Source organism: Chromobacterium violaceum ATCC 12472 (genome assembly GCF_000007705.1).
Taxonomy (GTDB): domain Bacteria; phylum Pseudomonadota; class Gammaproteobacteria; order Burkholderiales; family Chromobacteriaceae; genus Chromobacterium; species Chromobacterium violaceum.
In genome coordinates this window covers 224,595-673,701 of the sequence record NC_005085.1, presented here as the reverse complement: position 1 = coordinate 673,701, position 449,107 = coordinate 224,595, and the positions used below count along the sequence as shown (strand labels likewise).

General features: G+C 65.7%; 428 protein-coding genes, 4 tRNA genes, 6 rRNA genes, 2 other RNA genes, 3 pseudogenes and 2 riboswitches (2 of these 445 only partly in view). Of the genes and pseudogenes, 175 read left to right on the top strand and 268 right to left on the bottom strand.

From position 1 onward, the window contains the following. The 3 genes from CV_RS03130 to CV_RS23310 form a co-directional block, all read left to right on the top strand. A protein-coding gene (locus CV_RS03130) for a toprim domain-containing protein (RefSeq protein ID WP_011134196.1) crosses the window boundary here: on the top strand, window positions 1–1,584 show its 3' portion. It extends 1,218 nt beyond the left edge of the window; the window shows 1,584 of its 2,802 coding nt (coding positions 1,219–2,802); the start codon falls outside the window, past its left edge; it ends in the stop codon at window positions 1,582–1,584. Between the two features lie 1,004 nt (window positions 1,585–2,588). Then, complete coding sequence (locus CV_RS22670; protein ID WP_011134194.1) at window positions 2,589–3,833, top strand: ATP-binding protein; 1,245 nt, start codon at window positions 2,589–2,591, stop codon at window positions 3,831–3,833. After that, complete coding sequence (locus CV_RS23310; protein WP_011134193.1) at window positions 3,823–4,419, top strand: hypothetical protein; 597 nt, start codon at window positions 3,823–3,825, stop codon at window positions 4,417–4,419. Before CV_RS22670 ends, CV_RS23310 begins: the two co-directional genes overlap by 11 nt. Before the next feature lie 1,253 nt (window positions 4,420–5,672). On the opposite strand, the gene CV_RS03125 is transcribed toward CV_RS23310, so the two are convergent. Both CV_RS03125 and CV_RS03120 read right to left on the bottom strand, forming a co-directional pair. Beyond that, window positions 5,673–5,858 carry a hypothetical protein gene (locus CV_RS03125; protein ID WP_011134192.1) on the bottom strand — a complete coding sequence of 62 codons (186 nt, stop codon included), beginning with the start codon at window positions 5,856–5,858 and terminating at the stop codon, window positions 5,673–5,675. 1 nt (window position 5,859) lies between these two features. Next, complete coding sequence (locus tag CV_RS03120) at window positions 5,860–6,231, bottom strand: hypothetical protein (protein ID WP_043595378.1); 372 nt, start codon at window positions 6,229–6,231, stop codon at window positions 5,860–5,862. Window positions 6,232–6,374: 143 nt separating this feature from the next. Here CV_RS03120 and CV_RS03115 point away from each other — a divergent pair, with 143 nt between their 5' ends. From CV_RS03115 to CV_RS03080, 8 genes are all read left to right on the top strand, one after another. Continuing rightward, on the top strand, window positions 6,375–6,884 hold the full coding sequence (locus tag CV_RS03115) for a WbuC family cupin fold metalloprotein (protein ID WP_043595376.1): 510 nt from the start codon (window positions 6,375–6,377) through the stop codon (window positions 6,882–6,884). Continuing rightward, complete coding sequence (locus CV_RS03110; RefSeq protein WP_076227668.1) at window positions 6,868–7,620, top strand: PAS domain-containing protein; 753 nt, start codon at window positions 6,868–6,870, stop codon at window positions 7,618–7,620. Before CV_RS03115 ends, CV_RS03110 begins: the two co-directional genes overlap by 17 nt. Before the next feature lie 858 nt (window positions 7,621–8,478). Continuing rightward, entirely contained in the window at window positions 8,479–8,838 is a 360-nt protein-coding gene (locus CV_RS03105; protein ID WP_011134188.1) for an NADH-quinone oxidoreductase subunit A, read from the top strand. A gap of 185 nt (window positions 8,839–9,023) precedes the next feature. Further along, window positions 9,024–9,941 (top strand): bestrophin family protein, encoded by a 918-nt coding sequence (locus CV_RS03100; RefSeq protein ID WP_011134187.1) that lies wholly within the window; start codon window positions 9,024–9,026, stop codon window positions 9,939–9,941. A 67-nt stretch (window positions 9,942–10,008) separates the two neighbouring features. Continuing rightward, on the top strand, window positions 10,009–11,751 hold the full coding sequence (locus CV_RS03095) for an ABC transporter transmembrane domain-containing protein (protein ID WP_011134186.1): 1,743 nt from the start codon (window positions 10,009–10,011) through the stop codon (window positions 11,749–11,751). Continuing rightward, window positions 11,741–13,501 carry an ABC transporter ATP-binding protein gene (locus CV_RS03090; RefSeq protein ID WP_043595372.1) on the top strand — a complete coding sequence of 587 codons (1,761 nt, stop codon included), beginning with the start codon at window positions 11,741–11,743 and terminating at the stop codon, window positions 13,499–13,501. Before CV_RS03095 ends, CV_RS03090 begins: the two co-directional genes overlap by 11 nt. Window positions 13,502–13,640: 139 nt before the next feature. Then, a complete protein-coding gene (locus CV_RS03085) occupies window positions 13,641–14,324 on the top strand; it encodes a hypothetical protein (RefSeq protein ID WP_011134184.1) in 684 nt (227 codons plus the stop codon). Beyond that, window positions 14,324–15,112, top strand: coding sequence for a TatD family hydrolase (locus CV_RS03080; protein ID WP_011134183.1), 789 nt, complete (start codon window positions 14,324–14,326; stop codon window positions 15,110–15,112). Before CV_RS03085 ends, CV_RS03080 begins: the two co-directional genes overlap by 1 nt. 63 nt (window positions 15,113–15,175) lie before the next feature. On the opposite strand, the gene CV_RS03075 is transcribed toward CV_RS03080, so the two are convergent. From CV_RS03075 to CV_RS02960, 24 genes are all read right to left on the bottom strand, one after another. Next, on the bottom strand, window positions 15,176–16,807 hold the full coding sequence (locus CV_RS03075) for a methyl-accepting chemotaxis protein (protein ID WP_011134182.1): 1,632 nt from the start codon (window positions 16,805–16,807) through the stop codon (window positions 15,176–15,178). 198 nt (window positions 16,808–17,005) lie between these two features. Further along, window positions 17,006–17,353, bottom strand: coding sequence for a DUF2069 domain-containing protein (locus tag CV_RS03070; RefSeq protein ID WP_011134181.1), 348 nt, complete (start codon window positions 17,351–17,353; stop codon window positions 17,006–17,008). Beyond that, window positions 17,350–18,093, bottom strand: coding sequence for a twin-arginine translocase subunit TatC (gene tatC, locus CV_RS03065; protein ID WP_011134180.1), 744 nt, complete (start codon window positions 18,091–18,093; stop codon window positions 17,350–17,352). The genes CV_RS03070 and tatC overlap by 4 nt, the downstream gene beginning before the upstream one ends. Continuing rightward, the gene (gene tatB / locus CV_RS03060; RefSeq protein WP_011134179.1) at window positions 18,090–18,614 is read right to left on the bottom strand and encodes a Sec-independent protein translocase protein TatB; all 525 of its coding nucleotides are present in this window, start codon (window positions 18,612–18,614) and stop codon (window positions 18,090–18,092) included. Before tatB ends, tatC begins: the two co-directional genes overlap by 4 nt. Window positions 18,615–18,629: 15 nt before the next feature. Beyond that, a complete protein-coding gene (gene tatA, locus CV_RS03055) occupies window positions 18,630–18,836 on the bottom strand; it encodes a Sec-independent protein translocase subunit TatA (RefSeq protein WP_011134178.1) in 207 nt (68 codons plus the stop codon). A 35-nt stretch (window positions 18,837–18,871) separates the two neighbouring features. Then, window positions 18,872–19,195 (bottom strand): histidine triad nucleotide-binding protein, encoded by a 324-nt coding sequence (locus CV_RS03050; protein ID WP_011134177.1) that lies wholly within the window; start codon window positions 19,193–19,195, stop codon window positions 18,872–18,874. 16 nt (window positions 19,196–19,211) lie between these two features. Further along, entirely contained in the window at window positions 19,212–19,538 is a 327-nt protein-coding gene (locus tag CV_RS03045) for a phosphoribosyl-ATP diphosphatase (protein ID WP_011134176.1), read from the bottom strand. 134 nt (window positions 19,539–19,672) lie between these two features. After that, window positions 19,673–20,077, bottom strand: coding sequence for a phosphoribosyl-AMP cyclohydrolase (gene hisI, locus CV_RS03040; protein WP_043595369.1), 405 nt, complete (start codon window positions 20,075–20,077; stop codon window positions 19,673–19,675). After that, window positions 20,068–20,478 (bottom strand): DUF3617 domain-containing protein, encoded by a 411-nt coding sequence (locus CV_RS03035; protein WP_011134174.1) that lies wholly within the window; start codon window positions 20,476–20,478, stop codon window positions 20,068–20,070. The genes hisI and CV_RS03035 overlap by 10 nt, the downstream gene beginning before the upstream one ends. Beyond that, window positions 20,475–21,239 carry an imidazole glycerol phosphate synthase subunit HisF gene (gene hisF, locus CV_RS03030; RefSeq protein ID WP_011134173.1) on the bottom strand — a complete coding sequence of 255 codons (765 nt, stop codon included), beginning with the start codon at window positions 21,237–21,239 and terminating at the stop codon, window positions 20,475–20,477. Before hisF ends, CV_RS03035 begins: the two co-directional genes overlap by 4 nt. Window positions 21,240–21,311: 72 nt before the next feature. After that, window positions 21,312–22,052 carry a 1-(5-phosphoribosyl)-5-[(5-phosphoribosylamino)methylideneamino]imidazole-4-carboxamide isomerase gene (gene hisA, locus CV_RS03025; protein WP_011134172.1) on the bottom strand — a complete coding sequence of 247 codons (741 nt, stop codon included), beginning with the start codon at window positions 22,050–22,052 and terminating at the stop codon, window positions 21,312–21,314. Window positions 22,053–22,073: 21 nt separating this feature from the next. Next, complete coding sequence (gene hisH / locus CV_RS03020) at window positions 22,074–22,712, bottom strand: imidazole glycerol phosphate synthase subunit HisH (RefSeq protein WP_011134171.1); 639 nt, start codon at window positions 22,710–22,712, stop codon at window positions 22,074–22,076. Window positions 22,713–22,716: 4 nt separating this feature from the next. Next, window positions 22,717–23,133: a VOC family protein gene (locus tag CV_RS03015; protein ID WP_011134170.1), complete on the bottom strand. Its 417-nt coding sequence runs from the start codon at window positions 23,131–23,133 to the stop codon at window positions 22,717–22,719. After that, window positions 23,130–23,723 carry an imidazoleglycerol-phosphate dehydratase HisB gene (hisB, locus tag CV_RS03010; protein ID WP_011134169.1) on the bottom strand — a complete coding sequence of 198 codons (594 nt, stop codon included), beginning with the start codon at window positions 23,721–23,723 and terminating at the stop codon, window positions 23,130–23,132. Before hisB ends, CV_RS03015 begins: the two co-directional genes overlap by 4 nt. A 4-nt stretch (window positions 23,724–23,727) precedes the next feature. After that, the gene (gene hisC / locus CV_RS03005; protein WP_011134168.1) at window positions 23,728–24,798 is read right to left on the bottom strand and encodes a histidinol-phosphate transaminase; all 1,071 of its coding nucleotides are present in this window, start codon (window positions 24,796–24,798) and stop codon (window positions 23,728–23,730) included. Window positions 24,799–24,877: 79 nt separating this feature from the next. Further along, complete coding sequence (locus CV_RS03000; protein ID WP_011134167.1) at window positions 24,878–25,864, bottom strand: ABC transporter substrate-binding protein; 987 nt, start codon at window positions 25,862–25,864, stop codon at window positions 24,878–24,880. Window positions 25,865–25,921: 57 nt separating this feature from the next. Then, window positions 25,922–27,226: a histidinol dehydrogenase gene (gene hisD / locus CV_RS02995; RefSeq protein WP_011134166.1), complete on the bottom strand. Its 1,305-nt coding sequence runs from the start codon at window positions 27,224–27,226 to the stop codon at window positions 25,922–25,924. Between the two features lie 90 nt (window positions 27,227–27,316). Next, window positions 27,317–27,958 (bottom strand): ATP phosphoribosyltransferase, encoded by a 642-nt coding sequence (gene hisG / locus CV_RS02990; protein ID WP_011134165.1) that lies wholly within the window; start codon window positions 27,956–27,958, stop codon window positions 27,317–27,319. Between the two features lie 32 nt (window positions 27,959–27,990). Further along, the gene (locus tag CV_RS02985) at window positions 27,991–28,755 is read right to left on the bottom strand and encodes a flagellar brake protein (RefSeq protein WP_223938100.1); all 765 of its coding nucleotides are present in this window, start codon (window positions 28,753–28,755) and stop codon (window positions 27,991–27,993) included. Between the two features lie 45 nt (window positions 28,756–28,800). Beyond that, window positions 28,801–29,379: an SCO family protein gene (locus tag CV_RS02980; RefSeq protein WP_011134163.1), complete on the bottom strand. Its 579-nt coding sequence runs from the start codon at window positions 29,377–29,379 to the stop codon at window positions 28,801–28,803. After that, window positions 29,379–30,278: a heme o synthase gene (locus CV_RS02975; protein ID WP_011134162.1), complete on the bottom strand. Its 900-nt coding sequence runs from the start codon at window positions 30,276–30,278 to the stop codon at window positions 29,379–29,381. The genes CV_RS02980 and CV_RS02975 overlap by 1 nt, the downstream gene beginning before the upstream one ends. Next, window positions 30,275–31,306 carry a COX15/CtaA family protein gene (locus CV_RS02970; protein ID WP_011134161.1) on the bottom strand — a complete coding sequence of 344 codons (1,032 nt, stop codon included), beginning with the start codon at window positions 31,304–31,306 and terminating at the stop codon, window positions 30,275–30,277. The genes CV_RS02975 and CV_RS02970 overlap by 4 nt, the downstream gene beginning before the upstream one ends. A 47-nt stretch (window positions 31,307–31,353) precedes the next feature. Then, window positions 31,354–31,863 (bottom strand): glyoxalase/bleomycin resistance/dioxygenase family protein, encoded by a 510-nt coding sequence (locus CV_RS02965; RefSeq protein ID WP_011134160.1) that lies wholly within the window; start codon window positions 31,861–31,863, stop codon window positions 31,354–31,356. Beyond that, the gene (locus tag CV_RS02960; RefSeq protein WP_011134159.1) at window positions 31,850–32,569 is read right to left on the bottom strand and encodes an SURF1 family protein; all 720 of its coding nucleotides are present in this window, start codon (window positions 32,567–32,569) and stop codon (window positions 31,850–31,852) included. The genes CV_RS02965 and CV_RS02960 overlap by 14 nt, the downstream gene beginning before the upstream one ends. Between CV_RS02960 and CV_RS02955 the strand changes: the two genes are divergently transcribed. Next, a complete protein-coding gene (locus CV_RS02955; RefSeq protein ID WP_021478398.1) occupies window positions 32,568–32,765 on the top strand; it encodes a DUF2909 family protein in 198 nt (65 codons plus the stop codon). The genes CV_RS02960 and CV_RS02955 overlap by 2 nt on opposite strands. A gap of 6 nt (window positions 32,766–32,771) precedes the next feature. Here CV_RS02955 and CV_RS02950 read toward each other — a convergent pair whose 3' ends face one another. From CV_RS02950 to bioD, 6 genes are all read right to left on the bottom strand, one after another. Then, window positions 32,772–33,629: a cytochrome c oxidase subunit 3 gene (locus tag CV_RS02950; RefSeq protein WP_011134158.1), complete on the bottom strand. Its 858-nt coding sequence runs from the start codon at window positions 33,627–33,629 to the stop codon at window positions 32,772–32,774. Window positions 33,630–33,639: 10 nt separating this feature from the next. Next, complete coding sequence (locus CV_RS22665) at window positions 33,640–33,822, bottom strand: DUF2970 domain-containing protein (protein WP_011134157.1); 183 nt, start codon at window positions 33,820–33,822, stop codon at window positions 33,640–33,642. After that, window positions 33,819–34,361, bottom strand: coding sequence for a cytochrome c oxidase assembly protein (locus tag CV_RS02945; protein ID WP_011134156.1), 543 nt, complete (start codon window positions 34,359–34,361; stop codon window positions 33,819–33,821). Before CV_RS02945 ends, CV_RS22665 begins: the two co-directional genes overlap by 4 nt. A gap of 10 nt (window positions 34,362–34,371) precedes the next feature. Continuing rightward, window positions 34,372–36,009, bottom strand: coding sequence for a cytochrome c oxidase subunit I (ctaD, locus tag CV_RS02940; RefSeq protein ID WP_011134155.1), 1,638 nt, complete (start codon window positions 36,007–36,009; stop codon window positions 34,372–34,374). Between the two features lie 13 nt (window positions 36,010–36,022). Further along, on the bottom strand, window positions 36,023–37,138 hold the full coding sequence (gene coxB / locus CV_RS02935; protein WP_011134154.1) for a cytochrome c oxidase subunit II: 1,116 nt from the start codon (window positions 37,136–37,138) through the stop codon (window positions 36,023–36,025). Window positions 37,139–37,312: 174 nt separating this feature from the next. Further along, window positions 37,313–37,945, bottom strand: a complete 633-nt coding sequence (bioD, locus tag CV_RS02930; RefSeq protein WP_011134153.1) for a dethiobiotin synthase — start codon at window positions 37,943–37,945, stop codon at window positions 37,313–37,315. A gap of 218 nt (window positions 37,946–38,163) precedes the next feature. Here bioD and CV_RS02925 point away from each other — a divergent pair, with 218 nt between their 5' ends. Both CV_RS02925 and CV_RS02920 read left to right on the top strand, forming a co-directional pair. Continuing rightward, window positions 38,164–38,607, top strand: coding sequence for a hypothetical protein (locus CV_RS02925; protein ID WP_011134152.1), 444 nt, complete (start codon window positions 38,164–38,166; stop codon window positions 38,605–38,607). Between the two features lie 147 nt (window positions 38,608–38,754). Continuing rightward, window positions 38,755–39,198, top strand: coding sequence for a hypothetical protein (locus CV_RS02920; RefSeq protein ID WP_011134151.1), 444 nt, complete (start codon window positions 38,755–38,757; stop codon window positions 39,196–39,198). Window positions 39,199–39,446: 248 nt separating this feature from the next. On the opposite strand, the gene CV_RS02915 is transcribed toward CV_RS02920, so the two are convergent. The 3 genes from CV_RS02915 to CV_RS02905 form a co-directional block, all read right to left on the bottom strand. Next, window positions 39,447–41,234, bottom strand: a complete 1,788-nt coding sequence (locus CV_RS02915; protein WP_043595363.1) for a 2-isopropylmalate synthase — start codon at window positions 41,232–41,234, stop codon at window positions 39,447–39,449. 185 nt (window positions 41,235–41,419) lie between these two features. Beyond that, entirely contained in the window at window positions 41,420–42,769 is a 1,350-nt protein-coding gene (locus CV_RS02910; RefSeq protein WP_158303296.1) for a HAMP domain-containing sensor histidine kinase, read from the bottom strand. A gap of 43 nt (window positions 42,770–42,812) precedes the next feature. Further along, window positions 42,813–43,469, bottom strand: a complete 657-nt coding sequence (locus CV_RS02905) for a response regulator (protein ID WP_011134148.1) — start codon at window positions 43,467–43,469, stop codon at window positions 42,813–42,815. Window positions 43,470–43,732: 263 nt separating this feature from the next. Here CV_RS02905 and CV_RS02900 point away from each other — a divergent pair, with 263 nt between their 5' ends. Both CV_RS02900 and asd read left to right on the top strand, forming a co-directional pair. Continuing rightward, window positions 43,733–44,683: a DUF2860 domain-containing protein gene (locus CV_RS02900; RefSeq protein WP_043595361.1), complete on the top strand. Its 951-nt coding sequence runs from the start codon at window positions 43,733–43,735 to the stop codon at window positions 44,681–44,683. A 183-nt stretch (window positions 44,684–44,866) separates the two neighbouring features. Next, window positions 44,867–45,709 carry an archaetidylserine decarboxylase gene (gene asd / locus CV_RS02895; RefSeq protein ID WP_011134146.1) on the top strand — a complete coding sequence of 281 codons (843 nt, stop codon included), beginning with the start codon at window positions 44,867–44,869 and terminating at the stop codon, window positions 45,707–45,709. 123 nt (window positions 45,710–45,832) lie between these two features. Here asd and CV_RS02890 read toward each other — a convergent pair whose 3' ends face one another. From CV_RS02890 to ilvB, 5 genes are all read right to left on the bottom strand, one after another. Beyond that, the gene (locus tag CV_RS02890) at window positions 45,833–46,147 is read right to left on the bottom strand and encodes a hypothetical protein (protein WP_011134145.1); all 315 of its coding nucleotides are present in this window, start codon (window positions 46,145–46,147) and stop codon (window positions 45,833–45,835) included. Between the two features lie 5 nt (window positions 46,148–46,152). After that, window positions 46,153–46,515: a hypothetical protein gene (locus tag CV_RS02885; protein ID WP_011134144.1), complete on the bottom strand. Its 363-nt coding sequence runs from the start codon at window positions 46,513–46,515 to the stop codon at window positions 46,153–46,155. 178 nt (window positions 46,516–46,693) lie between these two features. Next, window positions 46,694–47,710 (bottom strand): ketol-acid reductoisomerase, encoded by a 1,017-nt coding sequence (gene ilvC / locus CV_RS02880; protein ID WP_011134143.1) that lies wholly within the window; start codon window positions 47,708–47,710, stop codon window positions 46,694–46,696. A gap of 47 nt (window positions 47,711–47,757) precedes the next feature. After that, the gene (gene ilvN, locus CV_RS02875; RefSeq protein ID WP_011134142.1) at window positions 47,758–48,249 is read right to left on the bottom strand and encodes an acetolactate synthase small subunit; all 492 of its coding nucleotides are present in this window, start codon (window positions 48,247–48,249) and stop codon (window positions 47,758–47,760) included. A 10-nt stretch (window positions 48,250–48,259) separates the two neighbouring features. Continuing rightward, window positions 48,260–50,026, bottom strand: a complete 1,767-nt coding sequence (gene ilvB, locus CV_RS02870; RefSeq protein WP_011134141.1) for a biosynthetic-type acetolactate synthase large subunit — start codon at window positions 50,024–50,026, stop codon at window positions 48,260–48,262. A 193-nt stretch (window positions 50,027–50,219) separates the two neighbouring features. Between ilvB and CV_RS02865 the strand changes: the two genes are divergently transcribed. Genes CV_RS02865 through CV_RS02850 form a run of 4 tightly spaced genes read left to right on the top strand, consistent with a single transcriptional unit; the run spans window position 50,220 to window position 52,066 of the window. Next, window positions 50,220–50,786 carry an RNA polymerase sigma factor gene (locus CV_RS02865; RefSeq protein WP_011134140.1) on the top strand — a complete coding sequence of 189 codons (567 nt, stop codon included), beginning with the start codon at window positions 50,220–50,222 and terminating at the stop codon, window positions 50,784–50,786. After that, window positions 50,783–51,163 (top strand): DUF3619 family protein, encoded by a 381-nt coding sequence (locus CV_RS02860; protein ID WP_011134139.1) that lies wholly within the window; start codon window positions 50,783–50,785, stop codon window positions 51,161–51,163. Before CV_RS02865 ends, CV_RS02860 begins: the two co-directional genes overlap by 4 nt. Then, on the top strand, window positions 51,156–51,554 hold the full coding sequence (locus tag CV_RS22025) for a DUF3106 domain-containing protein (protein WP_011134138.1): 399 nt from the start codon (window positions 51,156–51,158) through the stop codon (window positions 51,552–51,554). Before CV_RS02860 ends, CV_RS22025 begins: the two co-directional genes overlap by 8 nt. Beyond that, window positions 51,551–52,066, top strand: a complete 516-nt coding sequence (locus CV_RS02850; protein WP_011134137.1) for an RDD family protein — start codon at window positions 51,551–51,553, stop codon at window positions 52,064–52,066. Before CV_RS22025 ends, CV_RS02850 begins: the two co-directional genes overlap by 4 nt. A gap of 18 nt (window positions 52,067–52,084) precedes the next feature. Here CV_RS02850 and CV_RS02845 read toward each other — a convergent pair whose 3' ends face one another. Further along, the gene (locus CV_RS02845) at window positions 52,085–52,978 is read right to left on the bottom strand and encodes a LysR family transcriptional regulator (protein WP_011134136.1); all 894 of its coding nucleotides are present in this window, start codon (window positions 52,976–52,978) and stop codon (window positions 52,085–52,087) included. A 98-nt stretch (window positions 52,979–53,076) separates the two neighbouring features. Between CV_RS02845 and CV_RS02840 the strand changes: the two genes are divergently transcribed. Both CV_RS02840 and CV_RS02835 read left to right on the top strand, forming a co-directional pair. Further along, on the top strand, window positions 53,077–53,346 hold the full coding sequence (locus tag CV_RS02840; protein WP_011134135.1) for a DUF2798 domain-containing protein: 270 nt from the start codon (window positions 53,077–53,079) through the stop codon (window positions 53,344–53,346). A gap of 4 nt (window positions 53,347–53,350) precedes the next feature. Next, window positions 53,351–53,773 (top strand): carboxymuconolactone decarboxylase family protein, encoded by a 423-nt coding sequence (locus CV_RS02835; RefSeq protein WP_011134134.1) that lies wholly within the window; start codon window positions 53,351–53,353, stop codon window positions 53,771–53,773. Between the two features lie 114 nt (window positions 53,774–53,887). On the opposite strand, the gene guaD is transcribed toward CV_RS02835, so the two are convergent. Beyond that, window positions 53,888–55,204 carry a guanine deaminase gene (guaD, locus tag CV_RS02830; RefSeq protein WP_011134133.1) on the bottom strand — a complete coding sequence of 439 codons (1,317 nt, stop codon included), beginning with the start codon at window positions 55,202–55,204 and terminating at the stop codon, window positions 53,888–53,890. A gap of 252 nt (window positions 55,205–55,456) precedes the next feature. On the opposite strand from guaD, the gene CV_RS02825 reads away from it, so the two are divergent. Then, a complete protein-coding gene (locus CV_RS02825; protein WP_011134132.1) occupies window positions 55,457–55,954 on the top strand; it encodes a MarR family winged helix-turn-helix transcriptional regulator in 498 nt (165 codons plus the stop codon). A 177-nt stretch (window positions 55,955–56,131) separates the two neighbouring features. Here CV_RS02825 and CV_RS02820 read toward each other — a convergent pair whose 3' ends face one another. From CV_RS02820 to CV_RS02810, 3 genes are read right to left on the bottom strand one after another with little or no spacing between them, the layout of a single operon-like run. Continuing rightward, on the bottom strand, window positions 56,132–57,436 hold the full coding sequence (locus tag CV_RS02820; protein ID WP_011134131.1) for an Nramp family divalent metal transporter: 1,305 nt from the start codon (window positions 57,434–57,436) through the stop codon (window positions 56,132–56,134). Between the two features lie 41 nt (window positions 57,437–57,477). After that, on the bottom strand, window positions 57,478–58,119 hold the full coding sequence (locus tag CV_RS02815) for a lytic transglycosylase domain-containing protein (RefSeq protein ID WP_011134130.1): 642 nt from the start codon (window positions 58,117–58,119) through the stop codon (window positions 57,478–57,480). Then, a complete protein-coding gene (locus CV_RS02810; RefSeq protein ID WP_011134129.1) occupies window positions 58,119–59,825 on the bottom strand; it encodes a proline--tRNA ligase in 1,707 nt (568 codons plus the stop codon). Before CV_RS02810 ends, CV_RS02815 begins: the two co-directional genes overlap by 1 nt. A 302-nt stretch (window positions 59,826–60,127) precedes the next feature. Here CV_RS02810 and kup point away from each other — a divergent pair, with 302 nt between their 5' ends. Continuing rightward, on the top strand, window positions 60,128–61,993 hold the full coding sequence (gene kup, locus CV_RS02805) for a low affinity potassium transporter Kup (RefSeq protein WP_011134128.1): 1,866 nt from the start codon (window positions 60,128–60,130) through the stop codon (window positions 61,991–61,993). Between the two features lie 66 nt (window positions 61,994–62,059). Here kup and CV_RS02800 read toward each other — a convergent pair whose 3' ends face one another. After that, on the bottom strand, window positions 62,060–62,611 hold the full coding sequence (locus CV_RS02800; protein WP_131825731.1) for a phosphohydrolase: 552 nt from the start codon (window positions 62,609–62,611) through the stop codon (window positions 62,060–62,062). Between the two features lie 450 nt (window positions 62,612–63,061). Between CV_RS02800 and CV_RS02795 the strand changes: the two genes are divergently transcribed. Genes CV_RS02795 through CV_RS02780 form a run of 4 tightly spaced genes read left to right on the top strand, consistent with a single transcriptional unit; the run spans window position 63,062 to window position 66,106 of the window. Continuing rightward, the gene (locus CV_RS02795; protein ID WP_011134125.1) at window positions 63,062–63,589 is read left to right on the top strand and encodes a helix-turn-helix domain-containing protein; all 528 of its coding nucleotides are present in this window, start codon (window positions 63,062–63,064) and stop codon (window positions 63,587–63,589) included. Then, window positions 63,586–64,329, top strand: a complete 744-nt coding sequence (locus CV_RS02790; protein ID WP_011134124.1) for a queuosine precursor transporter — start codon at window positions 63,586–63,588, stop codon at window positions 64,327–64,329. Before CV_RS02795 ends, CV_RS02790 begins: the two co-directional genes overlap by 4 nt. Continuing rightward, window positions 64,326–65,654, top strand: a complete 1,329-nt coding sequence (locus tag CV_RS02785; protein WP_011134123.1) for a chorismate-binding protein — start codon at window positions 64,326–64,328, stop codon at window positions 65,652–65,654. The genes CV_RS02790 and CV_RS02785 overlap by 4 nt, the downstream gene beginning before the upstream one ends. Continuing rightward, the gene (locus tag CV_RS02780) at window positions 65,651–66,106 is read left to right on the top strand and encodes a hypothetical protein (RefSeq protein ID WP_011134122.1); all 456 of its coding nucleotides are present in this window, start codon (window positions 65,651–65,653) and stop codon (window positions 66,104–66,106) included. Before CV_RS02785 ends, CV_RS02780 begins: the two co-directional genes overlap by 4 nt. 4 nt (window positions 66,107–66,110) lie before the next feature. On the opposite strand, the gene ampD is transcribed toward CV_RS02780, so the two are convergent. Together ampD and CV_RS24015 are read right to left on the bottom strand one after the other, a co-directional pair. After that, the gene (gene ampD, locus CV_RS24020; RefSeq protein ID WP_011134121.1) at window positions 66,111–66,656 is read right to left on the bottom strand and encodes a 1,6-anhydro-N-acetylmuramyl-L-alanine amidase AmpD; all 546 of its coding nucleotides are present in this window, start codon (window positions 66,654–66,656) and stop codon (window positions 66,111–66,113) included. Between the two features lie 54 nt (window positions 66,657–66,710). After that, window positions 66,711–67,001: pseudogene (locus CV_RS24015) on the bottom strand (GNAT family N-acetyltransferase); the annotation flags it as partial. A 323-nt stretch (window positions 67,002–67,324) separates the two neighbouring features. Between CV_RS24015 and CV_RS02770 the strand changes: the two are divergent. Then, window positions 67,325–67,855, top strand: coding sequence for a hemerythrin domain-containing protein (locus tag CV_RS02770; protein WP_011134120.1), 531 nt, complete (start codon window positions 67,325–67,327; stop codon window positions 67,853–67,855). A 74-nt stretch (window positions 67,856–67,929) separates the two neighbouring features. Here CV_RS02770 and tal read toward each other — a convergent pair whose 3' ends face one another. The 3 genes from tal to phoB all read right to left on the bottom strand — a co-directional run bounded on the left by tal (window position 67,930) and on the right by phoB (window position 71,082). Further along, entirely contained in the window at window positions 67,930–68,991 is a 1,062-nt protein-coding gene (tal, locus tag CV_RS02765; protein ID WP_011134119.1) for a transaldolase, read from the bottom strand. A gap of 94 nt (window positions 68,992–69,085) precedes the next feature. After that, on the bottom strand, window positions 69,086–70,393 hold the full coding sequence (gene phoR / locus CV_RS02760) for a phosphate regulon sensor histidine kinase PhoR (RefSeq protein WP_011134118.1): 1,308 nt from the start codon (window positions 70,391–70,393) through the stop codon (window positions 69,086–69,088). Beyond that, window positions 70,393–71,082: a phosphate regulon transcriptional regulator PhoB gene (phoB, locus tag CV_RS02755; RefSeq protein WP_011134117.1), complete on the bottom strand. Its 690-nt coding sequence runs from the start codon at window positions 71,080–71,082 to the stop codon at window positions 70,393–70,395. The genes phoR and phoB overlap by 1 nt, the downstream gene beginning before the upstream one ends. Window positions 71,083–71,502: 420 nt before the next feature. Between phoB and CV_RS02750 the strand changes: the two genes are divergently transcribed. Beyond that, window positions 71,503–71,946 (top strand): Lrp/AsnC family transcriptional regulator, encoded by a 444-nt coding sequence (locus CV_RS02750; protein ID WP_011134116.1) that lies wholly within the window; start codon window positions 71,503–71,505, stop codon window positions 71,944–71,946. Between the two features lie 67 nt (window positions 71,947–72,013). Here CV_RS02750 and gap read toward each other — a convergent pair whose 3' ends face one another. From gap to CV_RS02720, 6 genes are all read right to left on the bottom strand, one after another. After that, the gene (gene gap, locus CV_RS02745) at window positions 72,014–73,012 is read right to left on the bottom strand and encodes a type I glyceraldehyde-3-phosphate dehydrogenase (RefSeq protein WP_011134115.1); all 999 of its coding nucleotides are present in this window, start codon (window positions 73,010–73,012) and stop codon (window positions 72,014–72,016) included. A gap of 229 nt (window positions 73,013–73,241) precedes the next feature. Next, the gene (nagE, locus tag CV_RS02740) at window positions 73,242–74,930 is read right to left on the bottom strand and encodes an N-acetylglucosamine-specific PTS transporter subunit IIBC (RefSeq protein WP_011134114.1); all 1,689 of its coding nucleotides are present in this window, start codon (window positions 74,928–74,930) and stop codon (window positions 73,242–73,244) included. A gap of 76 nt (window positions 74,931–75,006) precedes the next feature. Further along, window positions 75,007–77,502: a phosphoenolpyruvate--protein phosphotransferase gene (gene ptsP, locus CV_RS02735; RefSeq protein ID WP_011134113.1), complete on the bottom strand. Its 2,496-nt coding sequence runs from the start codon at window positions 77,500–77,502 to the stop codon at window positions 75,007–75,009. Between the two features lie 88 nt (window positions 77,503–77,590). After that, complete coding sequence (locus CV_RS02730) at window positions 77,591–78,613, bottom strand: SIS domain-containing protein (RefSeq protein WP_223938101.1); 1,023 nt, start codon at window positions 78,611–78,613, stop codon at window positions 77,591–77,593. Further along, the gene (gene nagA, locus CV_RS02725) at window positions 78,594–79,715 is read right to left on the bottom strand and encodes an N-acetylglucosamine-6-phosphate deacetylase (protein WP_011134111.1); all 1,122 of its coding nucleotides are present in this window, start codon (window positions 79,713–79,715) and stop codon (window positions 78,594–78,596) included. Before nagA ends, CV_RS02730 begins: the two co-directional genes overlap by 20 nt. Then, window positions 79,712–80,446 (bottom strand): GntR family transcriptional regulator, encoded by a 735-nt coding sequence (locus CV_RS02720; RefSeq protein ID WP_011134110.1) that lies wholly within the window; start codon window positions 80,444–80,446, stop codon window positions 79,712–79,714. The genes nagA and CV_RS02720 overlap by 4 nt, the downstream gene beginning before the upstream one ends. A gap of 436 nt (window positions 80,447–80,882) precedes the next feature. Between CV_RS02720 and CV_RS02715 the strand changes: the two genes are divergently transcribed. Both CV_RS02715 and CV_RS02710 read left to right on the top strand, forming a co-directional pair. Continuing rightward, on the top strand, window positions 80,883–82,028 hold the full coding sequence (locus CV_RS02715) for a lytic polysaccharide monooxygenase (RefSeq protein WP_011134109.1): 1,146 nt from the start codon (window positions 80,883–80,885) through the stop codon (window positions 82,026–82,028). Window positions 82,029–82,340: 312 nt separating this feature from the next. Beyond that, window positions 82,341–83,312: a lytic polysaccharide monooxygenase gene (locus CV_RS02710; RefSeq protein WP_011134108.1), complete on the top strand. Its 972-nt coding sequence runs from the start codon at window positions 82,341–82,343 to the stop codon at window positions 83,310–83,312. A 78-nt stretch (window positions 83,313–83,390) separates the two neighbouring features. Here the strand turns inward: CV_RS02710 and yedA are convergent, their stop codons facing one another. The 4 genes from yedA to CV_RS23305 all read right to left on the bottom strand — a co-directional run bounded on the left by yedA (window position 83,391) and on the right by CV_RS23305 (window position 85,944). Further along, window positions 83,391–84,254 carry a drug/metabolite exporter YedA gene (gene yedA, locus CV_RS02705; protein ID WP_011134107.1) on the bottom strand — a complete coding sequence of 288 codons (864 nt, stop codon included), beginning with the start codon at window positions 84,252–84,254 and terminating at the stop codon, window positions 83,391–83,393. 61 nt (window positions 84,255–84,315) lie between these two features. After that, complete coding sequence (tolQ, locus tag CV_RS02700; protein ID WP_370448042.1) at window positions 84,316–84,975, bottom strand: protein TolQ; 660 nt, start codon at window positions 84,973–84,975, stop codon at window positions 84,316–84,318. A gap of 35 nt (window positions 84,976–85,010) precedes the next feature. Beyond that, entirely contained in the window at window positions 85,011–85,592 is a 582-nt protein-coding gene (locus CV_RS02695) for an L-threonylcarbamoyladenylate synthase (protein WP_011134105.1), read from the bottom strand. A gap of 133 nt (window positions 85,593–85,725) precedes the next feature. Continuing rightward, window positions 85,726–85,944, bottom strand: coding sequence for a hypothetical protein (locus tag CV_RS23305; RefSeq protein ID WP_011134104.1), 219 nt, complete (start codon window positions 85,942–85,944; stop codon window positions 85,726–85,728). Between the two features lie 228 nt (window positions 85,945–86,172). Between CV_RS23305 and CV_RS02690 the strand changes: the two genes are divergently transcribed. Then, the gene (locus CV_RS02690) at window positions 86,173–86,640 is read left to right on the top strand and encodes a hypothetical protein (RefSeq protein ID WP_011134103.1); all 468 of its coding nucleotides are present in this window, start codon (window positions 86,173–86,175) and stop codon (window positions 86,638–86,640) included. Between the two features lie 63 nt (window positions 86,641–86,703). Here the strand turns inward: CV_RS02690 and purD are convergent, their stop codons facing one another. The 5 genes from purD to rnpB all read right to left on the bottom strand — a co-directional run bounded on the left by purD (window position 86,704) and on the right by rnpB (window position 91,797). After that, complete coding sequence (purD, locus tag CV_RS02685; protein WP_011134102.1) at window positions 86,704–87,981, bottom strand: phosphoribosylamine--glycine ligase; 1,278 nt, start codon at window positions 87,979–87,981, stop codon at window positions 86,704–86,706. A gap of 130 nt (window positions 87,982–88,111) precedes the next feature. Continuing rightward, entirely contained in the window at window positions 88,112–89,689 is a 1,578-nt protein-coding gene (purH, locus tag CV_RS02680; protein WP_011134101.1) for a bifunctional phosphoribosylaminoimidazolecarboxamide formyltransferase/IMP cyclohydrolase, read from the bottom strand. Window positions 89,690–89,866: 177 nt separating this feature from the next. Then, entirely contained in the window at window positions 89,867–90,103 is a 237-nt protein-coding gene (locus CV_RS02675) for a helix-turn-helix domain-containing protein (RefSeq protein WP_011134100.1), read from the bottom strand. A gap of 45 nt (window positions 90,104–90,148) precedes the next feature. Continuing rightward, window positions 90,149–91,207, bottom strand: coding sequence for a tRNA dihydrouridine synthase DusB (dusB, locus tag CV_RS02670; RefSeq protein WP_011134099.1), 1,059 nt, complete (start codon window positions 91,205–91,207; stop codon window positions 90,149–90,151). A gap of 130 nt (window positions 91,208–91,337) precedes the next feature. Beyond that, an RNA gene (rnpB, locus tag CV_RS22465) (RNase P RNA component class A) lies at window positions 91,338–91,797 on the bottom strand. Between the two features lie 106 nt (window positions 91,798–91,903). Between rnpB and CV_RS02665 the strand changes: the two genes are divergently transcribed. After that, on the top strand, window positions 91,904–95,068 hold the full coding sequence (locus CV_RS02665) for a bifunctional diguanylate cyclase/phosphodiesterase (RefSeq protein ID WP_045051821.1): 3,165 nt from the start codon (window positions 91,904–91,906) through the stop codon (window positions 95,066–95,068). Window positions 95,069–95,073: 5 nt separating this feature from the next. On the opposite strand, the gene CV_RS02660 is transcribed toward CV_RS02665, so the two are convergent. From CV_RS02660 to CV_RS02645, 4 genes are all read right to left on the bottom strand, one after another. Next, window positions 95,074–95,994 (bottom strand): FUSC family protein, encoded by a 921-nt coding sequence (locus CV_RS02660; RefSeq protein ID WP_043595350.1) that lies wholly within the window; start codon window positions 95,992–95,994, stop codon window positions 95,074–95,076. Continuing rightward, window positions 95,991–96,563, bottom strand: coding sequence for a cysteine hydrolase family protein (locus CV_RS02655; protein ID WP_011134095.1), 573 nt, complete (start codon window positions 96,561–96,563; stop codon window positions 95,991–95,993). Before CV_RS02655 ends, CV_RS02660 begins: the two co-directional genes overlap by 4 nt. Continuing rightward, complete coding sequence (locus tag CV_RS02650) at window positions 96,560–97,024, bottom strand: MarR family winged helix-turn-helix transcriptional regulator (protein ID WP_011134094.1); 465 nt, start codon at window positions 97,022–97,024, stop codon at window positions 96,560–96,562. Before CV_RS02650 ends, CV_RS02655 begins: the two co-directional genes overlap by 4 nt. 95 nt (window positions 97,025–97,119) lie before the next feature. Further along, window positions 97,120–97,377, bottom strand: a complete 258-nt coding sequence (locus CV_RS02645) for a hypothetical protein (protein ID WP_011134093.1) — start codon at window positions 97,375–97,377, stop codon at window positions 97,120–97,122. 389 nt (window positions 97,378–97,766) lie between these two features. On the opposite strand from CV_RS02645, the gene CV_RS02640 reads away from it, so the two are divergent. After that, a complete protein-coding gene (locus tag CV_RS02640; protein WP_011134092.1) occupies window positions 97,767–98,669 on the top strand; it encodes a helix-turn-helix domain-containing protein in 903 nt (300 codons plus the stop codon). A 9-nt stretch (window positions 98,670–98,678) separates the two neighbouring features. Here CV_RS02640 and CV_RS02635 read toward each other — a convergent pair whose 3' ends face one another. From CV_RS02635 to CV_RS02615, 5 genes are all read right to left on the bottom strand, one after another. Continuing rightward, a complete protein-coding gene (locus CV_RS02635) occupies window positions 98,679–100,055 on the bottom strand; it encodes a sensor histidine kinase (protein ID WP_011134091.1) in 1,377 nt (458 codons plus the stop codon). Beyond that, window positions 100,055–100,546, bottom strand: coding sequence for a hypothetical protein (locus tag CV_RS02630; RefSeq protein ID WP_011134090.1), 492 nt, complete (start codon window positions 100,544–100,546; stop codon window positions 100,055–100,057). The genes CV_RS02635 and CV_RS02630 overlap by 1 nt, the downstream gene beginning before the upstream one ends. A gap of 158 nt (window positions 100,547–100,704) precedes the next feature. Then, window positions 100,705–104,520 (bottom strand): translocation/assembly module TamB domain-containing protein, encoded by a 3,816-nt coding sequence (locus tag CV_RS02625; RefSeq protein ID WP_011134089.1) that lies wholly within the window; start codon window positions 104,518–104,520, stop codon window positions 100,705–100,707. A 4-nt stretch (window positions 104,521–104,524) separates the two neighbouring features. Next, window positions 104,525–106,297, bottom strand: coding sequence for an autotransporter assembly complex protein TamA (locus CV_RS02620; RefSeq protein WP_043595344.1), 1,773 nt, complete (start codon window positions 106,295–106,297; stop codon window positions 104,525–104,527). A gap of 207 nt (window positions 106,298–106,504) precedes the next feature. Further along, window positions 106,505–106,990 (bottom strand): GNAT family N-acetyltransferase, encoded by a 486-nt coding sequence (locus tag CV_RS02615; protein WP_011134087.1) that lies wholly within the window; start codon window positions 106,988–106,990, stop codon window positions 106,505–106,507. A 190-nt stretch (window positions 106,991–107,180) separates the two neighbouring features. Between CV_RS02615 and CV_RS22020 the strand changes: the two genes are divergently transcribed. Next, entirely contained in the window at window positions 107,181–108,383 is a 1,203-nt protein-coding gene (locus CV_RS22020) for a GGDEF domain-containing protein (protein ID WP_011134086.1), read from the top strand. A 105-nt stretch (window positions 108,384–108,488) separates the two neighbouring features. Here the strand turns inward: CV_RS22020 and CV_RS02605 are convergent, their stop codons facing one another. From CV_RS02605 to CV_RS02580, 6 genes are all read right to left on the bottom strand, one after another. Further along, on the bottom strand, window positions 108,489–109,037 hold the full coding sequence (locus CV_RS02605) for an NADPH-dependent FMN reductase (RefSeq protein ID WP_043595342.1): 549 nt from the start codon (window positions 109,035–109,037) through the stop codon (window positions 108,489–108,491). 196 nt (window positions 109,038–109,233) lie between these two features. Next, on the bottom strand, window positions 109,234–109,575 hold the full coding sequence (locus CV_RS02600) for a hypothetical protein (protein ID WP_011134084.1): 342 nt from the start codon (window positions 109,573–109,575) through the stop codon (window positions 109,234–109,236). Window positions 109,576–110,394: 819 nt separating this feature from the next. Then, window positions 110,395–112,194: a dihydrolipoyl dehydrogenase gene (gene lpdA, locus CV_RS02595; RefSeq protein ID WP_011134083.1), complete on the bottom strand. Its 1,800-nt coding sequence runs from the start codon at window positions 112,192–112,194 to the stop codon at window positions 110,395–110,397. A 152-nt stretch (window positions 112,195–112,346) separates the two neighbouring features. Continuing rightward, complete coding sequence (aceF, locus tag CV_RS02590) at window positions 112,347–114,011, bottom strand: dihydrolipoyllysine-residue acetyltransferase (protein ID WP_011134082.1); 1,665 nt, start codon at window positions 114,009–114,011, stop codon at window positions 112,347–112,349. 120 nt (window positions 114,012–114,131) lie between these two features. Then, complete coding sequence (aceE, locus tag CV_RS02585; RefSeq protein WP_011134081.1) at window positions 114,132–116,795, bottom strand: pyruvate dehydrogenase (acetyl-transferring), homodimeric type; 2,664 nt, start codon at window positions 116,793–116,795, stop codon at window positions 114,132–114,134. 300 nt (window positions 116,796–117,095) lie between these two features. After that, a complete protein-coding gene (locus CV_RS02580) occupies window positions 117,096–118,541 on the bottom strand; it encodes a M48 family metalloprotease (protein ID WP_227590068.1) in 1,446 nt (481 codons plus the stop codon). A gap of 106 nt (window positions 118,542–118,647) precedes the next feature. On the opposite strand from CV_RS02580, the gene CV_RS02575 reads away from it, so the two are divergent. Together CV_RS02575 and CV_RS02570 are read left to right on the top strand one after the other, a co-directional pair. Then, window positions 118,648–119,664 carry a DUF2804 domain-containing protein gene (locus CV_RS02575; protein WP_011134078.1) on the top strand — a complete coding sequence of 339 codons (1,017 nt, stop codon included), beginning with the start codon at window positions 118,648–118,650 and terminating at the stop codon, window positions 119,662–119,664. A gap of 9 nt (window positions 119,665–119,673) precedes the next feature. Next, window positions 119,674–120,432, top strand: a complete 759-nt coding sequence (locus CV_RS02570) for a hypothetical protein (protein ID WP_011134077.1) — start codon at window positions 119,674–119,676, stop codon at window positions 120,430–120,432. Between the two features lie 161 nt (window positions 120,433–120,593). On the opposite strand, the gene CV_RS02565 is transcribed toward CV_RS02570, so the two are convergent. Further along, the gene (locus CV_RS02565) at window positions 120,594–121,154 is read right to left on the bottom strand and encodes an acetate uptake transporter (protein ID WP_011134076.1); all 561 of its coding nucleotides are present in this window, start codon (window positions 121,152–121,154) and stop codon (window positions 120,594–120,596) included. 303 nt (window positions 121,155–121,457) lie between these two features. On the opposite strand from CV_RS02565, the gene CV_RS02560 reads away from it, so the two are divergent. The 4 genes from CV_RS02560 (at window position 121,458) to rlmH (ending at window position 123,654) form a co-directional block, all read left to right on the top strand. Further along, window positions 121,458–122,039 carry a beta-class carbonic anhydrase gene (locus tag CV_RS02560; RefSeq protein WP_011134075.1) on the top strand — a complete coding sequence of 194 codons (582 nt, stop codon included), beginning with the start codon at window positions 121,458–121,460 and terminating at the stop codon, window positions 122,037–122,039. Continuing rightward, on the top strand, window positions 122,036–122,674 hold the full coding sequence (nadD, locus tag CV_RS02555) for a nicotinate-nucleotide adenylyltransferase (RefSeq protein ID WP_011134074.1): 639 nt from the start codon (window positions 122,036–122,038) through the stop codon (window positions 122,672–122,674). The genes CV_RS02560 and nadD overlap by 4 nt, the downstream gene beginning before the upstream one ends. Window positions 122,675–122,751: 77 nt before the next feature. Then, the gene (gene rsfS, locus CV_RS02550; RefSeq protein ID WP_011134073.1) at window positions 122,752–123,120 is read left to right on the top strand and encodes a ribosome silencing factor; all 369 of its coding nucleotides are present in this window, start codon (window positions 122,752–122,754) and stop codon (window positions 123,118–123,120) included. A 63-nt stretch (window positions 123,121–123,183) separates the two neighbouring features. Next, a complete protein-coding gene (gene rlmH / locus CV_RS02545) occupies window positions 123,184–123,654 on the top strand; it encodes a 23S rRNA (pseudouridine(1915)-N(3))-methyltransferase RlmH (protein ID WP_011134072.1) in 471 nt (156 codons plus the stop codon). A gap of 108 nt (window positions 123,655–123,762) precedes the next feature. On the opposite strand, the gene CV_RS23300 is transcribed toward rlmH, so the two are convergent. From CV_RS23300 to CV_RS02510, 7 genes are all read right to left on the bottom strand, one after another. Further along, on the bottom strand, window positions 123,763–129,594 hold the full coding sequence (locus tag CV_RS23300) for a calcium-binding protein (RefSeq protein WP_011134071.1): 5,832 nt from the start codon (window positions 129,592–129,594) through the stop codon (window positions 123,763–123,765). A gap of 22 nt (window positions 129,595–129,616) precedes the next feature. Then, window positions 129,617–130,867, bottom strand: coding sequence for a glycosyltransferase family 4 protein (locus CV_RS02535; protein ID WP_011134070.1), 1,251 nt, complete (start codon window positions 130,865–130,867; stop codon window positions 129,617–129,619). Window position 130,868: 1 nt separating this feature from the next. Continuing rightward, a complete protein-coding gene (locus tag CV_RS02530; RefSeq protein WP_011134069.1) occupies window positions 130,869–132,290 on the bottom strand; it encodes an HlyD family type I secretion periplasmic adaptor subunit in 1,422 nt (473 codons plus the stop codon). A 6-nt stretch (window positions 132,291–132,296) separates the two neighbouring features. Next, the gene (locus tag CV_RS02525) at window positions 132,297–134,426 is read right to left on the bottom strand and encodes a type I secretion system permease/ATPase (protein ID WP_011134068.1); all 2,130 of its coding nucleotides are present in this window, start codon (window positions 134,424–134,426) and stop codon (window positions 132,297–132,299) included. Window positions 134,427–135,055: 629 nt separating this feature from the next. Further along, the gene (locus CV_RS02520) at window positions 135,056–136,333 is read right to left on the bottom strand and encodes an MFS transporter (protein ID WP_011134066.1); all 1,278 of its coding nucleotides are present in this window, start codon (window positions 136,331–136,333) and stop codon (window positions 135,056–135,058) included. 266 nt (window positions 136,334–136,599) lie between these two features. Next, window positions 136,600–137,049, bottom strand: coding sequence for a hypothetical protein (locus CV_RS02515; RefSeq protein WP_011134065.1), 450 nt, complete (start codon window positions 137,047–137,049; stop codon window positions 136,600–136,602). After that, window positions 137,046–137,945: a LysR family transcriptional regulator gene (locus tag CV_RS02510; RefSeq protein ID WP_218567043.1), complete on the bottom strand. Its 900-nt coding sequence runs from the start codon at window positions 137,943–137,945 to the stop codon at window positions 137,046–137,048. The genes CV_RS02515 and CV_RS02510 overlap by 4 nt, the downstream gene beginning before the upstream one ends. 133 nt (window positions 137,946–138,078) lie before the next feature. Here CV_RS02510 and CV_RS02505 point away from each other — a divergent pair, with 133 nt between their 5' ends. Beyond that, window positions 138,079–139,254, top strand: a complete 1,176-nt coding sequence (locus tag CV_RS02505) for an MFS transporter (RefSeq protein WP_011134063.1) — start codon at window positions 138,079–138,081, stop codon at window positions 139,252–139,254. A 45-nt stretch (window positions 139,255–139,299) separates the two neighbouring features. Here CV_RS02505 and holA read toward each other — a convergent pair whose 3' ends face one another. The 6 genes from holA to CV_RS02475 all read right to left on the bottom strand — a co-directional run bounded on the left by holA (window position 139,300) and on the right by CV_RS02475 (window position 145,609). Next, on the bottom strand, window positions 139,300–140,304 hold the full coding sequence (gene holA, locus CV_RS02500) for a DNA polymerase III subunit delta (protein ID WP_011134062.1): 1,005 nt from the start codon (window positions 140,302–140,304) through the stop codon (window positions 139,300–139,302). After that, on the bottom strand, window positions 140,285–140,839 hold the full coding sequence (gene lptE / locus CV_RS02495) for an LPS assembly lipoprotein LptE (protein WP_011134061.1): 555 nt from the start codon (window positions 140,837–140,839) through the stop codon (window positions 140,285–140,287). Before lptE ends, holA begins: the two co-directional genes overlap by 20 nt. 81 nt (window positions 140,840–140,920) lie before the next feature. Then, window positions 140,921–143,539: a leucine--tRNA ligase gene (gene leuS / locus CV_RS02490; protein ID WP_011134060.1), complete on the bottom strand. Its 2,619-nt coding sequence runs from the start codon at window positions 143,537–143,539 to the stop codon at window positions 140,921–140,923. A gap of 162 nt (window positions 143,540–143,701) precedes the next feature. Further along, the gene (locus CV_RS02485) at window positions 143,702–144,091 is read right to left on the bottom strand and encodes a hypothetical protein (RefSeq protein ID WP_147296168.1); all 390 of its coding nucleotides are present in this window, start codon (window positions 144,089–144,091) and stop codon (window positions 143,702–143,704) included. Window positions 144,092–144,293: 202 nt separating this feature from the next. Continuing rightward, window positions 144,294–145,103 (bottom strand): sulfite exporter TauE/SafE family protein, encoded by an 810-nt coding sequence (locus tag CV_RS02480; protein WP_011134058.1) that lies wholly within the window; start codon window positions 145,101–145,103, stop codon window positions 144,294–144,296. Window positions 145,104–145,135: 32 nt separating this feature from the next. Then, entirely contained in the window at window positions 145,136–145,609 is a 474-nt protein-coding gene (locus CV_RS02475; protein ID WP_043595337.1) for an EVE domain-containing protein, read from the bottom strand. Window positions 145,610–145,731: 122 nt separating this feature from the next. On the opposite strand from CV_RS02475, the gene CV_RS23905 reads away from it, so the two are divergent. Beyond that, window positions 145,732–145,896 carry a hypothetical protein gene (locus CV_RS23905; RefSeq protein WP_011134056.1) on the top strand — a complete coding sequence of 55 codons (165 nt, stop codon included), beginning with the start codon at window positions 145,732–145,734 and terminating at the stop codon, window positions 145,894–145,896. Here CV_RS23905 and CV_RS02470 read toward each other — a convergent pair. From CV_RS02470 to CV_RS22595, 8 genes are all read right to left on the bottom strand, one after another. Continuing rightward, a complete protein-coding gene (locus tag CV_RS02470) occupies window positions 145,893–146,222 on the bottom strand; it encodes a DUF1294 domain-containing protein (RefSeq protein ID WP_011134055.1) in 330 nt (109 codons plus the stop codon). The genes CV_RS23905 and CV_RS02470 overlap by 4 nt on opposite strands. Then, complete coding sequence (locus CV_RS02465; protein WP_011134054.1) at window positions 146,219–146,830, bottom strand: 5-formyltetrahydrofolate cyclo-ligase; 612 nt, start codon at window positions 146,828–146,830, stop codon at window positions 146,219–146,221. The genes CV_RS02470 and CV_RS02465 overlap by 4 nt, the downstream gene beginning before the upstream one ends. 12 nt (window positions 146,831–146,842) lie before the next feature. Further along, a non-coding RNA gene (gene ssrS, locus CV_RS22600) (6S RNA) lies at window positions 146,843–147,026 on the bottom strand. A gap of 31 nt (window positions 147,027–147,057) precedes the next feature. Next, on the bottom strand, window positions 147,058–147,369 hold the full coding sequence (locus tag CV_RS02460; protein WP_011134053.1) for a cell division protein ZapA: 312 nt from the start codon (window positions 147,367–147,369) through the stop codon (window positions 147,058–147,060). Further along, the gene (locus CV_RS02455) at window positions 147,366–147,575 is read right to left on the bottom strand and encodes a hypothetical protein (protein ID WP_011134052.1); all 210 of its coding nucleotides are present in this window, start codon (window positions 147,573–147,575) and stop codon (window positions 147,366–147,368) included. Before CV_RS02455 ends, CV_RS02460 begins: the two co-directional genes overlap by 4 nt. 21 nt (window positions 147,576–147,596) lie before the next feature. Next, a complete protein-coding gene (locus CV_RS02450) occupies window positions 147,597–148,472 on the bottom strand; it encodes a cobalamin-binding protein (protein WP_011134051.1) in 876 nt (291 codons plus the stop codon). Continuing rightward, window positions 148,469–148,996 carry a bifunctional adenosylcobinamide kinase/adenosylcobinamide-phosphate guanylyltransferase gene (cobU, locus tag CV_RS02445; RefSeq protein WP_011134050.1) on the bottom strand — a complete coding sequence of 176 codons (528 nt, stop codon included), beginning with the start codon at window positions 148,994–148,996 and terminating at the stop codon, window positions 148,469–148,471. The genes CV_RS02450 and cobU overlap by 4 nt, the downstream gene beginning before the upstream one ends. Window positions 148,997–149,006: 10 nt before the next feature. Next, entirely contained in the window at window positions 149,007–150,854 is a 1,848-nt protein-coding gene (locus CV_RS22595) for a TonB-dependent receptor domain-containing protein (protein ID WP_011134049.1), read from the bottom strand. Between the two features lie 124 nt (window positions 150,855–150,978). Beyond that, a riboswitch (cobalamin riboswitch) is annotated at window positions 150,979–151,244 on the bottom strand. A gap of 119 nt (window positions 151,245–151,363) precedes the next feature. Between CV_RS22595 and cobT the strand changes: the two genes are divergently transcribed. From cobT to cobS, 3 genes are read left to right on the top strand one after another with little or no spacing between them, the layout of a single operon-like run. Next, window positions 151,364–152,398, top strand: a complete 1,035-nt coding sequence (gene cobT / locus CV_RS02435; protein WP_011134048.1) for a nicotinate-nucleotide--dimethylbenzimidazole phosphoribosyltransferase — start codon at window positions 151,364–151,366, stop codon at window positions 152,396–152,398. Then, entirely contained in the window at window positions 152,395–152,997 is a 603-nt protein-coding gene (locus tag CV_RS02430) for a histidine phosphatase family protein (protein ID WP_043595334.1), read from the top strand. The genes cobT and CV_RS02430 overlap by 4 nt, the downstream gene beginning before the upstream one ends. Then, a complete protein-coding gene (gene cobS / locus CV_RS02425) occupies window positions 152,985–153,728 on the top strand; it encodes an adenosylcobinamide-GDP ribazoletransferase (protein ID WP_011134046.1) in 744 nt (247 codons plus the stop codon). Before CV_RS02430 ends, cobS begins: the two co-directional genes overlap by 13 nt. Before the next feature lie 428 nt (window positions 153,729–154,156). Here the strand turns inward: cobS and speB are convergent, their stop codons facing one another. The 19 genes from speB to recQ all read right to left on the bottom strand — a co-directional run bounded on the left by speB (window position 154,157) and on the right by recQ (window position 175,052). Next, complete coding sequence (gene speB / locus CV_RS02420) at window positions 154,157–155,125, bottom strand: agmatinase (RefSeq protein WP_011134045.1); 969 nt, start codon at window positions 155,123–155,125, stop codon at window positions 154,157–154,159. A 207-nt stretch (window positions 155,126–155,332) separates the two neighbouring features. After that, window positions 155,333–156,139 (bottom strand): YoaK family protein, encoded by an 807-nt coding sequence (locus CV_RS02415; RefSeq protein ID WP_080508903.1) that lies wholly within the window; start codon window positions 156,137–156,139, stop codon window positions 155,333–155,335. 111 nt (window positions 156,140–156,250) lie between these two features. After that, window positions 156,251–157,069: an SPOR domain-containing protein gene (locus CV_RS02410; protein ID WP_011134043.1), complete on the bottom strand. Its 819-nt coding sequence runs from the start codon at window positions 157,067–157,069 to the stop codon at window positions 156,251–156,253. Continuing rightward, complete coding sequence (locus CV_RS02405; protein ID WP_011134042.1) at window positions 157,069–157,782, bottom strand: type III pantothenate kinase; 714 nt, start codon at window positions 157,780–157,782, stop codon at window positions 157,069–157,071. Before CV_RS02405 ends, CV_RS02410 begins: the two co-directional genes overlap by 1 nt. After that, on the bottom strand, window positions 157,779–158,744 hold the full coding sequence (locus tag CV_RS02400; RefSeq protein WP_043595331.1) for a biotin--[acetyl-CoA-carboxylase] ligase: 966 nt from the start codon (window positions 158,742–158,744) through the stop codon (window positions 157,779–157,781). The genes CV_RS02405 and CV_RS02400 overlap by 4 nt, the downstream gene beginning before the upstream one ends. Next, entirely contained in the window at window positions 158,741–159,241 is a 501-nt protein-coding gene (gene rfaE2 / locus CV_RS02395; protein ID WP_011134040.1) for a D-glycero-beta-D-manno-heptose 1-phosphate adenylyltransferase, read from the bottom strand. The genes CV_RS02400 and rfaE2 overlap by 4 nt, the downstream gene beginning before the upstream one ends. A 121-nt stretch (window positions 159,242–159,362) precedes the next feature. Then, window positions 159,363–159,920, bottom strand: coding sequence for a GspH/FimT family pseudopilin (locus CV_RS02390; protein ID WP_011134039.1), 558 nt, complete (start codon window positions 159,918–159,920; stop codon window positions 159,363–159,365). Window positions 159,921–159,932: 12 nt separating this feature from the next. Further along, a complete protein-coding gene (locus CV_RS02385) occupies window positions 159,933–160,340 on the bottom strand; it encodes a type IV pilin protein (RefSeq protein WP_011134038.1) in 408 nt (135 codons plus the stop codon). 26 nt (window positions 160,341–160,366) lie between these two features. Continuing rightward, on the bottom strand, window positions 160,367–164,023 hold the full coding sequence (locus tag CV_RS02380; protein WP_052278753.1) for a pilus assembly protein: 3,657 nt from the start codon (window positions 164,021–164,023) through the stop codon (window positions 160,367–160,369). A 7-nt stretch (window positions 164,024–164,030) separates the two neighbouring features. Beyond that, window positions 164,031–164,570 carry a pilus assembly PilX family protein gene (locus CV_RS02375; protein ID WP_043595328.1) on the bottom strand — a complete coding sequence of 180 codons (540 nt, stop codon included), beginning with the start codon at window positions 164,568–164,570 and terminating at the stop codon, window positions 164,031–164,033. Continuing rightward, on the bottom strand, window positions 164,567–165,631 hold the full coding sequence (locus CV_RS02370; RefSeq protein ID WP_011134035.1) for a PilW family protein: 1,065 nt from the start codon (window positions 165,629–165,631) through the stop codon (window positions 164,567–164,569). The genes CV_RS02375 and CV_RS02370 overlap by 4 nt, the downstream gene beginning before the upstream one ends. Beyond that, window positions 165,628–166,107, bottom strand: coding sequence for a type IV pilus modification protein PilV (gene pilV, locus CV_RS02365; RefSeq protein ID WP_011134034.1), 480 nt, complete (start codon window positions 166,105–166,107; stop codon window positions 165,628–165,630). Before pilV ends, CV_RS02370 begins: the two co-directional genes overlap by 4 nt. Before the next feature lie 241 nt (window positions 166,108–166,348). Then, a 5S ribosomal RNA gene (gene rrf, locus CV_RS02360) occupies window positions 166,349–166,463 on the bottom strand. A 124-nt stretch (window positions 166,464–166,587) separates the two neighbouring features. Further along, a 23S ribosomal RNA gene (locus CV_RS02355) occupies window positions 166,588–169,476 on the bottom strand. Between the two features lie 254 nt (window positions 169,477–169,730). Next, window positions 169,731–169,806: transfer RNA gene (locus CV_RS02350), tRNA-Ala, on the bottom strand. 12 nt (window positions 169,807–169,818) lie between these two features. Beyond that, a tRNA-Ile gene (locus CV_RS02345) sits at window positions 169,819–169,895 on the bottom strand. Window positions 169,896–169,977: 82 nt separating this feature from the next. Further along, window positions 169,978–171,513 (bottom strand): 16S ribosomal RNA (locus CV_RS02340). The 16S, 23S and 5S rRNA genes sit together here with 2 tRNA genes alongside, the layout of an rRNA operon. 447 nt (window positions 171,514–171,960) lie before the next feature. Further along, the gene (gene argJ, locus CV_RS02335; RefSeq protein WP_011134033.1) at window positions 171,961–173,178 is read right to left on the bottom strand and encodes a bifunctional glutamate N-acetyltransferase/amino-acid acetyltransferase ArgJ; all 1,218 of its coding nucleotides are present in this window, start codon (window positions 173,176–173,178) and stop codon (window positions 171,961–171,963) included. A gap of 77 nt (window positions 173,179–173,255) precedes the next feature. Further along, window positions 173,256–175,052, bottom strand: a complete 1,797-nt coding sequence (gene recQ, locus CV_RS02330; RefSeq protein ID WP_043595326.1) for a DNA helicase RecQ — start codon at window positions 175,050–175,052, stop codon at window positions 173,256–173,258. A 269-nt stretch (window positions 175,053–175,321) separates the two neighbouring features. Here recQ and CV_RS02325 point away from each other — a divergent pair, with 269 nt between their 5' ends. The 5 genes and pseudogenes from CV_RS02325 (at window position 175,322) to CV_RS02310 (ending at window position 180,121) form a co-directional block, all read left to right on the top strand. Continuing rightward, the gene (locus CV_RS02325) at window positions 175,322–175,801 is read left to right on the top strand and encodes a surface-adhesin E family protein (protein WP_099426358.1); all 480 of its coding nucleotides are present in this window, start codon (window positions 175,322–175,324) and stop codon (window positions 175,799–175,801) included. Between the two features lie 78 nt (window positions 175,802–175,879). Continuing rightward, window positions 175,880–176,650: a ParA family protein gene (locus CV_RS02320; protein WP_043597182.1), complete on the top strand. Its 771-nt coding sequence runs from the start codon at window positions 175,880–175,882 to the stop codon at window positions 176,648–176,650. An 11-nt stretch (window positions 176,651–176,661) separates the two neighbouring features. After that, window positions 176,662–178,704: pseudogene (locus CV_RS02315) on the top strand (PAS domain S-box protein); the annotation flags it as partial. A 138-nt stretch (window positions 178,705–178,842) separates the two neighbouring features. Next, window positions 178,843–179,238 (top strand): sensor histidine kinase, encoded by a 396-nt coding sequence (locus CV_RS24360; protein WP_373983661.1) that lies wholly within the window; start codon window positions 178,843–178,845, stop codon window positions 179,236–179,238. After that, window positions 179,228–180,121 (top strand): ATP-binding response regulator, encoded by an 894-nt coding sequence (locus tag CV_RS02310; RefSeq protein WP_011134027.1) that lies wholly within the window; start codon window positions 179,228–179,230, stop codon window positions 180,119–180,121. The genes CV_RS24360 and CV_RS02310 overlap by 11 nt, the downstream gene beginning before the upstream one ends. Here the strand turns inward: CV_RS02310 and CV_RS02305 are convergent. Beyond that, window positions 180,105–182,378 (bottom strand): DNA internalization-related competence protein ComEC/Rec2, encoded by a 2,274-nt coding sequence (locus tag CV_RS02305; RefSeq protein WP_052278751.1) that lies wholly within the window; start codon window positions 182,376–182,378, stop codon window positions 180,105–180,107. The two genes, CV_RS02310 and CV_RS02305, sit on opposite strands and share 17 nt — an antisense overlap. Before the next feature lie 228 nt (window positions 182,379–182,606). Between CV_RS02305 and CV_RS02300 the strand changes: the two genes are divergently transcribed. Both CV_RS02300 and CV_RS02295 read left to right on the top strand, forming a co-directional pair. Beyond that, window positions 182,607–183,194 (top strand): phage tail protein, encoded by a 588-nt coding sequence (locus tag CV_RS02300; protein WP_011134025.1) that lies wholly within the window; start codon window positions 182,607–182,609, stop codon window positions 183,192–183,194. Window positions 183,195–183,254: 60 nt separating this feature from the next. Next, on the top strand, window positions 183,255–183,590 hold the full coding sequence (locus CV_RS02295; protein ID WP_011134024.1) for a hypothetical protein: 336 nt from the start codon (window positions 183,255–183,257) through the stop codon (window positions 183,588–183,590). A gap of 51 nt (window positions 183,591–183,641) precedes the next feature. Here CV_RS02295 and CV_RS02290 read toward each other — a convergent pair whose 3' ends face one another. The 6 genes from CV_RS02290 to CV_RS02265 all read right to left on the bottom strand — a co-directional run bounded on the left by CV_RS02290 (window position 183,642) and on the right by CV_RS02265 (window position 195,554). Further along, window positions 183,642–184,169: a GNAT family N-acetyltransferase gene (locus CV_RS02290; protein ID WP_011134023.1), complete on the bottom strand. Its 528-nt coding sequence runs from the start codon at window positions 184,167–184,169 to the stop codon at window positions 183,642–183,644. 71 nt (window positions 184,170–184,240) lie between these two features. Then, window positions 184,241–186,340, bottom strand: a complete 2,100-nt coding sequence (locus CV_RS02285) for an HlyD family efflux transporter periplasmic adaptor subunit (RefSeq protein ID WP_172539938.1) — start codon at window positions 186,338–186,340, stop codon at window positions 184,241–184,243. 1 nt (window position 186,341) lies between these two features. Next, window positions 186,342–187,667 carry an efflux RND transporter periplasmic adaptor subunit gene (locus CV_RS02280; RefSeq protein ID WP_043595323.1) on the bottom strand — a complete coding sequence of 442 codons (1,326 nt, stop codon included), beginning with the start codon at window positions 187,665–187,667 and terminating at the stop codon, window positions 186,342–186,344. A gap of 7 nt (window positions 187,668–187,674) precedes the next feature. Beyond that, window positions 187,675–188,409: an efflux RND transporter periplasmic adaptor subunit gene (locus CV_RS02275; protein WP_011134021.1), complete on the bottom strand. Its 735-nt coding sequence runs from the start codon at window positions 188,407–188,409 to the stop codon at window positions 187,675–187,677. Next, window positions 188,406–189,926 carry a TolC family protein gene (locus CV_RS02270; protein ID WP_043595321.1) on the bottom strand — a complete coding sequence of 507 codons (1,521 nt, stop codon included), beginning with the start codon at window positions 189,924–189,926 and terminating at the stop codon, window positions 188,406–188,408. Before CV_RS02270 ends, CV_RS02275 begins: the two co-directional genes overlap by 4 nt. A 63-nt stretch (window positions 189,927–189,989) precedes the next feature. Continuing rightward, on the bottom strand, window positions 189,990–195,554 hold the full coding sequence (locus CV_RS02265) for a DUF4347 domain-containing protein (protein WP_011134019.1): 5,565 nt from the start codon (window positions 195,552–195,554) through the stop codon (window positions 189,990–189,992). Between the two features lie 239 nt (window positions 195,555–195,793). On the opposite strand from CV_RS02265, the gene CV_RS02260 reads away from it, so the two are divergent. Continuing rightward, window positions 195,794–196,570 carry a class I SAM-dependent methyltransferase gene (locus CV_RS02260; RefSeq protein ID WP_011134018.1) on the top strand — a complete coding sequence of 259 codons (777 nt, stop codon included), beginning with the start codon at window positions 195,794–195,796 and terminating at the stop codon, window positions 196,568–196,570. On the opposite strand, the gene CV_RS02255 is transcribed toward CV_RS02260, so the two are convergent. The 3 genes from CV_RS02255 to CV_RS22005 are packed head-to-tail and all read right to left on the bottom strand — an operon-like array spanning window position 196,562 to window position 198,626. Continuing rightward, entirely contained in the window at window positions 196,562–196,909 is a 348-nt protein-coding gene (locus CV_RS02255) for an antibiotic biosynthesis monooxygenase family protein (protein WP_011134017.1), read from the bottom strand. The genes CV_RS02260 and CV_RS02255 overlap by 9 nt on opposite strands. After that, window positions 196,906–198,000, bottom strand: coding sequence for a cytochrome P450 (locus CV_RS02250; protein WP_011134016.1), 1,095 nt, complete (start codon window positions 197,998–198,000; stop codon window positions 196,906–196,908). The genes CV_RS02255 and CV_RS02250 overlap by 4 nt, the downstream gene beginning before the upstream one ends. Beyond that, a complete protein-coding gene (locus CV_RS22005) occupies window positions 197,997–198,626 on the bottom strand; it encodes a DUF6058 family natural product biosynthesis protein (RefSeq protein ID WP_011134015.1) in 630 nt (209 codons plus the stop codon). The genes CV_RS02250 and CV_RS22005 overlap by 4 nt, the downstream gene beginning before the upstream one ends. A gap of 80 nt (window positions 198,627–198,706) precedes the next feature. Between CV_RS22005 and CV_RS02240 the strand changes: the two genes are divergently transcribed. Continuing rightward, window positions 198,707–199,417, top strand: a complete 711-nt coding sequence (locus CV_RS02240; protein WP_011134014.1) for an ArsR/SmtB family transcription factor — start codon at window positions 198,707–198,709, stop codon at window positions 199,415–199,417. A gap of 14 nt (window positions 199,418–199,431) precedes the next feature. Here CV_RS02240 and CV_RS02235 read toward each other — a convergent pair whose 3' ends face one another. Both CV_RS02235 and CV_RS02230 read right to left on the bottom strand, forming a co-directional pair. Next, the gene (locus CV_RS02235) at window positions 199,432–199,827 is read right to left on the bottom strand and encodes an acyl-CoA thioesterase (RefSeq protein ID WP_011134013.1); all 396 of its coding nucleotides are present in this window, start codon (window positions 199,825–199,827) and stop codon (window positions 199,432–199,434) included. Between the two features lie 237 nt (window positions 199,828–200,064). Continuing rightward, window positions 200,065–200,361, bottom strand: coding sequence for a DUF2325 domain-containing protein (locus CV_RS02230; RefSeq protein WP_011134012.1), 297 nt, complete (start codon window positions 200,359–200,361; stop codon window positions 200,065–200,067). Between the two features lie 208 nt (window positions 200,362–200,569). Between CV_RS02230 and CV_RS02225 the strand changes: the two genes are divergently transcribed. The 3 genes from CV_RS02225 (at window position 200,570) to CV_RS02215 (ending at window position 202,992) form a co-directional block, all read left to right on the top strand. Next, window positions 200,570–201,883, top strand: a complete 1,314-nt coding sequence (locus CV_RS02225) for a Na+/H+ antiporter family protein (protein WP_011134011.1) — start codon at window positions 200,570–200,572, stop codon at window positions 201,881–201,883. A 10-nt stretch (window positions 201,884–201,893) separates the two neighbouring features. Beyond that, entirely contained in the window at window positions 201,894–202,112 is a 219-nt protein-coding gene (locus CV_RS02220; protein WP_043597165.1) for a SlyX family protein, read from the top strand. 373 nt (window positions 202,113–202,485) lie between these two features. After that, window positions 202,486–202,992 (top strand): hypothetical protein, encoded by a 507-nt coding sequence (locus CV_RS02215; protein ID WP_011134009.1) that lies wholly within the window; start codon window positions 202,486–202,488, stop codon window positions 202,990–202,992. Between the two features lie 50 nt (window positions 202,993–203,042). Here the strand turns inward: CV_RS02215 and CV_RS02210 are convergent, their stop codons facing one another. Beyond that, window positions 203,043–203,618 (bottom strand): GNAT family N-acetyltransferase, encoded by a 576-nt coding sequence (locus CV_RS02210; RefSeq protein ID WP_043595318.1) that lies wholly within the window; start codon window positions 203,616–203,618, stop codon window positions 203,043–203,045. Window positions 203,619–203,640: 22 nt separating this feature from the next. Further along, window positions 203,641–204,546 (bottom strand): DMT family transporter, encoded by a 906-nt coding sequence (locus tag CV_RS02205; RefSeq protein WP_011134007.1) that lies wholly within the window; start codon window positions 204,544–204,546, stop codon window positions 203,641–203,643. A 54-nt stretch (window positions 204,547–204,600) separates the two neighbouring features. On the opposite strand from CV_RS02205, the gene dapC reads away from it, so the two are divergent. The 10 genes from dapC (at window position 204,601) to CV_RS02155 (ending at window position 212,217) form a co-directional block, all read left to right on the top strand. Next, window positions 204,601–205,806 (top strand): succinyldiaminopimelate transaminase, encoded by a 1,206-nt coding sequence (gene dapC / locus CV_RS02200; protein ID WP_011134006.1) that lies wholly within the window; start codon window positions 204,601–204,603, stop codon window positions 205,804–205,806. Between the two features lie 67 nt (window positions 205,807–205,873). Further along, window positions 205,874–206,695, top strand: a complete 822-nt coding sequence (gene dapD / locus CV_RS02195; protein ID WP_011134005.1) for a 2,3,4,5-tetrahydropyridine-2,6-dicarboxylate N-succinyltransferase — start codon at window positions 205,874–205,876, stop codon at window positions 206,693–206,695. A 361-nt stretch (window positions 206,696–207,056) separates the two neighbouring features. Next, the gene (locus CV_RS02190; RefSeq protein WP_011134004.1) at window positions 207,057–207,875 is read left to right on the top strand and encodes an ABC transporter ATP-binding protein; all 819 of its coding nucleotides are present in this window, start codon (window positions 207,057–207,059) and stop codon (window positions 207,873–207,875) included. After that, window positions 207,868–208,653, top strand: a complete 786-nt coding sequence (gene mlaE, locus CV_RS02185; protein WP_043595315.1) for a lipid asymmetry maintenance ABC transporter permease subunit MlaE — start codon at window positions 207,868–207,870, stop codon at window positions 208,651–208,653. Before CV_RS02190 ends, mlaE begins: the two co-directional genes overlap by 8 nt. 11 nt (window positions 208,654–208,664) lie before the next feature. Then, window positions 208,665–209,132 (top strand): outer membrane lipid asymmetry maintenance protein MlaD, encoded by a 468-nt coding sequence (mlaD, locus tag CV_RS02180; RefSeq protein WP_011134002.1) that lies wholly within the window; start codon window positions 208,665–208,667, stop codon window positions 209,130–209,132. Window positions 209,133–209,203: 71 nt separating this feature from the next. After that, on the top strand, window positions 209,204–209,839 hold the full coding sequence (locus CV_RS02175) for an MlaC/ttg2D family ABC transporter substrate-binding protein (RefSeq protein ID WP_011134001.1): 636 nt from the start codon (window positions 209,204–209,206) through the stop codon (window positions 209,837–209,839). Further along, a complete protein-coding gene (locus CV_RS02170) occupies window positions 209,839–210,126 on the top strand; it encodes an STAS domain-containing protein (RefSeq protein WP_011134000.1) in 288 nt (95 codons plus the stop codon). Before CV_RS02175 ends, CV_RS02170 begins: the two co-directional genes overlap by 1 nt. Before the next feature lie 2 nt (window positions 210,127–210,128). Further along, complete coding sequence (locus tag CV_RS02165; RefSeq protein WP_011133999.1) at window positions 210,129–210,947, top strand: MlaA family lipoprotein; 819 nt, start codon at window positions 210,129–210,131, stop codon at window positions 210,945–210,947. A 76-nt stretch (window positions 210,948–211,023) separates the two neighbouring features. Then, complete coding sequence (locus tag CV_RS02160; RefSeq protein ID WP_011133998.1) at window positions 211,024–211,359, top strand: zinc ribbon domain-containing protein YjdM; 336 nt, start codon at window positions 211,024–211,026, stop codon at window positions 211,357–211,359. A 99-nt stretch (window positions 211,360–211,458) separates the two neighbouring features. Then, complete coding sequence (locus tag CV_RS02155; protein WP_011133997.1) at window positions 211,459–212,217, top strand: substrate-binding periplasmic protein; 759 nt, start codon at window positions 211,459–211,461, stop codon at window positions 212,215–212,217. Between the two features lie 7 nt (window positions 212,218–212,224). Here CV_RS02155 and CV_RS02150 read toward each other — a convergent pair whose 3' ends face one another. From CV_RS02150 to CV_RS02125, 6 genes are all read right to left on the bottom strand, one after another. Next, window positions 212,225–213,193 (bottom strand): patatin-like phospholipase family protein, encoded by a 969-nt coding sequence (locus tag CV_RS02150; protein WP_011133996.1) that lies wholly within the window; start codon window positions 213,191–213,193, stop codon window positions 212,225–212,227. Between the two features lie 141 nt (window positions 213,194–213,334). Beyond that, a complete protein-coding gene (gene murA, locus CV_RS02145) occupies window positions 213,335–214,588 on the bottom strand; it encodes a UDP-N-acetylglucosamine 1-carboxyvinyltransferase (RefSeq protein WP_011133995.1) in 1,254 nt (417 codons plus the stop codon). Window positions 214,589–214,598: 10 nt separating this feature from the next. Continuing rightward, window positions 214,599–214,844: a BolA family protein gene (locus CV_RS02140; RefSeq protein WP_011133994.1), complete on the bottom strand. Its 246-nt coding sequence runs from the start codon at window positions 214,842–214,844 to the stop codon at window positions 214,599–214,601. Between the two features lie 32 nt (window positions 214,845–214,876). Next, window positions 214,877–215,632 (bottom strand): ABC transporter permease, encoded by a 756-nt coding sequence (locus tag CV_RS02135; RefSeq protein ID WP_011133993.1) that lies wholly within the window; start codon window positions 215,630–215,632, stop codon window positions 214,877–214,879. Then, the gene (locus CV_RS02130) at window positions 215,629–216,531 is read right to left on the bottom strand and encodes an ABC transporter ATP-binding protein (protein WP_011133992.1); all 903 of its coding nucleotides are present in this window, start codon (window positions 216,529–216,531) and stop codon (window positions 215,629–215,631) included. The genes CV_RS02135 and CV_RS02130 overlap by 4 nt, the downstream gene beginning before the upstream one ends. Window positions 216,532–216,616: 85 nt before the next feature. Continuing rightward, a complete protein-coding gene (locus CV_RS02125) occupies window positions 216,617–217,264 on the bottom strand; it encodes a TetR family transcriptional regulator (protein WP_011133991.1) in 648 nt (215 codons plus the stop codon). Between the two features lie 216 nt (window positions 217,265–217,480). Here CV_RS02125 and CV_RS02120 point away from each other — a divergent pair, with 216 nt between their 5' ends. From CV_RS02120 to CV_RS02110, 3 genes are read left to right on the top strand one after another with little or no spacing between them, the layout of a single operon-like run. Further along, the gene (locus CV_RS02120) at window positions 217,481–218,668 is read left to right on the top strand and encodes an efflux RND transporter periplasmic adaptor subunit (protein WP_011133990.1); all 1,188 of its coding nucleotides are present in this window, start codon (window positions 217,481–217,483) and stop codon (window positions 218,666–218,668) included. Window positions 218,669–218,688: 20 nt separating this feature from the next. After that, window positions 218,689–221,832 carry an efflux RND transporter permease subunit gene (locus CV_RS02115; RefSeq protein WP_011133989.1) on the top strand — a complete coding sequence of 1,048 codons (3,144 nt, stop codon included), beginning with the start codon at window positions 218,689–218,691 and terminating at the stop codon, window positions 221,830–221,832. Then, complete coding sequence (locus tag CV_RS02110; RefSeq protein ID WP_011133988.1) at window positions 221,825–223,225, top strand: efflux transporter outer membrane subunit; 1,401 nt, start codon at window positions 221,825–221,827, stop codon at window positions 223,223–223,225. Before CV_RS02115 ends, CV_RS02110 begins: the two co-directional genes overlap by 8 nt. A gap of 79 nt (window positions 223,226–223,304) precedes the next feature. Here the strand turns inward: CV_RS02110 and CV_RS22000 are convergent, their stop codons facing one another. From CV_RS22000 to CV_RS01990, 25 genes are all read right to left on the bottom strand, one after another. Next, on the bottom strand, window positions 223,305–223,745 hold the full coding sequence (locus CV_RS22000; RefSeq protein ID WP_011133987.1) for a tail fiber assembly protein: 441 nt from the start codon (window positions 223,743–223,745) through the stop codon (window positions 223,305–223,307). Window positions 223,746–223,762: 17 nt separating this feature from the next. After that, window positions 223,763–225,115, bottom strand: coding sequence for a pyocin knob domain-containing protein (locus tag CV_RS24005; RefSeq protein WP_218567044.1), 1,353 nt, complete (start codon window positions 225,113–225,115; stop codon window positions 223,763–223,765). Between the two features lie 324 nt (window positions 225,116–225,439). Continuing rightward, window positions 225,440–225,691: a hypothetical protein gene (locus tag CV_RS23295; RefSeq protein ID WP_011133985.1), complete on the bottom strand. Its 252-nt coding sequence runs from the start codon at window positions 225,689–225,691 to the stop codon at window positions 225,440–225,442. Window positions 225,692–225,705: 14 nt separating this feature from the next. Continuing rightward, window positions 225,706–227,073, bottom strand: a complete 1,368-nt coding sequence (locus tag CV_RS02090) for a hypothetical protein (RefSeq protein WP_011133984.1) — start codon at window positions 227,071–227,073, stop codon at window positions 225,706–225,708. Then, entirely contained in the window at window positions 227,073–227,648 is a 576-nt protein-coding gene (locus CV_RS02085) for a phage tail protein (RefSeq protein ID WP_011133983.1), read from the bottom strand. Before CV_RS02085 ends, CV_RS02090 begins: the two co-directional genes overlap by 1 nt. A 689-nt stretch (window positions 227,649–228,337) precedes the next feature. Then, window positions 228,338–228,640, bottom strand: a complete 303-nt coding sequence (locus tag CV_RS21995) for a tail fiber assembly protein (RefSeq protein ID WP_011133981.1) — start codon at window positions 228,638–228,640, stop codon at window positions 228,338–228,340. Window positions 228,641–228,649: 9 nt separating this feature from the next. Further along, entirely contained in the window at window positions 228,650–229,321 is a 672-nt protein-coding gene (locus tag CV_RS02075) for a hypothetical protein (protein WP_011133980.1), read from the bottom strand. A 10-nt stretch (window positions 229,322–229,331) separates the two neighbouring features. Beyond that, the gene (locus CV_RS02070) at window positions 229,332–230,048 is read right to left on the bottom strand and encodes a phage tail protein (RefSeq protein ID WP_045052314.1); all 717 of its coding nucleotides are present in this window, start codon (window positions 230,046–230,048) and stop codon (window positions 229,332–229,334) included. Beyond that, entirely contained in the window at window positions 230,038–230,748 is a 711-nt protein-coding gene (locus tag CV_RS02065; protein ID WP_011133978.1) for a phage tail protein I, read from the bottom strand. Before CV_RS02065 ends, CV_RS02070 begins: the two co-directional genes overlap by 11 nt. Next, window positions 230,741–231,907: a baseplate assembly protein gene (locus tag CV_RS02060; RefSeq protein WP_011133977.1), complete on the bottom strand. Its 1,167-nt coding sequence runs from the start codon at window positions 231,905–231,907 to the stop codon at window positions 230,741–230,743. The genes CV_RS02065 and CV_RS02060 overlap by 8 nt, the downstream gene beginning before the upstream one ends. Window positions 231,908–231,923: 16 nt before the next feature. Next, a complete protein-coding gene (locus CV_RS02055) occupies window positions 231,924–232,325 on the bottom strand; it encodes a GPW/gp25 family protein (protein WP_227590067.1) in 402 nt (133 codons plus the stop codon). Window positions 232,326–232,362: 37 nt separating this feature from the next. Then, window positions 232,363–233,091 (bottom strand): phage tail protein I, encoded by a 729-nt coding sequence (locus tag CV_RS02050; RefSeq protein ID WP_011133975.1) that lies wholly within the window; start codon window positions 233,089–233,091, stop codon window positions 232,363–232,365. An 88-nt stretch (window positions 233,092–233,179) separates the two neighbouring features. After that, window positions 233,180–233,779, bottom strand: a complete 600-nt coding sequence (locus CV_RS23760; RefSeq protein WP_011133974.1) for a hypothetical protein — start codon at window positions 233,777–233,779, stop codon at window positions 233,180–233,182. Window positions 233,780–233,794: 15 nt separating this feature from the next. Next, window positions 233,795–235,723 carry a phage tail protein gene (locus CV_RS21985; protein ID WP_217870840.1) on the bottom strand — a complete coding sequence of 643 codons (1,929 nt, stop codon included), beginning with the start codon at window positions 235,721–235,723 and terminating at the stop codon, window positions 233,795–233,797. A 38-nt stretch (window positions 235,724–235,761) separates the two neighbouring features. After that, window positions 235,762–236,439, bottom strand: coding sequence for a phage baseplate assembly protein V (locus CV_RS02035; protein WP_043595306.1), 678 nt, complete (start codon window positions 236,437–236,439; stop codon window positions 235,762–235,764). Next, window positions 236,436–237,482 carry a phage late control D family protein gene (locus CV_RS02030; RefSeq protein WP_157760178.1) on the bottom strand — a complete coding sequence of 349 codons (1,047 nt, stop codon included), beginning with the start codon at window positions 237,480–237,482 and terminating at the stop codon, window positions 236,436–236,438. The genes CV_RS02035 and CV_RS02030 overlap by 4 nt, the downstream gene beginning before the upstream one ends. Further along, a complete protein-coding gene (locus CV_RS02025; RefSeq protein WP_011133970.1) occupies window positions 237,479–237,694 on the bottom strand; it encodes a tail protein X in 216 nt (71 codons plus the stop codon). Before CV_RS02025 ends, CV_RS02030 begins: the two co-directional genes overlap by 4 nt. Window positions 237,695–237,697: 3 nt before the next feature. After that, window positions 237,698–238,612, bottom strand: coding sequence for a phage tail protein (locus CV_RS02020; protein ID WP_011133969.1), 915 nt, complete (start codon window positions 238,610–238,612; stop codon window positions 237,698–237,700). A gap of 31 nt (window positions 238,613–238,643) precedes the next feature. Continuing rightward, window positions 238,644–241,823 carry a hypothetical protein gene (locus CV_RS23755; protein ID WP_043595304.1) on the bottom strand — a complete coding sequence of 1,060 codons (3,180 nt, stop codon included), beginning with the start codon at window positions 241,821–241,823 and terminating at the stop codon, window positions 238,644–238,646. A 108-nt stretch (window positions 241,824–241,931) separates the two neighbouring features. Further along, window positions 241,932–242,069, bottom strand: coding sequence for a hypothetical protein (locus CV_RS23750; protein WP_155401917.1), 138 nt, complete (start codon window positions 242,067–242,069; stop codon window positions 241,932–241,934). 16 nt (window positions 242,070–242,085) lie between these two features. Further along, entirely contained in the window at window positions 242,086–242,340 is a 255-nt protein-coding gene (locus CV_RS02010) for a phage tail assembly protein (protein ID WP_011133966.1), read from the bottom strand. Between the two features lie 214 nt (window positions 242,341–242,554). Beyond that, window positions 242,555–243,079 (bottom strand): phage major tail tube protein, encoded by a 525-nt coding sequence (locus CV_RS02005; RefSeq protein WP_011133965.1) that lies wholly within the window; start codon window positions 243,077–243,079, stop codon window positions 242,555–242,557. A gap of 2 nt (window positions 243,080–243,081) precedes the next feature. Next, window positions 243,082–244,512 carry a phage tail sheath subtilisin-like domain-containing protein gene (locus CV_RS02000; RefSeq protein WP_011133964.1) on the bottom strand — a complete coding sequence of 477 codons (1,431 nt, stop codon included), beginning with the start codon at window positions 244,510–244,512 and terminating at the stop codon, window positions 243,082–243,084. 2 nt (window positions 244,513–244,514) lie between these two features. Beyond that, a complete protein-coding gene (locus tag CV_RS01995; protein ID WP_011133963.1) occupies window positions 244,515–244,709 on the bottom strand; it encodes a hypothetical protein in 195 nt (64 codons plus the stop codon). Continuing rightward, entirely contained in the window at window positions 244,706–245,164 is a 459-nt protein-coding gene (locus tag CV_RS01990) for a Gp37 family protein (RefSeq protein ID WP_043595302.1), read from the bottom strand. Before CV_RS01990 ends, CV_RS01995 begins: the two co-directional genes overlap by 4 nt. A gap of 234 nt (window positions 245,165–245,398) precedes the next feature. On the opposite strand from CV_RS01990, the gene CV_RS01985 reads away from it, so the two are divergent. Both CV_RS01985 and CV_RS01980 read left to right on the top strand, forming a co-directional pair. Further along, window positions 245,399–245,719: a Mor transcription activator family protein gene (locus tag CV_RS01985; protein WP_011133961.1), complete on the top strand. Its 321-nt coding sequence runs from the start codon at window positions 245,399–245,401 to the stop codon at window positions 245,717–245,719. Between the two features lie 126 nt (window positions 245,720–245,845). Next, window positions 245,846–247,000 (top strand): branched-chain amino acid ABC transporter substrate-binding protein, encoded by a 1,155-nt coding sequence (locus CV_RS01980; protein WP_011133960.1) that lies wholly within the window; start codon window positions 245,846–245,848, stop codon window positions 246,998–247,000. A gap of 137 nt (window positions 247,001–247,137) precedes the next feature. Here the strand turns inward: CV_RS01980 and rrf (CV_RS01975) are convergent. The 5 genes from rrf (CV_RS01975) to CV_RS01955 form a co-directional block, all read right to left on the bottom strand. Continuing rightward, window positions 247,138–247,252: ribosomal RNA gene (gene rrf, locus CV_RS01975) — 5S ribosomal RNA — on the bottom strand. A gap of 127 nt (window positions 247,253–247,379) precedes the next feature. Next, window positions 247,380–250,268: ribosomal RNA gene (locus CV_RS01970) — 23S ribosomal RNA — on the bottom strand. 253 nt (window positions 250,269–250,521) lie between these two features. Then, a tRNA-Ala gene (locus CV_RS01965) sits at window positions 250,522–250,597 on the bottom strand. Between the two features lie 86 nt (window positions 250,598–250,683). Then, window positions 250,684–250,760: transfer RNA gene (locus tag CV_RS01960), tRNA-Ile, on the bottom strand. 182 nt (window positions 250,761–250,942) lie between these two features. Next, window positions 250,943–252,478, bottom strand: a 16S ribosomal RNA gene (locus CV_RS01955). A gap of 506 nt (window positions 252,479–252,984) precedes the next feature. On the opposite strand from CV_RS01955, the gene CV_RS01950 reads away from it, so the two are divergent. Further along, the gene (locus CV_RS01950) at window positions 252,985–254,301 is read left to right on the top strand and encodes an MFS transporter (protein WP_157760174.1); all 1,317 of its coding nucleotides are present in this window, start codon (window positions 252,985–252,987) and stop codon (window positions 254,299–254,301) included. A 66-nt stretch (window positions 254,302–254,367) separates the two neighbouring features. Here CV_RS01950 and hslU read toward each other — a convergent pair whose 3' ends face one another. Further along, entirely contained in the window at window positions 254,368–255,714 is a 1,347-nt protein-coding gene (hslU, locus tag CV_RS01945; RefSeq protein ID WP_011133957.1) for an ATP-dependent protease ATPase subunit HslU, read from the bottom strand. 44 nt (window positions 255,715–255,758) lie between these two features. Then, complete coding sequence (hslV, locus tag CV_RS01940) at window positions 255,759–256,310, bottom strand: ATP-dependent protease subunit HslV (protein ID WP_011133956.1); 552 nt, start codon at window positions 256,308–256,310, stop codon at window positions 255,759–255,761. Between the two features lie 144 nt (window positions 256,311–256,454). On the opposite strand from hslV, the gene CV_RS01935 reads away from it, so the two are divergent. The 6 genes from CV_RS01935 to CV_RS01910 all read left to right on the top strand — a co-directional run bounded on the left by CV_RS01935 (window position 256,455) and on the right by CV_RS01910 (window position 262,426). After that, entirely contained in the window at window positions 256,455–257,150 is a 696-nt protein-coding gene (locus CV_RS01935) for an energy transducer TonB (protein WP_043595298.1), read from the top strand. Beyond that, a complete protein-coding gene (locus CV_RS01930) occupies window positions 257,147–257,824 on the top strand; it encodes a MotA/TolQ/ExbB proton channel family protein (protein ID WP_011133954.1) in 678 nt (225 codons plus the stop codon). Before CV_RS01935 ends, CV_RS01930 begins: the two co-directional genes overlap by 4 nt. Further along, window positions 257,811–258,221 (top strand): ExbD/TolR family protein, encoded by a 411-nt coding sequence (locus CV_RS01925; protein WP_011133953.1) that lies wholly within the window; start codon window positions 257,811–257,813, stop codon window positions 258,219–258,221. Before CV_RS01930 ends, CV_RS01925 begins: the two co-directional genes overlap by 14 nt. Before the next feature lie 183 nt (window positions 258,222–258,404). After that, entirely contained in the window at window positions 258,405–260,258 is a 1,854-nt protein-coding gene (locus tag CV_RS01920) for a DUF3857 domain-containing transglutaminase family protein (protein WP_011133952.1), read from the top strand. A 192-nt stretch (window positions 260,259–260,450) separates the two neighbouring features. Then, complete coding sequence (locus CV_RS01915; protein WP_011133951.1) at window positions 260,451–261,011, top strand: PAS domain-containing protein; 561 nt, start codon at window positions 260,451–260,453, stop codon at window positions 261,009–261,011. After that, on the top strand, window positions 261,008–262,426 hold the full coding sequence (locus tag CV_RS01910; protein ID WP_011133950.1) for a methyl-accepting chemotaxis protein: 1,419 nt from the start codon (window positions 261,008–261,010) through the stop codon (window positions 262,424–262,426). Before CV_RS01915 ends, CV_RS01910 begins: the two co-directional genes overlap by 4 nt. A gap of 73 nt (window positions 262,427–262,499) precedes the next feature. Here the strand turns inward: CV_RS01910 and CV_RS01905 are convergent, their stop codons facing one another. Both CV_RS01905 and adh read right to left on the bottom strand, forming a co-directional pair. After that, window positions 262,500–263,156, bottom strand: a complete 657-nt coding sequence (locus CV_RS01905) for a class I SAM-dependent methyltransferase (RefSeq protein WP_011133949.1) — start codon at window positions 263,154–263,156, stop codon at window positions 262,500–262,502. 308 nt (window positions 263,157–263,464) lie between these two features. Next, entirely contained in the window at window positions 263,465–264,970 is a 1,506-nt protein-coding gene (gene adh, locus CV_RS01900; RefSeq protein ID WP_011133948.1) for an aldehyde dehydrogenase, read from the bottom strand. Window positions 264,971–265,246: 276 nt separating this feature from the next. On the opposite strand from adh, the gene CV_RS01895 reads away from it, so the two are divergent. After that, window positions 265,247–267,094, top strand: a complete 1,848-nt coding sequence (locus CV_RS01895; protein ID WP_043595294.1) for a sigma-54-dependent Fis family transcriptional regulator — start codon at window positions 265,247–265,249, stop codon at window positions 267,092–267,094. Window positions 267,095–267,131: 37 nt separating this feature from the next. Here the strand turns inward: CV_RS01895 and CV_RS01890 are convergent, their stop codons facing one another. From CV_RS01890 to CV_RS01880, 3 genes are all read right to left on the bottom strand, one after another. Next, entirely contained in the window at window positions 267,132–268,190 is a 1,059-nt protein-coding gene (locus CV_RS01890) for a bifunctional transcriptional activator/DNA repair enzyme AdaA (protein ID WP_011133946.1), read from the bottom strand. After that, entirely contained in the window at window positions 268,177–268,950 is a 774-nt protein-coding gene (locus CV_RS01885; protein ID WP_011133945.1) for an isocitrate lyase/PEP mutase family protein, read from the bottom strand. The genes CV_RS01890 and CV_RS01885 overlap by 14 nt, the downstream gene beginning before the upstream one ends. A 230-nt stretch (window positions 268,951–269,180) precedes the next feature. Next, window positions 269,181–269,885, bottom strand: a complete 705-nt coding sequence (locus CV_RS01880; RefSeq protein ID WP_011133944.1) for a pseudouridine synthase — start codon at window positions 269,883–269,885, stop codon at window positions 269,181–269,183. 98 nt (window positions 269,886–269,983) lie between these two features. On the opposite strand from CV_RS01880, the gene CV_RS01875 reads away from it, so the two are divergent. Then, the gene (locus tag CV_RS01875; RefSeq protein WP_043595291.1) at window positions 269,984–270,967 is read left to right on the top strand and encodes an FUSC family protein; all 984 of its coding nucleotides are present in this window, start codon (window positions 269,984–269,986) and stop codon (window positions 270,965–270,967) included. On the opposite strand, the gene CV_RS01870 is transcribed toward CV_RS01875, so the two are convergent. Continuing rightward, window positions 270,949–272,847, bottom strand: a complete 1,899-nt coding sequence (locus CV_RS01870; RefSeq protein ID WP_158303295.1) for a sensor domain-containing diguanylate cyclase — start codon at window positions 272,845–272,847, stop codon at window positions 270,949–270,951. The two genes, CV_RS01875 and CV_RS01870, sit on opposite strands and share 19 nt — an antisense overlap. 94 nt (window positions 272,848–272,941) lie before the next feature. Beyond that, complete coding sequence (locus CV_RS01865; RefSeq protein ID WP_011133941.1) at window positions 272,942–273,832, bottom strand: PAS domain-containing protein; 891 nt, start codon at window positions 273,830–273,832, stop codon at window positions 272,942–272,944. A 118-nt stretch (window positions 273,833–273,950) separates the two neighbouring features. On the opposite strand from CV_RS01865, the gene CV_RS01860 reads away from it, so the two are divergent. Continuing rightward, the gene (locus CV_RS01860) at window positions 273,951–274,520 is read left to right on the top strand and encodes a TetR/AcrR family transcriptional regulator (RefSeq protein WP_011133940.1); all 570 of its coding nucleotides are present in this window, start codon (window positions 273,951–273,953) and stop codon (window positions 274,518–274,520) included. Here the strand turns inward: CV_RS01860 and CV_RS01855 are convergent. Together CV_RS01855 and CV_RS01850 are read right to left on the bottom strand one after the other, a co-directional pair. Then, window positions 274,508–275,284, bottom strand: coding sequence for a substrate-binding periplasmic protein (locus tag CV_RS01855; protein ID WP_210426044.1), 777 nt, complete (start codon window positions 275,282–275,284; stop codon window positions 274,508–274,510). The two genes, CV_RS01860 and CV_RS01855, sit on opposite strands and share 13 nt — an antisense overlap. A 150-nt stretch (window positions 275,285–275,434) precedes the next feature. Further along, the gene (locus CV_RS01850; protein WP_011133938.1) at window positions 275,435–276,853 is read right to left on the bottom strand and encodes a DEAD/DEAH box helicase; all 1,419 of its coding nucleotides are present in this window, start codon (window positions 276,851–276,853) and stop codon (window positions 275,435–275,437) included. A 230-nt stretch (window positions 276,854–277,083) separates the two neighbouring features. Between CV_RS01850 and CV_RS01845 the strand changes: the two genes are divergently transcribed. Then, window positions 277,084–277,758: an MliC family protein gene (locus CV_RS01845; RefSeq protein ID WP_011133937.1), complete on the top strand. Its 675-nt coding sequence runs from the start codon at window positions 277,084–277,086 to the stop codon at window positions 277,756–277,758. A gap of 75 nt (window positions 277,759–277,833) precedes the next feature. Continuing rightward, window positions 277,834–278,370 (top strand): YaeQ family protein, encoded by a 537-nt coding sequence (locus CV_RS01840; RefSeq protein WP_011133936.1) that lies wholly within the window; start codon window positions 277,834–277,836, stop codon window positions 278,368–278,370. On the opposite strand, the gene CV_RS01835 is transcribed toward CV_RS01840, so the two are convergent. Next, complete coding sequence (locus CV_RS01835; RefSeq protein ID WP_043595286.1) at window positions 278,334–278,570, bottom strand: hypothetical protein; 237 nt, start codon at window positions 278,568–278,570, stop codon at window positions 278,334–278,336. The two genes, CV_RS01840 and CV_RS01835, sit on opposite strands and share 37 nt — an antisense overlap. A gap of 150 nt (window positions 278,571–278,720) precedes the next feature. On the opposite strand from CV_RS01835, the gene CV_RS01830 reads away from it, so the two are divergent. The 5 genes from CV_RS01830 to CV_RS01810 all read left to right on the top strand — a co-directional run bounded on the left by CV_RS01830 (window position 278,721) and on the right by CV_RS01810 (window position 282,092). Beyond that, on the top strand, window positions 278,721–279,251 hold the full coding sequence (locus CV_RS01830; RefSeq protein ID WP_011133935.1) for a GNAT family N-acetyltransferase: 531 nt from the start codon (window positions 278,721–278,723) through the stop codon (window positions 279,249–279,251). A gap of 44 nt (window positions 279,252–279,295) precedes the next feature. Next, window positions 279,296–279,793 carry a YgjP-like metallopeptidase domain-containing protein gene (locus tag CV_RS01825; protein ID WP_011133934.1) on the top strand — a complete coding sequence of 166 codons (498 nt, stop codon included), beginning with the start codon at window positions 279,296–279,298 and terminating at the stop codon, window positions 279,791–279,793. A gap of 107 nt (window positions 279,794–279,900) precedes the next feature. Beyond that, window positions 279,901–280,491, top strand: a complete 591-nt coding sequence (locus CV_RS01820) for an alpha/beta hydrolase (protein ID WP_011133933.1) — start codon at window positions 279,901–279,903, stop codon at window positions 280,489–280,491. Window positions 280,492–280,529: 38 nt separating this feature from the next. After that, window positions 280,530–281,471 carry a substrate-binding domain-containing protein gene (locus CV_RS01815; RefSeq protein ID WP_011133932.1) on the top strand — a complete coding sequence of 314 codons (942 nt, stop codon included), beginning with the start codon at window positions 280,530–280,532 and terminating at the stop codon, window positions 281,469–281,471. A 78-nt stretch (window positions 281,472–281,549) separates the two neighbouring features. Then, window positions 281,550–282,092 (top strand): DUF2059 domain-containing protein, encoded by a 543-nt coding sequence (locus CV_RS01810; protein ID WP_043595284.1) that lies wholly within the window; start codon window positions 281,550–281,552, stop codon window positions 282,090–282,092. Here the strand turns inward: CV_RS01810 and CV_RS01805 are convergent, their stop codons facing one another. Continuing rightward, entirely contained in the window at window positions 282,093–282,311 is a 219-nt protein-coding gene (locus CV_RS01805; RefSeq protein ID WP_011133930.1) for a hypothetical protein, read from the bottom strand. It abuts the gene before it with no gap. Window positions 282,312–282,406: 95 nt separating this feature from the next. On the opposite strand from CV_RS01805, the gene CV_RS01800 reads away from it, so the two are divergent. The 3 genes from CV_RS01800 to CV_RS01790 all read left to right on the top strand — a co-directional run bounded on the left by CV_RS01800 (window position 282,407) and on the right by CV_RS01790 (window position 284,760). Then, the gene (locus CV_RS01800) at window positions 282,407–283,222 is read left to right on the top strand and encodes a substrate-binding periplasmic protein (protein ID WP_011133929.1); all 816 of its coding nucleotides are present in this window, start codon (window positions 282,407–282,409) and stop codon (window positions 283,220–283,222) included. Between the two features lie 53 nt (window positions 283,223–283,275). Then, window positions 283,276–284,169: an NYN domain-containing protein gene (locus CV_RS01795; RefSeq protein WP_011133928.1), complete on the top strand. Its 894-nt coding sequence runs from the start codon at window positions 283,276–283,278 to the stop codon at window positions 284,167–284,169. Between the two features lie 66 nt (window positions 284,170–284,235). Next, on the top strand, window positions 284,236–284,760 hold the full coding sequence (locus CV_RS01790) for a GNAT family N-acetyltransferase (RefSeq protein ID WP_011133927.1): 525 nt from the start codon (window positions 284,236–284,238) through the stop codon (window positions 284,758–284,760). Here CV_RS01790 and CV_RS01785 read toward each other — a convergent pair. The 4 genes from CV_RS01785 to CV_RS01770 all read right to left on the bottom strand — a co-directional run bounded on the left by CV_RS01785 (window position 284,720) and on the right by CV_RS01770 (window position 287,840). After that, window positions 284,720–286,024, bottom strand: coding sequence for a chloride channel protein (locus CV_RS01785; RefSeq protein ID WP_080508898.1), 1,305 nt, complete (start codon window positions 286,022–286,024; stop codon window positions 284,720–284,722). The two genes, CV_RS01790 and CV_RS01785, sit on opposite strands and share 41 nt — an antisense overlap. A 173-nt stretch (window positions 286,025–286,197) precedes the next feature. After that, window positions 286,198–286,656, bottom strand: a complete 459-nt coding sequence (gene pyrI / locus CV_RS01780; protein WP_011133925.1) for an aspartate carbamoyltransferase regulatory subunit — start codon at window positions 286,654–286,656, stop codon at window positions 286,198–286,200. Window positions 286,657–286,680: 24 nt separating this feature from the next. Then, complete coding sequence (pyrB, locus tag CV_RS01775) at window positions 286,681–287,601, bottom strand: aspartate carbamoyltransferase (RefSeq protein ID WP_043595282.1); 921 nt, start codon at window positions 287,599–287,601, stop codon at window positions 286,681–286,683. Between the two features lie 50 nt (window positions 287,602–287,651). Then, window positions 287,652–287,840 (bottom strand): hypothetical protein, encoded by a 189-nt coding sequence (locus tag CV_RS01770; RefSeq protein WP_043595280.1) that lies wholly within the window; start codon window positions 287,838–287,840, stop codon window positions 287,652–287,654. A gap of 197 nt (window positions 287,841–288,037) precedes the next feature. On the opposite strand from CV_RS01770, the gene CV_RS01765 reads away from it, so the two are divergent. Beyond that, on the top strand, window positions 288,038–289,252 hold the full coding sequence (locus CV_RS01765) for an HD-GYP domain-containing protein (RefSeq protein ID WP_011133923.1): 1,215 nt from the start codon (window positions 288,038–288,040) through the stop codon (window positions 289,250–289,252). Window positions 289,253–289,417: 165 nt separating this feature from the next. Here CV_RS01765 and CV_RS01760 read toward each other — a convergent pair whose 3' ends face one another. Beyond that, entirely contained in the window at window positions 289,418–290,143 is a 726-nt protein-coding gene (locus CV_RS01760; protein WP_011133922.1) for a 16S rRNA (uracil(1498)-N(3))-methyltransferase, read from the bottom strand. 94 nt (window positions 290,144–290,237) lie between these two features. Between CV_RS01760 and CV_RS01755 the strand changes: the two genes are divergently transcribed. Together CV_RS01755 and CV_RS01750 are read left to right on the top strand one after the other, a co-directional pair. Continuing rightward, complete coding sequence (locus CV_RS01755) at window positions 290,238–291,029, top strand: inositol monophosphatase family protein (protein WP_043595277.1); 792 nt, start codon at window positions 290,238–290,240, stop codon at window positions 291,027–291,029. A gap of 117 nt (window positions 291,030–291,146) precedes the next feature. After that, window positions 291,147–292,382: an anion transporter gene (locus CV_RS01750; RefSeq protein ID WP_011133920.1), complete on the top strand. Its 1,236-nt coding sequence runs from the start codon at window positions 291,147–291,149 to the stop codon at window positions 292,380–292,382. Between the two features lie 33 nt (window positions 292,383–292,415). Here the strand turns inward: CV_RS01750 and CV_RS01745 are convergent, their stop codons facing one another. The 5 genes from CV_RS01745 to CV_RS01725 form a co-directional block, all read right to left on the bottom strand. Continuing rightward, on the bottom strand, window positions 292,416–292,607 hold the full coding sequence (locus tag CV_RS01745) for a Lar family restriction alleviation protein (protein WP_011133919.1): 192 nt from the start codon (window positions 292,605–292,607) through the stop codon (window positions 292,416–292,418). A 66-nt stretch (window positions 292,608–292,673) separates the two neighbouring features. Further along, entirely contained in the window at window positions 292,674–293,804 is a 1,131-nt protein-coding gene (locus CV_RS01740; RefSeq protein ID WP_011133918.1) for an alpha/beta hydrolase, read from the bottom strand. A 119-nt stretch (window positions 293,805–293,923) separates the two neighbouring features. Further along, on the bottom strand, window positions 293,924–295,258 hold the full coding sequence (locus tag CV_RS01735; RefSeq protein WP_227590066.1) for an SGNH/GDSL hydrolase family protein: 1,335 nt from the start codon (window positions 295,256–295,258) through the stop codon (window positions 293,924–293,926). 230 nt (window positions 295,259–295,488) lie between these two features. Then, window positions 295,489–296,502, bottom strand: a complete 1,014-nt coding sequence (locus CV_RS01730) for a class I SAM-dependent rRNA methyltransferase (protein WP_011133916.1) — start codon at window positions 296,500–296,502, stop codon at window positions 295,489–295,491. 108 nt (window positions 296,503–296,610) lie between these two features. Further along, complete coding sequence (locus CV_RS01725; RefSeq protein WP_080508897.1) at window positions 296,611–297,957, bottom strand: SGNH/GDSL hydrolase family protein; 1,347 nt, start codon at window positions 297,955–297,957, stop codon at window positions 296,611–296,613. 232 nt (window positions 297,958–298,189) lie between these two features. Between CV_RS01725 and CV_RS01720 the strand changes: the two genes are divergently transcribed. Together CV_RS01720 and CV_RS01715 are read left to right on the top strand one after the other, a co-directional pair. Then, entirely contained in the window at window positions 298,190–299,065 is an 876-nt protein-coding gene (locus tag CV_RS01720; RefSeq protein ID WP_011133914.1) for an HD-GYP domain-containing protein, read from the top strand. Between the two features lie 87 nt (window positions 299,066–299,152). Then, a complete protein-coding gene (locus CV_RS01715) occupies window positions 299,153–300,091 on the top strand; it encodes an alpha/beta hydrolase (RefSeq protein WP_043595275.1) in 939 nt (312 codons plus the stop codon). Between the two features lie 70 nt (window positions 300,092–300,161). Here the strand turns inward: CV_RS01715 and CV_RS01710 are convergent, their stop codons facing one another. Further along, entirely contained in the window at window positions 300,162–300,746 is a 585-nt protein-coding gene (locus CV_RS01710; RefSeq protein ID WP_011133912.1) for an SIS domain-containing protein, read from the bottom strand. 129 nt (window positions 300,747–300,875) lie between these two features. Continuing rightward, entirely contained in the window at window positions 300,876–301,622 is a 747-nt protein-coding gene (locus CV_RS01705) for a S24 family peptidase (protein WP_011133911.1), read from the bottom strand. A 337-nt stretch (window positions 301,623–301,959) separates the two neighbouring features. Here CV_RS01705 and CV_RS01700 point away from each other — a divergent pair, with 337 nt between their 5' ends. From CV_RS01700 to CV_RS23995, 21 genes are all read left to right on the top strand, one after another. Further along, window positions 301,960–302,379: a Mor transcription activator family protein gene (locus CV_RS01700; RefSeq protein ID WP_011133910.1), complete on the top strand. Its 420-nt coding sequence runs from the start codon at window positions 301,960–301,962 to the stop codon at window positions 302,377–302,379. 80 nt (window positions 302,380–302,459) lie between these two features. Further along, complete coding sequence (locus CV_RS01695; protein ID WP_011133909.1) at window positions 302,460–302,864, top strand: M15 family metallopeptidase; 405 nt, start codon at window positions 302,460–302,462, stop codon at window positions 302,862–302,864. A gap of 2 nt (window positions 302,865–302,866) precedes the next feature. Then, window positions 302,867–303,088: a hypothetical protein gene (locus CV_RS01690; protein ID WP_011133908.1), complete on the top strand. Its 222-nt coding sequence runs from the start codon at window positions 302,867–302,869 to the stop codon at window positions 303,086–303,088. Beyond that, window positions 303,085–303,648: a hypothetical protein gene (locus CV_RS01685; RefSeq protein ID WP_052278747.1), complete on the top strand. Its 564-nt coding sequence runs from the start codon at window positions 303,085–303,087 to the stop codon at window positions 303,646–303,648. Before CV_RS01690 ends, CV_RS01685 begins: the two co-directional genes overlap by 4 nt. After that, window positions 303,645–303,842: a TraR/DksA family transcriptional regulator gene (locus tag CV_RS01680; RefSeq protein WP_011133907.1), complete on the top strand. Its 198-nt coding sequence runs from the start codon at window positions 303,645–303,647 to the stop codon at window positions 303,840–303,842. Before CV_RS01685 ends, CV_RS01680 begins: the two co-directional genes overlap by 4 nt. Before the next feature lie 9 nt (window positions 303,843–303,851). Beyond that, on the top strand, window positions 303,852–304,067 hold the full coding sequence (locus CV_RS01675) for a hypothetical protein (RefSeq protein WP_021475230.1): 216 nt from the start codon (window positions 303,852–303,854) through the stop codon (window positions 304,065–304,067). Window positions 304,068–304,141: 74 nt separating this feature from the next. Then, window positions 304,142–304,840 carry a DUF1834 family protein gene (locus CV_RS01670; protein ID WP_043595270.1) on the top strand — a complete coding sequence of 233 codons (699 nt, stop codon included), beginning with the start codon at window positions 304,142–304,144 and terminating at the stop codon, window positions 304,838–304,840. Between the two features lie 69 nt (window positions 304,841–304,909). Continuing rightward, window positions 304,910–306,334 carry a phage tail sheath C-terminal domain-containing protein gene (locus CV_RS01665; protein ID WP_011133905.1) on the top strand — a complete coding sequence of 475 codons (1,425 nt, stop codon included), beginning with the start codon at window positions 304,910–304,912 and terminating at the stop codon, window positions 306,332–306,334. Window positions 306,335–306,458: 124 nt separating this feature from the next. Beyond that, a complete protein-coding gene (locus CV_RS01660; protein WP_011133904.1) occupies window positions 306,459–306,833 on the top strand; it encodes a hypothetical protein in 375 nt (124 codons plus the stop codon). Window positions 306,834–307,014: 181 nt separating this feature from the next. After that, entirely contained in the window at window positions 307,015–309,015 is a 2,001-nt protein-coding gene (locus tag CV_RS23285; RefSeq protein ID WP_147296169.1) for a lytic transglycosylase domain-containing protein, read from the top strand. Further along, on the top strand, window positions 309,015–310,319 hold the full coding sequence (locus CV_RS01650; RefSeq protein WP_011133902.1) for a DNA circularization protein: 1,305 nt from the start codon (window positions 309,015–309,017) through the stop codon (window positions 310,317–310,319). The genes CV_RS23285 and CV_RS01650 overlap by 1 nt, the downstream gene beginning before the upstream one ends. Beyond that, on the top strand, window positions 310,303–311,349 hold the full coding sequence (locus CV_RS01645) for a phage baseplate assembly protein (RefSeq protein ID WP_043595267.1): 1,047 nt from the start codon (window positions 310,303–310,305) through the stop codon (window positions 311,347–311,349). Before CV_RS01650 ends, CV_RS01645 begins: the two co-directional genes overlap by 17 nt. Window positions 311,350–311,359: 10 nt before the next feature. Beyond that, the gene (locus CV_RS01640) at window positions 311,360–311,986 is read left to right on the top strand and encodes a phage baseplate assembly protein V (protein ID WP_011133900.1); all 627 of its coding nucleotides are present in this window, start codon (window positions 311,360–311,362) and stop codon (window positions 311,984–311,986) included. A 59-nt stretch (window positions 311,987–312,045) separates the two neighbouring features. Beyond that, window positions 312,046–312,396 carry a phage GP46 family protein gene (locus tag CV_RS01635; protein ID WP_011133899.1) on the top strand — a complete coding sequence of 117 codons (351 nt, stop codon included), beginning with the start codon at window positions 312,046–312,048 and terminating at the stop codon, window positions 312,394–312,396. Further along, entirely contained in the window at window positions 312,396–313,484 is a 1,089-nt protein-coding gene (locus CV_RS01630; protein WP_043595265.1) for a baseplate J/gp47 family protein, read from the top strand. The genes CV_RS01635 and CV_RS01630 overlap by 1 nt, the downstream gene beginning before the upstream one ends. Continuing rightward, a complete protein-coding gene (locus CV_RS01625; protein WP_011133897.1) occupies window positions 313,481–314,059 on the top strand; it encodes a YmfQ family protein in 579 nt (192 codons plus the stop codon). The genes CV_RS01630 and CV_RS01625 overlap by 4 nt, the downstream gene beginning before the upstream one ends. Window positions 314,060–314,166: 107 nt before the next feature. Beyond that, on the top strand, window positions 314,167–315,942 hold the full coding sequence (locus CV_RS24000) for a tail fiber protein (RefSeq protein ID WP_011133896.1): 1,776 nt from the start codon (window positions 314,167–314,169) through the stop codon (window positions 315,940–315,942). A gap of 10 nt (window positions 315,943–315,952) precedes the next feature. Then, on the top strand, window positions 315,953–316,531 hold the full coding sequence (locus CV_RS21970; protein WP_011133895.1) for a tail fiber assembly protein: 579 nt from the start codon (window positions 315,953–315,955) through the stop codon (window positions 316,529–316,531). Between the two features lie 183 nt (window positions 316,532–316,714). Further along, complete coding sequence (locus tag CV_RS21965; protein WP_052278745.1) at window positions 316,715–318,232, top strand: hypothetical protein; 1,518 nt, start codon at window positions 316,715–316,717, stop codon at window positions 318,230–318,232. A gap of 11 nt (window positions 318,233–318,243) precedes the next feature. Then, window positions 318,244–318,810, top strand: coding sequence for a hypothetical protein (locus CV_RS01605; RefSeq protein WP_011133893.1), 567 nt, complete (start codon window positions 318,244–318,246; stop codon window positions 318,808–318,810). Between the two features lie 200 nt (window positions 318,811–319,010). Next, window positions 319,011–320,318 carry a phage tail protein gene (locus CV_RS23995; RefSeq protein WP_011133892.1) on the top strand — a complete coding sequence of 436 codons (1,308 nt, stop codon included), beginning with the start codon at window positions 319,011–319,013 and terminating at the stop codon, window positions 320,316–320,318. A 51-nt stretch (window positions 320,319–320,369) separates the two neighbouring features. On the opposite strand, the gene CV_RS01590 is transcribed toward CV_RS23995, so the two are convergent. From CV_RS01590 to CV_RS01575, 4 genes are read right to left on the bottom strand one after another with little or no spacing between them, the layout of a single operon-like run. Further along, window positions 320,370–321,260 (bottom strand): DMT family transporter, encoded by an 891-nt coding sequence (locus tag CV_RS01590; protein WP_011133891.1) that lies wholly within the window; start codon window positions 321,258–321,260, stop codon window positions 320,370–320,372. After that, complete coding sequence (locus CV_RS01585; protein WP_011133890.1) at window positions 321,257–321,901, bottom strand: alanyl-tRNA editing protein; 645 nt, start codon at window positions 321,899–321,901, stop codon at window positions 321,257–321,259. The genes CV_RS01590 and CV_RS01585 overlap by 4 nt, the downstream gene beginning before the upstream one ends. Further along, window positions 321,898–322,827: a methyltransferase domain-containing protein gene (locus CV_RS01580; RefSeq protein WP_043595263.1), complete on the bottom strand. Its 930-nt coding sequence runs from the start codon at window positions 322,825–322,827 to the stop codon at window positions 321,898–321,900. The genes CV_RS01585 and CV_RS01580 overlap by 4 nt, the downstream gene beginning before the upstream one ends. 51 nt (window positions 322,828–322,878) lie before the next feature. Continuing rightward, window positions 322,879–323,316 carry a GNAT family N-acetyltransferase gene (locus CV_RS01575; protein WP_011133888.1) on the bottom strand — a complete coding sequence of 146 codons (438 nt, stop codon included), beginning with the start codon at window positions 323,314–323,316 and terminating at the stop codon, window positions 322,879–322,881. A 196-nt stretch (window positions 323,317–323,512) separates the two neighbouring features. Here CV_RS01575 and CV_RS01570 point away from each other — a divergent pair, with 196 nt between their 5' ends. Next, complete coding sequence (locus CV_RS01570; RefSeq protein WP_043595260.1) at window positions 323,513–323,800, top strand: superinfection immunity protein; 288 nt, start codon at window positions 323,513–323,515, stop codon at window positions 323,798–323,800. Window positions 323,801–323,858: 58 nt separating this feature from the next. Further along, window positions 323,859–325,052 carry an aromatic amino acid transaminase gene (locus tag CV_RS01565; protein ID WP_011133886.1) on the top strand — a complete coding sequence of 398 codons (1,194 nt, stop codon included), beginning with the start codon at window positions 323,859–323,861 and terminating at the stop codon, window positions 325,050–325,052. Between the two features lie 84 nt (window positions 325,053–325,136). Here CV_RS01565 and CV_RS01560 read toward each other — a convergent pair whose 3' ends face one another. The 3 genes from CV_RS01560 to CV_RS01550 form a co-directional block, all read right to left on the bottom strand. Beyond that, the gene (locus CV_RS01560) at window positions 325,137–326,123 is read right to left on the bottom strand and encodes a questin oxidase family protein (RefSeq protein WP_011133885.1); all 987 of its coding nucleotides are present in this window, start codon (window positions 326,121–326,123) and stop codon (window positions 325,137–325,139) included. A gap of 201 nt (window positions 326,124–326,324) precedes the next feature. Beyond that, window positions 326,325–326,870 (bottom strand): GNAT family N-acetyltransferase, encoded by a 546-nt coding sequence (locus CV_RS01555; RefSeq protein ID WP_011133884.1) that lies wholly within the window; start codon window positions 326,868–326,870, stop codon window positions 326,325–326,327. 75 nt (window positions 326,871–326,945) lie between these two features. Further along, window positions 326,946–327,458, bottom strand: coding sequence for an REP-associated tyrosine transposase (locus CV_RS01550; RefSeq protein WP_011133883.1), 513 nt, complete (start codon window positions 327,456–327,458; stop codon window positions 326,946–326,948). Window positions 327,459–328,251: 793 nt separating this feature from the next. Here CV_RS01550 and CV_RS01545 point away from each other — a divergent pair. Next, complete coding sequence (locus tag CV_RS01545) at window positions 328,252–329,109, top strand: formylglycine-generating enzyme family protein (RefSeq protein WP_080508894.1); 858 nt, start codon at window positions 328,252–328,254, stop codon at window positions 329,107–329,109. A gap of 109 nt (window positions 329,110–329,218) precedes the next feature. On the opposite strand, the gene hutH is transcribed toward CV_RS01545, so the two are convergent. From hutH to hutC, 6 genes are all read right to left on the bottom strand, one after another. Then, window positions 329,219–330,751, bottom strand: a complete 1,533-nt coding sequence (gene hutH / locus CV_RS01540; protein WP_011133880.1) for a histidine ammonia-lyase — start codon at window positions 330,749–330,751, stop codon at window positions 329,219–329,221. Window positions 330,752–330,795: 44 nt separating this feature from the next. Beyond that, complete coding sequence (locus CV_RS01535; RefSeq protein WP_218567046.1) at window positions 330,796–331,182, bottom strand: lipocalin-like domain-containing protein; 387 nt, start codon at window positions 331,180–331,182, stop codon at window positions 330,796–330,798. A 60-nt stretch (window positions 331,183–331,242) separates the two neighbouring features. Beyond that, window positions 331,243–332,913 (bottom strand): urocanate hydratase, encoded by a 1,671-nt coding sequence (gene hutU, locus CV_RS01530; protein ID WP_011133878.1) that lies wholly within the window; start codon window positions 332,911–332,913, stop codon window positions 331,243–331,245. A gap of 38 nt (window positions 332,914–332,951) precedes the next feature. Continuing rightward, window positions 332,952–333,881 (bottom strand): formimidoylglutamase, encoded by a 930-nt coding sequence (gene hutG / locus CV_RS01525; protein WP_011133877.1) that lies wholly within the window; start codon window positions 333,879–333,881, stop codon window positions 332,952–332,954. Between the two features lie 64 nt (window positions 333,882–333,945). Next, window positions 333,946–335,187 (bottom strand): imidazolonepropionase, encoded by a 1,242-nt coding sequence (gene hutI / locus CV_RS01520; protein ID WP_011133876.1) that lies wholly within the window; start codon window positions 335,185–335,187, stop codon window positions 333,946–333,948. Window positions 335,188–335,368: 181 nt separating this feature from the next. Beyond that, on the bottom strand, window positions 335,369–336,085 hold the full coding sequence (gene hutC / locus CV_RS01515) for a histidine utilization repressor (RefSeq protein ID WP_043597085.1): 717 nt from the start codon (window positions 336,083–336,085) through the stop codon (window positions 335,369–335,371). 88 nt (window positions 336,086–336,173) lie between these two features. On the opposite strand from hutC, the gene CV_RS01510 reads away from it, so the two are divergent. The 3 genes from CV_RS01510 to CV_RS01500 all read left to right on the top strand — a co-directional run bounded on the left by CV_RS01510 (window position 336,174) and on the right by CV_RS01500 (window position 338,157). Beyond that, window positions 336,174–336,614: a DUF962 domain-containing protein gene (locus tag CV_RS01510; RefSeq protein WP_011133874.1), complete on the top strand. Its 441-nt coding sequence runs from the start codon at window positions 336,174–336,176 to the stop codon at window positions 336,612–336,614. Between the two features lie 62 nt (window positions 336,615–336,676). Then, window positions 336,677–337,528: a D-hexose-6-phosphate mutarotase gene (locus CV_RS01505; RefSeq protein ID WP_011133873.1), complete on the top strand. Its 852-nt coding sequence runs from the start codon at window positions 336,677–336,679 to the stop codon at window positions 337,526–337,528. Between the two features lie 77 nt (window positions 337,529–337,605). Beyond that, window positions 337,606–338,157, top strand: a complete 552-nt coding sequence (locus tag CV_RS01500) for a hypothetical protein (protein WP_043595253.1) — start codon at window positions 337,606–337,608, stop codon at window positions 338,155–338,157. Window positions 338,158–338,199: 42 nt separating this feature from the next. Here the strand turns inward: CV_RS01500 and CV_RS01495 are convergent, their stop codons facing one another. Continuing rightward, window positions 338,200–338,532 (bottom strand): hypothetical protein, encoded by a 333-nt coding sequence (locus CV_RS01495; protein ID WP_139794202.1) that lies wholly within the window; start codon window positions 338,530–338,532, stop codon window positions 338,200–338,202. 52 nt (window positions 338,533–338,584) lie between these two features. On the opposite strand from CV_RS01495, the gene CV_RS22580 reads away from it, so the two are divergent. Continuing rightward, on the top strand, window positions 338,585–338,917 hold the full coding sequence (locus CV_RS22580) for a glutathione binding-like protein (protein ID WP_080508893.1): 333 nt from the start codon (window positions 338,585–338,587) through the stop codon (window positions 338,915–338,917). A 59-nt stretch (window positions 338,918–338,976) separates the two neighbouring features. On the opposite strand, the gene CV_RS01485 is transcribed toward CV_RS22580, so the two are convergent. From CV_RS01485 to CV_RS01470, 4 genes are all read right to left on the bottom strand, one after another. Then, on the bottom strand, window positions 338,977–340,851 hold the full coding sequence (locus tag CV_RS01485; protein WP_011133870.1) for a M3 family metallopeptidase: 1,875 nt from the start codon (window positions 340,849–340,851) through the stop codon (window positions 338,977–338,979). Between the two features lie 249 nt (window positions 340,852–341,100). Then, on the bottom strand, window positions 341,101–341,598 hold the full coding sequence (locus CV_RS21955) for a GNAT family N-acetyltransferase (RefSeq protein WP_011133869.1): 498 nt from the start codon (window positions 341,596–341,598) through the stop codon (window positions 341,101–341,103). Next, window positions 341,592–341,777 carry a hypothetical protein gene (locus tag CV_RS01475; protein WP_011133868.1) on the bottom strand — a complete coding sequence of 62 codons (186 nt, stop codon included), beginning with the start codon at window positions 341,775–341,777 and terminating at the stop codon, window positions 341,592–341,594. Before CV_RS01475 ends, CV_RS21955 begins: the two co-directional genes overlap by 7 nt. A 177-nt stretch (window positions 341,778–341,954) precedes the next feature. Further along, entirely contained in the window at window positions 341,955–342,257 is a 303-nt protein-coding gene (locus tag CV_RS01470; RefSeq protein WP_011133867.1) for a hypothetical protein, read from the bottom strand. 307 nt (window positions 342,258–342,564) lie between these two features. On the opposite strand from CV_RS01470, the gene CV_RS23280 reads away from it, so the two are divergent. Then, complete coding sequence (locus CV_RS23280; protein WP_011133866.1) at window positions 342,565–354,957, top strand: retention module-containing protein; 12,393 nt, start codon at window positions 342,565–342,567, stop codon at window positions 354,955–354,957. Between the two features lie 194 nt (window positions 354,958–355,151). Here CV_RS23280 and CV_RS01460 read toward each other — a convergent pair whose 3' ends face one another. Next, the gene (locus tag CV_RS01460; protein ID WP_011133865.1) at window positions 355,152–357,053 is read right to left on the bottom strand and encodes a bifunctional diguanylate cyclase/phosphodiesterase; all 1,902 of its coding nucleotides are present in this window, start codon (window positions 357,051–357,053) and stop codon (window positions 355,152–355,154) included. 19 nt (window positions 357,054–357,072) lie between these two features. Further along, the gene (locus CV_RS01455) at window positions 357,073–357,741 is read right to left on the bottom strand and encodes a transglutaminase-like cysteine peptidase (RefSeq protein ID WP_052278744.1); all 669 of its coding nucleotides are present in this window, start codon (window positions 357,739–357,741) and stop codon (window positions 357,073–357,075) included. A gap of 9 nt (window positions 357,742–357,750) precedes the next feature. Between CV_RS01455 and CV_RS23980 the strand changes: the two genes are divergently transcribed. The 5 genes from CV_RS23980 (at window position 357,751) to CV_RS01435 (ending at window position 363,772) form a co-directional block, all read left to right on the top strand. After that, window positions 357,751–358,044 (top strand): hypothetical protein, encoded by a 294-nt coding sequence (locus CV_RS23980; protein ID WP_176217123.1) that lies wholly within the window; start codon window positions 357,751–357,753, stop codon window positions 358,042–358,044. Next, window positions 357,947–359,386, top strand: coding sequence for a TolC family outer membrane protein (locus tag CV_RS01450; RefSeq protein WP_227590065.1), 1,440 nt, complete (start codon window positions 357,947–357,949; stop codon window positions 359,384–359,386). The genes CV_RS23980 and CV_RS01450 overlap by 98 nt, the downstream gene beginning before the upstream one ends. A 205-nt stretch (window positions 359,387–359,591) precedes the next feature. Beyond that, window positions 359,592–361,760: a type I secretion system permease/ATPase gene (locus tag CV_RS01445; protein ID WP_011133862.1), complete on the top strand. Its 2,169-nt coding sequence runs from the start codon at window positions 359,592–359,594 to the stop codon at window positions 361,758–361,760. Between the two features lies 1 nt (window position 361,761). Beyond that, window positions 361,762–363,171 (top strand): HlyD family type I secretion periplasmic adaptor subunit, encoded by a 1,410-nt coding sequence (locus CV_RS01440; protein ID WP_011133861.1) that lies wholly within the window; start codon window positions 361,762–361,764, stop codon window positions 363,169–363,171. 1 nt (window position 363,172) lies between these two features. Continuing rightward, complete coding sequence (locus CV_RS01435) at window positions 363,173–363,772, top strand: helix-turn-helix transcriptional regulator (protein WP_011133860.1); 600 nt, start codon at window positions 363,173–363,175, stop codon at window positions 363,770–363,772. A gap of 69 nt (window positions 363,773–363,841) precedes the next feature. On the opposite strand, the gene rarD is transcribed toward CV_RS01435, so the two are convergent. Further along, on the bottom strand, window positions 363,842–364,753 hold the full coding sequence (gene rarD, locus CV_RS01430) for an EamA family transporter RarD (RefSeq protein WP_011133859.1): 912 nt from the start codon (window positions 364,751–364,753) through the stop codon (window positions 363,842–363,844). 433 nt (window positions 364,754–365,186) lie between these two features. Between rarD and CV_RS01425 the strand changes: the two genes are divergently transcribed. The 3 genes from CV_RS01425 (at window position 365,187) to CV_RS21950 (ending at window position 372,064) form a co-directional block, all read left to right on the top strand. Continuing rightward, on the top strand, window positions 365,187–368,672 hold the full coding sequence (locus tag CV_RS01425) for an indolepyruvate ferredoxin oxidoreductase family protein (protein ID WP_011133858.1): 3,486 nt from the start codon (window positions 365,187–365,189) through the stop codon (window positions 368,670–368,672). Window positions 368,673–368,804: 132 nt separating this feature from the next. After that, window positions 368,805–369,371 carry a hypothetical protein gene (locus CV_RS01420; RefSeq protein ID WP_052278743.1) on the top strand — a complete coding sequence of 189 codons (567 nt, stop codon included), beginning with the start codon at window positions 368,805–368,807 and terminating at the stop codon, window positions 369,369–369,371. Between the two features lie 62 nt (window positions 369,372–369,433). Next, on the top strand, window positions 369,434–372,064 hold the full coding sequence (locus CV_RS21950) for a cytochrome c peroxidase (RefSeq protein ID WP_052278742.1): 2,631 nt from the start codon (window positions 369,434–369,436) through the stop codon (window positions 372,062–372,064). A 24-nt stretch (window positions 372,065–372,088) separates the two neighbouring features. Here the strand turns inward: CV_RS21950 and CV_RS01410 are convergent. Continuing rightward, window positions 372,089–373,007: pseudogene (locus CV_RS01410) on the bottom strand (LysR family transcriptional regulator). 94 nt (window positions 373,008–373,101) lie between these two features. Here CV_RS01410 and CV_RS01405 point away from each other — a divergent pair. Beyond that, entirely contained in the window at window positions 373,102–373,719 is a 618-nt protein-coding gene (locus CV_RS01405; RefSeq protein WP_011133852.1) for a short chain dehydrogenase, read from the top strand. Between the two features lie 4 nt (window positions 373,720–373,723). Here the strand turns inward: CV_RS01405 and CV_RS01400 are convergent, their stop codons facing one another. The 6 genes from CV_RS01400 to CV_RS01375 form a co-directional block, all read right to left on the bottom strand. After that, a complete protein-coding gene (locus CV_RS01400; RefSeq protein WP_011133851.1) occupies window positions 373,724–374,449 on the bottom strand; it encodes a hypothetical protein in 726 nt (241 codons plus the stop codon). Between the two features lie 110 nt (window positions 374,450–374,559). After that, on the bottom strand, window positions 374,560–375,363 hold the full coding sequence (locus tag CV_RS01395; RefSeq protein ID WP_011133850.1) for a mechanosensitive ion channel family protein: 804 nt from the start codon (window positions 375,361–375,363) through the stop codon (window positions 374,560–374,562). Between the two features lie 75 nt (window positions 375,364–375,438). Next, window positions 375,439–376,173 (bottom strand): NAD-dependent protein deacylase, encoded by a 735-nt coding sequence (locus CV_RS01390; RefSeq protein WP_011133849.1) that lies wholly within the window; start codon window positions 376,171–376,173, stop codon window positions 375,439–375,441. A 49-nt stretch (window positions 376,174–376,222) separates the two neighbouring features. Next, entirely contained in the window at window positions 376,223–376,555 is a 333-nt protein-coding gene (locus CV_RS01385; protein WP_011133848.1) for a nucleotide pyrophosphohydrolase, read from the bottom strand. A gap of 79 nt (window positions 376,556–376,634) precedes the next feature. Beyond that, window positions 376,635–378,539 carry a bifunctional 2',3'-cyclic-nucleotide 2'-phosphodiesterase/3'-nucleotidase gene (locus tag CV_RS01380; protein ID WP_011133847.1) on the bottom strand — a complete coding sequence of 635 codons (1,905 nt, stop codon included), beginning with the start codon at window positions 378,537–378,539 and terminating at the stop codon, window positions 376,635–376,637. A gap of 37 nt (window positions 378,540–378,576) precedes the next feature. Further along, window positions 378,577–378,912 (bottom strand): winged helix-turn-helix transcriptional regulator, encoded by a 336-nt coding sequence (locus CV_RS01375; RefSeq protein ID WP_043595248.1) that lies wholly within the window; start codon window positions 378,910–378,912, stop codon window positions 378,577–378,579. Between the two features lie 93 nt (window positions 378,913–379,005). On the opposite strand from CV_RS01375, the gene CV_RS01370 reads away from it, so the two are divergent. Beyond that, window positions 379,006–379,542, top strand: coding sequence for an NAD(P)H-dependent oxidoreductase (locus tag CV_RS01370; RefSeq protein WP_011133845.1), 537 nt, complete (start codon window positions 379,006–379,008; stop codon window positions 379,540–379,542). Between the two features lie 58 nt (window positions 379,543–379,600). Here CV_RS01370 and gstA read toward each other — a convergent pair whose 3' ends face one another. From gstA to CV_RS01350, 4 genes are all read right to left on the bottom strand, one after another. Further along, window positions 379,601–380,212 (bottom strand): glutathione transferase GstA, encoded by a 612-nt coding sequence (gstA, locus tag CV_RS01365; protein WP_011133844.1) that lies wholly within the window; start codon window positions 380,210–380,212, stop codon window positions 379,601–379,603. A 99-nt stretch (window positions 380,213–380,311) separates the two neighbouring features. Beyond that, window positions 380,312–380,881, bottom strand: coding sequence for a DUF4337 domain-containing protein (locus tag CV_RS01360; protein ID WP_011133843.1), 570 nt, complete (start codon window positions 380,879–380,881; stop codon window positions 380,312–380,314). 74 nt (window positions 380,882–380,955) lie between these two features. Continuing rightward, window positions 380,956–381,216 (bottom strand): VF530 family DNA-binding protein, encoded by a 261-nt coding sequence (locus tag CV_RS01355; protein ID WP_011133842.1) that lies wholly within the window; start codon window positions 381,214–381,216, stop codon window positions 380,956–380,958. A 61-nt stretch (window positions 381,217–381,277) separates the two neighbouring features. Then, window positions 381,278–383,521 (bottom strand): DUF3141 domain-containing protein, encoded by a 2,244-nt coding sequence (locus CV_RS01350; protein ID WP_011133841.1) that lies wholly within the window; start codon window positions 383,519–383,521, stop codon window positions 381,278–381,280. A 189-nt stretch (window positions 383,522–383,710) separates the two neighbouring features. On the opposite strand from CV_RS01350, the gene CV_RS21940 reads away from it, so the two are divergent. The 4 genes from CV_RS21940 (at window position 383,711) to CV_RS01330 (ending at window position 385,487) form a co-directional block, all read left to right on the top strand. After that, window positions 383,711–384,169, top strand: a complete 459-nt coding sequence (locus tag CV_RS21940) for a Spy/CpxP family protein refolding chaperone (protein ID WP_052262711.1) — start codon at window positions 383,711–383,713, stop codon at window positions 384,167–384,169. A 50-nt stretch (window positions 384,170–384,219) separates the two neighbouring features. Next, entirely contained in the window at window positions 384,220–384,636 is a 417-nt protein-coding gene (locus CV_RS01340) for a hypothetical protein (RefSeq protein ID WP_011133839.1), read from the top strand. A 16-nt stretch (window positions 384,637–384,652) separates the two neighbouring features. Then, on the top strand, window positions 384,653–385,114 hold the full coding sequence (locus CV_RS01335; RefSeq protein ID WP_011133838.1) for a glycine zipper family protein: 462 nt from the start codon (window positions 384,653–384,655) through the stop codon (window positions 385,112–385,114). A gap of 178 nt (window positions 385,115–385,292) precedes the next feature. Further along, window positions 385,293–385,487, top strand: coding sequence for a hypothetical protein (locus CV_RS01330; protein ID WP_147296170.1), 195 nt, complete (start codon window positions 385,293–385,295; stop codon window positions 385,485–385,487). Window positions 385,488–385,528: 41 nt separating this feature from the next. Here CV_RS01330 and CV_RS01325 read toward each other — a convergent pair whose 3' ends face one another. From CV_RS01325 to CV_RS01295, 7 genes are all read right to left on the bottom strand, one after another. Then, on the bottom strand, window positions 385,529–385,993 hold the full coding sequence (locus tag CV_RS01325; RefSeq protein ID WP_043595244.1) for a DMT family transporter: 465 nt from the start codon (window positions 385,991–385,993) through the stop codon (window positions 385,529–385,531). A gap of 284 nt (window positions 385,994–386,277) precedes the next feature. Continuing rightward, window positions 386,278–386,667: a YkgJ family cysteine cluster protein gene (locus tag CV_RS01320; RefSeq protein ID WP_011133835.1), complete on the bottom strand. Its 390-nt coding sequence runs from the start codon at window positions 386,665–386,667 to the stop codon at window positions 386,278–386,280. Between the two features lie 58 nt (window positions 386,668–386,725). Beyond that, window positions 386,726–387,301, bottom strand: a complete 576-nt coding sequence (locus CV_RS01315; RefSeq protein ID WP_011133834.1) for an AAA family ATPase — start codon at window positions 387,299–387,301, stop codon at window positions 386,726–386,728. Further along, window positions 387,294–387,845, bottom strand: coding sequence for a hypothetical protein (locus tag CV_RS23275; protein ID WP_011133833.1), 552 nt, complete (start codon window positions 387,843–387,845; stop codon window positions 387,294–387,296). The genes CV_RS01315 and CV_RS23275 overlap by 8 nt, the downstream gene beginning before the upstream one ends. Further along, on the bottom strand, window positions 387,842–388,195 hold the full coding sequence (locus CV_RS01305) for a nuclear transport factor 2 family protein (RefSeq protein ID WP_011133832.1): 354 nt from the start codon (window positions 388,193–388,195) through the stop codon (window positions 387,842–387,844). Before CV_RS01305 ends, CV_RS23275 begins: the two co-directional genes overlap by 4 nt. A 24-nt stretch (window positions 388,196–388,219) precedes the next feature. Next, entirely contained in the window at window positions 388,220–388,510 is a 291-nt protein-coding gene (locus CV_RS01300; protein WP_011133831.1) for a putative quinol monooxygenase, read from the bottom strand. 16 nt (window positions 388,511–388,526) lie between these two features. After that, window positions 388,527–389,033: a RidA family protein gene (locus CV_RS01295; protein WP_011133830.1), complete on the bottom strand. Its 507-nt coding sequence runs from the start codon at window positions 389,031–389,033 to the stop codon at window positions 388,527–388,529. 176 nt (window positions 389,034–389,209) lie between these two features. Here CV_RS01295 and CV_RS01290 point away from each other — a divergent pair, with 176 nt between their 5' ends. Further along, a complete protein-coding gene (locus CV_RS01290; RefSeq protein WP_043595242.1) occupies window positions 389,210–389,512 on the top strand; it encodes a DUF6506 family protein in 303 nt (100 codons plus the stop codon). On the opposite strand, the gene CV_RS01285 is transcribed toward CV_RS01290, so the two are convergent. Both CV_RS01285 and CV_RS01280 read right to left on the bottom strand, forming a co-directional pair. Beyond that, entirely contained in the window at window positions 389,470–390,267 is a 798-nt protein-coding gene (locus CV_RS01285) for a helix-turn-helix domain-containing protein (RefSeq protein WP_011133829.1), read from the bottom strand. The two genes, CV_RS01290 and CV_RS01285, sit on opposite strands and share 43 nt — an antisense overlap. A gap of 71 nt (window positions 390,268–390,338) precedes the next feature. Next, window positions 390,339–391,520: an alkaline phosphatase family protein gene (locus tag CV_RS01280; RefSeq protein ID WP_011133828.1), complete on the bottom strand. Its 1,182-nt coding sequence runs from the start codon at window positions 391,518–391,520 to the stop codon at window positions 390,339–390,341. A 180-nt stretch (window positions 391,521–391,700) separates the two neighbouring features. Here CV_RS01280 and CV_RS01275 point away from each other — a divergent pair, with 180 nt between their 5' ends. Beyond that, window positions 391,701–392,021, top strand: a complete 321-nt coding sequence (locus tag CV_RS01275; protein ID WP_011133827.1) for a glycine zipper domain-containing protein — start codon at window positions 391,701–391,703, stop codon at window positions 392,019–392,021. A 69-nt stretch (window positions 392,022–392,090) separates the two neighbouring features. Here the strand turns inward: CV_RS01275 and CV_RS01270 are convergent, their stop codons facing one another. Beyond that, on the bottom strand, window positions 392,091–392,291 hold the full coding sequence (locus CV_RS01270) for a DUF3079 domain-containing protein (protein ID WP_043595237.1): 201 nt from the start codon (window positions 392,289–392,291) through the stop codon (window positions 392,091–392,093). Window positions 392,292–392,341: 50 nt separating this feature from the next. Next, window positions 392,342–393,364 carry an MBL fold metallo-hydrolase gene (locus CV_RS01265; protein ID WP_011133826.1) on the bottom strand — a complete coding sequence of 341 codons (1,023 nt, stop codon included), beginning with the start codon at window positions 393,362–393,364 and terminating at the stop codon, window positions 392,342–392,344. Between the two features lie 83 nt (window positions 393,365–393,447). On the opposite strand from CV_RS01265, the gene CV_RS01260 reads away from it, so the two are divergent. After that, window positions 393,448–394,365 (top strand): LysR family transcriptional regulator, encoded by a 918-nt coding sequence (locus CV_RS01260; protein ID WP_043597055.1) that lies wholly within the window; start codon window positions 393,448–393,450, stop codon window positions 394,363–394,365. Between the two features lie 27 nt (window positions 394,366–394,392). Here the strand turns inward: CV_RS01260 and CV_RS01255 are convergent, their stop codons facing one another. The 4 genes from CV_RS01255 to CV_RS01245 form a co-directional block, all read right to left on the bottom strand. Then, window positions 394,393–394,791, bottom strand: a complete 399-nt coding sequence (locus CV_RS01255; protein WP_011133824.1) for an MAPEG family protein — start codon at window positions 394,789–394,791, stop codon at window positions 394,393–394,395. Between the two features lie 71 nt (window positions 394,792–394,862). Then, window positions 394,863–395,081: a DUF7661 family protein gene (locus CV_RS01250; protein WP_011133823.1), complete on the bottom strand. Its 219-nt coding sequence runs from the start codon at window positions 395,079–395,081 to the stop codon at window positions 394,863–394,865. 265 nt (window positions 395,082–395,346) lie between these two features. Further along, window positions 395,347–396,105 carry a hypothetical protein gene (locus CV_RS23270; protein ID WP_011133822.1) on the bottom strand — a complete coding sequence of 253 codons (759 nt, stop codon included), beginning with the start codon at window positions 396,103–396,105 and terminating at the stop codon, window positions 395,347–395,349. Window positions 396,106–396,202: 97 nt separating this feature from the next. After that, a complete protein-coding gene (locus CV_RS01245; RefSeq protein ID WP_011133821.1) occupies window positions 396,203–398,176 on the bottom strand; it encodes a peptidase U32 family protein in 1,974 nt (657 codons plus the stop codon). Window positions 398,177–398,385: 209 nt separating this feature from the next. On the opposite strand from CV_RS01245, the gene CV_RS01240 reads away from it, so the two are divergent. The 8 genes from CV_RS01240 (at window position 398,386) to CV_RS01205 (ending at window position 409,618) form a co-directional block, all read left to right on the top strand. Beyond that, window positions 398,386–400,083: a methyl-accepting chemotaxis protein gene (locus CV_RS01240; protein ID WP_011133820.1), complete on the top strand. Its 1,698-nt coding sequence runs from the start codon at window positions 398,386–398,388 to the stop codon at window positions 400,081–400,083. A gap of 439 nt (window positions 400,084–400,522) precedes the next feature. Then, window positions 400,523–401,914 carry an OprD family outer membrane porin gene (locus CV_RS01235; RefSeq protein WP_011133818.1) on the top strand — a complete coding sequence of 464 codons (1,392 nt, stop codon included), beginning with the start codon at window positions 400,523–400,525 and terminating at the stop codon, window positions 401,912–401,914. Between the two features lie 87 nt (window positions 401,915–402,001). Next, on the top strand, window positions 402,002–403,249 hold the full coding sequence (locus tag CV_RS01230; protein WP_011133817.1) for an ABC transporter substrate-binding protein: 1,248 nt from the start codon (window positions 402,002–402,004) through the stop codon (window positions 403,247–403,249). A gap of 70 nt (window positions 403,250–403,319) precedes the next feature. Next, window positions 403,320–404,189: a carbohydrate ABC transporter permease gene (locus CV_RS01225; protein ID WP_011133816.1), complete on the top strand. Its 870-nt coding sequence runs from the start codon at window positions 403,320–403,322 to the stop codon at window positions 404,187–404,189. Between the two features lie 9 nt (window positions 404,190–404,198). Continuing rightward, window positions 404,199–405,059: a carbohydrate ABC transporter permease gene (locus CV_RS01220; protein WP_011133815.1), complete on the top strand. Its 861-nt coding sequence runs from the start codon at window positions 404,199–404,201 to the stop codon at window positions 405,057–405,059. Further along, window positions 405,056–406,573, top strand: a complete 1,518-nt coding sequence (nagZ, locus tag CV_RS01215; RefSeq protein ID WP_011133814.1) for a beta-N-acetylhexosaminidase — start codon at window positions 405,056–405,058, stop codon at window positions 406,571–406,573. Before CV_RS01220 ends, nagZ begins: the two co-directional genes overlap by 4 nt. Window position 406,574: 1 nt before the next feature. Next, on the top strand, window positions 406,575–407,693 hold the full coding sequence (locus CV_RS01210; protein ID WP_011133813.1) for an ABC transporter ATP-binding protein: 1,119 nt from the start codon (window positions 406,575–406,577) through the stop codon (window positions 407,691–407,693). A 302-nt stretch (window positions 407,694–407,995) separates the two neighbouring features. Beyond that, entirely contained in the window at window positions 407,996–409,618 is a 1,623-nt protein-coding gene (locus CV_RS01205; protein ID WP_011133812.1) for a methyl-accepting chemotaxis protein, read from the top strand. Window positions 409,619–409,622: 4 nt separating this feature from the next. On the opposite strand, the gene CV_RS21935 is transcribed toward CV_RS01205, so the two are convergent. Further along, window positions 409,623–410,279, bottom strand: a complete 657-nt coding sequence (locus tag CV_RS21935; protein WP_011133811.1) for a B3/B4 domain-containing protein — start codon at window positions 410,277–410,279, stop codon at window positions 409,623–409,625. Between the two features lie 238 nt (window positions 410,280–410,517). Between CV_RS21935 and CV_RS01195 the strand changes: the two genes are divergently transcribed. Continuing rightward, a complete protein-coding gene (locus CV_RS01195; RefSeq protein WP_158303293.1) occupies window positions 410,518–411,465 on the top strand; it encodes a YopT-type cysteine protease domain-containing protein in 948 nt (315 codons plus the stop codon). Between the two features lie 51 nt (window positions 411,466–411,516). Here CV_RS01195 and glpD read toward each other — a convergent pair whose 3' ends face one another. The 4 genes from glpD to glpK form a co-directional block, all read right to left on the bottom strand. After that, window positions 411,517–413,028 (bottom strand): glycerol-3-phosphate dehydrogenase, encoded by a 1,512-nt coding sequence (gene glpD, locus CV_RS01190; protein WP_011133809.1) that lies wholly within the window; start codon window positions 413,026–413,028, stop codon window positions 411,517–411,519. Between the two features lie 171 nt (window positions 413,029–413,199). Then, window positions 413,200–414,543, bottom strand: coding sequence for a glycerol-3-phosphate transporter (gene glpT / locus CV_RS01185; protein ID WP_011133808.1), 1,344 nt, complete (start codon window positions 414,541–414,543; stop codon window positions 413,200–413,202). A gap of 195 nt (window positions 414,544–414,738) precedes the next feature. Then, window positions 414,739–415,446: an MIP/aquaporin family protein gene (locus CV_RS01180; RefSeq protein ID WP_043595233.1), complete on the bottom strand. Its 708-nt coding sequence runs from the start codon at window positions 415,444–415,446 to the stop codon at window positions 414,739–414,741. A 69-nt stretch (window positions 415,447–415,515) separates the two neighbouring features. Further along, window positions 415,516–417,018 (bottom strand): glycerol kinase GlpK, encoded by a 1,503-nt coding sequence (glpK, locus tag CV_RS01175; protein WP_011133806.1) that lies wholly within the window; start codon window positions 417,016–417,018, stop codon window positions 415,516–415,518. Between the two features lie 64 nt (window positions 417,019–417,082). Here glpK and CV_RS23265 point away from each other — a divergent pair, with 64 nt between their 5' ends. The 3 genes from CV_RS23265 (at window position 417,083) to CV_RS21930 (ending at window position 420,047) form a co-directional block, all read left to right on the top strand. Next, window positions 417,083–417,448, top strand: coding sequence for a hypothetical protein (locus CV_RS23265; RefSeq protein WP_147296171.1), 366 nt, complete (start codon window positions 417,083–417,085; stop codon window positions 417,446–417,448). Window positions 417,449–417,760: 312 nt separating this feature from the next. Beyond that, complete coding sequence (gene pyk, locus CV_RS01170) at window positions 417,761–419,167, top strand: pyruvate kinase (protein WP_011133804.1); 1,407 nt, start codon at window positions 417,761–417,763, stop codon at window positions 419,165–419,167. A gap of 115 nt (window positions 419,168–419,282) precedes the next feature. Further along, window positions 419,283–420,047, top strand: coding sequence for a substrate-binding periplasmic protein (locus tag CV_RS21930; protein WP_052262700.1), 765 nt, complete (start codon window positions 419,283–419,285; stop codon window positions 420,045–420,047). Between the two features lie 10 nt (window positions 420,048–420,057). Here CV_RS21930 and CV_RS01160 read toward each other — a convergent pair whose 3' ends face one another. Together CV_RS01160 and CV_RS01155 are read right to left on the bottom strand one after the other, a co-directional pair. After that, window positions 420,058–420,465 carry an ester cyclase gene (locus CV_RS01160; protein WP_043595231.1) on the bottom strand — a complete coding sequence of 136 codons (408 nt, stop codon included), beginning with the start codon at window positions 420,463–420,465 and terminating at the stop codon, window positions 420,058–420,060. A 151-nt stretch (window positions 420,466–420,616) separates the two neighbouring features. After that, on the bottom strand, window positions 420,617–420,988 hold the full coding sequence (locus tag CV_RS01155; protein ID WP_011133801.1) for a VOC family protein: 372 nt from the start codon (window positions 420,986–420,988) through the stop codon (window positions 420,617–420,619). Between the two features lie 132 nt (window positions 420,989–421,120). On the opposite strand from CV_RS01155, the gene CV_RS01150 reads away from it, so the two are divergent. Then, window positions 421,121–422,329, top strand: coding sequence for a winged helix-turn-helix domain-containing protein (locus tag CV_RS01150; protein ID WP_043595228.1), 1,209 nt, complete (start codon window positions 421,121–421,123; stop codon window positions 422,327–422,329). 1 nt (window position 422,330) lies between these two features. Here the strand turns inward: CV_RS01150 and CV_RS01145 are convergent, their stop codons facing one another. Further along, the gene (locus CV_RS01145) at window positions 422,331–422,690 is read right to left on the bottom strand and encodes an EthD family reductase (RefSeq protein WP_011133799.1); all 360 of its coding nucleotides are present in this window, start codon (window positions 422,688–422,690) and stop codon (window positions 422,331–422,333) included. A gap of 95 nt (window positions 422,691–422,785) precedes the next feature. After that, on the bottom strand, window positions 422,786–423,421 hold the full coding sequence (locus CV_RS01140) for a substrate-binding periplasmic protein (RefSeq protein WP_043595226.1): 636 nt from the start codon (window positions 423,419–423,421) through the stop codon (window positions 422,786–422,788). A 202-nt stretch (window positions 423,422–423,623) separates the two neighbouring features. On the opposite strand from CV_RS01140, the gene CV_RS01135 reads away from it, so the two are divergent. The 3 genes from CV_RS01135 to CV_RS21925 all read left to right on the top strand — a co-directional run bounded on the left by CV_RS01135 (window position 423,624) and on the right by CV_RS21925 (window position 425,779). Next, the gene (locus CV_RS01135) at window positions 423,624–423,917 is read left to right on the top strand and encodes a hypothetical protein (RefSeq protein WP_043595224.1); all 294 of its coding nucleotides are present in this window, start codon (window positions 423,624–423,626) and stop codon (window positions 423,915–423,917) included. Between the two features lie 97 nt (window positions 423,918–424,014). Continuing rightward, a complete protein-coding gene (locus CV_RS01130) occupies window positions 424,015–424,584 on the top strand; it encodes a PTS sugar transporter subunit IIA (protein ID WP_011133796.1) in 570 nt (189 codons plus the stop codon). A gap of 67 nt (window positions 424,585–424,651) precedes the next feature. Beyond that, the gene (locus tag CV_RS21925; protein ID WP_011133795.1) at window positions 424,652–425,779 is read left to right on the top strand and encodes a GGDEF domain-containing protein; all 1,128 of its coding nucleotides are present in this window, start codon (window positions 424,652–424,654) and stop codon (window positions 425,777–425,779) included. Here CV_RS21925 and CV_RS01120 read toward each other — a convergent pair. From CV_RS01120 to thiC, 5 genes are all read right to left on the bottom strand, one after another. Next, window positions 425,776–426,903, bottom strand: a complete 1,128-nt coding sequence (locus tag CV_RS01120) for a GGDEF domain-containing protein (RefSeq protein ID WP_011133794.1) — start codon at window positions 426,901–426,903, stop codon at window positions 425,776–425,778. The genes CV_RS21925 and CV_RS01120 overlap by 4 nt on opposite strands. A 32-nt stretch (window positions 426,904–426,935) precedes the next feature. Further along, a complete protein-coding gene (locus CV_RS23745; RefSeq protein WP_011133793.1) occupies window positions 426,936–427,106 on the bottom strand; it encodes a hypothetical protein in 171 nt (56 codons plus the stop codon). A 273-nt stretch (window positions 427,107–427,379) separates the two neighbouring features. Beyond that, a complete protein-coding gene (locus CV_RS01115; RefSeq protein WP_011133792.1) occupies window positions 427,380–427,619 on the bottom strand; it encodes a DUF2789 domain-containing protein in 240 nt (79 codons plus the stop codon). A gap of 101 nt (window positions 427,620–427,720) precedes the next feature. Continuing rightward, on the bottom strand, window positions 427,721–428,428 hold the full coding sequence (locus CV_RS01110) for a sporulation protein (RefSeq protein WP_011133791.1): 708 nt from the start codon (window positions 428,426–428,428) through the stop codon (window positions 427,721–427,723). Between the two features lie 103 nt (window positions 428,429–428,531). Further along, a complete protein-coding gene (gene thiC, locus CV_RS01105; RefSeq protein ID WP_370448044.1) occupies window positions 428,532–430,406 on the bottom strand; it encodes a phosphomethylpyrimidine synthase ThiC in 1,875 nt (624 codons plus the stop codon). A gap of 100 nt (window positions 430,407–430,506) precedes the next feature. After that, window positions 430,507–430,654, bottom strand: a riboswitch (TPP riboswitch). Window positions 430,655–430,770: 116 nt separating this feature from the next. Between thiC and CV_RS01100 the strand changes: the two genes are divergently transcribed. The 5 genes from CV_RS01100 (at window position 430,771) to aac(6') (ending at window position 434,454) form a co-directional block, all read left to right on the top strand. Further along, on the top strand, window positions 430,771–431,430 hold the full coding sequence (locus CV_RS01100; RefSeq protein WP_011133789.1) for a protein-L-isoaspartate O-methyltransferase family protein: 660 nt from the start codon (window positions 430,771–430,773) through the stop codon (window positions 431,428–431,430). 2 nt (window positions 431,431–431,432) lie between these two features. Next, window positions 431,433–431,759, top strand: coding sequence for a rhodanese-like domain-containing protein (locus tag CV_RS01095; protein ID WP_011133788.1), 327 nt, complete (start codon window positions 431,433–431,435; stop codon window positions 431,757–431,759). Between the two features lie 139 nt (window positions 431,760–431,898). Further along, window positions 431,899–432,624: a uracil-DNA glycosylase gene (locus tag CV_RS01090; RefSeq protein ID WP_043595221.1), complete on the top strand. Its 726-nt coding sequence runs from the start codon at window positions 431,899–431,901 to the stop codon at window positions 432,622–432,624. A gap of 82 nt (window positions 432,625–432,706) precedes the next feature. Beyond that, a complete protein-coding gene (locus CV_RS01085; protein WP_011133786.1) occupies window positions 432,707–434,017 on the top strand; it encodes a hemolysin family protein in 1,311 nt (436 codons plus the stop codon). Beyond that, window positions 434,014–434,454, top strand: coding sequence for an aminoglycoside 6'-N-acetyltransferase (gene aac(6'), locus CV_RS01080; RefSeq protein ID WP_011133785.1), 441 nt, complete (start codon window positions 434,014–434,016; stop codon window positions 434,452–434,454). Before CV_RS01085 ends, aac(6') begins: the two co-directional genes overlap by 4 nt. 6 nt (window positions 434,455–434,460) lie before the next feature. Here the strand turns inward: aac(6') and CV_RS01075 are convergent, their stop codons facing one another. The 4 genes from CV_RS01075 to CV_RS23260 form a co-directional block, all read right to left on the bottom strand. Then, a complete protein-coding gene (locus CV_RS01075) occupies window positions 434,461–435,456 on the bottom strand; it encodes a S66 family peptidase (protein ID WP_043595216.1) in 996 nt (331 codons plus the stop codon). Window positions 435,457–435,494: 38 nt separating this feature from the next. Then, on the bottom strand, window positions 435,495–435,941 hold the full coding sequence (locus tag CV_RS01070; RefSeq protein ID WP_158303292.1) for a GNAT family N-acetyltransferase: 447 nt from the start codon (window positions 435,939–435,941) through the stop codon (window positions 435,495–435,497). Between the two features lie 111 nt (window positions 435,942–436,052). Next, on the bottom strand, window positions 436,053–436,790 hold the full coding sequence (locus CV_RS01065; protein WP_265101788.1) for a glycosyltransferase family 2 protein: 738 nt from the start codon (window positions 436,788–436,790) through the stop codon (window positions 436,053–436,055). A 149-nt stretch (window positions 436,791–436,939) separates the two neighbouring features. After that, window positions 436,940–437,242, bottom strand: a complete 303-nt coding sequence (locus CV_RS23260; RefSeq protein WP_011133782.1) for a hypothetical protein — start codon at window positions 437,240–437,242, stop codon at window positions 436,940–436,942. A gap of 77 nt (window positions 437,243–437,319) precedes the next feature. Between CV_RS23260 and waaC the strand changes: the two genes are divergently transcribed. Together waaC and waaA are read left to right on the top strand one after the other, a co-directional pair. After that, window positions 437,320–438,279 (top strand): lipopolysaccharide heptosyltransferase I, encoded by a 960-nt coding sequence (gene waaC / locus CV_RS01060; protein WP_011133781.1) that lies wholly within the window; start codon window positions 437,320–437,322, stop codon window positions 438,277–438,279. Continuing rightward, window positions 438,276–439,550, top strand: a complete 1,275-nt coding sequence (gene waaA / locus CV_RS01055; protein ID WP_011133780.1) for a lipid IV(A) 3-deoxy-D-manno-octulosonic acid transferase — start codon at window positions 438,276–438,278, stop codon at window positions 439,548–439,550. Before waaC ends, waaA begins: the two co-directional genes overlap by 4 nt. A 61-nt stretch (window positions 439,551–439,611) precedes the next feature. Here waaA and CV_RS01050 read toward each other — a convergent pair whose 3' ends face one another. Further along, window positions 439,612–440,382, bottom strand: coding sequence for a transporter substrate-binding domain-containing protein (locus tag CV_RS01050; protein ID WP_011133779.1), 771 nt, complete (start codon window positions 440,380–440,382; stop codon window positions 439,612–439,614). Then, window positions 440,379–441,110 carry a chorismate--pyruvate lyase family protein gene (locus CV_RS01045; RefSeq protein ID WP_217806130.1) on the bottom strand — a complete coding sequence of 244 codons (732 nt, stop codon included), beginning with the start codon at window positions 441,108–441,110 and terminating at the stop codon, window positions 440,379–440,381. The genes CV_RS01050 and CV_RS01045 overlap by 4 nt, the downstream gene beginning before the upstream one ends. 161 nt (window positions 441,111–441,271) lie before the next feature. Here CV_RS01045 and CV_RS01040 point away from each other — a divergent pair, with 161 nt between their 5' ends. From CV_RS01040 to CV_RS01025, 4 genes are all read left to right on the top strand, one after another. After that, window positions 441,272–441,874 (top strand): CBS domain-containing protein, encoded by a 603-nt coding sequence (locus tag CV_RS01040; RefSeq protein WP_011133777.1) that lies wholly within the window; start codon window positions 441,272–441,274, stop codon window positions 441,872–441,874. 88 nt (window positions 441,875–441,962) lie between these two features. Then, window positions 441,963–442,442, top strand: coding sequence for a DUF1203 domain-containing protein (locus CV_RS01035; RefSeq protein ID WP_011133776.1), 480 nt, complete (start codon window positions 441,963–441,965; stop codon window positions 442,440–442,442). Window position 442,443: 1 nt separating this feature from the next. Next, window positions 442,444–443,319: a methylated-DNA--[protein]-cysteine S-methyltransferase gene (locus tag CV_RS01030; RefSeq protein WP_011133775.1), complete on the top strand. Its 876-nt coding sequence runs from the start codon at window positions 442,444–442,446 to the stop codon at window positions 443,317–443,319. Further along, the gene (locus CV_RS01025; RefSeq protein ID WP_043595215.1) at window positions 443,316–444,179 is read left to right on the top strand and encodes a DMT family transporter; all 864 of its coding nucleotides are present in this window, start codon (window positions 443,316–443,318) and stop codon (window positions 444,177–444,179) included. The genes CV_RS01030 and CV_RS01025 overlap by 4 nt, the downstream gene beginning before the upstream one ends. Here CV_RS01025 and CV_RS01020 read toward each other — a convergent pair. Then, window positions 444,176–445,039, bottom strand: coding sequence for a LysR family transcriptional regulator (locus CV_RS01020; protein ID WP_011133773.1), 864 nt, complete (start codon window positions 445,037–445,039; stop codon window positions 444,176–444,178). The two genes, CV_RS01025 and CV_RS01020, sit on opposite strands and share 4 nt — an antisense overlap. Window positions 445,040–445,140: 101 nt before the next feature. Between CV_RS01020 and CV_RS01015 the strand changes: the two genes are divergently transcribed. After that, window positions 445,141–445,557 (top strand): membrane protein, encoded by a 417-nt coding sequence (locus tag CV_RS01015; RefSeq protein WP_043595213.1) that lies wholly within the window; start codon window positions 445,141–445,143, stop codon window positions 445,555–445,557. Here the strand turns inward: CV_RS01015 and CV_RS01010 are convergent. Together CV_RS01010 and ompR are read right to left on the bottom strand one after the other, a co-directional pair. Next, window positions 445,517–446,851: an ATP-binding protein gene (locus tag CV_RS01010; protein ID WP_043595211.1), complete on the bottom strand. Its 1,335-nt coding sequence runs from the start codon at window positions 446,849–446,851 to the stop codon at window positions 445,517–445,519. The genes CV_RS01015 and CV_RS01010 overlap by 41 nt on opposite strands. Before the next feature lie 3 nt (window positions 446,852–446,854). Then, window positions 446,855–447,586, bottom strand: coding sequence for an osmolarity response regulator transcription factor OmpR (gene ompR / locus CV_RS01005; RefSeq protein WP_011133771.1), 732 nt, complete (start codon window positions 447,584–447,586; stop codon window positions 446,855–446,857). A 347-nt stretch (window positions 447,587–447,933) separates the two neighbouring features. Between ompR and CV_RS01000 the strand changes: the two genes are divergently transcribed. Both CV_RS01000 and CV_RS00995 read left to right on the top strand, forming a co-directional pair. Then, window positions 447,934–448,272 (top strand): hypothetical protein, encoded by a 339-nt coding sequence (locus CV_RS01000; RefSeq protein ID WP_011133770.1) that lies wholly within the window; start codon window positions 447,934–447,936, stop codon window positions 448,270–448,272. A 28-nt stretch (window positions 448,273–448,300) separates the two neighbouring features. After that, window positions 448,301–448,753 (top strand): hypothetical protein, encoded by a 453-nt coding sequence (locus CV_RS00995; RefSeq protein ID WP_011133769.1) that lies wholly within the window; start codon window positions 448,301–448,303, stop codon window positions 448,751–448,753. Between the two features lie 8 nt (window positions 448,754–448,761). Here CV_RS00995 and CV_RS00990 read toward each other — a convergent pair whose 3' ends face one another. Then, window positions 448,762–449,107, bottom strand: partial view of a quinone oxidoreductase family protein gene (locus CV_RS00990; RefSeq protein WP_011133768.1) — the 3' portion only. 629 nt of this gene lie beyond the right edge of the window; 346 of the gene's 975 nt are visible here — the last part of the coding sequence; its start codon lies off the right edge, out of view; its stop codon occupies window positions 448,762–448,764.

Genomic DNA, 449,107 nt, shown 5'->3' with positions numbered 1-449,107 from the left:
ACCGACGACGACGGCAAGCGCTCGGAAACCCTGGGCGATCTGTGTTCCTTCCGCGTGGCCAGCCTGTCGCGGCTGCGCATTCAGAGCCACCTGGCCACCATCAGCGGCGCGGCCGACCATCAGCCGGAAACGGTGTTCGGCATCAGCGCCCAGCTGGCGCGCCATGGCACGGTGTTGCATCGCGAGGTGGCCACCGACGACAAGCTGTACAACCTGGAATGGTGGAAGGGGCGATTCGGCGCGATCTGGAAGCCGGCGCAGTTCCAACGGCTGGTCAATCTGATGGAGCGGGCGGCCGACCTGGGCGCGCGCGATGTGGTCAACTTCGTCGGCCTGTCGTGGAAGGCCGGCGCGCTGGCGGCGCAGGAGGGACAAGACTGCTATTTCGTCGAGCCGCAGAAGCAATGCCTGTACTACAACCTGACCTTCCCGCGCGGCACGCAGCAACAGGCGCGGACGGTGATTCAAGCCTATCAGGACACCTTCCGCGACAATGCGGCCGCCATCGTGTTGGTCTGGGGCTTGGGCACCCATCTGAAGAACCTGCTGGGCTTCTATCCGCATTTCCAGATGCAGGCCGAGAAGGGATCGGGCAAGTCCAAGCTGCTGGAGAGCCTGCAAACCACCTTGGCGTTTCAGGTGCTGTCCGGGCAGATGCTGAAAACCGACCACCGCCGCCGCGCGTCGGTCTCCTTCACCTCGCAGCCGGTGGGCTGGGATGAATTCTCCAAGCTGCCGAAGACGGTGCTGTCGGACATCGACGCGCTGCTGCAATCGACCTATCGCTTCGAGTTCACCCGCGTCGGCGCCAGCCTGACGCCCTACCTGATGTGCGCGCCGGTGCTGCTGGCCGGCGAAGAGGTGGACGCGCAGAGCCTGCAATCCAAGCTATGCCGCAGCAGCCTGTCGAAGGAGCGGCAAGGGGTGATCATCCCGCACGATCTGCCGGTGTTTCCGCTGTGGCCGTGGTTGCAGTTCCTCGCCGACATCGAGCCGGCCCGGCTGCGCGATCTGCATCGCCATTACCTGGGCGTGTGCGAGCGGCACAGCCGCGCCCCGGCCGGCGACGCCACCGCGCGGCGGATGATGGAGAACTACGCCGCCCTGCTGTGCAGCTGGGCCTTGCTGTGCGAGTTCGCCGACCTCGACCCGCAGCAAGGCAGCTTCATCGAAGACCTGCTGGCAGAAATGAACAGCCACATCGTGGACACCGACGGCAGCCGCCTGCCCTGGGTCTGGATCATGGAAATCCTGCTGTCCGAGCTGGAGGCCCGACGCTATGACTACCCGCACTGCTGGGACCGGGTGAAGCATCCCGATGGCCACACCGAAATGGCGCTGTTCATCCGGCCGAACCATGTGATGGACCATCTTTCCACCGCGCCGCATCTACGGGCCAAGTTCGACGCGCTGCCGGTGAAGACCGGCCGCATCTTCAAGAATCAGCTGCTGCAAAGCCCGGTGGTGCTGGCCGATGGCGTCGAGAAGACCATCCACGGCCGCCGCCAGGGCCATCTGACCGCCATCAGCCTGGCGCAGCTGGAGAAGCTGGGCTTGTACGCCGCGCCCGACGTCCAGCCCTAAGCCTCAAACCGCCCGCCCCATCCCCTCGACAGCCCGCCTTGCGTGGGCTGTCACGCTTTGCCCCGCTCAAACTGCGAAACAACAAACCCTTCCCTATATGAAATATGACATTGGCAAGCGCAAGCCGGCGAGAACGGCCGGAAATCGCCGCTTTCCGCGCCATTGGGTGTGGGAGGATGCGAAAAAAACCCGTGGATTAGCCCCTACATCACACCTAAGTCATTGATTGTTGAGAACAAGCCATCCACGGTTTGCCCTCAAAAATCCACGGTTTCGCCTCCCACTTCCACGGTTTGCCCCGATTCTTCCACATCGCCGTTTTACGGTTTCGCCCCTCTTCTTCTCTTCTTCTTTTATAAAAAACAAAGAGATAGAGAAGGAAAGCAGTGAAAAAGGAAGACAGGGGCGATCCACGGTTTCGGACAGCTGCTTAAAATTTAATCCACGGGTTTGTCGGCCAGTGTGGTGGAAATGGTGGATTCGCCCTTCCCTTCATGGCATTGATTTTATTGAGTTTTCTGGAACATCCACGGAATCGGGGGGAGAGGTGGTGGACAAGCCGTGGATGAAAAGCCATTGCAGGACAAGGACTTAGAGTCCAATCCACGGTTTCGGATGAATTCTCCTCCCTATAAATACCGTCACAGAGGCATGATCTTCGCAAAATTGTAAAAATCTTGACTGAAACGATGACTCATCGATCGAACTGACCACATTCAACATGGAATTGCGAACAAACGTTCAGTATGATAGACACCAACGTAGTCCCAAGAAGCAAGGACTCCACAAGGAACACGCACTTCCATATAAGTTTTACAAAGATGTGATATATACTCCTTCACGAACACTCGAATTTTAACATGCAATTATGTGGTAGCAATTCATCACTATCGAATATGCAATATTTTAAATAGATACTATCAAACCCAATAAAACAACTAATTTTATTCTGGAACACAACAAGAACTACTTCTATAGAATCAACAAAATTAGGAATTTTAAATATGAAAATCTCAATTGAGAACATTGGGAAGATAAAAAGCACCAGCATATTGCTAGATGGGTTTACGGTTATTGCGGGTGAAAATGACTCGGGAAAGAGCACTGTTGGGAAAATTGTTTATTCAATTATACAGGCCTTTTCAATATACCCACAGTTTAGAAAAGAAAAAATTAGACGTAAAACTTCACATTCTCTTAGATTTTTCATTACAGAGCTCAGAAGAAATTTTGATTTAACAAAGCATGACAGCCTTAGACAAATGATGTCTTTTTCATTCGTTAATCATATCATGGCAGATCCAGATGATGCGCTTTATGAGATAAGGGGCGTATTAGACAAGCTTGAAGAATCATACCCGGAAAAACTGGAAACCCTTATTAAGCTCAAATCGCGGCTATATGGGATTCAAAGAGAAATTGACTCCCTATCAGAGTCGGATGATATTTTTGAATCCATTACAGACCTAATGCAGTCTGAGTTTGGCGGTGAGATAGATAGGAAACAAGACTCTCGCCCACCATCATTTGAAATAAATGATGGCGAAACAACTGTAATTTCGGCAAAATTTAGCGATGGCATCATCACCGATGGCATATATTCAGGAGGTCTAGGGTTAGGGCTAGGTGATGCCACTTACATCGATGGCGCATCAATACTTCAATACGCACATTTAATTAACTTAAACGATTCCGACCCACGTCTTCCATTTCACATCACAGATCTTGCGAGGAAATTAATTAGCCCAACTCTCGTAAGAGGTGGAAGTAGTAACTTGGCTGACATTTACAAAGGACGCTTGGTTTTTGATGAAACGCAAAACAGCTTCTACTTTGACAAAGGAGGCTATAGGGTTTGCCTGAACAATATAGCAAGCGGCATTAAGAATATCGGTGTGCTTGACTTGCTAGTAAAAAAGGGGGTCATTTGCGATGGTTCATTACTAGTCTTGGATGAACCCGAAATTAATCTTCATCCCAAATGGCAAACACAGTTAGCGAAAATAATTTGCGAACTACATCAAGCTGGAGTATACATACTTCTAACTACTCACAGCCCCTATATGATTGAAGCTTTGCATTACTATGCAAATGTGAGCGGTATAAAATCCAACTTTTATTTAGCTTGTAAAAGCATAGCAAATCCTGACGATGTTGATTTTATTGACTTAAGCATGAATGTTGGGGCAATCATTGAGGACTTGGCACAACCACTTTGGGACATCGTGGAAGATAATAATGAGTTCTGATGCAAAAAAATTGTTTGATAAGTTATGCGAGGCATACCCAGATGCCCTGCAAGATATTACCCAATTAAGCAAAAATACCGATGCAAATAGATTTTTTATTGAATGCAGCGAAACTGCTTTTAATTTCGATTTAGTTTACAACATTTCGCCGAGCCATCGCATCGAGAAAAAAGAAAAAACTCCTGATGCTCTATTTGTGAAAGGGGATATCATCTATTTGATAGAATTTAAAGAAGGAAAATTCGACCGTGATGAACTTCGGCAAAAAGTGCATGAAGGGGTAAATACATTATTTCAGTTTTGTAGAAAACATAACCTACTTAGCATTATTGATTTCGTGAACATTGACTTCAGATATGCGGTATTGTATCGAGGCAGAGAAAATCGTCAATTCGCAGAGGCGCTTAATGCCGCAGTTACAATTGCAGACTTGAAAAACATAGAAGGCTTTCTCGTTAAAAATACAGCTGTCAGTTGTACAAAAGAAGGAATCGTAAAAATTCTAAAATCTGCTAGCGATGGCAGGATTTCCCGAATAGGAATGTACTCCAAGGACCAAACAAGTATTGAATATGCATCTTGCTAGGCTAGCCTTATAAAGTATTTTCAGCGAGGTTCAGTGCTATTGTTAAAATTTCTGCATCTAATGCAGAGATTATACTGCATGGTAAATATCTGTCAGATTAGTAGGCAATAATGCAAGTCAACTCGCCGACTAGGCAGGTTAAACAATGAAGATAACCGCCGCTGTCGAAGACCAACAAAAGCAAACCTACCAACATGCCTGACCAGCATAACCAAGCGCTCAATCGAGACTGCCTACCAAAACCTGCCCTTGACACAAGGAAGAAATTAATCGATTTGATTCTACAGCACCTGATGCACTGATTGAGAGACGTGCTTGGACCTGACTTTGATATAATCTATTACCCTATAGTGAAAAGCAAACCTTTCAATCGAACAAGAGTACCTGTTCACTAATAGCACTCAATCTATGGGTAAAATTGGTCTCCGGGGGCATAATCGGGGGCATCTATAAAATCACAAAAAGAATAATTAATAATTATCAATGCCTTACGAATTCAACTCAATCTCTGTCGGGTTCAATGAAATAGCAGATAAAAATTAAAATAAATAATTTCAATACGTTAAACAACCAATGCGATCTCTTCAAAAGCTACCGACCTTCACGCGGCTTGGGCACAACCAGGCTCCGCTTTGACCAAAAGCGCATCAATGTTGGTACATTTGTTGGTATTTAATTTTTAAAATAAAAAATTATTCAACAATTTCAATATATTGAGTTATGTTTTCGAGAGAGACTCTGCACCACAAGACATCATGCAACGCAAAACAACCGCACGGCTCAGCCCTGCGGTTTTTTTGTTTTCGCCTTCTCCCTGCGCCATTCCATCAAAACCGGCTCAAGCCCTGCGAATAGCGCCTCTGCCGACGCCAATGCCAAAAAAGACTCGAGGCAGCGGTCGCCCTGCGAGCCATCGGGCACTTGCCGACGCCACGCATCGCTCCGACAGTCTGACTGCGGCGTCCAAGGACGTATGGATAAAAGGCGCAGCCCGACAGACCCAAAACCCGTCGCCTTGCGCCATCCTCCCAGTTGAAACCGGGATTGCAACGGAATGCCGCCCGTGTCCGCCCATGAATGATCCCTGCCGCGCAAGCGACCCAGGATCCGCATGCCCTGAACCGGCCTTCATCGCCAAGCCACTGGCGAACAACGCGCCATGCCAGGACCATCGGAAAAGAAGGCTATGCAACTGCCGGCGCATGCCCGCAATGCGGGAGCGGGCCGGTTTTCTCGCCTGGCGCCTCTTCTTGTCATCTCTTAAAAGCATCGCGGATCAATGCCATATCCGCATAGCTAATCTTGTAACAATCGACATCTACGCTATCCACGCTTGCCGGCTTGGGTTTCGCGCCACCGGTGAACAGCACAATGGCGTTGGCGCTATCCTCCTCGCTCTCCAGCCTAAGCATCCTAGCTTGCGGAAAATTGATGATCATTTCAATTGATCTCCCAGCCTGGCGGCAGATCCGGATAGCTTATCCAGTAGGACAAACATTCCTTATCGAGCGTGTCGCTCCACTGATAGATGCCGGCGCCGGTGTAATAAAACACGGGCTTGAAATCGATGTAGTCGATGACGGCCGCTCTCGGCTGATAAAAAGGCGATCCGAGCATATCGCTGATCGAAACCTCATCAATGCAAACCATATCGGATATCTTGCCGTATCGTTGCGTACAGCTTTCGAACTGGAATCGCTCCTCCTCGGGCAAGGACAGGACATGCTGCTCGACCACTTCGGCGAACATGTCCTTGAATGACAGCAAGCTCATGCAGGAGGGATTTTTGTATGCATATTCTTCGGGATTCATGGCAATAAATTCCACTGAGCAAGGGTGATGACATCTTATATGGTTTAAAAATTTTCCATGACGCAATAACAACTGTTCCCAACAGCATAAAAGCATGGTATTTTGAAAGTGTTGCCTAAATAGTTCTAGAAAGAACAATTCTAATGCAGCCAATTACATCGAAGCTTATCAGCAATGACCATATCGAGGCGGTAATAAAGGCAAGCAGAGACGCTCCGCGGAAACGCACGCCAATACTCGTGCACAATAGTTACGACGAGATTCCGCAACGTTTCGTGAATTGCATGGCGTCAGACTCGTACATCAGGCCGCACAAGCATGAAAACGACAACCAGTGGGAGCTGGTCACGTGGATTTCAGGCGAGCTGCTTGTCGTCATCTTCGATGACTCGGGGAGGATATTGAGCAAGGTCGAAATGAGCCAGCAGGGCAATCGAGTCTTCGAAATACAAAGAAATCAGTATCATAGCTACATCCCTCTGTCCGACTGCTCATATCTGGAAATCAGAAACTGCAGATTCATTTACGGCCGGCCGGAAGCGGATCGCACCTTCGCCAGCTGGGCGCCCGATGAAGGCGAAAAAGAAGCGGAAGCCTTTGTCGCCTGGCTTAAAGATGCAGACATTGGGAAGCGGTATGAACAAGACCGATGATTATCTTCAAATCATAAACCATAGTCCCATCCCGACTTTCTGGAAAAATTCCGAGCGATACTTCATGGGCTGCAACCAGAAGTTTCTGGACATGGTTGAAGTCGAAGATGTGGGCAGCCTCATTGAGAAACTGGATATCGACCTGCCTTGGGCGCGTAATTGGGAATTGTTCGAAAAAGACGATAGGCAGGTTCTGGAAACCGGTCAGACCGTATCGAGACTGGAGCAGATTCCATCCGGCGAAGGCGGCGTCGTATGGTCTGAAACCATCAAGCACCCCATTATCCGGGATGGCAAGATAGTGGGACTGGTCGGCTTTTGCAAAGACGTGACTATCGAGAGAAGGCTGCAGGAAATAGAGCGGGAAAGAAGCATCGACAAACTGCATTTGAAGCTAGCCGACCTGGTTGACAAGTTCATGAACGAAGCTCAGCACACCAAGCTATCCATTGTCGATCAACGCCTTGGAATCAGTCACAAAGGCAACAAGATAAACAGGCAACAGATCAGTCTGAGCTGTCGGGAACAAGAGATCATATATTATCTTTCCATCTACAAATCGCCCAAAGAAATAGCAAGAATACTATCGATCATCCATGATAAAGACATCTCGGTGCGCGCGGTGCAAACCGCAATCAGCGACAGACTGTATGTGAAGTTCGATGTCAACACGACAAGCCAGTTATTGGAGCGCGCCGCTGCATATGGCCTAATACCGCTCCGCATGCCCAGCTGAAAACTGACAACTTGGCCCTTGTCTTCAACGCAACGCGGTATGCGAACGAAAGGCATTTTCTTGAAAGCCCTGGCGGCCACTGAAACGCCATTTATCTGGCCGCATGGCAAGATGCGCCTGCTGCCGCGCAGCGGTCCATGCCAGCGCTGAAGACATCCGGCGCCGCCCTTCCCGTTGATCACCGAGCTCTCTCACCGCGCCGACCTGGGCAGCCGCGCGGCGTGTCGACGCCGCAGGCATCGCCATGCCGGCCAGACGCTCCTTGCCCGGCGGCTATCGCTGACCCTGGTCTCATGAGCCGGCTGCCCCGGTCGGAGTCTGCCTTCCGCCGGCGGCTGGACCGCGTTGTCGCCGAAGCCTTGCAGTTAGGCGTCCGCTACAAACTGATGCAAAACGTAACCAAAACAGGGATTTAATTTTCCCCGGCCATGCCGATATTAGGTACAGCAGCATCCGATAGTCTCACCATGGAGAACCGTTAGCGGCGAACGCGGACACACTTCCATCTCGTGCATTCCATTCCGCGCCGACGCCCGCCCCTTTCGCAGAACCCACCAGACCGCGCCCTCAGGCCAGGAGCCCTGAACGCCGGCGTCGGTCAAGCTGCGAACGGCGGCGAGCGGCGACGCCCGACTGCCCGCCAGTCCACAAACAGGCCATCCGAAAACGGATGGCCTTCGTTATTCCTCCGCATCGCGCCGCCTTCTCCATCTCGAAAAGCCGCCCGGTTCAGCCCCGCCGCTGCGCCAGGCCGGGCTTTCCGGCCACCCCGTTTACGAAGTTTTACTTTCCCGCAGGCAACTTGCCGGACCGGAACAGTCTCTTTCCCTTTGCCGATAGGACAGGAAACAGACCGACATGCTGGAGAATTACTTCCCCATCCTGCTATTCATCGTGGTGGGACTCTTGGTGGGCGTGCTGCCCATGATGCTGGGCCGATTCCTCGGCCCCAACCGTCCTGACCCGGAAAAGCTGTCGCCGTACGAGTGCGGCTTCGAGGCGTTCGAGGACGCGCGGATGCGCTTCGACGTACGCTACTACCTGGTGGCCATCCTGTTCATCCTGTTCGACCTGGAAGTGGCATTCATGATCCCGTGGGCGGTGACGCTCAGGGACGAGTTGGGCCTGTTCGGCCTGGGGGCGATGGCGGTATTCCTCGGCATCCTCACCATAGGCTTCGTCTATGAGTGGAAAAAGGGCGCGCTGCAGTGGGATTGAGCCACCCTGGGGTTGGCAGGCCGAAACGAAGCCTGAATGCAGGCTTGGCAACACGCACGCTGCAATATCATGACGCGCGCCCTTTTCCATCCAGCCGGCTGCGCCATCGCCGGGAAAGGCTGAATCGGCATGGTGGCCACGCGGATATTTGGTACCATTTGGCATTTATCCGTCCGGTCGCTGCCATGATAGTCCGCAACATCCCGTCCTGGTTCCGCCTGCTGTTCGTCTGGCACGGCTCGGTGCTGCCGCGCATCCTGCCGCGGCTGCTGCTGGTGCTGGCGGTGGCGGTCGCCGCGGCATCCATCCGCCATTGGTGGCTGGCCAGCCTGCGCGAATCGTCGCTGGGCATCCCCACCTTCACGCTGTTGGGGGTATCGCTGGCGATCTTCCTCGGCTTCCGCAACTCGGTCAGCTACGACCGCTTCTGGGAAGCCCGCAAACTGTGGGGTAGCCTGCTGATCGCCAGCCGCTCGCTGGGCCGGCAAATGCTGGCGGCGCTGGGCGACGACGCCGACAGCCGCCGCTTCGTCGACGCCATCTGCGCGTTCGCCTACGCGCTGAAAGCGCAGCTGCGCGGCGACGACGCCGACGCGCATCTGCAGCGGCTGCTGCCGGCGCAAGAACGGGAGCGGATCATGGCCGGCAGCTTCCGACCGGCGCTGATTCTGGCCTGGCTGGGACGCGAGGCGCAGCGGCTGCAGCGCGCGGGCCGGCTGAGCGAGCTGCAATGGCACGCGCTGGACCGCAACCTGAACACGCTGTCGGAAATCCTGGGCGGCTGCGAGCGCATCGCCACCACGCCCATGCCCTTTACCTACCGCGTGCTGCTGAACCGCACGGTCACCATCTATTGCCTGCTGCTGCCGGCCGGGCTGGCCAGCAGCATAGGCTGGCTGACGCCGCCGATCGCGGTATTCATCGCCTATACCTATTTCGCGCTGGAGCAGATCGCCGAGGAGCTGGAAGAGCCGTTCGGCACCGAGGGCAACGACCTGCCGCTGTCCACGCTGTGCCACACCATAGAATCGTCGCTGCGCGAAATGCAGGGCCTGCCGCTGGAAGCGCCGCCGCCGCCCAGGCGCGGCATATACCTGCATTGAGCGCCGGGTGGAAATGACATTGGAGTTTGCATAGAATGGACGGCTCCGAACGATCCCCGGCGTCCCCATGTCCCTGACCCGCCTGCTGTTCAGTTTCGTCTCCCGCCATTGGCGCTCCTACATTCTGGCCGCGCTGATGCTGGCCGCGGTGGCGGTGCTGACCGTCATGATCCCGCGCCAGGTGGGCCACATCGTCGACGCGCTGGCCGCGCGGCGGCTCACGGGCGACGCCTTGCTGCTGGAGCTGGCCCAGTTGCTGGCGATGGGCGTGGCCATCTACGGCCTGCGCGTGGGTTGGCGGCTGCAGCTGTTCACGGCCTCCTACACGCTGGGCGTGGAGCTGCGCGGCCAACTGTACCAGCGCCTCGCCACGCAAGGGCCGGCCTTCTTTCAGCGCCAGCGCACCGGCGATCTGATGGCGCGCGCCACCAACGACATCGACTCGGTCGAGATGGCCGCCGGCGAGGCGGTGCTGGCCGGCTTCGACGGCCTGCTGACCCTGGTGCTGGTGCTGGCGATGATGACGCTGGGCGTGGATTGGCGGCTGGCGCTGGCGGCGCTGCTGCCCTTCCCCTTCATGGCCTGGGCCTTCTCCCGCATCTCCAACCACATCCACCGCGAATGGGGCGAGGCGCTGTCCCGCTTCGGCAAGCTGAACGATCACGTGCAGGAAACCTTGTCCGGCGTGCGCACGCTGCGGGCGCTGGGACTGGAGGCGCGCAACGACGCCGAGCTGTCGCGGCTGGCGGCGGCGGCGTCGGACAGCAGCTTCGAGGCCCAGCGCTGGGAGGCGGCCTTCGAGCCGACGGTGGGCGTCGCCCTGGTCACCTCCACCGCCATCGCGCTGGCGCTGGGCGGCTACCTGGTCTGGCACGGCCAGCTGACCATAGGCGCGTTGACCAGCTTCAGCATGTATCTGGTGCAGCTGATCTGGCCGATGTTCGCCGCCGGCTGGGTGCTGTCGCTGCTGCAGCGCGGCGCCGCCGCCTGGCGCCGGCTGCAGCCGGTGCTGGACGCCGAGCCCGACGTCGCCGACGACGGCCGCAGCACCGAACTCGCGCCGGGCGCGCTGGTTTTCGACAATCTCACCTTTCACTATTCCGACGACGCCGCCGCCGCGCTGCGCCAGGTGTCGGCGCAGCTGCCCCCCGGCCAGACGCTGGGCGTGGTCGGCCCCACCGGCAGCGGCAAGTCCACGCTGCTGAAGCTGCTGATGCGGCAATATCCGCTGCAGCAGGGCGCGATACGCTGGAGCGGCGCCGACGTCGCCGACTACCGTCTGCAAACCCTGCGCGGCGCGATCAGCTGGGTGCCGCAGGAAGCGTTCCTGTTCTCCGCCAGCGTGGCGGAAAACATCGCGCTGGCGCGGCCGGACGCCAGCCAGCAGGACATCGAGCGGGTGGCGCGGCTGGCGGCGGTGCACGACGACATCCTGCGCCTGCCGCAAGGCTACGCGACGCCGGTCGGCGAAAAAGGGGTCGCCCTGTCCGGCGGCCAGCGCCAGCGCCTGGCCATCGCCCGCGCGCTGCTGGCCGACGCCCCGCTGCTGCTGCTGGACGACGCGCTGTCGGCGGTGGACACCGATACCGAAAGCCGCATCCTGGGCCACCTGCGCGAGGCCCGGCGCGGCCGCAGCGTGATCATCGTCAGCCACCGGCTGTCGGCGGTGGCCGACGCCGACCACATCGTGGTGCTCAATCACGGCCGCATCGCCGAACAGGGCAGCCACGACGAACTGCTGCGGCTGGACGGCTGGTATGCCGGCCAATGGCGCTATCAACAACTGGAGGCCAGCCTCGATGAAATCTGACGCCAGCCGTCTGCAAACCCGCGAAGCCGTCGCGCTGCTGGCCGACGCCGCCCGTCCCGACCGCCGCCACCTGTGGCTGGGCGGCTTCTGGCTGCTGATCGCCGCCCTGCTGGAGGCCGGCGCGCCGCTGCTGGGCAAGGTGTTCATCGACAGCTACCTGCTGCCGCACCGGCTGGACTGGAGCGCCATCGCCGGCCTGCTGGCCGGCAGCCTGCTGCTGGGCCTCGCCGCCGCCGCGCTGCGCTACCGGCAGCTGGTGCGCTTGGCCGGCGTGGCGATGCGCGCGGTGCTGCGGCTGCGCGAGCGGGTGTACGGCCACGTGATGCGGCTGCCGATGGCCTTCTTCGACAAGGCCATCACCGGCCAGCTGGTCAGCCGCGTCACCAACGACACCGAGTCCGTCAAGGCGCTGTATGTGCAGGCGCTGTTCGTCATCCTCAACAGCAGCATCGTGGTGCTCGGCGCGCTGGCGGCGATGGCCTGGCTGGACTGGCGGCTGATGCTGGTCACCCTGCTGCTGTTCCCCGCCACCTTCGCCATCGTCTGGCTGTACCAGCGGCTGAGCGCGCCGTCGGTGGCGCGCGCGCGCGCGCTGCGCAGCGACATCAACGCCCAGATGGCGGAATCCATCTCCGGCATCGCCGTGCTGCAGGCCAGCAACGCCGAGGGCCGCTTCATCGCCCGCTTCGACGACACCAACCAGCGCTATTACCAGGCGCGGCTGCGCGAGCTGCGCGCCAACGCCTGGCTGCTGCGCCCGGCGCTGGACCTGCTCAACGTGCTGCTGCTGATCGCCGTGATCCACAGCTACGGCCAGCGGCCGCTGGACGGGCTGGAGATCGGCGTGCTGTACGCCTTCGTCGGCTACATTGGCCGGGTGGTGGAGCCGCTGATCCAGATCACGCTGCAATTCGGCCAGTTGCAGCAGGCGGTGGTGGCCGCCAGCCGCGTCAGCCAGCTGCTGGCCGAGTCGCCCGCGCCGGGCCCGGCGGAAACCGGCCGCGTCTGCGACGGCGCGGTCAGCTTCCGCGGCCTGCGCTTCGGCTACCAGCCCGAGCACCCGGTGCTGCACGATCTGAGCCTGGAGATTCCCGCCGGCGGCTTCGTCGGCATCGTCGGCCATACCGGCAGCGGCAAATCGACGCTGCTGTCGCTGCTGCTGCGCTTCTATCGGCCGCAGCAGGGCGAGATCCTGGTCGACGGCCAGCCGCTGGACGCGATAGGCGACGCCGCCTTTCGCGCCGGCATAGGCCTGGTGCCGCAAGACCCGTTCCTGCTGGCCGCCAGCGCGCGCGAAAACATAGACATGGGCCGCGGCCTGCCGCAAGACGAGATCGAGGAAGCCGCCCGCGCCGCCGGCGTGCACGAACTGATCCTGTCGCTGGAAAACGGCTACGACAGCGATATGGGCGAGAGCGGCGCGCGGCTGTCCAGCGGCCAGAAGCAGCTGATCGCCATCGCCCGCGCGCTGGCGGGCAAGCCGCGCATCCTGCTGCTGGACGAGGCCACCTCGCACATCGACAGCGAAACCGAGCAACTGGTGCAGCAGGCGCTGGCCAAGCTGGCCGGCAAGATCACGCTGATCTCCATCGCCCACCGGCTGTCCACCATCCGCGACGCCGACACCATCGTCGTGCTCAACCACGGCCGCATCGCCGAATCCGGTGACCACGACGCGCTGATGCGCCAGGGCGGCATCTACCACAAGCTCTACTTGCTGCAACAATTGCAACCCGAGGAGGAAGCGTAAGCGGCGGCGGTATGCGGCCGCCATCATTCCGCGGGATGCCGGCCGGCAACGATCCGCATCTCGCGCGCTTCGCCGCCAAGTTGGCTAAGATAAGCGCTTGACCGGGCCGCGCCGCGGCCCTTCCCATACCGGAGTCCCGATGCCACGTCCGCTCATCTTCGCCAGTCTGTGCAGTCTGCTGCTGGCCGCCCCGCTCTGCCGCGCCGACGGCGGCAAAGACCTGGACCTTTCCATCAGCACCGAGCTGATGACGCGGCAGACTTCCTACGGCAACTCCTCGCGGCTGCAACCCAGCGTGGACTTGCAGTACCGCACCCGTTTCGGCGCGCTGTACGTGCAGGACGGCGAAGGCGGCTGGGCGCTGCCGGCGCCGGGCGGATGGGTGTCGCTGGGCGTGGCCAGCGAGCCGGCCTGGAGCCTGGGCGGCGGCGTGTCGCAAAGCCTGTCCATCGCGCGCTACGGTTTCGACCTGCCGCGCGACGGCAGCCTGTCCTTCGGCTACGCCAGCCGCATCGGCGACAGCCATCCCGGCCAGCTGCTGGCGGCCACGCTGGACGCGCCGCTGGGCGAGTGGATGGGCCAGAAGTTCTCGCTGCTGGGCTGGGCCAGCCTGGCCAACCAGAAACGGCGGCTGGGTTTGAATCACCATGACGCCGGATCAGGCTGGCAGCTGGAGCAGAGCAATCTCATGCTGGTGATGTCGTATCCATTATCCCGCCACTGGACGCTGGACCTGGGCGCCGGCAGCCGCTGGGCGGCGGAAAACACCGGCGAGCACACCGCCGGCTGGCAGACGCTGCTGGGCTTCACCTGGAAGCTGTGATGCGCTTCGATCCGCTGCCGGCCGCAGACTGCCTGATAGACAGCCACTGCCATCTGGACGCGCCGGAACTGGCGCCGGACGTTGACGGCGTGGTGGCGCGCGCCCGGGCGGCCGGCGTCGGCCAGCTGCTGGTGCCCGCGGTGACGGCCGGCGCCTTCGCCGACGTGCTGGCGATGCGGGAGCGCTACGGCTGCTGGATCGCCTTCGGCCTGCACCCGATCTACCTGGACCGGCACCTGGACGAGCACCTCGACCTGCTGGACGCGGCGCTGGCCGCGCACGCGCCGGTCGCCGTCGGCGAAATCGGCCTGGATTTCTACCTGCCTGCCCTCGATCCCGCCCGGCAGGAAGCGCTGCTGGTCGAGCAACTGAAGCTGGCGCGCAAGCACGGCCTGCCGGTGGTGCTGCACGTGCGCCGCTCGGTGGACCGGGTGCTGAAATACCTGCGCGAGCAGAGGATCGAATGCGGCATCGCCCACGCCTTCAACGGCAGCGAGCAGCAGGCGCAGGCCTTCATCCGCCAGGGCTTCAAGTTGGGCTTCGGCGGCGCGATGACCTACAGCGGCTCGCGCCGCATCCGCGCGCTGGCGGCGACCCTGCCGCTCTCCAGCCTGGTATTGGAAACCGACGCGCCGGACATCCGGCCGGAATACGCGCAGGACGTGCCCAACGAACCCTTCCAGCTGGCGCGTTTCATCGAGGTATGGGCCGGATTGCGCGGCATGCAGGTGGCGCCGCTGCGGCGCGCGCTGCGCGACAACACCTTGGCGGCGCTGGCCTTGAACTGAGTGTCCGGCCGACAAAAAGCCCCGGACCAGCCGGGGCTTTGTTGTGCGCCAAAATGAGGCCGCTCAGGTGCGGAAACGCTGCAGGCAGGCGTCCAGCTCCTCGGACAGCGAACTGAGCTCGGTGGCCAGCTTGCTGGCCTCGGTGGCCGCCTCGGTGGTCTGGCCGTTCATCTGCGCGATCTGTTCGACGTTGCGCGCCACCGACTGGCTGGCCTGGCTCTGCTCTTTGATCGCGTTGGCGATGTCGGCGATGCGCTGCACCGATTGCGCGGCCAGGTCGCGGATCTGCAGCAACGCGTCGGCGACGCTGGAGGCGCTGACCACGCCGCTCTCGATCCGGCTGTTCGCCTGCTGCATGCTGTGGTAGGCGCGCTGGGTGTCGGCCAGCACCCCGTCGATGTGGCTGGATATCTCGGTGGTGGCCTGGCTGGTGCGTTCGGCCAGCTTGCGCACCTCGTCCGCCACCACCGCGAAGCCGCGGCCCATCTCGCCGGCGCGCGCCGCCTCGATCGCCGCGTTCAGCGCCAACAGATTGGTCTGGTCGGCGATGTCGTGGATCACGCGCACGATGTCGCCGATATCGGCCGAGCGCTGGTTGAGCCCGTCCATCATGGTCGAGGTCTCGGTGATGCTGGTGGCGATCTGGCGGATCTCGCCGGCGGCTTTCTGCGCCAGCTCGCTGCCGGCCGTCGCCTGCTCCATGGTCAGCCGCGCCTGGCGCTCCACATCCTGGGTGCTGTCCGCCACCAGGTTGATGCTGACCGACATCTGCTCGATCGCCGCCGCGCCGCTGGACGCGGCTTCGGACTGGTGGACCGAGGCCGACGACACGTGGTCGCTGACGCCGGACAGCTGGCCGGCCGCCTGCGCCAGGCTGGCGGAGTGCTGCTGCGACTCCACCACCACCGCGCGCACGCTGTCCACCAGCTTGGCCAGCGAGCCGGCGACGCTGCCCAGCTCGTTCCGGCCGAAGTCCGGCAGCTGCAGCCTGAGATTGCGCTGGTCGGCCAGCTCCTGGCTGGCGTCGCGCATCTTCAGCAGCGGCTGGCGGATGGAGGAGATGATGTACCAGGCGAACAGCGCGCCGACCGCCAGCGCGATGATGATCTCGGTCATCAGCTGGGCGCGCACCGCGCTGGCGGTCGCGTCGATCTGGTCATCCAGCAGGCCGACCGCGTCGGCCGCGGCCTTGGCCAGCTCGGCGCTCACGCCCTCCATCTGATGGATGTTCTCCTTGTACTTGTCCAGTTCCTTGTTGGCGTCCGCGGTGGCGGTCAGCTGCCTGGCCTCCACCTGGGCCGACACCTTGCCGAAGCCGTCGGCGTAACCGGAAAGCAGCGCGCCCAGCTTGGCCAGCTTCTGCTTGGCGCCGTCGTCCAGCGGATGGGTATCCGCCTGCTGGATCGCCTTCTGCGCGCCGGCCAGCGCGTCCTTCCACTTGCCCAGGTATTCGGCGCGCTTGGCGTCGCTGGCGATATTGATGAGATAGTCTTTCTCGAAGCGGCGCAGGTTGCCCATGCCCCGCTGCAAGTCGACGATGTCGGTGTAGAACACCAGTTCGTGCGAACTGACTTCCGCCACCCGCGAGGAAATCTTGTTCAGGCCCAGCTGCGTGAGCACGCCGGTGAGCACCAGGGCCGCCAGCAGCAGCCCGAAGCCAAGGGTGATCCTGGCCGCGATGGACAAATTCCGCATTGTTTACTTCCCCACACCCGATGGATAGATAGTGGCCAGGCTGGGCCCGGTCCGTTTTGTGCTGCGATTCTAGATGAGCGCCCCGCCGTCCTGCCAGCGGCGGCATTCTGGACGGTTAAATTCACGCGATATCAGTGGAAAAAAGCTCAAAAAAAAACCGGCATCATGAGATGCCGGTCTTGTCTTTGCTTGCTGGCTTCAGGCCTTGAGCTTCTTGAAGCTTCTGGCGTATCCCAATACACAGATAAAGAATAGTGTACTGATCAGCACTTCACACCATGCCAATCGCTGCGACAGGCCATGGTCGGCCCAGCCGCGCATCACCCCCTCGGTGAAGAAAGCCAGGATGAACATGCTGGACCACTGGTAGGTGTAAAGCCGGCCGGCCAGGACGCCCCGCAGCGGCAGCAACAACAGCAGCGCCTTGAACGCCAGGAAGGAGCCGCCGGGCCGCAATGGCGCCAGCCACAGCTCCCAGGCCAGGGTCAGCGCGATCAGGGCGATCAGGGCGGCGGCCGCGCCGGCGCGGCAGGTTTCGCGGCTCAAGGCGCGGACTCCGCCTGTTCGCGGGCGCGCGCCTTGCGCTCCAGCAGCGCCGCCACCAGCACCCCGGCCTCGAACAGCAGCCACAGCGGCACCGCCAGCAGCGTCTGCGACAGCACGTCGGGCGGCGTGACGATGGCGGCGACAACAAAGGCGCCGACGATCACGTAGGGCCGCGCCTCGCGCAGCTTGGCCACCGTCACCACCCCCATCCTCGTCAGCAGCACCACCAGCACCGGCACCTCGAACGTGGTGCCGAAGGCCAGGAACATGCCCAGGACGAAGGACAGGTATTTGTCGATGTCCGTCATCATGCTGACGCCGGCCGGCGTCACCGCCGACATGAAGTGGAACACCACCGGAAACACCAGGAAATAGGCGAAGGCCATGCCGGTGAGGAACAGCAGCAGGCTGGCCAGCACCAGCGGCAGCACCAGCTTTTTCTCGTGGCTGTACAGGCCGGGAGCGACGAAGGCCCAGATCTGGTACAGCGTGTTGGGCAGCGAGATCAGGAAGGCCACCAGCATGGTCACCTTCATCGGCACGAAGAAGGTGGAGGTCACCTCGGTGGCGATCATGCTGCCGCCCTGCGGCAAAGCGTCCAGCAGCGGCTTGGCCAACAGGTGGTAGATGTCGGACGACCAGTGGAACAGCCCCAGGAAGACCAGGGCGATGCCGAGCAGCGCGCGCACCAGCCGGGTGCGCAGCTCGATCAGGTGCGCGAGCAGCGGTTGTTCGTTCATTCGCGGGCTTGAGATGCGGAGGGTTGGGAAGCGGGCGGACGATGCGGCGGCAGATCGTCGAACAGGTCCAGCTGGTTTTCGTCGCGCGGCGGAACGTCGGCCTGCGCGGCCGGCGCCGGCTCGGCGGGATGCGTCTCGGCCTCCCGCGCCTCGGCTTCGGCATCCGGCGCCAGCCCGCCGTGTATCGTGCGCTCGGCCTCGTGGAACGGCTCGGCCGCCTGCTCGGCCAGCGCGCGCGCGTCGGCGGCGTTCTGGTCTATCGCATCGCGGACCTGCTGCACCTCGGCCTCCAGCTGGCCGCGGAAACTGTGCGCGGCGTCCTGCAGATCCTGGCGCAGGCTGTCCAGCCCCTGCAGGTTGGCCTGCTGCTGCATGTCCGCCTTCACGTTGGCGACGAAGCGCTGGGCGCGCGCCACCAGCGCGCCGACGGTGCGCGCCACCGTGGGCAGCCGCTCCGGGCCCAGCACCACCAGCGCCACCACGCCGATCAGGACGAATTCGCCGAAACTGATGTCAAGCACGCCGCGTCACCGTGTTTATTTCTTGTCGGCTTCGCCGTCTATGATGCGGCCGGCGTCCTTGGCCGGCGGCTGGCCGTCCTTGGCGCCTTCGTTCATGCCTTCCTTGAAGCCCTTGACCGCATTGCCCAGATCTTTGCCGATGCCGGGCAGCTTCTTGGTGCCGAACACCAGAACCACGATCAGCAGCACGATCAGCCAGTGCCAGATGCTCAGAGAACCCATTGTGACTCTTCCTTATGAAAAAACGGTGGCCGCGCTCAGCCCTTGTGGCCGAACACGTGCACGTGCAGGTGGAACACTTCCTGGCCGCCGCCGCGGCCGGTGTTGATGCCGGTCTTGAAGCCGGACGCCAGGCCCTGCTCCTTCGCCAGCCGGGGCGCCAGCGTCAGGATCTTGCCCAGCACCGCCTCGTGCTCGGGGCCGCAGTGGGCCAGCGAGTCGACGTGCCGCTTGGGAATGATCATGAAATGCACCGGCGCGATCGGGCGGATGTCGTGGAAGGCCAGCACGTCGTCGTCTTCGTAAACCTTGTTGGCGGGGATCTGGCCCGCCACGATCTTGCAGAAAAGGCAGTCGCTCATCGTGAGTGTTCCGTAATCAGGCTGTGGGTTTGCGCGAGGCCTTCTCGTCCAGGCCGGAAATGCCCTCGCGGCGGTGCAGTTCCATCACCACGTCTTCCGGGCGCAGGCCATGATATGTCAACAGCACCATGGTGTGGAACCACAAATCGGCCACTTCCCGCACCAGATGCAGCTTGTCCTTGTCCTTGGACGCCATCAGTGTCTCGGCCGCCTCTTCCGCCACCTTCTTCAGGATGGCGTCCTCGCCCTTGTGGAACAGCGAGGCCACGTAAGACGACTGCGGCGCGGCTTCGCGGCGCGCCTCCAGCGTATCGGCTATGTTCTTCAACACATCCGGGGTCATATCGTTATCCTTTCGAGCCCTCTCCAGGCCCTTTTGCCCGCCAGCCTTCCAGTATACGGCGCGGGCATGACATTCTGGCAAAACCGGCCGCCATTGTAACCCGGGCGGCGGCGGCGGCGTTGACCGGCCGCAACTCAAGGATGGTAGATCGCGCGCGGGTCTTTCAGCACCGCGTCCACCGTCGTCCAGCCGCCGTTCTCGAAACGGCGGTAGAAGCAGCTCTCCCGTCCAGTGTGACAGGCGATGCCGCCGATTTGTTCGATCTGCATCACGATCACGTCGCCGTCGCAGTCCAGTCGCAGCTCCCTGACGGTCTGCAGGTGGCCGGACTCCTCGCCCTTTTTCCACAGCTTGCGCCGCGAGCGGCTCCAGTAGTGGGCGATGCCGGTGTCCGCGGTCAGTTGCAGGCTTTCGCGGTTCATCCACGCCACCATCAGCACGCGTCCGCTGGCGGCGTCCTGGGCGATCGCGGTCACCAGTCCCTTGTCGTCCCACTTCACTTCGTCCAGCCAGGACGCGCTCACACTGCTCACTTGCATTCTCCCACGCGGCGCAGCCGCAATTGCAAAACGGCGGCTTCCTGATTGGCCGGCCGCAACTTGACCACGCTGCCGGCGGACCACTCGTCCGCTTGCAGCCGCTGCCAGAAAAATACCGTTTCCATCTCCACGCCGTCTTTCAGCTTGCAGCTGTAGCGGCTGAGGCCCGGCGCCTCCACCGTGCCGGAAATCGCGCATTCCGCGCCGGCGGGCACCCCGATCATCTGGGCCGCCATCTCCAGCGCCGTCATCGGCGCTTTCTCGCACAGCGTCGCGCTGCCGGACTGCATGTCGCCGCTGTTCACATCCATCCGCCAAAGCCCGGCCGCCAGCCTGGGCGCGCCCGCCGCGCCGGCCGTCCCGACCGACAGCGCGAGCAAGGCCGCGGCCAGGCCTTTCACAGCCTGACCTCGATGCCGGCGGCGCGCATCGCTTGCTTGGCCTGATCCACCGTGTATTCGCCGAAATGGAAGATGCTGGCGGCCAGCACCGCGTCGGCGTGGCCCTCCTTCACGCCGTCGACCAGGTGCTGAAGGTTGCCGACGCCGCCGGAGGCGATCACCGGAATGTTCACCGCGTCGGACACCGCGCGGGTCAGCGGCAGGTTGAAGCCTGCCTTGGTGCCGTCGCGGTCCATGCTGGTCAGCAGGATTTCGCCGGCGCCCAGTTGCTGCATCTTGCGCGCCCATTCGACGGCGTCCAGCCCGGTGCGGTTGCGGCCGCCGTGAGTGAAGATCTCCCAGCGGTCGTTCTCGGGCGTCACCGCCTTGGCGTCCAGCGCGACGACGATGCACTGGTTGCCGAAGTGCTCGGACGCCTGTTGGACGAATTCGGGGTGGGTCACCGCGGCGGTGTTGATGCTGACCTTGTCGGCGCCGGCGTTCAGCAGGCGGCGGATGTCGGCGATGCTGCGCACGCCGCCGCCGACCGTCAGCGGGATGAACACCTGGTCGGCCACCGCCTCGATCACGTGCAGGATGATGTCGCGCTGGTCGGAACTGGCGGTGATGTCGAGGAAGGTCAGCTCGTCGGCGCCCTGCTCGTTGTAGCGGCGGGCGATCTCGACCGGATCGCCGGCGTCGCGCAGGCCGAGAAAGTTGACGCCCTTGACCACGCGGCCGGCGGTCACGTCCAGGCAAGGGATGATGCGTTTGGCAAGCATGTGCGTTTCCAGAAAGCTTCAGGCGCGCCGAAGCGGCGGGACTCGCCCGCCGCTTCGGCGCGGTCAGCCGGCTCAGCCGGCCAGTTCGTCCGCCAGCGTCTGCGCGGCGGCGAAATCGATGCTGCCCTCGTAGATCGCGCGGCCGGTGATGGCGCCTTCGATGCCCTCGTCCTCCACCGCGCACAGCGCGCGGATGTCGTCGAGGTTGGTCAGGCCGCCGGAGGCGATCACCGGAATGGTCAGCGCCTGCGCCAGCTTGACGGTGGCCTCGATGTTGACGCCGGTCATCATGCCGTCGCGGCCGATGTCGGTGTAGATCACCGAGTTGACGCCGTAATCCTCGAAGCGCTTGGCCAGATCGATCACGTTATGGTTGGTGATCTTGGCCCAGCCGTCGATCGCCACCATGCCGTCCTTGGCGTCCAGGCCGACGATGACCTGGCCGGGGAAGGCGTCGCAGGCGTCGTGCAGGAAGCCCGGCGTCTTGACCGCGGCGGTGCCGATGATCACGTAGGCCAGGCCCATGTCGAGGTAGGCCTCGATGGTGTCCAGGTCGCGGATGCCGCCGCCCAGCTGCACCGGCATGTCCTCGCCGACTTCGCCGAGGATGTCGCGGATCACCGCCAGGTTCTTGGGCTTGCCGGCGAAGGCGCCGTTCAGGTCCACCAGATGCAGGCGTCGCGCGCCCTGGTCGCGCCAATGGGCGGCAACCTTGACCGGATCGTCGGAGAAGATGGTGGCATCGTCCATCGCGCCCTGTCTCAGGCGCACGCATTGACCGTCTTTCAGGTCTATCGCGGGTATCAGCAGCATGGTGCTAAGTCGAAACGTGAGTTAAACATTGCCGTCCCAGGCCAGGAAGTTCTTCATCATCTGAAGTCCGGCCCGGTGGCTCTTTTCGGTGTGAAACTGCGTGGCGAATATATTGCCACGCCCGACGATACAGGCAAACCGCTGCGGATAATCGCTTTCCGCCAGCGTCAGCGCCGCGTCGGCCGGCGCAAAATGGTAGCTGTGAACGAAATAGAAGCGCTCGCCGTCGGCGATGCCGGCGAACAAGGGGTGGGACCGAGTCTGGTAAACCTGGTTCCAACCCATATGCGGCACTTTCAGACGCTCGCCGCCGGCGACCTGGTCGTCGGCGAAGCGGACCACCTTGCCCGGGAACAGGCCCAGGCCGGCGGTGTCTCCTTCTTCGCTATGTTCGAACAATAGCTGCGCGCCGACGCAGATTCCAAAAAACGGCTTGCTTTGCGTGGTTTCACGGACCGCCTCGGCCAAGCCGTGGCGGTTCAATTCGCGCATGCAGTCGGGCATCGCGCCCTGGCCGGGAAAGACCACCTTGTCGGCCTTCACCACCGCTTCCGGGTCGCGGGTGAGGAAAATATCGGCGCCGTTTTCGTTGACGGCCTGCAGGGACTTCAGCACCGAGTGCAGATTGCCCATGCCGTAGTCGATGACTGCGACTTTCATCTTGCTACAAGCTCATGTTCGGGGTGTGGCAGAACTCCAGCGCGATGCCGCCCGGGTCCTGGAAAAAGACGGCGTAATAGCCGTCGCTGTAATGCGGATACTCGGCCGGCGCGTCGGTGACCCGCGCGCCGATCTCCAGCAGCAGCGCATGCAGCGCGTCCACAGCCTGCCGGCTGGGCGCGTTGAAGGCCAGGTGCTGCAGGCCGACGCCATGGCGGACGAAACCCGCTCCCTCGATCCGGCTCTGCTGCAGGTAGATTTCGTAGTTGCCGGCGACGTAGGCGCGCGAGTCGGCGCTGCTGCGCTCCCGCCAGCCCATGGCCGGCATCAGCCGGTCATAGAAGGCCAGGGCCGCGTCCAGATCGGGCACCGACAGGCACAGGTGGTTGAGGCCGGCGATGCCGGGATCGACCCGGCTCATACGCTCAGCGTGCCCTTGGTGGACGGCGTGATGCCGGCCATGCGCTCATCGTGCTCGCAAGCCATGCGCAGCGCGCGGCCGAAGGCCTTGAAGATGGTTTCCGCCTGATGGTGGCTGTTGTGGCCGCGCAGGTTGTCGATATGCAGCGTGACCATGCTGTGGTTGACGAAACCGTGGAAGAACTCGGAGAACAGGTCCACGTCGAACTGCCCGATGCAGGCGCGGGTATAGTCGACGTTGTAGACTAGGCCCGGGCGGCCGGACAGGTCGATCACCACCCGGCTCAGCGCCTCGTCCAGCGGCACGTAGGCGTGGCCGTAGCGGCGGATGCCCTTCTTGTCGCCGATGGCCTTGGCGAAAGCCTGCCCCAGCGTGATGCCGATGTCCTCCACCGTGTGGTGGGCGTCGATGTGCAGGTCGCCCACCGCCTTGACGTCCAGGTCGATCAAGCCGTGGCGGGCGATCTGGTCCATCATGTGGTCGAGGAAGGGCACGCCGGTTTCAAAGCGGCCGACGCCGGTGCCGTCCAGGTTCAGGCTGACGGTGATCTGGGTTTCCAGCGTGTTGCGGGTGACGGTTGCGGTTCTCATGGCTTCAGACGAAAAAACGTTGGATGGCTGACAGCAGCGCGGCGTTCTCGTCCGGGCTGCCGACGGTCAGGCGCAGGCAGTTTTCCAGCAGCGGGTGGCTGCCGTGCAGCTGCTTGATCAGGATGCCGGACGCTTTCAGATGCTGGAACAAAGCCGGCGCGTCCGGCGCGCGGACGGTGACGAAATTGGCCTCGGACGGAAACGCCGCCAGCTGCGGCAAGGCGGCCAGCGCGGCGGACAGCTTCGCGCGCTCGGCGCGCAGCTCGGCCGCCTGGCGGTTGAACACGTCCAGGTGCTTCAGCGCGAAACGGGCGGCGGCGATGGTCAGCACGTTGACGTTGTACGGCGGCCGCACCTTGTTCAACTCGTTGATCCAGGCCGGACTGGCCGCGGCGTAGCCGAGGCGGATGCCGGCCAGGCCCAGCTTGGACAACGTGCGCATCACCAGCAGGTTGTCCAGCTCGCCGGCCAGGTCCATGAAACTGTCGGAGGCGAAGCTCTGGTAAGCCTCGTCCACCACCACCAGCCCCGGCGCGGCGCGGCAGATGGCCATCACCTCGTCGCGGCCATAGCGCGGACCGGTCGGGTTATTCGGATAGGACACGAACACCACCGCCGGCTGTTCGCGCTCGATGGCGGCCAGCGTGGCCGGCAGGTCCAGCGTGAAATCCGCGCGCAGCGGCACGCCGACATACTGCAGGCCGGAGAACAGCGCGTTCATCTTGTACATCACGAACGACGGCTCCAGCGCCAGCAGTTTGGCGCCGGGACGCGCCAGCGCCTGTGTGACCAGCGTGATCAACTCGTCCGAGCCGTTGCCGAGCACGATGCCGGCCGCCGCGGGAATGGCGAAAGCGGCGCGCAGCGCGGCCTTCAGCCCGCCGCCGTCGGCGTCGGGGTAGCGGTTCAGCGCCACCTGGGCCAATTCCGCGGCCAACTCGTGCTGCAGTTCGATCGGCAGCGGCCACGGGTTCTCCATCGCATCCAGCTTGATGAAGCCATCGGCGGCCGCCACGTGGTAGGCGCCGATGGCGGCGATCTCCGGCCGCACCAGTTGTTGCACTGTCAGTTTCATTTATCTTTCCCGTCCCTTGCCGGCCGCGCGGCGCGCGCCAGGCCGGAACGTCCATCCTACAAGTTTCACTGGTTTTGGGCTACTCGACCCAATGCGCCTTGCGCGCCACCTGCGGCGGCAACGACAGGCCGGAGCGCGCCAGCTCGCTGCGGCTGAACAGGTATTCGCCTTCCGACGGCGTCACCGGGAACAACGAGGACAGGCTGCGGTTCTCGAACAGCATCGCCTGGGCCATCCGCGCGGCCTCCAGTCCCTGCTCGCGCCCGGTCAGCACCCGGCCGCCCATGGCCTTGCCCTTGCCGACCGCGAAATTCCAGAACGCGAACATCGGCAATTTGCTGTTGGCCGCGGTCCAGCGCATCACTTCGTCGCTGGGCACGACCTTGCCGTTGTCGTCGCGCAGCGTGAAATACAGCCCGACCCAGATCGCCTGGTAACGCTGCGGCGCCTGCAGCACCCGCTGCTGCCACTCGGCGAAGGTGTAGGGCAGCGCGATGTCGACGTCTATGCCGCCCAGCCGGATATTGTCCCGCCCGATGAAGACCTCGTCGCGGATGATGCGCGAAGTCAGGTCGCTGTCGAACAGGGCCAGCGCGCGCTTCAAGCCGGGCACCATGCGTCCCAGCTCGAAAATATTGCGCAGGATCAGCGGCCGCTCCAGCACGCCGCTGATATTGCTGGGCGTGGACTGGAAATAATTGCGCGGGTTGTTGTTGATGCCGAGATAGATGACCGGCGCGCCGGCTTCGGCCAGTTTGCTCCCAACCAGTTGTAACGCGGCATCGTCGCCGACGATGACAAGGTCGGGCTGGAAAGCGGCGATGCGCTTGCGCGCCTCGTCAGCCCGGATCAGCACTTGCTCGCGCGGCAGGCGCTTGCTGTCCAGCGTGTACACCGCCAGTTCGCAGCGCCCGGACAGCTTTTCGAACAGCGCCGCGCGGTAGTCGCGGTCCCATTGGTAGTCGCTGTGATAGCTCTCGAGCAGGAATACCTTCTTTTCCGCGCCGAACGCCGCCGCGGCCAGGCACAGCAGCCCCGCCGCCAGCCAGACGCCTATCCTCGCCATCTCCGTCCCCTTTTCCGATGTTCCAGCTTTCAGGGTAGAAGACGGCGCGGAAATGCCCTAGCGCGGCGTCCCGTCCTCCAGCCGCAGCTCGGCGGCGCGGGCGTGGGCGGTCAGGCCCTCGCCGTGCGCCAGCAGGCTGGCGATGCGGCCCAGCTTCTGCGCGCCGGCCTGCGACACCCGGATCAGGCTGCTGCGCTTCTGGAAGTCGTAGACGCCCAGCGGGCTGGCGAAGCGCGCGGTGCGGCTGGTCGGCAGCACGTGGTTGGGGCCGGCGCAGTAGTCGCCCAGGCTTTCCGAGGTGAAGCGGCCCATGAAGATGGCGCCGGCGTGGCGCAGTTGCGGCAGCAGCGCGTCCGGATCGGCCACCGACAACTCCAGGTGCTCCGGCGCGATGTAATTGCTGATCTCGCAAGCTTCCGCCAGATCGCTGACCTGGATCAGCGCGCCGCGGCCCGCCAGGCTGGCTTCGATGATGGCGCGGCGCGGCATGGACGGCAGCAGCTTGGCGATGCTGGCTTCCACCTGCGCGATGTAATCCGCCGACGGGCACAGCAGGATGGCCTGGGCGATCTCGTCGTGTTCGGCCTGGCTGAACAGGTCCATCGCCACCCAGTCCGGATCGGTGGCGCCGTCGCAGATCACCAGGATCTCGGACGGGCCGGCCACCATGTCGATGCCGACCACGCCGAACACGCGGCGCTTGGCGGCGGCGACGTAGGCGTTGCCGGGGCCGGTGATCTTGTCCACCTGCGGCACCGTCTCGGTGCCGTAGGCCAGCGCGGCGACGGCTTGGGCGCCACCGACGGTAAACACCTTGTCGACGCCGGCGATGTAGGCCGCGGCCAGCACCAGGTCGTTGCGCTCGCCGCCCGGCGTCGGCACCACCATGATGATTTCGCCGACGCCTGCCACTTTGGCTGGGAGCGCGTTCATCAGCACCGAGCTCGGATAGGCGGCCTTGCCGCCCGGCACGTAGATGCCGACGCGGTCCAGCGGCGTCACCTGCTGGCCCAGCAAGGTGCCGTCCTCGTCCTCGTAGCTCCAGGAATGCGCCAGCTGCTTCTCGTGGTAGCGGCGCACGCGCTCGGCGGCGGCGGACAGCGCGTCGCGCACGTCGGCCGGCAGACGCAGCCACGCCGCTTCCAGCTGCTCGCGGCTCAGCGTCAGATCGGCCATGCCGGCCGCCTGCATGCGGTCGAAACGGTTGGTGTGCTCCACCAGCGCCGCGTCGCCGCGATGATGGACGTCGGCGCAGATGGACGCCACGGCGGCGTCGACTGCGGGGTCCTGCGCGGTTTCGAAGGCCAGCAGCGCTTTCAGGCGCTCGGCGAAGTCGGGCTGGGAGGAGGACAGTTTCAACATGATGATTCTCTGATGCGTGGAGCCTGAACAGTGGGCAACGCCGGCCGCCGGCAATCGGTTGACCGGCGGCGCGTCATGGGTTGGAAGCGGTCAGGCCGGCACGGCGCCGGCGAAAGCGTCCAGCACCGGCTGGATCGCGTCGTATTTGAGCTTCAGCGCGGCCTGGTTGACCACCAGGCGCGAGCTGATGTCGATGATGTGCTCGACCGCCGCCAGCTTGTTGGCGCGCAGCGTGCCGCCGGTGGAGACCAGGTCGACGATGGCGTCGGCCAGACCGACCAGCGGCGCCAGCTCCATCGAGCCGTACAGCTTGATGATGTCGACGTGCACGCCCTTCTTGGCGAAGTGCTCGCGGGCGATCTGCGGGTATTTGGTGGCGATTTTCAGTCGCGCGCCGCGGCGCACCGCCGCGTCGTAATCGAAGCCTTCCTGCACCGCCACCATCATCTTGCACTTGGCGATGTTCAGGTCCAGCGGCTGGTACAGGCCGGCGCCGCCATGCTCGATCAGCACGTCGCGGCCGGCGATGCCGAGGTCGGCCGCGCCGTATTGCACATAGGTGGGCACGTCGGACGCGCGCACGATCACCAGTTGCACGTCCGGGTGGTTGGTGCCGATGATCAGCTTGCGCGAGGATTCCGGGTTTTCGGCCGGCACGATGCCGGCGGCCGCCAACAGCGGCAGCGTTTCTTCAAAGATGCGGCCCTTGGACAGGGCGATGGTCAGCTTCATGGTTTTCTACTGCGAAAAGAAGGTCGATAAGGTCAGCCTACCATCGCGCGGCGTTCGCGCTCCAGGAAGCCGACGTAACGCTGGATGATGGTTTCCATCGGCGCGGACAGATTGAGATAGGAGCACCCGATCCGCATCGCCTCGTTGCCGTTGCGCATGCGCGCGGTCAAACGGTGGCGCACTTCTATGCCCAGCGCCAGCGTGCCGAACGGCTTCAAGTCGATCGAACACTGCAGATACTGCTGGCCGATGTCGAAACCAGGCGTGTCGATGCCCGGCAGCCACAGGCTCATGCCGCCCAGGCTGATGTCGAACAGCGCCAGGTCTATCGAGCGCTGGTTGAAATCCCCGATGCGGCAAAACACCGGCGAACCCAGCGGCGTCTGGATGCGGAAGAATTCGCGCCGCTGCAGCTTGATCACCTGCTCCGGCAGCCGGCATTGGAACGCGGGCCGGTCATCCACCATCACCTGGCTGATCTGGCCGGCGACGAATTGGGTCTTCACCCCTTCGGGCGAACAAACGAACACATTGCGCTCGCTGTTCAGCACCTGGGTGTTGGTTTCCTCCTCCGCGCCCCAGTCGAAAGTGAACACGCCGGCCTGGTAATCCACCTCCAACAGCCGCGTCAGGATGAAGTTTTTACCCTTGTTGGCAAAAACCGTCACCATGTGGCCATGCTTGGCGATGTTGGACAGATGCTGCGCGATCTCGGTCGGCGAGCTCAGGGTGAACTTGGCCAGATCCAGCGGCTGATGCGAACTTGCCGGCATGGCTGGCGTATTGTCGTTGCTCACGATATTCCGGCCTTCATGTCTGCGGGGTTGAGTGATACGCCAAGTTTAGCGTAGCAACTGCCGGATATCAGATGCAAGGTTGGCCGACGGCGTGCCATAAGCTTCATACACCCGGAGCTTGCCTTCCTTGTCCAGCAGATAGGAGCCGGCGCTGTGATCGACAGTGTAGCCGCCTTCCTCGTTCTTCACCTTCTGCGCGACGACCTTGTACTGCTTCATCACTTTTTCGATGTCGGCGGCGCCGCCGGTCAGGCCGATGAAGCGCTTGTCGAAATGCGGCACATAGCCCGCCAGCACCTGCGGCGTATCGCGCTCGGGATCGACGCTGACGAACAGCACCTGCACCTTGTCGCCGTCGGCGCCCAGCTGTTTCATCACCGACGCGTACTCCAGCATCGTGGTCGGGCAGACGTCGGGGCAGCTGGTATAGCCGAAGAACAGCGCCACCACCTTGCCGCGGAACTCGTCCAGCGCGCGCGGCTGGCCGTGGAAGTCGGTCAGCTTGAAGTTGCCGCCCATCGAGGCGTCCTCGATGGCGGTGCCCTTGAAATCGATTTTTTGCGCGCAGGCGGACAAAACCAGCACGATGAACAAGCCTAGCAGACGCTTCAGGAATCGGGACATCAGTTCAATGGAATCAGGTAGTAATGGTCAAGCAAAAGCGCCGCGAACAGCCAGGTCAGATACCAGATCGACCAGGCGAACAGGCGGCGCGCCAAAGCGTCAGCATACTGGCGATGCAGCCTGACGGCAAGGAACAACAATCTGCCGTCCAGCAGCAGAACCGCGCCCAGATATATCGCTCCGGCCTCGCCCAGCGCCACCGGCAACAGCGTGACCGCCGTCAGCAGGAAACCATACAGCACGATGGACAGCGTGGTGTAGCGCTGGCCATGCGTGACCGGCAGCATCGGCAGGCCGGCGCGGGCGTAATCGTCGCGCCGGTACAGCGCCAGCGCCCAGAAATGCGGCGGCGTCCAGGTATAGATGATCAGGAACAGCGCCAGCGCGAACGCGTCGATCTGGCCGTTCACCGCCGTCCAGCCCAGCACCGGCGGCATCGCGCCGCTGGCGCCGCCGATCACGATGTTCTGCGGCGTGTTCGGCTTGAGCAACAAGGTGTAGACAATGGCGTAGCCGACAAAAGTTCCCAGGGTCAGCCAGGCGGTCAGCGCGTTGCAACAGGCCAGCAACAGCGCCAGCCCCATGCCGCCGACGGCCAACGCCACCAGCAGCGTCTCCCGCGCGCCCACTTCGCCGGTGGCCGTGGCCCGCCACGCGGTGCGGCGCATCCTGACATCAACGCCGCGCTCGACCAGGCAGTTGACCATGGCCGCCGCGCCGGCCACCAAGGCGATGCCCAGCGTGGCCGGCACCACCACCGCGGCATCCGGCACGCCCGGGCTGGCGAGAAACATGCCGATCACCGCGCAGAACACGATCAGCGCCACCACCCGCGGCTTGGACAGCTGCCACAAGGCATGCGCATGTTGCCGCCACAGCGGCAGGCCTACGGCGCTCATCGACCCTCTCCCGGCCCGCTCAGGCGCCCATGCGGGAAGAGAGGCCATCGCGGCCTGAGCGCGCGCCGCCTGGCCGTCTGCTGGGCCTGCAGCCGGGACAGCAACAGCAGCGATGCGCCCAGCAGCAGGGCCGCGCCGGCGTTGTGCGCCACCGCCAGCGGCAACGGCAGCTGCAGCAGCACATTGGCGATGCCCAGGCCCACCTGGATGGCCCACGCCGCGGCCAGGCACAGCAGGTGCCGGCGCAGCGGGCGCTCGCGCCAGCCCAGCCACAGCAGCGACGCCAGCAAGAGCGACACCAGCAGGGCGCCAAGCCGGTGCAGCCAGTGTATGGTCACCAGGCTGGCGAAATCGAGCAAGCTGCCATCGGGCGCCTCGCCCAGCTCGCGCAGCAGGTGGAAAGCGTGGTTGAAGCGCAAGGCCGGCCAGCTTTCACCATTGCACGCGGGGAACCCCTGGCAGGCCAGCGCCGCGTAGTTGCTGGACACCCAGCCGCCCAGCGCCAGCTGCAGCGTCAATGCCAAGGCCAGCAGGCCCGCCAGCCTGACCAGCCGCGCGGGAACGGGGACCGGCTGCAGGCTGGGAGACAGCGCCATCCAGGCCAGGATCTGCAGCACCGCCATGCCGCCCAGCAGATGGGAGGTGACGATGACGGGCTTGAGCAGCAAGGTGACGGTCAGCATGCCCAGCAGGCCCTGCAGGCCCAGCGCGGCCAGCAGCAGGCCGGCAGGCAGGCGCTGGCGCTTTTCCCGCCAGGCGCGCCAGGCGATCAGCGCGATCAGCGCGCCGAGGGTGCCGGCCAGGTAGCGGTGCGACATCTCGCGCCAAGCCTTGCCCGGGCTGACCGGACCGTCCGGCGCCAGAGTCTGGGCCTGGCGGATGTCGTCGGCGGCGTGGGCCGGCGATATCCGGCCGTAGCAGCCTGGCCAGTCCGGGCAGCCCAAGCCGGCGTGGGACAATCTGACATAGGCGCCGAACGGCACCACGATAACGGCCAGCAGCAAGGCCAGCCAAACCAGTTTCCGCATGGCGAGCGCCCCCCAGTGCACAGCGTGTCCGCCGGCCAGCCGCCGGCTCAGCCCAGCCCGTTGTTCACCTTCAACACCTTGGCCACTTCATCGATGATCCGGCGCGGGTCCGCGCCGTCCCGGTAGAACATCACCTGGTTGCCCAACGGGTCAACTAGATAGAAACCCTGATTGCCGGCCGGCAGCGGGCTCTGCGGCGCATGCGGCAGCCGGTGCGGCACCTCCACCCGGGCGGCGGGGTCCGACACCTGCAATGCCACCCGGGTCAGGCGGGAGGCCGCTTCGCCCTGGGCTTTTTCTATCTGGCGCATCGCATGCCAGCGTTGCTGGCAGCGGCTTTGGCATTCCGCCCCCAGCACCGCGGCCAGCACCCATTTGCCGCGCGGCCATGCCTGCTGCGATGCCGCCTCGAACGGATGGGTGGGCAGCAGTTGGCCGTAGCTGCGTCCGCCTTGCGGCGGCAGCAGCCAGTAGGCCAGCCAGGCGGCGATCACGGGCACCAGGCACAGCAGGCCCATCGCCAGCAGCGCCATCCGTCCCCGGTTAATGGATTTCATGTCGTCGCCTCCACATCAGCCAGCTGGCGCCGCTGATGCAAACGCCCAGCAACAGCCATTGCAACGCGTAAGCGTAGTGGCGGTCGGGCATGAACTCCGGCACCACCGGCCAATGGAGCAGCGGCGCCGGCGAGTTCTCCAGCACCACCACGCCCTGGAACCAGTGTCCCGGGTAACGCCGCCGCAACGCCGATTCGTCCACCGCGTCGACGGGGCCTTCCGAGCCCCTGACCGCGCCAGAGAGCACGAAATGATGCGGTGTCGGCATGCGGTAGCCCTGCGCCAGAATCTGCTCCGGGCGGAACGCCGGCAGGCGCGCGCCGTCGACCAGCCACCCCAGGTCCAGCAGCACCAGCGAGCGGTCGTCTCCCTGCCGCCACGGCTGCAGGATGCGTCTGCCGCTCTGGCCGGCCATGAAGCTGTTGCGCAGCTCGATCACCGGCCCCGCCGGCTCGGCCCGGCTCAGCTTGACGCGAGTGAATTCCGGCGGCGGCTCCGCCTCGCGGTAAACCAGGCCGACCGGCGCCACGCTCATCGCGCTGGTCAAGGAGCGCAGCAGCACTTCCTTGTCTTGTCCCCTTTGCCACTGCCATACTGCCAGTACATATGGTAATAAGTTGATTACCAAAAGAAACAGCCATGGCGCTCGTTGCCATTTAGACTTCGGCTTATGTTCCGGATCAGTATGCGTGGAGGATACGGTCATGAAACTCGTCATCCTGTTGTTGCTTGCCTGTATCGTTCTAGCTCTGTTCTGGGGCCTGACCGGCCTGATGAAAGCCGAGCACGGCTCTCAGCGCCTGGTCCGCTCGCTGACCCTGCGGGTCGGACTGTCCATCGGATTGTTCCTGCTGCTGCTGCTGGGCGCCTTGTTCGGCTGGTGGCGCCCGCATCACGTCTGACTCCCCTCACAGCCAGTACACGAAGATAAACAGCAGCAGCCACACCACGTCGACAAAGTGCCAGTACCAGCTGGCCGCTTCGAAAGCGAAGTGATGCCGCGCATCGAAATGCCCGCTCATGCTGCGCAGCCACACCACGAACAGGATGATCGAGCCCAGCAGCACATGCAGGCCGTGGAACCCGGTCAGCATGAAGAAGGTCATGCCGTAGGCTCCTGAAGCCAGCGTCAGGTTCAGCTTGCTGAAGGCGTGGCCGTATTCGTGCATCTGCAGCGCCAGGAAGGTGCAGCCCAGCACCACGGTCAGCAACAGCCCCAATTTGAACTGGTTGCGGTTCTCTTGCAGCAATCCCCAGTGCGCCCAGGTGACGGTGGCGCCGGATGTCAGCAGGATCAGCGTGTTCAATGACGGCAGGCCCCAGGCCTCCATCGCCTGATAGGCCTGCGTGATGCCGGGCCCGGTCGACAGCGGCCAGGACGCCTCGAAATCCGGGTACAGCATCTTGTAGTCCAGCGAGCCCAGCTCCGGCACCGACACCGTCCTCACCCAGAACAGCGCGCCGAAGAAGGCGCCGAAGAACATCACTTCGGAGAAGATGAACCAGCCCATGCCCCAGCGGAAGGACATGTCCTCGCGTCCCAGGTACACGCCCAGCCGGCTTTCCCGGATCACGTCGCCGAACCAGCCCACCAGCATCGCCACCAGGATCAGCATGCCCAGCGCCAGCGACACCTTGCCCAGCAACATGCCGTTGACGGCGAACGCCGCCCCCAGGCCGATGCAGAACAGCGCCAGCGAACCCACCATGGGCCAGCGCGACGGCGACGGCACGAAATAACGGTCCTGCTCTTCTACGCTTGCCATCTCACTCCTCCTAGCGGGTCACCCAGGACACCAGCAGCAACAGGGCCGCGATCAGCCCGGCCGCCAGCGCCAGCGCGGTGACGATCAACTGCCACGGCTTGAGCGCCTGGTCGACCTGTGAGGCCTCTCCCTTGCGCACGCCGATGAAAGCGCCCAGCACCGCCTTGACTCCCTGCCCCCAGCTCATGGTCATCCCTTTCCCTGGCCCGGCACGTCAAACACGGTATAGGCCAGCGTGATGCTGGTGATCGAGGCAGGCAGCTTGCGGTCTATCACGAACACGACCGGAAAGGTGCGGGTCTCGCCCGGCTTGAAACGCTGCTGGGTGAAACAGAAACATTCCAGCTTTTTGACATACTCTCCCGCCTCTGCCGGCAGATAGCGCGGCAGCGCCTGCCCCACCACTTCGCGCGCGCTGGCATTGGTGATCCGGTACTGCACCTGGACGAAAGTGCCAGGCTTGACCTTGAGATGCGTTGTCAGCGGCTGCACCTGCCAGGGTAGACCCGCCTGCACCGTGGAGTCGAAGGTCATCCGCACCTCGCCGTCGCCGGCGGCCAGATCGCCGCGCTCCAGCTCGTCGGCCTTGACGATGTCGTTGAGGCCGGTCTGTTCGCAGACGATCCGGTACAGCGGGATCATCGCCCAGGCGAAAGCGAACATCAGCGCGACGATCAGCACCAGCCTTTTCACCAGCCGTAGATTGCGCTGCCGCATCGCCATCGCGTCCATGCCCGCCTCCTCAGTGAGAATGCCCGGCCCCGCCCTCCTGGCAGGACAGGATCACGCCGTTCTCGCCGGCCTCCACCTTGGGCGCCTGCTCGAAGCTGTGGTAGGGCGCCGGCGTCGGCAGCTCCCACTCCAGCGTGTTGGCGCCTTCCCAGGGCTTGTGCGGCGCTTTCTCGCCGTGGCGCAGCGCATGCAGGATGTTGTACAGGAAGATCAGCTGGCCCAGGCCGAACATGAAGGCGCCGACGCTGGCGATGCGGTTGAAGTCGGTGAATTGCAGCGCGTAGTCGGGGATGCGCCGCGGCATGCCGGCCAGACCCAGGAAGTGCATCGGGAAGAAGGTGACGTTGAACCAGATCATCGACCACCAGAAATGCAGCTTACCCAGTTTCTCGTCGTACATCCGGCCGCTCATCTTGGGGAACCAGTAGTAGATCGCGGAAAACAGGCTGAACAGCGCGCCGGCCACCAGCACGTAATGGAAGTGGGCGACCACGTAGTAGCTGGCGTGCAGCTGGATGTCCACCGCCGCCACGCTGAGCGTGATGCCGGACAGGCCGCCGATGGTGAACAGCAGGATGAAGCCGATAGCGAACAGCATCGGCGTCTCGAAGCTCATCGCCCCCTCCCACATGGTGGCGATCCAGTTGAACACCTTCACGCCGGTAGGCACGGCGATCAGCATCGTCGCGTACATGAAGAACAGCTGCGCGGTGGCCGCCATGCCGGTGACGAACATGTGGTGCGCCCACACCATGAAGGACAGGATGCCGATGGAGCTGGTGGCGTACACCATCGAGGTGTAGCCGAACAGCGGCTTTCGGGAGAAGGTGGGAATCACCTGGCTGACGATGCCGAAGGCCGGCAGCGCCATGATGTAGACCTCGGGATGGCCGAAAAACCAGAACACATGCTGGTAGAGGATGGGGTCGCCGCCGCCGGCCGCGTTGAAGAAGTGAGTGCCGAAGTGGCGGTCGGTCAGCACCATGGTCACCGCGCCGGCCAGCACCGGCATCACGGCGATGATCAGGTAGGCGGTGATCAGCGAAGCCCAGGCGAACATCGGCATCTTCATCAGCGTCATGCCCGGCGCGCGCAGGTTCAGGATGGTGACGATGATGTTGATCGATCCCATGATGGAGCTGATGCCCAGGATGTGGATGGCGAAGATGGTCAGATCCATGCCCATGCCCATCTGCGTGGACAGCGGCGCGTACAGCGTCCAGCCGGCCGCGGCCGCGCCGCCCGGCACCGCGAACGACAGCAGCAGCAACAGCGCCGCCGGCGGCAGCAGCCAGAAGCTCCAGTTGTTCATCCGCGCGAAGGCCATGTCCGGCGCGCCTATCATCAGCGGCAGCATCCAGTTGGCCATGCCGGTGAAGGCCGGCATGATGGCGCCGAACACCATGATCAGGCCGTGCAGCGTGGTGAGCTGATTGAACAGCTCCGGCTCAAAGAAGCGCAGGCCTGGGCTGAACAGCTCGGCGCGTATGCACAGCGCCAGCACGCCGCCGGTGAGGAACATCGTGAACGAAAACCACAGGTACATCGTGCCGATGTCCTTGTGGTTGGTGGCCATCAGCCAGCGGGCGATGCCGTGCGGCTTGCCGTGATGGGCGCCGCCGGCGTGGGTGGTTTCCGCGATTGCCATGAGATCCGACTCCTTATGCCGCCTTGCCGCGCGCAGCCTTCACTTCCTTGGGCTGCACGGCCTGGCCGGTATGGTTGCCCCAGCTGTTGCGCTCGTAGGTGATCACAGCCGCGATGTCGGTATCGGACAATTGCTTGCCCCAGGCCGCCATCGCCGGATTCTTCTTGCCGCCGAACAGCACGATCTCGATGTGGCCGGCCTTGTCGCCGGTGGCGATGGGGGAGCCGTCCAGCGCCGGGAACGTCCCCGGGATCCCTTTGCCGTTGGCCTGGTGACAGGGCACGCAGTTCTGGGCGTACACCTTCTCGCCGCGCGCCTTCAGGTCTTCCAGCTTCCATACCTTGTTGGGATCGTCCGCGGCGGCGGCCATCTGCTTGAGCTTGGCCGCGCGCCATTTCTCATAATCGGCCGGCGCCTTGGCTTCCACCACGATGGGCATGAAGCCGTGGTCCTTGCCGCACAGCTCCGAGCACTGGCCGCGGTAGACCCCGGGCTTTTCGATCAGCATCCAGCTGTCGCGCAGGAAGCCGGGAATGGCGTCCTGCTTGACGCCCAGCTGCGGCACCCACCAGGAGTGGATCACGTCGTTGGCGGTCAACAGCAGGCGGATCTTGCGGTCGGTCGGCACCACCAGCGGCTCGTCGACCTCCAGCAGGTAATTCGCCGGTTTCTGGGCCGTGCCGGCTATCGCCTCGCGCGGCGTGGCGAGATGGCTGACATAGCCGAAATTGTCGTCCAGGTAGTCGTAGCGCCACTTCCACTGGTAGCCGGTGATCTTGATGGTCATGTCCTCGCTGCGCGTGCTCTTCTGCGCCAGCACCGCGCGGGTGGCCGGCACCGCGATGATCACCAGAATCAGCAGCGGCACCACGGTCCAGATGATTTCCACCGTGGTGTTCTCATGGAACTGCTTGGCCTCGTTGCCGGCCGACTTGCGGTGATGGAAGATGGAATACAGCATTACCAGGAACACCACGGCGAAGATCACGCCGGTGACGACCAGCAACATGGTATGCAGGTGATATTCAGTCCGGGCCAGAGGGGTGACCGGCTGCTGCAGATTGAATTCGGCCGCGGCCGCGCTCTGAATGGCCAGCAGCAGGCATAGCGGTATGCGCAAACAAGACATGTTGCCCCCTAGGTCAAAACGACCGACACAATGCACTGCATGCACAAGCACCGGCTTGTCGCCGGCATGCTTTCATCGTAGGAGCAATGTCAAGAAAAACAAGAAGACGTCATGACGCGGCGCAATGCGCGCGGACAAAGGCATGGGCGGCGGGGCCGCCCGCATGGAAAGCGCTTAGTCCGCCGGCCGGTAGGGGATTTCCAGCAGCAGCGGCGCCGGGATGTGCCGCCGCAAGGTGTCCAGGTTTTCCGCGTACGCCGCTTGCGGCGGCTGGACGCAGTTCGCCACCCAGCCGGCCAGCTCCAGCCCGCTGTCCCGCACCGCCCGCGCCGTCAGCAAGGCGTGATTGATGCAGCCCAGCCGCATGCCGACGACCAGGATCACCGGCAAGGCCAGCGCCTGCGCCAGGTCAGCCATGAAGAGGCTGTCGGACAACGGGGCCAGCCAGCCGCCCGCCCCCTCCACCAGCACGATGTCGGCCTGGCCGCTCAAGCGTCGGTAATGATCGGCGATGCGCGGCAGCTCGATTTCCACGCCGGCCTCGCGCGCGGCGATGTGGGGCGATACCGGGGGCAGGAAGCGATAGGGGTTCATCAGCTCCAGGTCGGTCTGCCCGGTGGCGGCGGTCAGCCTCGCCACATCATCGTTCAGCCAGCGGCCATCGGGCAGGACCTCGCAGCCGGACGCCACCGGCTTCATCGCCAGCACGGTCTTGCCCTGGCCCTGATGCAGATGGATCAGCTCGACGGCGGCATGGGTCTTGCCGATCTCGGTGTCGGTGCCGGTGATGAAATAGCCTTGGCTCATGCTTGCTCCCGATATGGTTTGTCCTTGCCGGCGTTTCTCGTGCGCCGGGACCGACGTTCTACACCAACCGCCGCCGATCTTCCAGCCCTCTCTTCCTAGCGGCGCCCGTCGCCGAAGATTCGGCATGCCGTGCCGCTCAAGCATAAAGGTCAGGTGTCCACAAATGGGTAGGCCGTCGCCATGCCAAAATCACTTTCCCCAATTTGCTAGGAACTCCGATGAAAGAGAACGAAGCGTTGGCCGCGCTGGCCGGCATGGGCATCATGGTGCTGGTGGTGGTAGGCGCGCTGGTGCTGGCCGTCAGCATCTTCTATTTCCTGACCCTGCATCAGACGATGAATTCGGTGGACGAAACGCGCCGTCCGCTGGCTGGTGGCTTGATCTGGCTGGCGCTGGCGCCCGGCCTGGGCCTGATCTGGTACATGGTCTACATCCTGCTCCTGTCCAGCGCGCTGAAAAAGGAGCTGGCGCAGCGGCAGCTGCCGGGCAACGGCGCTTTCGGCGTCAGCCTGGCGCTGGTGATCCTGCAGGTGCTGTGCTTCATACCCTACGTCAACCTGCTGGCCGCCATCCCGGCGTTGGTGCTCTGGATCGTCCACTGGGTGAAGATGGCCGGCTACCGCAAGCTGCTGCAGCCCGCCCAGGCGGCGCTGGCGGTATAGCCGCCGGCAAGGCCGGAATGCGCTCCCGTTCCACCCGGCGTCACATGCCGGCCCACTCGCGGCCATGTCAAAAATATTAACAAATCGTGATAATGAAACCATCGTCATGATACGATCGAAAGTTTTCACGACTTTCCGGAGACAAGCATGGCGGATGACGACATCGTCACCTTGATCGCGGGCATGGGCATCATGGCGATGCTGGCGCTCGGCGTTCTGGCGCTGATTGCCCAGGTGTTCTACTTTCTCACACTGCACAAGACCATGGACGCGGTCAGCGAGCAGAACCGGCCGTTCAACGGCGCGCTGATCTGGCTGGCGCTGATCCCCGTGCTGGGCCTGGTCTGGTGGATGGTTTTCGCGCTGCTGCTGTCCACCTCGATCAAGAAGGATCTGTCCGCGCGCCAGGCGGGCGGCGACGGCGGCTTCGGCATCAGTCTGGCCCTGGTGATCCTGCAGGCGCTGTGTTTCATCCCCTATCTCAATCTGCTGGTCTTCATTCCGGCGATCGTGATGTGGGTCATCCACTGGACCAAGATGGCGGCGCTGCGCAAACAGCTGCAGCCGGCGCAATCGTTCCAGTTTTCCTGAGTCGGGGGGATCGCGCCCTCGACGTGCCAACGCCGACCTTGTGGGTCGGCGTCGTGCCGTCGGCCTTGTGGGCGTGGGCGCGATGAGTTCGGCCGGATAGGCCTGCGCAGGATTTCACGCGGGATGGAGTGAAAGCCTTTTGGCTTGGCGGCTCGAGCCGCGGGGCGCAACGACAAGAACGGGATGGAAAACCTTGCCGCCTCCCCTCGGCGGCGAACCGCCGCGCCGGGAAACTTCAGCCAGTCGGCTCAGGCTGCGGCCTGAGCGTTCATCTTTTCCTCTATGGTCAGCTTGTTCAGCGCCGACAGGTAGGCCTTGGCGCTGGCGACGATAATGTCGGTGTCCGCGCCCTGGCCGTTGACGATGCGGCCCTCGCGCGACAACCGCACGGTCACCTCGCCCTGGGACTCGGTGCCCTTGGTGATGGCGTTCACCGAATACAGCTCCAGCTCGGCGCCGCTGCCCACCACCTTCTCGATCGCCTTGAACGCCGCGTCCACCGGGCCTGAGCCGCTGGACTCTCCATGCTGCTCCTGGCCGTGTTCGACGAAGACGATGCTGGCCAGCGGCGGTTCCCCGGTCTCGCTGACCACTTTCAGCGACACCAGCTTGTAATCCTCGCGCTCGATGGTGACCATCTCGTCGGACACCAGCGCGTGCAGGTCTTCGTCGAAGATTTCGCGTTTCTTGTCGGCCAGCTCCTTGAAGCGGGCGAAGGCGGCGTTCAGCGCTTCCTCGCTGTCCAGCACGATGCCGAGTTCGGACAACTTGGTCTTGAACGCGTTGCGGCCGGACAGCTTGCCCAGCGTCAGGCGGTTGGCGCTCCAGCCCACCGACTCGGCCGACATGATCTCGTAGGTTTCGCGGTGCTTGAGCACGCCGTCCTGGTGGATGCCGGACTCGTGGGCGAAGGCGTTGGCGCCGACGATGGCCTTGTTCGGCTGCACCGGGTAGCCGGTGACGGTGGACACCAGCTTGGATGCCGGCACGATCTGGGTGGCGTCGACGCGGCTGTCCACGCCGAACACGTCGCGGCGCGTCTTCACCGCCATCACGACCTCCTCCAGGCTGGCGTTGCCGGCGCGCTCGCCCAGGCCGTTGATGGTGCACTCCACCTGGCGCGCGCCGCCCAGCACCGCGGCCAGGCTGTTTGCCACCGCCATGCCCAGATCGTTGTGGCAGTGGGCGGACCAGACCACCTTGTCGCCGCCCGGCGTGCGGGCGATCAGCTCGCGGAAGAAGGCCTCGGTCAGGCGCGGCACCGCGTAGCCTACGGTATCCGGCACGTTCAGCGTGGTGGCGCCGGCCTTGATCACTTCGCCGAAGATGCGGGCCAGGAAATCGATGTCGGAGCGCAACGCGTCCTCGGCGGAGAATTCGACGTCGTCGGTGTACTCGCGGGCGATCTTCACCGCTTTCACCGCAGCGTCCACCACTTCGTCCGGGCTCATCCTCAGCTTCTTCTCCATATGGATGGGGCTGGTGGCGATGAAGGTGTGGATGCGGCCGCGGGCAGCCGGCTTGATGGCTTCGCCGGCGGCGCGCACGTCGCGTTCGTTGGCGCGCGCCAGGCTACAGACGGTGGAGTCCTTGATCGTTTCGGCGATGGCATGGATGGCGTCGAAATCGCCCGGACTGGCGGCGGCGAAGCCGGCTTCGATGATGTCCACCCCAAGACGCTCCAGCTGGCGCGCGATGCGGATCTTCTCTTCCTTGCTCATCGAGGCGCCGGGCGACTGCTCGCCGTCGCGCAAGGTGGTGTCGAAAATGTAGAGGCGGTCGCCCATGTCGATAGTTCTCCCTGCTGCCTGGTTCGGCTCGCCGACCAGATAGTCGTTGAAATCAAAGCGCCTGCCCTGCCCGGCCGCCAGTTGCGCCAGCCGGCTCAGCTGCGCCAGCGGCAGGCTGCCGCGTTCCCTCCATTTGTATATCGCTGCGCGGCTCACCGGCTCGTCGGGGAACAAACGGTTCAGTTCATCGGCCAGATGGCTCGGTCCGCCGAAGTCCGCGACCAGTCGTTCGATATCCACTTGCATCAATGTGCTCCTGCAGCATGTTTTGAATCAGACTACTCAAACGTGTGACATAAGGTCAAATCAGATAGGAAATCTGTGTGTCAAATTCGTCACAAGACATGTCCAACATTATTTTTTAGACAAATTGTATAATTTTATGCAAAAGAAAAGCGCCTTCTGGCGCTTGGACAAGCTTGAGTCCGCCGCTAAACCGGCCTCGACAAGGGCAAACTGACACAAAAAGCGACGCCTCGCCCCTCCAAGCCCTCTTTCAATTGCACGCGGCCGCCCTGAGCATGCGCGGCTTGCCAGACAATAGCCAGCCCCAAACCTGAACCCGGCGCGGACACTGCCTTGCCGCGATAGAAGCGTTCGAATAAATGCGGCCTGTCCTCAAGCGCGATGCCCGGCCCATCATCCGCCACCTCCAGCTCGACTCGCTCGCCAATAACGGCTAGACGCACGCGAATGCGCCCACCTGCGCGTCCATACGCCACCGCGTTGGACAGCAAATTGTCCAGAATGGAAAGAAAGGAAATCTGGGCCAAGTTAACCGGCAAGCCGTCAGGGGAGTCCAGTTCCAGCTCCATGCCCTTCGCCTCCGCCCGTGGCGACAGACCGATCAAGGCATTGCGCGCCACCTCGACCAGATCCACCATCTGCGGACGCTCGCCCTCACCCCTCTCCAGCGCCGCCAGCCGCAACAGCTGCTGCACCAAATGCGAATGGCGGGCCAAAGCCTGCTCCAAAGCGGCCAGGTTTTGCTGCCTGGCTTCGGCATCCGCCTCGCGGACCAAAGCATGCGCCTGCGTGGAAATCACCGCCAACGGCGTACACATCTCATGCGCGGCATCCTGCACGATGGCGCGTTCGCGGGCGATGCTGTCGCGGCTGCGCCTTAGCAGCTGGTCCAGCGCCTGAACAATCGGCTTCAACTCCCGGTAAGGCAAGCGCATGGACAAAGGAGAAAAATCATCGGAGGCGCGACGGTTCAGATAATCGGCCAAGCGCCTCAGCGGCAGCAAGCCGCGCGAAATGGCGAGCCACAGCGGCAGCAGGACTAAGGAAAAAGAGATAGCCAGGGGCGCGATATATTGCTTCGTGAGAAAAGGCAGCACTTCCTCGTCTGGAATCACCGGCTCGAACACCGTCAAATATCCAGCAGGATAGAGACGCTCCGCCACCCGATACGCTTTTCCTCGCAGCTGCACCACGCCCTTATTCAAATCGCGGGCTGGCAACGCGATGGTTGGGACGCCCGGCGAAGCGTAGATCCGCTCGCCTTGCCGCGTGCGCGCGGAAATCAACAAATCGCCCGGGTAATCGACCTCGACCTTGGAAGCCACATTGATGCGCCGCGATGCGTTGAACAAGCGATCCGCCGTCTCCAAGGCCTGTCGATTGCGCTCCATTCGGCCAGGCGACAGCGCCACGGAAATCAGATCGGCCACTCTCCACAAAACTTGGCGGCGGGATTCCGATGACCTTGACTCCTGGTATTCCCGCCCGACCAGCACCAGCCAGATCAAGGCGAAAGCCAGCAACAACGCCAGCAAGACTCGCCTCGTCAGCGACGGCGCCAAACCGTCCGCCAGCCGCTTAAACCACATATTGATAACCCACGCCGCGCACGGTGCGGATGCGTTCGGCGCCTATCTTGCGCCGCAGATTCGACAGATGCACTTCTATGGTCGCGCCATCCACGACATCGCCCAGCGGCTCCAGGCGCTGGCCCAACAAAGTTTTCGACACGATGCGGCTGGGATCGCGCGCCAGTTCCACTAGCAAGCGGAACTCACGCGGCGACAAGTCCAGCGCCGAACCATCCAGCCAAGCCAGATGCGCGCTGGGTTTGAGGCTGAGCGCGCCCAGACTCCATATTTCGCTAGCCTGCCGCGCGCTGCGGCGGCACACCGCCCGCACCCGCGACACCATTTCCGACACCGCGAATGGCTTGCACAGATAATCATCGGCGCCATCGTCCAGCCCCGCCAATTTGTCGCTCAAATCGGCGCTGGCCGTGATCATGATCACCGGCACGGTGATTTGCCTGGCGCGCCAGGCGCGCAATAATTCCAAGCCGCTGCCGTCTGGCAGGCTCAAATCCAGCAACACGCAATCGAAACGGTCCGGCTCGAACAAGGCATCGGCATCCGCCAGCTTGCGCGCCCACTCGGTCGTCGCCGCCTCAGCCTTCAGCGCGGCCTGCAAGGCCCGACCCAGATCCAAATCATCCTCAATGATCAATAAATGCATATGTCGTTCTCGCCAGTGAAATCTTTGGCTTAGCTAAAGGTTGCCCCCCTCATACTAGGGCCACGCGGACAGGATGGTTGTGTCTTGCCATTTCATTTGCTGGCACAGACAAAAATTACAATGACATTGCAGGGGCAAGCGAGCAATCCAGCCATCTCAAACCAACGAAATGGACACGCTGCCCAACCGCCGCGCCTTTCTGATGACATCAAGAGAATGATTCAATGAAACATTATGCCCTATTAATATTGTTGAGCGCACCCATGCTGGCTGCCGCGGCGGAAAACGAACAAAACGGTTTTTCCGGCCACCTTCAGCTAGGCGTCAGCCACTACCAGCTGGCCAGCAACTTTCTCAAAGCGCCCAATGATGGCCATCCCATCGCCAACAGCCTGACGCAATCGCCCGCATCGCAATCCGGAACCGCGCCTCTTATCGACGGCGAGTTCAGCTATACCCTGGCGAACACAGGCACCCAACTATTCATATCTCCCACGAATACCAGTACTTTCGCCGCCGGCGGCGGCCTGCAACTCGGCGTCCGACAGCAACTGCCGCAAGCCGGCACGTTCGCCGCGGCGCTAACCTATGGCGAAAGCGAAGTCTGGCTTGACCCCTATGCGCTGAATCGCGTCCGCCAAGACGGCAAGCTCAAAAACGTCGGCCTGATGCTGGGCTGGTCCGAGATTCTGGAAACACCGTTCCGCGTCAGCATCAACTACTCTCGCCAAAAGCTGGACAATGAGCAAAGCGGGCAGGCGCAAGGCGCGTCCCTTGCCAATCAAGCCCTGCTCAAACGCAACGGCAACAACTATGGCGCGCAACTGGGCTACGCCTGGAAACTGGATGGAGCAGGCGAGCACACGCTGACGCCCGGTCTGATTTATGCGCGCAGCGATCTGGATGGCAAGGCCATGAGCACTAAGCGTTACGGCATGCAGCTGGCTTACGCCTACAAGGGCGTGGACTGGGAAGGAAACGCTTCCCTCGCAGCCGCCAGCACCCGCTATCAAGCGGGCAACCCGCTGTTCGCCAGCCAGAAGGCGGATAGCCGCGAGGCCTTGCTCAGCCTGGGCCTGACCCGGAAAAACCTGTTCGGCGCCAAGGCTTGGTCCGCCTTTCTCAGCGGCAACTATGGACGCTCAAGTTCCGATCTCGCCTATTTCGACGCGCATGTCCGCGAGATATCCGTGGGCTTGGGCTACCGTTTCTGATCAAGCCGAAACACGCTTCCTTCGCCGCGCCGGCGACCCGTCATTCGACGTGGCGCGGCGGCGGCGGCCCCGCGGCCAGCGCTAGGGGCGCGCAAGGATGGATTGGCCCGCCGCCAGACGGCGGGCCGGTTCCGGCTAGCTGCGATATAATGCGAGGTTCACTACCATTATCAGGAAACGCCCGTGTCCGAGCGCCTGTTCGTGCTGTCTCAACATATCCTGCCCAAACTGGCGCTGACCCGGCTGGCGGGCCGCTTCGCAGACTGGAAGGGCGGCGGCATCACCACGGCCGCCATCCGCCGTTTCATCGCCCGCTACAACGTGGACATGGGCGAAGCCGCCGACAGCGATCCGGCGGCCTACGCCACCTTCAATGATTTCTTCACTCGCGCGCTCAAGCCGGGCGTCCGCCCCGTGGCCGACGCTCGCCTCGTCTGCCCGGTGGACGGCGCGGTCAGCCAGCTCGGCGCCATCGACAGCGGCCGCATCTTCCAAGCCAAGGGCCGCGATTACAGCGCCACCGCGCTATTGGCCGGCGATGCCGATCTCGCCGCCCGCTTCGCCGACGGCCACTTCGCCACCATCTACCTCAGCCCGCGCGACTATCACCGCATCCACATGCCTTGCGCCGGCAGGCTGCTGGAAATGACGTATGTGCCCGGCGACCTGTACTCGGTGAATCCCGCCACCGCACGCGGCGTGGACCGTCTGTTCGCCCGCAACGAGCGGGTGGTATGCGTGTTCGAGGACGAGCAAAGCCAGCCCTTCGTGATGGTGCTGGTCGGCGCCACCATCGTCGGCAGCATGGCCACCGTCTGGCATGGCGTGGTCAATCCGCCGCGCCGGCCGGCGGTGGAAAAATGGGATTACCGCGGCCAGGACATCCGCCTGGCCAAGGGCGAGGAAATGGGCCGCTTCCTGCTCGGCTCCACCGTGGTGCTGCTGTACCCGGCTGGTCCGCTCAAATTCAATCCGCAGTGGCAAGCCGCCAGCCCGGTGCGGATGGGCGAGGCGATGGCGTCCTGAGCCGGACGCGTTTCCCGCTCGGCGCGCAAGCGCTGCCGCTCAAGGATGGACAAAACGGCTGTCGCGGCTCCGGGGCGCTTACCCCAGGCCGGACAGCCGTTCGCCTAAACCGACGCCAGTCTATCAGTCGTACTTGACGCAACGAAAGCGAAGCTGGATCACCGCGCCCGGCTGCGCCTCAGATGCTGACAGCTTGTCCAGCTCTTCCTGGTTCAGATCCGCCACTTTCATGCCCTGGTTCATGCACAGCTTGTGCGTGGCATGGTTCGCCTTCTTGATCGCGATATAGCCGTTCTGCCCCTGAGCGCGCATCTCATATCCGCCATCGGCCTGCTGGCGGGTAGTGATGCCTACCTCGGGGGCCAGCGCGCGCTCCAGGCTGGCGCAGCCCGCCAGCGACAGCAGCAAGACCAGGCCCAGTCCCCGACACAGGCTCATACGGCTTACTCGCATTTGAACAGCAGCGAGACCTTGTAGTCTTCGTCGCTGCTGATGGAAACCATGCCCAGCGTGGAAAGCCTGAGCATCACGTCGGTGGCGGTCTTCGCCACTTTGACCAGCTCCCCATCATCCTGGCCCTTGGACTCTTCCTTGCGGTCGAGGACGACCAGTTTCCTGTCCTGCTTCTTGCAAACTTCGCCGGCCTTGCCGACCGCGTTCTCTATCGCGCCCTTGTAGGTGCCGGAAGCGGCAACAGCCGTGTAGGTCCCCTGCTGCTGCGGCAGGATGGTGGCTTTGAAAGAAGAGCATGCCGACAACGCCGCGACAACACCCACCCACAACGGCAAACAGATTTTGTGCTTCATGAATTTATCTTGGTTTTCAACAGCTTTTCAGCAGTAGATCAATTACTCGGAACCCAAGATCTTAATGAAAATTAACATTTCTTACAAAAATAATTTCTACCCTTATGCCTTTATGTTATTAGCGTGAAAAAGCCGGGCTTGCGCCCGGCTTCGTCATCCACAACAGACTGTTGATCGATCAGTTCTTGGACTGGTCCACCAGCTTGTTCTTGGCGATCCAAGGCATCATCGCGCGCAGCTCGGCGCCGACCTTCTCGATCGGGTGGGCGGCGGTCAGGCGGCGGCGGGCGGTCATGGACGGGTAGTTGGTCTTGCCTTCCAGGATGAACATCTTGGCGTATTCGCCGCTCTGGATGCGGTACAGCGCCTTCTTCATCGCTTCCTTGGTGGCGGCGGTCACCACTTCCGGGCCGGTGACGTACTCGCCGTACTCGGCGTTGTTGGAGATCGAGTAGTTCATGTTGGCGATGCCGCCTTCGTACATCAGGTCGACGATCAGCTTCAGCTCGTGCAGGCACTCGAAGTAGGCCATTTCCGGCGCGTAGCCGGCTTCCACCAGGGTCTCGAAGCCGGCCTTGACCAGTTCGACGGCGCCGCCGCACAGCACGGCCTGCTCGCCGAACAGATCGGTCTCGGTTTCCTCGCGGAAGTTGGTCTCGATCACGCCGCCCTTGGTGCCGCCGTTGGCCGCGGCGTAGGACAGCGCCACGTCGCGCGCCTTGCCGGTCTTGTCCTGGTAGACGGCGATCAGGGTCGGCACGCCGCCGCCCTTCAGGTATTCGGAGCGCACGGTGTGGCCCGGGCCTTTCGGCGCCACCATGATCACGTCGACGTCGGCCGGCGGCACGATCTGGTTGTAGTGGATGTTGAAGCCGTGGGCGAAGGCCAGCGCCGCGCCCTTCTTCAGATTGGGCGCGATGTCCTTGTGGTAGACCTCGGGCTGCGACTCGTCCGGCAGCAGAATCATCACCACGTCGGCCTTTTTCACCGCCTCGGCCACTTCCTTGACCTTGTGGCCGGCCGCCTCGGCCTTCTTCCACGACGCGCCGTCCTTGCGCAGGCCGACGATGACGTCGACGCCCGATTCCTTCAGGTTCTGCGCATGGGCATGGCCTTGCGAGCCGTAGCCGATGATGGCCACTTTCTTGCCCTTGATGATGGAGAGATCGGCGTCCTTGTCGTAATAAACTTTCATTGCTTTATCCTTGGTATTTGTTTGCTAAGGGACTTCTCAAGCCCTGCTCAGATTTTCAGAACCCGCTCGCCTCGACCGATGCCGGATGCGCCGGTACGGACCGTTTCCAGGATCACTGTGCGGTCCACCGCCTCGATAAAGGCGCCGAGCTTGTCGCTCGTACCAGTCAGCTCGATGGTGTAAGTCTTTTCCGTCACGTCGATGATGCGTCCGCGGAAGATGTCGGCCATGCGCTTCATCTCCTCGCGGTCCTTGCCTACGGCGCGGACCTTGATCAGCATCATCTCGCGTTCGATGTGCTCGGATTCGTTGAGGTCTATCACCTTGACCACCTCGATCAGCTTGTTGAGCTGCTTGGTGATCTGCTCGATGACTTCGTCGGAACCGTGGGTGACGATGGTCATCCGCGACAATGTCGGGTCCTCGGTGGTGGACACTGTCAGCGAATCGATGTTGTAGGCGCGGGCCGAAAACAGCCCGACGACGCGCGACAGCGCGCCCGCCTCGTTTTCCAGAAGTATGGATAGGATGTGTCGCATGCCGGCCGCCTTAGCACATGTTGCCGTAGTCACGGTTGTTCTCGAAAGGCACCTGCTGGACGGCGCGCATGTGCGCCGGCAGGTCCATCTGATCCAGGCCCTTGCCGTTCTGGATCATCGGGAACACGTTCTCCGACTGGTCGGTGCGGAAATCCAGGAACACCAGGCGCTCCTTCAGCTTGTCGCTGAACGCCTCGCGCAGCACCGGCTCCACGTCGGCCGGATTCTCCACCTTGAAGCCGATGTGGCCGTAGGCCTCGGCGATCTTGACGAAGTCCGGCAGCGCGTCCATGTAGGACTCGGAGTAGCGGGTGCCGTAGAAGAACTCCTGCCACTGGCGCACCATGCCCAGGTAGCGGTTGTTCAGCGCCACCACCTTTACCGGGGTGTGATACTGCTTGGCGGTGGACAGTTCCTGGATGTTCATCTGGATCGATCCCTCGCCGGTGATGCAGGCCACCTGCGCGTTGGGGTTGGCCAGCTGCGCGCCGATGGCCGCCGGCAGGCCGAAGCCCATGGTGCCGAGGCCGCCGGAATTCAGCCACTGCTTGGGCCGGTCGAACTTGTAGTACTGCGCCGCCCACATCTGGTGCTGGCCGACGTCGGAGGTGACGATGGCCTGGCCGCCGGTGATGTCGTACAGCGTCTCTACCACCATCTGCGGCTTGATCAGCTCGTCCGACGGCGCGTACAGCAGACAGTCGTGGCCGCGCCATTCCTCGATCTGCTTCCACCACTGGTTCAGCGCCGAGCCGTCCGGCTTCTGGCCGGCCTGCTTCAGTTGGTCCAGCATCTCGCGCAGCACCAGCTTGACGTCGCCGACGATGGGGATGTCGGCCTTGACGCGCTTGGAGATCGACGACGGATCCACGTCGATGTGGATGATTTTCTTGGCCTGGCCGAGGAAGTGCGAGGGCACGCTGATCACGCGGTCGTCGAAACGCGCGCCCACCGCCACCAGCACGTCGCAGTACTGCATCGCCATATTGGCTTCGTAGGTGCCGTGCATGCCCAGCATGCCCAGGAACTGCCGGTCCGAACCCGGATAGGCGCCCAGGCCCATCAGGGTGTTGGTACACGGCAGGTTCAAGGACCGCACCAGCTCGGTCACCTCGGCTTCGGCGCGGCCCTGCACGGCGCCGCCGCCGACGTAGATATAAGGACGCTTGGCCTCAAGCAGCAGGTTCACCGCTTTCTTGATCTGTCCGCTGTGCCCGCGGGTGGCCGGCACGTAGGAGCGGATGTGCACGCTGTCCGGATAGCGGAACTCGGCGCGCGCCTGGGTCACGTCCTTGGGGATGTCCACCACCACCGGGCCGGGACGGCCGCTCTTGGCGATGTAGAACGCCTTCTTGATGGTCGCGGCGATCTCGTTCACGTCCTTGACCAGGAAGTTGTGCTTCACGCAGGGACGGGTGATGCCCACCATGTCCACTTCCTGGAACGCGTCCAGGCCGATGGCCGGGGAAGGCACCTGGCCGGAGATCACCACCATCGGGATGGAATCCATGTAGGCGGTGGCGATGCCGGTCACGGCATTGGTCGCGCCGGGACCGGAGGTCACCAGCGCCACGCCCACCTTGTCGCTGGAGCGCGAATAGGCGTCGGCGGCATGGACCGCCGCCTGTTCGTGCCTTACCAGCACGTGTTTGAACTTGTCCTGCCGGAAGATGGCATCGTAGATTTCCAGTACCGCGCCACCCGGATAGCCGAAGACGAATTCGACCCCCTCTTCCTGCAGGCAGCGGACTACAATTTCGGCGCCCGATATCTGCATATCGCCTCTATTTCGTGTTGATTTCATCCCGTTTGCTCAAAGACCTTAGCGTATTGCTCAAAGCATGGTCAAGTGATTTTGTGCAGGTGCAAAATGCCGCTAAGCCACGGTTATTTCAGAAGAAAAACTGCCACTAGCCTAGTGAATCATGCTCTGCTAACATCTTTGGTTGGCATCAACCTGAAATGCACAGATGGCAAGCCGCAAGGAAATGGCCGACTTCCTCGAGTCGGTGGAGAAGCGCGCCTTCAAGCAGGCGCTGTACGCGGTGCGGCAGGAAGACAATGCGCTCGACATCGTGCAAGACTCGATGATGAAGCTGGCCGACCGCTACGCGCACGCGCCCGCGCACGAGCTGCCGCTGATTTTCCAGCGCATCCTGCAAAACACCATCCGCGATCATTATCGCCGCAGCAAGGTGCGCAGCTTCGTCAGCACCCTGCTGTCGTCGCTGATTCCCACCCACGCCGAGGACGACTCCCTCGATCCGCTCGAAACCCTGGACGTCGCAGCCGACGAGGCGCACACCAACCCGGAACAGTGGTACCAGCGCAAGGAAGTGGCGCAGATGATAGACGCGTCGCTGCAGCTCCTGCCCGCCCGTCAACGCGAGGCCTTCCTGCTGCGTTACTGGGAGGGACTGGATGTTGCCGAAACCGCTCTGGTCATGGGTTGCTCCGAGGGCAGCGTGAAGACGCACTGCTCGCGGGCCAACCACACCCTGGCGGCCATTCTTGCGCAGAAGGGAGTATTGCTATGAAACACGCCAACGACGGGCAGGGAGAGCATTTGCCCGTCCACATCGCCCGCATCCTGGACAATCCCCACTCCGACCCGAGCGCCCGCCAGATGGCCCGCCTGAAACAGGCGCGCGCCGCCGCGCTGCGCCGCTTCGAACAACGCGCCGCCGAAGACTGCAGCCTGCAGGAAAAGATCCTGCTCTGGGCGCAACGCCACACCCTGCTGCTGAAGCGCGGCAGCGCCGCGCTGGGCTTCGCCGTGATCACCGGCGCCGGCCTGATGCTGGCGGAGGGCCTGATCGCCGAAACCGACGCCGTGGACGCCTCGGTACTGTCCCAGGACCTACCGCTGGATTCCTTGCTGGAGCCGCATTTCAGCCGGGGGTTGCATGAATAAGGCCGGATGGCTGGCCAGCGCCGCGTGCCTGGCCGGTCTGCTGATACCGAACCTCGCCCACGCCTCCCCCCTGGCCGATCCCCGCTGGGAACAACTCAACAGCGAGCAACAGCAAGTGCTGGCGCCGCTGGCGGCCGACTGGAACCGTTACGCGCCCGACAAGAAGCAGGATCTGCTGACCATCGTCCCCCGCTTCGCCGACCTGACGCCCGGCGAACAGCAGCGGCTGCAGCGGCGGCTCAAGGCCTGGACCGAGCTGAGCGAACAACAGCGCGACGAGATCCGCGCCAACTGGAAAAAACTGCAGCAACTGCCGCCCGGGCAACGCGAACTCGCGTTGCGCCGGTTGCGCTCGCACACCGCCAAACCACCCGCCGCCTCCGCCCCATGACCGAACTCGCCGTCCCCAGTCTCGCCCGCTGCCTCGCCAGCCTGTTCTACGAATCGCTGCTGATCATCGCCATGCTGCTGATCACCAGCGCCGCGATCACTCCGCTGCAGCTGGCGCTGGGCCAAGACGCCTGGCTGCTGCACAGCCTGATCCAGTTGGCCGCCGCCGGCGTGCTGTTCGCCTATTTCGGCTATTGCTGGACCCGCAGCGGCCAGACCGCGGCGATGAAGACCTGGCACATCCGGCTGGTGACCGCCGACGGCCGGCTGCTCAACTGGCAGCAGGCGCTGATGCGCTTCGCCGTCGCGGCGATGCTGTTCGTCGGCTTGCCGGTGATCTCCTATCTGGGATGGCAGCGCAGCTACGGCGACCATCCGGCGGCGAAATGGCTGGCGCTGGTCTGGTGGCTGGTGCCCTTTCTGGCCCGCTACTACGACAAGGACCGCCGCCACCTGCACGACCGCCTGTCCGGCACCCGGCTGGAACTGCTGCCCAAGCCGGTTCGGAAATAAAGCCGGCGACGGCGCGCCTCAAGACCGCAGCAGCGGCTCCTCGGCCGCGAATTCCAGCAAGATGTCCAGCAACGCCCGCACCCGGGCCGGCATCGCCCGGCGCTGCGGCCACACCGCATACACCGGACGCGGCGGAATCCACCAGTCCTGCAATATCCTCTCCAGGCGGCCATCCGCCAGCTCGCGATGGCATTGGCTCAGCGGACACAGCACCACGCCGCAGCCGGCCTCCGCCATTCTCACCCCCAGCAGCATGTCGTTGACCAGCAGCCGCGCGCCGTCCGGCAAACTTCTCTCCTCATCGCCGTCGACGCGATGCAGTTTCCAGTTCTGCAGCGGCGTGGTCAGCAACAGGTCGTGCCCGGCCAACTGCTCGAACGCCTGCGGCCGTCCGCGCGCCTCAAGATACGACGGCGCCGCCGCCAGCACCGCGCTCACCTGGCCCAGCTTGCGCTGATTCAACTGCGAGTCCGGCTGCGGCCCGACCCGTATCGCCAGGTCGCCCCCCATCGCCCACACATCCTCGGTGCCATTGCTCAAGACCAGCTCCAAGCGCACCGCCGGATGGCGCTGCAGCAAGCGCTGCCACACCGGCAGCAGCAGGCTGTTGGCCATGCTCACCGGCGCCATCGCCCGCACCACGCCCTCCACCCGGTTCAGGGTCGCGTCCAGCGAGTCGGCGGCCTGGCGCAACGCCGCCAGCAAGGGTTTGCACTGCTCGTAGTACTGCCAGCCCTCATTGGTCGGCACCAGCCTGCGCGCGCTGCGGTTCAGCAGCTTGCACCCCAGCTCGGCCTCCAGCGCCTGCAGGCGGCGGGTCAGCGTCGCCGCCGGCATCGCCATGCGTTTGGCCGCCGCGCTCAAGCTGCCGGCGTCCACAATCGCGACGAATAAATCCAGATCATCCAGCATGATTGCAAAAATGGAATTTGAAATTTATTTTTTGATTCTATTTTCACAATTCGCTCCTGGCTAGACTCGGCTCATCGTTAACCGAACGGAGCGCCATCATGAGCCTCGCCCTGAGACAACGCCTGCTGTTCTCGCTGCTGATGTCGGCGGCGATGTCTTTCCTGATGACCGCCTGGGTCTGCTGGCTGAACCTGGGCCTGCGTCCGGACTTCATCGGCCGCTGGCTGCACGCCTTCGCCTCCGCCTGGCCCGCCGCCTTCTGCGCGGTGCTGCTGCTGGCGCCGCCCATCCACCGCCTTACACAACGCCTGCTGAGCGGACGCGCACAAGCCGCCGCCGGCCAGCCGGCGCTGAACCAGAAAGGATGAAATCATGAGACTGGACTACACCCAGCTGTCGCCCAAGGCTTATCAGGGATTGCTCGCCTGCAAGAACGCGCTGGCGGAAAGCGGCCTGGGCCTGCCGCTGATCGAACTGGCCTATCTGCGCGTGGCGCAACTGAACGGCTGCGCCTTCTGCCTGAAGCTGCACAGCCAGGCGCTGCGCCGCCGCGGCGAAAGCCAGGAAAAACTGGACCAATTGGCCGGCTGGGACGCGGCGGACGCGCTGAGCCCGCGCGAGGCGGCCGCCATCGCCTGGACCGAAGCGGTGACCCGGATAGGAGAAACCCGCGCGCCGGACAGCCTCTACCAGCCGCTGCGCGAGCACTTCAGCGACGCCGAGATCTCCGACCTGACGCTGGCCGTCGCGCTGATGAACGCCTTTACCCGGGTGGCGGTGGCGATGCGGCAGTAACAGCCGCCGCGCGGAATCGGCAAAGTCCGGGCGGAATCGGGGCCCGGACGACTTATGCACAAGGATGGAAATGCAACGGAGTTATCCACAGCAGGCGAACGCGCCCGCCGGATCTCACCCGGAACGTCCGGGCTTGCGGTACGCGCGCTTGCCCGCCGCGTAGGTGGCCGCCACCGCGCGGTCATCGCCCAGCATCATCTGCACGAATAGCGCTTCGGACAGGTCTCGGACATAACGCATGCGGAAATCCAGCAGCGGCGTCGAACGTAGGTCCAGCACCGCCAGGTCGGCCTCCATGCCGGCCTCGATGCTGCCCACCTTGTCCTCGATGCCCAGCGCCTCCGCTCCGCCTCGGGTGGCCAAGTAGAAGGCCTGGGCGGCGGTCAACGGCCTGCCGTGGGTCTGCGACGCCATATAGGCGGCGTTCATCGTCTGCAGCATCGAGAAGCTGGTGCCGGCGCCCAGGTCGGTGCCCAGGCCCAGCCTCACCGGCTTGCCGCCCTCGACGCAGCGGCGCAGGTCCAGGCTGCCCGAGCCGAGGAAGAAATTGGAGGTCGGGCAGTGCGCCAGCGACGCGCCGCTGTCGTGCAGCATTTCCAGCTCGGCCTCGGATAGATGAATGCCGTGGCCGTAGATCGCGCGCCGCCGCAGCAGGCCGTAGCGCTGATAGACCCCGGCGTAGTCGCGGCAGCCGGGGAACAGCTGCTTGACCCAGGCGATCTCGTCCAGGTTTTCGGAAATGTGCGACTGGATGGCGATGTCCGGAAACTCCGCCGCCAGGGCGCCCAGCATCTCCAGCTGGCCGTGGCTGGATGTCGGCGCGAAGCGCGGCGTGATCACGTACTCGGCGCGCCCCTTGCCGTGCCAGCGTTCGATCAGCGCGCGCGAGGCCTCGTAGGCGGCCAGCGGCGTATCCAGCAAGGCGGCCGGCGCGTTGCGGTCCATGCACACCTTGCCGGCCAGGATGCGCAGATCGCGGGACGCGGCCTCTTCGAACAGCGCATCCACCGACGCGGCATGGACGGTGCCGAACACGCAGCCGGTGGTGACGCCGTTGCGCAGCTGCTCGTCGAGGAATACCTGCGCCACTTCGCGCGCGTGGCCCTCATCGGCGAAGCCCTGCTCAGTGACGAAGGTGTAATGGTTCAGCCAGTCCAGCAACTGCTCGCCGAAGGCGGCCATCATCTCGGTCTGCGGATAATGGACGTGGCAGTCGATGAAGCCCGGCAGGATCAGGTGGTCGGGATAGTGGTCTATCCGGACGTCCGGCCGCAGCGACGGCAACAGCTCGGCCGCCGGGCCCCAGGCCGCGATGCGTCCGTTTTCCATCACCACCAGCGCGTCGCGCTGGTGCACCAGGCAATCCCGCTCGGCCTCCCGGAACGGATTGCCCCGGAAGGTCAGCGCATCGCCGCGTACCGCTGTTTTCACATTCTGCTCCCGCCGCGCTCGGCGGCCTTCGACTCGGATCAGGCAACAATTGGTCCGAATTTATCTTCATATAAAGAATCTTTACATGTAAATATAGCCCCGTTCACACTCGCAAGCAAGCTTGGCCTGGATAAAGGGACAGGAGCTGATATGCGGCAATTGTCTTTAGATGAAGATAGTATATTTTGAAGTCGTGATACTCTTGCGCCCGACCGGATTTGCCGCATTTACCTTTGCCCAGGAACCCGCAGCATGCAGCACGCACCCGACCAAATTGACCGCATCGTCGCCCTTTGGAACGAAGTCCGCCCCGATCTGGACACCTCAGCCACCCAAGTGATCGGCCGCATCGTGCGGATGGAATACTTCATCACACGGCGAGTCCTTCAGGATCTGGCCCGCCACAATCTCAATGTAGGCGAATTCGACGTGCTGGCGGCGCTGCGCCGCGGCGGCGAGCCCTACCAGCTTTCGCCCAACCAGTTGCAGGGCATGGTGCTGATCTCGTCCGGCGCGCTGACCAACCGCATCAACCGGCTGGAGGAAGCCGGCCTGGTCAGCCGCTCTCCGGACCCGGACGACCGCCGCGGCGTGATCGTCACGCTGACGGCCAAGGGCCTGCAGGTGATCGAAGACGCCGCCGGCCACCACCTGGCCGCCGAGGCCGAGCTGATCGAGATGCTGGACGCCGACGAGCGCCAGACGCTGGCCCGCCTGTTGAAGAAGATGCTGCAGGCGCAGGAAGACTGAGCAGGCAAACAGGCCGCCCCCAGGCGGCCTTTGTTTCGCCCGTCGCCCAGCAAGGCCACATCGAGCTTTTCCTCCCCTTGAGCGACGGGGACGCGTCCGAGGCAAGGCGCGCCGACGCAGACCGTGCCCGTCGCACGACAAGGAGGCGCAACGCCGCATCGGGCGCGTCCCAGCCGCTCAGCCCAAAAGCAGCGCGCAGTTGGCGGCCAGTATCAGCCAGAACAATCCCCAGCCGCTGGCAATCGCCCAGCGCGGCGCGGCATCCGCGCCCATCAGCGCCCTGTCCCCCGTCATGCGCAGCAACGGCCACATCGCCAGCGGCAGCTGCAGGCTCAGCGCCACCTGGCTCCACACCAGCAGCGGGCCCACCGCCTGCTCGCCCTGCCATGCGATGCCGGCCCCGGCCGGCAGCAAGGCCAGCGCGCGGGTGATCAGCCGGCGCTGGTAGCAGGGGATGCGTATGCGCAGGAAGCCATCCATGATCACCTGGCCGGCGACGGTGCCGGTCAAGGTGGCGCTCTGCCCGGCCGCCAGCAGCGCGACGCCGAACAGCAGCGCCGCCAGCGAGCCGGCCAGCGGGCGGATCAGCTCATGGGCGTCGGCGATGTCGGCCACCGCGATATGCCCGGCGGCGTGGAAAGCGCTGCCCGCCAGCACCAGGATGGCGCCGTTGACCAGCATCGCCAGCAACAGCGAGCCTATGGTGTCGATCCGGCACAGCAGCAGCGTCTGCCGCAACGCCCCCTCTCCGCCCTCCACCCGCCGCGTCTGCACCACCGACGAATGCAGGTAGAGGTTGTGCGGCATGATGGTGGCGCCGACGATGCCCAGCGCCAGCACGATGGCCTTGTCCATGCCCTGCGCCGGCAAGCTGGGCGCCAGGCCCGCCGCCACCGCCGGCCAATGAGTGTCCAGCAGCGCCAGCTGCGCGAGGAAACACAGGGCGATGGTGGCGATCAGCCCCAGCACGATGGCCTCCAGCTGGCGGAAGCCCCGTCCCTTCAACCCCAGCACGATCAGCGTGTCGAATGCGGTCAGCGCCACGCCCCATGCCAGCGGCACGCCGAACAGCAGCTTGAACGCCAGCGCGCAGCCCAATACTTCGGCGACATCGCAGGCGATGATGGACACCTCGGCGCTCAGCCAGTGGCAAACACGTCCGAAACGGCCGTAGCGCGCGGCGCTGGCCTGCGCCAGATCCATGCCGGTGACCAGTCCCAGCCGGGCCGCCAGCATCTGCAACATCATGGCGGCGATCCCGGACAGCATCACCACCCACAATAGCTGGTAGCCGAAGCGCGAGCCGGCCTCGATGTCGGTCGCCCAGTTGCCCGGATCCATGTAGCCGACCGCGACCAGCAGGCCGGGGCCGGCGAAGCGGCGCAGGCGCTGGCCGAAGGAGGCGCTGGCGTCTATGCGCACGCTGCCGTTGACTTCGGCGGGGCAGAACGGCGCGGTGGCGGTGGTGGGGAGTGAGAACATGGCGGCCGGGAGGAATCAGTCCACCGGCAGCATAACGCGGATCAGCGGGCGCGCGTAAGATTGTCGCCAGCCAGCCGCAGCGACGGCGGCGCGGTCCAGGACCAGTTCCGCTTCCAGGCGCCGACCACCAGGTTCGGGTATTCCGGCTTGCCCAGGCTGCCGTTGTAGCGGCCCAGCGCGCGGTACAGGTCGCCGCGCTCGATGTCGAGATAGTGGCGCAGGATAGTGCAGCCGTAGCGCAGATTGGTGCTGAGGTCGAACAGATTATGCCGCGGCGTGCCGATGTGGCGCGGCCAGAACGGCATCACCTGCATCAGGCCGCGGGCGCCGACGCCGGAGATCGCGTACTTGTTGAAGCCGCTTTCCACCTGGATCAGGCCCAGCACCAGCTGCGGGTCCAGCCCGGCGCGGGTGGACTCGTACTGGATGGCGGTGAGCAGGCGCTCGCGCGTCCAGGCGTCGGGAATCTTCTTTTGCAAGCGCGACGACATCTCCGCCAGCCAGGCCTGGCCCAGCCGCGGATCATCGAACACCAGCCTGGGCGCGTTGACGTCGGAAATCGAACGGCTCATCGCCGTCGCGACATTGGCCGACAGCGCCTCCTCCTTCTGCGCGCCGGCCCATGCCGGCGCATGCGCCAGCGCCAGGCACAACCACAGCGGGAGGAGGAGGCTCGTCTTCATCAGGCCAGCTTGGAGAGGACATGCTCCAGAATAGCATCGGCGGCGACGGCGGTGGCCTCGCTGTCGCGGCGGTGCTGGTACTCGACCTTGCCCTCCTTCAGGCCGCGGTCGCCGATGGTGACGCGATGCGGCGCGCCGATCAGCTCCCAGTCGGCGAACATCGCGCCCGGGCGCTCGCCGCGGTCGTCCAGCATCACGTCCACGCCGCGGGCCTGCAGATCGGCGTACAGCTTGTCGGCGGCTTCCTTCACCGCTTCGGAGCGGTCGTAGCCCACCGGGCACACCACCACCGCGAACGGGGCGATGGAGTCCGGCCAGATCATGCCCTTGTCGTCGTAGTTCTGCTCGATGGCCGCGCCCAGGATGCGGGTGACGCCGATGCCGTAGCAGCCCATCTCGAACGGCTTGGGCTTGCCGTCCTCGTCCAGGAAGGTGGCGTTCATCGCGGCCGAATACTTGGTGCCCAGGTAGAACACGTGGCCGACCTCGATGCCGCGCTGGATCGCCAGCGCGCCCTGGCCGTCAGGCGACGGGTCGCCTTCCACCACGTTGCGGATGTCGAACACCTCCGGCTCGGCGCAGTCGCGGCCGAAATTGGCGCCGGTGTAGTGCTGGTCGTCCTCGTTGGCGCCGATGACGAAATCGGCCATCTTGGCGACGGTGCGGTCGGCGATCACGCGGCCCTTGAAGCCCACCGGGCCCAGCGAGCCGGGGTTGGCGCCGAAGGCGTCGCGGATGGCGGCCGGGCTGGCGAAGGCCAGCGGGTTCTTGATGCCGGCCACTTTCTGCGCCTTCACCTCGTTCAGCTCGTGGTCGCCGCGCACCAGCATCAGCACGGCTTCGTCCTGTTCGCCTTCCACCACCACCGCCTTGACGGTCTGCTTGATGTCTATCTTCAGGAAATCCACCAGTTCGGCGATGGTCTTGACCTTGGGCGTGTGCACCTTGGCCAGCGCGGCGGACGCGGCGGGCCGCTCGCCGGCCGGGGCCACGGCTTCGGCCAGCTCGATGTTGGCCGCGTACTCCGACGTCGGACAGTAGACGATGGCGTCCTCGCCGGTGTCGGCGATCACCTGGAATTCATGCGAGCGATCGCCGCCGATGGCGCCGGTGTCGGCCGCCACCGCGCGGTAGGTCAGGCCCAGGCGGTCGAAGATGCGGCGGTAGGCGGCGTACATATTGTCGTAGCTCTTGCCGGCGTCCTCGGCGCTGCGGTCGAACGAGTACGCGTCCTTCATCGTGAACTCGCGTCCGCGCATCACGCCGAAGCGCGGACGGCGCTCGTCGCGGAACTTGGTCTGGATCTGGTAGAAGTTCTTCGGCAACGCGCGGTAGCTGCGCAGCTCGCGGCGGGCGATGTCGGTGATCACCTCCTCGGCGGTCGGCTGCAGCGCGAAGTCGCGCTCGTGGCGATCCTTGAAGCGCAGCAGCTCGGCGCCCATCGCGTCCCAGCGGCCGGTTTCCTGCCACAACTCGGCCGGCTGCACCACCGGCAGGCTCACCTCGATGCCGCCGGCGCGGTTCATTTCCTCGCGGATGATGGTCTCTACCTTGCGCACCACGCGCAGGCCCATCGGCATCCAGGAATAGATGCCGGCGGCCTGCTTGCGGATGAAGCCGGCGCGGATCATCAGCTTCTGGCTGGTGATGTCGGCGTCGGCGGGGGCTTCCTTCAGCGTGGAAATGAAAAACTGCGATGCGCGCATGATGCGTCCTTGGAAATTCGGCTAAATAGAGACGATTGTAGCGTCGTCCCCGCCCCCCGGCCAAGCGCCGCCCGGCCGCGCGCGCGGTTTTCGCCAGTTGTTGCAGTACAACAATCCTGCGCACAGCCTGCCGCGCTGTACTTGGCGGCCCCCTCGCACTGGAGTAACCTGCGCGCAGCCGAACTTTATGGCTTTTTTATTTTGCCCGCGTCATCGACAATGAGAGGGCATCCAGCCATGAACAATCCGGACCTCCGTCGCTGCGCGTTCCCTGCAGCGATGTCCAACCGTAATGGAAGCTTATGCAGGATCACAACAAAAAGGCGATGGCGGGCCTGACCCTGGCCGCTCTCGGCGTGGTCTACGGCGATATCGGCACCAGCCCGCTGTACACCTTGCGCGAGTGTTTCGTCAGCCAGAACCTCCCCACCACGCCCGACAACATCTTCGGCATTCTGTCGCTGATCTTCTGGTCGCTGATCTTCGTGGTATCGGTGAAGTACGTGGCTTTCGTGCTGCGCGCCGACAACCGCGGCGAAGGCGGCATCATGGCGCTGATGGCGCTGGCACGGCATTACACCACCCACGCGGCGCGCTGGAAGATCGTGCTGCTCGGCCTGTTCGGCGCCGCGCTGTTCTACGGCGACGCCATCATCACCCCGGCGGTGTCGGTGCTGTCCGCCGCCGAAGGCATGGAAGTCGTCTCCTCCGGCATGGAAGCCTACGTGCTGCCGATGGCGGTCGGCGTGCTGGTGGGGCTGTTCCTGCTGCAGCGCCACGGCACCGCCAGGGTCGGCCTGATGTTCGGTCCGGTGATGATGGTCTGGTTCGCCATCCTCGGCATCCTCGGCCTGCACCAGATCATCCAGCAGCCAGCGGTGCTGCAGGCGCTGAATCCCTGGCACGCGGTCACCTTCCTCAGCCAGCACGGTTTCCACGCTTTCCTGACGCTGGGCTCGGTGGTGCTGGCGCTGACCGGCGCCGAGGCGCTGTACGCCGACATGGGCCACTTCGGCAAGACGCCGATCCGCCGCGCCTGGTTCAGCCTGGTGCTGCCGGGCCTGGGGCTGAACTACTTCGGCCAGGGCGCGCTGCTGATGAGCAATCCGGCCGCGATCAAGAACCCCTTCTTCCTGCTGGCCCCGGACTGGGCGCTGCTGCCGATGATCGCGCTGGCGACCCTGGCCACGGTGATCGCGTCGCAGGCGGTGATCTCGGGCGCCTACTCGCTGACCCGCCAGGCCATCCTGCTCGGCTATTGCCCGCGCCTGGAGGTGCACCACACTTCGGACAAGGAAATCGGCCAGATCTACATGCCCTTCATCAACTGGGCGCTGCTGGTCGCCGTGCTGGTGGTGGTGCTCACCTTCAAGAATTCATCCAGCCTGGCCGCGGCCTACGGCATCGCCGTCACCGGCACCATGTTGATCACCACCATGCTGTTCTTCGTGGTGGCCCGGGTCAACTGGCGCTGGCCGCTGCCGCTGGCGCTGGGCATCACCCTGCTGTTCGGCGTGATCGACACCGCCTTCTTCGCCGCCAACGTCCACAAGGTGGCGGATGGCGGCTGGCTGCCGCTGGTGATGGGCATGGCCATCTTCACGTTGATGAGCACCTGGAAACAGGGCCGCGACATCCTGTTCAAGCGCCTGCGCGAACAAGCGCTGCCGCTGGACGATTTCATCCACAACCTCGAAGCCTACCCGCCCGCCCGGGTGGAGGGCACCGCGGTGTTCCTGACCAGCACGCTGCACGGCGTGCCGCACGCGCTGCTGCACAACCTGAAGCACAACAAGGTGCTGCACGAGCGGGTGGTGCTGATGACGGTGCGCACCGAGGACATTCCCTACGTGCCGGAGGACGAGCGGCTGGAGATCGTGCAGATGTCGGCGTCGTTCTGGCGCGTGATGGCGCGCTACGGCTTCAAGGAAGAGCCGAACGTGGTCGAGGTGCTGGACAAGTGCGCGAAGGAAGGCTTCGAAATGGAGCTGATGGACACCTCGTTCTTCCTGTCGCGGGAGACCATCGTCTCCACCGGCCATCCCGGCATGGCGCGCTGGCGCCAGAAGATTTTCCTGTGGATGAGCAAGAACGCGCTGCGCGCGACCGACTTCTTCCAGGTGCCGACCAACCGCGTGGTGGAATTGGGCGCCCAGGTCGAACTGTAAGCGCCGGCTCTGCGGCCAAAAGCAAAAGCGCGCCAAACGGCGCGCTTTTTTTCGCACTCCCCGAACTCAGCGCACCGAAGGCTGCCGCAGCCGTATCTGCGCCGACGATGACCAGGCCCGACATTGCTCGTACACCGCGCAGAAGCTGGCCAGCGCCTGGGCGATGGTCATCGGCCAGATCCGCTCCGCCAGCGGCTGCACGCCGGTCAGGATCGGCCACTCGATATTGTCGGGCGGCATCAGGTCGCGCCGCTCGGTCGCCAATAAGCGGGCGTCGGCCATCGCCAGCTCGGCCCTGTCGTCGCCCGACAGGTGCAGGCCGAAGCGCGCCTCCACCGCCGCCGTCAGCCTGTGTTGCGGCGCGGGACCGGCCTGTCCGCCCGGTCGCACCGCCTCGCCGGCATAGGCCTTGGCCGCGCCGTACAGCAAGCCCGCCAGCTTCAGCCGCGGCGGCAGGATTTCCGCCATTCTGACCGCATGCTCCGCTTCGCTGTAATACTGGCGGCAGGCGCCGCCGAAGCGGCAAAGATGCGCCAGGTGATGGGCGATATCGGCAATGTCGATATCGTCCGGCTGCGGATCTTGCACATCCAGGTAGCGTCCCGATGCCGTTTGCACGAATGCGCTCCTCATCTGCCTTCCCTCCCGCGGGGCCCGACACCGCCGCGCAACCATTCTGCCGTCACTGATTTCATCCCTGTCGCCCCTGCGTGCCGCAATTATTTTGACGCCGTCGTTGATCAAAACAAATTCAAAAGCATAAAATCAAAAAAACCAATCTGGGCAAACGTAAATATCCAGACAATTTTAAATTAGACATTTCACAAAAATAATCATGAGAAACCAATCCGGAAAAACCCTGAAAGCCACCTTCAAGACTATCCGGATTTATTTCTTTCAAAACAACAACTAACCATCCGCATATGACATAGATCATAAGAACTCAAATCTAGCACAGCAGCCTGGCCTTTTTCCAGAAAAAAACATTGAACACTGCCCGACATTCTCTCTTGGATACGCATGTCAAACCGTAAAATATTTAAATAAGAACCAATAAAAGAACCCTAAATGCAGGCAAAGAATCTCCTCAAGCCCCACTCGGTATTGCATGAATTCAAGCTCAACGCGCTGCGCAGGATACGGGACAGGAAACTGTCGATCAGCGAATTGGCCCGCATCACCGGCATCAAGCAGTCCACGCTGCACCGCGGCCTGTTCGAGGACAGGGAGCTGACTTTCAGCAACGCCCACGCGATAGGCCATGCGCTGGGCATCAATCTGGGCGGCGGCGAAACGCCCAGGATGGCGCCGGTGATCACCGGCCTCGACCAGCTGGACGCGCTCAGCGAAGGCCGCCAGCCGGTCTGGGACGAGTTCATCCTGCTGGAGCCGTCGCTGGACGACTCCGCGCTGGCCGTCGACCAGTCGCTGTTCCGCCAGCGCCTGTTCCCGCGCCGCGCGGTGGTGGTGCTGCAAACCGCCCATCCCCGGCGCGGCCGCCTGGTCTACCCCGACCATGGCGCGCTGAGCCTGGAAGACAGCGGCCGCTCCGCCATCGGCGCGGTCGCCGGCATTCTTTTCCGGAAAAACGCATGAAATCATTCAAGAATCTGGCAGGCCGCGCGCTGGCCTTCATCGATCCCATCGTGGTGCTGTCCTTTCTGATCCTGGTCGCGGCGATCGCATCCAACCTGACCTCGTATAAAGTCATTCAGGTGTTCGGCACCGAGGCCAGCCTGGGCACCTTCACCATGCCCATCATCCTGATGCTGCTCAATCCCATCGCCGAGGTATACGGCAAGAAACGCTCCAACCAGATCCTGTTCGCCACCTGCCTGGCCGAGATCCTGTTCGCGGTGTCCTTCACCGCGCTCAGCCAGTCGCAGCGCGACTGCGGCCTGCTGCCCCTGGCCGAACGCGGCCACTGCGAGGCGCTGAACCAGAGCTACGTGCTGATCAGCGAGCACATCGTGCGGGGCTCGATCTCGTTCGCGATCGGTTGCCTGATCGGCAGCCAGCTCAATACCCGCTTCCTGCTGTATCTGAAGAGCCTGTGGTCCAGCCGGCTGTATTTCATCCGCGACATTTTCTCGTCGGTAATCGGCGAAGTGGTCTATACCGCCATCTGCTTCATGATCGCCTTCTACGGCGTGTTTCCCTTCGCCACCATCCTGAAGATCTTCGCCTTCAGCCTGATGTTCAAGTTCTCGTCCACCGTGATCCTGTCCTGGATCTCGCAATACATCGTGCTGCTGCTGTACCGCTACCAGGCCTGGAGCGAGGGCGCGCCCGGCGGCCGCAAGGTCAAATTCTCCTCACGCTATCTGCAAGTATGAATAAGATCCGACTGCACTCCGTCCCCGCGCCGGCCGATGGCCGCCAAACGCCGCTGTTCGCGCTGCGCTGCAATTACGATTACAGCGGCAAGTACGCGCTGCATGAGCGCGCAGTCGAACGCGCCGCGCTCAGCGCGCTGTTCTTCGCCGACCGCATCGCGCTGCTGCCGCGCAGCCGCAACGGCGTCCGCATCGCCGAGACGCTGGCGCCGCTGCTGGGCCTGAGCCCCGACCCCGCCGCGCCCGGCGCGTTCCGGCTCCCGCTGGATCCCGACGCGCCGCTGGCCGAGCGGCTGCAACAGCTGCTGGATTTGCCGGCCCGCTTCGACGCGGACCCGCGCTTCGGCCTGTACGGCTTCTTCTGCTATGAACTGCTCCACGCCAAGCTGGGACTCAACGCCGGCCTGCTGGGCGTATTCCATGTGCCCGAGCGGCTGATCGTCGATGGCGAAGCCGTAGACTGCCTGCTGGACCCGGCCGACGCGGGCGGCGAAAGCTGGCCGCTGGCGCTGGGTCCGATGCTGGGCGCCGACGACTTCGCCGCCGGCCGCGGCCTGCCCTACGAGCGGATGTACGCCATCGCCTCCCGGCGCATCGCGGACGGCGCGCTGCGTTCGGTCAACCCCAGCTTCGCGATCCAACGCCCCTGCGCGCGCGACGCCTACCGGATCCACCAGGATCTGCTGGCGCGCAATCCCGCCCCCTACAACCTGTACTTCGACGGCGGCGACTTCCAGCTGGCCGGCTCCTCGCCGGCGATGTTCCTGCGCCTGCGCGGCGGCCGGCTTGCCACCAGTCCGATCTGCGGCACCATCGCGCGCGGCCGCGGCGAGGCGGAAGACGAAGCGCAGGTGGCAACATTGCTGGCGTCCGACAAGGACAGATTCGAACTGGAGGAATGCGTGCGCGCCGACATGCAGGCCAAGGAGGCCAGCTGCGAGGACATCCGCGTCGACATCGAACGGGAGGTAGAGCGCTTCGCCAACGTGTTCCACACCTCGGCCAGCGTCAGCGCGAGGCTGAAGCCCGGAAAGACCCTGGCCGACGCGATCTGCGACCACTTGTGGCCCGCCACTGTCGTCGGCACGCCCGTCGACGCCGCCGCACGGCTGCTCGCCGAACACGAAAGCCGCCGCTGGTACGCCGGAGCCTTCGGCTACCTGTGCGCCAACGAGGTGGAGCTGGGCACCATGATCCGCACCGCGCTGCTGGCGGACGGCATGGCGACCACCCGGGTGGGCAGCACGCTGAGCGCGCGCTCCAGCCCGCAGTTGGAGCAGAGCGAACTGGAAGCCAAGGCTTCGCTGATCCTGGGTGTATTGTGAGCGCCCTCACCATCGAAGACATCGACGCCGACGCGATCACGATACGGCTGGTCAACACCGCCAAGACTTATCTCGTCCCGCTGGACCGGGTAATCCGCTTGCAATGCCTGCAGGGCCTGCCGCGGGACGAGATCCTGCTGGCCGGGGTGGTGGCCGGCAAGGTGGCGCGCAGGCGCCCCGCCCTGCTGGCGCAGTACGATTTCTCGGATGTCGCCGTCTGCGGCGATTTCCGGCCGCAGCACGTGGTGTTCGACCGCAGCGTCGGTTTCGTCGCCGGCGGCGAAACCCGGGTCGACCTGCCGTTCCGCGAACTGCTGGGCAATCTGGACGCGATCTCGCGGCTCAGCGACGAGGCGGCGTTCTACCTGGGCTTCAGCTACGCGCTGTTCGCGCTGCCGGGCGAAGAACTGTCCTTCGGCGATCATCCCCGCCCCTACCTGAAGCTGAAATAGCCGCTCAGAAGCCCAGGCCGCTGTCGGCCTGGGCGCGCCGCCAGTCGAACCAGGGACCGGGATCGGTCTTGCGCCCCGGCGCGATGTGCTCGTGGCCGGCGATCGCGGACAAGGGCAGCGCGCGGCGCAGTTCGCGCGACAATGCCGCCAGCGTCCGGTACTGCGCCTCGCTAAACGGCTCGAAGTCGCAGCCCTCCATCTCCACGCCGATGGAAAAATCATTGCACTTCTCGCGCCCCCGCCAGTTGGACACCCCGGCGTGCCAGGCGCGTTTGCCCACCGGCACGAACTGCAGCAACTGGCCATCGCGGCGGATGAAGAAGTGCGACGACACCCGCAATTGCTGTATCCCCTTGTAATAGGGGTGCTCATCGGGGTCCAGCTGGTTGGAAAACAGCTGCTCTACGCCCGCGCCGCCGTAACGGTAAGGCGGCAGGCTGATGTTATGGATCACCAGCAGCTCCGGCGCGCAGCCTGGGCTGCGCTCGTCGCAGTTGGGCGACGGCAGCTGCCGCGCGCCCTGCACCCAGCCGTCGGCGCCAAGGGTCAAAGCCGGCGGCGCGGCCGGACGATAAACCAGCCGCCACAAGGCCAGGCCGTCGGTGGTGTTCCAGCGCTGCTCCAGCACGAAGCCGGCCTTGTGGTACAGCGCGATCGCCGCCCGGTTGACCTCGGCGGTGTCCACGCTGACGCTGTCCTCGCCCTGCAGCGCGCGGTTCAGCAAGCGGTAGCCCCAGCCCTGCTGCAGATGCGCCGGATCCACCACCGTGCGTTCGATGTGCATGCCGCCGTCGGAACGGCGGGAGGTCACCAGCAGGCCGCGCAGCTCATCCCTTTCGAAGGCGGCCAGTATCCGGTCCCGACAAGAACGCAACGCCGCAAGATCAGGCCACATCACCGGCAGCTTCGGATAATTCAGCCACTCCACCTCCAGCCGGTGCGCGTCCAGCTGCAGCCGCAGGGCCCGCCGCGTCAGCGCGGCGTCGTCCCGCGCCAGCTCCCTCACTTCAAACGGCACTTCCATTTCATCTCCCCGTCATCTTCCGGTCGGATCATCTCGTACAATTCCGGCTTGTGTTCCATCGCGCAAAGCGGTATCAAGAACTTGCGCCGCGCGTCGCGCAGGCGGAAGCGCCGCTGTCCGCTTGAGGCGCATCATGTCCACGGCCCTGGCATGGCGACACAATCATGCCAGAACCCACGCAGGAGACCATCTTCATGCTCACACTCGACACCCTGGGCAAAGCCGGCGCCGCGCCCAGCTTCGAACAACCGCTGGAAATGCTGCAGGCCTGTCACGACAAGATCCGCCGCTTTTGCGATCAGCTGGACAAGCTGCCCCCCTACATCGAGGAGCACGGCGTCGACGAGGCGGCGCGCAATACCATAGACGACGTAGTGCGCTACTTCGACGTCGCCGGCCCCGCCCATCATACGGATGAGGAAGAGGAACTGTTCCCGCTGATCGATGAACGCGTCCCCACCGCCTCTTCCCGGCTGGAGCAGCTGTCGGCCGAACATGGCTACCTGCACTCCTGCTGGAACGCCATCCGCGACGATCTGGTCGCGCTGCGCGACGGCCGCATCAAGCAGATCAGCCGCAACGAGCTGCAGGAGTTCGCCCGCCAGTACCGCGAGCACGCGGCCGCCGAAGAGGCCTGGCTGTTCCCCACCGCCGCCAGCGCGCTGAGCCCGGAAGAGCTGCGCCAGGCAGGCGCCAACATGGCCCGGCGCCGCCAGGACGCCTGAGCCCCGCCCGGCAAGCAAAACGGGTTGCCCGCTTCCGCCGGCAACCCGTCGCCATGTCCCAGAGCCGGCCGCGCTCAGGCGGTCAGCTTCAACAGCTGGGCGAAAGCGTCTTCGAACAGTTTCAGGCCGTCCTGCTGCAGTTTCTCGCCGGCGGCGGCCAGGTCGATGCCGGTGGCCTCCACTTCGGCCAGCAGCGCCTGGGCCGCGTCCATGTCCACAGGCAGCGTCAGCGCGGCCTCGCCATGATCGCGGAAGGCGGCCATGGTCGCGTCCGGCACGGTGTTGACGGTTTCGTCGCCGATCAGGCTCTCCACGTACAGCACGTCGCGGTAAGCCGGGTTCTTGGTGCCGGTGGACGCCCACAGCAGGAACTGCGGACGGGCGCCGGCGGCGCGCAGCTTGGCGAACGCCTCGCCATGGAAGCGCTCCTGATAGCGCGCGTAAGCGGCTTTGGACAGCGCGATCGCCACCTTGCCCTGGTGCGGCTCGGCCACTTGCGGATCCAGCAGGCTGTCTACTCGCGACAGGAAGAAGCTGGCCACCGCCTTGACGCCGGCCACCGGCTGGCCGTCGGCCAGGCGCGCGGACAGGCCGGCAATGTAGGCATCCCACACCGCCTCCACTTGCGGCAGCGAGAACAGCAGCGTGATGTTGACGTTGACGCCTTCGCGGGTCAGCGCCTGGAAGGCGCGGATGCCTTCGGCGGTGGCGGGGATCTTGATCATCGCGTTGGCGCGGCCGATCTCGGCCCACAGCCGGCGGGCGGCGGCCAGGGTGCCGGCCTCGTCGCGCGACAGTTCCGGCGACACCTCCAGGCTGACGTAGCCGTCGTTGCCCTGGCTGGCTTCGTACTGCGGCAGCAACAGGTCGCAGGCGGCCTGGATGTCCGCCACCACCAGCTTCTCGTAACGCGCCTCGGCGGACAGCGAAGCGTCTTGCTTCAGCACGGCCAATTCGCCCTGGTAGCTGGCGTCGGAGCTGATCGCCTTATAGAAGATGGCCGGATTGGAGGTCACGCCGGCAATGCCGTCGTCGGCCAGCAGGCGGGCCAGCTCGCCGGAGGCGATCAGTTCACGGGACAGGTTGTCCAGCCAGATGCGCTGGCCGAAGGGACGGATGGCTTGCAAACGGTTCATGGTGAGGCGTCCGGATATTGCTTGAAGTAAAGAATCCATCCTACCCCGACGGGGCCGCCGCGCCAAGGGGATAGACGCGGCGCTTTGCGCTGGCTCAGGCGGCCTGGCTGTCGTTGCGGCGCTCGCGCGGGAACACCACGCTGAAGGTGCTGCCCTTGTCCGGCTCGCTCTTGATTTCCAGCCTGGCATGGTGGCGCGCCAGCACGTGCTTGACGATGGCCAGTCCCAGCCCGGTGCCGCCGCTGCCGCGGGAGCGGCCGCGGTCGACGCGGTAGAAGCGTTCGGTCAGCCGAGGAATGTGCTCGCGCGGAATGCCGATGCCGGTGTCGGCGACGGAGAAGCGCAGCTGCTCGCCCTCCTCCTGCCAGGACAGCGTGATGCTGCCGCCCTCCGGCGTATAGCGCACCGCGTTGGACACCAGGTTGCCGAACGCGGAGTGCAGCTCCTGGCCGCTGCCCCACAGCCCGGCGTCGCAGCAGCGCGCCAGCTTGACCTGGTGCCGGCCCTGGGACAGGCCCTCGGCCTCCACCATCAGCGTGTCCAGCATCACCCGCATGTCCACCAACTCGGAATTGACCGCCTTGGGGCTGTTCTCCAGCCGCGACAGCGTCAACAGATCCTCGACCAGGCTCTGCATCCGCCGCGACTGCTCCATCATCATCGGCAGGAACTGGCGCAGCGTGCGCTCGTCCACCTCGGGCATGTCCGACAGCGTCTCCAGAAAGCCGCCGACCACGGTCAGCGGCGTGCGCAATTCGTGCGACACGTTGGCGACGAAGTCGCGGTGCACGGTCTGCACCCGCTCCAGCTGGGTGATGTCGCGGGTCAGCAGCAGCTTGCGCGTGGAGTCGAAGGGCACCAGCTGCAGCGAGATCACCAGTTCGCGCGGCTGGCTGAAGCTCAGCGTCAGCGGCTGGCTGAAGCTGGCGTTCTTCATATAGGTGTGGAAGGCCGGCTGGCGAATCAGGTTGAGGATCTGGTTGCCGACATCGCGCTTGCGGTCCAGGCCCAGATGCTCGACCGCCATCGGGTTCACCCATTCGATGCGGTCATGCTCGTCCAGCACCACCACGCCGTCCGGCATCGCCTCGCCGGCGTTGATGAAGCGCTCTAGCGCGTGGGTCAGCTTCTTCTTGCTCTGGCTCTGGTTGCGCATGGTACGGTACAAGGTCATGAACACCGAGTGCCAGACGCCGAAGCCGTCCGGCACCCGCTCGGGCACCGGATGGCGCAGCCAGCGCAGCATCAGCGCGATGTGGTAGAGGTTGAAGGCCAGCCAGACGCCCAGCGAGATGGTCAGCACCAACAGCGCGTCGGTCGCCGACGACAGCGCCCAGAAGCCGGCGCTGACGATCAGGATGGCCGCCAGCCACAGCGCGGTGCGTTGCAGGAGTTCTCGCATTACTGCTGGACGGAGAAGCGGTAGCCGGTGCCGCGCACGGTCTGGATCAGACCGTCGTGCTGCGTGCCTTCCAGCGCGCTGCGCAGGCGGCGGATATGCACGTCCACGGTGCGCTCCTCGACGAAGACGTGGTCGCCCCACACCTGGTCGAGCAGCTGGGCGCGGGAGTGGACGCGCTCCGGATGGGTCATGAAGAAGTGCAGCAGGCGGAATTCGGTGGGGCCGAGCTCGATCACGCTGCCGTTGCCGGTGACGCGGTGGGTCACCGGGTCCAGCCGCAGGCCCTGCACGTCGACCGCGTCGTCGGTCATCTGCGGCGCGCGGCGGCGCAGCACCGCCTTGATGCGGGCCAGGAGCTCGCGCGGCGAGAACGGCTTGGTGATGTAGTCGTCGGCGCCGGTCTCCAGGCCGGCGACCTTGTCCTGCTCGTCGGAACGGGCAGTCAGCATGATGATGGGGATGTGGCGGGTCCGCTCGTCGGCGCGCAGGCGCTTGGCGACGTCGATGCCGCTGGCGCCGGGGAGCATCCAGTCCAGCAGCACCAGATCGGGCAAGGCGTTCCTCACCAGCGTCAGCGCCGCTTCCGCGGTGCCGGCGCGCAGCACATGGTGGCCGGCCTGGGCCAGGTTGAAGGCGATCAGCTCCTGAATCGCCGGTTCGTCTTCGACAAGCAGAATATTGGCGGCCATGTGGCTATCCTCGGGTTTGATTTTGCGGCAAGCATACAAACGCCAGATGACACTAATATGACATGTCTTGGAAAGTTCCCGCGGCGGGATTTTCCCGCAAAGCGCCCCCGCGCGCCAGACCCCAAAAAAAACGGGCCTGCCGATTGGGCAGACCCGGAATGGTCGTCGTCAAAAACGTTGATCTGACAAGAGACCAGGGACAAAGAGATCACCAGGACAGTCTCAAATGAGGGGGTCGAGCGACTCGCTCATCCGCAACCAATCTTGGAGAGGAGCAAACGGCGGGACGTGCCGCTTGTTCCAGATACGGGCTGCATTCTACGTAGCAATCCCGCTACGCAGGCCACGCAAGAATAGGATTTTCTTCCATTTCACTTTATTATCTATCTTTATTCCGTCATATTTCCTTCGATTCGAAACATGGATAGATTCGACCGCAAAATCCTCGCTGCGCTGCACGAAAATGCCAGAATCAGCTTCGCCGAACTGGCGCGGCGGGTGAACCTGTCGGCGCCGGCGGTGGCCGACCGGGTGGCCAAATTGGAGCAGTCCGGCGTGATCACCGGCTACCACGCCCGCATCGACCCCAACCGCGTCGGCCTGCCGATTTCCTGCCTGATCGAATTGACAGTCAAGCACCTGGAGTACTACGTGGTGATAGACGAGATCCGCAAGACGCCCGAAGTGATAGAGTGCGCGTCCATCACCGGCACCAGCGGCCTGATGATACGGGTGGCGGTGGACACCATGCCGGCGCTGCAGGCGCTGATCGCGCGGCTGATGCAGTTCGGCGACACCAAGACCTCGATCATCATCGACATGCCGGTGCCGCCGCGCATGCCCGCGCTGCAGGAAGACGAATGAAAAAACGGCCGGGGCCCAGAGGGCGCCGGCCGGAACAGAGAACAACTCTCCCTTACAGCGTCGCGGCTCAACCTGCCACGTGCTTGACGAAGCGCAGCATGTTGCAGGTGTAGCCGTACTCGTTGTCGTACCAGGCCACCACCTTGATGAAGGTCTTGTCCAGCGCGATGCCGGCGTCGGCGTCGAAAGTGGACGGCGCGGTGTTGCCGACGAAGTCGGTCGACACCACTTTTTCATCGGTGTAGCCCAGCACGCCCTTCAGTTCGCCTTCGGACGCGGCCTTCATCGCCTTGCAGATGTCGGCGTAGTCGGCTTCCTTCTCCAGCTCCACGGTCAAGTCGACCACGGACACGTCGGAAGTCGGCACGCGGAAGGCCATGCCGGTCAGCTTCTTGTTCAGTTCCGGAATCACCTTGCCCACGGCCTTGGCGGCGCCGGTGGACGAAGGGATGATGTTTTCCAGGATGCCGCGGCCGCCGCGCCAGTCCTTGGAGGACGGGCCGTCCACGGTCTTCTGGGTGGCGGTGGCGGCGTGCACGGTGCTCATCAGGCCGCGCTTGATGCCCCAGTTGTCGTGCAGCACCTTGGCCACCGGGGCCAGACAGTTGGTGGTGCAGGAAGCGGCGGAGACGATGGTTTCGCCGGCGTATTTGTCATGGTTGACGCCATAGACGAACATCGGCGTGTCGTCCTTGGACGGCGCCGACTGCACCACTTTCTTGGCGCCGGCGTCGATGTGCTTCTGGCAGCCTTCCTTGGTCAGGAAGAAGCCGGTGCAGTCGATGACGATCTCGGCGTTCACCTCGTTCCACTTCAGATTGGCCGGGTCTTTCTCCGCGGTCAGGCGGATGGTCTTGCCGTTGACCACCAGGCTGCCGCCCTCGACCTTCACATCGCCCTGGAAGCGGCCGTGCACCGAGTCGTACTTCAGCATGTAGGCCAGGTATTCCGGATCCAGCAGGTCGTTGATGCCGACCACTTCCAGCTCGGGGAAATCCTTGGCGATCGCGCGGAACACCATGCGACCGATACGACCGAAACCGTTGATACCGACTTTGATAGCCATGATGAAGTCTCCTTGTCAGCTTGTGACAGCTCAATGAACGATTCGATGGTCTGGACATCGCCACCGAAAAATGCGAATTCCGCGGACGGAGCCTGCCGCCGCCGGACGCGGATGGAACGCCGCGCCAAACGAAAACAGCGCAGGCCGTATCCCGCCCTGCGCTGTCACTTTCCTCTGATTTGCGCTTGTAATCAACACGCTACATCAAGTGTTTGCTATTTTCCCCGCCTCATCCTTGCAAAACCGCGGCGTACGGCGCGGCGTCGACTTGCAGCACCACGTGCAGCAGGCTGGAGGACACCGCGGTGACGCCGCTGGCGCCCAGCGCCTGCAGCGCGGCCTGGTCGACCAGCGCGGCGTCGGCCACCTCCACCCGCAGCCGGCTGCCGGCCACCGCCTCGATCTTGCGCACATTGCCGGCACCGCCCAGCGCGGCCAGCCAGCGCGCCTTGTCGATGCTGGCGCCACCGGCCGCCGCCGCGGACGCCAGCGTCTCGGCCACAGCCGAAACGGCCGCTTGCGGCTCGGCGGCGGCGTTGCCCAGCGCGCCGCGGATCTCGTCGGCGATCAGGTCCGCCTCCGGTCCCAGCACCACCTGCACGCTGCCGGCGGCCGGCTTGATCAGGCCGCGCGAGCCCAGCGCCTTCAGCGCGGCCTCGTTGACCTTTTCATTGCTGGCCACCTGCAGGCGCAGGCGGGTGGTGCAGGCGTCCACCGACTTCAGGTTGGCGGCGCCGCCCAGCGCATCGATGAAGGCGCGCGCGCGGCTAGTGCCGGCTTTGACCTCGGCGACCGTCACGGCGGCATCCTCGCGGCCCGGCGTCTTCAGATCGAACTTGCGGATGAAGAACACGAACAGCGCATAGTAGACGGCGAAGTAGACCGCGCCCACCGGCAGCAGCAGCAGCGGCTTGGTGGCGATACCATAGTTGATGACATAGTCGAACAGGCCGGCGGAGAAGCCGAAGCCCAGCTTCACGCCCAGCATCTGCATGACGGCCATGGAAACGCCGGTCAGCACCGCGTGGATGCCGTAGAGCACCGGGGCCAGGAACATGAAGGCGAACTCCACCGGCTCGGTGACGCCGGTCAGCATCGCGGTCAGGGCCATGGAGAACAGCAGGCCGCCGACGGCGGCGCGGTTCTCCGGCTTGGCGGTGCGGTACATCGCCAGGCAGGCGGCCGGCAGGCCGAACATCATCACCGGGAACATGCCGGCCATGAACATGCCGGCCGTCTTGTCGCCGGCGAAGAAGCGGGTCAGGTCGCCATGCACCACCTTGCCGGCGGCGTTGGTGAAATCGCCGACCTGGAACCACACGATATTGTTCAGGATATGGTGCAGGCCGGTGACGATCAGGATGCGGTTGAGCACGCCGTAGAAGAACACGCCCACCTCGCCGGTGGCGATCAGCCACTTGCCCACGGCGTCGATGCCATGCTGCACCGGCGGCCAGGCATAGCCGAGGACCGCCCCGAGCACCAGCATGCCGAAGCCGGTGACGATGGGCACGAAGCGCTTGCCGCCGAAGAAGGCCAGGTAGCTGGGCAGCTTGATGTCCTTGTAGCGGTTGTACAGATAGCCCGCGATCAGACCGGACAGGATGCCGGACAGCACGCCCATATTGATCTTGTCGTCGATCACTTTCAGCACCGCGGTCAGCACCAGGTAGCCGATGGCGCCGGCCAGGCCGGAAGTGCCGTTGCCATCCTTGGCGAAGCCGACCGCCACGCCGATGGCGAAGATCAGAGCCAGATTGCCGAAGATGGCGTCGCCCGCCTGCGCCATGAACTTGATGTCCAACAGGTCGGGCTGGCCCAGACGCAGCAACAGGCCGGCCACCGGCAGCACGGCGATCGGCAGCATCAGGGCGCGCCCCAGTTGCTGGATGCCTGCAAACTTGTTAAGAGTACTCACAACATATCTCCCAGGTTAATTCTGGTGCCGTCTTGTCCGATGGCGGCTCCCCAGCACTTCTCACCGACGCCCGCCGTCATACGCCGGGCCACAGTTCCGTCACCCTGCCGCGCACCGCCTGCGGCGATCCCAGCGCCAGCAGCCGCAGCGCCTCTTCCTCGCAATGCCGGCGCGACAGCCCGCGCACCAGGCTCTTCACTTCCGGCACCAGGCGCGGGCTGACCGACAGCTCGGCGACGCCCAGGCCGATCAGCACCGGCACCGCCTGCGGGTCCGACGCCATCGCGCCGCACACGCCCACCCATTTGCCATACTTTTTCGCGCCTTCCACCGTGATGGCGATCAGACGCAGCAGGCCGGGATGCATGGAGTCGATGCGCGCGGCCAGCGTGGCGTTGCAGCGGTCCATCGCCAGCGTGTACTGGGTCAGGTCGTTGCTGCCGATGGACAGGAAATCGGCGTGCTTCGCCAATTGGTCGGCCAGCAGCGCCGCCGACGGCACCTCCACCATCACGCCCAGCTGCGGCCGCTCGGAAAGACTCATTTCGCCGGCCAGCTGCTCGATGCGCTCCCGTAGCCGGATCAGCTCGCCGACGTCGGTGATCATCGGCACCAGGATGCGCAGCCGCGACAGCGGCTTCACCGCCAGCAGCGCGCGCAGCTGGGCATCCAGCATGTCCGGATAGGCGAAGCCGGTGCGGATGCCGCGCAGCCCCAGCGCCGGGTTCGGTTCCAGCGGCAGTTGCAGGTAAGGCACCTCCTTGTCGCCGCCCACGTCCAGCGTGCGGATGATGGCGTGGCGGCCGTCCAACGCGTCCAGCACCGCTTGGTAGGCGGCAGTCTGCTCGGCCTCGGTCGGCGCGTCGCGGCGGTCGATGAACAGGAACTCGGTGCGCAGCAGGCCCACCGCGTCGGCGCCGTGGGCGACGCCCTCGCGCGCGTCGTCGGCGTTGGCGATGTTGACTGCCACCTCGATCGCCACGCCATCCACGGTGATGGCCGGCGCGTTGGCCGACGCCTGCATCGCGCGGCGCCTCGCCGCCAGCTTGTCGATCTCGGCGCGGGCGGCGGCCAGGTCGGACGGGGTGGGCTGGGGATTGGCGAGGCCGGCGCGCGCGTCCAGCACCAGGGTCTGGCCTGGCTGCAGCGCCAGCGCCGACGGGCCGCAGGCCACCAGCGCCGGGATGCCCAGCGCCCGCGCCAGGATGGCGACATGGCCGCTGGCGCCGCCGGCGGCGGTGACGATGCCGGCCACCTTGCCGGGCGGCAGCCGCGTCAGTTCGGACGGCGCCAGGTCCTCGGCCACCAGGATGGAGTCGTCGAACAGCTCCGGTCCCTGCTCCGGCTCGCCGTACAGCGCCACCAGCACCTGGCGCTCGATGTCTTTCAGATCGGCCACCCGCTCGGCCAGCAATGGGTTGCCCAGGCCGGCCAGCACCGCGCACTGGGCGCGCACCGCGCGGCGAAAGCCGAAGCCGGCGCCGCGGCCGGCGGCGATGTCGGCTTCGGCGGCGGACAGCAGCTCGGGGTCGTCCAGCAAGGCCAGGTGGGCGGCGAAGATGTCGCTTTCCGCCGTGGCGCCGCGGCGCAGCGCCGCGTCGATGCCGGACGAAATGGCGTCCCGCACCCGGCGGAGCGCCGCCGCCAGCGCGGCGCGCTCGGCAGCCTCGCCCGCGCCCTGTTCGGGCAGCGGCATCTCGAAAGCGTCCAGCCGCACCGCGCGGCCGATGGCCAGGCCCGGCGCGGCGGCCACGCCGGCGAGATATCCGGCGACCGGTTCGCGGGCCTCAGCCGGCGCCACGGCGGCATGGCCGGCTTCGCTGCGGGTTTGCAACGCCTCGATCACGTCGGCCAGCGCCGCGTCGGCGTCATGGCCGCTGGCGATGACTGCGACGCGGTCGTCCTCCGCCACGCCCAGCCCCATCAGCGCCACCACGCTGCGGGCGTTGGCCCGCTTGCCGGCAAATTCGATGAACACCTCGGCCTCGCGCCGCTTGGCCGCCTGCTGCACCAGCGCCGACGGCCGCGCGTGCAGGCCGCCCTCGTGGCGCACCGTGGCCTCGCCGCGGCGCTCCGGGCCGCCGGCGGACTCGCGAGGGGAGACGGCCTCGCGAGCCGCCAGGGTCAGGAAGTGCGAACGGCCCGCTTCGAGCAGGCCTTCGGCACGGCGGGGAAAACGGAATTGCTCGGAATTGGCGATGACCACCATGGTCTGCAGCGACGGCGCCCGGCGCGCCACCGCGTCCAGGTCCACTTCGATCAGCGGCTGGCCAGCCGTCACCTTGTCGCCGACGGCGACCAGCGGACGGAAGCCGCGGCCCTCCAGCTTGACGGTGTCGATGCCGATGTGGATCAGCACCTCGGCGCCGTTGTCGGCGGCGAGGGTCAGCGCGTGGCCGGTGCGGGCCAGCTGGGCCACCGCGCCGCTACAGGGCGCCAGCAGCGTCGGCGACAAGGGCTCGATGGCCAGGCCATCTCCCATCATCAGGCCGGCGAACACTGGGTCCGGCACGCGGTCGAGAGCGATCGCCGGCCCGGAGAACGGCGCCAGCAGTTCGAGCGTAGTGGTCATCGAACATCCTTATTCTGTCGATTCTGTTATCGGCCGGCCGCGTTTCGCGGCCGCCCCGGCGGTCTGCGCCGCCTGTCTGTTCATCCGGTCAACGGGTGCGGGTCACCTTGGACAGATGGCGCGGCAGGTCCGGATTCAGGCCGCGCGCCTCGGACAGGCGGGCCGCCATCAGATAAAAGCTCTGGATCGCCAGCAGCGGGTCCAGCGCCTCGTCGTCGGCCACCGCCAGCGTCAGGTCGCGGCTGGACACATTGTCCGGCGCGGCCAGCAGCACGCGCGCGCCGCGGCCGCGCATTTCCTCGGCCAGATCGATCAGGCCCTGCTGTTCCGGACCGCGCGGCGCGAACACCAGCAGCGGGTAGCCGTCGTCGATCAGCGCCATCGGCCCGTGCTTGATCTCGGCGCCGGAGAAGGCCTCGGCCTGGATGGCGCAGGTCTCCTTGAATTTCAGCGCCGCCTCCAGCGCCACGGCGAAGCCCAGGCCGCGGCCGACCACCATGATGCGCTCCGCCGGCTTCAGCACGTCGATCGCGGCCGACCAGTCCTGGCCGGCTGCGTCCTGCAGCCGCTGCGGCAGGTTGGCCAGCGCGGCCAGCAGCTTCTCGTCGGCCTGCCAGTGGGCGACCAGGCGCGCGACGGCGGACAGCGCGGTGATGTAGCTCTTGGTGGCGGCGACGCTCTTCTCCTCGCCGGCGCACAGCGGCACCGCCCAGTCGCAGCACTCGGCCAGCGGCGACTGCTGCTTGTTGACCAGCGCCACGGTGTGGGCGCCGGCGGCGGACAAGGCCTTCATGGTGTCCACCAGGTCCGGGCTCTGGCCGGATTGCGACAAGGCGACGGCCAACTGGCCGTCCACCGCCAGCGGCGACTGGTGCAGGGTGACCAGCGACATCGGCAGCGACACCACCGGGATGCCCAGCCGCTGCATCACCAGATAAGCGAAATAGCTGGCGGCGTGGTCGGAGCTGCCGCGGGCGACAGTGAGCGCCAGGCGCGGGCGGATGCGGGCCAGCTCGCGCCCCAGCGCGGCCAGGCCCTCATCGGCGTACATGTGTTGCGCGGCGACCGCTTCGGCGGAATACAGCGCTTCCTCAAGCATCAACGAGGCCAATTTCTTCTCCCTCAACATAGACTTGCTGCAGATTCAGTTCGGCATCCAGCACCGCGATGTCGGCCCAGGCCCCGGCCTCTAGCCGGCCGCGGTCGGCCAGCCCCAGATAATCGGCCGGGTACAGCGACAGGCGGTTGGAGGCGTCGGCCAGCGGCAGGCCGATGGACACCAGGTTGCGCAGCGCCTGATCCATGGTCAGCGTGCTGCCGGCCAGCGTGCCGTCGGCCAGGCGCACCCCGCCCATGCACTTGGTGACCGCGTGCGAACCCAGCTTGTACTGTCCGTCGGGCATGCCGGCGGCGGCGGTGGAGTCGGTGACGCAATAGAGGCGCGGGATCGCGCGCAACGCGGTGCGGATGGCGCCGGGATGGACGTGGAGCAAATCGGGAATCAGCTCGGCGTACTCGGCATGCGCCAGCGCCGCGCCCACCATGCCCGGCTCGCGGTGATGCAGGCCGGTCATGGCGTTGAAGAGATGGGTGAAGCCGGACGCGCCCTGCTCCAGCGCGGCCACCGCCTGCTCGTAGCTGCCGAGGGTGTGGCCCATCTGCATCCTGACGCCCTGGGCGCTCAGCGTGCGGATGATGTCGAGGTGCCCCGGGATTTCCGGCGCCAGCGTGATCAGCGAGATCGGCGCCAGCGCGCGGTAGCCGTCTATCTGCGCCATCGCCGCCTGACAGGCGTCGTCGGGCTGGGCGCCCAGTTTGCCGGGATTGATGTACGGACCTTCCAGGTGCACGCCCAGCACGCGGCTGCCGCCCGGCGCCCGCTCCCGGCTGCAGCGGCCGATGTCGGCCAGCACGCGGGAAATCTCCTCCGGCGGCGCGGTCATCGTGGTGGCCAGCAGGGAGGTGGTGCCGAAGCGGGCGTGCAGCCGGGCCACATGGTTGACGGCGGCGCCGCCCTCCATGATGTCCACGCCGCCGCCGCCGTGCACGTGCAGATCGATGAAGCCGGGCAGGATGTAGCGCTCGGGCTGGCGGCCCGACGCCAGCCGGGCGTCTATCGCGGCGATGCGGCCGTCGGCCGCCAGGCGCACTGCGCCGTCCATCCAGCCGGAAGCGGTCAGGATGCGGCCCTGCAAGGTCTGCGTTTCAGTCATCGTTTCAGTTCTGCTACGAAATCGTAATAATCGTTGCGGCAATAGGTGTCGGTCAGCTCGATCGCCACATTGTCGGCGTTGAAGCCGATGCGGGTGATCAGCAGCATCGCCTCGCCGGGACGGATGCCCGCAAGCTGGGCCACGTCCCCGGAAGCGTTCACCGCCCGGATGTGCTGCAGCGCCCGCACCACCGAATGCCCGGTCGCGTCCAGATGGGCGTACAGCGAAGTGCCCACCGCCTGCGGGTCGGGCAGATACGCGACCGGCATCGTGCTCATTTCTATCGCCATCACCACGCCGTCGGCGAGGCGCTGGCGCTTCAGCCGCGCCACCATCGAGGTCGGCGACAGCCCCAGCTTGATCACTTCCTCATTGCTGGGCGGGAATACCCCGCGCTCCAGCCACACCGACGACGGCACGAAGCCGCGCAGCCTCAGCTGCTCGGTGAAGCCGGTCAACCGCGACAGCGGCTGCTCCAGCCTGGGCGTGATGAAGGTGCCCGATCCCTGGCGCCGGCGGATCATGCCCTGCTCCAGCAACACGTCCATCGCCTTGCGCGCGGTCACCCGCGAGATGCCCAGCTCTTCCGAAAACGTCCGCTCCGACGGCAGCGCCTCGTCCGCCTGCCACCAGCCGGCGTTGATCGCGTCGGCCAGCTTGCGCGACAGCTGCAGATACAGCGGAGTGCTCAGGTTTTCATCCGGTTTCAATGCTTGCCAGCGGTTTTCCATGGTCGTCCGAAAGTGGTCTGAAAACCGCAGTGTAAGCCCAGTCCGCCGACGCCGGTATCCCGCCGCGGGACAGCCTGATCGTAATTGTCCCGCTACAGCCCGAACGGTAATACCACATTAATACCACGTCAATACCAATTATCAGCCCTCCGCCAATTTGCGCATGGCGCATGGCAACAAAGCGACAACCGCGCGGGAAAGCGGTGGCGGAAAGATGCCGGGTATGGCTGGGACCGAATGGCCAGGTCAAGAAATCAACGATTTCTGCAAAAATCGGAATTTTCCGTTTCGAGCAATGATGTAGGCATTAATACCAATTTGAAAACTTGCTTTTAAGCTATTGATCGAATTTTCAATCATTAAGCCATTTAAAGGACAGCATACGTCCTGGCTGATGACCATGCGCTTGCATACCACTACCAAACAAGGAGTCCGCATGAAACTGCATTGGCATCTACCCGCCGCGCTGGCCCTGAGCTGCCTGAGCGCCCCGCTGTGGGCCCACGGCACGATGGAAATTCCGATCAACCGCACCTACAGCTGCTTCCTGGAAGGTCCCGAAGCCCCCAAGACTCCCGCCTGCCAGGCCGCCAAACAGGCGGGCGGCACCCAGGCGATGTACGACTGGAACGGCATCAACCAGAACCCGTCCGGCGACAACCACCAGGCGGTGGTGCCGGACGGCACGCTGTGCGGCGGCGGCAAAGCCGAATTCAAGGGCTTCAACCTGGCTCGCGAGGATTGGCGCACGACCAACATCGTGCCGGACGCCAACGGCAACTACGAATTCATCTACAAGGCCACCGCGCCGCACGCCACCAAGTACTTCAAGTTTTACGTGACCAAAAACGGCTGGAATCCGACGCAAGCGTTGAAATGGTCGGACCTGGAGCTGTTCGGCACCGTCAACGGCAATCCGCAACAAGACGCCGGCAAGCGCTACCACATGACGCTGAAGCTGCCGCAAGGCAAGACTGGAAAGCACATCATCTTCAACGTCTGGAAACGATCGGACAGCGAGGAGGCGTTCTATTCGTGCTCCGACGTCAACTTCGGCGGCGACGCTGCGCCGCCGACGGCCAATCCGTGGAAGGAGATCGGCAGCGTCGCCGCGCGCGAAAACCTGCCGGCGGGCAGCAGCGCCACGCTGCGCGTGTTCGACGGCCAGGGCCGCGACGCCGAAAAACACACGGTGGCGCTGAATGTCTCATCCGGCCAGACCGCCAACTGGCCGTACGAGTTGGCGCAGAAGGTCAACGCCGCTTCGCGGGCCATCCGCATCGGCGTGCTGAAATCGCAGCAACGCGCCGTTTCCATCGTCCCGGTGAAAGACGCCACCGCCAACCGCGTTTACCTGAACGACGGCTACCCGGGCTATGGCTTCGCGATCGACCTGAACAAGGGCGACGGCGGCGTCGCCACGCCGCCCGCGGCCAACAGCTGGAAGGAAGGCGGGAAATACGCGGCCGGCCAGGTGGTCAGCTACCAGGGCCGCTCATACCGCTGCCTGCAGGCCCATACCGCCTGGGCCGGCGCCGGCTGGACGCCGTCTACCCAGTCCACGCTGTGGCAAGCCATCTGATCCGGCCTTTCCGATGAAAAACGCCGCTCTATCGAGCGGCGTTTTTCATTGCGGCTGCCGCGCCGGCCAGATCGCAGCGCGCATGCCCATGGCTCCGTTGCGCGCGCATCGCGCCGCCCCATGCCGACCAGCCCTGAATTCACCATAAAACCGTCAGAAAAATCGCAAAACCGCATGCAAAAACCGGCAAATGGCAAACCAGGCAATTAATGGGAAAAGCGAAGAAAAACGACTTCGCAAGACTGGCGCACCTTCCAACCATCCGGCGGATGCCGATCCGTCCGCATCCCGCCACCAGAAAAGGAGTCCGTCATGAAACCGCAATGGCGTCTTCCCCTAGCGATGACCCTGGGTTGCCTGAGCGCGCCCTCATGGCCCCATGGCAGCATGGAGGTTCCGGTCAGCCGCGCCTACGGCTGCTTTCAGGAAGGCCCGGAAGCGCCCATATCCTCGGCCTGCCGGGAAGCCAAGCGCGTCGGCGGCGCCCAGGCGATGTACGACTGGAACGCGATCAACCAGACTCCCGCCGGCGACAATCACCAGGCCCTGGTGCCGGACGGCGCGCTATGCGGCGGCGGGAAGGCCGAATTCAAGGGCTTCAATCTGGCGCGCAGCGACTGGCGCGCCACCAGCATCGTGCCGGACGCCAAGGGCGATTACGAATTCGTCTTCCAGGCCACGGCGCCGCACGCGACCAAGTACTTCAGGCTCTATGTAACCCGAGACGGCTGGAATCCATCCACGCCGCTGAAATGGTCGGATCTGACGCTGTTCGGCGCCTATAACGGCAATCCGCCGCTGGACGTCGGCAATCGCTACCGCATGACGATGCGGCTGCCCGCCGGCAAGACCGGCCGGCACATCATCTACAGCGTCTGGAAGCGCTCGGACAGCGAGGAAGCGTTCTACGCCTGCTCCGATGTCAGCTTCGGCCATACCACGGCATTGCCGATCGATAATCCGTGGAAGGAAATCGGCAGCGTCATCGCGCACCAAAACCTGCCCGCAGGCAGCAGCGCCACGCTGCGCGTGTTCGACAGCCTGGGCCGCGACGCCGAGACGCACACCGTGGCGCTGAACGCCGCTTCCGCCCAGGCCGCCAACTGGCCTTACGAGCTGGCGCGGAAGGTCAACGCCGCCTCCAAGGCCATCCGCATCGGCGTGATCAGCCAGCAGCGGCGAAACGTCTCCGTCTTTCCGGTACACGACGCCGCCAATCGCGTCTACCTGAACGACGGCTACAGAGGCTACCGCTACCAGATCGACCTGAATGAGCGAAGCTGAACGCAGCGGCGATGCCTGGCGGCAGGCGCGAGTTCTGACGCTCCGGGGCCGCGCCCGGCTTCGCATCCGCCGGCACGGCTAGCGCCGCCAGCTGATCAGCACCACCGCGGTGACGATCACCACCATGGCGAGCATCTCGTGGACGCCGACATGCTCGCTCAGGAACACGGCGCCCAGCAGCACGGCGATCACAGGATTGACATAGGCGTAGCTGGTGGCCGCCGCCGCCGATACCGTCTTCAGCAGGTAAAGATAGGCGCTGTAGGCGATCATCGAGCCGAATACCGTCAGGTACAGCAGCGCCGCCCAGCTCTCGGCGCCAGGCCAGGAGGCGAGGCGCTCGCCGACGGCGAAGCTTGATACGACCAGCGCCAGGCCGCCGAAGATCATGGTCCAGGCGCTGCCCATCGCGCCGGCCGGCTGCGGCAGTTTCTTGCTCCAGGCCGAACCCAGCGCCCAGCCGGCCGAGGCCAGAATCAGCAAGGCCGCGCCGCGCGGGCTGGCGCTGAGGCTGGAGCCCAGGTTGAGCAACACGATGCCGACCACGCCTAAGCCCATGCCCGCCCATTCCAGCGGCCGCGACCTATGGCCGAACAGTCGGGCGAACAGCAGCGTGAACAGCGGCACCGTCGCGATCACCAGCGCGGCGACGCCGGACGAGACTTCCCGCTCGGCCACCGTCACCAGGCCGTTGCCTATCGCCGGCATCAACACGCCCAGCAAGGCCGCGCCGCCCAGTTGGCGCGCATTCGGCCACGGCGTCCTCTTCCAGGCGAGATAGGCCAGTACCAAGCCACCGGCCAGCAGAAAACGGATGCCGGCCATCAGCAATGGCGGCCAGGACTCGACGCCGATGCGGATGACCAGGTAGGTAGAGCCCCAGACTAGGTAGAGGGCAAGGAAGGCGGCCAGCGTCAGCGGCGCGGGGCGTGAAAAAGGCATGGTGCAGTCCGTAAATTCCGAACCGAAACCATGCCGTATGCAAGCCGAAACGGCAAGCGTCTTAACGCGTCGCCAGCCGCTGCAGGATGTTGGAGAACTCTTCCATATAGGTGTCGAAGCGCGTGGCCAGACGATCGACGTCGGTGGCGAAGCGGTTGTACGCCACCACCGCCGGAATCGCGGCGAACAGGCCGATGGCGGTGGCCACCAGCGCTTCGGCGATGCCCGGCGCCACGGTACTCAGCGTCGCCTGGCCGGCGTTCCCCAGGCCGATGAAGGCATGCATGATGCCCCACACGGTGCCGAACAGGCCGATATAGGGGCTGACCGAACCCACGGTCGCCAGGAAGGAGGTGTGGCTGTCCAGCGCATCCAGCTCGCGCTGCGCCGCCGCCCGCATCGCGCGGCGGGAACCGTCCATGATGTCGGACAGCTCGGCGCCGCTGCGGCCGCGCAGTTTCAGAAACTCGGCGAAGCCCGACTGGAAGATGCGCTCCATGCCCACGGTGTCGCTGCGGCGGCACACATCCTCGTACAGGCGGTTCAGGTCGGCGCCGCTCCAGAAATTGCGCTCGAACTCCTCGCTGTGGCGCTTGGCCGAGCGCAGCACCGAAATCTTGTTGAAGATCAGCGCCCACGACAGCAAGGACGTCAGCGCCAGGCCGGCCATCACCAGCTGCACCAGCAGGCTGGCGTTCAGGATCAGGCTGATGAAAGAAATCTGTTGCACGTTTTGTTCCTCAGTTCATACGCGGCCTAGCGCAATACGCGGCCGCTCTCCAGATCGATGATGGTCGATGGCTTGCGCCGCTTGCCGATGCGGCCCGGCAGCGTCAGCACCTTGTCCTTGAAAGCCATTCGACAGGCTCGCGCCGTCTTCAGCGATTGCTGCCCGGCCCGGTTGGCCGAAGTGGACACCAGCGCCGTGCCAAGCCGGCGGCACAAGGCCGCCGCCTCGCCGTGCGCGGTCACCCGCACCGCGATCTTGTGGTGCCGGCCGCGCAGGGCCGGCGGCACCCGCCGCGACGCCGGCAGCAAAAAGGTATATGGACCGGGCCAATAGCGCGCCAGTTCCGCGCGCTGCGCGGCGGAAAGCGGTTTGACCAGGTGGCGGATCTGCTCGAAATCGGCGGCGATGACGATCAGCCCCTTGTGGTTAGGCCGCGCCTTGATCGCCAGCACGCGGCGTATCGCGCGGGCATCGAGCGGACGGCACCCCAGACCGTAACAGGATTCGGTGGAATAGGCGATGACGCCGCCGTCGCGCAGCTGCTTGCGGGCCCGTTGCTGCAGACGGCTGCCAGGCAGGCGCGGCAAGGGACCGGAACCGGACTTCATGATTGATCAAGCTAGATGGAAACAGAAACAGCCATTGTAGCGGCAACGGCGCAAAAACACAGGCTGAAATGCGAGGAAAGGCGGGAGGGATGCCGAAGCGGCGGCGCGGCGCGCTCCGGCATCGGGCGGCGCCTCAGAGCAGCAGGTGCTCGCGGTCTTCGGGTGGATCTTCCGGCGCGGCGCGCCAGGCATAACAGCGCGCGGGCACTCCGGCATCGGTGTTGAACTGCTTCAGCCAGTAGGCCAGACGCCGCCAGCAGCGCTTTTCATGGGTCAGGAAACGCAACAGGCGGTGGCGACTTCCAGGCTCCGGTTCTGCCGGCAGGCCATGTTCGGTAGTCAATGCGGACATGATGGTTCGCTCCAGGTTGAGGTCTTGTTCCTGCTCACAAGCGGACTCTAGCGTCCGGGGTGTCAATTTCGCGCAGAAATGGCTGTCCGCCGCATCAAAATCCCATAAAGCCCCGTCTCATCCCCGGTCGTTTTTCCTAAATAAAACAACAACAATCACAAAAGTTAGATCCTGCATACACTCTTTTTGGTTACAAAAAGCACAGGCATCTGTCATTTGAAAACATAATTGTTCAACATCCTGTCTCTCTCCGCGCTTCCCGCATTGGCCGATGTGTCGCTACTGGTGCCTTTCGCCTCCAAACACTACGGCTGCAATAGCCACAAGCACAACTGCGACTTCGAGCAGTTCAATCCCGGCCTGGGCGCGGAATGGTCGCCCCAGGAATATTCATGTGGCCGCCCCATTGTGCGCGGCGCCGTTTACCGCGACTCTGCCAAAAAAACCGCCTATTACGCCGCAGCCGGGCGGCGCAAGGACTTCAACGTCGCCGGCGATTTCAAAATGGGAGTGGGTATTTACGGCGGTTATCTGAACGGCTCTGACCACAACGGTTTCGCCGCCCTGCCCTTCGTATCGGTAGGCTACAAGAAACTGTCGTTCGAGGTCGGTTACGGCGACTCCAAGCTGGGCCACCACAAGCATAAGGAAAATGTCGACCATGTGCTGACATTCAATGCCCGCTACGATTTCTGAATCTGAACATGCAGCATGAAAAACAGCGCCTTCCGGCGCTGTTTTTCATTCCAGGGAGCAAGCTCAGTGCTTCCGTCCGATCGCCCGCGCGCCGATATCGCGGCGGAACTGCTTGCCGGCGAACTCGATGGCGTCGGCCAACTGGTAGGCCCGGCCCTGCGCCATCTTGACGCTGTCGCCCAGGCCCACCGCGCACAGCACGCGGCCGCCGCTGGCACGCAGCTGATGCTGCTCGTCGAACACGGTGCCGGCGTGGAACACGATGCCGTCCTCGCTCTCGGCGGGAATGCCGTGGATGGCGTCGCCCTTGCGCGGCGCATCCGGGTAGCCGGCGGCGGCCAGCACCACGCCCAGCGCGACGCGGCGGTCCCATTCCGCTTCCACCTTGTCCAGCCTGCCGTTGACGCCGGCTTCCAAGAGCACGGTGAAATCGGTCTTCAAGCGCGCCATGATGGGCTGGGTTTCCGGATCGCCGAAGCGGCAGTTGAACTCGATCACCTTGGGATGGCCGTCGTCGCCTATCATCAGCCCGGCGTACAGGAAGCCGGTGTACGCATGGCCGTCCTTCTTCATGCCCTGCACCACCGGCTGGATGATTTCGCGCATCACGCGATTATGTACTTCCGGCGTCACCACCGGCGCCGGGCTGTAGGCGCCCATGCCGCCGGTGTTCGGACCCTGGTCGTTGTCCAGCAGCCGCTTGTGGTCCTGGCTGGTGGCCATCGGCAGCACATGCTCGCCGTCCACCATCACGATGAAGCTGGCTTCCTCGCCGACGAGGAAATCCTCGATCACCACGCGGCTGCCGGCCTCGCCCATTTTGTTCCCCAGCAGCATGTCGTCGATGGCGGCGTGCGCCTCGTCCAGCGTCATCGCCACCACCACGCCCTTGCCGGCGGCCAGGCCGTCGGCCTTGATCACGATGGGCGCGCCCTTGCCGTCGACGTAGCCATGCGCGGCCGCGGCGTCGGTGAAGGTCTGGTAGCCGGCGGTGGGAATGCCGTGGCGCTGCATGAAGGCCTTGGCGAAATCCTTGGAGCTTTCCAGCTGCGCGCAGAACTGCGTCGGGCCGAACACCTTCAGGCCCTCGTTGCGAAAGGCGTCCACCACACCGGCGGCCAGCGGCGCCTCGGGGCCGACCACAGTCAGGTCTATCTTCTCTTCCTTGGCGAAGGCCAGCCATTCGGCCACGCCATTGGCCGCGATATTGGTCAGGTTCGCATCCTGCGCGGTGCCGGCGTTGCCCGGCGCGACGAATACCTTGGACACGCGCTTGGACTTGCCAATGCGCCAGGCCAGCGCGTGCTCGCGGCCGCCGGAGCCGATCACGAGAACTTTCATCGGATTTCCATTCTATTGTGTGAAGCGGCGGCCAGCGCCGCCGCCTGTTGGCCACTATTTAAATAGCATAGCGCCAAGTCGATTTCATTACCGCCGTTTCCATCGGAACGCGGCGGCTCGCCCGCCGTTCTCAGTGGCGGAAATGGCGCACGCCGGTCAACACCAGCGCGATGCCGTGCTCGTCGGCGGCGGCGAAGACTTCCTCGTCGCGCATCGAGCCGCCCGGCTGGATGATGGCCTTGATGCCCTGCTCGGCGATGACGTCGATGCCGTCGCGGAACGGGAAGAAGGCGTCAGACGCCGCCACCGCGCCGGCCAGGCTGAGCCCGGCGTCCTGCGCCTTGCGGGCGGCGATGCGGGTGGAGTCGACGCGGCTCATCTGGCCGGCGCCGATGCCGGCGGTCTGGCCGTCCTTGCAGAACACGATGGCGTTGGACTTGACGAACTTGGCCACGCGCCAGGCGAACAGCAGGTCCGACATTTCCTGCGGCGTCGGCTGGCGCTTGCTGACCACGCGCAGCTCGTCCAGGCCCACGTTGCGGATGTCAGGCGTCTGCACCAGCACGCCGCCGCCGACGCGCTTCAGCTCGAAGCGGTTGGCGCCGGATTCCAGCGGAATCTCCAGCACGCGCACGTTCTTCTTGGCGGCGATGATGGCCTTGGCTTCCTCGGTGAAGGACGGCGCGATCAGCACTTCCAGGAACTGGCCGGTGACGGCCTCGACCGTGGCCGCGTCCACCGGGCGGTTGAAGGCGATGATGCCGCCGAAGGCGCTGGTGGTGTCGGTGGCGAAGGCCAGCTTGTAGGCGGACAGCGTGTCCGGACCGACCGCCACGCCGCACGGGTTGGCGTGCTTGACGATCACGCAGGCGGTTTGCTCGAAGGTCTTCACCGCCTCCCAGGCCGCGTCGGCGTCGGCGATGTTGTTGTACGACAGCTCCTTGCCCTGCAGCTGCTTGTAGTGGGCGATGCTGCCGGCGGCCGGGTCCAGGTCGCGGTAGAAGGCGGCGGCTTGGTGCGGGTTCTCGCCGTAGCGCATGTCCTGCACCTTGATGAACTGGGCGTTCAGGCGGTTCGGGAAGGCCACGCGCTCCGGCTTGCCCGCCACCACGCCCTCGGCCAGGCTGGTCAGGTAGTTGGAGATGGCGCCGTCGTAGGCGGCGGTGTGGGTAAACGCCTTCTTGGCCAGCTCGAAGCGGGTGGCCTTGGCAAGCCGGCCGCCGTTGGCCTTCAGCTCGCCCACCAGCGCCGGATAGTCGGCGCTGTCGGTGACGATGGCGACGTGCGCCCAGTTCTTGGCGGCGGAGCGCACCATGGTCGGACCGCCGATGTCGATGTTCTCGATCGCGTCCTCCAGCGAACAGTCCGGATTGGCGACGGTGGCCTCGAACGGGTAGAGGTTGACGCAGACCAGGTCGATGTTGCCGATGCCGTGCTCGGCCATGGTGGCCACATGCTCGGGCAGGTCGCGCCGGCCGAGGATGCCGCCGTGCACCTTGGGATGCAGCGTCTTGACGCGGCCGTCCAGCATTTCTGGGAAGCCGGTGTAATCGGACACTTCGGTCACCGGCAGGCCGGCTTCCAGCAGCAGCTTGGCGGTGCCGCCGGTGGACAGGATGTGCACGCCCAGGGCGGACAGCTCCCTGGCGAATTCCAGCACACCGTTCTTGTCGGACACGCTGATCAGCGCTCGTTCGATCTTGGTCATGTTTCTCTACCGCTTTGGCTATGGATGAACACAAAAAAACCGGTCCAGGCCGCCGACGACGCGCATCGGCTCGATTTCAACTCCGGCAGCCTGTCCATCGAATCCCCAGCCCCAAGGCTCGCCGCGCGAGAGGGGCAAAAAAAACCGGCCATCCTGTGCAGGCTTGGCCGGTTATCTTCAAATCAAATCATACGACTTCATCTTCTTGCGGAGCGTGTTGCGGTTCAACCCCAGCAACTCCGCCGCCCGCGTCTGGTTGCCTTGGGTGTGTATCAGCACCACCTCCAGCAGCGGCTTCTCGACACAGGCGAGCACCATGTCGTAGATGGCGGACGGCGCCTCGCCGTCCAGATCGCGAAAGTACTGTTCCATCGCCAGCCTCACCGACTGCGATATGTGATCGTTGTTTTGCATCTTGTTATTAGTGTCCAGAAGTCAGGGTCCCACAAGGCTGCCGCGTCAAGCGCCGCAGGCCTCGCCCTCCGCCACGGCGCCGCCGTCGCGGTCCAACTTGTCCTCATCCTCGACTACATAGCTTAGACGATCGCCGGCGTCGCTCAGTCGGGAGAAATACTCACCCACCGCGCGCCGCTGCTCGTCGGTGCTTTCCAGCTTGTACATCTGTTGGCGGAAGGCGTTGCCGCCCGCCAGCCCCTTGGTGTACCAGGCGATGTGCTTGCGGGCGATGCGGCAGCCCGAATACTCGCCGTAAAAACCGTAAAGCTCGTCCAGATGGCCCAGCATCAGCTCGCGGATCTCGCCCACCATCGGCGGCGGCAATTCGATCCCGGTTTCCAGGTAATGCTGGATCTCGCGGAAGATCCACGGCCGCCCCTGCGCCGCGCGGCCTATCATGATCGCGTCGGCGCCGGTATAGTCGAGCACGTGGCGCGCCTTCTGCGGAGAATCGATGTCGCCGTTCGCCACCACCGGGATGGACACCGCCTGCTTGACCGCGCGTATCGTGTCGTACTCGGCGTCGCCGCGGTACATGTCCTCGCGGGTGCGGCCGTGCAGCGCCAAAGCGGCGATGCCGGCGTCTTCCGCCATCTTCGCCACCGCCAGCGCCGTTTTCACCTCGCGGCTCCAGCCGGTGCGGGTCTTCAGCGTCACCGGCACGTCCACCGCCTTCACCACCGCTTCCAGGATGCGGCCGACGTTGTCCAGGTCGCGCAGCAGCGCCGAACCGGCGGCCACGTTGCACACCTTCTTCGCCGGACAGCCCATATTGATGTCGATGATCTGGGCGCCGTGCTCGACGTTCAGCCTGGCCGCGTCGGCCAGCATCTGCGGCTCGCCGCCGGCGATCTGCACCACGATGGGCTCGACCTCGCCTTCATGATTGGCGCGGCGCAGCGTCTTGGGCGTGGTCCACAGCGCCTTGTTGGCGGTGATCATCTCGGAAACGGCCATCCCCGCCCCCAGCCGTTTGCACAGCATGCGGAAGGGCCTGTCCGTCACCCCGGCCATCGGTGCCACGATCAGCCGGTTTTTCAGTTGGTGCGGTCCTATCTGCATGACGAATAAATTACGGGTAATGGCTGGGAAGGGTCGGTATTGTATAGCGATTTTCGCCGGACGGGAAAAATTTTTGCTTATTTTTTAAGCAGATTCGATAGCCGCGAGTAATCGCGGCCGACAGGAATGGGGTGGGAGTCGGCCGATAAGCCGGGTTCTGTCGTTGGACAATCATTCCTCTAGGCCTGCCGTTGCCGACAGGCTCAAGCAACCTACCCGGGGACAACGCGAGCCACGTTGGCGTCCCCCTATTTGGTCTTGCTCCGGATGGGGTTTAGCCTGCCGTCCGTGTCGCCACGTCCGCGGTGCGCTCTTACCGCGAGCGGGTTGCCCCGCCCGTCCGGGCCGGCTTGCGCCTCCCGGTACACCTTTTCACCCTTGCCTGATCCGCCCTTGCGGGTTTTTCCGGGGCAAGCCCCGGGAAAAGACTTTGTCGACCTCGCGGTCGACAAGTCCGGCCATCGGCGGTTCAGCTCTCTGTTCCACTTTCCGTCGCCTCGCGGCGCCCGGCCGTTAGCCGGCATCCTGCTCTGCGGAGCCCGGACTTTCCTCCCCGTCCTCGCGGACGCGGCGATTGCCTGGCCAACTCCCGGGCGCGATTTTAACGGAATTTGGATAGCGCCGCCCGACAATTTTTCATGACATTCAGGATAATCCCGTATACTGACCATCCCTTTTCGAAGTCCCGAGACCGTGATGGAGTGGAACCCAGCCCGGCTGTCGCGCCTGCAGCTGTTCGGCACCCTGGCCATCGTGTTCGCGCTGGCGCTGACCCTGGCCAGCTACTTCCTGATGATGAGCTGGCACGATTTCCAATCCGGACGGCAGAACATCGAACAGGAGGCGACCGCGCGCGCGCGCGACGGCCTGCAGGCCTACGCCGACCACGCCGCGCTGCTGCTGTCGGCGCTGCGCGAACGCACCAACGACACCATGCGCCACCAGCTGCGCGAGCAGGTGGACCAGGCCTGGAGCCTGGCCGACGCCATCTGGCGCCGCGAGCACGCGCGCCAAAGCCCGCGGCGGGTGCAGCAGCTGATCGTCGAGGCGCTGCGGCCGCTGCGCTACTTCGACGGCCGCGGCTATTTCTTCATCGACACCCTGGACGGCCACTGCGTGCTGCTGCCCACCGCGCCGGAGCGCGAGGGCCGCTCGCTGCTGGACAACCGCGACGACCATGGCCGCTACATCATGCAGGGGCTGCTGGACTCGGTGGACAATTCCGCCGGCCGCGGCTTCTCCGCCTACCGCTGGTACCTGCCCGGCACCGGCCGCATGGACGACAAGATCACCTACGCCCGCCGTTTCCCGCGCTACGGCTGGCTGATCGGCAGCGGCGAATACATCAGCAATGTGGAAGCGGCGCTGCAGCAGCAAGGCCTGGACACCCTGGCGCGGATGCGCGCCGGCCAATCCGGCGGCGAGCTGATGATCGTGGATGGCGGCGGCATCATCCGGCTGTACCCGACCCGGCCGGCGCTGGTCGGCAAACCGTACCGCAAACTGCCGGCCGCCGAGCGCGCCCGCATCGAACAGCTGGTGCAGCTGGGCAAACGCGGCGGTTTCGTCGAGTACAGCCAACAGGACGACGCCGGCCTGGCCGCCGACAGCTATCTCGCCTACGCCAGGCAGCTGCCGGGCTGGGACTGGACGCTGGTCACCAGCGTCAAGGTGCAGACGATACGGGACGACAGCCTGCGCGCCGCGCAACGGCTGAAAAGCCGGCTGGCCGAGCGCATCCTGGCCACGCTGGGCATGACCCTGGTGGCCATGCTGTGCGCCGGCCTGCTGTGCTGGTATTTCGTGCGCTGGGTGGGCGCGCTGGTGCGCCGCTACCAGCAGGACCTGGCGCAGAGCCACCTGTCGCTGAAGGAGCAGGCGCGGGAGTTGAGGCTCAGCCATTTCATGATCGACAACGCCACCGAACTGGTCGCGCTGCGCGACAAGCAAGGCGAAGTGGTGTACCGCAACCAGGCCCTGCTGCAGACGCCGCAGCTGGCGGAGGCGCTGTTCCGCCACCCGGGCGGCGCCTACCCGCTCACCTTCGAGACCCAGGACGGCGAGGGCGAATCCGAGCGCTACCTGGAAGTCACCGTCAACCAGCTCAACTACCAGGGCGACGCCTATCTGTGCGCCACCGCGCGCGACATCAGCGGCCGCCGCCAGACCGAGCGCCAGCTCAGGCTGGCGGCCCAGGTGTTCGAATCCAGCAACGAGGCCATCCTGATCTCCGATCCGGACAACCGCATCCTCACCGTCAACCGCGCCTTCGGCCACATCACCGGCTACGGCGAGGCCGAAGTCCGCGGCAGCAAGGCCTCGATGCTGTTCTCCGACCGCCACGAGCCGGCCTTCTTCCAGCAAATGTGGCAGACGCTGCAGCAGCGCGGCCAGTGGTCGGGCGAGATCTGGAACCGGCGCAAGAGCGGCGAGCACTTCCCCTGCTGGGTCAACATCAGCGTGCTGCAGGACGGCCAGGGCGAGATCAGCCATTTCGTCGCGCTGTTCACCGACATCTCCGAGCGCAAGGAGCAGGAGGCGCGGGTCCAGCACATGGCCGAGTACGACGCGCTGACCGACCTGCCCAACCGCGTGCTGGTCAACGACCGCCTGCACCAGGCGATACGCCAGGCCGAACTGCAGCACAACCAGCTGGCGGTGCTGTTCGTCGACCTCGACCATTTCAAGAACATCAACGACACCCTGGGCCACTGCGCCGGCGACGAGCTGCTGAAGGAAGTGGCGCGGCGGCTGGCCGGCGCGGTGCGCGGCCTAGACACCGTCGGCCGCACCGGCGGCGACGAGTTCGTGCTGATCCTGCCATCGATCAACCAGCCCGGCGAGGCGGCGCAGATCGCCGAGCGCATCCTGCGCACCATCCAGCAGCCGTTCCAGATCGGCGAGCATTCGCTGGTGGTCGGCTGCAGCATAGGCATCAGCCTGATGCCGGACGACGGCAGCGACATCCAGACCCTGCTGATGAACGCCGACCTGGCGATGTACCACGCCAAGGCGCACGGCCGGAACACCTTCCGCTTCTACACCCGCGAGATGAACACCCAGGTGGCCGAGCGGCTGCTGATGGAGAACCGGCTGCGGCGCGCGATGGAGCAGGAGCAGCTCTACCTGGTCTACCAGCCGCAATACGATATGGCCGGCCAGCGGCTGCTGGGCTGCGAGGCGCTGCTGCGCTGGCGCGACCCGGACGAAGGCTTGATCATGCCCGGCCGCTTCATCCCGGTGGCCGAGGACACCGGCCTGATCGTGCCGCTGGGCCGCTGGGTGCTGGACCAGGCCTGCCGCCAGGCCAGCCTGTGGCTGCGCGCCGGACTGGAGCCGATGCGGGTGGCGGTCAATGTGTCCGCCCATCAGCTGATGCGCCACGACTTCATCGACGACGTGCGCGAGGCGCTGCAGCGGCACGCGCTGCCCGGCCACTGCCTGGAGCTGGAGGTGACCGAGAGCACGCTGATGGCCGACGCCGACCTGGCCTCGCGCCAGCTGGCGGTGATCAAGGCGATGGGCGTGCGGCTGGCGATCGACGATTTCGGCACCGGCTACTCCAGCCTCGCCTACCTGAAGCGCTTCGCGCCGGACCTGGTGAAGATAGACCGCTCCTTCATCAGCGACCTGCCCGGCGACGAGGAGAATGCCGCCATCGTCAGCGCCATCGTCCACCTGGCCGGCGCGCTGGGCATGGAAACGCTGGCCGAGGGCGTAGAAAACGAGAACCAGCAGCGCTTCCTGCAGACGCTGGGCTGCGAGGCGATGCAGGGCTACCTGCTGGGCAGCCCGCTGGCCGAGGAAATGATGACGCGGCGGCTGGAGCAGCAACAGCGGCGTCCCATGGCAACGGCCTAGGCCGCTCAGCGCGGCGAAGCCAGCCAGCCGCCGACGGCCAATACCAGCAACACCAGCGCGGCGGCCGCGCCAACATCCAGCAAGCGCGCCAGACCCATTCCGCCGATCAACGTCAGGTGCGCCGACGCCAGCGCACTGCGGACGGCGAAGGCCGGGCGGTAGGCGCGGAACAGCGTCAGGCTCAGCATGCCGGCCGCGGCCATGCCCAAGGCCAGCGGCGCGCTGTCGTTCAACAACAGCCCCAGCCCCACGCCGCAAGGCACGCCCACCAGCGCGGCGCTGACGCGCTGCCAGCTCTTGTCCCGCGCCGCGGACCAGCCGCCGACGCAGACGCTGGCCGCGGACCACACCAGCCATTGCCCGCCAGGCAAACGGTTTGCCGCCGCCCACCAGGCCAGCAGGCCGACGCAGACGAAAGCCAGCCCGAACGCAGGCGCCTCGCCCGGCTTGCGCTCGGCGCCGCCGCGGCGGCCGGCCAGCAGATGCAGCGCCCAGGCGGCCAGCGCGCCGCCCGCGAGCCAGGGCAGTTCCGCCAGCGGGGACGCGCCGCGCTCGGCCATCTCATAAGCCAGGTACAAGGCCGGAATGAAGGTGAAGTTGGCGACCGAGCGCCAGGCGGCGCGATGGCGACCCAGCCGGCATCCCAGCTCGGCGGCCAGGCCGCAGGCCAGCGCGAAGCTGGCGGACCAGCGCCACAGCCAGGCCAGCAGCAAAACCCCGCCCAGCGCCGACCCGGCCTGGACCAGACTGGCGAGCGCACCCAGCCGGCCGCGCTCCATCGCGATCAAACAGCACGCCGCCAGCATGCCGCCGCTCAGCCAGCGCGCGTCGCCGGCCGCCAACGCCATGGCCAGCGCCGGCAACAGCAGGACTGCGGACCGCGAGGCCAGATAACCGTCGCAGTGCCGCGCCAGCGCGGCGGTCACACCGCCTCCAGCTGCTCCTGGGTGACGATGCCGGCGATCGTCGCCAGTTGCCGCATCGACATCTGGTGCTCCTCCTCGCTGGCCGCCGCGCAGGCGGGCTCCAGCACCAGCACGCGGTAGTCGCGGTCGTGCGCGTCGCGCACCGCGGCTTGCACCGCCCAGGTGCTGCTGACGCCGGCCACCACCAGCCGCTCGATGCGCTGCGCGCGCAGCACCGCTTCCAGGCCGGTGGCGTAGAAGGGGCTGACGCGGTGCTTGGCGACCACCGCGTCCTCCGGGCGCACGTCCAGGTCGGGATGGAAGGCGGTGCCCTCGCCCTGCAGGTTCAGCGCCTGCAATTCGGCCGCGCGGCTGAAGATGGCCGAGCCCTGCGGCATTTCGACGTAGGACGGCGAAAAACCCACCTTGACATGGATCACCGGCCAACCGCGCGCGCGCGCCAGCGCGATCGCGCGGTTGGCCTCGGCGATCACGCCGCGCTCGGCGGCGTGGCCGGCGCAACGCGCCACTCGGCCCTGCGGATGCATGATGTCGATGATGTAGTCCAGCGTCAGCAATGCGGTTTTCATGCTTGCTCCTTGATCGGTGTCGGTTCGGACGCGGCCAGCCGCTCCAGCAGTGCGCCGGCCCGCAGCAGGATGTCGCGCTCCTCGGCGCTCAGACCCTGCAGCGCTTGCTGCAGCCAGCCGTCGCGCAGCTGGCGGTTGCGCCGCAGCGCCGCCTCGCCGGCTTCGGACAGCCCGACGCGCACCCGGCGGCCGTCGTCCGGGTCCTGGGTGCGGCGGATCAGTCCCGAAGCGTCCAGTTCGCGCAGCGCGCTGGCCAGGTTGGACGAACGCAAGTTCTCGCGGCGCGCCAGCTCGGTCGGCGTGATGTCGCCGCCGGCGCGGTCGATCGCGCCCAGGATGGTCAGCAGCCCGAAAGGCAGGACATCCATACTGCCCTGGCGGCGCAGCCTGCGCACCATGGACATCAGTTGCCGGCGCAACAGGCTGGCTTCGAGGGTCGGAAGAGAATCGGCTTGGCTCATTTATCTATTTTTACATAGCTATATAAACATAGCAATACGACTGTAATTCTCCTTCTTACAATCTCTATTCTTGGATCGTACTTTCCTGCTTGCCGTCAGCCACACCTCTCCGTGGCATGCTCACTCGCCTTGCGTACCGCCCGTTCCACATCTTGGATATCCAACACCTGATGAACCAAGCCCAACGCCAACAAATCAACCAGATAATCCCGCCCGAAAATGGGCGCACCTTCCCAGTCGGACCCCGTTCCTCCCAACATCACTGGAGCGGTGACGATGACCCGTCGGCCTTGTATCGTATCCACCGCGTAATCGTCGTCTTCAATCTTCCACGCCAACTCGCCTGCGATCATCTGTCCCCCCATTTACGTCAACAGCCGCAGCGCCGGCACGGACGCCAAACACAATGCCAAAGTCCGCGCCAGCCCTTCCGGCTCCAGCCAGATCAAGCTCATATCAGCAATACACCACCGAGAACGGCTCCCCCGCCCTTTCAATCAATATAAACTTCCAATAAAAACAATAAGTTCCGGCCGAATCTCAATCACATGCCAAAATGATACTCATGCTTTTGGCAGCTCCAACATACCATTCATTCATTGTATTTCGCCACAAAATATGCATTTTGCGCAATCAAAAAAAATAATTAGTGCACAAAATGCAATGACATGTAGCTTTCTCTATTTGTCATTCTTGCGGTTTGCTGCTAGCATTTTTTTTTCAGCGAATAGAATCTCCCGTCGTGATTGACGACTTCAAATCTCTTTTCCTAGTCCGGCTCGCTCAATTGCTCGATGCGACAGGCATCGCCGAGCGCGAGCGCACCGCCTGGCTGCGCGATCTGCTTGGGATCGATCTTTCCAGCGCAAACCGCAAGCTGAAAGGTGGAATCGCCTTCAATATCGAGGAATTAGCCAAGGTCGCAAAAACCATCCATTGTTCGGCGGACTATCTGCTCGGCCTGACAGAAAACAGCGGATGCAATCCGCTTCCCGGTCTGACTTTTCAAGGACTCGGCATCCAAACCACGCTGCTCTGCGACCGGTTGCCTGCACAGGAAGCCATGGCTGTCGCAGCCAGGACGCCAGGCGAGGCTGATGGCGGCGAAGCGATGATCGCCTGGATCTCATGTCAAAGCAGTGCGCAATACGCACAACTGGTCGGATGGAAAGATGCTGAACACGGCGGCTGGTGGGTGGGAGGCCGAGACGAGGCGCCGGAACAGGCAGCCTTGCACCGCGTCTATGCGTCGCTGAGGCTAGACGCATCGATCAGTGCTTACAGGGTAGCGGTATTAGATGACCGCGCCGAAGCCGCTGAAGTGATGCAGGGATTTCTAGAACAAGCTGGCTACGAGGCCGATACCTATACCTGCGTCGCCGACCTGAGCCAGTCCTTGAAACGCACTCGCTACGACGCCTTTGTTCTCGACTGGTCGATGGGAAGGGGCGAGACCACTGAGGGATTGATGGAGGAAATCCGCCGACAGCATGCGGGTACACCCATCATGCTGATCACCGGCGAAGCCAGCGAGCTAGAGATCGAACGGGCAATCGACCAGCACGGCGTCCGCTACTTTCAAAAAACCGGGCTATTCAAGCCCATCATCGCTCAATTGAAAAAAGACCTGCGGGAACGGGGCTGAGTGCATCAGTCACGCCTCTTCCACCGGCAGGCGGGCGACAAACACCGAGCCCTTGCCCGCCTCACTGCTGGCCAGGTACGCCTCTCCTCCCATCAGCGCCGCAATTTTCCGGACAATCGCCAATCCCATGCCCGCGCCACCGCGGTTCCTGCCCTTACATTGGCTGAATGCCTCAAACAAGGCGCCGCGCTCATGCTCCGGTATGCCGATTCCGGTATCGCTGACCGCCAGTACCAGACAGGGCTGCGGCGCATCCCGGTCCAATGCCAGCTCCACGCCGATTTCGCCTAGGTCGGTGTAGCGTAACGCATTGGAAATCAGGTTGCCGGCCACCTGCCGGACCCTAGTCGCGTCAGCGCATACTTCCCGGCCCGCCGCCTCCGCCGCCGAAAACGATAGAAGCAAGCCCTTGGCCCGCGCCGCCTGCTGGAACTCCCCGACGACGCCTGCCACCAATTGGCTTGGCGAAAACACCACCGGCCTCAGCGTCATCCGGCCTGCGTCCAGCCTACCCATGTCCAGCAGATCCTGCATCAACTTGGACAGGTAATCCGCAGCGGTTCTGACATTGGCGATGGTCCGTTGCGCCCTGGGATCGGCTATTTGATCGGACAGCAGCTCCACTCCGCCCTGTATCGTGTGTAACGGCGTCAGAATCTCGTGGCTGACCGTGGACAGCATCGTGGAACGCGCCAACGCGGTTTGCACTGCCTCTTCTTTCGCCTGCCGCGCGGCAGCGATGACACCCCGCTGCAATTCAATGATTTCCTGCCGCCGTATCGCCTTCCACAGCTCTCGCGCCAGAAACACCGCCAGCACAGCCCAGGCGATCAGACAACCCAGCGCGAAATTGCGCAGCCGCAGCGTTTGTTCGATCGACGCGTCCCGCAGCCTGACCTCTTCCAGATGCGCCGCCATGACCAGCTCCGCAACCACCGGGGACATTTCGTCCAAGGCGGTTCTCAACGATTTCATCACCGTGGCATCATGTCGCGCCGCAGGAAACAGCATAGCGGCGCGCGCCATGAAGCTGGCGATCCGTTCCAGAAGGGCCGCGTAGCCGGCATTCTTACGCAGTTGCGGTGAAACCGAACGATTCAACACCAGGTATTTAGACTCCAGCACATCGTAGGCGATCTGCAGGTCATCGAACGTCTCAACGCCCAACGCATAGGCATTGGCCTCGCCATACAGACGCTGCACTGCGTAGCGATACTGCGAGGCGGCCCAGTAATATCCTTCACCCGGCCCCGCAGCCTGCTCCAACGCGTCCTTGGAGAACAGCGTGCTCTGCACGTACAAGAAACACAGCATGGGCAACAGGACGACCATGAAGAAAAAGATCAGCCAGGGCCTTCCGCGCTGGGCATTGGCATAGAGCTTCATCAGCGCACCACGATATACCTGACCTGCCAGGCCAGCTTGGCGTCCGACTTCACTTTCTGCAACTCAGAGAAATCGCTGACCGGATACATGACCCACAATGGGCCAAAATCGCGTCGCTCCAACGGCTTGCCGTTGAGGAAGCGGGCCATGATCGGATGGTAGCGAGCCAGGTCGCTGATCGGCAGGGTGACCTTGTAGTCGTCGTAGGTCACAACGTCGATCTGGGCGCCGCGCGCGCCGGCCGTCCGCAGAATATCGTCGATTGCCGGGCCAGAGAATGCGGACTTGGGCGTCCATGTTGTCTTGGTCTGGATAATCCGCTGCGGCAGCTTCAGCAAGTCTTGCTCGCTGAAACGGTATTCGCGCCGCGCGGCGTCATTGAAGACGCCGATATTCCCCTTCACCACCAGAATGGCGTCGGCGGCCTGGACAATGCCGGCCCCCGCCAACCACAACAGCCCGCCCAGCCAGAACCCCATGCCTTTTCGCATTTCTCTCCCCTGCTGCCCCAAAGGCGGCCATCCGCCCGATCGGCAAAGCAGCTAGCCTACCATCATGGGGGACATCGGAAAATGCGCTCAACATTTCAATGAAACGCTGAAAATTACAATAGCAATCCATCCTTGGTGCCGCCCCTCTCCGCCGCGGCTCAATCGAACCGCAGCGTGTAGCGCGATTCCGCCGACATCGCGGTGCCGGCGCGCAGGATCACCGACCAGCCCTTGGACAGCTGGTAGGCCAGCTTCACCGCCTGGTCGGCGCTGCTGATGCCGTACTCGTAGCCCAGGTAGAGCTCGCGCGTCAGCTGGCGGCCCACCGTCACCACCTGCTCGGCCGGGCTGACCGTGCCGTTGGCCAGCGTCTTTTCCTTGCGGCTGGACACGCCCAGGTCGTCGAACAGGCCGATGCGGTCGTTGATCGAGCCGGCCAGCATCATGCCCGCCGACGCCGCCAGATCGTTGTTGTCGCGGTCGCCGCTGGCGGGACGGCCCAGCACCAGCCAGGCCAGCCTGTCCTTCTCCGCCATCGGCTCGTCGCTGATCAGCCTGACCTTGGGCGCGGCCACCGAGCCGCTGACCTCGACGCCCGCTCCCACCGGCGACAGCCGGCGCTTCGCCTGGACGTTGAGCAGCGGATTGTCCAGCGGGCCGTTGAAGGTGATGGCGCCGAAGGTGATGTCCAGATCCTGGCCGTAAGCCTTGTAGCGGCCCTTGACCACCTTGACCTGGCCCTTGGCGGCCGGCGCCTCGCCCGGATTGGCGCTGACATGCACCATGCCGGACAGCTCCACGTCCAGCCCCTGGCCGGTGAAGCGGAAGCGATCTCCCAGATCCAGGTCCAGCGCCACCGTCAGCGGCATGCTGGCGAAGGAGGAGGGCTCCGGCGCGGGACGCCCCACCACCACCACGTCGCCGCCCAGATCGGGCGCGCCCATCTTGGGCAGGCCGATGCGGCCCTGGTCGGCGCGGATGCGGCCGCTCAGCGACAGCTTGCCGCCGACGAAGGCCAGCTCGCTCTGGCCGGACACCACCAGGCGGCGGCCCGGCCGGTCGAACACGCTGAAGCTCTGCAGCGCCACCTTGACCCGCGCGTCGGGCAGATCGTCGCTGAGATCCAGCGTGCCGCTGGCGGTGACGTCGCCCTTGCCGCTGACGAAGCGCAGCTGCTGCAAGGTCAGCTTGCGGCCGTCGATGCGGGCCAGCAGATTGCCGTCGCCCAGCGCGATGCCGGTGCGGCGGTCGGCGAATTTCAGCTGCTCGCCGCGGATCTGGCCCAGCGCCTGCGGCGCCGCCAGCGGACCGCTGAGTTCCAGACTGGCCTGCAGCTGCCCGCCCAGTTCCAGGCCGGGCCCGGACAGCTCGGCCAGCGAAGACAACGCCGGCAGACTGGCGCGCAGGGCGCCGGACAGGGGCGTGCGGCCGTCGATGTGGCCGCCGTTCCACGGCAGGCTGCCCTGACCCTGCGCCTGGGCGAAACGGCTGTCCAGGTTCAGCTTGAACGCCAGCCGGCGGCCGTCCAGATCCAGGTCCACCCGCGCGGTCTTCAGGCCCAGCGGCACCGGACGGCCCTTGCCTTGCGGCAGCTGCACGTCGCCGCCGCTGCGCCACACCGCCAGCTGGCCCTGGCCGGAAGGCGACAAGCCCCAATCGGCGTCGAACTGCAGGTTCTGCTCCAGCGGCAGCTTCAGCAGCGGCCCCAGCTCGGACAGCTTGACGCCGCGCGCGCTGCCGCGGCTGCTGAGCGCGCCGCTCGCCTGCCGGGTGAAGTCCGTCACGTTGAGGCTGCCGCCCAGCAAGGCCAGCCGGGTCGCGCCCAGCTTCACCATCCCGTCGGCGCCGATCTGCAGCGCGGCCGGGGCCAATAGGCTGAGGCCGGGCTTGCCCGTCAAATCCAGTTTCTGCACGCTGCCCTGCCAGCCGCCGCGTTCTGCCAGGCCGCCGCTGGCGGCCAGCTGCAGGGCGTAGTTGAGCTCGTCGACGCGGAAGCGGCCGTCCAGTTGCAGGCTGTGGCGCGCGCGGGTGCCGGACGCGCGGGCATGCAGCTGCTCGGCGCGCACGCCGCCCGCCTGCAGCGCGGCCACATCCAGGCTGAGCTGGAAAGGACTGGCCTGGTCGGCCTTGACGTTGCCGGCGAACTGCAGCGACTGCAGCGCCACACCACCGGGCAGCTTCAGCCGGTCGGCCTGCAGCTTGGCGTTCAACAGCGGCGCCTTGGGCACGCCGGCCAGCTCGCCCTGGCCTTGCACGGTGCCGGCAAAGCCCGGCCCCAGCAGCGACAGATTGGGCGCGTTGATCGCCAGCTTCAGCTTGTCGCCGGCCACGCCGTAGCTGCCATTGGCCTGCAGCCGGTTGTCGGCCAGGCGGATGTCCATCAGCAGCTGCTTGAGCCGGCGCGCATCCAGCAGCACGCTGGCGTTGCCGGACAGCGGCGCGCCGGACAGCTTGCTGGGCGCGAACTGCAGCTTGGCGCCCACCTCCATCGGCTCGGCCAATTGGCCGGCCATCTTCAGCGTGGCGTTCAGGTCGCCCTTGGGCAGGCTGGGCTGCAAGCGGGACGGATCGGCGTGGCTGAGCGCGCCGTTCAGCTCGAACAGCTGCCGTCCGGCCAGGCCCAGCTTGCCGTTGACGCTGACCGCGCCGCCGCCGGTGCCCAGCTCCAGCTTTTTCAGCAGCAGCGCCGGCTGCTTGCCCTCGGTCAGCTCCACCAGCGCGTCGGCGCGCAGCTGGCCGCCTTTCAGCTGGGCGGCGACGCGGGGCGCCGTCGGCGCGCCTTCCACCGTGACGCGTCCGCCTATGGTTTCGTCCGGCGCGGCTTCGTGCAGCTGGCGCAGCGACACCTTGCTCAAGTCGGCGGCCAGTTTGATCGCGCCGGGTTTGAATTCGCCCGACAAGTCCACTCTGCCGCCGGCGGTCTCGGCATGGCTTCCGTACAGCTCCAGCGCCTTCTCGTCGGCGCGGAATTCGCCGACCAGCAGCGACAGCGGCAGCTTGTGCGCCGACAGCGCGCCGGGCTCGGTATTGATCAGGGTCAGGCCGCCCTTGACCCGCTGGCCGGCATCCGGCTCGGCGAACACCGCGAAACTGAGCCGCCCTTGGGGCCAGGCCGGCATCAAGGACTGCGGATTGATGTTGCCGACGCGGGCATCCAGCCGCGCCAGCCGGTTGAAGGGATTGGCGTCGAACGGGCGCAGCGCGCCGGACAGCTCCACGCTGACGCCCTTGCCGTCCATCTGCCCCGAGAAGGCCGGCTTGAGCAGATCGCCGGCCAGCTTCAGCCTGGCCTTCACCGCCACCTGCTCCAGCTCGCCCTGCGCGGCCAGTTGGCCGGACAAGGGGAACGGCGACGCGGCGGCCAGCTCCAGCCCGGCGTTGACGCCGCCCCACGGCGTGTCCAGCCGCTGCAATTTCAGCCGGTGGCGCGCGCCGTCGTAGTCATAGCCCGCTTGCAGCCGGTACAGGCTGACATGGGCCGGCTCCAGCGTCAGGCTGGCCAGCGACAACTCGCCGACGCGGACCTTGAGCGGCAGCGCCAGCGAACGCGGCGCCTCCAGCGGCGCGGGTTTTTCCTCGGGCTTGGGCCGGCTCTGTACGCGCACGTGGCCCAGCGCCAGCCGGTCGATGTCCAGCCTGCCGCGCCACAGCTCAGCGGGATGCCAGTCCAGCTTCAGCGATTCGATGTCGACATCGTCGCCGGCGCTGCGCACGCGGACGTCGCGCAGCGAGAAGCCTTGCCACAGCGCGCCGTCCACCGCGCCGACGCTGAACAGGCCGCCGCTGAGGCGGCTGGCGCCATGCAGCGCCCAGGCAAAGCCGGCCGGACTGGCGCTGATCCAGCCCAGCAGGGCCAGCAGCAGCGCGAAAGCCAGTGCCAGCGCACCGAAGAAGACGCGCCAGCGCCGCGGCCGGCGCGGAGGAGTCGGCGCCTGCTCGGGCGCCTCGGTTTGGGGTGTCTGCTTGTCGCTCATGGAATCAGAAGGCCAGGCCCAGGCTGAGGTTCCAACGGATCTTGCCGTCGCGCTCCGCCTTGGCGATATCGAAGGACAGCGGCGCCACCGGACTCATCCAGCGCACGCCGACGCCGTTGGCGTGCTCGGGCTGGAAGCCTTTCCAGCTGTCGCCGGCGTTGCCGGCGTCGGTAAACAGCGCCAGGTACCAGTCCGGCTTGATCGGGATCTGGTATTCAAGGCTGCCGGTGGCCACCACGCGGCCGCCCAGCACCGAGCCGTTGGGGCCGGGCAAGCCCAGGCTCTGGTAGTCGTAGCCGCGCACGCTGTTGGCGCCGCCGGCGCGGAACAGCAGCGTGGACGGCACCTGGGCGCCGTCGCGCGCCCATACCTGTCCCAGCTCCACCCGGGCGACCAGGGTGCCGTACTTGGGAAACGGCGACCAGTAGCCGACCGCGCGGCCATAGGCGCGCACCAGCGAGGTGGTGGAACCGAACTGGCCCACCGAACCGGACAGCCGGCCGTCCAGCAGGTAGCCGCTGCGCGGCCGCATCAGGTCGTCCACCGCGCGCTGGGTCCAGCCGTACACCAGCTGGGTGACGTGGGTGTCGCTGGTCAGCACGCCGCCGGCCTCGGCGCTTTCCTTCAGGAACTCCACCCCCATCCGCGCCTCGATATTGCCGCGGCTGCGGATGCGCCACACGCCGGCGTCCACCGTGTTGGTCTTCAGGCCCTGCACCGTTTCCGACTTGAACGAGCTGGTGATGGAATGGGAATAGCCGTCGGACTGGCGCGGGAAGCCCAGGCCGAAGCTGACCGCCTGCTGGTCGCGTTTCCAGTCCAGCAGCAGCGAGCCGGTGTAGCCGCGGCGGAAGATGTTGTAGTGGTCGTAGCCGACCCGCACGCCGGGTCCCTCGACCGAATCGTAAGTCAGGCCGAGCTCCACCTTCTGCCTGGGCATCTCCACCACGTCCACCGTCACCGGCACGCGGTTGTCGACGATGTGGTCGAAATCGGCGCTGACGATCACCGATGAGAAATGCGGGTCCTGTTCCAGCGCCGACTGGTAGGCTAGCACCTTGTCCTGGCTGTACGGCGAGCCGGGATTGAAGTCGGCCATGCCCAACGCCACCTTTTCCGGATAGCGTTTGACCCCGTTGACGGTGATCTTGCCGAAACCGATCATCGGCCCGCTGTCCAGCTTCACCTCCAACGTGGCGCGGCGGGTGGCGGGGTCGATCCGCGCCTCGCTGGACACGATGCGCGCCTTGGGAAAGCGGTCGGCCTGCACCTTGCGCAGCACCGCGCGCTTGCCCGCGTCCCAGTCCGCCTGGCGGTAGGGCGCGCCCATCGGCAGCGTCCACGCCTCCAGCACCTGGGCCAGGCGCTGCTGGTAATCGTCCTGCTGGCGGATATCGCCATCCAGCCGGATGGTGACGTCGTCGATCAGCACCGGCTCGCCTGGGCTCACCTTGACCCGCACCCGGTTGCCGCCCTCCAGCGACGCGTCCACCCTGGCGCCGAAATAGCCCTCGGTCTCCAGCAGCTTCTTCGCCTCGTCCGGCGTGCTCTTCACCAGCGCGTCCAACCAGCCCGGGTCCACGTCCGGGTCCTTCTGGCCCTCCACCAGCTCCAGGTTGTCGCGCAGCAATTGCGCCAGATCGGACGGCGCGTCGATATCCACGCTGTACTCGATGCCGGCCTGCGCCTGGGCCGCCGCCAGACAGGCGGCCAACGCCAATAGCCGCCCGGAGCGGCATGCGGAAAAACGCGGCGGCAGAATGGAGAAACGTGGCATGGTTCGGTTCACAGGGGGATGCTGCATGGTAACGGAAGTCGGCCAGGCTGGCGACCGGCAAGCGATTGTCAAACAAGGGTTGTCTGACCATGGCCGGCCTCATCTAGTTCACTTCCTCCCCATCATGGCGAAGGCATGAAAGCTGAAAAAGCGCGCAAGCGCGCTTATTCTCCGCTCGCCCAGGACGCGCATCGCGGCGGCCGGGCCTCAGCCGACAGCCGGCTCCAATTGCAGGCGAAACCGCACCCGGTGCTGGCCCGGCCCGCTGTAGTCGTACACGACGGGAACGCCATCCTCCACCCCGTCGCCAGGCAGCAATTCGAAGCCCATCTGCCGATGGAAGGCGATGGAGCCGGCATTGCCCGGCGAGGTGATCGCCAGCACTTCCGCGCAGCCCCGCTCGCGCGCCGCGTCGAAGAAGCGGCGGTACAAGCCGCGCCCCAGCTCCCGGCCGCGGACCGACGGCGCGACGCCGACGAAGTGGATGTAGGCGGCTTCCGGCCGCGTCTGCGACTGGAAACCCACCAGGAAGCCGACGATCTCCTCGCTGTCCACCGCCGCGAAGCCGGTGCCGGAGAAATGGTCGAAGAACATGCGGTGCAGCAGGTGGCGCACCTGCCGCCCGCCCCACCAATCGTCCATCACTGAGGAAATGAACGCGAAGTCGTCGGATTGAATCTGTCTGATCCGCATGCTGTGAACCTCCTGTCGGCCGCCGCCTGGCCAAAACCGCATTATGCCATTGATATTTCCAGCGAAAACCGACTGTTCCCCGAGGCCGTGCTCGCGACAACTAAGTATTTGTTCGTACAAAAACCATCTATGTTGAAGCACGGCCGCCCGCACACGCCGCGGCCGCTCCCTTTCCCCAGGCGGAGCGACCATGTTCGATAGCAGCGACAAAGGCATCATGCTGAAGGCCATCATGGTCGCCGCGCCCATCCTGCTGTGCATGGGCCTGCTGCCGGTGCTGTCCTTCTACATCGAGAAAATGGAAGAGAACGGCCGCGCCCAGATCGTCGAATACATCGCCATCGCCCAGGCCGCGATGGAAGTGAAATTCGACGCCGCGGACCTGAACGGCTGGCAGACCGGCTACGCCTTCGACATCGTCCGCAACATCGAGGGGGCCAGCCACGACGACGCCATCTCCCGATCGGAATTCCTGCGTTCGGCCGACAACTTCCGCCGCGATATCCAGACCCTGCGCGGAATGGCGCTCAGCGCCGACCAGCGCAGCCAGCTGGACAGCGTGCAGCGGGATTTCAACGCCTTCATGGAGCGGGACCGCGACATCATCGCCATGTACCGCTCCGGCGACGCCGCCCAGCGCGACAAGGCATCCAAGCTGGTGATGGGCGAGGAAATCCAGATCTTCACCCACATCTCGCAGAACACCAACGCGCTGGCGGTGTCCATCACGCTGGACCTGATGAAGAAAGTGGCCCAATCCAATTCCTACGGCATCGTCGCCCGCTGGATCATGCTGGTGATGTGGATCATCGCCAGCGCGATGGCCATCCTGCTGGTGCGGCTGCTGCACAAATGGCTGGGGCAAATGCGCAGCCTGATGCAAAAGCTGGAAGCCCTGGCAGGCACCGACGAGCTGACCCAGCTGCCCAACCGCCGCACCTGGGACATCCAGATAGAAATGATGCTGGCCACCGCGCGCCGCTACCGCCAGCCCATCGCGGTGGCGCTGTTCGATCTGGACCATTTCAAGCAATTCAACGACAGCTACGGCCACCCCGAAGGCGACCGGCTGCTGCGCGAGGTGGCGGTGCTGATCAAGTCGCGGATGCGGCAATCGGACCTGTTCGCCCGCTTCGGCGGCGAGGAGTTCGTGCTGGCGCTGATGGACTGCAATCTGGACCAGGCCGCCGCCCGCATCGAATCGCTGCGCGGCAATCTGCCGGATCAGCAGACCTTTTCCGTCGGCGTCACCGTGTGGCTGGAGGGCGAGCGGATACACAGCACGCTGGCGCGGGCGGACAAGGCGCTGTATCTGGCCAAGAACGGCGGACGGGATAGGGTGGTGAGCGTGGAGCCGCCGGCGCCGGGACGGCGACCAGAGGCGGCGGATTAGCGCCGGCCAACCATTTATTGTGCAGTTTGCTGCGCGATGCTGCATAAAAAACGCCTTGCCGGGGCACCCGCAGCAAGGCGATTTCACCGGGTTCAACCCAGCGCGTCAGACCTTCAGTCGCAACGCCCAAGCGCGCAGCGCTTCCAACTGTTGCGCCACCAAGCCCTGCAGGCGCTCATCGGTCAGATTGCCATCGCCATCAAAACCACCAGCAAAAGCGTTGGCAAAGACTTCCGGCTTGTTCAGCGGAAGCAGGTCGAGAAACACGCAGGTTTGCCGAAGATGGTACTGCGCGCGAGAAGTGCCCATGCCGCCGCCAGCCCCCATGATGGCGACCGGTTTACCGGCCAGCAGCTTGTTCTCCGGCTCGCGTGATGCCCAATCCAGCGCGTTTTTCAGGGCCGGCGCCATGGAATAGTTATATTCCGGACAGGCCAGCAGCAAGGCGTCGGCCTCGCCGATCTGCTCCAGCAGACGCGCAACCGGCGCCGGTTTGCTGGCTAGGTCGGCATTGTAAAACGGCACCTCGGACAAATCGGCAATCTGCAGTTCCATACCAGCCGGAAGGCAGCTGGCTGCATGGCGCAGCAGACCCATATTGGCGGAGGCGCGGCGCAGGCTGCCGCAAATACCCAGTACTTTGATCGTGCTCACGGTGGATCCTTTTGGGATAGAACAACGCCATTGTAGGAGGCATCGGATGCGCTGTCAGGAGAGTCGGCTCTTTGACCGCTTCGGATGGTCGGCAGGCGTGTGACTGGGCTTGACCCAAATCCCCGCCAAGCAAACAGCCGCCACCATTTAAAGCAAAGGCCCGCCAAGCGGGCCGACATTGCCTGTTCCACAGCCATTAGCCGGCTATCCGTCCCATCCGCTCCGCCAGCCGCAAATGGCAGGCCGCGGCCAGTTTGACCAGGTCGGTATTGTTCACCGGCATCCGGCCCGGCTCGGCGATCAACTCCGCCAAACCCTCCAGCGTGGTGACGGAGCTGGTGAGGCCGATCAGCTTGCCGTGCGGCCAGCGCTGCTTGTTGTGGCGTTCGTAATCCAGCGCCACCACCCAGCGCGAATGCTGCCAAGGCCCAGGGCCGCGCAGTACCGCCTCCATCACCGCCCGACTCACCTGCTGCGCCGCCTCGGCGGCAAGCGCCAGCGCCAGATGCAGGCTCTCTGGTGGCCACCCCGCCCTCATGCAGCAAAGCCGGCCGCGTCTCCTCCTGCCACCAGCGCCGCAGCCGTCTTGCGCCGGGCTTCTTCACCCGCCGGACAAGCTCATCGAGTTCGTCTTCGGACAGGCACCGCACCGGCTCGTCCGCCGGGCGGAACCGGCACCAAAATCATCCGTCCGCGAAGCGGACACCAAACCGCACACCGTGCGCGGTAAACGTTGGGCTTCGCTGCGCTCAGCGCCAACCTACACGCCAACGAATCCTAGGCCATCTGAAACATAGAACAGCACCAACTCGCCAACATCCCCCATCAGCGCAAGCCGGCTCCAAAGCCATTCCCAAGGTTTTAAGCCGCCGGTTGTCCGACGCGGGGCGACGTTAGCGCCCCGCTAGTTCCGGCGGCTCCTTGGGAATGGTTTTGGAGCGGGGGTTTCGCCGCGCTGTTGGGGCGGCCTGGGATTGCCAAGGGGCTGGCCGCACAGCCCCTGGCCCGTCCGCCGGGCGGAACCGGCACCAAAATCATCCGTCCGCGAAGCGGACACAAAACCGCAATACCATAATCGGTGCGTCGCCCCTTCCGGGTGACGCACCCTACCCGCACAGCTCCCCAACCAGCCCCACCATCAAAATCCATCGCCCGCGAAGCGGACACAAAACCACAACACCACAACCGGTGCGTCGCCCCTGCGGGGTGACGCACCCTACCTACGGAGGCGGAATACCCGCTTAGCGGACTTCCGCCCTACGCTACCCGCTTATCATGTCATCCGACAAAAACAAAAAGGGCAAGCACCCAGGCTTGCCCTTTCTCCATCTGACGGCGGTCAAACCGCCGATCAAACTTACTTCTTGCGCTGCGGCGGCAAGTCCGTGCAGGTGCCGTGCGCCACTTCCGCCGCCATGCCGATGGACTCGCCCATGGTCGGGTGCGGGTGGATGGTCTTGCCGATGTCGGTCGCGTCGCAACCCATCTCGATGGCCAGGCACACTTCGCCGATCATGTCGCCGGCGTGCGGGCCGACGATGCCGCCGCCGATGATCTGGTGGCTTTCGGCGTCGAAGATCAGCTTGGTGAAGCCTTCGTCGCGGCCGTTGGCGATGGCGCGGCCGGAGGCGGCCCACGGGAACACGCCCTTCTCGATCTTCAGGCCCTGCTTCTTGGCTTCGTCCTCGGTCACGCCCACCCAGGCCACTTCCGGATCGGTGTAGGCCACGCCCGGGATCACGCGGGCGTCGAAGTAGGACTTCATGCCGGCGCAGTTTTCCGCCGCCACGTGGCCTTCATGCACGCCCTTGTGCGCCAGCATAGGCTGGCCGACGATGTCGCCGATGGCGAAGATGTGCGGCACATTGGTGCGCTGCTGCTTGTCCACCTGGATGAAGCCGCGGTCGGTCACCGCGATGCCGGCGTTTTCCGCACCGATCAGCTTGCCGTTCGGCGCGCGGCCGGTGGCGTACAGCACCAGGTCGTATCGTTGCGGTTCCTTCGGAGCCTGCTCGCCCTCGAAGGTCACCCACACGCCGTCTTCCTTCGGCTCCACGGCCACGGTCTTGGTGTTCAGCATGATGTTGTCGAAACGGTGGGCGTTCCACTTCTGCCATACCTTGACCAGGTCGCGGTCGGCGCCCTGCATCAGGCCGTCCAGCATTTCCACCACGTCCAGGCGCGCGCCCAGCGTGGAGTAGACGGTGCCCATTTCCAGGCCGATGATGCCGCCGCCGATGATCAGCATGCGGTCGGCCACGCCCTTCAGCTCCAGCGCGCCGGTGGAGTCCACCACGCGCGGGTCGTTCGGGATGAACGGCAGCTTCACCACGCGGGAGCCGGCGGCGATGATGGCGTTCTTGAACTTGACGATCTTCTTCTCGCCGGACTCTTCGCGGCCCTTGCCGGTGGTCAGCGAGACTTCGATGTGGTGCGGATCGATGAAGTGGCCGTTGCCGCGCACGATCTCCACCTTGCGCGCCTTGGCCATGCCGCCCAGGCCGCCGGTCAGCTTGGCGATGACCTTTTCCTTGTAGCCGCGCAGCATGTCGATATCCACTTCCGGCTTGCCGAACTTGATGCCGTTGGCGGCCAGGTGGCTCACTTCGTCGATCACCGCGGCGTTGTGCAGCAGCGCCTTGGACGGGATGCAGCCCACGTTCAGGCACACGCCGCCCAGGGTGGCGTAGCGCTCGACGATGACGACCTTCAGGCCCAGGTCGGCCGCGCGGAAGGCGGCGGAGTAACCGCCGGGGCCGCCGCCCAGCACCATCACGTCGCACTCGATGTCGGCGCCGCCGCTATGGCTGGCGGCCACCGGAGCGGCCTGCGGCGCGAAGCCGGCCTGGGTGGTGGCGGAGGCGACGCCGGTGGTTTCCACCGGTTTCACTTCCGCCGGAGCCGCGGCGGCTGCGCCGGCGGCTTCCAGGATGACGACCAGATCGCCCTCGGACACCTTGCTGCCCACGGTCACGCGCACTTCCTTGACGGTGCCGGCGGCTTCGGCCGGCACTTCCATGGTGGCCTTGTCGGTTTCCAGCGTGATCAGGCTGGCTTCTTTTTCAATCACGTCGCCCGGTTTGACGAACACTTCGATCACGTCCACGTTGTTGTGGCCGCCGATGTCCGGGACTTTCAATTCGATCAGATTGCTCATGGTTTTCCATCCGCAATATTGGGAGGCCGGCGCGGGGCCGGCCGCCTCGAGTCTGGGCTTGATTCCGTAGGGCGAAAGCCCGCAAAGCGGGCGTTCCGCCTACCTTCTGTACCGCAAAGGCGGAACGCCCCGCAGGGGCTTCCGCCCTACGATCACAGGATCAGACGGCGCACGTCGGACAGCAGCTTGCCCAGGTGCACGGTGAAGCGGGCCGCTGCCGCGCCGTCGATCACGCGGTGATCGAAGGACAGGGAGAGCGGGCACATCAGGCGCGGCGCGAATTCCTTGCCGTTCCACACCGGCTTGATCTGCGACTTGCAGACGCCCAGGATGGCCACTTCCGGCGCGTTCACGATAGGCGTGAAGCTGGTGCCGCCGATGCCGCCCAGGGACGAGATGGTGAAGGTCGCGCCCTGCATGTCGGTCGGCTTCAGCTTGCCTTCGCGGGCCAGCTTGGACAGGTCGGTCAGTTCCTGGGCGATCTGGCGCAGGCCCTTCTTGTCCGCGTCCTTGATCACCGGCACCACCAGGCCGTTAGGCGTGTCGGCGGCGAAGCCGATGTGGTAGTACTGCTTCAGCACCAGGTTGTCGCCGTCCAGCGAGCTGTTGAAGGTCGGGAAGGCCTTCAGCGCCTCGGCGGCGGCCTTGATGATGAAGGCCAGCGGGCTGATCTTCAGGCCGGACTTTTCCCATTCCTTGCCCACGGTCTTGCGGAAGTCTTCCAGCTCGGTGATGTCGCACTCGTCGTTGAACGTGACGTGCGGGATCATCACCCAGTTGCGCGACAGGTTGGCGCCGGAAATCTTCTGAATGCGGGACAGCGGCTTGGTTTCGATCGGGCCGAACTTGGCGAAGTCCACCTTCGGCCACGGCAGCAGGTCCAGACCCGCGCCGGAGCCGGCCGGCGCGGCGGCCGGGGCCAGCGCGGCCGGGTTCTGCATCACGCCCTTGACGAAGGCTTTGACGTCGTCTTCGGTGATGCGGCCCTTGCGGCCGTTGCCCTTCACCTTGCCCAGGTCCACGCCCAGTTCGCGCGCCAGGCGGCGCACGGACGGACCGGCGTGGGCCTTGGAGAAGGCGATTTCGTCGATGGCGGCGGACACGGCGGCGGCGACCGGCGCCACGGCCGGCGCGGCTGCAGGCGCGGCGGCGACCGGGGCCGGAGCGGCCGGGGCTGCGGCCGGAGCCGGCGCAGCGGCTGCCGGGGCGGAGGCGGCTGCGACAGCGCCTTCCACCACGACGATCAGGTCGCCTTCGCTGACCTTGTCGCCCACCTTGATCTTCACTTCCACCACCTTGCCGGCGGCGGTGGCCGGCACTTCCATGGTGGCCTTGTCGGTTTCCAGCGTGATCAGGCTGTCGTCGACGGCGATTTCGTCGCCCACTTTGACGGTCACTTCGATCACGTCGACGCCGTTATGGCCGCCGATGTCCGGCACGCGGATTTCGCTGCGGCCGGATGCCGCCGGAGCGGCAGGCGCGGCGGCCGGGGCTGCTGCCGCCGGAGCCGGGGCAGCGGCCGGAGCGGCTGCGGGCGCCGGCGCGGCTGCCGCCGGGGCCGGAGCGGACGCGGCGGCGCCCACTTCCAGGATGGCGATCACGTCGCCTTCGGAAATCTTGCCGCCCACGACGGCTTTCACTTCCTTGATCACGCCAGCGGCTTCGGCCGGCACTTCCATGGTGGCCTTGTCGGTTTCCAGGGTGATCAGGGAATCGTCCACGGACACGGTCTGGCCCGGGGCGATGAATACTTCGATGATGTCTACGTTGCTGTGGCCGCCGATGTCGGGCACTTTCAGTTCGATCAGATTGCTCATGAGCTTTCCATTCGTAAGGCGGAAGCCCCTGCCGGGGCATTCCGCCGGATATCCGCTACAGATTCGCTTGCCGTGCAAAGATGGAAGGCCCCGGCCTGAGCCGGGGCTTCCATCCTGGAATTACACCTTCCAGCTCGGCAGCTTGTCGGTCTTGATGCCGTACTTGGCGATGGCCTCGGCCACCTTGGCGCCGTCAATCTTGCCGTCGCGGGCCAGGGCGGACAGGGCCGCCAGCGCCACGTGATAGCGATCCACCTCGAAGAAGGAGCGCAGGTTGGCGCGGCTGTCCGAGCGGCCGAAACCGTCGGTGCCCAGCACGACATAGCGGCCCGGCACATAGGCGCGGATCTGGTCGGCGTAGTTGCGGATGTAGTCGGTCGCGGCAATCACCGGGCCGTTGCGGCCGGCCAGCTGCTGCTCGACGTAGGAGGAACGAGCCTCGGCGGTCGGGTTCAGCAGGTTGTGGCGCTCGGCTTCCATGCCGTCGCGGCGCAGCTGGTTGAAGGAGGTCACGCTCCAGATGTCGGCGCCGATGCCGAAGTCAGCCTTCAGCAGGTCGGCCGCGGCCATCACTTCGCGCAGGATGGTGCCCGAGCCCATCAGCTGCACCTTCACCTTGGCGTCGCCGCCGTCCTGCAGCAGGTACATGCCCTTCAGGATGCCCTCTTCCGCGCCTGCCGGCATCGCCGGGTGAACGTAGTTTTCGTTCATCAGGGTCAGGTAGTAGAAGACGTCTTCCTGCTCGGCGTACATGCGGCGCATGCCGTCCTGCACGATCACGGCCAGCTCGTAGGCGAAGGTCGGGTCGTAGCTGATGCAGTTCGGGATCAGGCCGGCCTGGATGTGGCTGTGGCCGTCTTCGTGCTGCAGGCCTTCGCCGTTCAGCGTGGTGCGGCCGGCGGTGCCGCCCAGCAGGAAGCCGCGGGCGCGCATGTCGCCAGCCGCCCAGGCCAGGTCGCCGATGCGCTGGAAGCCGAACATCGAGTAGTAGATGTAGAACGGAATCATCGGCTGGCTGCTGTTGGCGTAGCTGGTCGCCGCGGCGATCCAGTCGGCCATCGCGCCCGGCTCGTTGATGCCTTCCTGCAGGATCTGGCCGTCCTTCGATTCCTTGTAGAACATCAGCTGGTCATGGTCCTGCGGCACGTAGTTCTGACCCTGGGTGGACCAGATGCCGTACTGGCGGAACATGCCTTCCATGCCGAAGGTGCGGGACTCGTCCGGCACGATGGGCACCACGCGCTTGCCGATGTTCTTGTCCTTCATGATGGTGCCCAGCATGCGGACGAAGGCCATCGTGGTGGAGAACTCGCGGTCGCCCGACGATTGCAGCTGCGCATCGAAGGCGGACAGTTCCGGCACCGCCAGCGGGTGGTTGACCGGCTTGCGGGCCGGCAGGTAGCCGCCCAGCGCCGCGCGGCGTTCGCGCATGTACTTCATTTCCGGGCTGTCTTCGGCCGGCAGGTAGTACGGCACCTTCGGCAGGTCCTCGTCGGACACCGGGATGCCGAAGCGGTCGCGGAAGTTGCGCAGGCTGTCCAGGTCCATCTTCTTGGCCTGGTGCGCGATGTTCTTGGCTTCGCCGGACGCGCCCATGCCGTAACCCTTGATGGTCTTGGCCAGGATCACGGTCGGACGGCCGTTGGCGTTGTGGGTGGCCTCGTGATAGGCCGCGTACACCTTGTGCGGATCATGGCCGCCGCGATTGAGATTCCAGATCTCTTCGTCGGACATGTTGGCCACCATTTCGCGCAGCTCCGGATACTTGCCGAAGAAGTGCTCGCGAACATAGCCGCCGTCCTTGGACTTGAAGGTCTGGTAGTCGCCGTCCACGCACTCGTCCATGCGCTTCTTCAGCAGGCCCTTGGTGTCCATGGCCAGCAGCGGATCCCAGCGGGAGCCCCAGATCACTTTCAGCACGTTCCAGCCGGAGCCGCGGAAGTCGCCTTCCAGTTCCTGGATGATCTTGCCGTTGCCGCGCACCGGACCGTCCAGGCGCTGCAGATTGCAGTTGATCACGAACACCAGGTTGTCCAGGCCTTCGCGGGCGGCCATGGCGATCGCGCCCAGCGATTCCGGCTCGTCCATCTCGCCGTCGCCGCAGAAGCACCACACCTTGCGACCCATGGTCTTGGCCAGGCCGCGGCTTTCCAGGTACTTCAGGAAGCGGGCCTGGTAGATGGCCATCAGCGGGCCCAGGCCCATCGATACGGTCGGGAACTGCCAGAAATCCTTCATCAGCCACGGGTGCGGATAGGAGGACAGGCCCTGGCCGTCCACTTCCTGGCGGAAGTTGTCCATCTGCTCGGCGGTCAGGCGGCCTTCCATGAAGGCGCGGGCGTACACGCCCGGGGCGATGTGGCCCTGGAAGTAGATCAGGTCGCCGTCCTGGTTTTCATTCTGGGCGCGCCAGAAATGGTTGAAACCGACGTCGTACAGCGTGGCGGAGGACTGGAAGGACGCGATGTGGCCGCCCAGCTCCAGATCCTTCTTGCCGGCGCGCAGCACCATGGCGGCGGCGTTCCAGCGGTTGATCGAGCGGATGCGGTGCTCCATCTCGTGGTTGCCCGGGGACTTGGCTTCTTTGCCAACCGGGATGGTGTTCTGGTACGCGGTGGTGGCGTCGAACGGCAGGTGGGCGCCGCGGCGGCGGGTGCGTTCGACCATCTTTTCCAGCAGGAAGTGCGCGCGCTCGGCGCCTTCGTTGTCCAGCACCGACTCCAGCGCTTCAGTCCACTCCTGGGTTTCCAACGGATCGATATCGTCAGGGAAAGTTGCAGCCATCTCTGGTCCTCACAGCGGGTGACTTCGGGGACCGAGTCTCGAACTGGCCGGCCCCGCGTTTATGCAATCGGCTCGGAAGCGAGCCAATTATTTGATTTGCGATTATAAACGAACAGATTCGCAAATAAAAATGTTCATTTTCGAATGAGCATCGTGCGACCACGCCAGTGTACGTCCGGATGGATTCGCAAAGGAATAGCCGTCGGCGGCTAAGACAGCTGGAAGTCGCGAAAAAAACGGATGCTGCGCCGCATCATGTTGTTTTTTTGCGATAAACAACGCGCGCCTGAAACAATTGTTTCAATTCCGCGCAGCCTTGCGTTCTTCCTTGGCCAGCTTCTCCACCTCGCGCAGGCGGGCTTCCAGCATGGAGCGGAGGTAGAAGTCGTCGCCCTTGGCCTTGCCGGCCAGTTGGTACTGCTCCAGCGCCGCGCCATAGCGTTGTTCGTAATAGAACGCATTGCCCAGCGCCGCGTGGTAGCGCAGCGGATCCTTGTCGGCGTACAGCTTGGCTTCGCGCCGGTACAGCGCCGGATCGTCGCGCCGGCTGTCCAGCAACTGGCGCAGCTGCGCCTGGGCGGCCTTGCGGTCGCCGCCGTCCAGCGCGACATCCAGCTGGGCCAGCTGCAGCGACACGCTGCGCGGGAAGGCCGACAGGCCGTTCCGGGCCGCGCGGGCGGCGGCGGCCCAGTCGCGCCCGTCGCGGGCGATTTCCACTTCCAGCCCGTACAGCATCGGATTGTCCGGCAGTTTGGCGCGCGCCTTGGCCAAGGCCTCGCTCGCGCCGGCGCGGTCGTGCTGCAGCAGCTTGGCGCGGGCCAGGCCGTACCAGTTGGCGCCCTCGTTCAGATACAGCCCGCGCTGCAGCGCGCTGCTGTAATGGGAAACCGCCTCTTCGGGAGACAGGGTGAGCACACGCAGCTTCTCGCGCACCAGCAGGTAATCGACGCTGTCGGCGCGCATCCGCACCGGATAGTCCAGCGCGCGGTTCTGCGCCTCGCTGATCCGCTCCAGCGTCACCGGGTGGGTGCGCAGGAAGGCGTAGGCGGTGTTGTCGCTGTAGCGGCTGGCCTGTTCCAGCCGCTGGAAGAAGGCGGCCATATTGCGCACGTCGAAGCCGGCCGCGCTCATGTACTGCATGCCGACGCGATCGGCCTCGCGCTCGAAATCGCGCGAAAACGCCAGCTGGCGCGAAATGGACAGGCCCATGCCGGCCGACACCGCGCCCATGGCGCCGTCGCCGCTGCCCGCCTTGGCCGCCAGCGCGGCGGCGACGATGGTGCCCAAGAGCAGCAAGGGGCTGGCGGCGCTGTTGGCCGCCTGCATCCGCGCGATGTGGCGTTGGGCGACGTGGGCGGTTTCGTGGCCGAGCACGGCGGCGAGCTCGCCTTCGCTCTGGGAGGCCAGCATCAGGCCGATATTGATGCCGACGTAGCCGCCGGGCATCGCGAAGGCGTTGATGCCGGCGTCGGCCACGCAGAAATAGGTGAATCGGACGCCGGGCACCGCGGCCGCGGCGGCCAGCCGTCCGCCGACGTCATTCAGGTAGGCGTTGACCTCGGGATCGTCCACCACGTCGCCGGCCTCCCGCATCGCGCGCAGCGCGTCGCGGCCGATGCGGGCCTCGTCGGACAAGGACAGCGAGGCGTCGGAAATCTCGCCCAGGTCGGGCAGATCGGCGCGGACGGTCAGCGGCTGGGCCAGCGTCGAGGCCAGCAGCGCGCACAGCAGGCGGCGTTTCATCATGCGGCCTATGATAGCCGCGTTCGGATCAATGTTGCATGTACGGTATTGTGCGCAATGCTAAACAATTGTGGCGGGCTGCCGGCGCGAACGGATTGGGCTAGACTCGATGGCTGTCGCCACCACCCGTCCTCCCGCCATGCCGACGCTTCCCCCCGCTCCGCCCCGCCTCACCACCCCTGACGGCCAGGCCGCCTTCGGCGTCTATCAGGGCATCGTGCCCGAACTGAGCTGGCGCCCGCTGGCGCTGGCGCCGACACAGCGGCTGACCCGCCGATTGCACCACAAGCGCTGGCAGTACGCGGCGCTGGCCCACGACGACTTCCTGATCGGCGCGGCCGTGGTGGACGTGGGCTGGAACGGCACCGCCTTCGCCTACCTGTTCGACCGCCGCCAGGGCAAGGTCGTGGCCGCGGCCAGCGCCAACGGCCTGCCCGGCATCGGTACCCGCGTGGCCGACCGAGCCTTCGGCGACGCCCGCTTCCGACTCCCCGGCAAGCGCTTCGCCTTCGAGCGCGACGGCGAGACGCTGCGCCTGAGCGTGGCCAGCCGCGAGCTGAGCCTGGAAGCGGAGATCGACCTCTGTGCGATGCCGCCGGTGCTGGCGGTGGTGGCGCCGGCCAATTACCTGGCCCACAGCACGCACAAGAGCGGCGGCCTGCCGGCGCGCGGCGAGGCGCGCTGCGCGGCCGGGCGTTACGACCTGTCCGCCGCCACCGCCTCGCTCGACTACTCCAACGGCCTCTTGGCCCGCGAAACGCGCTGGCGCTGGGCCAGCGCGCACGGCCCCGGCATCGGCTTCAATCTGCAGCAAGGCTATATGGGCAGCGAGGAAAACGCGGTGTGGCTGGACGGCCGCCTGTGGCGCGTAGGCGCGGTCCAGTTCGACTATCGGGCCGAAAACCCGCTGGCCCCGTGGCGCATCCGCAGCGACGACGGTATGGTGGACCTGGTCTTCACGCCGGAGGGCGCGCGGCGCGAGGACAAGAACCTGCTCGTCGCCGCCAGCCGCTACGTGCAGCCGGTGGGGCGTTTCGACGGCGAGCTGATCGACCCCGACAGCGGCGCGCGCCACGCGGTGCGCGCGCTGGCCGGCGTCACCGAGGACCATGTCTCGCGCTGGTAGGACAGACAGATGCTGTTATTGAAGTTGCTGCTGGTGCCGGCGCTGATCTGGCTGATCACCGCCGCCGCCAGGAAATGGGGACCGAGCGTGGCCGGCGCGCTGGCGGGCTTTCCGGTCATCACCGGCTCCATCCTGCTGATCCTGACGCTGGAGCAGGGCCCGGACTTCGCACGCCAGGCGGCGCTGGCCTCGGCGCTGGGCGCCGCCGCCAACGTGGTATTCGGCATCGCCTACAGCTGGGCGGCTTTGCGCTGGCGCTGGCCGCCATGCCTGACGCTGGGGGTGGCCGGCTATGCGCTGGCGGTCGCCGCCAGCCGTCAGGCCGCCGCGATGCCGTGGTTGGCCGCCTGGCTGGCGCTGGCTTTTCTGCCGCTGGCGGGCCGGCTGTTCCCCTCTCCGCCGGCCGTTGCGCCCCAGGGCGCCCCACGCGAAGCCGGCATGGCGCCGCGCATGGCGGCCGGCGCGCTGCTGGTGCTGATCATCACCAGCGTGTCCGACAGGCTGGGGCCGTCGCTCAGCGGCGTGCTGGCGGTGTTCCCGGTGCTGGCCAGCGTGCTGGGCGTCTTCACCCATGCCAGCGCCGGTCCCGCCGCCGCCATCCGCCTGCTGCGCGGCATGGTGCGCGGCTTCTACGCCTTCATCGCCTTCTGCCTGGCGCTGGCCGCCACGCTGGACGCGCTGCGGCCGGCCTCCGCCTTCCTGCTGGCGCTGAGCCTGGCGGTATTGGTGCAGCTGGCGGGGATGTGGCTGGGCCGGCATCGCCACTAAAGAGCGGCTAACGAAATCCCTGATGCCGCGTTGCGCCGAGGCTGGTACTGCCCGCGTCGGCGCGCCTTGCCTCAGATCTAAAACTGAGTGTTGTTAGCCACACTAAGCCGGCAATAAAAACGCCCCGGGCGGGGCGTCGGACTCTGGAGGCGAGATCGCGCTCAGCGCGCGCCCACCGGCCACACGGTGCGGCCATACTGCTCGTTCAGCACGGTGGCCATCGCCAAGTAGATGGCGCTGGCGCCGCAGACGATGCCCTCGAAGCCGGCGATGACGCCGATCAGCTTGCTGCCGGTGAAGTCGCGGGCGGCCAGCAGGAAGAACAGCACGGTCAGCGAGGCGAACACGAACTGCTTGGCGCGCGGGTAGTTGACGGTGCCCGCCAGCATGAACAGCGTGAACACGCCCCACATCAGCAGGTACCAGCCCATGTAACCTTCCGGCGTCGGATCGGCCAGGCCGGTCTTGGGCAGCGCGATCAACAGCACCAGGCTCAGCCAGAACAAGCCATAGGACAGAAAGGCGGTGACGCCGAAGGTGTTGCCGCGGCGGAATTCCATGACGCCGGCGACGATTTGCGCCAGGCCGCCGTAGCACAGGCCCATCGCCAGGATCATCGCGCTGATCGGATAGAAGCCGGCGTTGTGGATATTGAGAAGGATGGTGGTCATGCCAAAACCCATCAGGCCCAGCGGGGCCGGGTTGGCCAGTTTTTCGTTCACGAAGCGCTCCAGAATAAGCAAGCAATGATATTTAAGGAGGCGCGATTCTAGGCAAGCCGGTCCGCTGCGGCAAGGAGATTTGTCAAACTCTGTATAATTAGCACAAGGACCGATTCCGCTTGCAATCCAGCCCCAGCGCCCCCATCTGCACAGACCCGCTCATCGGCGAATTTCTGTTCCGATTTCGCCGACTGGTGGTAGCATGCCGCCCGGACTAGAGCAAAACCTCCAGAGCGCATTCACCTCTGCGCCCGCCGGACGCACAGGTGAATCCGTCCCGACATCCGCACAGGAACCGCACGCATGGACCGACTGAATACCCTGCTCGAACACAACCGCGCCTTCGTGGAAAACCGCGAGTACGAGCAATACAAGACCGACAAGTTTCCCGGCAAGGGCCTGGCCATCCTGGCCTGCATGGACGCTCGTCTGGTGGAGCTGCTGCCCAAGGCGATGGGCTTGAAGAACGGCGACGCCAAGCTGATCAAGAACGCCGGCGCGCTGATCACCCACCCCTGGGGATCGGTGATGCGCAGCCTGATCATGGCCGTATACGAGCTGCGTGCCGATGAGATCTGCGTGGTCGCCCATCGCGACTGCGGCATGCGCGCAGTGGATCCGCAGCGCGTGCTGGAGCACGCGATGGAGCGCGGCGTGTCGGAAGACACCATCGCCACGCTGCGCGCCGCCGGCATCGACCTGGACGGCTGGCTGAAGGGCTTCGACAACGTGTCCGACAGCGTGCGCCACACCGTGCAAACCATCCGCAACCATCCGCTGCTGCCCAAGGACGTCCCGGTGCACGGCATGGTGATCCACCCGTCCACCGGCCGGCTGGAAGTGGTGATCAACGGCTACGGCGACGAGGAAGCGCCGGCCGCATGAACGCCCGCGTCGGCGTGTTCGGCGGCACCTTCGACCCCGTCCACCACGCCCACCTGCGCATGGCGCGCGCCTTCGCCGACGAGCTGGCGCTCGACGAAGTGCGGCTGATTCCCGCCGGCCAGCCCTACCACCGGCTGGAAGGGCCGCACGCCAGCGCGGCCCAGCGCCTGGACATGGTGAAGCTCGCCATCGCCGCCGACGCCAGGCTAGCGGTGGACGAGCGGGAAATCCGCCGCGCCCGGCCGGCTTACACCGTGGACACCCTGCGCGAGCTTCGCGCCGAGCTGGGCGACGCCGCCGAACTGTGGTTCCTGATCGGCGGCGACTCGCTGGCGGCGCTGTCCTCGTGGAAGGACTGGCGCAAACTGTTCCGTCTCGCCAACCTCGCCGTCGCGATGCGGCCCGGCTTCGATCCGGCCGCCCTTCCCCCCGAAGTCTTCCAAGAGTGGCAGGCCCGCCAAGTCTCTGATTTTTCAAATCGAACGGCTTCCGGTACAATCCGCCCCCTGGCCCTGCCGCCGCTCGACCTGTCCGCCACCCGCCTGAGGGCGCGGCTGGCCGCCGACGAGCCGGTGGACGGCCTGATAGACCCCGCCGTGCTGGCCTACATCCGCCGGCAGCGGCTATACCGGTAAGGCACCGCCCTACCCGCTCTTTTGGTACCTCTTGCCGGCGCCTGTGCCTGCTATGTACCGGCACAGGAAAAGGAATCATGGAAATTCAAGAAATCAGCAAACTGGCTATCGAAGCCCTGGAAGACATCAAGGGCAAGGACATCATCGAGCTGGATACCAGCAAGCTCACCTCGCTGTTCCAGCGCATGATCGTCGCCACCGGCGACTCCAACCGCCAGGTGAAGGCGCTGGCCAACAGCGTGCAGGTCAAACTGAAGGAAGCCGGCGTGGACATCGTCGGCAGCGAAGGCCACGAAAGCGGCGAATGGGTGCTGGTGGACGCCGGCGACGTGGTGGTGCACGTGATGCTGCCCGCCGTGCGCGACTACTACGACATCGAGGCGCTGTGGGGCGGCCAGAAGCCCAGCTTCGCCGTCGGCGCGGCCAAACCCTGGTCCGCGGTGTAAGCAGGCCGGAGGGCGGGAGCTTCCCGCCCTTTTGTTTTTCCCCCTCCGCACAAGCCCTTCCCGATGAAAATCACCATACTCGCCGTCGGCACCAAGATGCCGCGCTGGGTCGACGAGGCCTATACCGATTACGCCAAGCGCTTCGGCCGCGACATCACGCTGGAACTGAAAGAGATCAAGCCGGAGAAGCGCGGCGGCGGCGTCACCGCCGAGAAAGGCATCGCCGCCGAGCACGAGCGGCTGATCGCCGCCATCCCGCCGCGCGCGCGGCTGGTGGTGATGGACGAGCGCGGCAAGAACTGGACCTCGGTCAAGCTGGCCGAGGGCCTGAAGGAATGGATGGCCGGCGGCGGCGACGTGGTGTTCGTCATCGGCGGCGCCGACGGCCTGTCTGCGGAGCTGAAACAGCGCGCCGACGTGCTTCTGCAGCTGTCGGCGATGACCTTGCCGCACGGCATGGTGCGGGTGATGCTGGCCGAACAGATCTACCGCGCCTATTCCATCCTCAACAACCACCCCTACCACCGCGAATAGCGCGGCCGCCCGGCGGCGTCCCGCATGAAAACAGCCCCGCGGCCTGAGCCGACGGGGCTGTCGTTTTCGCTGTCTCCGCCGCGCGCAAGGCGCGGCGGGATTACGCGCTTACTTCCAGCTGGACGCCATCACCGGCTGCAAGGCCGCCTGGTAATCGGCCGGCAGCGTCATCTGGCCCGCCGCCGGCGGATTGAACGCCGCCATCGCCGTCACCAGCGCCTGCACCTGCGAAGCCGCCAGCGCCTTGCCGTCGCCGGAGCGGATGGTTTCCAGCTGGTTGGCAGCATTGCCGAACCAGTTGTCCACCACCACCTTGTCGCCGCCGCCAATCACGCTGACTTCCAGACTGTTGTTCTGCTTGCGGAACCACAGCTGGCTGGCGTCGATGCCCTTGTCGAACTCCAGCGCGTCCTGCCCGCCGGAATCCTGCACCAGATCCGCGCCGTCGCCGCGGCCGAAACGGTAGGTATCGTTGCCGTTGCCGCCGTTCAGGGTGTCGTTGCCCAGACCGCCGCGCAGCGTGTCGTTGCCGTCCTCGCCGAACAAGCCGTCGTCGCCCGCGCCGCCTTCCAGCAGATCGTTGCCGTTGCCGCCGTACAGCGAGTCGTTGCCGCCGTTGCCCTGGATCCAGTCGTCAACGTTGCCGCCGCGCAGGGTGTCGCCCAGCTCGGTGCCCACCAGCGGCACGCCCTGCTTCATCAGCTGGTCGGCCGTCCACTTCACGCCGCTGGCGAAGGTGATCTGCTCGATCCAGTACAACCGGTCGGTAAACCAGTCCTTCACCGTCACGCTGTCCTGGCCGTTGACATGGCGGAACACCATGTCGTTGCCGCTGCGCAGCACTTGGATGTCGCTTTCCTTGATGTCGGCGCCAAAGCGGATTTCATCGCGGAAGACGTCCGAGTCAGTCGCTTCCCGCGCCTTGTCGATGATCAGGTCCTGACCGTCGCCCAGGTTGAACAGGTAAACGTCGCGCGCGAAACTGCCGGTCAGCGTGTCGTTGCCGGTGCCGCCTTCGAGCACGTTGTTCCAACCATACCAGGCAGCCGTCAATTGGTCGTTGCCGGCGCCGCCGCGCAGCGTGTCGCGTTCTTCGCGCCAGTCGGTGCCGTCGGTCCGGCCGCCGACGATGACATCGTCGCCGTCGCCGCCTTCCAGCAGGTCCGCGCCGTCGCCGCCATTCAAGACATCGTTGCCGGCTCCGCCGCGCAGCGTGTCGTTGCCGTCCTCGCCGAACAAGCCGTCGTCGCCCGCGCCGCCTTCCAGCAGATCGTTGCCGTTGCCGCCGTACAGCGAGTCGTTGCCGCCGTTGCCCTGGATCCAGTCGTCAACGTTGCCGCCGCGCAGGGTGTCGCCCAGCTCGGTGCCCACCAGCGGCACGCCCTGCTTCATCAGCTGGTCGGCCGTCCACTTCACGCCGCTGGCGAAGGTGATCTGCTCGATCCAGTACAACCGGTCGGTAAACCAGTCCTTCACCGTCACGCTGTCCTGGCCGTTGACATGGCGGAACACCATGTCGTTGCCGCTGCGCAGCACTTGGATGTCGCTTTCCTTGATGTCGGCGCCAAAGCGGATTTCATCGCGGAAGACGTCCGAGTCAGTCGCTTCCCGCGCCTTGTCGATGATCAGGTCCTGACCGTCGCCCAGGTTAAACAGGTAAACGTCGCGCGCGAAACTGCCGGTCAGCGTGTCGTTGCCGGTGCCGCCTTCGAGCACGTTGTTCCAACCATACCAGGCAGCCGTCAATTGGTCGTTGCCGGCGCCGCCGCGCAGCGTGTCGCGTTCTTCGCGCCAGTCGGTGCCGTCGGTCCGGCCGCCGACGATGACATCGTCGCCGTCGCCGCCTTCCAGCAGGTCCGCGCCATCGCCGCCATTCAAGACATCGTTGCCGGCTCCGCCGCGCAGGGTGTCGTTGCCGGCTTCGCCGAACAAGCCGTCGTCGCCCGCGCCGCCTTCCAGCAGATCGTTGCCGTTGCCGCCGTACAGCGAGTCGTTGCCGCCGTTGCCCTGGATCCAGTCGTCAACGTTGCCGCCGCGCAGGGTGTCGCCCAACTCGGTGCCCACCAGCGGCACGCCCTGCTTCATCAGTTGGTCGGCCGTCCACTTCACGCCGCTGGCGAAGGTGATCTGCTCGATCCAGTACAACCGGTCGGTAAACCAGTCCTTCACCGTCACGCTGTCCTGGCCGTTGACATGGCGGAACACCATGTCGTTGCCGCTGCGCAGCACTTGGATGTCGCTTTCCTTGATGTCGGCGCCAAAGCGGATTTCATCGCGGAAGACGTCCGAGTCAGTCGCTTCCCGCGCCTTGTCGATGATCAGGTCCTGACCGTCGCCCAGGTTGAACAGGTAAACGTCGCGCGCGAAACTGCCGGTCAGCGTGTCGTTGCCGGTGCCGCCTTCGAGCACGTTGTTCCAACCATACCAGGCAGCCGTCAATTGGTCGTTGCCGGCGCCGCCGCGCAGCGTGTCGCGTTCTTCGCGCCAGTCGGTGCCGTCGGTCCGGCCGCCGACGATGACATCGTCGCCGTCGCCGCCTTCCAGCAGGTCCGCGCCGTTGCCGCCGTTCAGCGAGTCGTTGCCGGCGCCGCCGAACAGGCTGTCGTTGCCGTCCGCGCCGATCAAGACGTCGTCGCCGCCCAGGCCGAAGATCACGTCATTGCCCTTGCCGCCGGTCAGGGTGTCCTTGCCCTCGGTGCCGGTCAGCGTCGCGCCGGACAGGCTGAGCAGTTCCACCAGGCTCCAGTTGGCGCCGCCGGCGAAGGCGATGCGGCCGCCCCAGTTGGCGTTGACGGTCAGCGCGTTCTGGATGGTGATGCCGTCCTGGCCGTTGCGGTGCTTGAGGATCACGTCCAGGCCGCTGCGCACCACGACGATGTCGCTGACGGCGATGCCGACGCCGAAGCGGATTTCATCGCCGGCGCTCCAGGCCACCGCCGCATTGCTGCCGTCGAAGCGGATCACATCCTGGCCATCGCCCAGATTGAAGATGTAGACGTCGCGTCCAGCGCCGCCGTCCAGCACGTCGTTGCCGGTTCCGCCCTTGAGGGTGTCGTCGCCGCCCAGGCCGATCAGGGTGTCGTTGCCCGCGCCGCCGTCCAGCACATCGTTGCCGGCGCCGCCCTGCAGCAGGTCGTCGCCCGCTCCGCCGGTGAGGACGCCGCTGGCCCACTGCGTGATCTGCGTCGAAGTCCAGCTCGCGCCGTCGGCGAAGATCACGCTGCCCACCTGGGCGGAGACCGCGCCGAACCAGTTCTGGATCAGGATGGAATCGCTGCCGTTGACGTGCTTGAGGATCACGTCGTTGCCGGCGCGCACCACCACGATGTCCGAGACCGAGATGCCGACGCCCAGGCGGATTTCGCTCTGGTGGCCGACGGAGACGTTGACCGAGTTGTTGATGATGACGTCGTTGCCGTCACCCAGGTTGAACACATAGATGTCGCGGCCCGCGCCGCCCTTCAGCGTGTCGTTGCCCGTGCCGCCCTCCAACACGGCGCTGCCGCCGACGCTGATCAGCACATCGTTGCCGGCGCCGCCTTGCAGCGTGTCGCTGGCATTGCCGCCGATCAGGATGTCGTTGCCGTCGCCGCCGACATGCAAGCCGTTCGCCCACTGGCTGATCTGTACCGAAGTCCAGCTGCTGCCATCGGCGAAGATCACGCTACCCACTTGGGCGGAAGCCGCGCTGAACCAGTTCTGGATCAGGATGGAGTCGCTGCCGTTGACGTGCTTGAGGATCACGTCGTTGCCGGCGCGCACCACCACGATGTCCGAAACCGAGATGCCCGCGCCCAGGCGGATTTCGCTCTGGTGGCCGACGGAGACGTTGACCGAGTTGTTGATGATGACGTCGTTGCCGTCGCCCAGGTTGAACACGTAGATGTCGTGCGCGGCGCCGCCTTTCAGCGTGTCGTTGCCCTTGCCGCCTTCCAGCACCACGGTGCCGCCGACGCTGACCAATACATCGTCGCCGGCGCTGCCCTTGACGGTGTCGTTGCCGCCGACCACGATCAGCTTCTGCAGATCGGCCGCGCTCCAGCGTACGCCGTCGGCGAACACCACCTCGCCGGCCCAACCCATTTTGTCCACCGCGCCGTTCTTGATGGTGATGCCGTCCTGGCCGTTGGCCAGCATCAGCACCAGGTCGTTGCCGGACTTCAGCACCCGCACGTCGGCGGCCTTGATGCCGGCCAGGAAGCGGATCTGATCGCCCTTGCTGTACTGCGCCATCTTGGCCGCCGCCACGCCGTAGTTGATCTGGTCGCGGCCGCCGCCCAGGCCGAACTCGAACACGTCGCGGCCCTTGTTGCCCACCAGCACGTCGTTGCCGGCGCCGCCGCGGAAGGTGTCGTCGCCGTTGCCGCCGATCAGCGTGTCATTGCCGGCGCCGCCGTCAAGGATGTCCGCGCCGTCTTCGCCCTGCAGCAGGTCGTCGCCATCGGTGCCGTTCTGCATGCCCACCACGCGCTGGATCAGCTCCGCGCCCAGCCACACGCTGCCGTCGGCGAACACGATCTGGCCCTGCCAGCCATGCTCGACGCTGAAGCCGCCCTGGATGGTGATGGAGTCGCTGCCGTTGACGTGGACCAGCACGATGTCGTCGCCCACTTGCTGCACGCGGATATCGGACACCGAAATGCCGACGCCGAAGCGGATCTCGTCATGCAGCGTCACCGCCACGTCCACATTGTGCGCGGCGATCACGTCGTGGCCGTGGCCGGCCTCGAACACGTAAACGTCGCTGCCGGCGCCGCCCACCAGGGTGTCGTTGCCGATGCCGCCGATCAGGGTGTCCGATCCGCCGTTGCCGATCAGCACGTCGTTGCCCGCGCCGCCGATCAGCACGTCGCTGCCTTCCCAGCCGGTCAGGGTGTCGTCGCCGTCGGAGCCGGTCAGCGTGACGCGCAGATCGGCCTGTGCCCAGACCGTGCCGTCGACAAACACGATGCGCTCGACGCGGCTGCCGGCGGCGGCGAAATAGCCCTCCACCTTCACGCTGTCGCTGCCGTTGGCATGCTTGAGCACCAGGTCCATGCCCACCCGCACCGCGACGATGTCCTTGACCGCGATGCCGGCGCCGAAGCGGATCTCATCCTGCGCCGACACGTCCACGCCGGCGGTTTCGCGGATCACGTCCGCGCCGTCGCCCAGGTTGAAGATATAGATGTCGGCGTCCGCGCCGCCGATCAGCGTATCGTTGCCCTTGCCGCCTTCCAGCACGTTGCGGCCGCTGCCGCCGTCGAGCCAGTCGTCGCCGTCGCCGCCCTGCAGCGTGTCGTCGCCGTCGCCGCCCAGCAAAATATCGTTGCCGCCCAGGCCTATCAGATGATCCTTGCCTATCCAGCCCTTCAATTTGTCCTTGCCTTCGGTGCCGGTCTGCACCAGCACCTGTTGCGCCAAATCGGCTATCGTCCAGTTGGTGCCATCGGCGAAACGGATGTTCTCGATCCAGAATGCCTTGCCTGCGAACCAGTTCTGGATGGTGACGGAATCGTCGCCGTTGCGGTGCTGCAGCACCAGATCATTGCCGATATGCTGCAAAATGATGTCTTGGGGCGCGATGCCGGCGCCGAAGCGCAGCTCGTCGCGATACGCCGGGTCGGTGTCGGCCGCGTCGGCCTTGTTCAGCGCGTTGTCCAGAATCAGATCGCGCCCGTCGCCCAGATTGAACAGGTAGACATCGCCGTCCACCCCGCCTACCAGCGTATCGTCGCCTCGGCCGCCGGCCAACGTGTCATGCCCGTTGCCGCCGGTCAGGCTGTCGTCGCCATCGCCTCCATCCAATAAATTATTGCCGGGACCGCCGTTCAGCGTGTCATCGCCGCCGTAACCATTCAGGGTATCGTCACCATCCCCGGCGCTGATCAGTTCTCCTTTATCGGTACCGTTCCACGTTTTGCCCGTTCCGGCGCCTGCGTTGCCTTGCGAAGTTGCCATTTTTTACCTTTCTGTTATCGGACTACTGCCTAAGCCAGGCATCGCTTTCCTGCGCGGCCACTCCCGCCGCCGCGCCAGAAACATCGATGCCCAGCAAATTCCTGTAAGCGTCCAAGCCCCGCTCGACGCTGTAGCGTTCCGCCGTCCGCCGCGCCCGTTCCCGCATGGCCGGGTCATCCTCCCGCAGCGCCGCCCTCACCTGCCCGATCAAGGCCTCTTGGTCGAAGAAGCCCGTCAGATGTCCGTTCACGCCCTCGCGGATCACCTCGCGCAGCGGCGCGGTGTCCGACGCCACGATGCGGCAGCCGCTGGCCATCGCTTCCAGCAGGCTCCACGACAGCACGAAGGGATAGGTCAGGTAGACGTGGACCGCCGACACCTGCAGCGCCTTGCGGTAGACGTCGTACGGCACCTTGCCGAGGAAGTGCACCCGGTTCGGGTCGACGGGGTTTTCGCGCAGCAGCTTCTCGCGCCAGTTGGCGGCGTCCGCCGGCGCGCTGCCGTAGCTGACGCCGTCGCCGCCGACGATCACCACCTGGCAATCGGGCTCGGCGCGCAGCAGCGCGGGCAGCGCGCGCATGAAAACGTGGAAGCCCCGGTAGGGCTCCAGATTGCGCGCGACGTAGCTGACGACCTTCTGCCCGGCGCGCACGGTTTGGCCGTTGGGCAGCGACAATTCGGCGGCGGCGTCGGGCTTCAACAGCTCGGTGCGGATGCCTTCGTGCGCCACGCTCAGTTTGTGGCGGTAGGCGGCGGGATGCAGGCTGTGCTGCCAGTGGGTGGGGCAGATGCCGGCGTCGGCGTTCTCCACGTTGAGCAGGTGCAGCGCGTTGCGGGCGCGCAGCCGCGCGGCGCCGTCCAGGCTGAGCGGGAATTCCGGATCGAAATCGGCGTCGGCGCCGCGGCCGTGATAGAAGAATTCGCAGTAATGGATCAGCCGCGCGTTCGGAAACAGGTCTTTCAGAAACAGCGTCTCGCCCCAGCCGGGGTGGGCGAGGATCACGTCGGGCCGGTAGCCGCGATTGGCCAAGGGCTGCAGGGTGCGCAGCACCGCCTGGCCGTGCAGCACCGCGTCCTCGTAGCCGTACAGATAGGGGTGGGCCTGGCGGCTGGGCTGGCGGTGCGGCTGGTAGCGCAGCAGCCGCACGCCCTGCAGGCCGGGCGCGGTGTCGCGCCCCACCGCCAGCAGCTCGATGCCGGGCCGGGTTTTCAGATCGTCGGCGATGTGGCGCAGCTGGCCGGGGAAATTCTGGTGGATCAGCAGGATCTTCATCTCAACGCTCCCGCAGCCCTTCGCCGACGTGTTCCCGCAGCGGGCTGAGGAAGTAGTCGATCACCCGGCGCTTGCCGGTCTTGATCTCGGCGCTGACCGCCATGCCGGCGCTCAGCTTGACCCGGGCGCCGTCTATCACCAGATGGTTTTGCTTGAGCCGGATGCGGGCGGGGAACAGCAGGCCGCGCTTCTCGTCCTGCTGCGCGTCGTGGCTGACGGTTTCCACCACGCCGTCCAGATAGCCGTAACGGGTGTAGGGGAAGCTTTCCACTTTCACCGTCACCGCCTGGCCGGGCCGGACAAAGCCGATGTCCTTGTTCTCGATCTGCGCTTCCACTTCCAGCGTCTCGTTGGCGGGAACCACCGCCAGCAAGGGCTGGGCCTCGGTCACCACACCACCGACGGTGTGGATGGCCAGCTGCTGCACGCTGCCGGCCACCGGCGCGGTGAGCTGGGTCAGCGCCTGGCGGCGGCCGGTCTTCTTCACCTCCTCGCCGGACTGCATGGCCTGCTCGCGCGCCTCGCGCAGCTTGTCCAGCGCGTCGCTGCGGAAGTTGGCGGTCAGCGCCTGCAGCTCTTCGCGCTGGCTGGCGATGGCGGCGGCCAGTTCCTGGATGCGGCTCTGCTGGCTGGCCAGGTCGCCCTGCTGCTCGATCCGCGCCTGCTGCTTGTCCAGGTAGGCATGCTTGGAGATGAAGTTCTTGTCCAGCAGCTCCTGGTAGTCATGCTCGCGCGCTTCGGCCAGACGCACCGTGCCTTGCAGCTTGATCACCTGCTGGCGGGTGGTGGACAGCTCGGCCTCGCGCTGGCGCAAGGTCGCCTGCAGCGCGTCGCGCTTGGCCTGGTAGGCGCGCCACTGGCCAATGGCCAGCGTTTCCTCGCTCAGTTGCTTGGCCGGGTCGACGCCGTCCAGCTTCTCCAGTTGCGGCAGCCGGCCGTTGTCCAGCGCCGCCAGCAGCGCCTGGTAGCGGGCGGCGGCCAGCCGCGCGGTTTCCAGCGCGTCGCCGGCCTTGCGGTTGTCGGCGCCGGCGGCGGTGGCGTCCAGTTCGATCAACAGCTGGCTGGCCTTGACCAGTTGGCCGTCGCGCACGTGGATGGCCTTGACCACGCTGGGCTCCAGCGGCTGGATGATCTTGGTGCGGCCGCCGCTGACGGTCTTGCCGCCGGCGACGGCGACGATGTCCAGCTGGCCGATCAGCGCCCACAGCAGCGCGCAGGCGAACAATGCCACGATCACGCGCATGCTCCAGCGCGGCAGGGGCGACACCGGGCTGTCGGTCAGCTCCAGGTGGGCGGGTAGGAAGGCCAGCTCGTCCTCGCTGCGCGGCTTGGGGTCGAGCTGGTGGCGGATGGACCAATGGTCGGCGAAGGCCTGGCGGTAGCGCCGCAGGAAATGCCGCAGCGCCTCGATCTGATGTTTCATCTCGGCTTATCCTTGCTGCAAGCTGTGGAGGTGGGCATAGTAGCCGCCCGGTTTCTGCGCCAGCTCGGCGTGGCTGCCGGCCTCGACGATCACGCCCTTGTCCATGGCGATGATGCGATGGGCGCCGCGCACGGTGGACAGGCGGTGGGCGATGATCAGCACGGTGCGGCCCTGGCAGATGGCGCGCATGTTCTGCATCACCGCGCGCTCGGACTCGTAGTCCAGCGCGCTGGTGGCCTCGTCCAGGATCAGGATGCGCGGGTTGCAGACCAGCGCGCGGGCGATGGCGATGCGCTGGCGCTGGCCGCCGGACAGGCTGGCGCCGTGTTCGCCTACCATGGTGTCGTAGCCCTCGGCCAGCTCCATGATGAAATCGTGGGCGCCGGCCAGCTTGGCGGCGCGGATCACCGCGTCCAGCGACATGCCGGGATCGGACAGCGCGATGTTGTCGCGCACGCTGCGGTTGAACAGCAGGTTCTCCTGCAACACCACGCCGATCTGGCGGCGCAGCCAGGCCGGATCGGCCAGGGCCAGGTCGTTGCCGTCCACCAGCACGCGGCCGGACTCCGGCACGTACAGCCGCTGCACCAGCTTGGTCAGCGTGCTCTTGCCTGAGCCGGAGCGGCCGACGATGCCCACCACCTCGCCGGCGCGGATATCCAGGCTCAGCTTGCGCAGGATCTCCGGGCCGTCCGGGCGGTAGCGGAACACCACCTGGTCGAATTCGATCTTGCCCTGGATGGCCGGCAGCGCCGCGCGGCTGGCCGGCAGCTCGGTGCGGGTGTTGAGAATGTCCCCCAGCCGCTCCACCGAGATGCCCACCTGCTGGAAGTCCTGCCACAGCTGGGCCAGGCGCACCACCGGCGCCGCCACCTGGCCGGCCAGCATATTGAAGGCGATCAGCTGGCCCACCGACAGATCGCCGCCGATCACCAGCTTGGCGCCCAGCCACAAGGTGGCCACCGTCACCAGCTTCTGGATCAGCTGCACGCCGTTCTGGCCGATATTGGCCAGCCGCGTCACGCGGAAGCCGGCGGCCACGTAGGCAGCCAGCTGGTTGTCCCAGCGCCGGGTCATGTGCGGCTCCACCGCCATCGACTTGATGGTGCCGATGCCGCCAACCGACTCCACCAGGAAGGACTGGTTGTCGGCGCCGCGGGCGAATTTCTCATCCAGCCGCCGGCGCAGCACCGGCGTCAGCATGGCCGACCAGGCGGCGTAGCATGGCAAGGAAATCACCACGATCAGCGTCAGCCAGCCGCTGTAATAGAACATCACCGCCAGGAAAACGAAGGAGAACAGCAGGTCCAGCACCGTGGTCAGCGCCTGGCCGGTGAGGAAGTTGCGGATGCTGTCCAGCTCGCGCACCCGCGCCACGGTGTCGCCGACGCGGCGCGCCTCGTAATAGGCCAGCGGCAGCGCCAGCAGGTGGCGGAACAAGCGCGCGCCCAGCTCCACGTCGATGCGGCTGGTGGTGTGGGCGAACACGTGGCCGCGCAAGGCGGACAGGATCACGTTGAACACCGACAGCGCCAACAGCCCGACGGCGATCACGTCCAGTGTGTTGAAGGCGCGGTTGACCAGCACCTTGTCCATCACCACCTGGAAGAACAGCGGCGTCACCAGCGCGAACAGCTGCAGCACGAAGGACACGCCCAGCACCTCCAGCAGCAGCTTGCGGTACTTGACGATGGCCGGCACGAACCAGGTGAAGTCGAACTTGACCAAGGCCCCGGCCGCCGACGCGCGCGAGGCGACCACCAGCAGCCGGCCGTCGTAACGCGCCGCCAGCTCGGCCAGGCTCAGCACCGCGGGACGGCCCTGCTTCAAGTCATGGATCAACACCTTGTCGCCGTCGCAGCGGGCGACGATGAAGTGCTCGCCGTTGGCCGCCAGCGCCAGCGCCGGCAAGGCCATCAGGCCGATGCGGTCCAGCGGCTGCTGGACGATCTTGACTTTCAGCTCCAGATGCTTGGCGGCGAGGAGGAGATCAGTTTCGGAGAAGGGTTCGGCGGCGCGGCCGAACTGGTGGGAGAGCTGCTCGGGGTCGGCGGCGATGCCGTGGAACTGGGCCAACAGCACCAGGCCGAGCAGGCCGTGGTCTGGCACCACGTCACCGCTGAAGTGATCGGACATGTCTTTGCAAGAAAACTGTTCTAATGGATAAAAACTTGCAAAGAAAATACCGATTTTTTATTCAATCCAGAATGTTATTTTTTACCAATTATAAAATTGACATCATTAATTCGCCATTTCCTCTCCTCTTTCAATGCGTATTAGAATTTCGACTCTAGATTGGAGCCAGACTTCATAAGGCATTCTCATGCATCTCAAATCACATTGCCATGGCGATATTTCTTACAATATCAGCGCATTAAAACTCCAAGCATGACAACAAACCAATCTGTCTGGCTCCCACGACATTCAGCAAGCGTCTTATCGCCCGCCACCATTCTGCCGTTTTATACGTATAAATACGTAGATCAGTATTCTACATCCATCAATGTCTCTATTGATTCACTCTACCCAATACCAATAAAAGTCCCGGCCTTGCCAGATCCATACTTTTCCAAACCAGTCGACGTTTCACTGAAACAGTTATAAGAAAATAAAGGCCTCCTCCGCATTTCAGCATTTCCATCGTCAAGCTCGCTTGCAGCAGGGCATGGCTGCCGCTTTTACTCTCGCCTGAAAATCGCTTGCCGCTACCCGCCACGCCTCTCCGTGACGACACCGACAGGCGGCAGAACGCTCTTGCCACCGGCTCAAACCGGTACCGGCCGCTGGCGCTCGATGCGGATGCGCAGCACCAGCGCCGCGGCAACCAGGCACAAGGCGCCGGAAATCATCGTCGCCGCGGTGTAGCTGCCCAGGCTGTTGCGCAGCATGCCGGCGCCCAGCGCGGCAAACGCCGCGCCCAGTTGATGGCCGGCGACGATCCAGCCGAATACCACCGGCGCCTGCTCGCTGCCGAACACGCCGGTGGTCAGCTTCACCGTCGGCGGCACCGTCGCCACCCAGTCCAGACCGTAGAACAGCGTGAACAGCGGCAGGCCGTAGAAGTATTCCAGCCCGAAGGCCTGCGGCAGATACAGCAGCGCCAGGCCGCGCAAGCCGTAATAGACGAACAACAGCGCCTGCGGCGCGAAGCGGTCGGACAGCCAGCCGGACAGCGTGGTGCCCAGCAGGTCGAACATGCCCATCGCCGCCAGCAGGCTGGCACCGCGAACCGGCGTCAGGCCGTAATCGCCGCACATGGCGATGAAGTGAGTGCCGATATAGCCGTTGGTGCTGGCGCCGCAGACGAAGAAGCTGGCGAACAAGAGCCAGAAGTCGCCGGAGCGGCTGGCGGTTTTCAGCGCGCCGAAGGCGATAACGATGGGATTGTGATGCACGGCCGCGGGCGGCGGCGCATTCTCCGGCTCGCCCAGCGGCCGCAAGCCGATGCTGGCCGGCCGCTCCGGCAGCAGCAGCCACGCCAGCGGCAACACGCAGACGATGCAACCGGCGATCAGCCACACCGTGCCGCGCCAGCCGTGCTGCCCGGTCAGCCAAGCCATCAAGGGTAGAAACACCAGCTGGCCGGTGGCGGAACTGGCGGTCAGCAAGCCCATCGCCAGGCCGCGGTGCTGGACGAACCAGCGGTTGACCACCGACGCGCCCAACGTCATCGCCGTGGCGCCGGTGGCGCAGCCGACCATCACGCCCCACAGCAGCTGCAGCTGCCAGTTGCTGCGCATCAGCGTGGACAAGGCCACGCTCGCCCCCAGCAAGGCCAAGGCGCTCAATACGGTGCGCCGCAAGCCGAAACGCAGCATCGCCGCCGCCGCGAACGGGCCCATCAGGCCGAACAATGCCAAATTGATCGACAAGGCCAGAGAAATGGCGGAGCGGCTCCAGCCGAACTCCCGCTCCAGCGGCACCATCATCACGCTGGGCGCGGCGCGGATGGCCGCGGTGGTGAGCATCACCAGAAAGGTGACGGCAACGGCGATCCAGGCGTAGTGGAATCGACCTCCGGTCCAGTCGCGCAAGCCGCTCATGCGACACCTCATCTAGATATGCAACACCTCACAATAGTAGAGCGCGAGACCCAGCCTCCGGCATGATGCGCCGATATTGGCAGCCAGGCATCGTCCCTGGCTTCTTATCCACAGCCTTGTCCAGATCGCCAAGTTATCAACATCCAGCGGCATTCCACCCCGCCGCCACGCGATCCCAACCATCCACGCCACCTAGTGGCAGAGCATTGATTCGCTGGCATGGCGCGTGGCAGCCTCCAAAACGCAGTAATCGACGCCCAGTGGCGCTAGGCGACGCTTTCAATATCAGCGATGGCTCTCAGCCTTTGCACCGTGGATTGCATCACCTCCCGCTCCTGCGCCGTTAGCGGTCTTTCACAATAGACGCGGCTAAGAAATAAAATGGCATCGTTTCCGTCTGGCTCGATTGCATAGCCCGGATCGGCAATGATTTCATCAAGCAGGCTCTGGGTAATGGGCGCGACATGAAAATGACAGTTCAAACCGCTAGTGAAGCCCAGTTTGTAGAAAACCACCTTGTATGGCTCGTAGGCGCGCTGGAGGATGGTTTCGGCTCTTGCGAGCGCGGCGCCCAATTCTTGCAATGCCGCCATGCTCAGCGCGGGCAGATCAGCGGCCTGCTCCTTGGCTGAGAGGATGAGATAACCAGGGAAACGAGCATCGCGCCGATGCGTCGCTTGCCAATGCGCCATTTCAAAAATCAACAATTCACTCATGCCCGCACCTTGAAATTTTCACAGGGCGCGGCACCCGACCGCTCCCGCATAAAGCCAAGAAACGCTTCCATCCGGGCGGACAAGCCTCGCGACGATGGCCACAACAGCCGCAGCACCACCTTCTCGCCGTTTTCGCTGCCTAACAGCGGTCTCAAGCTGCCGTCTTCCAGTTCGCGGCGGATGGAGATGTCCGGCAGACAGGCGATGCCCTGCCCCTGCAAAGCGAAATCCAGCCGCGCATGCACGCTGTTGCACACCAGCGCACGCGGCAATTCCGCATTGACCAAAGGCCATGCCTCCAGCTTGCCGCTATTGGGCGAGCGATAGTGGATCAGTTGATGCTCCGCCAATTGCGCCGCGCTTCGCGGCTGGCCGTGGCGGACCAGATAATCCGGCGCGGCGACGATGAGGCGGCGGAATCCCGGCAGAGCCAGGCTGCGCAGCTTGCCATCGTCGCCCGCCCCGACACGGATGGCCGCGTCGAAACCTTCCTCGATGATGTCCACATTGCGCTCGCTGTAATCCAGCTCCAATGCCACTTCGGGATAACGTTGCCGGAAGGCCGCCAGTTCCGCCATCAGCACGCCGCCGATCGGCGGCAGGCTCAGCCGCAACACGCCGCCAGGCTGGCGGCTTGATCGCTCCAGCACTACGCGCAGCGACTCTGCCTCATCCAACAAGCTCCGTCCCCGGCTCAATACCGTTTCGCCCTCTGCCGTCAGCGCCAATGAACGGGTGTTGCGTTGCAGCAATCGCACGCCCAGATCCACCTCCAGCCGGCTGATGCGCTTGCCCACAGCGGACGCCGACACGCCGAGGACACGCCCCGCGCCGACAAAACTGCCCTGTTCCGCCACGGCGATAAACACCGCCAGTTCGCTCAATGAAGCCAGCACACGTTCTCCTTTGCCAATCGGCAAGTGTACGCCATTCATGCCAAATGGTTCCGCACAGAGTGGAGCGGCGACCGGCTGTTTCCGGCCATTGCCGTCGCTTAGGCTGGCGCTTTGCTTTCACGCTGAGATCGTCATGCCTGCTTCCCGCCTCTTCACTCCAGCGCTGTTGACGCTGGCGGTGGCCGCCTTCGCCATCGGCACCGCAGAATTCATCATCATGGGCTTGCTGCCCCTCATCGCCGCCGATTTGCATGTCGGCCTGCCGCGCGCCGGCTATCTGGTGGCCGGCTACGCGCTGGGCGTGGTGGCCGGCGGCCCGCTGCTGGCGGGCCTGATCGCCCGCCAGGACGAAAAACGCGCGCTGAGCGCGCTGATGGCCATCTTCATCGCCGGCAACCTGGCCTGCTTGCTGGCATCCAGCCTGTGGCCGCTTTTGCTGGCGCGCATATTCACAGCCCTCTGCCACGCCAGCTTCATCGGCGCGGCGGCGGTGATGGCGGCTCGCCTGGCCCCGCCCGGCATGGCCGGCCGGGCGATGGCGCTGATGTTCAGCGGCATGACGCTGGCCAATGTGCTGGGCGTGCCGGCCGGCACGTGGCTCGGGCAAACAGCCGGTTGGCGCGCGACCTTCGCCGCAGTGGCGGCGCTAGGCTTGATCACTCTGTTGCTGATCCGCTGGCTGTTGCCGACGCGCTCCGGCGAGCGCGGCAGCGCCGAAACGCCAGCGCGTTTGCCGGGTCGGGTCTGGCTGGCGCTGCTCGCCAGCGCGCTGGCCGCCGCCAGCATGTTCGCCTTTTTCACCTACCTGGTGCCGACGCTGATCCAGTTCGGCGGCCTGCCTCCTGAGCACTCCAGCGCGGCTCTGTTGTTATGCGGCGCGGGCCTGGTGGCGGGAGGCTGGATAGGCGGAAGGCTGGCGGACGGGAAACTGGTCAGGGCGCTGATCCTGACGCTGGTCTTGCTATGCGGCAACCTGGCCGCTTTCCACCTGCTGGCTGCGCGCCTGCCCATCGCGTTGGCGCTGATGACGCTATGGGGCGGCCAGGCCTTCGCCCTGTGCATGCTGCTGCAAGCACTGGCGATACGGCTGGCGGGAGAGGCCACATCGCGGGCATCCGCTTTCAATGTCGGCGCCTTCAATCTGGGCAATGCGCTGGGCGCTTGGCTGGCGGGTTTGCTACTCGGTCACGGCGGAACCTTGGCGCAAACCAGTCTACTGGCCGCAGGGTTGGCGGCGCTGACTTTACTGCCGGTGCTGTTTGTTTGGCGCAAGAAAGCCGTCGACGCATCCTCGCTTGTCCGCGCATGAAACAACGGACCGCGCGGCGGCGGTCCGTTCAGGCAGGATGAAAAATCAGGCGGCCAGCTGCGTCGCCAGCGCCCGCATCGTCTGCCATGGCTCGCCGGGCTCGACGCCCTTGATCTGGCGGTCGATGCGCGCGCACTCGGACAGCGCGGCCATCAGCTTGCGCGGGCCGATGCGACGCAGCGCCGGCTCGGCCAGTTTCTGCTTCTCGCCCCACAGCCTGAGCTCGCGCGCCATGTCGCGCGGCTGGCGGCCGTCCTTCAGGCCCTGGCGCAGCTTGAGCAGCATGCGCACGTCCTCGGCCAGCGACCACAGCACCAGCACCGGCGCCTCGCCCTCGGCCATCAGGCCGTCCAGCATCCGCGTCAGTCTCGGCGTGTCGCCGGCCAGCCAGGCTTCGGACAGCTGGAACACGTCGAAGCGGGCGACATTGGCCACCGCCGCCTGCAGATCGGCCAGGCTCAACTCGCCCTTGGGATAGAGCAAAGCCAGCTTGTCCACCTCCTGCCGGGCGGCCAGCAGATTGCCCTCCACCCGGTCGACGAAGAACGCCAGCGCGTCGGCGCCAAGCTGCTGGCCCTGGGCCTTCAGCCGGCGGGAGATCCAGCCGGGAAGCTCGGCGCGGCCCACCGGGCGCGCCTCCACCACCTGGGCGATCTTGTCCAGCGCGGTGAACCACTTGCTCTGCTGCTGCGCCTTGTCCAGCTTGGGCAGCGTGATCAGGGTCACCGTGTCCTGCGGCGGATCAGCGGCCAGGCGCTGCAAGGCCTCCACGCCCTCGGTGCCCGGCTTGCCGCCGGGAATGCGGATTTCCAGCAGCTTCAGCGAAGCGAACAGCGATACGCTGGACATCGAGTCGGTCAGTTGCGACCAGTCGAAGCCGCTTTCCACGGTCAACACCTCGCGCTCCAGATAGCCGGCCGCGCGGGCGGCGGCGCGGACGGCATCGGCAGCTTCCAGCGCCAGCAACGCCTCCTCGCCGTGCACCAGGTACAGCGGCGCCAGCCCCTTGGCCAGCGCCGCGTTCAGCGCGTCAGGGCTGAGGGACGGCATCGGGCTTCACGCTCACGGGGCCGGCCAGCGGCGCGGCCGGCACCTTCAGGTAGGCCAGACGGCGGACGATCTGCTCGGCGGCGTCGCGGCGCGCATCGGCCCACAGCAGGTCTTCTTCCTGCTGCTTGCCCAGCACCTGGTTATCCGAGTAGTTCAGGCTGCGGCGCACGGTCACCACCATGTCCGGGTCCACCGGCACGCCGCCGATCACCGTGCGCACGACAACGGTATAAGTCAGCTGGTATTCGTTGATGCGGCCGCCGGTATTGATGGTCAGGATGTCCTTGGACTGGTTCTCGCTGACCACGCTCACCACCGCCTGCGCGCCCTTGGGCTCGGACATCACGCTCAGCTTGGGATCGCGGGCGAATACCGTGCGCAGGTCGGCCTCGATGCTCTTGCCGGTGGCCTCCAGATACATGGTGGAGAACGGCAGCGGTTTCAACGAGCCGCCCAGGCCGCGCAGATGGAAGCCGCAAGCGGTCAGCAGCAAGGCGAAACCGGCGAGCAGCGCGAACTTCAGACAGTGTTTCATTGCATCCTCCATGGCGGACTGCGCCGCCAAGCAAAAGCGGCGCGGGGCCTTCCGGCAGCCCGCGCCGCGCTCCAGGCTGGATTAGACGACGATGTTCACCAGGCGGCCCGGCACCACGATGATCTTCTTGGCCGGCTTGCCTTCCATGAACTTGATCACGTTCTCGTGCGCCAGCGCGGCGGCTTCGATCGCGTCCTTGGCGGCATCGGCGGCCACGGTCACGCTGCCGCGCAGCTTGCCGCACACCTGCACCATCAGCTCGATCTCGCTCTTCACCAGCGCGGCCTCGTCCACCTTGGGCCAGGCTTGCGCCAGCAGCTCGGTGCCCGGCTTCAGCGCGTTCCAGATGCCGTCGCAGACGTGCGGCACGATGGGCGACAGCAGCAGGGTGGCGGCTTCCAGCACTTCCTGCGCCACCGCGCGGCCGATGTCGCCCGAAGTGTCGGCCTTGTCGTAGGCGTTCAAGAGCTCCATCACCGCGGCGATGGCGGTATTGAATTGCTGGCGGCGGCCGTAGTCGTCGGCCACTTTCTGGATGGTGCCGTGCAGCTTGAAGCGCAGCTCCTTCTGGCTGGCGTTCAACTCGCCGGAAGCGTACGGCGCCACCACGCCGGCCTCGACGTGCTCGCGCGCGGTTTTCCACAAACGCTTCAGGAAACGGAACGCGCCTTCCACGCCGGCGTCGGACCATTCCAGGCTCTGCTCCGGCGGCGCGGCGAACATCATGAACAGGCGCGCGGTGTCGGCGCCGTATTTCTCGATGAACTCCTGCGGATCCACGCCGTTGTTCTTGGACTTGGACATCTTCTCGATGCCGCCCACCACCACCGGCTGGCCGTCGACGCGGTGCTTGGCGGCGACGATCTTGCCCTTGGCATCGCGTTCCAGGATGACGTCCTGCGGCGCGATCCAGTCCTTGGTGCCGTTGGGCAGGTCGCGGTAGAAGGTCTCGCACACCACCATGCCCTGGGTCAGCAGGCTCTTGAACGGCTCGTCCGACGACACCAGGCCTTCGTCGCGCATCAGCTTGTGGAAGAAGCGCGCATACAGCAGGTGCAGGATCGCGTGTTCGATGCCGCCCACGTATTGGTCGACCTGCAGCCAGTAATCGGCGGCCTGCTTGTCCACCATCGCGGTGTCGCACTTCGGCGAGGCGTAACGGGCGTAGTACCAGCTGGACTCCACGAAGGTGTCCATGGTGTCGGTTTCGCGCTTGGCCGCGCCGCCGCACTTCGGGCAGCTGGTTTCGTAGAATTCCGGCATCTTGGCCAGCGGCGAGCCGGCGCCGTCCGGAATCACGTTTTCCGGCAGCGTCACCGGCAGGTCTTTTTCCGGCACCGGCACGTCGCCGCAACTCGGGCAATGGATGATGGGGATCGGGCAGCCCCAGTAGCGCTGGCGGGAGATGCCCCAGTCGCGCAGCCGGTACTGGGTCTTTTTCTGGCCCAGGCTCTTGGCCTGCAGGTCGCCGATGATGGCGTCGAAAGCGGCTTGATAGCCCAGGCCGTCGTACTTGCCGGAATTGACCGTCTTCACGGTGTCATCCTTGGCGCCGTACCATTCCTGCCAGTTGGCGGCGTCGTACTCGCCGTCGCCGGACGCCAGCGCGATCACCTGCTTGATCGGCAGCTGGTACTTGTTGGCGAACTCGAAATCGCGCTCGTCGTGCGCCGGCACCGCCATCACCGCGCCTTCGCCGTAGCCCCACAGCACGTAGTTGGCCACCCATACCGGCAAGCGTTCGCCGGTCAGCGGGTGGATCACGGACAGGCCGGTGTCCATGCCCTTCTTTTCCATCTTGGCCACGTCGGCCTCGGCGACGGAGCCGGACTTGCACTCGGCGATGAAGGCCTGCAGCGCGGCATTGCCGGCCGCGGCCTGGGTGGCCAGCGGGTGCTCGGCGGCGACGGCGACGTAGGTGGCGCCCATCAGCGTGTCCGGACGGGTGGTGTAAACCTTCAGTTCGCCGGCGTGGCCGATGCTGGCCTCGTCGTACGGGAACACCACGTCGGAGCCGTAGCTCTTGCCAATCCAGTTGCGCTGCATGGTCTTGACCTGCTCCGGCCAGCCGTCAAGCTTGTCCAGGTCCGCCAGCAGCTGCTCGGCGTAGTCGGTGATGCGGAAGTAGTACATCGGGATTTCGCGCTTTTCCACCAGCGCGCCGGAGCGCCAGCCGCGGCCGTCCACCACCTGCTCGTTGGCCAGCACGGTCTGGTCCACCGGGTCCCAGTTGACCACGCCGTTCTTCTTGTAGATCACGCCCTTCTCGAACAGGCGGGTGAACAGCCACTGCTCCCAGCGGTAGTAGTCCGGCTTGCAGGTGGCCAGCTCGCGCTCCCAGTCCAGGGCGAAGCCCAGGCTGTCCAGCTGGGTTTTCATGTATTCGATGTTGGCGTAGGTCCACGCCGCCGGCGCGCCGCCGTTCTTCATCGCCGCGTTCTCGGCCGGCAGGCCGAAGGCGTCCCAGCCCATCGGCTGCAGCACGTTGAAGCCCTGCAGGCGCTTGAAGCGGGCCAGCACGTCGGTGATGGTGTAGTTGCGCACGTGGCCCATGTGCAGCTTGCCGGACGGGTACGGGAACATCGACAGCGCGTAGTACTTGGGACGCGACGCGTCCTCCACGGCCTTGAAGGCGGCAGTCTTCTGCCATTTCTGTTGGGCGGCGGCTTCCACCGCGCGCGGGCTGTATTGTTCTTGCATGGCGATCTTTGTCTGGACTCTGAAATACAAAAGGCGGGCTGCCCGGAGCGCGATCTGCGCGCATGCATCCGGTCAGCCCGTCCGCAAAATGATTGCCCCATTATAACGGCGTCTTCGCGTCGGCGATAAGACCCAAAAAACAAATGCTTGGCGCGCGCGGCCTCAGGAGCAGGGCTTGAGCCCCCAGCCCTTGCGGCCGCGCCAGCAGGAGAAGTCCTCCTTCACCGCGCGCAGCGTCCAGACGCTGTCCTCGCGGCTGAACTCGAAACGCTGGCGCACGCCTTTGACGCTGTCGTCCATCAGCCCCTCGCGGATCAGCGTGATGCCGGCCCGGTCGAAGGCCTCCGGCTGGCTGGTCTGGACAACCTTCAGCGTGGCGTACTCGAAACGGCCGTCCTCTCCCAGACGGTTCTTGGCGAAGCGCAGCGCCACTTCCAGCGGCAGCTCGCCCGGCTGGCCGGCGAAGGGCAGCCTCGCCTCGTCGCTGTAGGCGAAGGCCGCCGGCGCCGCCGCCAGCAGCCCCGCCACGCACACCATCACGCCTTTCAACACGCGTCGTCCTTTCACTTCGGTCAAACGGGTTCGACCACGGACAAGCGGACAAGGTTGCAGACGGATTCGGAGCCTGTTCAAAGTCTCGCGAGACGAGGCGAAAACAGCTGAGGAAGCGGAGCATGCATACGACGCACGAGCCTGCTGCAGCGGCACTCGCCGCGCGCGCCCTCACAATGCTCTGCAGGGATTGAACAGGCGCTCAGCCGCACAGCAGGCTGTACAGCATTTCGCTGGCCATCGCCGCCATCAGCACCGCGAAAGCCTTTTTCAATTTGGGCACCGGCAGCCTATGCGCGGCCTTGGCGCCGGCCGGAGCCAGCAGCACCGTCATCAGCATCAGCGCCAGCATCGCCGGCAGGTAAACGAAACCGACTGCGCCGGGCGGCAATCCCGGCGCGCCCCAGCCGCTGTACACATAGCCGACCGCGCCGGACACGGCGATCGGCCAGCCCAGCGCGGCGCTGGTGGCGATGGCGGTGTGCACCGGCACATTGCACCAGCTCATGAAGGGCACGCTCATCGATCCGCCGCCGATTCCCACCCAGCTGGAGATCATGCCTATCGCGCCGCCAGCCGCGCCCTGCCCACCCCAACCCGGCATCTCGCGCCCGCCCTTGGGCTGGCGGCCGGCCAGCATCTGCAGCGCCACCGCGTAAGCGTAGACGACGAAGAACCAGCGCAGCGCCAGACCGGAAATCCAGCCGGCGATCAGGCTGCCCAGCAGCGTGCCCGCCACCATCGCCGGCGCCATGCCGCGCACGATGCGCCAGTCCACCGCGCCCTTCTTGTGGTGCGCGCGCACGCTGGACAGGCTGGTGAACACCATCACCGCCAGCGAAGTGCCCACCGCCAGGTGCTGGGCATGCGCGCCGCCCAGATGCGCGGCCGACAGCACCGCCAGCACCACCGGCACGATGATCAGGCCGCCGCCGACGCCCAGCAGGCCGGCCAGAAAACCGGCCACCGCCCCGCAGGCCAGCAGCGCCGCAAGCAATCCATACGACAACATCTACACGCCTCCCTAATGCCCGCGGGCCGCGCTCATCCGGCCCGGCGGATATCCAGCAGGTCCATCAAATACGCCCATTCCTCCGCCGTCACCGGCGTGATCGACAAGCGGTTGCCGCGTTTGAGCACCGTCATTCCTTCCAGCGGCGGATGCCGGCGCAGCTCGGCCGGCGGCAGCAGCCGCGTCTTGCGGACAAAGCGCACGTCCACGCACAGCCAGCGCGGATCGGCGGGGTCGGACTTGGGATCGTGGTAGGGGCTGGCCGGATCGAACTGGCTGGAATCCGCATGCGCGGCGGCCGCCACTTCGGCGATGCCGGCGATGCCCGGCTCCGGGCAGGACGAATGCCAGAACAGCAGCAGATCGCCGGGCTGCATGTCGTCGCGCATGAAATTGCGCGCCTGGTAATTGCGCACGCCGGTCCATTCGAACAGCCGCGCGGGTTCGGCGGCCAGGTGGTCGATCGAGGTTTCGTCGGGTTCCGACTTCATCAGCCAATAGCGCATGGGCAATATCTGTTAATCGCTGAGTGGATGGGGAAAGACTTGCTCAATCTTACTGGAAAGATTGCTTCGTATGCTGGCGGTAACGGGACAGGCATGCTGTCCGTCATCGCAGGAGCGCGAAAATGAAACAATGGATACTGGCCGCCATCGCGGTCGGCAGCCTGGCCGGCTGCGTGGTGGAGCCGCCGCGGGTGGCCGTGGCGCCGGTTATGGTGCGCCCGGCCGTGGTGGTGCCGGTGGCGCCGGCATACTACTACGACTACGGCCCGCGCCGCGGCTGGCGCTAAGCGCGGCTGCGAAGCCATAGCCAACCCAGCGGCAAGGCCAGATTGGCTAGCGCGCTGAGCCAGTACAACGCCTGGAAGGGCTGCTTGCGGGTCTTGTGGCGGAAAGCGCGCTGGGCGAGCCAGGCGGCGGGCCAGCCGCCGGCCAAGTGCAGCCATTGCAGCCTAGCCTCCGGGATGCGCCACTGGCCGCGCAGCGCCGCGCGCTTGTCCAGCCAATAGACCAGCAGCGTGGGCGCGGCCATCACCGCGTAAGGCAGCCACCACCACCAGGCCAGCCGGCCCAGCAGGCAGGCCGCCAGCAAGGGCAGCAACAGCAGCAGGATCATGCGCGCGCGCTCCGCAACGGCAGGCGGCGCAGGCCGGATTCGGTCAACAGCCAGTCCAGCCTCACGTCCCACGCCTCGCGCGGCACCGCGTCCACCAGCTGGCAATCGAAAGCCACGCCCACCAGCAGCGGCTTGCCGCTCAAGGCGTGCCGGCGGCGGAAAGCCAGCGTGCTGTCGTAGAAGCCGCCGCCCTGCCCCATCCGGTAGCCGTCCCTATCCACGCCCAGCAAGGGCACGAACACCACGTCCAGCCGTTCGGCGCGCAGCCTCGCGCCGGCGTACTCCAGGATGCGGTAACGAGGATGCAGATACCAGCGGTCGGCGGCGTCCAGCCGGGTGAACCACAGCCGACGGCCGCGCTTGGGAATTTGCGGCAAATAGACCGCCGCGCCGCGCCACAGCGCCGCATTCATCACTTCGGCCAGGTCCAGTTCGGAACCGGCGGCGAGATAGCCGCCGACGCGCTTGCCGCGCTTCAGCAGACGGGAGGCGTGGCGGGCGATCGCGCGCGCGGCCGCGGCGCGGCAGGCCGGCGGCAGCGCCATGCGGGCGCGGCGAAGCTGGCGTCTGAGCGCCGGCTTGTCGATATCGGGGGAAGTCGAGGTCATCGGTAAGGAGGGGGAACCCCCGCGAGTGCCGTTCGGGCTAAATTCGCTTGTACCCTGTTTCCAGGAGGGGCCGCCTGCCAGACATTTCGGGCGCGTTCACCAGAGAACGCGGCACGCCCATGTCTCACGCTGGCAGCCAAAAGCGAACGCATTGGTACAAAGGAATTGTGTGCCTTCACGAACACCGCAGGGGATAAACTGACCTTTGGTGCGCCGGCGCCGCTTGGTTAGAACAGCGGCTGCTGGCTCTGGCTCAGCGCCTGATCGGCCGCTTCGCCCATGCTGCGTATTTTACGCTGAAACGCCGCCATCTCCAAGCCTTCACCGACTTTTGTCTTCAAGAGGTCGTGCGCGATGTTCAGCGCGGCCATGATGGCGATCTTGTCGGCGTCCATCACCTTGCCGTGCTGCTGGATGGTGGCGATCTTGCCCTCCAGCAGACGCACCGCCTCCAGCAGCGTCTCCTGCTCGCCCTGCGGGGTGCCGATGGTGAAATGCCTGCCCAGCAGCTCGATGTCGACCTGAACCACGTCGCTCATTGCTCGTTCTCCGGCGCGGCGGGCAGGCGCGCCACCAAGGCCGCCACCCGACTGCGGGTTTCGTTGACGCGGAAGTTCAGCTCGGCATTCTCCTTCAGCGCTTCGGACAGCGCCTCGGCGAATCGGCCGTTCTGGACTTCCAGTTCCCGGATGCGGGCGATCAACGCCGCGACGCGGGATTCGAGGTATTCCAGTTCATTGTCCATGGCGGCGAGGATAACGGGCGGCTACTTGGGCGTCAAACCCAGCCGCTGCCGGGCTGTGTCCAGCCGTGCACACAGCTGCTCCGCGCCGTCCACCAGGCGCGGCCCGGGGATGGCGATGGCGTCGCCCGGCAGGGCCAGCAGCGCGCCGCCCGCCACCGCCGGCATGGCCTGCCAGCGCTTCCACATCGCCAGCGTGGCGTCGTCGCCGGCCACGATGGCCTGCGGTTGCGCCGCCACCACGGCGGCGGTCGACACCTGCGGCGCCGGCAAGGGCAGATCGGCGAACACGTTGACGCCGCCGCAGACGCGGATCAAAGCATCGATATAGCTCTTGCCGCTGACGGTGAAGATGGGCGTCCGGCTCAACTGATAGAACACCCGCAGCGGGGTCCGTCCGCTGTAGCGCTGCCGCAGCGCCGCCAGCCGCTGGCGGTAAGCCGCCGCCGCCTGGGCCGCCGCCGCGTCGGTGCCCGCCAACTGGCCCAGCTTGACGATTTCCTGCGCCACGTCGTCCGGCTGCAGCGGATGGCTGATGAACACCGGCACGCCCATGCCGCGCAGCCGCGCCAGCTCGCGCGGCGTGCCGCCGTCCTGCCACGCCACCACCAGGTCGGGCTTCTGCCTCAGCACCGCCTCCAGGCTGAAGCCGGTGAAGCCGCCGACGCGCGGCAGCTTCTTCGCCGCGGCCGGGTGGTCGCTGTAATCGACGGTGGCCACCACCTTGCCGCCGGCGCCGGCGGCGAACAACAGCTCAGTGGCGTGCGGCACCAGGCTGACGATGCGCTGGGCCGGCCTGTCCAAAACCACGGTCTTGCCGGCGCCGTCTGCGGCCTGAACCGATGCTTGAGCATACGCCGCAGCCAGCAGCAGGCCCCATCCCGACCAGGCCGGCCTCATGCCGCCGGCTCCTTCAGGGCTAGCGGCAAGCCGCAAGCCACTAGGGTCACCCGGTCGCAACGGGCCGCCGCCAACTGGTTGAGCCGGCCCAGCTCGTCGACGAAGCGGCGGGTTTCCGCATCGCCGCCCACCACGCCCCAGCCCACTTCGTTGGACACCAGCAAGACCTCGCCCTGGAGCCGTCCCTGCGCGGCCAGCAGCGCGTCGCGCTCCACCGCGTACTCGGACTCGTCGAAGCCCTGCTCGCCGAAGAAACGCATCAACCACATGCCCAGGCAGTCGATCAGCAGCAGCCCGCCCGGCGCGTCATGGGCGGCGATGGCCGCGGCCAGCCCGCGCCCGGCCTCGGCCACGCGCCAGTGCGCCGGCCGCTGCGCGCGGTGGCGCTCCACCCGGCGCGCGAACTCGGGATCGCGCACCTCGGCGGTGGCGAGATAGCACACCGGTCCGCCATGCCGGCGGGCCAGGTCTTCGGCATGGCGGCTCTTGCCGCTGCGGGCGCCGCCGGTGATCAGGTGGGGCATCGACGATTCCTTATTGGCTGTAACGCACGCCGATGAAGGCGCCCAGGCCGCCGGTGTTGTAGCCGTAGGCGGTTTCGTATTCGCGGTCGAACAGATTGTCGACGCGGGCCGTCGCGGTCCAGTTCCTCGCGAAGCGGTAGTTGGCGAAGGCGTTGGTGACGCCGTAGCCGTGCAGCGCTTTGGCCTCGGTGTTCGCCGGATCGTCGTATCTGCGGGAAACGATCTGCTGCTCCGCGCCCAAGGTCCACTTGCCCAGCTCCTTGCTGGCGGTGAAGTTGGCGCTCTGACGCGGGCGGCGCTCCAACCAATGGCCAGTGCCGTCATCGCGGGCGTCCAGCAGCGTAAGATTGGCGCCCAGATCGACTCCCGCCACCACCGTAGCGCCTTCCAGCGTCAAACCACGGATGGTTGCTCGATCTATGTTCTTCGGTACCCAAATCTCACTATCAGGGGCAGCTGGAGCCCAGTTTATCAATTGGTTAATCTTATTTTGGAATATGGTTACACTAAAACTCTGCTGACCTTTTCGATACTGCAGTGACAACTCCGTATTTTTCGAATCTTCCGGCTTCAGACTCGGATTCCCACTATATGGATAGTATAAGTCATTAAATGTTGGTGCCTTATAGGCGGTACCATACCCCACTCTTGCCATCCATCCCTCGGCAAATTTATAGCCATAGTCAAATTTACCAGTGGTTTTCCCGCCAAACTGATCGTCATGATCTCGGCGCAGGCTAGCTTGGAATAAATGCGCACCCTGATCAAACTGATATGTAGCAAATCCCGCATCCTGAGAACGTTTTGTTTCAGAATAGACATCGCTACTCTCGATCTTTTGCGTCCCATGGCTGATACCAAGAATGATATTGCCAACAGTAGTGTTTAGATCATTCTGCCAAAGCCATTCCTCTTGAGTCGTCTGATAGAGGTCGGCCCTAACATCAAAGTTACCATTATAAAAATTTTCTAGCTTATCCTGTGTTTTCGAAAAACGTAGTCTACTTGTCCAGACATCGCTGAACTGATTCTTCGACTCGATGCTCTGTCCCGTTAGGCGGCTCTTTGCTCTATCTTGCCCAGTCCATTTATTGGAACGATCCCAATCATTTATGGCAAAGGTCTGATACAGCCTCAACGTCAAATCATGACCTGGCGCCAATGTCTGATTCACACTAGCAGTGTAACTATCGTTGCCATACCCATCATTATCGGGATTGTAATAGGTCTGATTACGCGGATTCGTTGCCGAAAAACCATCAGACTGGGCATGGGATAACTGCAGGCTGTAAGCAGTGTCGCCAGTTTTCCCATCAATGCCAGCGGTTAGCTTGCCGGTGCCGCGGCTGCCAGCCTCGAAACCGGCATTGAAGCGCGGCGCGCCCTCGCCCTTGCGGGTGAAGATTTGTATCACGCCGCCGATGGCGTCGGCGCCGTACAGGCTGGACGCGGGCCCACGCAGGATTTCGATGCGCTCGATCTGTTCCAGCGGAATGTTCTGGATGGCCGTGGTGCCGGTCGTCGCCGACGAAATGCGCATGCCGTCCACCAACACCACCGTGTGGTTGGAATTGGCGCCGCGCATGAAGATGCTGCTGCTGGTGCCCGGACCGCCATTGGTCGTGATGCTGACCGCGGCCTGGCGCGACAGCACCTGCTGCAGCGTCTGCGCGCCGCTTTCCTCGATTTCGTCGCGGGTGATCACGGTGGCGTCCGCCAGCGTCTTGGACAACGGTTGCGCGATGCGGCTCGCCGTCACGATCACCGGATCGCCGACAAACTGGGGCACGCCATCGGCCAGGGCCAGGCCGGAACAGGCCAGCGCCGTCAGCGCGGCGCAGGTTTGAAGCTTGAACATGAAAACACACTCCACGATATGAAAACGTTGAGTGCGAAGAGGGCAACAGCAGCAAAGGACGGCACGGCAGAACCGGAACGCCTGTCGAATCGCCTCCCCGCGAAACTCCAGTGGTCCACCGGCTTCCGGCCGGGGCGACGCAGGCCGGTCTCCGGGCTGGGCCTTGCCGGCGGCGCGCCTTCCCATTCTGGAAGCCTGCTCTCCGTCTTTTCCGGCAACGCCAGGCGAAAGATCGTGAACACGCGCCCAAAACAGTGGCTCTGCGCCGCCTGGGCGCCTACGCACCAGGCCTTACCGTTGCGGGGGCAGCGCCGGCCTTGCACCGGCTTCCCGTTTCATCCGCCCGCGCGTGGCTGCGCGGCTGCGGACACCTGCGAATCGTCGGATTATAACCCGCCGGACTTTTGGCGGCATCGCCCAAGCAGTAATATGCTTAGAGTCCAACCGACGCCCCGCGCCGGACCCACTCAACCGCCGGACCCCGTCCGCTCCCGCAGCAGGCCCATACCATGAACAGCAGCAAACCCCTGGATCTTTCCGCCCGCAACGCCGCCCGCGCCCGTCAGGCCGTCCTGACCAAGCCGCCCGGCAGCCTGGGCCAGCTGGAGGAACTGGCCTGCCGCTTCGCCGCATGGCAGGGCCGCGCCCAGCCGGAAGACCTGCGGCCGGCGATCACCGTGTTCGCCGCCGATCACGGCGTCACCGTGGAGGGCGTGTCCGCCTTCCCGTCGGCGGTCACCACCGAGATGGTGCGCAATTTCGCCAATGGCGGCGCCGCCATCTGCGTGCTGGCGCGCGCGCTGGACGCCCGCCTGGAGGTGGTGGACGTGGGCGTGGCCGGCGACGTGTCGGCGCTGCCCATCGTCCACGCCAAGGTCCGTCCCGGCAGCCACAACCTGGCCAGGCAGGCGGCGATGAGCGCCGAGGAAACCGAGGCCGCGCTGGAGGCCGGCCGCGCCGCCGCCCGCCGCGCGGTGGAAGCCGGCGCCAACCTGCTGGTCGCCGGCGACATGGGCATCGGCAACACCACCGCGTCGGCGGCGCTGATCTGCCGACTCACCGGCGCGGCGCCGGAACTGGTGGTGGGCCGCGGCACCGGCGTCGATGACGCCGGTCTCGCCAACAAGCGCCGCGCGGTGAAAACCGCGCTGGCCCGCGTGGCCTGGGAAAACCTCAGCGGACTCGACACCCTGTCCGAGCTGGGCGGCCTGGAAATCGCGGCGATCGCCGGCTTTTACCTGGAAGGCGCCCGCCTGGGCGTGCCGTCGCTGGTGGACGGCTTCATCGCCAGCGCCGCCGCGCTGTGCGCCAAGACCATCGATCCCTCGCTGCACGACTGGCTGCTGGCCAGCCACCGCTCGGCGGAGTCCGGCCACGAGCTGGCGCTGACGGCGCTGCAGCTGCATCCGCTGGTCGACCTGGGCATGCGGCTGGGCGAAGGCTCCGGCGCCGCCGTCTGCGTGCCGCTGCTGCAGCTGGCGGTCAAGCTGCACAACGGCATGGCCACCTTCGACGAAGCCGGCGTCAGCGGCAAGTCGGCATGAACCCCTATACCCTCACCCTGCTGCGCCACGGCGACATCGATCACGACGGCCGCCTGATCGGCCTGACCGACCTGCCGCTGACCGAGCTCGGACAGCAGCAGCTGGAACACAGCTGGAAACGCATCAGCAACCTGGCCCCGGTCACCTGCATCGCCACCTCGCCGCTGCAGCGCTGCCGGGAGTTCGCGGTCAAGCAGGCGCTGTCCGGCTCGCTGACGCTGAAGGTGGACCCGCGTTTCGCCGAGATGGACTTCGGCGGCTGGGACGGCCAGCCGGTGGCCGACCTGGAACAGGCCCACCCGGGCTGGGGCGACGCGCTGGCCGACGGCCGGCTCAGCCCCCCCGGCGGCGAAACCTTCGAGCAGTTCCGCACCCGCGCGCTGGCCGGCCTGGCCGACTGGATGACCGAGGCGCGCGGCAGCCACCGGCTGCTGGTGACGCACGGCGGCGTGATCACGGTGCTGATGGCCGAGCTGCTGGGCACCGAGTTCGCGGTGGCCAAGCTGATGACGGTGCAGCGCGGCGGCTTCGTCCAGCTGTCGATGTTGGAGGGCCATCCGGCCTATCTGCTGCGCCTGGAGTCGGCATGCGCGGACTGATACTGGCGGTGCAGTTCCTGACCCGGCTGCCGACGCCGCAGCTGGCCGATTTCAAACCCGAGTGGCTGGCGGCCAGCGCGCGCTGGTTTCCCGCCGTCGGCGTCATCGTCGGCGCGCTGCTGCTGGCGGCGCTGCAGCTGGGCAGCCTGGCCGACCCGTGGCTGGCGGCGCTGCTGGCGCTGCTGGCCTGGGTCATGGTCACCGGCGGCCTGCACCTGGACGGCCTGGCCGATCTGGCCGACGCGCTGGGCGCGGCCCACCGTTCGTGCGAGCGCTTCTTCGAGGTGCTGAAGGATCCGCACCTGGGCAGCTTCGGCGTGCTGTCGCTGCTGCTGGCGGTGATCGCCAAGCTGGTGCTGCTGATGCTGATCGCACGCCAGGCCGGAACGGCCTGGGGCCTGCTGCTGGTCCCGGCCTGGGCGCGCGGCTTCGCCGTGATCTGGTCAGCCACGCTGCCGGCCATCGCGCCCGGCAGCGGCGAGCGCTTCGCCTGGCGCCGCGACTGGGCCGGCATGGGGCTGAACCTGGCCGCGCTGCTGGCGCTGTCCGCCTGGCTGGCCCCGGCGCTGCTGCTGGCCCCGCTGGCCGGCCTGGCCTGGCGGACCTTCCTGCAGCGCCGCCTGGGCGGCATGACCGGCGACTGCCTGGGCGCCGGGGTGGAGCTGTGCGAGATCGCGATGTTGGGATTGTTGCTGTGGCGGGTGCCGGCACCCTTCGGCTGGCTACATTAGCCCCCCGCGAAAACGACGACGGTCCGTTTGCATGGTCACAAAACCGCACCAGGCCTCGATGATTGTGAGGCGCCCGCTTTCCTCTTCTGGCCGCGCCGTCCAGACCGTCAAGGGCAAGGTCTTGAGCTGGCGCGTGTTTGAGGCGCGCGACGTTGGCGCGTGCCAAGTGCGCCAGCGCCTTGCCCTCGGCTTTCTGGGCGGGTGTGCCCGGCCGGCAGGGGCGGCCTGGGGTGGCGAGCGTGCGAATCTTTGGATTCGCTCGGCGCAAGGCTGGTCGCTCAGCCCCTTTGCCTGCTCGGTGGGCAGCCGCGCCATGCCAATCCTCCGTCCGCGCAGCGGCCTCCTTCCCCCTGCTTTTCAAAGTCCAAATAAAAAACGCCGCCCCTTCTTCAACGAGGGAACGGCGTCGCTACCAAAACGCGAACCGCTTACAGCGTGCCCGCCACCTTCTTGTTGCGCATCAGGCACAGCATGTCACAGGCGATGTGGGCGGCGGCGATCGCGGTGATCTCGCTCTGGTCGTAGCTGGGCGCCACTTCCACCACGTCCATGCCGACGATGTTCAGATCGCCCAGGTTGCGGATGATCTTCAGCGCCTGCGCGGTGGTCAGGCCGCCCGGCACCGGGGTGCCGGTGCCCGGCGCCGCGGACGGGTCCAGACAGTCGATGTCGAAGGTCACGTAGACCGGCGCGTCGCCGATGGTCTTCTTGATCTCGGCGATGGTGGCGTCCACGCCGTTATCGTGCACCCAGGGCGCGCCCAGCACGTTCAGGCCCATGAAGTCGTCGTTCCAGGTGCGGATGCCGACCTGCACCGATTTCTTCGGATCGATCAGGCCTTCCTTCACCGCCTTGTAGAACATGGTGCCGTGGTTCAGGCTGTCCGGGCTGTCGTCCGGCCAAGTGTCGCAGTGCGCGTCGAAGTGCAGCAGCGCCAGCGGCTTGCCGTATTTTTCGGCGTGCGCGATCAGGAGCGGGTAGGTGACGTAGTGGTCGCCGCCGAAGGTCAGCATCTTGGCGCCGGAGGCCAGGATAGTGCGGGCGTGCTCGATGATGGACGGCTTGATGGTCAGCGGGTTGTGGGCGTCGAACCAGCAGTCGCCGTAGTCGACCACGGCCAGGTCTTCGAACGGATCGAAGCCCCACGGGTAGGGCTTGAGCTCGGCCAGCTGCACGCTGGCGGCGCGGATGGCCTGCGGACCCATGCGCGCGCCGGAACGGAAGGTGACCGACAGGTCCAGCGGAATGCCAGACACCGCCACGTCCACGCCTTCCAGGTCGCGGCTGTAGTTGCGGCGCATGAAGGACAGCACGCCGGCGTAGGTGTTTTCGATGGAGGAGCCGTACAGGCCCTGACGGCGGATGGCGCCGTCGCCGTAGATCATTTCATCACTCATGCCACTCTCCAGGCGAGAGTACGCCGCAGGCGGTCAAGATATTGATTCCGCATCATTTTGCAGCGATTGCCGTCCATCTTGCACAGCCGACGGCTTGAGGCTGCCGCGCCCCGTGGCGCGGAAAACCCGAAGTGTGCCGCGATGACGCGGCAGGTTCAAGTAAAGACTAAAAGCCGGCGGGGAAAATGCCGCGGACGGCGGTCCGGATCAACCGCTCTGCGCGACGACGCGCGCGCGCCGCGACGACCAGCGGCCGCGCCACCAGCGCCAGCGCAGCTTGACGTCGTACCAGGCGGGCCTGAGGCCCAGCAGGAACAGGAACAGCGCCAAGGGCAGCGTGAAGCCGAAGCCCAGGTGCTTGAAGCCCAGCGCGCCGACCACGCCGCCCAGGAAGAAGGCCAGCAGGATCAGCGCGTAAACGCGGAATTTCTTGCGGTTGGAGCGCACCGCCGCCACCCGCGGATTGGCCTGGCGGTTGTAGTAGCTCATCTTGGCCAGCTCGATGCCGAGGTCGGTGGCGATGCCGGTCATGTGCGTGCTGCGCAACAGCCCGCCGGACAGCTTGGTGACGATGGTGTTGTGCATGCCCATGATGAAGCACAGCAACATCACCGTCGGCGGCGTGAACAGGCCCTTGTGCAACGACAGGCCGGCGCCCAGCAGGCCGAACACCAAGAGCAGCAGCGCCTCCTCCATCATCGACACGCCGTAGCCGCCGCGCAGCCGCTGCCGCCGCGCCCACAGGATCAGCCAGGTGCTGTGCATCGCGCCGCCGACGAAGCAGCACAGCATCACCAGCAGCGACAGCGCCAGGCGGATCTCGCCGGTGGCCCAGGCGTCGGCCATGCCGGACACGATGCCGGACACGTGCGAGGTGTAGCGGTGCACCGCCAGGAAGCCGCCGGCGTTGATCGCGCCAGCGATGAAGGCCATCGCCCAGCCGAGCTGGCGCAATACCCTGTCGTTGAAGCGGCCGCGGTCCAGCAGCCGGGTGATGTGGAAGTGTCTGGCCATGGGGAATCTGACAAACGAAACGGCGGCCTGTTGCCGCCGTTGTCGATATTGCGCCGCGGCATGCGCGCTTGGCAAGCCGCAGGATCAAACTTCTCCCCGATGGGGGTCCGCTCAGCAGCCCTTCAGCGCGATGCCGGGCGTCAGGCGCTTCTGCAGCGCCTTCAGATGCTCGGCCTGCGCCGCGTCCAGGTCCTTGAAAGTCAGCGTGGTCATCTTGGCCGGCTGGTCCTTGGACTTGACCACCGCCTTGTCGTAGCCGGCGGCCTTCAGGCGCGCCACCAGCGTCTTGGCGGCGTCTTCCTTGCCGAACAGGCCCAAAGACAGATTGCCCTTGAACTCGTCGTTGCTGACGATGTAGTTGTCGAAACCCTTGTCCTTCAATTCGGCCGACAGGGTCTTGGTTTCGGACTGGGTGGCCAGCGGCGGATAGTACACCCAGAAACGGCCTGACCCCTTGTTCTCTTCCTTGCTCTCCTCCTGCAGCTGGCCCGACTTCAGCTTCAGCTGCGGCACGCCGCCCTTCACCCGCGACAGCAAGCCGTCGTTGAGGCCGGACCAGCGGTAGCAGGCGAGCGCCTCGGGCTTCTTGTCCTGGGCCGGCTTTTCCTGCGGCTTCGCGGCCGGCTTATCCAGCGCCTTGGCGGCGGGCTTGGACGCCTCCGGCTTGCCCGCCGGTTTGGCCTCGGCCTTGGCCGCGCTGGCGGCAGTCTTGCTCTCGTGCAGCGCCTGGGCGGCCGGCGCCGACGCCGCGGGCGCGCTGGCCTGTTCCTTGGATGCGGAGGCGTCCGGCTTCCAGTTGGCCGGCAGCAGCTTCACCTGCCCGGGACTGACTTCCTGGGCGTGCACGTCCAGCGGCGGCCTCTGCTTCAGAGAACCGTACATCGCCACCACCAGATTCAGCACCACCACCAGCGCCACTAGCCACTTCATCACGTGTTCGCCACCTTGAGTAATCCCATCAGCACCAGATTATCCACGATCTGCATCGGCGCCGCGAGCCAGGGCGCGATGCGGGCGGCGTCGCCTCCGGTGAGAATCACCGTGGCCGGCGCGCGTCCGGTGCGTTCCGCCAGGCGCCGCCGCTGTTCGGCGATGGCCCCGGCCAGCGCCGCTATCGCGCCGCTGGCCAGCGCGTCCTGCGTGCCCTGCGGAAAATCGACGACCTCGCCGGCCGGCCGGTTCAGATTGGCCGTGCCCTGGGCCAGGCTTTGCAGCATCAGCCCATGGCCAGGCAGGATCAGGCCGCCCAGATAATCGCCCTCGGCGGTCAGCGCCTCCACCGTCAAAGCGGTGCCGGCGCAGGCGACGATGACGTCGCCGCGGCACAACTCACGCGCGGCCAGCACCGCCAGCCAGCGGTCCGCGCCCTGCTCGGCCGTGTTGCGGTAATGGTTGCGCACGTCGCCGAATCGGCGCTCGGCGTGCACCCGGTGCAAGGGGCAAGGCACGGCGGCCGCCAGCGCGTCGGCCACTTCGCGGCGCGCCACCGACGACATCCAGGCGCCCGTCAGCGGCAGATCGCGCCAGACCGCGGCCAGGCCGGCCAGCTCGCCATGCTCGGCCGCGCCCTGCCGCACGCAATCCTCGCCCTGGTACAGCGCCCATTTCACCCGGCTGTTGCCGGCGTCTATCAGCAATTTCATTGGCGCTCCCTGAGACTGACCTCGCCGATATGGAAAGACCGCGTCCCCTGCGCCGTTTGCGCCAGCAGCGCGCCGTTTTCGGCCACGCCGCAGGCGACGCCGTCCACCGGCTCGCCATGAGAGAAGCTCAGGCGCACCGGCGCGTCGCGATGCGCGCACAAGCGCCACCACTCGTCGCGCAGCGGCGCGAAGCCGTCCCGGTCGAAATCGGACAGCACCCGCTCCAGCTCATTGAGCATGGCGGACAGCACCCGGTTGCGGTCCGGCGCGACGCCGGCCTGCTCCAGCGCCGCCACCGGCTGGTCCACCGCCCCAGGATCGGCGACGTTCAGGCCGATGCCGACCACCGCGGCCGCCGGTCCCAGCGCGTCGCCGGACACCTCGATCAGGATGCCGGCCAGCTTGCGACCTTCCAGCAACACATCGTTCGGCCACTTGAGCTCGACCGGCGCGCCCAGCGTCCTCAGCGCGCGGCCCAGCGCGACGCCGATGGCCAGCGACAGGCCGGCCAGCTCGGCCAATCCGCGTTCGAAACGCCACAGCAGCGAGAACGTCAGGCCCGAGCCCAGCCGAGCCTGCCAACGCCGCCCCAGGCGGCCGCGGCCCGCGGTCTGCAGCTCGCAGGCCAGCACCAGGCCATGCAGCCCGCCATTGCCGGCGCGCGCCATCAGCTGGCTGTTGGTGGAGTCGGTGCGCTCGGCCACCGCCAGCGTGAAGGCTTCGGCCGCGGCCGGCGACAGGCCGGCGCGGATCGCGGCGACGTCCAGCCAGCCAAAAGGCTGCGCCAGCTTGTAGCCCTGCCCTCGCACGCTGAACACGGTCAGGCCGAGCTCGGACTCTATCGTCCGCACCGCTTGCCACACCAGCGTGCGCGAACAGCCCAGCGCCTGGGCGATGTCCTCGCCGGAATGAAAGCGGCCGTCGGACAAGTGACGCAGCACCGCGAACGCATGCTCGCTCACGCCTTGCCCTCGGCGGCGCGGATCTGGTTCAGCGTCTTGGTGGTGGAGGTGTCGAACAGGAAGGGAATGGAATGCACCTGGCCGCCCCGGGCCAGCGTTTCGCGGCTGCCCACGATCTTGTCCACGGTCCAGTCGCCGCCCTTGACCAGCACGTCGGGCTTGATCTGCTCGATCAGCTCCGCCGGCGTGTCGGCGTCGAACCAGGTGACCAGGCTGACGCTCTCCAGCGCGGCCAGCACCGCGGCGCGGTTCAGCTCGCTGTTGATCGGCCGGTCGTCCCCCTTGCCTTGCCGCTTCACGGAGGCGTCGGTGTTCAGCCCCAGCACCAGGCTGGCGCCCAGCGCGCGCGCCTGGGCGAGATAGGTGACGTGGCCGCGGTGCAGGATGTCGAAGCAGCCGTTGGTGAACACCAGCGGCCGCGGCAAGGCGGCCAGGCGCTCGGCCAGCCGCTCCGGCGGACAGATCTTGTCTTCGAACGACGGCGACGGGTAAATCATGCTTTTCCTTGCGCAGAAGCCGGCGCCGACGGCAAGTCATGCCGAGGCCGCGCGGCGCCATGAATCGGAACGGATCGCGAAGCATACCACCGTCGCCGCCGACTGCCCAACTCCGGCCGCCTCAGGGGCAGGTGAGCGCGGCGCCCGCCAGCGTGACGCCGGCCTTGGCCGGCTGCTGGATATAGCCGGTGGTCTGCAGATTGAACGACAAGGCGTAGCTGGCGCCGCGGCTGTCGCAGAGGCGAAAGTCGCCGGTCTGGCCCACCGCGACATAGGGCGGACGGGGATTGAAGCTGATGCTGGACAGGGATGCCCCGCCGGAGGTGGCCGCGTTGATGGTGGGCGAAGAGCCGAGGGTCAGCGGCTGAGCTTGTACCCGCACCGAACTGGCGCCGCCTTGCGGCAGTTCGAAAATCGCCCAGCCGGCACTCCAGCTGGTGCCGCAACTAGACGCCGAGCCGGCGTTATAAGGACAGATGGTCACCACGTCGTCGTTGCTGATCGACAAGGACCGCGCCTGGTTCATCGCGCTGATCAGCTGGTCGCGCGTGCTGTTCAGCCTTTCATTTTGGACGAACACCTGCCAGGCCGGCATCGCCACGGTCAGCAACAGCACCGCCACCGCGATGGTCACCATCATTTCCACCAGGGTGAAGCCCCCATCCTCGCGCACGCCCATAGCCGGCATCCCTCAGTGCGGCCAGCAGGTGCTGGACGTATCCGCGCCCTGCGCGTTCTGCGCGCTGCGAATGCCCGTGCTGCCGACGCTGAAGCTGCCGCAGCTGGTATCGGCGGCCTGCAAGCCGGAACTGACCGGCGTCGCCGTCAGCGTATAGGCGCTGGCGGTGGTGGACGAGGCGATCTGCACCTGGTAATAGCCGTTGGGCGAGGCCGTAGTCACCGTGCAGGCGGCGTTGTTGTAGGCGAAATACTGCGAATAGCACTGCTCCATCTGCGCCTGCGCGGTGGTCAGCGCCTGCCAGGCATCGCTGCGCCGCGAACGCTGCGCGTAGCCGGTATACATCGGGTAGGCGATGGTGCCCAGGATGGCGACCACCGCCAGGGTGATCATCAACTCGACCAGCGTAACGCCGCGCATGCCTCTCTCCTTCCCGATGGCCCGCTCTACAGGATCTGCCACCATCCGCTCCACGAATAATATTGCTGCGACGGGCTGCTGCTGGTGCAGCTCAGCTTGCCGTTGGCGCAGTTGTTGCGGCTGGAGCTGTTGCCGCCGCCCACCAGGATGCTGGCGGTGTAGCCGCCCTGGTTGGACACCACGAAGGCGGGGGTGGAGGCGAAGAAGCTGCCCAGCTGCACGCCCGACAGCGGCTGCTGATTGTAGACGTCGCTGCTGTTGACGAGGCCGTCGCCATTGGCGTCCAGGAAAGGCTGGGACGGCGGTCCGCCGGTCGCGTAATTGGACGACATCAGGAACGATGAGCCGCCGGCGGTGCAAGGCGTCGCGGACGGCGAGAAAGTCGTATACACCACGTTGCCGGCGAACAACTGGGGATTGGTCAGCATCCGGCTGCCGCTGCCGGCGAAGCTGAGCGTGTAATACCAGCCGTACAGCGTCGGGCAGGTTCTCCCCACCACGCAGTTGAGCGGCGGATTGGGGCTTTGCCAGTTGTACAGCGAGGAGGAGACCGTGGTGCTGGGGAAACCGGACACCGAGGTGGTGATCGCGGTCTCCGTCTGCTGCAACAGGTTGGACGGCGTCAGGCTGGTGATCGTCATATTGTCGTAGATGGCATAAAAGGCCTGGGTATTGGTGTTGGTCAGGTCGGACTGGGCCAGCAGCTGGCCGGTGCCGAAGAACACCATCATGCCTTTCTGCTTGGGGAAGTTGGGGTTCAGCGTCGCCGCCGGCGCGGAGGTGATCGGCTGGTGGTTGCCGCTGCTGTCGGTGGCGGTGAACAGCAACCGCACCGACCAGTTGGCCGGATTGGCGCTGGACACGTTGATCGCCCACAGATTGCCCTGCAGATCGCCGGCATAGACGGTGTCCACCGCCGCGCCGGCATTGCCGCTGCTGTTGACCGCCACCACTTCGGACAAGCCTTGCGGCGCGCTGCTGCTGCAGGCCGCCGGCACCGAGCTGCACAGGTCTATCTTGGCCAGCGTGGCCCCGGTCTGGGGATTCACCGCATAGAAGATGGCGTGGTTGCCGCTGCTGGCGTAGCCGTTGCCGAATAGCACCGCGAAGGCGTTCGAACCGTTCAGGCGGGCGATGGTCGGCCGGCCGAAGGAATAACCCATGCCGCTATCGCTGAACTCCCACAGCGCCGCATTGGCCAGCGCGGTTTCCGACGTCAGGCTGGAGGGCGATGTGACGTCAAGCGCGTAGATGGTCTTGCCGCCGCCGCCCAGCCCGCCCGCCAGCACCGAGTGCCAGGAGCCGTCGGCGAACATCACGTCCCCGGCCTGGGGCGAACCGTCGACGAAATAGATATGGTTGCTGTTGTACGAGGTGCTGGTGAGCTGATACAGGTTGGCGAACACGCCGTTGGGCACGAAGGCGAAAGCCTCGTTGCCTGTGCTGGCGTTGAAGGCGTGCACCATGCCGTCGTTGGCGCCGACGTAAAGCATCGGCGTGCGGTTGGCGTTGTTGCTGATGAAGGTCTGGTAGCTGGAATCGATATAAGGCCCGTCCGGCTTCGCGACATAGACCGGCCCGCTGTCCACGATGTCGCCCAAGAGATGGCTGCGGTTGCGGAAGGCGCCGCCGTTGCGCGCCTCCTGCGAGGCATCGCCGCGCAGGTAGTTGACGCGGAGGCTGCCCTTGGTGTCCGAAGGCTGCAGTTGCGACTGCTGGGTGCTGTTGATGCCGATGACCCCGGTGGCCGGCCAGCGAAATGGCACGCCCTTGTTGTTCACCGCGTCCCAGGTGGCGATCAGGCGGGTATTCTGCCAACCGCTGCCGCTGGCGAAGGCGTCCACCTGGGTTTGCGCGCTCCAGCTGGCCGAGGTGCTGACATTCAGGCCGCCGCTGGTGCCGAGCGCATAGGCGGCCAGATCTCCGGTCCAGTCGCTGTACGGGGTGTCGCTGGGGTTGAAGCTGGCCAGGAAAGCCTGGGTATTGGTGCTGAGCGTGGTGCTGTTCAACGCCACCGAGGCCTGGTCGTAGCTGCCCTTTTGTATCTGCACCAGGATGGAGCCCAGCGCGCTGCTGAATGCCGCCGGACTGACCGCGGGATAATAGGAGCCGGTATTTCCGGCCACCGCCATCGCCGTCAGCGTCTGCGCCGCCGTCGGATTGGTGGCCGGCGCCACGCCCGCGCCCAAGCCGATCACATAGGTCTTGATGCCGGCGCTGGCCAGGGTCTGGATCTGGCTGATGGCGTCCAGCAAAGCCTGATCGTTGGTGCCGGCGATATTCAGCGATCCGTCGGCGTTGAAACTGGCTGTCACGCCGTAGCCGGTGGCCGCGGCGCTGCCCGCCGGCGGCCAGTAATATCCGCTCTTGTCCTGAGTCGGCAGGCCGTCGGTGATCAGCACCACGTATTTCTGCGGTGTGCAGCCGCTGCTGGACGACGTGCTGGTGAACGAGGTCTGCGCGGTTTTCAACAGCGCGTAGATCGGCGATTGTCCCGCCGCCGCCTTGATCTCCGACGTGCTGGTGGAATTGGTTTCCGGCTGCAGAAAGGGCGAGAAGCTGTTGTAGGCGCTGGTGAGCTGGCTGGCCGACGGGCTGCCCAGATTGGTCATCGCCACATTGGTGGCGGCAGCGCTGTACGACTGCGAGCCCCCATAACCCCAGCCGCGCTGCGCGTACAGCACCTGCGGCGTGAAGGGAACGTAGCCGGCATTGGTTGGGGAAGTGCCCCAACCGGAGAAACCGCCGGGCGCCATCAGGCTGTAAGACACGGTTACCGAGCCGGTCTTGTAGCTGTTCAGCGAGTAGTAGCTGTAGGGATTGCTGGGGCTGACCGTGCCATAGGTCATGAACACCGGGTTCAGCCCCGAGCTGTACAGCACATCATTGATGCTGGCGTCGTCGCTGGTGGCCGCCACCGTCATGTACTGGGAACCGTTCACTGTCGTTCCGCTGAGTCCCAGGCTTGAGGCGACCGACGCGCAGTTGCTCTTTACCGTCGACAGCGACGTACCAAGCGACAGGTAGCCATAGCAGGGGTTGAGAACGGTATCGGTGGTGCTGGTGGCGGTCGGCGAGCTGGTGAAGCCGAAACCGCCCGGCGGCGACATGTAGTACACCCAGGTGGTATTCAACGAGGTGCGGCTCATCTGATAGGACAGCAGCGCGAAATCGGTGGTGGCGAGGTAGGTGTTCAGTATCGACAGTATTCCGGCCTTGGCCACGTTGAGCCGCGACGGACTGTTGTCGGCCAGTTGCCCGCCCGACAAGGTCGAGGTGTAGGGCTGCATGCTGCCGGCCGCCCCGCCCGTCACCGGCGGCGTGAAATTGGCCGGCACCGGGTAGTTGACGGGCGAGGCCGATCCGGTCAGCCCGCCGACCGCTCCGGAGCCGGTCAGCAAGGCGCCGCCGCGGCCGGTATAGGTGGAGGAAAAGCCATTGCTGCAGTTGGCGCCGCTATTGCCGGTGCCGTTGCAATAGGTGATGGTGCTGCCGTCCATCGATTCGGAATTGGTCACCGCGATCACCACCTGCGGCCGCGCCGGCGTCGAGATGGTCAGCGGAACCTGGGAGATCGCCAGGGTCGCGGTGGAGGCGCCCCGCACCCACAGCGCCGCCAGCGCCAAGCCTGCCAACAGGATGACGCTGCCGACGATGCGCATCAGGGTGGTCCGGTTCGCCATATCCGCCTCACTGCGTGAAAATCGCCTGCACCACCACGGGACTGGCGCCGCCGCTGGTCGCCACCCGGGCGGTGACCCGGTAATTGTTGCCGCCGGCCTGCTGGCCGTAAATGCCGCGGTTGCCGCAACTGGTGCCGGCTCGGCACGAGGCCGGCATGCTCTCCACCACGTAGCTGCTGACGATGCCGGAAATCGCCGGCGTGCCGGTGTAGCCGGCTATCGTCTTGGTGGCATCGCTCCAGAACGTCGCGCTGTACAGATTCTGCTGCCAAACCGGCGTCGCGCTGGCATTGAACTGGTAATAACCGTTGTTGCCGGCGACGGTGAAATTCTGGCTGGCGAAATTGCCCTGCAGCATTGAAGCGTAGGCCTGCCGCAGCGTGCCCTCCGCCAGCTCCAGATTGTTCTGGTACTGGATATTGTTGCTGGCCATGTGCAACTGGCCCAGCGACTGGCTGCTGCCGGCGAGGCCGAGGATCATGATCACCAGCATGAAGACCAGCGCGACGATCAGCACCACGCCCTTCTGCCTTTGCGGAATCGTCATAGTCCGGCGTTCCTCAAGGAGACGGTCATCGTGTACACATGCCTCAGGCGGGTATCGCACGGCACGACCACCGTGCTGCCCAGCACGCTCCAACTGGTCCGATTGGCACAACCAGTCTTACCTGTCGCCGGCGCGGATCCCAAAGGCCCTTCCAGCAGGGCCGCTATCCGCAAACTGTTGACCTGCGCCCAGTTGCTGACCTGGCTAGCCGGCAAATACTGCGTCGTCACCCCCGGCGAGCCGCCCACGCCATACCACACTTGTAGGGCATCCACTCCCGGCACCACCGGCGTCAGCTGCCAGCTGGACGCGGTGCCGTCATACACCGCCTGGTAAAGCGCGCTTTGCGCGCCGGTCGCCTGGCTGACGAAGTACGCGGTCTGCGACAGCGGCGCCGCCACCGAGCCCACCGGGAAATCGGTATCCAGCGCCTGGCGCAGATTGATCACGCTGCCGCCGCTGGCGCTGCCCACGCTGCTGACCTGCAGGATAGACGCATGACCGCAATTGGATACCGACAGCAGATTGTTTGCCGCCACATTGGACGCGGACAGGGTTTGCAGCGCGGTCGCACCGGCGGAGGCATAGGCATTCACCCAGACCGGCACCGAGCCATTGGTCTGGCCGCTGAAAACCAAGACATCGCTGCCCTTCGCCACCAGCCCCTGCAGGCTGCCGTCCAGGGTCGGCGACCAATCGGTCAGCGTGCTGTCGTTGCTGCCGTTGAGAGCCGTCAGCGTCAGCGTTGACGAGGCCAGCACGGCGTCGTAGCCGACCACTGGCGTATTGAAGTTGCCCAGCAACCCTGTCGCGGCCACCAGCGCATTCGACGTGGTGGCGCCTGAGCAGCCAAAGAACCCCGCCGAACGGGCGGTCTGGGAAATCACGCTGGACAAGGTGGCCCCTGCGTTCTGCAACATGCCCTGACCGGTATTGGTGGAGTAGTCCTTGCGGCCGCCCACCATGATGCCTACCAAGGCGGTCAGCAGCAGCAAGCCGATGGTGATGGCCACCATCAGCTCCACCAGCGAGAAACCGGATTGCGCGCGCCAGGTTTTCACATGATGGTCCTCACCGTCACGGACTGGAGGCTGCCGCCGCTCACCGCGTTGCCATCCGTCCACCATACCTGCACCACGCGCTCGGTGCTGCCGCCATTAGCCGGCTGGTAAACGCTGCCGGTGCCGCTGGGCAGATTATTCTGCAGATCGCTCAGCCATTGGTACTTGTCATAGGTGGCCATCGTCGCCGCGCTGCAAGCCGATGTGGCGCAATCGCTTTGCAGGGTGGAGAGACTGGTTCCGGATGCGACATCGTAGTTGCCGGCGCTCACCTGCGCGGAATTGGCCCGCATTCGGTCGACCATGTCATAGGCGTACTGGTTGGCCATCTGCCGCAGATAAGCTGAGCCGCTGGCCCGTTCCGCATTCAGTATCACGGCGATGGCCGCTAGCACGCCCATCGCCAATACCAGCAACGCGATCAGCACCTCCAGCATGGTGAAACCCGCAGCGCACCGCCCCTGCCCCCTTCGCATCCCAGCCTCCATTGCCCCACTGTCATTTCCAGCATAGCCGCGTGGACATGGCAAATGGCGACGCCTCCGACAAAAGGATGGATGCCGGCGATGGACGGCAGGCCAGCTTGCAAGCCGGAAACAGCAAAGCCCCGCCAGGCAACTGGCGGGGTTTTTCATGGAAACGGGCAGGAAGTCGCGCGATCCGCGCGCACAATGCAAAAACCCCAGCTCGTCTGAGCTGGGGTTCTGCGTATGGGGCGTCTGGCGGTGTCCTACTTTCACATGGCGAATGCCACACTATCATCGGCGCTAAGGCGTTTCACGGTCCTGTTCGGGATGGGAAGGCGTGGGACCACCTCGCTATGGCCACCAGACATAAACTGGTCAAACTCAAGAAGCCTGAACCAGAGATCCTCTCTGATTCTGAATATTCGGTATCTGATCGTGTCGCACACACGCTATCTTCGCGCCTTGGATTCTCCAAGCCACTCAAATGATAGGATCAAGCCTCACGAGCAATTAGTATCGGTTAGCTTCACGCCTCACAGCGCTTCCACACCCGACCTATCAACGTCCTGGTCTCGAACGACTCTTCAGGGAGGTCAAGCCTCCAGGGAAGTCTCATCTTCAGGCAAGTTTCCCGCTTAGATGCTTTCAGCGGTTATCTCTTCCGCACTTAGCTACCCGGCAATGCGACTGGCGTCACAACCGGTACACCAGAGGTGCGTCCACTCCGGTCCTCTCGTACTAGGAGCAGCCCCCGTCAAACTTCCAACGCCCACTGCAGATAGGGACCAAACTGTCTCACGACGTTTTGAACCCAGCTCACGTACCACTTTAAATGGCGAACAGCCATACCCTTGGGACCGGCTACAGCCCCAGGATGTGATGAGCCGACATCGAGGTGCCAAACACCGCCGTCGATGTGAACTCTTGGGCGGTATCAGCCTGTTATCCCCGGAGTACCTTTTATCCGTTGAGCGATGGCCCTTCCATTCAGAACCACCGGATCACTATGTCCTGCTTTCGCACCTGCTCGACTTGTCGGTCTCGCAGTTAAGCTACCTTTTGCCATTGCACTATCAGCACGATTTCCGACCGTACCTAGGTAACCTTCGAACTCCTCCGTTACACTTTGGGAGGAGACCGCCCCAGTCAAACTGCCTACCATGCACTGTCCCCAATCCGGATCACGGACCAAGGTTAGAACCTCAAACACACCAGGGTGGTATTTCAAGGACGGCTCCACCAGAACTAGCGTCCTGGCTTCAAAGCCTCCCACCTATCCTACACAAGTCTGTTCAAAGTCCAATGCAAAGCTACAGTAAAGGTTCACGGGGTCTTTCCGTCTAGCAGCGGGGAGATTGCATCTTCACAAACACTTCAACTTCGCTGAGTCTCAGGAGGAGACAGTGTGGCCATCGTTACGCCATTCGTGCGGGTCGGAACTTACCCGACAAGGAATTTCGCTACCTTAGGACCGTTATAGTTACGGCCGCCGTTTACCGGGGCTTCGATCAAGAGCTTGCACCCCATCACTTAACCTTCCGGCACCGGGCAGGCGTCACACCGTATACGTCCACTTTCGTGTTGGCACAGTGCTGTGTTTTTGTTAAACAGTCGCAGCCACCGATTCTCTGCGACCTCTCAAAGCTTCGAACGCGAAGTCCTACACTCTAAGAGGCATACCTTCTCCCGAAGTTACGGTATCAATTTGCCGAGTTCCTTCTCCTGAGTTCTCTCAAGCGCCTTAGAATTCTCATCCTGCCCACCTGTGTCGGTTTGCGGTACGGTTCTTGTGTAGCTGAAGCTTAGTGGCTTTTCCTGGAAGCGTGGTATCAGTCACTTCAGGTCCGTAGACCCTCGTCATCACGTCTCGGCGTTAAAGAAGGGCGGATTTGCCTACCCCTCACGCCTACCGGCTTAAACAGACTATTCCAACAGTCTGATGACCTAACCTTCTCCGTCCCCACATCGCACTACACAAAAGTACGGGAATTTTAACCCGTTTCCCATCGACTACGCTTTTCAGCCTCGCCTTAGGGGCCGACTCACCCTACGCCGATGAACGTTGCGTAGGAAACCTTGGGCTTTCGGCGAGCGGGCTTTTCACCCGCTTTATCGCTACTCATGTCAGCATTCGCACTTCTGATATCTCCAGCATCCCTTACGAGACACCTTCACAGACCTACAGAACGCTCCCCTACCACGGACACTTACGTGCCCATCCGCAGCTTCGGTTATCAGTTTGAGCCCCGTTACATCTTCCGCGCAGGACGACTCGACCAGTGAGCTATTACGCTTTCTTTAAATGATGGCTGCTTCTAAGCCAACATCCTGGCTGTCTAGGCCTTCCCACTTCGTTTACCACTTAACTGATCATTTGGGACCTTAGCTGGCGGTCTGGGTTGTTTCCCTCTTGACGATGGACGTTAGCACCCACCGTCTGTCTCCCATGCTCGCACTTTCCGGTATTCAGAGTTTGCCATGGTTTGGTAAATCGCAATGACCCCCTAGCCATAACAGTGCTTTACCCCCGGAAGTGATACATGAGGCACTACCTAAATAGTTTTCGGGGAGAACCAGCTATCTCCGAGTTTGTTTAGCCTTTCACCCCTATCCACAGCTCATCCCCTAGTTTTGCAACACTAGTGGGTTCGGACCTCCAGTGCGTGTTACCGCACCTTCATCCTGGCCATGGATAGATCACTCGGTTTCGGGTCTACGCCCAGCAACTAAGACGCCCTATTCGGACTCGGTTTCCCTACGCCTCCCCTATTCGGTTAAGCTTGCTACTGAACGTAAGTCGCTGACCCATTATACAAAAGGTACGCAGTCACGGAACAAGTCCGCTCCCACTGTTTGTATGCATCCGGTTTCAGGTTCTATTTCACTCCCCTCCCGGGGTTCTTTTCGCCTTTCCCTCACGGTACTGGTTCACTATCGGTCGATCACGAGTATTTAGCCTTGGAGGATGGTCCCCCCATCTTCAGACAGGATTTCGCGTGTCCCGCCCTACTTCTCGTACGCCTAGTCCTTGGAATGTGTTTTCGTGTACGGGGCTATCACCCACTATGGCGGTCCTTTCCATAACCTTCCACTAACACAATCCATAACACGTACAGGCTGTTCCGCGTTCGCTCGCCACTACTTACGGAATCTCGGTTGATTTCTGTTCCTCGAGTTACTTAGATGTTTCAGTTCACTCGGTTCGCCTCCACTGACCTATGTATTCAGTCAGGGATCTCCTTGCGGAGGGGTTTCCCCATTCGGACATCGCGGGATCAAAGCTCTATTGCCAGCTCCCCCGCGCTTTTCGCAGGCTTACACGTCCTTCATCGCCTGTGATCGCCAAGGCATCCACCAGATGCACTTAGTCGCTTGACCCTATCATTTCAGTAACCTAAATCACCAAAACGACGGAGCGTGTTTGTGCGACGACTGCACCGCCCCTTTTGATATGGCGACGCAGCCTTAGATACAATCAAATACCCAAGATGACGATTTGTCCGCGTAAAGAGTTAACTCTACGCTTTCATCTCGCCGTCTTATATATTCGGCTTCTTCAGTTTGTTAAAGATCGGGCGTTTCAACAACGCAAACAGAATCAAACTTCTCAATTCGATTTTGTTTGCGGCGTATGGTGGAGGATGACGGGATCGAACCGACGACCCCCTGCTTGCAAAGCAGGTGCTCTCCCAACTGAGCTAATCCCCCAAACAGGTCAAATGGTGGGTCTGGTAGGACTCGAACCTACGACCCCTGCGTTATCAACACAGTGCTCTAACCAGCTGAGCTACAAACCCAGTTGACTGGCAGCTCAGCTGCCATGCCCTTAACGACAAATAACCGATAGGCTGTAAGTACTTGGCAATCGCCAGTCTCTAGAAAGGAGGTGATCCAGCCGCAGGTTCCCCTACGGCTACCTTGTTACGACTTCACCCCAGTCATGAATCCCACCGTGGTAAGCGGCCTCCTTGCGGTTAGCCTACCCACTTCTGGTGAAACTCACTCCCATGGTGTGACGGGCGGTGTGTACAAGACCCGGGAACGTATTCACCGCAGCATGCTGATCTGCGATTACTAGCGATTCCGACTTCACGCACTCGAGTTGCAGAGTGCGATCCGGACTACGATCGGTTTTCTGAGATTAGCTCCACCTCGCGGCTTGGCAACCCTCTGTACCGACCATTGTATGACGTGTGAAGCCCTGCTCATAAGGGCCATGAGGACTTGACGTCATCCCCACCTTCCTCCGGTTTGTCACCGGCAGTCTCATTAGAGTGCCCAACTGAATGATGGCAACTAATGACAAGGGTTGCGCTCGTTGCGGGACTTAACCCAACATCTCACGACACGAGCTGACGACAGCCATGCAGCACCTGTGTTACGGCTCCCTTTCGGGCACCAAGCCATCTCTGGCAAGTTCCGTACATGTCAAGAGCAGGTAAGGTTTTTCGCGTTGCATCGAATTAATCCACATCATCCACCGCTTGTGCGGGTCCCCGTCAATTCCTTTGAGTTTTAACCTTGCGGCCGTACTCCCCAGGCGGTCAACTTCACGCGTTAGCTACGCTACCAAGGATTCAAACCCCCAACAGCTAGTTGACATCGTTTAGGGCGTGGACTACCAGGGTATCTAATCCTGTTTGCTCCCCACGCTTTCGTGCATGAGCGTCAGTGTCATCCCAGGGGGCTGCCTTCGCCATCGGTATTCCTCCACATCTCTACGCATTTCACTGCTACACGTGGAATTCTACCCCCCTCTGACGCACTCTAGCTGTGCAGTCTCCAATGCCGTTCCCAGGTTAAGCCCGGGGCTTTCACATCAGACTTGCACAACCGCCTGCGCACGCTTTACGCCCAGTAATTCCGATTAACGCTCGCACCCTACGTATTACCGCGGCTGCTGGCACGTAGTTAGCCGGTGCTTATTCTTCAGGTACTGTCATCCCCGCCGGGTATTAACCAGCGGGATTTCCTCCCTGACAAAAGTCCTTTACAACCCGAAGGCCTTCTTCAGACACGCGGCATGGCTGGATCAGGGTTGCCCCCATTGTCCAAAATTCCCCACTGCTGCCTCCCGTAGGAGTCTGGGCCGTGTCTCAGTCCCAGTGTGGCGGATCATCCTCTCAGACCCGCTACTGATCGTCGCCTTGGTGAGCTCTTACCTCACCAACTAGCTAATCAGACGTCGGCTGCTCGTATAACGCGAGGTCTTTCGATCCCCCGCTTTCCCCCTCAGGGCGTATGCGGTATTAATCCGGCTTTCGCCGAGCTATCCCCCATTACACGGTACATTCCGACGCATTACTCACCCGTTCGCCACTCGTCAGCGGTGCAAGCACCCTGTTACCGTTCGACTTGCATGTGTAAAGCATGCCGCCAGCGTTCAATCTGAGCCAGGATCAAACTCTTCAGTTCAATCTCTTAGCAATTTCTGGCACGCAAGTTCAAAGAAATAACTGGTATTTCCTATCTCTTGCAGTGCAAGTATTCGGCTTTCGCCAAGCACTTACACCTATCGGTTATTCGTTCTGTTAAAGAGCAGTGCCGGTCGCTGCGTCGTCATCACCGGAACCGTTTCGTTTCCGCTGCTTCGTTCGCTGCGTCAGCTGAGGAGACGAACTATACCTGCGCCCCCGCCCTCGGTCAATAGGTTTTTTGAGAAAATGCGGAGATTTTCACTCATTGCTGCGCAACATGCTGATATGGAAAGAAATATGAAAATGAACTTTTTATTTTCATTTCTCCCGGCGCCGCGCAAAGGCCTTTCCTATCAATGTCCACGCAGATGAAACCATGCGAAAAGCCCCCGGTTTCGGGGGCTTTTCCTGCGATCGCGGATCCGCAGCCTGCCAATATAAGCGATCAGCTGCGGTAGTCCGCGTTGATCCGCACATACTCATAGGAGAAATCGCAGGTCCATACCCGCGCGCTGGCGGAGCCGCGTCCCAGCTCCACCCGCACGGTGATCTCGCTCTGGTTCATCACTGCCTGGCCCTGTGCTTCCTTATAGGCGGGATTGCGGCCGCCCTCGCAAGCGACCAGCACATCATCCAGATACAGGGAGAGCCGGTCGACGTCCAGATCGGCCACGCCGGCGTAGCCGATGGCGGCCAACAGGCGGCCCAGATTCGGATCGGAGGCGAAGAAGGCGGTCTTCACCAGCGGCGAACGGGCGATCGCGTAGGCCACGTCCTTGCATTCGGCCACCGAGCGGCCGCCGTTCACGTCCACGGTGATGAACTTGGTCGCGCCCTCGCCGTCGCGGACGATGGCCTGGGCCAACTCGATCGCCACTTCCAGCAGCGCCTGCTTCAACTGCTGATATGCCGGTTGCTCGGCCGAGTCGATCAATTCGGCGCCGCTCTGTCCGGTGGAGATCAGGATGAAGCTGTCGTTGGTGGAAGTATCGCCATCCACGGTGATGCTGTTGAACGACTGGTCGGCCACTTCGCGCACCAGTTGGTTCAGCATCGGGCGGGTGACGGCCGCGTCGGTGGCGACGAAGCCCAGCATGGTCGCCATATTGGGATGGATCATGCCCGACCCCTTGGCGATGCCGGTGACGGTCACCGCCTTGCCGCCGATGTCCAGCCTGCGGCTGGCCGCCTTGGCCAGGGTGTCGGTGGTCATGATGGCTTCCGCGGCCTCGGCCCAGTCGGCCTGGCGCAAGGCCGGCAGCGCGGCGACGATCTTGTCGGCCGGCAACGGCTCCAGGATCACGCCGGTGGAGAAAGGCAGCACTTGTTCGGTTTGCAGCTGATCCCGCTCGGCCACCGCCCGGCATACGGACAAGGCGCGCGCGCGGCCGTCGAAGCCGGTGCCGGCGTTGGCGTTGCCGGTATTGACCACCAATGCGCGAATCTGCACCCCTGCGGCCAGATGTTCCTGGCAAAGCTGCACCGGCGCCGCGCAAAAACGGTTGCGGGTGAACACGCCGGCGACGGTATTGCCCTTGTCCAGCTTCACCACCAGCACGTCTTTGCGGCCCGGGGTCTTGATGCCGGCTTCGGCCACCAGCAGCTCGACGCCGGCGACCGCCGGCAATTGGCCGGCTTGCGGGGGATTCAGATTCACAGCCATGAAATTCTCCGACATTTACATATATGCGACGGATTGTATAAGAATTTCGCCACCCATGGCTGGGCAAATCGCTTTGCCTATTCCTGCGCCTCGCGCAGGCAATCCAGCAGCGCCTCGCCGTAGCGGGCCAACTTCAGCTCGCCCAAGCCGTAGATGCGCTGCAGGCCGGCCGGGCTGTCCGGCCGCTTTTCCACCAGATCGCGCAGCGTGCGGTCGGAAAACACCGCGTAGGCCGGCACATTGTGCTCGTCGGCCACCTGGCGGCGCCAGCGGCGCAACGCCTGCCACAGCCGCTCCTCGCGCTCGGTGCGCAGCCAGCGGTCGGCGCCGCCGCTGCCGCGCGACTTCTTCTCGTCGGCCAGCGGACGCAGGTAAATGCTCTGCTCGCCCTTCAGCAGCGGCCGGCAGGCGTCGGTCAGCACCAGCGACTGGCCGCGGGCGATGTCCACCTGCACCAACTGGCGCGCCACCAGCTGGCGGACGATGGAGCGCCACCAGCGCTGGTTCATGTCCTTGCCGATGCCGTAGGTGCTGAGCTGGTCGTGGCGGTGGTGGCCGATGCTGGGGCTCTGCCGACCCAGCAGCACGTCGATGACGTGGCCGGTCGGAAAGCGCTGCCCCACTCTGTAGATGCAGGACAACAGCTTGCGCACCGGTTCGGTGGCATCGTAGGTGATGGGCGGATGCAGGCAGTTGTCGCAATGGCCGCATGGCTTGCTCGCCTCGCCGAAGTGCGCCAGGATGTGCTGGCGGCGGCAGCCGGCGGTTTCGCAGAAGGCCAGCATCGCATCCAGCTTGGACAGCTCCACCTGCTTCTGCAGCTCGGCCATCTCGCCGCCTTCTATCATCTGCCGCAGTTGCACCACGTCGTTGAGGCCGTAGCACAGCCAGCTGGCGGACGGCAGGCCGTCGCGGCCGGCGCGGCCGGATTCCTGATAGAAGTTCTCCGGGCTCTTGGGCATGTCGATGTGGGCGACGAAGCGCACATCCGGCTTGTCGATGCCCATGCCGAAGGCGACGGTGGCCACCATCACGATGCCGTCCTCGCGCAGGAACAGCCGCTGATTGGCCTCGCGCTCGGCATGGCTCATGCCGGCATGATAGGCCAGCGCCTCGATGCCGTTCTCCCGCAGCCACTGCGCGGTGTCCTCCACCCGCTTGCGCGACAGGCAATAGACGATGCCGGTGGCGCCCTGGTGCTCCTGGCGGATGAAATCCAGCAGCTGCTTCTTGGCATTGTGCTTCTCCACCACCTGGTAGAACAGATTGGGGCGGTCGAAGCTGGACAGGAACACCCGCGCCTCGGCCAACTTCAGGTAGTGGATGATGTCGAGCCGGGTCTGCTCGTCGGCGGTGGCGGTCAGCGCGATGCGCGGCACCTGCGGGAACTGCTCGGCCAGCAGGCCCAGCTGCTGGTATTCCGGCCGGAAATCATGGCCCCAGTGGCTGACGCAGTGCGCTTCGTCGATGGCGAACAAGGCGATCTTCAGGCTGGCGATGAACTCCTGGAAGCGCGGCGTCAGCAAGCGCTCCGGCGCAACATAAAGCAGGTCCAGCGTGCCGGCGCGCGCCTGGCGGGCGATATCGCGCGCCTCGTCCGGCGAGGTGGCGGAATTGAGGCAGGCCGCCGCGACGCCCAACTCCTGTAAGGTCGCCACCTGGTCCTGCATCAGCGCGATCAGCGGCGACACCACGATGGCGACGCCGTCGCGCAGCAGCGCCGGGATCTGGTAGCACAGGCTTTTGCCGCCGCCGGTGGGCATCAGCACCAGCGCGTGGCCGCCGTGGGCCACCTGCTCGACGATCTCCTGCTGCTGCCCGCGGAATTCCGGGTAGCCGAAAATATGATTGAGGATGGAGACTGCGTCGTGCATGACGGGACGGGGTAGCGCGGAGGAAAGCGCCATTGTACGGCAAGGCGGCTCCCGGGACGAGCCGGGCAAAAAAATGGCCGCCAGATGATGGCGGCCTCAAGTTGGATGGAGACAATGTGAAACGAAGAGGAAAAATGCTCTCGCACTACGGAAGACCGCCGCCGCGGCGATAAAGTTCCGGACTTTTTGCAAAAATCTGCCACGCCGCCGCAAACGGTTTTCCCGCGCTCCCGGCTATGCGACACTGGCGCCATCTTCTGGAGACATTCATGCGTACCCTGCTCACCTCGCTGACCGCCGCGATTCTGCTGGCCGGCTGCGCCGCCGCGCCGCAGCGCACCACACCGACCCAAACCGTCAAACCCTCGGCGCCCGCGCCGGCGCAGGCCAGCGCCGACTGGCAGAACCTGGGCGTTTCGCCCAACGGCAATATGCTGAACGAACTGGACCTGCTGTCGATCAAGCGCCAGGGCGCGGTGGCGACCTTCCGCGACCGCAAAACCATCTTCAACCTGAAGAAGGAAAACTTCCTGACCACACCGCGCCACAAGACCTCGCTCAATACCTGGCAGATTGATTGCGCGCAGCACACCTTCCGCTTGCTGGACATGACCTTGTTCGATGAAAACGGCCGCCAGATCGCCAGCTTCTCCTATAATGACGGTCAGATAAAATCCATGCCGGTGGTGCAGAACTCCGCCAGTTATCAACAGATGCTGCTGGTTTGCAAAGGACAGCCCGGCTTCTAGAACGCGACAACCCGCATCCGGCAGCCCGCCGGGCCCCCCCGTCTGCGGCGCCGCCCAACAACAGGAGTCACCATGACCATCCGACGCGTGGTATTCAATCAGAAAGGCGGGGTGGGCAAGTCCACCATCGCCGTCAACCTGGCGGCGGTGGCGGCCAGCCGCGGCCGGCGCGTGCTGCTGATCGACCTGGACCCGCAGGGCAACGCCAGCCACTACCTGCTGGGCGCCGCCGCCGGCCAAGCCGGCCCCAGCGTGGCGGATCTGTTCCAGCAAATGCTCAATATCTCGCTGTTCGCCAAGGAGCCGCATGAATTCGTCCGCGACCCCGGCATCGCCGGCCTGTCGCTGCTGGCCTCGCACCCCGAGCTGTCCGAGCTGATGGCCAAGCTGGAATCGCGCTACAAGATGTTCAAGCTGAAGGAGGCGCTGGACCAGTTGGCGCCGCTTTACGACGAAATCTGGATAGACACCCCGCCGGCGCTGAATTTCTACACCCGCTCGGCGCTGATCGCCGCCGACCGCTGCCTGATCCCTTTCGATTGCGATGCGTTCTCGCGCCACGCGCTCTATAACCTGAAGGAAAGCGCCGACGAGATTCGAGCCGACCATAATCCCGAACTGTTCATCGAAGGCATCGTGGTGAACCAGTTCCAGCCGCGCGCCAGCCTGCCGGTGCGGCTGGTGGACGAGCTGAAGGCGGAGGGCCTGCCGGTGCTGGCCTCGCCGTTGTCGGCCTCGGTCAAGATCCGCGAATCGCACCAGGCCGCGCGGCCGATGATTTATCTGGACCCGCGCCACAAGCTGTCCCGTGAATTCGAGGCACTGTATCAAGAGTTGAGCGATCGCTGACGAGGGATCCCATGCCGAGGTTGAACCGCCTCACCTCGCTGCTGCTGTGCTGCCTGCTGGGCCTGGGCCTGCTGCTGGGCGAATACTGGCTGCTGCTGGAACACGACAGGGACGAGCGCCAGCAGCAGCTGCAGCATTGGGGCTCGCTGGGCACCGGCATCGTGGTCCTGCAGATACAGAACGCGCTGGAGCATTCCCGCATGCTGGCCCAGCAACTGGCCGGCGCCGATCCCTCGCGCGGCCTGACCGACCTCGCCCGCCGCGTCGTCCGCGACGACAGCGTGTTCGCCGGCATCGGCACCGTGGAGCTGGTGGAGCAAAACCGCCGCGCCGCGTTCGAGAACCGCATCGCCACCGGCATCCGCTTCCTGCAGAGCCAGCACCTGCAGCCCAGCCCCGTCCAGCTGCAGTATTACCCGGTGGCCAGCTACCTGCCCGACGACGCCAACGCGCTGCCCCAGGGCCTGGACCTCAGCCATCGCGGCAACGCCAAATGGGTGCTGGACCTGGCCCGCCGCAGCGACCAGCCCATGCTGCTGTCCGGCCAGCCTCTGGACGCCGGCGCGCCGCGCCTGGATGTCGTCACCCGCCTCGGCAATGACCATACCCTGCTGCTGCTTCACCTGCGGCAGGACAAGCTGATACAGCCGATCAATACCGAACTGATCAGCGGCAATCCTCTACATCACGTCCGCCTGCTGGTCTGGAGCAAGAGCCAGCCGGACACGCCCTTGCTCGACTCGGTGCCGGGCCGTCCGCTGCCGACCGACTCCCCGATTTTCTCGCGCCTCAGCTCGGTGGGCGGCACCGAACTGCAGCTGGGCGCCTACGCGCTGCAACCGGTACGTCCCCAACTGGGGTCCGTCGCCTGGACCATCCTGGCGGCGTCGACCCTGGTGCTGATGCTGTTCCTGCTGCAGCTGCAGCGGCAGTTGCGTTCCAGCCTGAAACAGGAAAAGCTCTCGGCGGATCTCTTCCAGCAGCTGCAGGAGCGCGACCGCACGCTGCGCGAGCAGATCAACGACCGGGAACAGTCCGAGCAGGCGCTGGCGCAGAGCGAGGCCCGCCAGCGCGCGATCCTGCAGGCCAGCTCCGACGCCATCATCCTGATCGACCGCAGCGGCCACATCATCCAGGCCAATCCGGCCGCGGCCAAGCTGGTGGAGCAAAGCGCCCAATCGCTGGAAAACCTTCCCGCGGGCGTGCTGTTTCCGGAGCTTTACAATCCCGAGCCCGACCATCCGTTCGAACAGACCGCCCAACGCCACGAGGGCCGGCCGTTCGAGGCCAGCCTGCTGCGCAGCGACGCCCAGAAGCTGCCGGTGGAGCTGTCCTTGAGCCGGGTGGTGATGCCGGACGACTGGTTCTACGTCACCGTGTGCCGCGACATCTCGCGCCGCAAGGAACAGGAAGAGGCGCTGATCCGCCTCAAGAACAGCCTGGCCGAACAAGTGGAGGTGCAGAGCCGCCAACTGGCGGCCTTGCTGGACGCCAGCCCGCTGGCGATGGCCTACATCGTCGACCGCCATCTGCGCCAGGTGAACCACGCCTTTCTGGAGCTGTTCCAGCAGCAGGGCATGGACGTGATCGGCCAGCCCACCATGCCCTACTTCGAAAACCCCGAGCAGTGGGAGCGCACCGGCAAGGCGCTGTACAGCCTGCTCAACGACGGCAAGGTGGTGCAGACCGAAGTCAAGCTGCGCACCGGCAAGGGGCAGCTGTTCTGGTGCCGGCTGCACGGCCGCGCGGTGAATCCCTCGGTGCCCAAGCTCGGCACCATCTGGGTCTACCAGGACATTTCGGCGCAGCGCGCGGTGGAAGAGACGCTGCGGCATGCCAAGATCCTGGCCGAGGAAACCAGCCGCGCCAAAACCGAGTTCCTGGCCAATATGTCGCACGAGCTGCGCACGCCGCTGCACGCCATCCTGGGCTTCACCGAAATGGGCCAGCTGCGCTCCCAGAGCCTGGATGACGCCAAGCTCGAACAATACTTCGCCCGCATCAACACCAGCGGCAACCGGCTGCTGACGCTGCTCAACGACCTGCTGGACATGGCCAAGATGGAAGTGGGCCGGATGGAGTACGCGATCGGCCGCGGCAACCTGACGCAATGCCTGCGCGAGGCCTGCGACGAGATGACGCCGCTGGCCGCACGCAGCCAGATCCAGCTGAAACTCAACTGCGAACCGGAAATGCTGGCGGCCGATCTGGACCCCTTCCGCATCGGACAGGTGATACGCAACCTGCTGTCCAACGCGATCAAGTTCAGCCCCGCCGGCTCGGAAATCCGGATCCAGGCGCAACAGACCGAGCGGGACGGCGCCGACTGGATCATGGCGAGCGTCGAGGACCGGGGCCCCGGGATTCCGGAAAAAGAGCTGGAAACCATTTTCGACAAATTCATCCAGAGCAGCACCACCAAGACCGGCGCCGGCGGCACCGGCCTGGGCCTGGCCATCAGCCGCGAAATCGTGCATGCCCACCGCGGCTGGATCACCGCCGGCAACCTGCCCGGGGGAGGCGCCATCTTCACTTTCGCGATCCCCTGCCATTTTCAGCTAGAGAAGGAAGACTCCGATGTCTCATAAACTCCTGCTGGTCGACGACGAACCCTTCAACCTGGAATTGATGGCGGAACTACTGCAGGACGCCGGCTATGAAACCCGCCAGGCGGAAAACGGGGAGATCGCCTGGGACATCCTGTCGCAAGAGGGCGAGCAATACTCAACCGTGCTGCTGGACAAGATGATGCCCGGCATGAGCGGCTTCGACGTGCTGAAGAAGATCAAGGCGGAACCCCGGCTGGAGTTCCTGCCCGTGATCATGCAGACGGCGATGGGCGCGGCCGCCAGCGTGCAGGAAGGCCTGGCGGCCGGCGCCTTCTACTACCTGACCAAGCCGTTCTCCCGCGACATGCTGCTGGCCATCGTCGGCGCCGCCGTCGGCCACTGGGACCGCTACGCACGCTTCCGCGAGCTGGCCAACCTGCACGTCGACGCGCTCAAGCACCTGCGCGCCGCCACCTTCCGCTGCCGCAACCACCGCGAGGCGCAAGCGATCACCGCCTTGCTGGCCAAGACCTGCCGGCAGCCGGAGCGCGTGGCCACCGGCCTGTTCGAGCTGCTGGTCAACGCGATCGAACACGGCAACCTGGAGATCAGCTACGAGCAGAAAAGCCAGCTGATCGCCAACGGCCGCTGGGAGCAGGAGCTGGAAAGCCGGCTGCAGGCGCCGGAGTATCTGGACCGCGAAGTCACCGTGGAATTCTCCCACCAGGGCACGCAGCTGCAGTTCGCGATCGAGGACATGGGACCGGGCTTCGACTGGGCGTACTACCAGGATGCGGAGCCGTCTTCGCTGATGAACAGCCACGGCCGCGGCATCCTGATCGCGCGCAAGCTGTCCTTCGACGACCTGCGCTACCAGGGCAAGGGCAACCGCGTGGTCGCGCTGGTCAATCAGGAAGACTGACCGACTCGCCGCAGGGGCCGGCCTCGCGCCAGTAACGCGGCTGCTCGCGCCGCAGGCAGCGCCAGGCCAGCGTCTCTCCCATTTCCAGCGTCAACGCGCCGTCCAGGTCGGTGCGCAGCACGGCGGCGCCCTTCTGCCTCAACCGCTCCAGCACCGACGGATGCGGATGGCGGTAGCGGTTCAGATGCCCGGCGCTGATCACCGCCACGCGGGGCCTCGCCGCCCTCAGCCACACCTCGCTGCTGGCGGTGCGGCTGCCATGGTGGCCGGCGACCAGGACGCTGCTGGCCAGCTTCACCCCCGCTTGCGCGGCCAGCGCCTCCTCCAGCCGCGCCGGCGCGTCGCCGCTCAACAGCAGCGCCTGCCGCGCCGTGGCCACTCGCATCACGCAGCTGCGGGCGTTGTCCTCGTCGGCGACCCAGCCTGGAGGCGGCCCCAGCATGTCGAAACGGACGCCATCCCAGTCCCAGCCCTGTCCCTGCGCGCACACCGTCGCGCCGGACATGGACTGCGGCTGCCCCGCCAGCACCCGCGCCACCGGCAGCGCCGCCCTCACCCCTGCCGCCGCGCCGTCATGGTCGCTATCGTGGTGAGACAGCAGCAAGGCGTCCAGCCGGTCCACGCCCAGCCCCCGCAGCTGCGGCAGCACCACGCGGCCGGCCTCGCCCGCCCCGGTGTCGAACAACAGCGCGTGGCTCTCGGTCTGCACCAGCACCGACAGGCCTTGCCCCACATCCAGCACCGTGGCGCGCGCCGCGCCCCAGCCAGGCCCGGGCGGCCGGTACACCAGCATGGGCAGCAACAGCAGCCCGGCCAGCGTTTTGCCTGGCACGGCGCGCGGCGCGATCAGCCAGACGCTGCCGGCCGCGGCAAGAGCCAGCAGCGGCCACGGCGTTCCCGCCACATGCCAGGCCGGTCCCCTCGCCAGCGCCTCCACCAGCCAGTAGAAGCCCCGCACCAGCCAAGCCGCAAGCTGCAGCCCCCCATCCCACGGCAAAGCCACCGCCAGCAGCGACAAGGGCGTCAGCAGAACGGAGACATAGGGAATCGCCAGCGCGTTGGCCAGCGGCGACAGCAGGGGAAAACCGCCGAACATCGCCGCCAGCGGCGCCAGGCTGGCGATGCCGGCCGCCCACTGTCCCGCGGCGGCGGCCCGCCAGCCGGCGGCAGGCTGACGCCGAGCCAGCGAGCTGAACATCAATGCCGCGACCAGGCCGAAGGACAGCCACAAGCCGGGCGTCAGCGCCGAAAACGGGTCCAGCAGCAACACCGCAGCCAGCGCCAGCCACCAGGCCTGGAACGGCGACAGCTGGCGGCGCCACAGCAAGCAGGCGCCGCCCACCGCCAGCATGAACAGCGTGCGCTGGGTCGGCACCGTGAAGCCGGCCAGCAGCGAATACAGCGCCGCCGCCGCCAGCGCCAGCATCGCCGTCGCCACCCTGGGCGCGCGCAGCCCCGGAATCCGCCTCACCAACCGAGCGCAAACCCAGGCAGCCAGCCCCGCCAGCATCGTGATGTGCAGGCCGGACACGGAAACGATATGAGTCAAGCCCGTGGCGGCGAACAGCTGCCAATCTTCGCGCGCGACGCGCTGCTGCGCGCCGACGGTCAGCGCCGCCACCAAGGCCGATTCGCGCCCGGCGCCCAAGACCCGCTCGATGCGGGCGACTTGGCCGCCCCGCCAGCGGTCCACCCAGGCCATCAGATCGCCGCGGTCCTGCAGACGCTGCCGCGCCTTGCCCGCCGAACCGCCGGCGAGCAGACCTTCCGACCAGAGCCAGCGCTCGGCGTCGAAACCGAAGGCGTTGGCGCTGCCGCGCCGCGGCTTGAAACGCGCGCCCAGCTGCCAGCGGCTGCCGGGCGGCCAGTCGCGCCGCTGGTAATCGTGCAGTTGCACCCGCTCCGGCAGCGCCACGCCCGGCGTCAGCGTCCGCTCCACTTCCAGCACCAGCCGAACGCCGTACTCGCCGGGATCGGGCAGGCCCCTGACCGTGGCGACCATCTCCACCGGCTTCTGCCACCACGCGGGCGGCAACGCCTGCTCCAGCCGCCACTGCGCGCGAAGCGCGGCGTATCCCAACCCCATCAGCAGGCACAAGGCGAGCATGCTGGCATGGCGCGCCCATGGCCGAGAACGAAACCGCAGCGCAGGCGCGGCGGCCAGCCCCGCCGCCGCCGCCAGCCACCGGGGATCAGGCAACGATGGCAGGAAAGCGCAGACGACGATGCCGGCCACCCAGGCCATCCAGCACGACATATTCCCGCTGGCTCGAGCCTCCGGAATCATGGTCGCTTGCGAACTTCCGGTGCGATCCGCCGGCGCTTTCCGCATGCTCGGCTCGCCTCCCCTAAGTAAAACTACCAGGCAAAACAAAGGCCAATGTCGATTGAATTTAAAACCCAATGGGCTAAACCTATGTCAACGACAGGCATTTCTCACCCTGCCGGCACGTTGCCGACGGGATCATCTGACGAAGGAGCGAACGTGGAAGCTTATATCGGCAGCATTATCCCCTTTGCCTTTGACTATCCCCCGGTCGACTGGGCGCAATGCCAGGGCCAAACGCTGCAAGTCAGCCAAAACCAGGCGCTGTTCGCCGTGATCGGCAACCACTACGGCGGCAACGGCAGCACCAACTTTCAATTGCCCAACTTGTGTGGACGGATGCCGATCAGCATCGGCCCGGCTCAACCCACCTACAACCTGCCGTCCTACGCGATCGGCAACTTCGGCGGCCAGCAAACCGTCGCGCTGCTGACCTCCAACATGCCGCTCCATGCCCACGGCACCTCGGCGGTCAACGTCAGCTTCCAGGCCTCCACCGTGGCCAACCCCAATCCGCCCGCCAGCACACCCAGCACCAGCAACCCCTACCTGGGCGCCTCCGGCGGCGGCACCGGCCTCGCCACCATCTGGAGCCAGCAACTGGAAAGCCCGGTCACCGTCAAGGGCCTGGGTCTGAGCGGCAACACCGACGTGGCCGGCGGCACCACCCCGGTCAGCGTGCTCAACCCCTTCCTGGCGCTGAACTTCTGCATCGCGGTCCAAGGCCTGTTCCCGACTCGACAATAAACAGCAACACGCCGGCGGAGCGCATCGGCCCCGCCGGCTTCGCCATACAAGGGGAATATCATGCTGGATACGCTGAGCAGCGAGGATTTCGCGCCTCTGATCGGGCAATGCTGCCGCTTCCATGCGGCGCCGTGGCCGGAAGTGGAGTTGCAGGTGCAGTCGATACGGCAGAAGCCCCTGTCCCAAGTGCCGGGACGGGAAGGCACCGAGCGCACTCCGTTCGTGGTGGAGCTGGTCGCCACCGCGAATACGGAGCTGGTCGACGCCGTCGGCCAGCTGCAACTGCCGGCGGCTGGCGAATCGCCGGCCCGCACGCTGGATGATGTGTGGATCAGCCGCACCGGCGCGATGGGCCGCGACCGGCGGTATTGCTATTTCCAGCTGCCATTCAACTGACGGCGTCCCGGGCGGACGCCGTCCGCCCCCGCGCAACCGGGAACGCCGGCCTCAGCCGGCCCCAACCATCACCCGCGACCCTTGCGGGTGCCACACCAGCTTGTCGGCCATCGCCCCAGCCTCCTCCTGCACGAAACCCAGCGATTGGTAGACGCGGCGCGCCTCGCCGTTGTTGTGCCAGACCACGGCGGCCAGCGGCGCGCCCACCTGCCGCGCCGCCTGCTGCAAGCCCTGCAGCACGGCCTTGCCGTAGCCCTGGCCGCGGGCCTCCGGCAGCATGGCCAGGAAGATGATCCGCACTTCGTTGGGGCCGAAATCGACCATCACTGCGCCGACCGCGCTTCCCGCCTTTTCGACGATGAAGTGCATCGCGTTGGGATAATGGTGCCCCGTCCCCTGCTGCAACACCTGGAGCTGCTGGCGCTGGACCGAGTCTATCAATTCGGCGTCGCCGTCTATCCACTGCAGATCGGGACGCGCGCTGCGGTAAATGCGATCGATGCACGGCGCGTCTGCCTGGCGCGCGGGACGCAGGGACACAGACTGGCACAGCGAGGAAAAATGGAGCTCGGTAGCCAAGTGGGACTCCTTGTCGGGTTATGGAAATCGGACTTCGCGCGCGGCGGGCCGGCCGCGGCCCAAAACGTGGTCTACAGCCCAGCCTCGCGCTCCAACACGGCCGCCAGCCTGCGCCACCCCAGCGACAGCAGACTGTAGCGCTGGCCGCTCAGCCGCGCCCAACCGGGCATTTCCCGCAGCGGCGCCGCTTGCCGGTCGCAGTTCTCCAGACGGACCCGGAAAATCGCGCGCAGCGGCACCAAATCATGCTCGCGCTGCTCTACCGGGATCGGCCCGCCGTACACGGATGCCAGCAAGGGCTGTTCCAGCACGGCCTGGTTGAGGCGGTCTATCGGCCCCAGCCGGCAGGCAATGGCCCAGGTCTCGCCGCTGTCCGGCACGAAACGCGCGGCGTCGCCCCGGCGCAAGCCGGCCAGGCCATCCTCATCGACATAGGCTTCGCCGCGCGCGCCAACGCCGCCCACCACCTGCAGCAGGCGCTCGCCCTGGCTCACCACGGTACCACTCCTCAACGCCTCGCTGACATCGGCCACTCGGCCTGGAAACGGCGCCGTCAGCACAAGCCTGGCCTGCTGGCTCTGCAGGCCCGCCACCTGCTGGCGCGCCGCCTGCCATTGCTGCTGCAAGGCCGTGCCCTTGCTCTGCAAATCGCTGTTGAAAGACTGCTGCGCCACCTGCCAGGCCAGATCCGCTTCGACTACCCTGGCCAGCGCCAGACGCTGGTCCAACTGCGGCGACGCCAGCCTGGCCAGCGCCTGGCCGGCCTTCACCCGCTGCCCCTCGCGCACGCTCACTTCGGACACCACGGCGGCCTCCGGCGCGTACAAGCCCTGCGACTGGGCCGCTCCCATCACCGCGGGGCTGGACAGCTCGCTCTGCCACGGCAGGATCAGGAACAGCAGCGTCAGCCCCAGAAAAGCGGCGCTGCGGCGGGTCTCCATCCGCCAACGCAAATCGGCGCGCCGCCCCCACCACGCGGAGACCTCGCCGACGATGGGCCTGGCGATGAACCAGCCCAGCTCGACGAACAGCAACAGCAGGCCCAGCGCCTTGAAGAACATGTGGTAGACCAGCAGGGCGATCGAGGTGAACAACACCAGGCGATACAGCCAGGTCGCCCAGGCGAACAGGATCAGGCCGCGCTGGCGGGCCGGCGGGAAGCGCTCCGGAACGGGGTCGTCCAGCCCCAGCAGCCAGCGCCGCAGCTGCCAGCGCGCCAGCGCGAAAGCGCGCGCGTGCAGATTGGGCACGCCCAGCCAGTCCGACAGCAGGAAATAGCCGTCGAAACGCATGAAGGGGCTGGAGTTGACGGCCAGCGTGGCCAGCCAGGTGGTGGAAGCCAGCAGGAAAGCCCCGGCGCGCAGCGGCCCTTCCGGCAGCGCGCACCAGGCCAGCGTAGCCCAGGCCGCCAGCGTCAGTTCGGTCAGCATGCCCGCCGCGCCGATCAGCAGCCGCTGGCGGCGGGAAGGCAGCTTCCAGGCGTCGTTGGTGTCGGTGTACAACACCGGCACCATCACCAGGAAGGCCACGCCCATCGCCGGCACCCGGCAACCGAAATGGCGGGCGGTCAACGCATGGCCCAATTCATGCGACATCTTGGCCAGGCTCAGCGACGCCGCGATGCCCAGCGCGGCCGTCCAGCCGCCATAGCCGGAAAACGTGTGGGTAAACTCGTCCCAGCGGCGAGAGACCAGCGCCAGGCCCAGCAGCGCGACGCCGGCCATCGCCCACCAGAATGCGGGCCGGAACAGCCAGCCGCACCAGGGCAGCAGGCGATTGAGCCAGGCCTCCGGCCTGAGCAGGGGAATGCGGAAGAACAGATAGTTCTTCAACAGCCACATCGCATGGCTTGGCCGGCCCGCCTGGCGGACGCGCCACAGCCAGTCGCTGTCCACCGCCTGCAGCAGTTGGTGCAGCGACAGGAAGCGCAGCAGCTCCGCCAGATCGTCCTCGCCCAGATGCAGCGTGGTTTCGGCATTGACCGCCTCCAGCACCGCCGCGCCGCTGCCCAGCGTCCAGCGCGACAGCATCTCGAAGCTCGCCCAGCCCAGCTGGTAATAACGGTTGGCCGCCGGATCATGCAGCATCCAGCTGGGCGATCCATCCGCCAGGTCGGGGCCCGCGTGCAGCGTCAATTCCTGGCGCAGCGGTGGCAGTGCGCGGGAGGCCATGCTACCAGCCCAGCCACTGCCGCGCGGCAGTCAACGGCCGGCGCAACACGTAATACGCCAGCGGAACCCAGTCGCCGTACACCCGCGCGGTGCCCATCTGCCCCAGCAGCGGCAGCCGCTGGCCGCCGACAAAGCGGGCCTGCAGGCGGTACGCCAGCAGATTGCCCTCGCTGGCCTCGGCCTTGTAAGCGATCCGCAGCAGCGTAGCCTCGTACGACTGGAACGGCGAAGCGTTGGGATACAGCGTCACCTTGCCGCCCGGCTGCAGATCGATCGCCTCCGCCGCCGGCAGCCAGGCGGTCAGCTCCACCTTGGCCGGATCGGCCAGCGTCATCACTTTCTCGCCCTGGGCCACCGCCTTGCCTTGCCAGTCATTGCGGTCGGAAAACACCACCACGCCGTCCGCCGGCGCGGTGACATGCAGGCGCTTCAATTCCCGGCCGGCGAAATCGGCGTTGATGCCCTTCTCTTCCAGCCTGGCCTTGTCCTGCGCCAGAGCGAGCTTGCCCTTGTCATCGGTCAATGCCAGCTGGGCGCTGGCGCGGAAGCTTTCCTCCGCCGCGCTGGCCTCCTCCTTCGCCAGAGCAAGCTGGCTGGACAACACCGTGGCGTCAAGGTCGAACAGCCCCGCGCCGCGCTTGACCGGCTGGTTGGGCAAAACCGCCACCTTGTCTATCACGCCGGCCACCGGCGCGCGCAGCAGCACGGGATCGCTGGGCACCACTTCGGCGCGCGCCAGCACGCTCAGGCGCACCGGGAAGCAGACAACGATCAGCGCGGCGATCAGCAGCCGCTTGCGGCGCGGGCCGGCATGCAGCCACGCCTTCGCCAGCGCCGTCCAGTCCCGGCGCGGCGCGTACTGGCGCAAGGCGTGGCCATAGCCATGCGACAACTCCTCGGCCAGATGGACCTCGTATTCGCTCCATGGCAGGTCGCGCGCCAGCAGTAGCGCGCCTTGCTCGCCCAGCCTCAGCCACAGTCCATGCTCAGGCAGCCAATGCGGCCACTCTTCAGCCAGCTGCTCGGGCAGGTCCGATGCGTCGCAACAAGCGCTGATCTGGTCGGCGCGTCCTTTCTCCAAATGGCGGAACACGGCGGACAGCCATTGCAGATAGGGCGCGGTGGGGTCGGGTTCGGCCAGCCCGGACAAGGCCGCGACATGCGCGCGCAGGCCCTCTCGCCAGAACGCAGCCTGGCGATAAGGCAGCAAATGCTGGGTCTCGTTGACCATGACGAAGCCCAGCCGCGCCGCGCCGTCGGCTTCCCGGGCGCGGTGCAGCAGCTGCAGCAGCGTGGCCAGTTCCCGGCTGCGGTCGGCGTGTCCCATGGCCGGCCTACTTGAAGCTGGCCCAGCCGCTCATGCCGGGCAGCAGATTGGCGGCCTTGCCGTCTATCACGCCGATCGCCAGTATGGTCTGGCTGACTGGGTCGATCTGCGCGCCCAACCGCTCGATGCGCGCCGGAAAGCTGGCCCCCAGCTCGTCCACAGCCACCGTGAAACGGCTGCCTGGCTTCAACGTCGCCAGCCATTTGGACGGCACCAGCATGCGCAGCTCCAGCGAGTCGGTGTCGACAATGTCCAGGATGGGATTGCCCGGGTTCACGTACTGGTGCACCGCCGCGCTGCGCTTGGCCACCCGGCCTTCGAACGGCGCGGCGATGCTGCACTTGGACACGAGCGTCTGCGCGTAGCTGGCGTCGGCGGCCGCCTCCTTGGCTTTGCCCTGGGCCTGGGTCAGCTCCAGCGTGCCGACCGAGTTGTACTTGGCCAGCTGGTTGTTCACTTTCAACAGCTGGCTGGCCGCCTCCAGCGAAGCCTGGGCCTTGCGCAGCTGGGCGCGGTAGCTGCTGCAATCGAACTCGACCAAGGCCTGGCCGCGGCGGAAACTGCCGCCCTCCACCACCGGAATCGCGGATATCTTGGCCGGAATCTCGCTGGACAAGGTCACGGCGTGGCGCGACATCAGCTGCACGCGGATGCGGCCGTCGGCGGCGTTCACCGACGATCCCGTCGGCGCCGCCGCAGCCAGCGGCAACCACATGCAGATCACCAGCCAGGCGGCCCTCACGGCTTGCCCCCGGAGACCGTGCCCTGCCACTGGCTCTCCGCGCCCTTCAGCGCCTGGCTCAGCGAGGCCAGATCGTATCCCTTGGTGGTGGCGGGCATCGGATCCAGGCCCAGGCTGGCGCCCATCAGGCCGTAGGCGTTCTGCAGATCGCCGTAGGACTGGTACAGCCGCAGCGACGAAAACACCGCGTTGGCGTCGGCGAGTATGCCCTGCAGCCGCGCCGACGCCCCGCTCTCCACCGCGTTGCGGGTCTGCTGATAGATGGCCTGGTCGACGCCGCTCAGCTCGTGCTCCAACTGGTACTGCCTGGCCTTGCCCTGGAAATCCAGGTAGGCGACATGAACCTGGGTCAGCACCGCCATGTTCAGCGCCAGCCGCTGCGAATCGCTGACCTGTTTCTGGGCGTCCGCGGCGCGGGTGATCGGCCCTGCGCTGAACAGGTTGAGCAGGTTCCAGCTGATGCGCAGCCCGGCGTCGCTCCAAGAATTGTTGACCAGGAATTTGTTGCTGTCGTAATGCTGCCCGACGCTGAATTCCAAGCCCGGCAGCAGCTTGGCGATGGCCTTGCGGGTTTCCAGCGCGCCGATGCGGCTGCTGTACTGCGCCTCGACCACTTCCGGCCGGTTCAGCAAGGCCATCTCTTCCATATGCTCGACGTCCATTCCCAACGTCGGCACCGGCATGCCGGACGGCGTCGCCACCTGAAAATCCTGGCCGGGCGACACGTTCATGATGGCGGCCAGCCGCGGCTTGGCCTGCGACAGCGCGTTGCGCACCGCGGTCATCTGGCGGATCACATCCAGCAGCTGGCGCCGGTAGTTGAGCGCATCCAACGGCGAGCGCAGCTTCTGCTTCTCCACCTGCCGCGCGTCCTCCAGCGCGGACTGGGCGTCTTTCAACAGGGCGTCGACCCGCCCCTGCAACTGCTGGGCGCCGGCGGCCTGCCACCAGGCCTCGCGCACCTGCTGCATCAATTGCTGCGCCACCTTGCGCTTACGCTGCTCCAGGATCAGCACCCGATCAGCCTGCTGCTGCGCGGCGTAATAGCTGACGCCGAAATCCAGCACGTTCCAGCTCAGGTTCAGATCGGCGGTGCGGTCGCGCTTCTCGGTCGAGATCGACGGCACCAGCGATTGCTCGCCGGTGGCGACGTTCTGCGACGACGACGCGTTGTCCTTGCTGCGGGCGGTATAGCCGGCGGCCAGCGCGAGCTTGGGCAGCATGTCCAGGCTGGACAGGTCCAGCTGCCGCTGCGCCATCGCCTCTTCCATCAGTTTCACCCGGTAATCCAGGTTGTACTTCAATGCCCGCGCCATCGCCTCCTGCAGCGTCACCGGCGCCGTCACCGCCTCCTGGCTGCCGAACATGATCTGCCGGTCGGCGGCTAGCTGAGCCTGCCGGTCGGCCAGACTCAGCGGCTGCGGCGCCACCGCGCAGCCTGTCAGCGCCAGCGCCAGCGCCAGCGGAGCCAAACGGAAGCCGCCTGAACGCGGTCTTGTCTGAAAATCGGATTGCATATTGCTCCCCCTTGAGCGTTGTCGGTTTGCCGGGCTTGCCCCGGCGCTGCCTGCAACTGCCAACTATGCCTGCTTGTCTTCTCCCAGAAGCGCGGCCAGCCTTTGCAGGAAGCCGCCTTGGCCGTGATGGTCGAACTGCCGGCTCAGCGCCAGCTTGCCGGCAGCGGGCGGCGTCGCTTTGCGGGCCTGCGTCGTCGTTGCCTGCCGCTTGCCGAAATTGAGCTGGATATGGCTGTTGCCATGGTGGCCGGTCTTGTCCTGCACCCGGATGTCGATCGAAACCGGCTTGTTCCATCCCGCCGGCGCCTGCCCGGTGAAGCGGCCCGTCCCCGGGTCGAACTTCAGCCACGCCGGCAAGGGCTGGCCATTGCTCTGGCGCGCGACAATGCTGAGATTGGCGGAAGACTCGCGGGTGATGATGGTGGCTGGCGGCAAGGCGATGGAGAACGACTGCCCGGACGCCAGCGGACGCACGCCCAGATCCGGATTCACCTGCAGGGCGATGGTCGGATTGATGGCGGTGTTGCTGACGAAGCCCGGCGCGCTGCCGTTGACATTGTCCAGCCCGTTGGCACCCAGCGGGTTTGCATTGGCGCTCGAGCCGGCATGCGTAGCCTCAGCCAGCAGGTTTTGGGCGGCGTTGTCCGCATGCTCGCTGCCGGTGGCAACGGCCGGCGTGCCGCCAACCGCCGCCAGCACGATGTTGGGCGTGATGGGCGGCAACTGGATGACGCTGGCCGTCGTGGTCGGCGCGGCGCTCGCGACCGGAGGCACGACGTTGTTGCTCACCACCGGGGCGCTGACACGATAGGACGGCATCGTGGCCTGGCCGCTCAGCAGGTTGCCGGCCTTGTCGCTGACCATGCTGTTCTTGATCGCCAGCGACAACGAGCCGGCGCCGCCGACGCCCGTCAGTTGAACGACGTAGGTGGTGGCGTTGAGAGCCGTCACGCCGGCAATGGTGCCATGCGCGCTGCCGCTGGTGACCAGGCTCAGGCTGTCCGCGGCGAACCCGGCCACCGGTTTGGTGAACGTCACCTGGTAGGACAGGCTGCTGGCGGTGGTGTCGAGCGGCGCGCCGGCGACGACGCTCTGTACCTGCGGCGCGGCGGTATCGACGGTGATGTTGTATCCGGTCGACTGGCCGCTGATGTTGCCCGCAGCGTCGGTCGCCGTCGCGCGGATGCTGTGGTTGCCTTCGCTCAGGCTGCTGGTCAGATTGTAAGTCCACGCGCCGCTGCCGTCCGCGGTGGCGGTCCCTACCGCCGTGCCGTCGACATACACGGTGACCGTGCTGTTCGCCTCGGCCGTGCCCTGCACCGTAGGCTGGTTATTGCTGGTCTTGCCGTCCGAGCTGCTGCTGCCGGTGTCGGTGGCAGCCGTCAGCGCCAAGCCGTTCGGCGCGGCGGGAGCCGCGGTGTCGATCACCACGCCATACGAGGACGACACGCTGCTGTTGACGCCGCCGCTGCTGGCCATCACCGATATCGCGTGGCTGCCGTCGGCTAGGCTGGAGACGAAGTTATAGCTCCAAGCGCCGCTGCCGTTCGCCGTGGTGGTGTCGACCGCGACGCCGTCGACATAGATGGTCACCGTGCTGCCAGCCACCGCGGTGCCGGTCACCGTCGGCGTGTTGTCGTCGGTGATGCCGTCGGAACTGCTGCTGCCGGTGTCGGTGCCGGCGGTCAGGCCGGCCACCGTCGGCGTCGGCAGCTGGATGGCGATATTGCGGGTGACGGTGGCGCTGTTGACGGTGCCGTCGTTGACGGTGAAGCTGACCGTGCGGGTGGCGGTATTGGGCGAGCCGGCGGTGTCGTTGTAGGTGACGGCCTGCAACGCGGCCTGCCATTGCGCCAGCGTCGCCGTCGCGCCGCTGGAGGTCAGCGTCAGCACCCCGGTGCCGCTGTTGTAGCTGGCGACGATATTGCCGTAAGTGGTGGAATTGGTATTGGTGAAGGCCAGCACATCCTCGCCGCTGTGGAAGTTGCCGGTGATCGAAACCGTCGCGCTCGCCAGCGTGGTGTTGTCGCGGTCGGACACGGTGATGCCGCTGTCCACCGCCACCGGCGTCGGCGTGCCGCTGATGGTGTAGCTGCCGCTGGCGCCGGACACGGTGGCGATCGGCGTCTGGTCGGTGTCGGCCACCGTCACCGTCCGCGTCGCCGCCGCGCTGTTCTTGGTGCCGTCGTTGACCACGAAGCTGACGGTGCGGGTGGCGTTGTTCGGGGTGATCGCCGTGTCGGTGTAGGTGATCGCGCGCAAGGCAGCCTGCCACTGCGCCAGCGTGGCCGTGGCGCCGCTGGACGTCAGCGTCAGCACCCCGGTGCCGCTGTTGTAGCTGGCGCTGATGTTGCCGTAGGTGGTGGCGTTGGTGTTGCTGAACGCCAGCGCGTCCTCGCCGCTGTGGAAGTTGCCGGTGATGGATACCGTCGCCGACGCCAGCGTGGTGTTGTCCAGATCGGACAGGGTGATGCCGCCATCCACCGCCACCGGCGTCGACGCGGTGTTGTTGCCGGCGGTGAAGGCGGCGCTGCCGCCGCTGGCGGTGGCGATCGGCGTCTGGTCGGTGGCGGCCACCGTCACCGTCTTGGTGGTGGCCGCGCTGTTCTTGGTGCCGTCGTTGACCACGAAACTGACGGTGCGGGTGGCGGTATTGGGCGTCACCGCGCTGTCGGTGTACTTGACCGCGCGCAGCGCCGCCTGCCATTGCGCCAGCGTCGCCGTGGCGCCGCTGGAGCTCAGCGACAGCACGCCGGTGCCGCTGTTGTAGCTGGCGACGATGTTGCCGTAGGTGACAGCGCTGGTGTTGGTGAAACTCAGCGAGTCCTCGCCGCTGTGGAAATTGCCGGTGATCGACGCCGTGGCGCTGGCCAGCGTGGTGTTGTCGAGGTCGGACAGGGTGATGCCGCCGTCCACCGCGACCGGCGTCGACGTGGTGTTGTCGCCGGCGGTGAAGGCGGTGCTGCCGCCGCTGGCGGTGGCGATAGGCGTCTGGTCGGTTTGCGTCACCGTCACAGTCCGCGTCAAGGCAGCGCTGGTATTGCTGCTGCCGTCCGCCACCTGGAAGCTGACGGTGCGGGTGGCGCTGTTAGGCGTCACCGCGCTGTCGGTGTAGGTGACCGCGCGCAAGGCGGCCTGCCACTGCGCCAGCGTGGCGGTGCCGCCGCTGGAGGTCAGCGTCAGCACCCCGGTGCCGCTGTTGTAGCTGCCGCTGATGTTGCCCATGGTGCTGCCGTTGTTGGTGAACGCCAGCACGTCCTCGCCGCTGTGGAAGTTGCCGGTGATGGACACGGTGCCGCTGGCCAGCGTCGGGCTGACGTTGTCAGTGACGGTGATGCCGCCATCCACCGCCACCGGCGTGGAGGTGGCATTGTCGCCGGCGGTGAAGGCCGCGCTGCCGCCGCTGGTGGTGGCGAGCACCGGCGCGGCGCTGACCGCCATCGTCACGCTGGCGGCGCTGCTGGTGCCGCCGCGGCCGTCGTTGACCGTCACCTGTATCGTGCGGGTGGAGGTGTTGGGTATGCCCGCGGCGGTGTTGTTGTAGTTCAGCGCCTGTAGCAGCGTGGCCAGGCGGGCTGTCGTGGCGTTGCCGTTCAGCGAGACGATCAGGTCGTGGCCGCTGACGCCGTCGCCATTGGTGGCGATGGTGCCGATGGCGACGCCGCTCACCGACACCGTGCTGCCGACCGTGGTGCCGCTGGACAGCGTCACCGAGCCGCTGCTGTCTATGCCCAGCGCGTCCTCGGCGCTTTGGCCGTTGGCCGAGATGTGCACCGTCACATTGCCGCCGTTGAGGCTGGTGGTATCGCTGTCGGTGACGAGGGCCGCGGTGCCGGTGTCCAGATGCACGGCGCCGTTGCCGGCGTAATAGGTGTTGCTGTCGCCGTTCAGATTGCTGATCACCGGCGCCGCGTCGGCGGCCACGGTGACGGTCTTGGTCACCGTCGAGCTGGTGTTGCTGCTGGCGTCGGTAATGGCGAAGCTGATGGTGCGGCTGCTGGTATTGGGCGTCAGCGAGCTGTCCTGATAGGTCACCGCCTCCAGCGCGGCCTGCCATTGCGCGTTGGTGGCGGTGGAGCCAGCCGAGGTCAGCGTCAGCACGCCGGTGCCGCTGTTGTAGCTGCCGCTGATGTTGCCCATGGTGCTGCCGTTGTTGGTGAACGCCAGCACGTCCTCGCCGCTGTGGAAGTTGCCGGTGATCGACACCGTGGCGCTGGTCTGCGTCGAGGCGGCGGTGTCGCTGAGCGTGACGCCGCTGTCCACCGCCACCGCGCTGCCGGTGCCGGAACTGTAGGCGCTGCTGCCGCCGCTGGTGGTCAGCGTCGGCCCGGGGAAGTGGAAGTTGGTGGCGTTGATGGCGCCGATGCCGATCAGGCCGGTGACGTTGTTGCCGGTGGAGGGCACGACGCGGAACGAGTCTATGCCCTGGAAATTGCTGTTGCTGGAAACGTTGAACGTCACCACCGAGCCGCTGTTGTCGATGTCGGACACGCTCTGGCTCAGCGTGGCGCCGCTCACCAGGGAGCCGTTCAAATAGCCCTGCAGCACCAGCGTGCCGCCGGAAAAGCTGGAGTTGTAGCCATCCAGCACCACGCTGATGGAATTGAGCGTGAACAGGCTGCCGTCGTTGGGCTTGACCGAGAAATACGTGATCTGCTTGCTGCCGTCGCTCAGCGCGTCCACGGTTTCCACCGAGCTGGAGCCGTCCTTCTCCACGATGATCATCTCGTTCTGGCCATCGCTGGCCGAGTTCATCTGCATCGTGAAGTTCCAGCCCAGGAAATTGCTCACGGTCAACGAAGTCTGCCCGGTGGGGATGACGGTGGTGGAGCCGTCCAGCGTGTCGAAGGCAGTGGTGCCGGAGGTGGGGCGGGTCAGCAGGCCGTTGTAGCCGGGCAGATCCAGCGCCGCCGCGTGCAGCAGGCCGGTGCTGTATTCCAGCGTCCAGTCGCCGCCCAGGCTGGCGGCGCCGGTGGGATCGGTGGAGCCCGCCGTCACCCGGCCGCTTTCGCGCGCGATGGCGTTGACCAGCGCCGCGCCGTCGCTGCCTTCGGCCACATCGCAGCCATACAGCAGGATGTCGCCGCCGGGCCGCAGCGCCTGGCCTATGGTGGCGAGCTCGGCCTGGCGGCTGCCGACATTGGCGGTGGTCAACTCGGCGGTGCCCAGCTGCAGATCGTTCTCTTGGCCGTGGGAAATGATGTGGATCGCGCTGTAGCCGTGATGGGTTCGCGCCCATTGCGCGATCTGCGCCAGGCCGTCCTTGCTGCTGTCCAGGATCACCACCTGGTAATTGGATGGCAGCTGCGCGATCAGGCTCCGGTAGTTGGCGACGTCTGACTCGACGAACACCACCTGCGGCCCCTGCGCATGGGTATCGCGCGCGCTGGCGGCGCCCCGCTGCTGGGCTGCCGCCGCCACCGCGGCCGCCGTTTCGCCATGCCGCTGCTGCGCGTCGACGCGCGCCGCGTCGTGGGCGGGGTCGACATGGTGCGCGGCTTCGCCGACCGAGGCCGCCACCGCGCCGTCGAACATCATCCGGGGTTCCAGCGCCTGCAACAGCAAACGACCCACCGGACGCGCAGCCTGCTTGGCCGATTCCCGGCCCGTCGATTTCCACCATGCCATGTTCCTGCTCCCGCACCTGCGCTACGGCTGCCGCCGATTGCGTTTGAATAAAAATACCCCTCCTAAAGAAATAGACTAGTTATGCGCATAAAAAAATGTCGTATGAGTAAAGGATCTTTAGATAAATCTACTTAGCACCCCTCCGCAGAGCGCCGCCGGTTCCCCTCATCCGGCCAGCCGCGGCTTGCGACGACGCCCCGCATCCCGTATCGTGCGCAACAGATTTTGAAGGACCGCCGATGACCGCCACCCCGCTTTACTGCGCCGAACCCGCCCGCCTCGACACCGCCCGCCGCCTGTGCGAGCGTTTCTCCCTGCCCCTGATCAAGCAGCGGCCGGCCGACGGCTACTGGCTGGAACTGGGATCGGAACGGCTGGAATTGCTGACCACCGGCAAGCACGGCGCGGTATACGCCGAATTCGTCGAGGGCGCGGCGCGCCACCGCCGCGAACAGGGCGGCGGCCGCGGCCAGCCGGTGGCCAAGGCGGTGGGACTGAAAGGCGCGAAGGATCTGCCTCATGTGGCGGACGCCACCGCCGGCCTGGGCCGCGACAGCTTCGTGCTGGCCACGCTGGGCTGCCGGGTGACGATGGTGGAACGCTCGCCGGTGGCGGCGGCGCTGCTGGCCGACGCGCTGGAGCGCGCCCAGCGCGACGAAACCACCCGCGACATCGCCGCGCGGATGACGCTGGTGCACGCCAACTCGCGCAACTGGCTGGCCGGTCTGACCGAAGCTCAACGTCCGGACGTGGTGTTCGTCGACCCGATGTTCCCCGACACCGACAAGAAGTCCGCCGCCGCCAAGAAGGACATGCAGGCCTTCCAGCAGGTGATAGGCGACGACATGGACAGCGCCGAGCTGCTGGCCGCCGCCATCGCCGCCGCCAGGGTGCGGGTGGTGGTGAAACGGCCGCGCCTGGGCGCGGCCATCGCCGGCGTGAAGCCGTCTGCGGTGCTGGACGGCAAATCCACCCGCTTCGACCTCTACGTGATCAAGGCGCTGGCCTCAGGCTGAGTGCGCCTCCAGGCTGTCCGGCGGCGCCTGGTGCCGGTCATGCATGCCATAATCGCGCAGCACCGCCGCCACCCGCAGCCGGTAATCGGCGAACAATCCTCCCCGCCCCGCCGCCTGCGCCATCCGGTGCGATTCCAGCTTGCGCCAGGCGGCAAGCGCCGCCTCGTCGCGCCAGAACGACAGCGACAGCAGTCTGTCCGGCCGATTCAGGCTCTGGAAGCGTTCGATGGAAACAAAACCGTCCATCGTCCCCAATTGTTCGGCCAGCCGCGCCGCCCGTTGCAGATAGCCGTCTCGGCCGCCATCGGCCAGCGTCACTTCGAAAATCACCGCGATCATCTTCGTTCTCCCGCGCCGAAGCGGCGCATCCTGACATTGGGCGGACCGCGAAAGGTGATGCCGCCGCCCAGCGCCCGCCAGTCCGGACGGATCTGTTCCAGTGCCTGCAGCGCGCCGCGGGCGGTGGCCAGGGCCAGCGCCTCGCCGGGGCAGGCATGCCGACCGCGGCCGAAGTCCATCGCCTGCTCCGGCGCCGCCGGATCGTGCGCGGCGGCGGCCAGCAACACCAGCACCTGGTCTCCGGCCCGCAACGGCTGTCCGGCCAACACCACGTCCTCTTCGACATAGCGCCGGGTATGGTGCAGCACGGGGTCTTGCCGCAAGCGCGCGCGCCACGCGGCCGGATCGGCATGATCCCACTTTTCTTTGCAGCGCCAGGCGATGGCGGCCGACAGCAGGCCCGCGCCGGCGTCGCGGCTCTGGAACAGGATGCCGAGCAGATTCGCGTACAGGCTGGCATCGTCCAGATCGGAGAACGCCGCCTGCCAGCGCTTCAGCCAGCCTTGCGCCGGCATGCCGGCGAGCTCGGCCAGCAAGGTCCGGCAAGCCTCCGAGCCCCGTCCGCGCGCCGCAGCGTCGGCATCGGCCGCCAAGGCTCGGCACACCCGCGCGATCCTGTCCGCCGCAGTGGCCAGCGCGGCTTCCGGCCAGCCCAGCAACGACGCCAGCGTGGCGACCGGCAGGAAATCGGCCAGCGCGTCCAGCCTGCGGCCATCCACCGCGCTGGTCGCCAAAAACGCCCGCGCCAGTCGCCGCGCCGTCTGTTCCGCCTCGTCGCAGCGCAAGGCCGCCAGGCCGGCGCCCACCGCGGTCCGCAAGCGGGCATGCGCGTCGCCGTCGCTCATCCGCAACCAGCGGCCGAACGCTTCTCCCAGCGCCGATCCGGCGCTGCCCGCCGGCACAGGCTCCCGCGCCGGCCGCACCCGGCAGGCCGGGCTGGCCAGCACCGCGTCCACCGCCTGGCGCGAGGCGGCCAGCCATAAGCCCAGCGCCTCGTCGCGCCGCCAACCATCCCGCGCCAATGCGCGGTAATAAGGATAAGGGTCGGGATGGCCTGCCGCGGCCAGCGCGTGCTCCGGCCATCCCTTCATGCCTCGCCTCCCAGGTATCGCCGCCGCGCGCCGTCGACGCAACGCGCGCGGGAGCTGGCCGCGCGCTCGTGCGGCGCGAACCATGCCTCCGTCTCGTCCAGCAGATCCACCGCCCGGCGCAACAAGGCCAGCTCGGGCTCCGGCAGCGCCGGCCGGGTCTGGCGATCGGTCAAGCGGTCGATCAAGTCCACCATCGCGCCCTTGGCCGCGATCTGCTCCACCTGGCCATGGCGGGTGCAGACGCCGTAGCTGCCTGCCAGGAAATGCGCCCATTCCTCGTCCAGGCCCCCGGCAGGCTCCGCGGCTGGCAGCCCTTGCTCCGCCAGCCGCGCCAGTTCCGTCCGGTAGCGCCGCTCGAAGCGCGCGCGCAGCGTCGCCGCGTCGGCATGGTCGGCGGCTATCAGCCACTCGGCCATCGCCTGCGGATACCAGGCCAGCTCGCCGTCCAGCGCCTGCTCGCCGAAATAGGACGTGACGGCGCCGGCGCAACGCAGGCGATAAGAAGGCAGCGGCGCGCGGCCTTCCCGCTGCAGCTCGGCCAGCCGCTCCGGCGCCAGGCCGCAGCGGAACAGCAGCTGCGGCTCGCTCAAGAAATAGGTGTGTAGATAATCCAGCAGGGCGCGCATGGCTCAACTCCTTGGCATGTCGTTCGAATGCCCGTATCGTAGCCGGCGAACCGCCACGATGTTTCACGCTGGAGTGAACCATGACCGACGCCCATCTCCCCGACATCAGCCGCCTGGCTAGCCTGCTGGCCGATCCCGGCCGCGCCCTCATGCTGCTGTTGATGCTGGACGGCCGCAGCTACCCGGCCAGCGAGCTGGCCCAGCATGCCGGCCTCAGCGCCCAGGCGGCCAGCAACCACCTGGCCAAGCTGCTGCAAGGCGGCGCGGTCAAGGTGGAGCAGCATGGCCGCCACCGCTACTACCTATTGGCCAACGCCGCCATCGCCCACGCGCTGGAAGCGCTGAGCGCCGCCGCCCACGGCGGCGACCTGGCCAGGCCGCGCGCGGCCAGCCGGGTGGCGCCGGAACTGCGGCTGGCGCGCACCTGCTACGACCACCTGGCGGGCCGGCTGGGCATCGCCATCGCCGACGCGATGCTGGAAAACGGATTGCTGTTGCTGGATGAGGACAGGCAGTTCGCGGTGACGGAGGCGGGCCGGGCCTGGTTCGCCGCGACGCTGGGCATCACTGCGCCGGCCGGCGGCAAGCGGCCGCTGGCGCGCGCCTGCCTGGACTGGAGCGAGCGGCGCCCGCACCTGGCCGGCGCGCTGGGCGCGGCATTGTGCCGGGAATTCCTGCAACAGAACTGGGTGGAGCGGCGGCGGGACAGCCGCGCGCTGCGCGTCACGCCGGCCGGGCAAGCCTTCCTGCGCCAGCAGTGGGGCATCCGGCCGGAAGCGCTGGCGGAATAGCCGCGGCGGCAGACTCAGGCGGTCAGCCGCTCGGCGAAGCCTTCCGGAATGGCGGGGCGGCCGCGCTCGTTGATCGCGGTGCCGATCACCAGGCCATCCAGCACCACCTTGCCGTCGGCCTCGCGCACCACCTGCTGGCGAAAGCCGAAGCGCACCCGCGACACCGGCTCGAAAGCCACGGTGACCGCGAAGCGGTCGCCGCTGGTCAGCGAGGCCTTGTAGTCCATCTCCGAGCGCACCACCACCAGGTTGATCTTGTCGCGCGCCAGCTGGGCGAAATCTATGCCCTTGGCCAGCAGAAACTCGTGCCGGGCGTGCTCCAGATAATTGAAATAGACGCCGTTGTTGACGATGCCCTGCATGTCGCACTCGTAGTCGCGCACTTTGAATTCAACGGAAAAGACTGACATCAAGCGGTTCCCTGTTTCGAAACGGTGAGGCGTCCGCCGCGGCGGACAAGCCGCTTGGACGCCGACGATGGCAGGGAGTTTCTCAGATAGGCGGCCGGGGAACCAGCGCCGCCATTCGGTTTCAGCGTTTGGGAAAGGCCGCCGGCGGCGCGGCTCGGCGCCATTCCACCTTGGGCGGCGCCTGCAGGGCGGTGCGGCCCAGCAGCCAGGCCAGCCAGTTCTCGTTGCCGGAAAAAATCATGACAGACGCCTCCAGCCATGGTGGCGCAAACGCTGCTCGACAGCGGTGGCGGAGCGGCGGCAGGCCAGCACCGGGATGCCCAGCGCGGCCGCGCGCTCGCGATAGTGCCGCATCACGTTGTGGCCGAGAAAATCGGTGAGCAGGATCAACACATCCGGCCGGCCGGGCAGCGCCGCCTTGCGCTGATGGGCGACGTTGCGGCCGCAGATATGGCGGGCGATGCGGATGTCGTACAGGCTCAGCACCTCCGGAATATTGCCCAGGCTATCGGCTCCCACCAGTAACGCCTCCATCTTGCCTCCTTGCCGCCTCGCGCGGAATCGGGTGATGGTTTGACTGTAAAGCGGCCTTCTAATCTCTCAAAGTAATAATAAATTTTATTTCAATATCAATTTGATATATAGAAGCGATGGAAGGTCAGATTGCTGGACAGCCCGCGGCAAACCCGCTACCCTGCCAGCCCCGCGCAGCCGCGCATAAGCTACTGATTTGTCTATACAAATGAATGCCGTTGTACTAGCCGTGGGCGCCATGCTCACCCTGACCCTGCTGCGCACCCACGTCGTCATCAGCCTGCTGATCGGCGCCCTGATCGGCGGCCTCGCCGGCGGGCTGTCGCTGCCCGCCACCCTCGCCGCCTTCAACCAGGGCATCACCGGCGGCGCCTCGGTGGCGCTGTCCTACGCCTTGCTGGGCGCCTTCGCCGTCGCCATCGCCAAGTCCGGCCTGCCGCACGCGATGGCCGATCTGGCGGTGAAGAAGCTGGAGCACGCCAGCGCCCACCGCAAGCTGAAATGGACGCTGATCGGACTGCTGGGCTGCGTCAGCGTCGCCAGCCAAAACCTGGTGCCCATCCACATCGCCTTCATTCCGATGCTGATCCCGCCGCTGCTGTACGTGATGGCGCGGCTGCAGCTGGACCGCCGGCTGATCGCCTGCGTGATCACCTTCGGCCTGGTGACGCCGTACATGGTGTTTCCGGTGGGCTTCGGCGACATCTACCTGAAGCAGATCCTGCTCGGCAACGCCGCCAAGGCCGGCATGGACACCTCGGGCATCAACGTGATGCATGCGATGGCGATCCCGGCGCTGGGCATGGTGGCGGGCCTGCTGTCGGCGGTGTTCGTCAGCTACCGCAAGCCGCGCCGCTACTCGCTGGGCAAGATCGAAAACGCCGAGCGCACCCACGCCCGCGTCAGCCGCAAATCGCTGGCCACCGCCTTCGCCGCCATCGTCGCCGCGTTCTCGGTGCAGCTGTACACCGACTCGATGATCATGGGCGCGCTGTCCGGCTTCCTGCTGTTCCTCGCCGCCGGCGTGGTGAAATGGAAGGACGCTGACGGCGTGTTCAACGAGGGAATGAAGATGATGGCGATGGTGGGCTTCACCATGATCACCGCCCAGGGCTTCGCCGAGGTGCTGCGCGCCAGCGGCGAGATCGCGCCGCTGGTCAAGGCAGGCGCGGCGCTGTTCGAAGGCCAGCGTTCGCTGGCGGCGCTGGCGATGCTGGCCATCGGCATGACGGTGACGCTGGGCATCGGCTCGTCGTTCTCCACCGTGCCCATCCTCACCGCCATCTACGTGCCGCTGTGCGCGCACCTGGGCTTCTCGCCGATGGCCACCGTGGCCATCATCGGCACCGCGGGCGCGCTCGGCGACGCCGGCTCGCCGGCGTCGGATTCGACGATGGGCCCGACCTCGGGCCTGAACCTGGACGGCCAGCACGACCACATCCGCGACACGGTGATCCCCACCTTCCTGCACTTCAACCTGCCGCTGATGACCGCCGGCTGGATCGCGGCGATGGTGTTGTAGAATGGCGGGCATGAACACCGAAAACGAAAACCGCGTCGAGGCGCTGGAAGTGCGCCTCGCCTTCCAGGACGAGCTGCTGGACGCGCTGAACGCCACCGTCGCGCGCCAGCAGAAGGAAATCGACCTGCTGCAGCAGCAGATCCGCCTGCTGTACCAGCAGTTCAGAAACGCGCAGCCGGACGACGCGCCCGGCGGTTCGCTGCGCGACGACATCCCGCCGCACTACTGAGCGCGCTCCCGCTCTCGGCAATGCCGGCAGGCGCATCCCGCGCCGCCGGCCGCCCTCCGCCGTCTCCTGCCGCCTGACGAACGCCGCCGCATGCCCGCGGCGGACGCCTTCACTTCCGCCTTATCGGGAAAACAGCTTTTCAAATACGAAATCTTGCAGACAAATGCATCGATATACCTGCATTTATAGGATATTTTCCGGCACAAATCGGCTGTCCGACATCACAGTACCAAGACGCGGCCGCCAGCGGTAGGCTGGTCCCACTTTCCGCCGCCCCTGCGGCGCCCACCCGGCCATGGAGACCCGCGATGAGCACGCCATTCCACCGCCCCGCCCTCTGCTGTTGACCAACCCCAACGCAGGAGTAAACGACATGGCACACAGCACCGCAGTCAACGTTCCCGCCAAGCAGGCAATCGAGGCCGCCAACGGCGTCATCAAACAGCTGAAGGAATACCAGTCGAAAAACTGGGCGATCGGCCTGAACGGCGACAACCTGGCGCCGGACAGCTTCCTGGCCTTCTTCACCGAGCGCCAGCTGCCGTTCGCCTACTATGTCCGCGCCCAGGGCGTCAGCGTCGGCGAGCCGTCGGCCTACCAGATCAACATCGACACGCTGAACCACTATATCGGCCTGATCCGCAGCGCCGAAGGCATCGCCGTGCACGGCGCGATCACGCAGTTGAACCACTACAAGGCCAATAATTGGGCAATCGGCCTGAACGGCAGCACGCTGCAGCCGGACGACTTCCTGCCCTTCTTCGACACCCGCGGCGTGGCGTTCGCCTACTACGTGCGCAGCGGCGGCGTCGAACTGGGCACCCCAGCCGCCTACGACAACAATATCCGGGCGCTGCAGCAGTACCTGGACAATCTGTAAGCCGCCCGTTCCCGCCCCGCCGGCTCCCGCCGCGGGGCGGCTTGCTGCCATCAATCCCGCTTGCGCCGCCGCGACACTGTCGCCTCGATGTTCTTGCGGCCGATCAGCTTGACCGGCTCCGGCATCGCCGGCGTTGCCGCCGCCCCTAGCCACTTGTACATCACCAGGCAGTCCACCAGACCGTGCGCGGCATGGCGGTAGGCGCGCGGCAGGCGGCCGACGACGTCGAAACCCAGCTTCTGCCACAGCGCCACCGCCGCCGCGTTGGTGGCCACCACGCTGTTGAACTGCAGCGCCAGAAACCCCCGCTCCCGCGCGCGTTGCTGCGAATGCTCGCACATCGCGCGGGCCACGCCCTTGCCGCGCGCCGCCGGCGCCACCATGTAGCCGCAGTTGCCGACGTGGCCGCCGGGCCCGGCGGCATTGGCCTTGAGAAAATAACTGCCCAGCAGCTGGCCATCCTCCTCCGCCAACCAGGTTTCCAACGGCGCCTCGCACCACAGCCTGCGCGCCGCCTCCTGGTCCATGTCCGGGTCGAAGGCGTAGGTCTCGCGGGCGGACACCACCTCATGGAATACCGGCCAGAATGCCGCGAAATCGCGCGGCTCCATCAATCTGATCTGCATCTGTTTTTCCGATTATCAACACTCAAGGGGTGGGCTGCGGCTTGCTGGCAGGCCGGCTCATGCCGCCCGACAATAGACTGGCGCCGGCGATCAGCGCGCCGCCCAGCCACTCCTGCGGCGACATCCTCTCGCCGGCCAGCAGGTAGGCCGACGCCGCGGCGAACACCAGCTCCATCAGCATCAGCGTCATCGCCTGGGTGGCCGGCAGGATGGACAGGCCATGCTGCGACACCACGCTGGTGCACAACAGCACCACGCCCAGGATGGACAGCACCAGCCAGCTCTCGGCCGGGATGTCCAGCATCCTGGGCAGCTCGCCGCTCTTCAGCAGACTGCACGCGCCGATCAGCGCCACGCCGAACCACACCGTCGCCGACTTCACCGGCACCGGGATGCCGTGCGACTTGCGGCTGATCACATTGCCCAGCGCAAAGGCCATGCCGCCGGACAGCGCCAGCCACTCGTAGCGCTGGCTCAGCGGCAGCTCGCCGGCGAACAGCCCCGGCCGGTAGATGAACACGCAACAGCCGAGCAGCGACAAGCCCACCACCGCCCAGCCGCGGCGGGTCAGGTGCTCGTGCAGCAGCAGCCGCGACAGCAGCGCCGTCCACAGCGGCGACAGGTAAAACAGCAGCAGCACCCGCATCACCTGCCCCTCGGCCACCGCCATGGTGTAGCTGAAATTGCACCAGCCGAACAACAGCGTCAGCAGCAGCAGCACCGGTTCGAAATGGAACTGGCGCCGGTACAGCTTGAAGAACAAGGTCAGGCCGGCGGCGATGGTGATCAGGTAGGTGGCCAGCGAAGCCATGGGCACGCTGACGCCCTGGGCGTTGAGGCTGCGGAACGGATACCACATCAGCCCCCACACCAACGCGGTGGTGAGGATGCCGGAGGTGGCGACGATTTTTTGTTTTACAGGTGTCATGGCTGTTCTTAAGATGGTCGATTGCCCGTGCCGAATTTCGATGGAGACGCCGCTTTGAATCCCCGCCTGGACCAATTGCATCCCTACCCGTTCCAGCGCCTGGCGGCGCTGCTGGCAGACGCCAAGCCGCCGGCGTCGCTGCCGCACATCAGCCTGGCGATGGGCGAGCCCAAGCATCCGGCGCCGCAACTGGTGAAGGACGCGCTGTGCGCCAATCTCGCCGGCCTGTCCGGCTATCCGGCCACCCAGGGCACGCCGGCGCTGCGCCAAGCCTGCGCCGACTGGGCCGAACGCCGCTACGGCGTGCGTCTGGACCCGGCGAGCGAGGTGCTGCCGGTCAACGGCAGCCGCGAGGCGCTGTTCTCGCTGACCCAGTGCCTGATCGACGCCGGCGGCGCGGCCAAACCGGTGGTGGTGTCTCCCAATCCCTTTTACCAGATTTACGAGGGCGCGGCACTGCTGGCCGGCGCCGAGCCCCATTACCTGAACTGCGAGGCGGAGAACCGCTTCCAGCCGGACTGGGACGGCGTGCCGGATGAGGTGTGGCGGCGCGCCCAGCTGGTGATCGTGTGCAGCCCCGGCAACCCCACCGGCGCGGTGATGGACCTGGCCGCCTGGGACAAGCTGTTCGCGCTGTCGGACCGCTACGGCTTCGTCATCGCCAGCGACGAATGCTATTCCGAAATCTACTTCGACCAGCCGCCGCTGGGCGGCCTGTCCGCCGCGCGCGCGCTCGGCCGCGGCCTCGAGCGCCTGGTGATGCTGACCAGCCTGTCCAAACGCTCCAACGTGCCCGGCATGCGCTCCGGCTTCGTCGCCGGCGACGCGGCCATCCTGAAACAATTCCTGCTCTACCGCACCTACCACGGCAGCGCGATGAGCCTGACGGTGCAAGCCGCCAGCGTCGCCGCCTGGAACGACGAGGCCCACGTCGAGTCCAACCGGGCCGCCTACGCCGCCAAGTTCGCCGCCGTGCTGCCGCTGCTGCAGCCGGTTCTCGAGGTGGAGAGGCCGGAAGCCGGCTTCTACCTGTGGGCGAAGGTGCCGGACGGCGACGACGCGGCCTTCGCCCGCGCGCTGTTCCAGCAGCGGCACGTGACGGTGCTGCCAGGCAGCTATCTGGCCCGCGACGCCCACGGCGCCAATCCCGGCCGCGGCTATGTGCGCATCGCGCTGGTGGCGGAACAGGCGGAATGCGTGGCCGCCGCGCAAAGGATTGTAGAATTCACCCAGACCCAGCGCGCCGCGACGCCGGCGTAAGCACCCGCCACAGGATCCAGAATTACCAATGACGACTTCGATTCACATTGCCAAAGGACTGAACCAGATGCATCCGATCCAGAGCCTGATCGAACAGGCATTCGAAAACCGCGCAGAGATCACCCCCGCCACCGTATCGCCGGAGCTGAAGGCGGCCATCGAGCAGGTGATAACCGAGCTGGACAACGGCCACCTGCGCGTCGCCGAGAAAAACGGCGCGGAATGGGTGGTCAACCAGTGGGTGAAGAAGGCGGTGCTGCTGTCCTTCCGCATCCGCGACAACGCGGTGCAGGACGACGGCGTCAACCGCTACTTCGACAAGGTGGACACCAAGTTCGCCGACTGGAGCCAGGCCCGCTTCCAGGAAGCCGGCTTCCGCGTGGTGCCGGGCGCGGTGGCGCGCAAGGGCAGCTTCATCGCCAAGAACACCGTGCTGATGCCGTCCTACGTCAACATCGGCGCCTACGTCGACGAAGGCACCATGGTGGATACCTGGGCCACCGTCGGCTCCTGCGCCCAGATCGGCAAAAATGTTCACCTGTCCGGCGGCGTCGGCATCGGCGGCGTGCTGGAGCCGCTGCAGGCCAATCCGACCATCATCGAGGACAACTGCTTCATCGGCGCGCGTTCGGAAATCGTCGAGGGCGTGATCGTCGGCGAGGGCTCGGTGATCTCGATGGGCGTCTACATCGGCCAGTCCACCAAGATCTACGACCGAGAAACCGGCGAGGTGATGTATGGCCGCGTGCCGCCGGGCTCGGTGGTGGTGTCCGGCAACCTGCCGTCCAAGGACGGCAGCCACAGCCTGTACTGCGCCGTCATCGTCAAGAAGGTGGACGCGCAAACCCGCAGCAAGACCAGCATCAACGAACTGCTGCGCGGCGTGTGACATCGTCGGGGGCGCCCTCCCGGCGCCCCTCGCCGGCCGCGGACCGATCGCCGTTCGCGGCCGGTGTGCCATTATGGCAACACCTCTGCCCATCTTGTCATGACAATGCCATTGAAATGCGGCGATTTTGCACTCCGTAACATAGCGATATTTGGCGCGCCGCCGTCAACGCTATAGAATCCAGCTATTCGAGACCGGATAGTACGCTACCGCAAATCCCGACCGGCGAGCCGGCGGCAGAGTGGCGGCTCCGCCTCGCCCGCGTCGCGGCCCGCTCAGCCCCGGGGGCGATCTCGGTTGAATTTCGCCGTCTCAGCGGGGTCAGACATCTGCCCCCTCTTTCAAGCTGTTTGGAATTTTCGTGTCCACAGACAACTTCATCGAATTCAGGAACGTCAGCTTCGCCTACGGCGACCGGCCCATCCTGAAGAACCTTACTCTCAGCGTGCCGCGCGGCAAGCTGGTCGCCGTCATGGGCGGCAGCGGCAGCGGCAAGACCACGCTGCTGAGGCTGATTTCCGGCCAGATCCGTCCGCAGTCGGGCGAAGTGCTGGTCGACGGCCGCGACATCGCGCGGATGAGCCAAGCCGAGCTGTACCAGCATCGCCGCCGCATGGGCATGCTGTTCCAGTTCGGCGCGCTGTTCACCGACCTGTCGGTCGCCGACAACGTCGCCTTCCCGCTGCGCGAGCACACCAGGCTGCCGGAAAGCATGATCCGGGACCTCGTCACCATGAAGCTGGAGGCGGTGGGCCTGCGCGGCACCCAGAAGCTGATGCCGGCGGAGCTGTCGGGCGGCATGGCCCGCCGCGTCGCGCTGGCGCGCGCGATCGCGCTCGATCCGCAGCTGATGCTGTACGACGAGCCCTTCACCGGCCTGGACCCGATCTCGCTGGGCGTGATCGCGCTGCTGATCAAGAAGCTGAACGACGCGCTGGGCACCACCTCGGTGATGGTCACCCACGACGTGCATCAGTCGCTGGCCATCGTCGACCACGTGCTGTTCGTCGCGGGCGGCCGGATCATCGCCCAGGGCACGCCCGACGAGGTGCGCGGCTCCGATTCGCCCTGGGTGCGGCAGTTCATCAACGGCGAGGCCGACGGCCCGGTGCACTACAATTTCCCCGCCGCCACCTCGCTGGCGGCCGATCTGGGTCTGCAAGGAGGCGGGCATGCTTGATTTTCTGACCTCGCCGCTGCGCCGCCTCGGCCACCTCACCGTCAACGCCGTCTGGCGGCTGGGCTTCGCCAGCCGCTTCCTGGCGGCCATCCTGCTCAACAGCGGCCAGAGCCTGCTGCGGCTGCAGATGACCATACGCGAGATCTACTTCGCCGGCGTGATGTCGCTGATCATCATCGTGGTGTCCGGCCTGTTCGTCGGCATGGTGCTGGGCCTGCAGGGCTACACCACGCTGGCCAAGTTCGGCTCCGCCGACGCGCTGGGCGCGATGGTGGCGCTGGCGCTGCTGCGCGAGCTGGGCCCGGTGCTGGCCGCGCTGCTGTTCGCCAGCCGCGCCGGCAGCGCGATGACCGCGGAAATCGGCCTGATGAAGACCACCGAGCAGCTGGACGCGATGAGCGTGATGGCGGTCAATCCGATGGCGCGCGTGATCGCGCCGCGCTTCTGGGCCGGCGTCGTCTCCATGCCCATCCTGGCCGCGCTGTTCAATGTGGTCGGCATCTTCGGCGGCTACCTGGTCGGCGTGGTGATGATAGGCCTGGACGCCGGGACGTTCTGGTCGCAGATGCAGGGCAACGTCGACCTGCACTACGACGTGGTCAACGGCATCATCAAGAGCCTGGTGTTCGGCATCGCCGTGACGCTGATCGCCGTGTTCGAAGGCTACGACGCCACCCCGACCGCCGCCGGCGTGTCGGCCGCCACCACCCGCACCGTGGTCACCTCGGCGCTGGTGATCCTGGCGCTGGACTTCGTGCTGACCGCCTTCATGTTCTAGGAAAAAAACCAATGAAACGCTCTACCATTGATTTGTGGGTCGGCATCTTTGTCGCCCTCGGCATCGCCGCCGTCGTCTTCCTGTCGCTGAAGGTGGCCAACCTGACGCCGCAGAGCGCGTCGCAGACCTATGTCGTCTACGCCGACTTCGACAACGTCGGCGGCCTGAAGGTGAAGGCGCCGGTCAAGGAAGCCGGCGTGCTGGTGGGCCGCGTGTCCGACATCCGCCTGGATCCAAAGACCTACCGCGCCCGCGTCGCGCTGAACATCGACAAGCAATACCAGCTCAGCGACGACGTCAGCGCCTCGATCCTGACCTCCGGCCTGCTGGGCGAGCAGTACATCGGCTTGCAGCAGGGCGGCTCGGAGAACAATCTGGCGCCCGGCGGCACCATCACCATCACCTCGTCGGCGCTGGTGCTGGAACAGTTGATCGGTAAATTCATGACCGGATTTACCGGCAAAGACGCAAGCAAATAGCGTCGCAAGCGGGGCCAACCCTCCTCGCGGCACCGTGTGCCGCCCGACTCGTGAAAAATGGAATGTCGCAAATGAAGAAACTGCTTACCCTGTTCTGTCTGATGCTGGGCCTGTCCTCCACCCAGGCGCTGGCCGCCGCCGACAACCCGGTCGAGCTGATCAAGGACGGCTCGCGCCAGGTGCTGGACGTCCTGAAGCAGGACAACGGCAAAAACACCAAGCAGGTGCGCCAGCAGGCCGAGGCCATCGCCGTGCCGCTGTTCGACTTCCCGCGCATGACCGCGCTGGCGGTCGGCCTGGGTTGGCGCCAGGCCACCCCGGAGCAGCGCAATGAGCTGACCCAGCAGTTCCAGACCCTGCTGGTGCGCACCTACTCCACCACCATGACCCGCTTCAAGACCGCCCAGGTCAGCGTGCAGCCCAATCCGGTGTCCGGCGCCAACGGCAAGGACGTGACCGTGAAGTCCAGCGTCACCCTTCCGGGCAACGCCAATCCGGTGGCCGTCGACTACGTGCTGAACAAGGGCGACAAGGGCTGGAAGATCTACAACGTCAGCGTGGAGGGCGCCAGCCTGGTGACCGTGTACCGCAACAGCTTCAACGAGGAGATCCGCAAGAACGGCGTGGACGGCCTGATCAAGCTGCTGCAGGACAAGAACGCCGCGCCGGCTCCCGCCGCCGCGTCCGCAGCCAAGGGCAAGGGCTGATGCTGAGCGTCACCTCGCCCGGCGCGGCCAGCCTGTCCGGCCGCATCGACATGGCCAGCTGCGCGTCGCTGGCGCGCCCGCTGGCCCAGCTGGCCGCCCAAGGGCCGCTCCGGCTGGACCTGTCAGGCATCGAGGCCGCGGACTCCGCCGCGCTGGCGCTATTGCTGTCGGCGCGCCGCGCCGCGGAAGGCGCCGGCCACGCGCTGACGCTGTCCGGCATCCCCGCCGGCCTGGCCACGCTGGCCGGCTTGTACAATCTCGAACCTTTGCTTCGCGCTGGAGACTGACCATGCGCCCCGCCAAACTCCTGGCCGCCGCCAGCCTGCTGGCTCTGGCCGGCTGCGCCAGCCACCCCACCGCCGCCTACGACCCGTACGAGCCGTACAACCGCGCGATGTTCACTGTCAACGACAAGGCGGACCAGTGGGTGCTGAAGCCGGCGGCGCAAGGCTACCAGGCCGTGGTGCCGTCGCCGATCCGCACCGGCGTCAGCAACTTCTTCGACAACCTGAAGGACGTCTACAGCTTCGCGTTCAACGTCCTGCGCGCCGACCCGGAAAAGGCCGCCAACGACTTCATGCGCGTGGCGATGAACACCGGCTTCGGCCTGTTCGGCCTGATCGACATCGCCGATCAAGCCGGCCTGAAGAACAACAAAACCACGCTGGGCGACGTGATGGCCTCCTGGGGCTGGAAGAGCAGCAACTATTTCGTGATGCCCTTCTTCGGTCCGTCCACGGTGCGCGACAGCACCGGCCTGGCCACCTCGCTGGTCGGTCCCGGACCGGAGAAGCTGGTCTACCACAACACCAACGAGGCGATCGCCTTCTACGGCGTCTACGGCGTCAGCACCCGCGCCAAGTATCTGGGCGCGGAGAACGTGCTGGACACCGCCGCGGTGGACCGCTACAGCTACACCCGCGACTTGTACATGCAGATGCGGGCCAAGCAGCTGGGCCAGCCGGATCCGACCCAGCCGGTGGACAACTTCAATCTGGACGATCTGATGAGCGGCGGCGACAGCTCCGCCCCGGCGGCGGAGCGCAAAGCCGCCCCGGCGGAAGCTTCCGCGCCCGCTGCGGCCATCGCCGCGTCGGCCGCGCAATAAGCCGCCGGCAAGATCGCCAAGCCGCTGCCGTCCCGAGGGACGGCAGCGTTTGTTTTTTCATTAGACAGGAATCGCCATGAGCCAAATGCCCGCCTGTCCGCAATGCGGATCGGAATACACTTACCAGGACGGCGCGCTGTACGTGTGCCCGGAATGCGCGCATGAATGGAGCGACCAGCCGGCCGCCGCCGAGGAAGTGCGCGTAGTGCGCGACGCCGTCGGCAACGTGCTGCAGGACGGCGACAGCGTCACCGTGATCAAGGACCTGAAGGTCAAGGGTTCATCGCTGGTGGTCAAGGTCGGCACCAAGGTGAAGAACATCCGCCTGGTGGACGGCGACCACGACATCGACTGCAAGATAGACGGCATCGGCGCGATGGGCCTGAAGTCCGAATTCGTCAAGAAAGCCTGATCCGGCATCCGCGCCGGCAATCAGCGAAGGCGGCCCTCGGGCCGCCTTTTTCCATCCCGCCTATACTGAGGCAACGCCACCACGCCAAACGCCGCCTCGATGATCCGCGCCTTGTCCGGACTATGCGTCTGCCTGTGGCTCTGCCAGGCCGCCGCCCAGCCTCCCGCCGTCCGCCTGTGCCACGAGGATGCGCCGTCCTATCCCTGGCTGCTGGAAAACGGGCGCGGCCTGAGCCAGATCATGATGAGCATGGCGGCCGAACGGATCGGCGTCGAAATCCGCAGCCAGGCGCTGCCCTGGGTGCGCTGCATGGCCGAGGTCAAGGCAGGGCGGCTGGACGGCCTGTACAAGATCAGCTTCTCGCCGGATAGGATGGAGCTGGGCGAGTTTCCGCTGAAGAACGGCCAGCCCGACGCCGCGCTGCGCATGCTGACCGACAGCTACCACCTCTACCGCGCCCAACACGGCCGCCTGGCCTGGGATGGCCGCCATGTCTCGGGCGCAGACAAGGGCATCGCCGCCCAGACCGGCTTTTCCGTCGTCGCCCAGCTGCAACAGCTGGGCCTGCGCGTGGACAGTACCTCGCGCAACGCGGCGGTCATCCTGCACAAGGTGCTGCTGGGACGGGTGGACGGCGCCGCGCTGCAAAGCCAGGCGGCCGACGACGCCATCGCCGCCGAGCCGGCGCTGCAGAACCAGTTCGACAAGCTGGAACCGCCGCTGGCGATCAAGCCCTATTACCTGATCTTCTCCCACGCGTTCTACCAGCGCCAGCCGGCGCTGGCCCGGCAGATCTGGGAAGCCGTCGCCGCCGTGCGCGCCTCGCCCGCCTACGCCGCCGCCCGTCCAGGCGAATGAGAAGCCGCTATGGCGCGGCGGCGGGCCGCCAGCCTTCGACGAAGCGGACCGCCTCGTCCAGATCGACCTGCCCGCCTATGGTTGCCATCTGCGCCATGCGGCCGGCATCGTCCAGGGCGATCGGCTCGGCCAGCAGCGCGGACACCCGCAAATAGCGCCCCTCGCCCAGCATCTGCCGGACCTGGAAATCCGCCACGTCGTTGACGCCGTCCATCAGCAGCCCGGTGAGGTTCCGTCCCCATTGCAGCGCGCCCCAATCGTTGTCGCCGTCCAGATGGCTGGCGTTGAAGCCGGTTCCCAGCGACAGCATGGACACCGACTCCGGCGGGATGGCTCGCGCCAGCCGCGCGTCCCGCGTCTGCGCCAGCGCGCACATCGCCGGGTTGTTGGCGAACACCCCGCCGTCGGCGAAGCCGTCGAAGGAGGGAAAATAGGTCGGCGCGGCCGAGCTGCGCATCGCCACCCGCCAGGCTTGCTCCGCGCCGTCGTCGCTGCCGTCGCGGGTCGGCAGGTTATGGTAGACCTTGGGCTTCCAGCGCCGCCGTCCCTGGGGCAGGCGCGGATCGCCGTCCAGGTTGAAGGCCGGCACCAGCACATGCCCCCGGCTGCCCCCGTCGCGCAGCAGCGAGGCCAGCGTGTCCGCGCCGCCCAGCACGTCCCGGCAGATCCGCTCCCGCTCCGCGCCGTCGTAGCGGGCGCCGATCAGGCCGTTCAGCGTCTTCAGCCGCCGCGCCGCCCCGCGCTCGAACAGCTTGGGACCGCGCTCGAGGTACTGGTCGAGAATCTGCCTGGGCGTCATGCCGCGCGCCAGGCCCAGCGCGATCAAGGCGCCGGTGGAAGTGCCGGCGTGCATGTGGATGCCGTCGCGCCAGCCGGGCGCGGCCCGGTCCAGGCGGTCGAGAATCACCAGCGCAATGATGCCGCGCAGTCCGCCGCCGTCCAGCGACAGGATGCGATAAGGGGTGTCTGCCTGCATGCTCGCTCTCCATGTGGGTGGTCCCGCGGCGATCTTGCCCGACGCGGGGCCCGCGCGCGCGGTGACGGATGTCGGCGCCGGGCGGAAAAAAAGCCGCGTCCCGAAGGCACGCGGCGTTTTCCGTCATCAAGGGCCCGGCGCTCAGCTGACGCGCTCGATCAGCGCGCCGACGGCGCCCAGCTTCTTCTCGATGTACTCGTAGCCGCGGTCCAGGTGATAGATGCGGTCGACGATGGTCTCGCCCTCAGCCACCAGGCCGGCGATCACCAGGCTGGCGGACGCGCGCAGGTCGGTGGCCATCACGGTGGCGCCGGACAGCTTGTCCACGCCCTTGACGATGGCGGTGTTGCCTTCCACTTCGATGTTGGCGCCCATGCGGTTCAGCTCGGGCACGTGCATGAAGCGGTTTTCGAAGATGGTCTCGGTCACCACGCCGGCGCCGTCGGCCACGCAGTTCAGCGTCATCAGCTGCGCCTGCATATCGGTCGGGAAGGCCGGGTACGGCAGCGTGCGGAAGTTGACGGCCTTCGGACGCTGCTTCATGTCCAGCGAGATCCAGTCGTCGCCGCACTCGATCAGCGCGCCGGTTTCGCGCAGCTTGTCCAGCACCGCTTCCATGCTCTTGGGCGCGGCGTTCTTCAGCACCACGTGGCCGCGGGTCATCGCGCCGGCCACCAGGAAGGTGCCGGCCTCGATGCGGTCCGGCATCACCGCGTATTCGGCGCCGTGCAGCTTGTCCACGCCCTCGATCACCAGGCGGTCGGTGCCGATGCCGGAAATCTTGGCGCCCATCGCCACCAGGCAGTTCGCCAGATCGGTCACTTCCGGCTCGCGGGCGGCGTTCTCCAGGATGGTGGTGCCTTCGGCCAGGGTGGCGGCCATCAGCAGGTTCTCGGTGCCGCCGACGGTCACCATGTCCATCACGATGCGGGCGCCGCGCAGGCGCTTGGCGCGCGCCTTGACGTAGCCGTGCTCGATCGACACCTCCGCGCCCATCGCCACCAGGCCCTTGATGTGCTGGTCCACCGGGCGGCTGCCGATGGCGCAGCCGCCGGGCAGCGACACGGTGGCCTCGCCGAAGCGCGCCAGCGTCGGGCCCAGCACCAGGATGGACGCGCGCATGGTCTTCACCAGCTCGTACGGCGCCACCAGGCTGTCCAGATGGGACGCGGTGATTTCCATCTCGTGAACGTTGTCGGTCATCACCCGCACGCCCATGCCCTGCAGCAGCTTCTGGGTGGTGGCGATGTCGCGCAGCATCGGCACGTTGGTGAAACGCATGGTGTCGGCGGTCAACAGGCCGGCGCACAGGATGGGCAGCGCGGCGTTCTTGGCGCCGGAAACACGGATCTCGCCGTTCAGCGGGCCGTTGCCGATGATTTTCAGTTTATCCATGGTATGGCTTTCAGGCTTGCTGTTTGGCCCACTCGTCCGGCGTGGCCGCCTTGACGATGGAGAGCGCGTGGATTTCGTTGCTGGCCAGGCGGGTGGCGATCACTTCCTTGACCATGCGGTGGCGGTCGATCAGGCGCTTGCCTTCGAAGGCGGCCGAGACCACGGTGGCGTAGAAATGGTGGCCGTCGCCTTCCACGTTCAGGAAAGTGCAGTCGAGGCCGGCCTCGATATATTGCTTGACTTGCTCAGGGGTCATCTTGATTGTCCGGTGCGAATGTCGAATAAGGTTCAGTGGCGCAGCTTGTAGCCGGAGCGGATCATGCCCAGCGCCAGCGCGCACAGCAGCGCGAAGCTGCCGGCGGCCACGCCGGCCGACAGCCAGGGATTGACGTCGGCCTGGCCGAAGAAGCCGTAGCGGAAGCCGTCGATCATGTAGAACACCGGGTTGGCGTGCGACACGGCGTACCAGAACGGCGGCAGGCTGTGAATGGAATAGAACACGCCCGACAGGAAAGTCAGCGGCATGATCAGGAAGTTCTGGAACGCGGCCAGCTGGTCGAATTTTTCCGCCCAGATGCCGGCGATCACGCCCAGCGCGCCCAGCACGCCGCAGCCGAGCAAGGCGAAAACCAGCGCCCACAGCGGCTGGGCCGGCAGCGGCAGACCGAACCAGGCGGTGACGGCGATCACGCCCGCGCCGACCGCCAGGCCGCGCACGACGGCGGCCAGCAGGTAGGCGAAGAAGAACTCGGCCGCGGTCAGCGGCGGCAACAGCAGGAACACGATATTGCCGGTGATCTTGGACTGGATCAGGCTGCTGGAGCTGTTGGCGAAGGCGTTCTGCGCCATCGACATCATCGCCAGGCCCGGAATCAGGAAGGCGGTGTAGCCGACGCCGGGATAGGCCTCTACATGCTTGGAAAGCACGTGGGCGAAGATCAGCTGGTACATCAGCGCGGTCAGCACCGGCGCGGCGATGGTCTGGAACGCCACTTTCCAGAAGCGCACCAGCTCCTTCTTGAACAGGGTGAGGAAGCCTATCATGCCGCGCCCCCGTTCATCATCTTGACGAATACGCTTTCCAGGTCCGCCTCCACCACGTTCAGTTCGCGCACTTCCACGCCGGCCTGGCGCAGCTCGGCGAGCACGCCCTCCAGCTCCGACAGGTCGGCCAGCGCCAGCACCGCGCGGCCGTCGTCGTCGCGCAGCTTGCGCGGCGCGAGGCTGTCTGGCAGCGGGCCGGACAGCTTGACCGCCACCTCGCGGCGCGCGCTGTGGGCCAACAGCTTGTCCTTGCTCTCCAAGGCCAGCAGCCGGCCCTTCTTCAGCATGGCGATGCGGCCGCACAGGGCCTCGGCCTCTTCCAGGTAATGGGTGGTCAGCACGATGGTGGTGCCGGCGCGGTTCAGTTCCTGGACGAAGGTCCACAGGCTCTGGCGCAGCTCCACGTCCACCCCGGCGGTGGGCTCGTCCAGCACCACCACCGGCGGGCGGTGCACCAGCGCCTGCGCCACCATCACCCGCCGCTTCATGCCGCCGGACAGCGCGCGCATATTGCTGTCGGCCTTGTCGGCCAGGCCCAGCTTGAACAGCAGTTCGTCGATCCAGGCTTCGTTGCGGGACAGGCCGAAATAGCCGGACTGGAACCGCAGCGTTTCGCGCACAGACAGGAAGGGGTCGAACACCAGCTCCTGCGGCACCACGCCCAGCGCGCGCCGGGCCTCGCGGAAGTCGCGCACCACGTCGCGGCCCATCACGCGGATGCTGCCGCTGTCCGGACGCGCCAGGCCGGCCAGCGCCGAGATCAGCGTGGTCTTGCCGGCGCCGTTGGGGCCGAGCAAGGCGAAGAACTCGCCGGGTTGGACGGCGAAGCTCACCTTATCCAGCGCCTGCAGCTGGCCGTAGCGCTTGCTGACGGCCTCGATTTCGATTGCGTGGGACATGAAAACCATGACGCCACCAGTGCGATGCCGGACTCATGCGGGCTGCGCTAGTGGCTTGAGAAAAAAGCGCAATTATAGCGCCGGCTCAGCCGCAAGTGGTAAGTTGTTCCATCACCGGCGGCAGGAAAATGCCGCGGTACAAATACTGCAACAGCCGGCTGGCGGCCAGGGTGGCGTCCGGGCACGGCCGGTCCACCAGCAGCCGGGTCATCAGGCCGTCGTGCAGCGACTGCAGCGCCACCGCCACTTCGTCCGGATCGACGCAGTCGTAAGTCTGCCCGCGCGCCTTGGCGGCGCCCACCACCTGGCTCAGCAGGCCGCGCGCCTCGTGCATGTGGGCAATGCACTCCTCGTGTATCGGCGCCAGCTCGCCGACGTATTCGCTGCGCATGAACAGGATCAGCAGGATGCGCCGCACCTGCGGATCGTGCTCGATCAGCGCCAGCAGCCGGTGGCTGTGCTGCCACAGCGCCTGGGCCGGATCCGTGTTGGCGACGAGCAACAGTTGCTCGCGCATGTCGTCGAACGACGGCGACACCCGGTCCAGCATCGCGCGGTACAGATCCAGCTTGTTCTGGAAGTGCCAGTACACCGCGCCGCGGGTCAGCCCGGCGGCGGTGGCGATTTCCGCCAGCGTGGTGCGCGACACGCCCTGCTCGCTGAACAACTGCTCGGCGGCGTCCAGCAACTGCTGGCGGGTCTGTTCCGCTTCCTCACGTGTTTTCCGTGCCATTCCTAATTCTTTACACTAGTACTAATTAATGAATTTTAACGCCTATACCCTGTCGATATCGCAAATCTGTTACATCGCTCGACATTTCTTCATTTTACATACAGACGCGTATGTATGTAAAATGCGCAGACTCGGGGATATGACAATCCAGACCATTCCCCCAATAACAGTAAACCCCTATTACCTTCCGGATTCAGCTTTCGAGGACTCGAAACCATGCAAGCAAGTGCAGTTTTCCCGCGCGCCGCGCGCGGGCTGATGCTGGGCGTAGTGGCCGCCAGCCTGGCGGCCTGCGGCCAGAAACCCGACGCCCACGCCGGCGGCGCGATGCCGCCGGTGCCGGTGGCCGTGATCAAGGTTCAGCCGGCCGACGTGCCGGTGTCGTATGAATTCGTCGGCCAGGCGGCCGGCTCGCGCGAGGTGGAAGTGCGCGCCCGCGTCGGCGGCATCCTGCAGAAGCGTGCCTACGCCGAAGGCAAGCCGGTGAAGGCCGGCGACCTGCTGTTCCAGATCGACCCGGAACCGTTCAAGGCGGCGCTGGACCAGGCCCGCGCCAACCTGCAGGTGCAGCAGGCGCAGCTGTCGCGCACCAAGCAGGACTACGAGCGCATCATGCCGCTGTTCAAGGAAAACGCGGTCAGCCAGAAGGACCGCGACGACGCCGTGGCCGCCTACAACGCCGCCAAGGCCTCCACCGCCGCCGCGCAGGCGCAGGTGGAACAGGCGCAGATCAACCTGGGCTACACCCGCGTCACCGCGCCGATCTCCGGCATCACCAGCCAGGAGGCGCGCTCCGAGGGCAGCCTGGTGGCCACCAGCGCCGACGCCAGCCTGCTGACCAAGATCTCGCAGCTGGACCCGATCTACGTCAACTTCAGCATGTCCGACAGCGACATGCTGAACCTGCGCAAGATGCAGCACGCCGGCAAGCTGAAGCTGGCCAACGGCGGCGGTTTCGAAGTCCAGCTCAAGCTGCCGGACGGCAGCATGTACGGCAAGTCCGGCCACCTGAACTTCACCGACAGCCTGGTGGACACCACCACCGGCACCATCCGCTCGCGCGCCACCTTCGCCAACCCGCAAGGCGGCATCCTGCCCGGCCAGTTCGTCCGCGTGCAGCTGAACGGCGCGGTGCGCACCGCGGCCATCACCGTGCCGCAGCGCGCGGTGCTGACCACGCAGCAGGGCAAGATGGTGTGGGTCGTCAGCGCCGAAGGCAAGGCCGCGCCGCGCCCCATCGTCACCTCGCAGGAAGTGGGCATGGACGTGCTGGTCGAGCAGGGCCTGAAGGCCGGCGACCAGGTCGTCGTCGACAACATCATCAAGCTGCGTCCGGGCGCCGAGGTCAAGCCTCACCCGTTCCAGGCCGACGCCAGCGCGCCGGCCGCCGCGGCCAAGCCGTGATCCCAGGGGGAACCTGATACATGTTTTCCGCTTTTTTCATCCGGCGACCGATCTTCGCCAGCGTGATCTCCATCGTGATCATGCTGGCGGGCCTGGCCGCCATCAAGGCGCTGCCGATCGAGCAGTACCCTGAAATCGTGCCGCCGGTGGTGAACGTCACCGCCAGCTATCCGGGCGCTTCCGCCGAAGTCATCGCCAACACCGTGGCCGCGCCGCTGGAGCAGGCGATCAACGGCGTGGACGACATGCTGTACGTGCAGTCCAACAGCGCCAGCAACGGCACGCTGTCGCTGACCGTGTCGTTCAAGATCGGCACCAACGCCGACCAGGCCACCATCAACGTCAACAACCGCGTGCAGTCGGTGCTGTCGCAGCTGCCGGAAGAAGTGCGGCGCCAGGGCGTCAACGTGCGCAAGAAGTCCGCCACCATCCTGCAGGTGGTGTCGCTGTTCTCGCCCGACAACAGCCACGACACGCTGTTCATCAGCAACTACGCGCTGTTGAACGTGGTGGACGAGCTGAAGCGGGTGCCGGGCGTGGGCGACGTGGTCAACTTCGCCGGCCAGGACTACTCGATGCGGATCTGGCTGAAGCCCGACAAGCTGGCGCAGCTGAAGCTGACGCCCAGCGACGTGGCCGCCGCCATCCGCGAGCAGAACTCGCAGTTCGCCGCCGGCAAGCTGGGCGCCGAGCCGACGCCGCAGAAGCTGGACTTCACCTACACCGTGACCACCCAGGGCCGCCTGTCCGAGCCGGAAGAGTTCGAGAACATCATCGTGCGCGCCAACCCGGACGGCTCGGCGGTGAAGCTGAAGGACGTCGCCCGCGTCGAGCTGGGCGCGCTGTCCTACGACTTCCACGGCAAGCACAACGGCAAGGCCACCATCCCGATCGGCATCTTCCTGGCGCCGGGCGCCAACCAGCTGGCCACCGCGCAGGCGGTGGAGACCGAGATGCTGCGCCTGTCCAAGAGCTTCCCGACCGGCCTGTCCTACGGCATCCCCTACGACACCACCAAGTTCGTCGAAGTGTCGATCGAGGAGGTGTACAAGACGCTGGCCGAGGCCATGGTGCTGGTGTTCCTGGTGGTGTTCCTGTTCCTGCAGAACTGGCGCGCCACGCTGATCCCCTGCCTGGCGGTGCCGGTGTCCATCGTCGGCGCCTTCGCCGGCATGTACGCCTTCGGCTTCACCATCAACACGCTGACGCTGTTCGGCCTGGTGCTGGCCATCGGCATCGTGGTGGACGACGCCATCGTAGTGCTGGAGAACGTCGAGCGCCTGATGACGCAGGAAGGGCTGTCGCCGCGCGAGGCCAGCCTGAAGGCGATGCAGGAAGTGTCCGGCGCGCTGGTCGCCATCGTGCTGGTGCTGTGCTCGGTATTCATTCCGGTGGCCTTCCTGGGCGGCATCGCCGGCCAGATGTACAAGCAGTTCGCGATGACCATCGCGGTGTCGGTGGTGATTTCCGGCATCGTGGCGCTGACGCTGACCCCGGCGCTGTGCGCGCTGATCCTGAAGTCCGAACACCAGCACCAGAACCGCTTCTTCGAGTGGTTCAACGGCTGGTTCGACCGCCTGACCGAGCGCTACACCGGCGGCGTGGCCTTCATCAACAAGCGCGCGCTGCTGGCGGTGATGCTGTTCGGCGGCCTGCTGCTGGCTTCCGCCGGCCTGTTCCGCATCATCCCGTCCAGCCTGGCGCCGGACGAGGACCAGGGCTACATCCTGGCCGCGGCCTTCCTGCCGGACGGCGCGTCGCTGCAGCGCACCGCCGCCACCATCGACAAGCTGGACGCCATGATGGCGAACAACCCGGCGGTGAAGGACCGGATGAGCTTCGCCGGCTTCGACATCCTGTCGGGCGGCAACAAGTCCAACGCCGGCGTATCCTTCATCACGCTGAAGCCGTGGGACGAGCGCAAGTCGCCGGAGCTGTCGTCGATGGCGGTGGTGAAGGACGTGTTCGCCAAGGGCGCGATGGGCGTCACCGACGGCATCATCCTGGCCTTCAACCCGCCGCCGATCTCCGGCATGTCCAACACCGGCGGCTTCGAAGCCTACGTGCAGGACCGCGCCGGCCGCACCCCGGCCGAGCTGGGCGAGATCACCAAGAAAATGGTGGCCGCCGCCGCCAAGCGGCCGGAGCTGAAGGGGGTGCAGACCACCTTCTCCGCCAGCGTGCCGCAGGTCTTCGTCAAGCTGGACCGCGACAAGGCCAAGGCGCTGGGCGTGCCGGTGAACAGCGTGTTCGACACCATGCAGAGCACCTTCGGCGCGCTGTACGTCAACGACTTCAACAAGTTCGGCCGCACCTTCCGCGTGCAGCTGCAGTCCGAGGCGCCGTTCCGCACCAAGGTGGACGATCTGCGCAACGTCTACGTGCGCTCGCAGACCGGCCAGATGATCCCGCTGACCGCGCTGGTGACCATCCAGCAGACCACCGGCCCGGAAACGCTGGAACGCTTCAACGTGTTCCCGGCGGCCAAGCTGGTGGGCGGCCCGGCCCCGGGCTACAGCTCCGGCCAGGCGCTGACCGCGCTGGAGGAAGTGGCCAAGGAAACGCTGCCCGACGGCTATAGCCTGGCCTGGACCGGCTCCGCCTTCCAGGAAAAATCGACCAGCGGCTCGTCTACCCTGGTGTTCGGCTTCGGCATGATCATGGTGTTCCTGATCCTGGCGGCGCAGTACGAACGCTGGACCCTGCCGATCTCGGTGCTGATGGCGGTGCCGTTCGCCGTGTTCGGCGCGCTGATGGCCAACTGGCTGCGCGGCCTGGCCAACGACGTGTACTTCCAGGTGGCGCTGGTGACGCTGATCGGCCTGTCGGCCAAGAACGCGATCCTGATCGTCGAGTTCGCGGTGCAGAAACTGGAGGAAGGCATGGCGTTGAAGGAGGCCGCGCTGCAGGCCGCCCGCCTGCGCTTCCGCCCGATCGTGATGACCTCGCTGGCCTTCGTGCTGGGCTGCGTGCCGCTGGCCATCTCCAGCGGCGCCGGCTCCGCCAGCCGCCACTCGATCGGCACCGGCGTGATCGGCGGCATGCTGGCCGCCACCTTCATCGCCACCTTCTTCATCCCGCTGTTCTTCATCCTGATCATGAAGCTCGGCAAGCAGAACAAGCCTCAGCAGAACGCCGAGGCCGGAGGAAACGCAGATGCTTAAGCGCGCCCTGATTCCCGTCGCCGTCGCGCTCGCCGTGTCGGCCTGCGCGGTGGGGCCGGACTACAGCCGGCCCAAGGTCGAGCTGCCGGAGACCCAGGCCGGCGCCCGGGCGCCGGCGGTGGACGCCGGCTGGTGGAAACGCTTCGACGACCCGGTGTTGAACCAGCTGATCGAGGAGGCGGTCAAGAGCAACCTCGACCTGCAAGCCGCCGCCGCCCGCGTCGACCAGGCCGCCGCCCAGGCCGGCATCGCCCGCGCGGCGCTGCTGCCTCAGCTTAACGCCAACGCCGGCTACCAGCGCGGCCGCAGCTCCACCGAGCTGGCCACCCCGGGCGCGCCGCTGGTCAGCGATGCCCGCTCGGCCAACCTGACCGCGTCCTGGGAGCTGGACTTGTGGGGCAAGCTGCGCCGCAGCAATGAAGCCGCGCGCGCCAGCTACCAGGCCAGCCGCTACGACCGCGATGCCGCCCAACTGGCGCTGGCGGCGCAAGTGGCGCAGACCTACTTCCAGATGCGGGCGCTGGACGCCCAGCTGGACATCGCCAAACGCACGCTGCAAAGCCGCGAAGAGTCTCTGAAGCTGCAGACCAAGCGCTTCCACGGCGGCCTGATCTCCGAGCTGGACCAGCGCCAGGCCGAGGTGGAGGCCGCATCGGCCCGCGCCGCCGTGCCGCAGTTCGCCCGCTCGCTGGAGCAGACCGAAACCGCGCTCGGCGTGCTGCTGGGCCACAGCCCCAAGCAACTGGTCGACGGCGGCCTCGCGCGCGGCAAGGACATCAACAGCCTGGCCAGCCCGCCCGAGGTGCCGGCCGACCTGCCGTCCAGCCTGCTGGAGCGCCGCCCCGACGTCGCCGCCAGCGAGCAGCAGCTGATCGCCGCCAACGCCCGCATCGGCGTGGCCAAGGCCGCCTACTTTCCCAGCATCAGCCTGAGCGGCGCGCTGGGATCGCAGAGCCTGTCGCTGGACAGCCTGTTCACCGGCCCCACCCGCGCCTGGAGCTTCGCCGGCAATCTGGCCGCGCCGATCTTCAACTTCGGCGCCACCGGCTATAACGTGGACGCCGCCACCGCCGGCCAGAAGCAGGCGCTGGCCCAGTACCAGAAGACGGTGCAGTCGGCGTTCAAGGACGCGCTGGATGCGCTGGCCGCCAACGGCGCCGCCCGCGACATCCTGCAGGCGCAGACCACGCAATCGACGGCGCTGAACCGCACGCTGAAGCTGGCCGGCCTGCGCTACGACAACGGCTACGCCAGCTACCTGGACGTGCTGGACGCGCAGCGCAACAGCTTCCAGGCCGAGCTGAACCTGGTCAACGCCAAGCTGGACAAGCTGAACACCACCATCGGCGTCTACAAGGCGCTGGGCGGGGGGTGGGAGGCGGAGAAGCGGTAACGCTTTCCTGCCGCTTGAATGAAAAAACCTGCCTGGAAACAGGCAGGTTTTTTTATAACTAACGACAACAAGTCTTCCGTCAAACTACCTCATCCAGCTCCGTCGCCGTCTGCGCCTTGCCAATCCGTTCCATCATGGCGCGCAAACGGGCAATCGCGGTATCTACCTGCTGCAACTTCTGCCCCGCTTCGGTCCTTAGCGCATCCGTAGGTATCGCGCCGCCCAGCATCAAAGTGAGAAGCTCTCTTACCGCTCGATGCTGATCGGCCTCCAGCCGGCCGATCTCACCTTGGCAGTGCGCTATTCTAGCTTGGCGCTGCTGCTCGATGGACAGCGCCGGGCCGTCCACTAGAACCGGACAACCATTGCCATCCGCCTGGATAAGCTTGCCCGCCTCCTGACCGCGAAACAGCGCCTCATACACAGAGGCCTCCACCTGGACGGCATCCGCGGGATAGCCCTCTGCATGGATCTCGCTATCGTAAAAACCGCCCGTTCCGGCAGAATAGAAAATAGTCATTTTGCTCTCCTCAGCTATCAATATCCGATGGCGATCCAGTCGAACGCGGTTCTCTCGCCCGCGCCGGAAGAACCAAATGCCTGGGTATAGCCGATCGTCGCTTTCTCCTTGGATCGTCCCCCTACCCAGAAATAGCCTTCCTGCACTTGCCCGCTGACACTATTCTCATTGCCATTCACCATGATGGAGCAACATACGGTTGGGAAACTGGTCCGAAACGTGATCTCGCCCGTCGCGAATAATGCCGTCGTGAAACCGCTAGGCAAGCCCAGCGTAGCAGTCAAACTGCCCTGCCCCCACTGGATGATCAAGCCGCTTGGCAATTTCTGGTAGCCATTTCCTTCTATCAAGCTGGAGAAAACCTGATTGCCGCTATGCCAGAGTTGCTGCCATGGCTGCCAGGCCTGATCATTCCAGGCTGTGCGTAGCCAAACAGCCATTCCACCATGCGTTGTATAAATTTGTGTAACTCCACCAACACTTCCTCTTGGACTACCCCGCATAACTTGCAACGTCCCCCAAAAGTAGCTGGCTGGTGGAGCGTTCAACCCACTAAAAGTCGTATCAACAATAGAATAAACGCCAGGCTCAAGCAGAGTATTCCAATCGACTTTATCCACTGGTTGACCTTGCGTGCGGAATGTATCTACTTTCGATGCAAACTTATCGTCTAAAAATCCATAAGACGAAGCCCATACCCGGCCTGCATTGCTAACTTGAAATACTCGAGTCGAATCAATGTGCAGGGATAGATTATTTGTCCCCATATTGGCGCTACTGCCCGATGCATCAGCAAACAGCCCCGTATCTCCATCTGAACCGAATGCAAAACCTGAGTTAGTGTCATCCCCCGTCGGCAAACCTTTGCTTGCACGAAAAGCATTGGCCCGCACTCGGTTACCGGTATCCTTACTAGCCGCATCAGTAATGCCATACCCCGCCAGCGTGGTCGGCTTCCCTGTCGCCACCTTGCTCCAGTCATGCGCCGGCACGTCGTCGCCGGTCATTTGCCGGCCTGCTATGACCCGGCCTTTTCCGTCTACGGTCACCACGCCGTAGCTGCCTGGTGCCACGCCGCTGTCGCGCAGCGTCAGTTGGCCGCTGACATCGCGGCTGCCATCGAAGACGACATTCCAGCTGCCGTCGCCGGTCGCCTCGATCTTGCGCGCGGCACTCAGCTTGGCCGCATTGCCGGAGGGCTGCTCGCCGCTTTCCAGCTTGTCCACCCTATCCTTCAGATGGACGGTGCGGTTGGCCAGCTGCTTGCCTTGCAGATTGTCGATGCCGTCCGGCCCGGCTAATACCGGGTCGGAAGTTTCCAGTTGATAGATGCCGGGTTCCCAGAACGGCTTTTCCTGCAGATTAGCCATCTTTTCCTCGCTTGAATGACAGTTGCGCTGCGCCGCCCCAAGCGGGAACGGCGGTCCATGGGAAGTGAATGGGCCGGCGATGATCGCCAGCCCATATTCCAATGCCCGCATGCGCCCCGGCCATGGAAAACATGACCCAAGGTTTTCATCTCGCAATGAAATGCGTCCGGGCAGGATGCAATGATGCCAATCCGCAGCGATCCGGACTTTTAAAGCTGTTTAGGAAAGCAGAGCAAAGTTCGCAAAAACAAAATTTTTAAGCGTGAAAAATTTGACATCCTCCTCCTCGGACCCTGACGAGTCCGAGGTATGCTCATCGGTCACTTATGGTTGAATTTCCTCCAAATCAGCCACAACTGGAGCATGGCCATTGCTCCAATTACGGCATTGATCTATGAAATCCCCCATTCTTTTTCTATCCTCATCCGAACCATTACGCAAAATATTCATTTGCATCCAAATAGGATAGAACTGATTGATGCGGGCTTCACACTTCTGCCGCGCCCGAATAGTAATGAGAGATTCAAAACCCTTTTCCGTTACAATAAAAATATCATTTTGCGTATCATTAGTCATCATCCTCTCCTTAATCACACATAAGCACTAGGTGTAGCTGTCGGCACCATATCTTGCACAATGTCGTAAATATTGAAAAACTGAGGCGCCCGTCTTTTAGGATCCCATCTCCCAATTACAATTTGAGGCAATGCTAAATAAAGCTTACTGCCCACCTCTGGATTCACAACCTTCAAGTCAACATGTGTATAGTCCCCTCCGGCAGTAGATGAGACATATCTAGTAGCCTGATTCCAACTTCCCCGCACATCATTATCCAACCATGTCCAATCTCCTTTCCCCAGCAGTTTGTGATAGATAATCACACTATGCCCGGCTCCAGATTTAACATGGCGATATGGAATAAAGAAATCAAAATCCATTTGAATAGATGGATCTTTAACTGTCAACTCCATGATATTAAATCCCATGGAAAAGTACCTGACATCACTGCCAATATATTGCAACAACTCCCTCACCAATGACGGACGTGTTTCCGGCAACTCATTAGATTGAACTGGAGTGAAAGTGACATCAAATTTCTTCCAAAACAGCGCTGGATTTCCTGTCCCCATGGAAATAGGGAGCGCATTTGATCCGGAAGACATTTTCAACATGCTAGCATTGTAATTTACCGCAAGCGAGCCAATATCAGCCTGTGCCACACCATTCGTAATACCATAGCCATCAAGCGTGCTAGCTTTATCCGCCTTTTTACTATTGACGCCATCAACTACCGTTTTCAAGTCGACTTTGCTAGCCGCATCGGATATACCATACCCCACCAATGTGGTCGCCTTGTCCGCCTTGCCCGCCAGCTTGCCGTCCACCGTCGCCGAATACTTGGGATCGTTGTTCACCGCCGCCGCCAGCTCCTGCAGCGTGTTCAGGTTGGCCGGCGCGCCGGACACCAGGCCATTCACCGCATTTTGGAGATCGGTTTTGCTGGCGCCGTCGGCAATGCCATACCCCGCCAGCGTGCTCGGCTTGCCGGTGGCCACCTTGTTCCAGTCGTGGGCCGGCACGTCGTCGCCGCTCATCTGCCGCGCGGCGGTGACCCGGCCTTTGGCGTCCACGGTCACCATGCCATAGCTGCCCGGCGCCACGCCGCTGTCGCGCAGCGTCAGCTGGCCGCTGACATCCTTGCTGCCATCAAATGCGACATTCCAGCTGCCGTCGCCGCTCATCGCGATGTTGCGCGCGGCGCTCAATTTGACCGCGTTGCCGGCCGGCTGCTTGCCGCTTGCCAGTTCCTCGACCCGGTCTTTCAGATAGGCGGTGCGGTTGGCGAGCTGCTTGCCTTGCAGATTGTCCACGCCATCCGGCCCGGCCAGCACCGGATCGGAGGTTTCCAGTTGGTAAATGCCCGTCTCCCAGACGGATTGTTCTTGCAGATTGGCCATCAGGCGGTTCCTCGGTTGAATTGCTTGTTGCGGCGGATGACGCCGTTGTGGCGATTGGCCACGGCTTGGTATTCCAGGCTGGCCAGCTGGCAGCGCGCCGGCGCGTACAGCGCCAGCATGCGACGCAGCTGGGCGGCCTGGTCATTGGTGATGGGCTGGTTCAGCAGCACCCGGTAACGGTTCCAGCTGTTCGGGTCGCCGTGGACGTAGTAGCCGTTGCGGCGGATGAGGCCGTTGCGCTGCTGGCCAGCCAGGCCTTCGATCAATGTCACTTCACCCAGGCCCAGGCGGCGGATCGCCTCGCGTATCGCCCAGGGCGTGCCCTTGTAGCGGTGCAGCTCGTTGGCGCTGTGCAACAGCGCGCGCCGGGCGTCATCGGATTCGGCCAGCGTCCAGCCTTCCTCGCCGTGGATATGGAATTGCTCGGCCAGCAGCGGCAGCACGTCCGCTTGCACTGTGTCGATCAGGTTGACCAGGAACACCGACAGATCGAGCTCCGGCACCCGCTCGGTGAGCCGGGACAACGGTCCGAAACGCTGGTCGCGCGCCAGGATGGAGGGAACGGCGTCAGTCATCGCTCGCGCCTCCTGGCTGGGGATATCCGCCCGCTGACGACCGGCGCGGGCGAAGGCCGGGTTGCAGATGCATGGAGACCTCCTTGTGCTTGAGAAGAGATAGGGGATGGGACGGAGCGCCTGCGCGGTCCGCAAATGGGAAGGGAGCAATGGCAGCGGAACGGCCGCGGAGAGAAGTCAGTGGGCGTGCATAGCCACACGCAGCACGGCCAGTGGGCGAACACGGCAGCTCAAGGCGGGTTGCGGCATCACAGGTTGAAAACTAGTTTGAGCAGCCTGCCCTACGCTTTCGGAATGGCAATCAACAGGAAAAGGCGGGATACGAGCATCATGCTCAGAGTTTTGGAGGAGGGACATGGACAGGCTCCTTGAAACCAGAGGGGAAGAAAAGCGAGACACCGGCATAGCCGGATTCAGCGAAGGCAAACGGCTGAATGGAAGAAAATGGATAGGACGCTAGAGATCAAACCGAGAGAGGGGTCAGAAACAACTGAAGAAATATCAGCGAAATCAGAAGGGCTGTGACAAGGACAAGAGTGTCCTAGCTTTGACAAAACCGAGGGAAAAAGCCGCCGGGCATCGGGCGACGCCCGACGGCAAAATCAAATCTATAACAAGCGAGGTAAAACTCTAGTTCCGCCACGTACCTCTGACCATCAGACCATGTCGGTCAGGATACGGCCAGCAGCTCAAACCGGCAGTTGCGGCCAGACAATCTGGCTCAAATCCGTCACCGTTTCGGGCAGGTCACGCAACGCTTGGCGATATTTGGCCCATGTGGCCTTCTGATCAGCAGTCAGTACGACGTCCTGCACCTGGGTCCAATCGCAAGCGCGCAAACGTTCATCGCGCTCAATACGCAAAGTTTGCAGAATAGTCGCTTTGCGCGCATCGGCAATCGCCTGTTCGCTGGCGCCAAAGACATCTCGCGCCTCCTGTTCGGATACATTCAAAATCTCCCCTCGCGGGGTTTGCACGGAATGCAGCAGCATGGCAACTCCTTAAATACTGGTGGTTGGGATAATGATGGCGGCAGTCCAAACCGGGTCAACCACCGTTAAGGGAGAGACTTTGATTCCATTCCCTGCATAAGGGGCATTAGGACAGTCTGGATATAAGACCGAGTCTGCCTGCATCAGAGGCTTCAGGCTTTCGGTTCCCAGGTAGGACTGACCTTGCTGCAGATCAAAGTCGGCCAATATGTCGTAATGCATGCCACCACCACGCAGCCAAATCACACGTCCAATCGAGTCCGTACGCACTTTGGCAACTGCCTGATGATACGCAAAGCCATAATACTCAACTCTTGTCATCCAAAAGTCATACCAGCCAGAGCCTCGAATAGACAAATCCAATAACAAGCCAGCGACATGATCTGTGCCAAGAGAAGCAGGATGCGGAGCGTTGTAGTCCCGATAAATCACCAACCTCCCGCACTTTTCTCCAACGCTAAAGGGAAGAGGTACTGGATAGTAAGTATTGGCATCTCCTCCTACTGTAATACCGTAGCGGAACGGCAGTGTCATCGTGCTTCGCGCCCCCTGGCGCCACGCCTCCAGCTCGGCCGTCTTGGCCGCTACCTTGGCGTCGATGTCGGCTTGCTTGCCGGCGACGGTGCTGGTCAGATTGTTCGATGCCGTCACCAGGGCGGCGACCTGTTGCTCCAGACTCATGGTCTCTCCTTCACTTGGGATTCAAAACACTGCGTTGCAGGGTCAGGCATTGCAGCTGAATCAACGCCGCAGCCTGGGCAGTGGCCAGTTCGGCCAGATCGTCGCGGTATTGCTGGCCGCGCCGGTCGAGGTTCAACAGCGCATCGTCATGCCGGTTCAGGCGGCCATCGTGGACGGCCAGGGCTTGTTCGGCACGCTCCTGGCGCAGCTGCTGCGCGCTCAGCTCGCCATCGCGTTTGAGGCCGCGCGCCATCTCGTCTATCTGCGCCGCGCCCAGGCTGGCCAGCTCCTCGCCCAGCGCCAGACTCAAGCCGGCGCCGGTCGACTGGACCGTCACACTGCCCGCCGGCACGCCGGACAGGGCCAGATCGAAGGCCAGCAGCAACTCCAGTCCGGCCTGCTTGTAAGCCAGCGCCTGCTTCGGATCGGACCAGATAGCCAGCGGCTGGCCGCCCTCCAGGATGAAGGCCACTTCGCGCACCCAGAACTCGGTCTGGTCGCTGGCCAACGCGGTCAGATGCAGCTGGCGCGGGCCCTGGCTCTGGCCATCGGCGATCGGGTACCGGACGATCTCGTTGCGCAATCCGGTTTGGCCCGCATCCGGCTGGTAGCCGGCATCGCCGAGCGCGACATGGGTGATCCTGAGCTGGACGCCGTCATGGCTGGCCAGCTGAATCGCAGCCAAGCCGCCATCCAGGATCTGCGGAATCAATGGGTTACTGCTCATCGCGGTTCATCTCCATTAGAAAACGCGCCACCGCCAGCGACGTCAAAGCGCCTGCGAAATGCAGCGGCTGCGATAAAGGTTTGACCGGATTCGGCCGACACTCGGCGCCGCTGCGGTTCAGCGCCCACCCCTGCATGGCGCCGGCCCAACGCAAGGGCTGGTTGAATACCGCGCCGATCTTGAAGCCGTAGCTGCTGCGCGCCGGTTTGACGCTGTTTATCATTCGCCGCAAGCGGGCATACAGATCCGGATTGAGCAGTGCCCGATCCGACATCAGGTTGTCGTTGGCCCAGGCGGTGAGATCGAAGGTATAGGGCTGGCCTGAGCCTTGCGGCGCCCACCATTCCTTCAGCTCGATCTCGATGCCCAGCACCCGGAACACCTCGTTCACCGCCCAGCGCGTGCCCTTGTAGCGGTGCAGCTCGATCGCGCGCTTGATCAGCTCGCGCTGCTGCGTCTCGCCGGCGGCCAAGAGCCAGCCTTCGTCGCCGGATACGTGGAATTGCTCGGCCAGCAGCGGCAGCAGCCTGGGCTGCGCGCAATCCACCAGGTTGACCAGCAGATCCAGCGTGTCGAAACGGCCTTGCGTTTGCGGATTGGCCTCGTCCCCGCGCGGCACGCCCAGGCGGCGGCTCAGCTCGGCGAGCGGGCCGAAGCGGGCGTCCCGCGCCAGCAGGCCCGGCGTCGCGTCCTTAGCCATTGTTGAGGCTGTCCACGGTCAGGCCCGCGATGCCGTTGGTGCAGTGCGCCCAGCCGTAGGACGGCACTTTCTGGACGGCGGCCGGCTGCTGCAGATTCACCTGGTACACGCCCGGCACCGACAGCGCCGCCACCAGCTGCGAGGGCACGATGTCGTTGCCCAGCTTGGCCTGCTGGGTCTGCAGATAGGCTTGCAGCGCGTCTTGCGCCCGCTGCAGCACCTGCTTGGCGTCCGAGCCGGCGTAGAGCTGCAGGCTGGCGACGACCTGGTAGGCGAATTCCACCGGCGGCTTCACCGACACCTTGTCGGTCAGCGGCCGCACGCGGTCGGCGCTGCAGGTATTGGCCACCTTGGCCCGCAGGTCGTCGCTGGGCAGTCCGCCGCTCACCAGCGGATACAGCCATACCTCGCCCGGCTGCGGCACATCCGCCGGCTTGCCGCCCTCTTCCAGGTTGTTGGCGCTGACCACCGCCACGTCGACGATGCTCTGGTCGGCGCGCAGCGCGTGGTGGCGATAGGCGGCGGCGCTGCCGGCCACGCTGAACGATTCCGGCGCCAGGCGGATGCGCTGGCGCAGCCGCTCGTCGTCCTCGGCGTCGGCGCCGCCGGCGCTGACTTCCGTGTTCCTAACGGTCACGTTCACGCTCAGGTCGTCCACCAGCTGGTTGATGGCGCCCGGCTCCTGGCCGTTGCCGTCCATGCCCGGTTCCACCGCCACCACGGCCAGGGTGGTCGACACCTCCTGGTCCTTCAAGATGTTCACCACCGCTTCATCGATGGTCTGGAACTGGATGTCGCCGCGGCCCGCCACCAGCGTCTGCCGCTTGATGACCACCGTCTGCGGCGCGCCGGGCGCGAAGGTGAAGCTCACCTTGCTGCGCGCCGGCTGGGCCGGCAGGCGGGTGACGCCCACCAGCTCGCCCAGGTAGTCCAGCATCGGCGCGCGGGCGAAGGCCACCAGGTTTTGCCGCCCGGCGTCGTTGAAGGCGGCGCGCGCCACGCTCTCGCGATAGGCGATCAGGTCGATCAGCAGCCGCTCCACCTGGCCCGGATACAGCGTCTTGCCGGCCATGTTCTGGTAGGCGGTGATCAGCTCGTTGGTGATCTGCTGCGGATCGTCGTCGATAAACTTCGGAAGGTCGGTCGTCGTCTGATTCATGGCTCTTGTCCTAGATTCACAGCCTGAGTTCGGTTTCGCGGATCACGCCGTCGGCCAGCTTCCATTGCGCGCACAGATGCGCGCCGCCGTCGGCCTCGATGCTGAACAGCACCTTCAGCAGCTGGATGCGCGGCTCGCCGTACAGCGGATGGCTGATCGCCGCCACCGCTTCCCGCACCACGTGCGGACGAGCGCGGTCCACCGGGTAGTCCAGATAGCGGAACAGGTCGCTGCCAAACTCCGGCCGCAACGGGTCGCTGCCCTTGGGCGTGCCCAGAATGATCCGCAGCGCCTGGTGGATGTCGTCCAGGTTTTCCACGATGTCGGCGACGCTGGCGCCGGGCTTGGCGTCGCGCGGCTGCAGCGCCGGCTGCCAGTGCAGGGATGAGATGTCGGTTAGCTGTGTCATGGTGTCCATGGTGCCAAAGCCTCCCAAGGGCGGCTTTTAAAGGATTTTAGGAATGGAGTTGAAGCGGGCGCGGATAGAGGGTGACCGCCTCCCGGCACGGCAGGCCCATGCCCCAGCGCAGCGGAAGCCGGCCATCCAGCCGCGCCCGCTGCCAAGGCAGCACGGTGACGGTTTCGACGCCGCCATGGGCCGCGCCCAGGCGCAGCGGTCCCTGCTGGCGCAGCTCACGCCGCGCCTGCGGATAGACGCTGGCCACCTCGCCGCCGGCGGAAACGGCGGCCACGACCGGCAGCCGCTCGCGCAGTTCCACCCGCAGGTCCAGGCTCTCCAGCCGGGAGCGGGCGTTGCGGTACTGGTCCAGCATCTGCCGCAGCGCCCGATAGGTGGCTTCGCCCAGGCCGCGGCCGGACAGGTCGAGATCGATCTTGAAATGGAAGGGCCGGCCCTGGTACTCGAACCATTCGCTGATGCGGCCGTCCAGGCCTAGCGTGGCCAATACCCGCTGCAAGGCCCAACGCGTACCCTTGTAGCGGTGCAGCTCTATCGCCTGCTTGATCAGATCGCGCCGCTGTGCCTCGCCGGCGGCCAGCTGCCAGCCCTCGTCGCCGGCCACGTGCAGCTGCTCGGCCAGCAGGGGCAGAAAATCGGCCTCCACCTGATCCACCAGGTAGACCAGAAAGGGCGCCAGATCGATGCGCAACAGGCGCCGGCTCAGCTCGGCCAACGGCGACAGCCGCCTGTCGCCGGCCAGCACATTGGGTGTGATGTCGGTCATCGGATAGCCTTGGGGAAGGCGCGCCGGCCGGGATGGCCGGGCGTGGGAAAGAGGAGAGGCCGGCGGCGCGCGGCCGCCGGCCGGGGGATCAGGCGCCCCGGGAGAACAGCTTGAGGGAGGAACGCCAGAAGCCGCCGGCATTGGCCGCGTCGCCCGCCGGCGCGGCCAGCGCGTCCGGCGATTCGGCCAGCTGCCGCAGCCTGGCCAGCGCGTTCTCGGCCGCCGCGCGGGCGGCATCGGCGTCGGCCGCCTGGCGCACCGCCTCCTTGCCCGCCAGGCGCAGCGCGCGGATCGCGTACAAGGCCTGGTCGCAGGCGGCGGCCTTGGCCAGGATGCCGTCGGCCGCGTCCTTGCCGCTCAAGCCCTTCGCCTCGGCCCAGGCCCGCACCGCCGGCGGCGCGTCGCCCTTGCAGCCGCCGTCTTTATAAGACTGGGCCTCGGCGGCGGCCTGCCGGTATTCCAGCGCGCGCAGCTCCTTGCCGACGTAAATCTGGCTGGCGGCGTCGGCGGCGGCATCCAGGCTGAACAGCAGCCGCTGCCGCAATTGATCCAAGCTTTCTTTAGGCTGAGGCGCATTGCCCTGAGCCAGCCAGGCTTCATACTCATACCAGAAACGATGGCCGCGCGGAATGTGCGCGCCGTCGGCGATGCGGACAATCACGTCCGCTTGATCGGTCAATCGATACATGGTCGTGTTCTCCGTTTACAGTTCGGCGTCGGCGGTCCAGCGGGTCAGTAGCGTCGCGTCGTTGGCACTTGATGGAACAAATTGAGCATTGCCCCAAGTAAAACCATTTCGGAAATCATCCCCTCCATAGTTGTAAAGGGGTACGACGCCTATTGGCCCACCGCTGAACGCTGCGCCAGCGTTGTAAGCTAAAGCTTGGCCTGGCACTTTGGTATCAGGATTAAAAAAACCAATTACCGCAGCCCCACGCTTTGTCTGGCGATAAGCCACCCATCCCATGTTGTCGTCCACCCCCACGTAGCGAGCAATGGCATAACCCGTCTCAAAATAACGCTGGCACAGCGCCAGCTCCTCGCCCGGCGAACGGCGCTCATACGGCGTAGCCACCGATCCCTCCTCCAGCTGCACTTGGGCAATGTCGAACACGCCGGTTTGAGGGCCGGCAATCGCGCTATGTACAGGCTGCATGGTGCTGTAGCTCAAACCGAAGAACACCGCGAGGTAGTCATCGCCATTCTGGCCGAAGGTCTTGCCCTGGACCGACGGCGAAACAAAAGTAAAGCTATAGCGCTGCCAGGTCGTATTCAATTGAACCGGTGTTTCATTCTGCGCGCGGGCGATGGGGGAGACGCCGTCGCCGCTGCCAAAGCCCTGCTCGACGTAGAACAGAATAGTTTTGGCCGCATCTGCCTTGGCCCAGAAGCTCAAGGTCATGGTTTTGCCAGAGAAGCGGTGCAGGCCCTCCACACGCTGTAGAAATTGGCAATATTCGCGGGCGCTTGGCGCCGGCGGCTTAGTCACGGCAACGCGCATGAAGCTGGCGGCGCCGCCCAACACATCCGTTTCCGCGCCGCTAGCGGCCACTCTGGAAACGGTTATGCCCGCTAAGCCAGGCGATACGCCTAAATCCAGGCACCAACGATCCGCCGAGCCATAACCACCAACGTTCTGGCTCACCCCGCGCTGCCAAATGTCAAAGCCGCCGTTGATCAAGACATTGCGCCGATAAGCCTGCACCGGGAAAGTCTGCGCCGGGTCGAAGGCCACCAGTTGCGAGCCGCCCAGCACTTCGCCGCGCGCGCCCACCGTCACCCGGTTGTAGCTGCCGGCAGACACGCCGGTGCGGCCGGAAACCCGTTCGAAGGACAACGGCGTCTTGCCCAGAGTCACCGGCGCGCCGGCGTCCAGCAATTGCCAGATCGACCCGCCGTTGGCCGCGCCCTGCTCCACCGCGACGAACAAGCCCGGCGTCACTTCCAGGCTGATGTTGGCGTCGGCGGCGCGCGCCCAGCTGCCCGCGCCGGCCAGGTAGATGCCGTTGTCGGCGCCGGCGGCCTGGTTCTTGACCAGCACCCGGTCGCCCAGCTGCAGCGCGACGCCGTCCACCGTCTGCAGGCCGGCCAGCGCGATGGGGGCGGTAGTGGCGGCGCGGACCGACGGCTTGCCGTCCAGCTTGGCCAGCTCCTCGGCGATGCGTTGATCGACGCTGCCGCGGGTGGCCAGCACCACGCTCGGGTCCACCATCAGCGTCACCGCCGCGGCATTGGACACTTCCAGGATCATGCGCACGTAAAGCTGCTTGTTGGCGCCGTCGGCCAGCACCGGCTTGTAGCTTTCCGGAAACTTGCCCACCGCGAACAGCGCGCCGTCGGCGTCGAACACGCCCACTTCGCGGATGGTGAAGCCGCCCACCTGGTCGGGGATCACCAGCTCGGCGACGATCCAGTTGGGATTGGCCGGGTCGGTGGACAGGTGGTTGAGGCCGGCGCGCCAGGCCTCGCTCTTCAGCGCGGTCTGGCTTTCGGTCGGCGTGTAGTACGCGCCGTTGTCGCCCTCGCCCACCGCCATCTGGCTGAGCTTCAGCGGCGCGCCGCCGCTGGCGGCCGCGGCTAGCTTGGCCTTGCCGACGGCGGTGAGCAGGGTGAAGAAATCGTTGTTCATCATGGTCTCCAATCAAACTGCGAATAAGATGGCGCCGCGGCTCAGAGCGGCGGGCTGGTCGGCCCGTGCGCGCCCATGTGGTTGTGGCCCACCAGGCTCTTGCCGCTGGCGGTGACGTCGCCGCTGACGCTGACGCTGCCCGTCACCGTGGCGCCGCCGCCGCCGGACACCGCCAGGCCGCCCTGGCCGGTGATCGCGCCCTGCACCGTCAGCGTGCCGCTGATCTCGGTGGCAGGCGCGTCGATGCTGACCTTGCTTGCAGCCTTGATGGTGACGGTCTGGCCGCCGTCTATGGTGATGCTGGATGCCGCCCGGATCTGCACGTCGGCCTGGGTGTCCACCACCACGTGCTTGACCCCGCCGTTGACGGTCAGCTGGTTCAGCTTCCGGTCGTACTCCAGCACCGCGCCGTCGGCGAAGCGGCGCTGCCATTTCTCCTTGCTCACCACCGGCACCGCGTCGGCCTCGGAATAGATGGCGCCCAGCACCACGCCGTCCTCGCCGCGGGCGTCCATCAGCACCGCCACCTGCTCGCCAACGTCGGGCAACCAGTAGTCCTTGTCCTTCAGGCTTTTGCGGCTGAGCACCGGCAGCCAGGCGGTCAGCAGCTGGCCCAGTTCCGGCAACCGCACCCGCACCCGCTGGGTGGCGGCGTCCTGTTCGGCCACGCTGCCGAATTTCAGCGTGGCCAGCGCGTCGGGCAGGGAAACATCGTTCATTTCTTCTCCTTGGCCGCGGCGGGCGCCGCGCGTTTCAGGTCCAGTTCGCAGATATAGCCTTCCTGCCGCGACAAGCGGTGGCGGGCGCGCTCGATCAGGTAGCGGCCGGACAGCTTGCCGAAGCCGGACAGCTCCACGTTGCGGCCGGCGGCCAGCTGCGGCGAGCCGTCCACGGTGACGCTCATCTCGGTGCGCGCCAGCTGGCGGCGCTCCATCTCGGCCTTGGCCTGCAATTCCGCCTGCTCGCGTCCGCCGGACTTGCGGGTGAGCTTGACCACGTCGGCGCTGCTGGCCTTGCCGCCGGGCGCGCGCGCGTCGCCCCCCACCCGCGCCGTCTGCAGCTTGCGCTTGTGCGGGTCGTGGTAGCTGACCTCCACCGCGCTGGGCACCTGCGACAGCTGGTCGCGCGCGCGCCAGGAAATCAGATCGGCCGGCGCGAACCGGCGCACGCTGGCCGACGCCACCAGCTCGGCGCGTTTCCAGAACACCAGCTTGCGGTTGTTGTCCATCACCTTGCAGACGTAGCCGTAGTGGCTGGACACCCGCTGCAGGAATTGCAGATCGGTTTCGTGGTACTGGGTCAGGCGCTCGATGGCGACGTCCTCGATCTTGCCCTCCAGCTTCATGCCGTGGCGCTTGGCGATCCTTTGCGCCAGCGCCTGCAGCGTCAGCTTGTCGTAGGCGCGGCCCTCCGGCGTGCGCAGCGGATGCTGGACGCCGGTGGCCAGCGCGCGGATGTGGACCACCGACGGCGGCGCGCTGTAATCGACCTCGTCCACGTCGAAGCTGCCCAGCGCCACCAGCGCGGCGCCGCGGTAGCCCAGCTTGAAGTCCAGCGTCGCCCCCTTGTCCGGATACCAGCCGTTCAGCCAGCGGCCGTCGCAGTCTTCCAGCTCCACCTCCAGCTCGTCCGACTCGCCGGACAGGTGGTCGGTGTAGCTGATGTTGAGCGCGTACTGGGCGATGTCGGCGGTGATGGACTTGCCGTTGTAGCTGAGCTCGAACACCGGAGCCGCCACGTCCTGGATGCGGCTGTCGCTCATGCGCGCCTCCATGGCGGCAGCTCGTCCAGCGCGGCTTCGTCGCTGGCTTCAAGCAACGGAATGGCCAGCTGGGTGCCGGCCGGCAGCGTCTCGCTGATCGGCGCCTGCGGATTGGCGGCGATCAGCATCACCATCTGGCCGACGTCGCCGTAATAGCGCCAGGCGATCTGGTCCCAGCGCTCGCCTTCCTGGCAGGTATGCTTGAGAAACATGGTTCACTCCAGAATGCGGCGCAGCACCGCTTTGGCGGCCAACTTCGCCATTTCGATGTCGCGGGTCGGCCAGTTTTTGTCGATGTCGCGGACCACCGCCTCCGCCTTGCCCAGCTTGTCGGCGACGTTGTCCAGCGTGCAGCCCTGCATCGTTTCGGCCAGCGCGCCAAGCTGGCGGCCCATGGCCTGAAACTGCGGGATCAAGGGCTTAATGCTCTCAGCCAGCCGCGAATACGGCTGGATGAACTGGTTCAGTCGCTCCACGCCCTGGGCGATGCCCGGCACCGCGGTCTGCACATCCTTCAGCACGCCGGGCACCCGGCCCAGCGCCGACAGCGGATCGCGCCGCGCCAGGTCCTTCAGCTCGCGCACGTCGTTGACCACCTTGCGCGCCTGCACCGCCATGGTCTTAGCCTGGGACAGCGCCTTGCTCAGGCCGGACAGGTCCGGCTTGAAGCCTGCGCCGGCCAGCGATTGCTGCAGCTTGGCCTGCGGCAGGCCGCTGACGCTGCCCAGCAGGCCGGGCTTGGGCGACGGCGCCGCCTGGCCGCGGAACTCGCGCAGCGACAGCTGCGCCTCCACCGCCAGCAGATTGCCGCTGCGGTCGCTCTGGCGGCCGGTGCTGGTCAGCTCGGTGATCACGAAATGGCCCTTGTGATCGCCGTTGCCCAATACCAGCGCCAGCGCCTGGTGCGCCTGGCGGGCGGCGTGCAGCCGCTGCAGCTCGGCGTCCGGCTGGCAGTAGGCGGCGTGCAGCACCAGGTCGATGCGGACCTCGTCCAGACGGTCGCCGACAAATTGCAGCACCGGTTTGCCGCCTATCCGCGCGTGCTCGGCGTAATCGCTGCCGCCGCGCTGCTCCAGGCCGTCGAAATAACTGATCAGGTCGAACTCGATGTCACCCAGTACCGCGTACATCGTTTGCTCCTTTCCTCATGGATGCGTCTCCTCAGCCTCGGGCCGCGTAGCTGCGCCGCTGCCGGTCGGCCTCGTAGCGCTTCATCATTCGCTCGAACTCGGCGAAGGACAGCTGCATCGCTTGCTGCGCCTGCTGCTTGACCCCGGCGGCTGAAGCGCCATTGACGGTGATTTGCGGCGAGAAGGTGATGTTGAAGGCTGCGGCGGGGCCGGTTGGCTTGGCCGCGGCCTTGTTGGCGGCTTGCTGGATGCGCTGCAGCTGTTGCGCCTGCTGCGCCTGGGCGGCCGGCTTGGCCGCAGGCTTGGGCACGGGCTTGGCCTGAGCCGCCGGCTTGGGAAGCGCCACCGGCTTCGGCGGCGTCACCGGCTTGGGCACCCCCGCCGGTTTCGGCGCCGCGCTCGGCTTGCCTGCCCAGTTGCCTATCTTCTCGCCCAGCCATTCGCCGCCCTTTTGCCCCAGCCAGCTGCCCACCTGCCGGCCGACAAAGGTGCCGACGCCCGGCAACAGCATGGTGCCGATGGCGGCCCCGGCCGCGCCGCCGGCCAAGGCCCCGGCGGTGCCGCCCAAGGTCTTGCCGTAGGCGGCCGCCTTGGCTTGCGGGCTCAGATTCGACTGGCTGGTGAACAGCAGGTCCATGCCCACGCCCAGCAGATCGGCCTTGCCGATCACGCTCTTCAGGCCCTTGCCGCCCTTGCCCAGCGCCTGCAGCCCGGTCTTCAGCAAGCCGCCGCCGGACTTGCCCGGCTTCAATCCGGACAAGGCGTTCTTGCCCTTGTCCAACAGACCGCGCGCGTTCTTCAGCGCATTGCCGGGTTTGGCCGCCAGCTTGGCTGCCGGCTTAGGCTTGGGCACCGGTTTGGCGGCGGCCTTTGGCTTGGCGGGAGATTCGGCCTTGGCCTTGGATGGAGGCCTGGCAGCGGCTCCGCTCTTAGGCGCCGTCTTGGTCGCCGTTCTCGCTGCCGTTTTCGGCGCAGGCTTGGCAGCGGGCCGTTTTTTCCCCTTACCGCTCTTGCCGCCGGCTTGGGATCCGCCGTCGGCCTCGTCCCCGCCCAGCAGGGTGCCGGCGGCGGCCATCGTTTTCTGGAAGACATTGCCCGACGCGCCGGCGTAGGCGCGCAAAGCCTTGCCCGCCATCCCGCCGGCCTTGGACACGGTCTTGCCCAGCTCCTCCAGTTGCCCCAGGCCGCCCAATATCGAATCGACGCTGGGCAGCACGCCGCCCAGCTTGGCGTTGAGCTTGCCATGCACGTAATCCAGCGCTTCGCGGCCCTCGCCTTTCGACAGCGCGGCGCGCAGCTTGCCGCTGGCGTCGGCGATCACCGCGCCGCCGCGCTTGGCGTAGTCGGCGGCGCCGGTCAGGCTCTTGCCCGCGTTGCCCGGCTTCAGGTCCGACCATTTGACGCCGTCCAGACTGCGCAGCGTCACGCCGGCCAGCTGACCCGTCTTGGACACCACCTGGCCCACCGTCTCGGCGGTCTTGAGGCCGTCCAGGATCTTGTCGATGCTGGGCAATTTGCCGCCCAAGGCCTTGTCCAGCTTGCCGTGGACGAAGTCCAGCGCTTCGCGGCCCTCGCCCTTGGACAGCGCGGCATGCAGCCTGCCGCTGGCGTCGGCGATCACCGCGCCGCCGCGCTTGGCGTAGTCGGCGGCGCCGGTCAGGCTCTTGCCGGCGTTGCCCGGCTTGAGATCCGACCATTTGACGCCGTCCAGGCTGCGCAGCGTCACGCCGGCCAGCTGACCCGTCTTGGACACCACCTGGCCCACCGTCTCGGCGGTCTTGAGGCCGCCCAGGATCTTGTCGACGCTGGGCAATTTGCCGCCCAAGGCCTTGTCCAGCTTGCCGTGGACGAAGTCCAGCGCTTCGCGGCCCTCGCCCTTGGACAGCGCGGCATGCAGCCTGCCGCTGGCGTCGGCGATCACTGCCCCGCCGCGCTTGGCGTAGTCGGCGGCGCCGGTCAGGCTCTTGCTGGCGTTGCCCGGCTTGAGATCCGACCACTTGACGCCGTCCAGGCTGCGCAGCGTCACGCCGGCCAGCTGACCCGTCTTGGACACCACCTGGCCCACCGTCTCGGCGGTCTTGAGGCCGTCCAGGATTTTTTCGACGCTGGGCAATTTGCCGCCCAAGGCCTTGTCCAGCTTGCCGTGAACGAAGTCCAGCGCTTCGCGGCCCTCGCCCTTGGACAGCGCGGCATGCAGCCTGCCGCTGGCGTCGGCGATCACCGCCCCGCCGCGCTTGGCGTAGTCGGCGGCGCCGGTCAGGCTCTTGCCGGCGTTGCCCGGCTTCAGGTCCGACCATTTGACGCCGTCCAGGCTGCGCAGCGTCACACCGGCCAGCTGACCCGTCTTGGACACCACCTGGCCCACCGTCTCGGCGGTCTTGAGGCCGCCCAGGATCTTGTCGACGCTGGGCAGCCTGCCGCCCAGCGCCTTGTCCAGCTTGCCGTGGACGAAATCCAGCGTCTTGCGCCCTTGGCCCGTCGACAACGCGGCATGCGCTTTGCCGCTGGCGTTAGCGACGGCGGCACCTGCCTTTTGGGCGAAATCGGCGACGCGGATCAGTTCCTGCCGGGTCGGCAGCCGGAGTTTGCCAAGGGAGAGATCGATGCTGGGCCAGCGCCAGCCGGAGGGAGGGGAAGATGGAGAAGAGACAGAAGAGCGTTTGGCGGGGGCGTCGCCGGCGTCATTGCCGCCGCTCCGATTGCCGCTCTTGCTCCCTGTCCCCTGGCCGCCGCGCGCGCCGGAACGGGGCTCGCCCGCCGGCGGCAGATTGCGCTCGGCCTTGTCCTGGTCGCGGCGCTGGCTCTCCAGCTTCTGCTCGACCATGCGGATGGACGCGCTCAGCCGGACAGAGGCCATGACCTCGATCCGGCTTTGCTGGATGCGCAGCGTCGACTGCAGCGCGCCGCCCGGCGCGATGCTCAGCGCCCGGCCGCGGCGCAGGCTGGCCTGCCACGCGTCGTGCTGGCGGGTCAGCCGGCCCAGCGTGGCCTCCAGCTGGCGGTGCTGGCGCTCCAGCCGCGCCAAGTCCAGGCCGGCATAGGCCCGGCGGGTGCGTTCGACGTTTCCGGCCAGATCCTTCTGCGCGTCGGACAGGCGCAGGCTGCACTTGCGCAGATCGTCCATCGCGGAACGCGCGGAGCGGAAGGCATTGTCGAACACCCCGGACAGCGTCGCGCCCACCTTAAGGCCGATGAAAAACTCGCTTACCATGGTGATTGCCTGTGTTTGGGGAATGAAAAGGGGCGATCGGCCCCGTCCCGGCGGGCGGGAGGCGGCCGATCAGGAAAGATTCGGGCTGGAAACGGCTGGGCAGCCGCCTTACATGGCGTCCAGCAATTGCTGCTGGCGTTCGTTGCGGCGCTGGACCTCGCGCTCGGCGACTTCGCACCAGAACCAGTAGTCGTCCATCGCCAGCGCGTCGATCTCCGACGGCGGCAAGTTCAGCACCGTCAGCAAGACCTCGTCGAACGACTTAAGCGTTGTCGGATCCGCCCACCATTTCGCGAAAGCTGTCGGCCAGCGCGCGGCTGTCGGCGATGTCCAGCTGGTCGATGTCTTCCAGCGTCAGGCCGGTCATGCGGGCGAACAGGAAGTCTTCCTGGTCGGCGTCGTCCTGGCTGTGATGGCTGGCGGCCTTCAGGTCGGCGCGCTTCAGTCGCGCCACTTCCAGCGTGTCGATGCGTTGGCCGGCGGCGTTGGTGAACGGGTATTTCAGCTTGATCTGCATGATCGCTCCTTGAAGCGGGTTGGGATGCCGTCATTTTCCGGCAGCCGGCATCCGGGGTATGCGAAAGCGCTTTAGGGATTTGCTTTAAGAGCCTGCTGGCAGGATCGGAAAAAGATCGTGAACCGGCGCCAAAGACGGCCGGCGGGGTCGGGAGGCGTCCTCCCCGCCAGCCGCGCCCAGTCGCCCGCGGACCTGGTCCGCGGGACAGCCGGGATTAGCCGCCGATGTTCTGGCGATACAGCTCCAGCATGTCGTTGCCGCCTACGCGGAAGATGTTGGCCATGTAGTCCAGCTCCAGGATGTCCTCGCCGTCCACGACTTGCTTGACGTAGGTGGCGGTGAAGGCGGAGCTGAAGTCGGCGTTTTCATGCTGCTTGAAGGTGCCCAGCGGGTTCTTCTTGAACATCACGGTCAGGAAGGTGACCAGGCTCACCTGCTGCAGGCGGCCTTGCGAGCCGTAGGTCTCGATGCTGGAGCGGGCTTGCAGCTGCACCGCCTGGAACGGGTTGGCGATGATCTTGGCCACGTCCTTGTACAGCGAGTTCCACTTGATCTCGCCTTCCAGCTTCTCGAAGCCGGCCGGCAGCTCGATCTTGCCGACCATGCCCAGCGCCTTGTGCTCCTGCATGATGGCCGACACGTCCGGCAGCTTGATCTCCTCGGCGCGGCCCAGCAGGGAGTTGCCGTTGATGTAGATGTTGGCGTTGGTGATGCGGTTGATTTCAATCTTGCCGGCCATGATTAATTGCCTCCTTTCAGGCTGAGCAGGTATTCCGAGGTGATCTCGGTTTCAAAGGTCAGGCGTTCCAGCGGCGGGGCCACGGTGTACTTGTAGCTGATCAGCAGGTGGCCGGCGGACAGCTCGGTGGCCGGGTTGCGGGCCGGGTCGAACCAGGCTTTGAAGCCCAGCAGCGCGCCGTCGCCGATCAGTTTGCGGCCGTAGCCGTTCACCGATTCCACCAGCGCGTCGATGGTGGCCTGGTTCAGCGGCATGTCGATGAACTGCTGGCTGAAGTAGCGGATCGACTCATTGATCACGTCGCCGGTGCGGCGCACGTTCTCGAAGTTGCGCATGTGGCTGACCGCCGGCCAGGCCGCGGTGCGGTTGCCCCACAGGCGGAAACCGGAGCCGTAGCTGTTGAAGACGGTGGTGATGCCCCTCTCGTTGAGCTGATTCACCTCGCAGTTCGGGTCGTCGATCATCGCGGTCAACTGGCGCTCGACGCCGACCACGCCGGCCAGCTCCTGGTTGGAGCTGGACCACCAGAAGCCCTTGTCGTTGTCCACCTTGGCGCGCAGGCCGGCGGCGCGGGACGACAGCGGCTCGTAGCGCAGGCCGCCGTTGCCGTCGGCCACCATCACGTGCGGGTAGCACAGGCGGACGCGGTCGCTGGAAGTGTTGAAGTTGATGGTGCCCGCCGGGCCGCGGCCGGCCAGCGCGTCGGCGAAGGCGGTGCCGATCGGCGCGTCGACGTAGGCGATGGCGTCCAGCTTGTCGGCCATCGCCGCCATTTCCGCGGCCACGGTGTTCTGGGTGCAGAAGCCCGGCGCGATCAGCAGCTTGGCGAAGAAGCCGAACTTGTTGTAGGTGTCCTGCAGCGCCTTGAGGCCGGTGCGGTTGCCGGCGGCGTTGGCGGCTGCGCCGATGATGTCGGCGGCGGTCACCCTGGACGGATCGGCGTAGTCGTAACTCACCTTCAGGTTGGCGCCGGCGGCGATTTTGCCCGTCTTCAAGCGGGTGATCTTGCCGTAGCTTGCGTCCAGCGCGTAGTCCTGGCCGGCAACATGAGTCGTGGCGCCGTCGGCGCTCTTGACCACCGCATTGGCCACCGCCGGATACTTCAGACGCACGGAGTCGGTGGCCGGGTCCAGGGTCACGGCCTCGTCCGTGATCGTAGACTTATGCGCAACCGGGTCCAGCACATTGATCACCACCACGGTGCCGGCGCCGTGATCGTAGATCGCGGTCAGCGCCTGCGGAATGGTGAAGCCGGGCAGCTGCGGGCCGAAGGCCGCCGCGTCCTTTTCCGACAGGGTCAGCGTGGTCGCGTTGACCGGGCCGGCCGGCGCGGTGCCGATCAGGCCGATCACCGCCGACTTGACGGTGCGCACCGGGCGCGGGCCGCGTTCGACTTCGATCGTTTCAACGCCATGCAGATAGTTTGCCGCCATGCTTACTCTCCTTGTTCAGCGGTATGGGAAGGGATGGTTGCGCCCGCGGACTGCGCGCTCAGGTAGCCCAGCGCCACCAGGGTGCGGGTGTAGCTGTGTTCTTCCGGCATCTCCACTTCCTTGCCGGGAAACAGCATGATTTCCTGGCCGTCGCCCAGGGTGACGCCGCTGATCGGACCGGAATACAGATACTTCATGGTTGCTCCTCGTTTGAGACTGCGTTAAGCATGATCACGGGCTCCGGGTCGGCCTCCGTCACTTGCAAGGTGTCGGTGGCCAGCGCGATGGCGTAGCGCGCCACCCCATCGCGGTAACCCAGAAAGGTTTCCGACAGCAGCCACGCCGGCTGGCAGTCCGGCAGGGCGAAGCCGAGGCAGGCCCGCCGTATCGCGTCCAGCGCGTCGCAATCCCCCAGGCCGGCATCGCGCTGGTTCAGCAACACCGTGATCGCCAGCTGCAGCGTGCGCACCTGGCCGTAGCCGTCGCGCAGCGGGCCGAACTGGCTGCCGCGCAGGCACAGCAGGGCCGCGCCCTGCGGATGCGCCAGCGGATAGTCGTCCTCGGCGCCGGCGAAATACTCGACGGTCAGTTGCGGCGCCGCGCCGCGCAAACGCGCCAACAGCGCGCCGACAATCTGGGAAGTGCTTGCCACAGCGGAACTCCAAGCAGAGGGGAAAAGAGACGCGCGGAAACCGCGCTCGGACTGCCGGCCAGCGGGAGTCGCTTGCCGGATGTGGCGAAGAATGCAGCAGGGAGGGGGTGGGTTTCTTGTAGCCGCTGTTAGTAAATGCGGCACTGACATCGAGCTGACACCGGTCATCCGGCTCGCGCGGGGAGGAAATGGAACAATGGCATCCATCAGAACAACCTCAACGCGGGAGCGCGCATGCAGGCACCACTTCGCAGCAAGGGACCGGAACTGCTGGCAGACCTGACCGACCACATCACGGCGGCGCTGCGCCAGCTGGCGAACACCGAAGACAGGCAGGCGGAAAAGATCGCCCGCGAGATCACCCGCCGCATGGCCTTGCACTGGGGCGGCCAGAACGTCTATTTCCCGCTGGGCAAGAGCAGCAAGTCGGCCGAGCGCGACCGCCAGATCCTGGCCGAATTCAACGGCGCCAACCACGCCTCGCTGGCGCAGAAGCACGGCATCTCGGTGCAGTGGGTCTACAAGATCATCAAGAACGCGCGCAGCGCGTCCTGACGCCGCCTCTCTCCAAGCGCTGACTCCGTTCGATTGACAAAAGCGGGATCGGCCGACACAGTAAGCTCACGCCATAGCACCGGCGCAACTATCAAAATAAACAAAGAGCATCAGGAGAGATTCATCATGAAAACCCGACACAGTCTGCTGCTGTGCACCTTGGTGGCAGGCGTCGCCGCGTGCAACAAACCCGCCAGCCAGGCGCCGCAACCGGAACAGGCCGCCGCCGGCTCCGCGGTGGTCAAGATCGGCACCGCCAACCCGCTGACCGGCCCCTTCGCCCACTGGGGGCGCGACGCCGACAACGGCGTCAAGCTGGCAGTGCAGGAGGCCAACGCCGAGAAGCTGACGCTGGACGGCAAGCCGGTCACCTTCGAAGTGGTGTCGGAAGACGATCAGGCCGATCCCAAGGTCGCCACCCAGGTGGCCCAGCGCATGGTGGACGCCAAGGTCGCCGGCATCGTCGGCCACCTGACTTCCGGCGCCGCCATCCCCGCCTCCCGCATCTACGCCGACGCCGGCATCCCTATGATCTCCGGCTCAGTCACCAGCCCGTCGTTCACCCAGCAGGGCTACCGCAACACCTTCCGCCTGATCGCCAACGACCTGCAGCAGGGCCAGGCGCTGGCCAAGTACGCGGTGGACAAGCTGGGGGCGAAGCGCGTCGCCGTCATCGACGACCGCACCACCTACGGCCAAGGCCTGGCCGACGACTTCGCCAAGTCCGCCGAACAGGCCGGCGCCAAGGTGGTGAAACGCGAATTCACCACCAACACCGCCACCGACTTCATGGCGGTGCTCACCTCGATCAAGGGCGAGAAGCCCGATCTGCTGTTCTACGGCGGCATGGACGCCCAAGCGGGTCCGATGGTCAAGCAGATGGCCAAGCTCGGCATCAAGGCCGCCTTCATGGGCGCCGACGGCGTCAACACGCCGGAATTCGCCAAGTTGGGCGGCGACAACGCCGAAGGCAGCTACGCCTCCAGCGCCGGCGCGCCCAAGGAAAAGCTGCCTGGCTACGGCGAATTCAGCCAGAAGTACAAGCAGCAGTTCCAGTCCGACATCCAGGCCTACGCGCCGTACACCTACGACGCCGCCAAGGTGCTGATCGCCGCGATGAAGCGCGCCGGTTCCGCCGAGCCGGCCAAGTATCTGCCAGAAATCGCCAAGACCGATTACCAGGGCGTCACCGGACCGGTGAAGTTCGACGCCAAGGGCGATATCCAGCAGGCGACGGTGTCGCTGTATCAACTGAAGCAAGGCAAGTGGGTGGGACTGTAAGCATCCCTGTCGAACGGCAATAAAAAAACCCGCCAGGCAACTGGCGGGTTTTTCATGGAAACGGGCAGGAAGTCGCGCGATTCGCGCGCCGGAATGCGCAAAGCCCAGCTCTTTGAGCTGGGCTTTGTCGTATGGGCGTCTGGCGGTGTCCTACTTTCACATGGCGAATGCCACACTATCATCGGCGCTAAGGCGTTTCACGGTCCTGTTCGGGATGGGAAGGCGTGGGACCACCTCGCTATGGCCACCAGACATAAACTGGTACAAACTCAAGAAGCCTGAACCAGAGCATCGCTCTGATTCTGAATATTCGGTATCTGATCGTGTCGCACACACACGCTATCTTCGCGCCTTGGATTCTCCAAGCCACTCAAATGATAGGATCAAGCCTCACGAGCAATTAGTATCGGTTAGCTTCACGCCTCACAGCGCTTCCACACCCGACCTATCAACGTCCTGGTCTCGAACGACTCTTCAGGGAGGTCAAGCCTCCAGGGAAGTCTCATCTTCAGGCAAGTTTCCCGCTTAGATGCTTTCAGCGGTTATCTCTTCCGCACTTAGCTACCCGGCAATGCGACTGGCGTCACAACCGGTACACCAGAGGTGCGTCCACTCCGGTCCTCTCGTACTAGGAGCAGCCCCCGTCAAACTTCCAACGCCCACTGCAGATAGGGACCAAACTGTCTCACGACGTTTTGAACCCAGCTCACGTACCACTTTAAATGGCGAACAGCCATACCCTTGGGACCGGCTACAGCCCCAGGATGTGATGAGCCGACATCGAGGTGCCAAACACCGCCGTCGATGTGAACTCTTGGGCGGTATCAGCCTGTTATCCCCGGAGTACCTTTTATCCGTTGAGCGATGGCCCTTCCATTCAGAACCACCGGATCACTATGTCCTGCTTTCGCACCTGCTCGACTTGTCGGTCTCGCAGTTAAGCTACCTTTTGCCATTGCACTATCAGCACGATTTCCGACCGTACCTAGGTAACCTTCGAACTCCTCCGTTACACTTTGGGAGGAGACCGCCCCAGTCAAACTGCCTACCATGCACTGTCCCCAATCCGGATCACGGACCAAGGTTAGAACCTCAAACACACCAGGGTGGTATTTCAAGGACGGCTCCACCAGAACTAGCGTCCTGGCTTCAAAGCCTCCCACCTATCCTACACAAGTCTGTTCAAAGTCCAATGCAAAGCTACAGTAAAGGTTCACGGGGTCTTTCCGTCTAGCAGCGGGGAGATTGCATCTTCACAAACACTTCAACTTCGCTGAGTCTCAGGAGGAGACAGTGTGGCCATCGTTACGCCATTCGTGCGGGTCGGAACTTACCCGACAAGGAATTTCGCTACCTTAGGACCGTTATAGTTACGGCCGCCGTTTACCGGGGCTTCGATCAAGAGCTTGCACCCCATCACTTAACCTTCCGGCACCGGGCAGGCGTCACACCGTATACGTCCACTTTCGTGTTGGCACAGTGCTGTGTTTTTGTTAAACAGTCGCAGCCACCGATTCTCTGCGACCTCTCAAAGCTTCGAACGCGAAGTCCTACACTCTAAGAGGCATACCTTCTCCCGAAGTTACGGTATCAATTTGCCGAGTTCCTTCTCCTGAGTTCTCTCAAGCGCCTTAGAATTCTCATCCTGCCCACCTGTGTCGGTTTGCGGTACGGTTCTTGTGTAGCTGAAGCTTAGTGGCTTTTCCTGGAAGCGTGGTATCAGTCACTTCAGGTCCGTAGACCCTCGTCATCACGTCTCGGCGTTAAAGAAGGGCGGATTTGCCTACCCCTCACGCCTACCGGCTTAAACAGACTATTCCAACAGTCTGATGACCTAACCTTCTCCGTCCCCACATCGCACTACACAAAAGTACGGGAATTTTAACCCGTTTCCCATCGACTACGCTTTTCAGCCTCGCCTTAGGGGCCGACTCACCCTACGCCGATGAACGTTGCGTAGGAAACCTTGGGCTTTCGGCGAGCGGGCTTTTCACCCGCTTTATCGCTACTCATGTCAGCATTCGCACTTCTGATATCTCCAGCATCCCTTACGAGACACCTTCACAGACCTACAGAACGCTCCCCTACCACGGACACTTACGTGCCCATCCGCAGCTTCGGTTATCAGTTTGAGCCCCGTTACATCTTCCGCGCAGGACGACTCGACCAGTGAGCTATTACGCTTTCTTTAAATGATGGCTGCTTCTAAGCCAACATCCTGGCTGTCTAGGCCTTCCCACTTCGTTTACCACTTAACTGATCATTTGGGACCTTAGCTGGCGGTCTGGGTTGTTTCCCTCTTGACGATGGACGTTAGCACCCACCGTCTGTCTCCCATGCTCGCACTTTCCGGTATTCAGAGTTTGCCATGGTTTGGTAAATCGCAATGACCCCCTAGCCATAACAGTGCTTTACCCCCGGAAGTGATACATGAGGCACTACCTAAATAGTTTTCGGGGAGAACCAGCTATCTCCGAGTTTGTTTAGCCTTTCACCCCTATCCACAGCTCATCCCCTAGTTTTGCAACACTAGTGGGTTCGGACCTCCAGTGCGTGTTACCGCACCTTCATCCTGGCCATGGATAGATCACTCGGTTTCGGGTCTACGCCCAGCAACTAAGACGCCCTATTCGGACTCGGTTTCCCTACGCCTCCCCTATTCGGTTAAGCTTGCTACTGAACGTAAGTCGCTGACCCATTATACAAAAGGTACGCAGTCACGGAACAAGTCCGCTCCCACTGTTTGTATGCATCCGGTTTCAGGTTCTATTTCACTCCCCTCCCGGGGTTCTTTTCGCCTTTCCCTCACGGTACTGGTTCACTATCGGTCGATCACGAGTATTTAGCCTTGGAGGATGGTCCCCCCATCTTCAGACAGGATTTCGCGTGTCCCGCCCTACTTCTCGTACGCCTAGTCCTTGGAATGTGTTTTCGTGTACGGGGCTATCACCCACTATGGCGGTCCTTTCCATAACCTTCCACTAACACAATCCATAACACGTACAGGCTGTTCCGCGTTCGCTCGCCACTACTTACGGAATCTCGGTTGATTTCTGTTCCTCGAGTTACTTAGATGTTTCAGTTCACTCGGTTCGCCTCCACTGACCTATGTATTCAGTCAGGGATCTCCTTGCGGAGGGGTTTCCCCATTCGGACATCGCGGGATCAAAGCTCTATTGCCAGCTCCCCCGCGCTTTTCGCAGGCTTACACGTCCTTCATCGCCTGTGATCGCCAAGGCATCCACCAGATGCACTTAGTCGCTTGACCCTATCATTTCAGTAACCTAAATCACCAAAACGACGGAGCGTGTTTGTGCGACGACTGCACCGCCCCTTTTGATATGGCGACGCAGCCTTAGATACAATCAAATACCCAAGATGACGATTTGTCCGCGTAAAGAGTTAACTCTACGCTTTCATCTCGCCGTCTTATATATTCGGCTTCTTCAGTTTGTTAAAGATCGGGCGTTTTACAACGCAAACAAAATCAAACTTCTCAATTCGATTTTGTTTGCGGCGTATGGTGGAGGATGACGGGATCGAACCGACGACCCCCTGCTTGCAAAGCAGGTGCTCTCCCAACTGAGCTAATCCCCCTCTTTTTGGGTGATGCTGCGTTGCTCAGTCGCTCATGTGCATGAGCACACTTCGCTTCTTCGCGCCTTGCCTGACCCAAAAAATACTGGTGGGTCTGGTAGGACTCGAACCTACGACCCCTGCGTTATCAACACAGTGCTCTAACCAGCTGAGCTACAAACCCAGTAGTCGTTTGATACCACATCCTTTTCGATCAAAATCAAGCAGATCCAGGCGAAAGCTGACGACGTGTACATCGAGTACACGAGGAGGCTTTCAACGCAGAGCTGCGCAGATTTTCATCGAAAATGCCCTTAACTTGAATAACCGATAGGCTGTAAGTACTTGGCAATCGCCAGTCTCTAGAAAGGAGGTGATCCAGCCGCAGGTTCCCCTACGGCTACCTTGTTACGACTTCACCCCAGTCATGAATCCCACCGTGGTAAGCGGCCTCCTTGCGGTTAGCCTACCCACTTCTGGTGAAACTCACTCCCATGGTGTGACGGGCGGTGTGTACAAGACCCGGGAACGTATTCACCGCAGCATGCTGATCTGCGATTACTAGCGATTCCGACTTCACGCACTCGAGTTGCAGAGTGCGATCCGGACTACGATCGGTTTTCTGAGATTAGCTCCACCTCGCGGCTTGGCAACCCTCTGTACCGACCATTGTATGACGTGTGAAGCCCTGCTCATAAGGGCCATGAGGACTTGACGTCATCCCCACCTTCCTCCGGTTTGTCACCGGCAGTCTCATTAGAGTGCCCAACTGAATGATGGCAACTAATGACAAGGGTTGCGCTCGTTGCGGGACTTAACCCAACATCTCACGACACGAGCTGACGACAGCCATGCAGCACCTGTGTTACGGCTCCCTTTCGGGCACCAAGCCATCTCTGGCAAGTTCCGTACATGTCAAGAGCAGGTAAGGTTTTTCGCGTTGCATCGAATTAATCCACATCATCCACCGCTTGTGCGGGTCCCCGTCAATTCCTTTGAGTTTTAACCTTGCGGCCGTACTCCCCAGGCGGTCAACTTCACGCGTTAGCTACGCTACCAAGGATTCAAACCCCCAACAGCTAGTTGACATCGTTTAGGGCGTGGACTACCAGGGTATCTAATCCTGTTTGCTCCCCACGCTTTCGTGCATGAGCGTCAGTGTCATCCCAGGGGGCTGCCTTCGCCATCGGTATTCCTCCACATCTCTACGCATTTCACTGCTACACGTGGAATTCTACCCCCCTCTGACGCACTCTAGCTGTGCAGTCTCCAATGCCGTTCCCAGGTTAAGCCCGGGGCTTTCACATCAGACTTGCACAACCGCCTGCGCACGCTTTACGCCCAGTAATTCCGATTAACGCTCGCACCCTACGTATTACCGCGGCTGCTGGCACGTAGTTAGCCGGTGCTTATTCTTCAGGTACTGTCATCCCCGCCGGGTATTAACCAGCGGGATTTCCTCCCTGACAAAAGTCCTTTACAACCCGAAGGCCTTCTTCAGACACGCGGCATGGCTGGATCAGGGTTGCCCCCATTGTCCAAAATTCCCCACTGCTGCCTCCCGTAGGAGTCTGGGCCGTGTCTCAGTCCCAGTGTGGCGGATCATCCTCTCAGACCCGCTACTGATCGTCGCCTTGGTGAGCTCTTACCTCACCAACTAGCTAATCAGACGTCGGCTGCTCGTATAACGCGAGGTCTTTCGATCCCCCGCTTTCCCCCTCAGGGCGTATGCGGTATTAATCCGGCTTTCGCCGAGCTATCCCCCATTACACGGTACATTCCGACGCATTACTCACCCGTTCGCCACTCGTCAGCGGTGCAAGCACCCTGTTACCGTTCGACTTGCATGTGTAAAGCATGCCGCCAGCGTTCAATCTGAGCCAGGATCAAACTCTTCAGTTCAATCTCTTAGCAATTTCTGGCACGCAAGTTCAAAGAAATAACTGGTATTTCCTATCTCTTGCAGTGCAAGTATTCGGCTTTCGCCAAGCACTTACACCTATCGGTTATTCGTTCTGTTAAAGAGCAGTGCTGGCCGCTGCGTCGTCGCTGCGGAACCGTTTCGTTTCCGCTGTTTCGTTCGCTGCGTCAGCTGAGGAGACGAACTATACCTGCGCCCCCACCCTCGGTCAACAGGTTTTTTGAGAAAATGCGGAGATTTTCAAGACGAACCCGCCAAGATCTTGTTTTGCAAAGATTTTTAATTTACGCTTTTTTAAGAAAAGCGCACATCTCTTGCTGAGACAGGGCTTTTAGCATGCTTCGACCTCGTGGATTTTTTGCAAAACTAGGCAAAACCAGCTGAATTTTTCGTCAAATGCTCGAAAGAACAGAACTTCCCTCATAGCTTGGCGTGACATTGTCATTTCATGTTAGGATGAAATGCCTACATCATCAGGATGCGCGCCATGAACATTTCCCTTAGGCAAAGAACGCGAGGCTTGCCTTCCGGCTTTCATCTGCTGATGTTGAGCGACGCGCTGAGCGGCCTGGCGATGGGCGCCGGCTACGTCAGCATCAGCTGGTGGGTGGTGTCGATGGGCGGCGCGCGCGACATGGCCTGGTTCAGCACCTTGACCGCGCTGGTGATGCTGATCGCGTTGCCGCTGACCGCGCCGCTGGGCGACCGCTTTCCCAAAAACCGGGTGATCGCCGGCGGCATCCTGCTGGCGATGCTGTCCGGCCTGGCATTGGCCGCGATGGCCTGGTTCCGGTTCTATAGCTTGGCCTGGGTGGTCGCCAGCGAATCGATGGCGATGTTCGCCTGGGCCATCGTGTTTCCCTCGATGATGAGCATCGCCGCCGAGCTGGTGCCGGCGGCGCGGCTGACCGACGCGCTGTCGCTGCAAAAGAGCTCGCAGTCGGTGGGCAACCTGGTTGGCCCGGTGGTGGGCGGCAGCCTGATGGCCTTCATGCCGGCCTGGCTCGCCCTGGGCGCTTACGCCATCCTGCTGGCCGTCGCGGCGGCCGGCGCGCTGCGCATCCGGATGCCGCCGCGCGACCTGGCCAGCCTGCGCGAGGAAAGCTTCGTCGACCAGGTGCGCAGCGGCCTGCGCGTGCGCTGGCGCATCCCGCTGGAGCGGAGCTGGGCATTATGGGGACTGCTGGTGATGACCGCCTATTTCCCCATGGTAATCACGCTGCTGCCGATCAAGCTGCATCAGCTGGGCCTGCCGGCGATCTGGCTGGGCGCCTGCGAAGCTGCCGCCAGCGGCGGCTTGCTGGTCGGCTCGCTGTGGCTGACCCACCGCCTGCTGCAGTACTGTAGCCGGCCCCGCGCCCGCGCCTTCGCCATGTGGGCGCTCGCCGCCGTCTTTCTGGTGGTGGCGCTGACCGACCATCCCTACCTGATGCTGGCCATGTTCGGCATCGAAGGCGTGTTGCTGTCCATCACCATGCTGGTCGGCCAGACCCACCGCACGCTGGCGGTGCCGGAGGCTTACCGCGCGCGGGTGTCGGCGATCAATGTGCTGGTGGCCAAGCTTGGCGGCATGCTGGGTCCGGCGCTGGCCGGCATCCTGCTGGCCAGCTGGTCGCTGGACGGCGTCTACCTGTTCTTCGCCGTGTTCCACCTGCTGACCGTGCCGCCGATGCTATTGCTGCCCGGAGTCAACCGCTTCCTCAATCTGAGCCACGAGGAAGTCAAGGACTGGTATCTGCGCCAACATCCCGAAGCCTTCGAACCCATCGCGCCGGCGGGCGGCAAGCTGAAGCAGCCTATATAAAACAAAACGGCGACCGAAATGGCCGCCGTTTCCGCATACATATATATAGAGTAGGGCGGGACTGGCTTAGAGCACGTAGCGCGCCAGGTCCTCGCGCTCGGCCACTTCGCCCAGCTTGCCGTCGACGTAAGCGCCGTCGATCCTGCACGCGCCGGACTTGGCGTCGAAGGCCACTTCCTCCAGCAGTTTCTCCATCACCGTGTACAGGCGGCGAGCGCCGATATTCTCGGTTTTCTCGTTCACCTGCCAGGCGATCTCGGCCAAACGCTGGATGCCGGAGTCCTCGAACGCCAGTTCCACGCCCTCGGTGGCCAACAGCGCCTGGTACTGGCGCGTCAGGCAGGCGTTGGTGCTGGTGAGGATGGCCTTGAAGTCATCGACCGACAGCGACGACAGCTCGACGCGGATCGGCAGGCGGCCCTGCAGCTCCGGAATCAGGTCGGACGGCTTGGACAGCTGGAAGGCGCCGGAGGCGATGAACAGGATGTGGTCGGTCTTCACCATGCCGTATTTGGTGGACACCGTGGTGCCCTCCACCAGCGGCAGCAGGTCGCGCTGCACGCCGGCGCGCGACACGTCGGCGCCGCTGTGGCCTTCACCGCGGCTGGTGACCTTGTCGATCTCGTCGATGAACACGATGCCGTTCTGCTCGACATTCTTCAACGCCTCGGCCTTCAGCTCTTCCTCGTTGACCAGCTTGGCGGCCTCCTCGTCGATCAACTGCTTGAAGGCGTCGGCCACCTTCATCTTGGCGGTCTGCTTCTTGCCGGCGCCCAGGCCCTGGAACATGCCTTGCAACTGGCTGGCGAAATCCTCCATGCCCGGCGGCGCCATCACGTTCATCTGGGCGGCCGGCGCGGCGATCTCCAGCTCGATCTCCTTGTCGTCGAACTTGCCCTCGCGCAGCATCTTGCGGAATTTCTGCCGGGTGGCGCCGTCCTCGTGCTTTTCCTCCACCGCCGGCTCCTCGGCGAAGAAGCCTGACGGCTGCTTGCGCGGCTGCGGCAGCAGCACGTCGAGGATGCGCTCTTCGGCGGCGTCCTCGGCGCGGGTGCGATTGCGCTTGATCGCCGCTTCGCGCGTGTCCTTGATCGCCACGTCCACCAGGTCGCGGATGATGGTGTCGACATCGCGGCCGACATAGCCGACCTCGGTGAACTTGGTGGCTTCCACCTTGATGAACGGCGCGCCGGACAGCTTGGCCAGGCGACGGGCGATCTCGGTCTTGCCGACGCCGGTGGGGCCGATCATCAATATGTTCTTGGGGGTGATTTCGCTACGCAGCGGCTCGGCCACCTGCTGGCGGCGCCAGCGGTTGCGCAGCGCGATGGCGACGGCGCGCTTGGCCTTGTGCTGGCCGATGATGTGCTGGTCCAGCTCGTGGACGATTTCCTGCGGGGTCATTTGCGTCATGACGATCTCCGCCCGGCCGCTGCGGCCGGGCCTTGCATTCGGGTTCAGGCCTCGTCGTCCGGGCCCAGGGTTTCGATCAGGTGGTTGTGGTTGGTGTAGATGCAGATGTCGCCGGCGATCTCCAGCGATTTCTTCACCACCACTTCCGGCGCGAGGTCGGTGTTTTCGAACAGCGCGCGCGCGGCCGACTGGGCGAAGGCGCCGCCGGAGCCGATGGCGGCGATGCCCTGCTCCGGCTCCAGCACGTCGCCGTTGCCGGTGATGATCAGCGTGTGGTCCTTGTCGGCGACGATCAGCATCGCCTCCAGCCGGCGCAGCATGCGGTCGGTGCGCCAGTCCTTGGCCAGCTCCACCGCCGACACCAAGAGGTTGCCCTGGTGCTTCTGCAGCTTGGCCTCGAAGCGCTCGATCAGCGTGAAGGCGTCGGCGGTGCCGCCGGCGAAGCCCGCCAGCACCTTGCCGCCGTGCAGCTTGCGTATCTTGCGCGCGGTGGCCTTGATCACGATATTGCCCAGGGTCACTTGCCCGTCGCCGCCCAGCGCCACGCGCTCGCCGCGACGGACCGAAACAATGGTGGTTCCGTCGAACTGCTGCATATTGGTATTCCAGTGTATGGCGGCCGGCGGTGTGCCGGCCTTTGTCCTCAATATGCAGACGATCGCGGCGATTGCAAGCGCGCGGCGCCGCGGCGCCCGGCCACAGACTGGAAAATGAGAATTGTTTGTATTATCATTTCCGACATGAAATCCTCTCCTGTCCTGCAATATTCCGCCCTGGGCGGCGTGCTGGCCGCGCACGCGCTGGCATTGGCGCTGCTGAACGGCATGGCCGCGCGCCCGCAGACCGTCACCCCGCCCCAGGCGCTGCGGATGGAAATGATTTCGCTGGCGCCGGCCGAAAAGCCCGCCGTCGCGCCCAAGGCCGCCCCGGCGCCAGAACCTGTCAAACCCCAGCCTCAGGCCAAGCCCGCGCCGAGCAAACCGACGGTCCAGTCGAAACCGGCCCTGCAGCCGGCGAAAACCCAGGCCGACGCGCCGGCGCCGGCCAAGGCGATCAGCGCGGCGGCGGCTCCGGCCGCCCCGACGCCAGCCGCGGAGGCGCCGAAAAGCGCCGGCGGCAAGGCCGACAGCCGCGATCTGCCGGTCACCGAACCGCTGGCCCACGGCGGCTACCTGAACAATCCGGCGCCGGCCTATCCGACGGTATCGCGCGAGGAAGGCGAGGAAGGCACCGTGCGCCTGCGCGTCCACGTCAGCGCACAGGGCCTGCCGCAGGAGGTGTCGGTGCAAAGCAGCAGCGGCTTCCCGCGGCTGGACCGCGCCGCGCTGGCGGCCGTCAAGCGCTGGCGCTTCATCCCGGCCAAGCGCGGCGGCGAAGCCATCGCCTACCCCTTCATCGTGCCCATCGAATTCTCACTCAAGTCTGCCAATACATGAACGTACTGACCGTATTCCAACAAGGGGACGCCGTACTGATTTCGGTGTTCATGATCCTGATCCTGATGTCGGTGCTGACCTGGTACCTGATCATCGTCCGCGGCGTGCAGACCTTGTCCCTGCGCCGCGCCAACCGCGAGGCGGAAAACGCGCTGTGGGGCGCGGCCGACTGGCGCCAGGCCGAAGCCAGCCTGCAGCATAGCCAGGGCCAGTTCGCCAATCTGGCGCGCGCCGGCCTCGCCGCGCTGAAGCAATACCAGGGCCAGGCCGGCCGCGCGCTGGGCCAGGCCTGCGGCGTCGACGAGTTCCTGACCCGCGCCATCCGCAGGGCGCTGTCGCAGGAAATGGCGCGCCAGGAGTCCGGCCTGACCGTGCTGGCCTCGATCGGCTCCACCGCGCCCTTCGTCGGCCTGTTCGGCACCGTGTGGGGCATCTACCACGCGCTGGTGAACATCGGCCACGCCGGCCAGATGAGCATAGGCGCGGTCGCCGGCCCGATCGGCGAGGCGCTGGTGGCCACCGCCGCCGGCCTGGCCGCCGCCATCCCGGCGGTGCTGGCCTACAACGCGCTGACCCGCGCCCAGCGCGTGATGTCGCAGGAGCTGGACTACTTCGCCCACGACCTGCACGCCCAGTTGCTGACCCAGTCCGGAGACGGCCATGGCGTTCGGTAGCTTCAACCAGGGGCCGGCCGCGCCGATGGCCGAGCCCAACACCACGCCGCTGGTCGACGTGATGCTGGTGCTGCTGGTGGTGTTCATCATCACCACGCCGCTGCTGACCAACGCGGTCAAGGTGGACCTGCCGCGCGCCCAGGCCGCCGAGCACCAGGACAAGCCCGAGCAGATCCGCCTGGTGGTGGATGCCGCCGGCAAGCTGTTCTGGGATGACCAGCCGGTGGCCGAGACCGATCTGCCCGCCCGCTTCGCCGCAGCCGCCGCCGCCAATCCCAACGTCGAGCTGCACTTGTCCGCCGACAAGGCGGTGCGCTACGAAACCGTGGCCAAGGCGCTGGCCGCCGCGCAGCAGAACGGCGTAGGCAAGATAGGCTTCGTCACCGCCGCGCAGTAAAGCGCCGGACCTCCGCCCCGCCCCGATGCCAGAGGCGGGGCGCTCTTATCCCGCAGCCCTGGACGGCAGGTCTCTGCGGCGCGCCTGCCCTGGCCCGCCGCGCCGCAGCATGGCAATATCGTCCGCACGCCATCCATTCATCCCGCCGCGCCCGGCGCGGCGACAGCAACGGTCTCCATCACGATGTCACTCCGCTTTCCCCGACTCGCCCTGGCCGCCGCGCTCGCCTGCGCCGGCCAGGCCGCCCACGCCGTCCTGCAACCCGCCGCCGACGCGCCGCTGGCGCGCCGCTCCAGCACCGTCTGCCATCACCTCGCCGACAACGGCCTGGACTGCACCACGGAAAACCAGTTCACGATCCTGAAGCCGGCCGGCAAGGACCTGCTGTCGCGCATCGATTTCACCTACGCCGACACCGACAGCCTGGAAGTGCTGGACGGCGAAGTGCGCCAGCCGAACGGGCGCGTGGTCAAGCTGGACAAGTCGCAGGTGGAAACCCGCGCCGCGCCCAATCCCTACGCCGGCGTCAGCCGCGACAAGCAAACCTGGATCGCCTTCCCCGAGCTGGCGGTGGGCAGCGTGGTCAGCTACCGCGTCAAGCGCCGCATGGCCTCGCCGCCGCTGAGCCGCGAGCTGCTGTACCGGCTGGACTTCGACGCCGAACCCACCCGCAGCGACAGCTTCCGCTTCGAGCTCGACTCCCCCCGGCCGCTGCTGTGGCGCGGCGACAAGATGGACGACTTCAAGATCGACGCCAGCGCCGACGGCAAGCGCATCGTCGTCGAGCAGAAGGCGCCCCGCTACCTGAATTTCACCAACGAGTGGGACAACAGCGCGCTGCGCGGCTGGCCGCGGCTGAGCATCGCCACCAGCGACTCGCCGCAAAGCCATTTCGGCGTCTATGCCGAACGCTACAACCAGATCCTGTCCGCGCCGCTGCCGCCGGCCGCCGCCGCCGAAGTGGAGGCGCAGCGCGGCAAGCCCGCCGCCGAGCAGGTGGCCGCCTTCATGCAGCACATCAACGGCCATTACCGCTACCTGAACGACCAGCGGCTGGCCGAGCGCGGCCTGGTGCCGTTCACGCTGGCCGAGATCGAACAACACGGCTACGGCGACTGCAAGGACCTGGCCACGCTGCTGGCCGCGATGCTGCGCGCGTCCGGCATCGCCGCCGAGCCCACGCTGGTCTTCCGCGGCAACGACGCGCCGCGCCCGCTGCTGCCCGGCCTGGGCACCGTCAACCACATGATCGTCCGCGCCGTGGTGGACGGCAAAACCGAGTGGCTGGACCCGACCAATCCCTTCTTCGTCCCCGGCCGCATCATGCCGGACCTGCAGGACCGGGCCAGCTACCGCATCGGCGCCGACGGCCAGGTGCGCGAAGAGGCGATCCCGATGCAGGCGGCGACGCTGACCAGCCGCAGCGAGCGGGTGGAAACGCTGCGCCGCGACGGCAGCGCCGCCATCGCCATCCGCGGCGAAGTCTCCGGCTGGCCGCTGGTGCAGCTGGCGATGCAGGACCGCTACCAGGGCGCCGCCAGCTCCGACCAGAGCCTGTGCCGGGCCGTGAACAAGCAGCCGAAAGCCTGCAAGGTGGAGCGCCCCGCTACCGGCTTCCTGCAGCCGGCGCGCTACGCGGCGCGGATAGACAGCGTCGATCTGCGCGCGGTGGAGAGGATTTCCGGCCTCTACCTGTACGATCCCGGCCTGGAGCACGACTGGAACGGCTTCGACAGCTACCTGGCCAACGGCAACCAGGCCGACGTCTATCTCGGCGACGCCGAAACCGTCGAGCGCGCGGTGACGCTGCGCGGCGCCCGCGCCATCCAGCCGCCGTTCAGCTGCCAGGCGCGCTCGCGCTGGTTCGACCTGTCGCTGGAACAGCGCAAGACGCCCGACGGCATCCGCTACCAGTACCGGCAGACCCGCAAGGTGCGCTGGCTGAGCCGCGAGGAAATCGCCAGCCCCGAATTCATCCGCTTCAACGCCGAGGCGCGCGCCTGCGCGATCCAGGCGCGGCAGATCGTCAAGCTCTGAGCCGGGTGGCAATCGGCACAAAGGACGGCCCCGGCCGTCCTTTTTCACGCCGGTTTCATCTATAGATTCTTTAAACTGGAGCCGGGAAATTCAATAGCGACCACATGCAAGCCTTGCTGCGCGATGCGCATAGCATGACAATGGCGGATTGGCAGCCATACTACAAATAGCAAGGTCATAGAGAAGCAAACCATGGAACAGACCGCAACAGGCCGCGGCGGCGGACGCGAAGTGCAGCTGGCGCCGCACGAACTGATCGTCACCAAGACCGACCCCACCGGCCACATCACTTACGCCAACCGCGTGTTCATGCGCATCGCCGGCTACGCCGAACACCAGCTGCTGGGCCAGCCCCACAAGCTGATCCGCCACCCGGACATGCCGCGCGGCGCCTATCGCCTGATGTGGCAGACGCTGCAGGCCGGCCACGAATTCTTCGCGCTGGTAAAGAACGCCACCATAGACGGCAACTACTACTGGGTGCTGGCCAACGTCACCCCTGACTATGACCTCAAGGGCAAGCTGCAGGGCTATTACTCGGTGCGACGGCCGCCCAGCCGCGCCGCCATCGCCGCCATCGAGCCCATCTACGCCGAGATGCGCAAGATCGAGGCCGCCCACGGCAAGGCCGCCGCGCCCGACGCTTCGCGCGACTGGCTGCTGGCGCTGCTGGAAGAAAAAGGCTGCAGCTACCAGGACTTCATCCTGGAGCTGAACGCCGACGTGCTGAAAGCCAAAGGAGTCGCCGGATGAGTTCGCCGCGCAAACCCACCCCCTTCCTGCGCTCCCACCTGGCCTGGGTGCTGGGCGCCTTCAACCTGCTGGTGCTGCTGTCGATCCTCGACGACTACCTGTTCCCGCCGCTGGCCCACCATGCGATCAGCGTGCTGCTGATGGCGTCCACGCTGGCCCTGACCTGGTGGCTGTGGCAAAAGGGCGGCCGCATCTTCCTGCTGCTCAACACCTTGACCCGCCAGCTGGGCCTGGCCTGCAGCGGCGAGCTGCATCACCGCAGCACCCAGACCCGCGCAATGGGCGAAGTCGGCCAGGTGGCCTGGCAGCTGAACGACTTCCTGGATCTGGTGGAGACCTACTTCAAGGAAATCAACACCTGCTTCCAGGAAATCAGCCGGGGCAACTTCAACCGCAGGCCGCTGAGCCAGGGCCTGCCCGGCATCCTGTCCAGCTCGCTGGAGAGCGTCAACATCGCCATCCAGTCGATGGCGGACAACGACGGCTTCGTGCGCCGCAACCGGCTCTCCTCTCAGCTGGCCGCGCTGAACAACCCCCATCTGCGCCAGGACCTGGCCGGCAGCCAGCGCGACCTCGCCGCCATCAGCCAGGCGATGGACCAGGTGGCCCGCATCACCCGCGACAACGCCGACGGCGCCCGCGTCAGCCTGGACAGCGCCAACGAGCTGTCCGGCCACCTGGACACCATCGCCGGCAGCGTCAGCAGCATGGACACCGCCAGCCAGATGCTGGCCCAGGAATGGCAAGGCATCGAGACTTCTCTGGCCGACATCTCCGCCATCGCCGACCAGACCAACCTGCTGGCCTTGAACGCCGCCATCGAGGCGGCGCGCGCCGGCGAAACCGGCCGCGGCTTCGCCGTGGTGGCCGACGAGGTGAGAAAACTGGCCGAACGCAGCAAGAGCACCGCCCACCAAGTGCAGGGCGTGCTCGAGTCGCTATCCAGCCGCATCGGCGACATGCAGGCCCAGGCCAGCGCCGCCGGCGGCGTGGCGGGCGAGGTGCAGTCGTCGGTGGACTCGTTCCGCCAGCGCTTCTCCAGTCTGGCCGAGCAATCCGACCTGGTGCTGCAGCAGGTCAGCGCCGTGCAGCAGAAATCGCAGACCTCGCTGCAGAAAGTGGGCCACGTGATCTACAAGCAGAGCGCCTACCACGCGATCGAGGAGGCGCAGGAAGCGCCCCCGGCTCTGGAGCTGGAAGCCTGGCTGGAAGGCGATGGCGCGGCGCTGTTCGGCAGTGCCGCCCAGAACCTGCGGCCGCCGCTGCTGCAACTGCGCCAGCAGGTGGACGCCGCGCTGCGCGCCGCCAGCCAGAACGGCCAGCTCGACGAAGCCGCCATCGTCGCCAGCATGCGCGCGGTGGAACAGGCCAGCCAGAAGCTGCAATCGGGCCTGGAGGAGCTGGGCGGCCGCTGAGCCTGCGCCGTCTATCCCAAAAGCCGGGCATGCCCGGCTTTTTTCATGCCCGGGCGACCAGCCTGGGCCAGCGTCAGTGCCGGCTGGGCAGCCGATAGCGCAGCAGCCAGAAATGCTCCCGCCGCATCAAGGCGATCTCGGCCGCGCCATAAGGCGCCAGCAGGATGCGGAATTCCGCCTCGGTCGGAAAATTCTTCAACACCCGGCTCTGCCCGCCGTCGTGGCGAGGCCGGCTCTGGTAGCCGTTGCCTTCGCTGTCGTACTCCACCACCGGGAATTGCCCGCCCTGGGCCTCGCTGTTGTCCAGCAGGATCACCGTCGCGCCGGGCGCCAGGCAGCCGTGCAGCGCGGCCAGCGCCCCCTCGCGCCGCTGCCTGGGCAAGTGGGAAAACCACAGGCCGGCGAACACCGCGTCGAAGGGCTGGGCCGGCCGCGGCAGCGTCTCCACCTCCCCCACCGCGAACGCCACGCCGCCCACGCCCGGCCGCTGCCCGGCCAGCGCCAACGCGCCCGCCGATACGTCCAGCGCCTGGTAGGCGCGCGCCGCCGGCGCCAGGTACTGCGTCCAGTAGCCGCTGCCGCAAGCCAGCTCCAACACTCTGCGGCCAAAAAACTGCGGCGGCAGCCAGCGTCGCAGCCAGGCCAGATCCAGCGCCCGCTCCGGCTGCTCGTAAACCGTATCGTAGAAAGCCACGCGCTCGGCGTAGCCGTCGTCGTCCCTATCCATCATCTCTCCGCTGGCCTCCCTGAAACCCCGTCAGCATATCACCATCCCTCACCCTCATCTCGATAACATTAATACGTAAATACAACACGTATTTCATTATAAAAATAATATTTGAACTTCAACTCTAGACCTAATCGATAATCAAACCATAGGGAAGCCACCCAAAAATCGGGTCAGGCAAAGCGCGGCCGGTGGCCATCCAGGCTCGCCCAACGGCGGCGGCGGCAAAAAACCCGCCGACAGAAACGGCGGGCCGAGGGAGCACGCTTCGGCGAACCCGCCGCCATCGCGACGGGCCGCCTGTCCGGTGATCAGAAGAAGCCGAGCTTGTCTTCGGCGTAGCTGACCAGCAGGTTCTTGGTCTGCTGGTAGTGTTCCAGCATCATCTTGTGCGTTTCGCGGCCGATGCCCGACTGCTTGTAGCCGCCGAAGGCCGCGTGCGCCGGATAGGCGTGATAGCAGTTGGTCCACACCCGGCCGGCCTCGATGTGGCGGCCCATGAAGAAGGCGGTGTTCATGTCGCGCGTCCACACGCCGGCGCCCAGGCCGTACAGCGTGTCGTTGGCGATGGCCAGCGCCTCGTCGCGGTCCTGGAAGGTGGTCACCGACACCACCGGGCCGAAGATCTCCTCCTGGAAGATGCGCATCTTGTTGTGGCCGTGGAACACGGTGGGCTGGATGTAGAAGCCGCCCGCCAGATCGCCGTCCAGCTGCGCGCGCGCGCCGCCGGCCAGCACCTTGGCGCCTTCGTCGCGGCCGATGGCGAGATAGCTCTGGATCTTGTCCATCTGCTCCTGCGACGCCTGCGCGCCTATCATGGTCGCCGGGTCCAACGGGTTGCCCTGCTTGATCGCCGCGACGCGGGCCAGCGCCTTTTCCATGAAGCGGTCATAGATGGACTCGTGGATCAGCGCGCGGCTGGGGCAGGTGCACACCTCGCCCTGGTTCAGCGCGAACATCACGAAGCCCTCGATCGCCTTGTCGAGGAAGGCGTCGTCCTTGGCGGCGACATCGCCGAAGAAGATGTTCGGCGACTTGCCGCCCAGCTCCAGCGTCACCGGGATCAGGTTCTGGCTGGCGTACTGCATGATCAGCCGGCCGGTGCCGGTCTCGCCGGTGAAGGCGATCTTGGCGATGCGCTTGGAGCTGGCCAGCGGCTTGCCGGCCTCGACGCCGAAGCCGTTGACCACGTTGAGCACGCCCGGCGGCAGCAGGTCGCCGATCAACTCCATCAGCACCAGGATGGACAGCGGCGTCTGCTCGGCCGGCTTCAGCACCACGCAGTTGCCGGCGGCCAGCGCCGGCGCCAGCTTCCATGCCGCCATCAAAATGGGGAAATTCCACGGGATGATCTGGCCGACCACGCCCAGCGGCTCGTGGAAATGATAGGACACGGTATTGGCGTCGATCTCGCCCAGGCTGCCTTCCTGCGCGCGAACGCAGGAGGCGAAATAGCGGAAGTGATCGATGGCCAGCGGAATGTCGGCGGCGCGGGTCTCGCGGATCGGCTTGCCGTTGTCCCAGGTTTCCACCTCGGCCAGCAGCGCCAGGTTGGCCTCCATGCGGTCGGCGATCCTGTTCAGCGCGATGGCGCGCTCAGTCACCGGCGTGTGGCCCCAGGCATAGCGGGCGGCATGGGCGGCGTCCAGCGCCAGCTCCACGTCCTGCTCGTCCGAGCGGGGAATCTCGCACAAGGGTTTGCCGGTGATCGGCGTCACGTTCTCGAAGTAGCGGCCGTTGACCGGCGGCACCCAGCGGCCGCCGATGTAGTTGGCGTAACGCGATTTCAGTTCGAATCCCGGCTTCAGGCTTTGCATCGCAGTCTCCTCGTCAAATGATGGCGGTGCGTCCAGCGGACCCAGCCCTTAGCGCAAGGCGCATGCCAGGGAAAATCCATATTGCATGGCAACATCCTCCTTCCCCCGGCAGGCCGGCGCATTCCGCCGCGGCATGCGGCGGCGCAGCAAACAACTGGAAAATCAGCCGCTTGCCAGCGCGCGAAAAGCGGCCATAATCGGCGGCATTCCCCTCGCAAACCGTCGCAGGCCGGCACAGCTGTCCCGCCCCCGCGCGACACCTCGCCGGAGCCGAGCATGAAGCCCACCGCCCGCCTGCCGCTGGATGAAATCCGCCGCCGCTTCTTCTCCGACCAGCCCTTGCCCGGCCAGGCGCTGCCGCCGTCCATCCTGCATTCCTGGCAGCGCTGCCGCGGCCTGGGGCTGCCCGCCGGCGGCCGCGGCGGCGATCGGCTGACCGACGGCGAGCTGCGCGAGCGGCGCGATGCCAGCGCGGCCTGGCTGGAGCCGTCGCGGCCGGCGCTGGCCGGACTGTTCGAACAGGTCAGCGCGCAGGGACTGGCGCTGGTGGTCGCGGACCGGAACGGGTGGATACTGGATCAGAGCGGCGACATCGGCTTTCTCGACAAGGCCGAGCGGCTGGCGCTGACGCCGGGCATGGACTGGAGCGAGGCCGCGCGCGGCACCAATGCGATCGGCACCGCGCTGGCCGCGGCCGACAGCGTGCTGGTGCGCGGCGCCGAGCACTACCTGGAACGCAACCGGGCGCTCAGTTGCGCCGCCAGCCCGCTGTTCGGCCCCCAGGGCCAGCTGCTGGGGGTGCTAGACATCAGCGGCCCCGGCCGCAAGCTGGGCGACGCGCAGCGGCTGGCGCTGCAGGCCGCCCGCGCGCAGATCGAGGCGCGGCAGCTGGAGGACGCCGCCCGCCATGGCTGGCTGTTCCGGCTCCACGCCGATCCGCGTTGGCTGGACAGCCCCGCCGCCTGCCAGCTGGCGTTCGACGGCGACGGCCGGCTGCTGGCCGCCAATCGCGCCGGTCTGACGCTGTGCGGACTGGAACCGGGCGACTGGCAGCCGCGCCACTTCGCCGCGCTGTTCGGCCAGAGCCTGGAGCATTGGCTGGAGCGCCACGGCCAGGCGGCCGGCCTGCTTAGCCTGGGCCAGCAGCGGCTGTCTGCCCGGCTGCGGCCGCCGCCATCCCGCCGTCCGTCCGCGCCCGCGCGCGCGGCGTTGCCCAGCGCCCCGCGCGCGTCTTCCGCCCCCGGACTGGACGGCCTGCCGGACTGGCTGTTTCCCACCGCGCTCAAACTGCTGGAAGCCGATATCCCGGTCTTGCTGCTGGGCGAAACCGGCACCGGCAAGGACAGGCTGGCGCGCGCGCTGCACCAGGCCGGCAGCCGGCGCGGCGCGCCCTTCGTGGCGGTCAACTGCGCGGCGATACCGGAAGGGCTGGTCGAGGCCGAACTGTTCGGCTACCAGCCCGGCGCCTACACCGGCGCCAGCCGCCAGGGCAGCAAGGGACGGCTGCGCGAGGCCGATGGCGGCGTGCTGTTCCTGGATGAAATCGGCGACATGCCGCTGAGCCTGCAGGCGCGGCTGCTCAGGGTGCTGCAGGACCGGGAAGTGACGCCGCTGGGCGGCGGGCCGGCACACAGGCTGGACATCCGGCTGATCTGCGCCACCCACCGCGACCTGCGCGCGCGCGTGGACGACGGCGGCTTCCGCGCCGATCTCTACTACCGGCTGTGCCACTATCCGCTGCGGCTGCCGCCGCTGCGCGAGCGCGGCGACGTCGCGGCCATCGCCCAGGCCATGCTGGACGGCCTGGGCGCGGGCCGGCGCGGCATCTCGCTGACGCCGGAGCTGGCGCGCGCGCTGCGCGGCTACCGCTGGCCCGGCAATCTGCGCGAGCTGTCCAATCTGCTGGCCACGCTGCTGGCGCTGGCCGACGACGGCGCGGCGCTGGACGTCGAACACCTGCCCGCCGACCTGCGCGATGACATGGCGGCGCAGGGGCATGCGGTGGCGGACAACGCCATCGCCGAGCTGCTGCGCCGCTGCGGCGGCAACGCCAGCGCGGCGGCGCGGGCGCTGGGCATCAGCCGATCGACGCTGTACCGGCGGCTGGGCAAGACTTCCAAGTAACCGCTGCCGCAAATAATCAGCCCGAAAGCGCGCCCGCTCAGCTGCGCGGCAAGGCATGCCGCCGCTCATGCGCCAACAACCATTGCTTGCGTGCCAAGCCACCGCCATAGCCAGTCAGCGAGCCATCCGTTCCCAACACCCGATGACATGGCACCACGATGGCCACTCGGTTGGCTCCATGGGCGCGCGCCACGGCCCGCACCGCCTCCGGCCTTCCCAGGCTCTCCGCCTGGTCGGCATAACTGGCTATTTCGCCGTATGGAATGGTTTGCAGGGCCTGCCAAACTGACTTTTGAAACTCGCTGCCGGGCATATCCAGCGCCAGATTGAACTGGAAGCGCGTACCGGCGAAATATTCCCCCACTTGGCGCTCAGCCTGACGTGTGTGCTGATTTTCACCGGCAAGGATGCGCGCCTGCAGCAGCCGTTGCAGATCGTGGAACTCGGTTTCCAGCGTCTTGCGATCGACAAACGCCATCAGGCAAACGCCGCGCTCGCTAGCGCAGACGAACATCGGCCCCAAAGGCGTAGTGAAGCGGTGGATGCGGATGATCTGAGCAGCGGCAGTGGGCGCGCATCCGGTCAATTTCTTGCAGGTGTAGCCAAAGCCGCTGAGAGAGTCATAGCCGCAGTCGAGCGCAGCATCGGTGGCGCAACGGCCGCCCTTGAGCTCCTCCAAAGCCATATTGATGCGCACGGAGCGCTGGAAAGCATGGAAACTCATGCCATAGTGCTGCTGAAACCAGCGCCTGACCCGCTCCGGACGGCATCCAAGCAATCTGAGCCCGTCATCGCTCAGACGCGCCTTCGGGTGTTGGCGCAACCAAGCGATCGCCGCGGCGACGTCAGAAGGCGCGGTATGGGCATTTTCGCTTGGCCTGCAAACCTTGCAGGGCCGGTAACCGGCATCAAGCGCGTCTTTCAAATCGGTGTAGAACACCACATTTTCCCGCTTAGGCTTGCGCGCTCGACAGGTGGCGATGCAAAACACGCCCGTGGTCTTCACGCCCACGTAGAAAATACCGACATGATCCGCCGCGCGCTCCAGCAAGGCGCGATAGAACGTGTCAATCTGCCGGGGGTCAGTGACCCGCATGGTCGAATACTGCCTGAAACGATTGCGCGCTCTTCACCGCCCCCAAAAGCTGCCCCAGGGTTTGCTGCATGCGCTCATACAAGAAATTACCCATGCTGATGCGTTTGACGCCCAGCTTTGACAGCGCCTGAAACGATGGCAAATCGGGCATGCACATCACGTTCAAGGGCAAAGGCACCGCTGCCGCAATCGCGGCGATATCCAGCTCGCCCGTCACGCCGGGCACAAATAAACCATCGGCGCCGCTAGCGGCATAAAGCCCGCTGCGCACGATGCTCTCTTGGCATGCGTTTTCCCTTCCCAAAAGATAAGCATCGGTGCGCGCATTCAGGAACATCTCAACGCCGACCGCCAGCAAGCCGGACCGTATCTCGCGCAAGCATCGGGAAAATGCTTCAGCCTCAACCATCTCTCGGCGATCATTGCGCACCACGCTATCTTCCAGATTGACCCCCACTACGCCCAGAGCAGCCAATTTTTGCAAGTTCGCCACGATAGCCTCGGCGCTCTCCCCATAGCCCGCCTCCAAATCAACGGTCAGCGGCAAGCTGCTTGCCGAGCGCAGACGGGCGACTAGCGCAATAAGCTCGGCGAAGCCCATCGCCTCGCCATCGGAATAGCCCAGCATATCCGAGATGGCCGCGCTGGAAGTACCGATGGCGGCATAGCCTGCCGCCTCCGCCAGGCGCGCGCTGGCAGCGTCCCAAACGTTGGCGAGCAGTAACGGTTCGGCTTGACGATGCAGTTGGGCAAAATCCACGGAAGGCTCCTGTATTGAATACAGGCGCCAGTATGTCCGCCGGGCTTTCCCCTCCACAACCGAAAACTGGACAAGCATTTTTCTTGGCCTGCCATAGCAAGCATGTACGGAAACCTGCGCGCAAACGCTACTGATCGCGCCAGCAATGTCCGGGGCCAAAACGCATGGCCGCCCATGAAAAAACGGCGAGGAGACATGCTCTTCGCCGTTTTTTTGGGTTTCCGATTCAATCAGAAGCCGAAGGCAGCCAATTCTTCCGCCGTCAGATGCCGCCACTCGCCGACCGGCAAGTCGCCGAGCACGATGGCGCCCAGGCTCTCGCGGTGCAGCGCCTCGACGCGGTTGCTGGCCGCCGCCACCATCCGCTTCACCTGGTGGTACTTGCCTTCGGTAATGGTCAGCAGGATGGTGTGCGGATCGATCTGCTCGACGCTGTCGGCGGCGAACTCGCGCGCCTCGTCGTTGAGGTAGACGCCGCTCTGCAGCTTGGCGATCAATTCCGGCGTCGCCTCGTGCTTCAGCGTGACGCGGTAGACCTTGGGCACCAGCTTCTTCGGCGAGGAGAGCGCGTGGATGAACTGGCCGTCGTTGGACAGCAGGATCAGGCCGGTGGTGTCCACGTCCAGCCGCCCCACCGCGCTGACGTCCAGCCTGGCGAACTGATCCGGCAGCAGCCGGTAGACGCTGGGGTGGCACTGCGGCTTGTGCGAGGTCTCGTAATTGGCCGGCTTGTGCAGCAGGAGGTACAGCGGGCCGGTCACCAACGGCCACGGCTCGCCGTCCACCGCCAGGCTGGCGATGTCGGCCAGCTCGAACTGGGCGCGGTAGTCGTCCACCACCTCGCCGTTCACTTCCACCAGCCCGTATTCGATCAGCTGGCGGCATTCCTTGCGGCCGCCGAAGCCTTGTTGTTGCAACAGTCGATAGAGTTCCATGGCCGGATGGTAGCACGCGCGCCGCGCGCCCGCCGGCTTGCCTGCGGCGGCAGGGGACGCCATAGTCATCTGGAGCGGACTGAGCGAAAGATAGCGGCATGCCTTATCCGAGATACGCGCTGCACAGCCTGGGCTGGATGCGTTACCAGCGGCGGCGCATCCAGCGCGCGGCCCTGTTCAGCGCCTTGCTGTTCGCGCCGGCGGCGGGGCTGACGCTGGCCGGACATGGCGGAGGGGTATTCCTGTTCGCGCTGGCGGCCAACTACAGCGCGCTGTGCATGATGCTGGCGCGCCGCTTGCAGCCGCTGTCGCTGCTGGCGATACCGGGCCTCTATCTCGCCGGCCGCCTGTGCGCCGGCCAACCGGCCGTCATGCTGGCCTTGCTGGCGGCGGGGCTGGCGCTGCAGGCGCTGAGCGCGCGCCGCGGCCTGCACAAGGGCGTGCAGTTCTGGCTGTTCGCGCTGCTGTTGGGCAATATGACGCCGGCGGCGGCGATTCCGCCGTGGCAGGAAGCGGCCTGGATGCTGCTGGGCGCAGGCTACGGCGGCGCGCTGGCCCGGCTGGGGCTGCAGGATTGGTTCCGCGTGCTGCCGGCGGCTTGCGCCGCCGACGCGCGCCGCTACGCCTGGCATCTGCTGCCCTGGGGCATCCTCGCCTGGCTGGCCGGCGGCTGGATGCGCAGCGCCCACGCGTGGTGGCTGCCTATCGCCGCCGTCGCCATCCCGGACCCGTCGCCGGACCAGATGTTGTGGCTGGCGCGCGAGCGGGCGATAGGCACGCTGGCCGGCGCGCTGCTCAGCGGCCTGCTGTACTGGACGCTGCGCGCGCTGGAAGCGCCGCCGATCTGGCATGTGCTGGCGCTGGCCTTGCTGCAGATGGCGATGCTGGTCGCGATGCGGCACAGCTTCCGCGTCTTCGTCGCGCTGCTGACCGCGCTGGTGCTGACGCTGCTGCCGCCCGGCCAGCTGGCCAGCGGCGCGCTGGAGCGGGTGGAGGACACGCTGGTCGCCGCGCTGCTGTTCGGGGCGCTGGCGTGGTTCCTGCGTCAGCGCCGGCCGGGGGCTCAGGACAGCAGCGACTGAAGCCGCGCGGCGACGCAGACCCGATCGCGGCCTTGCCGCTTGGCCTGGTACAGGGCCTCGTCCGCCGCCCGCACCACGCTCTCGGCGTCGCTGCCATGCAAGGGACACAACGCGAGGCCGATCGACAGCGTCACCGCCAGCGAATGGCCCAGCGCCTCCATCGGCCGCTCGCCCACCGCGCGCCGCAGCCCCTCGGCCTTGGCGTAGGCCGCCTCCAGCGTGGCGCCGGGCAGCAGCACGAAAAACTCCTCGCCGCCATAGCGGCAGACGATGTCGCCGCTGCGGAAGTGGTCGCTCAGGCAGGCCCCCAGCGCGGTCAGCACCGCGTCGCCGCAGCGGTGGCCATAAGTGTCGTTGATGCGCTTGAAATGATCGGCGTCCACCATCAGCACCGCCACCTCGCGATGCAGGGCCAGCATGTGGGCCAGCACCCGCGGCAGGATGTCGTCCAGGTGGCGGCGGTTGAACAGGCCGGTCAAGGGATCGCGCAGCGCCTGCTCGCGCAGGCCCTGCTGCAGCAGCTCGATCTCGCGCAGATGGCTGCGCAGCGCGGCGTTGGCGTCCTGCAGGCTCTGCTCCAGCCGCTTGCGCTCGCTGATGTCGTTGACGCCGTTGATCACGTACCAGGTCTCGCCGCTTTGCACCAGCTCGCAGGACACCAGCGCCCAGAATGGGCGGCCGCCCGCATCGCGCAGCCTCACTTCGCGGTCCCGCACCGCGCGTCCCTCCAGCAGCGCGCGCGCCACCTTCTCGCGCTCGGCCGGTTCGGCGTAGAAATCCTGCACCCGCAGCGGCCGGTCCGGACGCAGCCTGGCGCCGAACAGCTCCTCGGCGCGGGCGTTGGCATAGATCAGCTCCCCGCCGGCCAAGCGGTTCATCGCCAGCGGGAACGGCGCGGCGTCAGCCATCAGCCTGAGCCTCGCCTCGCTTTCCGCCAGCTGCCGGGTGCGCTCGGCCGACTTGGCTTCCCGTCCCCGCTTGGCCAGCAACAGATCGCGCTCGACGCCGCGGCGCTCGGCCAGCAAGGCGCCGAACGCCAGCAGCGTCGCCGACTGGACGATGCACAGAACGGCCACATTCAACAACCCATGGCCGGCATCGCCTGTCGCCAGCGCGCCCTGTCCCAGCCTGACGCCGGCCAGCGCCGACGCGACGATGGCAAGCGACAGCGCGTGCGCCAGCAGCAGGCGGCCATGAAACGCCAGCCACAGCAAGGGGAGAATCAACAGGATCGGCAGGAGGGCGCGGTCCCCGCCGCGGCCGTCGGCGACGACGCCCAGCCACAGCGCCAGTCCCAGCGTCGCCGCCGCCGCGAACACCGTTTGCGGCCGGAGTCTTCTCCCTGTCGGCATGCCGGCCAGCAACAGGAGCGGCGTCAGCGCCAGCACGGCGGCCAGGTTGCCCAGCCAGGCTCGACACAGCTCGGCCAGCCATTGCGCGGACGCTTGGCCATGCGCCGGCAGCATCGCGAACAGCCGGCCCAAGGCCGCCAGAGCGCTGGCCAACAGCGCCGGGCCGCCCAGGAAGGCCAGCGCCCCCGCCAGGTTTTGGAACGGCCGCCGCCGGGTCCGCGCCGCGGATGCGCCCAGCAGCGCCGCAGACGCGCCGCTGGCGCTCAGCAGCAGGATGCCGGCCCATCCCGGCCCGGGCTCGCGCCAGGCCAGCCAGCCCATGCCCACGACCAGGCCGGGCCACAGCCCCGCTCCGCCCCGCAGCAGCAGCGCCAGCGCGAACGGCAGGCCCAGCTGCTGCAAACCGGCCTGTTCCGCCGGCAGGCACAAGCCCAGCAGCAGCCCGCCTCCGCCGCAGCCGGCGGCCGCCGCCAGCTGCCCGGCCAACGTCCTCCCCCAACGGTGCCAGGGACTTGCGTCTGGCGGCATTCCATTTTCCATACCGCGGCGCTCCGTATCATCTGATTGGCATGTCAGATTAGACCGAGCGCGCCGGCAAATCCATCGCCGCCGCTTTCCGCCCTCAGCCTTCGGCGCCAGACGGCTGTTCCGCGTCCCGCAGACGCTGCCGCGCGCGCTCGAACGCGTGTTCAGGCGTCGCGTCGCCCGCCTCCGCCAGGCACAGGCCGGCGCGCAACGCGATGTACGCGCCGTCCGGCAGCCCGGCTTCGCCCAGCCCCGCGTCGAGCATCGTCCGGATGCGGGCCAGCACCAGCTGCGCCTCGGCCTCGCCGGACTCGGGCAGCAGCAGGCCGAACTCATGCCGCGACAGGCGGCCGGCGATGTCGCTTTCCCGCACCGCGGCGATGATGGCCTGGGCGACGATGCGCGTCAGCATCTGGCCCACCAGCTGGCCATAGGACCGGCGCAGCCGGCTCGGATCGTCGACCGCCAGCAACACCGCGGTCAGCGGCTTGCCCTGGCGGAACGCCAGCTGCATGCTCTTGGCGCCGACATCGAAGAACATCTGGCGGTTGAACAGGCTGCTGCCCTCGTCCGACACCACCATCCGGTACAGGGCCTCGCTGCGGATGTGGCGCGCGGTGATGTCCTGCTGCAGCGCGGCGAAATGGCTGAGTTCGCCGCTCTCGTCAAACAGCGGCAGCAAATGCAGGCGAGTCCAGTACGGCGTGCCGGAGCGATGGTAGTTGAGCAGCTCCACCGTGGTCTCCCTGCCGTCGCGCAGCGCGACGCTGAGCTGCAGCAGCGCCGAGGGATCGGTCAGCGGGCCCTGCAGCACGCGCGGCGAACGGCCCAGCAGCTCGCCCGCCTCATAGCCGCTCAGCCGGCACATCGCCGGATTGACGTAAACGATGATGGGACCGGGCAGCTGCAATGGCGCCACCTCGGTCACCATCACCGCGTCCTGGGCGTGGTCGACGATCTGGCGGAACAGGTTGAGCTGGAATGGCATGGCGTCGGCCCGCGGCGATCAGGATCATGATTTATTGATAGCAGCGCCGGCCGTTCGGCTCCAGCATGGCGCCGGCTTGTTTATATTACGAGAATCATCTGAACCATCGGGAGACGGCATGCGTTATCCGGATACGCACAAGGCCCAGACCCGCCGACGCATCGTGGCGATGGCGGCGCTGCGCTTCCGCGCCGAGGGCCTGTCCAGCGTCGGCATCGCCAACTTGATGGCCGACCTGGGCCTGACCCACGGCGGCTTCTACGCCCATTTCGCCGGCAAGGACGAACTCGTGGCCGCCGCCTGCGCCGAGGCGCTGCGGCAGATGGCGGATCAATGGCGCTCGCGGCTGGAGCGAAGCGAGGACGGCGGATGCCTGGCCGCGCTGGCCGAACACTACCTGAGTCCCGCCCATCGCGACTTCCCCGACTCCGGCTGCGCGGCGGCCGCGCTGGCCGGCGAGATCTCGCGCCAGGACGCGGGCGTGCGCCGATCGTTCGCAGCCGGCCTGGAGCCGCTGCTGGCGCTGCTGGACGAGGCCAGGCTCAGGGACGGCTCGGGCCCGTCGCCCGAGGCCAGCCTGGCGCTGATGGTGGGCGCGCTGCTGCTGGCGCGGGCGGTGCCCGACGCCGGCCTGTCGCAGCGTTTCCTGAACGAGGCGCGCGCGGCGCTGCGCGCTCAGGGAGAATAGCCGCGCGGCTGCAGGCAGGCCTCGCGCGTTTCCTGCAGCAGGCGCTCGAAGTCGCCGCTGTCCTGCAAGACCTTCAAGCCGCGGTTGAAGCGTTCGACCAGCTCCTTGCCGCGCGCGTGCTTGCGCCAGATCACCACGTGCAGCGGCGCCGACCAGAACGATCGGTTCTGCGCCTCCAGCTGCGTCCCCTGTACCGGCGGGAAATGATGGGCGATCAGGTAGCGGCCGACTTCCAGATCGATGGGAAACAGGTCGATGCGTCCGGCCAGCAGCTTGCGCAAATTGACCAAGTCGTCGGGGGCGCTGTCCACCGCCAGCGTGCCGTTTTTCGCCTGAGCGTCGAAATCGTCGGAATAATAGTTGCCGACCGTGACGCCGACCCGGGCGCCCTTGAGGTCGGCCCAGCGGCTCCAGTCCAGCCTGTGGCTCTTGCGCTGGTAGAACACCATGCGCGCCGACAGCACCGGCAGCGTGTACAGGAGGTCGCGCTTGCGCTCTTCCGTCGGCGCCCAGCCGAAGCTGCCGTCGACCTGGCCGTTGCGCGCCGACTGCAGAGTGCGGTTGTTGGGATAGTAGCGAAAGGAGACGTCGACGCCGCCGCGGGCGAAGGCTTCCTTCACCAGCCGCGACAGGATGCCGTCGTAAGGCAGTTCCTGGCCCATGTACGGGGGCCACTCCTGATTGGAGAGGGTGATCTTGAGGCGTTGGGCAGCCTCAACCGGAGCCGCCAGCAGCGCGGCCCAGCTCAGGATACCCAGCGCCAAGCCGTGGTATCGCATCGTATTCCCGATCTTGCAAAATGCCCGGAGCCGTCCTTTTTTTATATGCTGCGGACAGTCTCCAGGCGAGCATAACCGTCAATGCGATATGCATCAATGCGAACCTTTTCGGTGCAATTCACACCGAGGGCGCGCTCAGCGGTTTTTCGGCGGACTGAACAGCGCGGACTTGGCCGCCGCCGGCTTGGCGGCGCGGCCGCCCTGGCCGGCGCCCTGCCCCTGGCGCGGACCGCCGTTGCGGCCATGGCCGGCCGGCTTGCTTTCGGTCTGGTGGCGCGGCTTGGCCGGCGCGTTGCGCGGCTGGCCCTGCCCCTGGCCGTGGCGCTGGCCTTGTCCCTGGCCGCCGCGTCCCTGGCCTTGTCCGCGGCCGCGCGCGCCGCCGCCCATCGGAATCGGCTCCGGCTTGACGTTGAGGTCGGCCTCGAAGCCCGGCACGGTGAAGCGCTCGATCGACATCTTGATCAGCTTCTCGATGTCGCGCAGGAAGCTGAACTCGTCGACGCACACCAGCGACAACGCTTCGCCCGGGCTGCCGGCGCGGCCGGTGCGGCCGATGCGGTGCACGTAGTCTTCCGGCACGTTGGGCAGCTCGAAATTGACCACGTGCGGCAGCTGGTCGATGTCCAGGCCGCGCGCGGCGATGTCGGTGGCCACCAGTACCTGCAATTCGCCGCTCTTGAAGTCGGCCAGCGCGCGGGTGCGCGCGTTCTGGCTCTTGTTGCCGTGGATGGCCGCGGCCGGGATGCCGATCTTGTCCAGCTTCTCCGCCAGGCGGTTGGCGCCGTGCTTGGTGCGGGTGAACACCAGCACCTGGAACCAATTCTGCTCGCGGATGAGATGGATCAACAGCTCGGTCTTCTTGTCGCGGTCAACTAGGTGTACCTTTTGGCTCACCAGTTCGTTGGTGGTGTTGCGGCGCGCCACCTCCACCAGCTTGGGGTTGTCCAGCAGCTTGTCGGCCAACGCCTTGATCTCGTCGGAGAAGGTGGCGGAGAACAGCAGGTTCTGACGCTGGGCCGGCAGCTTGGCCAGCACCTTCTTGATGTCGTGGATGAAGCCCATGTCCAGCATGCGGTCGGCCTCGTCCAGCACCAGGATTTCCACGCCGGACAGGTCGACGGTCTTTTGGCCGACATGGTCCAGCAGGCGGCCCGGCGTCGCCACCAGGATATCCACCGGCGCGCGCAGCGCCTTGATCTGGGGATTGATGTTGACGCCGCCGAACATCACCAGCGACTTCAACGGCAGGTATTTGCTGTAAGTGCGCACCGACTCTTCCACCTGGGCGGCCAGTTCTCGGGTGGGGGTCAGCACCAGCGCGCGCGGACGGCCGGCGTGATGGCTGGGCGAGCACATCAGCAGCTGCAGCAAGGGCAGCGTGAAGCCGGCGGTCTTGCCGGTGCCGGTCTGGGCGGCGGCCAGCAGATCGCCGCCTTGCAGCACTTGCGGGATGGCCTGGGCCTGGATAGGGGTCGGCGTGGTATAACCGGTGTCGGCGACCGCGCGCAGCAGCGGGTCGGCCAGGCCGAGGTCGGCGAAGGTAAGATCGGACATAATATGCTCCTGCGACGGCCCATCGCAGGAACTGCGACCAATCCAGGCTGACGGGAAAAAGAAGTTTGGCTCGATGATGAGAAAGGCGCGCGGGACTGGTACTCGCACGAAGCGCCGAAGTTTACAGCCAATCTCCGGCATTGGGAACTCGCCGCCGCGAATGGCCGCCAAAAGCCGACACCGACAACGAATCGGCTCGCTATAATACGCGTCGTACTCAAGGATAGATTATGCCCGTAGCCCCATCTCGGCTGATAGGCTTGTTTCTGCTGCTGCCCGCGTTGGCCCTGGCCAACAAGAACGGCCCTGCCTCGCGCGCAGGCGGCGAGGGAAATCCGCCGCCGGCCGCCGCCGCCGTCCTGCCGCCGGTGGCCACCGACTTCCACTGCGACCAGCCCGCCAACATGGTGGAAAGCATGGTATGCCAGGATGACGGTCTGACCCGACTGGACAACCGGCTGGAAAAGGTCTACTCCCAGGCGCTGAGCCAGGCCGAACAAAGCCGCAGCGGCGCCCAGGCCAAGCTGATCGCCGAACAGAAACGCTGGGTGAAGAGCCTGAAGGATTGCCTGAAGGACGAGGATCCCCACATGTGCCTGGGCGACACCTACATCCTGCGCGTCACCCAGCTGCAGGCGACGTGGAACCTGGCGCAATCGCTGACGCCGCTGCGCTACCTGTGCCGCGGTCCGGCCGGCGCCACCATCCTCGCCACCTTCTACCGCACCCACCCCGCCACCGCCAAGCTGGAGCGCGGCAACGCGCTGGTCATCGTCCACCAGGGCCTGAGCGGCAGCGGCGCGCGCTACCAGGGCCAGGGCGTCGAGTTCTGGATCAAGGGCCGCGACGCCAGCGTCAACTGGCGCGGCGAATCGCTGGAATGCACCAGCCAGCCCTCGCCTTGACGCCGGGCGGCGGTTAGAATCGGACGCCCTGCCGCAATGTCGCGCCGGGCGAACCCGATTCAAAAAGATCCCGCCATGGCCCTGAACGCCACCATATACAAAGCCACCCTGACGCTGTCCGACATGGACCGCGGCTATTACGCCACCCACCCGCTGACGCTGGCCCAGCACCCGTCCGAGACGCTGGAGCGGATGATGCTGCGCATCGCCGCCTTCGCGCTCAACGCCAGCGACACGCTGGCCTTCACCCGCGGGCTGTGCGCCGACGACGAGCCGGAGCTGTGGCAAAAGAATTACGCCGACGAAATCGAGCTGTGGGTGGACCTGGGCGAGCCGGACGAGAAGCGGCTGAAGAAGGCCTGCTCCCGCTCCGAGCGCGTGGTGCTGTACAGCTACGGCGGCCGCGCCAGCGAAGTGTGGTGGGGCCAGAACGAGGGCAAGCTCGCCCGCCTGGACAAGCTGGAAGTGTTCCGCATCGATTTCGACGCGCTGCAGGCGCTGGCCGCGCTCGCCGAGCGCAGCATGCAGCTGACCGCCACCATCCAGGATGGCCAGCTATGGCTGAGCTGCGGCGATCAAACCGTTCTGTTGGAGCCGATGCGGCTGAAATGACGCGCCAGCCAGCCGCCCAGCCATTGCAGCAGACTCGGCCGGGGCGGCTGATAGCGGCGTCCGGCCTTGATGCCGGCCAGCAGCCGGCGCTGGCGCAGCGTCTGCCCGCCGTCTTGTTTGGCGGGCAGGCGGCTGAGGATCGCCACGCCGGAGGCTTCTCTGCAGCTGCGGCGCAGCGCGGTTCTGACGGGTATCGCCATCGTTCGCGTCCTTGTCCCGTGACATTTTCCCGCCCATGCTAGGCCGCCGCCGCTAAATTTCCGGCAAAAAAGCGTGTCCTCCGCATCAAGAAAAGCTAAATTCATCGGCTGAGAAGCCCTGTTCCACGTGAAACCCGCCGAGGAAGCCCGATGCTGGAATTGCGCCCCGCCCGCGCCGCAGACGTCCCCGCGATCGCCGCCATGCACGCCGCCAGCTGGCGCGCGAGTTACCGCGGCATCCTGCCGGACGACTACCTGGATCGGTACGCCGCCGACGAAAGGCTGTCCTTGTGGCGCCGCCGTTTCGAAACCGCCTCCCCGCCCTGGGTGCGGCTGGCCTGCTGGGATGGCGAGCCGGTCGGCTTCGTCTGCCTGCTGCCGGAAGAAGCGCCCGAGCTGGGCGTCTATCTTGACAACCTGCACGTGCTCCCCGGCCAGCAGGGCCGCGGCATAGGGCGCGCGCTGATGGCCGCCGCCGCCGCCGAGGCCGAACGCATCGCGCCCGGCCGGCCGCTCTATCTGTGGGTGTACGAACGCAATGCCGATGCCTGCGCCGCCTACGACAAGATGGGAGGCGTCGTGATGGCGCGCCGCGAGGTGGACACCGCCGCCGGCACCCGCGCCATCGCGCTGCGCTACAGCTGGCCCGAGCCAGCCCGCCTGCGCGCCGGCAAAGCTTGAGCGGAGGCAACACCGCGCGCCGCCGCGGCCTTACAATGGATGCCATGCCCACTCTCAAATACCTGCCGCACTATCCGCCAGCCCTGGTGCAACAGGCGCAGGCGCTATTCGATTCCGGCGAGCTCGGCGCCCTGCTGCGCAGCAAGTATCCGGACGGCCATGACGTGCAGACCGACAAGGCGCTTTACCAGTTCGTCTCCGCGCTCAAGCAGCGCCACCTGAAAAACGCGCCGCTGCCGGCCAAGGTGCTGTACGACAACCAGCAGCATCCGCTCAAGGGCACGCTGGGCACCAATACCACCATCTCCCGGGTGCAGGGCGGGCGCTTGAAGAGCAAGAGCGAAATCCGCATCGCGTCGCTGTTCCGCGAGCTGCCGCTGCCCTTCCTGCAGATGATCGTCGTGCACGAGCTCGCCCACCTGAAAGTGCGCGATCACGACAAGGCCTTCTACCAGCTGTGCTGCCACATGCAGCCCGACTACCACCAGTTGGAGTTCGATCTGCGGCTGTGGCTGAACTGGCGCGAGCAGCGGCGGAATTGAGCGGCCGCGCCATTTATGGCGCAAGGGAATAACAAAACAATTCCTTATTATTTTTCAACCTATTCCGGCCGCGCTACAGTCAGACCATCGTCTCCCGCGAGTCCGACATGTTCGCCACCCTGCAACCATTCGACCTGATCATCCAGCCCGGCTGGAACAACTCCGGGCCGCGCCACTGGCAAAGCCACTGGCAACGGCGGCTGGGCGCCCGCCGCGTCGACAACGCCGACTGGGCCCGTCCCCAGCTGGACGACTGGCTGGACGGCCTGGACGCGGCGCTGGAGCGCTGCGCCAAACCGGCGCTGGTGATCGCGCACAGCCTGGGCTGCATCGCGATCGCCCATTACGCGCAATGCCGGCCGGACCGCATCGCCGGCGCGCTGCTGGTGGCCCCGGCGGACGTCGAGCGCGCCTTCGTCCCCGCCGAGCTGATGAACTTCGCGCCCGTGCCGCGCCATCCGCTGCCGTTTCCGTCCAAGATCGTCGCCAGCAGCAACGACCCGTTCTGCAAGACCGCCCGCGCCGCGCGGCTGGCCGGCTACTGGCAGGCGCCCATCACCTGGCTGCAGCATGCGGGCCACATCAACGCCGACTCCGGACACCAGCAATGGGAAGAAGGCTGGCCGCTGTTGCGCCAGCTGGCGTGGCGCGCGCAGCGCCATCTCGAATCCAGGACGGTCGCAAGCGCGACGGGATGAGCTAGACTGATACCAGTCAGACTCGCACCCGTCCCGCCATGCCCCGCACTCCGCTCTCCTGCCTCGCCCTGCTCGCCTGCGCCCTTCCCGCCGCCGCCGCGGACCCGTCCCGCATCGGCATCTCGGTCGGGGCGCTGGACAACCCGTTCTACCAGGCGCTGGCGCGCGGCGCGGTGCAGGCCGCCCACCGGCTCAATCCAGGCGTGCGCATCACGTCTCAATCGGCCAATTTCACGCTGGGGCAACAGCAGCAGCAACTGCGGCAGCTGATCGCGCAGAAAGTGGACCTGATCCTGCTGGGCGCGGTGGACAGCAACGCGGTGGCCCCGCTGGTTCGCCAGGCCCGCGCCGCCGGCATCACCGTGGTGGCGGTGGACGTGGACGCGCCCGATGTCGACGGCACGGTGAAGTCCGACAACCATCTGGCCGGCGAGATCGTCTGCCGCTACCTGGCCCAACGGCTGCGCGGCCGCGGCACGCTGATGATCCAGGGCGGGCCGCCGGTCACCTCGGTCAGCGACCGCATCGCCGGCTGCCATGCCGCGCTGGCCGCCTTTCCCCACATCCGCGCAGTCGACGACGGCCTCAACGCCCAAGGCTCCAGCCTGGGCGGCCAGCGCGCGATGCAGCAGGCCTTGCAGCGCTGGCCGGATATGGCCGCGGTGTTCACCATCAACGACCGCCAGGCGCTGGGCGTGGAGAAAGCCTTGCTCGCCGCCGGGCGAAAGCAGGTGCTGATCGGCTCGGTGGACGGCTCGCCCGACATCGAGCGCGCGCTGCGGCTGCCCGGCCAGATCGTCGTCTCCGCCAGCCAGTCGCCGTACCTGCTGGGACGCGAAGCGGTGAAGCTGGGCGTCAAGCTGCGCCGCGGCGACACCTCCGTCCGCCACGTGACGGTACCGGTGGGACTGGTCACCCGCGACAACCTCTCCCGCTACCAGGGTTGGCAAGCCGCGATGCCGGGCGCCGGCCAGCCCTGACCGCGCGGGCTTTGACCTGGGCGTCCGCCGGTGTCACACTGCCGGCTCGACATCCATTACCAGATCAAAGGATTTGCCATGTTTGCTTCCCGCTCGATCAAGGCCGGCATCGCCGCCCTGCTGCTGTCCCTGCCGCTGCTCGCGCACGCCGACGCCGCCCAGGAAGCCGGAGCCAAGGAACTGGCCGCCACCCTGAATCTAGACAATATGTTGCCCGAGCTGGCGCAGCGCACCTCCGCCAGCGCGCTGCCGCTGCTGCAGGAATACTTCGTCAAGAACAAGATCAAGCTCTCCGAAGCGCAGCAGAAAAAGGCGCAAGCCGGCCTGAAAGGCTACGGCGACAACATCCAGAAGCTGGCCGCAGACTACTTCGGCTCCGCCGCCGTCAAGCAGCAGTTCGAACAGACCGTGGTGAAGAACTTCAGCGCCCAGTTCAGCGCCGATGAGCTGAAACAGATCAACGCCTTCTACAAGAGCCCGGTCGGCCAGAAATTCATGAAGCAGCAGCCGCAGATCGTCAACGGCATCGCAGGCGAGACGCTGAAGAGCGCCGAGAAGGCGCTGCTGCCGAAGATGCAGGCCGCCGCCGAGACTTACGGCAAGACCATCGCCAAGAAATAATCAGTCCAGCATCAGGCTGAGCCGGCGCGCGCGCTCCAACGCCGCGTCGGCGCCGTCCCATTCGTCCTGCCACACCCATAGCCGGCACTGCCGGTCCAGCATCTCCACCAGCCACAGCCCGCTGCCGCCAGGCAGCAGCACCCGGCGCGCCCGCACCGGCCGTCGGTAATTGAACACCACCATGTCGCTGGTGGTCATCGGCGCTTCGGCTCGTCTCATGTCGCCCCCCTTCGTGTCCTCCGGGGTCAACGCAAAAGCCATGCCACCGGCTACACGCTATAACGATGGTATTCCCCTCATGGAGCGTTGCCGCGATGCGCCGGTCCGCCATTCGACTGTTGCCCATGCTGTGGTCCGCCTGCTGCGCCGCGGCGCCGCAGACGGTGACCATCCTGACCGACAACGGCTATCCGCCTTACTCGTACGAGGCCGGCGGGCAGGCTCAAGGCATCTACAACGACATCCTGCGCGCCGCCTCCGACCGGCTGAGCGGCTACCGGATAGAACTGCACCCGGTGCCGTGGAAACGCGGCCTGGCGGAACTGGAAGCCGGACGCGCGCTGGCGCTGTCCCCGCCCTATTACCGTCCCGGCGAACGCCCCTTCATGCGCCCCTACTCGGTGCCCATGCTGCGCGAGAAAGTGGTGGTCTACTGCCGGGCGGCGGTGATGAGGCTGCCCCGCCCGGTGTGGCCGAACGACTACCTGGGGCTGCGCTTCGGCAACAACGCCGGCTTCCGTCCCGGCGGCGGCGCCTTCTGGGCGCTGGTGGACCTGGGACGGATTTCGATGGAGGAGGCGCCGGACGTCCGCACCAACCTGCTGAAGCTGATCCGCGGCCACCTGGATTGCTACCAGAACGACAAGCTGGCGATAGACATGGAGCTGGCGAAGCTGCAGCGGCTGGGCCTGTACCGCGAAGGCCAGCTGGCCGAGGCCGCGACGGTGTCGGAAGAACAGGGCTACGTCGGCTTCACCGACCGCGACGGCGGCCGCTTCCCGTACAAGCAGGACTTCATCCGCGAATTGAACCAGGCGCTGGCCGGCATGAAACGGGACGGCACCGTCGACCGCATCGTCGGGCACGCGCTGAACGCCGCGCGCAGCCAGCCGGCTTCGGCCAGTTTTTGACAGCCGGGAAAGCCCCGACATAGCATGTGCTGTCGCCCTACACGAAAGACTCAATGGAAAACCGCAAACTGGCGGTATTGATAGACGCCGACAACGCCCAGTCCTCGCTGATCGCCGAATTGCTGGCCGAGGTGGCCAAGTACGGCACCGCCATCGTCAAGCGCGCCTACGGCGACTGGACCACCACCCAGCTCAAGGGCTGGAAGGAAGTGCTGCACCAGTACGCGATCTCGCCGATACAGCAGTTCGCCTACACCAAGGGCAAGAACTCCACCGACTCCGCGCTGATCATCGACGCGATGGACCTGCTGTACACCGGCAATTTCGACGGTTTCTGCCTGGTGTCGTCGGACAGCGACTTCACCCGGCTGGCCACCCGGCTGCGCGAAGGCGGCCTGACCGTGATCGGCCTGGGCGAGCAATCGAAGACGCCGCGTCCCTTCATCGCCGCCTGCGACAAATTCGTGTTCACCGAAATCCTGCGCCCGGCGCCGCCGGCCAAGCCGAAACCGGAAACGGCCGCGACGGCGGACAAGCCCAAGGCCCGCAGCAGCCGCACGCGCGCCAAGGCCGCGCCGCACAAGGAAAAGCATCCGCTGCAGGACATGTTCACGTCTGCGATCGAGGCGGTGGCGCGCGACAGCGGCTGGGCAGAGCTGTCGGCCGTCGGCTCGTATCTCGCCAAGAACGACCCCTCGTTCGACCCGCGCAACTGGGGCCATGGCCGGCTATCGCAGATGGTGAAGAAACTGGACTTCCTGACGGTGCAGGAGAGCCGCAACGGCTCCAAGCTGCATAGCGAAATCCGGCTGCGCCACGACGGCGAAGCGGCCGTCGCCGAGCCCGCGGCGCCCGTCGAGACGCCACAGCCTTCTCCGTCCGAGGAGGCCGCCCCGCCGCCGCGCAAGAAGCGCAGCCCGCGCAAGAAAATCTCACCCGCCGGTTGAATACTGGTACGTTAATTGCTCAGGCCTTGACTCAGGGCCCCGAACGACCTCAAGCAAGGACAGAACATGCAGATTCGTGAAGCCACTCTTGAAGACCTGGCCGCGATACTCGACATCTACAACGAAGTGATCGCCACCACCACCGCCGTCTACAACGACGACCCGCTGACCCCGGGCGAGTTCGCGGTATGGTTCCAGGACCGCGCCGCCGCCGGCTACCCGGTGCTGCTGGCGGAGGACGAGGACGGCCGCGCGCTCGGCTTTTCCAGCTTCGGCGATTTCCGCGCCCGCCCCGGCTACCGCTTCACCGTCGAGCACAGCGTGCATCTGACCGCCGACGCACGCGGCAAGGGCATAGGCACCGCTCTGGTGCAGGCGCTGTTCCCGCGCGCGCAGGCGCTGGGCAAGCACACGATGCTGGGCGCGGTGGACGCCGACAACGAGGCGTCGATCCGTTTCCACGAAAAGCTGGGCTTCGTCCAGGTGGGCCGCCTGCCGCAAGTGGGCTTCAAGTTCGGCCGCTGGCTGGACCTGGTCTACCTGCAGCGCTTCATCGACGAAACCAGCAGCGGCCCGGCGCCGGACGCCTGAGCTCCGCTTCGTCCTGGTACAGCGCCCGGCCGCCCAGCCGGCGGCCGATATGCGCCGCCAGCCATGCGGCCAGCGCCACCGGCGGCAACATCGCGTAGGCGCCGGTCAGCTCCATCAGCATCAGCACCGCCAGCACCGGCGCGCGCGCGGTGGCGGCCAGGAAGGCCGCCATGCCCACCAGCGCCGCGCCCCCCGCCGGCAGCCAGCCCGGCAGCAGCATGTTCAGCACTTGCCCGGCCAGCGCGCCGCCGGCCGCGCCGGCGAACAGCATGGGCGTGAAGATGCCCCCGACGGCGCCCGAGCCGCTGGTGGCGGAGGTGGCCACAAGCTTGCACGCCAGCAGCGTCAACACCAGTTGCCAGGCCGGATCGCTGACCAGCAGCCACGAAACCGTGCTATAGCCATTGCCCCACATCTGCGGCCAGAACCAGGCCAGCCCCCCGACCACCGCGCCGCCCAGCGCCATCCGCCACGGCAGCCGCAGCGGCAATCTGCCCATCGCCCGGCGGCCCAGCTCCATCGCGCCCATGAACAGCGGCGAAGCGACGCCCAGCAACAGCGCCAGCAGGCAATAGCCGGCCAGGGCCAGATGGTCGGGCGCCGCCAGCGGCGCGGGTTGATACAAGGGAGCAAGACCGAACAGGCGATCGACGGTGAGGCTGGCGGTCAGCGCCGCCAGCAGCAGGGCCGGCAGCGCGCGCCAATCCAGACGGCGCCACACCACCTCGCAGACGAAGGCGACGGCCGCCAGCGGCGCATGGTAGGCGGCTGCCCAGCCGGCGGCGATGCCGCAGGCCACCAGCAGGCGGCGGCGCGGCAGGCCCAGCGACGCCAGCCGGGCCAGCAGCGAGCCGCCCAGCGCGGCCAGCGCCACCATCGCGCCCTCGCGGCCGATGGAGCCGCCGCTGGCGACGGTGGCAAGCGACGACAGGCTGTTGACCAGGGTGCGGCGCAGGCTGAGCCGGCCGTCGCCGACGCGCACCGCCTCCAGGTAGTCGCCTTCGGCGGCGCCGCGCAGCAGATGCCGGCCCTGCTGCAAAATCAGGCCGGCCAGCAGGCCGCCCAGCACCGGCGCCAGCGCGCGTTGCCAGGGCGCCAGCTGGCGCGCGATTGCCACCAGGCTGCCGCTGCGTCCGCTCAAGCCCTGCTCGATCGCATGCAATGCGAATTGAAAGCCCAGCACCAGCAGCGCGCCCAGCGCGCCGCAGCCGGCCGCCAACGGCAAATTCAGGACAAGGGTATGGCGCCGCCACCACGGCTTCATCGTCTGACCGCCTCCCGGGGACGCCGACCGGCTCCCGCTTGCTCTCGCCCGCCTGCGGCGAGTCGCAACAAATGAAAAGCGCCGCAGTCTCCCGCGGCGCTTTCCCGATTTTTACTGCCACTGTCGAACGCAGTGTTTTCTTGATATTTCTCTATTCTCACCCTTTGTACGACTCAGCGCACCTCTGCAACAATATCCCTACTGAACACCTTTTCGCAATACTTGCACTTCATTTTTGTGTCATGTGCCAGTGTTTTTACGTAGAAGACGCTCTTCACCGGCTCATTATGCGAAATGCAATTGGAATTAGGGCAGGAGAAAATGCCCTCCACCGCATCGGGCAGGGTCAATTTATGCTTTTTTACAACTTCGAAGTTGTCGATGACGTTTACTGTCGCTTTCGGTGCGAATAGGGCCAGTTCGTTGGCTTGTTCCTCGGTCAGCGCCACGTTCTCCACCTTGATCAGATCCTTGCTGCCCATATGGCGGCTGACCAGGTTGAGGCCGACGGTGACGCGCTCGCCGGTTTCGGTCAGTTTGAACAGGCGCAGGATCTTGACGCCTTCGCCAGCCGGAATGTGGTCGATCACGGTGCCTTGCTTCAGCGCTTCCACGGTGCGGGTGTATTGCATGGTCTTTATCCTTTCCTAGCCTGATTACACGGTTTCGTTCAACACCAGCGACAGCAGCGCCTGGCGCGCGTAGACGCCGTTCTTCGCCTGCTCGAAGTAGTAGGCGTGCGGGGTGGCGTCCACGTCCACCGCGATCTCGTCCACGCGCGGCAGCGGGTGCAGCACCTTCATGCCGGGGCGGGCGTGCTTCAGCATGTCGGCGCGCAGCGCGTACTGGCCCTGGATCTTCCTGAACTCCGCCTCGTCGAAGCGCTCGCGCTGCACCCGGGTCATGTACAGCACGTCCACCTCGGGGATCACCGCTTCCAGGCTGTCCGCCACCGTGTACGAAATGCCCTTCTCGTCCAGCTCCTCGCAGATGTAGTCCGGCATCGCCAGCACCTCCGGCGACACGAAGTAGAAGCGCGCGCCGAACAGCGACAGCGCCTGCGCCAGCGAATGCACGGTGCGGCCGTACTTCAGGTCGCCGGCGAAGGCGACGGTGAGGCCGTCCAGCCGGCCCTGGGTCTCGCGGATGGAGAACAGATCGAGCAGGGTCTGGGTCGGGTGCTGGTTGGAGCCGTCGCCGCCGTTGATCACCGGCACCGCCGAAAACTCGCTGGCCAGCCGGGCCGCGCCTTCCTTCGGATGGCGCATCACCACCGCGTCGGTGTAGGAACTGATGATCTTGATCGAGTCGGCCAGCGTCTCGCCTTTCTTCGCGCTGGTATTGCCGCCGTCGGCGAAGCCGATGATGTTGCCGCCCAGGCGCTGCACCGCGGTCTCGAACGACAGCCGGGTGCGGGTGGACGGCTCGAAGAAACAGCTGGCCACCAGCTTGTCCTGCAGCAGGTCGCCGCGCGGGCTTTGCTTGAGGCGAGCGGCGGTGTCCACCACCAGTTCCAGTTCCTCGCGGCTGAAGTCGGGTATGGAGATGATGTGTTTCCGGTACAGTGGATTGGCCATGGTCGCTTTCCTCGTATTGGCGGTTGCGGGCGAAAAAAAAGCCCCTGTCGTCAGGGGCTTTTTTTCGTGAATGCGGGAATGTCGGGAACGGCCGCGCCTCGCAGCAGGGACGCCGCGCCGCCCGCCAGGGTGTCGCTGATGCCGCTTCGCTGCCGTGCTGCCTGTTTCATCACATCCGTTCCGAACAAAATTGCGGGAATATATACCAGGATTGCCGGGTTCGACAAGTCCTTCGCCATCGAGTTCGGCGGCGGAAATCGGCGCGGCCCGGCCGGGCGGCCGCGGCATGCCGCGCCTGATCCTTGCAAATCGGGCCGTTGCGGCTGATGCTGAGAATAGTCGCCTTGTCCGTCAAGACGATGCTTGCCGGCGGTTCACATCGTCGAACATAATGATTTGCTGAATTTCATACCGCGGCGACAGGCCGCCACGCGCCATGATCAAGTGCATCGACGTCAACGATCTCAAGGTCGGCATGTACATCCACGACCTCAACTGCGACTGGATGTCCCATCCCTTTCTGGTCAACCGCTTCAAGGTGAAAGACGAGAGCGAGATCCGCAAGATCGCCGACGCCGGCATCCACGAAGTCTATATCGATACCCGGAAGGGCATGGATCTGCCCTCCGCCCGCAGCGAAGGCGAAGTGCGCAAGCAGCTGGAAAGCGAGCTGCGCGAGATCGCCTCGCGCGAGCGCACGGTGACCCGGCACGTGGAGGCGGCCGAAGAATTCGGCCGCGCGCAAACCATCCATCACGAGGCCAACCAGATCATCCGCGACATCCTGCAGGACGTGCGGCTGGGCAAGCAGGTGGAGCTGGAACAGGTGGAGCCGCAGGTGGAAAAACTGACCGGCTCCATCCTGCGCAACGGCGGCGCGCTGCTGTCGCTGTGCCGGATCAAGGACAAGGACAACTACACCTTCCAGCACTCGGTCAGCGTCGGCGCGTTGATGGTCAGCTTCTGCAACGCGCTGGGCATGAGCAAGGAAGTGATACACCACGCCGGCATCGGCGGCATGCTGCACGACATCGGCAAGATGAAGGTGCCCGACTCCATCCTGAACAAGCCCGGCAAGCTGACCGAGCAGGAGTTCATGGTGATGAAATGCCACGTGGTGGAGAGCCAGAAGATCCTGCACGCCACCCGCGGCATCTCCGAAACCGCGGTGCTGGTGGCCGGCCAGCACCATGAGCGCCACGACGGCAGCGGCTATCCGGCCGGGCTCAAGGGCGAGGAGATTTCGCAGCTGGGACAGATGGCGGCCATCGTCGACGTCTACGACGCCCTCACCTCCAACCGCTGCTACCACAAGGGCATGCCGCCCACCGACGCGCTGCGCAAGATCTACGAATGGTCGAAATTCCACTTCAATCCGGAGCTGGTGCAGGCCTTCATGCGGGTGATAGGCATCTACCCGGTCGGCACCCTGGTGCGGCTGGAAAGCGGCCGCCTGGGCGTGGTGGTGGAGCAGAACGAGGACAATCTGGTTTCGCCCAAGGTGAAGGTGTTCTTCAGCACCAAGAGCAACACCCACATTCCGCCCGAGGTCGTGGACCTGTCGCGCAGGATGGGCTTCGGCGGCGGCGACCGCATCGTCAAGCACGAGTCGCCGGAGAAGTGGAAGATAGACCCGCTGCGCTTTCTGTAGGGCGGCAGCCCGGCCCGGCCGGGCGTTCCGCCGCCCCATCCCTGCAGTCGCAATCGATCTGAGCCAAGCGTTAAGGCGGTATGCCCGCACAGCGGGCTTCCGCGGCTTGACATGGGCGCCAAGCAATATGTTTTGAGGCGGAACACCCCTTGGGGGTGACGCGCCTTACTTATAATCCCCCCACACCGCCTGCATCGCCGCCACCGCCGCCAACGCCGCCGTCTCGGTGCGCAGGATGCGCGGCCCCAGCTTCAGCGGCGTCCAGCCGGCCGCCAGCGCCGCGTCCTCCTCCTGCGCGGAGAAGCCGCCCTCCGGCCCCGCCATCAGCCAGCTGCGCGCCGGCCGCTCGGCCAGCTGCGCCAGGCTCCGGTCGCCGCGCGGAGACAGGATCAGCCGGATGTCGGCTTCCTGCCGCTGCGCCAGCCACTCGTTCAGCGTCAGGATGGGCAGCACCTGCGGCACCGTATTGCGGCCGCTCTGCTCGCAGGCCGAGACCACGATCTCCTGCCAGCGCGCGACGCGCTTGTCGGCGCGCTCGCCGCTGAGCTTGACCACCGAGCGGCCGGCGGCGATGGGCTGAAACACCGATACCCCCATCTCCACGCCCTTCTGCAGCGTGAACTCCATCTTGTCGCCGCCGGAGATGCCCTGGGCCAAACCCAGCCAGAGCGGGGTTTCACGTGAAACGTCGTCGAAACGCTCGATCACGCAGTGAGCGTCGCGCTTCATCACCGCACTGAGCGCGGCCTGGTACTCGCCGCCGCGGCCGTTGAACAGCGTGATGGCGTCGCCGGCGTTCAGCCGCAATACTTGTACATGACGCACCACAGCATCGGGCAGGGACAGTTGCTGGCCGACCGCGAGATCGGCGTCTAGATAAAACCTTGGCATCGGATATTGAAAGTCGCTGTTGATACCGGTATTTTGCTAGGTTTGCTCCATTCGGCAAACCGCTTTCGCGCCGGAACGACGCAGGGAGAGAAGAATGCAGGTGCTAGAACAGGTGATGCAGCTGGTACGCGACGTGGCCGCCCGCGAGGTGATGCCGCGCTTTCTGCGCGTCGGCAAAAGCCGCAAGGACGACGGCACCCTGTTCACCGAAGCCGACCTCGCCTGCCAGGAAGAACTGCAGCGGCGCCTGCCGGCCATCCTGCCGCACCCGGTGCTGGGCGAGGAAATGGAGCGCGAGGAGCAGGACGCGCTGTGGGCCGCCAACAAGGATGGGCTGTGGGTGGTGGACCCGATAGACGGCACCACCAACTTCGTCAACGGCCTGCCCTATTTCGCGATCTCGGTCGGCCTGATGGTGGACGGCAAAAGCGAGCTGGGCGTGATCTACAACCCGGTGTCGGACGAGATGTTCTACGCCCGCCGCGGCCAGGGCGCGTGGCTGAACGGCCACCGGCTGCCGCTGAAGACCATCAACAACTGCATGGGCGACGCCATCGCCAGCGTCGAGGTCAAATACCTGCGCTCCGGCAAGCTGGCCGCCCGCATCGGCAGCGTGGCGCCCTGCGGCAGCCAGCGCAATATGGGCTCCAGCACGCTGGACTGGTGCTTCCTGGCCGCCGGCCGCTACGACCTTTACCTGCATGGCGGCCAGCGATTGTGGGACTACGCCGCCGGCGCCGTCATCGCCGAGGAAGCCGGCGCCTGCCTGGCCAGCCTCAACACCGACGACTACTGGAGCGACGTGGTGTGGAAGCGCTCGGTGATCGGCGCGATCACGCCGGAACTGTTCGCGCAGTGGCACCGCTGGGTGCGCGCCAACCAATAGCCGCGCCGGCGCCAGGCATGCGCCGCGCGCCGCCGGATTCCATTAGACTGCAGTCTTTCGAACTTCCGACGCCGGCCTGCCTGATCCTCACAGGCTGAGCGCGCAGGCGCCACCGACATGACCACCACCATCCTAGCCATCTTCCTCATCGTCTATCTGGGCATGATTCTGGGCGGACTGCCGTTCCTGCAGCTGGACCGCACCGGCGTCGCCCTGCTCGGCGCGATCGCGCTGATCGGCGTCAACGCGCTGAGCCTGGAAGACGCGGTGGCCTCCATGCACCTGCCGACGCTGATCCTGCTGTTCGCCTTCATGGTGGTGTCGGCGCAGATGCGCCTGGGCGGCTTCTACGACTGGATCACCCACAAGCTGGCGACCTTGCCGCTGAGCCCGGCCGGCCTGCTGGCGGTGCTGACATTCGCCGCCGCGGCGCTGTCGGCAGTATTCAGCAACGACATCGTCTGCCTGGCCGTCGCGCCGGTGCTGATCGACGCCTGCCGGCGGCGCCGGCTCGATCCGGTGCCGTTCCTGCTGGCGCTGGCCTGCGCCTCCAACATCGGCTCGGCCGCCACGCTGATCGGCAATCCGCAGAACATGCTGATCGGCCAGACGCTGCGCCTGCCCTTCGGCGGCTATTTCCTGGAAGCCGTGCTGCCGGTCGGCTTCGGGCTGCTGGCGTGCTGGGCGCTGATCGTCCGCCAGACCGCCGGCCGCTGGCTCGATGACGGCGCGGCCGCCGCCGGGACGCATGCGGAGGAGACGCCGTTCGACGGCTGGCAAACCGCGAAAGGGCTGATCATCGCCGCCGCGCTGCTGCTGGCGTTTCTTGCCGCGCCCTGGCCCAGGGAGCATATGGCCCTGATCGGCGCGGGCATCCTGCTGATGAGCCGCCGGCTGCATTCGCGCAAGATGCTGGGACTGGTCGACTGGGAGCTGCTGGTGCTGTTCATGAGCCTGTTCGTGGTCAACCACGCGCTGCAGCGCACCGGAATCACCGCCGACGCCGTCGCCGGCCTCGCCGCGCTCGGCGTGCGGCTGGATCAGCCCGGTCCCTTGTTCGCCGCCGCCTTCCTGCTGTCCAACATCGTCTCCAACGTGCCGGCGGTGATGCTGCTGCTGCCGATCGCCCACCACGAGATGGGCGGCCTGATGCTGGCGCTGGTCAGCACGCTGTCCGGCAATCTGCTGATCGTGGGCAGCATCGCCAACATCATCGTCGTCGACGCCGCGGCCAGACGCGGCATCGCCATCGACTGGAAGCGCCATGCCCGCGTCGGCGTGCCGATCACCCTGGCGACGCTGGCCGTCTGTGCCGCCTACCTGGCGCTGCGCTTCCGCTTCGGCAGCGCGTGAGGCCGGCCGCATCCGTCGTCCGGATACGGAGGCTCAGCGCAGGCGGTTCCAGTTCAGGATCGCCTCTTTCTTGTTGTCGGCCTGGGCGCCGATGGCCGGGCAGTTGCCCTTGTCCGGATAGCGGCTGCACTGCACCCAGATCCGGCGGGAGCCGGCCTTCACCAGTTCGGCGCGCGCGCCGCATTTGGGACAGGGTTGGGGCGTCAGGGGCGCGGTTTCGCTCATGGGGTCGCTTTCTCAATACAGACGGGGCCCAGCGGGCCCCGTGGCGTTTTCATCGTGTATCCAAGCTTAGCGGCTGCCGCCCGCCATCGGCAAGCTCAGCGGCGGCGCCTGGCGCGGCAGCAGCAGCCGGGCCAGTTGCAACGCCAGCCGGTTGCCGGCGGAGTTTCCGATCAAATGCGTCCGCAGCCAGGCGCTCAGCGCCGGCAGGATCCAAGGCAGGCGCTCGGCCGCGCAATGGCCCAGGCCGGCGAAGCGCCAGACTTCGCCCTGCGGCCAGGCGCGGAACACTTCGCTTTCCCAGGCCGGCACATAGGGATCCGCTTCGCCGTTCACCGCCAGCAGCGGCGCGCCGCGGCCGGGCGTCAGCCAGCCCTGCCGGCGCAGCGAGAAGCGCCTGAGCATGGCCAGCGCCTCGTCAGGCGGCGGCATCTCCGTCCAGCCCAGCGCATGCGCGACGATGCCGCTCATGCCGTTGGGCAGTCCGGCGGCGTAGCCGGCATCCAGCTCCTCCACGCCGATCAGCGGGCCGCCCAGATCCACCGCCGCCGCCACGTCTCCCGCCAGCGCCAGCTTGGCCGCCCAATAGCCGCCGAAGCTGACGCCCAGCATGCCGCAGCGCCCGCCCCCGCCGAAGCCTTGCAGCAGCTGCCGGTAGTAGCCGTCGGCGTCCCGCGTCAATCGCTGCGGGTTTTCCCCGGTGCCCGGCATGTCCGCCGCCAATACCCGGAAACCGCCCAGGCGGACCAGCCACACCGCCAGCCGGTGCAGCGCGATCTTGCCGGTGTCGACGCCGCCTGACAGGCAGAGCAAGGGGGCGGCATCCGCGCCGCGCGGCTGGTACAGATGCAAAGGGCCCAGTTCCGCGCTTTCCAGGCGCTGGAAATGGCAGGGGAAGCCGCCGGCCGCGCGCAGGAAACACTGGACCTGCCGCCGCAGCGCCTCGCGCCGCCCGGGCGTGTTCGCCACCGGGAAGCAGGCGGCGCCGTGCAAGTGCGCCGCCAGCAGCCATCGCCCGCCGGCCTCGGCCCGCCCGGCTTCGACGCTCCACTCCCGGCACCAGCCGCCGGGCCCGTCGCGCCAGGCGTCCTCCACCCGGCGCTCCACCCTGGCGACCACGGCGCGCGGGATGCCCCAGCCGGCGAACTGGCGTCTACGCTCATCGAACAACTGCCGGCAATCCAGCGGGAAAGTGAACATGTCGGGCTCCGCATCGCACTCCGGCCAGCATAGCAGATCGCCTGCCCCGGCCCGCCAGGATAAAAAAAACCGCATGCCGGCAAGGCATGCGGTCCGTCTCGCCGCAAGCGGCGTCAGACTCAGCGTCGGCGCGCCTGCGCCGCCAGGTTCAGGTTCTGCTTGCGCAGGAAGTCGGCCACCATCTGGCCCAGCAGCACGTGGGTGTGCGTGGTCGGATGCAGATTGTCCCAGAACACGTAGGCGTCGGCGTTGGTGCATTCCGCACGCGGCGTCTGCGACGAGATGTACGGCAGGCTGGCGTTCGGGGCCACGTTCAGGCAAGGCTGGGTGGTATTGCTCACCTGGTACTTGGCCGGATTGGCCAGCAGGTCGTTGAACATGCCGTAGGCGTCGAACAGCTTGAGCTTGAGCGCCGCGCCGTGCTTCTGCTGCAGATTGGCCACCAGCGTCGCCAGCTTGGCGTTGTAGTCCTTCACCTGCTGCGCCAGCTGCGCCGCCTTGCCGCCGGCCGAGCCGGACGGCGTGCGCGACAGGTCGGGCAGCGTCAGCACCACGATGTTGCGGCCGCCCGCGGCGATGATCTTGTCCAGCGCCTTGCCCTGGTCGGCGATCACCTGGTCCACGGCGCGGCCGTAGTTCAGCAGGTCGTTGCCGCCGATCAGCATGGTGAACAGCGTGTTTTCCGCACGGTAGTTCGGCGCCTTCTGCATGTACTGGGTCCAGGAATCCACCTGCTGCAACAGGCCCGGCACCACCAGGTGGCTGTCGGCGGCGGAACCGCCGATCGCCCAGTTGTAGAACGGCAGCTTGAGCTGGTCGGCCAGATGCTCGACCCAGACCCGTCCGTTGCTGAAGCGGCCGACGTACCAGCTGCTGGCCACCGGCAGCCGCCATTGCGAGGCGCCGTACATGTTCTGGGTATCGGACAGGCTGTCGCCGAACACCACCATGCGGTTGATCGCGTTGCCCTGGCTCGCGCTATCCAGCGTCCAGATGGTGTGGTTGTAGGACATCACGTTGTTGGCGGCGGCGAACAGCGCCAGCGGCCGGTTGATGCCCTGCTTGGCCAGCGTCTGCTGGCATACCGAACGCAGCGTGTCCTGGCTGACGTCGCTGTAGAACATGTTCTTCAGCGCGACGAAGCTGCCGGACCACCAGTAGCCGTTGACGCGGTAATAGTCGCCGCTGGACGGATCGGTGGCCCACACGTAGTCGGTCTGCGGCTGGTTGGCCGCCGGACTCTTGCGATAGTAGCAGCGCAGGTAAGTGTAGGTGGCGCTGCCGGGCTGCGGCTTGGCCTGGCTCGAGGCGGCGCGCGCCTCGCTGCCGGTCAAGGGCTTGCCGGCGGAGATCACGCCGTCCAGCTCGTCGCTGGGGGGCTGTTCGGACTGGGCCTGCGCCTGACCGCAGGCCATCATGCCCGCCAGCAGGGACAGAACGATGGTTTGTTTCATGTATTCACCCGATACCTTGTTTGTTATGAGTGGAATGCCCGTCGTTGTGATCCAGTCGCGGTTAAGGCTCCGCGCCGGCCGGGGCTTCCTGTCAAACAGAATATCAGCCGTTTACATTTAAAATAAAGTGTTAATTTTAAACAATTAAACTTGCTTCAACATCAGTTGTCCTGGCTCAAACCATGAAAAAAGCCGTGATCCGATCACGGCTTTTTTGTTGAGAATGCGTCTCAAACGTCAAGCAGGACAATCTTCAGCGGGGGTTTGCCGTCGCTGCTGGGGAAGTCTTCGTCGGGGACGATCCACTCGGCGGAACGCACTTCCCGGCCGGCCTTGGCGGCGCTGCGCTTCAAACTCTCCAGCCAGGCGTCGCCGTCCACTTCTGCAACATTATTGCAACAAATCAGCATGCCGCCCGGCGCGGTGGCCAGCAGCGCCGGCTTGAACAGCGCCTGGTAGTCGTTGACCAGGTCCACCACCCCGAACGGGCTCTTGGAATAGCGCGGCGGATCGAGGAACACCAGGTCGAACTGGCGCGGCTCCAGCTTCGGGAAGGGCGGCATCTTCTTGCCGCGCACGCGGTCAGGCTGGCCGATGCCGGACAGCTGGCGCACGGCGGCGAACACGTCGCTGTGCAGGCAGCGCGGGCGGGTGGCCAGCAGGTTCAGCTTGGCGTTGGCGCGGCCGACGCTGAGGCTGGACTCGGCGAAGTCCACGTTCAGCACGAAGCTGGCGCCGGCCTTGGCCGCCGCCACGCCCACGCCGCAGGTGTAGGAGAACAGATTGAGCACGCTCTTGCCCTCGGCCAGCTGCATCACGCGGCGGCGCGCGGCGCGCAGGTCGAGAAACAGCCAGGGGTCCTGGCCCTTGTGGCGCGCCTGGTAGTGGAAGGCCACGCCGTTCTCGCGGATGGTCACATCCTGTTCGGCCACCGCCTGCTCGGCCAATGGCAGCGCGTTGCGGATGCGGGAGTTGCCGTCGCTGCGGTCGTTGTACACCAGCGCCAGTTCCGGCAGCGTCTGGCGGTAATGCGCGCGGATCTCCTCCAGCTCGGCGTCGCTCAGCGGCTGGTGGAAAGTCTGCGCCAGGATCTGTTCGCCGTAGCGGTCGATGGCCAGGCCGGGCACGCCCTCCACGCTGCCGTGGAACAGGCGGTAACAGTTGGTGTCTTCGGCGGCCAGGCGCTCGATCAGCGCGGCGCGCGCCGCGTCGGCGCGGCGAAGGAGTTCGGTCAGGGTGGACATGGGGGCTTTCGATTACGGTTCGGCCGGGCCGCGGGAAAACCCGCGGCCGGATCAAAACCGAATTGTAAGCCCTGGCGGGCGGCGCGCCAAACGCCGCCCGCCCGCGCGTCAGCGCGCCTTGCTCAACAGCGGCATCGCGCCGGCCGAGCCGAGGAAGTCCGCCACCGCGTTGCCCAGCAGCAGATGGGTGTGGGTGGTGGGGTGCAGCGTGTCCCAGAACACGAAGCTGTCCGCGTTCGCGCAATTGGCGCGCGGCGACTGAGTCTGCATGTAGTTAAGCGAGGAATCGGCGTTGATGTTCAGGCAGGACTGGGTGGTGTTGCTGACCTGGTACTTGCCCGGATTGGTCAACAGATCATTGAACATCGCATAGCTGTCGAACACCTGGATGTTGACGCCGTACTGCTGGCGCAACGAGGCGGCCAGCGCGTCCAGCTTCTGGTTCAGGTCCTTGACCTGCGCCGCCACGGTGGCCGCGCCGCCCTTGTACTGGAACACCGGCGCGCGCGACACGTCGGGCAGCTTCAGCAGCAGGATGTTGCGGCCGCCGGCGTTGATCAGGCTGGTCAGCGCCTGCTGCTGGCCGGCGATCACCTTGTCCGGCGTGCTGCCGTAGTTGACCAGGTCGTTGCCGCCTATCCACATCGTGAACAGCGTGGTGGCGGGATCGTAATTGGGCGCCTGCTTCATGTAGTCCTGCCACGACTGCACCTGCTGCACCACGCCCGGAATCACCAGCTTCTGCGTCGACACGCCGGCGCCGCCGATCGCCCAGTTGTACATCGGCAGCTTCAGCCGGTCGGCCAGGTATTCCACCCACACCGGGCCGTTGCTGAAGTGGCCGATATACCAGCTGTTGCGGTTGGGCAGCGTCCACTGCGAGGCGTTGTAGACGTTCTGGTTGTCGGACAGGCTGTCGCCGAAAGCGATGATCTTGTTGATGCGGCTGCCCTGTCCGGCCTTGTCGTTGGTCCATACCGTGTAGTTGAACGACATCGCGTTGTCGGCGGCGAACACCATCGCCGGCTGCGACGGCCTGCCCTTCTTGGCCAGCGTCTGCTGGCAGACGGAACGCAGCGTGTCCTGCGTCACGTCGCTGTAGAACATGTTCTTCCAGTCGAAGATGCTGCTGGACCACCAGTTGCCGTTCAAACGGTAGTAGTCGCCGCTGGACGGATCCAGCGCCCACTCGTAATCGGTGCCGGGCTGGGTATTGGCGCCGCCCGCGCGGTAGAAGCAACGCACATAGGTGTAAGTGGCGGGCCCGGGAACCGACAGCGCGGAAACGCGGGCGGCGGCCTGCTGCTTGGGCAGGCCGCGCTTGAGCAGCTCGGCGCGGCTCAGCGGGCCGGACGGCGACAGCACGTGGGCGTAGCGCGGATCCGGCGCGCCGTTGTCATTGCCGGCCCAAGCCAGCGAGGAAAAGGTCAGTCCCAGCAGCAACCATGACTTCATTCGCACTCCTCCTTGTTTTTCGCGTGTGGATCGCGCCTGTCTGGCGGCGCGTCCTCACACACTACGGAGGAAAAATGAAAATTGCATGATCGCAAACATCAAGTTACGACAAAATTAGATCAAACGCTCGAATCATGTCGCATCATCGCCAGCGCAGCATATCATGCGCGAAAGCCGCGCGCTGCCTGCGCATATGCCATAGTAAAGCGTCGCCACCCTCGCCGAGCACGCCATGCAAGCCAGCCGCGAACTGCTGAAAACCCTGTACACGATGGCCATGCTGGTGGAGGCGCGCGACGCCTATACCGGCGGCCATTTGTGGCGCGTGTCGCGCTACAGCCACCTGCTGGCGGCCGATCTGCAGCTGCCGCAGGCCGAAGTGGAAAGAGTCGCGCTGGGCGGCTTTCTGCATGATCTGGGCAAGGTGGGCGTGCCTGACGCGGTGCTGAGCAAGCCCGGCAAGCTCAGCGACGAGGAATACGAGGTGATCAAGACCCACCCGCGCGTCGGCGCCGATCTGCTGAAGGACCACCCGCTGGCCGAGCTGGTGATGGACGCGGTGCTGCGCCATCACGAAACCCCTGACGGCAACGGCTACCCGGACCGGCTGGCCGGCAAGGCCATCCCGCTGGCGGCGCGCATCGTCGGCATCGCCGACGCCTTCGACGCGATGACCAGCACCCGGCCCTACCGCCAGGGCATGCCCGTCCCCCAAGCGCTGGCCATCCTGCGCGACAACCTGGGCCGCCAGTTCGACGCCGAGCTCGGCGAACGTTTCATCCTGCTGGGCGAGGCGGGCCGGCTGGACCATGTGCTCGGCCACAGCGAGCCCGGCGTGCCGATGCAGCGCTGCGAGGCCTGCGGTCCCATCATCGCGGTGCCGGCGGCGGCGGCCGACGGCGACGAGCTGTTCTGCCCGGCTTGCGCCGGGGGCTACCGGCTGAGCCGCCGCGACGGCGCGCTGGCGCTCGCGCCCAGCGGCGGGCGCGATCCGGTGAGGGCCCGGCAGCCCCGCGCCGACAACGATCTGATCGACCGCCTGCTGGCCGACAGCGGCCACCTGCGCGCCCGCGTCAAACCCGGCTTGCTGGATCTGCTGTTTGGTTGACAAGTCAACAGACGGTCATGTCGCTTGCCGCAAAAATGCGAATGGTATAGCCTGTCAAATCAATATCTTGCATCGACGGGACAGACCATGCTCAGACTGCACCCCAATCTGCAACCCTGGCTGGCCGAACTCAATCGGCAAACGGCGCAGCGGCTGGCCGAAGGTTACAAGCCGACGGCGATAGGCGCGCGGGAAGCGCTGGCGCAGCTGACCGCGCAGATGGTTTCGCCCGGGCCCGCCATCGCCTGGGTCAACGACGACCTGGTGCACGGCGGCGGCTACCCGGTGCCGGTGCGCATCTACCATCCCGAACCCGGTGCGGCATTGCCGGTGCTGGTCTTTTTGCACGGCGGCGGCCACATGGCCGGCGGGGTCAGCGTCTACGACGGCATCCACCGCCGGCTCGCCGCCGCCAGCCGCCACATCGTCGTCGCCGCCGAATACCGGCTGTCGCCGGAAAATCCTTATCCGGCCGGGTTGGACGACGCGCTATGCGTGGCCAGGCATGTATGGGATACGCTGGATGGCCGAGGGCTCGCCTACCGGCGACGGCTGTCGCTGGCCGGGGACTCCGCCGGCGGCGCGCTGTGCGCCAGCGTCAGCGGCCTGGCCGGCCGCGACCCATCGCTGGACATCGCCCGCCAGGCGCTGATCTACCCCTGCGTCGATTACACGCTGGACCAGCCGTCGGTGGCGGAAAACGGCGAAGGCTTCTTCCTGACCCGCGCCCGCACCGACTGGTACTTCGACAATTATTTCCAGCATGGCGAGGACCGCCGCCAGGCGTCGCCGCTGCATTGGGAAGCGCACGGGCAGATGCCGGCGACGCTGCTGATCACCGCCGGGCACGACATCCTGCGCGACCAAGGGCAGCAGTACGCGCGCAAGCTGCAGGCGGCCGGCGCCGAAGTGGCGCTCCTGCACCTGGAAGACCAGGTGCACGCCTTTCTGAACATGGAAGCGCTGGTGCCGGAAGTCTGCGAACTGGCTTACCGGCGCATCGGCGCCTTTCTCAATGCCGGTTGACGGCATCCGGGCGCCAGCGCGCTGAAATCGGTCAGCGTGGCGGCCTGCCGTCGGCAGGCGCAGGATGCGCTCAGTAGTTTTCCGGGAAGAAATGCCGCTCGGTCAGCTCGATCAGGATGTGCAGCACCTTGATGTGCAGCTCCTGCACGCGGTCGGCGTAATGGCCGCCCGGCGTGTTGACGTAGACATCGGCCAACGGCTCCAGCCGGGTGCCGGCGCGGCCGGTCAGGATCACCACCTTGACGCCCAGCTCGCGCGCCACTTCGGCGGCGCGCACCACGTTGCGGCTGTTGCCGCTGGTGCTCAGGCCGATCAGCACGTCGCCGGCGCGGGCATGGCTTTCCAGATAGCGGGCGAAAATCTCGTCATAGCCGTAATCGTTGCCGACGCAGCTGATGTGGCTGGGATCGCTGATGGCGATCGCCGCCATGCCGCGGCGGTTGCCGCGGTAGCGGCCGGTCAGTTCCTCGGCGAAGTGCATCGCGTCGCACATCGAGCCGCCGTTGCCGCAGGAGAACACGCGGCCGCCGGCCTCGAGCGCCGCGATGACGGCCTGCGCAGCCGCCTCCACGGAGGCCAGGGCCTGCGGATTGGCCAGAAGGTTGTCGAGCGCGCTCCTGGCCTCGTCCAGACTGGCGCGGATATGGTCTTGCATGATGAATTCCGTTGCTTGGTCAGGTTCTAGTGTACACCGATGATCAAGCGGCCAAGCGCGCGAAGGCCCGCCGCCCCTTGCCGGCAGCGCCGGACAGACGATGGCGACGGCCCGCTGCCGGCCGCGCGCTCAGGCGATCTGCCGGCCGAACCACACCACGCGCCCGATGACCTCGAACTCGCCGGATGCGCGCGACAGATCGACGGTGAAGGTCTCGTACAGCGGGTTGGCGCTTTTCACCTGCACCGCGCCGCCAGGCAGCCGCTGCAGCTGCTTGACGAAGATATCGTCGCCGATGCGGATCACGAACAAGCCTTCGCCGGGATGGCGCTCGGCGGTGTTGACCAGGATGGTGTCCCTGTCCTCCAGCACGCCGCTCATGCTGTCGCCCTTGACGCTGATGACCACCAGGTTGCGCGGCGAGGCGTTCAGATAGTTCTTCACCCAGTAGCGGCGGAAGGCCATGTAGAACATCGGCTGCTCGCCGGCCGCGCTGGTTCCAAAGCCGGCTGACGCCTTCAGGTTATAACGCGGGATAAAACAGAACTCCTCTTGCACTCCGGCCGGCACCTCGTGCTCGTCGGCGTCTGCCAGCGGTGACAAAGCGGGCAATCCCGCCGGCATCGGGGCATCGTGCGCCTGCGCGCACTCGTCCTGCATCGGCCCCTCGCCGTACAGCAGCCACTCGACCCGGCATCCGCTGTTGGCCGCGATCTTCTGCGCGGTGCCGATCCGCGGCACGCCGCCCTTGTACCACATATTGGTGAACGAACCCTTGTTGAGGCCGTTGCGCGCCGCCCAGGCGTAGGGCTTCTCGCTGCCGATCAATAGTTCCAGACGCTGCCGGAAATCGGTGTGTTGCTGCGAATTTTCCATTTGGAACTCCATCGGAAGTCATGCACGGCTGGAGCAGCGCCCCAGAGTACCACTACATTGTCATTTTGTCGAATGTAACTGACATGAGTAGTGACATCTCGTTGCTTGTTCAGTTCAAAAACAGCGCATACAATAGCAATCATACTTCATAAGTAGTTCTACTAATTAGCAATGCTACTTATCAAAGTGCTAAAATATAAACACATAACTACCACAGCAGTTCTAAAAACTGCTTACATAAAGAACCTGTCGCCCTTCGTTTGACCTCACTCAAACTATAACTCATTTAGAACTATTTGTCTGCCAAGGCCCTTTGGGACTTTCAGGAGCTCACGTGATGACTACAGCCGCGCAATATCCCGCTCTGCCCTCCACCATGCAACTGGTCGCTCAGCTGATTGGCATGCCGCGAACTTTGCAATTGGTGCAGGCGCTGGGCGGCACCACCCTGCCCTTCTCCAAGAACCAGAGCCGCGCCGGCCAGCTGCGTTTCGCCGCGCTGGTAGAGGTGATCGGCCAGGAGGCGGCCGAGCGGCTGACCCATCATTTCGGCGGCGACATCCTCTATATCCCGCGCTGCAGCACCGCGCTGCGCCAGGCGCGCAACCAGCAGATGATCCGCGACTTCGACGCGATGCTGGTGGAAGGCCTGGGCGCCAACGAAGCGGTCGGCGTGCTGGCGATGCGCTACCGGCTCAGCGACCGCATGGTCTGGCGCGTGCTGAAAACCCCGCCAGCCGATCAGGAAATTCACTGATCCGGCAAGCCCGTCGCCGCCGTGGGCCCCGACTCGCCTCCCAGACCGCGCCACGCATTCCATCAGGCAAAGGAGACCCCATGGCAAGCCGAGCCATTTCCGATCTGCATCCTCAACTGCAACCGCTGGCGGAAACCTTTCTGCGCCTGTGCCGCGACCAGGGCGTGGACCCGCTGCTGATCTGCACCTGGCGTTCGTCCGAAGAACAGGCGCAGCTGTACCGCCGGGGCCGCGATCTGCCCGGCGCCATCGTCACCTACGCCCGCCCCGGCGAATCCGCGCACAACGCGACGCTGCACGGCAACCCCGCCGCCCGCGCCTTCGACGTGGTGCCGTTGTTGGCCGGCAAGCCCATCTGCGACATCGACCACCCTCACTGGCAGGTGATGGGGCGCGTCGCCCAATCGCTGGGACTGTACTGGCACGGCACGCTGGAAGCGCCGCTGCACGAGATTCCCCATTTCCAACTGTCACTGGAGAAATGAGCATGCGACTCGCCGACCTGATCCGCCACCCGCGCAGCCGCCGTCTCAGCCACAGCCGGCTGTGGGCCAATATCGCCTGCGCCGCGGCCACCATCATGTTCCTGGTCAACGGCTGGCGCGGCGCGCTGAGCGCCGATATCTGGCTGATCTACCTGGGCGTGGTCGGTGGCTATTCCGCCACGCTGCGGCTGATCGCCGCCTATCGCGACCGGAGCCGGCCATGATTCCCCCGGCGCTGCTGCGCCTGGGCGCCGGCCTGCTACTGCCGCTGCTCGCCGCCGCCGGCGGCTACGCGCTGGGCAGCGGCCAGAGCCGCCAGTACTGGCAAACCAGGCTGCAGGCCACCGTCGCCGAGATGCAATCCGCCGACAGCCGCGCGCAGCAACAGCGCCAGGCCGCGGCCATGGAGCTGCAGCGGCAATGGCGCCAACGCATCGATCAACTGGAAAGCCGGCTGCTGGAGCAACAGCAGGCGCTGCAAGCGCAGCAGCGGCGAAACGCGCAAAGGATAGACGATGTCACCCGCAACGATGGTCCCCGCTTTACTGGCCTTGGCCCTGACAGCCTGCGCCTCTACCGCCAGCTCCTCGGCTATGCCGACGAGCTGCCCGGCGCCCAGCCCCTATCTGCTGGAGCTGCCGCCCAAACCCCCGGCGCCGACGCCGGGCTACCGGCGCCCGATCTCCTCGCCCACGCCGCCGACTACGGCGCCTGGTGCCAGCAACTGGAGCAACGCCTTGTCGCCCTGAAACAACTCTACTCTCAACAGGAACCCACACCATGACCGACTTTTTCGACCGGGCCAGCGAGCTGGAAACCGAATTCCGCGAGCAGGCGCTTGCCCGCCACTTCGAGCAATGGCGCCAAAACGGACTCAGCCACTGCGAGGACTGCGGCGACGCGATTCCCGACGCCCGCCGCGCGGCCATCCCCAGCTGCACCCGCTGCGTGCTGTGCCAGCAACTGGCGGAAAAGTGAGGGTTTCACGTGGAACACGACAACCTGCTGGCCTTGGGCCGCATAGAAGGCAAGCTTGACATGATCGTCGCCCACCTCGCCAAACAGGACAAAAAACTGGAAGAGCTGGACGGCCGCCTGCGCGACGTCGAGATCCAGGCCGCCAAGAGCGGCGCGGTGTCCGGCGCCCTGTCCGCGCTGCTGGTCACCCTGGCCGGCGAACTGCTCAAGCGCCTGGTGCACTGACACCCCTCAGCTAAGCCCCGGCGCCGCCCGGCGTCACAATCCCCCCATCCTCTCCATCGTTCCAAGGAATGACCATGTCCATGCTGATTTCCGTGCAAACCGCCATCGCCGACCGCCTGCGCCAAGGCATGGGCCGGATGGTGCGCGAAGTGGCGGCGGACCTGGACGAAACCGCCCTGTGCGGCCTGCAGCTGGCCCACGGCGATTACGCCAGCCGGCTCACCCCCGGCCAGTCCAGCCCCACCATCAACCCGCAGGCGCTGGCCAGGCTGCCGGCGCTGTGGACCGTCGCCGGCGGCATCACCTCCAGCCAGCCGCAGACCAGCCAGCGCCTGCGTTACAAGGCCAACGCGCTGTTCACCGTCATCGTCGGCGACCGGCTGCAGGCCGACGCCAACTACGCCGGCGCCGGCGTCTGGCAACTGGTCTACGCCGCGCGCCGCCTGCTGGCCTCGCAGGATTTCGGCCTGGCGGTGAATCCGCTGCTGCCGGAAAAAGTCCGCCCGCTGGGCCAGGCCCCGCGCGACGGCCAGCCCTGGAGCCTGGTGGCCTGCGATTTCAGCACCTACTGGCTGGACGAGGCGCTGGACAACGGCCACTGGCCGTCGCCGCAAACCGACGCCGACCCGGACGCGCTGTTCCGCGCCTTCGGCGGCCGGCTGGAAGACCCGGCCAAGACCTGGCAGAGCACCCAGCTCAACTACAGCCTGGCCGGCTCCGTCGGCGTCAAGGCGCAGGACGTGGTCGCCAATCCCGCCCCCAGCCAGAAATAACCCGCTTTCCCCTCGCCGCGCCAACCGGCGCGGCACCTTCCCCAACCGCCACACCAGGAGCCTTTCCTTATGGCTAGCGCCAACATCAGCTTCGACCAGATTCCGGCCTCCATCCGCAAGCCGGGCAAATACTTCGAGTTCAACACCAAACTGGCGGTACGCACGCTGCCGGGCAATCCGCAGCGCGTGCTGGTGATCGGCCAACGCCTGGCCGACACCGCCGCCCAGCCGGCGCTGGCGGCGCTGGACGTGTTCAGCGACGAGCAAGCTGCCCAGGCCTTCGGCCGCGGCTCCAACGCCCACCTGATGGCGCGCGCCGCCATCAACGCCAACCCCTATCTGCAGCTGACCGTGATCGGCGTCGACGATGCCGCCGCCGGCACCGCCGCCTCCGGCTCCTTCACCTTCAGCGGTCCGGCCGCCGCCGCCGGCGTGCTGAGCCTGTTCATCGGCGCGGCGCGCGTCGACGTGGCCGTCGCCGCCGGCGACGACGCCGCCAAGATCGCCGCCAACGCCCAGGCCGCCATCGCCAAGCTGAGCGACCTGCCGGTGACCGCGACCGCAGCCAAGGAAGTGCTGACCCTCGCCGCCCGCCACAAGGGCAGCATCGGCAACAGCATCGCGCTGAAGGCGCAGGAACAGATCGCCGGCCTCGGCGTCGTGGTCGCCGCCATGAAAGGCGGTGCCGGCGAGCCGGACCTGGTCCCGGTTCTGGGCACCGTGGTCAGCGGCGGCCACCAGATCATCGCCAGTCCCTTCACCGGCGACGCCGCGCTGACCGCGCTGCGCAACCACCTGGACTTCGTGTCCGGCCCGCTGGAACAGCGCGGCGCCATCGGCGTGATCGCCACCACCGGCGCGCTGGCCGACGCCTCCGCCTTGTCCGCCAAGCTGGACAGCGGCCGCATCACCGCCGCCTGGTACCGCGGCTCCGCCAAGCTGCCGGCCGACATCGCCGCCGCCTACGCCGCCGTGATCGCCAGCGAGGAAGACCCGGCCCGTCCGCTGAACACCCTGGAGCTGAAAGGCCTGGACGTGGTGGACCTGGCTTCCCGCACCAGCCGCACCGAGCAGGAAAACGCGCTGTACAACGGCGTGACTCCGCTGGAAGTGGGCGCCGGCGACCGTGTGCAGATCGTGCGCGCCATCAGCACCTACACCAAGGACGCGCAGGGCGTGGACGACGTGTCGCTGCTGGACATCACCACCATCCGCACGCTGGACTACGTCCGCAAGGCCTGCCGCGAGCGCATCGCGCTGCGCTTCCCGCGCGAGAAGCTGTCCGACCGCACCCCGTCCAAGGTGCGCTCCGAGCTGCTGGACGTGCTGTACAAGCTGGAAGAGCTGGAAATCATCGAACAAGTCGAAGCCAACAAGGCCGGCCTGATCGTCGAGCGCGACCTGCAGGACGTCAACCGCCTGGACGCCAAGATCCCGGTGGACGTGGTCAACGGCCTGCACGTGTTCGCCGGCCGCATCGACCTGCTGCTGTAAGCGCGCGCGGCGAGGCGGCTGATCCCGCAGCGCTCGGCCGCCTCGCCTCTCCCCCTTCCTTCAACACCCCAGCCGGCCGGGCCGCCGCCCGGCCGCCCCATCCCGAATCGAAAAGGAAAGTCTCATGGCTTTGAAAGAATACGCAGGCTCCATCGTCCTGGAAGTGAACGGCCAGGAAATCGACGTCATCGACCTCAACGTCAGCAGCAAGACTGGCCGCAAGGTGGTGAAGACGATGAACGCCACCGGCCGCGCCAAGGGCTTCGCCCGCGGCATCACCGAGTACGACCTGTCCGTCACCGTGTCCATCCCGCTGACCGGCGACCTGGACTGGGAAGCGATCGAAGGCGCCAAACTGACCGAATTCCCGCTGGCGCCGGGCGGCAAGCGCACCAGCTACCTGGACTGCTTCACGTTGGAAGTCGGCGAGAAATACGGCGTGGAAAGCGAAGCGCGCCGCGATATCAAGCTGATGTCGCTGCGGAAGGTCGTGGAATAAGCCCCTAATTATCTGGAGAAAAAACCAGATTGAAAAAGGAAGCCAAGTCATTTATGGCTCGGCTTTCTTACTCAAACATTGCATCCGTTAAATACATGGCAATTGAATTTTAAATAATTCAATCCCAAAAACAAGGAAGCATTGTCATCTCACTGGATGAGAACTTGGTTAGGAAACTGAAATGTCAAAGTATAAGATCATGCAGTATGCAGGCAAAGCAAAAGGCAATATACCAGTAACCGATTATGACTCAATGCCAAAGCATCATCCAGACAAAGAAAAAGAGGGAAACCGCCAATATGAAAGAATACATGGAAATTTAGAAGAAGTCGCCAATCAAAAAAATAGAGTCAATATAAAAAAGGATTTCATCTTAAGTGATGAAAAAGGGAACAGGGATGTATATACACCATCGCCTGTTTCAGGGTATGCCACATACTCTAAAAACTACGGGACGATAGAAATATATGACAAGCCAGAAGGGAAAGATCGTACTTTACTGGCAAAACTGCAACACATAAAACCAGAAACTCAAACATTCAAAAATGGGGATCGTGTCGAATATGGACAAGGGCTAGGATTGCAATACAAAACTGGCGATTCGGCAGGAAAACACAAATACCCTATTCACTCTCATGTCGAAACGGATGAAGAAACATACAAGAAATATATCTCAGACATTGTGTCTGGCAATATCTCGCTCAGCAGGCCAAATAATATTGGACAGCACCAGAAAAATGAAAAAAAAGAAGATCAGGCTAAACCAAAACTTCCTGAGAGTAGCTCTACACCTTTAGGCAATAAGCATGAGTCGAAAAACACACCCCCAAAAGGGAATGAGCATAAGAAGAATGAAAAAGAGAATGAGCGCATTGAAAGAATAAGAAAGAATAAGGAAATAATTAAAAAACAAGCAATAGAATCAAATGTACCTGTAAAAGACTTTCTAACATTCGCCGATATAGAAACTGGCGGAACTTACAATGAAAAAGCCTACAACAAAAAATCGGGTGCGAAAGGCTTATTTCAATTTGTACCAGACACTGCAAAAGCATATAAAATCAACGGGAAAGAGTTTGATCCCACAGAAAATACAAAAGCCGCACTTCAACTATATAAAGACAATTTAAAAGCAATAGAAAAAAAGAAACAAAAGAACAATCTAGAATATCTATCAGGAGAGCAAAACCCAAATGGACTAGATCTTTACCTTGCACATCAACAAGGGGCCGGTGGCTATTCCATCATTCAAAAGGTCAATGCTGGCCTCCAATCACTTGGAGAGAAAACCAAATCCAATCTAATAGGAAATTTACCCAGCAAGGATAAAAAGAAATATGCGGCATTAAATGACCGTGACTTAACCAAAGAATATCTTAAATATTGGAGAGAGAATTATAAGAAAAGACAAGGTGCGATAGAAAAAGAACTCTCCTCTGTCAGCCAACCTAACACTGAAGGAAAAAATGAACATGCCGCCGATATAAAACATGAAGTAGATCAAAAGAAGCCACAAGCAGATGTTGATGCAGTAAGGCAGGAAGCAAAAGATCAGGCGAAGGTCAAACAACACGCCGATGCCGAAGCTGCGAAACAGAAAGCGGCCGAACAGGCGAAAGCCAAGCAACGCGCCGACGCCGAAGCTGCGAAACAGAAAGCGGCCGAACAGGCGAAAGCCAAACAGCGCGCCGACGCCGAAGCTGCGAAACAGAAAGCGGCCGAACAGGCGAAAGCCAAGCAACGCGCCGACGCCGAAGCCGCGAAGCAGAAAGCGGCAGAGCAGGCGAAAGCCAAGCAGCGCGCCGACGTCGAAGCTGCGAAACAGAAAGCGGCAGAGCAGGCGAAAGCCAAACAAGGCGTCGACGCGGAAGCTGTGAAGCGGAAAGAAGCTGAGCAAGCACAGACCAAGATCGAAGCTGTTGGAAAGAAAGAACCCGTTCAACCGAAACAAAAAGCCGCGGCGAAGCCGGCCCAAAAGCAGCCCGCTCAAGCCAAGCCCGCCCAGCCAGCGGGTCCCGGCAATCTGGATGCCCAACTAGCCCAGCTTGCCGCTCTGCTCGGCCAGTTGAATGCCGCACTGGCCCCGCTGGCCAAACCCATCCAAATCACCGTCGACGTGCAAAACGGCAACATCGTCGCCGCCGTCAACGCCGCCAACAGCCAACAACAAAGGAGGAATTGATGTTCAGCCTCAATGTGTTCGCCGGCCTGTCCGCCGGCCCCCTGGTGGACGCCAGCTTCCGCGGCGTGCGCTTCGACTGCCTGAAGAGCGTGGACAGCGCGCAGCGCGACCAGGCGATGCACGAATACCCGTACAAGGACGGGGCCGACGTGGAGGACCTGGGCCGCAAGGCGCGCAAGGTGTCGCTGTCGGCGATGTTCTGGGGCAAGGACTACCAGCACCGGTTGCGCCAGTTCGTCGCCGCGCTGGACGCCGCCGGCCCCGGCGAGCTGGTCCACCCGGTGTTCGGCAGCATGCCGCAGGCCCAGGTAGTGGATTACCAGATCAGCCACGACGCCGACGCCACCGACTCCTGCACCGTGGAGGTCAACTGGGTGGAGGCCACGCCGGGCAACCCTTTCTTCGCCGCCAAGAAGACGCTGCCGCAGGTGGACGCCATCTCGTCGCAGGTGGACAAGCTGCGCCAGATGGCCGGCGAGGCCTTTGCCAAGGCCCAGGGCCTGGTGGCCACCGCCAAGGGCGCGCTGGCCCGCGTCGCCGCGCTGCGCCAGCAACTGACCGCCACCGTCCGCCAGTTGGCCGCGATGGCCAACCAGGCGGTGGCCCAGGTGACCGACCTGCTCGCCTATCCGCAGGCCTTCGTCGCCCAGGCCAAGCAGCTGGTGGACGCGGCGGCCAACTGGCGCTTCGATCTGCAGGTGGACCTCGGCCCGCTGCCGGCGCTGAAAACCGCCGCCGCGATGTCGTCCGCCACGCTGGCCGACTGGAAGGCGCTGCGCCGCCGGCTGGAGGGCCTGCCGGATGCGGTGCGCCAGGGCATCTCGCCGGTATCCGCCAGCGCCACGCTGTCGGTATGGAGCGACGACCAGCGCCGCATCGACGCGTTGCTGCAGCTGAACGTGTCCACCAAGCTCGCCTCCGCCGCCGCCGGCATCTTCGCCAGCGAAGCGCAAAAGCCGACGCTGACGCCGCCGGCGCTGGAGCAGATCGCCGGTGACGTGCGCGCCTCGCTGCAGACCACGATAGACCAATGGCGCGCCGGCATGCCGTCCGAGGACGCCTACAAGGTGGTGGACGGCCTGCGCGAGCTGGGCCTGCAGGTGCAGCAGGGCGCCGCCGCGCTGATCGCCGCCAAGCCGCCGCTGCTGAAGCGCAAGGTGGAATCCGCCTGCAATCTGCGCCAGCTGGCCCACCTGTGGTATGGCGACAGCGAGCGCGCCGCCGAGCTGCTGCGGCTGAATCCGCAGCTGTCCCAACCCAACCATCTGACTCCGGGGACCCTGGTCTATGGCTACGCCCGCTAAGCAAACCGTCAGCCTGCAGATAGGCGGCCGCCAGCACGGCGACTGGACCCACTACTCGGTCGACTCCGACCTGGTCGTCGCCGCCGACGCCTGGCAGGTGTCGCTGGGCCTGCCAGGCGGCGTCTTCCCGCCCGACGTGGAGCCGGGCGCGATGGTCAAGGTGCAGGTCGGCGGCGAGACGGTGCTGATGGGCCGCATCGACGACATCAGCCACAGCGTCGCCTCCGGCAGCCATCAGCTGACGCTGTCCGGCCGCGACCTGGCCGGCATGCTGCTCGATTGCAGCGCGCCGCTGTTCACCGGCAAGGGCATGACGCTGCAGGACGTGCTGGACAACGTGGTGAAGCCGCTGGGCATCGCCAACATCCGCGTCGACGCCAAGGCCCGCGGCCAGATCGAGAAGATCAATGTCGATCCCGGCAACAGCGCCTGGGACGTGCTCACCCGCGCCGCCCAGGCCAACGGCCTGACCGCCTGGTTCGACCCGGACGGCACGCTGTTGGTGGGCGGTCCGGACTACAGCCGGCCGGCCAGCGCGCGGCTGATCCTGCGCCGCGACGGCAAGGGCAACAATGTGCTCAGCCTGGCCGAAACCCGCTCCCACGCGCAGCGCTATTCCGAGCTGACGCTGCTGGGCCAGGGCCACGGCCAGTCGCTGACGCCCGGCCGCCACGCGATGCGGCACCACGTCTTCGATTCCGACGTCTGCTACCACAAGCCGCGCATCCAGGTGGAGCCGGACGCCGCCAGCCCGGCCGAGCTGGCCGCCCGCGCCGACAAGATGCTGGCCGACGCCCGCCTGGCCGGCTACACCCTGACCGCCACCGTGGCCGGCCACCGCGACAGCCAGGGCGCGCTGTGGACGCCGGGCCAGCGCATCGAGGTGGAAAGCGAGCCGCACGGCATCAACGGCACCTATTTCCTGATGGCGCGCACCTTCGAGGGCGGCCGCGGCCAGGGCAGCGTCACCCGGCTGACGCTGAAGGAAGACAAATGCTGGATTCCGGTGATGCGCGCCGGCAAGCAATGAGGAGACCAATATGTGGCATGAAGTAGACCAACGCATCCGCCGCGCCTTCAGCAATGTGCGCCAGGGCTTCCGCGCGGTGCTCACCCATGTGGACAGCGACGGCGGCGTGCAGGCCGCGCAGGCCGACGCGCTGGCCGGCGAGCGGCTGCAGGACGCCGAGCTGTTCCAGCATTACGGCTACACCTCCAACCCCCCGCCGGGCAGCATGGCCATGGTGCTGCCGCTGGGCGGCCGCACCAGCCACAGCGTGGTGATCGCCACCGAGCACGGCAGCTACCGGCTGCAATCGCTGCAACCGGGCGAGGTGGCGCTGTACAGCGACGAAGGCAGCAAGATCGTGCTCAAACGCGGCAGGATCATCGCCGTGGAGTGCGACACCTTCCAGCTCGACTGCAAGACCTGGCAGGTCAACGCCAGCGAACAAGCCAGCTTCACCACGCCCACGCTGAACACCAGCGCGCAGTTCGTCGCCCAGGGCCAGATCAGCGGCAACGGCGGCCTAGCCATCCAGGGCGGCGGCGGCGCCAAGGTCACCGGCAGCGTCAGCGCCAGCGGCGACGTGAAGGCCGGCGGCATCAGCCTGCAAGGCCACATCCACAACGGCGACTCCGGCGGCGTCACCAGCCCGCCCAAGTAAGCCGCGCCACTGACCCTCGTCCCCTGATCCCATAACCGCCAAACCCGGAAAATAACGCCATGGACCCATTGCTGGACCCCATCACCGGCGACTACGCCGGCCCCTCCACCGACACCCTCGCCAACGCCGTCTACCTGCGCCTGATGACCCCGCTGGGCGGCTGGTGGGCCGACCCGACGCTGGGCTCGCGCCTGCACGAGCTGTCCCGCAGCAAGGACAGCAACCGCATCGACCTCTTGGCCTGCCAGTACGCCGAGCAGGCGCTGCAGCCGCTGCTGCAGGACGGCCGCGCCAGCCGCGTCCAGGTGTCGTCGCAGCGGCAAGGCCCCGGCCGGCTGCTCCTGAACATCGAAGTCGCCGAAACCGGCGGCCACATCCGCCATTTCCAACACCAAGTGAGGATAGCCTGATGCCCCTGTCCACTCCCGATTTCGCCAGCATCCGCGATACGCTGCTGCGCGACCTGCAAAACCTGCGCGCTGATGCCGACATCGCGCCGGACAGCGACTACTTCGTCCGCGCCAGCTCGGTGGCCAGCGCGGTGGAGGGCCTGTACCAGCACCAGAGCTGGATCGCCCGCCAGATCTTCCCCGACACCGCCGACAGCGAATACCTGGAACAGCACGCCCGCCTGCGCGGCATCGTGCGCAAGCCGGCCGCCGCCGCCAGCGGCACGCTGCGGATCAGCGGCAACGCCGGCGCCGTCGTCAGCGGCAGCCTGCAACTGCGCATCGGCGAGCAGCTGTACGCCACCCCCGCCGCCAATCCGGACGGCAGCCCCTACGCCGCCAGGCTGGACGCCAACGGCCAGGCCGAGCTGCCCATCTTCGCCAGCCAGGCCGGCGCCGCCGGCAATCAGCCGGAGAGCCTGCCGGTGGAACTGATGCAGGCTCCGTCCGGCGTCAGCGCCAAGGCGCTGCTGCTCAGCATGCGCAACGGCGTGGACGTGGAGGACGACGCGGCCTTGCTGGACCGGCTGCTGGAGCTGATCCGCCGCCCGCCGGCCGGCGGCAACAGGCACGACTACCGCCGCTGGGCGATGGAAGTGAAGGGCGTCTCCGCCGCCTACGTCTATCCGCTGCGCCGCGGCCTGGGCACCGTGGACGTGGTGATCACCGCCAACGGCGACTTGCCGTCGCAGGAAATTCTGAACAATGTACAGGCCCATATCGAGGATTTGCGCCCGGTCACCGCCAAGAGCTGCCTGGTGCTGGCGCCGACCCCGCGCCCGGTAGACATCGACGTCGCGCTCAATCTGGGCGGCGCGAACCTGGACGCGTTCACGCCGTTGCTGCAGCAGACGCTGCAAGCCTACTTCGCCGGCTTGGCGCCAGGCGAGCGGCTGGTCAAGAGCCGGATCGAGGCGCTGATCTCCGACCTGCCCGGCGTGCAGGACCGCCAGCTCAACTCGCCGGCCGGCAACGTCGATCCAGTCTCTGATCCCACTAAAGTGGAATGGCTGCGGCTGGGCAAACTGACTGTGGGGCTGCTGAAATGACGCCGCAACCGCCCTATCAGGACTTGCTGACCCGGCTGCTGCCGCCGGTCAGCTACAGCCCGGACAGCCCGCGGCTGCAGGCCGAGCTGGCCAGCGAGGGCGCGGCGCTGGACCGCGCGCAGCATTCCGCCCATCAGTTGGCCGGCGCCGTCACGCCCTTGCAGGCGGAGGCGATGCTGCCGGAATGGGAGCGGGTATGCGGTCTGACGCCGCCCTCCGACGCCACCTACCAGCAACGCCGGCAGGCGGTGCTGGCCAAGCTGGCCGAGACCGGCGGCCTGTCCATTCCCTACTTCACCCGCCTGGCCGCCGGCATGGGCTACAAGATCCAGATCGCCGAGCCGCAGCCGTTCCGCGCCGGCGTCAACCGCGCCGGCCAGCAGCTGTGGAGCGCCGACATCCCCTGGGTATGGCAGGTGACCGTATTCGGCAGCAAGGTCCGCCCCTACCAGTTCCGCGCCGGCCAATCGCTGGCGGGCGAACGCCTGTGCGCCTTCGGCGACCCCAGGCTGGAAGAACTGTTCAACGACCTCAAGCCGGCCCATACCTTCGTCTACTTCGCCTACCAGCCGTAAACCGTCTCCAAACGCGCGCTTCCCGCGCGTTTCCTCCCGCCTTTCCCTTCCCCCGGCGCCGATCCCCAATCGGCTGTCCCTGTCCCATCCTTTTCCAGGAGCGCTTCATGCAAGACCCGATCAAGCCCGTTCCCACCCCGGACCAGAAGTTCCACGACGGCAATCCCTCCACCGGCGAGCTGGGCACCATCGTCTCCGCCGACTGGCTGAACACGGTGCAGTCCGCCCTCCAGGCCACCCAGCAGGAAGTGCTGTCCGTGATCGGCAGCAACAATGGCCAGAAAGCCGATCCAGCGCGCCAGGATCAGCTGCTGCAGGCGATCAAGCAGCTGGCCTGGGGCGGTAATGCCAAGCCGACTACCCTGGCGGGCTACGGCATCGCCGACGGCCTGACCCTGCGGCCGCAACTGGGCGACAAGATCGACTTGAACAATATCGTCGACGACGGTCTCTATCACAATCCGGGCAACGATTACGCCGCCAACGGCGCCAACTACCCAACTCCGCATGCTGGCCTGTTGTTTGTTTTCTCCGATGGTCTGATGGTCTATCAGCAATACCAGTGCTACGACAACGCCGGCTGCTGGTACCGCTGCCGCTACCGCGATAACTGGAGCCAATGGCAGAGGCTGGCCGACGCCGCCACCACGCTGGCCGGTTATGGCATCACCGACGGCGCCACCAAGGCCGAGCTGAAGGCGGCGGTGGACGGGCTGGTCAGCGGCGCGCCGGGCGCGCTGAACACGCTGCAGGAACTGGCCGCGGCGCTGGACAACGACAACAACTTCGCCGCCACCATCACCAACAAGCTGGCCGGCAAGGCCGACAAGTCCAGTTCGCTGGCCGGCTACGGCATCAACACGCTGGCGCTGTCCACCGCCCAGACCGCGCAGATCGTCAAAACCACGCCTAACGTCTACGACAACAATCTCTACACCAACGGCACGCTGGAACTGCGCTCCACCGGCACCGACTTCCCGGCCCTGGGCCTGCACCGTCCCGGCAACAGCGCGGTGGCGCTGGTGCATAAGGGTTATGGCGACGATACCCTGGTGCTGAAGGAAGCCGCCGGCGGCGAATATCGCGTCTGGCACAGCGGCAATGATGGCCAGTTCATCAAGAAGCGGCGGGGCCGCATCCATGCCGATGACAAGACCTCGCTGGATACGTCGGTCGCCGCAGGAGAAATGGGGTTCAACTACGGTACTTCCAGCGGCATCTATGGCCCGTTTATCGCCTTTGGCGGCTTGGTGGACAACAACATCAACTACAGCTGCCAATTAACCGCGGATTACGGCAACGGCAGCATGATGCGTTTTCGCACGCGCAATGACGACGGAACAACTGGCCGCTGGAACCCCTGGCGCACGCTGATCCACGAAGACTACCTGACCGGCCAGGTCGCCTTCTTCGCCATGTCCGCTCCGCCGCTGGGCTGGCTGAAGGCCAACGGCGCGGCGGTGAGCCGCAAGGACTATCCGTCCTTGTTCGCGGCGCTGGGAACCTATTATGGCGCAGGCGACGGTTCCACCACCTTCAACCTGCCGGACCTGCGCGGCGAGTTCGTGCGCGGATGGGATGACGGTCGCGGTGTGGATAACGGGCGCGGCTTTGGCACCTGGCAAAAAGGTACCTTAACATTCTCCGATCCGTCTCTTACTTCGCCGTGCGTAGCTAGCCTAGTCCACCGCAACGACAACACAGTCATTGGCTACCTGGACTTAGGCGCAGACCCCGTCGACAAAAACAAATATGACTTAGGACTATCAGTCTCCACCGCCAACGGGGTTTATCTTCCCGATCTGGACTCCGGCGGCTGGGCCAACGGCTATGGTTCCACCCGCCCCCGCAACATCGCCCTGCTCGCCTGCATCAAATACTGAGGATTCCACCATGCAAGACAACAACAAAACCGTCTACGCCTACCACCCGCAAACCGGCGAATACCAGGGGCCGACCGCAGCCGATCCGTCGCCGCTGCAACCCGGTGTCTGGCTGCTGCCGGCCCACAGCACCGAGCTGCCGCCGCCAGCCGCCGCCGAACGCCAGACCGCAGTGTTCCGCGACGGCGGCTGGACCATCTTGCCCGACTGGCGCGCCGTCAAACTGTGGAGCGTCGACACCGCGCAACCAGTCCAGGCCCGTCTGGGCGACACCCCGGACAGCCTGCGCGCCACGCTGCTGCAACCGTGCGAATTCCCAACCTGGGACGGCAAGGGCTGGAGCATCAACAAAACGGCTCAGTCCGCCGCGCTGGCGCAGAAAACTGCCGCGGAATTGAAGCAGCGCCTAGCCGACGCCTACGCCGCCCGCCGCCCGCTGGAAGACGCCGAGTCCATCGGCATCGCCACCGCCGACGAACTGCAAAAGCTGGCCGCCTGGAAGCGCTACTGCGTGGACCTGTCCCGCCTGCCGGACCTGGCGATGTGGCCACGGCTGGTGGGCGCAGACTGGCCCAAGCAGCCTGCCTAAAAACCTAGCTCGCGACACCTGGAAACGGCAGCGCCACGCTGCCGTTTTTCGCGCTGGCCGCACTGACATCCGTCCACTGAGCCGCCGCGCCGGCTTCCCGCACAATCGCCGTCATTCCAAATCAGCGACATCTGTCATCGGCCCCGGCGGCCGATTTCTCTTTACCAGCGGGAGGCGCCTCACATGCAAGACCAGCTCAAACCCATCAACAGCCCGGACGGCCTGTTCCACGACGGCAACCCCTACACCGGCGAACTCGGCACCGTAGTCACCTCCGAGTGGCTGAACGGCATGCAGTCCGCCGTGCAATCCACGCAACAAGAAGTGCTGACCCTGCTCAAGACCAGCGGCCAAAGCCCCGACCCCTCCCGCAAGGATCAGCTGCAGCAAGCGGTGCAGAACATCGCCTGGGGCGGCAATAGCAAGCCCACCACACTGGCCGGCTACGGCATCGCCATCGCCAGCCAGGCCGAAGCGGAAGCGGGCACCGACAACGTCAAGGCGATGACGCCGCTGCGCGTGGAGCAGGCGTTGAACGCCGCCGGCCTGTCGGGCTACGCCAAAAACATCGCCAGCGGATCGCTGCAAACCGTGCGTCCCAACGGCCTCTACCATGTAGACGCCGGTCAAACCAGCGGCGCGCCGGATAAAAGCAACGGCATGCTGCTCGCCAATTTCCTCAACGACAAATGGGGCAGCCAGGTCTACTGGATGTGGGGCGGCGCCACTTACGAGCAGCGGCTGGAAAACGGCAACTGGCAGCCCTGGGTCAAGCTGCTGAAAACCGGGCAGCAAAGCACGCTGGCCGATTACGGCATCACCGACGGCGCCAGCAAGACCGATCTGCAAACAGCAGTCAACAATCTGGTGGCCGGCGCGCCGGGCGCGCTGAACACCTTGCAGGAGCTGGCGGCGGCGCTGGGCAATGACCAGAACTTCGCCGCCACCATCACCAATCAGCTGGCCGGCAAGGCAAGCAAAGCCACCACCCTGGCGGGTTATGGCATAGGCGATGCGCAGACCAAAACGCAAAGCGACGCCCGCTATTTTCAACGCATCGCCCGCTTCACCAGCAATGGCCAGTTCACCGTGCCCGATGGCGTGACCCGCATCTATGTCTCCGGTTGCGGCGGCGGCGGTGGCGGCGGCGGCAGCGGCGCGAGCAGCGCCAGCGTCATGGCGGCAGGCGGCGGCGGCGGCGCCGGCAACAATGTCATGCGCCAGGACTATCCGGTCAGGCCAGGACAAGTCCTTAACATCGTCATCGGCGGCGGCGGCAGCGGAGGTCTGGGCGGCCCGAAAAATGGCGCGACAGGCTCCGCAGGCATCAGCGGCACCAACGGCGGCACCACCGCCATAGCCGAAATCGGCTTGAGTCTGGCTGGTGGTAATGGCGGCGGCGCCGGCAATACCAACGGAATATGGGCGAATGGCGCCAGCCCAGGTAATGGCGGCCCCGGCATGGCACCGGGCACCATAGGCTGGAGCGGACCGACTACCAATATGTGCTATCCCGGCGGGCTGGGCGGCAATTCGCCGTTCGGCGGAGGCGGGAGCACAGTCGGATGGTACTGGGCAGGCGGTGTTTCCCAAACTGGCGCAGGCTTCGGCTCTGGCGGCGGCGGCGGCTTCGCAGGCAGTGACGGCGGTGGCATCGCAGGTGCCAACGGCGCGCCCGGCGTAATCTTCATCGAATGGTAAGGAGTCAATCAATGAGCAAATTCGCCTACTTCAACCCTCAGGACGGCCTCGTGCTGCAATGGATAGACACCGAGTCCCACGCCTGCCACCTTCCCGATGCCTCGTTGCTTCATGCCTGCACCGACACCGAGTGGCAAATGCGCGATCAAGGCGAAATGATGGTACGCGATGGCGCCGTTCAACCCTACATCGCCCCCCAACCCGCAGCGGAACAATTGCGTGCCAAGCAGCAAGCCATCATCCGCGCCGCATGCGATCAAGAACTGGCAGCGCTGCGCCAGGCCTATCCGGAACGCGAGGTCGACAGTTGGCCGCAACAGGAACGGGAAGCCCGCGACATCGCCCTCAATCCGGCTGCGCCCACTCCTATGCTGTCGGCAATCGCCCAAGCTCGGAGCTTGCCTGTGGAAGAATTGGTCCGCCGAGTCCGAGCCAAGGCGGACGCTTATGCCGCCGCGGCAGGCAAGATCATCGGCCGCAAGCAGGCTTTGATAGATGAATTGGATGCCTTAGACCTGTCCGCACCGGATGCCGCGTCCCGAATCTCCGCCATACGCTGGGACATGAAACCGCAGTAGCCAGCCCCAAACCAGACTTGCCTTGCGTAAAACCGCGCTGACGCGCGGTTTTACCATGCGTCCCGCCATCATGTCAGCGCTGACACCCGTCTACTAACCCCGCTCGTCAGCCTCCCGCACAATAACCGTCATTCTCAAACAGCGACATCCGTCATCGGCCCTGCGGCCGATTTTTCTTTAGCCAGCGGGAGGCGTTTTCCATGCAAGATCTCAAACCCATCAATAGCCCCGACAGCCTGTTTCATGACGGCAACCCCGCCACCGGCGAGCTCGGCACCATCGTCTCCGCCGACTGGCTGAACGGCGTGCAATCGGCCGCGCAGGAACTGCTGATCGTGATCAAGAACAGCGGCCAGACCCCTGACTCGACACGCCAGGACCAGTTGCTGCAAGCCGTGCGCAACATCGCCTGGGGCGGCAACAGCAAGCCCACCACACTGGCCGGCTACGGCATCGCCATCGCCAGCCAGGCCGAGGCGGAAGCGGGCACCGACAACGTCAAGGCGATGACGCCGCTGCGCGTCGAACAGGCGCTGAACGCCGCCGGCCTATCCGGCTACGCCAAGAACATCGCCAGCGGCTCGCTGCAAACCGTGCGTCCCAACGGCCTCTACCACGTCGACAGCAGCCTAGTCAGCGGAACCCCGGATAAAAGCAACGGCATGCTGCTGGCCAACTTCCTCAACGATAAGTGGGGCAGCCAGGTCTACTGGATGTGGGGCGGCGCCACTTACGAACAGCGGCTGCAAGACGGCAATTGGCAGCCCTGGGTCAAGCTGCTGAAAACCGGACAGCAAAGCACGCTGGCCGATTACGGCATCACCGACGGTGCCAGCAAGACCGACTTGCAAAAAGCAATCAATGATCTGGTGGCCGGCGCGCCAGGCGCGCTGAACACCTTGCAAGAGCTGGCTGCGGCGCTGGGCAACGACGCCAATTACGCAGCCTCGATCACCAAGCAGCTATCGAACAAAGCCGACAAGGCCACCACGCTGGCCGGCTACGGCATCGCCGACGGCGCCACCGTGACTCAGGTCAATGCCGCCGCGCCGGCTGGCATGGTGGCCTACTTCGCGATGAAAGACGCGCCGGCCGGCTGGCTGATCGCCGACGGGCGGACCGTTGCGCGCAAGGACTACCCGGCGCTGTTCGCCGCCATTGGCGGCCTCTATGGAAATGGCGACGGCTCGACGACATTCGGATTGCCCAACCTTTGCGGCGAGTTCATCCGCGGCTGGGATAATGGACGCGGCGTGGATACCGGCCGAGCCATCGGTTCCAGCCAGATTTCTACCCAGTTGCTGGTCGACAATGATGGCTTGCAGACCGTGGGCGCCATCGACTGGTCTTCGAATAATCTGTCCGCGCTTGGGTATGAGCCGGCGCAAGCCAATGCGGCCAATCTTCACTTCATTAATTCAACGACTATCAGCAACCCCGCCGATTCCAGCTTTATTCGTTCAATCCGCCCCCGCAACATCGCCCTGCTCGCCTGCATCAAGTACTGACGCCCGCAACGTTCCACGTGAAACCGCGCCTCACGGCGCGGTTTTCGTTATTCAACGCAGCACCACCAGCGCGGTGCCGGCGCAGCTGACTGCGGCGCCCAGCCAGGCCAAGGGCGGCGGCGGACGCTTCAAAACCACCCAAAGCATGGGCAGAATCAGCACCGGACTCAGCGCCGACAAAATGCCCACCGTCGCGACATTCGCATGCTGCAAGGCCAGCATGATCAGCGTCATGCCCAGGCCCAGCGCCACCAGTCCGTTGAGCGCGGTCTGGCCCAGCATACGCGGCGTGTACCGGCCGCGGCTTTGCGCCAGTTTCCAGCCGCTGAGCCACAACAGATAGTGGGCGCCGCAGCTGACACCCATGCGCAGCGCCGACGCGGTCACCGGCTCCAGGCCGGCCGCCATCGCCGGCTTGGCGAAGAAAGTCCCCAACGCCTGGCACAACGCGGCGGCCAGGCCCAGCGCGACGCCGGCGGCCAGCTTGTCGTTGCGCTCCCACACGTGGGCGTCCACCTCGCGCCGGCCGAAGGCCACCGCCAGCAGCACGCCGCCGAACACCAGCAGGCTGCCCAGCAGCGCGCCCGCGCTCAAGCGCTCTGCCAGGAACAGCACGCCCAGCAGCACCGAGAACACCGAATGGGTGGCGAACAGCAAGCCGGTGCGGCGCGGCCCCAGCCGGTTCATGGATGCAAACATCACCGTGTCGCCCAGGAAAATGCCGGCCAGCCCCGACAGCAGCGCCGGCCACAGGCTGGCCGCGCTGATGGAATGCCAGCCGCCGGACAGCAGACTGACGCCGCCCAGCACCATGGTCAGCAGCGTCAGCCGCAGCCGGGTGAAGGCGAAGGGGCCGAAATGGCGGGAAGGCCCGGCGCCGAGCAATCCGCCCAGCGCCCAGCAGCCGGCGGCACCGACCGCGGCAAGGTCATACAGCATCATGGTTCCAGTAAATAGATTTCCACCCGTTCCTTGCCCTTGCCGATATTGCGGCGCTTGAGGGCGATCCGCCCCACCTCGCCGCTGCGCTTGAGGTGGGTGCCGCCGCAGGGCACGCGGGCGAAGCCGGGCAGCTCCCAGTAGCGGCGTCCGGCCGCCTCGTCGGAAAAGGCGCTGACGATGGGCAGATCGTCGTTTATCAGCCGCTGCGCGGCGGCGGCGATGTCGGCCAGCAAAGGCGTGATCGGCAGATCGAGCGCGAAGTCTATCCGCGCCTTGTCCTCGGCGATGTGGGCGCCGATCTTCTCCACGCCGTCCACCTGGCGGCAGATCACTTCCAGCACCAGCTCGGCGGCGAAATGCAGCCGCATCAGCCGGTAGCGGCGCGGCCAGTCTATCTCTACCATCGCCGCGTCGCCGGCTTGCAGGCCGTGACCGGCATCCAGCGTGTAGGCGATGTCCGCTCCCTGCCTCTCCGCCAGCCGCACCGGATGGCCGGCGATGCGGCCGCTGTCGCTCTCCTGGCCGCCGGAGAAGGCGTAGAAGATGGTTTCCGCCAGCCACATCCGCTCGCCGTCCACTCGGGAAATCCGGGTGGCGAGTTCTGTCTGGTAGGGGTCAGCCCAGAATCGTTTGATGGTCATAACGAGCGTGCCAGATAATCGATCAAACTGATCGGGTAGGAAAACGCCTGCCCGGTCAATTCGCGGTAACGCGCATGGTAGTTGGTGTTGGCAGGCTGCAGGATGAGTGCCTGGGACATCGCCTCCCGCGCCGCGGTGATGTCGAGCCGTTTTTCCTCGGCAATCGATAACAGCAGCCACACTTCGTGCAGGCGGAAATTCTGCGACAGCGCCTGCCTGGCCCGCCACTGCACCCGGTCCCAATCCTGGCCGTCGTTGAACGCGCCGACCAGATCATCCAACACCGCGGCCAATGCAGGCGGCGCCCCATCCTGGCGGCTGAGCACCAGCGTGTGGCCGTTCCCGATCTGGCCGTCGGTTTCTTCCAATGCCTCCAGCTGCCAGTGCCCCATCTCGTTCTGGTTGTACCAGTTCAACGCCGCCAGCAATACCTGCAAAGTGAAAACGTGGTAGTGGCCCCGCCAGGGCAACTCCGGAAATGAGAGCACCGTGTCCCGGCGCTCATAAGCGGCCACCAGATCATCCAGCTGCGTGATGGCACGGGTCTGGTCCGTCGCTTCGGCGTCGCGCTTGGGCACCACCATGAAATTGATGCCGCCGGGCTTGAGCACGCGCTCCCATTCCTGCCAGGCGGAAATCACGTCGGGAATATGTTCGAGAACGTGGGATGTGACGATGTAGTCGAGCGAGGCATCGCCGAAAGGAAGCGCCGCGGCATCGGCCACATGATCGACCCGGGCCGGCGCAATACCGTAACCGGCCTGCTCTTGCGAATAATGGCGAAAATCGTCCAGGTCGCGCGGATGGACAAAATCGATGCCATCGCTGGGCGCCACGTTGACGCAGTCTTGCGGGGAAAAATGGTTGTGCGAGGCACGTCCCAATTCTGCGCCAATACCTTTCAGATAGATCTGCGCCAGTCTCATCACGTGGATTTTCTTTTCATGACTAAAAGACACATATTCTATGCCCTCAAATCATTCTCGCGCCAAGCGCAAATACACATCCTGGTCCAGCCTCTCCATCATCCGCTCCGGACGGTTCAGCGCGGTGAAACCGTATTGCGCGTACAGGCCGTGGGCGTCGGCGGTGGCCAGCATCATCCGGCGCAGGCCGGCCAGATCCGGGTGCGCCATCGCCGCCGCCACCAGCCGCTTGCCCACGCCCTGCCCCTGCCAGCGCTCCAGCACGAACACATCGGCCAGGTAAGCGAAAGTGGCGCGGTCGGTGATGGCGCGGGCGAAGCCGATCAGCTGGCCGTCGTCGGCATAAGCGCCGAAGCACAGCGAATGATCCAGCGAGCGCTCGAATACCTCGCGCGGCAGCCCGCGCGCCCAGTAAGACTCGCCCGACAAGTATTGGTAAATCCGATCCCGATCCAGCCGCGCCGGATCGCTGTCTATCGCCACCGCCATCGCCGTTTCTCGCCTTGAGGAAAGTTTCAGCGTAAACAAACACCGCCCGCCGAACAAGCGTTTGGCATACAAACAACAAGAAAATGACGGATCGTCCTTGATTTATGGCATTTTCCACCTTTATCTCACGCATGCGGCCGTTGCCAGCCGCGGCAAAAACTCGCAGGATAAGGGTTTGCCCACGGTAAGACCCGTCATGCCCCTGCCCTTGCTGAGAAACCTGCTGTCCGCCCTGTTGCTGGCCGTGATCGCGCTGTGGTGCGCCGGTAGCTGGGGCGGGATGCCGCTGCTGACCGAAATCGCCATCTGGCTGGGCGACGCGTTGGTGATGGGCGGGGCCTACCTGCTGCCCACCATCACCGCCGCGCTGGTGAAGAGCCCGCGGCTGAAGCGGGTGGCGCTGGTCAACGTGCTGGGCGGCTGGCTGATCGTGCCATGGATCGCGGCGATGGCGCTGGCGCTGAAACGCGACGACCTGGCCTGATTTCAAGGCGACCCGCCGGACTACAGCGCGGGAGCCCGCAAACCAAGAGGAGAAGACTGTGTTCCAACATGTAGACGCCTACGCCGGCGATCCCATCCTGTCGCTGGTGGAAGCTTTCGGCAAAGACCCGCGCGAGCAGAAGGTCAACCTCAGCATCGGCCTGTATTACGACGAGGCAGGCCGCATCCCGCGGCTGAAGGCGGTGGAGCAGGCCGAGGCGCTGCTGGCCAGCCAGCCGCAGCCGCCGTGCACCTATCTGCCGATGGACGGCATGCCGGCTTACCGCAGCGCCATCCAGACGCTACTATTCGGCGCCGAGCATCCGGCGGTGAAAGACGGCCGCATCGCCACGCTGCAGACGCTGGGCGGCTCCGGCGCGCTGAAAGTGGGCGCCGACTTCCTCAAGCGCTATTTCCCGGCATCCGGCGTCTGGGTCAGCGACCCGACCTGGGACAACCACGTCGCCATCTTCGAAGGCGCGGGCCTGGCCGTGGAGCGCTACCCGTATTTCGACCCGGCCACCCGCGGCGTGGATTTCCCGGCCATGCTGGCCAAGCTGCAGACGCTGCCGGCCAAGAGCATCGTGCTGCTGCACCCGTGTTGCCACAACCCCACCGGCGCGGACCTCACCGACGCGCAGTGGGACCAGGTGGTGGAAGTGGCCAAGGCGCGCCAGCTGATTCCCTTCCTGGACATTGCCTACCAGGGCTTCGGCGCCGGTCTGGAGGAAGACGCCTACGCCATCCGCGCGATGGCAGACGCCGGCATCGCCTTCCTGGTCAGCAACTCCTTCTCCAAGATCTTCTCGTTGTACGGCGAACGCTGCGGCGGCCTGTCCGTGGTGTGCGAAACCGCCGCCGAGGCGGCGCTGGTGTCCGGCCAGCTCAAGGCCACCGTGCGCCGCAACTACTCCAGCCCGCCGACGCACGGCGCCAGGGTGATCGCCACCGTGCTGAACGATCCGGAGCTGAAGGCGCTGTGGGTGTCCGAGGTGAACGAGATGCGCGAGCGCATCCAGGCGATGCGCGGCGTGCTGGTGCAAGTGCTGAAGGAAGCGCTGCCCGAGCGCGACTTCGGCTACCTGGTGAACCAGCGCGGCATGTTCAGCTACACCGGCTTCAGCCAGGCGCAGGTGGACAAGCTGCGCGAGCAGTTCGCCGTCTACCTGGTGGGCAGCGGCCGCATGTGCGTGGCCGGCCTCAACGCCGCCAACGCGCCCTACGTGGCCCAGGCCTTCGCCCAGGTGCAGTAAGCGCGGCAGCGCCGGCCCGCATGGCGCGGGCCGGACGTTTCGGTACGGCGGGACCGTCGCGATGCGGCGGCCCGCCGTTTTCCATCAGGCCGCCACCCGTTCCGGCCAGCCGTGCACCGCGACCTCGGTAGCCAGCTCCAGCCAGGCGGCGTCGCCGTCCAGCTCCGCCAGGCGCATGCAACTGAGCGCCAGCTTGACGCTGTGGTCGTCCCGCTGCGCCCGCGCCAGACGGCGGATGTCGGCCAGCGGCGGCAAGGGATCCCGGCGCAGCGTCGGCAGCGCCGGGCAGCCGTGGTAAATGAACGCCCCCAACAACGCCATCTGCATCTGCAAGACCGCGCAATCCGGCACTTCGCTCCAGCCTTGCCCGCGCGCCAGGCTCAGGCTGGCCTCCCAGGCGGTGAGCAGATGCAGGGTATTGAACTTGCGCCTGGCCAGAAACAGCAGGCGGCACAGGCGGCGCTGCTCGCGCGCCCCGGCCAGCAAGCCGGGTGGCAGCCGCCACGGCAGCACAGACGCGGCCAGCGCGTGTTCGATATCGTCGGCGATCAACCTGCCCTCTTCGCCCGGCGGAATCGGCGCGCGGTGCCATTCGCGCAGCAGCTCCGGCAGGGTCAGCGGCACCGCGCTGCGGCCCGGCGACGGCAGCAGCCGCCAGTTAGCCAGCGCATAAGCCAGCGCGGCGTCGACCTCCGCCCCCATCCCGCCGCGCACCGCGTAGGCCAGACGGATCACGCCATGGAACGACGCAGAAGCCGGCGCCTCCAACACCAGTTGCAGGCGCTGAGGCCAGCACCGCTGCCAGCGCTCGCTCTCCCGTTCCCAAGCGAAGCGCCGCCGCCAGGCAGCCTCGCTGGACGGGTCTCCCAGCCAGCCGCCGATATCCGCGATATCGCGGCCGTCATCGACCAGCGCTTCCAGATGCGCGCACGACGCGGCCCGGCGGCGCAGCTCAGCCTCGTCCGCGCCCAGCTCGGCCAGGGCTTGCAGAGCCATGGGCACATGATTGGACAAGCCTTGCCGGTAACCGCCGGAATAGGCCAGCAATGGCGGCAACAACGCTTGCAACATCGGCATCCCCTTCGCGATTCATTCTTCCTCACTGTGCGCCGCGACACCTGGCAATTCCAATTGGATTTCAGGATAAGCGCGATAGCGGACCGCTATCCCTGAGGCATAGCCTGGCCTGGCAAGGCTTTGCGCCGCAAGCGCAACGCGCGCGGAGATAAAAAAACCGGCCCCGCGGGGCCGGTCATTTGCCTAATCAAACGCTTACCACACCTCGCCCGGCCGCCAGTCGGTTTCCAGCGACGCGCTGATGTCCAGCGCCGACGGCGTGTAGAACAGGCGGTAGATCATCACTTCCTCCTCCGGCGTTTCCACCAGGCTGCCGTTATCCTGGTAGGCCAGCGGCCCCAGCCACAGTTCCCAACCGCGGCGGGCATAGAAATCGGCTTCGGACGGCGACAGCGCGGCGATGTCGTAGTCGTCGCCGATCAAGGCCGGGATGGTGGACAGCATCGCGCTGCCATAGCCCTTGCCCTGGCGGTCCGGCAGCGTGGCCATCGCTTCCACGTAGGCGGAACGCAGCGGCGGCAAGCCTTCGGCGCGCAGCTCCCGCGGCAGCCAGGCGGCGTGGCTGACCAGCTCGCCTTCGTCGCTGACCATCAGGTGGGTGGCGTCGTCCAACATCTCCATGTAAGGCGAGAAGTCCTCCTCGTACGCCTGCGAGCATAGGCTCACGATGTGGTCGCGCTGCTGCGCGGTGAGATCGCGATTGGGAACGATCGCGAAGCTGAGCGTAGACATGTCGGTCATGGCGGGCTCCTATTCGTCTGTAAATAAAGAGGGCCAGAGGCACCAGCGGCTGAGACCCCGCGGGACAGCCAGGGTTCAGCCAACCTGGCCTTCCATCCAGTCCGGCGGATAACGGCCGCCGATGACATGACGGTGAAACGACGAGTACGGCCAATCGCGCACCCGCTCCGCCCAGCCATGCCGCACCGGACTGTAATGCAGGAAATCCAGATGGCGCGCCAGCTCCCGCGCATCGTCCAGCCGCCTCAGCTCGTAGCGCTGCTGCCAGAGCGCTTCCCGTTCGCGGCCCGGCCTCCCATCCGTGCGCAGATAATGCGCGCCCACCAACCGCGTCACCTTGCGCTTGATCTCGCGCCAGCGCGATCCGTGGTCGGCGTCGCCGGCCGGCAGCGTCCAGATCGCATGCATCCGGTCCGGCAACAGCACCCAGCCCTCGATCCGGAACGGCCTCGCCGATCGCACGGCGACAATGGCCCGCCGCAACGCGACGCGGACCATCTCGTCGATAAGCACCGCATGCTGGCGCGTGGTGGCCACGGTGAAGAAAAAGCACGCGCCGGCCACGACTCCGGGAGGGAGAGGGGACATCGCAGGCCCCTGGCAAAAGAATCCAGACTAGCGGAAACGGGGAGATCGGGGGACCGGCCGAAAGCCGGGGCGAGTGGCATGTCCATCGTCGCGACATGGGCCCTACGTGACTACAACCAGGCGGTTGCCGCTCACATACCCGCCTCTTTGAAAAAGCGAGTTCCGCCCAAAGGCGGGTCAGAGGGCTGCGCGGCCAGCCCCCTGACAACCCCAGGCCGCCCCTACCACGCGCGAAACCCCGCTCTAAAACAGCCCGGCCAGGCGCCGCCGAACTGGCGTCGCGCTACCGTCGCGCCGCTCAAGCAAGCGGCGGCTTAAAACCTGACCGGACGATTTTTGAGCAGCGCGCGCGGAAGGGGAAAGCAGGAGACTATCGATATACATCTCGTTTTGCAGGCAAGGCATGGATATATCGTTCCATCTCGCTAAATTGTTAGTTCTCGCGCCGTAGAACCGAACCGATGCCGCCCCTCTCCATCAGCGCAAGCCGGCTCCGCAACCCTTTCCAAGGTTTTAAACCGCCCCCCTGTCAGAGCGGGACGACGCTTGCGCCCCGCGAGTTGGGCAGCGCCTTGGAAAGGGTTTTGGAGACGGGGTTTCGCCGCGCTGCTGGGGCGGCCTGGGATCGCCAAGGGGCTGGCCGCACAGCCCCTGGCCCGCTCGCTGGGCGGAACCGACACCCAAGCCATCCGTCCGCGCAGCAGGTACATAACCATCCGCCACAGTACAAGGCCAATATTTTCCCAATCATGACACGCGCTAAAATGGGCGCACTCCATTCACGCAAGCCGCAATGAAGCCACATCTTCCCTCGGTACAAACCAAGCCAAGCCGCCATATCCGACTCGCCAGCCTGCTTGCCCTCGCCGGACTCAGCACCCCGGTCATGGCGGAAACGTTGCCCCGGATGGTCGACATCCCCGCGGGAGAATGGCAAACCGACGCCTGCCCGGGATGGAAAGAAGGACGCGTCTGCCCGCCAGAAAAATACCTGCGGCAAACCCTACAGATCGCGCCGTTTCAACTATCGGCTACCGCCGTCACCTTCGCGCAATGGGATGCCTGCGTCGATGATGGCGGCTGCCAGGAACCCGACACCGGCTGGGCATACCAAACCCGGCCGAACCAGCCGCCCTGCCAAGCCGGCAGCCCCTGCAACTACCCCTATGACGAAGGTTGGGGACGGGGCGATCGTCCGGTCATCCACGTCAGCTGGAACGACGCGCAGCGCTATGTCGACTGGCTCAGCCAGAAAACCGGGCAGCGCTATCGCCTGCCGACTTCGGAGGAGTGGGAATACGCGGCGGCGGCGGGTTCCCACGCCCGCTTCGCCTGGGGCACCAAGCTGGGGAAAAACCGCGGCAACTGCAACGGTTGCGGCAGCCGCTGGGATGGCAAAAAGACCGCGCCGGTCGCGTCGTTCGCGCCCAATCGCTTCGGCTTGTACGACATGGTCGGCAATGTCAGCGAATGGGTGTCCACCTGCGTGCCGATCCGTTCCAAACCGGGCGAGGACAACCAGACCTGCATGGCTTACCTATATCGGGGCGGCGCTTGGTCGTATGACGCCAAGTCGGTGGGCATCGACACCTACCATTCCATCGATGCGGATTTCCGCGCCAATTACATAGGTTTCCGCGTCGCACGCTAAGCATCCGGCGCGTGCCATGCAGACAAAAGGGCAAGCCATCCGGCCTGCCCTCGCGACTTACATTTGACGGTGCGTCGCCCTTTCGGGTGACGCACCCTACCCATCCACGTTACAGCGACGGCAATACCTCGCCATCCACCAGGCTATTGAAACGGCCGCTGGCCACCAGCGCCGCCGCCTTCTCGATGTCAGGCGCGAAATAGCGGTCCTTGTCGTAGAACGGCACCTGCTCGCGCAGCATGCCCTTGGCCGCCTCCAGCTTGTCGCTGGATTGGTGCGGCGCGCGGAAGTCTATGCCCTGGCAGGCCGCCAAGAGCTCCACCGCCAGGATGCCGGCGGTGTTGCCGGCCATGTCGCGCAAGCGGCGGCCGGCGAAAGTGGCCATGGACACGTGGTCTTCCTGGTTGGCGCTGGTGGGCAGGCTGTCCACCGAGGCCGGATGCGCCAGCGACTTGTTCTCGCTGGCCAGCGCGGCGGAGGTCACCTGAGCGATCATGAAGCCGGAATTGACGCCGCCGTTGTTGACCAGGAAGGGCGGCAGCTTGGACAGATTGCTGTCGATCAACAACGCCATCCGGCGCTCGGACAAGGATCCGATTTCGGCGATGGCCAGCGCCAGGTTGTCGGCGGCGAAGGCCACCGGCTCGGCGTGGAAGTTGCCGCCGGACAGGATGTCGTTGTCGCCGGCGAACACCAGCGGGTTGTCGGACACCGAGTTGGCCTCGACGCGCAGCACCTCTGCCGCCTGGCGGATCTGGGTCAGGCAGGCGCCCATCACTTGCGGCTGGCAGCGCAGGCTGTACGGATCCTGTACCTTGCCGCAGTTTTCATGCGATTGCTCGATCTGGCTGTGCGCCAGCAAATCGCGGTACAGCCGGGCGGCGTCGATCTGGCCCTGGTGGCCGCGCACTTCGTGGATGCGGGCGTCGAACGGGGTGCGGCTGCCCAGCGCGGCCTCCACCGACAGGCTGCCGGCCACGGTGGCGGAGACGTACAGGTCTTCGGCGGCGAACAGGCCTTCCAGCGCGAAGGCGGTGGATGCCTGGGTGCCGTTCAGCAAGGCCAGGCCTTCCTTAGGCGCCAGCGTGATCGGCTCCAGGCCGGCGGAGCGCATCGCCACCGAACCCGGCACGCGCACGCCGTCGACAAAGGCTTCGCCCTCGCCGATCAGCACCGCGCTCATATGCGACAGCGGCGCCAAATCGCCGGACGCGCCGACCGAGCCTTTTTGCGGAATCACAGGATAGATCTGGCGGTTGAACAGCGTGACCAGCGCCTCGATCACCTGGCGGCGGATGCCGGAGAAGCCGCGCGCCAGCGAGTTGATCTTCAGCGCCATCACCAGGCGCACGGTGCTGTCATCCATCGGCGCGCCGATGCCGGCGGCGTGCGACAGCACGATGGAGCGCTGCAGCAGTTCCAGCTCTTCCGGCGCGATCTTGGTGCTGGCCAGCAGGCCGAAGCCGGTGTTGATGCCGTAGACGGTGCGGCCTTCGGACAGCACCCGCGCCACGGTGGCGGCGGAGGCGTCGATGGCGGCGTGGCTGGACGGATCCAGTTGCAGTTGCAGGCCGGTTTCACGTGAAACGCGGCGCAGCTCGGCCAGCGTCAGCCGGCCCGGTACAATGTTGAGGATGCTCATGGCTTCTGTCTCTCTTGCTTCTCTATGTTCTGTTGTTGCGCGATCTAGCCCAGACGGGACCAGATCAGGGTGACACTTTCTTTCAGTCCTTGCCCGGACAGCTTCAAGCGCCCGTCAGGCAGCTTCTCCACTTCGCGGCGCATGGTCTGGCCGATCACCGCCGGCACGTTCGACTGCAAAGCGGTGTGGTAGACCACGCCCGCCTCCTCGCCCAGCCGCCAGCGGCCGGTGTAGAAGTTGGACACGCGCTGCGCGTCCTCCGGGCTGGGATTCGCCAGCGGCTGGCGGTTCTGCGCGACACTGACGTAGCCGCTGGCGGTGTAGATCAGCGTGCCGCTTTGCTCGCCCGGCCAATGGAAAGCTTCGCCGTTTTCACGGTGGACGATGAAGTCGTCCAGCTTCCATTCGCCGATCAGGTCTGATGCTTGCACTGCCAAATCTCCCATGATGCAGGCGGAACGCCCCGCTGGCGGGGCTTCCGCCCTACGTTTTTACTTCAGCATCGGCAGGTCCAGGCCCTGCTCTCTGGCGCAATTCACCGCGATGTCGTAGCCGGCGTCGGCATGGCGCATCACGCCGGTGCCCGGGTCGTTGCGCAGCACGCGGCCCAGACGCTCGGACGCGGCATCCGTCCCGTCGCAGACGATGACCACGCCGGAATGCTGGCTGAAGCCCATGCCCACGCCGCCGCCGTGGTGCAGCGAGACCCAGGTGGCGCCGCCGGCGGTGTTGAGCAAGGCGTTCAAGAGCGGCCAGTCGGACACGGCGTCGGAGCCGTCGCGCATGCTTTCGGTTTCGCGGTTGGGGCTGGCGACCGAGCCGGAGTCCAGGTGATCGCGGCCGATGACGATGGGCGCCTTCAGTTCGCCGTTCTTCACCATTTCGTTGAACGCCTGGCCCAGGCGGGCGCGGTCTTTCAGGCCCACCCAGCAGATGCGCGCCGGCAGGCCCTGGAAGGCGATGCGCTCCTTGGCCATGTCCAGCCAGTTATGCAGGTGCGGATCGTCCGGGATCAGCTCCTTCACCTTCTGGTCGGTCTTGTAGATGTCCTCCGGATCGCCGGACAGCGCCACCCAGCGGAAGGGACCGATGCCTTCGCAGAACAGCGGGCGCACATAGGCCGGGACGAAGCCGGGGAAGTCGAAAGCGTTCTCTACGCCCTCTTCCAGCGCCATCTGGCGGATGTTGTTGCCGTAATCCAGCGTGGCGGCGCCGCGCTGCTGCAGGGTCAGCATCGCGCGCACCTGCACCGCCATCGACTTTTTGGCGGCGGCGGTGATTTCGGCGGCGGCGGTCTTCTGCTTGTCGCGCCACTGAGCCACGGTCCAGCCTTGCGGCAGATAGCCGTGCACCGGGTCGTGGGCCGAGGTCTGGTCGGTGACCACGTCCGGGGTGATGCCGCGCGCCACCAGCTCGGCGAACACGTCGGCGGCGTTGCCGAGCAAGCCAACTGACACCGCTTTACCGGACTGCTTGGCGTCCTCGACGATGGCCAGCGCCTCGTCCAAGGTGGTGGCCTTGCGGTCGACGTAACGGGTTTTCAGACGGAAATCGATGCGGGTCTCGTCGCATTCGACGGCGATCATGGAGAATCCCGCCATGGTGGCGGCCAAGGGCTGCGCGCCGCCCATGCCGCCCAGGCCGCCGGTCAGGATCCAGCGGCCTTGCGGCTTGCCGCCGAAGTGCTGGTTGGCGACGGCGAAGAAGGTTTCGTACGTCCCCTGGACGATGCCTTGCGAGCCGATGTAGATCCAGGAGCCGGCCGTCATCTGGCCGTACATCATCAGGCCCTTCTTATCCAGCTCGTTGAAGTGTTCCCAGTTGGCCCAGTGCGGCACCAGGTTGGAGTTGGCGATCAGCACCCGCGGCGCGTTCTCGTGGGTCTTGAACACGCCGACCGGCTTGCCGGACTGCACCAGCAGCGTTTCATCGTCCTCCAGCCTCCGCAGCGTCTCCAGGATCTTGTCGTAGCATTCCCAATTGCGGGCGGCGCGGCCGATGCCACCGTACACCACCAGGCTTTGCGGGTGCTCGGCCACTTCGGCGTCCAGATTGTTCTGGATCATCCGGTAGGCGGCTTCGGTCAGCCAGCTTTTACATGTCAGCTGGTTGCCGCGCGGCGCGCGGATGTGGCGGGATGGGTCAAAACGCGGGTCGGTCATGGTTCTCTCTCCTCTGTTTTCCTTGAATCGCGCGAACTTCAACGGCGCAGGTGGCGGCTCAGGCTCCAGGCCAGCCGCGCCGCCGCCTTGGCGCCATGGCTGTCGATGTCGTAATCAGGATTGAATTCCACCAGGTCGGCGCCGGCGAGCTTGCCGCTCTTGGCGATGCGGCCAGCCAGCGCCTCCACCACGGCGATGTCGACGCCGTAGCCGGCCGGGGCCGACACCGCCGGCATCTGCGCTGCCGGCAACACGTCCAGGTCTATGGTCAGGTAGACGGCGTCGACGCTGTCGAGGAACTCGGCCAGCTGGCCGCGGATGTCGGCCAGCTGCCAGCCGTTCATGTCGGTGTCCAGCCGCCATTCGGCGCCCAAGCGCCGGGCGGTGTCGAACAGCGCCTGGGTGTTGGCGGTTTCGGCCACGCCCAGGCACAGGTAGCGGAACACGCGGCCATGGCGGGCGCAGTCGGCGGCGATCTGCGCGAACGGCGTGCCGCTGGTGGCCTCGCTGGCCTGGCGCAAATCGAAATGGGCGTCGAAATTGATCACGCCGATGCGTTTGTCCGGATGCGCGGCCGACAGGCCCAGCCAGTGGCCGTAGGCGGTCTCGTGGCCGCCGCCCAGCACCAGCGGCAGATGGCCGGCGGCGATGACCTGCGCCACGCGCTCGCCCAATCGTTGCTGCGCGGCGGCCAGATCGCCGTCGGCGCAGGCCACATCGCCGGCGTCGTACAGCGGCAAGGTCGGGTGGTAGGCCAGATTGGCCAGCGCCTTGCGCAGCGTCTTCGGGCCGCCGGCCGCGCCGACGCGGCCCTGGTTGCGGCGCACGCCCTCGTCGCAGGCGAAGCCGATGATGGCGATGCCGGGCGCGCCGTTTTCAGGCATGGCCTGCACCGCCTGATGCCAGCGCTTGGCCGCCTCGCCTTCGGCCGCGTCCACGCGGCCGGTCCAGATTTTCATGTCCACCATGAGCAAGCTTCCTTTGTCGCCGTCCCGGCCGGAAGCTCGCAGCGTCCGGCGGGCCGAACGGTAATCAGTCGATATGTTGAGCCGCGCCGCGGAACACCCGCTGCTTGAGCAGCGGCACGCCCACGCTGTAGGCCAGTTCGGCCGGATGGGCGATGTCCCAGACCAACAGGTCCGCCACGCAGCCGGCAGCCAGCCGGCCATGGGTGGCGCCCCGGCCCAATGCTTGCGCCGCGTGGCGGGTGACGCCGGCCAGCGCCTCTTCCGGCGTCAGGCCGAACAGCACGCAGGCCTGGTTCATCGCCAGCCGGATCGACGCGAACGGGCTGGTGCCGGGATTGAGATCGGTGGACACCGCCATCGGCACGCCGGCGGCGCGCAGCTTGTCCACCGGCGGTTTTTGCGTTTCGCGCAGGAAATAGAAGGCACCGGGCAGCAGCACCGCCACGGTGCCGGCGCGTTTCAGCGCTGCCACGCCGGCATCGTCCAGATATTCGATGTGGTCGGCCGACAGGCCACCAAATTCGGCCACCAGCTCGGCACCGTGGAGGTTGGATAGCTGCTCGACATGGCCCTTCACTTTCAAGCCATGCGCGCGCGCCGCCTCGAACACCCGGCGGGTCTGCGCCGGGGAAAAGCCCACGCTCTCGCAGAACGCGTCCACCGCCTCGGCCAAGCCCGCCCGCGCCGCCACCGGCAGGATGGATTCCACCACCAGGTCGACATAGCCGTCAGCGTCGCCGGCGTATTCCGGCGGCACCGCGTGCGCGGCCAGCAAGGTCGTCGCCACTTCCACCGGCAACGACGCCTGCAGCCGCCGCGCAGCGGCCAGTTGCTTCAATTCGTCAGCCAGGGTCAGGCCGTAGCCGGACTTGATTTCCACCGTGGTCACGCCTTCGGCCATCAAGGCCTTGAGCCTGGGCAGGCTGGCCAGCGCCAGCTCCTCCTCGTCCAGCCAGCGGGTGGCGCGGACGGTGGAGACGATGCCGCCGCCCTCGGCGGCGATCTGCTGGTAAGGCACACCGGTCAGCCGCTTTTCCCACTCCGCGGCGCGGCTGCCACCGTACACCAGATGGGTGTGGCAATCGACGAAGCCCGGCGTGACCCAGCGGCCCTGCAGATCGAACACCTCGCCGTCGAAGGCGGCGGCGTCCGCTTCGGCCTGCGGCAGCACCGCCTCGATGTGGCCGTCACGCAACAGCAGCGCATGGCCTTCCAGCGCGCCGTAGGGCGCGCCGTGGGCCGGGTCCATGGTGGCCAGCCTGGCGTTCAGCCACAGGCTGGGGCGGTGGGGATGGGGAACGTTCATGATCGTCCTGCCGGGTTATTTGTATATACAATTAATCGCCTGGCGTAGCGGTGTCAAGCTCTGGAGGAAATCTTTCCCCGCACTGTCTCATGCAAGGCACTGATGTTGCATGGCAATAAAAAAGGCCGCCTATCCGGCGGCCCTTTTCCATCGGCCATCTCAGGCCAATTGTATATACCGTTTACTTCTTCACGCGCGTCTGCGACCGCAGTTTGTAACGCAGTCCCGGATGGGTGAGCCGCGCGAAGCTGACCAGCTTCTTGTGCGACCAGGTGCGCCGCAGCACCAGCAGGCAGGGCTCGGCGGCGGCGATGCCCAGCAGCGTCTGCTCCGCCACGCCCGGCAGCACCGCTTCCACGCTATGCTCGATATCGGTGAGCGGACAGCTCTGCATCAGGTAATCGTTGGGCGTGCGCTCGGAGAAGTCCTGCCGCAGGTAGTCGGGCGCGAAGGCCGGGTTGACGTAGCGGTCCTCCAGCTGGATAGGCACATCGTCCTCGCAATGGACAATCAGCGAATGGTAGACGATGCCGCCGGCGCGCATGCTGAGCCGCAGCGCCACCTCCTCGCTGGCCGGAACGGCCTCCAGCAGGATCACCTGGGCGGTGTGGCGATGGCCGCGGGCCTCGATCTCGGCGGCGATGTTGTTGATGTCCAGCAGCGGCGACTCCGCCTTGCGCTCGGCCACATAGGTGCCGTCGCCGGCGAAGCGCAGCAGGATGCCGGCCTCGGCCAGATCGCGCACCGCCTTGTTGACCGTCATGCGGGACACGCCGAACTGCCGCGCCAGCTCCAGCTCCGGCGGAATCTTGCAGCCGGGCAGGAAATGGCGGTCGCGGATGCCGGACAGGATATAGTCCTTGATGCGCTGGTAACGGGGTTGGGCGGCGTCTGACACCTTGGCTCCAGTCTTGACGGGAATGAGCGATTGTAGCGCGAGCGGCCGCATCGCTGGCTGATCCAGCGCAGATAAAGGGAGGCGAACCATGATGACCCTGCCGCAATGGCTGGCGGCCTACGACGAAAGCCACCGCCATCCGTTCAACATCGCCATGCACAAGTTGTGCGTGCCGCTGATCGCGCTGTCGCTGCTGGGCATGCTGATCGTGCTGCCCGGCCCGCTGCCCTGGGCCTGGCTGGCGGCGCTGGCCGCCGTGGCCTGGTACTGGCGGCTGTCCAAGCCGGCGGCGCTGGTGATGGCCATGCTCGGCGGCATGGCGCTGCTGCTCTTGACCATCGCCCAGAGCCAGGGCCTGCCGCTGGGCCTCGTCTCGCTGCTGGTGTTCGCGCTGGCCTGGACCGGCCAGTTCGCCGGCCACGCGCGCGAAGGCAAAAAGCCCTCGTTCACCCAGGATCTGCAGTTCCTGCTGATCGGCCCGCTGTGGACGCTGCGCTCGCTGTGGCGGCGGCTGGGCTTGATCGAATGACGCGCTGAACCGCCCCGCCGCGCGCTATCATCGGCGTTTTCCCGATTCCGATGGAGCGCGCGATGTCCCTTCCCCAAGGCATGAGCCTCGCCACGCTGGCGCCCGGCGTCGACCAGATCCTGCTGGCCGGCGACCGCTTTTCCGCCCGCATCGCCCTGCTGGGCGGCCAGTTGATCGACTACCGCCGCGACGGGGAGCCGCCGCTGCTCTACCTATCGCCGCAAACCACCTACCAGCCCGGCAAGGCGATACGCGGCGGCGTGCCGGTATGCTGGCCGTGGTTCGGCCCGCACCCCTCCGATGCCGGCTTGCCGGCGCACGGCGTCGCGCGACAGCAAGTCTGGCGGCTGAGCGACGCCGGCCGCGACGGCGACGTGTTCCACGTGAAACTGGACGGACCCCGCCACGGCGGACTGGCCGCCGAGCTGGATTTCCGCATCGGCCCCGATGGCGTGGAAATCGCGCTGACCACCGCCAATCTTGGCGACGCCGCGCAAACCGTCGGCGCCGCGCTGCACAGCTATTTCGCGGTATCCGGCATCGACAAGGTCGATCTGCTGGGTCTGGAGAGCGCGCCGGCGCACGACAAGGTGGCGGACCAGCGCGTGAACCTGCCGGCCCTGCCCTTGCGCTTCGACGGCGAGACCGACCTGATCGCCTACCGCGGCGGCCTGGTCACGCTGCGCGACGCCGGCTGGCGGCGCGACATCCGGATCGAAAGCGCCGGCTCGCACAGCGCGGTGGTGTGGAACCCCGCTCAGGACAAGGCGCAAAGGCTGGCAGACCTGCCCGACGGCGACTGGCGGCGCTTCGTCTGCGTGGAAACCGCCAACGCCGGCGACGACGCCCGCGCGCTGGCGCCCGGCGCACGCCACCGGCTGGCTTGCAGGCTGCATTTCTCTTGTCACGACTAGGGGTTATAATCGACAGTTCGAGACGGCCGCCGCGACCCAGGTCCGGCGGCGCTTCCCTGGCTATCCGGACCTCAGCAATGGCACGACCCGACAAGATTTCCCGCTTTCTCCCGCTCACCTTCGCCAACGGCAACAGCGTGCGCCGCTTCGGCAAGCACTGCCCGCAGTGCCGCGCGATGGTCGGCGCCGAGCACATGGAAGGCCTGGCCAGCCTGATGCAGGGCAAGATCTACCTGTCCGCCGAAGCCTGTTGCCCGCAGTGCGAGCAGCGCTTCCCGGTGGCCTGCGTGATCACCGACGACAAGCGCGTGCACCGCGTGCTGCTGCCCTTGTGGATCTTCCGCCTGTGGATGAAAACCGCCACCCGCCACGATCCGCAGCCGGTCGACAACGACAGCTGGGAGCTGGAGCAGGCCGACAGCGAACCCAAGGGCCTGATGTTGCCGGCCGACGCCGACGTGGTCCGCTCCGAGGAAATCCTGGGCCGCTTCCAGGGCGAGCCGATCTGCGCCTGGATCGAGTACCAGGGACAGCGCTTCGTGTTCGACCGCGCGGCGCCGGGCAGCAACTTGGCGCTGACGCCCAGCGAGCTGCTGCTGGAAGGCCGGTTGATCTATCGCCAGCAGTGAAGCCGGCGCCTCGTCGCCGCCGGAAACAACTTTGAACCGGCGCTAAAGCTTGTCTTTGCCATTCGCGGTCCGGCTCACACCGGTAGCCGGCGGCGGATTCGCTTTCTTCGGCTCAACGGCGCCGCAAGCCTGCGCCAGCCTGTCCAAGGCCTCCAGCATCTCCGCCATCGCACGGTACGAATCGACGGAACCCGCCGCGCCGCCGCTGGTCTGGCGCTTTTTGGCATCGGCCCGCCATTTGCGGGTAATCAGATCGAGCATCTGCCGCTGCGCCTGCAGAATCTCCAATACCTGCTCGTCCGACAAGGCGCCCTCTCCCTGCAACATCGCCTTGTACGCTCGCACACTCCTCACTTCGCTTGCGATCTTGCTCACTCTTCCTCCTACACAAATTTGATGCCGAAACAGGCGTTCCAGCAATCCAGACATCAATCATCCGTTCCGGCCCTGGCCGCCAACCAATCCCGCAGCGCCGCCGTTCCGTTCCGACCTGCCGGAAGCCGCGCGGCAAATATTCCGCGACAAGCTGTTCCGGCGGCCGGACTTGCTGGAAAATAAACTGAAGACGGAGAACTACCTGCTGGGCGAGCGCTTCGGCGTCGCCGACGCCTATTTGTATGCGGAGCAGGGCTGGCTGCCGCGCTTCGACATCCTCCTCGCGCCTTGGCCGGCGCTGCATGCCTACTTCCAGCACATTGACGCCCGCCCGGCGGTGCAGGCCGCGTATCAGGCGGAAGACGCCGCCGCTCCCGTCCTCTGAAACGGCAGCGCATGAAAAACGGCCGGGAAAACCTGCCCGTTTCGCGTGGTCAGCGGAACTCAGTGCACGCTGGCCGGGTAATGGCCGGCCACCCAGCTCTCGAAGCGGTCGAACATCGCTGCGTCGCCGGCAGCGTTGTCGGCGATCAGCTCCGCGCCATGCACCAGGCGGATGTGCGCGTCCAGCGCATCCGGGTACTGCGCCGGATAGTCGCGGGCGCCGGATTCCGCGATCAGCCTCTGCGCGTCGGCCCAGGCCTCGTCCACGCTCTGGTTGCAGTTGTCGGCCAGGTAGCGCGCGTTGAACGGCTCGCCGGTCAGGCTCAGCAGCGTGGCGTTGTGGTTGATGCTGTTGCCCGGGCCCCAGTAGTGCTCGGCCAGCAGCGGGCCGATGGCCGGGTTGTCGGTCAGGTAGCCGAACTTGCCGATGAAGTAGGCGCGGGTCTGGTACACCGCCATATTCGCCAGCAGGTAGCCGTGGTAGGCGGCGGCCGATTCCTGGTTCAACAGGTGCGGAATGGCCAGCAGCGGGCGCGGGCTGACTTCAATGCCCAGGATGCGCTTCTCGCTGTCGCGCGCCAGCTGCAGCACGCGCTCGGCGGTCAACTCGCGCTCCGGCAGCGCGTACAAGGCGCGCTCGAAATAGGCGACCACGGCGATCGAGCGTTCGGCGTAGGCGGCGAAAGGCTGCGTCGCCGCGATGCGGGCGCGGATCAGCTCGTCCGGAATGACCTCGCCCTTGCCGTTGCGGGCGTAGCGCTTCAGCCAGTCCGCGTCGTCCAGCAGGCTGTCGCAGAACATGCTCTGGGTTTCGGCGTAGGCCATCGACGTGGGCGCGAATTCCTGCGAGAAGCACGGCGCATTCTGCGTGACGTTGGCGAAGTGCGCGGCGTGGCCGCCTTCGTGGAACAGGGTGTTGATCGCGCGCGCGCCGCTGCCCACCTGGTCCGGCTTGGCGTCGGCGGTGAAGTTGATCTGGCCGGCGACCCAGGTTTCGCCGTCGAAGAAGGATGGGATCGGGCCGTGGCAGAAACCGTTCTGGTACTTGCCCTGGCGTTCGATCAGGTCCAGCTGCATCGTCGCGCCGCGATACTGGATGCCCAGGCGGCGGAAGCTCAGCACCCAACGCTCGACCGCCTTGGCGAACGGCAGGTAGGGATCCATCTGGCGGGTGACGTCGCCGCTCATGTGGAAGCGCAGATTGTGCGCCTGCAACGCGCCGTCGCCGTGCTTGGCCTGCAACTGGTCCAGCGCGCGCTGGTTGGCGTCGCGGGTGCGGGCCTCGAAATCGTCCAGGATCGCGAACAGCTGATCCGGCGTCATCTGCTCGTTCTTCTTCACCTTGTATTCGAAGTAGTCGGCGTAGCCCAGGCTGCGGGCGAACTGGTTGCGCTTGTCGACGATGGCGAGGAAGCCGTTGTCCAGCACCCAGCGTTCCAGCCCCATCAGCGCGTCGTGCGAGCTCTTGCGCGCCGGCTCGTCGCGGTTGGTGCCCATATTGGTGGACAGCCCGCTCAGCGTCGCCTCCTCCAGCTCGCCGTTTTCGTTGATGTGGCGCATCTTGTAGCCGCGGCGCTTGGAAAACAGCTCGGACTCCAGCTCCACCAGCTCGGTCATCAGCTTGCGCGCCGCGTCGCTTTCGATGATGTTGCTGTCGAACAGCGCCCGCCAGCCCTTGAAGCCGTGCAGCAGCGCATCGCGCTCGGCGCCGGCCGGCAGCGCCTCCAGCTTGGCGATGGCGGCCTTGGTCTGCGCCAGCCGCTCCGGGCTGGAAATGAAATCCTTGAACGCGGCCTCGGCGCGGGCGAAGCCGGCGTCGTCGTCGGACACCGCCATATAGGTGTCCCAGAACAGGTCTTCCTTGGCCTTGTGTATGGCCAGGTAATCGCGGTTGAGCGCGTCGAACTCGCCGCGCAGCGCTGCCAGTGCGGTCATTCCCTTTTCTCCTTGGATGGTTTGGCCGCTCGATCGGCGGCTAGGCGCGGCCGCTGGAAACGACAACGGCATGCATGAGCAAGTTTCATTTCAGACTATCTTCAAGGTCAAGCAAATACTGAAGATTTCCATTAAAAAGCATGAAACTTGCGCATGCATTAGCCACGACGCCGCCGATGGACACTCCGCCCGCCGCGCGCAGGAAGCCGCCCGCCGCCTCGATCGAATGGCCCTGACGCCCCGACGGTCTCAGGCGGAGAGCAGCAGATCCAGCCGGCGGCCGTCACGCAGCGGCTGCATGCCGAAGCCCAGCCTCTGCGCCAGCAGCAGCATCGCCACGTTGCCGGGCGCGCAATGCGCGTGGAAACGCCGGCATGCCAGCCGCTCGCGGCCGAAGGCCAGCATCAGCCGGGCGGTCTCCTCCGCGTAGCCTTGCCGCCAGGCGGTCTCGGCCAGCTCGATGCCGAATTCGGCCTCGCCGCCGCCCGCGCCGCGCAAGCCGACCGAGCCGATCAGCGCGCCGTCGCCGCAACGCTCGATGGCCAGTTGCCAGTCGACGCGCGGCGTCTGCCTCCGCTGCGCCAGGAAGCCTTCCAGCAAGCGCGCGCTGAACGCCGCGCTCATCTGCTCCGGCTCGTAGTGGCGGCCGAAAGCCGCGCCCCGGCGCATCGCCAGATAGGCGTCGAAATCGGATTCTCTGAAATCCCGCAGCTTCAGCCTGCCGTCGCGCTCGGCCAATATCAGCATGAGCAGACCTCCAGCCGGCGCTGGTCGACGCGCAGTTCCAGCCGCGATCTGCGCAGATGGTCTTCTTCGGCCAGCAGCTGCCGCGGCGGCGCTTCAGTGGAAAGAATGGATGGGGAAACGGGCTCATCGCCGAGCATGTCGCGCAGCAGATGGCGCGACAGGATAAAGATCGATGCCATGATGGCGGTACCTGTAAAGAACGATTAAAGAGCGAGGAGACGATCGCGCCGGGCGGCGCGGCGACTCCGATACATTCCCGCGAGCATTGCGTTTCAGGATGCGTGAAGCGGCGGGAGCGCGCAGTCTGCTCCCGCCGCTGGCCATTCGTCAAGCATAAGACGGCAAAGGCCGCCGGCTCACCACCGCCGGCGCGTCTGGCTGGCTGGCGCGTGGGCCGCCCGCCAGCGGCCGAATCCCGTGCGCAGCGCGGCATCCATCAGCCCCAGCTGCAGGCCGACCATCACCGCGTACAGCAACATGCCCCAGCCCAGCGGCATCCACGGCACCGCCCAGTCGCTCAGATGCGGATACAACAGCCAGGCCAGCAGCAAGCCGGCCACCAGCGTCAGTTCCACCGCGCGCCAAGAGCGGGTGCGCAGCGCCAGCCTGGCGCCGATGTCGGTCAGAAAGAAAACCAGGCAGAGCAGATAGAGTTCCATGATGAATTCCCCGCGACAGTGACAGCGGTGCCGCGGGATGGCCCGAACTGTCAGACATTATACGGCGCCAGCGTCATCCCCGCGATTTCGGCGCCCTGCTCCCCCTTTTCTTACCGGTTTATAGCCAAACCCATACTAAGTGTCAGGTATGTATTTCATGTAGATGGTCTAGGCCTGCTCATACTATCCATTCAACATGTCTGACAAAATACAAAATGAACCGCATTTTTAGCGCTTCGGTACAATATTTTTCCGCCCCGGGCATCGCTATCCTGCTGGAATCAATAATTGTCAAAGGATTTCCACCATGGCCACCAGCACCCAGGGACAGGTTCTGTCGCTGCAAGGCAGCGTCAAGGCGATCGGCGTCGACGGCAAGGCACGCCTCCTGAAAGTGGGCGACATCCTGCAGCCCGGCGAACAACTGCAGCTGGAAAACGGCGCCGCCGTCAGCCTCAGCCGGGCCGACGGCGAGGTGGTGCGCCTGGAGGGCGACCGCCAGGTCATGCTGACCGATGAGGTGCTGCACGGACAGCATGCCGACGCCACCGAGGCCAGCATCGCCCCGCTGGCGCCGGAAGCGCAGCAGATCCTGGCGGCGCTGGACAACCCCTCGGCCAATCCCGGCAATCCTTTCGACAACCTCGACCCGGCCGCCGCCGGCCTGAACGACGCGGGCGGCGAGAACAGCGGCCACTCGTTCATCCGCATCGGCCGCATCGCGGAAACGCTGACCGGCCTGCAGCTGTCGGCTGCGCCGGCAAGCGAGGCGCTGGTGCCGGAAAACCGGGCCGCCGACATCCAAACGCAGAACTCGCCGCCCTTCTTCACCGCCGCCAACGGGGCGCCCCTGGGCAGCGACATGAATGTCGCCACCGACGAGGACACGCCTGTCAGCGGCACGCTGACCGCCAGCGACCCCAACGGCGATCCGCTGACCTTCGTCAAAGGCTCCGACCCGCAACACGGCACGGTCACCGTCAATCCGAACGGCAGCTGGACCTATACCCCGGCCCAGGACTACAACGGCAGCGATAAATTCACCGTCACCGTCAGCGATGGCCGCGGCGGCACCGCCACCGTGACCGTCAATATCGGCGTCAACCCGGTCAACGACCCCGCCGTGATCACCGGCAACGACCAGGGCGCCGTCACCGAAGACCTGAACGTTTCCGCCGCCAACACCTTGGATTACAACGGCAAGTTGAACGTGGCCGACCCCGATCAGGGCGAAGCGGTGTTCAACACCGCCCGCGTCGACAACAAGACCAATAACCTGGGCAGCATCACCATCGACGCCGCCGGCAACTGGCATTACAGCGTCGACAACGCCAAGGTGCAGTATCTGGGACAGGGCGAAACCCGCACCGAAATCTTTACCGTCTATTCCAAGGACGGCACCGCCCATGACATCACCGTCGTCGTCAACGGCGTCAACGATGCCGCCGACGTCGGCCACGGCGCCGGCGACATCGGCGCGGGCGCGGTCAAGGAGGACACCGCCGCCCAGACCGTCGCCAGCGGCAAGCTGACCGTGGTCGATGCCGACCAGGGCCAGGCCCAGCTGCAGCCTTACCAGCAGACGACCGATTACGGCACCTTCCAGGTCAATGCCGACGGCACCTGGACCTTCACCATCGACAACGGCAGCGCCAAGGTGCAGGCCTTGGGCGAAGGCGACAAGGTGCCGCTGCAATTCACCGTCGTCTCCAAGGACGGCAGCGCCAGTTCGGTGGTGTCCATCCAGGTGCTGGGCACCAATGACGCCGCGGTGATCAGCGGCAACGATCTGGGCAGCGTCACCGAAGACCTGAACGTCTCCCCCGCCAACACCCTGGACTACAGCGGCAAGCTGAATATCAGCGACGTCGACCAGGGCCAGGCGGTATTCAACACCGCCCGCATCGACAACAAGACCAATAATCTGGGCTCGATCACCATCGACGCCAACGGCAACTGGCATTACAGCGTCGACAACAGCAAGGTCCAGTACCTGGGCCAGGGCGACACCCGCACCGAGGTGTTCACCGTCTATGCCAAGGACGGCACCGCCCACGACATCACCGTCGTCGTCAACGGCGTCAACGACGCCGCGGTGATCAGCGGCAACGATCAGGGCAGCGTCACCGAAGACCTGAACGTCTCTGCAGCCAAGACGCTGGACTACGTCGGCAAGCTGAACGTCAGCGACGCCGATCAGGGCCAGGCGGTGTTCGATACCAGCCGCATCGTCAATAAAACGGCCAATCTCGGCAGCATCACCATCGACGCCGCCGGCAACTGGCATTACAGCGTCGACAACGCCAAGGTGCAGTACCTGGGACAGGGCGACACCCGCACCGAGGTGTTCACCGTCTATTCCAAGGACGGCACCGCCCACGACATCACCGTCGTCGTCAACGGCGTCAACGACGCCGCCGTCATCGGCGGCACCGACCACGGCGTCGTGGTCGAGGACGACATCACCCAGGTGGGCGGCACGCTGCTGGTCAAGGACGTGGATCAGAACCAGTCCGCCTTCCAGCCGATGGCCGACGTCCAGGTCGACTACGGCACCTTCCATTTCGACAATGCCACCGGCCAGTGGACCTTCACGCTGGATAACGCCAAGGCGCAGGCGCTGACCAGCGCCGACCGCTTCGACCGGACCTTCACCGTGCTGTCCCTGGACGGCACGCCCCATACCGTCACCGTTACCATCATCGGCAAGGACGATCCGGCGGACATCAGCGGCAATGACCAGGGCAGCGTCACCGAAGATCTGAACGTATCGCCGGCCAACACCCTGGATTACGCCGGCAAGCTGAACGTGGCCGACCCTGACCAGGGCCAATCCAGCTTCGATACCAGCCGCGTCGACAACAAGACCAATAATCTGGGTTCGATCACCATCGACGCCAACGGCAACTGGCACTACAGCGTCGACAACGCCAAGGTGCAGTACCTGGGACAGGGCGACACCCGCACCGAGGTGTTCACCGTCTATGCCAAGGACGGCACCGCCCACGACATCACCGTCGTCGTCAACGGCGTCAACGACGCCGCGGTGATCAGCGGCAACGATCAGGGCAGCGTCACCGAAGACCTGAACGTCTCTGCAGCCAAGACGCTGGACTACGTCGGCAAGCTGAACGTCAGCGACGCCGATCAGGGCCAGGCGGTGTTCGATACCAGCCGCATCGTCAATAAAACGGCCAATCTCGGCAGCATCACCATCGACGCCGCCGGCAACTGGCATTACAGCGTCGACAACGCCAAGGTGCAGTACCTGGGACAGGGCGACACCCGCACCGAGGTGTTCACCGTCTATTCCAAGGACGGCACCGCCCACGACATCACCGTCGTCGTCAACGGCGTCAACGACGCCGCCGTCATCGGCGGCACCGACCACGGCATCGTGGTCGAAGACACGATCCTGCAGGTGGGCGGCACGCTGCTGGTCAAGGACGTGGATCAGAACCAGTCTGCCTTCCAGCCGATGGCCGACGTCCAGGTCGACTATGGCACCTTCCACTTCGACAGCGCCACCGGCCAGTGGACCTTCACGCTGGATAACGCCAAGGCTCAGGAGCTGACCAGCGCCGACCGCCTGGACCGCAATTTCACCGTGCACTCGGTCGATGGCACCGCGCATACCGTCACCGTCACCATCCAGGGCCAGGACGACTCTGCAATCATCAGCGGCAACGACCAAGGTGTGGTCACCGAAGATCTGAACGTATCGACGGCCAACACGCTCGACTACGCCGGCAAGTTGGATATCGTCGATCCCGACAAAGGCCAGGCCGTGTTCGACACCGCCCGCGTCGATAACAAGACCGCCAACCTCGGCAGCATCACCATCGACGCCGACGGCAACTGGCATTACAGCGTCGACAACGCCAAGGTGCAGTACCTGGGCCAGGGCGACACCCGCACCGAGGTGTTCACCGTCTATGCCAAGGACGGCACCGCCCACGACATCACCGTCGTCGTCAACGGCGTCAACGACGCCGCCACCTTCTCCGGCAACGACGCCGGCGCGGTGACCGAAGACTTGAACGTGTCGGCAGCGAATACCCTGGACTACAGCGGCAAGCTGAACGTGGCCGACGCCGACCAAGGCCAGGCGGTGTTCGACACCGCCCGCGTCGACAACAAGACCACCAACCTCGGCAGCATCACCATCGACGCCGACGGCAACTGGCATTACAGCGTCGACAACGCCAAGGTCCAGTACCTGGGCCAGGGCGACACCCGCACCGAGGTGTTCACCGTCTATGCCAAGGACGGCACCGCCCACGACATCACCGTGGTGGTCAACGGCGTCAACGACGCCGCCGACGTTGGCCACGGCGCCGGCGACATCGGCGCGGGCGCGGTCAAGGAAGATACCGCCGCCCAGACCGTCGCCAGCGGCAAGCTGACCGTGGTCGATGCCGACCAGGGCCAGGCTCAGCTGCAGCCTTACCAGCAGACGACCGATTACGGCACCTTCCAGGTCAACGCCGATGGCACCTGGACCTTCACCATCGACAACGGCAGCGCCAAGGTGCAGGCCTTGGGCGAAGGCGACAAAGTGCCGTTGCAGTTCACCGTGTGGTCCAAGGACGGCAGCGCCAGCTCGGTGGTGTCCATCCAGGTGCTGGGCACCAATGACGCCGCCACCTTCTCCGGCAACGATGCCGGCGCGGTCACCGAAGACTTGAACGTCTCCGCCGCCAACACCCTGGACTACAGCGGCAAGTTGAACGTGGCCGACGCCGACCAGGGCCAGGCCGTGTTCGACACCGCCCGCATCGACAACAAGACCGCCAACCTCGGCAGCATCAGCATCGACGCCGACGGCAACTGGCACTACAGCGTCGACAACGCCAAGGTGCAGTATCTGGGCCAGGGCGATACCCGCACCGAGGTGTTCACCGTCTATGCCAAGGACGGCACCGCCCACGACATCACCGTGGTGGTCAACGGCGTCAACGATGCCGCCACCTTCTCCGGCAACGACGCCGGCGCGGTAACCGAAGACTTGAACGTCTCCGCCGCCAACACCCTGGACTACAGCGGCAAGTTGAATGTGGCCGACGCCGACCAGGGCCAGGCGTCGTTCGACACCGCCCGCGTCGACAACAAGACCGCCAACCTCGGCAGCATCACCATCGACGCCGCCGGCAACTGGCACTACAGCGTCGACAACGCCAAGGTGCAGTATCTGGGACAGGGCGAAACCCGCACCGAGGTGTTCACCGTCTACTCCAAAGACGGCACCGCCCACGACATCACCGTGGTGGTCAACGGCGTCAACGACGCCGCCACCTTCTCCGGCAACGATGCCGGCGCGGTCACCGAAGACTTGAACGTGTCGGCCGCCAACACCCTGGACTACAGCGGCAAGTTGAACGTGGCCGACGCCGACCAGGGCCAGGCTTCGTTCGACACCGCCCGCGTCGACAACAAGACCACCAACCTCGGCAGCATCACCATCGACGCCGCCGGCAACTGGCACTACAGCGTCGACAACGCCAAGGTGCAGTATCTGGGCCAGGGCGATACTCGTACCGAAATCTTCACCGTCTATGCCAAGGACGGCACCGCCCACGACATCACCGTGGTGGTCAACGGCGTCAACGACGCCGCCACCTTCTCCGGCAACGATGCCGGCGCGGTCACCGAAGACTTGAACGTGTCGGCCGCCAACACCCTGGACTACAGCGGCAAGTTGAACGTGGCCGACGCCGACCAGGGCCAGGCTTCGTTCGACACCGCCCGCGTCGACAACAAGACCACCAACCTCGGCAGCATCACCATCGACGCCGCCGGCAACTGGCACTACAGCGTCGACAACGCCAAGGTGCAGTATCTGGGCCAGGGCGATACTCGTACCGAAATCTTCACCGTCTATGCCAAGGACGGCACCGCCCACGACATCACCGTGGTGGTCAACGGCGTCAACGACGCCGCCACCTTCTCCGGCAACGATGCCGGCGCGGTCACCGAAGACTTGAACGTGTCGGCCGCCAACACCCTGGACTACAGCGGCAAGCTGAACGTGGCCGACGCCGACCAGGGCCAGGCTGCGTTCGACACCGCCCGCGTCGACAACAAGACCGCCAACCTCGGCAGCATCAGCATCGACGCCGCCGGCAACTGGCATTACAGCGTCGACAACGCCAAGGTGCAGTACCTCGGCCAGGGCGACACCCGCACCGAGGTGTTCACCGTCTATGCCAAGGACGGCACCGCCCATGACATCACCGTGGTGGTCAACGGCGTCAACGACGCCGCCACCTTCTCCGGCAACGATGCCGGCGCGGTGACCGAAGACTTGAACGTCTCCGCCGCCAACACCCTGGACTACAGCGGCAAGCTGAACGTGGCCGACGCCGACCAGGGCCAGGCTGCGTTCGACACCGCCCGCGTCGACAACAAGACCGCCAACCTCGGCAGCATCAGCATCGACGCCGACGGCAACTGGCATTACAGCGTCGACAACGCCAAGGTGCAGTACCTGGGCCAGGGCGACACCCGCACCGAAATCTTCACCGTCTATGCCAAGGACGGCACCGCCCATGACATCACCGTCGTCGTCAACGGCGTCAACGATGCCGCCACCTTCTCCGGCAACGATGCCGGCGCGGTGACCGAAGACTTGAACGTGTCGGCTGCCAACACCCTGGACTACAGCGGCAAGCTGAACGTGGCCGACGCCGACCAGGGCCAGGCATCGTTCGACACCGCCCGCATCGACAACAAGACCGCCAACCTCGGCAGCATCAGCATCGACGCCGACGGCAACTGGCACTACAGCGTCGACAACGCCAAGGTGCAGTATCTGGGCCAGGGCGACACTCGCACCGAGGTGTTCACCGTCTATGCCAAGGACGGCACCGCCCACGACATCACCGTGGTGGTCAACGGCGTCAACGACGCCGCCGACGTCGGTCACGGCGCCGGCGACATCGGCGCGGGCGCGGTCAAGGAAGACACCGCCGCCCAGACCGTCGCCAGCGGCAAGCTGACCGTGGTCGATGTCGATCAGGGCCAGGCCCAGCTGCAGCCTTACCAGCAGACGACCGATTACGGCACCTTCCAGGTCAACGCCGACGGCACCTGGACCTTCACCATCGACAACGGCAGCGCCAAGGTGCAGGCCTTGGGCGAAGGCGACAAAGTGCCGTTGCAGTTCACCGTGTGGTCCAAGGACGGCAGCGCCAGCTCGGTGGTGTCCATCCAGGTGCTGGGCACCAATGACGCCGCCACCTTCTCCGGCAACGACACCGGCAGCGTGACCGAGGATAAGAACGTCTCCACGACCAACACCCTGGACTACGTCGGCAAACTCAATGTGTCCGACGTCGACCAGGGCCAGGCGGTGTTCGACACCAGCCGCATCGACAACAAGACCGCCAACCTCGGCAAGCTGACCATAGACGCCAACGGCAACTGGCATTACAGCGTCGATGACGCCAAGGTGCAGTACCTGGGCCAGGATGTCACCCGCACCGAGGTGTTCACCGTCTACTCCAAGGATGGCACCTCGCACGACATCACCGTAACCATCAAGGGCGTCAACGATCCGGCCGTATTCGGCGGCACCGACGGCGCCACCCTGGTGGAAGGCACCTTCCCGTCGGCCACCGGCACCTTGCTGGTCAAGGATGTGGATACCGGCGAGGCGGCCTTCCGTCCGCAGGCCGACGTGCAGGTCAAATACGGCACCTTCCATTTCGACAGCGCCACCGGTCAGTGGACGTTCACGCTGAACGACACGGCGCAGGAGCTGACCAGCCAGGACAAGATCAACTACACCTTCCCGGTCCAGTCGCTGGACGGCACTTCGCACAACGTCAACATCACGGTCTACGGCACCGACAACTTCGCCGTCATCACCGGCAACGACAAGGGCGCCGTCACCGAGGATGTCGCCGTCAGCGCCGACGGCATGCTGGTCCACAGCGGCAAGCTCGACATCGCCACGCCGGACAAGGGCCGCGCGGTATTCGACACCGGGCGCGTCGACAGTCATGCCGGCAATTACGGCACGCTGACGATAGACAAGGACGGCCACTGGCAGTACCAGGTCGACAACGCCAAGGTGCAGTATCTGGGCCAGGACGAAACGCGCACCGAGGTGTTCACCATCTACGCCAAGGACGGCACCGAGCACAAGATCAGCGTCGACGTGCATGGCACCAACGACGCGCCGGTCTTCGTCGGCGATCAGGCCCACGGCTTCGCCAAAGACGGCGGCATCCAGGTCACCACCGCCGAAGACACCCCGGTCAGCGGCCAGCTGCACGCGCAGGACGTCGACGCCAACGACCAACTGAGCTACGCCACCAGCGGCAATCCGCAGCACGGCACGGTGACGCTGGGCAAGGACGGCAGCTGGACCTACACGCCGAACCAGGACTACAACGGCAGCGACAGCTTCAAGGTGACGGTCACCGACAAGGCCGGCGCCACCGACACCATCACCATCCACGTCGGCATCACGCCGGTGGACGATCCGTCGGTGCTGAAGCCGGACAGCGGCAATGTAGTCGAAGACAAAACGCTGGCGGTGGACGCCGCCCACGGCTTGCTGGCCAACGATTACGACGTGGACAGCCCGCTCAGCGTGCAAAGCGTCACCGTGGCGGGCCAGACCTACCAACTGGGGAAACAGGGCGTCGACGTGGCGCTGGACGGCAAGGGCGTGCTGCACGTCAACGCCGACGGCAGCTACAGCTTCGCCCCGGCCGCCCACTACGCCGGCGAGCTGCCGCAGATCGGCTACACCACCAATACCGGCAGCAGCTCGACGCTGACGCTGACCATGACCCCGGTCGCCGACGCGCCGGCGGTCGGCGTGCTGATCGGCCAGGGCAGCTACCAGCCGGGCAGCCCCTATGTCGGCGGCCGCAACTTCGAATCGTGGGAAAAAACCGCGGCCGAATACGGCAAGAACGCGATCACGCTGGACGATGGCAACAACTCGTTCGCCGACCTGCGCGGCAAGACCGACACCGGCTTCGCCGTGCGCGGCATGGGCGGCAACGACGCCATCTACCTGGACACCAGCAAGGCCGACAACGTGCTGATCGGCGACGACGGCAACCTGAACCAGCTGAGCGGCAAGCCGAATGAAGTCAACGACACGCTGTACGCCGGCAAGGGCAACGACATCCTGATCGGCGGCAAGGGCGACGACAGCCTGTACGGCGGCGACGGCGTCGACACCGCGGTCTATGCCGGCAACTTCAAGGACTACACCATCACCCGCCCGGTCATCGGCGCCGGCGGCAGCGTGTTCTTCGAAGTGACCGACAAGCAAGTGACGGCGGCCAATCCGTACGCCGGCGAGGGCCACGACAGCCTGTACGACATCGAACGGCTGCAGTTCAAGGACGGCACCTATTACTGGAACGGCAAGGAATGGGCCAAGGAAGGAGCGGACCTGACCCGCTACCCGGTGGACATCAGCGCCTCGTTGGTGGACCGCGACGGCAGCGAAACGCTGGACAGCATCGTCGTCCGGCTGGACGCCAAGTACGCCGGCTCGCAGCTGTTCGACAGCCAGCACAACCTGATCGGCACCATCGGCAAGGACGGCACCCTGACCATCGCCCAGGCCAGCCACTGGGACGCCAAGGCGCTGGACGTGAAGCTGTCCGGCCTGCAGCTGGAAGTGCCCGGCAGCGTCAAGGGCGCGCTGTCCATCGCCGTCGACGCGGTTTCACGTGAAACCGGCAACGGCGACACCGCGACCGGCCACGCCAGCGCCAACGCGGCCAATATGGCGCCGGAAACCTTCGACGTGTCCGCGTCCGGCCTGGAAGACCAGCCGCTGATCAGCGTCGCGCTGTCCGGCAAGGACGGCGACGGCAGCGTCTCCGGCTTCGTGATCAAAGACCTGCCGCCCAACGGCGCGCTGTACAGCGACGCCGCCGGCACCCTGGCGGTCAAGGCCGGCGACACCGTAGGCGGAACCGTCTTCTTCAAGCCGACCGCGCACTGGAGCGGCGATACCGGCTTCGGCTACGCGGCCAAGGACAACCAGGGCGCGGTGGACGCCAGCCCGGCCAAGGCCGCCATCCACGTCGAAGCCGTGGCCGACGCGCCGCAGCTGTCGCTGGGCGGCTACTCGTCGCTGGCCTCGCTCAACTTCGAGGACGTCAACCTGGGCGGCCGCGAATGGCGGCAGGACGTGGCGGTCAACAAGATCGGCGGCGCCAACACCATAGGCGTGTGGAACACCGACAACGGCCGCGGCCTGATCGAGGTGGGGACCGAGCGCACCTACACCGGCGGCAATTCGACCAACAAGGTGCTGGAAATCGAGAACGGCCCGGGCGACCGCACGCTGTACACCGACATCCAGTGCGAAGCCGGCCGCTTCTACCAGTTGGGCTTCGACATCGCCGCGCGCACCGGTTGGGTGAGCAGCTCCCAGCTGCAGGTGAAGCTGATCGCGCTGGACGCCTTCGGCCAGCCCACCGGCAAGACCACGGTGCTGTACGACTTCAACCCCACCGGCACCGGCTGGCTGCGCGACCAGCAGGTGGCGCTGCCGATCGCCGAGGATGGCAAGTACCGCCTGGTGTTCGAGGCCAAGGACGGCGACTCTTACGGCGCCATCCTGGACAACCTCAGCTTCAAGGCGATGGACAATGTCGGCTATGAGGGCAGCTTCATCAAGCTGAGCAGCATCAACGCGGCGCTGGTCGACCGCGACGGCTCGGAAACGCTGAACGTCTCCCTGTCCGGCCTGCCGAGCGGCGCGGTACTGAAGGACGCCGCCGGCCACCAGGCGGCGGTGGACGGCTCCGGCAAGCTGGACATCAGCAACTGGAGCCTGGACAGCCTGCAATTGAAAGGCCCGGCCGGCTACCACGGCCAGCTGAACCTCACCGTCACCGCGACGGCCACCGAGCAGTCCAACCACAGCCAGGCCAGCAGCAGCCAGAACCTGAGCGTCTCCATCCAGGCGGTCGACCATCCGGTCACCCTGTCCGGGCTGCACGCGCTGGATGGCGGCAGCGACGCCATCGTGCAGGAAAGCCATCTGGCCGCCGGCACCGCGCCGGACGCCGCCCAGTTGACCCAGCAGGGCAGCTTCGTGGTGAACGCGCCGGACGGCGTGGCCAGCATCCGCCTCGGCGGCGTGGAAGTGGTCGGCGCCGACGGCAGGCTCACCGGCAACACGCTGAGCACCGCCTACGGCGCGCTGAAGGTCACTTCCTTCGACGCCGCCAGCGGCAAGCTCGGCTACCAGTACACGCTGGGCCACGCCGGCGCCAACGCGGGCGAGCGCTTCGTCGACAGCATAGCCATCGATGTGCGCGACCGCGACGGCAGCAGCGCCAGCGACAAGCTGAACGTGGCCATCGTCAACGACGCGCCGCTGGCGGCCGACGACCGCGCCAGCCTGGCTGTGCTCAGCGGCGATCTGAAGATCAGCAGCGACGGCATCGTCGGCAACTGGGTGGGTTGGGACGGCGGCCATCGCGTCAACACCTTCCACCAGGGCGGCAATGACGACGGCCAGAACCAGCTGCGCTGGGGCGACACCTTCGGCCAGCAGTCCGGCTACAGCTTCCGCGACAACGACGCGCTGCTGAACAACACGCTGCCGCTGAACCAGACCTTCAAGCTGGGCGACCTCACCCATCTGAACTACGAGATCAGCGGCAACTCCGGCATCAGCAACGCCACGCTGGGCCTGGCGTTCACGCTGGGCGTCCAGCCGCAGCAGTTCCTGGTCCACCTGAACCACCAGGAAACGCCGAACAGCCGCGATTACGAAGCCAGCAAGGACATCGTCACCATCGACAACGCCAGCCAGACCTTCGAGTACAACGGCCGGCAGTACATCCTGCAGATCCTGGGATTCGACGATGGCAAGGGCCATATCGGCAACGAGATCCACACCGCCGAAAACGCCAGCTCCACCTTCGGCATCATGGCCCGCATCGTCGAGGGCAGCGATTACCACCAGCCGGCCACCGGCGGCAATGTGCTGCAGAACGACGCAGCCGGCGCCGACGGCGGCCTGAGCGTGGTGTCGTGCGCCAGCGGCGCCCAGGCCGGCAACGGCGGCGTGGAGGCCATCCTGCACGGCCAGTTCGGCGACCTGCTGATGCACGCGGACGGCAGCTACAACTACACCTTCACCGGCGACAGCAAGCTGCTGGGCAACGGCCAGACCGACACGTTCACCTACACGGTGCGGGACGCCGACGGCGACCTGTCCAGCGCCAGGCTGCACATCGACCTGTCGACGCTGGATCCGAACCAACGGCTGCTTCAGGGCGACGCCGGCGACAACCGCCTGACGGGCACCGACGCCAACGAACTGATCCGCGGCGGCGCCGGCAACGACATCCTGACCGGCGGCCTTGGCGTGGACACCTTCAAGTGGACGCTGGGCGACCAGGGCACCGCCGCCAAGCCGGCGCGCGACGTGATCACCGACTTCGGCCAGCATGGCGAAAAGGACGTGCTCGACCTGAAGGACCTGCTGCAAGGGGAAAGCCACAGCGCGTCCAGCCTGGAGGGATACCTGAACTTCCACAAGGAGGGGGCCAACACGGTGATAGACGTCCATCACCAGGGCCAGGGCACGCCGGTCACCCAGCAGATCGTGCTGCAGAATGTCGACCTGACCCAGGGCGCGACGCTCAGCGACGCGCAGGTGCTGAAGAACCTGCTGAACCACGGCCAGCTGCACACCGACTGAGGCGCGCGGCCAGGCTCGCAAGCCCCCCGCCCGCGCGGGGGGCTTTTACATGCCTGGCAGGCGTCAAGGGCGGATGGGATCAGGGCAAAGCGGGGAGGCGCGCGGAAAGAATCGTGGCCTGAAAAACAGCCTGTCGGCGGCAAGCGGGGCGGCGCCGCCAGCCGGCCGAAACCGGCGGGCGTGCCGAAGCGGCATCAGGCGATGGCGGGGCCGGTCAGTCCATCGACGCGCAGCTCCAGCAGCAGCCGGGCATCCTCCTCGCTGGCCACGCCCTTGGCGATCAGCCTGGCGCCCATCAGCGAGGTCATGCGCTGCACGCCCTTGACCAGCACCTTCCGACCCTCGTCCCGGTGGATGCCGCGCGTCAGCGCGCCGTCCAGCACCAGGTAGTCGATGCCGGCCTGGTTCAGCCGCGCCACCAGCTCCAGCCGGTGGCCGCGGATTTCCACCGCCAGCCGGTGGCCGGCGCCCTTCACCGCCTCGCCGAAAGCCAGGAAGGCTGCCCAGTGCTCGTCCAGGCCAGCCTCGTCGAATTCGAAGGACACCGTCGCCCGGCTGCCGGCCAGCATCTCCGTCACCTGCCACTGGAAGCCTCTGGCCGCCAGCGAGGCCGGCGACAGGTTCACCGCCAGCGCCGCGCCCGGCGCGTCGGCCAGCGCCAGCCGCAGCGCCTCCAGGTCGGCCAGATGGCTCAGACCCAGCCGCAGGCTGTGCGACACCAGCCGCATCGCGTTGATCGCCGGCAGGCCGTCCATCGGCGGACGGTACAGCATGCCCTCCTGCCACAGGATGCCGCGCGCGGCGTCCCGCACCGGGAACCAGCGCAGCCTCAGGCTATGCTCGCGGCACGCGGCCTCGATCAGCTCGCGCCAATCCCATTCGCTGCCCACGTCCGGACCAGCGCCGTCGTCGACCCGCCACTGGTTGTCGCCCGCGGCCTCCGCCTCGGCCAGCGCCTGGCTGGCGCGCGCCAGCAGGCTGGCCAAACCGTCGCCCTGGACGATGCCGCACACGCCGATGTGGCCGATGCCGTCCCGGTCGCTCAGGCCCATCTGCCGGTACAGCGCCAGCTGCTCGCACAGCGTCTCCGCCAGTTGCCGGCCGCCGTCCATGTCCAGCTCAGGACAGAACACGGCGAAATCCGCGCCGCGCAGGCGAGCCGCCATCCAGCCCTTGCGCCTCGCGGCCAGGTCCTCCAGGTCCGCGGCCAGGCGGACCAGCAACGCGTCCGCGCGCTCGCCGCCCAGCCGCTGGTTCAATTCCGCCAGCCCGGCCAGCCTCAGCAGCAGCAGGCAGCCGCGGACGTCATCCTCCTCTGCCAGCGTGCTGGACACCGCCTGCTCCAGCGCCTCGCGGTTGGGCAGGCCGGTCACCGGATCGGTGTGGCGCTCGCGCCGCAGCTGCTCCACCTCTTCCGACTGCTCGCCGAGGAAGGACTGCAGCCTCTCCACCATCTGGTTCATCGCGCCGACCACCCTCGCCAGCTCCGGCACCTTGGGCTCGGTCATGCGCTGGAAGCGGTGTTCGCTGATCGCCCGCGCCTGATTGACCACCCGCTGCAGGTCGCGCCTCAGCTTGAAGATGTCGATGGAGCCGAGCAGGCCGGCCAGCAAGCCGGTCCCGAGAAGCCACAGCATGGTCTGCAGCGCGCCGCGCCACAGCGATTCGTAGGCATAGCCCAGCGCGGCCTCCACGCGTATCTCGCCGGCCTGCATCCAGCCGGCGGTCACCAGCGCGCTGCCCGGCTGCGGCGACAGCGGCAGCAGCGCCCGGAACCAGCCCGGCGCCGCCGGGAAAACCGCTTCGTTGACGCGGTCCACCCTCACCTTGCCGTCCGCGCCCTGCCAGCGGATATGGTGGAAATACCCTTGGTCGAAGGTCGCGTTGATCAGGGTTTCGGCCATCGCCTTGTCCGCCTGGCTCTGGGTGATCGCCAGCGCCAACGCATTGGCGGCATTGGCATTCTGGCCAGTCAGCTGCTGTTCCAAATAACTGCGGGCGTTGTATAGATTGGCCAGCAGCGCGCCCGACAACGACAGGAACACCAGCAGCACCAGCAGCAGCCACAGCCGCTGGATCAGGGAAAGGTTTTTCATCGCGTCGCCCATCTCGGAATCAAAAAGTGAAACCCTCGTTTTTCATCTTGTCCATCACCTGCCGCCAGCGGGTCAGCTTGGACACGTTGCTGCTGCGGTTGCCCACCCACAAGCCCTGGGCGTTGAAGCTGAACACCGGCTGCAGGTCGGCGCGCTGCGAAGCCGGCTCGATCGACGTCACCAGGCTGTCCAGAATCAGCGGTTCGGCGCTGGGCGTGGGATAATAGGCCAGCACCATGTGAGCCTGGCTGATCGCGCTGTCCGGCCCGCCGATGCGCGCCTTGACGTAGGTGATGCGCAGCTTGTCCGGCGAAACGCCCAGCACCAGCAGCGATATGTACTTGCCTATGCTGAAGTCCTCGCAGTCGCCCGCCCCCTTGCCGAACATCTCCAGCGGCGTCGCCCAGTAATCCTGGACGCCCCAGTTGTCTATGTCCTCGCGGTACAGGATGCGCCGGTTGAAAAACTGGTTAACCTCGGCCAGCTTTTGCCGCTCGTCGACGCTCTGCAGCTTGCCCAGCAGCTGGTTCCATTCGCGGTAAAGCGCGACCGCGCGCGGCCCGTAGCGGGCGGCGGAACGCTCGGTCGGCAGGCTGGCCGCGGCGACGCACAGGCCCGCCAGCAACAGCACCGCGGGCATCAGGCAACGCCGCAGGCGGCGCCTGAAAACGAGCGAGGAAAGCTTCATGGTCATTCCATGCCGATCAATGATCGCCACTTTAGCAGATTGACGAATGATATTCGCTTGGCGCGGAATATTCACTTGCCATTTAAAGCAAACTTGTTTAATCTATTTGTTGAAATATTTAATAATATCAACCCCTTGCATCCGGAGACGATTAACCATGAAACGCTTACAAAAATGCAGCGTTCGCCTGACTCTCGCCGCATTGATGAGCATGACAGCCTCGCTGTCGCAAGCAACGGATCTACGTTCGGTGGTGGAAAAAACCATCGTCAGCAACCCGGAAGTCCGCTTCCGCTTCCATGAATTCCGCTCGTCGGCCGAAGAGACCGGCATCGGCCGCGCCGGCTACCTGCCCACCGTCGACGTCTCCTACACCTCCGCCCGCGAGAACAACAAGGAGCCGCTGGTCAACTACGGCCCCCAGGTCACCAGCGACTTCAACCGCAAAGGCTGGTCGGCCGACCTGAGCCAGAACCTGTTCCAGGGCTTCCAGACCATGAACACGGTCAGGCAGCTGGAATTCGGCAAACGCGGCAAATACTACGAATTCGTCGACGCGTCGGAACAGCTGGGCCTGGAAGCCACCCGCACCTATCTGGACGTGCTGCGCTACCGCCAGTTGCTGGATTACGCCAAGGAAAGCTACGGCGTTCATAAGGGCATCTACGATCAGATTGAACAAAAAGTGAAAGCCGGCGTCGGCCGCCGCGTCGATCTGGAACAGGCCGCCGGCCGTCTCGCCCTGTCCGAGACCAATATGATCAACGAGTCCTCCAATCTGCACGACGTATCGGCCCGCTACGCCCGCCTGATCGGCGAGGAGCCGCCGGCCGACTTGGCGCCGGCGCCGGCGCTGCAGGACAAGCTGCCGCGCGACAAGGACCTGCTGGTCTCCGCCGTGCGCAGCAGCCCCGCCTACCTGGCCGCGCTGGAAAACGTGCGCGCCGCCCAGAGCGACCTCAAGGTCAAGCGCGGCGCCTTCTCGCCGACGCTGGACCTGCGCGCCCACGCCGAGAAGACCGACAACCTCAACAGCGTCTACGGCACCCACGACAAGCAGTCGGTGGCGCTGGTGTTCAACATCAACCTGTTCCGCGGCGGCGCCGACAAGGCCCGCCTGGGCGTGTCCGCCGAGCGCTATAACTCGGCGCTGGACCTGCGCGACAAGGCCTGCCGCGATCTGCAGCAGACGGTGCGCATCGCCAGCAACGACGCCCGCAAGCTCAGCGAACAGATGGGCTACCTGCGCCAGCACGCGTTGTCCACCGAGAAAGCGCGCGACGCCTACCTGAAGCAGTTCGACATCGGCCAGCGTTCGCTGCTGGACGTGCTGGACAGCGAAAACGAGCTGTACGACTCCAAGCGCGCGCTGGTCAACGCCGAATACGACAACAAGCTGGCCCAGGCCCGCGTGCTGGCCGCCTCCGGCCTGCTGCTGCCCAGCCTGCAGCTGAAGCCGATCGAACAGCAGCAGTTCGAATCCGACGGCGACGACTCGCAGCGCGACGCCTGCAGCACCGCCTACACGCCGCCGCAGCCGTTCAGCACCGCCGGCATTCCGGTCCATCCCTATGTGTCCACCACGATGGCCGACGCGCCCGACGCCGCGGCACTGAAGAAGACGAGCAAGGCCGTCAAGCGCTGAATCCCGGCCGCCGTGACCCCATGAGACCCGCCTGGCGGGTCTTTTGGCCATTCAGGCGGCCGCCGAGGCCGGGACGCGCGCGGGTTCGCATCGAGCCCGCTCCCGCGTCTTAACAGCATTGCCCGGCCGCGCGCCTTGCCGCGCCGGCCCGCAGCATACAGTCAGACCCGGCACGATTGCCGACAATATCCAAGGGAGTGGAAGCATGGCTTCCGAAATATCCAATCCTGAAACCACGCCGCCGCTGAGCGCGCAGGCGACCCATCTCGACCCCCTGCTCGACTGCCTGTTCTCGCTGGCGCGCGGCTACGGCATCACCGCCACCCGCGAATCGCTTGTGGCCGGCATTCCGCTGGTGGACAACCGGCTGTCGCCGTCGATGTTCGCGCGTTCGGCGCGCCGCATCGGCCTGTCCACCCGCGTGGTGCGGCAGCCGCTGTCCAGCCTGCGCCAGCAGCTGCTGCCCGCCGTGCTGCTGCTGGAAAACAACACCGCCGGCATCCTGCGCGAGATCCGCGACGGCGTCGCCTTCCTCAGCATGTCCGAGCTGCCCGATGCCGTCGTCGAGATTCCGCTGGACGAGCTGGAGCACAGCTTCGAAGGCATCGCCATCCTGGTGAAGCCGCGCTTCCAGTACGAGAAGCGCGCGCCGGAGCTGGCCGAGATCCGCTCGCGCCACTGGTTCTGGCGCACCGTCTACGGCAGCAAGTCGCTGTACCGCGACGCGCTGATGGCCGCCTTCCTGATCAACGTCTTCGCGCTGGCGATGCCCATCGTGTCGATGGCGGTGTACGACCGCGTGGTGCCGAACATGGCGTTGGAAACGCTGTGGGTGCTGGCGATAGGCGCCGCGCTGGTACTGGTGTTCGACTTCCTGCTCAAGCTGACCCGCGGCTACCTGATAGATCTGGCCAGCAAGCGGATCGACGTCGCGCTGTCGGCGCTGATCATGGAGCGGGTGCTGGGCATCCGGATGGAGGCGCGGCCGGCATCGGTCGGCGCCTTCGCCGCCAACCTGCGCGCCTTCGAGACCGTGCGCGACTTCATCGCCTCGGCGTCGATCACCGCGCTGATCGACGTGCCCTTCGTGCTGATCTTCCTGGTCGCCATCCTGTGGATTTCGCCGTTGATGGCGGTGCCGATGGTGATCGCCATCTTCGTCATGCTGGTGTTCGCGCTGCTGGTGCAGGAGCGGATGCAGGCGCTGACCGAGACCACGCTGCGCGCCAGCTCGCAGCGCAACGCCTACCTGGTGGAAAGCCTGTCCGGGCTGGAAACCGTCAAGGTGCTGGCCGCCGAGGGCGTGCTGCAGGGCAAGTGGGAGCAGGCCACGCTGTTCCTGGCCCAGGTCGGCTCGCGGCTGAAGATCCTGGCCGCGTCGACGATGAACTTCGCCGGCTTCATCCAGCAGCTGCTGTCGGTCGCCATGCTGGTGCTGGGCGTGTACGAGATCATGTCCGGCAGCGTGTCCATGGGCGGCGTGATCGCCGCGGTGATGCTGTCCGGCCGGGCGATGGCGCCGCTGAGCCAGGTGGTCAGCCTGCTGACCCAGTACCACAACGCCAAGACTTCGCTGGCCTCGCTGGACGGCTTCATGAAGATGCCGGTGGAGCGCGAGAAGGACGCCGCCTTCTTCCACCGCACCAGCTTCAAGGGCGAGATCGAGTTCCGCAACGTGTCGTTCAATTACCCGAACAACCCGATGGTGGCGCTGCGCGAGGTGTCGTTCAAGATCCGCGCCGGCGAGCGCGTCGCCATCATCGGCCGCGTCGGCTCCGGCAAGACCACCATCCAGAAAATGATACTGGGCCTGTACCAGCCGACCGAGGGCGCGATCCGCATCGACGGCATGGACATCAAGCAGATCGACCCGGCCGAGCTGCGCCGCCAGATCGGCTACGTGCCGCAGGACCCGGTGCTGTTCTACGGCACCATGCGGCAGAACATCGCCATGGGCTCGCCGCACGCCTTCGACGCCAGCATCGCCGCCGCCGCCGAACAGGCCGGGCTGACCGAGTTCGTCAACAGCCATCCGCAAGGCTTCGACATGCTGATCAGCGAGCGCGGCGAGTCGCTGTCCGGCGGCCAGCGCAAGGCGGTGACCATCGCCCGCGCGCTGCTGAACGCGCCGCCCATCCTGCTCTTGGACGAGCCGACCAGCAATATGGACCACAGCAGCGAGGCGCAGATCCGCCAGACGCTGGCGCGGGCGTCGTCCGGCAAGACCATGCTGCTGGTCACCCACCACAACACCTTGCTGGACCTGGTGGACCGGCTGATCGTGGTCGACCACGGCACCATCGTCGCCGACGGTCCCAAGCAACAGGTGATCGAGGCGCTGCAACAGGGCAAGATCGGAAAGGCGGGCGTCTGAGATGGAAATTAATTGGAAACAACGCGTCAACGGCTGGGTGGAGCGCGGTCAGGAACGCACCGCCCCGTACTGGGACAAGCTGATGGACTGGGCCTCCGCCCGCGACCTGGCCGACCGCAACGACTTCGCCGCCGACGCCGACTGGGCGATCCTGCAGCAGAACCCGGGCCGGCCGCGCATCTTCGTCTGGAGCATGCTGGGCGTGTTCATCGTCGCCTTTCTGTGGGCGGCCTTCGCCAAGGTGGACGAAGTGTCGCGCGGCGAAGGCAAGGTGATCCCCTCCAGCCAGAACCAGCACCTGCAGAGCCTGGACGGCGGCGTGGTGTCGCAGATCCTGGTCAAGGAAGGCCAGGTGGTGCAGAAGGGCCAGCTGCTGCTCAAGGTGGACAACACCCGCTTCGTCTCCTCGCTGGAGGAAAACCAGGCGCAGTACCTGGCCTTGCAGGCCAAGACCGCGCGCTTGAAGGCGCTGGCCAACGGCACGCCGTTCGAGCTGCCGCCCAAGGTGCTGCAGCTGGCGCCGGAGATCGCCAAGCAGGAAATGGACCTCTACAACTCCAAGCAGATGGAGCTGAACGCCAGCGTCGGCATCGCCCGCCAGCAGCTGGCCCAGCGCAGCCAGGAGCTGAACGAGGTGCGCGCCCGCCGCGACCAGGCGATCACCAGCTACGACCTGACGGTGAAGGAGCTGAACGTCACCCGGCCGCTGAAGGAGTCCGGCGCGGTGTCCGACGTCGACCTGCTGCGCCTGGAGCGCGACGTCGCCCGCTTCCGCGGCGAGCGCGACCAGGCCGCCGCCCAGATGCCCAAGATCCAGGCCGCCATCGGCGAAGCGCAGCGCAAGATCCAGGAAGTGGAGCTGGCGATGCGCAACACCGCCAGCGCCGAGCTGTCCGACACCATGGCCAAGGCCAGCAGCCTGTCCGCCGGCAGCGTGGCGCTGGCCGACAAGGTCAAGCTGTCCGAAGTGCGCTCCCCGGTGCGCGGCCAGATCAAGCGGCTGTTCATCAATACCATCGGCGGCGTGGTGCAGCCGGGCAAGGACATCATCGAGATCGTGCCGATGGACGACTCGCTGCTGCTGGAAACCCGGATCACCCCGCGCGACATCGCCTTCCTCCATCCCGGCCAGCGCGCCGTGGTGCGCTTCACCGCCTACGACTTCACCATCTACGGCGGCATGGAGGGCAGCGTGGCCGAGATCGGCGCCGACACCATCACCGACGAGAAAGGCAACGCCTTCTACATCGTCAAGGTGAAGACCCAGGGTTCGCTGCTGGGCAAGGAAAAGCTGCCCATCTTCCCCGGCATGGTGGCCCAGGTGGACATCATGACCGGCAAGAAGAGCATCCTGTCCTATCTGCTGAAGCCGGTGCTGCGCGCCAAGGCGGAAGCGTTGCGGGAGCGCTGACATGGCCCACCTGCTGTTCACCGCCAGCTCGGTGCTGGCCGGCTACTGGCAGGACGCGCTGGGCGAGGCGCGCCGCTGCGCGCGCCTGCCGCAGCCGCCGCAAGAGCGGGACGCCGCGCTGTGGCTGGACCTAGCCAGCCTGGACGCCGCAGAGCGCGACGCGGACTGGCCGTCGCTGTGCCAGTGCTACCGGGTGGTGGCGCTCAGTTCCTCGCCCAACGACGCCGAAGGCATGCACTGGCTGCAGCTGGGCGCGGCCGGCTACGCCCACGCCTACGCCGGCGCCGACGAGCTGCGCCAGATCGCCGCCAGCGTCGCCGCCGGCGGCACCTGGTTGGGGCGCAGCCTGCTGCTGCGGCTGTGCCAGCGCTTCGGCGCGCTGGTGCCGCCGTCCGAGCAGGCCGGCTGGCGCGAGCGGGTGTCCAGCCGCGAGGCCGAGGTGATCGCCATCCTCAAGCAGGGCCGCTCCAACAAGGAGATCGCCCGCGAGCTGGACATCACCGAGCGCACGGTCAAGGCCCACCTGACCGCCATCTTCCAGAAGTTCGGCGTCGAGGACCGGCTCCAGCTGCTGCTCAAGCTGACCGAGCCCGCGCACTGAAACGGCGCATCGCGCATGAAAACGGCCATCCCTCGGGATGGCCGTTTTTCTTTGCAAGGTTCGAGCGGCTCAAGCCGGCTGCCGGCGCCTGCCGCGCCACAGCTCGCGCGCGCCCACCGCCGAATACAGCGCCAGCGCGCTCCAGATCAGCGCGAAGCCCAGCGCCCGGTCCGCGCCGAACGGCTCGCCGTACAGCATCACGCCCAGCGCCAGCTGGATGCTGGGACCGATGTACTGGATCAGCCCGACGGTGGCCAGCTTCAGCCGGCGCGCGCCGGCGGCGAACATCAACAGCGGCACCGCCGTCACCACGCCGGCGCCGATCAGCAGGCCGTTGCGCAGCGCGTCGGCGTGGCCGAAGGCGCCCTGCCCATTCCATTCGAACCACAGCAAAGCCGCCAGCGCCAGCGGCGACATCAGGAAGGTTTCCAGCGCCAGGCCCGGCAGCGACGGCAGCGGCGCCATCTTGCGCAGCAAGCCGTACAGGCCGAAGGTGGCGGCCAGCGACAGCGCGATCCACGGCAACGCGCCGGCGCTGAAGGTCAGCCAAGCCACGCCCGCCGCCGCCAACCCCACCGCCAGCTTCTGCGGCCGGCTCAGCCGTTCCGACAGCACCAGCCGCCCCAGCAGCACGTTGACCAGCGGATTGATGAAGTAGCCGAGGCTGGCCTCCACCACATGGCCGGCATTCACCGCCCAGATATAGATCAGCCAGTTCAGCGACAACACCGTCGACGACAGCGCGAAGATGCCCAGCTGGCGCGGCTGGCGCAGCGCGGCGCGCAGATCACCCCATTGCCTGAGCGCGGTCAGCACCAGCGCGACGAACAAGGCCGACCACACGATGCGGTGGCACAGAATTTGCAAGGCCGGCACCTCGTGCAGCGGCTTCCAATACAACGGAAACAGGCCCCAGCAGATGAAGGCGCCGACGGTGTACAGCACGCCGCGGCTGTCGCCGGCGGAAGAAGAGGAGGACATGCGGTTCTCTGCGACACGGAATATTCCAGCGTCCCAGCTTACCTGCTTTAGGCCTCCGGAAAAATCTTCTTTGCCTGCACAGTCGGTTTACAAACATTTAACAACGAACCATTTTTGCTGCACTGGCACATAAACCGCACCCCGGGGGCGCCGCAGCGCGATCCTTTTGACGTTGACGTAAACGTAAACTATAGTCGGCGACATTAGGGTTAACACTCTAAGAGCCTGTTCGCGATCTATTTCCGGCAACGGCGGAAAGCGGCCCCCTGAGGGCGTGAACAGGCTCCAAGCTGCGACAGCCGCGCATACCCAGGGCACACGGTACAAAAATAAAGTGTCCGACACGTTGCCAAGCAGCACACGCCCGGAACACGCCGCCCACAAGGCCGCCGCGGGCTGATCGCCACAAGCGAGCACGACAGGAGGAGAAACCATGTCAATCCGCCACGCAGACCTGGAAGAAAAATACACCGCCCCCACCGGCCAGGTTCTGATGACAGGCATCCAGGCGCTGGTGCGCCTGCCCATGCTGCAACAGGAACTGGACCGCGCCGCCGGCCTCAACACCGCCGGCTACGTCACCGGCTACCGGGGATCGCCGCTGGGCAACGTCGACCAGACCATGCTCAAGGCCAAGAAGCACCTGGACGCCCACAACGTAGTGTTCCATCCCGGCCTCAACGAAGACCTGGCCGCCACCGCCGTGTGGGGCACCCAGCAGGTCAACATCTTCGAAGGCGCCAAGTACGACGGCGTCTACTCGCTGTGGTACGGCAAGGGGCCGGGCGTGGACCGCTCCGGCGACGTGCTCAAGCACGGCAACGCGGCCGGCACCTCCAAGCACGGCGGCGTGCTGCTGGTGTGTGGCGACGACCACGCCGCCAAATCGTCCACCTTCCCGCACCAGTCCGACCACATCCTGGCCGCCAGCATGATCCCGGTGCTGAGCCCGTCCGGCGTGCAGGAAGTGCTGGACCTGGGCCTGCACGGCTGGGCGATGAGCCGCTATTCCGGCTGCTGGGTATCGATCAAGGCGATCACCGACACCATCGAGAGCTCGGCCATCGTCGACATCACGCCGGAACGGCTGGAATTCAAGATTCCCCAGGATTTCCCGCTGCCCGACGACGGCCTCAACATCCGCTGGCCCGACACGCCGCTGGCGCAGGAAAAGCGCGTACTGCACCACCGCCTGTACGCGGCGCTGGCCTACGCGCGCGAAAACAAGCTCAACCGCATCACGCTGGATTCGCCCAAGCCGCGCCTCGGCATCATCACCTGCGGCAAGAGCTATCTCGACGTGATGCAGGCGCTGGACGACCTGGGCATCAGCGAAGCCCAGGCCGCCGACATCGGCCTGCGCATCTTCAAGGTGGGCATGGTGTGGCCGCTGGAGCCGGAAGGCGTGCGCCAGTTCGCCCAGGGCCTGGAAGAAATCCTGGTGGTGGAAGAGAAGCGCCAGATCATCGAATACCAGTTGAAGGAACAGCTGTACAACTGGCGCGACGACATCCGGCCGCGCGTGGTGGGCAAGTTCGCCGAGAAGGGCGAATGGGCGCTGCCGCACGGCGACTGGCTGCTGCCGGCCGCCGGCGAGCTGACTCCGGCGATGATCGCCCGCGCCATCGCCAGCCGGCTGGCGCTGATCTTCGACAGCCCGGTGATCCACGACCGGCTGAAGTTCTACGAAGACAAGGAAGCGCAGCTGGTGCAGCCGCGCGAATCCATCGCCCGCGTGCCGCACTACTGCTCCGGCTGCCCGCACAACACCTCCACCAAGCTGCCGGAAGGCAGCCGCGCGGTGGCCGGCATCGGCTGCCACTACATGGCGCACTGGATCAGCCCGGAAACCACCAAGACCTTCACCCAGATGGGCGGCGAAGGCATCACCTGGCTGGGCCAGGCGCCGTTCACCACCACCAAACACATCTTCACCAACCTGGGCGACGGCACCTACTTCCACTCCGGCATCCTGGCCATCCGCGCCGCGGTGGCCGGGAAAGTCAATATTACTTACAAGATCCTGTACAACGACGCGGTGGCGATGACCGGTGGCCAGCACGTGGACGGCTACCTGGACGTGCCGATGATGACCCGCCAGCTGGCGGCCGAGGGCGTCAAGCGCATCGTGATCACCAGCGACGACCCGGACAAGTACCAGAACGCCCAGGGCCTGGCCCCCGGCATCGACGTGTTCCACCGCCGCGAGCTGGATCGGGTGCAGCGCGAGCTGCGCGACATCGAGGGCGTGACCATCCTGATCCACGACCAGACCTGCGCCGCCGAGAAGCGCCGCCGCCGCAAGCGGGGCGAATTCCCCGACCCGGCCAAGCGCGCCTTCATCAACGAGCGCGTGTGCGAAGGCTGCGGCGACTGCAGCAAGAAGTCCGGCTGCCTGTCGGTGCTGCCGGTGGAAACGCCGCTGGGCCGCAAGCGCAAGATCGACCAGTCCAGCTGCAACAAGGACTACTCCTGTGTCGAGGGCTTCTGCCCCAGCTTCGTCACCGTCGAGGGCGGCAAGCTGAGGAAGCCGGCCGGCGCCAGCGCCGACCTCGCCAAGATGCCGGCGCTGCCGGCGCCGAAGATCCCGGCGCTGCACGAGCCGTTCGGCATCATGGTCACCGGCGTCGGCGGCACTGGCGTGGTCACCATCGGCCAGGTGCTGGGCATGGCCGCCTATCTGGACAACAAGGGCGTGACGGTGCTGGACATGGCCGGCCTGGCGCAAAAGGGCGGCTCGGTATGGTCGCACGTGCGCATCGCCGACTCTCAGGACAAGCTGCACGCGGTGCGCATCGCCGCCGGCGACGCCAACCTGGTGCTGGGCTGCGACCTGGTGGTGACGGCGGCCGAGGAAGCGCTGGCCAAGATGCGCGAAGGCTTCAGCCACGCCATCGTCAACAACTACGAATCGCCGACCAGCGGCTTCCTGAAAAACCCCGACCTACGCTTCCCGGCCAAGGCGATGAAGGACGCCATCGTCGAAGCGGTCGGCGCCGGCCTCTTCAACGAAGTCAACGCCACCCGCCTCGCCACCTCGCTGATGGGCGACGCCATCGCCGCCAATATGTTCATGCTGGGCTACGCCTGGCAGAAGGGCCTGGTGCCGGTGACGCTGGAAGCGATCATGGAGGCGGTGCGGCTGAACGGCGCCGCGGTCAAGTTCAACCAGGACGCCTTCACCTGGGGCCGCCACGCCGCCCAGGACCTGGCCCGCGTCGAAGCGCTGGTCAGCCCGACCGCCGTGGTGGCCTTCGTTCCACGTGAAACGCCGGACGCCGTGGTCCACCATCGCGCCACCCTGCTCGCCGCCTACCAGAACGCCAAGCTGGCCGAACGCTACAAGGCGCTGGTGCAGCAGGTGCGCCAGGCCGAGGAAGCCGCGCAGCCGGGCAGCACCGCGCTGACGCTGGCCGCCGCCCGCGCCTACCACCACCTCTTGGCCTACAAGGACGAGTACGAAGTGGCGCGCCTGTACAGCGACGGCGAGTTCCAGCGCGAGGTGGCCGCCCAGTTCGACGGCGACTACAAGCTGCGCTTCCACATCGGCGTGGCCTGGCTCACCGGCGGCAAGCCGCGCAAGATCGCCTTCGGCCCGTGGCTGATGCCGGCGATGAAGATGCTGGCCAAACTGCGCTTCCTGCGCGGCACCGCGCTGGACCCGTTCGCCTGGCAGGACGACCGCAAGCTGGAGAGGCGCTTGATCGCCGAATTCGAGCGGGAGCTGCCGGCGCTGCTGGCCAAGCTGTCGCCGGACGCGCTGCCGCGCACGGTGGAATGGGTGAAGACCTGGGAGGGCGTGCGCGGCTTCGGCCACATCAAGACCGCCAACTACCGGCAAGCCAAGGCGCGCCAGGCCGAGCTGATGGGCGGCGCGGCCCAGGCCGGCAAGCCTGCCGCCAGCGCAGCCGTGGCCTGACGACGATTGTTTCCGCAGCTTTGGGCGTCGGCTCTGTCCGACGCCTTTTTTCCGCCCGCCGCTGCAAATGACATTCGAATCAACTATGTTTTGCAGTATGCGAACCGCTTTCCCACCGACTGGAGACACGCCATGTCCGTCCTGCTGCGCCGCGCCGCCGTCGCTTCGTTCAGCCTGATCCTGATCGCCTGCTCCACCACACCGCCCGCCAAACCGGGCCTGTCCGCCAACGGCTGCGTCGGCGCCGTGATGCCGCCGCCGGCCGGCATGAGCGCGGCGCAGAATCCCGAGCTGCTGGCCAAAGCCGTCGGCGCGCCGGGCAAGGGCGGCCTGTGCGAAGGCGCGGTCTACCGCCAGGACGCCGCCGCCGGCGCCGTCGTGTACCGGGTGTGGGACAGCGCCAAGCCGGGCTCCCGGCTCGGGCGCTGGTGGTCGTTCAGCCAGCCGCGGGGCCCGGTCGCACAGTACCAGGCAGCCAACGCGATCTGCCCGGCCTGGAGCCAGCTCAACAGCGTGGTGCGCTGCCAGCTGAAAACCGGCGTCCAGGTGGCGGTGGGCCCGGGCCAGAGCGCCGACTGCGCGCCCGATCCCGACTTCCCGCCGTCGCCGGTCAACCAGGTCTACGTCCCCAACACCAGCCCGGACGACATCCAGGTGGAAAACTGCCAGGACGAGGGCGCCTTCCCGCCGACGATGTAAGCGTTTGCGATGGAGGCGGCCGGCGGTGCATAATCGAGGATTTTGATAATAATTCTCATTACATGCACCGCCTCGCACCACCTCTGCTTTCCGTTCTGCTGCTCGCCGGCTGCGGCGACGCCATCGGCGTCAGCGGCCCCGCATCCTCTGCGCCGCTAACCGGCCGCTTCATCGACAGCGCCGTCAGCGGCCTGGATTACGAAACGCCGACCCGCGCCGGCAAGACCACCGCCGCCGGCGAATTCCTGTACCAGGCTGGCGAAACCGTCGCCTTCCGGATCGGCAAGCTGGAAATCGGCGCCGCCGCGGGCGCCCAGGTGCTGACGCCGCTCAGCCTGGCCGGCGCGCGAGACGCCGGCGATCCCGCCGCGCTGAAGATCGCCCGCCTGCTGCTGACGCTGGACCAGGACGACAACCCGGCCAACGGCATCCAGATCGATCCGGCCGACGCCGCCCGTTTCCGGGAGCCGAAAAAGCTGGCCGACATCGACGACGCCCAAGCCCTGCTCGACCGGCTCGGCATCGGCCGCAGCCTGGTCAGCGCCGAATACGCCCAGGCCCATCTGCAGTTGAGCCTGGCCGCGCTCGATCCCAAGCGCCCCGCCCGCTTCCAGGCCCGCGGCGCAGCCGACGGCCATCCCCTCGCGTCCGGCGAGACCGCCGGCTGCATGGATGACGGCCAGACCGGACTCAGCTGGGAAGTGAAGGCGGAAACCGGGCTGCGCAGCCGCCTGCACAGCTACTACGCCAGCGCCAGCCGCGAAACCGAACAGCCGGCGCAGTGCGAGCCGGGACAGGAAGACTGCCTGGCCGTCACCTACGTCGACGCAGTCAACCAGCAGCAGCTGTGCGGCCACGACGACTGGCGGCTGCCCAGCGAGCGCGAGCTGAAAACGCTGCTCGACTGGAGCCAGCGCGATCCGCAACGCAATCTGCCGGCGATAGACCGCCACGCCTTCCCCGACGCCGAGCCGGCGTTCTACTGGACCGCCACCAGCCGCCAGGCCCGGGGCTCGCTGGCCGTGGCCTTCGACGACACCCACCGCACGCTGCCGCACGTCAGCCTGAGCCTCGGCATGCCGGCGCGGATCCGGCTGGTGCGCGGCCCGTCGCTGCCGGACGCGCCCAATCCGGAAGACCTGCCGCAGACGATTCCGCCCTACATCCCGGTGGACCGCGGCGGCGAACTGGCCAAGCCGGGCGCCGACGCCGCCTGCGTCGACGACGGCGAGCACCCGGACGCCTTCCTCAACGTGGTGCTGTGGCAGGCGCGGCCGCGCGACATCCAGGCCGGACAACTCTCCGCCGCGCTCGGTGAAGCCAATGCCCAGGCCTGGTGCGGCCAACGCGACTGGTCGCTGCCCAGCGCGGCCGACGGCGGCCGCTGGCTGCAGCTGCGCCTGGCCGGCGACGCCGCGTTCCGCGCGGCCTTCCCCGCTGCCGCCGCGACGACGGCGATCTGGGTCCGCGACCAGGCCGGCACGGCGCGCATCCTGCGCGCGGACGGCCAATACGCCGATGCCGGCGCCGCCGCCTTGCTGGCCATCAGCAAACGTCCGGCCAGACCGCCGATGCCGGACAGCGACGACGCGCCGCCCGACGCCGCCACGCTGGCCGGCTGGCGCCAGCAGTACCTGCGCTACCGTCCCGGCCAGGCCGCGCAGCCGGATTGGCCGGCGCCGACGCTGGACGCCGACGCCCGCAACGGTTTCCGCGACCTGGGCCTGCTGCCGGCGATGCCCTTCCCGGCTGACAATCCGTACACGCCGGCCAAGGCGGCGCTGGGCGAAAAGCTGTTCTTCGATGCCCGGCTGTCGCGCAACAACCGCATCGCCTGCGCCAGCTGCCACGACCCCGCCCACGGCTGGGCCGACCCCCGCGAAGTCTCGTCCGGCCATGTCGGCCAGCTGGGCGGCCGCAACGCGCCGACGGTGATCAACAGCGGCTACTTCGCCCGCCTGTTCTGGGACGGCCGCGCCGCCAGCCTGGAACAACAAGCGCTGGGCCCGATCGCCAACCCGCTGGAGATGCACCAGCCGCTGGCCGCGGCGGTAGCCAAGATCGCCGCCGCGCCGGAATACCCGCCGCTGTTCGCCGCCGCCTTCGGCGACGCCGCGGTGGACAGCGGACGGCTGGCGCAGGCGCTGGCCACCTTCGAGCGGACGCTGATCAGCCGCGACAGCGCCTTCGACCGTTTCCTGAAGGGGGACGCGCAGGCCCTGAGCGACCAGGCGCTGTGGGGCCTGCAGCTGTTCCGCACCAAGGCGCGCTGCCTCAACTGCCACAACGGGCCGGAATTGTCCGACCAGCGCTTCCACAACCTGGGCCTGCACTTCATCGGCCGCGACCGCGAGGACCGGGGCCGCGGCGCGGTCACCGGCCGCGCCGAGGACATGGGCGCCTTCCGCACGCCGGGCCTGCGCGAGCTGCTGTACACCGGCGGCTACATGCACAACGGCGACATGCCGCTGTTCACCGACGACGGCAGCGGCGTGCTGGAGTTCTACAACAACGGGGGCAACGAGGTGGCCGCGGCCGGCTTGGACAAATACACCCAGCCCAAGCCTTCGCCGCTGCTCAAGCCGCTTGGCCTCGGCGAGGCGGAAAAACAGGCGCTGCAAGCCTTCCTGCGGGCGCTGTCCGGCCCGCCGCGGCTGAAGCCGGCGAGTCCGGACGAACTGTCGCGCCGCTGAGCGTCTCCAACCAGGCCGGCGCCCTCAGCGCCGGCCTGGCGGCGAAGCCTGGCCGGCGAACCACTCGGCGCAGAAATCGATCAGCGCCCGGGACTTGGCCGGCTGCGGCGTTTTCTTCGGATAGACGAGATAGACCGGCCGCGCCGGCGTCTCCCAGCCGGCCAGCACCCTGACCAGCCTGCCGCCCAGCAAGGCGGCGCCGGCGACGAAATCCGGCAGCCGCGCGAAACCGGCGCCGGCCTCGGCCAGCTTGCGGTTCAGGCTGTAATCGCCGACCTGCAGCCAATGCGCCACCTCCACCTCTTCAGCGCCCGTCCCGCTCGAAACGCCAGCGCGCCCCGCCGTGGTAGCGGCTGTGCACCACGCAGGGCAGCCGCGCCAGATCGGCCGGCTCGGCCGGCGCGCCGCGCTCGGCCAGCAGCGCCGGCGCCGCCACCACCCAGTCGCGGGTCAGGAACAGCTGGCGCGCCACCAGCTGCGGCGGCAGCTCCCGGCTGGAGCGGATGGCCAGGTCGAAGCCCTCCTCCTCCAGGTCGCGCTCGGCCACGCTGACGTCCAGCGCCACCGAGATGCGCGGATACTGTTGATGAAAAGCCAACAATAGCTCGGCGCCGAACGCGCCGGCGAACATCTGCGGCACGGTCAGCCTCACCGTGCCGTGCGCGTCGCCGCTCAGGCCGCGCACCGCCGCGGCCGATTCCCGCAGCAGCGCGCGCAAGCGGCGGCAGTAGCCGAGATAGGCGTGGCCGGCCTCGGTCAGCGTCAGCTTGCGGGTGCTGCGGAACAGCAGCTGCGCGCCCAACAGCGCCTCCAGCCGGCTCAGCTGCTTGCTGACCTGCGACTTGGACGTGGCCAGCCGCTCCGCGGCGGCGGTGATGCTGCCGGCCTCCGCCACTTCGAGGAAGACCAGCGCCAGTTCGGACGAGGGTTCGATTGTTTCCATATCGGTTCCAATACTTCCACGTTTGCCCGGTTTTTCCAAGCCGCGCGCGCGCCTAAGCTGACGATTCCCCCACTCAAGCTGCAAGGAAGACGATATGAAGATTCTGCTGATAGGCGGCAGCGGCAACATCGGCCGCGCCATCGCCGCCGAGCTGTCCGGCCGCCACGAAATCATCGCCGCCGGCCGCCATCACGGCGACGTGCGGGTGGACATCGAGGACGAGCAAAGCATCGCCGCCATGTACCGGCAGCTGCCCCGGCTGGACGCGGTGGCGGTGGCCACCGGCGGGCGCAACGGCCATGTCGGGCCGCTGGCCGAGATGAACGCCGAGCGCTACCGCGTCGGCCTGGATGCCAAGCTGATGGGCCAGGTCAACCTGGTGCTGCGCGGGCTGGACAAGGTGGCCGACGGGGGCTCGTTCACGCTGGTGGGCGGCGCCTGGCAGCCGCAGGCCATCGTGCCGCTGCTGAGCAACGTCTACATGGCCAACGCCGCGCTGGAGGGTTTCGTCAACGCCGCCGCGGTCGAACTGCCGCGCCGGCTGCGCATCAACCTGGTCAGCCCGCTGCTGCTGGCGGAGTCGGAAGCGGAATACGGGCCGCTGTTCCGCGGCGTGCCGCTGGTGGAGGCGCGCCAGGTGGCGCGCGCCTACAGCCTGAGCATAGAAGGCGCGCAAACCGGCCAGACTTACCGGCTGGGCCGGCTGGATTGAACGGTCAGGCTTGCGCCAGCCACGGTCGGCCGACCGCCTCCAGCCTGGCGGCGAAGGCGGCCGGCGGCTCCCATCCGCGCTCGGCGGCGTGCGGCGCCACCAGCTCCATCGACAGCTGGCGGGCGAAGTCGCGGAACAGCCGCTGCTGCGACTCGTTGCGCAAACGGTGGCCGAATTCCTTCTGCACCGGGATCAGCAGGTAATTGACGAAGGGGCTGGCGCCGTCGCCGGAAGGGATGAAGACGCCGTGCTTGTTCTCGCCCGGCAGGCCAGCCGCGCGCGCCGCCTCGCCCAGTTCGCGCAGATAGCCTTCCGGCATCTTGCCGCCGTTGGCGCGATAGAAGGCCTGCTTGGCCTCGCTGTAGATCGTCGCGTAAGTGGATTCCAGCGCCTGCCGGCGATAGACCGGGTCGGCCATGCCGTCCCGCAGGCTGTCTAGCCGCGACCGTATCATCGCCTTGACGTCGCCCGGGCTCAGCGGCGACCGCGCCGCCCCGCCCCGCGTCAACGTAGTCGGCGCGGGCTTATCCGCGCCGCGGGCGCCAAGAAAGCGGGCAGAAAACCGCTGCCAGCCCTGCTCGATCGCCGCCGCGGAACGGCGCGGCGCCGCTTCCGCCACATTCGCCGCCCGGCGAAACATGCCGGCCAGACCGCGCCCGGCCCGCGCCGCCCGCTCGCCGAACTCGGCCGCGAACTGGCGCAGTCCGGCGTTCAATACGCCTATCTTCATCGCCTTCCCTCCTGTTTCCGCCGCGCCGATCGCACGGCATGCCAGCGCATTTAAAGGCAAGCGCCGCTGCCGGGCTTGTAAAAATGGCTCAAGGCGGGAAGGGAAAGAGATCAGCCCTGGCGCACCACCATCGCCTGCTCCGGCGTCGGGAAACCGGCCGCGCCCAGCGTTTCCCGGATCGCCCGGTTGGCGTCGAAATACACTTGCCAGTAATGTTCGGGCGCGCAGTAGGGCCGCACCGCCAGCACCGGGCCCAGCGCGGTGGATTCCAGCAGGCCCACGTCCGGCGCCGGCGCGGCGAGCACATTGGGAATGCGCCCGATCGCATCCTGCAGCAGACGTATCGCCTGGGCGTGGTCGGCGCTGCTGGCCAGCTGCGCCTTCAGATCGACGCGCCGCATCGCGTTGGCGCTGTAGTTCTGGATGGTGTCGGAGAAGATCTTGTTGTTGCCGACCAGCGTCTGCACGCCGTCAGGCGTGTCCAGCGTGGTGGCGAACAGGCCGATCTCGCGCACCTGGCCGGCGATGCCGGCCACCAGCACCACGTCGCCCACCTTGAAGGGCCTGAGCACCACCAGGAAGATGCCGGCGGCGAAATTGGCCAGCAGGCCGCTCCAGGCCATGCCGACGGCGACGCCGGCGGCGGCGATCACCGCGGCGAAGGTGGTGGTCTGCACGCCGAAGAAACCGAGAATGCCGATCACCAGCACTACGGTCAGCGTCACCGACAGGAAGGAATGCGCGTAACGGCGCAGCGTCGGGTCCAGCTGGCGCGCGCTCAGCTGCTCGTCCAGCATCCGGGTGGACAGGCCGATCAGCCAGCGGCCGATCAGCCACAGCAGGATGGCGGCGACGATATTGCCGGCGAAGTTCGCCGCCAGGTCCAGCCAGTGATTCCAGTTGATGCGATCCATTGCCTATTCCCCTTGAATTGCCGCGAACGGCGGCCTTCTCAAGATAGGCGCTGGCCCGGCTCGGTGCCAGCGGGATCAGGCGCGCAGCTGGCGGCAGGTGTCGCCGATGCCGGCCTGGATGCACAGATCGAACAGGGCGTCGAAGCGGGTGGGCGTGTAGTTGATCAGCGCGCAGGGGATGCCGGCCCGCGCCGCCTCCACCGGGATCAGGTTGACCGGCGACACTTCCAGCGACGAACCCATCACCAGCAGCAGTTCGGCGTTCAACGCCGCCTGGAAAGCGACGTCGATCAGCGGTACCGCCTCGCCGTACAGCACCACGTCGGGCTTCAACGCGGCGCCGCAGCGGCGGCAGGCCGGCAGCTCGTGCCGCTGTACGTAGTCCAGCGGGTGCGGCGAGCGGCAGTCCGGACAGCTGGCGGTCAGCAGCGTGCCGTGCAGCTCCAGCACGCGGCGGCTGCCGGCGCGGCCGTGCAGGCCGTCGATATTCTGGGTGAGGATGGTGACTTCCTTGCCGGACGCCTCCAGCGCGGCGAGGAAACGGTGGCCGTCATTGGGCTGGTAATCGCCGACCAGCTTGATGTGGAAGATGTCGCGGAAGGCGCGCCAGAAAGCGGCGGGATCGCGCCGGAAATAGTCTACCGACACCGCGTCGGTCAGGCTCATGTCCCTGGACCACAAGCCGTCGGCGGAGCGGAAGTCGGGAATGCCGGACTCGGTGCTCATGCCGGCGCCGGTCAGCACCGCGATGCGCCGCGCGCCGTCCACCAGTTGTCGCAGGTACTGCAGCTGCCGTTCCGTTGCGCTCATCCACCGCTTCCTTGCCGCCGGGCCATTCATGGCCACTATAGCGTAAGGGTCAAGGCGCCGGATATTTTATTGCATTCTTGACCATCTTATCCCGAACCGCCGCATCCAGATCCACGCCGGTCACCATCGCCAGCCGGGTCAGATACAACAGCACGTCGGCGATCTCTTCCTGCAGGTGGGTGAACTGGGCCGGGTCTTCGCGCAGCCGCGCCGCCGCGTCGTCGTCCAGCCACTGGAAGATCTCCGCCAGCTCGCCCACTTCGCCCACCAGGGCCAGCAACAGGTTGCGCGGCGTGTGGTGGCGGTTCCAGCCGCGCTCGTCGGCGAAGCGCTGCAACGCCGCCGTCAGGCCGCGGGTATCGATCAGTTTCTCTTCGTTCATCGGGCATCCCTGTTCCACGTGGAACCTCTGTCGTTTGGCGCCGCCGGCTCCGGGAAAACCATCCGGCGGCGCACCCACCTTACTCCGCCAGCTCCAGCGTCGCCGAGCCGTCTCCGTTTTCCTGCACCAGCTTGAACTGCTTCTGCTCCGGCAAATAGCGCAGCGCCCCGGCGCCGGTGGTGAAGCGCAGGCCGACGCCGGCCACAGGCAGCACGCGCCAGTTCCGGCTCTGGCCCAGATCGATCACCTTCTTGCTGGCGAGATAGCCGGCCAGCGCGGCGCGGTTCTCATCCGGCGCGTCCACCACGATCTTGTCGGCGCTGATGCCGGGGAAGTTGCCGCCGCCGCTGGCGCGGTAATTGTTGGTCACCACGACGAAGCGCTGCGCGGGGTCGATCGGCTTGCCGTTGAAGGTCAGGTTGACGATGCGGCGGCTGTCCGGCGCGACGAGCTTGCCGTCCCCGTCGTAACGGGCGGCCTGCGTGACGTCGATCTGGTAGCTGACGCCGTACAGGCTGTCGAAATTGTAAGAGCGGAAGTCCGGATTGATCAGTTCCTGCGCCGCCGGGCCCTTGGGATCGATGCGCCGGAACTGGCCGGCCGACATCTCCAGCCACTCGCGCACGTCGGCGCCGGTGATCTTCACCGCCTTGATGGTGTTGGGGTAGATGTAGAGGTCGGCCAGGTTGCGGATGGCCAGCTTGCCGGCCGGGATGTCGGTGTAGTAGTTCCAGCCCTGGCGGCCGCCGGCCTTGAACGGCGCGGCGGCGGACAGGATGGGCAGCTTCTCGTATTCGGTGCCCTGCAACGCCCGCTGCATGTACCAGCGCTGCGCTTCGGCGACGATGGCCACCGACGGATCGTCGGCTACCTGGGCGAAATAGCTGTAGATCGGCCGGCGGGTCGCGGCCACCTCGCCGCGCACGTAATCCAGCGTCGCCTGGTGCTCGGCGCCCACCAGCGCCTTGATGCGCGGATCGGCGTCGACCAGCGGCTTTTTGGCCTGCTTGTCGAAAATGGGCCTGAGCGACGCCCGCTTGTCCACCACCCGCCACTTGCCGTCCGCCTGCTCCAGCGTCAGGTCGATCACGCCAAGGTGGTCGCCCCAGCGGCCCGGCATCGCCGCCGGCACGCCATTGATGGTGCCGGCCTTCACATCCACCTTGGGGTAGCCGGCGAAGGCCTGGGAAGGAAACTCGGCGTGGGCATGGCCGAACAGGATGGCGTCGATGCCCGGCACCTCGGCCAGGCCGGACACGGCGTTCTCGGCGAAACGCGGCAGCTCGCCTTTCTCGAAACCGGAATGCGGCACCGCGATCACCACGTCGGCGCCGGCGGCGCGCATCTTGGGGACGTAGTCGCGCGCGGTTTCCAGGATGTCCCGCACCGTGACCTTGCCCTGCAGATTGTTCTTGTCCCATTGCAGGATCTGCGGCGGCGCGAAGCCGATCACGCCCACGCTCAACGCGTGGGTCTGGCCCTCGGCGTCCTTCACCTCGCGCTTGAGCAAGACATAAGGCGTGAACAGCGGCTGGCCAGTCCCGGCGTCCAGCACGTTGGCGTTGACGTAGGGAAAGGCCGCGCCTTTCAGCGACTGCCGCAGGAAAGGCAGGCCGTAGTTGAATTCGTGGTTGCCGAGATTGCCGGCGTCATAGCCCAGCGCGTTGAGCGCCTTGTAAGCCGGGTGGGTGTCGCCGGCTTTCAATGGCTTGACCTTCGCCACCAGGTCTCCCATCGGACTGCCCTGCAGCAAGTCGCCGTTGTCGATCAGCAGGCTGTTGGGCGACTCGGCGCGCGCGGCGGCGATCAGGCTGGCGGCGCGTTCCAGGCCGAAGTCGGCCACCGGCTTGTCCTGATAGTAATCGTAAGCCAACAGGTTCATGTGGACGTCGGAGGTTTCCAGCACCCGCAGCTGGACCGGGGCGGCCCAGGCGGAGGCGGCGAGCACGGCGGCGAAGGAGGCGGACAACGGCGCAAGTTTCATCAGGGAAGGCCTTCTGGGTGTTTTTATCGCGTCCGCATTATACGCCCGTCCGGCCCCGCGCCAGGTAGCCGGCCCCCCACTCGCACATCGCGTCGATGATGGGCCGCAGCGAGCCGCCCAGCTCGGTCAGCCGGTATTCCACCCGCGGCGGCACCTCGGGATGCACGGTACGCGAAACCAGGCCATCGCGCTCCAGCTCGCGCAACTGCTCAGTCAGCACCTTTTGCGACACGGCGGCCAGCCGCCGGCGCAGTTCGCCGGTGCGCAGCTCGCCGCCGTCCATCAGATGGCAAAGGATCGCGCACTTCCACTTGCCGCCGACTAGCCGCACCGTCGCGTCTATCGGAAAATTCAGTTCCGCCAACTCCCGCATAGATTACCTTCAGGTTCCCATGAAACGAAAAAGTGCTTACTTATCAATTAATTGAAAAGACCATAGCATGGCGACTCACTTCAAGGAGATGCCATGAAAACGCTGATCATCGTTGCCCACCCCGACCTCGCCCGATCCCGCGTCAACCGCCGCTGGACGGAAGCCTTGGCAAGACATCCCGAACGCTACGCCGTTCACTCGCTTTACGACGTCTATCCGGATGAGCGCATTGACGTCGCGCGCGAACAGGCGCTGCTGGAAGCCCACTCGCGCATCGTGCTGCAGTTCCCCTTCTACTGGTTCAGTTCGCCCCCGCTGCTGAAGAAATGGCAGGATCTGGTGTTGGACGAGGGCTTCGCGGTGGGGCCGCGGCCGGAGGACCGGCGGATGGCGGACAAGCGCATCAGCGTGGCGGTGTCCACCGGCATCCGCGGCGAAGACTTCGCCGCCGGCGGACGCTACCGCTACCCGATGGACGAGCTGCTGCGCCCATTCGAGCTGACCTGCCGCTACATCCGCGCCCGCTGGCTGCCGGCCTTCACGCTGCACGGCGCGGAACACGATCTGAGCGACGCCGAGATCGACGCCAGCGCCGATGCCTACCTGCGTTATCTGGACCTGGCGGCCTGAGCCGCGCGCCAAAGAAAATGCCCGGCATGGGCCGGGCATCGCGAACGGCGGCGGAGGCTTACTTGAGCAGGCCTTCCGCCTTCAGCGCCTGCTGGACCGCCGGCAGCGCGGCCACCCGCTTCAGGTAGTCCAGCAGCGCTGGATAATCGGCCAGCGAGCGCTGCACGTACTGCGCCCAGGACAGGCAGGTGAACAGATAGGCGTCCGCCACGCTGAACTGGCCGCCCAGCAGGTAAGGCGTTTTCTCCAGCTGCGCCTGCAGCAGCACGAAGCGCGGCTGCAGCCGACCCCAGGCGTCGTCCTTGACCTCGTCGTTCTTGCCGAAGAACAGCGGCGAGAAATTCTTGTGGATCTCGGTGGAAATGAAGTTCAGCCACTCCTGCAGCCGGTAGCGCGGCAGCGTGCCGTTGGCCGGCGCCAGCTGCTTGTCCGGCGCCTGGTCGGCGACGTACTGCATGATGGCCACGCCCTCGGTCAGCAGCTCGCCGTTGTCCAGCCGCAGCGCCGGCACATAGCCCTTGGGATTGATGGTGGTGAAATCGACGCCGCCGGCGGTGGTGTGCGGCACCTCGCGCAGGCTGACCGATTCCGCATCGAACGGCAGGCCGCTGGCGAACAAGACGATGTGCGAGGCCAGCGAGCAGGCGCCGGGTGAGTAATACAGTTTCATCGCAATGCTCCTGTGGGAAGGATGGGATAAAACGCAACCGCGCCAGCCTGAGCCAAAACCATGCCGATTGCAACCCCCTTCCCGCCAGGGCTTTGCCGCTCAGCCCAGCAGGCTGATCAGCCACTCGATGCGCAAATTCCAGCCGGCGAAGCCGGCCAGCCAGAACAGCACGCCCACCGCGCCGAAAGCCCAGGACGCGAACAAGGGCAGCAGGTTGGCCGACAGCGCCGCCACCGCCGCGCAGGCGACCGCGATCGACAGCGCGGCGTCGCTGATGTCGAACAGATCGTGCCGCGCGTTCAGCGACTCGAAGCCCTGCTCCTTGCCTTCCGCCTTGCGCTTCAAGGCCTCGCTTTCGGCCTTGTAGCGCGCCAGCTCATGCTGCAATTGCTGCTGCTGCGGCTTCAGCGCCGCCGCGCCGGCCGGATTCGCCAGCGCCAGCAGCTCGGCTTGGCGCGCGCTGGCCTCGGTCAGGTGCAGCTTGATTTTCTTGGCCTGGTATTCGGACCAGGCGTCCGCCGCGTCGGCCTTCAGCAGCTGGCGCGCCTGAACGATGTTGTCGTCCTTCAGCTTGCCCAGTCCCATCAGCACCGACAACAGCACCACGGTCAGCGCCACCCAGCTGTTCAGGCGCTTCTTCTCCGCTTCCACGCTGATTTCGACTTCCATGTCCTCTCCCCTTGCGTCGGCGGCGGACTATCCGCCGCCTGGTACAACATAACGCGGCAAGCGGCGATCGGATGTCAGCCGGCCTTCTTGCCGAACAGCCGCGGCCGGGTATCCGCCGGCCGCGACTTCATTTCGATGAACAGCGCCTCCACCTTGGCGCGCGCCCACGGCGTGCGGCGCAGGAAGACCAGGCTGGACTTGATGCTGGGATCGTTGCGGAAGCAGCGGACATCGACGCGCGCCGCCAGCCCGTCCCAGCCGTAATGCGCCTGCAGCTGCTCCAGCATCATTTCCAGCGTGACGCCGTGGGTGGGATTGTTGGCCTGGCCGCTCATCGAAAACATCCTGTAAAAGCAAAAGCGGCGAGTGTAAGCCGCCGCCCGTCCGCTGGCAAAGCTACTTGGCCGCCGTCTTCTTGCGGCCGCCGCCCGCGCGCGGCTTTTTCAGCACCACCGCCGCGCCGGCGTCCGGCACCTCGCCGCCGGTCACCCCCATCGCCAGCGCCACCCGGCCCAGCCGCTGCTGCTTTTCCACGCTGATCGGCCCGGCGGCCGCCAGCAGCAGCATCACCAGCTCCAGCGCCATCGACCGCTGCGCCTCGCCCGGCAGCAGGTCCTTGATGGTGGACAGCGCGCGCTTCTCGTCGTTGCGCACCAGCCAGGTCTGCCGCCTCACCACCTGCTTGAACGCCTCCAGCGTCAGCTCCTCGCCCAGGCCGGTGTCCTGCATCACCCGGCGTATCGCGTTGAACGGCCGCACGTCGACCACGCCGTTGCCGATGGCGACATAGATCAGCAGGCGCAGGAAACCATCCACCGCGCCGCCTTCGGAATAATGCTGCTCCAGCTCGCGCCGCTTCAGCCGCAGCATCTCCTTGCGCTCCCAGCCGCCGTGGTGGCTGCGCAGCCGGTAGGGCCGCCGCGGATGCAGGCCGACCAGCGCGGCGGTCAGCGGAGCGTCGTAGACGGCGCGGAAAGTCATTTCCTTCACTGCGTCGCGCTGGTCGCGCCAGCCGTCCAGCAGGCTGGCGGTCCAGTCCGACACCGTCTGCTGCCACTGCCAGAACGGATTGTCCTCGGACACCGGCTTGCGCGCCGCCCTCACCTTGTCCGCCCATTCCGCCATGCCGGTCAGCAGAGGGTTGCGGCTGGAAAACCAGCGCCGCTCGAAGCGCGACGGGTGCATCTCCCGCATCAGGTGCGCGGTCCACGGCGTGGTGCAGGCCTGCAGCCACGGCGACACGAAGCTGTCGTACAGCTGCTGGTTGATCTCCGCCACCCGCTTCACCACCTGGAACGCGCGCTCGCCGTCGCGGCCGTCGCCCAGCGCCAGGATGTCGTCCACCTCGCGCGGCTCGAAGCGGATCACGTAACGGCCCTGCAGATACTGCAGGCCGGGCATTTCCGGATAGGTGTCGGTGATCACCGCCTCGTAGAGGCCGGGCGGCAGCACGTCGATCAGGTCCAGCGCGCTGGCCAGCTCGCTGTGCTCCTTGTTGGCCACGCCTGCGGACACGAAGATGCCCAGGTGGCCGATCTGCTCGTGCAGGCAATAGACGATGGTCTGCTCGTTGCCGCGGATTTCCTCCACGTCCTTGTACAGGTCGGCGATCCAGAACAGCGCCTGCTGCGGCGGCGTGATGTTGTCGCCCCAGGACGCGAACACGATGATGGGCGAGCGGATCTGCCTGAGGTCTATCCGCACCGCGCCGTCGTCCAGATACACCTCGCCGCGGCTCAGCCGGTTGCCGACGAACAGGTTCTGGCTGATCCACTCCATCTCTTCCTTGTTGAGCAGGTAGTGGCCGCCCCACCAGCGCTCGAACTCCAGGAAGCGGTTGCGCTCCTTGTCGATGTTGGCGTACAGGTGGTAGCCCTTTTTCCAGTAGGTGTTGGCCGGGTCCAGCTGCTCGAAGTTGGAGACCAGGTGCGCGCCATCGAACTGGCCATGGCCCAGGTCGCCGGTCAGCGAGGCCAGCCAGGTGCCGCCCAGCATGCCGCCCTGGTAGCGCATCGGGTTCTTGCCGGCTACGCCGGCCCAGTAGGACAGCGGCGAGCCGGCCAGCAGGATGGGGCCGACGTCCTCCGGCGCCGAGGCCGCCACCATCGCCAGCGCCCAGCCGCCCTGGCAGTTGCCGATCGCGAACGGCTTGCCGGCGTTGCCCGGGTGCATCTCGCGCACCTTGTGCAGGAAGGCCTTTTCCGCCCGCCACACGCACTCTATGGTCTGGCCGGGCACCGGCACCGGGAAGAACATCACGAAATAGCAGGGATGGCCCTGGCGCAGCGCGATGCCGATCTCGCTGTCCATCTTGAAGCCGCCGATGCCCGGCCCGTGGCCGGCGCGCGGATCGATGACGACGAAGGGGCGCAGCCCGGGATCGGTGGGCGGGCAGTTGGCCGGGGGACGAATCGCCGCCAGCGCGTAATTGACCGGCTCATCCAGCTCGCGGCCGTCTACGATGATGTCGTAGTCGAACACCAGCACCGGCGGATTGCCGGACGCCTGGTGCTCAAGGTAGGTGTCGCCGCGCTCGCGCAGCACGTCGCAGAACAGCAGGCCCCGCTGGGCGGCGTCGGTCCAGTAATCGACCCAATGCTGCCCCCACGACCACCAGCCCCCCTTGTCGGTTTCCGCCATGCCGATCTCCCGCTTGTCCCCAGCTTCCACTGTAGCCCACGGCGGCTGCCCCCACCGCCCCACGGCAAGAGTATCAATGAGTTATTGCGGATTAACAGTCATGAACATAAGCGATGCGGGCGGCAAAACTCGCCTGACAATTGCGTCCAATACTGCAGCCACCAAACACTCACGCGAAGGAAGACCATCATGACCCAGCTGCTCAAACCCCTGCTCGTCGCCGGCCTGCTGCTCGCCGGCTCCGCCGCCGTCCACGCCGAGGATGCCGCCCCCGGCATGCCGGAACAGGGCATGCACATGATGGATCCGGCCAAGCGGGACGCGATGATGGCCAAGCACCTGCAGGCGCTGCACGACAAGCTGAAGATCCAGCCTAAGCAGGAAGCCGCCTGGCAGGCCTTCGCCGCGTCGATGAAGCCGGAAAAAATGGAAAAACCGCCGATGGACGACAAGGCCACCGCGCCGGAGAAAATGGAAAGCATGATGCAGCGCCAGCAGGCCCGCATGCAGAAGCGGCTGGACGCATTGAAAGCCTTCTACGGGCAGTTGACGCCGGAGCAGCAGAAGATCATGGACCATCTGCATGGTCCGCACGGCATGCCGCGGCATCCCAAGAAGCCGGACGGCGCCCCGCCAGCCAACGGCTGAGCCGGCAAACCGATCCCGCGCGCGCCGCAACCGACCGAAAGAGGCCCATCATGAAAGGCTGCATCCGCTTGAGCGGCGCATGGCTGGCCGCCGCGCTGGCCGTGGCCGCCGTCGCGCCCGCCGAAGCTTACCCCCACCACGGCGGACCGCGCGTCAGCATCGACGTCTGGCGCGGCGGTTACTGGCACCACGGTTATTACCATGGCAGGACGGGCTGGTGGTGGGTGGCCGGCGGCGCCTGGTATTTCTACACCGCCCCCATCTATCCCTACCCCAGCCTGTACGCGCCGCCCGCCATCGCCGTGGCCCCGGCGGTGCCCGCCGCGCCGGCCGTGCCGGTCGTTCCCGCGGCGCCGCAGGAGCCGGCCCAGGTCTGGTACTACTGCAAGGCGGCCAAGCAGTACTACCCCTATGTCAGCGAGTGCCCGGGCGGCTGGAAAACCGTGCCGGCTCAACCGCCCAGGTAAGCCGGGAGGAAACGTCATGAAAACGCGCTACCGCATGCTGTTGCTGCCTCCTCTGCTGGCGGCCTGCGCCACGCTGCCCACCGGCCCCACCGTCGCGGTCATGCCGGCGCAGGGCAAGCCGTTCGATGTGTTCGCGCAGGAAGAACAGCAGTGCCGCGCCTATGCCGCCGGCAGCATAGGCGGCGACAGCAACCAGGCCGCCAACGCCAGCCTGGCCGGCAATATGGCGCTGGGCACGGTGGCGGGCGCCGCCGCGGGCGCGCTGATAGGCGGCAACCATCAGGGGGCAGGGGTCGGCGCCGGCGTCGGCCTCTTGGCCGGCACCGCGGCGGGCGGCTCCAGCGGCGCCTACGCCGGCTACGATTCCCAAACCCGCTACAACATCGCCTACCAGCAGTGCATGTACGCGAAGGGCAACCAGTTGCCCGGCCAGTATCCGGCGCGGCGCGCCTATCTGCCGCCGCCGCCGCCCTATTGATTCAATACGGGCGAAACAAGCGCCAACAAAAACCATTCAACATATTGAAACAAAAAGAAAACTTCAGGAAACACCTTCGGTCGAATTGGCATTAATAATGAAAGTACGCCCAAGACATTTCCGGGGCCGCAACGGGAAACCACGGGCGATCCATTCAACAACACCAAAGGATTCCGCCATGCTCAGACCGCTCATGCCCACGCTGGCGCTAGTGTTGGCCAGCGCGTTCGCCAGCGCCCAGGACGCCAATGTCCGCCCCTTCGACAACCCCGCCGTCCCGCCCAGCGTGCCGCTGTCGCTGCAAGACATGAATCCGGCGCCGCAGGCTCCCGCGCCGGCTCACGCCCCGCAAACGGCGCCCGCCCAGCAATAAGTCCGTGTCCATCCCGCCGGCTTGTCCGGCGGGATCGTTTTTCAGCGCCCGAACCAGCGGTCGCCGAAATTCACCAGCAGCACGCCCGCCACCACCAGCGCCGCGCCGGCCAGCCTGGCCGCGCTCAACTCGCGCAAGGGCATCATCAGCCAGCCAAAACGGTCGAAGCACAGCGAGGTGAACACCTGGCCGGCGATGATCAGCGAAACCATGGTCGCCACGCCTAGCCGCGGCGCCAGCAAGGTGGTGCCGAACACGAAACCCGCGCCCAGCACCCCGCCCAGCAACATCCACCATTCGACGCGGGCCAGCGCCGCCAAATTTTGCCAGCGCTGGCCAGTCGCCAACGACAGCAGCGCCAACGTCAGGCAGCCGGTGCCGAACGATACCAGCGCCGCCAGCAGCGTGCTGTTGCCCAGCAACAGGCGCAACTGGTTGTTGACCGCCGCCTGCAGCGGCACCACCACGCCGACCAGGAAAGCCAGCAAGGGAAAAATCGTCTGCATCGCCATGTTCCTCAATAATGCCCTGCCGCCGCCGCGCGTTTCGACAGATGGCAATCCCGCGGCCGCCGGATTTCTCCATCCTTCAAGATGAAAAAGCGGATGCCGGCCGGCATCCGACGTTCCACGTGGAACGCGGCCTCGCAGGCCGCGCGGTTGCCGATATCGCCCGCGCAGACGATGCGTTGTCGATGCCTAGCATCCGCATGCGTCTGCCGTGACGGCGCATCATCGCTCTGGACATGCCGGTTTCAGGAAGGGCCAACGGGCCGACAATGATAAATGAATTATTTCAAACGCGGACGGCTATCGCGGGTATAGGCGCAGAAATTGGGCTTGGGACCGACCTTGGGATGGTTGCGGCACGTGTTGGGACGGCGCTCGTAGATGGTGCAGCGCCGCGTTTGCGCGTCCAGGTACAGGCAGTCGCCATTGGCCCGCTGCGCCAGCGTGAACAGGCTGTTCTTGAAGTTGAAATGCTGGATCACGCGCTGCTTCTCCAGCCGCTTGGCGATGCCCTTGATCGGCTCTTCCAGCTCGAACTCGTCGATCACGCCGATGCGCACCAGGTCGGGCAACTTCACCTCCACCGGCATCGTGCAACAGGACGCCATGCAGTCGTCGCACAGGCCGTTCTTGTACTTGATCCAGGTTTCCAGGCGGTTGATGTCGGCCACGGCTCATCCTTAACACATTGAATACGCGAAACTTTCCCATTGCGGGAAAGCGCGCATTCTACGGATGCCGCGGCGGATCGGCAAGCGCGCCGGCGGCAAGCGCATCACGCGTCCACGCCAGCGCCCCGCTCAAGTCGGTCTGGACCGAGGCATCCAGAATCAGGCATTGCCCCAGGCCCAGAGGGCCTAAACGCTCGGCGCGGCGCAACTGCAGCGACAAGGCCCCGGGATCGCGCTGCGCATCCAGATGGCCGGGGTGGCGGACGCGGCGGGCGAAACGCGCGGCGGCCAATTCGGCGGGACAGCGGCAGTGCAGCTCCAGCACCAAGCGTCCAGGCCGCGCCAAGCCCCCTATCGGCGTGCCTGAGCCGCCCTCTCCCCGCGGATGCCGCCACCAGGAACAGGCCACGGCGCGCGGCGCGGCCTGCAGCGCCGCCAGAAAACGCGAGTCGGCCTCGCGGCTCAAGGCCCTGCGCCAGGCCGCATCGCCAATGCCGCGCGCGTCGAACAGCGCTTCAAGAAAATCATCTTTATCCAGGCATGGCCAAGCCAAAGCCTCGGCCATGCCGCGCGCCAGCGTGCTCTTGCCGCTGCCGGGCAAGCCGCTGACCAGCAGCAGGACGGACTCAATCATGCCGCCCATCGCCTTCCGGCAAGATAAGCCCGTTCAGCCAGCGCGCGGTTTGCGCCGGGGCGCGAAAGACTTGCCACGACGCCGGACAGGCGGCGCGCAGGGCGGACAGCTCGGCGCGGCGCTTGCCATGGCCCCGCCACATCCACAGCAGCAGCGAATCGCGCGAGAACAGCGCGCCGCGCAAGGTTTCGCGGTTGCCGTGCGCCAGCGTCTCCCGCTGCCAGGCCCGCCGCAGGCTGCGCCGTACGATGCGCCAGGCCTGCAAAGGCCGCGGGTAGTCCAGCCAGACCACCAGCTCCGCCCGCGGCAGCAGCGTCCGCAGCGCGGACGCGTAGCTGCCTTCCGCCACCCAGCGCGGCTGCGCCGCCAGCGCCGCCACCTCGGCGGAAAACGCTTCGCGCCGCGTCCAGCCCGGCCCCCAGAACCAGGCGTCCAGCTCCGCCAGCGGCACGCCGGAGACTGCGGCCAAGCGGGTCGCCAGCGTGCTCTTGCCGGCGCCGCTGCCGCCGACGATCAACACCCGGTTGGGCAAGCGCTCCGTCATTGGTAATGCGCCGCCGCCCGCCGGATTTTGCCGGCCTCGTCCAGCCACAGCACCTCGGCCGCCAGGCCGCGCGCGCCGCGGTAATGTATCGTCAGCGAATCCGCGCCGGTCAGCGTGGCCAGATGCTCGAAACGCAGGTCGGGCAGCCGCCGCAGCGCCTCGGCCCAGTAGGCGGCCACCGCCGGCTTGCCTTGCAGCCGGCCGGACGGCTCGCCGGCCAGCTCGGCGATATAGGGCGAGCTCATTTCGAAATCGTCGCGGTAATGCGCCAGGATGCGCGCCAGGTCATGGCTGTTCCAGGCGTCTATCCATTCCCGCGCCAGTTCTTCGGCGCATGACTTGTCCAGCATCTGCATGCTCCCTCAAATGCGGTTTCAACCGCCCAGCCGAACCGACGGATGCGCGGCGCGGCGCGCGCGCGGCAGCACCTCGGGCAAATAAATGGTCTGGATCGCGTCCAGCTTGCCATGCGCCTCCCAATGCGCGCGGCTTTGCCAATGCTCGACCAGCACGAACACCTTGGGATCGGCCTCGGAATGGTAGGCCTCCCACAGCAGGCAGCCGGGCTCGGCCAGGCACCGCGGCCGCATCCGCGCCAGCGCGGCGGCGATGGCCGGCACATCGGCCTCTGTTTTCGCTTCCAAGGTCACAATCAGGGGAAACATCGCGCCCTCCACGGCATCAGCCAGGCAAAACCGCCTCGGCTTCGATTTCTATCAACCATTCCGGCAACGACAAGCCGCTGACCAGAATCCATGAACTGGCGGGCGGATTGCGGGGAAAACGAGCGCGCAACGCATCAGCGATAACCTGCTGTTCGTGCCGGGCAGATTCGGCGATATAGATGCGCAGCATCGCCACCTGATCCATCCGGCCACCCGCCGCCGCCAATACCCGCTCGATATTATCCAGCGCCTGCTCGGTCTGTCCCGCCAGATCCGGCGCTACCGTGTTCTCTTCGCGATCCACGCCTACCTGGCCAGACAACAACAGGCGCCGCGCCATCGCCGGCACCGCCACAGCTTGGCTGAAGCCATATTGCAGGCTGTCAAACACCGTGTCTGGATTCAATGCAGTCAAAGCCATCTGCTTGATTTCTCCCATTTCAATTGAACGCCATCCTCCGCAGGCCGGCGCCACCTCGAAATCGTAGATACCCAGCCAGCAATGGAAGAATCCTACTTTCATGTCTGAGGATCGCGGCAGCTACGATCCTGTGCCTCATGCCGCCTCCCCAAACAAAACAGCATAGCACCGGCATTATTCCATTGAAATATCCATGCCGGCGGCCGCACGTTTTTCCAAGATGCCAGGGCGAGGCGCCGCTTAAGCTCAGGTTTTCACGCACAGAGAAGGAAACCGCCATGGCCCTGAAAGCCGCCTTTATCTTCATCGCCCCGCATGGCGACCCTCAACGCCATCGATCCACGACCGCTACGCCGGAAGTGGAGGTCCTCACCCTCGCCGTCTCCAGCTACCGCCAGGCCGGCGAAGTCGCCCGCGAACTGGCTGAACAAGGCTGCGCCGCCATCGAGCTATGCGGCGGCTTCGGCCATCAGGGCGTCGCCATCGTCGCCGCCGCGGTCGGCAAGCTGGCCGCCGTCGGCGCGGTGCGCTTCGATCCTCACCCCTTGCTCGGCCATCGCTCCGGCGACGAACTGGCCTGAGCGCCGGCCAACGGGGAATAGAACAAGGACAGCGCCGGATCGCGCAGCAAACGCGCCGGCGGCTGTCCAGCGAAGGCCAGCGCGTCGCGATGCAGATGGGACTGGTCGCAATAGCCATGCTCGCAGGCCAGCCCGGCCAAGGCCGGCCGCGGCTGGAACGCCGCGTCGCGCAGGAATTTCTCGAACCGGCACAGCCGGTGATAGAGCTTGGCGCTCACGCCCTGGCTGGCATGGAAGCGGCGGGACAAGCCGCAACGGTCCACGCCCTTCTCCACCGCGTATTCGCCCAGCGCGAAAACGGCGCTGTCGGCGAATATCTGCCGCGCCAGATGCCGCATCCGCTCCAGCTCGGGCTCCGGCCGCAGCCGTCCGCGCAGGAAACGGCCAGCCATCTCGCATTGCGCATCGAAATCCGCCCGCGCCATGCGCGCCCACAAGCCGCCCGCCTCTGGCCACGCGCGCGCGGGCGGCGTGACGCGGTCCACCAGCAGCGACAGCGGAAGCGAGCAAAGCTGCGGCAAGGCGCCAGCGCGGAAGCGTACGGCGAAGACCGGCAGCGCCGGGCGCGCGATCCGCTGGATGCGCCTGCGAAAGCACAGCAAGCCGGCCGCGCCGTCCTCGCCCAGCCACAATTCCGCGCCGGTGCCGGGCAACAGCGTCAAAACCTGGGGATCGGATGGCTCGAAACGATAGCGGCGAAAACTGTGTATCCAGGGTTCAAGCCCTGGAGCGGGCCTGCGTAGTTGGGTCTGCATCGGCGATGTCCGGAAAACATTGCGGCCATTCTGCGGCGGCCCGCCCGCCTACGCTTGCGAAAATGTGCCGCTCAACCCCGGTAGACGATCAGCGGAATCGCCTGCTCGTCCGGGTGGACGCCGGCATGGACGCCGGCGAGGCGCAACGTCTTCTCGCCCGGCAGCGTGTCGCGCAGGTTCCAGCCCGACTTGGCGATCAGCACCGCGTCGCCGCAGCGGCGCGCCAGGTCCGGATGCGCCGGCCCCGGCCCAAACACGCCGGAAGTCCGCAGCTCGCTGCCCTCCACCACCCAACAGGCGTGGCCCAGGCGTTGCCGCGCCAGCTCGATGAAACGCGCGGCGCTGCCCGGCTTCGCGTGGCAGTAGGCCAGCCGCGTCTCGCCTGACAGCGGCCGCGCCAGCAGGCCATACAGCTCCGGATCGGCGTCCACGTCCAGCCATTGAGCGTCCGGCGCGGCGACGAAGCCGTGATCGGCGATGGCCGCCACCGCGGCGTCGCACTGGCCGGCCTCGTCCAGCAAGGCGGCGAATGCGGCGTCGATTTCCGCCAGCAGCGCGCGCGCCGCGTCGCAATCCGGTCCCTGTTCATGCATCAGCGTGTCCAGCTGCGGCAGGTACAGGTAATGGAAGGCCGGCTGCGGATCCGCCAGCCGCCGCGCCAGCCGGGCGAAGCCGTCGGCCAGCCCGCGATAGGCGACGCGCTCCGCATGGCCGGCGTGGTGGCGGCTGCACGGGGAATAAGCGATGAAATCCGGCAGGTAAAGGAACGCCGGCCGCGCCAGCCGGTCGAACATCGGTCGCGCGCGGTACAAGGTGTCCGCGCGATGCTGTTCCTGTCCGCCGGCGTCGGCCGGATGGCGGGCGTACAGCGGCAAGGGCGCGATGATTTCCTCGCCGTGCAACAGGTGCCAGCCGATCAGCCCATGTTCCGCCGGGGAGCGGCCGGTCAGCACCGTGGTGACGGCCGCGGCCGTGGTCGGCGGAAACACGCTGCTGATCGTCGCGCGCTGCAGCGCGCGCAGCCGGCTGTCCGGACCCAGCCGCCGCAGCTGGGCGTCGCCCAGGCCGTCGATCAGGATCAGGCAGACATGGCGATGGTTGCCGATGCCGGCCAGCGCGCCGGATGTCAGCGGCGCGTGGCCCAGGTCGGGTCCGCCCAGTTCCAGGCTCAGCGTCTGCATCAGGTTGAGCAGCCCGCCGCCCTGGTAGTCCGGCCATGCCGCGCCGGGGCACAAGGTAGCCAGATCGGCCATCGCAGCCCTCCCGGGAAAGGTAAGAACCCCATTCTCGGCAGCGCGCGCCGCCGCGTCAACGCGATGCGGCGGGCGGCCGGACAGCCAACGCAAGCATTACATTCGCTAACAATCTGATACAGTTGGCCGCCACGCAAACCAGTATGCTGCGTCCATCTGTTTTTTACTGGAGATAGCCGCATGAAGCGCGCATTTGTCATCATTTCGCTGAGTTTGGCCGGATTGGCCGCCACCGCCCAGGCGGACACCTCCACCATCGTCGGCGGCGCGCTGGGCGGCGCCGCGGGCGCGGCGGTGGGCGAGGCTGTCGGCGGCCGCAACGGCGCCATCATCGGCGGCGCGGTCGGCGGCGGCGCGGGCGCGGCCATCGGCCACGATTACGGCCGCAAGCCGGAACCGCGCGAAGAAGATCGCAGCTACCGCAAGCACCGCCATCATCGCCACCATCACGACCGCGGCAATTTCTGCCCGCCGGGACAGGCGAAAAAAGGCCGCTGCTAAGCGCGAAGCCGCAAAAGAAACGGGACGCCGAGCGTCCCGTTTTTCATTGCCGGCGCGAATTCGCCGCGCCTACGCTTCCCTATCCGCGCCGTCCTCCGGTTCGAACCAGCCGTCGCCGAAGATCTCCGCCGGGTGCTGGGTGCGGCTGCTGCCGTTGCCGCAGGCCATGTCCGCGGCCGGACAGTACTTGTCGCAGCCCCAGCAGATGCGCTCGGGGTGGCGGGGATGGAGGGGAAACTTCTTGGCGGTGCCGGGGACGGAGGATGACATATGCGCATTGTGCGGCCGCTCCCGTCCCTCGTCATTGATCTGAAATAAGGCTAGCGCGCCGGCGCGGCCGCCGACTTCAGGCCTGCCAGGCTGTAAGGGACAGGCTGCCAGGCGTAGCCGGCGCCGTCGCGGCTGACATAGCCCAGGCCTGGGAAGCGGATGTGGGCGGCGCCCACCAGCCAGCCCTGGCCCGCCGCCTCGTCCATCCGCGCCAGCCGCTGCTTGGCGGCGGCGGCGGCGTCCACGTCGAAGCGTATGGTCACGCCGGGCTTGGCGAACTGCACGTCCTGCGCGTGGATCAGATCGCCCCACAGCACCAGCTTCCTGCCTTCGCTTTCCACCAGGTACAGCGTGTGCCCCGGGGTATGCCCGGCGCCCGATGCCGCGCGGATGCCGGGCAGCAACTCCGTCTCGCCGACGAACGGCTTCAACCTGCCGGCTTCGATATAGGGCCGCAGCGCCGCCTCGGAGTCGGCGAAGGCATGGCGCTCCTCCTTGGCTACCTTGCCGGCATTGGCCGGATTCAGCCAGAAATCCACGTCCCGCTGGTCCACCCGGATGTCGGCGGCGGGGAACATCCGCTTGCCCTGGCGCGTCAGGCCGCCGGAATGATCGGCGTGGATGTGGGTGAGCAAAACCGTGTCGATGTCCTCCGGCTGGTAGCCGGCCGCGCGGATGCTGTCCAGCAGCTTGCCGCCGGCCTGGCCGAACAGGTCGCCGGCCCCGGTGTCCACCAGAACCAGATGGCTGCCAGTGTGGATCAGGAAGGCGTTGATCGAGGTTTCAACCTGCGTGCCGAGGTGAGCCTGCGCCAAGCGGCGCGCGGTATCCGCCTGCGGGTTGCGCAGCAGTTGGTCCAGCGGAATGGTCACCGTGCCGTCCGACAGCGCGGTCACTTCGAAAGCGCCCAGCATCATCCGGTAGAAACCCGGGGCCTGGACGCGCGCCTGCGGCGGCGGGGACAGCTCGGCGGCATGCGTCGGCGCGGCGGCGGCGCCCGCCAGGGCGATGGCCAGGGGCAGCAGACGGATGGCGCGGGCGGCGGCATGGTATGGTGCGGAGATGATGCGCATGGGGTGGTCCTTTCCGGGCGTGGCGTTCAAGTGCCCCGATGATGAAGCGGCCGTCCATGACATTCAAATCGATTGGAATGATGATGACTATCAGGGAAAAAGATTTCCGCGGCGTGGACCTGAACCTGCTGGTCACGCTCGCCGTGCTGCTGCGCGAGCGCAGCGTGTCGCGCGCCGCCGCCTGCCTGCACTTGGGCCAGCCGGCGGTCAGCGGCGCGCTGGGCCGGCTGCGCGAGCTGTTCGACGACGAATTGCTGGTGCGGGTGCCGCAAGGCATGGCGCCCACCGCCCGGGCGCTGGCCTTGCAAGGCCAACTGACCCCCTTGCTGGAACAGCTGCAGACGCTGCTGTTCGCCGAGCCCGCGTTCGAGCCGGCCTGTTCCGCGCGCGCGTTCTCGCTGGGCATGAGCGACTGGGTGGAGATCTGGCTGGCGCCTAAGCTATTGCCCCGGCTGCGCGCGCTGGCGCCCGGCCTGAGCGTCGCGCTGGAAGCCGTCGACCCGTTCAGCGGCAGCGCGATGCTGGAGCAGGGCCGGATGGAGCTGGGGGTGTCGGTGTTCGCGCCCGGCCCGGCCTGGCAACACACCAGGCCGCTGCGCTCGATGGGCTTCGCCGTCGTCTACCACCCTGAACGGCTGCCGCTGCCGTCGCCGCTGACGCTGGACGACTACCTCGCGCGCGAGCACGCGCTGGTCAGCTACCGCGGCGCGCGCCAAGGCATCGTCGACCGGATGCTGGCCGAAAAGGGTCTGTCCCGCGTCGTCAGCCACACCACCGCCCGCTTCGCCTCGCTGCCGCCGTTGCTGAAAGCCCTGCCCTTGCTGGCCACCGTGCCGGCAGCGCTGGCGGAAGAGTGGGCCGAGGCCCACGGCTTGCGCGTCAGCCCGCCGCCGATCGACATCCCGCCGTTCACCGTCTCGCTGATTCGCCACGCCGCCAGTGGCGGCGACCCCGGTCTGGACTGGCTGGAGGAGCAGATCATCGCTATCGCCGGGCAATAGCGCCAGGCATCGCGCCCCGCCGCCGGCTTACAGCACCACCGCCAGCCAGACCCACATCGCCAGCAGCAGGATGTTGGACGCCAGGAAGGCCAGGAAGCGGTGGATCGGATGGTTGTAGGAAAGATGGATGGCGGTGTGGACCGCGCGCAGCGCGACATAGCTCCAGGCCAGCGCCAGGGGCAGCGGCGCGGCCAGGTTCTTGGCGATGACGATGGCGCCGAACACGTGGAACAGCACCGGCGTCTCGAACAGATTGGAGAAATTGCGCGCCAGCTTCAATTCGCCGTCCGGCGGCGCGTCGCCCTGCATCAGCCGGTAATAGCTGCCCTTCACCTTCCCCGAGCGGGCATTGGCGAAGCGGGCGGCGCCGAGGCGGACGCCGACGAAAATGGTCAGCAGCACCAAAGCGAACATCGGATAGATCATCGTTTCTCCCTATTGCGATCAATCCAGCATGGCAAAGCCAACGCATGCGGCTTCGCGCCCGCAGCCGCTTTTCAATCCAGCGGCGTCACATCGCCGTTGCGCGGCGTCGCGTTCTCGTGAAACAGGTCTTCCAGATACTGGGCCAGGCCGTCTTCCGTCACCCAGTCCGGAATGACGAAATCGGCGGGCCGGCGCTTGCCGTCGTTGTCGGGCAAAAAGGCCCGCCAGCCGGAGCCATGCCGCTCCGCCACCACGATATGGCCGTAGACGTTGAATCGATACGTTTGCATGCGTCAGGCCTCCGGTTGCGTTCAATGGCTCATGATTGCAGAGCCATCATCGCCAACGCAACGTCAATCACCCAAGTTCAAACCGCGTCTGCTTGAGCAAAGTTATAGTCACTCCTTACAGTGGTTTGGGAGACCGAATTGTGCAGTGCTGCTGAGTCTCTCTTTTTCTTGTCTTTTAGCTACACAAAAGAAATAAGCTCGCCCATTGGCCTGCACCTGCATTTAAATAGCTTCATACAAAACAACTACTAACCTTATAAATATATTAGTCATTTGCATTCAAAGCATCCTTTATGATATTGAATCTAACTTTCGCATCACAATCCAAACAGCCAACAATCCACACATCATCTGCTAATTTTTCTTTGTGATAAAAATCATTCACGCACTTTTCCTCTTTTGTATGCATAACATCAATAATAATACCAACTCCATTACTGCTTTCAGTCATATGAATAAGTTCACTTGGAAACCATCCTGACATCTCGATCTTATGGTTTAAATCATAAATAATCTTAACTCCAAAGCCATAATGGCTTTCTTCTCCATTTTCATCCACTCTGTTGTATAAAATATTATCCCTGCGACATCTTAAGAAACCATCTGTTGATTTCAAAAAATACCAACACATATCCAATAGTTCTAAACACCTTTCTATACCAGGTGGCTCAGCATCATTGTGCTCAATATCATTCCTGACTTCCAATAGCTTTTTCAACATCAACGGCCTAACAACATTAAATGTTTCCAAGTATTCCAAATACCCCCTTGGAGAATTTGGCAATGCAATCTGTCTAAGATTATAAATTTGCTCTATAAATTTAAGTCTTTGATTTAAGCATCGCTTAAGCGCCAATATTGAATCAGCCCTGTGAAACTCATCACTACTACTCAATAATATTCTTTCGGCATGACTCCAAATTTCATAAGCTCGTACAAAATCTCCCTCTGGAATGAGGCGCCCCCCTTCATAACTGACATACCAGTCAAAAACCTCCTTACTTAACCAAGCCCTCTTTTCCATATCAAACCTTTATCCAATAGAAAATTGACAAAAAAAAGGCAAGCTATACAAGCTTGCCTTCATAATACTGGATTAAATTAATGCCACCACAGCAGCTCTACGGCCGCTGCCTGAAGAAAGTCATCGGCGCCGAAGCCGGAATCTCGCTCGGCGGCGGGGATTTGAGAATGTGCTTCTTCATCTTGCCCATCACGTGCATCTCGCAAGGCCGGCATTCGAACTTCAGCGTGTAGGTCTCGTCGCCGGACTTCAGGATCATCGGATCGGCGCGCACCTGGCCCATCACGCCCTTCACCCCCTTGGCCTGCTTCGGGCACAGATTGTAGGAGAAGCGCAGGCAGTGCTTGGTGATCATCAGGCTGACCTCGCCTTCTTCCTGGTGCGCCTCATAGGCCGGCGCTATCACTTCCACGCCGTGCCGCTTGTAGAAGTCCCAGGCCAGCGCGTTGTAGACGTTGGCCAGATAGCTGAGCTCCTTCTGCGGGAAGATCGGCGGCGGCTCGACGGCGGCCTTGCGCTCGGGGCGGACCCAGGCGGCGGCGCGCGCGGCTTCCAGTTTTTCCACGGCGTCGCGGCGCAGGCCGTTGATCACCGAGGCCGGCACGAACCACGGCTGGGACAGGCTCAGCGACACGTCGTGCGCCTGGAACATGGTGTTGCCCAGCTTGGCGGCGGCGTCGCGCAGGCTTTGCTCGGCGCGGGCGGCGTCCTTGGCCGGTACCAACGCCAGCTCGGCGCGGGCGCTGGCGCTGCAGCCGTCGGCGTCGGTGTAGCTCAGCTCCAGACCGTCGGCGGTTTCCGACAGCGCGGCCCAGACGCCGACGCGGCGCTCGGCCGATTTCTTCAGCAGCGCCAGCTCCCAGGCGTGGTCGCGGTTGCGGCTGATGTCGACGCCTGGCTTGAGGCCAGCCAGCGCCGCCGGGTCGTTGGGCTCGCAGCGCCACACCAAGAGCCCGCCCTCGGCCTTGCCCACCTGCTTGACGGTGTTGAGCTGCATGCCCACCACTTCGCGCTTCTTCATGAAGTTGATGCCGTCGCCGTTGGACATCTGTTCAGTCGTGGCGATTTCCAGCCAGCCGTCGCCGACCTTGTGCACGGTGCCCAGGCCGACGCCGACGAACTTCGGCGAATCGAAGGCGCCGATGTCCTGCTTGCGGCCGGTGGCGAAATAATCGGTGGCGCCGCGATGGAAAGTCTTGTCCGGATCCGGCGTGAAGTAGATTTCGCTGCTGCCGCTAGCGGCCGGCGCCAGTTCCGGACGGCGCTCGAAGATCTCGTCCAGCAGCAGGCGGTAATGGGCGGTGATGTTCTTGACGTAGGACACGTCCTTGTAGCGGCCTTCTATCTTCAAGGACCGCACGCCGGCGTCCAGCAGCGCCTCCAGGTTGGCGCTCTGGTTGTTGTCCTTCATGGACAGCAGGTGCTTGTCGAAAGCCACCACGCCGCCCTTTTCGTCGGTCAGGGTGTACGGCAGTCTGCAGGCCTGCGAGCAGTCGCCGCGGTTGGCGCTGCGGCCGGTGTCGGCGTGGCTGATGTAGCACTGGCCGGAGAAGGCCACGCACAGCGCGCCGTGGATGAAGTATTCGATGGTGGCGCTGTCCGCCACGCGATCGGCGATGTTGCGGATCTGCGGGATGGTCAGCTCGCGCGCCAGCACGATCTGGCTGAAGCCGGCGTCGGACAGGAAGCGCGCCTTGTCGGCGTCTCGGATGTCGCACTGGGTGGATGCGTGCAGCTGGATAGGCGGCAGGTCCATCTGCAGGATGCCCATATCCTGGATGATCAGCGCGTCCACTCCGGCGTCGTACAGTTGCCAGATCAGCTTGCGCGCGCCTTCCAGCTCGGCGTCGTGCAGGATGGTGTTGAGCGTGGCGAAGATGCGCGCGTGGTAGCGGTGGGCGAAGGCGGTCAGCCCGGCGATGTCCTCCACGCTGTTGCAGGCGTTGTGGCGCGCGCCGAACGACGGCCCGCCGATGTACACCGCGTCGGCGCCATGCAGGATGGCTTCGCGGCCGATTTCGGCGGTTTTGGCGGGCGACAGCAGTTCGACTTGGTGCGGCAGCAGGCTCATGGCGGTTCCGGGCTGATCGATGGGTACGATGCGTGGTTGGGTGGGGGCGGAATTATAACGGAATCATGGGCTTATAGGTAGCCGGCGATTGCGGCGGGCCATACTAGGTGCGACTACTTAAAATACTGTATCCAGATTGCCTGCCTTCACGGCGGCTGCTACGCCGAAGAGTATCGGGGCGCGGCCCCGTCCTCAGCAGCGAGTCTTCCATGTTCAACACCCTCACCATCGCCCAGCGCCTGGCCGTCATGGTCTGCGCCTTGCTGGCCATTCCCGTGCTGGTCGGCTGGTACGGCCTGCACACCCAGGAAGGCATACTCGGCGACTTCGCCACCACCTACAACGACCGCGTGGTCTGCCTGAAACAGCTGAAGATCGTCGGCGACGGCTACGCGGTCGGCATCGTCGACAACGCGCAAAAACTGCGCAACCAAAGCCAGACCGTCGCCGGTTTCCTCGCCAATCTGCAAAAGGCGCAGCTCGACGTCAGGCAACAATGGGGCGACTACCGCGCCACCTATCTGACGCCGGAGGAAAAACGGCTGGCCGACCAGGCCGAAGCGGCGATGGCCAACGCCAACCGCAGCGTGGACAAGCTGCGGCAGATCGTGCAGAGCGGCGACGCGGCCGCGCTGCAGCATTACGTGGACCGGGAAATGTACCCGGCGCTGGACCCGGTCTCGCAGCGCATCTCCGCGCTGGTCGACCTGCAGCTGCGGGTGGCCGCCGAGGAATTCTCCCAATCGCAGCAGCGCGCGGCCTTCAGCCACGCCGCCAACATCGCGCTGATCGCCGTCGGCGTGGTGGTGGGCTTTCTACTGGCCTGGGTGATCGTGCGCGGGCTGCTGTCGGAACTGGGCGGCGAGCCCCGCGACGTGGTGGCGCTGGCGGAACGCATCGCCGAAGGCGACCTGGATCAAAAACTGGCGGTGAAGCCGGACGACCATCACAGCATCGTCGCCTCGATGGCGCGGATGCAAAGCGCGCTGATCCAGCTGGTGCGCAATATGCAGGACATCACGCTCAGGCTGTCCAACAGCGCGACCGAGCTCGCCGCCGCGTCGGAGCAGGTGGCCACCAGCGCCGAGGAGCAAACCCGAGCCGCGTCGTCGATGTCGGCGTCGGTGGAGCAGCTGTCGGTCAGCATCTGCTCGGTCAACGACACCGCCGCCGACGTGGCCAAGGACTCGGTATCCAGCGGCGAGCTGGCGCACCAGGGCGAAACCATCATCGACGAGACGCTGCAGACGATAGGACGCGTCGCCGAACAGGCCCGCTCCTCGCAACAGCAGGCTGACCTGATGGGCAGCCGCTCGCAGGAAATCGCCAATGTGATCCAGGTGATACGCGACGTGGCCGAGCAGACCAATCTGTTGGCGCTGAACGCCGCGATCGAGGCCGCCCGCGCCGGCGAACAGGGCCGCGGCTTCGCGGTGGTGGCCGACGAGGTGCGCAAGCTGTCTGAGCGCACCGCCCAATCCACCACCGAGATCAGCGGCAGCATCCGCGACTTGCTGGACTGCAGCCAGCACGTGGTGGACAACATCCACCACACCGTGGATCAGATGGAAACCGGGCTGGCCCAGGCCGGCCGCGCCCGCGAGGCGGTATCCGGCATCTCCGGCAACGTGGACCGGGTCAAGGCTTCGCTGGCCACCATCTCGATCTCGCTGAACGAACAGCAGCAAGCCGGCACCAGCATCGCCGCCAATGTCGAGCAGGTGGCGCAGATGTCGGAGGAAACCAGCGCCGCCGCGACCCAGACCGCCGAGGCGGCCAGCCAGGTGGAGCAGATGGCCGGCGCGCTGCAGTCGGCGATCAGCCGCTTCAGGCTCCCGGCAGGCGGCCAGCCGCAAAGCTCGGACAGAACCGCGCAGCCCTTGGCCGCGACCGCCTGGCAGGCTTGAGCCGGCGAGTTTTCCACAGCAAGGCCCCGCCTTGCTCCCGCACCTTCCTCTCTCGTTCTGGCCCGCCTCGCGCGGGCATCTTTCTTGCCACGGATGCTGCATCGCAACATCCGCAATCCGAACATTTGTTTTCCAATTGGAATGACCAAAAGTGGTATTTTACTGGTTTATTTTCACAGTCGATCAAAATATATTCCCAACACCTCCAAACTCATAATTAAATTGCGATTATTTGCTAGTTAATATTGTATTTATTGCAAACAATGATCATTCATTGAGTTTTTATTAAAATTCCCATCTTGCATGGCAGCATTACAACATGGTGACATTCCATTCAAACTGGAATTGTCTCATACCAATTGAAGACCAATATAAGACCAGATATGGTGCAGCCAGGACGTCCCAACCTGAATTCGGCAATCGGACCTGGAGCAAGCACATGCATCAGAAACATCTCTTATTCCTGGCAGTTTTGGCCGCGCTGTCCGGCCACGCCCTGGCGGCGGAAGAGTCTTCCGTTCCTCCTGGCAGCGACGGCCCCGCGTTGAAGGGCACCGGTCAAACCATTCCTGAGAGCGACGTCTACGACCTGCTGACCAAATCGGAAACCACGCTCAGCGCGCTGTACTACGGCCGCGACCGGCAGGAAAAACAGCCTAACAACAGCAATGGCGGCGACATCCGCGTCAACGCGCTGAACCTGGGATTGAACTTCAAATCGGGCTATGCCTGGGACAAGCTGGGCTTTGACGCCGCCGCTCACGCCTCGCTGCGGCTGAGCAAGGGCATAGGCTTTTCCGAAGTGCTGTACCACGACTACAACGACGTGAGCGATCCGGCGGAAGGCGGCGGCGGCAGGGACAAGAGCGACGCGGTGCTGAGCCAGGCGGCGCTGAAATTCCGCCAGAACCCGGACGGACAGGGCTTTTCCGCCCGCGCCGGCTACACCCCGATCAGCATCGGCGCCATGGGCACCTCAGGCGGCCTGCAATCCCATTCCTACCGGGGCGTGGAAGCCAAGTACAAGATCGGCGACTTCGAACTCGGCTACGGCTGGGCCGACCAGTTCCGCAACGAGTGGGACAACCGCTTCCGCGACATGACCAATTCCTGGGAACAGGGCCGCAGCAATGGCAGCAACCCGGGCAAGATCAAGTACGTCAACAGCATAGGATTCCGCTACGCGCCGGAAAACGCCTTCGTCGACATCGGCTTCGGCGAGGGCAAGGACTACCGCCGCACCGCGCAAATCGCCGGCTCCTACACCTGGAAACTTTCCGGCGGCGACACGCTGACCAGCGTCGGCTATTACTTCCAGGGCAAGGACGAAGCGCCGCTGGGCCTGAAAAACTCACAGACCGCCAGCCATGCCAGCGCCAGCATCACCTACGCCACCGGCGGCCTGTCGCTGATGGCCGGCCTGGGCAAGAGCCGCAATCCGGACGGCGGCGAAGTCAATTTCCGCCTGACACCGTACGGCAACAGCGACAACCGCAACTTCATCCAGACCTGGGGCCAGGATGACGATTTCGTCTGGGACGGCACCCGGGTGATGAAGCTGGGCGTCAGCTACGACTTTTCCAAGCAAGGCCTGCCCGGCTTCAGCGTCGGCGCCAGCGGCAATTACGCCACCGGGCTGAAGAACCCGAACGGCGCGCCGGACAGCAAGGCGCACGAGATCGACCTCAGCGCCAGCTACTCGGTGCAAAGCGGTTGGCTCAAAGGCGCCAGCATAGGCGTGTATCCGGCCTGGTACCGCTCCGGCGATTTCTACGGCAAGAAGGACCGCAACGACGTCAAGGTGATCGCTTCCTACAGCAAGACCTTCTGACGCCCAGCCACAAGTGGCCGGTATGCCAGTACCGGCCATTTCGCCTATCGGCTCCGATAAGCCGAAGCCACCAAGGAGAACGCTCCGATGAAACTGAAGACCCTGAGCCTGTCGCTGCTGATCGCCTCCGCGTCCCTGTTCGCCCACGCCGCCGACAAGCCGGTGCTGGAAGTGTGGACCATGAGCCTGTCGCCCAAGTTCGACGGCTATTTCAAGGAACTGGTGTCCAAGTACAACGCCCAGCATCCGAACGTGGAAGTGAAGTGGACCGACTATCCCTGGGACGTGATCCAGGCCAAGTTCACCGCCGCCGTCGGCGCCGGCAAGCCGCCGGCCCTGGTCAACCTGAACGTGCCCTGGGCCTACGACTACCAGCAGGAGGGCCTGATCCAGCCGCTGGACGGCCTGATCGACAAGAACCAGTACGTGGCCGGCGCGCTGAAGGACGTCACCTTCAATGGCAAGGTCTACGCCTTCCCGCACTACAACGGCGCCAACGTCATCGCCTACAACGCCGCCTTGCTGAAGAAGGCCGGTCTGGACCCGAACAAGCCGCCCAAGTCCTTCGACGAGGAGCTGCAATACGCGAAGGCCATCAAGGCCAGGACCGGCGTCGCCGGCTTCGCGCCCACCCTGGGCCCGACCAAGATCGAGGCGCTGCTGATCCAGAACGGCCTGGAGGTGGTCAAGGACGGCAAACCGGCGTTCAACAGCCCGGCCCACGTCGCCTTCGTCAAAAAGCTGGCCGACGCCTACAAGTCCGGCGCGCTGCTGAAGGACAATCTGTTCGCCCAGGACAACTTCCAGGTGGCGATGGCGGCGTACAACAGCGGCCGGCTGGCGATGCTGGAATCCACGCCCACCACGCTGACCCGCGTGCGCGACGAAGCGCCCAAGGTCTATCGCGACACCCGCGTCGCCGCCGCGCCGCTGGGTCCGACCGGCATCGCCGCCGGCGGCTGGATGTTCAACTTCGCGGTGGCGAAGAACGTGGACAAGGCGCTGCTGCCGGAGATCGGCAAGTTCGGCAATTACCTGACCAACGCCGACAACCAGCTGGCGTTCGCCAAGCTTGCCGGCACCCTGCCCACCGCGCGCAAGGCGGCGCAGGACCCGCACTTCCAGAAAGTGGCCGCCAATGCCGGCCCGGCCGAGCGCGCGGTGGGCATCGCCGCCGCCAATCTGGACAAGACCCGCACCCTGTTCCTGTCGGTGAAGAACGCCGACACGCTGTCGGCCAGGCTGTCGGCCGCGGTGGAAAAGGCGGTGACCGGCCGCCAGGACGCCAAGGCCGCGCTGGACGAGGCCGCCGCCTACTGGAGCGGCAAGCTGTAAGCCGGACCTCCCCGCGCCCGCCCCCTCGCCGGCGGCGGGCCGCCTTTCTTTCGACACGGTGGCACTTCGCATGCGCAAACCTAGCAAAACCACGCTGCAGGCTTATTTGTTCCTGACGCCGGCGCTGCTGCTGCTGGCCATATTCTCATTCTGGCCGGTGGGCTTCGGCTCCTTCCTGGCCTTCACCCGCTACAACCTGATCGACGCGCCGCAGTGGGTGGGCCTGGACAATTTCCGCGAGCTGTTCGGCGACGAGCTGTTTTTGTCGGCGCTGAAGAATTCGGCGCTCTACCTGCTGGTGGTGCCTATCATCCAGTTGCTGGCCATGCTGCTGGCGGTGCTGGTCAACAACAATCTGCCCGGCATCAAGCTGTTCCGCGCCGCCTACTACCTGCCGGTGGTCACCTCGGTGTCGGTGATCGGCATCATCTGGAACTTCATGTACACCGAGGACGGCGTGCTCAACGCCGCGCTGCGCTGGCTGCATCTGGTCAATGATCCGGTGGGCTGGCTCACCGACGACCACATCGCGCTGTTCGCGGTGATGTTCATCACCGTCTGGCGCGGCATCGGCTGGTACATGGTGCTGTACCTGGCCGGCCTGCAGGCGATACCGGCCGACGTCTACGAAGCGGCGCAGCTGGACGGCGCCGGCCGCTGGCAGCGCTTCTGGCGCATCACCGTGCCGCTGTTGGCCCCCACCATCCTGCTGTGCTCGGTGATGTCGGTGCTGGCGGCGGTGAAGGCCTTCGAGGAAGTGCAGATCCTGACCAAGGGCGGGCCGATGCAATCCACCTACACCGCGCTGTACTACGCCTACGAGTTCGGCATCAAGTCGCTGAATTTCGGCCGCGCGCTGGCCGCCAGCCTGGTGATGTCGGCGTTCTGCATCGCGCTGGCCTGGCTGAACTTCCGCTACTTGCAACCGCGAGACCGCTGAGGAGACGCGATGAACCACTCCACCACCCTGGCCATCCCCGCCGCCCGCGCGCGCGCGGACCGGCTGGCCGCGCGGGCCGTCCATTACCTGGCGCTGTCGGCGATCGCGCTGATCACCGTCTACCCGTTCTGGTGGACGCTGGCGACGGCGCTGTCCGGCGACGGCGAGGTGTTCGCCTTTCCGCCGCCCTTGCTGCCCACCGCGCCGACGCTGGAGCATTTCCACGAGGCGGTATCCAGCATCGACATCCTGGCCTTTTACCGCAACTCCTTCGCCATCGCCGCGCTGACGGTGGCCGGCACGCTGCTGGTCAGCGCGCTGGCCGCCTACCCGCTGGCGCGCATGAAGTTTCCCGGCCGCCGGCTGGTGTTCGGCGCCATCCTCGCCACCATGATCCTGCCCAGCGAGGTCAACTTCCTGGTCAACTTCATCACCGTGTCCAAGCTGCAGCTGACCGACAGCTACAGCGGCGTGGTGCTGCCGACGCTGGCAGGCGCGGTGGGCATCTTCCTGCTGAAGCAGGCGTTCGAGGCGGTGCCGCAGGATCTGATCGACGCCGCCCGCGTCGACGGCGCGTCCGAATGGCAGATCTTCTGGCGCATCATGCTGCCGCTGGCGCGGCCGGCGCTGGCGGCGCTGACCATCCTCACCACGGTGTCGGCGTGGAACCAGTACATCTGGCCATCCATCGTGATGTCCAGCCCGGACAAGTTTCCGCTGTCGGTCGGCGTGCTGTACCTGGCCGGCGCCTTCAGCTTCAAGACGCGGGTGGTGGCGGCAGGCGCGGTGCTGACCGTGCTGCCCATCCTGATCGTGTTCCTGTTCACCCAGCGCTATTTCCTGCGCGGATTCGATGGAGCGGTGAAATGACCCTGAGCGACGAACGACTGGACCAGCTGGCCGGCCGCTGCCTGATGGTGGACGTGGCAGGCCCGGTATTGACCGAAGAAGAAGCGGCGCGGCTGCAGAGGATGCGCGTGCGCGCCGTCTGCCTGTTCCGCCGCAATGTGCCGGACGCGGCCTCCACCCGCCGGCTGGTGGCGGACCTGAAATGCGCGCTGGGCCACGATGTCCTGATCGGCATCGACCAGGAAGGCGGCGCGGTGATGCGCACCCGCTTCCTGCCGCAGGCCCCGGCGGCGATGGCGCTGGCCGCCGTCGGCGACGAGGCGCTGGCGCGCCGGGTCGGCGGCGCGGTGGCGCGCGGCCTCAAGAGCCTGGGCGTCAACTGGAACTTCGCGCCGGTGCTGGACCTGAACAACAATCCGGCCAATCCGGTGATAGGCGAGCGCTCCTTCGGCGCCGATCCGGCGCGCGCCGCCGCCCTGGCCCGCGCCTGGATGGAAGGCCACCTGGCCGAGGGCGTCGCCTGCTGCGTCAAGCACTTCCCCGGCCATGGCGACACCCATACCGACTCCCACCTCGACCTGCCGGTGGTGGACAAGCCGCAGGCCGAGCTGCGCGACTACGAGCTGGCGCCGTTCAAGGCGCTGTCCGCCCACGCGCCGGCGCTGATGAGCGCCCACATCCGCTTCCCGGCGCTGGACGCCGACTGGCCGGCCACGCTGTCGCCGGCCATCCTCACCGGCCTGCTGCGGCGCGAGCTAGGCTTTCGCGGCGTGGCCATCACCGACGCGCTGAACATGCGGGCGATACGCGAGCGCTGGGGCCAGCCGGCCGGCGCGGTGCAGACGCTGAAAGCCGGGGCGGACCTGGCGCTGGTGCTGCAATTCGCCGACGAGATGGAAGCCAGTTTCGACGCGCTGCGCGCCGCCCTGCGAAACGGCGAACTGGCGCAGGCGCGGCTGGAAGAGGCCGCCGCGCGGGTGGACGCGCTGATCCGCCGCTATCCCAGCCGCAACGATTGCGGCTACCCAGCCGAACGGCGCGCGGCCGACGAGGCGCTGTTCGCCGACGCCTGGACCCGCGCGCTGACCGCCCGCGGCGAGATCCCGACGCTGGCGGCCGGCCAGCGGCTGCGGCTGGTGGTGCAGGACCAGGCGCCGTCCGACGGCGTGTCCGAGGAAGGGCTGGCGGCAGATGCGCTGATCGCCGCGCTGTCCCGGCGCCACGCGCTGGAGGTCGTCCGTTTCCAGGAGCGCGCCATGCTCGACTGGTCCACCCTGCCGCAAGACGGCCTGTTCACCGTGCTGGCCTCCACCACCCGCGAGCGCTACGGACAGCGCGAACAGCAAAGCTGGAAACCGGACTTGCATCTGGCATTATGGAACCCCTACGCCGCCGCCGACATCGCCGCGCCGGCCTTGATCAGCTACGGCTTCGCCGACGCCGCGCTCTTCGCGGCCAGCCGCTGCCTGGCCGGCGAGATCGCCGCCGCCGGCCGCCTGCCGGTGGCGCTGGGCCAACCTTATCAGGAGCAATGAGATGTCCAGACTCTCGCTGAAGAACATCCGCAAGGTGTACGACGACGGCAACGCCGTGATCCACGACGTCAGCCTGGACATCCGCGACGGCGAATTCATGGTCTTCGTCGGCCCGTCCGGCTGCGGCAAATCGACGATGATGCGGATGATCGCCGGGCTGGAGGACATCAGCGCCGGCGAATTGTGGATAGACGACAGGCTGGCCAACGACATCGAGCCGGCCAAGCGCGGCCTGGCGATGGTGTTCCAGAGCTACGCGCTGTACCCGCACATGACGGTGCGCGACAACATGGCCTTCAGCCTGAAGCTGGCCGGCAAGAGCAAGGCGGAGATCGACGCCGCGGTGCGGCGCGCGGCGCAGACGCTGCAGATCGAACACCTGCTGGAGCGCAAGCCCAAGGCCCTGTCCGGCGGCCAGCGCCAGCGCGTCGCCATCGGCCGCGCCATCGTCAGGAAGCCCGGCGTGTTCTTGTTCGACGAGCCCCTGTCCAACCTGGACGCCGCGCTCAGGGTGCAGATGCGGATCGAGCTGGCGCGGCTGCACCAGGAGCTGGGCAGCACCATGATCTACGTCACCCACGACCAGGTGGAGGCGATGACCATGGGCCACCGCATCGCGGTGTTCAACGCCGGCCGCATCGAGCAGGTGGGCACGCCGCTGGATCTGTACAACCGCCCGGCCAACCGCTTCGTCGCCGGCTTCCTCGGTTCGCCGAAGATGAACTTCATCCCGGCGCAGGCGCTGGACCAGCACGCCAACGGCGTGGAGCTGGAGCTGCCCGGACACTGCCGGCTGACGCTGCCGCTGGCCGGCGCCGGCGATGGCCCGCTGACGCTGGGGGTGCGCGCCGAGCACCTGTACTTCGCCGAGTCCGGCCTGCCGACGACGGTGCAGCTGGTCGAGCATCTGGGCGACCAGCAGATCGTCTATCTGCGCCACGAAGGCGAGGGCGAGACCATCGCGCTGAAGCTGCCCGGCCACGAGCCCGAGCCGCGTCCCGGCGAGCGCCGCTTCCTGGCGCCGGACCCGCGCCACTGCCACTTGTTCGACGGCGGCGGGCTGGCCATCGCGCGGCGGGCGGACCCGGCGGCGCTGCCGGAGGCCGAGCTGATCGCGTGAGGCGGAAGGCGGGCGCGTCACCCGCCGTTCGAAACATTCAGCGTGCTTTATCCACAGGCATGTTCGAGCCGCAGACTTATCCACAATACGCGCCCGCCAGGGCGCGCCAATCCGCCGCCGTGCGACAGGATATGCTTATCCACAAGCAACGGCGGCGCGCCGACTTGTCCATAGCCCGGGGATGGCGCCCCGTCAGCGCCGCTTGATGGGCGGAAAGTGCTTGAAATGAATACGTAAATATTCGTAAGACATCCTGATCTACCCTACAACTAGAACAGAATCGTTCTTGCCTGGAGGGTCGCATGGATCGTCAAACTTCGCTGGCCGGACAGCTGGCCGCCATCGTCGGCCTGGTGATCGCCATCCTGCTGTGCGCGTCGCTGTTCTCGCTGTACCAGCTGTGGGGCAGCATCCGCGCCTTCCGCGACCAGGTGGCCGCCGACCAGCAAAGCGTGCAGCAGGTGCTGATCATGCAAGTGGATTTCAAGAAGCAGGTGCAGGAGTGGAAGGACACCCTGTTGCGCGGGCAGGATCCGGCCAAGCTGGCCAAGTACTGGGGCAATTTCGAGAAGAAGGAACAACAGGTCCGCGACGAGGGCAACGCGCTGGCCGCGTCGGCGACCGATCCCCAGGCGCGGCAACTGCTGCAGCAATTCGTCGCCGCCCACCAGAAAATGGGCGACGACTACCGCAAAGGGCTGGACGCCTACAAGCAGGCCGGCGCCGACTTCAAGGTGGGCGACAAGCAGGTGGCCGGCATGGACCGGCCGCCGACCGAGCTGCTGACCCAGGCCAGCGAACTGCTGGCCAAGCGCGCCAAGGCCAACGCCGCCGCAGCCGAAAGCAGCGCCGACTCCGCGCTATGGCGGGTGGGCGTCGCCATGGCCGCCGGCACCGTGCTGGGTCTGGGCTTCTTCCTCTACTACGTCAACGCCACCATCATCCGCCGCGCCCGCGAGGTGGTCGCCAACCTGACCCGGCTGGCCGACGGCGACTTCACCCGGCCGTTCCAACCCGGTCGGATGGACGAGATCGGCCGCATCGCCGCCTGCAGCGAAACGGTGCGTACCCACCTGGGCGCGCTGATAGGGGAACTGCTCAACGCCGCCCGCCAAGTGGGCGGCACCAGCCAGGAGCTGGGCCGCTCCGCCCAGGCGCTGGCGCAAGGCGCGGAGACCCAGAACGACGCGATCGCCGGCAACGCCGCCTCGCTTGAGGAGATGGCCACCAGCGTGGACACCATCGCCGACCAGACCGCCCGCATCAGCGACGATTCGCGCCATAGCGCGCAGAAAACCCGCGACGGCCTGGACGAGGTGGCGCGGCTGCGCCGCCAGGCGGAAACCATAGACACGGTGATGGGCCAGGTGGACCAGGCGTCGCAGGCCTTCCGCGACAGCACCCAGGCCATCGGCCTGTTGACCGCCCAGATCCGCGACATCGCCGAACAGACCAATCTGCTGGCGCTGAACGCGGCGATCGAGGCGGCGCGCGCCGGCGAGATGGGCCGCGGCTTCGCCGTGGTGGCCGACGAAGTGCGCAAGCTGGCGGAGAATTCGGCCAAGGCGGCCAGCGAGATCAAGGAGGTGACCGAGCAGTTGAGCCAGAACGCGCAGTCGGTCGGCTCGACGGTGCAAAGCGGACTGGACGCCACCCGGCAGAGCCGCGACACCATGGAAACGGTGATGGCCAATCTGCAGGCAGCCAACGACAGCGTGCAGGAAGCCAGCGGCGGCGTCGGCCAGATCCGCGACGCCATTTCGGAACAGAAGAGCGTCTGCAACAGCATCGCCCAGCGTTTCGAAACGGTGGCGCAAATGGTGGCCGACAATTCCCAGGCCGCCGGCGAGCTGCACGGCGCGGTGCAGAGCCTGAACGGCCTGTCCACGCGCATGCAGGAGATGGCGGGCAAATTCCGCCTGTGAGGCCTCAGCCGGCGAAATCCGGCCGCCCGGCGTCAAGCCGAAAACGCAGCAAGCGGCCGGCATGCGGCGCCAGCTTCTCCTGCAGCCAGTCCATGCCCGCCTCGCCGGACGGGAAACCCGCGTCCGGCCGCTCGCTGACGAACACCGCGTTGCGGCAGCCCGCCGTCAGCTTGAAACGCTCCGATTCCAGCCAGTTCAGGCTGCGGCACACCACCTCGCGCTCGCCGTTCAGCCACACCGCCTCGCCCGGCTGCGGCCGCTCGGCCTCGGCGCGGCCCAGCGGCAGGAAGCGCTCGTCGCCGCGCGCCAGATCCAGCGTCAGCTCGCCGCCCAGCTTGTCGACGTCCTCGCCGCCGAACGGCGCCAGGCTGATCAGCGACGCCTGGTTGTACAGATCCACCAGCGGCAGGATGCTGCGCAGCTTGCCGTTTTGCGCCGCCTTCACCAGGTATTCCAGCGAGCAGCGCGCCTTCTTGTCGCCGGGCAGCGCCCGGTAGATTGTCTTCCAGCGCCGCAGCAGCGCGTCCAGGTCCGCTTCCTGCGCCGGCAACGACGGCACGGCGGCCGGCAAGGCGGCGGCATCCAGGTCCAGGGCCAGCAGCCCGCTCACTTCCATTTCCGGCAGCCTGTCCAGCAGGGCCGGGCTCAAAGCCACACGCATGTCGACTCCTTCGATCGCATCGGCACCATGCTAGCCAAGCCGCCGCCGGACGTGAAACGAAAGCTTTTAATGGGGCATTAGGGCCTGTAACGCTGATGTTGACGTCGCGCATCCATGCAAGGTCGACGCAATGCAGTCCGACAACGCGCCAGTGAACGGCTTGCCCGGCAGCGAAATCTGCAAGACCCGCCAGATCCAAGGACGGACACTGCGGCCATCAACACCGAAGGACTTCGTCATGCGCGTGCACTCCCCCATGATCCAGACATCCGGCCTCTCAACCCTGCGCCAAGATGCGACCAACGCCTCGGCATCCGCGCTGGCAACCCGCGTCCGCGCGCTGGGCAACACGCCTGTCGGCGCGCCAGGCTTCCAACCGGCCATGGTCAGCCGCCACGGCGGCGGCGGCCTGCTGGACCGCATGCGCATGCTGCTGGCCAATCCCTTCGAGAAAACGCTGAACGCTCAGGGCGGCGCGGACCAGAAGCTGGTATTCGACCAGAAGCTGGCGGTGCTGACGCCCTGCCGCGCCGATTTGGCCAAGCTGGGCCTGACCGACATGAAGGAGGGCGTGTGCAACGGCCTGTCTTATGCCTGGGCCGAGGAACAGCTGAAAACCGGCAACGGCGCGAACACGCTGGATTGGATAGCCCGGGTGGCCGCCAGCGACAGCCTGGCGCGCGGCCCGCGCGGCGACGCGACGCCGTCTGCGCTCAGCCAATCGCGCATTCCTCTGCTCAACCAGCTCAAGAAGATGCAGGACTTCCAGTTCAGCCAGTTCGCCAACACCGGCAGTCCCAAGCAGGACATGAGCAACTACCTGCAGGCGGTCGATGGCTGGGGCAAGCGCAACGGCATGGATGCCAGCGTGGACATCCTCAATCCCGGCGCGACGCCGGCCGAGCGCCAGCTATGCGCGCGTCTACCCGCGCACGACGACGGCGCGCTGGTGTTCCGCACCACCGAACATACGATGGCCATGTCCAGCCGCGGCGGAACCTACAGCTTCTTCGAGCCCAACTACGGCATGGCCAGCTTCCAGGACAAGCGCCGCTTCGACGACTTCGTCGCCGCCTTCCTGCTGGCCGAGGGCCACAAGCCGCCGTTCATGCTGACCGAACTGAAGCTCGACCCGGGCGTCCCGCCGGCGCCGACGCGGATGGCCGAGCTGGCCGATATCGAGTAAGCCAAGCAAAAAGCCCGGCGTGGCCGGGCTTGAATCGACAAGGCGCGAAAATCAGGCGCTCAGCGCCTCGCGCGGCGGCTGCGCGCGCGCGGCCAGCCAGGCGTCCACCACCTCGGCGGCGTTGGCCGGCAGGTGCAGCTTGAGCTTGGAGCGACGCCACAGGATGTCCTCGCTGCGGGTCGCCCACTCGGCGTCCGCCAAGTAGGCCAGCTCGGCCTCGTACAGGCCCGGCAGCACTTCCTTGCCCAGGCCGGCCAGGCTGTCCGCCTTGCCGATCAGCTTGCCGACGCGGGTGCCGTAGGCGCGCGCCCAGCGCTCGGCAAGCGCTTCCGGCAGCCACGGATGGCGCTGGCGCAGGCCTTGCAGGAAGCGGCCGAAATCGGCTCCCGGCATGTCGCCGCCCGGCAGCGGCGCGCCGGCGGTCCAGGTGGCCTGGCCGCAGCCGAGCAGCGGCGCGATCTTGTCCACCGCCTCTTCCGCCAGCTTGCGGAAGGTGGTGATCTTGCCGCCGAACACCGACAGCAGCGGCGCGCCCTTCAGGTCCATTTCCAGCGCGTAGTCGCGGGTGACGCTGGACGCGTTGTCGGACGCGTCGTCCAGCAGCGGGCGCACGCCGGAATAGGTGGACAGCACGTCGGCGGGCGTGATCTGGCTGTGGAAATAGCGGTTGCTCATCTCGCACAGATAATTGATTTCGTCGCCGTCAATCGCCACCTGGGCTGGATCGCCGTGGTATTCGACGTCGGTGGTGCCGATCAGCGTGAAGTCCTTTTCGTACGGGATGGCGAAGATGATGCGCTTGTCCGGGTTCTGGAAGATGTAGGCAAACGGGTGGTCGAAAATCTTCTTCACCACGATGTGGCTGCCCTTGACCAGGCGGATGGACTTGCTGGACGGCATCGCCAGCTTGTCCTCGATCAGGCTCTGCACCCATGGTCCGGCGGCGTTGACCAGCGCGCGGGCGCGGACCTCGAAGCGGCTGCCGTCCTCGCGCTCCAGCGTGGCCAGCCAGTGCTCGCCGTCGCGGCGGGCGGCGACACAGGCGGTGCGGACATGGATTTTCGCGCCGTGCTCGGCGGCGTCCATCGCGTTCAGCACCACCAGCCGCGCGTCCTGCACCCAGCCGTCGGAATAGACGAAGCCGCGCTTGAACGCGTCCTTCAGCGGCGCGCCCGACGGGTGCCTGGCGAAACTGACGGTTTCCGAACCCGGCAGCACTTCGCGTTTCGCCAGGTGGTCGTACAGGAACAGGCCGGCGCGGATCATCCACTCCGGGCGCTGGTCGCGCGCGTGCGGCATCACGAAGCGCAGCGGCCAGATGATGTGCGGCGCGGCTTTCAGCAGCACCTCGCGCTCCTGCAGCGCCTTGCGCACCAGGCCGAACTCGTAATATTCCAGGTAGCGCAGGCCGCCGTGGATCAGCTTGGTGCTGGCCGACGACGTGTGCGAGGCCAGGTCGTCCTTTTCGCACAGCAGCACCGACAGGCCGCGCCCGGCGGCGTCGCGCGCGATGCCCGCGCCGTTGATGCCGCCGCCTATGATTACCAGATCGTAAGTTTCCACCGCATACCTCGCTTAAAGTCCAGGCTGGCCTCGCCAGCTTTACTACCCAGAATAATTAAAAACGAACCTGAATACAACATGTCATTTTCGTTTTTAGTTTTATTTTGCGCGTTTTATGTGTGCAAATGGGTTTTCGCGCGGCCGCCGACTGGCCGGCCGCGCCCTTCATGCTCAAGCCGAAGCCAGCTTGCCCTGTTGATGGCCATGCCAGGTGGTCAGCGCCAGCAGCACGATGGCGGCGACGCAGGAGCCGATCAGCAACGCGAAGCCGCCGTCCCAGCCGAAATGGTCGACGGTGTAGCCCACCACCGCGTTGGCGGCCACCGAGCCGCCCAGGTAGCCGAACAGGCCGGTGAAGCCGGCGGCGGTGCCGGCGGCCTTCTTGGGCGCCAGCTCCAGCGCGTGCAGGCCCACCAGCATCACCGGGCCGTAGATCAGGAAGCCGATGGCGATCAGCGCCAGCATGTCCACGGTGGGGTTGCCGGCCGGGTTCAGCCAGTAGACCACGGTGGCCAGGGTCACCAGCGCCATGAAGAACACGCCGGTGGCGCCGCGGTTGCCGCGGAACAGCTTGTCCGACATCCAGCCGCATAGCAGCGTGCCGGGAATGCCGGCCCACTCGTACAGGAAGTAGGCCCACGACGACTTGTCGACCGAGAAGTGCTTGACCTCCTTCAGATAGGTCGGCGCCCAGTCCAGCACGCCGTAGCGCAGCAGGTAGATGAAGACGTTGGCCAGCGCGATGTACCACAGCAGCTTGTTGGGCAGGATGTATTTGCGGAAGATTTCGCGCGCGGTCAGCTCCTGCTCATGCTTGTCGCTGTAGTCTTCCGGGTAGTCGTTCCGGTAAGCCTCCACCGGCGGCAGGCCGCAAGACTGCGGCGTGTCGCGCATGGTCAGCCAGGCGAAGACGGCGACGCCGATCGCGGCGGCGGCCGGCACGTAGAAGGCGGCGCGCCAGTCGTTGAACCAGCCCATGCCCAGGATGAACAGCGGGCCGATCAGGCCGCCGCCGACGTTGTGCGCGCAGTTCCAGATCGACACCACACCGCCGCGCTCCTTCTGCGACCACCAGTGCACCATGGTGCGGCCGCAGGCCGGCCAGCCCATGCCCTGAAACCAGCCGTTGAGGAACAGCAGCACGAACATGACGCCGACGCTGGAAGTGGCCCACGGCGCGAAGCCCATCAGCAGGAACACGGCGGCGGACAGCACCAAGCCGGCGGACAGGAACACGCGCGGGTTGGAGCGGTCGGACACCGCGCCCATCAGGAACTTGGACAGGCCGTAGGCGATGGCGACGCCGGACATCGCGAAGCCGAGGTCGCCGCGCGAAAAGCCCTGCTCTACCAGATAAGGCATGGCCAGCGAGAAATTCTTGCGGACCAGGTAGTAGCCGGCGTAGCCGATGAAAATGCCGAGGAAGATCTGCCAGCGCAGCCGGCGGTACAGGCCGTGCTGCTGCGCGTCGGGCAGCGGGGGAAGGTGTGGCGCGGGTTTGAACAGGCTGATCATGGGAACTTCTTTCCGAGTTGAGGTGCGGACAACAGCTATCCACCGTCCCGGGCGAAACCATAAGGCGTCGCCCAAGGGGGCGGATCGCTCCGGCGGGCCGCGCGCTCTGTCGGCGGCGGTCCCGCTTGGGCCAGTCTTGCGCTGGCTTGTGAAAACGCCGCCGTGCGGACACGGCGGCGTCGAAAAGCTAGGACATCAAAGCGGCAGCGTGAAGGCCAGCGCCGCCAGCGCGCCGCCGATCAGCGAGCCGACCACCGGCACCCAGGCATAGCCCCAGTCGCTGTCGCGCTTGCCGGGGATGGGCAGGATGGCGTGCATGATGCGCGGCGCCAGATCGCGCGCCGGGCTCATCGCGTAGCCGGTGGTGCCGCCCAGCGACACGCCGATGCCCAGCACCAAGAGGGCGACCGGCAGCGCGTCGATCGCGCCCAGCGACATCTTGGGCGCCACCATGGACAGGATGGCGAACACCAGCACGAAGGTGGCGACGATCTCGGACACCAGGTTGCCCGGCAGGCTGCGGATGGCCGGACCGGTGCAGAAAGTGGCCAGCTTGGTGTCGGCGCAATCGGTGGTCTCGTAGTGCTTGCGGTAGATCAGCCACATCAGGCCGGCGCCGGCCATGCCGCCCAGCATCTGCGCGGCGACGTAGCCCGGCACTTTTTCCCACGGGAACTTGCCCGCCACCGCCAGCGCCACCGACACCGCCGGATTCAGGTGGGCGCCGCTGATCGCCGCCACGCTGAACACGCCGACGAACACCGCCATCGCCCAGCCGAAGGCCACCACGATCAGGCCGCTGTTGTGGCCCTTGGTGTTTTTCAGCAGCACGTTGGCCACCACGCCGTTGCCCAGCAGCACCAAAAGCGCGGTGCCGATGAATTCGCCCATCAAAGGATTCATGATTGTCTCTTTCCAACTTAAAGGATGCGCCCGCCGCTTGGCGCGGCGGATCATTCAATCGCGATACGCTCAGGCCTGGTCGTCGGCCCATACCTTGGCGGCGTTCACCGCGCGCTGCCAGCCCTTGACGTTGGCCAGCACTTCGTCGGCGGCCATCGCCGGCTGGAAGCGGCGGTCCAGCTGCCATTGGCCCTGGATGTCGTCGACGCTCTTCCAGTAGCCGACGGCGAGGCCAGCCAGGTAGGCGGCGCCCAGCGCGGTGGTTTCGGTGATCTTGGGACGCACCACGTCCACGGCCAGGATGTCGGACTGGAACTGCATCAGCAGTTCGTTGACGGTGGCGCCGCCATCGACGCGCAGCTCGGCGATGCTCATCCCGGCGTCGGCTTCCATCGCCTTCAGCACGTCGCGGGTCTGGTAGGCGATGCTGTCCAGCGCGGCGCGGGCGATGTGGGCGGCCTTGGTGCCCAGCGTGGCGCCGACGATGGTGCCGCGGGCGCTGGCGTTCCAGTGCGGCGCGCCCAGGCCGGCGAAGGCCGGCACCAGGTAGACGCCGTCGCTGTTCTTCACTTCCTGCGCCAGCGGGCCGACGTCGGCCGAATGGCGGATGATGCCGAGGCCGTCGCGCAGCCATTTCACCACCGCGCCGCCGATGAAGATCGAGCCTTCCAGCGCGTACTGCACCTTGCCGTCCACCTTCCAGGCGATGGTGGTCAGCAAGTTGTTGGACGATTCGATCGGCTTGTCGCCGGTGTTCAGCATCATGAAGCAGCCGGTGCCGTAGGTGTTCTTCACCATGCCGGGCGTGGTGCACTGCTGGCCGAACAGCGCGGCCTGCTGGTCGCCGGCCACGCCGGCGATCGGGATTTCCACGCCGAGGTGGGCGGCGTGGGTGTGGCCGTACACTTCGCTGGAGCTCTTCACTTCCGGGAGCATGCTGGCCGGAATGCCCATGATGTCCAGCAGCTCGGCGTCCCACTGCAGGGTGTGGATGTTGTACAGCATGGTGCGCGAGGCGTTGGACACGTCGGTCACATGCACCTTGCCGTGGGTGAAATTCCAGATCAGCCAGCTGTCCACGGTGCCGAAGGCCAGCTTGCCTTCGCGGGCGCGGTCGCGCGCGCCGGGCACGTTGTCCAGGATCCACTTGATCTTGCTGCCGGAGAAATAGGCGTCGACCAGCAGGCCGGTCTTGGAACGGATCAGTTCGCCGAGGCCGCGCGCCTTCAGCTCATCGCAGAACTCGGCGGTGCGGCGGTCCTGCCAGACGATGGCGTTGTACACCGGCTGGCCGGTTTCGCGGTCCCAGACGATGGTGGTTTCGCGCTGGTTGGTGATGCCGATGGCGGCGATGCTGCGGCCGTCGATGCCGGCCTTGGCCACCGCTTCGGCGGCCACGCCCACCTGGCCGCCCCAGATTTCCTGCGGATCGTGCTCGACCCAGCCCGGCTGCGGGTAGATCTGGCGGAACTCCTTTTGCGCCAGCGACACGATGTCGCCGCTGCGGTTGAACAGAATGGCGCGGGAACTGGTGGTGCCCTGGTCCAGGGCCAGCACGTACTGATCGGTCATGACTTTCTCCTGTTTGCCGGTAAGGCGGCATGGTTACCATGCCTGGGTGTCGACGTTGCGCTAAATGTTTGTTTTTTTGCTTATGACGTTCGTTTTATTTGCGGACAATTCTAGGCCCGAACAGAACCTTGTCAATCTTCCGGTAAAAAAAAATACATTTTCCGCACTGCAACCAGAAGAATTCATCGATAAGTACAACATGAAATCATTTAAAATCAATCAGATAAAACCTGTAACACAGCGCTACATTTTCGCACGTCCGGCCAGGACAACCTCCGCCGCGGGCAAGATGCCGGGGCAGACCGGCGGTGTCGCCGCGCAGGAGAGAGGCCTCAGGACAATAGAATGGGAAAATCTTCGATTCCGCACCGCAACAAGCATTTGCATGCGTTACAGCCGCTTGCCTGAAAACGAAAAATTAAGAAAATAATCGAACTTAAAAACCGGGAAGTCCGCGCACGACATGGTGGCAAAACGTTGTTTCGCCAACAAATAGCCGCAAACACGTAATCCTGCCGCTACAACGCAGTTATGGCAGCATGAACGGCAAGGCCGGCCGCGCATCCGGCGCGGGCGACGCGCCGGGAGTTCGACCCAGCGCAAGGAAGCGGCCGCGGCGATATGGCATCATCGCCGCAGCCGGGTACGCGACGCGGCGCCCACCGCCCGACAGCCGCCGCCGGCCAGAAGACACACGCAATGGTTCCAAGCTAATCGGCCGCATGGGCCGCAAAGGACTGTCATGCTTCGCAATACCAAAATACTCGCCACGCTCGGCCCCTCCTCCAGCGCCCCGGAAAAAATCCTGGAACTGGCCCGTTCCGGGGTCAACATCTTCCGGCTCAACATGAGCCACGGCAGCCATGACGACCATCGCGCGCGCCTGGCGGCCATCCGCGCCGCCGAAAAAACGCTGGATCGCCCGATCGGCGTGCTGGTGGACCTGCAGGGCCCCAAGCTGCGCATCGGCAAGTTTCCGCAACCAACCACGGTGAAAACCGGCGACCGCTACGAATTCGTGCTGGATGAAACGGAAGGCAATGCCGAACGCGCCACCCTGCCGCACCCGGAAGCGTTCGAGGCGCTGGAGCCCGGCCACCTGATCCTGGTGAACGACGGCAAGCTCGCCTTCGAAGTGGCGGAAATGCATCCGCGCCGCATCGTCACCCGCGTCACCGTCGGCGGGGAACTGTCCAGCAACAAGGGCTTCAACCTGCCTCACACCGTGCTGCCGCTGTCGGCCATCACCGGCAAGGACCGCAAGGACGCGGAGTTCGCGCTGGAAGAGGGCGCCGACTGGGTGGCGATGTCCTTCGTCCAGACCGCGGCCGACGTCAAGGCGCTGCGCGACATCGTCGGCAAACGCGTCGGCATCGTCGCCAAGATCGAAAAACCGTCGGCGGTGGACGATCTGGAAGCCATCGCCGAGCTGGCCGACGGCGTGATGGTGGCGCGCGGCGACCTGGGCGTGGAGCTGCCGCCGGAAGACGTGCCGGTGGTGCAGCGCCGCATCGTCCACCACTGCCGCCACCTGGGCCGCCCGGTGATCGTGGCCACCCAGATGCTGGAATCGATGATCACCGCGCCGACCCCGACCCGCGCCGAGGCCAACGACGTGGCCACCGCCGTCTACGAAGGCGCGGACGCGGTGATGCTGTCGGCCGAAACCGCCGCCGGCCAGTACCCGCTGGAGGCGGTGCAGATCATGGACCGCATCATCCGCCGCGTGGAGAACGCGCCCGACTACCGCAAGGTGATGGCGCTGGATTACAGCGCCGCCGACGAGCCGGACCGCACCGACGCCATCGCCGCCTGCGTGCGCAAGGTCAGCACCCTGCTGCCGGTCACCGTGGCCGTCGCCTTCACCACCAGCGGCGCCAGCTGTCTGTCGCTGGCGCGCGAGCGCCCGTCCACCCCCATCCTGGGCATCTCGCCCAGGCTGGAAACCGCGCGCCGCCTGACCCTGGTGTGGGGCGTGGTCGCCTACCACGGCCCGGACGCCGAGAACCTGGAAGACATGGTGGTGAAGACCACCTTCTGCGCCACCAAGCTCAGCCTGGCCGAGCAGGGCAAGCCGATGGTGATCATCGCCGGCGTGCCCTTCGGCACCCCCGGCTCCACCAACCTGCTGCGCATCGTCTATCCATAAGGCTTGGCCGGCATCGATACGACAACGGAACCTTCGGGTTCCGTTTTTTCTTGTCCGAGCCTCCGCGGTCCGCGCCGGATACTATGCTGCAACAGTGAAAACGATAGAGAACTCCATGCGGCCGATGTCTCCATTCTGGGCGCTGGCGCTGCTTCTGCTGCTGTTCGCCTGCCTGCCTTGCCGCGCCGGCGAGCCGCCCGGCCTGATCGTCGACTTCGACGCCAGCAACCCGCCGCTGATGTACGCCGACAAGCAGAGCGCGGCCGGCTTCTATCCGCTGCTGATCGCCAAGGTCTGCGAACGCGCCGGCATCGCCGTCACCCTGCGCGCCGTGTCCTGGCGCATGGCGCTGCAGGACTTGCGCGCCGGCAGCGCCGCCGCCGGCGGCATCATCAAGACCGCCAGCCGGGAAAAGCTGTTCGACTTCAGCCAGCCGCTGTTCATCGAACGGGTCGTCATGGCCTATCCCCGCGCGCGCGCGCAGCCCTACCGCCGGCTGGAAGACTTGAACGGCAAAAGGGTGGGCGTGATCGCCGGCTGGAGCTACGGCGACGCGTTCGACCAGGCCCGCAAGGACGGCAGGTTCGCCGCCTTCGACGGCGACAGCGACCAACAAAACCTGCAGCAGCTGAAACTGGGCCGGCTGGACGTGGTGCTGGGCATACGCGAGACGCTGCAGCTGGCGCTGCGGGAGGGCGGCCACCATGGCTTCGCGCTGTCGGCGGAAACGCTGGCGGCCAATCATGCCTATCTCGCCATCAACAAGCATGCTCAGCAGCAGGCCTTACTGACCCGCTTCGACCTGTCGCTGGAAGGCATGCGCAAGGACGGCAGCTACGACAGGCTGGTGCGCGGCTTCTTCAACGCCAACGGCGATTGAGAAAACCGCTTCAGGCGGCGCGGATCTGCGCGAGCGCGCCGTACAGGTCGGCGCAGCTCCAGTGCTCGGCGTATTTGCCGTCGCGCACTACCACGATGTCCATCGCGTGGATGGCGATGCGCTTGCCGCTGGCGGGCTGGCCGAAGAAGGCGCCGGTGTGGGTGGCCTCTATGGTCTTGCGCGTCACCACCTTGCCGTTTTCCTCGATCTGCTCGTGGATGTGCACGCGGATATCGGACAGCGCCGGATGCAGCATGCCGGTGAAGAAGCCGGCGAAACCGTCCGGCCCCGGCGACACGCCGGGCGGCGCCGAATGGTTGACGAAGTCGGGCGCCACCAGTTCGGCGAACGCCGCCATGTCGCCGTTTTCTATCACTTCCCGGTTGAAACGTTGAATCACTGCCTTGCTGGTATCCATGACATCGCCCAAAGAAAGGGAGCCGGCCTCGGCGCGGCATCAGGGTTGAATCGCCGGCCATCCGGCAATGATGATGGATTAAACGATAGCTGCGATTCAATTACAATCAGCTAAAAAGACAGTCCTATTCAGGATAAATGTCATTCCGCCGTCAGAAGCTGTAGCTGCTGACCTCGACCAGGTTGCCGTCCGGATCGTTGAAATACACCGAGGTGATCGGGCCCATCGCGCCGCTGCGGGTGATCGGCCCTTCGACGATGGCGACGCCCTCGCGCTTCAGGTGTTCGATCACCGCGGTCAGTGGCGCGGAAGCGATCAGGCACAGATCGCCGGAGCCGATCGCCGCATGGTTGCGCGTCTCCTGGCCCAGGGTCTGCAGATTGATCTTCTGGTTGCCGAAACGCAGCGCGCGGCGGCCATTGCCGAAGGTCACCGCCTCCAGTTTCAGCGCGCGCCGGTAGAAGTCCACCGCCGCCTCGATGTCGCGCACGGTCAGGACGATATGGTCGATATGGCTGATCATGGCCACCACTCCTGAGTGGAAAACGGACTATCCACACTGCCACAAGCGCGCCGGCTTGTCATGCCCGCGGCATTCCATGCCCATGGTCGCCGCTGGTATAGTCATCTCTCCCGCTTTCACTCCGGTCCGGACATGACGCTCCACCTGTCGCTGCAACAAGCCCGCCACCTGCAACTGGCCGCCCAGGGACTGCTTGCCGCCCCGCGCCGCAAGGCCGCCAAGACCGACGTGCTGGCCGCCGTCCGCCGCATGGCGCTGCTGCAGATCGACACCATCAGCGTGGTGGCGCGCAGCCCCTACCTGGTGCTGTACAGCCGCGTGGGCGCCTACGATCCGGCCTGGCTGGACCAGCTGCTGGCCGAGGGGGAACTGTTCGAGTACTGGGCGCACGAAGCCTGTTTCGTGCCCGCCGGCGATTACGGCCTGATGCGCCACCGGATGCTGAACGCCGAAAGCATGGGCTGGAAATATTCGCAGCGCTGGCTGGACCAGCACCGCGCCGACATCGAAGCCATCGTCGAACACATCCGCGCCCACGGTCCGGTGCGCTCCGCCGACTTCGAGCGCAAGGGCGGCAAGAGCAACGGCTGGTGGGACTGGAAGCCGGAGAAGCGCCACCTGGAAGTGCTGTTCACGCTGGGTCGGCTGATGGTGAAGGAGCGGCGCGCCTTCCAGCGCGTCTACGACCTGGCGGAACGGGTGATGCCCGGCTGGGACGACGGGCGCGACCTGCCGCCGCCGGAGGACGCGCGGCTGGAAATGGTGCGCAACAGCTGCCGCGCGCTGGGGCTGGTCAAGGCCGGCTGGGTGGCCGACTACTACCGGCTGAAACGCGCGCCGTACGGCGAGATGCTGCACGGCCTGGCCGACAAGGGCGAGCTGATCCCGGTGAAAGTGGAAGGCTGGAGCCACGACGCCTTCGTCCACGCCGGCCTGGCCGCCGAGCTGGAACTGGCCGCGGCTGGCAAGCTCAACAGCGGCAACACCGCCATCCTGTCGCCGTTCGACCCGCTGGTGTGGGACCGCAAGCGCGCGCTGGAGCTGTTCGATTTCGACTACAAGATCGAGTGCTACACGCCGGCGCCCAAACGCAAGTACGGCTACTTCACGCTGCCGGTGCTCAACCGCGGCAAGCTGGTGGGCAGGCTGGACGCCAAGGCCCACCGCAAGGAAGGCGTGTTCGAGGTCAAGTCGCTGCACCTGGAGCCGGGCGCGCGCGTCAGCCAGCGGCTGGCCGACGACCTCTCCGCGGCGCTGAGCCGGATGGCGGCATGGCACGGCGCGCCCCGGCTGGCGATAGGCCAGGCGCCCGGCGACCTGGCCGCGCGCATCCTGGCCTGAGCTACTGGGCGTTGGCGTACCAGCCGCTGACGCCGGGCTGGCGCTCGTCCCACAGCGCCACCTCGCTGAACTGGATGTCGGGCTGGATGTCGGTGTAGTTGGGAATATCGCCCATGATGCGCGAAGCCACCGGTCCGAACGCCTGCTGGAAGGCCTCCAGCGATTCGCACAGCAGCAGCGCCTGCGCGACATAGCCCGGCGCACTGCCGGGCTCGGCGCCGGACAGGCCGCGGTCCACCCGCATGCCCTTCAGGGCATTGCCCAATAACTGTTGCACCATGGGCATGTGCTGCCGCAGGTAATAGTCGAAATCGAAACGCGCGCCGGCGCGGTGCGGGTAGATGACGCTGACGGTGATCATGGCAAACCTCCGCGTGGGGATGGGAAACGTCAAGTTACCCGCTGACGGCGGATTTGCCAACGTCATCTTGAGGCGGCGCTCGTCCGGCAGATCCGCTATTCGTCGGCGCGGTAAGGCCCCATCAGTTTCTGCAACTCCCCGCTCGCCGCCATGCCTCGCATGGCCCGAGTCAGTTTGTCGGCCGCAGCACGCTGATTGGGCGACAGCCACAAGTAAATATTCAAGTGCTCGAACTGCGTGCTGTACAACTGGCTGCCATATTTTTCCTCGAATTTCCGACGATCGGCGGATTCGCTGGAAACAATGCACAGATCGACGCGCTTGATCTGCGCCATGCGGATGCATGCCTCATGGCTTGGAACCATTTCACGCAGCACAACGCCCCGGGTCATCACATCCACGCCATGCAGGCCCCGCAGAAAAGCAATATGGTAACGCTTCAGATCCTCCCAGGACTTGGGTCTGACCTCGGGCGAAGCGCTGACGGCAAAATACCAGGCCGTGCGCAAATGGGGCTCGATCCGGACGGCATCGGGAAAGAACAGCTGAAACTGCGGCCCACGATTGGGATCGCCGTCAAACTGGCCGGCGATGAATGCCGCCAGCGCACGCTCGGGAGGCAGATAGCGTATGGTGTAGCGCATGCCCGCGCGCGCAAACGCCACATCCAGCGTCTTGCGCATCGCAACCATATTGGGCGCGTCGAGCGGCGACAGATTCACCAGCCGCAACGGCGCTTCGGGCCCATCTGCCGCCTGCGCGGGGCCGAACAGTCAACAGGCCATCGCCGCGACGAAATAATGGCACACTACTGGCATGCGACTGCGCTCCTTCGGCGATTTTCCCTGCCTTGTCCCTCCGGACAGCGACCAAGCGGAACTAGGAACCCGTTCACCCGCTCTCTAGCAACATAGCCCATCAGAGGACCCAACCATGCGCATCGCCATCCTCGCCGCCAGCAGCGCGCTGCTGCTCGCCGCTTGCAACCAGCAACAGACCACCCAGCTGCAGCAGGCCGCCTCCGCCGCCATCGGCAGCGTCCATCAGGGCGTGGACAACGCCAGCGCGCCGCTCGGCCAGTTGAAGGAACAGGCCAGCGCCGCGTTGGGCACCGCCAAGCTGGCCGCCTCCGCCGCCGCCCAGAATCCGGAGCTGAAACAGCAGATGGACAAGCTCAAGGAGCAGGCGTCGGCGCTCAAGGGCGCGATCCTGCCGAAGAAGGAATAGCGTTGACGACATTTTGATGTCCGGCCGCCATTTATTTAGCTTCAATTTAGACACGCCGACCTAGCATGAGCCTGCATCCCCACACAGGAGAAGGTCCATGCAAACCCTGGCCGACATCTGTCGCTGCGGCGACATCCTGCTGGACGTCGACATACCGGATAAACGCCAGCTGTTCGAATACGCCGCCCGTCAGCTGGGCCAGCGCCACGCGCTGAACGCGCCGGCGCTGCAGGCGGCGCTGCAACAGCGCGAGGCCACCGGCAGCACGGCGCTGGGCCACGGCCTGGCCTTGCCCCATGCCCGCGTGGAAGGCCTGGCCGGAGCGCGCGCGCTGTTCATCGGCCTGAAACGGGGGCTGGACTTCGGCGCCCCGGACCAGGAAGCCGTGCGCGGCGCGCTGGTGCTGCTGTTGCCTCGCGACACCCGCGCGCCGCACCTGCAACTGCTGGCGGAGATCGCCCGCATCTTCGCCGAACGCCCTTTCCGCGCCGAACTGGCCGCCTGCCGCCTGCCCGAGCAGGTGGACCGCTTGTTCCAGCGCTGGTCCGACCCAGAGCCCGGCAACGACCCGCACTTCATGCTGGACAGCAACCGCTATTTCCTCGACGCGGAGGCCTGCCTGCGCCCCGACTACAGCGTGCGCCGCAAGGTGACCGCCCGCTTCTGACCGTGACAGCGTAAAAACGCCTTTGCTAGGATGAGACGATGGCTCTCTCCTCCCGCAACAGGCCCGCATGTCCAATTCCCTGCTGATCATGGTTTCGCTGGCGGTCGCCAGCATCGGTCTCATCACCTGGCAGCACAGCGTGCGCTCCGACCTGATGCGGGCGCGGCGCCGCTGGCTGCAGGCCTCGCTGCTGCTGGCCGCCGGCATGCTGGTGGAAGGCTACGTGGAGCCCGGCAAGGGAGAAATGCTGCGCCTGGCGCTGGGCAGCGGCATGAGCAACGCCGGCATCGCGCTGCAGCTGACCATCATCGCCCGCGTCACCGGCCTCAAGCCGCCCAACTGGCTGTGGCTGGCCTTCGGCGCGGTGTCGGCGCTGGACAAGCTGCTGCCTTATCCCCCGCTGATGCTGGCGCTGGAAAGCGCCGAGATCCCCATCCTCTATCTGGCCGCGGCCTGGCTATACCAGCGCGCCGAGCGCCTGGTCAGCCGCAACCGCTTCAGCCCCACCGCGCTGCTGTTTCTGCTGGGCGCGCTGCTGTTTATCTGGCGCGACGCCAGCGATTTCTATCTCAGGCTGCAGGCGACGCCGATCCAGCCGGACAATCTGGATCAACTGCATCAACTGGCGCTGGCCTTCGCCGCCGCCGCCCAGGTCTGCGGCGCGGTGGGCTTTCTCAACATCGTGCTGCAGCGCCAGCACAACCGGCTGGAGGACGCCGCCAACCTGGATCCGCTGACCGGCGCCGGCAACCGCCGCGCGCTGCAATACTGGCTGCGCACGCTGGAAGCCTCGGTGGAGCGCGTGTGCGTGGTGATGCTGGACATCGACCATTTCAAGTCGGTCAACGACCGCTACGGCCACCCGGCCGGCGACGCGGTGCTGCAGGCGCTGGCGATGGTGCTGCGCAGCGGCATCCGCGACAACGACATGCTGATCCGTTACGGCGGGGAGGAGTTCTGCCTGCTGATGCCGGACGCCGACATCGACGACGCCGTGCAGGCGGCGGAACGGCTGCTGCAGGCTTTCCGCCAGCTGGCGCCGCTGCCCGGCCATCCGGAACTGCGCTGCACCTTCTCCGCCGGCGCGCACGAATGGGATTGCCGCCGCCAGGATTTCGCCGAGGCCCAGCAGAAAGCCGACCAAGCCTTGTACCTGGCCAAGCAGGACGGACGCGACCGGGTGCGCCGGCACTAGCGCCCGACTACCGGCGCGTCCTCGCTGGCTTTCTCATCGGCCTTGCCCGGGCCGGCCGCCGGATCCATCCGGTGGCGCTGCTTCATCTCGTACATGCGCTGGTCGGCCTTGCCCAGCAGCTCCTCCGGCAGCACGAAATCGTCGGGCCCGGTTTCCGAACAGCCGACGCTCAGGCTCAAGCCCGGCAAGATGGTGGCGAGTTCGTCGACCAGGCGCTGGAGAAAGGTTTCTTCCGCCTGCTTCTGGTCGCAATTGGGCAGCACGATGCAGAACTCGTCGCCGCCGTAGCGGAAGCAGCCGTCCTCGAGGCGGGTGATGCGGCTGATGGTCTCGCCCAGCAGGCGCAGCACCTCGTCGCCGCGCTGGTGGCCTTCGCTGTCGTTGAGCAGCTTGAAATGGTCGACGTCCAGATACACCAGCGCCACTTTTTCGCGGCGGCGCTGCGCGCTGCGCAGCACCCGGGTCAGCGTCTCGTCCAGATAGCGCCGGTTGAGCAGTCCGGTCAAGGGATCGGTGCGCGACAGCTCCTCCAGCTGGCGGGTGCGCGTCGCCACCTTTTCCTCCAGCGTGCGCGCGTACTGCTCGGACTTGTTGCGCGAGGTTTCGATCTCCGCCACCAGGCTGCGGATATAGGTCTCGAACACCAGCGCCACGTCGAACATCATCAGCTTGTCCAGCGCCTGCAAGGTGTGCAGCCGAACCTCGGCATCCGGTATCAGCTCGGTCAGCTTTTCCGCCAGCAGGAACTTCAACGAATCCACCGCGGCCAGGTACAGCTTGGGCTCGACGCCGATGCGCTTGTGCACCAGTCCGATGCGCAAGCGGATGTTCACGTATTCCAGATCGTAGATGCCGCTGAACAGGTCGACCACGTAGCGGCGCTGCGCGCTGCGCAGCCGCTGCAGCGTGTCGGCGTCGCCGATCAGCAGCGCGATTTCCGGCGTGCTGGTCTGCAGCTCGTAAAATCGCGTCACCAGTTCTTCCAGATGCGATTCCACCAGGTTGCCCGCCGCGCGCAGCAGCATTTCGTCGCGCGGCGCCAACGCGAACAGATGCTTGCGCTGCTCGATCTCGAACTCGGTGATGCGCAGCTGTTCCAGCAGGGTTTGATCGGTCTGTTTCATCCCGCTCCCCGTCTGCACGGTATCCCTTAAAGCTATATGCCGCGGGACTGACATTCAATGCCCTTCGCCGGATTCAAGCCTTCCAGCCAGCCGCTTGGCCGCAAGAAGCCGTCGGCGCGGCCGACCAGCGCGATGCCATGCTTGACGTTCGCCGGCGCACACGGAACGCCGTGCGCGGCATCGCCGACAATATCGGCCGGCATGCTGCGAAGCTGGCACGATGTCTACGCCCGCTTCGGCGCGAATACGCTGAAAACCTTCGGCGCGCCGTCCGAACCCGGCGTGAGGCTGGGCGAGGACGGCATCTTCTTCATCGACATCCGGCCGCTATGGCGGCAATGGGAAGGCGACGGCGGCGATCGACGACGGCCGGCGCACTTGGGTTTACGTCGCCGCCGTATAGGCGCTGGCGCGGAAAACGGCATACGGCGGCTTATCCACAAGCCACCGTCCGTTCTCGACTTTATCCACACACGCTACGCTTCGCCCTGTTGCAACAGCACCGCCAGCTCGTCCGCCGCCTCGCTCCATTCGGCGTCGCATTCCAGCGCCTGACGCAAGAAAGCCGCCTGCGCGGGCGTCCAGAACGGCGCCTCGGGCAAGGGGACGCGAGGCGGCAGCGGGTGGCTGTCGATGAAGGCGCGGATGGCGGCCGGCTCGTCTTCCAGGCCCAGCTGGCGAAACAGGCCGGGCAACAAGTGATTGCTGGTGTCCATCGCTGACTCCCTGGGCTGGTCCACTCCCTCATGCTAGACCTCCGCGGCAGCCTCTGTCCGCCAGCAAGCGGAAAACCGGCCCCATCGGCCGGTTTTGGCGCTCACCATCCCAATCTGGCGCGGATTTCCAGCTCCCAATCCCTGTCTTCCCAATCCGGCTCCATCCGCAGGCTCAGGCAGTGCTCGCCATCCGCGGCGTCGATTTCGACCATCGCGTGGGAAACGCCCCGGCCATCGGACACGAAGGTCAGCGCGATGCCGTTCCAGTTCCAGCCGGCGTCGCGCGGCCGCAGTTCGAACCACTGCCGGCACACCGGCGAGCCGGTCGCGCGGGCGGGGCCGGACAATTCCCAACCCAGGCTGGAGAAAGCCCGCAGCACCGTCTCCGCCTGCCGCGTCGGCAGCACCTGCAGCCGATCGCCGCCGCCGGCGTCGCGCGGCCTGTTCAGCGCCAGATCGGTATGGATCCACACCAGCGGCTCGCCGCCCAGGGCCGGATGACAGTTGACGGGGGTATCTTCCGGCAGCGTCAGCTGGAACGGCAGCCTCCATTGGCAAGCCGCCGGAATCCGGCACGGTCCGCTGACCGGCAGGCTGGCCAGCGTCAGCGCCTCGCGGCGTTCCCCGCCGCCGCGCTCAGCCTCGGCCAGCAACAGCAGCGCTATCCTGGCGATGTCCTGGTCGACGGCTCCTCCGCTGACCACGACCTCGCCGCGCAGCGTCTCGCCGGCCCGCAGGCGCGGATTCAGCAACCGGGTATCCACGGTGGCGCCGCCGCTATCGGCGGCGGCAAAAAACGATTTCAGCATGTTTTTTTTCTTGGCAATCCGAGTGAAGGCGGCCGGCGATGCACCGGCCCGCCGCCATCTTATGCCAAACAAATTACTCGAAATACCAGAAAACGCTCATGCCTTACACCTTGTCATACAGCTTGCCGCCTCCCTTGACGAATTCGATCGCCTTTTCCCGCATGCCCAGCCGCAGCGCGTCCTGCTCGCCTACGCCCTGGCTGGCCGCGTACTCGCGCACATCCTGGGTGATCTTCATGCTGCAGAAGTGCGGACCGCACATGCTGCAGAAGTGCGCCACCTTGGCGCTGTCCTTGGGCAGGGTCTCGTCGTGGAAGTCGCGCGCCTTGTCCGGGTCCAGGCCCAGGTTGAACTGGTCCTCCCAGCGGAATTCGAAGCGCGCCTTGGACAGCGCGTTGTCGCGGATCTGCGCGCCGGGATGGCCCTTGGCCAGGTCGGCCGCGTGCGCCGCCAGCTTGTAGGTGATGATGCCCTCTTTCACGTCGTGCTTGTTCGGCAGGCCCAGGTGTTCCTTCTGCGTCACGTAGCACAGCATCGCGGTGCCGTACCAGCCGATCTGCGCCGCGCCGATGGCCGAAGTGATGTGGTCGTAGCCGGGCGCGATGTCGGTGGTCAGCGGCCCCAGGGTGTAGAACGGCGCTTCGCGGCACCATTCCAGCTCCTTGTCCATATTCTCCTTGATCAGCTGCATCGGCACATGGCCCGGGCCTTCTATCATCACTTGCACATCGTGTTTCCAAGCGATCTCGGTCAACTCGCCCAGCGTCTTCAACTCCGACAGCTGCGCCTCGTCGTTGGCGTCCCAGGCGCTGCCCGGCCGCAGGCCGTCGCCCAGGCTGAAGGCCACGTCGTAGGCCTTCATGATTTCGCAGATGTCCTCGAAGTGGGTGTAGAGGAAGTTCTCGCGGTGATGCGCCAGACACCACTTGGCCATGATGGAGCCGCCGCGCGACACGATGCCGGTCATGCGGTTGGCGGTCATCGGCACGTAAGCCAGGCGCACGCCGGCGTGGATGGTGAAGTAGTCCACGCCCTGCTCGGCCTGCTCGATCAGCGTGTCGCGGAAGATTTCCCAACTCAGGTCCTCGGCCTTGCCGTTCACCTTCTCCAGCGCCTGGTAGATGGGCACGGTGCCGATCGGCACCGGGCTGTTGCGCAGAATCCACTCCCGCGTTTCGTGGATGTTCTTGCCGGTGGACAGGTCCATGATGGTGTCCGCGCCCCAGCGGATGCCCCAGGTCATCTTGTCAACTTCTTCGGATATCGACGACGTTACCGCGCTATTGCCGATATTGCCGTTGATTTTCACCAGAAAGTTGCGGCCGATGATCATCGGTTCGCTTTCCGGGTGATTGATGTTGGCCGGGATGATGGCGCGGCCGGCGGCAATCTCCTCACGCACGAACTCCGGCGTGATCTCTTCGGGCAGATGGGCGCCGAAGCTCTGGCCCTGGTGCTGGCGCGTCATCAAGTCCAGCAGGCGCCGGTTGCCGGCGGCCTGCAGCGACTCTACGTAGGCGCGGCGGTTCAGGTTCTCTCGGATGGCGACGAACTCCATCTCCGGCGTGACGATGCCGCGGCGGGCGTAGTGCATCTGCGTCACGTTGCGGCCGGCCTTGGCGCGGCGCGGCTTGCGCTGCAGATTGAAGCGCAGCTCGGCGAGCTTGGGGTCGGCCTCGCGGGCGCGGCCGTATTCGCTGGACAGGCCGGGGAGCTGCTCGCAATCGCCGCGCTGGGCGATCCAGGCGGCGCGCAAGGGCGCGAGGCCGCTCTGGATGTCGATGCGGGCGGCCGGATCGCTATACGGGCCGCTAGTGTCGTAGACGAAGATGGGAGGGTTTTTTTCGCCGCCGAATTGGGTCGGCGTGTCCGCCTGGCGGATCTCGCGCATCGGCACTTGAATGTCCGGGCGGCTGCCCTCGACGTAAATCTTGCGGGAATTGGGCAAGGGCTGGATGGCGGCGGCGTCCACCACCATCTGCTTGTTCACGGGCGCGTTCATCGGGCGGGTCTCCAAAAACGATGAAGCGGCGCAAGGAGCGGTCCGGACAGGCCGGCTGCGGGTATGGCGAGGCCATGGCGGGCAGGTGACGCTTCCCTACGCCGGTATTATCCGGGTCAGGTTCCAAGGGTATTTCTCACCCGCGCTCCGTCATCCGCCGCCATGGCCTACACTTTGCTAGCCATCTGCGCCGAACGCCAGGCGCAGGACCCCTAGCGATGCCGTGTGAAGGTAAGGCAAATATGGGATAATCGCAAGTTATCGTCATCACTCGAGTCCTTGCCGCCGACGCTGTCCTCCCTGGGCGGAGCGGACTCCCAGCCCTCCGGAGTTTAAGTTGATGGATTTCGAAAAAACCCGTTTCAACATGGTCGAACAGCAGATTCGCCCGTGGGATGTTCTGGATACCAACGTGCTGGATCTGCTGTTTCACGTGAAACGCGAGGACTTCGTCGCCGACAATCAGCGCCAGCTGGCCTTCGTCGACACCGAGCTGCCGCTGCCCAACGGCAGCAAGATGCTGCAGCCGAAGATGGAAGCGCGCCTGGTGCAGGACGCCGCCATCCAGCCGAGCGACAAGATCCTGGAGATCGGCACCGGCAGCGGCTATCTGACCGCGCTGCTGGCCAAGATGGGCAAGCAGGTGGTGAGCGTGGAGATCGATCCGGCGCAAAAAGCGCTTGCCGCCGCCAATCTGAAGAAGGCCGGCATCGCCAACGTCACCCTGGTCGAGGGCGACGGCGTGCTGGGCCTGGCCGAGCAAGCGCCTTACGACGTGATCGTGGTCGGCGGCTCGCTGCCGGTCGTGCCGCAGGAACTGAAGAACCAGCTGGCTGTCGGCGGCCGCCTGATCCTGGTGGCCGGCGATCTGCCGGTGATGGCCTGCAAGCTGATCGAGCGCGAGACCAACACCAGCTTCCGCGAAACCGCGCTGTTCGAAACCTGTGTCGAGCGGCTGAAGAAATTCGAGGCGGTGGAACCCGCCCGTTTCAGCTTCTGATCATGCTGCGCGAAATCACCGCCCCGGCGCTCGCCGCGCAACTGGCAGATCCCCAGGCCGCGCGGCCGGTGCTGCTGGACGTGCGCGAGGGCTGGGAATATCAGCTCGCGCACATCGAAGGCAGTGTCCACATCCCGATGAATCTGATCCCGATCCGGATGAGCGAACTGCCCGACGACGCGCCCATCGTCGCCATCTGCCACCACGGCATGCGCAGCGCCCAGGTGGCGCTGTTCCTGCAGAACGCCGGCTTCGACGACGTGATCAACCTGCAGGGCGGCATCGACGCCTGGTCGGTCCAGGTGGACCCGGCCGTCGCCCGGTATTGATGTCTTGGCGCGTCGCCCCATTGGGGTGACCCACCCTGCCTGACACCGCCCCCGGGCGGTGTTTTGTTTTGGAACGAATCGCGCCACCGCCATTCCAAGCCACGTTAACCGCCTGGCGATCCGCCGCAAAGAACCCGATATGCCCTCATTGACCTACCTCGCCCCCGCCCTCGCCCGCATCCATCCCGACTGGGAAGCGGTATTGGACCAAGCCGCCGTCGCCGCCCGCCTGGCCGAAATCGACCGCCTGCTGGTCTTGCAGCAGCAGGACGGCAAGACGCTGTTCCCGCCGCCGCCCCAGGTGTTCAACGCGCTGGCTTTCGCCGCGCCGGCCGACGTCAAGGTGGTGATCCTGGGCCAGGATCCGTACCACGGCGACGGCGAGGCGATGGGCCTGTCGTTCTCGGTGCCGGACGGCGCGCGCGTGCCGCCGTCCCTGCGCAACATCTACAAGGAGCTGGCGGCCGATCTCGGCCTCGGCGTGCCCGCCAGCGGCGATCTCACCCACTGGGCGCAACAGGGCGTGCTGCTGCTCAACAGCGTGCTGACCGTCGAGCGGGACAAGGCCGGCAGCCACGGCAAGCTGGGCTGGCAAACGGTCAGCGACGCGCTGATCGACGCGGTGAACCGCGACAACCCCGGCTGCGTGTTCCTGCTGTGGGGCAACTGGGCGCAGACCAAGGCCGAACGCATCGACGCCTCCCGCCACCTGGTGCTGACCGCCGCCCACCCGTCGCCGCTGTCGGCCAGCCGCGGTTTCCACGGCTGCCGCCACTTCTCCCAGGTCAACGCCTGGCTGATCGCCCGCGGCCGCCAGCCGGTGCGCTGGGCGACGGCCCCCGCCGCGCAAAGCTGCCTGTTCTGAATCCGATTCTCCGCCGCGCCGCTTTGCGCGGCGGGCGGCTTGCCCTAAGCTAGTAGCTCTCCCACTTTCCCCTTTCCTCATCGTGGAAATTCTACTGCTGCTGGGCCTGATCCTGTTGAACGCGGTATTCGCGATGGCCGAGATCGCCATCGTCTCCTCGCGCAAGATCAGGCTGCAGCAAAGGGCCGACGACGGCCACCGCGGCGCCCGCGCCGCGCTGGCGCTGGCCGCCGAGCCCACCCGCTTCCTGTCCACCATCCAGATCGGCATCACCTCGATCAGCATCCTGTCCGGCGTCTACGGCGAGGCGGCGCTGTCCGAGCACCTGCGCGAATCGCTGGCCCGCTACGCGCCGCTGGCGCCGTACGCCAAGCCGCTGTCGGTCGTCGCCATGGTGCTGTTCATCACCACGCTGTCGCTGATCCTGGGCGAGCTGGTGCCCAAGCGGCTGGCGCTGCTGAACCCGGAACGGGTGGCGATGGCGCTGGCGCGGCCGATGCTGCTGCTGTCGCGCGCGAGCGCGCCGCTGGTGCAGGTGTTCAGCCGCGTCACCGACGGCCTGCTGCGCGTGCTGGGCGCGAAGAAGAGCGACGAGCCGTCCATCACCGAGGACGAGATCCGCACGCTGATGGAGCAAGGCGCCGACGAGGGCGTGTTCGACCGCGCCGAACAGGAGCTGGTGGAAAACATCTTCCGCCTGGACAACCGCAAGGCGTCGGCGGTGATGACGCCGCGCAAGGACGTGGTGATCCTGGACCTGGAAGACGGCCCGGAACGCAACCGCGAGCTGCTGTTGGGCCATCCGTTCAGCCATTTCCCGGTCTGCCGCGGCGACACCGACCAGGTGATAGGCATGCTCAACGCCAAGACGCTGCTGGACCGCCTGCTCAGGGGCGAGGCGCTGGATTTCGCCGCCGAGCTGTCGCCGCCGCTGTACGTGCCGTCCACCTGCTCGCTGATGCAGCTGCTGGAGCAGTTCAAGCAGGCGCGCAGCCACAGCGCGCTGGTGGTCGACGAGTACGGCGAGCTGGAAGGCCTGGTGTCGATCAACAACGTGATGGAAGCCATCGTCGGCGATCTGCCGGCTATCGACGGCGAAGAAGACGAGATCGTACAAAGAGAGGATGGCAGCTGGCTGGTGGACGGCATGGTGTCGCTGGACCGTTTCCGCGAGTTCTTCGAGCTGGAAGCGCCGCTGCCGGGCGAGGCCGGCGGCAATATCCACACCCTGGCCGGCGTGATGCTGTACCAGCTGGGCCGCGTGCCCAGCGTCACCGACCGTTTCGAATGGAACGGCTTCAGCTTCGAGGTGGTGGACATGGACCGCACCCGGGTGGACAAGATCCTGGTGCAGCGCCACCACCTGCCGCAGCCTGAGTTCGAGTCGATATGACCATCGCCCCCGCCTGCTCCCGTCCGGACGTCTGGCTGGCGCTGCGCGCCGCGCTGTGGCCGGATTGCCCATCCGATGAACACCGGCGCGAGATCGACGCGCAAACGGCCGAGCCGGCCCGTTACGCGGCCTTCGTCGCAACAGACGCTTCATGCGGCGCGATCGGGCTGATCGAGGTCGCGCTTCGTCATGACTACGTCAATGGAACGCACCATTCGCCGGTCGGCTTCATCGAAGGCCTGTACGTGGCGCCGGCGCATCGCCGGACCGGCGTCGCCGGCCGGCTGCTGGGCGCGGCAAAAGACTGGTCGCGGGACCGCGGCTGCGCGGAGCTCGCGTCCGACACCGCCCTGGACAACCTGGTTTCGCAGCAAGCGCACCAGGCGCTGGGCTTCGAGGAAACCGAGCGCGTGGTTTTCTACCGGATGGCGCTGTAAACGCCGTCAGCGCGCCGCGCGCTGCTCCAGCCTGGCCCGCCCCTCGCCAAACACCTCCAACACCGCCCAGGCGCCGTTGAGCAGGCTCCATTGCGGCGGCACGTGGCCGATGTCGGCATCGATGACTACCGGATAGGGCAAACCGTCCAGCGCGGCGCGCAAGGCGTCCTGATAGCGCAATGCTTGCCCGTCCGCGGCATCCTGGGCGCCGCTGCGGCCCAACACCAGCCCGGAGAGGCCATCCAGCGTCCCGGACAGCCTGAGGCCCGCCAAGGCCCTTAAAACGCCGCAGGGCGCGAGTTCGCAGTTTTCCAGGTACAGGATGGCCGGCTCGGCCTTGAACGCGTCCAGATCGAAATACGGCGTGCCCTGCAGCGATGCCAGCACATCCAGGCAACCGCCTATCAATCGTCCTTCCATTTTTCCGCTGCCGCCGCCCAGGAGCCTCACACGGTTGGCGAACTGCCGGCCCGGCTCGTCCCAGCGCCAGTACTGGCCATGCGGTTCCTGCGCCGGCGGCATGCCGGTCTCCAGCGCCGCCAGCAGCGCCTCGTTGCCGAACAGCCTGTCTTTCAAAGGCAGGTCCATCAGGTTGGGGCCGTGCAGCGTCGCCCAGCCGGCGCATAGCGTCAGCGGCGCCATCAGGGTGGAGACGTCGGAGAAACCGGCGATCCACTTCGGCGGCAGCCCGGCCAGCGCGGCGAAATCCAGACCCGGCAGCAGCTCGATCGCCCGCTCGCCGCCCCAGGGCGGCAGGATGGCGCGGATCTCGGGGTCGAACAGGAAGCGCCGCAATTCGCCCAGCCGCGCCGCGGCCGGCGCGCTGGCGTCGTGTTTCTCGTCCCGCAGGCACTCGCCCTCCACCACCCGGTAGCCGCGCGCGCGCAGCTCGTTCAGCGCGTCGTCCAGCCGGCCATGCAGCCTTGGATGGACGCCGGAGGAAAAAGCGGTGACGGCGATGGCGTCGCCGGGCTGGAGCGGAGCGGGAAAACGGATCGGCATGCGTGTGGTCCTGGAGCGTGTGGATAGGCCGGCCGCGCTCAATCGCGCCGCGGCAGGTCGAGCGCGAAAGTGATGCCGGTGCTTTTCTGCTGGTAGCCGAGGCGATGGTAGAAAGCGTGGGCCCAGGTGCGATGGATGCCGGAGCGCAGCCGAATGCGGGCATAGCCGCGGTCCTGCGCCCATTGCTCGCAGGTTTCCAGCAGCAAGCGGCCGATGCCCAGGCTGCGGCAGGCCGGATCGACGACAATGCCGCCGATTTCGACATAGCTGTCCGCTTCCAGCAGATGGCCGCCGTGGCCGTGGATCCAGCCAACCACCTCGCCGCCCAGTTCCGCGACCCAGATTTCGTTGTCCGCCGCGGCGCGCACGGCGGCGTAGCGGGCCGTCAGCTGCTCGGGAGTGGTCGGATAGTCCAGATCGCCGCACAAGCGAGCCACGGCGCCGATATCGGCTTCCGTCATGAGCCGGATGAGGATGGCATCCATTTGTTCGTTCCCGAAGCAAAGCTCCATGCTAAGGGAATCCGCCAAATAAACCAAATGTCATTCCGCGTGATCAGCCAAGCCCGCTTCGCCCCTGGGCAGGCTGGCATGTCGTCAGCGGTCTTTGTCCAGACGGCGGAGTTCGATCAGCTTCGCGTACTTGATATAGCTGTTGAAGCAGCCGATCGAGATGTGCACCAGGCCGGGCAGTCCATCCAGAAAGCCGCGGCGGACGAAGTAGAACTTGAAAAAGCGCAGCAGCGGGCTGAACAGCAGCTTGCCGGCGCCGACCTTCTTGCCGCGCGCATGTAGTTGCTCCGCTTGCAGCGAGGTGTAGCGGTTCTGCTTGGACAAGTAGAGCGCGATGTCTTCGCCTGATTCGTGCATCAGGTCGCCGGCCAGCTTTTCCACAGGACCGTCGCAGATCACGTACTCGTGCACCGCGTCGTCAGACCAGCGCGCGCGGTGGCGGTCGAACAGGCGCAGCGACCAGTCCGGGTAGCCTTCGCCGTGTTTCAGGAAACGGCCCATGAAACGGTTGCAGCGCGGGAAGCGGTAGGCGGCCGCCTGTGGATTTTCCCGTATCTTGTTGATAGACAAGGACAATTCTTCAGAAAGGTATTCATCCGCATCCAGGCACAGCACCCAGTCGTGGCTGGCCTGGCTGACCGCGAATTGCTTCTGCGGACCGAATCCCAGCCATTCCTGGTGGATAACTTTCGCCTTATAGGCTGAGGCTATTGCCAATGTGCTATCGCTGCTGCCGGAATCCACAACCACGATCTCGTCGGCGAAGCTCAAGCTCTGCAGACATTGCTCAAGCTGTTTGCCTGCGTTTTTGGTGATAAGCACCGCGCTGATTGCGACTCGCATCTTTTCATGTTTTCCCATTTATAAAATGAAGAAACTGGTAGAAGACGGCTTCTTCATGTGGATAAGTGCATTTATCCTTTTGTTTTCAAATGTTTGGAAGTCGTGCAAAGCTGTTGTCAGGGCTACCGTCAATCGGGTGAGCAGTTGTGGATAACTTTTACGTTTTCTGCAGACTCATGGTTGTCCACAGTTGTTGATCCAGTTTTGCCGACTTGCTTGTGCAAGACTTTTTTTGCGTGCAGCTTGTCTCGTCTCAGCGGTTTTTCATTAGCGCAACTATAAAATGATGAAACTGCTGAAGGTAGCCTTTTGATGTGGACAATTACGAAAAAGCCCTTTGCTTCATAGGTTTGTCCTGTTGATAGGCATTGGATTATTGCATTGCGCAATGGTTGGGTGAATTGTGGATAAATCCAGCCGAACTTATTCACAGCTGTTTATCCACATCCGGTCACGAGGGATTTTACTTGGTTAACCACAGCCCCGCTCGGGTACAATGCGCGCCATGATGAATGTGCTGATCGTGCGCACCTCGTCGATGGGCGACCTTATCCACACCTGGCCGGCCATTACCGAGCTGAAGACGCATTACCCGAATATCCGCTTGAGCTGGTTGACCGAGGAAAGCTTCGCCGACATCGCCCGCCTGCATCCGCAGGTGGACGAGGTGCTGACCTTGAGCTGGCGCAGCTGGCGCCGCCGCTTGTGGCAGCCGTCCGCCTGGCGCGAATTGAAGGCCTTGAAGCAAAAACTGCGCGACGCCCGCTTCGACCTGGTGCTCGACAGCCAGGGTCTGATCAAGAGCGCGATCCCCGCCCGCTGGGCCGGCGCCCCTTTGGCTGGCCTGGGTTGGGGCAGTGCCCGCGAGGCGCTGGCCAGCCTGTTTTACGACAAGAAGCACAAGGTTTCGCGCAAGCTGTCGGCGATAGACCGCAACCGGCTGCTGTTCGGCCTCAGCTTCGGCTACGCGCCGGACGGTCCGCCGCAGTTCGGCATCCGCCGCGGCGAGCGGCCGGGCTGGATGCTCAGCGGCCGCTACGCAGTGCTGCTGCACGCCACCAGCCGCGCGTCCAAGGAATGGCCGGAAGCGCGCTGGGTGGAGCTGGGCACCAGGTTATCCACTCAGCACGACATGGTGACGGTGCTGCCCTGGGGCAACGACAAGGAAAAGGCGCGCGCGCAAAGGCTGGCCGCCAGGCTGCCGGCCGCCGTGGTGGCGCCCAAGATGAGCCTGGTAGAGGCCGCCGGTCTGCTGGGCAACGCCAGCGCCGTCGTCGGAGTCGACACCGGCCTCGTCCATCTGGCCAATGCCCTGAACGTGCCGGTGGCGGCCATCTATACCGATACCGATCCGCAGCAGACCGGCGTGGTGGAAACGCCGTGGGCGACCAATCTGGGCAATATCGGCCAGTGTCCGACCGTGGACGAGGCGCTGGCGGCGTTGCAAACGAGGCTGGATTGGCCATGAGCTGGCAGCTGGCGCTGTACAACGGCCTGTGGCGCGCGTTGACGCCGCTGGTGCGGCGCTATCTGAAGAAGCGGGCGCGCAAGGCGCCGGCCTATCTGGAGCATTGGGACGAGCGCTTCGGCCAGGCCCTGTCGCCCAGCGCGACCGGCGCGATCTGGATCCACGCGGTGTCGGTCGGCGAAACGCGCGCCGCCCAGCCCTTGGTGGCGGCGATACGCCGCGAATGGCCGGACGCGCCGCTGCTGCTGACCCAGATGACGCCGACCGGCCGCGCCACCGCCGAGCAGCTGTACCCGGATGCCGAGGTCCGCTACCTGCCCTACGATTATCCGCAGGCCGCCGCCGATTTTCTGCGCGCCTACCGGCCGCGCTGCGGCGTGCTGATGGAAACCGAAATCTGGCCCAACCTGATCCACGCGGCCGCGGCGCAGCGGATTCCGTTGCTGCTGGCCAATGCCAGATTGTCTGAAAAATCGCTGAACGGTTATCGCAAGATTGCCGGCCTGATTTCTCCGGCAATCGCTAAATTGACCGCCGTTGCCGCGCAAACGGCTGAAGATGCCGATCGTTTGCGGCAGTTAGGTGCTCGGAGTGTCTCTGTTTGCGGCAGCAGCAAATATGATATCGAGGTGCCGGAAGCGCAACGTCATCTGGCCGCCGATTTCCGCGCCATGGCCGGCGGGCGGCGCGCGCTGCTGTGCGCCAGCACCCGCGACGGCGAAGAAGCGCTGATCCTGGACGCCTGGCTGGCCGCCGGCGCCGCCGTCGGCGACACCCTGCTGGTGCTGGTGCCGCGCCATCCGGAACGCTGGGACGAGGTGGAAAAGCTGGCAGCCGAACGCGGCTTGAAATCGCAGCGCCGCAGCGGCGGCGCCGCCATCGCCGCCGACACCCGGGTATGGCTGGGCGACAGCATGGGCGAGATGTTCGGCTACCTTGGGGCCTGCGACGTCGCCTTCATCGGCGGCAGCCTGCTGCCTTACGGTTGCCACAACCTGATCGAGCCGGCCCAGGTGGGCGTGCCGGCGCTGTTCGGTCCGTCGGTGTTCAATTTCCAGCAGGCCGCCGCCGATTCGCTGGCGGCCGGCGCGGGCCGCCAGGTGGGAGACGCGGCCGCGCTGGTGTCGACGGCTTTGTCTCTGATGGACGATCCGGCCGCCGGCGAGGCGATGCGCCAGGGCGCCGTGCGTTTCCGCGACGCCCACCGCGGCGCCAGCGAGAGAATGCTGGCGCTGATCCGCGAAGCGATGTCCGCAGGAAGCGAAAAATGAAAAAACCGCCCTTTCGGGCGGTTTTTTCATGGTTTGCGGGCGCAGAACCGGCCGGAGCGGCCTATTGGCCCAGCCACTTGGCGGACAGCCTGGCGAAGCCGCCGTCCTGCAGCCGCTGGCTCAGCCATTGGTCGACCCAGGCTTTCCAGCGCCAGTCGTTGGGCAACAGGTAGGCTTTCTGCGAGAAGTCGAACGGTTTGTCCGGGTGGATCGCGCACAGCTCCGGATGCAGTTTCTGCTGGTAGCGGGTTTCCACCGCGTCGGTCACCATGGCGTCGGCTTTTCCATCGATGATCTGCTGGAAAATTCGCGTATTGTCGGGGAAAACCGTCAAACTGGCATTGGGCAGGCGCTGACGGGCGAAACGCTCGTTGGTGCCGCCGGGGTTGACCGCCAGCCGCGTTTGCTTGCTGTTCAGCTGTTCCAGCGTCTGGAAGCGGGCCGCGTTCTCGCAGCGGGCGATCGGCGTCTTGCCGTCGTTCAGGTAGGCGGCGGAATACAACGCCTGCTTCTGGCGCTCCAGGCTGACGGATATGCCGCTCATCGCGATGTCGAACTTGCCGTCGCGCTGGTCGCGCATCAGCGTCGGCCAACTGGTGGGCACCAGCTGCAGCTTCACGCCCAGCGCGCGCGCCAGGTCCTCGGCCATGTCGATGTCCAGGCCGCGGTATTGCCCGCTGGCGGCGTCGCGGCCGCTGAACGGCAGGTAGTCGCCGGTGGTGCCGACGCGCAGTTCGCCGCGGGCGAGGATGTCGTCCAGCCGGTCGGCCTGGGCGGCCGGACTCAGCAGCAGCGCCGCCAGGCAGGCGGCGGCGATCCGGCGGCCGCTCATCGGCCGTTTTCCTGCGGGTTCAGCGCAAAGGCGAACAGGTCGCGGCGGTAGGTTTCCACCACCAGGCTGAACGGCGTGTTGCCGTCCTTGTACAGCACCGCGCGGTGCTGCAGCACCTGTTCCGGGATGTCCAGGCCGCGCCCGGCGTCCGCGGTGGGCAGCGGGCGGGTTTCCCAGCCCTGCGGCAGCGGCGACCACAGCAGTTTGGCGCTTTCGGTGCGGCGGGTGAAATTCAGCGCCTTGACCGCGGTGCCGAACGGCGTGTCGCTGGTGTCCAGCAGGCGGTTCATCTCGACGGTCAGCCGCGAGGGCACGTACCAGTTGTCGGCTTCCGACAGCACGCGGTCGCCGCAGGCCAGCTGCACGCGGCGGTAGCCTATCGGCTCGTCGGCGCCCACCCGCAGTTGCTGGCGGATTTCGGCGTCGGCGGGCTTGCGGGTGGCGGTGTCGCGCAACGCGCGGATGCGGGCTTCGGGGGCCAGCTTGTGGTCGCCGCACCATTGCTGCAGCGTGCGGGTGGCGCTGGGATTGCTCAGCAGCGTCGCGTTCAGCGTCTGCAGCAGCGCCTGCGCCTTGACGCGGGTGGCAGCGCCATCCTGCCAGCCCGGGTAGGACCAGGCGTCGGCGTGGGCCTGGCCGCCCAGCAGCAGCGCGGCGGGCAGCATCCAGGCCGACAACCGTCGGCGCAGTCGGGTGGAGTCGGAGACAGTCGGGACGAGATGCTTCATCGATTTTCACCAAAAGTAGAATAAACACACTAATGAGGGCGATAGTAAACGCAAAGTTCAATACTAGGCGGCGGATTTCCGCTAAGTTGAAAACAGGGTCGACCGCACTGGGCGGGCCGGCCCGTTTCCGCCTTTCCGAGTCTGCCCTGCGAGGAGCCGCCATGGCTAAAGATTTTTCTCCCTTGCCCACCCTGACTCTGCCGCGCACCACCGACCTGGTGAGACTGGACCAGCGCCCCCACCCGCCGATAGACATGGACAGCCCGGCCTTGAGCGTGATGACCGATCTGAGGCTGGTCAACCCGATAGGCATACGCGCCGACGCCGATTTGCGCGAAGCCCACCAGCGCATGGTCAGCCACGGCATCCGCCTGCTGTTCGTCCACGACGACGACGGCAGCCTGCTCGGCCTCGTCACCGCGGTCGACCTGCTGGGCGAGCGGCCCATCCAGTGCATGAAGGAGCATGGCAAGCATCACGCCGACATCCAGATCGCCGATGTGATGACGCCCCGCAGCCGGCTGGATGCGCTGAACCTGGCCGACGTGGCCGCCGCCAGCGTCGGCCAGCTGATCGCCACCATGCGGCATCTGGGCCGCCAGCACGCACTGGTGGTGGAAGTGAATGCCTTCAACGGCCACCATGAGCTGTGCGGCTTGTTCTCCACCTCGCACATGGCGCGGCTGCTGGGACGGCCGCTGTCCTTCATCCGCGTGCCGCAGGCGCTGTCGGAAATCCAGTACTCGCTGCTGCACGCCGGCTGATTACTCGCGAAGACGGCAAGAATCGGGTCGCCGCCGGACGCGCGCCGCCATAGACTTCGGACATCGCAATGATTCGAAGGAGAGCGGCATGGCCTGGCAAGTGGAAACCCTGGACCCGGCTTTCGTCGAGCGGGCGCGGCGCGAAGGCGTCGACGCGCTCGGCCAGCCGGTATGCCGGCGGGCGGCCGCAGGCGGCGAACCGTTCCGCGACGCGCTGCGCCGCGCCCGGCCGGGCGAAGCGCTGATCCTGGCGAGCTACAGCCCGTTCCGCCAAGCCGGCCCCTACCGCGAGTACGGACCGGTTTTCCTGGCCGCGGAGCCGCAGTCGGCGGCTTTGCCCGGGCTGTCGGCGCTGCTGCGCCGCGCCGGCGAAGACGCCTACCTCGGCGAGGGCGTGGCGCTGCGCGCCTATGACAGCGGGCAAGCGATGCTGGAAGCGGTTTTGCTGCCGACGCGAGAGGCGGAGGCGATGCTGGCGCGCTGGGCGGCGCGGCCGGAAATCGCGTTCGCGATGCTGCGTTTTCCCGCGCACGGCTGCTATGCGCTGCGGCTGAACCGGAGCCAATGACATGGAAGCCATGCTGTCCGCCGATGCCGAGGCCGGCCGCGACTACGCCCGCGTCCGCGACGCGATCCGCTACCTGGTCGCCCATGCCGGCGAGCAGCCGCAGCTGGCCGAGGTGGCCGCCGCGCTCTGCCTGTCGGAATCGCGGCTGCAGCGGTTGTTCAGCCGCTGGGCCGGCGTCAGCCCCAAGCGCTTCATCCAGCAGCTGACCTGCGAGGCGGCCAAGGCGCGGCTGGCGGCCGGCGCGCCGGTGCTGCCCTTGTCGCACGAGCTGGGCCTGTCCGGCGGCGGCCGGCTGCACGATCTGTTCGTCACGCTGGAGGCGATGACGCCCGGCGAATACCAGCAGGGCGGCGCCGGGCTGGACATCGCCTGGAGCGTCGAATCCACCCGCTTCGGCCCGGTCTTGCTGGCGCAGACCGCGCGCGGCGTGTGCGCGCTGCAGTTCTTGTCCGGAGACGGCGAGGCCGAAGCCTGGCTGCGCGCGCAATGGCCGCGCGCCGCGCTGCGCCATGTACCCGGCCAGGGAGGCGCGCTGTGCCGCCGGCTGTTCGATCCGCTGGCCGAGGCGGACGGCCCGCCGCTGGCGCTCCGGGTGCAGGGCAGCAATTTCCAGATCCAGGTGTGGCGGGCCTTGTTGACCGTGCCCTACGGCGGTTTGATCGGCTATGGCCAGCTGGCGGAAAAGATCGGGCGGCCGGGCGCCGCGCGCGCGGTGGGCAACGCGGTGGGCGCCAATCCGGTGGCCTGGCTGATTCCCTGCCACCGGGTGATCCGCGCCGAGGGCGCGGTGGGCGGCTACCGCTGGGGCGAGGAACGCAAGCTGGACCTGATCGGCTGGGAGAGCGCGCGGCTGAGCCGCGAGGAAGCGACGGCGTGAGCGGGCAGAAGCGGGAGTTCGCCTGGCTTGCGCTGCTGGCGGCGCTGTGGGGCGGATCTTTCCTGTTCATGCGCGTCGCCGCGCCGGCTTTCGGGCCGCTGCCGCTGATCGCGCTGCGGGTGGGCCTGGCCGCCTGTCTGCTGCTGCCCTTGCTGTTGTGGCGCGGCTTGTGGCCGCTGTGGCGCGATAACTGGCTGCCGGTGGCCGCGGTCGGCGTGTTTTTCACCGCGTTTCCATTCAGCCTGATCGCCTGGGCGCAGCTATCCTTGCCGGCCGGCATGGCCTCGGTGCTGAACGCCACCACGCCGCTGATGACCGCGCTGTGGGCGTGGCCGCTGGCCGGCGAGCGGCTGTCGCCGCGGCGGATGGCCGGGCTGGGCCTAGGCTTGGCCGGCGTGTTGGCGCTGCTGGCCGGACACGGCGCGCGTTTCGAGGTCCGTTCGCTGGCGCCGGTGCTGGCGATGCTGGGCGCCACCGCCAGCTACGGCTGGGCCGGGCACATGGCCAGGCGCTGGCTGCCCGGCATGCCGCCCCTGGTGACCGCTTGCGGCGGATTGGCCAGCGGCGCGCTGCTGATGCTGCCGCTGGCATGGCTAAGCTGGCCGGCGCTCCCGCCGCCGCCGCAGGCCTGGACCGCCTTGCTGCTGCTGGCGGCGTTTTGCACCGCGTTGGCCTATCTGATTTTCTACCGCCTGATCAACCGCCTGGGCGCCACCCGCGCCAGCGGCGTCACTTACCTGGTGCCGGTGTTCGGCGTGCTGTGGGGCGCGCTGTTTCTCGGCGAGGCCATCGGCGCCGGGATGGTGCTGGGCGCGGCGCTGATCCTGGCCGGGGTATTGGCGCTCAACGCGCGGCGTTAGGCGGACAGGCGGCTCAATTCGCGGAAGAACAGCCGGCTGAGCGTTTCCAGCTCGGGATCGCCGTCGCGGCCGGCATGCCGGTACAGCGCCAGCGGCACCGGCGGCAAGGCGGGCAGGCAGCCCGGCGGCAACGGCCGCAGCGCGTCGTTGGCGACGTCGGGGAGCAAGGCGCCGACGCCGAGCCCCGCTTCCAGCGCGGCCTGCACCGCCAGCAGGCTAGAGCTCTCGAATACCACCCGGTGGCGGCGGCCGGCCAATTGCAGCGCCTGCAGCATCGCGTCGCGCCAGCTGCATGGCGCGGCGAACAGCACCAGCGGCAGCTCGTCCTCGTCGGGACAGACGCCGCCGGCCGCCAGCCACGGCAGCGCGCATTCCATCGACCAGGCCGGCGCCTGCTCCAGCCCGCACAGGCGCGGGTTGGCGATCAGCAGATCCAGTTCCCCGCGGCGGTAGGCGGCGCTGAGTTCCCTTCCCGGCGCGACTCTGGCTTCCAGTTTCAGGCCTGGACGGGCGGCGGCGAAATCGGCCAGCACGCGGGGCAGGTGGCGGCTGACCACGTCTTCTATCAGCCCGACCCGGCAGGAGCGCGCGGCGGCGGCCGGCGCGCCCGGCAGCATCTGTTCCGCCAGGCAGACGATGCGCTCGGCGTAGGGCAGCAGCGCCTGGCCGGCCGGCGTCAGCGTCACGCCGCGGGTGGAGCGTTGCAGCAAGGTCTGGCCGCAGTGCCGCTCCAGCTTGCGCAGCTGCAGGCTCAAGGCCGGCTGGCTATGGCCCAGTTCGGCGGCGGCGCGGTTGATGCTGCCGTGGCGGGCCACGGCGGCCAGCGCGCGCAGCAGCCCGGTGTCGATGTCGCCGGTCATATCGTTTTCTTATAACAGTGCTCTGTTTTTCCAGTCTACCTATAACGGCAGCGAATGTTTAGCATCGGACTGTCGATATCGATTGCTGCCGGGAGAAGGACATGTTTTTCGCCGCACTATTGCTGGCCGTGGCGGGTTCCGTCGTTTACCACTTGTCGATCAAGCAGATGCCGCAGGCGCTGAACCCCTTTTTTTCGCTGGCGGTCAGCTACGGCCTGGCGATGCTGCTGTGCCTGGCGGGCATGTGGTGGCTGCCGGCGGGGCAGCGCGGCATGTCGGCGCTGAACTGGAGCAGCCTGGGCGTGGCCTTGGGGATATTGGGCATCGAGATGGGCTTCCTGCTGGCCTACCGCGCCGGCTGGAACCTGGGCTACGCGGCGCTCAGCTCCAATGTGCTGAGCACCGCGCTGCTGCTGCCGCTTGGCTACTGGCTGTTCCGCGAACAGGTGTCGCCGGCCAGGCTGGCCGGCCTGGGGCTCAGCCTGGCCGGGCTGTGGATGATGCTGCGCTTTCGCTGAGCGGCAGGCGGATGGCCACCTTGAAGCCGCCGTCCTCGTCGGTGAGCTCCAGCGCGCCGCCGTGCTGCTTGGCAACCCGGGAGACGATGGCGAGGCCGAGGCCGCTGCCGCCGTCGGTGCCGCGGTGTTCGGCCAGCCGTTCGAACGGCGCCAGCGCGGTTTCGCGCAGCGCGGCCGGGATGCCGTCGCCGTGGTCGATCACGCTGAGCGCGGCTTCGCCGGCGGCTTTCTCCAGCCTGACGATCACCGGCGGGCGGCCGTAGCGGCGCGCGTTCTCCAACAGATTGCTCAGCAGCCGCTCCAGCGCCAGCGCATCGGCCTTGAGCTCGATTTCGTCGCGGATGTCCAGGCGCACGTCCATGTCCTCGCGCCGGAAGCGCGCGACCACGCTGGCGGCCAGGTCGGCCAGCGCCACTGGCTCCAGCCGGCTGGTTTCCTCGGCGCGGGCAAAGTCGATGAACTGGCGGACGATGCGCGACAACTCGTCGATGTCGGACAGCATGTCGTGCTGGTCGGTGCTGGCTTCCTGCATCTCCAGCGTCAGCTTCAGCCGGGTCAGCGGCGTGCGCAGGTCGTGCGACAGCCCGGCCAGCATCAGCCGCCGCTCGCGCGCGGCGTTGTCCAGCGCCTGGGCCATGCCGTTGAAGTTGTGCGCCAGGAGCTGCATCTCGCGCGGGCCGGTTTCCGGAATCGCCTGCGGCATCGAGCCGCCCGCCAGTTGGCGGCTGGCCTGCACCACCTGGCTGATCGGCCGCGTGATGCGCCAGGCCATCAGCGAGGCCAGCAGCGTGGCGAACAGCGCCGCCAGCAGGGACGCCTGCAGCATCGGGCTGATCATGCGGTCGCGGTAGCGGCCGAAGGGAATCACCAGCCAGTACGGCTGATCCAGCACATGGACGTGCACCCACAGCTCGCTGTGGTCGACCCGGCGCGCGTAATGGGCCTGCACCGGCTCGTTCAGGTCGTGCGACAGCCTTTGCGCCAGCATCGCGCCTATCTTGGGCAGATCCTCGCTGAACTGCTGGCCGCGGTCGGCGTTGAACGGCAGCAGGCTGGGCAGGCCGGGACGGTTGTAGTTGTCGAGGAAGGCCTGCCGCTCCTCGTCGACCATGCCGGTCATCGAGTCCTCGAGGAAGGACAAGGTATCCAGCACCTGGATGTACAGCTGCCGCTCCAGCAGTTTGTGGCGCTCGTTGTTGGCCAGCCAGATGGTGAACAGCTGGGTGGTGATCACCACGGTGACCACTAGCAGCGCCAACCGGAAAAACAGGGAACCCAGCAGCTTGCGTAACAAGGCTTACTCCCTAGGCGAGCCGTCCGGCACGAACACGTAGCCGTAGCCCCAAACCGTCTGGATGTAGCGCAGCTGGCTGTCGCTGTCGCCGCTTTCCAGCGCCTTACGCAGGCGGGAGATGTGCACGTCGATGCTGCGGTCCAGCGATTCGCCGTTGCCCTTGCCCAGCGCCAGCTCCATCAGCTGCTCGCGGGTCAGCGGGCGGCGCGGATGGCTGACCAGCACCGACAGCACCGCGAATTCGGCGCTGGTCAGCGAGACCGGCTGGCCGGCGCGGCGCAGCTCGCGCTGGCCGAGATTGAGCACGAACTCGCCGAATTCCACCACGTCGTCGGCGTTGTGCAGCGCGGCCAGCGCCGGCGTGGCGTGGTGGCGGCGCAGCACCGACTGGATGCGGGCGGTCAGCTCGCGCGGGTTGAAGGGCTTGGGCAGGTAGTCGTCGGCGCCCATTTCCAGGCCCAGGATGCGGTCGATGTCCTCGCCGCGCGCGGTCAGCATGATTACCGGCAGGGTCTCGCCCTGGGCGCGCAGCCGGCGCACCACCGCCAGGCCGTCTTCGCCGGGCATCATCACGTCCAGCACGATCAGATCGGGACGGTTGCGCGCCAGCTTGCGGTCCAGGTCCTTGGGATCGGGCAGCGTTTCCACGATGTAACCCTGCTGGGTCAGGTAGCGGGTCAGCAGTTCGCGCAGCTTAGCGTCGTCGTCGACGACCAGGATTTTATTGTGTTCCATATGCTGTTCCTTAGTGTTCCGGCTGCCAGCTTAGCGCGGCATGGCATGCGCTGGGGCGCCTTGTTTTTACAGATGTTAAGCCGCCACGTCGCGATACAGTCGTTAACAATTGTGAGCTCCCCATTGACGTCCGCGCAAACGCTTGCGCTTAAGCTGGAACAAATGGCCGGCGCCGAAGTCGTTTCAAGTGGAAAATATGCAATATTTTCATGACGCTGGCCGAATCCGCCCCTGCCGGTCTACGGCCCCCTCCGCCGCCGATCCGCGTTCAATACCTTGCCACGCCTGCGTTTTGCCCTCCCGAGCGGCGATGGCAGCGTGGCCGACAGACAGGATAGAATGTCGACATGAAGCGATATCTGATCATGCTGGCGCTGGGCGGCCTGCTGGCGCAGCAGGCCGCGCTGGCTCAGCCCTTCCCCGGCCCGGGGCCCGGCAGGCATGCCGAGCACCGGCCGTCGGCGCGCGCCTGCGGCGACGATCAGCCATGCCCGGACAAGCGCCGCTTGCGCAATCTGCGCCAGCGCGAGGCCGCGCGCAACGGCGACATCGGCTTCGATCCGGTCCAGCATCAATCCAGCCGGCTGCTGCCTCCGCCGGATGGCCACGTCAAGTCGATACCCAGCAGGCCCAATTTTTGGCAGGATAAACGCCGGCAAGAGCAGATGCAAAACCAATCCGATTGATTCCGTCCGCTCGGGAAAGGACAGGACGATGAGGCAAGGGGGGACGCGCGGCCCAGGCGCGGCGGGTAGGGCTGGAATCGGCCTGTTGCTGTGCGGTTTGTTGGCCTTTCCGCTTGCCGGATGGGCGGCGAAGGACGAGTGCGCCGGGGCCGTCGCCCCGCAACGATGCCAGGCGCACCTGCAGGGCCTGCGTAGTTGCCTGGATCTGCCCGAGGCCGGCCGCCGCGGCTGCCTCGCCTATTACACCCCGCCTCTGGGCTGCCAGCGGCAGCGCGACGCCAGGCGCTGCGAAGCGCTGATGGCGGCGCAATCGTCGTGCGAAGGCATGCTGGGCGCGCAGCGCCGCGCCTGCGTGGACGAGAGGCTGCCGCCGGCGGCCTGCTCCGCGCGCGGCGGGCAGCCCTGCGCGGCGGACGACGCGGCTTGCGCCGCGGGCCGCCGCCACGGTTGCAGACGCCCTGCGCCGCCGCTGGACGAGTAGCCGGGAGATCAGGGCTGCAGGATGATGGAGCCGGTAGTGCGTCGCGCCTCGAGGTCGCGGTGCGCCTGCGCCGCTTCCGCCAATGGATAGCGGTGAGACGGCGAAAGCTTGATCGTGCCGTCCCGCAGCCGGCTGAACAGCGCCGCCGACGAAGCTTCCAGATCGGTCCGGGAGGCGATGTAGTCGCCCAGTTTGGGACGGGTCAGGAACAGCGAGCCGCGCTTGGTCAATTCCAGCGGCGACAGCGCCGGCACCGGGCCGGAAGCGTTGCCGAAGGTGATCATCATTCCCCTCGGCGCCAGGCTGTCCAGCGACGATTCGAAAGTATCCTTGCCCACCGAATCGAACACCACC

What these genes read in the sequence shown, in the direction of transcription:
- CV_RS01120 (WP_011133794.1), bottom strand. Translation starts at nt 426,903, where the DNA reads ATGAAACAGACCGATCAAACCCTGCTGGAACAGCTGCGCATCACCGAG.
- CV_RS02035 (WP_043595306.1), bottom strand. Translation starts at nt 236,439, where the DNA reads ATGAACGATGTTTCCCTGCCCGACGCGCTGGCCACGCTGAAATTCGGC.
- pyrI (WP_011133925.1), bottom strand. Translation starts at nt 286,656, where the DNA reads ATGCAATACACCCGCACCGTGGAAGCGCTGAAGCAAGGCACCGTGATC.
- CV_RS02515 (WP_011134065.1), bottom strand. Translation starts at nt 137,049, where the DNA reads ATGAGTGAATTGTTGATTTTTGAAATGGCGCATTGGCAAGCGACGCAT.
- CV_RS23300 (WP_011134071.1), bottom strand. Translation starts at nt 129,594, where the DNA reads ATGGCAACTTCGCAAGGCAACGCAGGCGCCGGAACGGGCAAAACGTGG.
- CV_RS02110 (WP_011133988.1), top strand. Translation starts at nt 221,825, where the DNA reads ATGCTTAAGCGCGCCCTGATTCCCGTCGCCGTCGCGCTCGCCGTGTCG.
- CV_RS02125 (WP_011133991.1), bottom strand. Translation starts at nt 217,264, where the DNA reads ATGGCACGGAAAACACGTGAGGAAGCGGAACAGACCCGCCAGCAGTTG.
- CV_RS01075 (WP_043595216.1), bottom strand. Translation starts at nt 435,456, where the DNA reads ATGCCGATCCGTTTTCCCGCTCCGCTCCAGCCCGGCGACGCCATCGCC.
- CV_RS01020 (WP_011133773.1), bottom strand. Translation starts at nt 445,039, where the DNA reads ATGACCGGCGACATCGACACCGGGCTGCTGCGCGCGCTGGCCGCCGTG.
- CV_RS01195 (WP_158303293.1), top strand. Translation starts at nt 410,518, where the DNA reads ATGCGCGTGCACTCCCCCATGATCCAGACATCCGGCCTCTCAACCCTG.
- CV_RS03110 (WP_076227668.1), top strand. Translation starts at nt 6,868, where the DNA reads ATGAACAAGACCGATGATTATCTTCAAATCATAAACCATAGTCCCATC.
- CV_RS01475 (WP_011133868.1), bottom strand. Translation starts at nt 341,777, where the DNA reads ATGGCATCGATCTTTATCCTGTCGCGCCATCTGCTGCGCGACATGCTC.
- CV_RS02060 (WP_011133977.1), bottom strand. Translation starts at nt 231,907, where the DNA reads ATGAATCAGACGACGACCGACCTTCCGAAGTTTATCGACGACGATCCG.
- CV_RS02525 (WP_011134068.1), bottom strand. Translation starts at nt 134,426, where the DNA reads ATGTCCGATCACTTCAGCGGTGACGTGGTGCCAGACCACGGCCTGCTC.
- aceE (WP_011134081.1), bottom strand. Translation starts at nt 116,795, where the DNA reads ATGGCTGCAACTTTCCCTGACGATATCGATCCGTTGGAAACCCAGGAG.
- phoB (WP_011134117.1), bottom strand. Translation starts at nt 71,082, where the DNA reads ATGGCCGCCAATATTCTGCTTGTCGAAGACGAACCGGCGATTCAGGAG.
- CV_RS01435 (WP_011133860.1), top strand. Translation starts at nt 363,173, where the DNA reads ATGGCCCACCTGCTGTTCACCGCCAGCTCGGTGCTGGCCGGCTACTGG.
- gstA (WP_011133844.1), bottom strand. Translation starts at nt 380,212, where the DNA reads ATGAAACTGTATTACTCACCCGGCGCCTGCTCGCTGGCCTCGCACATC.
- CV_RS22025 (WP_011134138.1), top strand. Translation starts at nt 51,156, where the DNA reads ATGAATAAGGCCGGATGGCTGGCCAGCGCCGCGTGCCTGGCCGGTCTG.
- CV_RS03090 (WP_043595372.1), top strand. Translation starts at nt 11,741, where the DNA reads ATGAAATCTGACGCCAGCCGTCTGCAAACCCGCGAAGCCGTCGCGCTG.
- CV_RS01225 (WP_011133816.1), top strand. Translation starts at nt 403,320, where the DNA reads ATGCGCAAACCTAGCAAAACCACGCTGCAGGCTTATTTGTTCCTGACG.
- CV_RS02580 (WP_227590068.1), bottom strand. Translation starts at nt 118,541, where the DNA reads ATGATGAAACGCCGCCTGCTGTGCGCGCTGCTGGCCTCGACGCTGGCC.
- CV_RS02030 (WP_157760178.1), bottom strand. Translation starts at nt 237,482, where the DNA reads ATGAGCGACAGCCGCATCCAGGACGTGGCGGCTCCGGTGTTCGAGCTC.
- CV_RS02090 (WP_011133984.1), bottom strand. Translation starts at nt 227,073, where the DNA reads ATGGCCAATCTGCAAGAACAATCCGTCTGGGAGACGGGCATTTACCAA.
- yedA (WP_011134107.1), bottom strand. Translation starts at nt 84,254, where the DNA reads ATGCCTTTTTCACGCCCCGCGCCGCTGACGCTGGCCGCCTTCCTTGCC.
- CV_RS22595 (WP_011134049.1), bottom strand. Translation starts at nt 150,854, where the DNA reads ATGTTCAAGCTTCAAACCTGCGCCGCGCTGACGGCGCTGGCCTGTTCC.
- CV_RS01740 (WP_011133918.1), bottom strand. Translation starts at nt 293,804, where the DNA reads ATGTTCACTTTCCCGCTGGATTGCCGGCAGTTGTTCGATGAGCGTAGA.
- CV_RS23280 (WP_011133866.1), top strand. Translation starts at nt 342,565, where the DNA reads ATGGCCACCAGCACCCAGGGACAGGTTCTGTCGCTGCAAGGCAGCGTC.
- CV_RS02170 (WP_011134000.1), top strand. Translation starts at nt 209,839, where the DNA reads ATGCTGAGCGTCACCTCGCCCGGCGCGGCCAGCCTGTCCGGCCGCATC.
- CV_RS02575 (WP_011134078.1), top strand. Translation starts at nt 118,648, where the DNA reads ATGGCTGTCGCCACCACCCGTCCTCCCGCCATGCCGACGCTTCCCCCC.
- CV_RS01950 (WP_157760174.1), top strand. Translation starts at nt 252,985, where the DNA reads ATGAACATTTCCCTTAGGCAAAGAACGCGAGGCTTGCCTTCCGGCTTT.
- nadD (WP_011134074.1), top strand. Translation starts at nt 122,036, where the DNA reads ATGAACGCCCGCGTCGGCGTGTTCGGCGGCACCTTCGACCCCGTCCAC.
- CV_RS02570 (WP_011134077.1), top strand. Translation starts at nt 119,674, where the DNA reads ATGCTGTTATTGAAGTTGCTGCTGGTGCCGGCGCTGATCTGGCTGATC.
- pilV (WP_011134034.1), bottom strand. Translation starts at nt 166,107, where the DNA reads ATGCGAAGGGGGCAGGGGCGGTGCGCTGCGGGTTTCACCATGCTGGAG.
- CV_RS02135 (WP_011133993.1), bottom strand. Translation starts at nt 215,632, where the DNA reads ATGATAGGCTTCCTCACCCTGTTCAAGAAGGAGCTGGTGCGCTTCTGG.
- CV_RS01240 (WP_011133820.1), top strand. Translation starts at nt 398,386, where the DNA reads ATGTTCAACACCCTCACCATCGCCCAGCGCCTGGCCGTCATGGTCTGC.
- CV_RS02455 (WP_011134052.1), bottom strand. Translation starts at nt 147,575, where the DNA reads ATGGACAATGAACTGGAATACCTCGAATCCCGCGTCGCGGCGTTGATC.
- CV_RS23305 (WP_011134104.1), bottom strand. Translation starts at nt 85,944, where the DNA reads ATGTCCGCATTGACTACCGAACATGGCCTGCCGGCAGAACCGGAGCCT.
- rarD (WP_011133859.1), bottom strand. Translation starts at nt 364,753, where the DNA reads ATGTCCTCCTCTTCTTCCGCCGGCGACAGCCGCGGCGTGCTGTACACC.
- CV_RS21930 (WP_052262700.1), top strand. Translation starts at nt 419,283, where the DNA reads ATGCGGCCGATGTCTCCATTCTGGGCGCTGGCGCTGCTTCTGCTGCTG.
- CV_RS01795 (WP_011133928.1), top strand. Translation starts at nt 283,276, where the DNA reads ATGGAAAACCGCAAACTGGCGGTATTGATAGACGCCGACAACGCCCAG.
- CV_RS01645 (WP_043595267.1), top strand. Translation starts at nt 310,303, where the DNA reads ATGGCTACGCCCGCTAAGCAAACCGTCAGCCTGCAGATAGGCGGCCGC.
- CV_RS02390 (WP_011134039.1), bottom strand. Translation starts at nt 159,920, where the DNA reads ATGGGCGTGCGCGAGGATGGGGGCTTCACCCTGGTGGAAATGATGGTG.
- CV_RS03105 (WP_011134188.1), top strand. Translation starts at nt 8,479, where the DNA reads ATGCTGGAGAATTACTTCCCCATCCTGCTATTCATCGTGGTGGGACTC.
- CV_RS22000 (WP_011133987.1), bottom strand. Translation starts at nt 223,745, where the DNA reads ATGACTATTTTCTATTCTGCCGGAACGGGCGGTTTTTACGATAGCGAG.
- CV_RS02155 (WP_011133997.1), top strand. Translation starts at nt 211,459, where the DNA reads ATGATCCGCGCCTTGTCCGGACTATGCGTCTGCCTGTGGCTCTGCCAG.
- CV_RS03095 (WP_011134186.1), top strand. Translation starts at nt 10,009, where the DNA reads ATGTCCCTGACCCGCCTGCTGTTCAGTTTCGTCTCCCGCCATTGGCGC.
- CV_RS01640 (WP_011133900.1), top strand. Translation starts at nt 311,360, where the DNA reads ATGTGGCATGAAGTAGACCAACGCATCCGCCGCGCCTTCAGCAATGTG.
- tatC (WP_011134180.1), bottom strand. Translation starts at nt 18,093, where the DNA reads ATGAACGAACAACCGCTGCTCGCGCACCTGATCGAGCTGCGCACCCGG.
- ilvC (WP_011134143.1), bottom strand. Translation starts at nt 47,710, where the DNA reads ATGAAAGTTTATTACGACAAGGACGCCGATCTCTCCATCATCAAGGGC.
- CV_RS21985 (WP_217870840.1), bottom strand. Translation starts at nt 235,723, where the DNA reads ATGATGAACAACGATTTCTTCACCCTGCTCACCGCCGTCGGCAAGGCC.
- CV_RS02655 (WP_011134095.1), bottom strand. Translation starts at nt 96,563, where the DNA reads ATGAAAACCGCATTGCTGACGCTGGACTACATCATCGACATCATGCAT.
- CV_RS01705 (WP_011133911.1), bottom strand. Translation starts at nt 301,622, where the DNA reads ATGGAAAATTCGCAGCAACACACCGATTTCCGGCAGCGTCTGGAACTA.
- CV_RS01000 (WP_011133770.1), top strand. Translation starts at nt 447,934, where the DNA reads ATGAAGCGATATCTGATCATGCTGGCGCTGGGCGGCCTGCTGGCGCAG.
- CV_RS23755 (WP_043595304.1), bottom strand. Translation starts at nt 241,823, where the DNA reads ATGGTAAGCGAGTTTTTCATCGGCCTTAAGGTGGGCGCGACGCTGTCC.
- CV_RS02380 (WP_052278753.1), bottom strand. Translation starts at nt 164,023, where the DNA reads ATGGCGAACCGGACCACCCTGATGCGCATCGTCGGCAGCGTCATCCTG.
- CV_RS02975 (WP_011134162.1), bottom strand. Translation starts at nt 30,278, where the DNA reads ATGAGCGCCGTAGGCCTGCCGCTGTGGCGGCAACATGCGCATGCCTTG.
- rfaE2 (WP_011134040.1), bottom strand. Translation starts at nt 159,241, where the DNA reads ATGATTTACCCGTCGCCGTCGTTCGAAGACAAGATCTGTCCGCCGGAG.
- CV_RS01935 (WP_043595298.1), top strand. Translation starts at nt 256,455, where the DNA reads ATGAAATCCTCTCCTGTCCTGCAATATTCCGCCCTGGGCGGCGTGCTG.
- CV_RS22020 (WP_011134086.1), top strand. Translation starts at nt 107,181, where the DNA reads ATGTTCGATAGCAGCGACAAAGGCATCATGCTGAAGGCCATCATGGTC.
- tal (WP_011134119.1), bottom strand. Translation starts at nt 68,991, where the DNA reads ATGAACCGTTTGCAAGCCATCCGTCCCTTCGGCCAGCGCATCTGGCTG.
- CV_RS01905 (WP_011133949.1), bottom strand. Translation starts at nt 263,156, where the DNA reads ATGATGGATAGGGACGACGACGGCTACGCCGAGCGCGTGGCTTTCTAC.
- CV_RS02475 (WP_043595337.1), bottom strand. Translation starts at nt 145,609, where the DNA reads ATGCGCTATTGGCTGATGAAGTCGGAACCCGACGAAACCTCGATCGAC.
- CV_RS01360 (WP_011133843.1), bottom strand. Translation starts at nt 380,881, where the DNA reads ATGGAAGTCGAAATCAGCGTGGAAGCGGAGAAGAAGCGCCTGAACAGC.
- CV_RS02065 (WP_011133978.1), bottom strand. Translation starts at nt 230,748, where the DNA reads ATGGCTAAGGACGCGACGCCGGGCCTGCTGGCGCGGGACGCCCGCTTC.
- CV_RS01315 (WP_011133834.1), bottom strand. Translation starts at nt 387,301, where the DNA reads ATGATTGAGTCCGTCCTGCTGCTGGTCAGCGGCTTGCCCGGCAGCGGC.
- CV_RS01850 (WP_011133938.1), bottom strand. Translation starts at nt 276,853, where the DNA reads ATGTCCGATCTTACCTTCGCCGACCTCGGCCTGGCCGACCCGCTGCTG.
- CV_RS02280 (WP_043595323.1), bottom strand. Translation starts at nt 187,667, where the DNA reads ATGGGACACGCCGACCGCAGCCGGGAACTGGCCACGCTGCTGCAGCTG.
- CV_RS02925 (WP_011134152.1), top strand. Translation starts at nt 38,164, where the DNA reads ATGAAAGAGAACGAAGCGTTGGCCGCGCTGGCCGGCATGGGCATCATG.
- CV_RS02150 (WP_011133996.1), bottom strand. Translation starts at nt 213,193, where the DNA reads ATGCAGGCAGACACCCCTTATCGCATCCTGTCGCTGGACGGCGGCGGA.
- CV_RS01880 (WP_011133944.1), bottom strand. Translation starts at nt 269,885, where the DNA reads ATGGAACTCTATCGACTGTTGCAACAACAAGGCTTCGGCGGCCGCAAG.
- CV_RS01090 (WP_043595221.1), top strand. Translation starts at nt 431,899, where the DNA reads ATGCCCTCATTGACCTACCTCGCCCCCGCCCTCGCCCGCATCCATCCC.
- CV_RS01700 (WP_011133910.1), top strand. Translation starts at nt 301,960, where the DNA reads ATGACTACAGCCGCGCAATATCCCGCTCTGCCCTCCACCATGCAACTG.
- rlmH (WP_011134072.1), top strand. Translation starts at nt 123,184, where the DNA reads ATGAAAATCACCATACTCGCCGTCGGCACCAAGATGCCGCGCTGGGTC.
- CV_RS01280 (WP_011133828.1), bottom strand. Translation starts at nt 391,520, where the DNA reads ATGGCCGATCTGGCTACCTTGTGCCCCGGCGCGGCATGGCCGGACTAC.
- CV_RS01585 (WP_011133890.1), bottom strand. Translation starts at nt 321,901, where the DNA reads ATGACCATCAAACGATTCTGGGCTGACCCCTACCAGACAGAACTCGCC.
- CV_RS02050 (WP_011133975.1), bottom strand. Translation starts at nt 233,091, where the DNA reads ATGACCGACATCACACCCAATGTGCTGGCCGGCGACAGGCGGCTGTCG.
- CV_RS01690 (WP_011133908.1), top strand. Translation starts at nt 302,867, where the DNA reads ATGCGACTCGCCGACCTGATCCGCCACCCGCGCAGCCGCCGTCTCAGC.
- CV_RS03075 (WP_011134182.1), bottom strand. Translation starts at nt 16,807, where the DNA reads ATGCGGAATTTGTCCATCGCGGCCAGGATCACCCTTGGCTTCGGGCTG.
- CV_RS02140 (WP_011133994.1), bottom strand. Translation starts at nt 214,844, where the DNA reads ATGACCCCTGAGCAAGTCAAGCAATATATCGAGGCCGGCCTCGACTGC.
- CV_RS01485 (WP_011133870.1), bottom strand. Translation starts at nt 340,851, where the DNA reads ATGACCGCACTGGCAGCGCTGCGCGGCGAGTTCGACGCGCTCAACCGC.
- CV_RS02920 (WP_011134151.1), top strand. Translation starts at nt 38,755, where the DNA reads ATGGCGGATGACGACATCGTCACCTTGATCGCGGGCATGGGCATCATG.
- CV_RS03045 (WP_011134176.1), bottom strand. Translation starts at nt 19,538, where the DNA reads ATGACCCCGGATGTGTTGAAGAACATAGCCGATACGCTGGAGGCGCGC.
- CV_RS02850 (WP_011134137.1), top strand. Translation starts at nt 51,551, where the DNA reads ATGACCGAACTCGCCGTCCCCAGTCTCGCCCGCTGCCTCGCCAGCCTG.
- CV_RS01750 (WP_011133920.1), top strand. Translation starts at nt 291,147, where the DNA reads ATGACCACCACCATCCTAGCCATCTTCCTCATCGTCTATCTGGGCATG.
- pyk (WP_011133804.1), top strand. Translation starts at nt 417,761, where the DNA reads ATGCTTCGCAATACCAAAATACTCGCCACGCTCGGCCCCTCCTCCAGC.
- CV_RS02265 (WP_011134019.1), bottom strand. Translation starts at nt 195,554, where the DNA reads ATGGCATGGTGGAAATCGACGGGCCGGGAATCGGCCAAGCAGGCTGCG.
- CV_RS01695 (WP_011133909.1), top strand. Translation starts at nt 302,460, where the DNA reads ATGGCAAGCCGAGCCATTTCCGATCTGCATCCTCAACTGCAACCGCTG.
- CV_RS01545 (WP_080508894.1), top strand. Translation starts at nt 328,252, where the DNA reads ATGAAGCCACATCTTCCCTCGGTACAAACCAAGCCAAGCCGCCATATC.
- CV_RS02070 (WP_045052314.1), bottom strand. Translation starts at nt 230,048, where the DNA reads ATGAGCAGTAACCCATTGATTCCGCAGATCCTGGATGGCGGCTTGGCT.
- CV_RS01150 (WP_043595228.1), top strand. Translation starts at nt 421,121, where the DNA reads ATGACGCTCCACCTGTCGCTGCAACAAGCCCGCCACCTGCAACTGGCC.
- CV_RS01995 (WP_011133963.1), bottom strand. Translation starts at nt 244,709, where the DNA reads ATGAAGTATCTGTATTCCGGTCCGATCAGCGGCGTCACCCTGGGCGAC.
- CV_RS02165 (WP_011133999.1), top strand. Translation starts at nt 210,129, where the DNA reads ATGCGCCCCGCCAAACTCCTGGCCGCCGCCAGCCTGCTGGCTCTGGCC.
- CV_RS01590 (WP_011133891.1), bottom strand. Translation starts at nt 321,260, where the DNA reads ATGATGCTGTATGACCTTGCCGCGGTCGGTGCCGCCGGCTGCTGGGCG.
- CV_RS02790 (WP_011134124.1), top strand. Translation starts at nt 63,586, where the DNA reads ATGAAATCATTCAAGAATCTGGCAGGCCGCGCGCTGGCCTTCATCGAT.
- CV_RS21940 (WP_052262711.1), top strand. Translation starts at nt 383,711, where the DNA reads ATGACCCAGCTGCTCAAACCCCTGCTCGTCGCCGGCCTGCTGCTCGCC.
- CV_RS03100 (WP_011134187.1), top strand. Translation starts at nt 9,024, where the DNA reads ATGATAGTCCGCAACATCCCGTCCTGGTTCCGCCTGCTGTTCGTCTGG.
- CV_RS21965 (WP_052278745.1), top strand. Translation starts at nt 316,715, where the DNA reads ATGCAAGACCAGCTCAAACCCATCAACAGCCCGGACGGCCTGTTCCAC.
- CV_RS01735 (WP_227590066.1), bottom strand. Translation starts at nt 295,258, where the DNA reads ATGAAACAAACCATCGTTCTGTCCCTGCTGGCGGGCATGATGGCCTGC.
- CV_RS02480 (WP_011134058.1), bottom strand. Translation starts at nt 145,103, where the DNA reads ATGTTGTCGTATGGATTGCTTGCGGCGCTGCTGGCCTGCGGGGCGGTG.
- waaC (WP_011133781.1), top strand. Translation starts at nt 437,320, where the DNA reads ATGAATGTGCTGATCGTGCGCACCTCGTCGATGGGCGACCTTATCCAC.
- CV_RS02885 (WP_011134144.1), bottom strand. Translation starts at nt 46,515, where the DNA reads ATGAAGCACAAAATCTGTTTGCCGTTGTGGGTGGGTGTTGTCGCGGCG.
- cobS (WP_011134046.1), top strand. Translation starts at nt 152,985, where the DNA reads ATGCGCGGACTGATACTGGCGGTGCAGTTCCTGACCCGGCTGCCGACG.
- CV_RS01155 (WP_011133801.1), bottom strand. Translation starts at nt 420,988, where the DNA reads ATGATCAGCCATATCGACCATATCGTCCTGACCGTGCGCGACATCGAG.
- CV_RS01580 (WP_043595263.1), bottom strand. Translation starts at nt 322,827, where the DNA reads ATGAGACTGGCGCAGATCTATCTGAAAGGTATTGGCGCAGAATTGGGA.
- CV_RS02115 (WP_011133989.1), top strand. Translation starts at nt 218,689, where the DNA reads ATGTTTTCCGCTTTTTTCATCCGGCGACCGATCTTCGCCAGCGTGATC.
- argJ (WP_011134033.1), bottom strand. Translation starts at nt 173,178, where the DNA reads ATGGCTGTGAATCTGAATCCCCCGCAAGCCGGCCAATTGCCGGCGGTC.
- CV_RS03050 (WP_011134177.1), bottom strand. Translation starts at nt 19,195, where the DNA reads ATGAGCGACTGCCTTTTCTGCAAGATCGTGGCGGGCCAGATCCCCGCC.
- tatA (WP_011134178.1), bottom strand. Translation starts at nt 18,836, where the DNA reads ATGGGTTCTCTGAGCATCTGGCACTGGCTGATCGTGCTGCTGATCGTG.
- CV_RS02250 (WP_011134016.1), bottom strand. Translation starts at nt 198,000, where the DNA reads ATGAAGGGATGGCCGGAGCACGCGCTGGCCGCGGCAGGCCATCCCGAC.
- CV_RS02055 (WP_227590067.1), bottom strand. Translation starts at nt 232,325, where the DNA reads ATGGACACCATGACACAGCTAACCGACATCTCATCCCTGCACTGGCAG.
- CV_RS01445 (WP_011133862.1), top strand. Translation starts at nt 359,592, where the DNA reads ATGGCTTCCGAAATATCCAATCCTGAAACCACGCCGCCGCTGAGCGCG.
- CV_RS02560 (WP_011134075.1), top strand. Translation starts at nt 121,458, where the DNA reads ATGGACCGACTGAATACCCTGCTCGAACACAACCGCGCCTTCGTGGAA.
- CV_RS02820 (WP_011134131.1), bottom strand. Translation starts at nt 57,436, where the DNA reads ATGTTCTCACTCCCCACCACCGCCACCGCGCCGTTCTGCCCCGCCGAA.
- CV_RS01335 (WP_011133838.1), top strand. Translation starts at nt 384,653, where the DNA reads ATGAAAACGCGCTACCGCATGCTGTTGCTGCCTCCTCTGCTGGCGGCC.
- CV_RS01425 (WP_011133858.1), top strand. Translation starts at nt 365,187, where the DNA reads ATGTCAATCCGCCACGCAGACCTGGAAGAAAAATACACCGCCCCCACC.
- CV_RS02835 (WP_011134134.1), top strand. Translation starts at nt 53,351, where the DNA reads ATGAGACTGGACTACACCCAGCTGTCGCCCAAGGCTTATCAGGGATTG.
- CV_RS01510 (WP_011133874.1), top strand. Translation starts at nt 336,174, where the DNA reads ATGATGACCCTGCCGCAATGGCTGGCGGCCTACGACGAAAGCCACCGC.
- CV_RS01330 (WP_147296170.1), top strand. Translation starts at nt 385,293, where the DNA reads ATGCTCAGACCGCTCATGCCCACGCTGGCGCTAGTGTTGGCCAGCGCG.
- CV_RS01305 (WP_011133832.1), bottom strand. Translation starts at nt 388,195, where the DNA reads ATGCTGGACAAGTCATGCGCCGAAGAACTGGCGCGGGAATGGATAGAC.
- CV_RS02270 (WP_043595321.1), bottom strand. Translation starts at nt 189,926, where the DNA reads ATGCAATCCGATTTTCAGACAAGACCGCGTTCAGGCGGCTTCCGTTTG.
- coxB (WP_011134154.1), bottom strand. Translation starts at nt 37,138, where the DNA reads ATGTCTTGTTTGCGCATACCGCTATGCCTGCTGCTGGCCATTCAGAGC.
- CV_RS01455 (WP_052278744.1), bottom strand. Translation starts at nt 357,741, where the DNA reads ATGAAGCTTTCCTCGCTCGTTTTCAGGCGCCGCCTGCGGCGTTGCCTG.
- CV_RS01910 (WP_011133950.1), top strand. Translation starts at nt 261,008, where the DNA reads ATGAGTTCGCCGCGCAAACCCACCCCCTTCCTGCGCTCCCACCTGGCC.
- CV_RS02710 (WP_011134108.1), top strand. Translation starts at nt 82,341, where the DNA reads ATGAAACCGCAATGGCGTCTTCCCCTAGCGATGACCCTGGGTTGCCTG.
- CV_RS01300 (WP_011133831.1), bottom strand. Translation starts at nt 388,510, where the DNA reads ATGTTTCCCCTGATTGTGACCTTGGAAGCGAAAACAGAGGCCGATGTG.
- CV_RS21955 (WP_011133869.1), bottom strand. Translation starts at nt 341,598, where the DNA reads ATGCTGATATTGGCCGAGCGCGACGGCAGGCTGAAGCTGCGGGATTTC.
- CV_RS02915 (WP_043595363.1), bottom strand. Translation starts at nt 41,234, where the DNA reads ATGCAAGTGGATATCGAACGACTGGTCGCGGACTTCGGCGGACCGAGC.
- CV_RS02405 (WP_011134042.1), bottom strand. Translation starts at nt 157,782, where the DNA reads ATGAAATTGCTGATAGACGCCGGCAACAGCCGGGTGAAATGGGCGCTG.
- CV_RS01745 (WP_011133919.1), bottom strand. Translation starts at nt 292,607, where the DNA reads ATGAGCGAAACCGCGCCCCTGACGCCCCAACCCTGTCCCAAATGCGGC.
- CV_RS03115 (WP_043595376.1), top strand. Translation starts at nt 6,375, where the DNA reads ATGCAGCCAATTACATCGAAGCTTATCAGCAATGACCATATCGAGGCG.
- CV_RS02840 (WP_011134135.1), top strand. Translation starts at nt 53,077, where the DNA reads ATGAGCCTCGCCCTGAGACAACGCCTGCTGTTCTCGCTGCTGATGTCG.
- CV_RS01985 (WP_011133961.1), top strand. Translation starts at nt 245,399, where the DNA reads ATGCAGGCACCACTTCGCAGCAAGGGACCGGAACTGCTGGCAGACCTG.
- kup (WP_011134128.1), top strand. Translation starts at nt 60,128, where the DNA reads ATGCAGGATCACAACAAAAAGGCGATGGCGGGCCTGACCCTGGCCGCT.
- CV_RS02295 (WP_011134024.1), top strand. Translation starts at nt 183,255, where the DNA reads ATGCTGGATACGCTGAGCAGCGAGGATTTCGCGCCTCTGATCGGGCAA.
- CV_RS01550 (WP_011133883.1), bottom strand. Translation starts at nt 327,458, where the DNA reads ATGTCCCCTCTCCCTCCCGGAGTCGTGGCCGGCGCGTGCTTTTTCTTC.
- CV_RS02860 (WP_011134139.1), top strand. Translation starts at nt 50,783, where the DNA reads ATGAAACACGCCAACGACGGGCAGGGAGAGCATTTGCCCGTCCACATC.
- CV_RS01255 (WP_011133824.1), bottom strand. Translation starts at nt 394,791, where the DNA reads ATGATCTATCCGATGTTCGCTTTGGTGCTGCTGACCATTTTCGTCGGC.
- CV_RS01045 (WP_217806130.1), bottom strand. Translation starts at nt 441,110, where the DNA reads ATGAAGCATCTCGTCCCGACTGTCTCCGACTCCACCCGACTGCGCCGA.
- CV_RS02255 (WP_011134017.1), bottom strand. Translation starts at nt 196,909, where the DNA reads ATGATCGCGGTGATTTTCGAAGTGACGCTGGCCGATGGCGGCCGAGAC.
- nagZ (WP_011133814.1), top strand. Translation starts at nt 405,056, where the DNA reads ATGACCCTGAGCGACGAACGACTGGACCAGCTGGCCGGCCGCTGCCTG.
- CV_RS02470 (WP_011134055.1), bottom strand. Translation starts at nt 146,222, where the DNA reads ATGATCCTGCTGCTGTTGCTGCCCTTGCTGGCGGCCTGCCTGCTGGGC.
- CV_RS22665 (WP_011134157.1), bottom strand. Translation starts at nt 33,822, where the DNA reads ATGACCATGAGCTGGGGGCAGGGAGTCAAGGCGGTGCTGGGCGCTTTC.
- CV_RS21970 (WP_011133895.1), top strand. Translation starts at nt 315,953, where the DNA reads ATGCAAGACAACAACAAAACCGTCTACGCCTACCACCCGCAAACCGGC.
- CV_RS02010 (WP_011133966.1), bottom strand. Translation starts at nt 242,340, where the DNA reads ATGCAGATCAAGCTGAAATACCCGTTCACCAACGCCGCCGGCCAACGC.
- CV_RS01400 (WP_011133851.1), bottom strand. Translation starts at nt 374,449, where the DNA reads ATGAAGATAGGCGTATTGAACGCCGGACTGCGCCAGTTCGCGGCCGAG.
- nagA (WP_011134111.1), bottom strand. Translation starts at nt 79,715, where the DNA reads ATGACTGAAACGCAGACCTTGCAGGGCCGCATCCTGACCGCTTCCGGC.
- CV_RS22670 (WP_011134194.1), top strand. Translation starts at nt 2,589, where the DNA reads ATGAAAATCTCAATTGAGAACATTGGGAAGATAAAAAGCACCAGCATA.
- hisH (WP_011134171.1), bottom strand. Translation starts at nt 22,712, where the DNA reads ATGAAAGTCGCAGTCATCGACTACGGCATGGGCAATCTGCACTCGGTG.
- CV_RS01800 (WP_011133929.1), top strand. Translation starts at nt 282,407, where the DNA reads ATGCGCCGGTCCGCCATTCGACTGTTGCCCATGCTGTGGTCCGCCTGC.
- CV_RS01870 (WP_158303295.1), bottom strand. Translation starts at nt 272,847, where the DNA reads ATGCCGCCAGACGCAAGTCCCTGGCACCGTTGGGGGAGGACGTTGGCC.
- CV_RS02825 (WP_011134132.1), top strand. Translation starts at nt 55,457, where the DNA reads ATGCAGCACGCACCCGACCAAATTGACCGCATCGTCGCCCTTTGGAAC.
- CV_RS02210 (WP_043595318.1), bottom strand. Translation starts at nt 203,618, where the DNA reads ATGCAGATCAGATTGATGGAGCCGCGCGATTTCGCGGCATTCTGGCCG.
- CV_RS23275 (WP_011133833.1), bottom strand. Translation starts at nt 387,845, where the DNA reads ATGACGGAGCGCTTGCCCAACCGGGTGTTGATCGTCGGCGGCAGCGGC.
- CV_RS01810 (WP_043595284.1), top strand. Translation starts at nt 281,550, where the DNA reads ATGTTTGCTTCCCGCTCGATCAAGGCCGGCATCGCCGCCCTGCTGCTG.
- CV_RS02530 (WP_011134069.1), bottom strand. Translation starts at nt 132,290, where the DNA reads ATGAAACATCAGATCGAGGCGCTGCGGCATTTCCTGCGGCGCTACCGC.
- CV_RS01720 (WP_011133914.1), top strand. Translation starts at nt 298,190, where the DNA reads ATGCAAGCCAGCCGCGAACTGCTGAAAACCCTGTACACGATGGCCATG.
- CV_RS02965 (WP_011134160.1), bottom strand. Translation starts at nt 31,863, where the DNA reads ATGAAATCCATTAACCGGGGACGGATGGCGCTGCTGGCGATGGGCCTG.
- glpK (WP_011133806.1), bottom strand. Translation starts at nt 417,018, where the DNA reads ATGACCGATCAGTACGTGCTGGCCCTGGACCAGGGCACCACCAGTTCC.
- CV_RS01930 (WP_011133954.1), top strand. Translation starts at nt 257,147, where the DNA reads ATGAACGTACTGACCGTATTCCAACAAGGGGACGCCGTACTGATTTCG.
- CV_RS01555 (WP_011133884.1), bottom strand. Translation starts at nt 326,870, where the DNA reads ATGACCGACATGTCTACGCTCAGCTTCGCGATCGTTCCCAATCGCGAT.
- CV_RS01050 (WP_011133779.1), bottom strand. Translation starts at nt 440,382, where the DNA reads ATGAGCGGCCGCCGGATCGCCGCCGCCTGCCTGGCGGCGCTGCTGCTG.
- CV_RS02980 (WP_011134163.1), bottom strand. Translation starts at nt 29,379, where the DNA reads ATGTCCCGATTCCTGAAGCGTCTGCTAGGCTTGTTCATCGTGCTGGTT.
- CV_RS01660 (WP_011133904.1), top strand. Translation starts at nt 306,459, where the DNA reads ATGGCTTTGAAAGAATACGCAGGCTCCATCGTCCTGGAAGTGAACGGC.
- CV_RS23295 (WP_011133985.1), bottom strand. Translation starts at nt 225,691, where the DNA reads ATGACTAATGATACGCAAAATGATATTTTTATTGTAACGGAAAAGGGT.
- CV_RS01575 (WP_011133888.1), bottom strand. Translation starts at nt 323,316, where the DNA reads ATGGCGGTGGCGATAGACAGCGATCCGGCGCGGCTGGATCGGGATCGG.
- CV_RS01570 (WP_043595260.1), top strand. Translation starts at nt 323,513, where the DNA reads ATGCCCCTGCCCTTGCTGAGAAACCTGCTGTCCGCCCTGTTGCTGGCC.
- mlaE (WP_043595315.1), top strand. Translation starts at nt 207,868, where the DNA reads ATGCTTGATTTTCTGACCTCGCCGCTGCGCCGCCTCGGCCACCTCACC.
- CV_RS01380 (WP_011133847.1), bottom strand. Translation starts at nt 378,539, where the DNA reads ATGAAACTTGCGCCGTTGTCCGCCTCCTTCGCCGCCGTGCTCGCCGCC.
- CV_RS01715 (WP_043595275.1), top strand. Translation starts at nt 299,153, where the DNA reads ATGCTCAGACTGCACCCCAATCTGCAACCCTGGCTGGCCGAACTCAAT.
- CV_RS02600 (WP_011134084.1), bottom strand. Translation starts at nt 109,575, where the DNA reads ATGAGGGCGGGGTGGCCACCAGAGAGCCTGCATCTGGCGCTGGCGCTT.
- CV_RS01635 (WP_011133899.1), top strand. Translation starts at nt 312,046, where the DNA reads ATGGACCCATTGCTGGACCCCATCACCGGCGACTACGCCGGCCCCTCC.
- hisG (WP_011134165.1), bottom strand. Translation starts at nt 27,958, where the DNA reads ATGAAGCTGACCATCGCCCTGTCCAAGGGCCGCATCTTTGAAGAAACG.
- CV_RS01815 (WP_011133932.1), top strand. Translation starts at nt 280,530, where the DNA reads ATGCCCCGCACTCCGCTCTCCTGCCTCGCCCTGCTCGCCTGCGCCCTT.
- gap (WP_011134115.1), bottom strand. Translation starts at nt 73,012, where the DNA reads ATGGCTATCAAAGTCGGTATCAACGGTTTCGGTCGTATCGGTCGCATG.
- CV_RS01295 (WP_011133830.1), bottom strand. Translation starts at nt 389,033, where the DNA reads ATGAAAGTAGGATTCTTCCATTGCTGGCTGGGTATCTACGATTTCGAG.
- CV_RS01765 (WP_011133923.1), top strand. Translation starts at nt 288,038, where the DNA reads ATGATCAAGTGCATCGACGTCAACGATCTCAAGGTCGGCATGTACATC.
- CV_RS01505 (WP_011133873.1), top strand. Translation starts at nt 336,677, where the DNA reads ATGTCCCTTCCCCAAGGCATGAGCCTCGCCACGCTGGCGCCCGGCGTC.
- CV_RS02175 (WP_011134001.1), top strand. Translation starts at nt 209,204, where the DNA reads ATGAAGAAACTGCTTACCCTGTTCTGTCTGATGCTGGGCCTGTCCTCC.
- CV_RS01275 (WP_011133827.1), top strand. Translation starts at nt 391,701, where the DNA reads ATGAAGCGCGCATTTGTCATCATTTCGCTGAGTTTGGCCGGATTGGCC.
- CV_RS02205 (WP_011134007.1), bottom strand. Translation starts at nt 204,546, where the DNA reads ATGACACCTGTAAAACAAAAAATCGTCGCCACCTCCGGCATCCTCACC.
- CV_RS21925 (WP_011133795.1), top strand. Translation starts at nt 424,652, where the DNA reads ATGTCCAATTCCCTGCTGATCATGGTTTCGCTGGCGGTCGCCAGCATC.
- CV_RS02645 (WP_011134093.1), bottom strand. Translation starts at nt 97,377, where the DNA reads ATGATCGCAGGCGAGTTGGCGTGGAAGATTGAAGACGACGATTACGCG.
- hisF (WP_011134173.1), bottom strand. Translation starts at nt 21,239, where the DNA reads ATGCTTGCCAAACGCATCATCCCTTGCCTGGACGTGACCGCCGGCCGC.
- CV_RS01605 (WP_011133893.1), top strand. Translation starts at nt 318,244, where the DNA reads ATGAGCAAATTCGCCTACTTCAACCCTCAGGACGGCCTCGTGCTGCAA.
- CV_RS01845 (WP_011133937.1), top strand. Translation starts at nt 277,084, where the DNA reads ATGCCCGTAGCCCCATCTCGGCTGATAGGCTTGTTTCTGCTGCTGCCC.
- CV_RS01760 (WP_011133922.1), bottom strand. Translation starts at nt 290,143, where the DNA reads ATGCCAAGGTTTTATCTAGACGCCGATCTCGCGGTCGGCCAGCAACTG.
- CV_RS02085 (WP_011133983.1), bottom strand. Translation starts at nt 227,648, where the DNA reads ATGACTGACGCCGTTCCCTCCATCCTGGCGCGCGACCAGCGTTTCGGA.
- CV_RS03120 (WP_043595378.1), bottom strand. Translation starts at nt 6,231, where the DNA reads ATGAATCCCGAAGAATATGCATACAAAAATCCCTCCTGCATGAGCTTG.
- lpdA (WP_011134083.1), bottom strand. Translation starts at nt 112,194, where the DNA reads ATGAGCAATCTGATCGAATTGAAAGTCCCGGACATCGGCGGCCACAAC.
- mlaD (WP_011134002.1), top strand. Translation starts at nt 208,665, where the DNA reads ATGAAACGCTCTACCATTGATTTGTGGGTCGGCATCTTTGTCGCCCTC.
- CV_RS01875 (WP_043595291.1), top strand. Translation starts at nt 269,984, where the DNA reads ATGCCTTATCCGAGATACGCGCTGCACAGCCTGGGCTGGATGCGTTAC.
- CV_RS02650 (WP_011134094.1), bottom strand. Translation starts at nt 97,024, where the DNA reads ATGAGCCAAGCCGATTCTCTTCCGACCCTCGAAGCCAGCCTGTTGCGC.
- CV_RS01100 (WP_011133789.1), top strand. Translation starts at nt 430,771, where the DNA reads ATGGATTTCGAAAAAACCCGTTTCAACATGGTCGAACAGCAGATTCGC.
- CV_RS02625 (WP_011134089.1), bottom strand. Translation starts at nt 104,520, where the DNA reads ATGAGCGACAAGCAGACACCCCAAACCGAGGCGCCCGAGCAGGCGCCG.
- CV_RS00995 (WP_011133769.1), top strand. Translation starts at nt 448,301, where the DNA reads ATGAGGCAAGGGGGGACGCGCGGCCCAGGCGCGGCGGGTAGGGCTGGA.
- CV_RS23760 (WP_011133974.1), bottom strand. Translation starts at nt 233,779, where the DNA reads ATGTATCGATTGACCGATCAAGCGGACGTGATTGTCCGCATCGCCGAC.
- CV_RS01860 (WP_011133940.1), top strand. Translation starts at nt 273,951, where the DNA reads ATGCGTTATCCGGATACGCACAAGGCCCAGACCCGCCGACGCATCGTG.
- CV_RS23905 (WP_011134056.1), top strand. Translation starts at nt 145,732, where the DNA reads ATGAAACAATGGATACTGGCCGCCATCGCGGTCGGCAGCCTGGCCGGC.
- ilvB (WP_011134141.1), bottom strand. Translation starts at nt 50,026, where the DNA reads ATGCAGATATCGGGCGCCGAAATTGTAGTCCGCTGCCTGCAGGAAGAG.
- CV_RS01250 (WP_011133823.1), bottom strand. Translation starts at nt 395,081, where the DNA reads ATGCAAACGTATCGATTCAACGTCTACGGCCATATCGTGGTGGCGGAG.
- CV_RS01920 (WP_011133952.1), top strand. Translation starts at nt 258,405, where the DNA reads ATGTCACTCCGCTTTCCCCGACTCGCCCTGGCCGCCGCGCTCGCCTGC.
- CV_RS01210 (WP_011133813.1), top strand. Translation starts at nt 406,575, where the DNA reads ATGTCCAGACTCTCGCTGAAGAACATCCGCAAGGTGTACGACGACGGC.
- CV_RS02695 (WP_011134105.1), bottom strand. Translation starts at nt 85,592, where the DNA reads ATGAAGTCCGGTTCCGGTCCCTTGCCGCGCCTGCCTGGCAGCCGTCTG.
- CV_RS02120 (WP_011133990.1), top strand. Translation starts at nt 217,481, where the DNA reads ATGCAAGCAAGTGCAGTTTTCCCGCGCGCCGCGCGCGGGCTGATGCTG.
- CV_RS02375 (WP_043595328.1), bottom strand. Translation starts at nt 164,570, where the DNA reads ATGACGATTCCGCAAAGGCAGAAGGGCGTGGTGCTGATCGTCGCGCTG.
- CV_RS01340 (WP_011133839.1), top strand. Translation starts at nt 384,220, where the DNA reads ATGAAAGGCTGCATCCGCTTGAGCGGCGCATGGCTGGCCGCCGCGCTG.
- CV_RS01290 (WP_043595242.1), top strand. Translation starts at nt 389,210, where the DNA reads ATGGCCCTGAAAGCCGCCTTTATCTTCATCGCCCCGCATGGCGACCCT.
- CV_RS23310 (WP_011134193.1), top strand. Translation starts at nt 3,823, where the DNA reads ATGAGTTCTGATGCAAAAAAATTGTTTGATAAGTTATGCGAGGCATAC.
- CV_RS02410 (WP_011134043.1), bottom strand. Translation starts at nt 157,069, where the DNA reads ATGAAGTGGCTAGTGGCGCTGGTGGTGGTGCTGAATCTGGTGGTGGCG.
- CV_RS02385 (WP_011134038.1), bottom strand. Translation starts at nt 160,340, where the DNA reads ATGCGCGGCGTTACGCTGGTCGAGTTGATGATCACCCTGGCGGTGGTC.
- CV_RS01500 (WP_043595253.1), top strand. Translation starts at nt 337,606, where the DNA reads ATGGCACGACCCGACAAGATTTCCCGCTTTCTCCCGCTCACCTTCGCC.
- CV_RS02460 (WP_011134053.1), bottom strand. Translation starts at nt 147,369, where the DNA reads ATGAGCGACGTGGTTCAGGTCGACATCGAGCTGCTGGGCAGGCATTTC.
- CV_RS03085 (WP_011134184.1), top strand. Translation starts at nt 13,641, where the DNA reads ATGCCACGTCCGCTCATCTTCGCCAGTCTGTGCAGTCTGCTGCTGGCC.
- CV_RS01040 (WP_011133777.1), top strand. Translation starts at nt 441,272, where the DNA reads ATGGCTAAAGATTTTTCTCCCTTGCCCACCCTGACTCTGCCGCGCACC.
- CV_RS23745 (WP_011133793.1), bottom strand. Translation starts at nt 427,106, where the DNA reads ATGCCGGCCGATATTGTCGGCGATGCCGCGCACGGCGTTCCGTGTGCG.
- CV_RS01355 (WP_011133842.1), bottom strand. Translation starts at nt 381,216, where the DNA reads ATGAGCGGCCAGGCCAACAATCCCACCCACGGCGTCACGCTGGAAATG.
- CV_RS01180 (WP_043595233.1), bottom strand. Translation starts at nt 415,446, where the DNA reads ATGAATCCTTTGATGGGCGAATTCATCGGCACCGCGCTTTTGGTGCTG.
- CV_RS02845 (WP_011134136.1), bottom strand. Translation starts at nt 52,978, where the DNA reads ATGCTGGATGATCTGGATTTATTCGTCGCGATTGTGGACGCCGGCAGC.
- CV_RS21950 (WP_052278742.1), top strand. Translation starts at nt 369,434, where the DNA reads ATGCACCGCCTCGCACCACCTCTGCTTTCCGTTCTGCTGCTCGCCGGC.
- CV_RS02225 (WP_011134011.1), top strand. Translation starts at nt 200,570, where the DNA reads ATGAATGCCGTTGTACTAGCCGTGGGCGCCATGCTCACCCTGACCCTG.
- CV_RS21995 (WP_011133981.1), bottom strand. Translation starts at nt 228,640, where the DNA reads ATGCTGCTGCATTCCGTGCAAACCCCGCGAGGGGAGATTTTGAATGTA.
- CV_RS01650 (WP_011133902.1), top strand. Translation starts at nt 309,015, where the DNA reads ATGTTCAGCCTCAATGTGTTCGCCGGCCTGTCCGCCGGCCCCCTGGTG.
- CV_RS01755 (WP_043595277.1), top strand. Translation starts at nt 290,238, where the DNA reads ATGCAGGTGCTAGAACAGGTGATGCAGCTGGTACGCGACGTGGCCGCC.
- CV_RS02260 (WP_011134018.1), top strand. Translation starts at nt 195,794, where the DNA reads ATGACCGCCACCCCGCTTTACTGCGCCGAACCCGCCCGCCTCGACACC.
- CV_RS23285 (WP_147296169.1), top strand. Translation starts at nt 307,015, where the DNA reads ATGTCAAAGTATAAGATCATGCAGTATGCAGGCAAAGCAAAAGGCAAT.
- waaA (WP_011133780.1), top strand. Translation starts at nt 438,276, where the DNA reads ATGAGCTGGCAGCTGGCGCTGTACAACGGCCTGTGGCGCGCGTTGACG.
- CV_RS23270 (WP_011133822.1), bottom strand. Translation starts at nt 396,105, where the DNA reads ATGGAAAAGAGGGCTTGGTTAAGTAAGGAGGTTTTTGACTGGTATGTC.
- ptsP (WP_011134113.1), bottom strand. Translation starts at nt 77,502, where the DNA reads ATGACCACTACGCTCGAACTGCTGGCGCCGTTCTCCGGGCCGGCGATC.
- CV_RS02415 (WP_080508903.1), bottom strand. Translation starts at nt 156,139, where the DNA reads ATGGCCAGACACTTCCACATCACCCGGCTGCTGGACCGCGGCCGCTTC.
- CV_RS01670 (WP_043595270.1), top strand. Translation starts at nt 304,142, where the DNA reads ATGTCCATGCTGATTTCCGTGCAAACCGCCATCGCCGACCGCCTGCGC.
- hslU (WP_011133957.1), bottom strand. Translation starts at nt 255,714, where the DNA reads ATGACGCAAATGACCCCGCAGGAAATCGTCCACGAGCTGGACCAGCAC.
- CV_RS02520 (WP_011134066.1), bottom strand. Translation starts at nt 136,333, where the DNA reads ATGAGCGGCTTGCGCGACTGGACCGGAGGTCGATTCCACTACGCCTGG.
- hisI (WP_043595369.1), bottom strand. Translation starts at nt 20,077, where the DNA reads ATGCAAGTGAGCAGTGTGAGCGCGTCCTGGCTGGACGAAGTGAAGTGG.
- adh (WP_011133948.1), bottom strand. Translation starts at nt 264,970, where the DNA reads ATGCAAAGCCTGAAGCCGGGATTCGAACTGAAATCGCGTTACGCCAAC.
- CV_RS02785 (WP_011134123.1), top strand. Translation starts at nt 64,326, where the DNA reads ATGAATAAGATCCGACTGCACTCCGTCCCCGCGCCGGCCGATGGCCGC.
- speB (WP_011134045.1), bottom strand. Translation starts at nt 155,125, where the DNA reads ATGAGTGATGAAATGATCTACGGCGACGGCGCCATCCGCCGTCAGGGC.
- CV_RS01865 (WP_011133941.1), bottom strand. Translation starts at nt 273,832, where the DNA reads ATGCCATTCCAGCTCAACCTGTTCCGCCAGATCGTCGACCACGCCCAG.
- CV_RS01805 (WP_011133930.1), bottom strand. Translation starts at nt 282,311, where the DNA reads ATGAGACGAGCCGAAGCGCCGATGACCACCAGCGACATGGTGGTGTTC.
- CV_RS02465 (WP_011134054.1), bottom strand. Translation starts at nt 146,830, where the DNA reads ATGACCTCGACTTCCCCCGATATCGACAAGCCGGCGCTCAGACGCCAG.
- hutG (WP_011133877.1), bottom strand. Translation starts at nt 333,881, where the DNA reads ATGGTGGACATGAAAATCTGGACCGGCCGCGTGGACGCGGCCGAAGGC.
- CV_RS01460 (WP_011133865.1), bottom strand. Translation starts at nt 357,053, where the DNA reads ATGAAAAACCTTTCCCTGATCCAGCGGCTGTGGCTGCTGCTGGTGCTG.
- ctaD (WP_011134155.1), bottom strand. Translation starts at nt 36,009, where the DNA reads ATGGCAATCGCGGAAACCACCCACGCCGGCGGCGCCCATCACGGCAAG.
- CV_RS02215 (WP_011134009.1), top strand. Translation starts at nt 202,486, where the DNA reads ATGGCACACAGCACCGCAGTCAACGTTCCCGCCAAGCAGGCAATCGAG.
- CV_RS01095 (WP_011133788.1), top strand. Translation starts at nt 431,433, where the DNA reads ATGCTGCGCGAAATCACCGCCCCGGCGCTCGCCGCGCAACTGGCAGAT.
- purD (WP_011134102.1), bottom strand. Translation starts at nt 87,981, where the DNA reads ATGAAAGTTCTCGTGATCGGCTCCGGCGGCCGCGAGCACGCGCTGGCC.
- CV_RS01370 (WP_011133845.1), top strand. Translation starts at nt 379,006, where the DNA reads ATGAAAACGCTGATCATCGTTGCCCACCCCGACCTCGCCCGATCCCGC.
- hutU (WP_011133878.1), bottom strand. Translation starts at nt 332,913, where the DNA reads ATGACCGACCCGCGTTTTGACCCATCCCGCCACATCCGCGCGCCGCGC.
- CV_RS02310 (WP_011134027.1), top strand. Translation starts at nt 179,228, where the DNA reads ATGTCTCATAAACTCCTGCTGGTCGACGACGAACCCTTCAACCTGGAA.
- CV_RS02635 (WP_011134091.1), bottom strand. Translation starts at nt 100,055, where the DNA reads ATGAAGCTCTATGCCAATGCCCAGCGCGGAAGGCCCTGGCTGATCTTT.
- CV_RS01925 (WP_011133953.1), top strand. Translation starts at nt 257,811, where the DNA reads ATGGCGTTCGGTAGCTTCAACCAGGGGCCGGCCGCGCCGATGGCCGAG.
- murA (WP_011133995.1), bottom strand. Translation starts at nt 214,588, where the DNA reads ATGGATAAACTGAAAATCATCGGCAACGGCCCGCTGAACGGCGAGATC.
- CV_RS01015 (WP_043595213.1), top strand. Translation starts at nt 445,141, where the DNA reads ATGTTTTTCGCCGCACTATTGCTGGCCGTGGCGGGTTCCGTCGTTTAC.
- hutH (WP_011133880.1), bottom strand. Translation starts at nt 330,751, where the DNA reads ATGAGCATCCTCAACATTGTACCGGGCCGGCTGACGCTGGCCGAGCTG.
- CV_RS01680 (WP_011133907.1), top strand. Translation starts at nt 303,645, where the DNA reads ATGACCGACTTTTTCGACCGGGCCAGCGAGCTGGAAACCGAATTCCGC.
- hisB (WP_011134169.1), bottom strand. Translation starts at nt 23,723, where the DNA reads ATGAGAACCGCAACCGTCACCCGCAACACGCTGGAAACCCAGATCACC.
- CV_RS02890 (WP_011134145.1), bottom strand. Translation starts at nt 46,147, where the DNA reads ATGAGCCTGTGTCGGGGACTGGGCCTGGTCTTGCTGCTGTCGCTGGCG.
- pyrB (WP_043595282.1), bottom strand. Translation starts at nt 287,601, where the DNA reads ATGGCCAATCCACTGTACCGGAAACACATCATCTCCATACCCGACTTC.
- CV_RS23980 (WP_176217123.1), top strand. Translation starts at nt 357,751, where the DNA reads ATGCCGATCAATGATCGCCACTTTAGCAGATTGACGAATGATATTCGC.
- CV_RS01665 (WP_011133905.1), top strand. Translation starts at nt 304,910, where the DNA reads ATGGCTAGCGCCAACATCAGCTTCGACCAGATTCCGGCCTCCATCCGC.
- CV_RS02130 (WP_011133992.1), bottom strand. Translation starts at nt 216,531, where the DNA reads ATGTCCCACGCAATCGAAATCGAGGCCGTCAGCAAGCGCTACGGCCAG.
- CV_RS02615 (WP_011134087.1), bottom strand. Translation starts at nt 106,990, where the DNA reads ATGCGGATCAGACAGATTCAATCCGACGACTTCGCGTTCATTTCCTCA.
- CV_RS02795 (WP_011134125.1), top strand. Translation starts at nt 63,062, where the DNA reads ATGCAGGCAAAGAATCTCCTCAAGCCCCACTCGGTATTGCATGAATTC.
- CV_RS23995 (WP_011133892.1), top strand. Translation starts at nt 319,011, where the DNA reads ATGCAAGATCTCAAACCCATCAATAGCCCCGACAGCCTGTTTCATGAC.
- CV_RS02285 (WP_172539938.1), bottom strand. Translation starts at nt 186,340, where the DNA reads ATGGCCTCCCGCGCACTGCCACCGCTGCGCCAGGAATTGACGCTGCAC.
- CV_RS01390 (WP_011133849.1), bottom strand. Translation starts at nt 376,173, where the DNA reads ATGAGCGCAACGGAACGGCAGCTGCAGTACCTGCGACAACTGGTGGAC.
- CV_RS02630 (WP_011134090.1), bottom strand. Translation starts at nt 100,546, where the DNA reads ATGCGAAAAGGCATGGGGTTCTGGCTGGGCGGGCTGTTGTGGTTGGCG.
- CV_RS01770 (WP_043595280.1), bottom strand. Translation starts at nt 287,840, where the DNA reads ATGGCGAAGGACTTGTCGAACCCGGCAATCCTGGTATATATTCCCGCA.
- CV_RS01030 (WP_011133775.1), top strand. Translation starts at nt 442,444, where the DNA reads ATGGAAGCCATGCTGTCCGCCGATGCCGAGGCCGGCCGCGACTACGCC.
- holA (WP_011134062.1), bottom strand. Translation starts at nt 140,304, where the DNA reads ATGCCGTCCCTCAGCCCTGACGCGCTGAACGCGGCGCTGGCCAAGGGG.
- CV_RS02955 (WP_021478398.1), top strand. Translation starts at nt 32,568, where the DNA reads ATGAAACTCGTCATCCTGTTGTTGCTTGCCTGTATCGTTCTAGCTCTG.
- leuS (WP_011134060.1), bottom strand. Translation starts at nt 143,539, where the DNA reads ATGCAAGAACAATACAGCCCGCGCGCGGTGGAAGCCGCCGCCCAACAG.
- CV_RS01450 (WP_227590065.1), top strand. Translation starts at nt 357,947, where the DNA reads ATGAGCATGACAGCCTCGCTGTCGCAAGCAACGGATCTACGTTCGGTG.
- CV_RS01915 (WP_011133951.1), top strand. Translation starts at nt 260,451, where the DNA reads ATGGAACAGACCGCAACAGGCCGCGGCGGCGGACGCGAAGTGCAGCTG.
- CV_RS01110 (WP_011133791.1), bottom strand. Translation starts at nt 428,428, where the DNA reads ATGCTGAAATCGTTTTTTGCCGCCGCCGATAGCGGCGGCGCCACCGTG.
- CV_RS02450 (WP_011134051.1), bottom strand. Translation starts at nt 148,472, where the DNA reads ATGAGGCCGGCCTGGTCGGGATGGGGCCTGCTGCTGGCTGCGGCGTAT.
- CV_RS01135 (WP_043595224.1), top strand. Translation starts at nt 423,624, where the DNA reads ATGCGCATCGCCATCCTCGCCGCCAGCAGCGCGCTGCTGCTCGCCGCT.
- CV_RS01130 (WP_011133796.1), top strand. Translation starts at nt 424,015, where the DNA reads ATGCAAACCCTGGCCGACATCTGTCGCTGCGGCGACATCCTGCTGGAC.
- hisA (WP_011134172.1), bottom strand. Translation starts at nt 22,052, where the DNA reads ATGCTGCTGATACCCGCGATAGACCTGAAAGACGGTCAATGCGTGCGC.
- CV_RS02620 (WP_043595344.1), bottom strand. Translation starts at nt 106,297, where the DNA reads ATGCCACGTTTCTCCATTCTGCCGCCGCGTTTTTCCGCATGCCGCTCC.
- CV_RS01405 (WP_011133852.1), top strand. Translation starts at nt 373,102, where the DNA reads ATGAAGATTCTGCTGATAGGCGGCAGCGGCAACATCGGCCGCGCCATC.
- cobU (WP_011134050.1), bottom strand. Translation starts at nt 148,996, where the DNA reads ATGCCCCACCTGATCACCGGCGGCGCCCGCAGCGGCAAGAGCCGCCAT.
- CV_RS01625 (WP_011133897.1), top strand. Translation starts at nt 313,481, where the DNA reads ATGACGCCGCAACCGCCCTATCAGGACTTGCTGACCCGGCTGCTGCCG.
- CV_RS01785 (WP_080508898.1), bottom strand. Translation starts at nt 286,024, where the DNA reads ATGAAGCCGTGGTGGCGGCGCCATACCCTTGTCCTGAATTTGCCGTTG.
- CV_RS24000 (WP_011133896.1), top strand. Translation starts at nt 314,167, where the DNA reads ATGCAAGACCCGATCAAGCCCGTTCCCACCCCGGACCAGAAGTTCCAC.
- bioD (WP_011134153.1), bottom strand. Translation starts at nt 37,945, where the DNA reads ATGAGCCAAGGCTATTTCATCACCGGCACCGACACCGAGATCGGCAAG.
- CV_RS24360 (WP_373983661.1), top strand. Translation starts at nt 178,843, where the DNA reads ATGCTGGCGGCCGATCTGGACCCCTTCCGCATCGGACAGGTGATACGC.
- CV_RS23265 (WP_147296171.1), top strand. Translation starts at nt 417,083, where the DNA reads ATGTTTGTTTTTTTGCTTATGACGTTCGTTTTATTTGCGGACAATTCT.
- CV_RS02815 (WP_011134130.1), bottom strand. Translation starts at nt 58,119, where the DNA reads ATGAAGACGAGCCTCCTCCTCCCGCTGTGGTTGTGCCTGGCGCTGGCG.
- CV_RS21935 (WP_011133811.1), bottom strand. Translation starts at nt 410,279, where the DNA reads ATGCGTGTGGCTTTGAGCCCGGCCCTGCTGGACAGGCTGCCGGAAATG.
- CV_RS02865 (WP_011134140.1), top strand. Translation starts at nt 50,220, where the DNA reads ATGGCAAGCCGCAAGGAAATGGCCGACTTCCTCGAGTCGGTGGAGAAG.
- CV_RS01560 (WP_011133885.1), bottom strand. Translation starts at nt 326,123, where the DNA reads ATGTTGCAAGCGTTGTTGCCGCCATTGCTGGCCTATTCCGGCGGTTAC.
- CV_RS01265 (WP_011133826.1), bottom strand. Translation starts at nt 393,364, where the DNA reads ATGCGCATCATCTCCGCACCATACCATGCCGCCGCCCGCGCCATCCGT.
- CV_RS02305 (WP_052278751.1), bottom strand. Translation starts at nt 182,378, where the DNA reads ATGTCGTGCTGGATGGCCTGGGTGGCCGGCATCGTCGTCTGCGCTTTC.
- CV_RS02325 (WP_099426358.1), top strand. Translation starts at nt 175,322, where the DNA reads ATGCGTACCCTGCTCACCTCGCTGACCGCCGCGATTCTGCTGGCCGGC.
- dusB (WP_011134099.1), bottom strand. Translation starts at nt 91,207, where the DNA reads ATGCAGATAGGACCGCACCAACTGAAAAACCGGCTGATCGTGGCACCG.
- CV_RS02810 (WP_011134129.1), bottom strand. Translation starts at nt 59,825, where the DNA reads ATGCGCGCATCGCAGTTTTTCATTTCCACGCTGAAGGAAGCCCCCGCC.
- CV_RS01035 (WP_011133776.1), top strand. Translation starts at nt 441,963, where the DNA reads ATGGCCTGGCAAGTGGAAACCCTGGACCCGGCTTTCGTCGAGCGGGCG.
- CV_RS01470 (WP_011133867.1), bottom strand. Translation starts at nt 342,257, where the DNA reads ATGGAACTCTATCTGCTCTGCCTGGTTTTCTTTCTGACCGACATCGGC.
- CV_RS02905 (WP_011134148.1), bottom strand. Translation starts at nt 43,469, where the DNA reads ATGCATTTATTGATCATTGAGGATGATTTGGATCTGGGTCGGGCCTTG.
- CV_RS02160 (WP_011133998.1), top strand. Translation starts at nt 211,024, where the DNA reads ATGAGCCAAATGCCCGCCTGTCCGCAATGCGGATCGGAATACACTTAC.
- CV_RS01070 (WP_158303292.1), bottom strand. Translation starts at nt 435,941, where the DNA reads ATGGATGCCATCCTCATCCGGCTCATGACGGAAGCCGATATCGGCGCC.
- hisD (WP_011134166.1), bottom strand. Translation starts at nt 27,226, where the DNA reads ATGTTGAAACTGTCCTCCTCCCAGCCCGACTTCGCCGAGCGCCTGAAA.
- CV_RS02075 (WP_011133980.1), bottom strand. Translation starts at nt 229,321, where the DNA reads ATGAGTCTGGAGCAACAGGTCGCCGCCCTGGTGACGGCATCGAACAAT.
- CV_RS01685 (WP_052278747.1), top strand. Translation starts at nt 303,085, where the DNA reads ATGATTCCCCCGGCGCTGCTGCGCCTGGGCGCCGGCCTGCTACTGCCG.
- ompR (WP_011133771.1), bottom strand. Translation starts at nt 447,586, where the DNA reads ATGGAACACAATAAAATCCTGGTCGTCGACGACGACGCTAAGCTGCGC.
- CV_RS02970 (WP_011134161.1), bottom strand. Translation starts at nt 31,306, where the DNA reads ATGCGGAAACTGGTTTGGCTGGCCTTGCTGCTGGCCGTTATCGTGGTG.
- CV_RS01420 (WP_052278743.1), top strand. Translation starts at nt 368,805, where the DNA reads ATGTCCGTCCTGCTGCGCCGCGCCGCCGTCGCTTCGTTCAGCCTGATC.
- CV_RS02025 (WP_011133970.1), bottom strand. Translation starts at nt 237,694, where the DNA reads ATGTTTCTCAAGCATACCTGCCAGGAAGGCGAGCGCTGGGACCAGATC.
- CV_RS01825 (WP_011133934.1), top strand. Translation starts at nt 279,296, where the DNA reads ATGCCCACTCTCAAATACCTGCCGCACTATCCGCCAGCCCTGGTGCAA.
- CV_RS02235 (WP_011134013.1), bottom strand. Translation starts at nt 199,827, where the DNA reads ATGTCAGTCTTTTCCGTTGAATTCAAAGTGCGCGACTACGAGTGCGAC.
- CV_RS01245 (WP_011133821.1), bottom strand. Translation starts at nt 398,176, where the DNA reads ATGAGCCTGCTGCCGCACCAAGTCGAACTGCTGTCGCCCGCCAAAACC.
- glpT (WP_011133808.1), bottom strand. Translation starts at nt 414,543, where the DNA reads ATGATCAGCCTGTTCAAACCCGCGCCACACCTTCCCCCGCTGCCCGAC.
- CV_RS01350 (WP_011133841.1), bottom strand. Translation starts at nt 383,521, where the DNA reads ATGGCGGAAACCGACAAGGGGGGCTGGTGGTCGTGGGGGCAGCATTGG.
- CV_RS02945 (WP_011134156.1), bottom strand. Translation starts at nt 34,361, where the DNA reads ATGGACGCGATGGCGATGCGGCAGCGCAATCTACGGCTGGTGAAAAGG.
- CV_RS01630 (WP_043595265.1), top strand. Translation starts at nt 312,396, where the DNA reads ATGCCCCTGTCCACTCCCGATTTCGCCAGCATCCGCGATACGCTGCTG.
- CV_RS01115 (WP_011133792.1), bottom strand. Translation starts at nt 427,619, where the DNA reads ATGGACACCAGCAATCACTTGTTGCCCGGCCTGTTTCGCCAGCTGGGC.
- CV_RS02665 (WP_045051821.1), top strand. Translation starts at nt 91,904, where the DNA reads ATGGAGTGGAACCCAGCCCGGCTGTCGCGCCTGCAGCTGTTCGGCACC.
- CV_RS02220 (WP_043597165.1), top strand. Translation starts at nt 201,894, where the DNA reads ATGAACACCGAAAACGAAAACCGCGTCGAGGCGCTGGAAGTGCGCCTC.
- cobT (WP_011134048.1), top strand. Translation starts at nt 151,364, where the DNA reads ATGAACAGCAGCAAACCCCTGGATCTTTCCGCCCGCAACGCCGCCCGC.
- CV_RS01730 (WP_011133916.1), bottom strand. Translation starts at nt 296,502, where the DNA reads ATGTCCACCCTGACCGAACTCCTTCGCCGCGCCGACGCGGCGCGCGCC.
- hslV (WP_011133956.1), bottom strand. Translation starts at nt 256,310, where the DNA reads ATGCAGCAGTTCGACGGAACCACCATTGTTTCGGTCCGTCGCGGCGAG.
- CV_RS01725 (WP_080508897.1), bottom strand. Translation starts at nt 297,957, where the DNA reads ATGAAGTCATGGTTGCTGCTGGGACTGACCTTTTCCTCGCTGGCTTGG.
- CV_RS01145 (WP_011133799.1), bottom strand. Translation starts at nt 422,690, where the DNA reads ATGATCACCGTCAGCGTCATCTACCCGCACCGCGCCGGCGCGCGTTTC.
- CV_RS02020 (WP_011133969.1), bottom strand. Translation starts at nt 238,612, where the DNA reads ATGTACGCGGTACTGGGTGACATCGAGTTCGACCTGATCAGTTATTTC.
- rsfS (WP_011134073.1), top strand. Translation starts at nt 122,752, where the DNA reads ATGGAAATTCAAGAAATCAGCAAACTGGCTATCGAAGCCCTGGAAGAC.
- CV_RS01260 (WP_043597055.1), top strand. Translation starts at nt 393,448, where the DNA reads ATGACTATCAGGGAAAAAGATTTCCGCGGCGTGGACCTGAACCTGCTG.
- dapD (WP_011134005.1), top strand. Translation starts at nt 205,874, where the DNA reads ATGCATCCGATCCAGAGCCTGATCGAACAGGCATTCGAAAACCGCGCA.
- CV_RS02240 (WP_011134014.1), top strand. Translation starts at nt 198,707, where the DNA reads ATGACCGACGCCCATCTCCCCGACATCAGCCGCCTGGCTAGCCTGCTG.
- thiC (WP_370448044.1), bottom strand. Translation starts at nt 430,406, where the DNA reads ATGGTGGTGGACGCCGCCGCCATCCAGCCCTTGCCCAATTCCCGCAAG.
- CV_RS01840 (WP_011133936.1), top strand. Translation starts at nt 277,834, where the DNA reads ATGGCCCTGAACGCCACCATATACAAAGCCACCCTGACGCTGTCCGAC.
- CV_RS02505 (WP_011134063.1), top strand. Translation starts at nt 138,079, where the DNA reads ATGCCTGCTTCCCGCCTCTTCACTCCAGCGCTGTTGACGCTGGCGGTG.
- CV_RS02535 (WP_011134070.1), bottom strand. Translation starts at nt 130,867, where the DNA reads ATGAAGATCCTGCTGATCCACCAGAATTTCCCCGGCCAGCTGCGCCAC.
- CV_RS02720 (WP_011134110.1), bottom strand. Translation starts at nt 80,446, where the DNA reads ATGGAAAACCGCTGGCAAGCATTGAAACCGGATGAAAACCTGAGCACT.
- CV_RS01830 (WP_011133935.1), top strand. Translation starts at nt 278,721, where the DNA reads ATGCTGGAATTGCGCCCCGCCCGCGCCGCAGACGTCCCCGCGATCGCC.
- CV_RS01270 (WP_043595237.1), bottom strand. Translation starts at nt 392,291, where the DNA reads ATGTCATCCTCCGTCCCCGGCACCGCCAAGAAGTTTCCCCTCCATCCC.
- hisC (WP_011134168.1), bottom strand. Translation starts at nt 24,798, where the DNA reads ATGAAACTGACAGTGCAACAACTGGTGCGGCCGGAGATCGCCGCCATC.
- CV_RS01205 (WP_011133812.1), top strand. Translation starts at nt 407,996, where the DNA reads ATGGATCGTCAAACTTCGCTGGCCGGACAGCTGGCCGCCATCGTCGGC.
- CV_RS02430 (WP_043595334.1), top strand. Translation starts at nt 152,395, where the DNA reads ATGAACCCCTATACCCTCACCCTGCTGCGCCACGGCGACATCGATCAC.
- CV_RS01375 (WP_043595248.1), bottom strand. Translation starts at nt 378,912, where the DNA reads ATGCGGGAGTTGGCGGAACTGAATTTTCCGATAGACGCGACGGTGCGG.
- CV_RS03015 (WP_011134170.1), bottom strand. Translation starts at nt 23,133, where the DNA reads ATGAGCCGGGTCGATCCCGGCATCGCCGGCCTCAACCACCTGTGCCTG.
- ilvN (WP_011134142.1), bottom strand. Translation starts at nt 48,249, where the DNA reads ATGCGACACATCCTATCCATACTTCTGGAAAACGAGGCGGGCGCGCTG.
- CV_RS01230 (WP_011133817.1), top strand. Translation starts at nt 402,002, where the DNA reads ATGAAACTGAAGACCCTGAGCCTGTCGCTGCTGATCGCCTCCGCGTCC.
- CV_RS01890 (WP_011133946.1), bottom strand. Translation starts at nt 268,190, where the DNA reads ATGCGGGTCACTGACCCCCGGCAGATTGACACGTTCTATCGCGCCTTG.
- recQ (WP_043595326.1), bottom strand. Translation starts at nt 175,052, where the DNA reads ATGCACGACGCAGTCTCCATCCTCAATCATATTTTCGGCTACCCGGAA.
- CV_RS22005 (WP_011134015.1), bottom strand. Translation starts at nt 198,626, where the DNA reads ATGCGCGCCCTGCTGGATTATCTACACACCTATTTCTTGAGCGAGCCG.
- CV_RS03125 (WP_011134192.1), bottom strand. Translation starts at nt 5,858, where the DNA reads ATGATCATCAATTTTCCGCAAGCTAGGATGCTTAGGCTGGAGAGCGAG.
- CV_RS02005 (WP_011133965.1), bottom strand. Translation starts at nt 243,079, where the DNA reads ATGGCCGGCAAGATTGAAATCAACCGCATCACCAACGCCAACATCTAC.
- CV_RS24005 (WP_218567044.1), bottom strand. Translation starts at nt 225,115, where the DNA reads ATGGCTAATCTGCAGGAAAAGCCGTTCTGGGAACCCGGCATCTATCAA.
- CV_RS01385 (WP_011133848.1), bottom strand. Translation starts at nt 376,555, where the DNA reads ATGAACGAAGAGAAACTGATCGATACCCGCGGCCTGACGGCGGCGTTG.
- purH (WP_011134101.1), bottom strand. Translation starts at nt 89,689, where the DNA reads ATGACCAAGATCGAACGAGCGCTGATCAGCGTGTCCGACAAGAACGGT.
- CV_RS01160 (WP_043595231.1), bottom strand. Translation starts at nt 420,465, where the DNA reads ATGGATACCAGCAAGGCAGTGATTCAACGTTTCAACCGGGAAGTGATA.
- CV_RS03080 (WP_011134183.1), top strand. Translation starts at nt 14,324, where the DNA reads ATGCGCTTCGATCCGCTGCCGGCCGCAGACTGCCTGATAGACAGCCAC.
- CV_RS01895 (WP_043595294.1), top strand. Translation starts at nt 265,247, where the DNA reads ATGAAGCCCACCGCCCGCCTGCCGCTGGATGAAATCCGCCGCCGCTTC.
- CV_RS02715 (WP_011134109.1), top strand. Translation starts at nt 80,883, where the DNA reads ATGAAACTGCATTGGCATCTACCCGCCGCGCTGGCCCTGAGCTGCCTG.
- CV_RS01835 (WP_043595286.1), bottom strand. Translation starts at nt 278,570, where the DNA reads ATGGCGATACCCGTCAGAACCGCGCTGCGCCGCAGCTGCAGAGAAGCC.
- CV_RS01710 (WP_011133912.1), bottom strand. Translation starts at nt 300,746, where the DNA reads ATGCAAGACCATATCCGCGCCAGTCTGGACGAGGCCAGGAGCGCGCTC.
- CV_RS01820 (WP_011133933.1), top strand. Translation starts at nt 279,901, where the DNA reads ATGTTCGCCACCCTGCAACCATTCGACCTGATCATCCAGCCCGGCTGG.
- CV_RS01325 (WP_043595244.1), bottom strand. Translation starts at nt 385,993, where the DNA reads ATGCAGACGATTTTTCCCTTGCTGGCTTTCCTGGTCGGCGTGGTGGTG.
- phoR (WP_011134118.1), bottom strand. Translation starts at nt 70,393, where the DNA reads ATGCGAGAACTCCTGCAACGCACCGCGCTGTGGCTGGCGGCCATCCTG.
- CV_RS02750 (WP_011134116.1), top strand. Translation starts at nt 71,503, where the DNA reads ATGGATAGATTCGACCGCAAAATCCTCGCTGCGCTGCACGAAAATGCC.
- CV_RS01395 (WP_011133850.1), bottom strand. Translation starts at nt 375,363, where the DNA reads ATGGATCGCATCAACTGGAATCACTGGCTGGACCTGGCGGCGAACTTC.
- CV_RS02675 (WP_011134100.1), bottom strand. Translation starts at nt 90,103, where the DNA reads ATGCAAAACAACGATCACATATCGCAGTCGGTGAGGCTGGCGATGGAA.
- hutI (WP_011133876.1), bottom strand. Translation starts at nt 335,187, where the DNA reads ATGAACGTTCCCCATCCCCACCGCCCCAGCCTGTGGCTGAACGCCAGG.
- CV_RS02950 (WP_011134158.1), bottom strand. Translation starts at nt 33,629, where the DNA reads ATGGCAAGCGTAGAAGAGCAGGACCGTTATTTCGTGCCGTCGCCGTCG.
- aceF (WP_011134082.1), bottom strand. Translation starts at nt 114,011, where the DNA reads ATGAGCAATCTGATCGAACTGAAAGTGCCCGACATCGGCGGCCACAGC.
- CV_RS01440 (WP_011133861.1), top strand. Translation starts at nt 361,762, where the DNA reads ATGGAAATTAATTGGAAACAACGCGTCAACGGCTGGGTGGAGCGCGGT.
- CV_RS02230 (WP_011134012.1), bottom strand. Translation starts at nt 200,361, where the DNA reads ATGGAGGCGTTACTGGTGGGAGCCGATAGCCTGGGCAATATTCCGGAG.
- CV_RS03000 (WP_011134167.1), bottom strand. Translation starts at nt 25,864, where the DNA reads ATGGCGAGGATAGGCGTCTGGCTGGCGGCGGGGCTGCTGTGCCTGGCC.
- lptE (WP_011134061.1), bottom strand. Translation starts at nt 140,839, where the DNA reads ATGAAACACTGTCTGAAGTTCGCGCTGCTCGCCGGTTTCGCCTTGCTG.
- CV_RS01790 (WP_011133927.1), top strand. Translation starts at nt 284,236, where the DNA reads ATGCAGATTCGTGAAGCCACTCTTGAAGACCTGGCCGCGATACTCGAC.
- CV_RS01220 (WP_011133815.1), top strand. Translation starts at nt 404,199, where the DNA reads ATGAACCACTCCACCACCCTGGCCATCCCCGCCGCCCGCGCGCGCGCG.
- CV_RS02900 (WP_043595361.1), top strand. Translation starts at nt 43,733, where the DNA reads ATGCTGGCTGCCGCGGCGGAAAACGAACAAAACGGTTTTTCCGGCCAC.
- CV_RS01285 (WP_011133829.1), bottom strand. Translation starts at nt 390,267, where the DNA reads ATGCAGACCCAACTACGCAGGCCCGCTCCAGGGCTTGAACCCTGGATA.
- CV_RS01235 (WP_011133818.1), top strand. Translation starts at nt 400,523, where the DNA reads ATGCATCAGAAACATCTCTTATTCCTGGCAGTTTTGGCCGCGCTGTCC.
- CV_RS01980 (WP_011133960.1), top strand. Translation starts at nt 245,846, where the DNA reads ATGAAAACCCGACACAGTCTGCTGCTGTGCACCTTGGTGGCAGGCGTC.
- CV_RS02960 (WP_011134159.1), bottom strand. Translation starts at nt 32,569, where the DNA reads ATGACCGTATCCTCCACGCATACTGATCCGGAACATAAGCCGAAGTCT.
- CV_RS02770 (WP_011134120.1), top strand. Translation starts at nt 67,325, where the DNA reads ATGCTCACACTCGACACCCTGGGCAAAGCCGGCGCCGCGCCCAGCTTC.
- CV_RS02000 (WP_011133964.1), bottom strand. Translation starts at nt 244,512, where the DNA reads ATGGCGGCAAACTATCTGCATGGCGTTGAAACGATCGAAGTCGAACGC.